Below are 454683 nucleotides of genomic sequence, written 5' to 3' on the forward strand. Positions count from 1 at the left end.
GGAATCCTCCGAGGCGATGGGCTTCGGCTTCCGCTGCGGCTTCCTCGGCATGCTGCACATGGAGATCGTGCAGGAGCGCCTGGAACGCGAGTACGACCTCAACCTCATCACCACCGCGCCCACCGTGGTGTACGAGGTGCTGAGGACCGACGGCACGGTGCTGGCGCTGGACAACCCGGCCAAGCTGCCGCCGGTGCCGCAGATCGACGAGATCCGCGAGCCGATCATCGTGGCCAGCATCCTCACTCCGGAGGCCTACATCGGCAACATCGTCACGCTGTGCCAGGAGAAGCGCGGCGTGCAGCGCTCGATCCAGTACCTCGCCACCCAGGTGCAGATCACCTACGAGCTGCCGCTGGCCGAGGTGGTGCTGGACTTCTTCGACCGCCTGAAGTCGGTGTCGCGCGGCTACGCCTCGATGGACTACCACTTCGAGCGCTTCGACGCCGGCCCGTTCGTGCGTGTCGACGTGCTGATCAACGGCGACCGCGTGGATGCGCTGTCGCTGATCGTGCATCGCACGCATGCGGACCGCCGCGGCCGCGAGCTGGTGGAGCGCATGAAGGACCTGATCCCGCGCCAGCAGTTCGACGTGGCGATCCAGGCGGCGATCGGCGCGCAGATCATCGCGCGCTCCACGGTCAAGGCGCTGCGCAAGAACGTGCTGGCCAAGTGCTACGGCGGCGACGTCAGCCGCAAGAAGAAACTCCTGGAAAAGCAGAAAGAAGGCAAGAAGCGCATGAAACAGGTCGGTCGGGTGGAGATTCCGCAGGAAGCCTTCCTCGCCGTGCTGCGGACAGACAAATAAAGGCCGGGATGGGGGAGACGGGATTCGGGATTCGGAAAAGCGACGAGCTCGCCCTCCGAATCCCGAATCCCGAATCCCGAATCCCGGCTCCGTAAGGAGCCCCCATGGAATTCGACTTTTCCGCCATCCTGCTGGCCCTCACCGTGCTGTTCGGCGTGGTGTGGGGACTGGATCGGCTGTTTTTCTACAAGAAGCGCAAGGCACGGCTGGACGCGGCGGGCAATGAATACGTCGATCCGGTGGCGGTGGACTGGGCACGCTCGCTGTTCCCGGTGGTGCTGGTGGTGCTGGTGCTGCGTTCCTTCGTGGCCGAGCCGTTCCGCATCCCCTCCGGCTCGATGATGCCGACGCTGGACGTGGGCGATTTCATCCTGGTCAACAAGTTCGCCTACGGCCTGCGCCTGCCGGCGTTCAACACCAAGTTCCTCGACCTCGGCGAGCCGAAGCGCGGCGACGTGGTGGTGTTCCGCTTCCCGGGTTACCTGTGCCGCCGGCCGGATGGAACGCTGACCCGCGTCGGGGGCGACGAAGGCAATGGTTCGCCGGCGACCGGCCCGGAGCAGAGCTGCCCGGGCACGATGCTGCCGGTGCAGAACCAGAACTGGATCAAGCGCGTGATCGGCCTGCCCGGCGACACGATCGAGGCCCAGGGCTCCGACCTGCTGATCAACGGGAAGCCGGTGCAGGCCGACGAGATCGGGCCCTTCGTGGGCAACCCGCAGCGCGACGAGGACCGCGTGATGCTGGACATGGGCGCCACGATCTGGACCGAGCACCTGGTGCGCGAGGACGGCAAGGTGGTCAACCACACCATCGCGCGCATGCCGGCCTACACCACGCCCAACTCGATCCCGAACGCGGTGGTGCCGTCCAGGGTGCCGCCGGGTTGCTACCTGGTGATGGGCGACAACCGCAACAACAGCACCGACAGCCGCTGGTGGGGCTGCCTGCCGGAGCAGAACCTGGCGGGCAAGGCCTTCATGATCTGGATGAGCTGGAAGGGCTGGGGTACCGGCGGCGTGGACTTCCATCGCATCGGCACGATCATCCATTGATGTGATGCGGCCGCCAGCGCATGCCGCGCGGCCGCTGGCATAATCGGCACGGGCGGTCGCATGGGGTGTGCGGCCGTCGCACGCATCCACAACCGGCCGGAACGGCCGCATGGCGAGGGGACTATGAAAACGAAACAGTCGGGCGTGACCCTGATCGGGTTCCTGGTGATCCTGCTGGTGGTGGGCTTCTTCGGCTTCATGGCGATGAAGCTGGTGCCGGCCTACAGCGAATACATGGGCGTGGCGAAGGCCGTGAACGGTGTCGCCAGCGAAGGCGTCAGCGGCAAGTCGCTGGACGAGATCCGCCGCAACCTGATGTACAAGTTCAGCATGCAGTACGTCGACGACAAGACCATCGCGCCCACCGATATCACGATCAGCCGCAACGCCGGCGGTACCAACACGCTGAACGTGACCTACGACAAGGACGTCCCGTTCATGTACAACATCGACTTCCTGCTGCACTTCCAGAAGAGCGCGCAGTTGCAGGGCAACGTGAACGAGTGAGCCGCGACGCTTGGCACTGAACTACCGTTTCCGCGATCCCTCGCTCGCCGCGCTGGCGCTGACCCATCGCAGCGTCGGCAAGCCGAACAACGAGCGCATGGAATTCCTCGGCGATGCGCTGCTGGGCGCCTTCGTCGCCGAGATGCTGTACGAGGCGCATCCCAAGGCCAGCGAAGGCGAGCTGTCGCGCCTGCGCGCGCAACTGGTCAACGGCCAGGCGTTGGCGGAGATCGCGCGCGAACTCGAGCTGGGCGATGCCCTGAAGCTCGGCCCCGGCGAGCTGAAGAGCGGCGGTTTCCGTCGCGACTCCATCCTTGCCGACGCGTTCGAGGCTTCGCTGGCGGCGGTTTTCCTCGACGGCGGCCTCGATGCCTGCCGGCAGGTGGTGCGCGGGCTGTTCGGCGGGCGCATCGTCGCGTTGCCGCGATCCTCCAAGGATGCCAAGACCCGCCTGCAGGAATGGCTGCAGGGCCATGGCCATGCCTTGCCGCAGTACGAGCTGATCGACAGCCACGGCGAGGACCACGCCAAGATCTTCGACGTGCGCTGCACGGTGAGCGAACCGCAGCCGCACAGCGCCGAGGCCAGCGGCTCCAGTCGGCGCCAGGCCGAGCAGGATGCCGCGGAGATCGTGCTGGCCCGGCTGGCCGCGCAGGCGCGCGACGCCTGAACTGCCCGGCGCATGCCGCGTCGGCTGCCGTCGGGCGCACTACAATGCCCCGCATTCCCCAGAGCATTCGCCATCCCATGGACCACTCCCTCGAATCCGGCGCCGACGGCGCGCTGCCGCACGACGACTACCGCTGCGGCCTGGTCGCGCTGGCCGGCCGCCCGAACGTGGGCAAGTCGACCTTGCTCAACGCGTTGATCGGTTTCCGCCTCTCGATCGTCAGCCCGCGCCCGCAGACCACGCGCCACCGCATCCTCGGCATCGCCAGCAGCGAGGCGGGGCAGATCCTGTACGTCGATACGCCGGGCCTGCATCGTGGCGCCAAGCGCGCGATGAACCGCAGCCTCAACCGGGCCGCGCGCGCGGCGATCAGCGACGTCGATCTGGTGGTGCAGGTGATCGAGGCGGGCCGCTGGACCGACGAGGACGAGGCCTTGTACGCCGCGCTCACCGAACAGAAGGTGCCGCGCTTCCTGGTCATCAACAAGGTGGACCTCAGCAAGGACAAGGGGGCGCTGCTGCCGTTCGTGGCCATGCTGAGCGAGAAGCACGCCTATGACGAGATCCACTACGTCAGCGCGCTGAAGAAGAAGGGTCTGGCCGAGCTGGAGCGTGCCATCCTCGCCCGCCTGCCGGTGAGCGCGCCGGTGTATGGCGAAGACGAGGTCACCGACCGCAGCGAGCGTTTCCTCGCCGCCGAGATGGTGCGCGAACAATTGATGCTGCGCCTCGACCAGGAACTGCCCTACGCCACCACGGTCGAGATCGAGCAATTCAACGATCGTCCCGACGGTGTCGCCGAAATCCATGCGGTGATCTGGGTGGAGCGCGACGGCCAGAAGGCCATCGTGATCGGCCAGGGCGGCGCCCAGCTCAAGGCCATCGGCACGGCGGCGCGTCGCCACATGGAGCGCCTGTTCGAGCGCAAGGTCTTCCTCAAGCTGTGGGTGAAGGTGCGCGAAGGCTGGGTGGACGACGAGGCCATGCTGAAGAAGTTCGGTTACACCGATTGAGAGCCGGGATTCGGGATTGGGGATTCGGTAAAGCAGGACCTCGCGACACCCTGGCTCTTCCGAATCCCCAATCCCGTATCCCGAATCCCGGCTTTTACCCATGCGCCTCGACCAGCAACCTGCCTACGTGCTGCACGCGCGGCCCTACCGCGAGACGTCGCTGCTGCTCGAATGCCTGACCCGCGACCACGGCCGGCTGGGCGTGGTCGCGCGCGGGGTGCGCGGCGAACGCGCGCGCCTGCGCCGCGCGCAACTGGAACCGTTCCAGGCGCTGGCGCTGGACCTGCTGTTGCGCGGCGAACTGGCCACGCTGGCCGGTGCCGAAGTGGTGGGCATGCCATTGCGGCTGGCTGGCGAGCACGGCCTTGCCGGGCTCTACCTCAACGAACTGGTGGTGCGGCTCACCGCAAGGCAGGACGCGCAGCCGGTGTTGTTCGATGCCTACGCGCGGACGCTGGCGCGGCTGGCCGCTAGCGAACCGGTGGCCTGGACGCTGCGCCGTTTCGAGCGCGACCTGCTGGAAGCCATCGGCTACGGACTGCAACTGCGGCAGGAGGCCGATGGCGACGGACTGCTGCAGGCGCAGGCGCATTACCGCTACGACGTGGAGCAGGGTGCGCTGCGTTGCACCGCCGGCGCGCCGCATGCCGTGCGCGGCGCCGACCTGCTGGCGCTGGCCGACGACCGCATGCCCGATCGCACGGGCATGGCGGCCCTGCGCCAGCTGATGCGCGAGGTGATCCGCTACCACCTCGGCGGCGGCGAATTGCGGGCCTGGCGGGTGCTGGCGGGCGTGCAGCCGCAGCGTTGAAGGAACGCTCAGGTGCCCAACGCCTGCAGCGTGGCCTGCAGGGTGGCCTGGAACTGCGCGATAGCCGGCAGGGCGGTGCGAGGAGCTTCGCGAAGTTGCTGCTGCAGGCGTTCCGCCTCGGCCGCCAGCGCGGGTGCGCCGCAGAAGCCGCAGGCCGAGCGCAACCGATGCAGCCGGTCGTCGAGCGCCGCGTCATCGCGGCCCGGCTGGCACAACTCCCGGAGCAACTGGGTCAGTTCGTCGCGCAGCAGGCCGCGCAGCGCCCGCAGGGTGGCGGCATCGCCGCTGGCGCGCAGCGCCGCCTCGTCGTCCAGCACGGGAATGGCACCGGGCAGCAGGGCCAGCAGGCGCTGCAGCTCGGCGATGCCGCAAGGCTTGCGCAACACGCCGCGGAAGCCGATCGCCAGCAGCTCGCGTTGCTCGCCGGCATCCAGCTCGGCGGAACTGGCGATGGCCAGGCTGCCGGCGGAAGCGCCGCCATCGGCCTGCAGCGCAGCCAGCACCTCGCGTGCGCCGGCGCCCGGCATGCGGCAATCCAGCAGGAGCAGGTCGAAGGCCTGGCCGCGGGCCAGTTGCAGGGCCTGCATGCCGTCGGCGCATTCGCAGGTCGCGGCTCCCAGCGAATGCAGGCCGTCGCACAGGAAGCGGCGGCTGGGCGCATCGTCGTCGGCCACCAGCACGCGCGGCGGGGGATCGGCGGGTTGGGCCGGCATGGCCGCCTCCTAGGTTCAGCAGTTGTTTGGCAGAATGGACGGACATGCGTGCGACTTCAAGCCACCTGCTGTTGTGCTTCTTCCTGCTGCTCGGCCTCGGCCTCGGCCTGCCGCCGACGGCACGTGCCGATGTCACGGTCAGCGCGAAGCAGGTCGACCTGCCGGGCCTGCAACTGCAGGACGTGGACGCGCAACTCGCCGAGGATCCGGCCGGTGGCCTGCATCTGCAGTTGCAGGCCGGCCAGGCGGACGTCGCCGCGATGGGCTGGCGCCACGTGGGCCTGCACCTGGACGGCCGCCTGCAGCGTGATGCGCAGTTGCGCTGGGTGTTCGACGGCCGCGTGCAATTGCGCGGTGCGCCCGGTGGCGCGCTGGCCGACGCGCAGGTGACCTGGGTGGTGAATCCCGGCGCCGACACCATGCAGGTCGAGCTGCGGCAGGACAAGGCGCAAGCCAGTGCATGGCTGCCGCTGGATCAACCCAGCCACGCCCAGGTCAGCCTGCGCCAGCTGCCGACGGGCTGGCTGCAGGGGCTGTTGGGACGCGCGGGGTCCGCGCGACTCACCGGGGGCCGCGTGGACGCCGACCTCGCGCTGGACGTGGGCGACACGGGCATGCAGTCGTCCGGCCGGTTCACGCTGGCTGGCGTGGGTTTCGACACGCCCGGCGGCACCATGGCGGGGCAGGGCGTGGCCGGCAAGGGCCGCTTCGGTTTCGACAGCGACGGGGACGGCGGCCGGCTCAGCGTGCAGGGCAACCTGGAGGGCGGCGAGCTGCTGCTGGGATCGCTCTACGCGAAGCTGCCCGCGCACCCGGTGCAACTGGAAGTGGACGTGCATGCTCGGCAAGGCGCGGTCGAACTGCAGAAGCTGCACGTCGACGACGCCGACGCGCTGCGCTTCGACGGCGCGATCGCGTTCGATGCCAAGGGCACGCTGCAGAAGCTGCAACTGGATCGCTTCCGGGCGAATTTCCCGCTGGTCAGCCAGCGCTACGGCCAGGCCTGGCTGGCCGCGCTGGGCCTGCGCGACGCGCGTATCGCCGGGCGCGTCAACGGCAGCGTCGACTGGCGCAACGACGGCCTGCATGCCTTCGCGTTCGACACCGACGGACTCGATCTTTCCGATGGCGGCGGGCGTTTCGCGGTGAACGGCCTGCGCGGCGGCCTGGACTGGTCGGCGCGTAGCGACCGCCCGGCCACCACCCTGGCCTGGCAAGGACTGCAGTTCTACCGGATACCGGTGGCTGCCGCGACATCGCGCTGGCAGGACCGCGGCGGCAGCCTTTCCCTGTCGCAGCCGTTCGCGGTGGCGGTGCTGAAGGGCGAGTTGCGGCTGGCCAGCCTGGACTGGCGACCAGCGGCGGCGCAGGGCCAGCGCCTCACCGCCGACCTCGTCGTCACCGGCGTGGACATGGCCAGCTTCAGCCGTGCGCTGGACTGGCCGGCCATCCCCGGCACGCTGAGCGGCGCGGTTCCGTCGCTGCGCTGGGCCGGCGACCGCCTCGAACTGGACGGCGGCTTCGCGGCGAACGTGTTCGGCGGTACCGTGACGGCCACCCGGCTTTCGCTGCAGCAACCGTTCGGCGACGCGCCGGTGCTGGCCGGCGATTTCAAGCTGGACCAACTCGACCTGGCGGCGTTCACCGGCGTTTTCGACATCGGCGGCATGACCGGCCGACTGCATGGCGTCGTCGACGACCTGCGCCTGCTGGACTGGAGTCCCGTCGCCTTCAGGGCGTCGTTGCTGGCCGATGACGGCGGACGCATCAGCCAGCGCGCGGTGAACAACCTCGTGCTGCTGAGCGGGGGCGGCGTGGCCAGCGGCCTGCAGGGCGCGATGCTGAAGCTGTTCAAGAACTTCAGCTACAAACGCGCCGGCCTGGCCTGCACGCTGCAGGACGGGGTTTGCCTGATGGGTGGCCTGGCCACCGAAGAAGACGGCTACACCATCGTCGAGGGCAGCGGCCTGCCGCGCCTGCAGGTGCTCGGCCATCAGGGCAAGGTCGATTGGCCCACGTTGCAGCGGCGCCTGCGCGAGGCCGCTGGCGGCCATGCGCCGACGGCTCATTGACCCGCCGAATCGGCGATAATGTCCGGTCTGCTCCTGCCGTGTTGAAGCCCCGCAGACATGTCCCGATCCAACTCCCGTTCCCGCGCGCCCGCCGCGGAGCTTGAAGCCGACGTCACCGACCTTGCCCACGACGGGCGCGGCGTGGCCCGCATCGACGGCAAGGCCGTGTTCGTCGCCGGTGCGCTCGAAGGCGAACGGGTGCGGCTGCGCATCCGCAAGCGCCATCGCCATTTCGACGAGGCCGAGGTGGTCGAGGTCCTCGCGGCCTCGCCGCAACGCGTCGAACCGAAGTGCGCGCATTTCGGCGTGTGCGGCGGCTGCTCGCTGCAGCATCTGGACGCGGCCGCGCAGATCGCCGCCAAGCAGCGCGTGCTGGCCGACAACTTCGCGCGCATCGGCAAGGTGGAGCCGGCCAGCTGGCTGCCGCCGCTGGTGGACGAGCCGTGGGGCTACCGTCGCAAGGGGCGCCTCTCGGTGCGCGCGGTGGCGAAGAAGGGCCGCGTGCTGGTGGGTTTCCGCGAGGAAGCCAACCCGCGCTACGTGGCCGACATCCTCCACTGCGACGTGGTGCATCCCGCGCTGGGCACGAAGATCGGGCTGATCGGCGAACTGGTCGGTTCGCTGGACGCCGCCGCCGGCATCGCGCAGATCGAGTTCGCCGCCGGCGACGACACCGTGGCGCTGGTGTTCCGCCATCTGCAACCGCTGAGCGAAGGCGACCGCGCGGCGCTGGTCGCGTTCGGCCAGCAGCACGGCTTCGCGATCTACCTGCAGCCGGGCGGCTTGAGCAGCGTGCATCCGTTGTGGCCGGAGGCGCCGCGGCTGGCGTTCAAGCTGTCGCCGGGCGGCGGCGCGGAGGACGTGGAACTGGAGTTCCAGCCGCTGGATTTCGTGCAGGTCAACGCGGGGATGAACCAGCGCATGATGGCGCGCGCGATGGAATTGCTGGATCCGCAGGCCGGCGACCGCGTGCTCGACCTGTTCTGCGGGCTGGGCAACTTCACCCTGCCGATCGCGCGCCGCGTGGCCGAGGTGGCGGGCGTGGAAGGTGAGCACGGGTTGGTGGCGCGCGCCGGCGACAACGCCGCGCGCAACGGCATCGCCAACGCGCGCTTCCACGTCGCCAACCTGTTCGAGGACCAGCGCGGCACCGAGTGGGCGCGCCAGCCCTGGGACAAGCTGCTGCTCGATCCGCCGCGCGCCGGTGCCGACCAGGTGCTGGCCTACCTGCCGCACCAGGCCACGAATCGCATCGTCTACGTCTCCTGCCACCCCGCCTCGCTGGCGCGCGATGCCGGCATCCTGGTCAACCAGCACGGATTCAGGCTGAGCGCGGCGGGCGTGATGGACATGTTTCCGCACACGGCTCACGTGGAATCCATTGCTTTGTTTGAGCGGTCTTCCTGACCGCGAAGATCAAACGGGCGGCCATCCATGGAGTAACTGGTGCATCCGTCCATGGGATGCGAAAGTCAAACGGGCGGCCATCCATGGCCGCACTCTTCAACAAAACCACGCTTTATCAGGTGGGCTCCGCACGGCATGAAAAGCTGACCCATGGGCATCGAGATCGAACGCAAGTTCCTCCTGCGCGACGACAGTTGGCGCGCGCAGGTCGAGCACGGCGAACACATCGCGCAGGGCTATCTGGTCGGTGCGCCCGCACTCGCGGCCGGGCATGCGCGGGCGTCGGTGCGCGTGCGTCGCGCGGGGGGCGAGGCGTGGCTCAACATCAAGGCCGCGCGGCTGGGCATCGAGCGTGCGGAATACGACTATGCGATTCCGCCGGACGATGCCGATGCGCTGCTCGCCACGCTCTGCGACGGCGTGCTCAGCAAGCGGCGCCACCATGTCACGGTCGCAGGCACGCTGTTCGAGATCGACGAGTTCCTGGGCGACAATGCCGGCCTCGTGGTGGCCGAGGTGGAACTGCCGCGGGCGGACGCGCCGTTCCCGCGGCCGCCATGGCTGGGCCGCGAGGTGAGCGCGCTGGCGCGCTACTACAACGTCAACCTGATCGCGCATCCGTATGCCGGCTGGACGCAGGCCGAACGCGACGCCAACGATGGAGTGAACACCTGATGCTGCTGATCGGCCTGGCCGGACTCGAAGTCGCCGAGCGCGAACGCGCCTGGCTTGCCGCCCCCGGCGTGGCGGGCGTGATCCTGTTCGCGCGCAACTACGCTGACCGCACGCAGTTGATGGCGCTATGCGAGTCCATCCGCGAAATCGGCGGCGAACACCTGCTGATCGCGGTGGACCAGGAGGGCGGCCCGGTGCAGCGCTTCCGCGCGGGCTTCACCCGCCTGCCGGCGCTGGCGCGCATCGGCGAGGTGTACGACCGCGACGCCACCGAGGCGGTGCGCCTCGCCGAGGAACACGCCTGGGTGATGGCCAGCGAGCTGCGCGCCTGCGGCGTGGACTTCAGTTTTGCGCCGGTGGCGGACCTGGCGCGCGGCAACGCGGCGATCGGCCCGCGCGCGTTCCATGCCGATCCCGCCGCCACCGCCGAACTGGCCGCGGCCTATGTCCGCGGCATGCACCTGGCCGGCATGGCATCGGTGCTCAAGCATTTCCCCGGCCACGGCTCGATCGCGGTGGACACGCACAAGGCCGCGGCCATCGACGTGCGGCCGCTGGAGACGATCCGTCGCGACGACCTGCGCCCCTTCGCCGAATGCATCGCCGCGCGGGTGGAAGGGGTGATGATGGCGCACGTGATCTACCCTGCCGTCGCTGTCGAACCCGCCGGTTACTCGTCCGTGTGGATCAGGCAGATACTGCGCGGGGAACTGGGTTTCCAGGGCGCCGCGATCAGCGACGACATCAGCATGGCCGCCGCGGGCGCGGCCGGCGGCGTGGCCGAGCGCGTGCACGGCCACCTGGACGCCGGTTGCGACCTGGTGCTGGCCTGCTTCCCCGACGTGGTGGACGAGGCCATCGCCGCCGTTGCGCGGCGCGCACCTTCGCATCCCGGGCGGCTGGCCGCGCTGCGCGGCGCCATCGGCGCCAGTTGGGACAGCCTTACCGACAACCCCCAGCGCGACCGCTTCGTCGCGCGCATCACGGCGCTGGACGCCACGCAGGCCAACGCATGAACGACAAGCTTCCTTCCCTGAAAGACGCGCTGGCGAATGCCGACGTGCTGTTCGAACGCGCCGAGCTGGAAAGCGTGATCGCCGACCTGGGCCGGCGCATCGATGCCGCGCTGGACGGGGAACGCGCGGTGTTCCTCACCGTGATGAACGGCGCGCTGATGTTCGCCGGCCAGCTCGCGCTGGCGATACGCACCGACCTGGAATTCGACTACGTGCACGCCACCCGCTACCGCGGCGCGACCAGCGGCAGCGATCTGCACTGGCTGCGCGCGCCGGCGGCGGATCTCGCGGGCCGCACCGTGCTGCTGGTGGACGACATCCTGGACGAGGGCCACACGCTGAAGGCCGTGCGCGACGATTGCCTGCACCGCGGCGCGAGGCGCGTGCTGATCGCCAGCCTGTGCTGCAAGGAACACGACCGCCTGGTCGACGGCATCGCCTCCGATTTCAACGGCGTGGTCCTGCCGGACCGCTACGTGTTCGGCTACGGCATGGACTACCACGAGCAGGGCCGCAACCTGCCGGCCATCTACGCGTTGCGCTGAGCTGCGCCTTCAGGAGATCACGAATGAACATTCTGGGCATCTCCGGCAGCCTGCGCCGGGCCTCCTTCAACACCGTGCTGCTGCACGCCGCGCAGGAACTGTTGCCGGCGGGCGCGACCCTCGCCATCCACGACCTGCACGGCCTGCCGCTGTTCGACCAGGACGTGGAGGAGCAGGGCGATCCCGCGCCGGTCGCCGCGCTGAAGGATGCGGTGGCGCAGGCCGATGCCCTGCTGCTGGCCTGCCCCGAATACAACGGCGGCATCACCGGCGTGCTGAAGAACGCCATCGACTGGATCTCGCGGCCGGGCACCGCCAGGGAAACCGCGCCGCTGGCCGGCAAGCGCGCCTGCATCGTCGGCGCCAGCCCGGGCATCACCGGCACGGTGCGCGCTCAGGACCAGTTGCGGCTGGTGCTGCGCCGCGCCGGGGCGGTGGTCGAGCCGCAGGGCGAGGTGCTGGTGTTCCAGGCGCACACCAAGATCGCCGATGGCCGGCTGACGGACGAGCGCACCCGCGAATTGCTGGCACGTCATCTCCACAACTTCCTTGGAACCTTCGCATGAGCAACCACCCGATCGACCTGGCCGTTATCGGCGGCAGCGGCCTGTACAAGTTTCCCGGCCTCGAAAACGCCAGTCGGCATGCGGTGGAGACGCCGTTCGGCGCGGCCTCGGGCGAGATTGTGCTGGGCGATTTCGCGGGCAGGCGCGTGGCCTTCCTTGCGCGCCACGGCGAGAGCCACAGCCTGCCGCCGCACCGGGTGAACTACCGCGCCAACCTGTGGGCGCTGCATCGGCTCGGCGCGCGTGCGGTGATCGGCGTCAACGCCGTGGGCGGCATCCGTGCCGACATGGGGCCGCGCGCCATCGTGGTGCCCGACCAGTTGATCGACTACACCCATGGCCGCTACACCAGCTTCTGCGACATCGAAGGCGCCGAGGTGAACCACATCGACTTCAGCGAGCCGTACACCGCCCCGCTGCGCCATCGCTTGCTGCAGGCCGCGCGCAAGGCGGGCATCGCGGTGATCGACGGCGGCTGCTATGGCGCCACGCAGGGGCCACGGCTGGAGACCCGCGCCGAGATCGCGCGCATGCGCCGCGACGGCTGCGACCTGGTCGGCATGACCGGCATGCCCGAAGCCTCGCTGGCACGCGAACTCTCGCTGGAATACGCCTGCCTCGCCCTGGTGGCGAATTTCGCCGCCGGCTGCGGCGATGAGGCCGAGATCAGCATCGAGGAGATCTTCGCCCACCTCGCCGCGGCCACCGCCGAAGTGCCGCGCCTGCTGGAGGCGATGCTGCGCGCCTGATCGTGCATCAAGGCGTTGCGCGGCATCTTGCGCGGAGTGTGCGGACATGCCGCGAATCGGTCCGCGCATATTGCGCTTTGCCCCGGATCATGCGGATACTTCGCGGGCACCAGGACGGTGAGCCAGGGGGATGGTTCGAGCTCGACCGGGTGCGCCCTGTCCATGCTTCCAGAGGTTCCAGCAATGCGTTTCGGTACGGTCAAGTGGTTCAACGACGCCAAGGGCTTCGGTTTCATCGCGCCCGAGGACGGTGGGGAGGACGTGTTCGTCCATTTCTCGGCGATCAATTCCAAGGGCTTCCGCAGCCTGCAGGAAGGCCAGCGCGTGAAGTTCGAAGTCACCCAGGGCCCGAAGGGCGCCCAGGCTTCGGGCGTCGAAATCGCGGGTTGATCTCCATGGGCCGGCCTTGCGTCGGCCATGCAATGAAGTCGAGCCCCGCGCCCAGGCGCGGGGCTTTTTGCTTTAGGAAGCGTCGCCTTGGTCCGGGATGGGCGGCAGGGGAGGAACCCATGCGATCCTTGCCCCCGGGCCGGCCGCAAAAGCTGCAGCGTGCAGCCATGGATGGACGTCCGTTTGATCTTCCCGGCCAGGGGCGATAGCAATACCTTGAAGAGTGCAGCCATGGATGGCTGCCCGTTTGATCTTCGCGATCATGGACGATCGCAATGACCTTGAAGAGTGCAGCCATGGATGGCTGCCCGTTTGATCTTCGCGATCATGGACGATCGCAATGACCTTGAAGTGCAGCCATGGATGGCTGCCCATTCGACCTCCGCGATCACGGACGATCGCCCCCATACAGGTGCAGACATGACTGACCGGCGACAATTCCTCAAGACCTCGTTGCTGGGCGCGTCCGCGCTGGCGATGAGCAAACCGCTTGCCGCGACTGGAGCCACGGGCATGGCCGGCACCACGGGCAAGCCGGGCATCGTGCGCGTGGTATCCACCTGGGATTTCGGCGTGGCGGCGAACAAGGCGGCGTGGACCGTCCTGGGCCAGGGCGGCCATGCGCTGGACGCGGTCGAGACCGGCGTGCGCGTGCCGGAGGCGGATCTCAAGAACCACAGCGTGGGCCGCGCCGGCTACCCGGACCGCGACGGCCACGTCAGCCTCGACGCCAGCATCATGGACGCCGAGGGCAACTGCGGCGCGGTTGCCGCGATCGAACACATCGCCCACCCGATCTCGGTGGCGCGGCGCGTGATGGAGCGCACGCCGCACGTGCTGCTGGTCGGCGACGGCGCGCTGCAGTTCGCGCTGGAGCAGGGCTTCAAGAAGGAGCACCTGCTCACGCCAGAATCCGAAAAGGCCTGGCATGAATGGCTGAAGACGGCGCACTACGAGCCATCGGTCAACAGCGAAGTGCGCGACTACGGCAAGACCAGCCTCGGCCTCCCCGGCGGCAAGGACAACCACGACACCATCGGCATGCTCGCGCTGGACGCGCACGGCAAGCTGGCTGGCGCCTGCACCACCAGCGGCATGGCGTGGAAGATGCGCGGGCGCGTCGGCGACAGCCCGATCATCGGCGCCGGCCTGTACGTGGACGGCGATGTCGGCGGCGCCACCTCCACCGGCGTGGGCGAGGAAGTGATCCGCAACGCCGGCAGTTTCCTGGTGGTGGAACTGATGCGCCAGGGCCGCACGCCCACCGAGGCCTGCAAGGAGGCGGTGATGCGCATCATCAAGCGCCGCCCGGAGGCCACCAAGACACTGCAGGTCGGCTTCCTCGCCATGAACAGGGAGGGCGAAGTGGGCGCCTACGCGATCCAGCACGGCTTCACCTACGCCGTGTGCGACGCGAAGCAGCAGGATGCGTTGCTGCCCTCGGCCAGCGTCTACACCACGAGCTACTCATGATCCTCGAAGTCGCCGCCAACTCGGTGGCCTCCGCGCTGGCCGCACAGGAGGGCGGGGCAGGGCGGGTGGAACTGTGCGCCGCGCTGGAACTCGGCGGCCTCACGCCTTCGCACGCCACCATCGCGATGGCGCGCGAACGGCTGCGCATTCCGCTCTACGTGCTGATCCGCCCGCGCGCCGGCGACTTCCTCTACGACGACGACGAATGCGAGGCCATGCGCCGCGACATCGAGACCTGCGTGGCGCTGGGCTGCGATGGCGTGGTGCTGGGCGCGCTCGACGCCGACGGCGACGTGGACATGGGGCGTTGCTACGGCCTGGTCGCTGCGGCGGGCCGCATCGGCGTCACCTTCCATCGCGCGTTCGACCTCGCGCGCGATCCGCGTCGCGCGCTGGACGACGTGATCGCGCTGGGCTGCGAGCGCCTGCTCACTTCGGGCGGGCAGGCCAGCGCGATGGATGGCGCGCCGTTGATACGCGAACTGATCGCGCAAGCCCGCGGCCGCATCGGCATCATGCCCGGGGCAGGCGTCACCGACCGCAACATCGCCGCGCTTGCCGCGGCCACCGGTGCGCGCGAAATCCATGCCTCGGCCAAGCGGCAACTGCCCTCGCGCATGCGCCATCGACCGCCGTTGCTCACCGACATGCAGGGCGGCGAGCTGCGCAGTGATGTCGAGCAGGTGCGCGCCCTGGTGCGGGCGATGCAGCCTTAGTCCCTGCTGGTTATGGGGGCGCAAGTCCCGGGAGCGCAGTGAATCGGCGGGGATGGATGGCTCCCTACCGCAGCGAATGTGCCCGCACCTTCGCTAAGATGCCGCTTTGCAATTCCCTTGCGGAGCGAGTCCCAGTGATCATCAAACCCAAAGTGCGCGGCTTCATCTGTGTCACGGCCCACCCGGTCGGTTGCGAGCTCAACGTGGCCGAGCAGATCGCCACCACCAGGGCCGCCATCCACGACGACGGCAAGGGTCCGAAGCGCGTGCTGGTGATCGGCGCCTCCACCGGCTACGGCCTCGCTTCGCGCATCACCGCTGCGTTCGGCTACGGCGCCGCCACGCTGGGCGTGTTCTTCGAGAAGCCCAGCAGCGAGGACAAGCCCGGCACCGCCGGCTGGTACAACGCCGCTGCGTTCGACAAGTTCGCCAAGGACGCCGGCCTGTATGCGAAGTCGATCAACGGCGACGCCTTCGCCAACGAGACCCGTGAGCGCGCCATCGAGATCATCCGGAACGAGATGGGCGGGCAGGTCGACCTCGTCGTCTACTCGCTGGCCTCGCCCGTGCGCAAGCTGCCGGACAGCGGCGAGGTGGTGCGCTCCGCGCTCAAGACCATCGGTGAGACCTTCACCGCGAGCTCCGTGGACACCAACAAGGACACGGTGATCCAGGCCAGCGTGGAGCCGGCCACCGAGCAGGAGGTCAAGGACACCGTCACCGTGATGGGCGGCGAGGACTGGGCGCTGTGGATCGACGCGCTGGGCAAGGCCGGCGTGCTGGCAGCGAATGCCAAGACCATCGCCTACAGCTACATCGGCACCGAGATCACCTGGCCGATGTACTGGCACGGCACGCTGGGCCAGGCCAAGCAGCACCTCGACAACACCGCCAAGGCGCTGCGCGGCAGCCATGCCGGGCTGGACGCCCGCGTGGGCGTGATGAAGTCGGTGGTCACCCAGGCCAGCGCCGCGATCCCGGTGATTCCGCTCTATGTCTCCATCGCCTTCCGCGTGATGAAGGACAAGGGCATCCACGAAGGTTGCATCGAGCAGATCAACCGCCTGTTCCACGATCGCCTCTATCGTGCCGACGGGGCCGCCGTGCCCACCGACGACGAAGGCCGCGTGCGCTTGGACGACTGGGAGCTGCGCGACGACGTGCAGGATGCCTGCAAGGCGCTGTGGCCCACCGTCACCACCGAAAGCCTGCGCCAGGTCACCGACTACGACGGCTACAAGCACGAGTTCCTGAAGCTGTTCGGCTTCGATCGCAGCGATGTGGACTACGACGCCGACGTGGCAACGGACCGGCGCTTCGACTGCGTGGAAATGTAAGCGTCCATCCTGGCCTCGCTGCCACCTGGCGATCCAGCCGCGTTTCCCGCAAGGATACGAAGCCGCTTTCGTGAAAAAGCCCCGCATCGCGGGGCTTTTTCTGTGCGTGGGGGCCGCGTGGCCAGTCGCGGGGCTGGCACCGTACGCGCGCGGAATATCCGGAAAAGCGGGTCAGCCGCGAGACTGGGCGACCACGCTGCCGTCGTCCGGGTCGGCCAGCAGATCGACGCCGTGGCCTGCGGCGGACTTCGCCTTCGCGCGCCACAGGCCATGGTCGAATTTCACGTCCTTGACGTTCTGGAAACCTGCTGCGGTCAGTTTGGCGCTGACTTCGTCCTCGTCCAGCCTGGATGGCGCATCGGATGGATACACCCTGCCGGAGACCGGGCCGACGGCAAGCTTCACCCACTTCTTGTTGCCACCGCGGGCCTTGCCGCGCCACACGCCATCCTTGAACTCCAGTCCCTTCACTTGCTTGTAGCCGGCATTCGCGATCGCGGCCCTGATCCCGTTTTCGCTCATCGCGTCATTCGGCGGCTGCGTCGACCAGGTGCTCGTGATGGTCGTGGTCCGGGTCGTGGACGACGTGGTCATCGGCGGTGGCTGGGTCTGCGCGAAGACGGCACCGCCGATCGACAGTCCGATCAACAGGGGAAGCAGGCGTTTGCTCATGATGCACTCCTTGGTGATGGGCCGGTCGCACCGGCAGGCAGGCCCACGGTCTGGCGGTCGCGGACAGGAGGATCGCCGGGACGAGCCTGGCACTTTGAATGGGACCATCGCTTTCGGAATGGGGGCGTAAAAAAACCATGGCCGGCAGGTGAGGGGGCGGGTTGCGGTTCAGCTGACGCGGATCCGGCATGCGCGTGGATCCGGGCCCCGCGCCAGGTGCAGGAAGTCGGGACATGATGTGCGTGGGCGGATCGCGGGCAGTGGCGAGGGTGCAACCGAGTGGCGTGTGCATAGGGCACGCACGTCGATCGGATGCGATTTGCCGCGCTTTGCAGCACGACCTGCAGTGCGATCGCATTGATGCCGTGCGCCACGACCCCATATACTTGCTTGGCCAATTCGTTTTCCCCGGGGGTGTACTGGCTTCGACGGGGGTAGTGAGATGGCTTGGTGCATGCCGAGGGGGCAGCTTTCCTCGTTAATCCAGCCGCAAACTCATAGTTGCCAACGACGACAACTACGCTCTGGCCGCTTAAGGCCTAGCCCCGAACCCACTTGTGCTCGTGCTCGTCGGTGTAGGGTCATTATCACGGGATCGCCCGAAGCCGCCGCCTGTCGGCCAGGGTCAAATCAAGCAGGCTGGTCCTTCGATGCGCTTCGCACGCCGTGCTGTCGCGGGACGAGATCCAACGGTGAGCTAAGCATGTAGTACTGGGCGTCAAGCGCCTTCGGACGGGGGTTCGACTCCCCCCACCTCCACCAACAAGCCGTCCAACGGCATCCAAAGAAGGCCGGAAACCCTAGCAATTGCAACGGTTCCGGCCTTTTTCTTGGACTGCTGCAAGTGCGGGAGCTGCGCCAGCTATACGGGTCGAGTTTCCTTGGGCTTGCCTGCCTCTTCGAGGCCCGTTGGCGGTCAGGTCTGTTCGGCGATCCGCTTGCGTGTCCTTGTCCCTTGCGCCGCACCCTTGGCGGGCGCGCAGGTCTTCCCGGTGGCGCAGCAGCAGTTCTCGGTGAGATAGCCGATCAGATCGTCCATGGCTGCCATCGAGGCTGCGTAGTAAATGAAGCGCCCTTCCTGCCGGCTGGTGATCAAGCCGGCGCGCACAAGCTCCTTCAGGTGGAAGGAAAGCGTGGTATTCGCGACACCCAGTCGTTCGGCAATGGCGCTCACCACCAGGCCATCCGGCACATGCTCGACCAGCAGGCGGTAGATGGCCAGGCGGGATTCCTGGGCCAGGGCGGAAAGAACCGAAATGGCTTGCTTGGTCTGCATGATGGTGCGGGTGTTGCTCCGGGGTTCGGTCAGTGTACGGGGTTGCACGGTTGGCCGGGTCAAGCGAGCTGCGGGCGAGCCTAGGAATCCAGCCCTTCGATGCGGCTGACGAGTGCGAGGTGATCGAGCGCCTCGATGCGCAGGTTCGGCGAGGATGCTGCGAGAGGAGTTCCCGGTGCACACGACAGCACGTTGTAATGCCCTTGCATGGCGCTCTCCGGTCAGGCGGTCTGGGCTTCGTACCAGCGCTTGCTGGCGGTGACGATGCGGACCACGGACAGCATCACCGGCACCTCGATCAGCACGCCCACCACGGTGGCCAGCGCCGCGCCCGAGTGCACGCCGAACAGGCCCACCGCCGTGGCCACCGCCAGTTCGAAGAAATTGCTGGCGCCGATCAGGGCCGAAGGCGCCGCCACGCAGTGCGGGACGCGGAACGCGCGGTTGAGGATGTAGGCCAGCGTCGAATTGCCGTAAACCTGGATCAGGATCGGCACGGCCAGCATGGCGATCACCAGCGGCTGCGCGAGGATCTGCCGTCCCTGGAAGCCGAACAGCAGCACCAGGGTCAGCAGCAATGCGCCAAGCGAGATCGGTCCCAGCCGAGCCAGCAGGCGCTGGAGTGCGTCCGGACCGCCATGAGCCAGTACGACATGGCGCAGGATGACGCTGATCATCACTGGCACGACGATGTAGAGCACCACTGAGAGGATCAGCGTGTTCCACGGCACGGTGATCGCCGAAATGCCCAGCAGCAGCCCGACGATGGGCGCGAAGGCCACCACCATGATCGCGTCGTTCAGGGCCACCTGGCTCAAGGTGAAATTGGGCTCGCCGTTGCACAGGTTGCTCCACACGAACACCATCGCCGTGCAGGGTGCGGCCGCCAGCAGGATCAGGCCCGCGACATAGGAATCCAACTGGTCGGCCGGCAGCCACGGCGCAAACACGTGGCGGATGAAGATCCAGCCCAGCAGCGCCATCGAGAAGGGTTTCACGGCCCAGTTGATGAAGAGCGTGACGACTATCCCTTTCCATTGGCGGCGCACGCCGCCCAGCGCGCCGAAGTCGATCTTCAGCAGCATGGGGATGATCATCAGCCAGATCAGTACCGCGACAGGCAGGTTGACCTGTGCCACCTGCATGCCGCCCAGCCGGCCGAACGTGGCAGGCAGCCGGTGTCCGAGCAGCGTGCCGGCGACGATGCACAGCAGCACCCAGACGGTCAGGTAGCGCTCGAAGAAGCCCATGGGGTTTTCCGCAGGAACGGCGACAGCGGCGTCGCCTGCCGGCAGGGGCGTTCCGTTCATGCCGCGTCCTCGTCTTCGTCGGTGAGGGCGCCGATGCGATCCAGCGCCTGCTTCAGGAGCTCGCGGTCCATCGTCTCCACCGGCAGGTCGACCAGGGCGGTGATCCGGTAGAGGATGAGCGTGTGGGCACGGCGGAACGCTTCGAGCAGGGCGCCATGGCCGTGGGCTGCGGCCGGATCGGGCAGGCCCCAGTGGCTCTTGACGAAATCGCCGAAGAGCACCGGGCAGTCCTCGTTGGCGGCGTTGTCGCACACGGTGATGACGATATCGAGCGGCGGCGCACCTTCTTCCGTGAAGCGATCCCACGACTTGCTGCTCAAGCCGGCGATCGGAATGCCCGCGGCCTGGAGTTCATCCAACGCATGTGGGTTGACTTTGCCGGTGGGCTGACTGCCGGCGCTGAATGCTTCGAAGCGGCCCTTGCCGAGGTGGTTGAGCGTGGCTTCGGAGAGGATGCTGCGGGCGGAGTTGCCCGTGCAGATGAACAGGACGCGGCAGGGGTTCATGACGGCTCTCGTGCTGGTGCGTGGATCGCGGGATGGGAAGCGCAGGCGGTGCATGCGGGCATCGCCTTGCGCTTCCATATTGTTTCGACATTTCTATATTCATAGAATTGTTTCACCAATGCAATGCCGGACCTGCCCCGTGACCGAAGAACTCCCGCACGTCGATGCCACCCTGCTCGATACCCCCAGCCTCGCGAAGCTGGATCTGCCGACGGGTGCCGGCCACCCGCCGCGCATCCTCATCCTGTACGGCTCGCTGCGGCCGCAATCGTTCAGCCGCAAGCTTGCCCTGGAGGCGGGACGCATCCTGCGCCGGTTCGGTGCAGAGACCCGCGTGTTCGATCCGCACGACCTGCCGATCCTGGACAGCGTGCCGGCCAGCCATCCCAGGGTGCAGGAGCTGCGTGCCCTGTCGCTGTGGTCCGAGGGCCAGGTCTGGGTCAGCCCGGAGCGGCATGGCACCGTCACCGGCGTGTTCAAGAACCAGATCGACTGGCTACCGCTGGAAGAGGGCAGTGTGCGTCCGACGCAGGGGCGCACGCTGGCGGTGATGCAGGTCTGCGGTGGATCGCAGTCGTTCAACGTGGTGAACGCGTTGCGCGTGCTGGGGCGCTGGATGCGCATGGTGACCATCCCGAACCAGTCGTCGGTGGCCAGGGCCTGGCAGGAATTCGACGACGACGGGCGCATGAAGCCCTCGCCGTTCTACGACCGCGTGGTCGACGTGATGGAAGAACTGTTCAAGTTCACCTTGCTGGTGCGCGACCGCAGCGACTACCTGGTGGACCGCTACAGCGAGCGCAAGGGAGCGGCCCGGGCCAGGGTGTCCGCAGCAGCCGTTGTTGCCGGGGTGCCGTCACCCGACGCACTTGCACCAGTCGTGCACACAAGGGAAACACCGAAGCAGGCGACTGCGTGTTGCGGCACCCCGGGCAGCCAGTGCGTGTGAGCTCGGCCATCCGGCCGCGAGGGTCTGTCACAACCCCGGTGTGGCACTTCACGGAACACCTCGCCATGCCGGTCGTGGCGATGCAGGGAATAGGCATGTAATTTGCCTGAGGCATGGGAGCGCCTGACGGTCCAAGGCAGAATGAGGCTGGCCTGGAAACGCAGGCCGCCATGCGCATGTGCGCGCCTGCAGGAGGCTTCGGTTGAGGCCATCCCGTCGGGTGATGCATTTTGTCCATGAGTGCCGTATTGCTGCCCTCGTGTTGACCTTGAGGAGAACCCCAGCTTGCATGCTGCTTTGCTCATCGTGCTGCTGACGGCGCATCTGGCGCTGGCGTACTGGTGCGGTCATGCGGAGGCCGTGCCGCCCCAACTGGCCATGCTGCTGGTGCAGGGCATGGCGGTGTGGGCGGTGTTCACGCGCTACCGGCGCAGCCCGTCCCTGATCCGGTTGCCGTGGCTGCTGCTGGCGGTGGCCGTGCTGATGCAGATGCTGTGGGACGGCACCAATGCGCTGGCGGCGGTGCTGGGCGACAAGGGCGGCTACCTGGCCGCGCTCGCCACGGTGCTGTCGGGCTTGTACGTGGTCCCGTGCATGTTCATGTCGACGCGCTCGTTCACGCGACATGAGCCGCGCACCGTGGCCGTGCTGGACCTGGTGCTGCTGTGCATGGTGGCGGTGCTGGTGTACCAGTTCTTCACCACGCTGTTGAGCGGGCCGCTGGCCGCCGATCCGGCCAGCATCCACGTGGTGGTCTACCTGGCCGATGCCATCGATTTCTCGCTGGCGGCGATGGCACTGCTGCGCCTGTTCGGGGCACGCAGCTTCCGCTGGCGTTACTTCTACTACGTGGCCGGCGCGTATCTGCTGGTCAATGCCGCGGTGGCCTGCATCTACAACCGCATCGAAATGCATGGCCTGCCGTGGTGGGCAGGCTCGCTGATCGATATCCCGCACGCCTTGCTGGTGCTGGTGGCCTTGCGCAGGCCACCGCGCTGGTTGCGCACCTATCATCCGTCGCTGGGCGTTTCGCAGACCATCGCCTCGTTCGCGCCGATCATGCTGGCGACGATGGTGGTCATGCTCGCCATCAGCACGTCGCGCATCCATTACGGGCTCAGCCTGCTGGTGGGATCGCTGGCGGTGCTGTTCTACGGTTTGCGCGTGGCCTTCATCCAGAGCCGGCACATCGACCAGCAGCGCGCCGTCGACCAGAGCACCCGGCGGCTGGAGCAACAGGTGGGGCGCGACCCGCTTACCGGCATCGCCAACCGCGCCGCGCTGGACACGCGCCTGCGCGAAGTGCTGGAAGCGGGGCACCGGACCGGTGGCTTCTGTTCGCTGCTGATGGTCGATATCGATTACTTCAAGCAATACAACGACAGCCTCGGGCACGTCGCCGGCGATGCTTGCCTGGTGCGGGTGGCCGATGCCTTGAGCCACAGCGTGGTGCGCGCGCACGACCTGGTGGCGCGCTACGGCGGCGAAGAGTTCACCATCGTGCTGGCCGACACCACGGCAGATATGGCGCAGGAAGTGGCGCGCCGCCTGATCGCCGCGATCGAGCACTTGCACATCGCCCACCCGGCCTGTCCCCTTGGACGCCTTTCCATCAGCATCGGAGTGGCCAGCCAGACCACGCAGACGCCAATCGATCCGATGGCCATGCTGGACGAAGCCGACCATGCGCTGTATCGCGCCAAGCGCAACGGCCGCAACCGCTTCGAAACGGCGGCAGGCGACGCCGATCCACCGGCGGCCCTGCGTGATGCCAACAGCGTGTAGCGTTGTCCTGCCTTGTCGTTGCGGTCATCCGGCCGCGGTCACCTGCATCAGGCTCTTCTTCGTTGGGTGAAGCGTGATTCGCAGGGCAGGGGCACCTTGCCGTCCGGATTTCCGAAGCCGCTGCAGCGCAAGGCTTGCGATGGCTTGCTGGATAAGCGCCATCCAGGCCAGCCGCCAGGGCACGGTCGATTCCTGTCCGCATGGCGGACACAATATGTAGGCATCGGCTGACGTATCGCATGGATATCGCGTGGCAGAGTGCATGGGGTCGATGGCGTTCGCCTCCCAGGTACGTCGTGATTCACATGCGAAGAAACCCCGGGCGCCCGGTGATTTTGTGACGGTCTGCGTCGTTCGATGCACGCGTCGTGCTTGCATCCGGCGGCAAGGCTGCCTAGCTTGCGAGACAGGAGCGTCGCCGCGGATGCAGTGGCGCGATGTATCGGCAACCGAGAAATCCATCAAGGAGGAGAGGGCATGATCCAGATTGTTCTGATCGACGACCACGAGCTTGTTCGCACCGGCTTCCGGATGATCCTGCAGCAGCAGCCGGACATGCACATCTGTGGCGAAGCGGCGAGCGCGGAGGAAGGTTTGCGCCTGATCCGCAGCCTGAAGCCGGAGATCGCGCTGGTGGACGTGCACATGCCCGGCATGAGCGGCATCGAGCTGACCGAGCGGGTGAGCCGCGCCGAGCTGGCCACGCGCATCGTGGTGGTCACCGTGGTGGACGATGGCCGCTTCCCGAAGCGCCTGCTCGATGCCGGTGCTTCGGGTTACCTGACCAAGGGCTGCAATGCCGACGAACTGGTGGTGGCGGTACGGCAAGTGGCCGGCGGCCGGCGTTACCTGGCGCCGGCAGTGGCGCAGCAATTGGCGCTGGCCACGCTGGACGGCAAGGTTTCGCCGTTTGATTCCCTGTCCAGCCGCGAGCTGGAAGTGGCGATGATGCTGGTGCGCGGCAAGCCGCTGACCATGATCGGCGAGCAGCTCAACCTCAGCCCCAAGACCGTATCCACCTACAAGCAGCGCCTGATGGAGAAACTGCACGTGGATCACGTGCTGGGGCTGGCGCACCTGATGACGGCACATGGCCTGATCGACGCACCGAACCACCGGGTAGGCACCTGAGCATCGACTCGGCATGACCCGACAAAAAAGCCGAACCTCGCGGTTCGGCTTTTTTGTCTTGGCCGGCTATGCGGAGCTCAAGGCGCCGCGTCGTGGCGGGGCTCCTGCTCCTCCGAGGACTCCGTCGCGGCGGGCTTGGCCGTGGCGTGCTCGACAGGTGCAGGGGGAGTTCCCGCGCTTTCGGCAACGTGGCCCAGCAAGTCGCCCTGACGCGGTTGTACGGCGGAAGGCGGTGCGACGTGCCCGTTGACGCTGGCGTGCGAAGGTTCCGGATGCGTCTCTACAGCCGGAGCCGGGACCGGGGCGGTAGCTGGCGCGGCGGCTGCGGTTTCTTCCGCTTCGTTCTTCGGCTCGACGGCGGCGGCCTGCAGCGCGTGCTCGGGTTCGGGCTCGCGAGGCTGGCTCGGGCTCGGTTCGGGCATGGCGGCATCCGTCTCGACCGGGCGGGGCGTTTCCGCGGGCGGCACGGCCGGTGCCGCGGGCTTTTCCGGAATCGGCGGCAGCGTCGGCAGGCTGAAGGCTGTGGCGACGGCAGCGGCCAGCGGCGCTTCGGTCAGCACCACGCGTACGGGCTCCGGGCGTTCGGCCTGCGGAGGCGTGGCACGTGGGGCCGGTGCCGGGCGCGGTGCCGTGGGGGCGGCCGATGCGAGCGAGGCTGCTTCTGCGGCAACCACGTCGGTGGCGACGGGAGCCGCGGCTTCAGCGGACCCAGGCGCCGGCACGGGGGCGGCTTCGTCGCCTTCCGCGTCGACCTCGTCGCGATCCTCATCGTCCAGTTCACCGGCTTGTCCGGCGTTCGCTACCGTATCGACGGCGGTTTCGTCGTGGCGACGGCGGCGGCGACCACCACGACGACCGCGGCGGCGGCGCGCCGGGCCTTCGGCATCGCCGTTGGCGGCGTCGGCTGCCGCCTCCTGACCTTCGGGTACGGCTACGGCAACCAGCTTGGCTTCGTCGATCGCTTCGGCAGGGGCGGCCACGGGGCGCGGCGCCGGTGCTTCCGGCCTGGGCATCGCGGGCGCCGCGGCGACGGGGGCCGGGGCTACGGGCTTGCGCTCGGGCTGGGCGACCTTGCCGTTGTCGGTGTTGTTGCGCTGCTGCTGGCGCTCCGGCTTCGGCGCCTGGTTGGCCTGCTGCTGGCGCTGTGCGCCTTCGCCGCCCTTGTTGCGGTTGCCCTGCTGCTGGCTCGGCTTGGCTTGCTGCTGCGCGCCGCCATCGCGGCGCTCCTCGCGACGCTGCTGCTGGCGGTTGCCGTTGTTGCCCTGTGCATTGCGGTTGCGTTCGTCACGGCGCGGCTGCTGCTGGCGGTTGTTGCCGCGCGCGTTGTTGCGGTCGGTGCCAGCCGACTGTGTCGCGGGCGTGGCGCTCTCCGTGGCGGGGGCGTCACTGCGGAACCAGCCGAACAGGCGGGAGATGATGCCGCCGCCGTTCGAGGGGGCCGCGGCCGGTGCGGGCGCGGCCTGACGGCGCGGTGCCTGTGCCGGCTGTTGTTGCACGGGCGCGGGAGCATCCTCCTCGCGCACCGGCGCAGGCGTGGCGGGCACGATGCCGCTGACGGCAGGCTGCTCGTTGCTGCCCAGCGTCTGGCCCATCTTCGGGAGCGGCGTGGCGTCGACCGCGGTGAGGCGCTCGTAGCTGGGCTTGCTGTGTTCGCCCATGTCCGCTTCCTTGATCCGCTGGATCTCGATGTGCGGCGTTTCCAGCTTGTCGTCGGCCACGATCACCACATGCGCCTTGTGGCGCAGCTCGATCTCGACCACGCTGGCGCGCTTCTCGTTGAGCAGGAAGTTGGCCACCGTGGGCGGGGCCTGCACCAGCACCTGGCCGGTGTTGTCCTTCATCGCGTGCTCTTCGATCAGGCGCAGGGTGGACAGGCCCAGCGATTCCACGCTGCGGATGTGGCCGTGGCCTTCGCAGCGCGGGCAGACGATCTGGGTGGCTTCGCCCAGGGACGGGCGCAGGCGCTGGCGCGACAGCTCCAGCAGGCCGAAGCGCGAGATGCGGCCCACCTGCACGCGGGCGCGGTCCAGCTTCAGCGCGTCCTTGAGCTTGTCCTCGACCTCGCGTTGGTGGCGCGGGCTGTCCATGTCGATGAAGTCGATCACGATCAGGCCACCGGCGTCGCGGATGCGGCACTGGCGGGCGATCTCCACCGCGGCCTCGAGGTTGGTGTTGAACGCCGTTTCCTCGATGTCCGAGCCCTTGGTGGCCTTGGCCGAGTTGATGTCGATCGCGGTCAGCGCCTCGGTCTGGTCGATCACGATCGAGCCGCCGGAGGGCAGGCGCACCTGGCGGTCGAACGCGCTCTCGATCTGCGTCTCGATCTGGTAGCGGTTGAACAGCGGGGTGTCGTCCTTGTACAGCTTGAGCTTGCGCAGCGAGGTGGGCATCACCTGCTGCATGAACTCGCGGGCGTCCTCGTACAGCGATTCCTCGTCGATCAGGATCTCGCCGATGTCGCTGCGCAGGTAGTCGCGCAGGGCGCGGATGAACAGCTTGGACTCCTGGTAGATCAGGAACGGCGCCTTGCGCTTGCTGGCGGCCTCGGAGATCGAGCGCCACAGGGTCAGCAGGTAGTCCAGGTCCCACTGCAGCTCTTCGGCGTCGCGGCCGAGGCCGGCGGTGCGCACGATCAGGCCGACGTCGTCGGGCACGGTGACGTGCTCCAGCGCTTCCTTCAGGGCCTGCCGGTCCTCGCCCTCGATCCGGCGCGAGACGCCGCCGGCCTTCGGGTTGTTCGGCATCAGCACCATGTAGCGGCCGGCCAGCGAGATGAAGGTGGTCAGCGCGGCGCCCTTGTTGCCGCGTTCCTCCTTCTCGACCTGCACGACGACTTCCTGGCCTTCCTTCAGAAGTTCGCGGATGCCCGACTTGTGCGGGTTGAGGCCTGGGGTGAAGTACTGGTCGGCGATTTCCTTTAGCGGCAGGAAACCGTGGCGCTCGGCGCCGTAATCGACGAAGCAGGCTTCAAGGGATTGCTCGACGCGGGTGATGCGGCCCTTGTAGATGTTGGCCTTTTTCTGTTCGCGGGAGGGGATTTCGATGTCGAGATCGTAAAGGTTCTGGCCATCGACGATGGCCACGCGCAACTCTTCACGCTGAGTTGCGTTGATCAACATGCGCTTCATTGTAGTTTTCCTCGGCTCGCCCGCGCGTCGCGTGCCGCGGTGGCGCCGGGATGGCGGCCTGCCGGGGATCGCGCCGCTGCGGTGGAGCGGCTCATGTGACGGCGCCTTTCCGGGCGCCCGGATGTTCGGGTTGCTGCACCAGCCGCGCCCAAGCGACAGGCTTCGGGCAAACGACGGCCCGAACCGTTACGATGAAAGGGAGTCGCGACCGCTGCCTGGGAATCGATCCCTGGACAGTCGGCGCAATCCTCGCCGGCGTGACGGGCGGGGCCCCGGCCCGAACCGGTCTCGGCGGGCAGGGAATGGCGCCCGCCGAGTATCCCATTCATACAGGTTTTTTTCAATGCAGACGGCAACTTCCCGCGACGTACCTCAAGGTGTGCGTCAAGTCGCGATTGGCCCGGAGCGGGACGGCCAGCGCATCGACAACGCGCTGGCGACCCTGCTCAAGGGCGTGCCGAAGAGCATGATCTACCGCCTCCTGCGCACCGGTCAGGTGCGGGTGAACGGCAAGCGGGCCAAGCCGGATACGCGGCTAACCGACGGCGATATGCTGCGAATTCCGCCGATCCGGCAGGCTGAGCCCACCGAAGTGCGAGCGGCACCCGGGGCGATGGTGGCCTCGGTGGCCGAGGCGGTGATCTTCGAGGACAAGCACTTCCTGGTGATCGACAAGCCCTCCGGCATCGCCAGCCACGGCGGCAGCGGGGTCAGCCATGGTGCCATCGAACTGTTGCGAGCGGCGCGCCCCAGCGAATCGCTGGAACTGGTGCACCGGCTAGACCGCGACACCAGTGGCGTGCTGGTGCTGGCCAAGTCCCGGGCAGGGTTGGTGGGCCTGCAGGCCGCGATCCGTGCTGGCGAGGTCACCAAGCAGTACCTGTGCCTGATGACGGGCCATCCGCCCAAGGCCAAGTTCGACGTCAACGTGCCGCTGCGCAAGTTCGCCCTGCAAGGTGGCGAGCGCATGGTGCGGGTCAGCGAGGACGGCAAGCCTGCGCTGACCTTCTTCCGCGAGATGGAGCAGTACCCCGGCGCCCGCCTGATGCAGGCGACCCTGGGCACCGGGCGCACCCACCAGATCCGCGTGCATGCCGCCCATGTCGGCCATCCGCTGGCAGGCGACCCGAAGTACGGCGACCGCGAGATGAACAAGCGCTTCCGCGAGATGGGATTGCAGCGATTGTTCCTGCACGCCTCGCACCTCAGCTTCGAGCTGGACGGGCGCCTCTACAGCTTCTCCGCACCACTGCCGGACGACCTGAAGACCTTCCTCGACGTGCTGGCGGTGAAAGGCAAGCGCCTGCCATACATCCTGGCGGCCGCTAAAGAAAGAAACGGGCACTGACCTCCAGCGAACGCAGCATGCCGCCTACCAGGCCGGCTTCCACCAGCAGGGCACAGGCGGCGTGCGCCGCGGCCACCGGCAGCAGCGTGCGCGAGCGCTGGAAACACCAGGCCCACCACAGCTCGGCCAGCAGGCAGAGCTGCATCAGCGCGCCATTCGGCGTGTGCATCAGGGCGAACACGAGGGCGGTGAGCAGCACGGCGAAGGCGCCCGGCATCCGGCTGCCTTCAAGGCGGCGCATCACCACGGCCAGCATCAGCCATTGCTGCAGCAGCGCCCACGACATGTACATCAGCAGGTGCCCCCGCGGCGGCATCGCGAGCCGGTCGCCGCAGATGGCGATCAGCAGCAAGGCCAGCGGCAGCATGGCGAACGGCATCAGCCACGCGCGCCAGCCGCCGGACCAGCGCCAGTCCGCCGGGCGCCGCTGCCGCTCGGCATGCAACGCGAACACGATGGCGCCGACGAAGACCAGCAGGCTGGGCACGCCCAGCCGCAGTCCGATCTGCATGCCGACGATCAGCCACAACGGGCCGGCGAGGCTGGCCGCCGCTTCCAGCCACCGGCGCTCGGGTGGAAGACGCCGCGACCTCGAGGCCAGCGCGGCCAGCGCCAGCAGGTAGCCGATGGCCCCAGCCCATGGCAGCCAGGCGCGGCCGCCGGTTCCGTCGACGGCCGTCGGTATATCGCCATGCGGCAGGATCAACGCGCCCGGGCGCTGCAGCCAGGCCAGTTTGCGCAGCGCCAGTTGCGCTTCTGCCGAGGCGCCCGCGGGCAGGACGATCCAGGGTATGGCCGGCAGCGCGGGATCGGCGAGTTGCCGTATTGCCGCCGCTGGATCGGATGGCAGCTGCAGCGTGGGTCGTGCGGGAGCGGGCAGGGGCGTGTCGCTGCGCACCGCCACGTCGTCCAGTTGCAGGGACGCATGCGCAGGCAGCGCCAGTTGCAGGCGCAGCAGTTCGATCCGCGCCGGCGCGGCGCAGCCGCCGCCATCGGCGGCTTGCCAGCGCAGGAGGCGCAGATCGAGCGCGAGTTGCAGCGGGCCGGCGGCAACGGGGGCGTCCTGCCAGCCGAAGCAGGCGGGCTGGTCCAGGCGCGGCCGCCAGACAACGCCCAGCCGGAACGGCGCATCCGCCCGGCCATGCAGCGACAGCAGGGGCCAATGCTCCAGGTCGAGCATGCCATGCACCGGCAGGCCGACTTCGAACGGCGTGCCGTCGCGGCTGGTGATGCGCAGGCCGCCATCGACGGCCTGCACGTCGGCGGCACCGAAGGCATGCCCGGCCACGATGTCGTGTCGCTGGCGCAGCTGCCAATGCCATGGCGGCTGGCCGTGTTCGATCAACGCGAGCCGACGGTCCGCCACGCCATGCAGGTGCAGGGCGACGATGCGCGCGGCCAGCAGGCGCAGGCCGCACAGCAGCAGGATCACCAGCAGCGCGAAGCCGGCGCCGGCGAGCCAGCGGTGCATGGGGGATCGCACGCTCAACGCGCCAGCAGCGCCTCGACCTTGGCCGCGCAGATGATGTCGTTGAGCGACAGGCCGCCCACGTCGTGGGTGGACCACAGCAACTGGCAATGGCCGTAGCCGGCCTCGATGTCCGGGTGGTGGTCCTCGTGGTTGGCCATGAAGCCCACTGCGTTGATGAAGCCCAGCGTGTGGTGGAAATCGGGGAAGCGGAAATCCTTGACGATGGCGTGGCCATCCGCGGCAAGCGTCCAGCCGGGCAGCAGTTGCAGCAACTGGGTGGTCTTGTCCGCACTCAGCGCATGCTCGCTTCCCTTGCGTGGCTGGCAATGCTGGCTGGCGAAATCGTGGATGTTCATGGCGGTTCCATCGGTAGACAAAGGCGAGGCTGCGCAGCGTCGAAGTTGCGCGCGCAAATGTCAAAGCCCGCAGCCGGCACAAAACAGTACTAAAATGGTTCTGATTCGGTGGCCGCGCTGGCGCGGCCGCCGCAACAGTGGCCACAGGTGAAGCATGATCGAGATTTCCGAGCGCGCACAGCAGCACTTCCGTCGCCTGCTGGCGCAACAGGGCAACGAAGGCATGGGCATCCGCCTGCACGTGACCGCCCCGGGTACGGCGGCAGCGAACTGCGAGCTGGAGTTCTGCGAGCCGGCCGAGCTGGCGGGCAACGAGTGGACGATCGAGTGCGCCGGTTTCGATTTCCACGTCGAGGGCGGCAGCGCGCCCTGGCTGGATGGCGCCAGCATCGACTTCGAGCCCAGCGCCACCGGCGGCCTGCTCAACATCCGCGCGCCGAAGATCAAGGGCGACGTGCCGGGGCTGGAAGCCGGCGTGATCGAGCGGGTGCGCTACGTGCTCGACGCCGAGGTCAATCCGCGGCTGGCTTCGCACGGCGGCCGGGTCACCCTGCTGGAAGTCGATGCCGAGGGCGTGGTGCTGCTGCAGTTCGGCGGCGGCTGCCATGGCTGCGGCATGGTGGACGTCACCCTGAAGCAGGGCGTGGAGAAGACCCTGCGCGAACGCGTGCCCGAAGTGACGGCGGTACGCGACGCCACCGACCACAGCGGCGGCAAGCAGCCGTACTACAGCAAGCACGAAGGCAAGTCGGCGCTGGGTTGAATGGTGTGGCCCGCCACAACGGGAAAACCCGCCTCACGGCGGGTTTTTGTTTGATGGTGCGGCCATGGATGGCCGCCCGTTTGATTTTCGCGATCAGGGATGATCGCAAAGCCGATGCGGTCAATCGCCCTGGATGTGCCCTTGCAGCGTATCCAGCTTGGTCGGCAGGCTGGAGAAGTAGGCGGCGACGTCTTCGATGTCCTGGTCGGACAACGTGGCCACCATGCCTTTCATGATCGGGTTGTTGCGGCCGCCGTCCTTGTACTCGTGCAGTACCTGTTGCAGGTAGAGGTTGTACTGGCCGGCGAGTCGCGGGTACTGCGGGTCGACCGCGTTGCCGTCGGCGCCATGGCAGGCGAAGCAGGCGGCGGCCTTGGTCTTGCCGTTCGCGGCATTGCCGCTGGCCAGCAGCGAGGTGGAAGCGAACGCCAGGACGGCGCCGCACGAAAGCAGGGCGAGTGCGCGTTGCATGCGGGATCCTTCGGTTACTTGGTCGGCGTGAGGCTGGACAGGTAGGCGGCGATGTCCTTGATGTTCTGGTCGGTCAGGCTTTGCGCCTGCGCCACCATCGTCGGATACGTGCGGTCGCCGCTCTTGTACTCGTTCAACGCGTTGACGATGTACTGCTCGTTCTGCCCGGCGATCTTCGGCACGGGGTAATCCGGGTAGGCGTTGGAATAGCCCGGCACGCCGTGGCAACCGGCGCAGGTGTAGACCAGCGTGCGTCCCGCGGCCTTGTCGCCGCCTTCGGCATGCGCGCTGGCGGTGGCCAGCAAGGCAAGAGCGCCCGCCAGGCCAAGTGTGTGCAGTCGAATCATCGAGATCGTTCCCCAGGTGCGGCGGCAGATGCGAATGAATGCAACAATCGCCGCAGTATAGACAGCAGCTCCGGGCACGGACAACCTGCCGCGCCGTCGCGGCTCAGAACAGGCTGCGCCCGATGTGGATGAAGGCGCTGTACTCGCCCACGATGGTGCCCAGGTTGACCAGCAGGAAGTTCAGCAGCGTGCGCGCCACGCGGTTCTTCCACCAGCCGCTCCAGTGCACGATGTCGTCGCGCAGCGTGTCGAAGTCGGCCACGCGCGGGCGGCGCACCCAGGCTTCGGCCATCGCGCTGATGCCGCCGGCGGGGATGCCGGGGCGGAACGGTTTGATCGGCGCCGCGATGAAGGCGGCGAGGATGCTGAGCGGATGCGCCCCGGCGGCGACCGCGCCCAGCGCGGCGAAGCCGCCGGTGAACAGCACCCACGAGGCGAGCGCCTGCGTGCCCAGCGCGGCGTTCTTGTGGAAGGCCCAGGCGATCGCCGCGAACACCGCCAGCACCAGGCCCGCGGCCAGCCACTTCGGCCAACGCGCCTTCGGCGGCGATTGCGCCAGTCCGGCGGCGATGGCCGCCGGGTCGCCGTGTTGCTCGCGCAGCAGTTGGCACATGCCCTTGAGGTGTCCGGCGCCGATCACCACCAGTACGCGGCGTGGTTCGTCGAAGGGCGTGCGCGCGGCTTCCTCGCGCAGGCGCGCGGCCATGTAGGCATCGCGTTCGCCGATCAGGCTCTGATACAGCGGCTGGGACTCGCTGGCGAATTCGCTGAAGGCGCTTTCCAGCATGTCGCCCTGCTTGAGCTTCTCGATCTCGCCGGCGTCGATCTCCTCACGTTCGAACACGCTGGCGAGCAGGCCGCCGAGCAGGCCGAAGCGTTGCCAGAAACCCACGCTGTGCCAGGCGCGCTTGAGCGTGGTGCCGACCTCGCGGTCGACCAGCCACAACGGCAGGTTGCGCGTGGCGGCGCCATCCATCGCGGCCTTCATCTCGGCGCCGGGCTGGATGCCGGACTGCTCGGCGAGGCGCTTCTGGAAAGTGGAAAGCACCAGGCTGGCCGCCACCATGCCGGCCTTGCCCTGGCGTATCACCTGGAACAGGTCCATGCGCTTGAATGCATCGGGATCGCGCATGCCCTGTGCGCGGCTTTCGCACAGTTCCACCGCGACGGCGTCGAAATGCTCGTGTTCCAGCAGCGCTTCCACCGCCTCCATGCTGGTGCGCGAGACGTGCGCGGTGCCCAGTACCACGTACTCCACGCCGTCGCGCGTCACGCGCTCGATGGGCTGGTCCTGCAGCACGGCGGGAAGGGTGGATTCGGTGTCACTCATGCGTGTGGCGTGCCGGTCGCGGGGAGTCCCCAAGCATGGGGACGCGCCCCGCGCGAAGCAAGTAGCTGAAGAGTGTGGCCATGGATGGCCGCCCATGTGACCCTCGCGATCAAGGATGGTCGCAAAGGTACAGGCATTTGAAGAGTGCGGCCACGGATGGCCACCCGTTTGATCCTCGCGATCAGGGATGATCGCAAAGGTATTGCAAAGTGCAGCCACGGATGGCCGCCCGCGTGATCCTCGCGATCAAGGAGGAACAGGCCAGGGAGGGCCTGATCAAACCGCTTTTGCTCGTCATCCCAGCGAAAGCAGGACAACGCTCGCATGGCTCGCTTTTGTCCGGTTTTCGCAGGGATGACGAGCAAAAATCAGAGCAGCCCTAATCCCTGAAACGCCTGAGCAGGTCGCCATAGGCGTCGATGCGCCGGTCGCGCAGGAACGGCCAAATGCGCCGCACGTGCTCGCTGCGCTGCATGTCGATCTCGGCGACCAGGAGTTCGCGCTGGTCCGTGCCGGCCTGCGCTAGGAATTCGCCCTGCGGCCCGGCCACGAAGCTGGTGCCCCAGAACTGGATGCCCGCGCCGACGCCGCTGGGATCGGCCTCGTAACCGGTGCGGTTGCAGGAGAGCAGCGGCAGGCCGTTCGCCACCGCGTGGCCGCGCTGTACCGTCACCCAGGCCTCGCGTTGGCGATCCATCTCGCCTTGTGCGTCGTTGGGATCCCAGCCGATCGCCGTGGGATAGAGCAGCAGTTCCGCACCGGCCAGCGCCATCAGGCGTGCGGCCTCGGGATACCACTGGTCCCAGCACACCAGCACACCCAGCCTGCCCACCGAGGTCTGGATGGGCTCGAAACCGAGGTCGCCCGGCGTGAAGTAGAACTTCTCGTAGAACGCCGGGTCGTCGGGGATGTGCATCTTGCGGTACTTGCCCGCGATCGCCGTCGAGCGGTCGAAAACCACGGCGGTGTTGTGGTACAGCCCGGCCGCGCGCTTCTCGAACAGCGAGGCCACCACCACCAGCTTCAGCTCCTCGGCCAGCTTGCCGATGCGCGCAGTGCTGGGGCCGGGAATGCTTTCGGCCAGGTCGAACAGGTCGACCGACTCGTGCTGGCAGAAATACGGGCCGTTGTGCAGCTCCTGCAGCAGCACCAGTTCGGCGCCGGCCTTGGCGGCCTCGCGCAGGCCGACCTCGATGGCGTCGAGATTGGCATCGCGGCTGCCGCGGTCGGTTTCCTGCAACAGGGCGGCTTTCAGGATCTTGCGGGTCATGGCGGTTCGGCGTGAGGGTTTGCGCCGCATAGTGTAACAAGGCCCGTCGTCATGACCGTGGCAACGGGCTTGGGCTACCCTGATCGAAGCGATGTTTCCAGACGGATGTTTTCCAGGCGGAGGTGGCCGATGGGCGATGCCGACGGATGCGTGGTCCGCTGCTGCAGCGGTGACGATGGTGGCGTCGTATGAACGTCGTCACCGCCTGGCTGCTGCGCAAGTACGAGCGCTGGAAGCAGGACACGCTGAGCCAGAGCGATTTCCGCCCCAGCGTCAGCATCCTCAAGCTCTCGCTGATGGCCGTCTTCGTGGGCATCGCCGCGGCCTTCGTCGCGTACGTGCTGTACCGGATGATCGGACTGGTCACCAATCTGGCGTTCCGCCAGGTGTTCTCCTTCGACTTCGTCGCGCCGGGTGCGCATGCCACCGTCTGGGCGATCCTGCTGGCGCCGCTGGTGGGCGGCCTGCTGGTGGGATTGATGGCGCGCTACGGCAGCGACCGCATCCGCGGGCACGGCATTCCCGAGGCGCTGGAGGCGATCCTGTTCCGCCGCAGCAAGATGATGGCGAAGGTGGCGATCCTGAAGCCGCTGTCGGCAGCGATCGCGATCGGCACCGGCGGTCCGTTCGGCGCGGAAGGGCCGATCATCATGACTGGCGGCGCGGTGGGGTCGTTGTTCGGCCAGATGTTCTACCTCACCTCGATGGAGCGCCGCACCCTGCTGGTGGCCGGTGCCTGCGCGGGCATGGCGGCCACCTTCGGCACGCCGATCGCGGCGACCCTGCTGGCGGTGGAACTGCTGTTGTTCGAGCTGCGTCCGCGCAGCACGATTCCGGTGGCGATCGCCTGCTTCGTGGCCGATGCGCTGCGCATGTGGCTGCTCGGTCCGGGTGCGTTGTTCCCGCTCGCGGTGTCGTTCGAGATAAGCCTGCCGAGTTTTGGCCTGGCCGCGGTGTGTGGCTTCCTCGCCGGCCTGCTGGCCACGGCGCTCACCGCGCTGGTGTATCGCGCCGAGGATGCCTTCCACAAGTTGCCGGTGCACTGGATGTGGTGGCCGCTGATCGGTGCGGTAGCGGTCAGCATCGGCGGTGTGCTCGAACCGCAGGCGCTGGGCGTGGGCTACGAGGTGATCGACAGGCTGCTGACCGGCCAACTGGCGGGCATGGCGATCCTGGTCTTCATGCTGGTGAAGTCCGTGATGTGGGTGATCTACCTGGGCTCGGGCACCTCGGGCGGCGTGCTGGCGCCGCTGCTGTCGCTGGGTGCGGGCCTGGGCGGGCTGGAGGCGATGGTGTTTCCCGGCCCGGATCCGCTGTTGTGGCCGCTGCTCAGCATGGGCGCGATGCTGGCCGGCGTGATGCGCCTGCCGTTCACCTCGATCCTGTTCGCGCTGGAACTCACCCACAACGCCAGTGCGCTGCCGGTGCTGCTGGTGTCCTGCACCACGGCCTACGGCGTGAGTGTGTTCCTGATGAAGCGCTCGATCCTCACCGAGAAGATCGCCCGGCGCGGCCTGGACATCTTCCGCGAGTACACGGTGGACCGGCTCGAGCACATCCCGGTGCGCGAGGTGATGACCACCGCGATGATCACCGTGCCCGGCGAGCTCAGCGTGCGCGAGCTGTCCGAGCGCTACTTCGGCCCCGACCAGCAATACCGCGCGTTCCCGGTGGTGGATGCCGACGGTGGCCTGCTCAACGTGGTCAACCGGCAGGACGTGCAGCGCTGGCTGCGGGAGGATCCCGCGGGCAGCGCGCGGCTGGCCGACGTGGTGGGCAAGGAGCCGGTGGTCGCCTTGCCCGACGAGAGCTGCCAGAGCGTGGCCGTGCGCGCCGCGGTCGAGCGGCTGGACCGCATTCCGGTGGTCGGCCCGGACCGCCGCACCTTGCTCGGCATGGTCACCCGTTACGACCTGCTCAAGCCGTACACGCACTACCACGATGAGGAAAAGGTGCGCGAGCGTTTCTTCCGCAACGGCAAGATCGCGGCGGATGGCGACAAGACGGACTAGGACGGGGCGACGCTCATGTGGGCGTCGCCCCGTCGGGTCACACCAGCCCGGCGGGCAACTGCATGGTGATGCAGTGCAGGCTGCCGTTCTGCCAGATCAGCGGGCGGCAGGGCACCTGCACCACTTCGCGACCCGGATGCGCGGCGGCGATGATGCGTGCGGCCTCGTCGTCGGCCGCGTCGCCATAGGCGGGCACCAGCACGGCGCCGTTGACGATCAGGTAGTTCGCATATGAGGCGGCGAGGCGGCGGCCTTCGTCGATGATGGGCTGCGCCCAGGGCAACGGGTGCAATTGGTACGCTTGGCCATCGGCGGTGCGCAGCGCGGCGAGTTCGTCGCCCATGCGCGCGAGTTCTGCGTGGTGCTTGTCGCCTGCGTCGTCGCAGGCCTGGTAAACGATGCGTTCGCCGGGCGCGAAGCGGGCGAGGGTGTCGATGTGCGCGTCGGTGTCGTCGCCTTCCAGGTAGCCATGGTCCAGCCACAGGATGCGGCTGGCGTGCAGGCTGTCCATCAGGATCGCGTCCATCGCCGCGCGGTTCTGCCCGGGATGGCGCTGGTTCAGGCACTTCCATGTGGTGAGCACGCTGCCGGCGCCATCGCTCTCGATGCCGCCGCCTTCCAGCGCCCAGTCGATGCGGTGGTGCCCGGCCTTGCCGAACACGCCGGCGTCGACCAGGCCCGCGATCAGCGCGTCGTCCTGTTCGGCGCCGAACTTGCCGCCCCAGCCGGTGAAGCGGAAATCGGCGAGCTGGAAGCCGTCGTCGCCGGCTGTCAGGGTGATCGGGCCGGAGTCGCGCAGCCAGGTGTCGTCGTAGGGCAGCTCGATGAAGCGGATGCGGGCAAGCTCCACGCCGGCCGTGCGCAGCAGGGCCTCGGCATGGGCGCGCACGTCGGCGTCGGCGACCACCACGATCAGGCGCTGGAAGCGCGTCACTGCCGCGGCCAGCGCCACGTAGGTGGTTTCCACCTCGGCGAGGCGTTCGGCCCAGTCGGTGCCCGCGTGCGGCCAGGCGATCAGCACCGCGGCTTGCGGCTCCCATTCGGCGGGCAGGCGCCAGCGGGGTTCGGTCATGACGGGATTCTCGTGCGTGTCGGATGGCGCCAGTCGTGGCGCCCGGCCGCGCATTTTAATCGATACGCGCAACACAAGGCGGCAAGGCCGCCGTTTGCGCGCCCGATGGCGCCCGCAAGAGGTGGGCGCCGGCAAGAATGCGCGACATGAAAAACGCGGCCCGCGTCGCCACGGGCCGCGGCAGGAAAGCGGCAATCAGTTCGCGGCGGTCGGGTTGGTGTTGTTGCCGGCCGGCGTGTTGAGCACGGAGTGGATCACGTGGCTGCCCTGGAAATACACGATGAAATCCGCGTACTCCCAGCGATTGATGACCGGATGCTTGCTGCTGTCGCCGCCGCGCGGCGCCAGCTTGCGCTGCGGCGCGCCGTAGCGCTGTTCGACCTGCGCCATGCTCATGCCGCGCGCCGGCAGGTTCATGCCCTTTTCCTGCTGCACGCGATGGATCAGCAGGTTGTCGGCATGGGCCATCTGCGGTGCGGCAAGGCCGCCGGAAGCGATGGCGATGACTGCCAGCAAGGGCAGGTTGTAGCGATGCTTGGACATGATCCCCTCTCCGCGCGTGGCGTTGCCGCGCCGTTGTAGCAGAACTGCCGGCGACTATCCATGGTCCGTGGCGCCGGGTGTGATCCCCATAGCCGTTATCATAGTCGGCCGAATCACCCATTGAAGTGCCCGATGATCGCGTTCCGCCATTTTGCCCTGCGCCGCGGCAGCCGCCTGCTGCTGTCCGACATCGACCTGGTGATCCAGAGCGGCTGGCGGCTGGGCGTGATCGGCCGCAACGGCTGCGGCAAGTCCAGCCTGTTCGCGGCTCTGCAGGGACAGGTGGAGGCCGACGCCGGCGACATCGACCTGCCGGCGAAGCTGCGGCTGGCCTCGGTGGCGCAGGAGACGCCGGCGCTGCCCGACCCGGCGATCGACTACGTGCTGGGCGGCGACGTCGAGCTGGCCGCCGTGCTGCGCGACGAAGCCGATGCGCAGGCGCGCGGCGACACCGAGGCGATGGCGCGTGCGCACCACCGCATCGAGGAATTGCATGGTTACGACGCCCGCGCCCGCGCCGGCCGCCTGCTGCACGGCCTGGGATTCGCGCCGGAGACGCACGAGCGCGCGGTGAAGGAGTTCTCCGGCGGCTGGCGCGTGCGGCTGAACCTGGCGCGCGCGCTGATGGCGCCGTCCGAGCTGCTGCTGCTCGACGAGCCCACCAACCACCTCGACCTTGACGCCGTGCTGTGGCTGGAAGAGTGGCTGCGCCGCTACCAGGGCACCCTGCTGATCATTTCGCACGACCGCGAGTTCCTCGATGGCGTGATCGACCACACCCTGCACCTGGTCGACGGCGGCGCGCGCCTCTACACCGGCAACTACAGCGCTTTCGAGCGCCTGCGCGCCGAACAGCTGCGCCAGCAGCAGATCGCGCACGAGCGCGAGCAGGCCGAACGCGCGCACCTGCAGAGCTTCATCGACCGCTTCAAGGCCAAGGCCAGCAAGGCCAAGCAGGCGCAGTCGCGCATGAAGCGGCTGGAGAAGATGGCCGGCACCGAGGCGGTGCGCGCCGAGCGCGCCTTCCACTTCCAGTTCGCCAAACCTGATCGCGTGCCCGATTCCATGCTGCAACTGGAAGAGGTGACCGCCGGCTATCCGGCCGGTTCGCGCGAGGAGGGCGACGACCATCTGCCCGGCCACGATGCCCCCAGCCGCGAGGCCACCATCATCCTGCGCGACGTGCGTTTCCGCCTCGAAGCGGGCGAACGCATCGGCCTGCTCGGCCCCAACGGCGCGGGCAAGTCCACCCTGGTGAAGACGCTGGTGGGCGAGCTCGCGCCGCTGGGCGGCGAGCGCAAGGCGCACAAGGACCTGAGGATCGGCTACTTCGCCCAGCACACGGTGGAGAGCCTGCGCGAAGGCGCCAGCCCGTTCGACCACCTGCAGGACAAGGCGCCCGGCGTGGCCGCGCAGGCGCTGCGCGATTTCCTCGGTACCTGGAACTTCGCCGGCGACCGCGCCTTCGAATCCGTGGACGGTTTCTCCGGCGGCGAACGCGCGCGCCTGGCGCTGGCGCTGATCGCCTGGGACAAGCCCAACCTGCTGCTGCTCGACGAACCCACCAACCACCTCGACCTCGACATGCGCGAGGCGCTGGCCGATGCGCTGGCCGATTTCGACGGCGCGCTGGTGCTGGTTTCGCACGACCGCCACCTGCTGGGCATGGTCAGCGACAGCTTCTGGCGCGTGGCCGACGGCGTTGTGGAACCGTTCGATGGCGACCTCGACGACTACGCGCGCTGGCTGCGCTCGCGCGGCTCGGCAAACAAGAAGGCTGCCAAGGCCGAGGCGAAGCCTGCGGCGCCGGTCGAATCGCCGGAGGAGCGTCGGCGCGCCGCCGCGCAGCAGCGCGAGAGCGAGAAGACCGCACGCCAGCGCGTAAAGAAAGTCGAGGCGCGTATGGCCGCCATCGACGCCGAACTGGCGCTGCTGGAAACGAAACTGGCCGATCCGGAAACCTACAACGGTTCCACCGCCGCGTTGATGAAGCTGGGCCAGCAGCAGGCCGAACTGCGCCGCGAGAAGGAAACGCTGGAAGCGGAATGGATGGCCCTGTACGAGGAACTGGAAGCCTGATGGGCGTGCAAGCGACACAGCTGTGGCTGCCGGCGCTGGCTCGCTTCGATCGCACGCCCCCGCTGCACCGCCTGTTGTCGCAGGCCGATCGCCTGGCCGACGATCCGCGCAGCCGGCTGGCCCGCCTCGCCGATGCCTTCCATGCCGATGCGGCGACATTGCCGGTGGCCGCGCTGATCCGCGAACAGCTGGCCGGCGATGCGGGCGAAGTCATCTGGCTCAACGCCGATCCCGCCTGGGTGCAGCCGGACATGACCGGCGTGCGCCTGCTTGCCTGCGGTTCGATGCCACTGGAAATGGACGAGGCGCAAGCCTTCGCGCAGGTGCTGCAGCCGGCGTTCACCGAACTTGGCCTGCAACTGGAAATCAGCGTGCCGGGTTGCTGGCAATTGCGCCTCGCGCCTGACGTGCATCTACCCGATTTCGCCACGCCCGAACAGGCGCTGGGTGAGGACCTGTATCAGCATCTGCCGCAGGGCGCGGAAGGTCGACCCTGGCGCGTGCTGCTCAATGAGGTGCAGGTGCTTTTGCACCAGCATCCCCTGAATGCCGCGCGCCAGTCGCGTGGCCTGCCGCCGATCAACAGCGTGTGGCTGTGGGGGGCAGGGCGGTTGCCTGCATCACTGCAAAGCGGATTTGCGGGCGTGGTCGGCAGCGACGTTTTGCTGCTTGCGCTGGCATCGCGTGCGGGCATTTCATCGCAGGCCCGGACACCAGAAACCGTGGCGGCGGCGCAAGCCGGCTGGCTGGTCGATCTGCAGGACTTGCCTGCAACCGAATTTGGCGACGCGTGGTGGTCGGCGGTCCAGACGTTGGCGCAACGGCAGCCCTTGCACATCGCGTTCGCCAGCGGCGAGCGCTGGTCGTGGCGGCCGCTGCATCGTTGGCGCTTCTGGCGCAGGGCGCCGCGTTGAACGCGATGGAGTTGCGGCGGCGCGAGTTGCAGGGTGAGCCATCTGGCTGGAACGCGTCCGTGCATCCGGTACTGCAACGCATCTACGCCGCGCGCGGCGTGCTGCATCCGGACGGCGTGGCGCATCGACTGCAGCGCCTGTTGCCGCCGCAGTCGCTGGGCGGCCTGGACGCTGCCACCGATCTGCTGGCCGAAGCGATCCGTGGCGATTGGTCCATCCTGATCGCCGGCGATTACGACTGCGATGGCGCCACCGGCACGGCCATGGCGGTGCGCGGCCTGCGCATGCTGGGCGCGAAGCGCGTGGGCTACGCCGTGCCCAACCGCTTCGTGCATGGCTACGGACTTACGCCCGCGCTGGTCGATTCGCTGCAGCCACGCCCGCAACTGATCGTCACCGTGGACAACGGCGTGGCCAGCGTGGCCGGCGTGGCCCGGGCGCGCGAGCTCGGCATGCGGGTGATCGTCACCGACCACCACTTGCCCGGCGAACAGTTGCCGGATTGCGATGCGATGGTGAACCCGAACCTCGCCGGCGACGGGTTCCCGAGCAAGGCGCTTGCAGGCGTGGGTGTGATGTTCTACCTGCTGCTCGCGCTGCGCGCGAGGCTGCGAGAGAGCGGATGGTTTGCTCATCTTGGAGAGTGCGCGCAGGGACGCGCGCTTTTTGATTCCCGCGATCAGGATGATCGCAAAAGCAAAGAACCCGATCTCTCCACCTTGCTTGACCTGGTGGCACTGGGCACCGTGGCCGACCTGGTGCCTTTGGACTTCAACAACCGCGTGCTGGTGGAAGCGGGCCTGCGGCGCATCCGCAGCGGCCGCGCTTGCGCCGGCATCGCCGCGCTGGTCGAATGCGGCAAGCGCAGCACGGCCGCCCTGTGCGCCAGCGATCTCGGTTTTGCCGTGGGGCCGCGGCTCAACGCGGCCGGCCGGCTGGAAGACATGCAACTTGGCGTGGAGTGCCTGCTCACCGATGACGCGGCGCAGGCACGCCGTTACGCCGGCGAGCTCGATGCGATCAACCGCGAGCGCCGCGACCTGCAGGCCTCGATGGTGGCCGAGGCGGAAGCGATGACCGCCGGCCTGCGCGACATCGACGCGGTGGGCGTGGCGCTGTACGAACCGTCGTGGCATGCGGGCGTGGTGGGGCTGGTGGCTTCCAAATTGAAGGAGCGCCTGCATCGCCCGGTGATTTCCTTCGCCCCGGCCAGCGAAGACGATGTGGAACACCTCCGTGGTTCCGGCCGTTCGATCCCGGGCTTCCATCTGCGCGATGCGCTGGCGATGATCGATGCGCGCCAGCCCGGCCTGATCGAACGCTTCGGCGGCCATGCGATGGCGGCGGGACTGAGCCTGCGCGCCGTCGATTTCCCGCGCTTCGCCGCGGCCTTCGATGCCGCCGCGCGCGAATTGATCGCGCCGGAGCGCCTGCAGGCCGCGCTCTACACCGATGGCGAACTCCCTGCCGGCAGCCTGTCGCTGGAACTGGCGTCGCAACTGCGCAACGCCGGTCCGTGGGGGCAGGCTTTCCCCGAGCCGCTGTTCGACAACCTGTTCGAATGCGCCAGTTGGAAGCCGATGGGCGAGGGCCACTGGCGACTCGGCCTGCGTGATCCGCGCGACGGCAGCGTGCACGACGCGGTGATGTTCAACGTTGGCACCGCCGCACCACCGCAGCGCCTGCGCGCGGTCTACGAGCTGGTCATCAACGACTGGCAGGGGCGCGAGTCGCCGCGCCTGTTGCTGCGCCACGTCGAACCCATGTGAACTCGCACCGTGTTCACGGCCTGCGCGCCACACTGGTCGCCCGTCCGCCAGGGAGACCGCCATGCTTGAACAGCTCGATGGATTGCCGCCCGGCACGCTGGGCTTCCGCGCACATGGCCGTGTGACCGCCGCCGATTACGAGCAGGTGCTGGTGCCGGACGTGGAGGCGGTGTTCGCGCTCAACCGCAAGCTGCGCATGCTGTTCGTGGTGGCGCCGGACTTCACCGGTTTCGATGCCGGCGCGATGTGGGAAGACGTCATGCTCGGCTTCCGCCACATCAGCGGCTGGGACCGCGTGGCGCTGGTGACCGACGTGCCGTGGCTGCGCACGGCGACCAAGGCGACGCGCTTCCTGGTGCCGGCCGATTTCCGCCTGTTCGCGCTGGCCGAACTGGAGCAGGCGGCGGGCTGGATCGCCGAGCCCGCGGACGGATAAGCAGGATGGACAGGCAAATGGACGGCCGAATGCCTTCATGCCGAATCGTCACTTGCGCAGGCGCCCGCATTCTGCTCTAGTCGGCACATGATCTTCACGACCGCCAACTTCCCGAACGCCACCGCGCCTGCCGCGCGGAGCTTCGTGGCGGCCGCCAACAATAATCGCGCGAACAATAACGCCAACCGTTGGCGGGCCCGCGCGTAGCTGAAAGCAACACAACAGACACGCGATCAAGGCCCGCCCAGTGCGGGCCTTTTTCGTTTTGGGCGCATGGCCGAAAGGATCGTGCGGTTTTTTGAAAAGTGCAGACATGGCTGTCTGCTTCTTGATCTTCGTGATCAGGACGATCACACAAACCAAAGGCCACCACCATGTGTTCGATTTTCGGAATGTTCGACCTGCAGCCGGGCGACGACCTCGCCGCCCTGCGCCGGCAGGCGCTGGAACTGTCGCAGCGCCAGCGCCATCGCGGCCCGGACTGGAGCGGGGTGTTCGTGGATGCGGGGGTGATCCTGGTGCACGAGCGCCTCGCCATCGTCGACCCGGCCTCGGGCGCGCAGCCGCTGCGCTCGCGCGACGGCGCGCTGGCGCTGGCGGTGAACGGGGAGATCTACAACCACCGCGAACTGCGCGCGGCCAGCAGCTACGACTTCACCACGGGTTCGGATTGCGAGGTCATCAACGCGCTGTACCGCGAGCATGGTGCCGATTTCCTGACCAGGCTCAACGGCATCTTCGCCTTCGCATTGTGGGATGGCGCCGCGCAGCGCTACCTGATCGCGCGCGACCCCATCGGCGTGTGCCCGCTGTACTGGGGGCATGATGAACAAGGCCGCCTGTGCGTGGCCTCGGAGATGAAGGCGCTGGCCGGCGTCTGTGCGGACGTGGCCACGTTCCCGCCTGGCCACGTGTACGACAGCGCCACCGGCGAACTGCGCAGTTACTACCACAAGCGCTGGCGCGACTACGCCGCCACGCGCGGACATGCGGTGGCGCCGGACAGGTTGCGCGCGGCTTTCGAGCAGGCCGTGCACCGCCAGCTGATGACCGACGTGCCTTACGGCGTATTGCTTTCCGGCGGGCTGGATTCCTCGCTGGTGGCCGCCTGTGCGGCGAAGTTCGCGCGCGAGCGCATCGAGGACAACGACCGGAGCGAGGCCTGGTGGCCGCGCCTGCATTCCTTCGCGATCGGCCTGGACGGCTCGCCCGACCTCGCCGCCGCGCAGGTCGCCGCCGATGCGCTGGGCACCGTGCACCACGGCTTCGTCTACACCTTCTGGGAAGGCCTGGACGCCGTGCCCGAGGTGATCCGCCACCTGGAAACCTACGACGTCACCACCATCCGCGCCGCCACGCCGATGTACCTGCTGGCCCGCCGGATCAAGGCGATGGGCGTGAAGATGGTGTTGTCGGGCGAGGGCTCGGACGAGCTCTTCGGCGGCTACCTGTACTTCCACAAGGCGCCCTCGGCGGAGGCCTTCCACGAGGAAACCGTGCGCAAGCTCGACGCGCTGCACAGCTACGACTGCCTGCGCGCGAACAAGGCGATGATGGCCTGGGGCGTGGAGGCGCGCGTGCCCTTCCTCGACCTGGAATTCATCGACGTGGCGATGGGCATGGATGCCGCGTACAAGATGGCCGGCAACGGCAAGATCGAGAAGCATGTGTTGCGCGCGGCCTTCGACGGCGCCTTGCCGAAGGAAATCCTGTGGCGGCAGAAGGAGCAGTTCAGCGATGGCGTGGGCTACGGCTGGATCGACGGCCTGAAGGCGCACGCCGAGCAGATGGTGAGCGACCGCGAATTCGCCGCAGCCGCCGCGCGCTTCCCGTTCAACACGCCGGCCACCAAGGAGGCGTATTTCTACCGCCGCATCTTCGAGCAGCACTACCCGGGCGAAGCCAGCGCGGCCACCGTGCCGGGTGGCAAGTCCATCGCCTGTTCCTCGCCCGCGGCGCTGGCGTGGGATCCGACGTTTGCGGCGCTGGCCGATCCCTCCGGTCGCGCCGTGCGCGGGGTGCACGAGCAGGCGCTGTAACGGCGCACGGGCCCAAGCGGCCGTTCCGGTGCACGCCGGAATGGCCGCGCCATCAGGCGTCGGCGGGCCTCAGTGTTGCAGCAGGCAGGTGTGCTGGCCGGCGAAGTCCACGTAGAGGTCCATGTCGCCGAGCACGGCATGGCCCAGCGCGTAATCCCATGGCAGGTCCGGATTGCGCGCGGCGACATAGGGCATGCGCAGGGTCTTGCCATCGAGTGTGACCTCCAGCGTGCTGCGCGCGCTGCCGCCACGTCCACCGCCCATGCCGCCCATGCCGCCCATGCGTCCGCCACCCATCCCGCCCATCCCGCCACCGCCCGTGCCACTCATTCCTCCCATGCGGTGCCCGCCGCCGGGCGCCGGTGTCGCCGGGGCATCCTTGTTGCCATAGAGATAGAACGGGCTGTCGAAGCTCAGCAGCGCCACGCTTTGCGCATCGTTGATTCCCAGCGACACGGCCAGGCGCAGGCCGGTGCCGCCCCCTGCATCGCTGGCGAGCAGCATCGCGTCGTCGCAGGCCGGGCGCGCATCGGCCGGGCCGTAGACCTGGATGCCGTCGCGTGCCACGCGGAACGTGCGCAGATACGCGAGGATGCTCAAGCCGATGGCATGGATGTGCTTGCCAAGCACCACCTGCACCGGTACATGCCGGAAGGTGGCGCCGGCGAAGCCCAGGCTGTCCAGCGTGCCGAAGGCCACGGATGCCGCGTGGTCCTTGTCGGTACCATCGGCTGCAGCCTGGATGCCCAGGCCCTGGGCGGTGTCCTGATCCAGCACCACGTAGGCGTTGCTGGTGCCGACGCGCAGCGCCACCGGCTTGCCGTCGATCTGCGCATCGATGGTGTCGCTGCTGTCGTCGCCGGCTTCGTGGCCACCGTGATGCCTGCCGGCATGCACCGGGATGGTGAAGCCGCCAACCGGCAGCTCCGCCTCAGGCACGGGCCGCGCGGCCTGCAGGGTGGCGAAGTGGTTCAACTGGTCCCACTGCGTGGCCGGCAGCTTGCCCTGGAAGGGTTGCGGCAACTGCTGCAGCGCCGTGTTGGCGGCGCTGTCCTGGCCGGACAGGCGCAGGTTGCCCAAGGCGAACAGCGCGCAATACAGCGCCAGCTGCGGCTGGTTGTCGATCAGGCCGGCCCTGCAGGTCGCGGCTTCGGCGCTGGACTGGGCGAAGCGGCCGTGCACGCGGTCCAGCGCCATCGTGGCCAGCAGCCGGGTCAACGGATCGGCCTGCCGGGCGAGTTTGTCCAGGGCATCGGTATCCACCTTGACCAGGGCGGTGTTGATCGCTCGCACGGTATCCGCCGGAGTGGCGGCTGGCGGATTGTCCGCTGCGGATGCCGGCAGCGCGGGCAGGGTGGCGGCCAGCAAGGCCAGCAGGGCGGAAACAGGACGAAGGCGCACGAAGGATTCCCCGGACCGGCGGCAGTCCAGACGCCAACGCGGCAAATCCGGCTCGGTGGACAAGGCCATGCCTTGGGGCCGCTCTGTTAAGATGGACGGCCTTTCTCCACCGTTTCCACCATCCATGATCGAGACCAATCCGATCCTTGCGCAGATCGCGGACCTCACGGCCCGCGTCGAGTCGCTTAGGGGGTATCTTTGACTACGCCACCAAGCGTGAGCGCCTCGAAGAAGTAAGCCGCGAACTGGAAAGTCCCACCGTGTGGGACGATCCGCCGCGCGCGCAGGAGCTGGGCCGCGAACGTGCGCGCCTCGACACTGTGGTCACCGGCATCGACGAGCTCACTTCGGGCCTGTCCGACGCAAAAGAGCTCGTGGAAATGGCCGCCGCCGACGGCGACGAGGAAACCGTCGCCTCGGTCGTCGACGACGTGGCCAAGCTCGAAGCCCGTGTCGGCAAGCTGGAATTCCAGCGCATGTTCTCCGGCAAGATGGATTCGGCGAACGCCTTCGTCGACATCCAGGCCGGCGCCGGCGGCACCGAGGCGCAGGACTGGGCCGAAATGCTGCTGCGCATGTACCTGCGCTGGGCCGAATCGCGTGGCTGGAAGACCGAGCTGCTGGAAGCCTCCGGCGGCGAAGTGGCGGGCATCAAGTCGGCCACCTTCCGCGTGGAGGGCGACTACGCCTACGGCTGGCTGAAGACCGAGATCGGCGTGCACCGCCTGGTGCGCAAGTCGCCGTTCGATTCCGACAATCGCCGCCACACCAGCTTCACCAGCGTGTTCGTCTCGCCCGAAGTCGACGACGACATCGACATCGAGATCAACCCGGCCGACCTCAAGACCGACGTGTACCGTTCGTCCGGCGCCGGCGGCCAGCACGTCAACAAGACCGAGTCCGCGGTGCGCATCACCCACGTGCCCTCGGGCGTGGTGGTGGCCTGCCAGACCGAGCGCAGCCAGCACGCCAACCGCGACCGCGCGATGAAGATGCTGGCCGCCAAGCTGTACGAGCTGGAAGTGCAGAAGCGCAACGCCGAGAAGGACGCGCTGGAAGCGACCAAGTCCGACATCGGCTGGGGCAGCCAGATCCGCAACTACGTGCTCGACCAGAGCCGCATCAAGGACCTGCGCACCGGCGTGGAGCGTTCCGACACGCAGAAGGTGCTGGACGGCGACCTCGACGAGTTCATCGAGGCCAGCCTGAAGTCCGGCCTGGACGCGGGCGCCAAGCGCATCGACGCCTGAGGAGTCCGTATCGCGGCTTCAGCCGCGATACGGAAAACCGCCTGTATAGCTTTCCCGGTTCCCGACACAGACTGAGGTAGCCAGCATGAATGCCAAGAAGATTTGCAGCATCCTGTTTGCCTGTGCCGCGCTGACGGCGTTCGGCGCGGGCGCGCAGGAAAGCGCCGGCCAAAGCATCAAGCAAGGCGCAAAGGACGTTGGCCACGGCGTCGCCACCGGCGCACGCGCGGTGGGCCATGCCACCAGGAACGTCGCCGTCAAGGTCGGCCATGGCGCCAAGGCGGCCGGTACCGGCATCGGTCACGGTGCGAAGAAGGCCGGCGTTGCCGTCGGCCACGGCGCCAAGGATGCCGGCACCGCCATCGGCCATGGCGCGAAGGAAGGCTGGGACGCCACCAAGCACGCGACCAAGAAAGTGTTCGGCAAGGACAACTGACCGCCCGACGTTCTGTCGTAGGAGCGCACCCTGTGCGCGATTGCCCAGATCTCTCGGGCGAAGCGCACAGCCAGTCGCGCACAGGGTGCGCTCCTACAGAGCTAGCGACGAAAGGCGTCACGGCAACAACGCAAGCGTTCCAATCCATCACGGAAACCCCATGAGCGAAACCACCGATACCCAGCCCGTCGACGAGAACAAGCTGATCGCCGAGCGCCGCGAAAAACTCACGGCACTGCGCGGGCAGGGCATCGCGTTCCCCAATGACTTCAAGGTGGACAGCTTCGTCGGCGACCTGCAGGACGAATACGCCGACAAGGACAAGCACACCGCCGAGGTGATCGAGGCCGCGCAACGCCGCGTGAAGGTGGCCGGCCGCATCGTGCTCAAGCGGGTGCAGGGCAAGGTCAGCTTCGCGCAGATCCAGGACATGACCGGCCGTATCCAGCTGTTCATCCACGCCGGCACCGTGGGCGACGCCTACGAGGCGTTCAAGGGCTGGGACATGGGCGACATCGTGGGCGCCGAGGGCGTGCTGATGCGCACCAAGACCGGCGAGCTGTCGGTGAAGGTGGACGCGCTGCGGCTGCTCACCAAGAGCCTGCGCCCGCTGCCCGACAAGCACCACGGCATGGCCGACGTGGAGCAGCGCTACCGCCAGCGCTACGTCGACCTCATCGTCACGCAGGAAGCGCGCGACACCTTCCAGAAGCGCTCGCGCATCATCGGCTTCATCCGCCAGTGGCTGGAGGCCGCGCCGCGCCGCTTCATGGAAGTGGAGACGCCGATGATGCACGTGATCCCCGGCGGCGCCACGGCCAAGCCCTTCATCACCCACCACAACGCGCTGGACATGGACCTCTACCTGCGCGTGGCGCCGGAGCTGTACCTGAAGCGCCTGGTGGTGGGCGGCTTCGACCGCGTGTACGAGATCAACCGCAACTTCCGCAACGAGGGCGTGTCCACCCGGCACAACCCCGAGTTCACCATGCTGGAGCTGTACCAGGCCTACGCCACCTACACCGAGATCATGGACCTCACCGAATCGGTGATCCGCGACGCCGCACGGCACGTGCTGGGCACCACGCAACTGGAGTGGGACGGCGCGCAGATCGACGTCGGCCCCGCCTTCCGACGCTGGACCATGGAAGACGCGGTGCTGGAGCACAACCCGGAGATCCAGCGCGGCGAACTGCGCGACCGCGCCGCGATGGCTGCGCATGCCAAGCGCCTCGGCGTGCAGGTCAAGGACGGCTACGGCTGGGGCAAACTGCTGCTGGAGATCTTCGAGAAGACGGTGGAGCACACCCTGATCCAGCCTACCTTCATCACCCAGCATCCGGTGGAAGTGTCGCCGCTGGCACGCGAGAACGACACCGACCAGGGCATCACCGACCGCTTCGAGCTGTTCGTCAACGGCAAGGAGCTCGCCAACGGCTTTTCCGAGTTGAACGACCCGGAAGACCAGGCCGCGCGCTTCCAGGCCCAGGTGGACGCCAAGGACGCCGGCGACGACGAGGCCATGCACTTCGACGCCGACTACATCCGCGCGCTGGAAGTGGGCCTGCCGCCCACCGGCGGCCTCGGCATCGGCATCGACCGTCTGGTGATGCTGCTCACCGGCTCCGCCTCGATCCGCGACGTGCTGCTGTTCCCGTACATGCGGCCGGAAAGCCTGTAAATCCTGCGTTCCGCGGCGTCGCGACGCATGGCACCCGGCGCAGTCGGCTAAAATGGCGGTTTCGCCCAGCAACGGAGCCTTGCCCATGTGGTTCGCGATCATCGCCGAGGATCATCCCGGTTCATTGGACAAGCGCCTTGCGGCGCGCCCCGAACATCTGGCGCGGCTCAATGCCTTGCTGGACGAAGGCCGCCTGCTGCTGGCGGGTCCGTTCCCGGCGATCGAATCGGAGAACCCCGGCCCGGCCGGCTTCACCGGCAGCATGATCGTGGCCGAGTTCGCCTCGCTGGCGGATGCCGAGGCCTGGGCCGGCGCCGATCCCTACGTGGCCGCCGGCGTCTATGCCGGGGTAAGCGTCAAGCCGTTCCGCAAGACCCTGCCATGAGCGAGGCGATGGCCGCGCAGATCCGTGCGCGCCTCGCGGCGGCGTTCCCGCCCGGCGAACTGGAAGTGCTGGACGAGGGCCACAAGCACGCCGGCCATGCGGGCGAGGGCAAGGGCCACTACCACGTGCGCATCGCCAGCCCGGCGTTCGCCGGCGTGCCGCCGCTCAGGCGCCATCGCATGATCTACGCCGCGCTTGCCGACCTGATGGGCGACGGCATCCATGCGCTGTCGATAGATGCATCATGAAAACAACAAGATGCAAAGCATTCTTGCAGTAAAACATCACTCACGATGCGTTGCGGCACCGCGCCGCGTTTGGCACAGTGCCTGATCGCCTGCAGACCCAGGCGCCTCCCGATTTCCCAGCGATGACCGCATGCGCCTGACCACGATCAAACTCGCCGGCTTCAAGTCCTTCGTCGACCCGACCACCTTGCACCTGCCGGCCAACATGACCGGCGTGGTGGGGCCGAACGGCTGCGGCAAGTCCAACATCATCGACGCGATCCGCTGGGTGATGGGCGAGAGCGCGGCCAGCCGCCTGCGCGGCGACTCGCTCACCGACGTGATCTTCTCCGGCTCGACCTCGCGCAAGCCGGTGGGGCAGGCCACCGTCGAGCTGATCTTCGACAACGCCGACGGCACGGTGCAGGGCGAGTACGGCCAGTACGCCGAGATCTCGGTGAAGCGCCAGGTGACGCGCGACGGCCAGTCCGCCTATTTCCTCAACGGCGCGCGCTGCCGCCGCCGCGACATCACCGACCTGTTCCTGGGCACCGGCCTCGGCCCGCGCAGCTACTCGATCATCGAGCAGGGCATGATCTCGCAGATCATCGAGGCACACCCCGAGGAATTGCGCACGCACCTGGAGGAAGCCGCCGGCATCTCCAAGTACAAGGAGCGCCGGAAGGAGACCGAGAGCCGCATCAAGTCCACCCGCGAGAACCTCGACCGCGTGAAGGACGTGCGCGACGAAGTGGACAAGCAGCTCGAACAGCTCAACCGCCAGGCCCGCGCCGCCGAGCGCTGGAAGGCCTACAAGGAAGAGGAAACGCGCAAGCAGGCCGAGTTGCGCGCGCTGGAATACCGCGCGCTGAAGGGCCAGCACGACGGCGAAGGGGCGGGACTGTCCGCCGCCGAGATCGAGATCGAGAAGCAACTGGCCGGCCAGCGCGAGATCGAGGCGCAGATCGAGGCCATGCGCGAGCGCCACGGCGAGGCCGGCGAACACTTGAGCTCGGTGCAGGCCGAGGTCTACAAGGTCGGCGCCGAAATCGCCCGCGTGGAACAGCAGGTGCGCCACAACCGCGAGACCGCGGACCGCCTGCAGCGCGCGCAGGGCGAGGCCGAGCGCGAGCACAACGAACTGGCCGAGCACATCGCCGGCGACCGCAGCCAGGTCGAGACCCTGCGCATGGCGCTGGCCGAAGGCGAGCCCAGGCTCGAAGCCCTGCAGCAGATGCAGGACGACACCGCCGAGGCCCAGCGCGGCGCCGAGACCAGACTCGCCGACTGGCAGCAGCGCTGGGACACGCATACCCGCACCGCCGGTGAATCCAACCGCGCCGCCGAAGTGGAGCGCACCAAGCTCAACTACCTCGACCGCCAGGCGGTCGACCTCGCCAGGCGCCGCGAGGCGCTGGAAACCGAGCAGAAGGCCACCGACCTCGCCGCGCTGGATGCCGCTGCCGAGCAGATGCACCTGGAGCACGATACCCAGCGCGAGAAGGTGGAAGCGCTGGGCAGCCTGCTCGACCAGCACAAGACCACGCATGAAAAGGCACTGGACGAGGAACGCCAGCTGCAGTCCACGCTCAACGAGGCGCGCTCGCAGTTGCAGACGGCGCGCGGCCGGCAATCCTCGCTGGAAGCCCTGCAGCACGCGGCGCTGGGCCAGGAGGAGAACGCCGCCAGCCAGTGGCTGGCGCGCCTCGGCTTCGACAAGTCGCCGCGCCTCGGCGAGGCGCTGCAGGTGGAGGCCGGCTGGGAAACCGCGGTGGAAACCGTGCTCTCCGGTTTCATCGACAGCGTGCTGGTGGACGGCGCGCACGCGCTGGCCGCGGATTTCGGCGGGCTGGAAAATGCCGACGTCGCGCTGCTCGATGCCAGCGAAGGCGGCGCCAATACCGCCGGCACGCTGGCCGCCCACGTGCGCGGGCCGGCCGCGGCCATCGCCATCCTCGGCCACGTGCTGATCGCCGAGTCGCTGGACGAGGCCCGCCAGCGCGTGTCCGGCCTGTCGGCCCTGGCGCCGTACCAGTCGGTGATCACCCGCGGCGGCGAATGGCTGGGCCCGGGCTGGGCGCGCGTGCGCCGCGCGCAGGGCAGCCAGGTGGGCGTGCTGGCGCGCGAGCGCGAGATCCGCACGCTGGCCGAGCAGATCGCTGCACTGGAAGCGCGCATCGAGGAATGCACAGCGCAGCTAGACGAGCTGCGCACGCGCAAGTTCGAGGCCGAACGCGCCCGCGACGACACCCAGCGCGAGCTGTACAACGCGCACCGCCGCCAGAGCGAACTCGCCGGCCAGTTGCAGAGCCACCGCGGCAAGCTGGAAACCGCCCGTGCCCGCGGCGAGAAGGTGGCCGGCGAACTGTCCACGCTGATCGACCAGCTCGACGAACTGCAGACGCAGACGCGCGAAGCCCGTGCCCGGCTGGATGAGTCTGTCGGCCACATGGGCGACCTGGAAGACCAGCGCCGCGAACTGGAAAACGAACGCCGCGCCTTGCTGGAGACGCGCGAGGAAGCGCGCATGAACGCGCGCGAGGCAGCCGACCAGGCGCACGCCCTGGCGCTGTCGCTGGAATCCAAGCGCTCCTCGCTGACGTCGCTGGAACAGTCGCTGGCGCGCATGGAAAACCAGTTGCGCCAGATCGAGGCCCGCCGCGGCGAGATCGCCGAGCAGCTCGCCGCCGGCTCCGACCCCATCGCCGAGCTGGAAGCCGAGCGGCAGACCTATCTCGACCAGCGCCTGCTGGTGGACAGGCAATTGGTTGAAGCGCGTCGCGCGCTGGAGGAATGCGACATCGCCTTCCGCCAGCTGGAACAGCGCCGCCATCTCGCCGAGCAGGGGCTCGCCAGCCTGCGCGAAAACCTTTCCGAGAAACGCCTTGCCGCGCAGGCGCTGCAATTGCGCGCCGAGCAACTGGCCGAGGCGATCGCCGCTTCCGGCCTCGAACTGGAAACCCTGCTCGCCGAACTGGCCGGGGACGTGGATGCCGCGGAGTGGAAACAGCAGCTGGCCGAACTCGCGCAGAAGATCGTGCGGCTGGAACCGGTGAACCTCGCCGCGATCCAGCAGCATGCCGAACAGAGCGAGCGCAAGACCTACCTCGACAACCAGCTCAACGACCTCACCAGCGCGATGGAAACGCTGGAGGGCGCGATCAAGAAGATCGACCGCGAGACGCGCGCGCGCTTCAAGGAAACCTTCGACAAGGTCAACGCCGGCGTGCAGGAACTGTTCCCGCGCCTGTTCGGCGGCGGCCACGCCTACCTCGAACTCACCGGCGACGACCTGCTCGACACCGGCGTGGCGATCATGGCGCGCCCGCCCGGCAAGCGCCCGTCCAACATCTCGCTGCTCTCCGGCGGCGAGAAGGCGCTCACCGCGGTGGCGCTGGTGTTCGCCATCTTCAACCTCAACCCCGCGCCGTTCTGCCTGCTCGACGAGGTGGACGCGCCGCTGGACGAGGCCAACGTGGGTCGCTTCTCGGCAATGGTGCGCGAGATGAGCGAGCGCGTGCAGTTCATCTTCATCAGCCACAACAAGGCCACCATGGAAGCGGCCAGCCAGCTGTGCGGCGTGACCATGCGCGAACCCGGCGTGTCGCGCCTGGTGCAGGTGGACCTGGCCGAAGCGGCTAAACTGGCGGGCAGCGCATGAGTGCCGCCAGTGGCGCTCATGCCATTGAATCGAGGAAGCGCGCCCGCTGCCCGCGGCGGACGAACCCCATGAGGAACCGATGATGACGCTGCAACCCGTGCTTGCCCTTGGCTGGAACCCTGCGATCGGCATACCGATGTTCATCGTCGGCCTGGTCGTGCTGGTCCTGATCTGGCTGTTCGGCCAGCCGAAGAAGGAGCAGCAGGGCAAGCGCCGCATGCCGTCGTCGACCGGGCAGGGCACGGGCAACCCCGGCGGCGAACGCCGCGAGCCCACCCTGGGCGAGGGCGGCGACGCCGATGCCGACGAGCTTTCCTTCAGCGCCACCGACGAAGCGCGCTTCGACGAAAAGGCGGTGTCGCCGAAGCAGGGCGAACTCGATGTCGGCCTGCGCGAGGAACTGGAGCGTCTCGGCGCCACCTTGTCCGGCGAGCGCGGCACCGGCACGACGCGCAGCAAGCTGGCCGGCCAGGCCGCCGCCATCGTGGACGCGTTGCGCGCGCCCTCGTCTTCGGCCGGGGCCGCGCAGGCGCCGCCGGTCGACGTTGCCGCGACACCGGTCCCCGCGCCCGCCGCGGCGCCCACCCCCGCGCCGTCGCAGAACCGCTTGCCGCCGCGCTCCGACCTCGGCCGCCGCCCGGTGCAGATGCCGGTGGAACGCATCGTCACCTTGTTCGTGGTGGCACGCGAAGGCTCCAGCTTCCACGGCTCCGACCTGATCGTGGCCGCCGAGAAGGCCGGCCTCGAATTCGGCGACATGGGCATCTACCACCGCCTGGTCGACGGCAAGCGCGAGCTGGGCCCGATCTTCAGCGTCGCCAACATGCTCAAGCCCGGCAGCTTCGACTTGGCCCGGCTCGACGCGCTGCGCACGCCCGGCCTCAGCTTCTTCATGACCCTGCCCGCGCCGCTGCCCGCGCTCGACGCTTGGGACACCATGCTGCCCACCGCGCAGCGCCTTGCCGAGCTGCTGGACGGGCAGGTGCTGGACGAGGAGCGCAACGCGCTCGGCCGCCAGCGCATCGCCCACATCCGCGACGAACTGCGCGGCTGGGACCGCGACCACGAAGGCCAGGAAATCCACCTCCGGCGCTGAGTGCGCGGACGCGCAAAGTTTGCTGGCTCGGGTTTCGAAAGGGGACGGACGATGGACCAGGCTATCGACTTCCATGCCAAGCCGCAGGTCGCCGCGGGTCGCGCCCGTGGCGGCCGCGACGCACAGCAGGATGCATTGGTCTGCCTGCACGATCCGGCCAGCGACACCCTGTTGCTGCTCCTGGCCGATGGCATGGGCGGCGACGGCGCAGGGGAGCTGGCAGCGGAAGGGGTGATCGATACGGCCCGCCGTCTGTGGGAACAGGGCCTGTGGCGCGAGCAGCCCGGCGCGCTGTTCCTGGAGTCCCTGTGCCAGGAAGCGCATGCCGAACTGGTCCGCCGGCGCGAGGGGCTGGTCGCCGCCGAACCGCACTCCACCGTGGTCGCACTGCTGGTCCGCGGCAAACAGGCGTACTGGGTCCACGTGGGCGACAGCCGGCTGTACCGCTTCCAGGGCCGGCGCTGCCTCAGCTGCACCGAGGACCACAGCGTCGCCCAGCTCAAGCTGCGCCGTGGCGAGATCACGCCGGAACAACTGGGCCGGGATCCCGACCAGCACAAGCTGCTGCGCGGGCTCGGCGGCAGTGCGCCGCCCGAGGTCGAGCATGGCGGCGCGCTCCTGCACACCGGACAGACCTTCGCCCTGTGCAGCGACGGTGTCTGGGAACAGCTGTCCACGCAGGAGCTGCGGCGCCTGTCGCGGCGCCGCGACCAGCGCGGCGCACTGCACGAAGCCTTGTTGCTGGCGACTGCGCGCGGCGGCGAGCAGGGCGACAACGCGGCGCTGATTTTCCTGCGGATCGCCGGCGCAGGCTGGGTGCGCCGCTATGGCGAGAAACTCTGGTCCGCCATGCATCCCGCCGCCGCGGTGCGCGGGCCTGGCGGGCGGGGCCTGGCGAGCGATGGCGAGGTGGGAAGGTGATGGCGTTTCCGTGCCGGTCCCTGCGGACTGCCGTGCTGCTGGTCCTGGCAGGCACCGCCGGTTGTGCGCAGATGAGTTCGTTGAAGAACAAGGTCGACGACAGCATGCACGGCTCGCCGAGAGTCACCATGGAACGCACCGCACCCGGGGCGGAAGCACCCGCCACGCCACCGTCGTCGCTGGGCGAGATCATCAACGGCGACCTGCAGCGTGGCCGCTACGCCGAGGGCGAGCGCGCCCTGCGCCAATACCTGGCGGCACATCCCGGCGACCGCGCCGCGCAGGCCTTGTTGCACCAGCTCACGGTCGATCCTGCGCACGAGCTCGGCACGCGTTCGCGCAACTACATGGTGCAATCCGGGGATTCCTACAGCACCCTGGCGGCGCGCTACCTGGGCGACGCACAGCGCTTCGTGATACTGGCGCGCTACAACGGCTCGGCCGATCCCTCGATGCTGCGTGCGGGGCAGACCCTGCGCCTGCCGCTCGGTGCCACGTCGCCGGGCCCGGCGGCACCGGCACCGGTACCGGCAGCCGACGCGAGTGTCGACATCGTGGCCCCCGCGACATCCGTCGCCCCGGCGACGGCGAACGCGCCCGCCGAATCGGCGACGGCAAAGGCGAGTAGGCTGCAACGCGAGAGCGTGGCCCTGCTGGCGCAGGGGCACAAGGACCAGGCGCTGGCGCAGCTCGACGAAGCGTTGTCCCTCGATCCGCACCTGAAGTCCAGCGATCCGCAGGCGGCCGCCATGCGCCAGCAGTTGCTGGCCGCCTACCACCAGCGCGCGATCGTGCTGTACCGCGACCAGAAGCTGGATCCTGCCATCGCCCTGTGGGATCACGTGCTGGCGATCGATCCTTCCTACGAGCCCGCGGTGATCTATCGCGCCCGTGCGCTCGAGCTCAAGCAGCGCCTGAAGCAGTTCTGACCCGCCACCATCGCCGCATCCGTCAGGAGGCGCCCTGTTCGGCGCCCTGGGGCTGGATGATGCGGGTGGGCTGCAGCGCCGGCTCGGCTTCGACACGCGGCGACGTGGAAAGTCCCGCGTCGTTCTGCTGGCGGGCCTGCAGCGCGCTGTTCATCAGGTTGAAGGCGGCGAACAGCTGGCCAAGCTCGTCCCGGCGTACCAGCCGGATGCGATGGTGGAAGTCGCCGCGCCCGACCCGGAGCAGGGCATCGCTGAGCATCTGCAACAGGGCGAACGGGCGCCGGAACAGCCAGTAGGCAGCGCTCACCACCACCACCAGCGTCACCAGCAGCACGGCCAGGATTACCCCCAGCGTGATGCGCTGGGCGGTGCGCAAGGGGGCGCTGCTGATGCCCAGGCGCAACTCGCCGACCGTCTTGGTCTGGTAGAGGATCGGCACATCGAACAGCAGCATGGCGCCGTCGCCGCTGCTGGCGACCTGGCCACGGTAGCTGTCGGCGCCATTGCCCCGCGGCAGCGGCTTCTGTCCGGCCGGTGCGGGCAGCGCGTGCCCGATTTCCGCAGCTTTCGTGCTGGCCACCACGTTGCCCAGGTGATCGGCGACGGCGAGGTAGTGGATCTGCCGGTTCTGCGCGATGTCCTGCACCAGCGCACGCGTGGCGGCCTGGTCGTTCAGCAGCAGGTTTTCCGCCGCCTCGCCGGCGATCATCCGGCTCAGGGAACTGCCGAAATCCAGGGCAACGCCGGTGACCGCGGTGTTCTGCTTGGCATAGATCGCTGCCAGGCCGAGCAGCAGCACCAGGCACAGCGTGGCTCCCAGCGCACCGGCCCAGCGCAGGCGCAGCGAGATGATGCGGTTGGCGATCGGCTTCTCGTGCAGGCGCTCGTATTCGCGGCGCGCCTGGCGCAGGTCGTCGGCGACTTCGGCGCCGCTCTGGTAGCGCGCATCCGCCGCGGGCGAGAGCAGGGTGCGCACGATGCCCACCAGCATCGATGGCGTGGCCGGGTCCAGCGGCTCGATCGGCGGGCGGGGCAGGCGCTGCCGTTCGCGGATCAGCCGCGGCACGTCGGCGGTCTCGCGCCACGGCAGCTTGCCGGTGATCAGCCAATGCATCACCACGCCCAGCGAGAACAGGTCGCTGCGCGCGTCGTCCGCTTCACCGCGCAGGCGCTCGAGCGCCATGTAGGCCGGCGTTCCACCGACCTCGCCGTTGGCGGCGCGCGTGCCATGCCGCTCGGAGATGCCGAAATCGTTGAGCTTGGCGTAATGCCAGCCCTCGGCCAGCATGATGTTCTCCGGCTTGATGTCGTGGTGGATGACGCCCTGCTCGTGCGCGTAATTCAGCGCGGTGGCCATCTGGCTGGCCAGCTCGATGACCATCGGCAGCGGCGGCAGGCCTTCGCTGGCGACCCTGCTCGCCAGCGTCTCGCCGCCGAGGCGTTCCATCGCGATGTACGGGCGGCCGTCGTCGGTCTCGCCGGCGTCGAAGATGGTGACGATGTTCGGATGGACCAGGTGCCCGGCCGCGCGGGCTTCGGCAAGAAAGCGCTGCCGGTAGGCCGGGTCGGCCGCCACGTGATGGTGCAGGCACTTGATCGCGACCTGGCGCTGGATGCCGGGATCGAAGCCGGCGTAGACCACCGCCATCGCCCCTTCGCCGAGTACGCCGTCGATGCGGTAGCGGCCGATCGTCCGCGGTACGGCGGTGGCTCGGGCATTCACGCCGGAACCCTCAGAACAGCCGCCAGGCCAGGCCGGCGACGATCACCAGTCCAGCCAGTATCAGCAGGCCGGTGCCCAGCAGCGCCGGCTTGCCGAAGCGTGGGCCGCGCTTGTCGCGGGTCAGGAAGACGAATTCGGCGAGGCCCAGCCGGACGCGGTCGCCGTGGCGCAGCACCGCCTCGTGGATACGCTGTCCGTTCACGAACGTGCCGTTGGTGGACAGCGTATTCATGATCACGTAGTGACCCTGCTGATTCATGATCCACGCGTGCGAGGCCGACACGCTGGAATCCCCGATCACGATGTCGTTGTCGCCACGCCGGCCGACCGTCTGCCGGCCCGGGCGCACCGTGTAGCGCTGGCGGTCGTGTTCGCCGCCGACGCCTTCGAGCACCGGCTCGTGCACGCTGGCACGACCGGTCGGAGCGGGCGCAAGCTCGTCGGCTTGCAGGCGCAGCTCCTCGGCGGAAAACAACCGCGTTCCCTGGGGGCCTGCAGAACGTCGGGGCATCGATTTGTTGGGGCTCATGTCAGGCGCTTGGGCGATCCTGCGGAACACTATAGAGCCAATTGTCATGCCGAATCTGTCGATGCTGCCCCGGCACGAAATCGTGTCCCGGCCTGCGGCCAGTCGACTGGCGTGCTGCGCAAACCAGCGTTGAGAGCGCGCCTGCTGGCGATCTTCGTACGATGCCTCAAGACGTCCGAGGGTCGGGCGTGTCCGTCAAATTGAAGTGAATGGCGGCTGCGATGGGCACTTTCGCGCGGCGTGCTGACGCAGGAGATGCAGGCCGCCGTGGTTTGCATCGACACGCCGAACAACACCAGTGCGCTGCTGGCAAGGCTCAGGTGCTTGATGGCAAACAGCATTTAATCGCGCTATGGTTGCGAGGCTTCAGGGGTGGCAGTTGCTTGCTGCGAATCGGCGCGCAAGCACCGCCGCAAGTCGGAAATCCTTCTGCAAACGTGGTGGCCATCCAATATGGCGGCACCGGTTTCCCTGCTCGTGTTCAAACTGGACCTGCTGCGGCTGGGCGTGTCGCTGGCCGCGGTCGAGCGCGTGGAACACGCCTGCGAAGTCACTCCCTTGCCCGGGGCACCGAAGGCCGTGCTGGGCGTGGTCAATCTGCAAGGCCATGTGGCGGTGGTCATCGACCTGAGACTGCGGCTGGGTTTGCCGCCGCGTCCGATCAGTCCTTCGGATGCTTTCGTGGTGCTGGCGTTGCCGCAGCAATTGTTTGTACTACCGGTCAGCGAAGCAGAAGGCGTGACCGCGGTGGACAGCGGGGACTTCGTGCCGAGTGAGGCACTGATCCATGGCGTTGCCCGGGTGCAGGGCCTGGTGAAAACGCCAGATGGCCTGTTGCTGATCGACGATCCGCAGCAATTCCTCGATGTCCATGCCATGCGGGCACTGGCCAGTGCCCTGGATGCCCGCCGTGCCGGGCGGTGAGGCAACCGTTCTCTGGGAGCACGCCGGCTCGGTCGTGGAGCGGCTCTTCGGGCTGCACCTGCAGGGCGAGAGACTGCCAGACCTGAAGCGTTCGCTCAGGGGGGCGGCGAGCGAACTCGGCCTCTCCGATGCGGAAGCATGCGCGCGACTGCTGGTTTCGGAGAAGCTCGACGACGCGGGCGTGGAAATCCTGGCCAGTCACCTCACCATCGGGGAGACCTACTTCTTCCGCGACCAGGAAGCCTTCGCGGCGCTCTCGGCGCATGTCCTGTCTGAGCTCATCGAGCAGCGGCGGCGCACGGGGAACCGGCAACTGCGCATCTGGAGCGCAGCCTGCTGCACCGGCGAGGAAACCTATTCGATCGCCATCCAGTTGCAGCAACTGCTGCCGGACATTGCCAACTGGCAAATCAATCTCCTCGGCACCGACGTCAATCCGCGTTTTTTGCGCACGGCGGCGGAAGGGGTGTATGGCCAATGGTCGTTCCGCGGCACATCGCCGGATTTTCGCGCCCGCCATTTCCGTCAGCTGGCAGGGGGACGCTACGTCCTGTCGCCCACGATCCGGCGCATCGCCCACTTTGCCTCCTTGAACCTCGCCGACGAGGCCGCGCTGGCCGGCATGCGCGATGGCGACTTCGACCTGGTGCTCTGCCGCAATGTGCTCATGTACTTCACGTCGGCGCAGGCATCGAAGGTGGTCGAGGCACTGCACGGCTCCTTGCGCGAGGAGGGCTGGCTGGCGGTCGCGCCGTGCGAGGCCTCGCAGACCTTGTTCGCCGGGTTTCGTGCGCTCCACTGCGACGGGGCGATCCTTTACCGGAAGGGCCCAGCGCCGGACCGGCACGGAAGTGCTCCAAAAGACGCAGGCATCCCGGCGGCGATGCCGGTCAGGACGCATCCGGCAGGGACGCGTGCAGCGCATGAGGCGTCGCTCCGCTTTCCGAAGCCAGTGACACCGCTCCCTGCGCCCAGGCGGGCAACGCCGCCGGCCAAGGCGCAGGAAGCGGCGCTTCCTGTGAAGGCTATCGCCGCACGGGCGCGGGCATTGGCCGACCAGCGGCGCATGGACGAAGCGCTGGCCTGCTGTGATCGCTGGATAGCTGCCGAAAAGCTGGACCCGGCGGCCCATTGCCTGAGGGGGATGATTCTTGCCGAAACGGGCAACATGCCCGAGGCCAGTGCCGCATTCGAGCGCAGCCTGTACCTGGCGCCCGATGGTGTAATGGCCGGCCTGGCACTTGCCAATCTGGAACGGACCCGTGGACGGGAGAAGCATGCGGCACGTCACTATCGCAACATCCTCGCCTTGCTCGAACGGCTGCCTCCAGACGCCGACCTAGAACACGCCGAGGGCATCAGCGTGCGGCAACTGACCTCCCTGGTCAGGGACTTGATGGTCGCGGGAGACCACACATGACCTCGCCCCATGGCCCTGACGCTGCTCATGCCATCCTGCGCGAACGTGCGCAGCGACTGGCGCAACGACCTTCCGGCAAGCCGCTCGATGAGCAGGTCGAGCTGCTCGAGTTCACTCTCGCCCACGAGCGTTACGCACTGCTGGCCAGCCAGGTGCACGACGTGCAGCCGCTCAGGGATCTCACGCCGCTACCCTGCACGCCACCGTTCCTTCGGGGCTTGGTCAACCTGCGCGGGCGGCTGGTGGCAGTGATCGACCTGAAGCAGTTTTTCGGCCTGCCCGAACCGGGCATCACCGACCTGCACAGGATCGTGCTGCTGCGCAGGGGCGAGGTGGAAATCGGACTGCTGGCCGACACGGTCGAGGGTGTCTCGGTCGTCGACAAAAGCCGCATCCGGCCGACCCCGTCGATCGTGGGGGGAGTCGCTGCGGAATATATCGTGGGTGTGACGCCGGAACGGCTGGTGGTACTGGACACGGACGCCATCCTCAGCGACCCGCGTCTTGTCGTGGACGAGGACGTGAATACGTAAACCAACAATGGCATCAACAGGGGGCTGCCATGAACGGGTTCAACAACCTCAAGACCGGCACCAAGATGGTGCTGGGACTCGGGCTCATCGTAGCGTTGCTCGTGCTGCTGGGCGGCATGGCCCAGCACGCCATGGAGGAAATCACGCAAAGCCGCAACGTGGCGGTCCAGGCGAACGCGCTGGAGGCGTCCCTCAACGATGATCGCGCCATCGTCCTGACACTCCTGTCCATTGACGATGCGACCACGCGCAGCAATCTGTTCGACGAGGCTGCAAAAAACGGCAAGTCGGCAGCCACGTATCTGCAAGGCATGCACAGCCTCACGCAGATGGATCCGGAGCTGGCGGCAATGATCTCCCAGTTCGCCGAGCAGTATGCGGTGTACGGGCAGGTCCGCGATGGCCAGGTCCTCACCCTGCTGCGCAAGGGGCAGGTCGAGGCGGCGCGCGCCGCCTCGCTCGGGGAACAGAACAGCCGTTACCTCGCCATGCGGGATCTTGCCGAAAAACTTTCCGACCGGGCCTTGGCTCTCGGCACCCAGCAGGCCGCAAGCGCCCGCAGCACGTTCGCCATGGTGGGCGTGCTGGCGTTGCTGCTGGCCATGCTGATCGGCTGGTGGCTGACCCATACCATCGCCGGCCCGTTGCGTTCGCTTACGGCTGCAGCCGAACGGATCGCGATCGGCGATCTTCCTTCCGAAGAACTTTCGTTGGGCCGCAGCGACGAAGTCGGACTGCTGCACCAGGCCTTCGGGCGCATGAGCCGCTCGCTGCGGCAGATGGCCGGGATCGCGCACAGCATCTCCGAGGGCGACCTGCGCGTCAGCATCGAGCCGCAATCCGAGCACGACGTGCTTGGCAAGGCGTTCGCGTCGATGATCCACAACCTGCGCAACCTGACTGCGAACATCCACGAAGGGATCAATGTGCTGAGCAGCTCGGCGAGCGAAATTTCGACCTCGACCAGCGAGCTCGCCGCCAGCGCCACCCAGACCGCCGTCGCCGTCAGCGAAACCACGACCACGGTGGAAGAAGTCCGGCAGACGGCGCAGATGTCCAGCGAGAAGGCCCGCGCGGTCTCCGATTCGGCCCTGCGAGTGGCCTCGATCTCGGAGGAAGGACGCAAGGCTACCGACGACGCCACGGCCGGGATGGCGCGCATCCAGCAGCAGATGGAGCTGATCGCCGAAAGCATGGTGCGGCTCAGCGAGCAGAGCCAGGCGGTTGGCCAGATCGTGGCCACCGTCGATGACCTGACCGGGCAGTCCAAGCTGCTGGCCGTGAACGCCTCGATCGAAGCGGCCAAGGCCGGCGAGCACGGCAAGGGCTTTGCCGTGGTCGCGCAGGAGGTCAAGAGCCTGGCCGAGCAGTCGCGCCAGGCTACCGCGCAGGTGCGCAGCATCCTCGGCGATATCCAGCAGGCCACCAGCGCTGCGGTGCTGGCGACCGAGCAGGGCAGCCATGCCGTGGCCGAAGGCGTGCGGCAGTCCACGCAGGCGGGCCAGTCCATCCAGGCGCTCACCGGCAGCGTCAGCGAAGCTTCCCAGGCGGCCGTGCAGATCGCGGCGTCCAGTCAGCAGCAACTGGTCGGCGTGGACCAGGTGGCCACGGCGATGGAAAGCATCAAGCTGGCGAGCAACCAGAACGTGGACAGCGCCAAGCAGATGGAAACGGCGGCGCACGGTATCAAGCTGCTTGGCGAGAAGCTAAAGCAGATTGCTGCCGGCTATCGCCTCTAGCCGGCAATGAGCGAACGCGACGCCGCATTCCTGCAACGCCTGCGAGCCGTCTTCGTGGCGGAGGCGCGCGATCACCTGCTTGCCGTCGGTACTGGCCTGGTGGCGCTGGAAAAGGATGGCTCGCCTGCCGAACGCGAGCGGCACGTGGAGGCCGTCTTCCGGCACACGCACAGCCTCAAGGGGGCGGCGCGCGCAGCAGGTTTTCCACAGACAGAAACGCTGTGCCAGACGCTGGAGGAAATCTTCGCGCAGTGCAAACGGCGCGGCCGCGTGCTGTTGGCCGACGATTTCGATGTGCTGCACCGTGCTTACGACATGCTGGGTGCCGATGTGGAGGCGGGCGCCGGCTCGGCACCCGCCCCCGCGCCGGGTGCCGTTGCCGCGATGGTGGCCCGACTGGAGGCGGTCGCCAGCAGCGAGGCCGCCGCCGGATGCGAACCGGAGGGCTTGCCCGGGACCGGGTCTCCCACCAGGGAGGCCGCCGATCAGCCGACTGTCGTGCCTGATCCCGCTGTGGTGCCGGTGCGGGAGGTGGCCAGCACGGTCCGCATCCAGACGCCGCGCCTGGACCGGGTCTTGCTCGCAGCGGAGGAACTGCTGACGGTCAAACAGGCCGGGGCCGAGCGCGCCGAGGAGCTGCGGCTGCTGGAGTCGCGCCTTGGCCCATGGTTCAAGCACTGGCTGGCGGCGCAGCCGGCCCTGCGCCGGTTGCGGAGCCTGGTCGCCACGAGCGATCCCGGCGCGCGGCCCGAGCTGGAAGCGTTGACCAGGCTGCTGGAATTCCTGGAATGGAATTACGGTTACCAGCGTGCCCTGGAAGGAGACGTCCGCGCCATCGCGCGATCGGCCGCGCGCGACAGCCATTTCGCCGGCAAGCAGATCGACGAGCTGCTGGACGATTCGAAGGCCTTGCTGATGCTGCCGTTCTCGGCGCTGTCCGAGACCTTGCCAAAACTGGTGCGCGACCTCGCGCGTGACCAGGACAAACGGGTCGACCTGCGGATCTCGGGCGAGGATGTGCAACTGGACAAGCGCATGGTCGAGCTACTGCGCGATCCGCTGGTGCATCTGGTGCGCAATGCGCTGGACCACGGCATCGAGCTGCCGGCGGAACGGCAAGCCGCCGGCAAACCGCCTCGTGCAACCCTGCAGGTGGATGCCCGTTTGCTGCACGGCAACCAGATAGGTATTGAAATCACGGACGACGGTGCCGGCCTCGATCCGCGGCGGCTGCGCGAGGCGGCGCTGCGCGCCGGCGTGCTGGGCGAGGCCGCCGCCGCGGAACTCGACGATGGGCAGGCGCTGGAACTGGCCTTCCGTTCCGACGTGTCCACCAGCCCGATCATCACCGAGATTTCCGGACGTGGCCTGGGACTTGCCATCGTGCGCGAGCAGGTTGAACGGCTGGGCGGGCGGGTCGAGGTGGAGAACCGCGAGCCATGCGGCGCGCGCTTCCGGATGCTGCTGCCACAGAGCATGGCCATGCTGCGCGGCCTGTTCGTGGAGACGGGCAGCCAGATGTTTGTCCTGCCCGGCGCGCACGTCGAACGCGTGATTCGCGTGCCGCGCGCCAGTTCGAAGACCGTTGGCCAGCGCGAGACGCTGGCGATCGACGGGCAGGTCGTCGCGCTCGTCCGTTTGCACCAGTTGCTCGAGATGCCGGCCGCTCATTCGGTGGCCGATCCCATGACCGTCGTGCTCCTGGGCGCAGGCTCCCAGCGTATGGCCGTGGCTGTCGACGAGGTGTTGCACGAGGGGGAAATCCTGGTCAAGCGCCTGCGGCGACCGCTGGTGCGCGTGCGCAATGTCGCCGGAGCCACCGTGCTGGCCTCGGGCAAGCCGGTGCCTATTCTCAACGTGGCCGACCTGCTCAAGTCCGCCAGGCATGTTGACGGGCAGGCGACGGCACGGCCGGAGGCACAGGAAGCCGGCAGGCCGCTCGCGCAGCGGGTGCTGCTTGCCGAGGATTCGATCACCTCCCGGCTGCTGTTGAAGGGCATCCTGGAATCCGCCGGCTGCAAGGTGAAGGCCGTGGCCGATGGCATCGAGGCATTCACGGCATTGCGCAGCGAGATGTTCGACTTGCTGGTTTCCGACATCGAGATGCCGCGGCTGAACGGCTTTGACCTGACCTCCCGCATCCGCGCCGACCACAAGCTCGCCGATCTCCCGGTCGTGCTGGTCACCGCATTGTCCCGACGCGAGGATCGCGAGCGCGGCATCGACGTGGGCGCAAATGCCTATATCGCCAAGGGCAGCTTCGACCAACGTGAATTGCTGGAGGCGGTGCGCCGGTTGGCCGGTGCCCGGGAATCCTCGTGAGCGGGCCCCGCATCGGCGTCCTCGTCGTGGACGACTCGGAAGCCATCAGGATGCTGCTGGTGCATCTGATCGAACAGGATCCGGCGTTGCGCGTGGCTGGCGCCGTCGGGGGAGGCGGGCAGGCGGTGGCCTTCGTGCAGGCGGATCCGCCGGACGTGGTACTGATGGACATCCAGATGGATGGCATGGACGGATTCGAGGCCACGCGCCGCATCATGGAGTCCCGGCCGGTTCCCATCGTGATGTGTTCGGCAGTCACCGACGTCCATGCCGCGGCGACGGCCTTCCACGCCTACGATGCAGGCGCCGTGGCCCTGGTGGAAAAGCCGGCCGGAGGCAGTCATCCGGATGCCGTGCGTCTTGGCCGGGAGCTGCTGCAGACCCTGCGCCTGATGTCGGAGGTGAAGGTGGTGCGACGGTGGTCCCGCAAGCCCCAGGTCCGGGCCCCGCAGCCGCCACCGCCGTCCAGCCGCATCCGCTTCGTGGGCATCGGTGCATCCACCGGGGGGCCGCCGGCGCTGCAGGCGATCCTGCAGCGGCTGGACAAGGATTTCCCCGTGCCGATCGTGGTGGTCCAGCACATCAGCGCCGGATTCCTGCCCGGTCTGTCGGAATGGCTGGGACAAACCACGGCCGTGCGGGTGCAGATCGCGGCGCACGGCATCGAGGCGCGCCCGGGCCAGGTCTACCTGGCGCCTGACGACTTCCACCTGACGGTGGGCGAGCATCGCCGGCTGCGACTGGAAACGACGCCACCGCTGCACGGGCTCCGGCCCGCCGTGGACCTCCTGTTCCACTCGATCGCCAGGCATTGCGGGCCCAACGCCGTGGGCATCCTGCTGACGGGCATGGGGAAGGATGGGGCCCAGGGCCTGCTGGCCATGCATGGCTCGGGCGCGACCACCCTCGTGCAGGACAAGGCGACTTCGGTGGTCTACGGCATGCCTGGCGAAGCCGTGGCGCTGGGAGCTGCCAGCCAGGTCCTGCCGCTAGAGAGGATCGGCGAGGCCCTGCAACGCATCGTCCAGCCCCATTCCCACTCCAAGGCACTCCCGTGAACAGCATGCCAGCCCGTGGCCGCGACGCTGTCGAGATCCTGGTCGCCGAAGACAGCTCCACCCAGGCCCTCAGCCTGCAGTATCTGCTCGAGCAGCAGGGTTACCGGGTGACCCTCTGCCAGAACGGCCGGCTGGCCCTGGCCGAGGCAAGGCAGCGCAAGCCGGACCTGGTCATCAGCGACATCGTCATGCCGGAAATGGACGGCTACGGCCTTTGCCGCGCATTCAAGTCGGACCCCGGCCTGAGTGACGTGCCGTTCCTGCTGGTCACCACGCTAAGCAATCCGGAGGACGTCCTCAGCGGGCTCGAAGCGGGCGCCGACAGCTTCATCCTGAAACCCTACGACGATACGTTCCTGCTCAACCGCGTGAACTTCGTGCTGTTCCATCGCCGGCTTCGCCAGTCCGATCGCGCCGAAATGGGCGTCGAGATCAGCTTCAACGGACGCAGCCACTTCATCACGTCCAATCGCCTGCAGATCCTCAACCTGCTGCTGTCCACCTACGAGGCGGCCATCCAGCGCAACAACGAATTGCGGCGTTCGGAGGAGGAGTTGCGCGAGGCGAATATCGCCCTTTCCGCGGTCAACGAACGGCTCGAAGAGGAGATCCGCCAGCGTCAGGCCATGGAGCGGCAACTGGCTGCCGCCAAGCAGCAGGCGGAAATCGCCAACGAGGCGAAATCGGCTTTCCTGGCCACGATGAGCCACGAGATCCGCACGCCCATGAACGGCATCGTGGGCATGGTCGATGTGCTGGCGCACAGCCAGTTGTCCGAGTACCAGACCGATGCCGTGCGGACGGTGCAGGAATCCGCGTTTGCACTCCTGCACCTGATCGACGATCTGCTGGATTTCTCCAAGATCGAGGCCGGCAAGCTCGAGCTGGAGCTCACGCCGACCAGCCTGTGCGACACGGCCGAGGGCGTCTGCGACACGCTGAGCGCGCTGGCCGACCGCAAGGGCGTGGACCTGTTCGTGTTCGTCTCCCCCGAGGGGCCGGCCCAGGTGCTGGCCGACCCGGTGCGCCTGCGCCAGATCATGTACAACCTGGTGGGCAACGCCATCAAGTTCAGCAGCGGCGAACAGGTGCGGCGAGGGCGTGTCGACATCCGCGTGGAAGTGGGTCGCCAACACCCCTTGCAGGTCGCCTTCACGGTCAGCGACAACGGCATCGGCATTTTCCCGGAGGCACGCGCCCACCTGTTCGAGTCGTTCCGTCAGGCCGAGGTCTCGACCACCCGGCGCTTCGGTGGCACCGGTCTCGGCCTCGCCATCTGCAAGCGCCTGGTCGATTTGATGCAGGGCGAAATCCTCGTCGACAGCACCCCGGGCGTCGGCACGACCTTTACCGTCCATCTGCCCTTCGAAGCCGTGGCCGCTGCTGGCGCGCCGGCCATTCCCGATCTGTCGGGCGTGCAGTACGTCGTTGTCGATGGCCGCAACGCCCGTGCGGACGACCTGCGCAGTTATCTCGAGTACGCGGGAGCTCAGGTGACCGTGGTCACGGACGGCGAGGATGCAGTACGGATCTGTGCCCGCGCGACCGAGCCGGTAGTGCTCGTGCATGGCGGCATTGACGAGGTGGACCGCACGGCATGGCTGGGCCGGTTCGATGCCCAGCCGAACGTGCACCACCTGCTGGTGTCGAAGGGCCGTCGCCGCGTGGCGCGCCTGGTCAGCGCCGGCGTGGTGACGATGGACGGCAACCTGCTGCGCCGGCGTTCGCTGTTGCACGCCGCGGCTGCCGCGGCGGGGCTGGCCTCGCCTGCCACCGAGCAGTGGCGTTCCTCCAGCCAGCCGGAGCCGGAGGCCAGCGCGCCCACCATCACCCAGGCGCGTGCATGCGGCCAATTGATCCTGGTGGCGGAGGACGACATCACCAACCAGAAAGTGCTGTTGCGGCAGTTGAACCTGCTTGGCTATTCGGCCGAGCTGGCCAGGAACGGACGCGAAGCGCTGGAGCTCTGGCGCCGTGGCCGTTATGCGATGCTGCTCACCGATCTGCACATGCCGGCGCTGGATGGCTACGGGCTGGCTGCCGCCATCCGCCTCGAGGAAGCGCCGCAGAGCCATGCCCCGATCATTGCCCTGACGGCCAACGCCCTGCGCGGCGAGGCAAGCCGCGCACGCGCAGCGGGAATGGACGATTACCTGACCAAGCCGTTGCAGCTGCCCGCGTTGCGCGCGGCGCTGGAACGATGGTTGCCGCCACCCATGGCCAATGAGGGTTTGCAGGATGCCGAACCCCGGCATGCCGGGACTGCGCAGGAGCGGCCGGCATTGGACATCAATGTGCTCAAGAGCCTGATCGGCAACGAGCCGGCCATGCTGCATGTGTTGCTCAAGGACTTCCTCGATGCGTTGACCGCAGGAATGGCCGTCATCCAGAAAGCCGCTGCGGGGAACGATTTCGGCGAGGTCGGGGCGATGGCGCATCGGCTCAAATCCTCGTCGCGCAGCGTCGGCGCGCTCCAGGTTGGTGACATTTGCGCCGAGCTGGAGAACAGTTCGCTGCTCGGTGACAGGACGGTCACTGCAGGGGCCGTCGCGAACTTCGAGGCAGCAGCCGGGGAGCTGCTGCTGAAACTGCGGGAACAGCTGCGCCAGCTGGAGGCCCGCCTGGATGCAAATTCGAATGTTTCCGGATGGAACAGCGATGAAAACCCTTCTGCTGGACGATGACCCCTTTATCCTGAAGCTGCTTTCCCTCCAGTTGCGCACGGTGGGGCTGCAAACGGAGATGATCTGTCACAGCAGCGGGCAAGCCGCCCTGGATCTGCTGGAGCGGGACAGGGAGATAGGGATGGTCTTCTGCGATTTGCAGATGCCAGGGATGGATGGCGTGGAATTCGTCCGCCATCTCGTGCGCCTCTCGTATGCCGGCAGCCTGGTGCTCGTCAGCGGTGAAAACCCGCGGACGCGGCAGGCCGTGGAGCAGTTGGCCCGTGCGCATGGCCTGCATGTGCTGGGCACGCTGGGCAAGCCGGTAACCACGGAGTCGCTGCTTCAAGTACTGGTCGCGGCCAGTCCGGTGGCTCCCGCATCGGATTCGGCCGCTCCGGCTCCGCTCTATGCGCCGGCCGAACTCCAGCGTGCCATCCGCCACGGGGAATTGCGCAACTACTATCAGCCGAAAGTGGAACTGGCGACCGGCAGGGTGGCTGGCCTCGAAGTGCTCGTGCGCTGGCAGCACCCGCGGGATGGCCTGGTGATGCCCTCCCGCTTCATACCGATGTCCGAGGAGCACGGGCTGGTGAACTCCTTGGGCGTCGAGGTGATCCGTGGGGCATTGCGCGATCTGCGGCAATGGCTCGATGCCGGCCACCGGTTCAATCTGGCCGTGAACGCGCCATTGGGCAGTGTCTCTTCGCTCGACTATCCCGAAATGCTGCTGGAGCAGGCGCACATCGCGGGCGTGCCTATGCACCATCTCGTCCTGGAGATCACCGAGACCCAGCTGATGGACGATCCCCAGGTACAACTGGACGTGCTGAGCAGGTTGCGCCTCAAGCAGGTCAAGCTTTCCATCGACGACTTCGGCACCGGCTACTCCTCGCTGGCCCAATTGCGCGACCTGCCATTCGACGAACTGAAGATAGATCGCGGCTTTGTCCATGGGGCCAGCCACAACGCGTCCTTGCGCGCCATCCTTGAGGCCAGTCTTGGCCTGGCCCGTGACTTGGGCCTGCGCACGGTTGCCGAAGGCGTGGAGGACCGTGAGGACCTGGACCTGCTGCGGGCACTTGGCTGCGACATGATCCAGGGCTATCTCGTCGCCAAGCCGATGCCTGCGGACGCTGTCGATGGTTGGCTGGCCGAATGGGAAAGCCGCCGGGGCAGTTTCGCCGTCCCGGCACCCGCGGCAAGGGAGCATTAGGAATGCACTGCTTTTGCCCGTCGTCCCGCGAGGCGTTTTTCAGCAGCCGAAGGCCGCTCAGGCCGGGTCCAGCGCGTCTGGGGCATTGAACGCAAAGGCACCGGATGACTCGCTACGCCCGCCCCTGCGGGACCAGCCTTCGGCTGTTCAACGCTCGCATGGCCAGCTTTTGTCCTGCCTTCGCAGGACTGACGGGCAGGAAGCCGATCGACCAGCCCCCTTGGGGCTGCCGCCGCATCAGGCCGGAATCAACGCCGCACAGCGTGACGGGCGCGCGTTGCAGGGCAGGGCCGCGGCGAACCCGTTTCCGGGACGGCGCCACGCGCCGGATCATCGAGGGCAGGCCGCTTTCGCCCCCAAGTCAGCGCCTGGGCTTCTTCTGCGCAAGACTTGGTGCCGTCCCCGTCCATCGTTTGTAGGCCTGCGAAAACGAGGACAGATCGCTGAACCCCAGTGCATGGCGATCTCGCCCATCGAAAGACGGGCCTCGGCAACCAACGCCTGTGCCCTGGATTGGCGCACCGCATTCGACACATCGCCGTCGCGTCAACTTTCTCTTCGATTCCAGGCCGCTGGTCGGGGCCTGCCTCGGAGCCGGCGCGCACTATGTGGACATCACCGGCGAGATCCCGGTGCTCGAGCTGTGCCACGGACTCGACGCGCAGGCGAAAGCGCAGGGCGTGCTGCTGTGCCCCGGCGCCGGTTTCGACATCGTGCCCACCGATTGCCTGGCGGCCATGCTCAAGGAACGGATGCCCGATGCGGTGACGATCGACCTCGCGTTCTCGTTCGGGACGCGGCCGAGCATCGGCACGCCGGGGCAGTCCCGGTCCGTCAGGTCATACCTGCAGCCGGTCGTCCTTGCGCGCCACCAGGCCGTACAGCGCGGGCATCAGGAAGATGCTGATCGCCAGCCGCGTGAACAGGCCGCTGACGATCACCAGCGCGAACGGCTTCTGCGTGTCGGTGCCGACGCCGGCCGCGACGGCGGCCGGCAGCAGGCCCAGCGCGGCCACCAGCGCGGTCATCATGATCGGGCGCAGGCGCAGGATCGCGCCTTCACGGATGGCCTCGGCGATCGGCGTGCCGCCCAGCCGCAGCTCGTTGACGTAGGAGATGTAGACCACCGCGGTCTGCACCGAGACGCCGAACAGCGCCAGGAAGCCGATGCCGGACGACACCGAGAACGGCGTGTGGGTGAGCCACAGCGCGACGATGCCGCCGACCGGCGCCGACAGCAGCACGCCCAGCACGGTGATCAGCGGGAACTTGAAGTTGCCGTACAGCGCGAACAGCAGCAGGAAGATCACCGCCAGCGTGAGCGGCAGCACGATGGTGAGCTGGCGGTGCGAGGCGGTGTATTCCTTGTATTCGCCGCCCCAGTCGAGACGGTAGCCCTGCGGCAGCTTCACCTGCTTGCCGACCTGCGCCATCGCGTCCTCCACCGCGCCGGCGAGGTCGCGGCCCTGCACCGAGAACTGCACGCCGATGTAGCGCGAATCGTTCTCGCGGTAGATGAAGGAGGCGCCGTTCTCGACCGTGATGCTGGCGAATTCCTTGAGAGGGATCTGCTGGCCGCCAGGCGTCGCGACCGGGATGTCGCCGATCTGCTGCGGGTTGTCGCGGTACTGCGGCAGCAGGCGCACCACCAGGTCGAACTGCTTCTCGCCCTGGACCACCTCGGTGGCGACGTCGCCGCCGACCGCGGCATTGATCAGGTTGTTGATATCGTCGACGTTGATGCCGTAGCGCGCGGTCTTGGCGCGGTCGATCCTGATCGCGAGGTTGGGCTGGCCCAGCTCGTGCACCAGGGTCACGTCGCTGATGCCGCGCACCTTCTCCATCGCCGCCTTGATCTGCTTGCCCTTCGCCTGCAGCGTGCGCAGGTCCGAGCCGTACACCTTCACCGCCAGCGCGCTCTTCAGGCCGGTCTCGGCCTCATCCACCGCGTCCTCGGCAGGCTGGGTGTAGTTGAACTGGATGCCGGGGAATTTCTGCAGCTTGGCGTCGATCGCGGCGATCAGCGCCTGCTTGTCGCGGTAGGCGCCGTGCCATTCCGAATACGGCTTCAAGCCGACGAAGAATTCGTCGTTGAAGAAGCCGGTGGAGTCGGTGCCGTCGTCGGGGCGCGCCAGTTCGGAAGCCACCGTGGTGACCACCGGGAAGGAGCGCAGCACCTCGCGGATCTGCGGCGAGATCTTCGCGGCCTCGTCGAACGAGATCGTGTAGGGCATGGTCGCGCGCACCCACAGCGCGCCTTCGTCGAGCTGCGGCATGAACTCCGCGCCCATGAAGGGCACCAGCAGCAGCGACAGGCCAAGCACCACCACCGAGGCCACCGTGATGCGCCACGGGTGCGCCAGGCAGGTATCCAGCCACTTCGCGTAGCGCGCCTTGATGGCCTCGAAGATCGCGTTGCGGCGCTCGCGCACGCCCTTGCGCATGAACCAGGCGCACAGCACCGGCAGCAGGGTCAGGGTGACGATCAGCGAGCCGACGATCGCGAAGATCATGGTGTCGGCCATCGGCTTGAACAGCGTGCCGGACGGCCCGCTCAGCACGTAGATCGGCAGGAAACCGGCCACGATGACGCCCACCGCGTAGAACAGCGGGCGGTCGACCTCGGCCGCCGCGTCGCGGATGACGCCGCCGATGTCCAGCGGGCTGCCCTGGCGCAGCGCGAGCTGGCGGTAGATGTTCTCCACCATCACCACCGCGGCATCCACCAGGATGCCGAAGTCCACCGCGCCGATCGACAGCAGGTTCGCCGAGGCGCCCTGCAGGTGCAGCCCGCAGAACGCGAACATCAGGGCCAGCGGGATGGTGACCGCGACGATCAGGCCGGCGCGCAGGTCGTACAGGAAGAACACCAGCACCGCGATCACCAGCAGCATGCCGACCAGCAGGTTGTGCCGCACCACTTCCTTGGTCTGCTGGATCAGGTCGGTGAGGTCGTAGTACGGATGGATCTTGACGTCCTTCGGCAGGATCTCGTCGTTGAGTTCCCGGGTCTTGGCCTCGACCCGCTGCAGGACGTTCTGCGTCTTCGCCCCGGTCAGGGTCAGGATCACGCCCTCGACCGCATCGTCCTGGCCCATGTAGCCGAACTCGCCCAGGCGCGGCGCGATGCCGATGCCGACCTTGCCGACGTCCTTCACCAGCACCGGCGTGCCGTTGTGCACGGTCAGCACCACGTTGCCGATGTCCTCCAGCGTCGTCATCCGCCCGAGCCCGCGCACGTAGAAGAACTGGCCGCCCTGCTGGTAGAAGCCGCCGCCGGCGTTGCTGTTGTTGGCGGTCAGCGAGGCTTCGACCTGCGTCACGCTGAGGCCGAGCGCGGCGACCTTCACCGGGTCGAGCAGCACCTGGTACTGCATGTTGCCGCCGCCGAACGCGGAGTCGTCGGCGACGCCGGGCACCGAGCGGTACTGCGGCGCGATCACCCAGTCCTCCAGCGTCTTCAGCTCCATCGGCGAACGGTCGGAGCTCTGCAGCACGTAGCGGTAGACCAGGCCGGACGGCGGCGACATCGGCGAGAGCGAGGGCGTGACGCCGCTGGGCAGGGTGATGCCGGGCAGGCGGTTGTACACCTGCTGCTGCGCGAAATAGTCGTCGACGCCGTTGGCGTAGGTGAGGGTGACGTCGGACAGCCCGTACAGCGAGATCGAGCGCTTGGTCTCCAGGCCGGGGATCGCGTTCATCCCCAGCTCCACCGGCACCGTGATCAGGCGCTCGACTTCCTCCGCCGAATGGCCCGGCCACTGCGTGATGATCTCCGCCATCGGCGGCGACAGGTCGGGGTACGCGTCCATCGGCAGCGAGTCGTAGGCCCAGATGCCGGCGACCGTGAGCGCGCAGGACAGCAGCACGATCAGCAGCCGCTGCTGCAGCGCGAACGCGACGATGCGGTTGATGAGCGAAGCGTCGCGCTTCGACGGTTCGGGTGGCGGGGCGGCGATCATTGGGTCTGGATGAAATTGAGGAAGATCGCGCCGTCCACCACCACCTTGTCGCCGGCGTGCAGGCCCTGCGGGATCAGGTAGCGGTCGTCGATCCGCTCGCCCAGCGTCACGGGCGTGCGCGCATAGCTGCCGTCCTGCGCGACCACGTAGACGAACGGCAGGTTCTCGTCGTCGCGCAACACCGCCGACACCGGGACCAGGATGCCCGTCCGCGCGTCGTGCGAGCGGATCCGCACCGACACGTACATCTGCTGCTTCAACGCGCCATCGGGGTTGTCGACCGCGACGCGCGCGGTCACCGAACGCGTGTTCGGATCGATCACCGCGCCGACGTTGCCGACCTTGCCGGCGACGGGCCTGCCGCCGTCGCCGGTTGCCACCTCGGCGGCATCGCCCACCTTCACCGCGCCGAACTCGCGGTCGAACAGTTGCGCCATCACCCACATCTTCGAGGTGTCGGCGATGGTGAAGCAGTCGGTGCTGCCCGCCGCCAGCAGTTGCCCCGGCGTGATCGACTTGGCGACCACGGTGCCGGCGATCGGGGCGCGGATCACGCCCGCGCCGCCGCTGACCGGCCGGCCGGCCTGGATGTCGGCGATGGTCTTCGCATCGACGTGCAGCCCGACCAGCGCCTGCAACGCGGCGTCGCGATCGGAATCGGCGCCGGCCGCGTCGGATTGCGCCTGCGCGTATTCGCGCTGCGACACCGCCTGGTGTGCGTAGAGGTCGCGGTCGGTCGCGGCGATCTGGTCGGCGGCCCTGGCCGCGGCGAGGTTCTTGCGGTACGTGTCGATCGCGGCGGCGAAGTCGGGCGAATCCACCAGCGCCAGCGCCTCGCCCTGCTTCACCGTCTGGCCCAGCGCCACCAGCAGCTTGGCGACCGGGCCCGAGATCGGCGCGAGCACGTCGGTCGAGCGGTTGTGGTCGAAATCCACCACGCCGGAGGTATTGACCACGGTCTGGTAGGACGAGGGCTCGACCGTGTACAGATGGATGCCTTGCTGCTGCGCCTGGGTCAGGCTCACGTTGTGCGGCGTCGTGGCGGCGGACTCCGGCGCGTCCGTGCCGGACGAGCAGGCGCCGAGCGCGGCGGTCGCGAGCAGGAGCACGAACGCGACGCCATGGCGCGTGGAGGCGGGGAAGGGCGGGGCGGGTTTGTTCATCGTCACTGCGTGCTCAGATCGGAGTGGTGCCACCAGCCGCCACCCAGCGCCTGGTACAGCGCGGCGGTGTCGGCGAATCGGTCGGCCTGGGCCTGCACGAGGGCGATGCGTGCCTGCTGCCAGGTCTGTTCGGCGGTCAGCCATTGCAGGTTGCTGGCGTAGCCGTCCTTGAGCTGCTGCCCGGCGAGGTCCAGCGTCAGCTTCGCGGCCTGCTCGGCCTTCGCCGCGGACTGCAGCGCCTTCGCATCCTGCTCCAGCGCGACCAGGGTGTCGGCGACGTTCTGGAACGCCGCCAGCACGGTGCTGCGGTATTGCTCGTCGGCCTCGACGAAGGCCGCCTTCGCCGCGCGCTGCTGGTGCAGCAGGGTGCCGCCCTCGAAGAGCGGCGCGGTGATGCCCGCCGCCATGTCCCAGAAGCCGGTGCCGCCGGTGAACAGTTTCGAGAACTGCAGCGCCGTGCTGCCGGTGTCGGCGGTCAGCGTGAGGCTGGGCAGGCGCGCCGCCGTGGCCACGCCGACCGCGGCGCTGGCCGCGTGCAGGTTGGCCTGCGCCTGCTGCACGTCCGGCCGCTGCGCCACCAGGGCCGAAGGCAGGGAAAGCGGCAGGGCCTCGGGCAAGTGCAGGCTGTCCAGCGTGATCTGGTCATCCGCCGTCTGCGAGGGGAAACGGCCCGTCAGCACCGCCAGCAGGTCGCGCTGTTGCGCCAGTTGCTTCTCCAGCGGCGGCAGCGTGGCCTCGGTCTGCGCCAGTTGCGATTCCTGCGCGGCCAGGTCGACTCGGCTGGCGTAGCCCTTGGCGAACTGGTAGCGCAGGATGTCGAGCATCTTCGTGTTCTCGTCGACCAGTTGCCGCGTGGCGTCGACCTGCGCCTGCAACGCGGCCAGCTGGATCGCCGCCACCGCCACGTTGGAGGCCAGCGTGTTCCAGGTCGCGATCATCTGGAAGCGGGCGGACTGCTCCTGCGCCTGCAGCGACTCGGCCGAGCGCCGGTTCGCGCCGAACACGTCGGGCGTATAGGAAACCGAGAGCTGCGGCGTGTACAGGTTGTACAGGAAGGCATTGGAATCGGGCACCGGCGCCAGCGAGCCGGCCTGGCGCTGGCGGCTGGCCGTCAGGTTCGCCGACACGCTGGGCAGGAAGGCGCCGCGCTGCGCCAGCATGTCCTCGTGCGCCACGCGCAAGGCGGCCTGCGCGGCCTTCAGGTCGGGGTTGTGCGCCAGCGCCTGCCGGATCAGCGCGTCGAGCGGCGCGGAGTGGAACAGCGTCCACCACTCGCCGGGAATGTCGGCGCCCGCTTCGAAATGCTGGGCCGAACCGCCGGCCACGCCCGGCGTGGCGGCCGTCGCCACGACCGGATGCGGGGTGTAGCCGCTGACGGCGGGCGGCGCCGGCGCCTTGAAGTTCGGGCCCACCGCGCAAGCCGCAAGCAGCATGGCGGCCGCCGGCACGGAGAATCGCAGGGCTTGCGCCACAGGCATGCGGACAAACGGCAGGACAACCATGGCGAACCCGTACTCTCCTCACGCATTGTTCCGCCAAGCGGCGTGACCGCTTGAACCTGGCGAGAGACGGACTCAGCGCCACCCCATGTGGTTCGACCCCGGACGACGGCGCCGCGTGGACGCATTGCGCACGGCTGCAGGTTCAGGGCCGGATCACGACCTGACAGATTTCCGGCACCGGCTGTCGCAGGTGCCTCATGACAAGCACAAGACGCCGAAGATATTGCCTGACGGCAGACACGGCAACGATGAATTTTCTTGCGGGGGACGGTACGGTCGGCCGGGTGGCCAGTCGTCACGGGTGTCCGGGCCCTGCGGTGGTGGAGTGGCGGCAACGCTTCGTTGCCGGGGCACCCGGGAAGCAAATGAAGTCACGGTGTGGCAGATTCCCCGCGTGAGCCCGCAGGGATCTTGAGCCAACCCCACAGGCGGATCGGAGGGCAACCGGCATGCCGCTCGACACGATCGATCTCGACGCACTGCGGCGCAGCCCGCGCGTCTCCTGCTATTTCCGCTATCGGTTGCATCGCAGCGATTTTCACGAGCTTCGCGTGGCGGACCAGCTCCATGGGCATTACGCGTCCAAGCCATTGCATGCCCGCCTCACGCCGCAGGGCAGGGTGGATCGTTCGTCTTCCTACAGCGGCGACGTGGCCGTCCTCTTCATACCCGGGGATGCCCGTACGACGGATGACGCGAGCGTGATCCTCACGCACATCGATCCGCGGCAGGTCGCGCTGGAATCGGGGCGACGCAACTGGCCCGCGATCCACCAGGCTGCACGGGAGGCCATCCGCGGGAAGCTTGGCCTGCCGCCGGCATCCGCCGAGGCCGGATCGCGGTCCGGCGACGCAGCCGTACCAGCGTGCGACGATCGGCGGGGACAGGCACCATGACTCTTCCGTACGTGTGCAGGTGCGCGGCCGGAGCAAACGGCACAGGCTGAGGCTAAGCTCTTGGCTCCAGCCAGACGGGGGCAACGATGTCGACGAACGAGGCTGCCGCACCCAGGCTGCAGGCAACGGGAATCCTGGCAACGGCCGCCATGCTGGCCCTGCTTTACTTCGGGCGCGAAGTGCTGGTGCCCGTGATGCTGGCCCTGTTCCTCGGCGCACTGCTGAGTCCCTGGGTGCGGTTCTGCCTGCGGCTGGGGCTAGGCCATGGCTTTTCCGTGCTCCTGGTCGTGCTCGCCACCCTGGCCATCACGCTTGGCATGGCCCTGGTGCTGGGCTCGCAGGCGACGCACCTGGCCCGCAGCCTGCCGCAGTACCAGTCCACCATCCACGCCAAGATGCAGACCTTGCGCGGCCTGACCATCGACCGCTTCGAAAGCATGCAGGGCGAGCTGGGGCGCGTCATCGAGCCGGCGGCGGAGCCCGTCGTCCCGGGGCAGGCGGCTGCCGTCGCGACCGTCCCCGGCCCCGCGTCATCCCCGGCCACGGTGCCGGCGGCGATGTCGAGTGCGTCGCTGGGCGTGCTGTCGCACCTGCTCACGGTGGCGTGGGTACCGCTGCAGACGGGCGGCATCGTGCTGGTGGTGCTGGCCTTCGTCCTGCTGGAACAGGAGTCGTTGCGCGACCGCTTCATCCGCCTGGCGGGCGGCGCCGACCTGCGTGCCACCACCATGGCCATCAACGACGCGGCGGAGCGCCTGTCACGGTTCTTCATCTCGACGTTTTCGGTCAACACGGGCGTCGGCGTGGCGATCGGTGCCGGCCTGTGGCTGATCGGGCTGCCCAACGCGCTGCTGTGGGGCGCACTGGCCGCGATCCTGCGGTTCGTGCCCTACGTGGGGGTGTGGCTGGTCGCCGCGCTGACGATGCTGTTCGCGGCGGCGGTAGGGCCGGACTGGTCGCTGGTGGTGATGACGGGCATCCTGTTCGCCACGGTGGAACTGGTCGTGTCCCAGGTGATCGAGCCCTTGCTCTACGGGCACACCACCGGGCTGTCGCCATTGGCGGTGGTGGTGTCCGCGATCTTCTGGAGCTGGCTGTGGGGGCCGGTGGGACTGGTGATGTCCACGCCGTTGACCTTGTGCCTGGTGGTGGCGGGGCGGCACGTGAAAGCGCTGGACCTGCTGACCATCCTGCTCGGCGACGCGCCCGCCCTGACGATGCCGCAGCGGCTCTACCAGCGGGCGCTTTCCGGCGACGCCCAGGAGATCCTGGACGACGCACGCCGTTACCTGAAGCGCAGGACCTTCGGCGCCTATTGCGACACCATCGTGCTGCCGGCTCTGCAGTTCGGCCGCATGGACCTGGAGCGCGGGGTGATCCGTGCCGAACAGCTGCGGGTCCTGCGCGAAACCATCGTCACGGTGATCGGGACGCTGGGCGGGGAAGGGCGGACGCGCGCGTGGCGGAAGCGTCCCCAAGGCGTACTGAGCGGGGAAAACATCGGGCGCCAGCTGCGCCAGCGCCGCGAGCAGGCGCGCGGGCGCTGGCAGGGGCCGCTGGCGGTGCCCGCCGGTTCGATCGCGCTGTGCATGAGCATGGGCACGGACTACGACGACCTGACCACGGAACTGCTGACGCGCGTCCTGCTCGGCCTGAATGTCGACGCGCGCCACCTGTCACCCGACGACCTCCACAGTTTCGACGACGAGCCGCACCCGGAGCTCACGCCGGGTGCCGTCGCCTTGATCTATCTGGTGGACACCGCGCCGGAGGCCATGCGGGAGCGCGTTGACGCGCTCGCCGTGGAGCTGCGCCAGCGCATGCCCGCAGCACGCATCATCGTCCTGTGCCTTCCAGGGCTGCTGGCCCCGAGCGCGTCCGACCTGTCGGCATGCCCGCATGTCGATGCCGTGGCCGGCCTGCTGGAAGAGGCGGCGCAGTACGCCCTGCCGATCGCGCGGCAGGCCGACGCCCAGGCGGCGGCATGAGGCGACGGCGGAATGCCTGAAGCACGCGCCGCGGGCGGGAATTTCCCGTAATCTGGCCGAGGGGCCATGAAGCAGTCCCGGCCGGGCGGCGGCCAGATCGTTCCGTGCTGAAGCGGATACCGACCGGCACGGGCGTGCCGGCCATCCGCCGGGAACACGGCACCGGTCCGGCCGCACCCCGAGCATGGCAACGGGCTCACTTCAATCCCCGCCCGGCCTTGCGACGTCAGGCATCAGGATCAAGGGTGTAGCGCAGTGCGAGTCAGACGTCCATTCCTCGGGGCACCGGTCCTTTTCGTGATCGCGGGGATCGCGATCACGCTCGCCACCACGGGCGTGATGGCCTTGTCGCTCTACCAGATGCGGCGGGACGCGATGTCGCAGGCACGCGACGCCGCGGAGAACCTTGCCGACTCCCTGGAGAAGGAAACCGAGCGCAATCTCGACGTATTCCAGCTTGCCATGCGCGAGGTGGCGATCAGCATCCAGACGCCCGAACTCCAGCGTCTCCCCGCGGATGTCCGGCAGCTCGTCGCATTCGGCACGACCCGGGGCGCCAGGCAGCTTGGTGCGATGTTCGCGACCGATGCGGCGGGCAATTTCATCCTCGACTCGCGCTCGCCCGTGCCGCGCAGGCTCAACGTGGGCGACCGGGATTACTTCCAGGTCCAGCAACGGGACAAGGGCGCCGGCCTGTATCTGAGCAGGCCCTTCCTGTCGAGGGGCGACGATGCCGGGCAACCGACCATCGCGCTGAGCCTGCGGCTCGACGGGCAGGACGGCCAGTTCGCCGGCATCGTCGCCGGCTCGCTTCGCCTCAAGTACTTCCACGAGATGTTCAAGGACGCGATCCTCGGCCGGCATGGAACGATCACGCTGCTGCGCACCGACGGCTCGGTCCTGATGCGTCAGCCGTACCACCCCGGCGACGTGGGCAGCACGCTGGCCGGCGGCCACTCGTTCCCCCCGCTGGTCCGCTCGGACCAGGGCAGCTACGTCGACATCGCGGTGCTCGACCACGTCAGGCGCCTGTACAGCTTCAAGCGCATCGGCAGGTACCCGCTGGTCGTCGTGGTCGGCCTGTCGACCGGGGACATCTATGCCGGGTGGCACCGGCGCGCGATCGCCATCGGTGCCGTGACGATCGTGATCGACGTGCTTTCCATCGGGTTGTCGCTGATGTTCGCCGGTCTGCTGCGCCGAAGGCTCGAAATGGAACGCCAGCTGCGGGAGCTGGCCTGGTTCGATTCCCTGACGGGCCTGCCCAACCGCACGCAGCTGCAGCGGGAGGCGCGTCGCGCGCTCGCGCACGCGAAGCAGGATGCCTCGAGCTTCGCGACGCTGTTCATCGACCTGGACCGTTTCAAGCGCGTGAACGACACGCAGGGCCATGCCGTCGGCGACGAAGTGCTGCGCGAGATCGCGGGGCGCCTGCGCGAACAGCTCCACGCCGGCGATTCGGTCAGTCGCCTCGGCGGCGACGAGTTCCTTGCCATCCTGCAGGACTGCGACGTGCTGAAGGCGATGCATGTCGCCGGGCGCATCCTGCAGGCGATCCGCCAGCCCGTCGCCCTCGATTCGGAACAGGACACCAGCATCACGATCAGCGCCAGCATCGGCATCGCGATGTATCCGTCCGACGGGGAGAACACCGACGTCCTGCTGCGCAACGCGGACATGGCGATGTACCAGGCCAAGCGCAGCGGGCGCAATCGCATCCACTTCTATGCGCCCGAGTACGAGCGCAAGGCCAGGGAACACCTCGATCTCGAGATCGCCCTGCAGCACGACCTCAAGGCCAGGACGCTCAGCGTCGCCTACCAGCCCAAGGTCGACGCGACAGGCCGGCTGCACGGAGCCGAGGCGCTGGTCCGCTGGCGCAACGACAGGATGGACTCCATTCCGCCGGACTATTTCATCCCGATCGCGGAAGAGAGCGGGTTGATCGTGGAGCTGGACGCCTGGGTGCTCGGCGAGGCCTGCCGCCAGCTTGCCGCATGGCGGGCCGGGGGCCTGGCGGTACCGAACATCGCGGTGAACGTCTGCGCCATGGACCTCAAACGGCCGGACTATCCCGGCTTCGTCGCCCGGACGCTGGCAGACCACGGCCTTGCCCCGGCAGACCTCATCCTGGAGATGACCGAGCGCGTCATGTTCGACGAGGCCGCCGACGATATCCGGACGTCCATCGATGAAATCCATGCGCTGGGCGTGATGCTCGCCATCGACGACTTCGGCACGGGCTATTCGTCGCTGAACTACCTGCACCGGTTCCCCGTCGGGGAACTCAAGATCGACAAGAGCTTCGTCCAGGGCATCGGCGACAACGCCAGGTCCGAGTCCCTCGCGCAGACCATCATCAACATCGGCAAGACACTGAAACTGACGGTCGTTGCCGAAGGCATAGAAACGCCGGCGCAAAGGGAGTTCCTGCGCCGGCACGACTGCGACCTGTACCAGGGCTACCTGTTTTCGCCACCGCTGTCGCCGGACGACTTCGCGCGCTGGGTGGCGGCGCAGCGCCAATCCGTTCCTGCCAGGCCATCGCCGTGACCGCCGGGTGCATGTGACCGCGGAAACGATGTGCGAAGGGCAGGCATATGGACTGAGCCCATTTCACGTTGACATGCCTGGAGTCATGCCAGATTGCGACCGACCCGCGTACCGGCGACAGGGTCCAACGTCAATCCGCACACGACAACGATGAGGAGCGCGCGATGAAGATCAACCGTACCGGTTCCGCCGCATGGACAGGCAACCTCAAGCAGGGCAAGGGAAGCATCTCCACGCAAAGCGGTGCGCTCAAGGCCTACCCGTACGGATTCGGCAGCCGTTTCGAGGGGATCCCCGGGACCAACCCGGAAGAACTGATCGCCGCGGCGCATGCGGGGTGCTTCACCATGGCCTTGTCGCTCGCGCTCGGGGAGGCCGGCTACACGGCCGACCGGATGAGCACGGATGCGACCGTCGTGCTGGAACAGGCGGCGGAAGGTTTCGCGATCAACGCCTCGCACCTCGTGCTCCGCGCAAGGATCCCGGGCATCGACGAGCAGACCTTCCAGTCGATCGCCGCGAAGGCGAAAGCCGGTTGTCCCGTGTCCAAGGTGCTGAACGCAACGGTCACACTGGACGCCGCGCTCGAGTAGACCGACTGCAGAAGCCGTCACGGGACCCGATCCCGTGACGGCAGGGCAGCGCAGGGCGTTACGCCGTGCGCCATGGCCGGCTCATCGGCCTGGCCATGCATCACGTTCCGCCGCATCCAGCTCCGGTGCGACGGCTCTTCCTTGCGCGGCCGACACCATCGCCGCTTCGATCACCGCCATCACGGCAATGGCCTGCCCAGGCGTGACCGGGTTGGAGCCGTGTCCTTGCACGGCGTCGCGGAAGGCGGCGTAGTAGCGGCCCTGGTCGCCGCGGGGCGGGGCAAGCCGCTGGATGTTGCCGTTGCCGTCGTAGAGCAGCAGGTCGTCCGCGTCCTCGCCCCAGCCCGCATCTCCCGGCCGCATGCCCGCGAGCAGTTGCGTTTCCTGCGGGTCGATCTCCGGTTTCACCACGCTGCCTTGCGTACCGTGCACGATGAAACGGGGAGTGCCGCCGGCCACCAGCGTGCTGGCGTGCAGGATCACCCGCCGTTCGCCGTACTCGAGCACGGCATGCGCCCAGTCGGTGACTTCGCCACCGTCGCGCTGCGTGGCGAGGCTGGCCAGGACGCGATCGGGCACGCCGAACAGGCACAGCGCCTGGTCCACCAGATGCGGCCCCAGGTCATACCAGAGCCCGCTGCCGGCACCGGCCCGTTCGCGCCAGCGCGCGCGTACCTGCGGGCGGAAGCGGTCGATATGCGATTCGAAGTGCGTGACCCGACCCAGCCGGCCTGCTTCCATCAACTGCCGCACACCGAGGAAATCGCTGTCCCAGCGGCGATTCTGGAACACCGACAGCACCCGTTGCTCGCGTTCCGCGAGGGCGGCGAGTCCGCGCGCCTGGGCCAGATCGAGCGCAAAGGGCTTGTCGACCACCACGTGCTTGCCGGCCTCCAGCGCGGCACGCGCCAGCGGTGCATGCGTGTCGTTGGGCGAGGCAATCACCACCGCGTCCAGCCGCGGGTCGGCGAAGGCAGCGGCCGCATCGGCGACCACGTCGACGCCGGGCAGGTCGGCATGGACCTTGCCGGCATCGCGCGAGACCACCGTGCCCAGCACCAGGCCGGGCACGCTGCCGATCAGCGGCGCATGGAAAGTCTTGCCGGCGAAGCCGTAACCGACCAGTGCCACGCGCAGCGGGGCGGAGGAATCGTGCATGGAGGGATCCGCGAGCCAATGGGAGGTCGCCATGATAGGCGCGCACGCCGCGGAGTTTGACCAGGGCCGCGGCGCAGGCGCCGCGATCCACCCGTGTCCAGCACGCGCAACCGCCATCGCCAGCAGGCAATGCGGCTTGCCTGCGCACGACGGCACCTTCTTCGATGCCTCCTGCCGGTGAGTGTCGCGGCGAGCCTTTCCCTCGGGCGCCGGATGCTGGATCCGGGAGTCAAAGCAATGCCGCGACCTGCTTTGCGGTGGCCTTCGCCGAAGCCGGATTCTGGCCCGTCACGAACCGACCATCGCGCACCACGTTCGGGACGAATGGCAGCAGGGCCTTTTCGTAGAGCGCACCGCGGTCCTTCATCGCCTGCTCGGCGTTGTAGGGCACGTCCCTGGCGACACCGGCAAGCACTTCCTCGGACCAGGAATAGCCGGTCAGCCGGCGCCCCGCCACCAGCAGGCTGCCATCCGACAACCGGGTGTTGAGCAATCCGCAATACCCGTGGCACACCGCAGACACGACGCCGCCGCGTTCGAAGATGTCGCGGGTGATCCGCTGCAGCCCGGAGTCATCCGGGAAGTCCCACATGACTCCATGGCCACCGGTGAAATAGATGGCGTGGAATTCCGCGGGGTCGATCGCGTCGGGCCTGGCGGTGTCCTTCAACAGCGCCAGGTTCCGGGGATCGGCCAGCCACTGCCTCGTCGAGCGGTCCGCCAACGGCCATTTCAGCGCGCGCGGCTCCAGGGGCGAGACGCCACCCCTGGGGCTCACCAGGCGCTGCTCGAACCCCTGTCCGGCGAAGACGCGATACGCGTGGGTCAGCTCCGAGAGCCACAGGCCCGTCGGATGACGGGGATCGTCGTAATGGGACACGTTGGTGACGACGTGGAGGATGCGCTTGGCCATGCCGGGACCACTCTCGAGGCAGGAGGGCGGCTGCCCGAACATGTCGGGCGGCCTGGGGCGCCAGCTTAACCTTCGGGATGCCTCGAACGCTCCCGGCATCGTGTCGAGCCACAGGCGAGGCCGTCGCCGGCAGCCGGCACAAATATCGTGTGCCGGCTAGATGAGCCGCAGCGCCTTGCCCTTGTGCATTGCCACGTGGTCGGTCCTGTCGCTCTGGATCTCGTACTGCGGATCATCGACGCTCGCGTGGTGGGTGTAGCCCTTGTAGTCCACGTCGCTGGTGTGGACGCGCACGATGCGGCCACTGACCCAGCCGGCTTCGGAGTTCCACGTCACGTGGTCGCCGACCTTGAACGCATGTGTCATGGCACCTCCCGCATTGGCGTCTGCCGGCCTGGCTGCCGGGCCATCACGATAGCTTGTCTGTCAGGTAGTCGAGCAGGCCGTCGACGCGTACAACGCGGTGCTTGGCACAGGGGCGCCGGTCAAGCATGTGCCGAGCATGGCTCGAGGTTGCGGATCGGCAGGAAGCGCCTGCCATCGGCCGCCCGGTGAAACGGACGGTATCGACCCGGCCTGGGATGCGGTTGTCGCAGGGAGATGCCAACCGGCATGGCAGGTGCCGCCAATCGCCGAGCGTGATCGACAGGTGACGGGATAAGCACGACAATCGCAACGGCAACTCCGAGGCGCAGGATCTTCGTTTCTTCCCCTGGAACATGGTGCTGCGTCCGTGGTTCCCGGAACCACCGGGCGAGCGGGGAAACGCGTTCGCCTCCCGCACTTGGAAAGGAGCACATGGCATGACCCCGCTGGCCGATCGCTACGGCCGCAGCTTTCCCTACCTGCGCCTGTCGATCACCCCCGCGTGCAACTTCCGCTGCACGTATTGCCTGCCGCACGGCTACCACGCCGATGCGGGCATGCCGGGGCCATTGTCGCTGGAGGAGATCGCGCGCCTGCTGCGCGGCTTCGCCGAACTGGGCATGCACAAGCTGCGCATCACCGGCGGCGAGCCCAGCGTGCGCCACGACCTCACCGACGTGCTGCGCACCGCCGCCGCGGCGCCGGGCGTGACCAGGCTGGCGATGACCACCAACGGCACCCTGCTGTCGCGCCGGCTGGGCGAGTGGATGGATGCGGGGCTCAACGCCATCAACGTCAGCGTGGACAGCCTCGACCGCGCGGCGTTCGCGCGCATCACCGGTCACGACCGGCTGGACGACATCCTGCACGGCGTGGACATGGCGCTGGCCGCCGGCCTGTCCGCGGTGAAGCTCAACGCGGTGTTGCTGAAGGGCGTCAACGACAACGAACTGCCGCGCTGGCTGGACTACCTGCGCGACCATGCCGTGGGCCTGCGCTTCATCGAGCTGATGCAGACCGGCGACAACCTCGCGTTCTTCCGCGACCACCACGTGGGCGCCGGGCTGCTGGAAACCGAACTGCGCGAGTCGGGCTGGCAGGCGTTGCCGCGCGCCGCCGATGCCGGCCCCGCGCGCGAGTACCGCCATCCCGGTTACGCCGGGCGCATCGGCATCATCGCGCCGTACTCGAAGGACTTCTGCGCGGGCTGCAACCGCCTGCGCGTCACCGCCACCGGCGACCTGCGCCTGTGCCTGTTCGGCGAGTTCGGCATTCCGCTGCGTCGCTACCTGCAGCGCGACGAACAACTCGATGACTTGGTGCGCGCCATCGGCGGCCAGATCGGCCGCAAGGAGCAGGGGCACTTCCTGCATGAGGGCCGCACCGGCATCACGCCCCATCTCGCATCCACCGGAGGTTGATCCATGCCCCAGCGCGAGGAACGCGCCCCGCTCCAGGACAGTGCTTTTCACATGGCCGACGTGCGCCGCAAGCGCGCCACCGCGCGCCGCGCGGTGGCGGTGGGCGAGCTGTACGCCGGCAGCGCCTTCGACGACATCGTGGCGAAGCGGCTGCCCAAGGGCGACGCCATCGCGATGGCCGAGATCGCCGGCCTGCAGGGGGCGAAGAACGCCTCGCAACTGATGCCGCTGTGCCATCCGCTGCCGCTGGAATACCTGGAGCTGCGCTGCGAGCCGGTGGCCGGGCGCCAGGCGATCCGCGTGTATTGCGAAGCGGCCACCCATGCCCGCACCGGCGTGGAGATGGAAGCGCTGGCCGGTGTCAACGCGGCCCTGCTCACGCTCTATGACCTCACCAAGCCGGTGCAACCCGCGCTCGCCATCGGCGGCGTGCGGCTGCTGTTCAAGGAAGGCGGCAAGAAGGGACTTTGGCTGCATCCCGATGGCATGAGCGACGCCGAGTGCGCGCACTATCGCCCGCAGGCCACGCCGCGGCTGGAAGGCGTGCCGGCCGCTGTGGTCACGCTGAGCGACCGCGCGCGCCGCGGCGAGTACGAGGATGTTTCCGGCCCCTTGCTGGTGGAACGCCTGCGTGCATTGGGCGCCGACGTCGGCCCCGCCGAGGTGCGCGCCGACGAGGCCGAACCGCTGGCCGCGCGTCTGCGCGAACTGGCCGCCGCCGGCGTGCGCCTAGTGCTGTGCACCGGTGGTACCGGGCTTGGCCCGCGCGACGTGACGCCCGAGGCGCTGGCGCTGGTGGCCGAACGCCGCGTGCCCGGCATCGCGGAAATGTTCCGCAACGAAAGCAGCCAGCACACGCCGCTGGCCTGGCTGAGCCGTGCCGAGGCGGTGCTGCTGGGCGGCACGCTGGTGATCGCCTTGCCCGGCAGCGCGAAGGCGGTGGCGCAGGGCATGGACATCCTCGCGCCCATCCTCGCGCATGCGCTGGCGATGGCTGCGGGCGAGGGCCACGCATGAGCCACGCCACGCTCGATCCGGCCGAGGCATTGCGCCTGATCCTCGACGCCTGCGCGCCATTGCCTGCGCAAGAGGTATTTGTGACCGCGGCGATGGGCCGCGTGCTCGCCGCGCCGGTGTCGGCGCCCGGCGCATTGCCGCCGTTCGACAACTCGGCGATGGACGGCTATGCGCTGGGCGGCGGCGACGAAGCGCTGGCCGCGGGCGGCGAATGGCCGATCGAAGGTGAGCAGGCCGCGGGCGACGGGGCCACCCGGGCACGGCGCGGCGCGTGGGAAATCATGACCGGCGCGCGCCTGCCCGACGGACTGGACCGCGTGATCCCGGTTGAACAGACCGAGCGGCTGGAAGCGCCGCCGCGCGTGCGCCTGCTGGCCGACGTGGCCGCCGGGGAGAACGTGCGCAACGCCGGCTCCGACGTACCGGCTGGCGCAAGCGTGCTCGCCGCCGGCACCGTGCTGGCGCCGCAACACCTGATGCTGCTCGCCGCGCTGGGCGTGGACCGCGTCAGCGTGGCCGCGCGCCCGCGCGTGGCGGTGCTGTGCACCGGCCGCGAACTGGCGGACGACCCGGCCAGGCCGCTCGAGCCAGGGCAGATCCGCAACTCCAACGGGCCCTTCCTGGCCGAGCGCGTGCCGCGTGCTGGTGCCGAACTCGCGCACATCGAGACGGTGGGCGACGAGGTGGATGCTTTCCTCGCAGCGTTCGCGCGCGCCCGCGCCGCCGGCGCGCGCATGGTGGTGTCCACCGGCGCGGTGTCGATGGGCCGCTACGACTTCGTGCCGCAGGCACTGGAACGGCTGGGCGCGGAAGCCATCTTCCACAAGGTGGCGATCCGGCCAGGCAAGCCGCTGCTGTTCGCGCGGCTGTCCGACGGCACGCTGTTCTTCGGCTTGCCGGGCAATCCCATCGCGGTGGCGGTGGGTCTGCGCTTCTTCGTGGAGCCGGCGTTGCGCGCCATGCTGGGCCTGCCGCGTGAAGTGCCGTGGCGCGTGCCGCTGGCCGGCGACTACGCGAAGAAGCCGCGCCTGCGCTTCCACCTCAAGGCAGACGTGACGCTGGATGCGCAGGGACGCCTGGTGGCGCGCGTGCTGGCGGGACAGGAGTCCTACCGCATCCGCCCGCTGACCGAGGCCAATGCCTGGGTGGTGGTGCCGCTCGAGGCCGCGGAAGTGCCGGCGGGCACGCTGGTGGAAGTCTGCGGCCTTGGCCATCTGGAAAGCCCGGCGATAGTCGGGAGCGCGGCATGAAGGTGCGCATCGCACTGTATGGCGCGTTGCGCGAAGCCGATACCAGCGGCTACGTGGAGCTGGAAGTGCCGGCCGGCAGCAGCATCGCCGAGCTGCGCGAATTGCTCGTGGCGCACCTTGCCGGACACGTGCCGGCGATCCCGGCCAACCTGGTGCGGCGCAGCGCCTTCGCCAGCGCCGAGGAGATCCTGCACAACCACCGCACGGTGCCCGAAGGCATCGAGCTGGCCGTGCTGCCGCCGGTGAGCGGAGGCTGAGATGGACGACCTGCACGTCGCCGTGGTGGAGCGCCGCGTGGCCGCGCTGGACGTGGCCGCGGCGCTGGATTTCGTGGGCGACCCGCGCTTCGGCGGCATCACCACGTTCATCGGCCGGGTGCGCGACCACAACGTGGGCCGCGTCGTCACCGGCATCAGCTACGACCTGTTCGAGCCGTTGGCGCTGCGCATGTTCCGCGCCATCGGCGAACGCGCGCGGGCCGAGGTGGGCGCGCCGTTGAAATTGTGGATCGCGCATGCGAAGGGCGACCTCGCCATCGGCGACCTCGCCGTGGTGGTCGCCGCGGGCACGCCGCATCGCGACGAGGCCTTCCGCGCCTGCCGGCTGGCCATCGAGGCGGTGAAGCACGAGGCGCCGATCTGGAAACAGGAACATTACGTGGACGGCGACAGCGCCTGGAGCGAGGGCTGCTCGCTGTGCGAGGAGCAGCGCGAAGCGGAGCGGCATGCCCATGGGCACGACCATGCCGGCCATGCCCACGGCCGCTGAGCGCCTGCCATGCATCGGCGTGGTGCTGGCCGGCGGCCAGTCCACGCGCATGGGACGCGACAAGGCGCTATTGGAATGGCACGGTCGCCCGTTGCTCGAACGCCAGCTCGACGCATTGCGCGCATCCGGCGTGGACGAGTTGCGGGTAAGCGGCGATCGTCCCGCTTATCACGGTGTCGTCGATATGCAGCCCGGGCTCGGCCCGCTGGGCGGCCTGGCCGGCATCGCCGGAGCGGTGGCGGACGATGCCGATCTGCTGGTGATCCCGGTGGACATGCCGCTGCTCGGCGCCGCGTTGCTGCGCCGGCTGCGCACGGAACAACCGCAGGCGCGCGGCCTGCGTTGCGTCGACCATGTGTTGCCGACGCGCCTGCGTGTCGATGCGGCAACCCGTGCGCTGCTCGCCGCGCTGCTGCACGAGCGCGAGCCGCGCCAACGTTCGCTGCGCGCACTGCAGCAGGCGATGGGCTGCACGGAGATCGCGCTGGCCGCCGATGAAATCGCGCAACTGGCCGACTGCAATACCGAGGCAAGCTGGAACGAGGTGAACCGATGAGAGTGCAACTGCAGGGACAAACGCTGCGCCTGCGCATCGACGAAGCGGAGCTGGCGATCCTGCTGGCCGGCGGCACGGTGGAAAACGCCGCCCGCTGGCCCGATGGCCGCGACGAGTGCCAGCAACTGGCGCTGGCTCCGCAGCATGGCTGGTGGCGTAGCAGCGATGGCTGGCATGTGGACCTGGCGGACGCGGCGGTGCGCGAACTCGCCGCGCGCCTGCCCAGCCGCGACGGGCTGTCGTTCGAGCTGGCCGTACCGGAGGGCAGGGCGCTCGCGGTGCTGTTCGACGTGGACGTGCGCGACAGCGTGCGCCAGCGCCACACCAGCAAGGGAGTCCGGACATGAGGCACCCCGCACGTTTCGCACGCTGGCTGGCACCGCTGCTCCTGCTGTTCGGCCTGGCCACGCTGGCCGCCGACGCGCCGGTGCTGCGCGTGGCCTACGCCGGCTCGATGGGCGTGGTGATGGACCACGATCTGGGCCCCGCGGTAGCCGGCGCGCAGCACGCCAGTTACCAGGGCGTCGGCCAGGGCTCGTACGCGCTGGCGCGTCTGCTGGCCGGCAAGCAGTTGCAGGCCGACGTGTTCGTGGCTATCACGCCCGGCCCGATCAAGGCGCTGCAGCAGGCCGGCCTGGTGGACCACGCAGTGCCGGTGGCCAGCACGCGCATGGTGGTGGTCTACAGCCCGAAGAGCCGCTACGCCGCCGACTTCGCCGCGGCGGCGCAGGGCAGGAAGTCCTGGTACGACGTGCTGCGCGAACCCGGCCTGCGCTTCGGCCGCACCGATCCCGCAGTGGACCCGCAGGGCGCCAACGCGCTGCTCACCCTGCAGCTGGCGTCGCGTTACTACCACCAGCCCGGGCTGCTGCAACAGTTGGCCGGCGATTTGCAGAATCCGCAGCAGATCTTCGCCGAGACCTCGCTGATGTCGCGGCTGGAAGCGGGCCAGCTCGATGCCGCCATCGGCTACGCCAGCGCGGCCTTCTCGCACCACCTGCCGACCGTCGACCTGCCCGCCGAGATCGACCTGGCGCAGCCGGCGATGCAGGCGTCGTGGTATGCGCAGGCCGGCTTCACCCTGGCCAACGGCAAGAAGGTCGAAGCGCAACCGCTGGTGTTCTATGCCGCGGTGCCGGCCGATGCGCAGCAGCCCGCGCTGGGCCGCGCCTTCGTGCAGTTCATGCAGGGTGCGCGGGGGCAGGCGATGTTGCGCGAACGCGGCTACGACCCGCCGCACGGGAACGCGCTGTGAGCGATGCCATGCGGCCGCGGCTGACCACGTTCGCCGCGGCGCTGGCGTTGCTGCTGCTGGCGGCACCGTTCGCGGGCCTCGCGATCGCCACCGACTGGCGCCATCCCGGCTTCGCCCATGGCGACGGCGGTGCGGTGGCGGTGTCGCTGGGGCTGAGCCTGGTCGCGTTGCTGCTGATCGTGGCGCTGGGCACGCCGCTGGCGTGGTGGCTGGCGCGCCATCGCGTGCGCGGGCAGTGGCTGATCGACGCGCTGCTGCTGTTGTCCCTGCTCACGCCGCCACTGGCGATGGGTCTGCTGCTGGCCACGATGTACGGTCCCTATGGCCCGGCCGGACAACTGCTGGAACGCGCCGGCCTGCTGCTCACCAATTCGGCGCCGGCCTTCGTGATGGCGCAGTTCTACGCCGCGTTGCCGTACTACGTGCTCGCCGCGCGCGCCGCCTTCGAGGGCGTGCCGCGCGAGCTGGAGCAGATCGCGCTGACGCTGGGCCATTCGCCCGCGCGCAGCTTCTTCCACGTCAGCCTGCCGCTGGCGAAGCTGGGCCTGGCCGCGGCGGTGGCGCTGGCCTGGGTGCGCGCGCTGGGCGAGTTCGGCGTGGTGCTGATCGTGGCGTATTACCCGCAGGGCATCCCGGTGAAGCTGTGGGTGAACCTGCAGGACATCGGCCTGTCCGCGGTGTACCCGTTGCTGTGGGTGTTCTTCCTGGTCGCCTTGCCGCTGCCGCTGGCACTGGGCCTGGCCGTGCGCAGGCGGCTGGCCTGATGCGCGTCGACTATCGCATCGAACGCCCGGTGGCGCTTGCGGCCTCGTTCGAGGTGGAAGGTTTCACCGTGTTGCTGGGTGCGAGCGGCGAGGGCAAGACCTTGCTGTTGCGCGCCATCGCGGGCTTGCTGCCGGCACGCGGCAAACCCTTCGATGGCCTGCCGCCGCAACGGCGCGCGGTGGGCTACCTGCCGCAGGGGCATGCGTTGTTCCCGCACTTGAACGCGTGGCAGAACGTGGCCTTTGCCCTGCGCGGCGCGGATCGCCGCAGGCAGGCCGTCGAATGGCTGGATCGGGTGGGGCTGGCCGCGCTGGCCGAGCGGCGTCCCGCGCAACTGTCCGGCGGCCAGCAGCAGCGCGTGGCGCTGGCGCGCGCGCTGGCGCGGCAACCGCGGTTGTTGCTGCTGGACGAACCCACTTCGGCACTGGACCCGGCCACCCGCGACGACGTGCTGGCCGAACTGATCGCGGAAGTGCATGCGGCGGGCATCCCCGCGCTGGCGGTGAGCCATGATCCCGCGCTGGCCGCGGTGGCCGACCGGCTGGTGGTGATGCACGACCGCCGCATCGTGCAGGCCGGCACGCCGGCGGCGCTGCATGCGCGACCGGCCAATGGCGCGGTGGCCCGCTTGCTGGGTCACCGCAACGTGCATCGCGGGCGACTGCTCGGAAAACCGGATGCGCAGCGATTGCTCTGGCCGGATGCAAAGATGGCCGTGCCCGTGGCGACGGGGCTGCCCGACGACACCGTGGTGGACTGGCACATCGCGCCGGAAGCGATCGAACTGCACGAGGCATGCGCGGCGGGCGCCACCGACACCGACGGCCTCGTCGCCGCCACGGTGGAGGTACGGCAAGCCGGCGAACATGGAGGCTACGTGGGGTTGCGTTGCGGGCAGGCCAGGCTCTGGGCGAAATCGCCGTCGTCGCACGTGACGGCCGACGACGTCCGGCTGCGCTTGCCACCGCTGGCCATCCGATGCTGGCCACGCGATTGATTCCGCTCCCTTGAAACACCTGGAGCACTCCACACCGGAAGCATGGGCCGGCTCGTTGTATGTTAGGCGCCCATGATCGTCCGCCCGCACAACGTGCATTCCGTGACCACCTTGCTGTTCGCACGCAAGGGTTCGATCGTGCCGGTGATCCTGCCGCAGGTGCTCTACACCATGCTGCTCTCGCTGGTGGTGGTGACCGTGCAGCGACGGGGACTGGCGATCCATTTCACCTTGAACGCGGCCCCGCTGACCCTGCTTGGACTGACGCTGGCCATCTTCCTCGGCTTCCGCAACACCGTGGCCTACCAGCGCTGGTGGGAGGGCCGCACGCTGTGGGGCGACCTGGTGATCGCCACCCGCAACCTGGCCCGCCAGACCATGGCATTCATGCCGTCGCTGCCGCACGAGCAGCGGCGGCGGCTGGTGCATGGCCTGGTCGGCTTCACGCACGCGTTGCGCCATTACCTGCGCGGCACGGATCCCGGCCCCGACCTGCGGCGCTGGCTGTCCGACGAGGCATATGCGGCAGCGATGGCATCGCCGCATGCGCCGAATGCCGTGCTGGGCCTGCTCGGCGCGGCCTATGCGCAGGATGCCCGGGCCGCCGGCATCGACAGCATGCTGCTGGTGGAGATGGATCGCGAACTCAACCAGATGTCGCACGTGCTGGGAGGCTGCGAGCGCATCAAGGGCACGCCGATTCCGTTCGCCTACATCCTGCTGCTGCACCGCACGGTGCACATCTATTGCTTCATGCTGCCGTTCTGCCTCATCGACTCGCTTGGATGGCTGACGCCGCTGGCGGTCGGCGTGCTGGCCTATACCTTCTTCGGCCTGGATGCGATCGGCACGCAGATCGAGGATCCCTTCGACCTGCTGCCCAACGACCTGCCGCTGGATGCGATCAGCCGCAACATCGAGATCAACCTGTGCAGCCTGCTCGGCGATCCCGATGTTCCCGCTCCGCTGGAGCCCAGGGACTTCGTGCTGACCTAGTCCGCACAGGCAAGTGGGGCAGGTCCCTGCCGGCTTGCATCGGCGACGTGCAGCGCCAGCCGGAAGACCATTCCCTCCCTAGTCGGCAACAAGCCGGTCGGGGCAGGTATAGACGTTGTGGTTGCCCGGACGGGCAAAGCCGACCAGGCATACGCCGGCACTGCGTGCCAGTTCGATGGCCAGCGCCGTGGGTGCGGAAATCGCGGCCATGAAACCGATGCCGGCGTTGGCTGCCTTGGTGACCATCTCGTAGCTGGCGCGACTGGTCAGCAGCAGCATGCCGGAGTCCGGCGTGATGCCGGCGCGGGCCATGGCGCCGATCAGCTTGTCGAGCGCGTTGTGCCGGCCCACGTCCTCGCGCACCAGCACCACATTGCCTTCGGCGTCGGCCCAGGCGGCGGCATGGACGGCGCCGGTGGCGGCATTCATCGGCTGCCTGGCCGGGAGCTGAGCCAGGGCGCGTTCCAGCGCCGAGGCCCGGAATGAGCCAGGGTTCCGGATGTGTCCGGGCTGGCGCACCGCATCCTCCAGTTCGCGCGTGCCGCAGATGCCGCAGCTTCCGCGTCCCGGCAGCAGGCGCCGGGACGCTTCATCGAGCCGTGCGGCGGGCGCTTCGGGAGCCACCGTGATGGCGAGCTGGATGCCTTCGAGCAGTTCAGTCCGCGCGATGGAGCGCAGTTGCGGTGATTCGGTGACCAGTCCCTCGCTGAGCGAAAAGCCGAGGGCGAAATCCTCGAGGTCGTGCGGCGTCGCCATCATCACCGCGAAGGACACGCCGTTGTACAGCATGGCGATGGGCATTTCCTCGGCGATGCAATCCTCGACCGGTTCGCCGTGGCCATGGCGCCAGCGTTCGATGCGGCGCCCGACGTATCCCGGCGAGGCGGGGACGGCAGGCGGGGCGCTGGAATCCGTGGGGAGCATTTCCCGCTTCAGGCCCGTTTCGTACTTCAATCGCCCGTCATCCCGCATGCGTACGCGCGATGCGCACGGGGATCGACTTGTACGACGGCGTCCCGCTGGCCTGGTCGTTGTAGTCCAGCGGCACCAGGCAGTTGCCCTCGGGGTAGTAGGTCGCCACCGAGCCCCTGGCGATGCTGTAGGCGACGGCGATGACGTTGGCCAGCCGGCGCTCCGGCCCCTGGCCGATGGCCGTTTCGACGAGAATTTCGTCGCCTGGCTCGATGCCGCGCTCGGCCAGGTCGTCCGCGTTCATGAACACCACGTCGCGGCGCCCGAACACGCTGCGGTAGCGGTCGTCGAGGCCGTAGATGGTGGTGTTGTACTGGTCGTGGCTGCGTATGGTGGTCAGCGTCAGGATCATCGGATCGGCGAGGACGGGATCTTCGTCCAGTCCCTTCATGCGCAGGAATTCCGCCTTGCCGGACGGCGTGTTCCAGATGCGCTCGGTGGGCGGCAGCGGCAGCCTGAAGCCACCTGGCACGAGGATGCGCTCGTTGTATTGCGCGAAGTCAGGGAAGACGGATTCGATGGCGTCGCGGATGAGGTCGTAGTCGGTGATCAGCTTCATCCACGGCACCTTGCTCCCGGGCAGGGTCGCGGCGGCCATGCCGGCGATGATCGCCGGCTCCGAACGCAGGTGCGGCGAGGCCGGCGGCAGCTTGCCCAGCGAGGCGTGCACCATCGACATCGAGTCCTCCACCGTCACGGCCTGCGGGCCGCCCGCCTGCAGGTCGCGTTCCGTGCGCCCCAGGCAGGGCAGGATGAAGGAGTGCTTGCCGGTGAGCAGGTGCGAGCGGTTGAGCTTGGTGCCGATGTGCACCGCGAGCTCGAGGCCGCGCATGCCCGGGAAGCAGCGCTGCGGATCGGGCATCGCGACGGCGAGGTTGCCGCCCAGGCAGATCAACGCCTTCGAGCGCCCCTCGCTGATCGCCTGCATCGCCGCGACGGCATCATGGCCATGCGCGCTCGGCGGCTTGAAGCCGAAGGTCTGCTCGATGCGCCTGAGCATGTCGGCGCCCGGCTTCTCGGTGATGCCGACGGTGCGGTCGCCCTGCACGTTGGAGTGGCCGCGCAACGGGCAGATGCCGGCGCCGGGCTTGCCGAAATTGCCGCGCATCAGCAGCAGGTTGGCGACCTGCTGCACGTTCTGCGTGCCCTGATGGTGCTGGGTCAGCCCCATGCCGTAGGTGATGATGGTGGCGTTCGACTTGGCGTACGCCGCGGCGACATCGCGCAGCGCCTGCATGGGCAGGCCGGACCTGGCCTCGATGTCCTGCCAGGAAGTCGCCCGCAGGTCGGCGGCCAGTTCCTCGAAGCCACGGGTGTGCCTGGCGATGAACGCATGGTCCAGCACTTCGGAACCGGGCGCGCCGGCATCGTCCATTTCCAGCAGCGACTTCATGATCCCCTTGAGCGCCGCCGCGTCGCCGCCGACCTTGACCTGCAGGTAGGTGGAGGCGATCGGCGTCGAACCGAGCGTGGCCATCTCCACCGGGTTCTGGGGGTCGGCGAAGCGTTCGAGCGCACGCTCCCTGAGCGGGTTGAACACGATGATGGGCGCGCCGCGGCGAGCGACCTCGTGCAGCGTGCCCATCATGCGGGGATGGTTGGTGCCCGGGTTGTGCCCCATCGCGATGATCAGCTCGCAATGCTCGAAGTCGTCCAGCGAGACCGTGCCCTTGCCGATGCCGATCGACTGCGGCAGGCCCACGCTGGTGGCCTCGTGGCACATGTTCGAGCAGTCCGGGAAATTGTTGGTGCCGTATTCCCGGGCGAAGAGCTGGAACAGGAAGGCGGCTTCGTTGGAGGCACGCCCCGAGGTGTAGAACTCGACGCTGTTCGGATCCGCCTGGCTGCGCAGGATCTCGCCGATGCGCGCAACGGCCTCGTCCCAGTCGACCGCCTCGTAGATGTCCTTCTCGGCGTTGTAGGCCAGCGGGTGGGTCAGGCGTCCCTCGCCCTCGAGCTGGTAGTCGCTCCAGCCCAGCAGCTCGGTCACCGTGTGGGCAGCGAAGAATTCCGGCGGCACACGCTTCTTGGTCGCCTCCCAGGTGACGGCCTTGGCGCCGTTCTCGCAGAACTGGAAGGTCGAGGTGTGCTGCTTGTCCGGCCAGGCGCAACCGGGGCAATCGAAGCCCTCGGGGCGCTTGGCGCGCAACGCGTAGGGCTTGTTGGTCCGGAACAGCGTGATCGCCGCCTCCGGAGCGTTCATCTGCTCGAAGACGGCCTTGGCCGTGGCCTTCAACGCACCCCAGCCACCCGCAGGGGCCTCGTAAGGATGAATGCCGGGAATTTCTTTGTCAGCCATGGGGCCACCTCGCGCATTTGCAGCGACGATGCGTCGCTGCCGGTTGCAGCCTGCCTCCCGCCAGACGACGGATCAAGGCAACGACGATGCCGTCTGCGATGCCGCTATTCGACCGGGAAGACCCGTCGCCTGAGGACAGGGAATCACTATCCTCTTTCTGCTTCGCCATTGTCCATCCGGGCGCAGGTTCGCCTGCGCGGGGCACGCCGCCACCCGAAGATGCAGGAAACGAAGCGAACGCGGCGCATTGGATCCGTTGCCTGCCGCAGTACCGGCCAGCTCCACCCCTGGGCCGTGCACCGGATCGGGCAAGTGCCCACGCATGCTAGAGTGCCTGCCCTGTGGCATGCAGGTTTCGGGGGATGTATGGCAGGGCCTGGCGACATCACACCCGGCGCAGTGCACGATGCCATCCTCCGCAAGGAACTCTTCCTCGAGTACCAGCCGACCATCGCGCTGCAGGAGGGCGGGCGCTGCGTCGGCTGCGAGGCACTGGTGCGTTGGCGGCGCGGTGCGCACGTCGTCCATCCGATGGATTTCGTCCCCGTCATCGAAGAGACGCCCGTATCCGGGCTGCTGACCTACTGGGTCATCGATACCGTGGCCAGGGAATTGGGGGACTGGCTGCGCGGCCATCCCGACGTCCATGTCGGCATCAACGTCCCTCCGGAAATCCTGGGCAGGGGCGGCTTGGAATACGCCGTGCGCAAGGCCAATTTCGCCGACGTCTGCAAGCAGATCATCCTGGAAATCACCGAGCGCGGCTTCCCGGACCGCCTGGGGCTGGAGGAACTGCGTGGCTTGATCAGGGAACACCGTCTCGTCGCCATGGACGACGTCAACCTGGACGAGAGCAACTTCATCGTCCTGTCCCGGCAGCCGGTCCCGATCATCAAGCTCGACAGGGAGCTGGTCGAGGAGCTGACGGGTTCGGATGGCAGGAAGCTCGGCCAGATCTCCGCGTTCACCCGCTTCCAGGGCCACTACGTGGTGGCCGAGGGAGTGGAGACCCGCGAGCAGGAACGATTGCTGAGGGATGCGGGCGTGCAGTTCGCACAGGGATGGCTGTATTCGAAATCGCTGTCCGCCGGGGACTTCAGGGCGTTCTACGCCTCGAGATAGGGATGGCAGGTGTCATCCGCCGGACCTTCGACCTCGCAGGAATCGCCACGCCGGAAGCCGGGATCCTTGTCGACCAGCGCGCAGGCCTGCACATCGCCGCGAGTCGCTTCGGCTTGTGCCTGATGATTTAGGCAGGCTTCGGGAACAAGCCCACGTCGCGGAAGGCGGGGCATCGGGCCGGCGATCAGGAAGCAGGGTCGGAGCCGTGCACAGGCCGGGACCGGACCGGCTTCAACTTCAATGCGTCCAACACCAGCGAGAAGGCGGGCGAGGGCTGGCGGCGGCTCGGGTAGTAGAGGTAGTAGCCGGGAAACGGCGGGCACCAGTCCTCCAGCAAGCGGACCAGGCGGCCTTGCTGCAGGTACGGCGAGACCTCGTCCTCGGGCAGGAAGGCCACGCCCATCCCGTCCAGGGCGGCCTCGACGATGGGCGGCGAGGTGTTGAACGTGAGCTGCCCCTCGACGTGCACGTTCAGCGGGCGGCCGCGGCGTTCGAATTCCCACACGTACAGGCCGCCGTAGGTCGGCAGCCGGAGATTGATGCACCGGTGCGAAACCAGCTCTTCCGGTTTTGCCGGCGGCTGGCGCGAGGCGAGGTAATCCGGCGCGGCCACGGCCGCCATGCGCAGCGGCGGCCCGATCGGCACGGCGACCATGTCCTGGTCGATGCTCTCGCCCAGGCGCACGCCGGCGTCGAAGCGGTCGGCGACGATGTCCCGGAAACCGTAGTTGACGTCGAACTCGATCTCGATGTCCGGGTAGGCGCGGAGCAGGGGTGTGAGCTTCGGCAGCAGGATCGTGCGCAGCACGAGGTCGCCGCAGGTGATGCGCACGGTGCCGGCCGGCTTGTCCCGCAGCGCGGTGAGGGCCTCCAGCTCGGCCTCGATGTCGTCGAAGCGATGGCCGATGGCTTTCAGCAGGCGTTCGCCCGCTTCGGTCGGCGACACGCTGCGTGTCGTGCGCGTGAGCAGGCGGATGGCGAGCCGCTCTTCCAGCGAGCGCATGGTCTGGCTCAGGGCCGACTGGGTCACGCCCAGCTGCGCCGCGGCGCGCGTGAAGCTGCCCGCGCGGGCGATGGTGACGAAGGCGAGCAGGTCGTTGAGGTTGCGTCTTGCCATGGCGCAGTGTGGCACGGGCTATAGATTAGTTTGACTAATATAGTCTTTAAGCATCCATTAGCTAGTCGCGGGACACGCTGCGCGGGAAACTTTCGTGCATTCAACGAAAGCCATTCCAGTTCCAGGAATCCACGCCATGCAGATGCGCATTTACCGCAGCGGTTCCCGCCCCTCGGCGAAGGGGCCGGCCAGCTACTTCACCGGCGACGTCCGGATCGACCCGCTGTTCGACCCGGCCGGTCCCGGCCGTACCTCCGCCGCCCTGGTGACCTTCGATCCGGGCGCGCGTTCGGCCTGGCATACGCACCCGCTGGGCCAGCACCTGGTCGTGGTCTCCGGGTGCGGCTGGACGCAGTGCGAGGGCGGGCCGAAGAAGGAGATCCGCGCCGGCGACGTGGTGTTTTGCGACTGCGGCCAGAAACACTGGCACGGCGCCACCGCCACCACGGCGATGAGCCACATCGCCGTGCAGGAATGGCTCGACGGATCGCCGGTCACCTGGCTGGAACAGGTAAGCGATGCCGATTATCTCGGCCCGGTCGAAGCCGACCAGTGACGGCAGGGGAGCGGACGCCATGCCACACGTGATCGTCAAAGCCTGGCCGGGAAAGACCGAGCAGCAGAAGCAGGCGCTGGCCGACCGCATCACCGCGGACGTCATGGAGGTCCTCGGCTACGGCGAGGAGTCCGTCTCGGTCGCGTTCGAGGAAGTGAGTCCGCGCGACTGGGCGGCGCAGGTCTACCGGCAGGATATCCAGCAAGGGCAGGGCAGGCTCTACAAGAAACCCGGCTACACGATGTGAACACCCAGGAGAACGAACGATGCTGGCAACCATCCTGCACGGCCCTGGCGATGTGCGCTACGGGCACGTCGAAGAGCCGGAAATCCTCAAGCCCACCGACGCCATCATCAAGCTGTCGGCCACCTGCATCTGCGGGTCGGACCTGTGGCCCTACCGCGGACTCCAGCCCATGGCCGGCCCCGCCCGCATGGGCCACGAATACTGCGGCGTGGTCGTCGCGGTCGGCAGCGAAGTCAGGACCGTCAAGCCGGGACAATTCGTCGTCGGTTCGTTCTGCCTTTCCGACAACACCTGCCCGCATTGCCAGTTCGGGTTCCAGTCGTCCTGCGTGCAACGCGAATTCATGAGCGGCGCCCAGGCGCCCTATGCGCGGGTGCCCCTGGCCGATGGCACGCTGGTGCCGACAGCCGTCATGCCTTCCGATGACCTGATCCCGAGCCTGTTGGCCGTGTCGGATGTACTGGGCACGGGCTGGTACGCAGCCGACGCCGCACGCGTCCAGCCGGGCGCCACCGTGGTGGTGGTCGGTGACGGTGCCGTCGGCCTCATGGGGGTACTTGCAGCCAAACAAATGGGCGCCGGGCGGATCATTGCCATGAGCCGGCACAAGCAGCGGCAGGAACTTGCGCTCGAATACGGAGCCACGGACATCGTGACCGAGCGTGGCGACGCGGGCGTGGCGCAGGTCCGGGCATTGACGAACGGCATCGGCGCGGATTCGGTCCTCGAATGCGTGGGCACGCAGGAATCCATGCAGCAGGCGATCCGCAGCGCGCGCCCCGGCGCGATGATCGGCTATGTCGGCGTCCCGCACGGCGTCGAACTGGACGGGCAATCGCTGTTCTTCTCGCAGACCGGGATGCTGGGCGGTCCCGCGCCGGTGCGCCGCTTCCTTCCGCACCTGATGGACCTGGTCCTGAGCCGCACCATCAATCCAGGCAAGGTCTTCGACCTCGACCTGCCGCTGGCCGACGTGGCCGAGGGCTACCGCGCCATGGACGAACGGCGCGCCATCAAGACCCTGCTGCGCGTCTGATCCGACGAAGCGAACCACTTGAATTCCGGGAGTCACGGTATGAAAGAAGTACCCACCAACGCACGCCAATCCTTCGGCGACATCGCCCCTCATCTGGCGGAGATCACCGATCAGGTGCTGTTCGGCGATGTCTGGGAACAGGTGGCCCTGTCGTCGCGCGATCGCAGCCTGGTGACGATCACCAGCCTCATCTCGCTCTACCGAATCAACGAGATGCCGTTCCACCTCAAGAAGGCCCTGGAGAACGGACTGACGCGCGAAGAGATCATCGGCACGATCACGCATCTGGCCTTCTATGCGGGCTGGCCGCCCGCGATGACGGCGTTGCAGATCGCGCGCAAGGTTTTCGACGAGGCTGGCGGCACATGACGCCCAGTCCGGCAAGAGAGTTGCCGCCGGCAACAAGCCACGTGATCCACAAGACCTGAGGGGAACAACAGATGCAGACACGCACACTCGGAAAAAGCGGCCTCGAAGTTTCGGCGCTGGGCCTCGGCTGCATGGGCATCAGCTTCAGCTATGCGACCCAGCTCGGCAGGGAAGAGGGCATCGCCCTGATCCGCGCGGCGGTGGAGCGCGGCGTCACCTTCTTCGATACCGCCGAAGTCTACGGCCCGTTCACCAACGAAGAGGTCGTCGGCGAGGCCTTGCGGCCGTTCCGGGACCAGGTCGTCATCGCCACCAAGTTCGGCTTCGACATCGATTCCGGCACACGCGAGAACCGTGGCGTAAGCAGCTGCCCGGAACGCATCCGGCAGGCCGTCGAAGGTTCGCTGAAGCGCCTGCGCATCGACACCATCGACCTGCTTTACCAGCACCGCGTCGATCCGAACGTGCCGATCGAGGACGTGGCCGGCACCGTCAAGGAACTGATCGCCGAAGGCAAGGTGAGGCAGTTCGGCATGTCCGAGCCAGGCGTCCAGACGTTGCGCCGGGCCCATGCCGTGCAACCCGTCGCGGCGCTGCAGAACGAATACTCGCTCTGGTGGCGCGCACCGGAAACCAACGGCATCCTGCAGGCCTGCGACGAACTGGGCATCGGCTTCGTGCCCTACAGTCCGCTGGGCAAGGGATTCCTGACCGGCGCGATGGGCAAGGACACCCGGCTGGCCGACAACGATTTCCGGAGCAGCGTGCCCCGGTTTTCACCCGCGGCCATGGAAAAGAACCAGGCTTTCGTCGATCTCCTGAAGCGCGTGGCCAGCGCGAAGGAAGCGACACCGGCACAGATCGCACTCGCATGGCTGCTCGCCCAGCGGCCTTACATCGTGCCGATCCCGGGCACGACCAAGCTGCATCGCCTGGAGGAGAACCTTGGCGCGGCCCGCATCGAACTGACGCGCGACGATTTGAACGAGATCGCCGAAGCCGCCGCGCAGCTCCAGGCCGAGGGCGAGCGTTACGCGCCTCAGCAGTTGGCCATGGTGGGCCGGGAAGCACCACAAGCCACATCGGAGACGTAGTAGTCCGGACGGCAGCGGCACGCGCGGCGATGCCAGGGATCCGTAGGCGACGGCGGACACGCGCGATTAACCGTACGCGTGCGAGGGTGTGGCTTTCCTTCCAGCGGGACAGGCCATGAAAATCCTCGTCGTCCTCACATCCCACGACCGCCTCGGCGACACCGGCAAGAAGACCGGGTTCTGGCTGGAGGAACTGGCTGCGCCGTACTACGTGTTCCTCGATGCCGGCGCCGGACTGGTGCTGGCCTCGCCCGAGGGCGGCCAGCCGCCGCTCGATCCGAAGAGCGACGAACCCGGTGCGGAAACCGAAGCTACCCAGCGCTTCAAGGGCGACAAGGCGGCGATGGATGCGCTGGCACACACGCGCAAGTTGTCCGAGGTGTCGCCGGGCGACTTCGACGCGGTCTTCTATCCCGGCGGCCATGGCCCGCTGTGGGACCTGGCCGAAGACCCTGTGTCCATCGCCCTGATCGGCAACACGATCAAGGCGGGCAAGCCCGTCGGCGCCGTCTGCCATGCGCCGGGCGTGTTGCGCCACGTGAAAAACGCCGACGGCACGCCGCTGGTTGCGGGCAGGGCGGTTACCGGTTTCAGCGACAGCGAAGAGGCCGCGGTCGGCCTGAGCAACGTGGTGCCGTTCCTCGTGGAGGATGTGCTCAAGGCCAACGGTGGCCGCTACAGCAAGGCCGCCGACTGGCAGCCGCATGTCGAAACCGACGGCTTGCTGGTTACCGGCCAGAATCCGGCCTCGTCGGCGCCTGCCGCGCAGGCGCTGCTCGCGATTCTGCGCTGACGCCGAGTCGCGCGATCGCGCCGGTCCCGTGGCCGTCATGAATTCGCGGGTGTGTGATTAGGGTGCGTTATCGCGGGTGTAAAAGTAGGCTTGGCAGGCGAGACTGACGCGCTATGCCTCGTAGATGCCTGAAGCCGCTGAGGGACACAGACGCAGCAGTCTGCGCTCCTCAACACCAAATTAGGCCAGATGAGCATCAGCATCGGTCGAATGGGACGACTTCCCGTGAAGCAACCAAGGGCGGGAAAGCCCCGCCCTGGTTGCCTTTAGGCCCTTGTCAGCGGGGTTCCCCAAGACTTGTCCGGCGCTGCGCCCACAGCTTGGACACGAAATCCCACGCCATCAGCAGCGCGCCGGCGGCGAACACGATGTCGCCCGGCATGCGCATCCACTGCCAGAACGTGGTGGTGTCGTAGAACGCGAGGCTGCGTGCGTAGGCATAGCCATGGGTGTAGACCGCCTCCAGCTGCGGCCAGCCGATCGGGTAGAAGTTCAGCACGATCCACATCATCACGCCGATGTTGTACAGCCAGAACGCCCACACGCCGCAGCGGTCGCTCCACGGCCGTTCGCCGTTGAAGTAGCGCAGCACCATGTAGAGCAAGCCGATCGCGAGCAGGCCGAAGGCGCCGAACATGGAGGTGTGCGCGTGGTTGAGCGTGAGGAAGGTGCCGTGCTCGTAGTAGTTCACCAGTGGCGCGTTTAGCGTGCCGCCGCCGAACACACCTGCGCCCACGAAATTCCAGAACGCCGCGCCCAGGATGTAGAGGTAGGCGAGTTTGTAGGGGAAGCCCTGCTTCTGCTGGATGTGCCGCTGCTGGTCGATCGCCTCCAGCGCCAGCAGCACCAGCGGCAGTACTTCGATGAAGGAGAACATGCTGCCCACGCCCACCCACAGACTTGGTTCGCCGGCCCAGTACAGGTGGTGGCCGGTGCCGAGCACGCCACCGATGATGATCAGGATCCACTCGAACAGCACAGTGCGCTCGACCATCTGCCGCGACACCAGCCCCAGCGCCATCAGGAAGTAGCCGGTGACTGAGGCGGTGAACAGCTCGAAGGCCAGTTCCACCCACAAGTGCACCACCCACCAGCGCCAGAAGTCGGTGATCGAGAACGATGGGTTGGGCGAGCCCAGCGGGATCATGCCGCAGACGTAGAGCACGGCGACGCTGAGCGTGCTGAACCATAGCAGGTGCTCGATGCGGAACAGCCCATAAAGTGTGCCGCCGCCCTGCTTGAACAGCGCTTTCAGTGTTGGCCAGAATGCACGCAGCAGTACTGCGCACCACACGGCGAGGCCGACGAAGAACAGGATCTGCCAGAAGCGACCCAGTTCCAGATAGGACAGGCCCTGGTTGCCGAGCCAGAACCAGTGCTTGTCGACCGTGCCGGCGATGCCGAGGTAATCGCCGGTCAGCGCGCCGGCCACGATGACCACCAGCACCCAGAAGATCAGGTTCACCAGAAAGCGCTGGCAGCGCGGCTCGCTGCGGCCGATGATCGGAGCGAGGAACAACCCTGCGGCGATCCAGCTGACGCCGATCCACACGATGGGCGCCTGTACGTGCACACTGCGCAGGAACGCGAACGGCAGCCACTTGTCTACCTCGATGCCGTAGAAGCTCGCACGGTCGGTGTAGTAGTGCGCCATGATTGAGCCAGCGAGGATCTGCACCAGCAGCACGCCGGTCACCACCAGGAAGTACTTCCACAGCGCCTTCTGGCTGGGGGTGGGTGCGCGGAACACGCTGAGCACGGGCTCGAAGGTCTCGTTCGTCGCTTTCGGTTCGATCCACAGGCGGAAGATCACCAGGATCGCGCCGATGGCGAAGAACACCATGGTGAACGAGGCCCAGGTCCAGGTGAAGGTGGCTGCGGTGGGGTGGTTGCCCACCAGTGGTTCGGACGGCCAGTTGGAGGTCCAGGAATAGTCTTTGCCCGGGCGACGCGCCACCGTAGTCAGCGCGGAGTAGAGCAGGAAGCTTGCGGTCCGCTTGGCGCTTTCAGGGTTCAGGGCGCGAGCGCCGGTATAGCCCTTGGTGAAGTCATCCTTCAACAGCGACGCCCCGATGCGCGCGCGCAGCGTGACGATCGCCTTGGCCACGGTATCGGATAGCACTATCTGCGGCTGGCTGAGGTCGATGCCCTGAAGCTGCTGGCGCATCGTGGTGGTGACACCGGATTGCTGGTCGGCGTCGATGGCGTCGAATGGCTTGCCATAACGCGTCAGCGCGAGGTTGTTCTGCACCTCCTTCGCCAATTGCACGAGGTATTCGGCGGTGTAGTCCTCGCCGAAGGCGGAGCCCATGCCGTACAGGCTGCCGTAGTCCATCAGGTCGGCCTTCTGGAAGCCCGACTTGCCGGCGACGATGTCGGCGTAGCTCATCACCACAGTACCGTCGCCGGCGGTCATCTGCTGCGGGATCGGTGCGGCCTGCTGATAGGTGCTGCGGGTGGCCGCCAGCATGCCGATCGAACAGGCAATGGTGGCGGCAACGAGTATCCAGATCAGTATCCGGCTGACGCGATCCTGCGGACCGGCGTGGTCTGCAGGCAAGGTGTCTGAGGCCATGCGAATCTCCTTGGGAAAGTGGGGGGAGGATGCGGGCGGCATGCTAGGCGCCGATGGGTCAATCTTTCCTGATCTACATCAACCGATGCCTGCGTTGGTGTAGCTGGCCGGGTCGGTGCGTGGTCGACTGGCGCTGCACCAGCCGCCAGGCTGGACATCTAGAGATCGAAGGCTGCACCGATCAGCACCATCGTTTCGCCGCGGTTGGGCTCGTGGAGCGAGCCGTTGGAGATATGGCGGATCTGGAAATTCACATGGCGGCCCTGCCAGCCGAGTGTGCTCACGAATTCGTAGGCACTGCTCAAGGCCTGGGTACGGCCGCTGTGCATCGCTGGCTGAAAACTGAAGAACAACGGTCGGTACCAACTGGTGTCGTCGCCATAGTGAATTCGTGCACCACCAGCGATCAGCCATACTGAATCGGTCGTTTGGTAGCGCCGGTATCGGTATCGTTCGACATCACGGCCATCAATCCAGCCCACAGAGACATCGGGCGACCAAGTGAGACGACTCGTCCCGATGCGTCGCTCATCAAACACGCCTTCAATGAACACCGCTGAGGCGCTTGCACAATCCATGTAGCTGGGGCCGACCTCGATGCTCAGCTGTCTTGCAGCCGAGGCGCGAAAAGAGGGAAGGGCGAGGCCAAACGCGAGAGCAAGAGCAAGCCCAAAAGACTTGCCAGATACATATCTCGCTCCGTTGCCGCCGGTGCGATGTGAAGCTGTTGCTTGAGTGGCACTGTCACTAAAGCGGCATGTTTTCTTCCCGCCTGGAATCATGAACTTCATCCATACATCTCGTCGGGCAAATGCTCCTTCGAGTGGACTCCGTCCGTATTTCACAAATTGATTGCGCCTTGTATGAATGCATTTCTGGTTCTGCCGTGGGAACCCATGAAGAGGCCAATTTGATCTAGCGGCGGCAATTTTGTGACATACGCAACCACTGTCTTGGCGGAAGGATGCTCACGAACCATATCGGCATCCGTACATGAAGCAGGACAAGACGAACGCGGCCCTCACACATGGAGCGCGGCATGGCATGGTCCTGTTGGCCACCGTCATGTTCACCGGTTGTGCCAGCACGGCCGGCTTGCACACGCAGGCGACGATGCGGGATGTGAATCAAGTGCAGGCCACCCGTAGCCTTTCGGGTACGTCGCTATCGGTCGCGGCATGGCCACAGGATGAGTGGTGGACGGAGTACGGCGACCCGCAACTCGATAGGCTGATGGACAACGCCTTGAACGGCCAGCCAGGACTGCGCATCGCTGAGGCGCGTGTGCGCCAAGCGCAGGCAGTGGCTGGCGTGGTTGCCGCTGGGCTGTATCCGCAGGCCAACGCGAGCATAAAGAGCACTCGTCAGCGCTTCAGCGAGGACGGCACGGTGCCGCCGCCGATAGCCGGCACCTGGCAGACCATCAACGATCTCTCGCTGGGAGTGGGCTACGAACTGGATTTCTGGGGCAAGAATCACGCGGCGGTGAGTGCAGCTATCGATCGCGTTCATGCTACCGAAGTAGATCTGCAGGCAGCGCGGCTCATGCTCGCAACCGCGCTGACGCGCGTCTACCTGCGGCTCGACCTTGCATACGCGCAACTCGACTTGGCGCAGGCAACATTAAAGCAACGCGAGCAGACGTTGGCGCTGACCCGTCGGCGCGTTGCCGCGCAGATCGACTCCCAGCTGGAATTGACCCAGGCCGAAGCTGCTTTGCCGGTCGCACGAGAGCGTATCGCCGCGATCAACGAATCAATCGCGCTGATCGCGAACCAACTCGCAGCGCTGCAGGGCAAGGGCCCGGATGCCGGATTGCAGATTGCCCGACCGCAACTGGCCGGCATGGGCGCGGTTAGCCTGCCGGGCAACCTGCCAGCCGAACTGGTCGGCCGGCGCCCCGACGTGGTGGCCGATCGCTGGCGCGTCGAGGCGGCCAGCCAGGACATCAAGGTGGCCAGGGCGCAGTTCTATCCCAACATCAGTCTTAACAGCCTGGTCGGCTTGCAGAGTCTGGGCTTCGACAACTTTCTTGATGCTGGAAGCCGAGTGATCGGCATCGGTCCGGCGATCTCACTGCCAATCTTCGACGGGGGGCGGTTGCGCGGCAATCTTGGCGCGCGCCAAGCCGGCTACGACGCGGCCGTCGAGCACTACAACGCCACGGTGATTGCCGCCGTGCATGACGTGGTCGACCAGTTGGTGTCGTTGCACTGGCTGGAGCAGCAGGAGCACGAACAGAACGAGGCATTGCGTCTGACGCAGCGCGCCTACGACTTGGCGCTGGCGCGCTACCGCAGCGGCCTTGCGAATTACCTGCAGGTGCTATCGGCCGAAGCTCAGGTCTTGGCGCAGAAGCGGCTGGTGATCGATTCGCAGTCGCGCCAGCGCGAATTGCGACTGAACCTGATCCGCGCGCTGGGTGGTGGCTACAGTCCGGCCGTCGTGCCGGATGCCGCCGCGGCGACGCATGCACACATCCGTGGGAGCAAGTCATGAGTACCGATGCAGATACGCCGAAGGCGGGTGCTACTACCGCGTCAACGACAAACCCTTCGCCGGCGCTGCGTTCACGCCTCGGCCAGTTGCTGGGCATGACCGTGGTGGTGGTCGCGGTGTTCGGCGTGGCGCTATGGTGGTTGTTCGCGGGCCAGTACCGTGAGACCACCGAGGACGCTTACGTCGATGGCAACGTGGTGGCGGTGACAGCCCAGGTCAGCGGTGTGGTCACCGAGATCAATGCGGACAACACCGATTACGTCAGCGCTGGCAGCCGCATGGTGAAGCTCGACGACACCGATGCTCGGCTCGCGCTCGCACGCGCCGAGGCGCAACTGGCGCGCACTGTGCGACAAGTGCGCGCGCAGTACGCCAACGTCGGTCAGAGTCGCGCCAATTTGCAGTTACGAGAAGTCGAGCTGTCGCGGGCGAAGGCCGACCTGGCGCGCCGGCACGAGCTGCTTGCCAGCGGCGCGATTTCCGGTGAGGAAGTGAAGCACGCCGAACAGGCCGTGCGCGCCGCCACTGCCGCACTCGGCGCGGCCACCCAGCAGGTCGCCGGGAGCAGCGCACTGGTCGACCGCACTTCGATTGCGAACAATCCGGACGTGCTGGCTGCCGCCTCGCAGGTGCGCGATGCCTGGATCACTCTCTACCGCACCAACGTACCCGCACCGGTCACCGGCATGGTGACCAAGCGCAACGTGCAGCTCGGGCAGAAGATCAGTCCGGGCGTATCGCTGATGTCGGTGGTACCGATGGATCACCTCTGGGTCAACGCGAACTTCAAGGAGTCCCAATTGCGGCACATCCGCATTGGCCAGACGGTCGAGCTGGTCGCCGACGTGTACGGCGACGACGTGGTCTACCGCGGCACCGTGATCGGGCAAGAGGCCGGTACCGGCAGCGCGTTTTCGTTGCTGCCCGCGCAAAACGCCACCGGCAACTGGATCAAGGTGGTTCAACGCGTACCGGTTCGCATTGCGTTGGATCCGCGACAGGTGGTGGAGCATCCACTGCAGTTGGGCTTGTCGATGAAGGCCGTCGTGGCCACACGCCAGCGCGAAGGCAGCCGGCTGGTCGAGCCGGGTTCGCAGGAACACGGCTACCACACCAATGTCTTCGCCAACGAATTGGTCAGGGCGGATGCCGTGGTCGACAGGATCATCGCGGCCAACCGCTAGGCGCCGGCGCATCAGGAGGGCATCGCCATGAACATGCGCGTACCGGAGCTCGGGCTGTACGCCACGATCTTCGTGCTTGCTGCAATCGAGTTCCTGCAGCTGAGCATGGTCGCCTTCGGCGCCGGCCCGATCATGGGCGAGGTGAGCATCACACCGGAGGACTTCAGCCTGATTGCGGCGATCTATGCAAGCGTGGCGATCCTGATGATCTCGATGCAGCGCTGGTTCGTGACCCGCTTCGGTGGAAGGCAATTCATCCAGTGTTCCACCGCGGTATCGCTGCTCGGAGCGGTTTTGTGCGCGACCAGCCACGACTTCGCCTCGTTTCTGCTCGGCCGTTTCGTGATGGCGGTCGGCGGCGGTGCACTGTTCACGTCGGCACGCATGATCATCCACCATCGGCTGGCGGGTCCCAAGCGTTTCATGGGCATCAAGTCGCTGGCCTACAGTGTGGCACTGTGCATCTCGGCCGGACCCTGGCTGGCGGCGCAGGCGGTGTCGAACGACACCTGGTCCGTGATCTTCTGGCTGCTGGCAATCCTCGACGTCGTCGCGTTCGTTCTCGCCAGCGGAAGCCTGAACAACAGCCTGCGCGGCTACGAGGAAGGGCGCAGCGATTGGAATCCGGGGATGCAGGTGCTGCTGGTGGGCGGCAGTTTCGGCTTGCTGTATGCGCTGCAGCGCTTCTATTACGACTTCTACGGTGACGTGCTGTTTGTCGCCAGCGTGCTGGTGGCTGCACTGGTGGCGTTGATCCTCTACGCGCATCACCAGCGTCGCCGCAGGCAGCCGTTGCTGCACATTCGCCCGATGCTGCACACGCGCTACCTCGCCGGCCTCACCTTGTTCCTGTTTGCCTACCTGATGCTGGGTGCGAACAACTACGTGATACCGGTGATGCTGCAACGGACGCTGGGATATTCGTGGGAAAGCGTGGGCCATTTCGAGGCGATTGGCGCGCTTGCCGCGGTGGCTACCTTTACCGTGGTGTCGAAGTTGCTACCGAAGCATCCCTCGCCACGCAAGTTCTGGATCACCGGCTTTATTGCGCTGGGTCTGTTCGGGGTCATGCTGATGCGGCTCGATCCGTCGGCCAGTCCATGGCTGCACATCCTGCCGGCACTGGCCTGCTACAACATTTTCCTGCTGACCGTGCTTCCGATCACCGCGATGCAGGCGTTTCGCGAGATGGAAAGCGACGAGACACTGTTCTCCAACGCGCAGCAGTTGAAGAACATGCTGGCCCAGGCCGGCATCGCGCTGGGCATCTCCATTGCCACGCTGGGTCAGCAATGGCGCACCACCGTACATTACAACGTGCTCAACGCCCAAGTGACCCCGGACAATCCAGTCTATGAGGCAACTATCCGCCACCTGCAGGAGGCACTGAGCACAAGCGTCGGTCCGGCGCAGGCAGGGCAGATCGCAGTAGCGCGTGTGGCGCAAATGCTCAACCAGCAAGCGGCGCTCCTGGCCAACATCGATCATTTCAGCATGATCGCCATGCTCGCTTCGCTGGGCATAGTGGTGACGTTGTTGCAGCGAGTGTTCCGGTAAAGACGGCCAATGCCATTGCCGATGGCATGGATCCGCAGAGGATGACAGACCTGATCGGAATCAGGCCGGCAACTTGCGGAACGCGATGGCGAAGCGATTCCAGCCATTGATCGCAGTCACCAGCAGGGTGAGGTCGGCGAGTTCGGTATCGGTGAAGTGCGGGCGCACCTGCTCCCACAGCTCGTCAGGCGCATGGGTCTGGCTGATCAGGGTGAGCGACTCGGTCCAGGCCAGCGCGGCACGCTCGCGATCGGTGAAGAACGGAGTCTCGTGCCACACACTCAAGGTGGCCAGTCGGCGCTCATCCTCGCCGGCCTTGCGGGCGTCGGCGGAGTGGGTGTCCACACAATAGGCGCAACCATTGATCTGGGAGGCACGCAGGCGGACCAGTTCCACCAGCGACTTTTCCAGGTCGCTCTTGGCGATGCGTTGCTCCAGGCCGACCATCGCCTTGATGGCCTCGGGACTGGCTTGGTAGAAGTCGAGACGTTGGTTCATGGGAGTTCTCCGAAGTGAAGTGGGATGGGATACGTGCCTGAGGTCCTGGCGAGCATCCTGCGCGCCATTAGCGGCTTTGTCGTACGACGGGATCGGCGTACACGTTCGGAATTCTGGAACATGTCGTCGAACGGCAATCGACCGGCTGCCATTTCCTCGCGAATGGCCTGATAGAGGAGCACCTGGACGGCCGGTCTGAAGTCGACGCAGGAGAAACTGGCAATCCGGCGCAATATTTGACAAGCCACGTCTCGTCGCCGGGATTAGTGTGTAGGCGTCATCAGCCGAGAGAAAACGAGCATGCCGGCCCGGCCACGGATATGCCTGGTGCCCCAGTCGGCGTTGCAGCAAGCTGCGCTTCCATACAGAACTCGACTTTCCCACCGCAGAGCAACTGGTGGGGATGGAGCGTCCGCTCGACGTCATCGATTTCCTGCAGTCGACCCGCCACTGCGAGCGTGGCTGACCTTACACGACCAAGGACACTCGTCCATGAGCCCGATTCAGCGCTTCCGCAACATCACCATCGAACTATTTCAGCTCAAATCCGCACGCGAGACCGTCATCGTCGAGGCTTTCACCGCCCTGGAGGAGCAGATCCCTGCGCTTGCCTCGCTGGCAGTTCAAAACATCGGCGAGCGGATACGTGCCGCCCACTGGATGTCCATGCATCAACGAGCCTTTGGTGACCGATCGGCTTATGACTTGTTGGCTGATGGCGATGTGGACACTGTCTGGGATCGGCTGACGGGAGAGGATGGAGCTCCGCTGCCCAAGTTGACACGGGCGCCGTCGGCTGGAGGTCCTGCCTACTAGCTAGAATGCGCGAGGCCCCTCAGGTAGGGAATCGTCGTGGGCCGAGAGATGGTTCAGTACATCCGGAGTTGACGATGGGACGTGGCGCTTACGGCGATCAGTTGGGAGAAACCTTTCGGCTACAAGAGCCGCCGGCGCTCGTGTCGTCATCCGGCCGGCCGTGGCGGTTGGCTGTCACGGAGATGAGGTATGAGGCGCCGGATTTCGGCTTCACGGATCCGGTGGTGCCTGAGGAAGCGTTCCTGCTCAGCTTGGAGTTGCATGGCTTCAGGGAGCTGGAGCTCTGGCTCGACGGTCGATCCGTGGCCAAGCAGCCCGTCTACCCGGGCGGCACCAATTTCTTTGATCTGACAAGAAATCCGGTTGCCCACATGGTCGATCCGTTCCATGCACTGCTCTTCTATGTCCCGCATGAGGCGCTCACGGAATTGTGCGACGAAGTGGGCGTGACGAGTAGTCACTTGCGGCATCAGCCGGGTATGCAGGCCATGGATCCGGTGATCGAGCAATTGGGTCGGGCATTGCTGGCACCGCTGCATGCCGAACAGCAAACCAACGCCTTGTTCGTGGATCATGTGCTGCTTGCCTTGCGCAGCCATCTGCTCATCCACTATGGGGACGGGCAGCGTCCTCGCATCCCCTTGCACCGAGGTCTTGCGCCATGGCAGGAGCGGCGTGCGAAAGAGGTGATGCGGGCGAGTGTGGCCGAGGGAATCACGCTCTCGGCCCTGGCACAGGCATGTCATATGTCGCCGAGTGCATTCGTGCATGGATTCAAGCGGAACACAGGATCAACGCCCCACCAATGGCTGATGCTGCTTCGTACCGAACTGGCCATGCAGTTGATGCGCGAGTCGAATCAGCCCTTAGTCGCCATCGCCCGGCAGACAGGCTTCGCCGACCAGAGCCATTTCACCAGGATTTTCGTGGCCAAAACGGGCATGACACCCGGAGTGTGGCGAAAGAGTATTCCCGGTAGACGATCGGCGGTGCGGTGAGATCCGGCCCATACGTCTGCCGCTTCGCCAATCGGGCCTGACGGAGCTCGGCTCGTGATCATTTCGATTCGGCTCGTCGCCATGCAAGGTGTGCGTCGAGGCAGGGCGGCGACGGCAGGGCGGTCTTCGTGCGCACAGCCTGCGGCCGGAGCGCAATGCCCAAGGGAACATGTTCGAAGCATTCGTACAAGCACGTCGAAATGATGGTACGGCAAGCGCGAGTTGCGGGATCAGGATAGCCACACCCGCTCAACGAGAGCTGTCATCACGCGCCATGCCAAAGTCTGTCTGATTCGGTTCATCACTGATGGTTAAACCGCCATCCATGAGGGCTTGGATCCTCACGGAAGCCGTTTCAGTACCAGACCTGGTTCGCGCTCCATCTGGAGTCACAGTCATGTCTTCTCGCACTTTCCTCATCACTGGCGCCAGCAAGGGCATTGGCCGAGCGCTATCGGAGCGACTCGCCAAGGCGGGCCATCGAGTCGTCGGCATTGCACGCAGGGGAGGGGATGACAGCTTTCCCGGTGAATTGGTCGCGCTTGACCTGGCCGATCGCCACGCTACGGCCAAGACGCTTCACGAGCTGACCTCACGTTACGCATTCGATGGCGTGGTGAACAATGTGGCACTCGTTCGGCCGCACCGCATCGGCGAGGTAGATCTCGACGACCTGGATGCCACCCTGGCTTTGAATCTCCACCCGGCCGTGCAGGCGGTGCAGGCATTGTTGCCTGGCATGCGCGAGCGCGGCTGGGGCCGCATCGTCAACATCTCCAGCTTGACAATACTTGGCATGGTCGAACGTACCGCCTATGCGGCTGCCAAGAGCGCGATGGTGAGCTTTACCCGTTCGTGGGGGCTGGAGCTGGCTCGCACCGGCATCACCGTGAATGCAGTCGCGCCGGGACCGACCGAAACGGTGCTGTTCCGTGAAAACAACCCGCCTGGCAGCGAAGGTGAGAGTCGGTATCTTTCCTCGGTTCCCATGAACCGGTTCGGCAAGCCCGATGAGCTTGCAGCGGCGATCGGCTTCTTCCTGTCGGAAGAGGCAGGCTTCATCACCGGTCAGACGCTCTATGTCGATGGCGGCGCCTCGATCGGAAAACTTCCGTTCTAGCTTGGCATGCCGCTGACGATGCGGGGCCGCCCTGGGTGGCCCCGCATCCGCATCGAGCAAGGGCTAGGCGGACACCAAGGATGCGTCGAGCTCCACCTGAGCCCGCAACAGCTTCGATACCGGGCATGTGGTCTTGGCCACGGTGGCCAACCGCTCGAAAGCCGTTGCGTCGATCCCGTCGATGTCGGCACGTACGACGAGGTGCACCGTGGTGATATTGAATTCACCCGACTGCTGCTCCAGTGTGACCTCGGCCGACACCGCCAGTTGCTTCGGAACGAAATGGCCTTCGCCCAGTACCAGCGCAAGAGCCATGGCGAAGCAGCTGGCATGCGCTGCCGCAATGAGCTCCTCGGGATTGCTACCGCGCTGGCCTTCGAATCGACTGGAAACGCCGTAAGGGTAGGAGTGCAGTGCTCCACTCTGGGTGGAGATACTGCCGGTGCCTCCCGGAAAGCCACCTTGCCAGATTACGGAACCGGTTCGCTTGATCTTCATGTCGGGACCTCGTGTTGCTCGTGGAATAGGGCTGGCATGTACCAGCGCGTGGCCATTGCAGGATAGGTCGAAGCCTGTCCGCCGTATTGCCTAAAACGGTTGCTGCTTGGCGTTTCTGGCGCTTGACCGTTGGCCGCACGCCACATTTCGGCAGGTGCTCCTTCATGCTGGCTAATGCGCTTGGCCTGATCGGCATAGCCATCACATGGCTACAGAAATTGTTCCGCGGAACCGATCACGACAGGACATGAGGTAGCTTTCCGGCGTAATGCCACAGGCCACGGTGAAGATGCGCTGCATCTGCCGCAGATCAGCGAACGCGCAGAGCTGGGCGACATCCGCAAGCGGAAGCTGGGTGTCGCGCAGTAAAGCGCACGCCCGCTCGATACGTTGCAGCATCAGCCACTGGTGCGGTGTCGTGCCGGTCCTGCGCAGGAACGCTCGGCGGAATTCACCCACTGGCATGCCACAGACCGCAGCCAGTTCCGCCATCGAGACGTTGCCGGACAGGTGCGCGGCGAGCATCTCCTTGACCTTGCGCTCGTGCGCGGTGGACAGCGGGGCGGGGTTGCGCAGGGCACGGTTGGTGCCGGTTCCGTAGGCGCGAGCCAAGCGGGCGGTCATGGCCGAGGTGACGTGATCGATAAAAAGCGAAGCCACGACATCGGGCATGTCGAAAGCGTGCTCCAACGACAGGCCGAGCCCGGTCAGCGACAGATCGGCGGTGCCAAGACCGGGTTCGTTCGGCAACTCGTCCACCTCCGCCAGTCCGTCCTGTCTGGCCATTGTGTTCAGTGCCGCGCGCGGAATGTAGAAGTGCATGTTGCGGAACGGACTGATCGAGTTGACCACCGGACTGGTGCGCAGGTCGTAGATCGAGATGTCGCCGCGGCGCAGCGGCCCGGTGCGCTGCGCGCGACCGTCGATCCAAAGTTCATGGCTGGCGCAGTCACGCAGCTGCAGGGTCAGCAGGAATGCGTCATCGACGGGGATCGGCGCGGTCAGGCCGTTGTTGCCCCAGTCGCACTGGATCCGGGTGACGGCGATCGCCGATTTCGCAAGGCGGATGCTGCTGGGTACTTGGTCCAGACCGAAGCAGGCACCCAGGCGCGCTCCGGAAACGGAGGTTTCGAAATCACTCATCGACGTCGATGCTCCGATCCACGACGTGGCGTCGCCACTCGCCAGGGCTGACTCCCATCGCCCTGGTGAACACCCGGGTGAGATGGCTCTGATCCGCAAAACCCGAGGCCAGCGCGATCGCAGCCAGTGTCTGCTTGCCGTCGCGCATGAGCGAGGTGGCCACGTCGACGCGTCGTCGCATCAGCCAAGCGTGGGGTGTGATGCCCATCGACAGGCGGAATGCGCGGGAAAAGTGACCGGTGGAAATGCCGCACTCAGCGGCCACTTGCTGTAGCGGCATGCCGCCATTGAGATGTGCGTCGAGCACCTCGCAGGCCCGCTTGCGTTGCCAGCCGGCCAGCCCGCCGCGGTTCGGTGGTGCAACGTGGCGAAGGCCGCCATAGGTGTGGGCAATGTGCACGGTCAACGCCAATGTGACGTGATCGACGAAAAGGCGGCCGGCCTGTTCCGGTGCCCTGAGCGCCTGTCGCATCACGTTGCCGAGTTGGCGCATCACTTCGTCGTCGTGGCCTATCCCGGCTTGGTAGCTGAGTTCGCCGAGAGGTTGTGCTCGCGCCTCCTTCGCCACCGCGTCAAGTGCCCCGCGCGGCACGTAGAACATGAGCACGTGGATCGGCTTGTCGATCAGGAAGCGCGGGTCGCGCTTTACGTCGTACAGGTGGGTATGCCCCTGCACAACGTTCGTGCGGGCGACGCAGCGGCCCTGTTCCCATGACTCGCAATTGTCATAGGGCTGCAGTTGCAGCCCGGCTATGTAGGCGTCGTCGGCAGGGAACGGAATGGACAGCTGACTGTCGGCCACGGTAGAGCGGCATTCGCTGATAGTGATGGCGGTGTCGTCCAGCATGCCGGCCAGAAAGCTGGTCGGCTCCCTGATCCGGAAACTTGTGGGGAACCGTTCGCCGTGGATTGCGTCGTTGCGCATGGTCTGTCGTCCGGGCGCGGGTCAGGAGTGCTCGAAGATGGAGGGCGGATTCGCCGCACTGCGTACTGCGATCATCGAATCGGCGGTCGAAGCGGTATGCCCGTGGCCTGGTTCATGAACGGCACCTTGGCGCAGCAGCCTTACTTCAGGTTGGCCCTCATACGCGTCGTCGTGCCGTGTGGATTGAATTGGGGTTTCAGGCCGGCATCTTGCGGAAGGCGATGGAGAATCGGTTCCAGCCGTTGATCGCCACCACCAGCAAGGTCAGGTCGGTGATTTCCTCCGGCGTGAATTCGGGTTGCACCGACTCCCAAACGTCGTCGGGCACATGCGAGCTGCTGACCAGGGTGAGTGCCTCGGTCCACGCCAGCGCTGCGCGTTCGCGCTCGCTGAAGAACGGCGTCTCGCGCCACGCGCCCAAGGTGGCCAGCCGGCGCTCATCCTCGCCGGCTTTGCGCGCATCGGCTGAATGCATATCCATGCAATAGGCGCAGCCGTTGATCTGCGAGGCGCGCAGGCGCACCAGCTCGATCAACGGCTTTTCCAGCGAGCTTTTCATGACGCGCTGTTCCAGCGCGATCATCGCCTTGATTGCTTCCGGGCTTGCTTTGTAGAAATCGATACGAGCGTTCATGACGGCCTCCTCGCGCCGGACTTTGGACACGCATCAATGTAGCCCCGGTCGCGCCACCGGACTTGGACAATCGTGCTGCGGTTGGATCGTTCGGGGCTGATCTTTCGGATCAGGGCCGAAAGGTGCGGAAGTAACAAGCTTGTGCAAGAACAAACAAGCCTGCTCATGGCGACCTGCCTAACGTCATGCCGCACCGACGAGAGGGCATTCCGATGAAGGAAAACCATGCGTCCCGGCCTGCCACAAGCACCTCATTGCGCAATCTGTTGCACGCCGCGTATCGGGCCGACCCGCGAGATCGGCTGATTTCTCCGATCGGCGAGCACGACTACAGCACGCTGTTTGGCCGCATTCCGGCGGCATTGGCGGTGTTGCGCGTGGCAGCCGAGATCGAGGCCAATCCGGTGGTCGTGATGCACTGGTATCGCCATGTCCGAATCGCCGAGCTTGGTTACCTCACCGCTGAGCAACTGGTAGCGCTCGATCGTACAGAGGCGGTGATCACCTTCCTGCGTTCGGCTCGAGACGGCGAACGCGGCTGAATCCGTGCGGGCCGATCGAGTCCGCTGTACCCCAACAACTTAGGAATCGAAATCATGCGCAACGCTCAAATCAGGTTTCCTGACATCGCTGCAGACATCGCACGCATCAATGCGCAGCGTGAGGCATTGGTGCTCGGTTCGTTCGAAGCACTGGAGCGTCGTTACCCGGAGTTGGCGCAGGTACTGCTGGAAAGTGTAGGAAGCCGGCAGCGAGCGGCGCACTGGATGTGCACGCATCAACGCGCGTTCGACGGCAGGATGGCCTACGAGTTGCTGGGCGAGGGCGACCTGGACAGTGTGTGGGATCTGCTCTCGAAAGCCGGGCGATTCGGTTCCGAGGATCGCTCTGCCGAACTGCGCCTTGCCCTGTAGTACGCCGCTGGCGCTTGGTGCTTTCGGCTATGTGCAGAGGGACATTGCATGCGGTATCCGGGGGTGCCAAGACAGCCCGCTACGATCAGGGGGAAGCCTTCCTCTGTCCCTTCTCGTCGATGTGTTCGGAAAAAGTACCCGATTGAGGGCAGCGCAGTGGCAACGCCATGTCCATCATCTGATGCTGCCCCGCCGTCGCAGCGGGTATGCAAGACAGGGACGCTAACGATGCACCACGGTGCTTATGGCCAACGATTAGCACGATCGTTCCACCTCGACGATCCGCCTACGCTACTCGGCTCCACCGGTGGCGGCTGTGTTCTGGCAGTGACCGAATTGCGTCTGGACGAATCCGGTTGCGGCATGACCGCGCCGCTTGGTAGCGACGATGCCTACCTGGTCGGCCTGCAACTGCGTCGCCTGCAACGGCATGAACTATGGCTGGACGGCTGCCCGGTGGCGACTCGCCCAACTGCCGAAGGCACGAGCTGCTTCTACGACCTGCAACGCAATCCGGTGGCTTGGCTCGACGAACCGTTTCACTCGCTGCAGTTCTACATGCCGAGGGCCGCTCTGGCCGAGGCGGCGGATGAAATGGGCCAGACGGTCAGTGATCTCATCTGCGAGCCTGGCGAATTCGTCGATGACGCGGTGATCAACGGCCTCGGGCAATGCCTGCTGCCGCTGATGGGCGATCGAACGCAGGGCAACCGGTTGTTCGTGGACCATGTGCTGCTGGCACTGCGCGGGCATCTTCTGGTCACGTATGGTGGAGTTCGCTGTGCCGAGACGATTGCCCGTGGCGGGTTGACACCGTGGCAGCAGCGGCGGGCGACCGAGCTGATGCGCGAGCACGTTGTGGAAGGCATCGCGCTGGCCGATGTGGCGCGTGCCTGCCGGTTGTCGTCGAGCGCGTTCGTGCGTGCGTTCAAGAAGAGCATGGGCGTGCCGCCACACCAGTGGCTGTTGATGCGCCGGATCGACCGCGCGATCGACCTGATGCGTGATCGCTCCGTGCAACTGGCAGATGTGGCGTTGTCGGCCGGGTTTGCCGACCAGAGCCATTTCACCCGCATCTTCGCGCGAAAAATGGGCGTCAGCCCCGGTGTCTGGCGCAACACCTGCTGCGAATGATCGGAGACTCAGGAGCCAAGGAAGCCGCGGCGTATCGCGATGGTCACTGCATGCGTGCGGTCTTCTGCGTCGAGCTTGGCCATCAGGCTTTTCATGCGCGCCTTGACTGTATCCTCGGACACACATAAAGCCTCGCCGATGGCGCGGTTTCCCTTGCCCTCGGCAACCAGTCTGAGCACGCTCAGTTCGCGCACGGTCAGGCTTTCACTGCCGCGATATGAATCGATCTCCCGCGCCACCTCCGTCGCCACCACCTGGCGACCTTGCGCAGCACTGCGGATCGCTTTGAGGATCTCGCCGCGGCAAGCGGTCTTCAGTAGGTACGAGGTGGCGCCAAGGGTTATCGCGCGGGTGACTCGCGCATCGCCGGGATAGGTGGTCAGCACCACGATGCAGGCATGCGGAAAGTCCTTGCGGATCGCGGTGATCGCCTGCAGTCCGTCCACGTGCGGCATCTGCAAGTCGAGAAGGGTCACGTCCGGAAGCAGCTCTCGGTAGCGCGCTATCGCCTCGGCACCGTCAGCGGCTTCGCCCACCACCTGCAGGTCGTTCTCCTGATCGATCGCGGCGCGCAGGCCGTCGCGCATCACCGGATGATCGTCGGCGATGAGGATTCGGATGAGTGCCATGGTGCGGTCCACTTGACTTGTCCATGTTGCTGCTGGCTTTGCGCCGGCGACCGGCTCTTGCCGCTGCTGGGCCACCGACCAAGGTAGGCAATATCCTCGTCGGACATGATGCTGCTCAATACCCGAATGGGTAACTTGGCTGGGTGTTCAGTCGCGGCCGAAACGGTGGTTAGCCGTCGCGTACATGGCCTGACCGTAGGCGCAGTAATCAAGCATGTTGATGGCGCGGTGGTCGTGCTTGGATAGCCGTGATCGACCGGCGGCGTCGCGCCGAACAGGCGTCGCCATGCACTGGCATCCGCAGAGTCGTAGCTGCGCATCACGGCTTCATCGTTCCCCGTTCGTTTCGCTTCCGATGCCTGCGGCTCGCTGCGTTTGCAGCGCTGTACGAAGTGTGAATTCCACGAGTCGGCGGTCGAGACTATCGATGCGCTGCACGCTTGCCTTGAACAAAAACACCAAGTGTGGAACGAGCTGATTGATCGTGTCTTCCGCACTGGTACAGAGACTGGTCAAACAGTAATGCTCGCGCGTCGTGGGTTGTCCGCGTCGTGTGCGGTACGGGCTTCATTCTATGGATCGACATGTCTGTTCCAGTCGCTGAGGGTTGAATCGAGATGTGTCATAGGTACCTGGCGGGTCGTTTCCGCTGGTGGGTCGTCCGAGTTCTCACGGTTTGCATCGTCATGGCGGCTGCGGATTCACCCATACACGCGGCTGTCCCGATGAGTTCCGCGGCGGAGGCCATTGGGTCGCTCTCGCTTTCCCAGCTCCGCCATCGCGTCTACACCTCGGTCGACGGCGCACCGGATCAGGTCACCGTGCTGGCACAGACCAGCGACGGTTTCCTTTGGCTGGGGTCGCCGACCGGGTTGGCCCGTTTCGACGGTGCCGCGTTCGACGCCAGTTTCGGCAGGCTTTTGCCCAGCCCCAACGTGCACGCCCTGTTCTCCGACGGCGAAGATCTGTGGATCGGCTATGCGTACGGCGGCGTCAGCCGCCTGCGTGGGGGACAGATTGCCAACTACGACGCGGCCAGCATTCCGATCGGAGGCATCGATTCGTTTGCGCGGAGCCTGGATGGCGTGCTGTGGGTCGCCGGCAGCAAGGGCTTGGCGAAGCTTGTCGGCGGGCGCTGGCTGCGCGTTGGCGCCGAAATCGGACTTCCGGATCAAAACATCATCTGGATGGCACAGACCGACGGCACGTTGTGGGTCATGGGCGACCGAGGTGCGTATGCGCTGGCGCCGGGGGCGAACCGTTTCATTCCGATGGATCGTGACCGGCTCTATCGCGCACGGATGCATGTGCCGGCGAGTGTGGTGCGGCAATTCAAGCTGCCGAGTTTGAGCAATCGCAGCATGTTGATCGATGGGGCGGGTGACCTGTGGATGCGTGGCGAAAAGGGCGTGACGCGTTATCGCTGGTCACGGACGTCCGATCAGGTCGTGGTCGAAAACATGACATCCGCGCAAGGCCTCAGCAGCGATTCCGTGCCCGCGCTGCTGCAGGATCGCGAAGGTAACATGTGGCTAGGCACTGCCCGCGGGCTGGACGAGTTCAGTGCGCCCAGGTTCACCCGGCTCGATCTGCCTGGACGGTTCGAGGTGCCGTCGTTCGCGCTGGCTGCCGATGGCTCTCTCTGGGCAGGCAGCCTGTGGCAAGGCGTGTTGCGTGTGAATCAAGGCCGGGTCTCGACCACGCGATTGGGCAAGGATGTCTGGTGCATCCTGGTCGACAACCACGGCGGCATCTGGGCCAGCGGTGACGACAAGTTGCGATACTGGCTGGATGGCAAGCTAAGTCAGATTCCCTTGCCGCCTGCACTGGCAACGTTGAGTGCGAATGACATCAGCGGCCTGTTCCAGGCGATGGCCGTGGATCGGCAGGGTGGCCTGTGGCTATCGGTGGCCAAGTACGATCTCTACTACCTCGCACATGGCCGATGGACTTTGCGGGGTGGCCTTGGGCAGTTGCCGACCATGCCGCCAATTCGCCTGCTTGCCGACGATGCCGGCCGCATGTGGTTCACCTATCCCGATAACCGCATTGCGGTACTCGACCACGGCAAACTGCAGGTCTACACCAAAGCCAATGGACTAGCCGTGGGGAATGTGCAGGCGATCCACGTGCGCGGTGCGCAGGTCTGGGTGGGGGGCGATCTGGGCGTGGCCCATCTCGAGTATGGCCGCTTCGCAACGCTGCGCGGTGTCCATGGCGAGACGTTCGGCGGCACGGCTGGCCTGGTCGAAACCGCGGCCGGTGAGCTGTGGATCGACGGTGCGGCCGGGGTATACCGGATTTCGGCCGCCGAGGTGACACGCGTGCGTGCGGATCCGACCCGTCCAGTGGGATTCGAACTGTTCAATCAGCAGGATGGCTTGGCCGGTCCGGCCTTGCAGATCCGCCCGGGGCCTACCATGCAGCTGGGTAGGGACGGGCGCTTGTGGGTTGCCCGGTTCGGCGGCATTTCCTGGATCGATCCGGAGCACGTGCGGCGCAATCGCATCGCTCCCGTCGTGTCGATCCAGTCGCTGCACGCTGCAGGCGTTGCCTATCCGCTTGCGGCTGGGCTGGTGTTGCCGAAGCTGACTCGCAGCCTTCACTTCGACTACACCGCGCCATCGCTCTCAATGCCGCAGCGTGTGCGTTTCCGCTATCAGCTCGAAGGTGTCGATGCCGGTTGGCAGGATGCGGGTATGCGGCGGCAGGCGTTCTATACCAACCTTGGCCCAGGTAGCTACCGCTTTCGCGTGCGTGCCGCGAACGCCGACGGAGTGGAAAGTGCTTACGACGCCACGTTCGATTTCCGCATCGCGCCGGCGTTCTATCAGACCTGGTGGTTCGGAGTGCTGTGCGGCTGCCTGGTGCTGGGGACGCTGTGGCTGCTATACCTGCTGCGCCTGCGACAGCTGGCGGTGCACGATCGCATCCGCGGCGCGGAGCGCGAACGCATTGCGCGTGACCTGCACGATACCTTGCTGCAGGGCATCCAGGGCCTGCAATTGCATCTGCAGACCTGGGCCGCGGACATGTCGCTGGCTCCGCACCGCCGCGACGAGATGGGTCGAGTGGCCATGCGCACACGCGACATGCTGATCGACGGTCGCGACCGCATCATCGCGCTGCGCCGCTCCGGCGTTACGGACGGCGGACTGGTCGCAGCACTACGTGCAAGTGGCGAGGACTACGCCTCGATGTACCCGGCGTGCTTCGCACTGCACGAGGATGGCGAGCCGCGCATGCTGCGGCCCGAGGCTGCCAACGAAGCACTCGACATCATGCGTGAAGGCTTGCGCAATGCCTTCGTCCATGCCGCTGCCGGCTGTATCGAGCTGGCCGTCGTATGGCAGAACGGTGGCTTGTGTCTGCGCGTCAGCGACGATGGCCGAGGTATTGACGAGGCCGTCTTGCGCACGGGCGGACGCGCCGGACATTGGGGTCTGCCCGGCATGCGCGAACGTGCGGCACGGGTCGGTGCTCAATTCGATCTGTATCAGCGCGAAGGCGGTGGAACCATGTTGTCGCTGTGGTTGCCGGCACGCGGCACATTCGCCGACACTCGTGCGCGCCTGCTTCGAGGCTTGCAGCGCGCATGGAAAGTGCCTGCCGAATGACAGCTACGTTGCCAGCAGCAAACGCAGGCGGGCGAGCGCCTCCGCGCCGGGGAGTGCATCAGCAAAATGCCCCAAGCAGCTACCATCCGCATCGAACAGGTAGGCGATGGCGGTGTGCGGGACGCGGTAGCCGAGCGGATCATCGGGGTCACTGACGCGTCTGGCGAACACGCCGAACGCGGCCTTGGTTCGTTCGATTTGTTCGACGCTGCCGGTCAGGCCGGTAAAACGCGGGTGCGGTGCAAGAAAGTCGCGCATGACCTGCGGGGTATCGCGCGCGGGATCCACGCTGATGTACAGGCCACGTATCAACATTCCCTCGGCGGCCAGCTGGTCAAGCATGGCGGAGTACCGAGTCAGCGCCCGTGGACAGACCACGCGGCAATGGGTGAAGCCGAACAGTACCAGCGCAGATTGGCCCCGCCAGTCGGCTGCGGATACCGGCTGGCCGAAGTGGTCGGTCAACTCAAGCTCGCTTCCGGAAGGCAGTCGCGGTCGGTCTGGCTTGGCAGACATCATGGCGACGATCCGTCGGCATGGTCGTTTGCGAACATCAGGCGCATCGACTGAACGCGGTTACCCGTCCATCGCAACTCGAGTCCTGTATCAGTGTGGCGCAGCAACACCGAGCCGATGATATTCAGTTCGACCGCATCGCCATAAGCCACGATCTGCGACTCGAACAACAGCGTCCAGCGGCCGCAACCATTGATGCGGCCGAGAATTATCCATGCTTCGCACGATGGACTGAGACCGCGCGCCTGGAGTGTGAACAGCAGTGAGTGGCTGGCGGGTTCAAAGCGCGCCAACAGCACATCGACACCCGTGCCGACCTCGACGATGGCCGGTTCCTTGAAATGGTCGCGATCCCACGGCCCGCGGTAGATGCCCTGCAGGCCATCGCGCACGTTGAGTCGCGCATAGCCGAGTAGCACGTTGCCGGTCATCGGCTCGACCAAGGTGCGGTGCCCTGCGGCGTCTTCGGCGACGTCGTTGCGCGGATAGTAGAGACCACCGTCGCGCCAGCGCGGTGCCATGTAGCGATCGGCGTGACGCAGCAGGCCATGCAGGGTTTCCTCGTCACCCATTTCCGACGCCCACGCTGCGACCCAGCCGAAATCGGAGTCATCGTTCAACACGACGTGTCCCTTGATCGGTGGACGCGGTGCCGATTTCACGGACAGCGTGCCGTCCGGCCCGGGCAGAAGCAGATCAGCCAACTGCCGCGGGTAATGCGCGCGCACGAAGTCACCGTTCCACATGTTCATCATCGCGCCGCACCAGGCATCGACCCACGGCGCCTGCGCCAAGTTGGGCCGAATGGTCCGAGTGTCCTCCGACAGCATGACGTGGTAGTGGCCGTTGTCGCCGAGTCGGCCGAATTCCGCCCAGGCCTGTTCGTAGCCGCGCGTCACTTCCTGTGCCCGCTCGCCGCCGGTGAGCAGATCGTGCATGCGGAATCCGAGGATCGCCGGCTGGTTGCAGATCTGGAAGATGCAGTTCGGTTCGCATGCCACGCCGAGGTAGCCACTTTCGACCATCTTCCAGTACAGATGCTCGTTGAGTGAGTTCTGGTCGTACTTGAACTGGTGCCCGTCGCCACCCCAGAAGTAGGACCAATGCTCGAACGCGAGCGCGCCGGGACGAGCGTAGCGGTCGTCGTCGAACAGCACGTTGTAGAGCAAGGTCAGCGACTGCACGTAGGCGCTGTACATGATGTTGTCGCGCGCTACCGGATCCCATTCCTCTTGGTAGCGCTCGCTGAGGTGCGCATTGAAGATGCTTCCGCCGCGGCTGACGTCTCGCCAGTACAGCCATACTTCGGGCAGTAGCAGCTTTGCGATCAGCCGCTCGAATATCGGCTTGAACACACCGGGCGCCGCAGGCAGGCGATGCACGTGCGTGATCGCCAGCGCATACGCCATGTAGGCAAGCTGGAAACGATACGCGCCGAAATCGTCCTGGCCGGTACCGCGACCTTTCATCAGCGTCCAGTCATTAGGCTGGAGCAGCGAAAGGTTTTCGATATGGCGAAGGTGGCCCACCTGCTGTGGGTCAAGAGGTTCTAGAGTGTGGTGGCGCATGGCGATATAGGCCGGGTTAGTGTTGCATTTCCAGCACGGCCTTGATGGTCTTGCCGCTGAGTTGATCGGCGACCGCCTGATTGATGTCGTTGAACGGATAGCTGGTGATCAGCCGGTCGAACGGGAAACGTCCCTGCAGATACAGGTCGACCAACTGCGGAATGAAGATGTCGGGGATCGAATTGCCCTCGACGTAACCCTGCACGGACTGCCCGGCCAGCAGCAGGTTGAACCACGGCAGTTCCAGCGCCTTGCCGGCCGACGACGGCACCGCGACCAGCGCCAGCTGGCCGCGAATCGCTAGCCCACCAAGGGCGTTACCGATCAGTGCAGCCACGCCGGCGGCATCGACGATGGCGTCCACGCCATGCGGTGCGATCGCGCGGATGGCTGCGCTCAGGTCGTCCACCGAACGGGTATTGATGAGGTGGGTGGCGCCGAGGCTGCGCGCGATGTCCAGACGCGACTCCACCAGGTCGATCGCGATCAGCGTGGCACAGCCGCAGACCTGTGCGGCCATGATCGCGGCAAGACCTACCGCCCCCATGCCGAGCACGGCGATTGAAGAGCCGGCCTGTGGCCGGATGCCGTTCATCACCGTGCCGGCGCCGGTCTGGATGCCGCAGCCGAGCGGGCCGAGCAGCTTGATCGGCACATCCTTGCGGACTTTCACGGTGTTCCGTTCGTTGGCCAGCGCATAGTGAGCGAACGAAGACTGGCCGAAGTATTTCAGATGCGCCTCGCCATGCGTGCGTTTGGCACGCCGCCCATGTGGGTCAGTCTGGAAATTGAGCGCGGCGAAGTTGTCGCAATACATCGGCTGGCCACTGACACACTGTGGACAGGTGCCGTCGAAAGCCGGAGCCAGCACCACGTGGTCGCCCGGCGCCACCTTGCATACGCGTCGCCCGACCTGCACCACGACGCCCGCGCCTTCATGTCCGAGGACGGTGGGGAACGGTGCGTCGACGATACCGTCCTTGCTGGCCAGGTCGGTGTGGCAGATGCCGACACCGGCAATCTCGACCAGCACCTCATCGTCATCGGGCTCGGGCAGGTCGATGTACTCCAGCGCGAACGGCTCTTTCAATGCATCGACCACGGCTGCGAGGCTTTTCATGGTGTTCCACCTGTGACGAAAGAAAGGGGTGCGGAAAAGCTCACGCCAGCGTGAGCACGATCAGGATGCCGCCACCGATGGCCACGGCATCCTCGGCCAGCACAGCGAACAGATCCCTGCCGCCGAAGTGGAGGGCCAACGAATGTCGGGAGCGGTAGCAGACCAGGGTGCCGATGACGGCACCGCATGCACCGATGATCGCGCCCAACCACAGGTTGCCGTGGGCACCCATCAATGTGGCGCCCGACCATGCGCCAGCGACTACCCGCGTGGCGAATTGCACGGGAATCTTTCGGCTCGGCGTCGTCGGCAGCTTGTCGTTGGCCAACTCGACCAACGCCAGCAGGGTGAGAATCCAAGGGGTGTACGCGTAGCCCATGAACGCCAGCGGCGTGTCATGCAGCGGCAGCCAGTCGAGCCACGCAGCCCAACTCGCCAGCGCCGGTGCGGTCATCGCACGCAGACCGGCGATCACGCCAATGAACAGGACCATCAAGCCAATAAGCATGTCCGGCTCCTCGTCGAATGCGTAAGGCCGCCGATCACGTTTCAGCCGTGTAGCGCGATTGCGGTATTCGCGACCAGCTCGCCTTGGTGACGCGCGCCAGCCAACTCGATCACGCTGGGTTGGCGCGAGCCGTCGCCACCGGCGATCGTGGTGGCACCGTAGGGCGAACCGCCGACGATCTCGTCCAATGTCATCTGGCCTTGGTGGCTGTAGGGCAGGCCGACCACGACCATGCCGAAGTGCAGCAGGTTGGCGATGAGCGAGAACAGCGTCATTTCCTGGCCGCCATGCTGTGTTGCGGTGGAGGTAAACGCAGCGCCGACCTTGCCGTGCAGTGCGCCGCGAGCCCACAGCCCGCCGGCTTGGTCGAGGAAGGCCGCCATCTGTGAGGACACGCGGCCGAAGCGGGTACCGGTGCCGATGACGATGGCATCGTAGTTTTCCAACTCGGCAATGGTCGCCAGCGGTGCTGACTGGTCGAGTTTGAAGTGGTTGTTCCTGGCGATTTCCGTGGGCACCGTTTCCGGCACACGTCGGATATCCACCGTAGCTCCTGCGATACGCGCACCCTCGGCCACGGCTTCGGCCATTTTCTCGACGTGGCCGTAGGTGGAGTAGTAGAGAACCAGAACCTTGGCCATGCGATGTTTCCCGTGGTTGAAGGTGAATGGCAAGGCAAGCGTTTGCCGCCATGCGAAAACCATAGCGACGCGAAAACCGTACTTCTTGGACGTTCTTCGCCAGGCTTGTTCAAACCCGATAGGGGTTTTGAACGCTCACGCATCACGGTCGACACTGATGTATCGGAACGTTCAAGGCGTGGCACGAATGCAATAGAAGCCAAGGCAAGACGAGCCTAAGGTATGACTGACCGGCGTACGCGCACCGCCGTTTGAAGCTGCGCCACTTCCGGAGGTAGATCCCCATGAGTATTCGACATGTGGTACTCGCCATTGCGCTGACGGCACTGGCGATCGCGATGCCGGTCGCGGCAGCGGCGCACGAAACCGTCACGCCGGCATTCGCCCACGCGATCCCCAACGTACCCGGCAAGACCATCACCGCGCTGGTGGTGACCTACAAGCCTGGCGGTACTTCGTTGGCACATCGGCATGGCGCGGCTTTCGTGGTCGCCTACGTGCTCAGCGGAGCGATCCGCAGTCAGCTGGAAGGAGGCGAGTCGAAGGTTTACCACGCCGGCGAAAGTTGGACCGAGGCGCCCGGTGCACACCATCTGGTCAGCGACAACGCCAGTCAGACCGAACCCGCCACGTTGCTGGCCATCTTCATTGCCGATAGCAACGACAAGAAGCTGGTGACGTACGACAAGCCATGATGGGACGAATCATTCCCCCCAGACTCGGTTGTACCGGAGCGCGTGTCGTGCGTGTGCGTTGCCCCTCCTGGGAACGCTCGGCGAAGCGCTCGACAGAGGTGTATCTCGTCGGTAGCCACGAACCGGTTGATCGCAACGCATAGCTGAGCCTGGTGCAGGAGTTTGCCGACCAGGGCGATGTGCGTGCGCTTCGATCGCGGAGGCAAGCCGATGCTGGCAATAAGCGGTCGAGCCAATCGATCAGCACGAATCATGGTGTGCTGATTCCGAGGAGCATTTGATATGAGAGCAAGCCGCATTCACGCCTTCGGTCAACCAGAGGTCATCGTCAGCGACGAGATCGCCATACCCGCGCCGGGAACCGGCGAAGTCCTGGTGAAAGTCCATGCAGCCGGGGTGGGGCCTTGGGATAGCTGGATCCGCACCGGCAAAAGCGCACTTCCGCAACCGCTTCCGCTGACGCTCGGTTCCGATTTGTCGGGTGTCATCACCGGACTTGGCGACGGTGTAACCGGCTTCGCGGTAGGTGACGAGGTCTACGGCGTAACAAGCCCTCAGTTCACTGGTGCGTGCGCTGAGTATGCGGTGGCGTCGGCAGGGATGATCGCCAGAAAGCCACGCAGCGTCAGCCACGTCGAAGCGGCATCCGTTCCGGTGGTTGCCAACACTGCGTGGCAGATGCTGTTCGAGCATGCCGGGCTTGTCAGTGGCCAGCGCGTATTGATCCTCGGAGCGGCTGGCAACGTCGGCGGGTATGCAGTTCAGTTCGCCCGTCGGAAGGGGCTGTGCGTCATCGCCACTGGGTTCGCGGAGCAACTCGATGAGCTCCGTCGTCTCGGTGCAGATCAGGTGATTGCCGTTGATGCTGCGCAAGCCGAGGATCTGATCGCGCCGGTCGACGCAGTGATCGACACCATCGGCGGCGAGTGGCAGTCACGGGCCATGAAAATGGTGAGGTCGGGGGGCATTCTTGTCTCGGCCGTGAGCCCGCCCGATGTCAAGGCCGCTGAAGCACTCGGCATAAGGAGCCTGTTTTTCCTGGTCAAGGTCAACACGTCCACGCTGACCGAGATCGCCGCGACTATCGACCACGCCGAGCTGAAGCCTCGGGTCGGCTTGGTGCTGCCCTTGACCGGGATGATTCACGCGCACGAGCTTCTGGATGGCATTCGCAAGCCAAAGCCGCAAGGAAAAATCGTTATCGACATTCTCGATCTTCGGCCGGAGTTTGCCCGCTAGAAAGTCTCCGATACATGCGGCCGCGTGAGGTTTGCAGGTCACGGCGATCGAGCCGCGGTGACAAAAAACACTCGTGGACAATTTGAGTGTGCCAGCTCAGTCCAGCCACGACGATTGCTCCGTGGTTTCTGCATGGATCCTGACGAAATTTCGTTGCGTGCTCTGAGACGTCTCTTGCATCAGTTGTCCGATCCAGACCTTCATTGCGATTGGGCTGTGCGATGCATCGGAATGATCAACCAGCAGCACGATTGCAAAAGAACCCGAGGGCACGGCGAGCGACGATGTAGTCACAAGAGTCGCCGTTGATTGTAGGAGCGCACCTTGCGCGCGAGCTCATCCCCGGCTCCCCCGCACTCCCCGGGCGCAGGGTGCGCTCCTACAAACAAGTCGGCAGCCAGGAGTCGATGGCGTTTGGGCAAGCCACCTCCCCACTTCCCTGTGTCTTGCGGAGGTAGTCATGGATCAACTCGACGAAACGCGTCAGCCGGACCCAGACCCGATTGAAACCACCGAGTGGCTCGAATCCATCGACGCGGTGATCCGCCACGACGGCACGCCGCGTGCGCAGTTCCTGCTGCAGCGGATGGCCGATTCGACCCGGCGCGCCGGTGCTGAACTGTCATTTTCCACGGCCACCGACTACGTCAACACGATTCCGCCGGAGCGCGAAGCGCGCAGCCCCGGCGATGCGGCGATGGAGTGGCGCATCCGCTCGTTGGTGCGCTGGAACGCGATGGCGATGGTGTTGCGCGCGAACCGCAAGCCAGGTGAGCTGGGTGGTCACATGGCCACCTTCGCTTCGAGTGCCACGCTGTACGACGTCGGCTTCAATCATTTCTGGCGTGCGCCAACGGCCAATCACCCGGGCGACCTGCTGTTCATTCAAGGGCACTCCAGCCCCGGCATGTACGCGCGCTCGTTTCTCGAAGGCCGGTTCGACGAGGAGCAGATGGAACTGTTCCGGATGGAAGTGGTGGGCAAGGGCCGCGGCCTGTCGTCCTACCCGCACCCGTGGCTGATGCCGGAATACTGGCAGGTGGCCACCGTGTCGATGGGGCTGGGACCGATTCAGGCGATCCACCAGGCGCACTTCTGGCGCTACCTCGAACATCGCGGCCTGCTGCCGGTGAGCGACCGCAAGGTGTGGTGCTTCCTTGGTGACGGCGAGATCGACGAGCCCGAATCGCTGGGTGCGATTTCGCTGGCCGCGCGCGAGAAGCTGGACAACCTGATCTTCGTGGTCAACTGCAACCTGCAGCGACTTGATGGGCCTGTGCGCGGCAACGGCAAGATCATTCAGGAGATCGAGGGCCTGTTCCACGGCGCCGGCTGGAACGTGATCAAGCTGGTCTGGGGTGGCCGTTGGGACTCACTGCTGGCGCGCGACACGTCGGGCCGGTTGCGCCAGCTGATGATGGAAACCGTCGACGGCGAATATCAGGCCTGCAAGGCCTTCGGCGGTGCGTACACGCGCGAACATTTCTTCGGCAAGTACCCGGAAACCGCCGCGCTGGTCGCCACGATGTCCGACGACGAGATCGCCGGACTCGACCGCGGCGGCCACGACCCGCAGAAGGTGTATGCGGCTTACCACGCCGCGTTCCACACGCAAGGCGTGCCCACCGTGATCCTGGCCAAGACAGTCAAGGGCTACGCGATGGGCGGTGCGTTCGAGTCACAGAATCCGAACCACAACAAGAAGAAGGCGGACATGGAAACCGTGCGCGGCATACGTGACCGTTTCCACATTCCGGTAAACGACGAGCAACTGGACGAGATTCCATACATACATCCCGGCGCGCATTCGCCGGAGGTGCGGTACATGCTGGAACGGCGCCAGGCGCTCGGCGGTTTCCTGCCGCAGCGCCGTCGCCGCGCCAGCGAGCAACTGACCGCGCCGGCACTCGAAGTCTTCGAACCGATCACCAAGGGCACCGGCGAGCGTGAGATCAGCACCACGATGGCGCTGGTGCGTGGCATCAACCTGTTGCTGCGCGACAAGCAGGTCGGGCCGCGCATCGTGCCGGTGATCGCCGATGAGGCGCGCACCTTCGGCATGGAAGGGCTGTTCCGCCAGATTGGCATCTACGCGCCGTTTGGCCAGAAATACCGCCCGCAGGATGCCGACCAGTTGCTGTACTACCGCGAGGACCAGCAGGGTCAGGTATTGCAGGAAGGCATCAGCGAGGCTGGTGGCATGGCCGCGTGGATCGCTGCGGCGACCAGCTACAGCGTCAGCGACGTGGCGATGCTTCCATTCTTCCTGTACTACGCGATGTTCGGCTTCCAGCGCGTGGGTGACCTGTGCTGGGCCGCGGCCGACATGCGGGCACGCGGCTTCATGATCGGCGGCACCGCTGGCCGCACCACCATCAACGGCGAGGGACTGCAGCACGAAGACGGCCACTCACACCTGATGGCTGGCGCGATCCCCAATGTGATCTCGTACGACCCCACGTTCTCCTACGAGGTCGCGGTGATCCTGCAGGACGGCGTACGCCGTATGCTGCAGGAGCAGGAGGATGTCTATTTCTACCTCACCGTGATGAACGAGAACTACGCCCACCCGGACATGCCCGAGGGGTGTGCCGAGGGCATCCTCAAAGGGATGTATCTGTTTCGGGATTCAGGTGGAAGTGAAGCGCGGCGCGTGCAGTTGCTAGGCGCTGGCACGATTCTGCGCGAGGTGATCGCGGCTGCGGAGTTGCTGGAGAAGGACTTTGGCGTGCAGTCCGACATCTGGTCATGCCCGAGCTTCTCGCAGGCGCGCCGTGAGGGTCATGATGTGGAGCGCTGGAATCGGCTGCATCTGGCTGGCCCGCGGCGCGTTCCCTATATCACGGGATTGCTGCAAGAACGGCCGGGGCCGGTGATCGCCGCCAGCGACTATGTGCGCGCGCTGCCGGATCAGCTGCGCGTGTTCATGCCCGCGGGCCGACGCTACACCGTGCTCGGCACCGACGGCTTCGGTCGCAGCGACACCCGCGCCAACCTGCGTTCCCACTTTGAGGTCGATCGCCACTGGATCGCCCACGCCGCGCTCGAAGCATTGATGCAGGACGGCCTGGCCGACGCCGTCGAAGTCGAGCGTGCGATCGCTCTGTACGGGCTCGATCCGGACAAGCCCGAGCCGTGGACGATGTGAGGCGTGGAGATATCGGCATGACCACGCATGGCCCGGTCGGGCCCGCGCCGCAGGCGCACCAAGTTGTCTACACGACCCTGCACTTCGACACGCCTTGGGCGTTCGCGAACTATCTGGAAGCAGGTGGCTACCAAGCCTGGAAGAAGATCCTCGCGGACAAGCCTGATCCGCTGGCTCTGATCGAGGAGGTCAAGCGGAGCGGGTTGCGCGGACGTGGCGGCGCCGGTTTCCCGACCGGCTTGAAGCTCTCGTTCATGCCGCGCGAGGTGCCTGGCCAGAAATACATCCTGTGCAATTCCGACGAATCGGAACCCGGCACATGCAAGGATCGTGACCTGCTGCGCTACAACCCGCACGCCGTGCTCGAAGGCCTGGCGATCGCCTGCTACTGCACCGGTGCCAGTGTCGCGTACCACTTCTTGCGCGGCGAGTTTCACCATGAGCCGTTCGAGCGCGTCGAGCAAGCACTGCGGGAGGCGTATGAGGCCGGTCTGCTGGGTCGCGACATCGGCGGTAGCGGCATCGATGTCGACATCCACAACCTGCTCGGGGCCGGTGCCTATATCAGCGGCGAGGAAACCGGCCTGATGGAGTCGCTGGAGGGCAAGAAGGGCCAGCCGCGCTTCAAGCCACCGTTCCCGGCCAGCTTCGGCATCTATGGGCGGCCAACCACGATCTGCAATACCGAGACGTTCGCCTCGATCCCGGCCATCCTGCGCCACGGTGCGGACTGGTTCCTCGCCATCGGCAAGCCGAACAACGGCGGTCCCAAGGTGTTCTCGGTCAGTGGACACGTGGTACAGCCGGGCAATTACGAAGTGCCACTCGGCACCCCGTTCAACGATCTGCTGGCGCTCGCCGGCGGCACGCGCCCCGGACGTACGCTGAAGGCGGTGATCCCCGGAGGCACCTCCATGAAGGTGTTGCCCGCGGCGCTGATCACCCGCTGCAACATGGACTTCGACTCGCTCAAGGAAGCCGGCTCGGGGCTGGGCTCCGGCGCTGTGATCGTGATGGACGACAGTGCCTGCATGGTGCGCGTGTGCCACCGCATCTCGCGTTTCTACATGGCCGAGTCCTGCGGCCAATGCACACCGTGTCGCGAGGGCACCGGCTGGATGCACCGTGTACTCACGCGCATCGTCGAAGGCGACGCCACGCTGGATGACCTGCACCGCCTGAAGGCCATCGCCGGACAGATCGAGGGCCACACCATCTGTGCCTTCGGTGAGGCGGCGGCTTGGCCGGTACAGGGCTTCCTACACCACTTCTGGCATGAATTCGAGTACTTCGTGACCCACAAACATTCGATGGCCCCGGCAGCTCACATCTGAGGCGCTGTCATTCCTCCCCGTGATTGCAGGGGGAAGCAGGCGGCTTGTTTCTCCATTGATCGCGTCCCAAGAGGCGACACCATGACCAAACGCAGCTTCCTCATCACCGGCGCCAGCAAGGGCATCGGTCGTGCGCTTTCGGAACGATTGGCCGCGGCCGGCCACCACGTGGTCGGCATCGCACGCGATGCCAGCGACACCAGCTTTCCTGGCACCTTGGTGTCAGTCGATCTGGGCGATCGCGCCGCTACGGCCAGGGCGCTGGGCGAGCTGACCACGCGCTACGCTTTCGACGGCGTGGTCAACAACATGGGCTATGTGCGGCTGGCCCGCCTCGACGAACTCGACCTCGGTGAACTGGAGGACACCTTCCGCTTCAACTTGATTTCCGCGGTACAGACGGTGCAGGCCTTGCTGCCCGGCATGCGCGAGCGCGGTTGGGGCCGGGTGGTCAACCTGTCCAGTCTGGTCGTGCTTGGCGTGGCCCAGCGCACTGCGTATGCGGCCGCTAAGGCTGCGATGATCAGTTTCACTCGCACTTGGGCGCTGGAGCTGGCCACCACCGGCATCACCGTCAACTCGGTGGCGCCAGGGCCCACCGAGACCGAACTGTTTCGTGCCGGAACGCCGGTGGGCAGCGAGGCGGAACGCCGCTTCCTGTCGCTGGTACCCATGCAGCGCTTCGGCAAGCCGGACGAGTTGGCCGCCGCAATCGCTTTCCTGCTGTCGGAAGACGCCGGCTTCATCACCGGGCAGACACTGTTCGTCGACGGTGGGGCATCGATCGGCAAGGCGGCGGTGTAACTTTATTGGTAGCCCAGCGCCCCCACAGGAGAACACCATGCATATTGATCTCAGCAAGCGCCACGCCATCGTCACCGGCTCCACCGCCGGCATTGGCCTGGCGATCGCCCGTGGCCTGGCCGCTGCGGGTGCGCACGTGGTGGTCACGGGGCGCACGCAGGCACGCGTGGACGAAGCACTTGCCGAGATCGCCAAGACGGTTGGTGACGCGCGCGTGAGTGGCGTGGCCGGCGATCTCGGCACAAGCGCCGGTGTCCGCCAGTTGATCGACGCGATGCCGCAGACCGACATCCTCATCAACAACTTGGGCATCTTCGAACCGAAAGCGTTCTTCGACATCCCTGACGAGGACTGGCTGCACTTCTTCGAGGTCAACGTGATGAGCGGCGTACGGTTGGCACGCCATTACGCGCAGGGCATGGCGAAGCGGGGCTGGGGTCGTGTGCAGTTCGTGTCCAGCGAGTCGGCGGTGCAGATTCCCGCCGAGATGGTTCACTACGGGGTGACCAAGACCGCTCAGCTCGCGGTGTCGCGTGGGTTGGCCGAGTCGCTGGCCGGCAGCGGCGTCACCGTCAATGCGATCCTGCCAGGGCCGACGCGCTCGGAGGGTGTCGGCGACTTCTTCGCCAAGATCGCGGCGGAGCAGGGCGTGCCACTGGCCCAGATCGAGCGTGACTTCATCGCCACGCACCGGCCGTCGTCATTGATCAAGCGACTGGCCACGGTCGACGAGGTGGCCAACCTCGCCGTGTATCTCGCCTCGGAGCAGGCGTCCGCGACCACCGGTGCGGCGATGCGTGTGGATGGCGGGGTGGTGCGCTCGGTGACTTGATCGATCGGTCACTCCCAGCACACGGGGACGACTTCGGCTGCTGCGGCCTGCCTGTGTCTACCCAGCCGAAGGAACGTCGCAACTAAACCGCTTCAGACGAAACCAGGGCGGCCAGCGCCTATGATCAAACCGATGCCATTGCAGCGGCTGTCGCCGGGGTTCCCCATTCACCCTGCAGGCTTGTATCAAGCGTGACTTCGGCGTTGAGCAGTCGTGTGAGTGGACATTTGGCCCGCGCCATCGCCACCAGCCTGCGAAAATCGATGGGGTCAGTGTTGGGCACGACGGCACGCAGGCTCAGATGCACGGCGGTGATGGTGAAGCGAGCGTCGTGCTGCTCCAATGTGACAGTCGCGGAAGTCAGAAGCTGCGTCGCTTTGAGGTGCGCGTCCGCCAATACCTTCGACAGCGTCATGTTGAAACAGCCGGCGTGAGCGGTGGCAAGCAGCTCCTCAGGGTTGCTGCCGCAGTGCCGATCGAAGCGACTGGCCGCGCAGTAGTAGTGGTCGTCGAGCGCAGCGCTTTCCGTGGACAGACTGCCACAGCCTTGGGCGAAATCGCCGTACCAGATGGCCGAACCATGCCGCTCGATCTTCATGTGAGCCACCCTTCAGATTCAAAAGTGGAATGACACTCCGGTGTTCCAGATCACCGGGTTCAGGGTCACATGCGACGTTGCCGGAATGAGTCCGGCCGGAGTCTCCGCCAAACCGCGCGCATCGACGCCTACCCAGATCTTCTTGGCATCGATGAACAGTGCAAGGCGCGGACTGATGCTGTACTCGATACCAGCCTGCAAGGCGACGCCGGTGCCGTTGTCGACATGCACGTGATGAATCGCGGCGTCATGGTTCCGCGTGATCAGCGTGTAGTTCACGCCAAGACCGAGATACGGCTGGAAACGGCTGCGCGTCGGCAAGTGGTACTGCAGCGCGAGCACTGCCGGCCCGTAGGTGGCTTCAGCCAGCTTGCCGGCGCTGGCGAGGCTGCCGGCACCATAGATCTTCGCGGTAGGTGGCAAGCCGAGGGTCAGCGCAACCGACCAGTCCGGCGTAAGAAAGTAGCCGGTCTCGAAGGCGAACCCGATGTTGTGATGCACGGTGGCACTGCCGCCGGGTACCTGTTGGCCGCCAATGGCAACCGTGGCGCTGGCGTGAAAGTCGGCATAAGCCAAGCCGCCGCGAATGAACCAGCTGCCGGCCTCTTCGGCATGGAGGGCGCCGCAGGTGGAGCAGGCGAGGAGTGCGACGGTGCAGGCGAGGGCGTTCCGGGAAATTTTCATGGCGATCAGAACGGGTACTGCGAGCGGGTGTGCTGGATCGACACCCAGTGCTCGGAGGTGAACGCGTCGATCATGCCCTGGCTGCCGAAGCGGCCCAGCCCGGAGTTCTTTTCGCCACCGAACGGCAACGCCGGCATATCGATGGCGGTGATGTCGTTCACATGGCTCATGCCGGCGTGGATCTGGCGGGCAAACCGCTCGCCGCGATAGCTGTCGCCGCTGAGCACGGCGCTGGTGAGGCCGTACTCGGTGTCGTTGGCCATACGCAGTGCTTCGGCTTCATCGGCGGCGCGCATCAATGGCGCCACCGGGCCGAAGATTTCGTTCTGCGCGAGCGACATCGCCTGGGTGACGCCGTCGAATACCTGCGGACCAAGCATCAGCCGCGTCGGCGGCTGTCCGAGCCGCAGTCGTGCGCCGTCGGTGCGAGCCTGCTGGATCATGCCATTCACGCGATCGAGCTGCCGCTGGCTGATCATCGGCCCGATCACCGTGTCGACCTGGTTCGGATCACCCACTTTCAGCGACGCGGCGTAGGCGGTGAAGCGTTCGACGAATTCGTCGTAGATGCGATCCATCACGATGATGCGATTTGCCGCGATGCACATCTGGCCCTGATGCAGGAACTTGGCGACGATGGCGGTGTGTACCGCGTGATCCAGATCAACGTCGTCCAGCACTACCAGCGGACCATTGCCGCCCAGTTCCAGCATGGCCTTCTTGATGTTGGATGCACTTACCGCAAGCTGGCCAATATGGCGGCCGACCCGAGTGGAGCCGGTGAACGATACGACACGGGAAACCGGATGCTGGACAAAAACATCGCCGATTTCGTCCGGTGCGCCGACGATCACACTGAGCAGTCCTGGCGGCAGACCGGCTTCCTCGAAGATGCGGGCAATCAGCAATCCACCCGTGACCGGAGTTTCTGCTGCGGGCTTCACCACCACGGCATTGCCCAGCGCCAGCGCCGGCACGATGGAGCGCGCGCTCAGATGCAGTGGCCAGTTCCAGGGACTGATCACCGCGACCACGCCGACCGGACGTCGGTAGATGCGGTTCTCTTTGCCAGGGTAATCGCCGCTCACGATACGACCTTCCAATCGCGAGGGCAGCGTGGATGCTTCCAGCATCGTCGCATGCACCACCCACCACTCGATCTCTGCCTTGGTACGCGTGCTGCCAGATTCGCGAATCAGCCAGTCGACGATCTCCTCGTGCCGCTGCTCCATCACCGCGGCAGCACGACGAAACACCTCGGCGCGCTGCGACGGCAGCGCCTGTGCCCATGCGGGCTGCGCCGCCGCGGCGCCGCGGAACGCCTCATCGACATCCGCCACATTGGCTTTGGCGAAAGTGGCAATCGTCTCGCCGGTGTACGGATTGAGCACATCCAGACGTGAACTCGACCTTCCCGAACGCCAGGTGCCGGCGATGATCTGGTCGGTAAATGCATAGAAGGAAGGAGGGTTGGCCGAAGTCGTCGTGTCCATGATGTTTCCTGCAGTACTGGAAGGAACGTCGCGTCCGCATGCGCTACCGCGCAAGCGATGGTGTTCCCAGCGTAGGCAGGAAGGAGGGACGGCGATTGATGCTTTTTGGCGTCGTTTGCACGTTCGCGTCTTGCGTCGATGACACAAGCGGATCATGCGAGAGTGAGGGTGAAAAACTGCATGCCTTCGGATGTCGGCCTGCAGCGCAGGCATGACCATGCCTATGGATGGCCATTCTTTCAGGCCACACGGCGTGCGGTCAGGTGGGTAGGGTCACCGGATGTTCGTCCGCACCGGCGCGGCCTCCGCTGGCGTTGCGCCAGGTGCCTGGGCTCACTCCCAGCTTCCGGGTGAATATGCGGGTGAAATGGCTCTGGTCGGCGAAGCCTGCGGCAAGCGCGATTTCGGTCAGCGGCAGTGTGTGGTCGCGCATCAGTTCGATCGCATAATCGATGCGGCGATGGATCAGCCACTGATGCGGCGACATTCCGATGCTCTGTTTGAACCCGCGAACGAAGGCGCTGCAGGAGATGTCGCATGCCTTCGCCACCAACTCCAATGGAATGCCGCCAACGATATGCTCGCGCATCAACTCCATCGCCTGGCGCTGTTGCCACGGTGCCAATCCACCGCGTGGTATCGCATTGCGGCTACGCACACCACCATACGTCAGAACAAGATGGGTGCGCAGCGCCAGTAGAACGTGATCGACGAACAACTGGTTGTTCTTGCGTTCGGCACGCAATGCAGGCTGCAGACTCAGTCCAAGATGCCGAATGATTGGGTCGTCGACCGACTGACCTGGCTGGTTGCGCAAATCACTGACCGGAGCGGTACGCAGTTCGTCGGACAGCTCGTTGAGCGCGGCGCGCGGAATGTAGAAGAACAACGGGTGGAACGGTTCGTACATGTACGCAATCGGGTTGCGCTCGAGGTCGTAAAAACTCGTGGTGCCGGCCATGAATGGCTTCACCGCCATTGACCGTCCATCCAGCCAGAGTTCGTGTCTCTGCTGTGCGCGTAGTTGCAGTCCCACCAGCCAAGCTTCTTCCCTGGCGATCGGCGTGCTGAAGCCGAAATCGGTCGCGTCGTGCATCAGCTCGGTGACGGCAAGCCGATGTCTGCCGCTGGTATGTGCGGTCAAGTTAGGGGGGGCGCTCATGTTGAACGATTTGCCTAACCGACCGCCGTAGGCTTCATGCTTCATGGCTGTCGTCCTCGCCGGCACATGCGCCTCTCTCGTTACGAGTTCTTGGAAATATAGGTAGCGTGGATTCTTGCGTCAAACCCGGTCGGGCATCCAGATACTGTCACATTATGCCCACCAAATCTTACGGCTGTATGGCTTGAGCAGGACATGCTGGGGAGGCTGAAGCGGGTGCCCGGTTCGCGGTCATGTTACGCCGGATCGACTGATCTGGAGTCATCCACAACAAGCCGCGCGCGGCACAATCGGCGGCGTAGTTGAACAACGCCCGCATATGCTGCTGGTCAAAATCGATAAAACTTTCCTGCGGGTAATCCACGGGGATTTCTGTCATGCGAAAGGTCATGCCAAGCCGCTTCGCCGTGGCGATGTTTTCCACGATCGCACCACGGGTCTTGTAGGTCATCTCTGCAGCAACACTGTTCGAGAGTACATCGATGGTGTTGAACCGCGTGGTCTGTGGCGCTCGTGCGAGCTGGCCATTGACGATCATGTACAGGTGGGCGCCGCGTAGCTGCGGCAGGTCGTACGACTGGATGCCCGCGATCAACGGCAGGGTGAACACCGAGGTCGTCACGCCGCCATCGACATGCATCTCGTCGTAGTCGTGCTTGCCGTCAGTGACGCGTATCAACACCGGTGGAAACACGCCCGGTACGCTGGCCGAGGCAATCAGCACATCACGGAACAATCGGCGCGCGGTCGGGCCGCCGTGTTGGGCGATCTCGCCCATGTTCCAAAGCACCGTTTCGTGCTTATCCAGGTCGGTGGTTGCCACAATCAGGCGGCGGCCCTTCGATGCTTCGACTGCCACGGCGGCGAGCATCTTCGGGGTAACGAAGTGATCGACCAGTTCGAACAGCGGATTGTGATGAGGCAGGCCGCGCGGTGACAGCAGTCGGGCCAGAATCGTACGGGTTGGCGAGCGAAGCAGGTTCGCGCTGAGCTTGCCGGTGAAGGCCTCCTGCATGCGATCGTCCCAGTCCGGGCCGAGAAAGGCGAAGGGTGCCAGCAGGGCACCGGCGCTCACTCCGGTCACCATCTCGAACTGTGGACGCCTGTGCGCGCGACTGAGGCCCGCCAGTGCTCCCGCACCGTAGGCGCCGCCCGAGCCACCGCCGGACAACGCAAGGATGTCGACGATGCCGCCAGTCGCCGCAACGCCAATGCCACGGAAAAAATCTGGGGCGAGCGCCGTGAAGTTGCCCAGATCGGTGGTTACCAGACGTACGTTCGCCGGAAATCCATCTGGTGCCACGTGGCCGATCAGGTCAGGCGGGGCGGCGCGTCGGGGCGCGGTCTGGCAACCGCTCAGCAGCAATCCGAGCCCCACCACGGCCAGCTTGTTCTGCATTTCGTGCCTCCCTCCAAGAGCTCTTGTCAGCTTGTCCGGCGACAGGCCTGTTTCGGGAGTCCGATGACTCCAGTCCCGGGCTGCATCCGGAAGAGAGTATGCGGAGCCGCGGATCACATCATCAACCAATCCGCGTGGCTGCGTGCGCTCGGTACATGTCATGTCGCATGCGCCGAGGCGACGGTCTCCATCGACAAGCAGTGATCGCCAAGCAGTGATCGCTTTGTTCAATCCACGACCGGGCCGGCCCCGTAGCTTGTGGCTCAAGGCCATCCATTGGCGTTACCTCGGGAAGTGGGTGGTGCGGTCACTCAGTATGGTCGTGCATGTCCAGACCCTGGATAAGTCGCTTGGCGAGACGAGGTTGGCGGAATTGTTCCAGCCACCACGCCAGCGCGCGGCCTTCCTGATCGCTGCGCCAGGCAACGTAGAGGACGTTCGGCTCGCGCGGATCGGCCATCCTCTTCTCCACCAGTTGACCGCTTTTCAGCAAGGTGGCAACCCGCCTCCGCGGCAGCCAGCCCACGCCGAGCCCGTCCCGCTGTGCAAGCACCTTGGCGCGCATGCTCGGCACCGCGAGCGTGGGCTGACCACCCAGCACGCCATAGGCACGGCCGACGTTGCGCGAGGAGTCGGCAACGACCACCGCCCGGTGGCGGATGACTTCGTTCTGCTGCAGCGGCTCTGCGATCTTGGCAAGCGGGTGGCGTGGCGAGACGGCAAACACCCATTCCATCGCACCCAGTTCGAACCAGCGCAGATGGGGCATCACGGGTGGTTCGTTGGTGGCGCCCACGACCAGATCCGCGCGCCCTTCGCGCAAGGCCTCCCAGGTACCGCCAAGAACCTCATGCGTGATGCGCAGGTTGACACCGGATCCAAGGGCATCGAAGGCGCGCACCACCGGCAACAGGATCTCGAACTCCAGGATTTCATCGGTGACGATGTGCAGACGATCCTCCCAGCCACTGGCAACTTGCTTCACACGTTGGCTGAGGCGTGCAACATCAAGAATCAGTCGCGTCGCTTCCTGTGTCAGCAGCTGGCCAGCCGGCGTGAGCTGCAGCCGATAGCGACGGCGGTCGAACAGCAAGGCATCGAAGCGTCCCTCCAGCTGGCGCGCCGCGTGCGAAATGGTCGATGGCGCCTTGCCCAGGCGCGCGGCAGCGCGGGACAGGCTGCCGCTGTCACGGATGGCTTCCAGCAGCGCCAATTCGTCGTGGGACAACATGTTCGGCCTCTTCGAACGAGTGCGTCGAAACGATGGTACGGCAAATAAAGCCGATCCGCTCAAGATGATTCCACTGTCCTTCTTCCCACGTCACTTGGAGAACACCATGAATCGTTACAAAGGCAAGTCCGTACTCGTCACCGGCGGCAGCAGCGGCATCGGTTTCGCCACTGCCAAGGCATTCGCCAAAGAGGGCGCTCAAGTCGTCATCACTGGCCGCGACTCAGCGGCGCTCGCCGAAGCCAAGATCGCACTGGGCTCCAACTCGGTCGCCATCCGCAACGATGCGGGATCAATTTCGGAGGCCAAGGAGCTGGCTGGCGCGCTGTCCGGCCTGGGCATCATGCTCGATGCAGTGTTCATCAACGCCGGTACTGCCAAGTTCGCGCCGTTCGCCGATGTCGACGAAGCGCTCTGGGACCAGAGTTTCGACACCAACGTGAAAGGCGCCTACTTCCAGCTGCAGGCCTTGCTGCCGCAGTTGAATGCCGGTGCCGCGATCGTCATCAATGGTTCGATCAACGCGCACATCGGTATGCCGAACTCCTCGGTCTATGCCGCGAGCAAGGCTGCGCTGATCACCTTGGCCAAGACTCTCTCGGCCGAGCTGCTGCCGCGCGGCATACGCGTCAACGTGGTGAGCCCGGGGCCGGTGGCCACACCGCTGTACAGCAAGCTGGGCATGGACAAGGCGACGCTTGAAGCCACTGCCGCGCAGATCCAGGCCCAAGTGCCGCTGGGTCGCTTCGGCACGCCAGAGGAGATCGCCTCCACCGTGCTGCATCTGGCCTCGCCCGAGTCGGCGTTCATCGTCGGCAGCGAGATCGTCATTGATGGCGGCATGAGCCAGCTCTGACACCTCGGCACCCGGCGGTGGAGCAAGCCGCCGGGTGCTTCCACGCGGAGATCTTCCATGAAGCCCTTCCAGCAAGTTGCGCGTTCGCTTGCGTTGGCTGCCGCGGCAAACCTGCCGTTCAATGCACCGGCCGCTCCGGTGCCCGTCGTGCAAAGCCGCTACGTCGTAACCGAGCGTCTCACGCTGCACTACCTCGAATCCGGCCACGGCGACGGCACCCCAGTGATCCTGCTGCACGGCTACACCGAAACCAGCCGTATGTGGCGTCCGTTGATGGCCAGATTGGGTGGTGACCGCACGGTCATCGCGCCTGACCTGCCAGGCGAAGGCGACTCGGGTATCCCGGCCGACGGTTACGACAAGGCCACGATGGCGCGCGACATTCACGCGCTGGTGCACAAGCTCGGCTACCGCAAGGTGAACCTGGTCGGCCACGACATAGGTCTGATGGCCGCCTACGCCTATGCCGCCCAATACCCGGATGAAGTGCAGAGCGTCACCCTGATGGACGCCTTCCTGCCTGGCGTGGGTGACTGGCAGAAGGTGTGGTTGCTGCGCGACAAATGGCATTTCAACTTCTACGGCGAGACGCCGCTCAAGCTGGTGCAGGGACGCGAGCGGATCTACCTCGAACATTTCTGGAATGATTTCGCCGCCGATCCCGAGCACTCGTTGTCCGAGGCCGATCGCCGTTACTACGCCGCATCGTACGCGCGTCCGGGACGCATGCGTGCCGGCTTCGAGTATTTCCACGCCTTTCCGCAGGACGCCGAAGCGTTTGCCCGCTTCGCGCGCACTCCGCTGACCATGCCGATGCTGGTGCTGGGCGGCGAGAAGGCTTCCGGTTCGTTCCTGATCACGCAGGCCACCCTGGTCGACACCCGGGTGCAGGGCGTCATCGTCAAGGGCGCCGGCCACTGGCTGATGGAAGAGAGTCCCGAGCAGACCATTCCTGCGATCACCCGGTTCATCGACCAAGTGTCACCGGCGCATCGGTCCCTTCGCATCGCGCCCACCCCTCCAAGCCAGACGCAACCGTCCCGAGAACAGCCATGAACACACGACTGAAGAACAAGGTGGCCCTGATTACGGGTGGCAGCGCCGGTATCGGGCTGGCCACCGCCCATACCTTTGTCGCCGAAGGCGCCACCGTCTACATCACCGGTCGTCGTCAAGCCGAACTCGATGCCGCCGTAGCCGCACTGGGGCCGCGAGCAACCGGTCTGCGCGCCGATGCCGGCCGGCTAGATGACATCCGCGCCGTCTACGAACGCATTGGCCGCGATCACGCTCGTCTCGATGTGCTCTACGCCAACGCCGGCTTTTACGAATTTGGGGCGCTGGGGGGGCTGAGCGAGACGCACGTGGACACCACCTTCGACATCAACGTGAAGGGGGTGGTATTCGCCGTGCAGCAGGCGCTGCCACTGATGGGTCGGGGCAGTTCCATCGTCTTGACCGGATCCATTGTCGGCAACCAAGGCGCGGAGTCCTTCGGCATCTACGCCGCCAGCAAGGCGGCCGTGCGCTCGCTGGCACGCAGTTGGACCGCCGAACTGAAAGACCGTGGCATCCGGGTCAACGTGATCAGCCCAGGTCCGATCGATACCCCTGGGTTGGGCAGTCTGGCAGGTGGCCCGAGCAACCTCGACGGATTGAAGCGCCAACTGGTGGCCACCGTCCCGATGGGGCGCATGGGCCAGCCGGAAGAGATCGCCAAGGCGGTGCTGTTCCTCGCCTCGGACGAAGCGTCCTTCGTCACCGGAATCGAACTCGCCGTGGACGGTGGTGCCGGGCAGGTATGACACGCTGGCTGCGCTCGCAGCCAGCGCAACCTCTTTAGATGCTCCACGATGGGACTTATTAAGCACCCACGCCGTCGCTTCAAAGCCTCACCGCCCCGGCGCAGGGTCGCCCGCCTTCCACGAGGCCCACGTGATCGCAGCGATAGGAACCGTTGCTACCTCACCTTCGCGATACAAGGCGCAGAACTTATCGCCGCACTGGATGATGCGATATGTGGAGGTGTCGGCGTGTGGCGCGGAAAGCTCCACCGTGGGGGCATTCGGGAAGCCAGTCTTGAGGTCGTTGGTAGCAACGCGAGCTCCAGCTTGGACGAAGGGTCCAACGGACAACAACAGCACCGCGCCGATGAGCGCAAACAGTGTGTAAATAACGTAGGCGCCAAGGAGCAGAAAGCACACTGGAGCCAAAATGGATCGGATCATCCGAACGTGTCGGAGTTCGGATCCGCTCTGTGGTGTGCTTCTGCGCCGTGTCGCTGCTCGATAGATCAGATAATGGACTGCAGCTGACAACCCGATGACAAGCGATGTTGGGAGGACGATGATCAAAAACCAATGCGCGGCAAGGGCTTTGGAGACAGCTCCCAAGACGATGACCGCCCCTTCCATCCACGCACGCGCTGCATCAGTAAATGTCCCTTGCACATCCGCAGGGAACATCGACGATTCCAAGTGCAGGCGACTAAGGTAACCGTCATGAAAAGCGCGCCCATTGAGGTAGCACAGCGGAGTTGCGATGGCCGCCAGCGCAGCCGCCCATTTTCCGAACGCTATGGGCGAGGCTTGTTTAACCTCACTGGTAACTTCAACTTTCGCTTGGCGCTCGAGCATGGCGATTTCCCCTCATTGGCGGTGCCTCTATTTGCCATGCCGTCATCTCATTGCCTGCGACAGCAACCTGTCAAATGCTGATGTCTGGCGGACGGGCTACGGGCGCATCGGCGCCTGACTTGTCATGACGCTGCAGCGGCCTGTGGATCCTCCCTTTGGTTTGCAGCTCTAGCCAAGATGACGCGGGCGGAGTACAAATGTACTCCATGCCCGACCTCAGCCCCCGCCGCGCCGCCGTCCTCACCTTCATCCGCGAAAGAGTGTCGGGGCAGGGCCAACCGCCGTCCCTGGCCGAAATTGCCGAGGCCGCTGGTCTGGCCTCGCGCGGCGCTGCGCGCAAGCACGTGCTGGCGTTGGCCGAGGCGGGACTGATCGAGGTGGCGTCCGGACAGGCGCGTGGCATTCGCCCGGCCGGTTTGCGCGCGCGTGCCGACCTGCTGCAGGTGCCGGTGTTGGGACGGGTGGCGGCCGGTCCGCCGATCGGCGCCGATGCCGGTCTGGTCGACACGCTGGCGCTCGACGCGCGACTGTTTTCGACGCGACCGGACTACCTGCTGCGGGTGCAGGGCGATTCGATGATCGAGGACGGCATCCTCGACGGGGATCTGGTCGGTGTGCGACGTACGCCCGAGGCGCGCGACGGGCAGGTGGTGGTGGCCCGGCTCGAGGGTGAACTGACGATCAAGCGTCTTGCCCGCGGCAAGGGCGGGATCCGGCTGTTGCCGCGCAATCCGGCCTACGCGCCGATCGAGGTGCGACGCGGGCAGGACTTTGCCATCGAGGGTGTGTTCTGCGGCCTGGTCCGCCGGGGGTGACATGGGCGCGGTGGTGGCGATCGATGCACTGCTGCACCAGCGGCAGGTCTGGCGTGGTCGGCCGGTGGCGCCGCCGGCTGGGGCGCAGCCCACCGGCCATGCCGGCCTGGACGCGGTGTTGCCCAGTGGCGGCTGGCCCGAAGCCGCGCTGAGCGAGCTCCTGATTCCGGCCGACGGCGTCGGCGAATTGCAACTGCTGTGGCCCACCCTGGCGCGCTTGTCGCAGGCGGGCGAGCGCATCGTGCTGGTCGCGCCGCCGTACTTGCCGTTCGCGCCAGCATGGCAGCAGGCCGGGGTAGACCTGCGCCAGTTGCAGGTCGTGCGCACTGACACACCGCGCGATGCATTGTGGGCGACCGAGCAATGCCTGCGCTCGGGCAGCTGCGGCGCCGTGCTGTGCTGGCCGCTGGGCGCCGACGACCGTGCACTGCGCCGCCTGCAGGTCGCGGCCGCCTCGGGACGCACCCTGGCGTTCGCGACGCGATCGCTCGACGCGGCCATCCATCCGTCACCGGCGGCGCTACGCATCGCCATCGATGCGGCGCCGACGCAATGGCGCGTGCTCAAGTGCCGCGGCGGGGCGGCGCCGACGCAGCCGATTCCCTGGGGAGCGGGATGAGCCATGCGCTGGGCCTGCATCCTGTTGCCACAGCTGGCGCTGGACGGCGTGCTTCGCCGCTGCGCGGATCCGGACGCGCCCCGCGTGCTGGTCGGCGGATCGGCGCAACGGCGCATCCTGCATGCGGTCAGTCCCTCGGCACGGGCATTGGGCCTGCGCCGTGGCATGCCGCTGACCGCGGCGCAGGCACTGGCCCATGGATTCGCGACGGACGCGTACCGCCCTGAAGATGAGGCGCGCTGGCACCGCTTTCTGGCCAGCTGGGCCTACGGCTTCAGCTCGCAGGTCAGCCTGCAGTTCCCGCACGCGCTGATGCTGGAAATCCAGGGTAGCCTGGGACTGTTCGGGCCGTGGCCGCGCTTCGAGGCGCGATTGCGTGAGGAACTGACGTCCCTCGGTTTCCGGCACCGCATCGTGGCCGCGCCCCACCCGGTGGCAGCGCGCGTGCTGGCCAATGCACACGACGGGCTGGCCATCGACGGCGACGCGCCGCTGCGGCGCGCGCTCGGGCAGTTGCCGATCCAGCGTGCAGGCCTCGCGGTGGACACGGCCACCGCCTTCGCACGCATGGGCCTGCGCACGCTACGCCAGGTGTGGGCACTGCCGCGCGATGGTCTGGCGCGACGCTTCCCGGCCGAGGTGCTGCGTCACCTCGATGCCTTGCTGGGCGAGCGCGACGTGGCGCTGGAAATCTATCGTCCGCCCGATCGCTTCGACCCACGGATCGAGCTCGGCCATGAAGTCGAATCGTCCCAGGCGCTGCTGTTTCCGCTGAAGCGGCTGACCGCGGATCTGGCCGCCTTCCTGGCCAGCCGCGACGGCGGCGTGCAGCGCTTCGTCCTGCAGCTGGAACACGACCACGACGCCCGTACCCGGGTGCCGGTCGGTCTGCTCACCCCCGAGCGTAACGCAGCGCTGTTGTTCGAACTCGCGCGCGGCCGGCTGGAGCAGGTGCAGCTGCCGGCGCCGGTCCGCGCGATCGCGCTCTGCGCCGACGAGCTGCCGCCCTTCGTGCCGGTGCATCGCGAGCTGTTCGACCCGCGGCCGCAGCAGGCGATGCCGTGGGAGCAACTGCGCGAACGCTTGCGCGCGCGGCTGGGCGAGGACGCCGTGCACGGCGTGCAGGTGCAGGCCGACCATCGCCCGGAGTGTGCCTCGCTCAGTCCGCCGGAGGTTCCGGCGCGGCGTGAGGCGCCTTCGTTTGGTGCCGCGGCCGGTTCGCGCCCAGGTTGGCTGTTGGCGAAGCCCGTGCCGTTGCGCGGACCGATGCCCCAACTCCTCGCCGGACCCGAGCGCATCGAGAGCGGCTGGTGGGATGGCGGGGACGTGCGCCGCGACTACTACCGCGCGCGACTGGCGACCGGGCAGTACGCTTGGGTGTTTCGCCCGGTCGATGGCGGGGGCTTCATGCTGCACGGCTGGTTCGCATGAGCTACGCCGAGCTGCATTGCTTGTCGAACTTCAGTTTCCAGCGCGGGGCGTCGAGCGCGCACGAGCTGTTCGAGCGCGCGAAACATCACGGCTACCAGGCGCTGGCGATCACCGACGAGTGCACGCTGGCCGGCATCGTGCGCGCCTGGCAGGCCGCGAAGGCGGCGGACCTGCCGCTGCTCGTAGGCAGCGAAGTGCGGATCGACGGCGGCCCGAAACTGGTGCTGCTGGTAGAGCACATCGCGGGTTACCGGGTGCTGTGCCGACTCATCACCGCCGCGCGCCGGCGTGCGCCGAAGGGCAGCTATCGCCTGCTGCGGGAAGACTTCCCGGACGCGACGGATGGCCTGCTCGCACTGTGGGTGCCGGACGATCCGGACGACGCGCGGGAAGGGGAGTGGTTGCGTGCGCGCTTCCCGCAACGGCTGTGGATCGCGGTGGAACTGCACCGCGGTCCGGACGACGCGGCGCGGCTGGCGCGGTTGCAGGCCCTGGGCCAGTCGCTGCAGTTGCCGCTGGTTGCCGCCGGTGACGTCCACATGCATGCGCGCGGGCGCCGTGCGCTGCAGGATGTGATGACGGCGATCCGGCATCGCACCACCGTGGCCGAGGCGGGCGAGCGACTGTTCCCGAATGGCGAGCGTCACCTGCGATCGCTATCCGCGCTGGCCGAGCTGTATCCCCCCGAGCTGCGGGCGGAGTCCGTGCGCATCGCCCGGCGTTGCACGTTCGACCTCGGCCAGCTGCGCTATCAATACCCACGTGAGCTGGTGCCCAACGGGCACACGCCGGCCTCCTGGCTGCGTGAGCTGACCGAGCAAGGCCTGCACTGGCGCTGGCCAGGCGGCATCCCGACGAAGGCGCGCCACCTGGTCGAGAAAGAGTTGGCGCTAGTCGCCGAGCTCGGTTACGAGAGCTACTTCCTCACCGTGCACGACATCGTGCGCCATGCCCGCAGCCAACGCATCCTGTGCCAGGGGCGCGGCTCGGCCGCGAACTCGGTGGTCTGCTACGCGCTGGGCATCACCGAGATCGATCCCGAGCGCATCGGCATGCTGTTCGAGCGCTTCGTCTCGAAGGAGCGAGACGAGCCGCCGGACATCGACGTCGACTTCGAGCACGAACGGCGCGAGGAAGTCATCCAGTACGTGTTCGCGCGCTATGGCCGTCATCGGGCGGCGATCACCGCGGTGGCCAGTACCTATCACGGCGCCGGCGCCGTGCGCGACGTGGCCCGTGTGCTGGGGCTGCCGCATGACCAGGTCGACGCGTTGGCCAACTGCTTCGGGCGCTGGAGCGATGCGCTGCCACCGACTACGCAGCTGCGCGAGCAGGGCTTCGATCCGGACAGCCCGCTGCTGCACCGGGTGCTGGTGCTCACCGCCGAGCTGATCGGCTTCCCGCGCCACCTGTCGCAACATCCGGGCGGCTTCGTGATCTCCGAGCAGCCGCTGCACGATCTGGTGCCGGTGGAGAACGCCACCATGGAAGGCCGCACGGTGGTGCAGTGGGACAAGGACGATCTCGATGCGGTAGGCCTGCTGAAGGTCGACATCCTGGCGCTGGGCATGCTGAGCGCCTTGCGTCGCTGCCTCGACCTGGTCGAGCGCCATCACGGACGCGCGCTGACGCTGGCGACCATCCCGCCAGAGGATCCCGACACCTACGCGATGATCAGCAAGGCCGACACGATCGGCGTGTTCCAGATCGAGTCGCGGGCGCAGATGGCGATGCTACCGCGGCTCAAGCCGCGCAACTTTTACGACCTGGTGATCGAGGTGGCGATCGTGCGGCCGGGGCCGATCCAGGGCGACATGGTGCATCCCTACCTGCGCCGGCGCACCGGCGAGGAGCCGGTGAGCTATCCCTCGGAGGCGTTGCGCAAGGTGTTCGAGCGCACGCTTGGCGTGCCGCTGTTCCAGGAACAGGTGATGCAGCTGGCGGTGGTGGCGGCCGGCTACACGCCGGGCGAATCGGACGACCTGCGCCGCTCAATGGCGGCGTGGAAGCGCCATGGCGGCCTGGAGCACCACCGCGACAAGCTGACCCGGGGCATGCTGGAGCGCGGCTACTCGGCGGACTTCGCTGCGCGCATCTTCGAGCAGATCAAGGGCTTCGGCAGCTACGGTTTCCCGGAGTCGCATGCGGCCAGCTTCGCGCTGCTCACGTACGCCAGTTGCTGGCTCAAGCGCCACTACCCGGCGGCCTTCACCTGCGCGCTGATCAACAGTCAGCCAATGGGTTTCTACAGCCCGGATCAGTTGCTGCAGGACGTGCGCCGTCATGGCGTGGCCGTGCTACCGGCGGATGTGCGTTACAGCGAATGGGACTGCACGCTGGAACCCGATCGGCGCGGCGGCCATGCCCTGCGCATGGGCCTGCGCATGGTGCGTGGCCTCCGAGAGGACGATGCGCGGCGTATCGAGCGGGCGAGGGCAGAGCACGCATTCGTCGACATCGCGGACCTGTGCGAGCGGGCAGCACTCAACACGCGTGCACGTGAACGGTTGGCCGATGCCGGCACGCTACGCGGCTTGGCCGGCCACCGGCACCGGGCGCGCTGGGCGGTGGCGGGCGTGGAGGAACAACGTCCCCTGTTTGGCGCGGCCACGCAGTCACATGAGCAGCAAGTGGTCTTGCCGCTACCCGGTATCGGCGAGGATCTCCAGGCGGACTACGCCACGCTCGGCACCACGCTGGGACGCCACCCGCTGGCCCTGCTGCGCGCGCAACTGCGGGCGCGACGCTGTCGTAGCTCGAAGGAGCTGGTGGACATCCCACCCGGGCGTCACATCATCGCAGCCGGACTGGTGATCGGCCGCCAGCGGCCGCAGACCGCCAGTGGCGTCACCTTCGTCACGCTGGAAGACGAACACGGCATGATCAACGTGGTGGTCTGGCGCCAACTGGCCGAGCGGCAGCGTCGCCCCTTCCTGGAATCGCGGCTCCTGATGGTGAAGGGCACGCTGGAAGCCGAGAGCGGCGTGCGCCACTTGATCGCCCGACATCTGCATGACCTGACGCCGCTGCTGAGCAGCCTGGATGTACGAAGCCGGAACTTCAGATGACTGAGAGGATAACTGGACGGGGCTATCGGGGTAGAGGTGGTGCGTGCTTCGACCCAAAACGGACAGCTCGGTCGTGACCCGCTACAAGCTTTCCCACAGCCTTGTCGATTTCCGATCATCAGCTTCGTCGTCAGTGCATCCCATCCAAAGGATCTCCCATGAAATACCTCGGCCTGGCCTACTTCACCCCCGAAAAATTCGCTGCGATGGCGCCAGACGATGTCAAGGCATTGGTAGGCCAATGCCCGGCATTGGACGAGAAGATGCGTGCTACCGGCAAGGTTCTGGTTTCCGCCTCGCTCGGCGATCTGGACACCTGGAGGACGCTTCGCCCGCGCAGCGGCAAGACGCACGTCAGCGATGGGCCTTACACCGAGTCGAAGGAAGTGGTGGGCGGCCTGTTCATCATCGAGGCGGACAGCCGCGACGAGGCGCTACACATCGCATCCATGCACCCGGCCGCCACGCTGGGCGAAGAAGGCGGATGGGCCGTCGAGCTTATCCCCATGGATTTCTACCTGGCCCGATGAGGGCTTGGGCGCCTGCCTCAAGAATGCTTTGGTGCCTCTTTCTCCACAAATACCTTCACGGCTTCGTGAGTCATCACGGCGATGTCCGCTTCTGGCTGCCGAAAGCGGACTCCCAGACAGGACGATTAGGGTGGGTTATCGCGGGTAGGGAGGTGTTCATCACCGTCATGTGAGCGCGTCTCGTCATCGTGCGTTGTGCCCCAATGGGAATGAAGCAACCTCAGCGCAGTTGCGTAACCTGCGCCCGCGTGGATGCAGTTTCCGTGATGCTGCTCATGGATGGGCCCCGGTTGCGGGCCACTGCTGCGGCACCTTGCGCAACTTCGATATGTCGTAGCCGAGCGCCTTGACCCGCGTGATCAGCGCCGCATAATCGGCCGGCGACACACTCGGCGTGCGCGCGAACACCCAAGTGTAATCGCGCTTGTCGCGCGCCACGATCATTTCGCTGTAATCGGGTTTCAGCCAGGCCACGATGTATTGCGCCTTGAAGCCCCAGAACAGTTTCACGCCCCACACCGCGTTGCCGCTGCCGGCATGCACGTAACCGGTGGACTGGATGTGCTTGACCGGGCCGTCGAAGGCTCCGTTGTTGAAACGGAACGTGGTGTGGATGTTGCCGTCCGGTTGCAGCGTGTACGTTTCCACCGCGTTGAACGCATGCTTCTCGAACATGGTGGGAATGGTCACGATCAGGTACCACGGACCCATGAAACGCGGCAGATCCACATGAGCCACCGGCTTGATCGGCGGCAGCTCGTCGGCGCAAGCCGTGCCCGCGCCGAGCAGCAAGGCCAGGATCAACGCATATCGCAGGCAGATACGCATGGCGGAAGCTCCTCGGCGATTGCGGCTGGCGGGAATCACGGGCGCGCGAAGCGGTAGTGCGCCACCAGCCACTCCTGGCCGTCGGCGTAGCCGAACAATTCGGCGCAAGACATCCAGAACATGCGCCAGCGCTGGAACCACAGCGCGGCGTGTTCGCCATAGGCTTCCTTCAGCACCGCCATCACGGCGTCGCGCTGATCATCCTGCCGCTGCAGCCAGTGGTTGGCGTTCTTCTGGTAATGCGTGCCGTCGATCAGCCAGCGCTGTTCGATCTGCAGCGCCTGTTGGAAATGCAGCAAGGTGTCCGCCGCCGGCATCAGGCCGCCGGTGAAGAAATGACGCCCCATCCAGTTGTCCTCGCCTGCGGTCTCGAACGGATACATCAGCGTGCGGTGCGCGAAGATGTGCACGAACAGCTTGCCGCCGGGCTTCAGCCATTGCGCGATGCGGCCCAGCAGGGTCTGGTAGTTGCGCATGTGCTCGAACATCTCCACCGACACGCAACGGTCGAACTGCACGGCGTCCAGCGCCAGCGTGTTGGCGTCCTCGGTAATCACGCGCACGTTGTGCAGGTCGCGCTGCCGGCACTGCGCCTCGATGTGCCGGCGCTGGCCGTGCGAGTTGGAAACGGCAGTGATGTACGCGTCGGGATACTGCTCGGCCATCCACAGCGTGAGCGATCCCCAGCCGCAGCCGAGTTCGAGGATGCGCTGGCCGTTGCACAGCTCGGCACGCTCCCCGTACAGGCGCAGCATGGCGTCCTCCGCTTCGCCCAGCGATTCGTCGCCACGCGGATACCAGCAGCCGGAATACTTCAATCGCGGCCCCAGGCACAACTTGAAGAATGCCGCCGGCAACTCGTAGTGCTGCGCGTTCGCTGCCTCGGTGTGGATCGCCACCGGGCTGTGGCGCAATTCGGCGATGCGCCGGTCGAAACGTTCGGCCTGTGCGGCGAGGCCACCGGCGCGTTCCTCGCGCAGGCGCTGCGCACACATCTGCCGGATGCCGTAACGCAGCAGCGCGTCGGGAATCAGGCCGCGCTCGGCTAGGCCGAGCACGCCGGGCGCGAGCCGGTCCGGCGCCAGCTCGGGCGTATCCATCACGACGGTATTCATGCCTTGCTCCTCGTCTTGCGCGAATGTCTGGGAAACCAGGGAAACAGCATCGGCGTGTCGCGCTGATAGGCGCGGTAGTCGTCGCCGCGCGTGCGCAGCGCCTGCGCCTCGGTCCAAGGGATGCCGCTGATCCAGCGCAGGAACACGTACATCAGCAGCGGCCCCGACCACGCCAGCCACCCGATCGGCGAGTCCACGGCAACGCACACGTAGGCGAACCAGTGCAGCCATTCGAAGAAGTAGTTCGGGTGCCGCGACCAGCGCCACAAGCCCGCGCGGAAGGTCTTGCCATGGTTCGCGGGGCGGGCGCGAAAGCGCGCCAGCTGGCGGTCGGCGAGCGACTCGCCCAGCACGCTGACTAGCCAGATCGCGGCACCCGCGAACAGCCAGCCGGGTGACTGCGCCGGATTGCGCGCCACCGCCACGAACGGCAGCGCGAACAGCACGATCAGCGCGGCCTGGAACTGGAAGAACGCGAACAGCTTGCGTTGATCGTCCTGCCAGTGTGCGCGCATCTGCGCGTAGCGGCCGTCCTCGGCGGCATGGCGCACGCGCCGCCAAAGATGCCGCGCCAGCCGCGCGCCCCACAGGCCGCCGCACGCGGCGAGCAGCACGCGTGGCGCGATGGCGCCTTCGCCGACGATGGCCAGCCACACGGCGCCGCCGCCCAGACCGGCGGCCCACAGCACATCGACGATGCCGGTATTGGTATGGCGTCGCTGCCACTGCCAGCCCGCCGTCATCATCGCGGCGGCGAACAGCCACAGGAAAAGGAGTGCCACCCACGGATTCATGGCGCGCTCCGCAGCAGCGGATGTGCGGTGCCGCGCGACCAGCGCCGCGCCAGCGTGGTCAGCAGCGGCAGCGAGATGCCCCAACCCAGCGCCAGCCACAGCAGCGCATGCCAGGCCGGCGGCGCGAAGCGCACCGCCTGCCAGCCGCGTGCGGCGCCGAGATAAGCGAGCGGTCCGCCGATCGCGCCGAAGGCCACAGCCAGCCACGGTCGCCCTTGCAGGTAGCCGAACAGCGGCACGATGGTCAGCGCGAAGGCCAGCCACAGCGCGAGGATCCACGCCGGCGCGAAGCCGGCGGCCCAGGCTGCCGCATAGACCAGCAGGCCGCTGCGCACCGCTACGCCGTCGAACAGCAGGCCCAGCGCGAACGCCAACCCCATCAGCCGCACATCCACACTGCGCCGCGTGGACACGCGCAGCCGCCACGCCGCGAACAGCGCCACCGCCAGCAGCGCCGGCCACGACAGGCCGCGCCCGGCACCAATCACGCTGACGAACCACACCGCCTCGTAGGCGATCAGGGTGATCCAGAACATCATGCGGCTGGCTCCGCACTGCCGCGGCGGTAACCGGGCTTGGCCAGCAGCAGGTGCGCCACACCGATCGAGCGTTCGCGGAAACCGCCTTCGCAATAGGCGAGGTAGAACTCCCAGCGGCGGATGAAGCGCTCGTCGAAACCCTGCGCACGCACCTCGCCGAGCCGCGCCATGAAGCGCTCGCGCCAGGCGTGCAGGGTGCGCGCGTAGGAATCGCCGAAGTCCTGCAGCGCGATCAGGCCCAGGTTGCTGGCGCGGGTCTTCGCCGCGAGCATCGCGCTGACCGAGGGAATGAAGCTGCCGGGAAACACGTGGCGCTTGATGAAGTCCACCGACTTCAGCGCCTGTGCGTAGCGATGATCCTCGATGGTGATCGCCTGCAGCAGGGCAAGACCATCCGGTTTCAGCAGCGCACCGAGCTTGGCGAAATAGACGTCCAGGTATTCGGCGCCGATCGCCTCGACCATCTCGATCGAGACCAGCTTGTCGTAGCTGCCCTCGAGGTCGCGGTAGTCCTTGAGCAGCAAGGTCACGCGGTCCTGCAGGCCGGCCGCGGCCACGCGCTCGCTGGCCAGCACGTGCTGCTCGCGCGAGATGGTGGTGGTGGTGACGTGGCAACCGTAATGCCGCGCCGCATGCAGCGCGAAGCCGCCCCAGCCGGTGCCGATCTCGATCACGCGGTCGCCGGGCTGCAGCGCGAGGCGGCGGCATATCGCATCCAGTTTGCGCACGGAAGCCGCTTCCAGCGTGTCGTCGGCGCCTTCCCACAGTGCCGAGGAATACATCAGGTCGCTGGACAGGAACAGGCCGAAGAAATCGTTGCCGAGGTCGTAGTGCGCGGCGATGTTGCGGCGGCTGCCGCTGGGCGTATTGCGCTGCAGGGCGTGCCATGCGCGTAGCGCCATGCCGCCCAGGCGCGCCCATCCGGTTTCCATGCCGTCGAGCAGATCGCGGTTGCGCACCAGCAGACGGATCAGGCCGACCAGGTCGTCGCAATGCCACAGGCCATCCATGTACGCCTCGCCCGCGCCCACGCTGCCGTGGGTGGCCAGCGCGCGGTAGAAGCCGGGATCAAGCACCTCGACATGTACCACCAGCTCCGCGTGGCCGCTGGCCGGCGTGCCCAGCACGACCGTGCCCAGTGCATCTTGCAGCAGCAGGCGGCCGTGCCGCAGCCCGCTCATCTGCGCAAGCAAGCGCTGGCGCAGTACGCGGTCGAGCGGGCCGCACGGCGGGGTGGTGTCGATGTCCTGTTTGACGATGGCGTTCATGCGTGAGCCTCAGGTCGGTTGCGGATGGTCATGGACCGGGTTGCGTTTCAGCCACAGCCGCAGCGCTTGCCAGTGGATCGCGCCGACCACCTGAGCGGTCATCAGCGGATAGCGCCACAGCACGCGTGCCAGCGCGGCGCCGCTCAAGGGCAGGCGCTGCAGGTGCATATGCGCGTCGAACTCGCGCACGCCGTCGCGCAGCACGTCCATGTGCACGTGCAACTCGTCGCCCGGTGCGGTGAAGCGCCAGTCGTAGCCGCGATCCATCGACATGAACGGCGAGACGTGAAAGACCTTGGGGAACGACCAGCCCAGCGTGCGGCCGTGCGTCGCGGCGGTCCCGGCTGGCAGCACGTAGGCGTGGCGTTCGTGCCATGGCGTGTTGGTGATCTCGGCGACGATGCAATCCAACGTGCAGCCGTCCGCCGCGTAGCAGTAGTAGAAGCTCACCGGGTTGAACACGAAGCCGGCGTAGCGCAGATGGGTGAGCAGCCGGATCGGTCCGGTCGGTCGATGCCCCACGGCCTGCTCGACGCGCCGGCGCACCGCCTCGGCCAGCGGCAGTTCGGCCGGCCCCAGATAATCGCTGCGGCGGAACTCGGCGAGGTTGCGTCGCCCGTTCGACCACAACCAGCGCCCGGCGAACACGCGATCCACCTCGTCCAGATCGAGATACAGCTGCGCCATGCGGTAGCGGAACGCGTGCGGATGCGGCGCATGCCGGCGATGGAGCACCGTGCCTTCGTAGACGGCGCTGGCGGGTGCCACGGCGGTCGTGATGGTTGCCGACGCGTTCACGCGACCCGCTCCTGCCGGGGCCGCAACGGCACGACGGTGCACGCGTTCGACCATGGCGCGTCGAGCGCCGTCGCCACCTCCACCGCGCTGCGCATGCCGTCCTCGTGGAAACCCCAGCCCCAGTAAGCGCCGGCGTACCAGGTGCGGTTGACGCCCTGGATTTCGTGTTTGCGCGCTTGCGCCGTCACCGAGGCGTGCGTATAGACCGGGTGGTGGTAACGCATGCGTGCCAGCATCTTGTCCGGATCGATCGCGTCGCTGCGGTTGAGCGTGACCACGAACGGCTCTGGCGAATCGATGCCTTGCAGAAGGTTCATGCAGTAGCTGACCGTGCAGGTGTCGCCCGGGTCGCGCGGGACGAAGGCGTTCCACGCCGCCCACGCCTTGCGCTGGCGCGGCAGCAGGGCGGCGTCGGTATGCAGCACGGTGTCGTTGACCTGGTACGGCATCGCGCCGAGGATCGCGCGCTCGCGCTCGCCGGCGTCGGCCAGCAGCGCCAGTGCCTGATCGCTGTGACAGGCCAGCACCACCTGGTCGTAACGCTCGGTGCCGGCCGTGCTGCGCACTTCGACGCCTTCCGCATCGCGGCGCACCGCACGCACGGGACAGTTCAGCCGCTCGTGCACATCCCAGCGCGCACGCAGCGCGTGCACGTAGCTGGCCGAGCCGCCGCGCACCACGCGCCATTCGGGGCGGCCGCTCACCTGCAGCATCTGGTGGTTGGCCATGAACTGCACCAGATAACGCGCCGGAAACGCGAGGATCTGCGCCGACGGCGACGACCACAACGCCGACGCCATCGGCAGCAGGTGCTCGTCGCGGAAGGCGGTGCCGTAGCGGTGCTCGGCGAGCCAGTCGCCCAGCGTGGGTCCGGGTTCCGTGGTGTCGAGCAGTGCCGGCGCCTCGCGGTAGAAGCGGAACAGGTCGCGCACCATGCCCAGGAAGCGCGGCGACAGCAGGTTGCGGCGCTGGCAAAACAGCGTGTCCAGCGTGGCGGCGTTGTATTCCAGCCCGCTCGCCTCGTTGCGCACCGAGAAGCTCATCGTGGTCGGCTGCGAGGCGACGCCCAGCTCGTCGAACAGCCGCGTCAGCAACGGGTAGTGCGCCGGGTTGTGCACGATGAAGCCCGTGTCCACCGCGTAACGACGACCGTGCCGCTCGATGTCGTGGGTGTGGGTATGGCCGCCGAAATAGTCGTTCACCTCGAACAGGGTCACCGCATGCCGACGCGAGAGCAGCCACGCTGACGCCAACCCCGCGATGCCTGAACCGATGACCGCGATGCGCATGGCCTTACTCCCTCGTCCGGGTGAGCACCCACGCGGGCACCGGCTTGAGGTCGTGCACCAGCCCCAGCACCGCCATCAGCTTCAAGCCGTACCAGGTCAGGTCGACCTCCCACCAGCGGAAGCCCTGCCGTGCGCTGCCAGGGAAGAAGTGATGGTTGTTGTGCCAGCCTTCGCCAAACGTGAGTAGGGCCAGCCACACGTTGTTGCGGCTGTCGTCGTGGGTGGCATAGCGGCGCGAGCCGTAGCGGTGCGCCAGCGAATTGATCGTCACGGTGGCGTGGAACAGCACCACGGTGGAGACGAAGAACCCCCACACCAGCATCTGTCCGCCGCTGGTGTGCAGCTGCGGCGCGACGTGGTGCAGCAGCACGCCGAGGAAGTACAGCGCCACCGCCAGCAGCACCGGTACGGCGATGTCGTAACGGTCCAGCCAGCGCAGCTCGGGATATTTCGCCAGATCCGGCACCCGCTCCAGATCGGTGCGAAACGCCCGCGGCGTCAGGAACCAGCCCATGTGGCTCCACAGGAATCCGTACACGGTGGGCGAATGCGGATCGAGTGCGGTGTCGGCATTGCGGTGATGGTTGCGGTGGTGCGCGGCCCACCACAGCGGCCCGCGCTGCACGCAGGCGGCGCCGATCAGCGCGAACGCGAACTGCACCGCGCGCGAGGTGCGGAAGGTACGGTGCGAGAAGTAGCGGTGATAGAAACCGGTCAGCGCGAACATGCGCACTGCGTACAGCGCGGCGGCCACGAGCAGTGCCGTCGGTGACACGCCGACCCAGAGCACGCCCAAGCAGGCCAGGTGCAGCGCCACGAACGGCGCACCGCGGACCCAGTCGATGCGGTCGGCTCGGGCCTCGTCGAGTGCTCCGTCGGGGTTGCTGTCGATCCAGTGGCGCACTTCGCGCAGCAGTCGCGGTCGGCGCGACGGCACCACGGCGGCGCCGTCCGCCGCAGGATGGGGAGTCGGCGGGGACGGCGGGTTCAGCAGGGGGCGCGAGCGTGTCATTAGGGTGCCTGTCGACGATTCAATGACAGGTACGAACGAAAGGGCGCCTTGGATGCATGCGATGGCACGGCTGGCCGGCCGGTCGCGGAGGCCGAATCAAGCCCGCGGTTGGCGGGTTCACCCGGATCGCGGTGCATCCAGTGGGCAGTCTGCCGCGTAACTATCCTGTCTTCTTCGGCTAGGCGGGACTCATGGGCATTTCGGCAGGGGCGCGTTCGCTACGACGTTGCGCGGTGACGCTGTGGGCCTTGCTGCAGACGTTGCTGTTGAGCGGCTGCCAGGCGAGCCTGTTTCACGCCCTCAATGTCACGTCCGCTGACCGGGGGCTCGGTGTGCATCCGGACATCGTGTTTGATCCCGAGCTCCATCTGGCATTGGACATCTATGCGCCGCGCGGCGCGCACAATCTGCCGGTCGTGGTGTTTTTCTATGGGGGAAGCTGGCAGGACGGTAAACGCCAGTGGTACCGCTGGATGGGCGAGGCGTTGGCGCGTCGTGGGCTGGTGGTGGCGATTCCCGACTACCGCAAGTATCCGCAGGTGCGCATGGCGGGTTTCATGTCCGATGCGAGCCATGCCGTGGAGTGGGTGCACGCCCATGCCGCCGACTATGGCGGCGATCCACGAGTGTTATTCCTGATGGGACATTCGGCGGGGGCGCATATGGCCGCGCTGCTCGCCACCGACGGGCGCTGGCTGGAAGGTGTCGGCCTGCGTCCGGATCGGCTGGCCGGCTTCATCGGGCTGGCCGGCCCGTATGATTTCCTGCCGCTGACCGAGCCCGCCTATGTCGGCATGTTCGGTGCGTCGCCGCAAGCGCAGGTACGCTCACAACCGGTCAATTTCGTCGATGGCGACGAGCCGCCGATGCTGCTTTTGCAGAGGATGACGGACCGCTATGTGGCGCCGAAAAATGCGTGCTCGCTGGCGAGCCGGATGCGCGCGCACGGCGAACCGGTCGAGGTGCATCTGTATCCGGGCATCGGCCATATCCGCCTGCTGTTGTCGTTTTCCTATCCGCTACGCAACAGTTCGACGGCCCTGGATGCCACTCTGCGCTTCATTCATGAACACGAAGCGGATCATCAAGCGGGTTCGGAGGTTTCCGGGAGCATGGCGAAGGGAGCGGGCGTTTGTGGCCGGGCAGGATCAGCCAGGCTTTCGCGGTGAATTCGTGAAAGCGCTCGGAAGCCTGGTTCATGGGCTTTGCGCGCGTTTCCGTCTGGCCACGCAAGGACACTTGCGGGTGCCCCATCCATCGGAGGTGTTGCTATGAGCGTTGAACTGCAAATGCTGTGTTGGTCGGTCGTGCTTGGTCTGGTGTATGTACTGGTGGCGGCAGGCTTCGGCACTTGGCAACGCGGGTTACGGTGGAACGCCGGCAACCGCGACGGCGAGCCGCAGCCGCTCAACAAGTACGCCGCGCGCGCGGATCGCGCCAACCGCAATTTTCTCGAAACCTTCGCATTCTTCGCTGCCGCTACCCTGGCCGTGGTGGCGATGCACAAGACCGGCGCGCAAACCCTGATCGGCGCGCAGATCTATTTCTGGGCGCGCCTCGCGTACCTGCCGGTCTATGTCATCGGCATTCCCTATCTGCGCACAGCCATCTGGATTGCCAGCCTATGGGGCATCCTGCAGATGGTGGAAGCATTGCTTCGCTAGCTTGTCGAGGCAGCATGGCGAGCGATGGGCAGGCGGCACGATGCGGCCTGTGGCGGGAATATCCTACGGATTTTCCCGTACTGCTGCGCGTGGAAAAAACGCGGCGGTGGCGTTGCTTCGTCGTCTACCGCCGCGAAACTTGCCCTGCTTCTTCGTAGACCGGCATCAGGCCATCCCCTGTTCACTGGCTGCATGGCAAAGCGGAAAAAGCCGGTTTCGCTCCATGCAGGCGAAACGCAACATTTCAGCCTAATCTTGGTCATCCATGCCCGGCATGCCCTGCATGGACTTCGAGCTGAAGAACAGGAAGAAGTTGGAAGGCACCTGAACGGCCTGGCCGCGTTGCTCGGCCTGACGCAGTTTCCGGACCGAGGTGATGCCGAAGTTGCCTGACTGATCCGGCCAGTCGGCAGGATCGGTGACCAGCACCGGTTCCACTTCCCACCAGATCGCTCGCTCAGTGTTCGCGCGCGATCTGGCGATCACGTGGCTGTGATTCGGCGTGGGCAGGAAGACATTCGTCGCCGGCGCCGGCAGTTTGCCGAGCGCGACCAGCACCTTGCCGAGATCGACCGTGGAAGCATGCATGGTGCATGTCCCAGGCATCGAGCCAGGCCCGGGGCAATCCGTGAACACCAGCGGCTTGATCTTGTAGGCCTCGGGGACCGCGCCGAACAGCTCGATCAGTACCTTGCCGAGCGCAGGTCCGCACAGCGTGGCGGCCCTGACTCCGGTTGGGCAGGGAATGGCGTCGTTGGAGTTCTGGTCCTTGTCCAGCGAGAACATCGGCACCAGCACGTAGAGGATCGCCGTTCTCTTCGCGTTGTCGCCGGTTGGGTCGATCGTGGGCTGGATGCCGGCCTGGCAGATGGGCGTCTGGAATTCGCCCGAGTCTGACTGTGCCATCACGCCGTTGTAGTCCAGATCATCCTTGGGCTGATGGACGCAGGCGAAGTTCTGCTGGTAGGTGAACTTGACCAGCTTGCCGGCGGAAAAGCCCTCGGTCTGGTTGGGTTGGAGCGATTGGGCATAGGCGCCGCCGACGGCAAAAAATGCCGCCAGCACGGCGGCTGGCAAGAGCCTCAAGACTGAACGCTTCGTGGGTTTCATGGTGCCCTCCTGGGGATCCATACGTCACGTACGCTTCATGCCCCGGCATCGTCGATGCAAGGATCTCGGGCGTACGAGTCAGATACGAAGGCCGTCGGCCAGCGGATGCACGAATGAGCAGGATTTCTTTCGCGACATGGATCACTGCCGCGCCAACAGTACGGCACAGTCGTTGCAGACGTCGTCAGCCACCTGACTGGCAGGCGTCCAGCGCGGCCTGTCGCGAACTGGCCAGATCGACCGCAGGTGCCGCATCAGCCGGGGTGTACGGCAGATCGGCTGCACCCGTGCATGCGCGGCGCACGCAGCGGTGTGCGCCGGGTGGCCAGCCAGCCGCATATTGCGGCGCGGCCGCGACGAGGTGCGCGACTTCGGTGCCGTTGCCGGGCTTGGTCTTGAAGATGACGATGGCAGCGACTTGAGTCATGGCGACACCCCCATGTCCGAGGGTAGGGCAGCTCCAGGCCGCCCTGACGAAGTACGGTTCTGATGGATCAGCCGGTTGACACGGTCGCGCAACTGGCGCACCACGGCGCTGCCACCCATCCGCAGGGTCATGTGATCGTCGCCAGCCACAGCGCGGTCGACGATGTACAGCATGCGTTCCAGAGGCAACCAGGTGCGCCACCACAGCCAGACCATGCCGAGCACGGCCAGCAGGCCCAGGCAAGCCACACCCGATAGCAGCGGTATCGCTTCACGGGGAACCGATCGTTCCACGCTGCCGCTCGAGGGCAGCAACAGCCAAGCAGCGCGGCCGTTGGAGACGGGCATCGCAAGCGCATAGGCCACCGACCAGCCTGCGACGGGCAGTGACTGCGGGTCGCCGCTGGCGGATAGCGCGGCACCACGCAAGCGGGTCAATTCGGTCGACGATGGTGCCGCCGCGTCGCTGAATACGAGCGGCGCAGTCGGGCTGGACGTGCTCAGCAAGGCGAGATCCACGCCGGTCGTGTCGTGTACCTCATTCGCAAAAGTGGATTCGACGCGACTGGCCGCCACAACCAGGCCTTGCAGGTTGCGGCCGCGCAACAACGGAGCGATCGCCACGCGCAGCAGGCGATCACCATCCAGCCAGTATCCCTGTACTAGCTGTTGACTGGCGATGGCCCGGTGCACCAGCGGGTCGTTGGCGATGTCGGCGGGAGCGCGTGCAAGCAGGCCGGACATGCCGGCCGGTTTGCCGGCCGGATCGAGCACCAAGGCCACGTCGTAGCCGTGGCGGCGTTCGTTCAGCTGGTCGATGATGGATGCGCTGTCGATGGCCCCGCCGAGCTGCGGGTTGGGGATCAGCGATTGCGCCACGTAATCGACGAAGGCGGGATCGTTGGCGAGGGCCTGCGCGCGCAACGCAAGGTTGTCCATGTCCATCCGCTCCAGTGTTGCCAGCAGCTTGCCGCCGGTGGCGACGTTGTGGCGGGCGCCAGCCAACGCTTGCCGGCGCGACAGATGGATGGTCCCGACGGCCGCGGCGACGGTGCCGGCCAGCACCAGCAACAGGCCCAGCGCAAGCGAACGATAGGCCGCGCTCACGGGCCGGGCTCCGGATTGATGTCCGCGACGATCGCGGGTTTGCTGATGACCACGCGTTCGTGCAGGTCGCCGAGTGGCGCGGTCACCGATCGCTTCCGCAGTTCCCCACGCGGGTTCCACACATACAGCACTCCCGGACCCGGTGGCAGATGGTGCAGGCTGAAATGGCCATCGGCGCTTGCGGTCGTGCGGTAAGGGCTGGGCACCACCAACAGGTCCAGCTCCATCGAACGATGCACGTTGCAGCTGATCAGCATCAGGCCGCTACGGTCGAAGCGATGCATCGCGGTCTGGCCTGCAGCCTGAAAGCCCAGGTCGAAGGCGGCCCCGGGGGTCACCGAGAACACGTTGTGGCGGATTTGATCGAGATTCACGAACTTGACCGTGCTGCCCAGCGGCACGGCCATCGCTTCTGGCTTGAAATCGCGGTTGACGGTGTAGACCGTGTAGGTGCCGGCCTGGACTTTGGGCGCACCCGCGGCGGGTACGAAATAGATCAAGGTGTTGGCCATGTCGCGGCCCGAGATGGGCTGCCCGGATTTGGCGACCAGCTCGATGCTTCCGGTTAGTTCGGTCGAGGCTGTTCCGGCTTCGGATTGCGTTGCGGCGTCGCGGGATGGCGGATGCGGCAAGCGGGTGGCATGGCGCAGCGGTGCCACTTGTGCGAGCAGAGCGGATGGCGCCGCTGGACTGATCGCGGTCACCGGAACAGGCGGTGCGACCGTGCTGGCCGAGGCAGCCCTTGGCGATGGCGACGACGCGGCTGGTGCCTGCGTCGATACGACCGGTTGTGGAGATTCGACATGGGTAGACGCAGGCGCCGTGTTCGCGACGGACGACGCCGACGAAGGCGCGACCGTCGGTGCCGGCATGGTAGGCGGATTCGGCCTGGATGCCGAATGGCAGGCGCACAAGCCGAGTGCGGACAACAGAATCAGTCTTTTATCCAGCATGACAGCCCCCTGTAGCTGTTGTGACCAAAGTGCTTGCGCCTTTGCGGGCGCAGCTTTTTCATGGAAAGCGACACCACGCGAACGCCGCGGTTGGCTCGCGACGTTCGCGTGAGAGATCACTTCCTCATGGCTTGGTGATGATCTGCCGGTTCATCGGCGCGAGTTTCGCCAGCAGCTTGTTCTGCGCGCGGAACGGGATGTCGTGCTTGTTCATCGCCTTCTGCAGATCCTCCACCAACGCGTTGAAGTCGGCGCGATCGACGTTCATGCCACGATGCACCGAGGCCATGTCCTTGCCGGTGTAGGTGCACGGGCCATCCAGGATCACGCAGAACTGATCCACCAGTTCGGCCTTGATGTGTTCGCGATCGGCGTTCTGGAAGAACGGGCGGGTGACCGGGTCGGCCATCAGGTTGTCCATGAAATCGTTCATCAGTGCGACCAGGCCGGGCTTGCTGCCGAATTGCTCGAATACCGGTTTGAGGGCAGGGTCGCGCGGCGCCGTCGGGTAGGTGTCGCCGCTGGCGCTGGAACCGGCCGGTTGCATGGTGGTTTGCGCGGAAACAGTGGTGCCGGCAATCAGGCCGGCAGCGAGAAGCAGGGCGCAGGACAGCATCTTGTACTTGTACATGGTCAATTCCTCATGACGTGATCGGGTCAGAAGCCCACCTGCACGGACGCGTACAGGCCGTGCTGGTTGTCCTTGATGACGATGTTGCCGAGGTTGGCGTAGGCCAGCGTCAGCGAGACGTGCTTGGTCGGCGCCCAGGCGACGAAGGCGTCGTACCAGTCGTCCTCCTTGGCGATGCCGAGGTTGTTCGGCTTCTGGCGGTATTCCGCGCCGATGGCCCAGTTGCGGCTGAGCAGGTAGGCGATCGAGCCTTCGAACTCAGCTTGGTAGCTGTTGTGCTTGTCGCCGCCGAAACCGAGGATGCCGATCTGGTTGGCCTTGGTGAAGCGCACGGTGGCGTCCAGCAGCAGGCTCTGCGACAGGAACAGTTTGGTCGTGCTGATGTAGTAGTCAGTGCCATGGTCGCTCTTGGCGCCGATCGCGTGGAGGATCGCGCCCTGGTTGTTGCTCTTGTATTGCGCGCCCACCGACACCTGCGGCATCCAGCTGTCCTGGTCGAGCACGGCGTCGCCGAACAGCCGCACCTTCACGCCTATCACGTTTTGCCGGAAGCTGAAGCCGCGACCCAGCCCGAGCGCGGCTCCCACGTCCTCGGTGTCGAAACGCTGCTGCGCCACCGAAAACTCGACGCGGTTGTCGATGCCGAACATCGCGCCGGCATCGTCGAGGTGGTAGTCCTGCACGTTGACGCGGGTGTAGAACGCGTTCGCGCCGAACTGGCCCTGCGTCCCGTAGCTGCCGATCAGCGCCCAGGGGGTAAGACCACCGCCGGCGGAGCCTTCGATTTGCGATACGCCGCCGGTGAGCAGCAGCTTGCCGCTGACATTGTCAGCCGGATCGCCGCCATCGGCGGCCGCCGCCTGGAGCGAAACCAGTCCGCCAGCCAGTGCCAAAGCGCCGACCAGCAGCATCTTTTTCCCGCGAAATTTGTGCATTGCCATGTCCTCCCTCTTTGGCGCACCACTTGCGCCATGCAGGGAGGTACGGAGCAGATGCGCTCATGGATGCACGGCGCGCGTTCTTCAATGAACTTGCGCCACGTGCCAGTTGCCGTTCACCCCATCGCCCAGTGCCGTACCGGGCGCGGTATCGCCGGCGTAGCGATAGAGCGGGTGCCCCTGATAACTCCACTGCAGGCTGTGGTCGGTGCGTGAAACCAGGCCGAACCCACCCATCGCCTTGGCGCCTGCCGCGGCGAGATACGGCGGCCAAAGCGTGGCGCAGGCGCCGTTGCACTGGCTGTGGCCGCTGTCGCCGTCCGGATTGTAGGTGTACAGCGTCATTCCGCGACTGCCGACCAGCCGCTGCTGGGTGTCGGCCACCGGTGACGCTTGCGTTTGCGCGGTGGCCAGGGATGGCTGCAAGCACAGCACGCCCAGCAGGATCGAACAGGTCAGGATCGAGGCTTTCATCGCGTATCTCCCCGCTCGACGCAGGCAAATGCCTGCCGAGCTTGATACGGGGGGCGAAGGCGTGCGGATGCGCGATGGATGGGGGTACGGAAACGGGCGTTCAGCTCGGCGAGGAAAGCAGCTGTTCGGCGCCACGTTGGTTCTTCAAGCGGAATCGACACAAACGTCTCGGGCGTGTCGCGAACACGCATGGAGAAGGGGCTTTGGTTGCGAGCGGTCTTGTTTAATACCGAACAGGCAACTGCACGAGGTTGCGCGCGTTCGCCTGCCTGCCCACGGATTCGCACCGGCGACTGCATCCAAGGAGCGTGGCTTCACGTATGAGGGGTGAGCGAACATTCGGAATCCAGGCTTTCTGTCCTACCATGGCTCCCCACCGCACACACGGAAGCCTGTCGCCGTTCGAGGCGGCGCGAGCCATGTCGAGCATCGAAACCCACGCGAAGGATGCGGGCTATTGGGCCGGTCAGATGGTGGCCGTCTCGTGCAAGCGCGATCGGGACAGCTTCATGCGCATCTACGACCACTTCGCGCCCCGTGTTCAGCTCTACCTGAAGGGATTGGGTTCGTCCGAAGCTGTCGCGGAGGAGTTGACCCAGGAAGCGTTGCTGCGACTCTGGCAGCGGGCCGAACTCTACGATGCGGCGCGTAGTGGCCTGTCGACCTGGCTGTTCCGGATCGCCCGGAATCTGCATATCGACCGCGTCCGCAGGGAGCCGCAGTGGGTGCCGGTACAAGACGCGCTGGAACGACTCGACGAGCCTGAGGATGCCGGGCCATCGCCGGCGGAGAGCTACGCCGAGCACGCCGACCTCAGGAACCGCATCGAGCGGCTCCCGGCCACCCAAGCCCGATTGATCCGCATGTCCTATTTCGAAGCCAAGTCCCACCAGGAAATCGCCGGCGAGCTCGGCATGCCGCTGGGCACGGTGAAATCCTGCCTGCGCCGCGCATTCCTGCGCCTGCAGCTGGGTGTAAGGAGGGGCGCATGACTCCGCGTCATCATCTCAATGAAGCCACCCTGGTCAGCTTTGCTGCTGGCGCCTTGTCGCCCGAGATGACCGCGGTGGCGGCCACGCATCTCGAAGCCTGCCGCGATTGCCGCGACAGGTTGGCCCACGCCGAACGCATCGGTGGCCTGTTGCTGGGTCAGCAGCAGGCCAACGAGCTGGATACAGCCAGGCGCGCGCGCCTGCGCCATGAAATGCTGGATCGCCTCGACGAATCAACGCAAAGCCGCCGCGACGGAACCATCCAGACGCGCTCGCTTGACGTGAGCCCCAGTGATCCGGATGGCCTGCCGCAACCGCTGCAGGCGTATTTCGGCCCCACATGGAGTGCACTGCGCTGGCGCTGGGTCGCGCCCGGCGTGCACATGATCCGGGCTGCACACACCAGTCGCGACACCTTGCTTTTGCTCAAGATCGCGCCGGGCAAGAGCATGCCCGTGCATAGCCACCAAGGCACCGAGTTGACCCAGATCCTTCAGGGCGCCTACGACGATGCACTGGGTCATTTCAGCCCAGGGGATGCGGCCGATCTCGACAACGAAACGGAGCACCAGCCGATCACCGCGCCGGGCATGCCGTGTATTTGCGTCGCGGCAATGGATGCGCCCTTGCGCTTCCCGGGCTGGCTGGCTCGCAAGCTGCAGCCGCTTGTAGGGTTGTAAAACTGCGGCAGCATTGAGGGCAAGCTTTGCTACGCCGTTCGCTACCTGCACAGCATGTTCCTGGTCATTGGTGTGTCGGAATCCACTCATCCGAACCTTTCCAGCCCGGTCAGCGGGATCCATTCCTACGGCTGTGCATTCGCCAGGCTGAGCGCCTTTTCCAACTCGGGATCGCGATCTTCCTTGATGTCCTTGATGGTGGTTGCGACGCGGATGTCCGGGTCGATGCCGGCATCGGGCTGCGCAACGACGGGAAATGTGCCGATCAGGGGCAGATCCATTTCCAGCCCCGAATGCGGCAACCTCACGAAGAAGAATGCGCCACCGTTGATGCCGCGGCGATTGCCGCCCGTCGGTTGTCCGATCAGCGTGCCCAGGTGTTGCGATTTCACGATGCCGGCAAACTGGAACGTCGCCGAGCTGTTGGTCGGGCCAACCAGGACGAAGACGCGACCGCCGAAGCGCGGTGACAGGGCGTCAATGACCGTGCCTCGCGCATCGTCGTCGTACTTCGTAAGTCGGTAGAAGCGCTGGTTGTACGGCTTCGCCTTGTCGCCCCAGTCCTTGAACGACGCATCCCACGTGTCGAGGTAGGACAGGAGATCCCGCGGCACGCTCCGATAACGCACCAGGCGCAGGTAGTCGGGCGAGGTCAGATCGCGTCCGGCGAGATGCGCCAGAATCACGTTGCCGACGTCGTCGCCACCTTCGTTGGCGCGAAGGTCGATGATCAGCGAGCGGACATGCCTTGCCTGGAGTCTCGCAAAGACACCCTCAAGGTAACGGTGCCAGTCCCAGGTGCTGTTGTACATCGCCCAGGTCGGCATATCGAGCAACGCGACACCCTGCCTCGGGAATGTGAGTTGCCAGGGCGATCCGGAACCGGCGGCGGCTTTGGGCCGGAACGACAGGCGTTGTTCGTACGAGAGCGCGGGAACGGACGTTGTCCAGGCGACTCCGTTCATATCGCGCACCTTGAGCGCGATGGCCCGGCCGATCTGCGGGTAGAACAACGGCAGGAAGATATCGAAGGCTTCGTAATCGTCGTTTCCCTGCACCTCGAGATAGGCGATGCGCTTGGCGTCGTTCGCGCCGTCCGTGCGTGCGACGGTCATGAGCGTTTTCAGGATTTGCGATGTCGCCACGCCATCGATGGCGAGAATCTCCGCCCCTGGCTGCAGCCGCTTGTCGCTGGAGAAGTTGCGGGTGACGACCATGCGTCCGTCCAGCCAGCGGAAATAGAACGGCACGCGGTTGGTTCCCTTGAACAAGGCTGCCTGCACCGCAGGCGACTGGTTGTAGAAGTTCGCATAGGTGTGGCCGCACTCGATGGTTGCGGCAAACTGCGAAAGGGCGAGGAAAACGGATGCGCGCGATTGATCGTGGTCGAGCGCGCGGCGCAGCGATGCGAAATGCGCCTTCATTTCCTCGGGTGTGTTGTACCGGAGGAGTCCGGGATGAAGGGTTTCGTAGGCGCGCTGCAGGATGTCGACATCCGCCTGCAGGCCAGCCGTGGCGAGTTGGTCCGTCTTCGCCGGTTGTTCGGGCGTTGCGACAACCGGGCATCCGGCCAGCGCGAGGCACAGGAACACGACAGTGCAAGGGAAGCGCATCGGTCGATTCCTCGGTGGATTCACGCTGCCTGCGAAATGGGATCGCAAGCGACGCCAGTCGAATGGCAGAGAGTCAGTGCTTGCACGGAAACCCCATGTGCCGGGATGCACCGCAGAGCGACGTATGGTCATATCGAATCCAGCGTATCCAGCAGACGAACAGCCTGCGCGTGCAGTGCGGCGATGCGCGGACCCGGCAGGCGATCCAGTTGTCGATACGCCATGGTCAGGCGCGGATTGCCGGCCAGCGTCGTGCGCTGCCGCGCAAGAAAATCCCAGTACAAGGCGTTGAACGGGCAGGCGTCGTCGCCGACATGCTTGTCCCGCCGGTACCGGCAGCCTCGGCAGTAGTCGCTCATGCGATGGATGTACGCCGCCGACGAGACATACGGTTTGCTGGCGAGCAGGCCGCCATCGGCGTACTGGCTCATGCCAAGCGTGTTGGGCAGTTCCACCCACTCGAACGCGTCGATGTAGATGCCCAGGTACCAGCGGTGCACCTGCCCGGGATCCAGCCCGGCCAGCAGCGCGAAGTTGCCGGTCAGCATCAGCCGCTGGATGTGGTGGGCGTGCGCATGCTCCAGCGAGTGCGTGATCGCGTGGTGCAGGCAATTCATCCGGGTGGCGCCGGTCCAGAACCATGCCGGCAGGTCGCGCTGGTGGCCGAAGGTGTTGCTCTCGGCATAAGCCGGCATGTGCGCCCAGTACACGCCGCGGATGTATTCGCGCCAACCCAGGATCTGGCGGATGAAACCCTCGGTAGCAGCCAGCGGCACCTTGCCTGCGCGCCATGCCGATTCGGCACGGGCGATGACTTCGCGCGGCGAAAGCATCTTGACGTTGAGGGCGAAGGACAACAGGGAGTGGAACAGGCGTGTTGCCTGGGTACTCATCGCGTCCTGGTAGTTGCCGAAATGCGGCAGCGCCTGCTCCACGAAGGCATCCAGCTGCTGCAGCGCCTCGACGCGATTCAAGGGCCAGCGGAAGTCCCCGGCACGCGGTTGGCCGAAGCTGCGGATGCCGGCGGCGACGATGCTTGCCCACAGGGCGCGGTGATCGTGGATGGGGCGGCTATCCGGCGGCTCCAGCGGCATGCCCGACCAGGATCGGCGATTCTCCGCATCGAAGTTCCAGCGCCCGGCCGCTGGCCGGCCGTCCTTTTCCATCAGCACGCCGTGTACCGCGCGCATGCGGCGATAGAACGTTTCCATCCGCCAGTGCCTGCGCGCACCGAAGAGTCCTGCGACCTCGTCGCGCCGTGTCAGGAAATGCTCGCTGTCGACCATGCGTGCCGGGATGGCCAGGGTCTGCACGTAGTCGGCCAGCTGCCGGTCGAGGCGCCACTCGTCGGGTGCCTGGTACTCGAAGGTGGTTGCGTGGTGGTCGGCCATCAAGCGGTCGAGGTTGGCCGGGATGGCATGCAGGTTGTCGGGGTCGTCGATCGCGAGGTAACGCACGCGGTGGCCCGTCGATTGAAGTTGCCGCGCGAAATCGCGCATCGCGGCGAAGATGCCCAGAATCTTCTGGGCGTGGTGCAGGACGTAGTCGGTCTCCTGGCGCACCTCCATCAGGACATGCAGAACGTTGGGGTCGACGGCCTCGAACCACGAGTGCCGCGGATTCAACTGATCGCCCAGCAGCAGCCGCAGCATGGTCATCGCCGGTCATCCGCCTGTGTTCAATCACCGATCCGGGGCTGGCCCGGGTGCGATGCGCCGATTTGCTGCCACAACGACGTCACCACCACGACGGCCGCCAGCCCCAAGGCAACCCATGCCGCGACCGCCGCGCCTGCCAGCGTCGATGCATGCTGCTTGGCGAATATCCCGACCAGGCCCCAGACGGCGGCCAGCGCATACCAGGGGTTGCCGCGCAGGCGCACGCTCGTGGCGAGCAGCAAGACGGCGGCAAAGGCGAACAGGACCAGCGTCCAGGGCAGCATCTGCGTGGTCGGGAACAGCCGGAAAGCCACGATCACCTGGGCGACGTTGAGGAACACCGCCAGCGACACCCAGCCGGCATGCAGCGACAGCGGCAACCATTGCCACCAGCGGCTGCGCGCATGGTGCGCGGTGTGCGACACCTGCCAGGCCGCGTACAGCAGGCATGCCAGGCTGGCCCAGATGATCACTAGCGCCAGCCAGAACCACTGCAAGGTGAACACGATCATCCACGTTGTGGTGAGCGCGAAACCCGCGGCCGTCCAGGGTCGGATACGCCGCAGGCGTTCGTCCGGCCGGCGGTCGAACAGTTGGCGGATGGCGTAGATCAGATCGAGCAGGAAGATCGGTCCCCAGATCGCGAAGGCGTAGCCGGCCGCCACGATCAGCGTGGGGTAACGGTCGGAGATGGCGCCGTTGGTCGGCCCGAACATGCCCGTGTTGGATAGCCACGCGACGACGGGCATGGCCAAGGCGAACAGCGCAACGAGGTATTTCATGGGCACGCTCCCGCGAACGTCTGGCTGCCTTCGCCGGTTTCGGGCCAGCGCTGCGGCACCTTCTCGATCTTGCTGACGTCGTAGCCCAGCGCCTTGGCCCGTTCGAGCATGGCCTGATAGTCGCCGTCCGGAACCGCGGGTGTGCGTGCCATGTACCAGAGGTAGTCGCGCCCGTCGCGCACGACCATGACCTGGCTGTAGTCGGGCTTCAGCCAACCGACCAGGTACTGGGTCGTGAGGAAGGCGAAGAAGCGCACCCGCCACTCGCCGTTGCCGCTGCCTGGCACCACCCGCGCGCTGGAATGAAGCAGTTTCACGGGGGCGGTGAAACTGTCCGGACGCTGCCGAAACCAGGTGCAAATGCTGCCGTCGGGATTGCGGCGGTAGGTCTCCACCGCGTTGTGGCCGCCGCGTTCGAAGCGGGTGGGAATGGACGCGATCACGTACCAGCGGCCCATGTAGCGCGGCAGGTCGACACCGCTGACCGGTTTGATCGGATCAGCGCTGCCGGCGCAGGCCATCAGCGACAGCATGGCCAGCAGAACGAGGGCAATCGACGACTTCAAGCGTGTCATGGCGCGACGTCCGGGCAGACGGGCTGGCGACAGGTCAGCCCTCACTCCCGTTCTTACGGCCATGCAAGGTTATTGGATGCCTCCCATCGGGAAACGATTCAGCGGGGCGCCAACGCCTGCCAGGCACCCAAGGCCGCTTCCCGCGTGGCACCCACGTCCACCATCGGCGCGGGATAACCGCAGGCCGCTAGCGCCGCCGGGTCGCGCCACGGCTCATGCAACAACTTCGGCGGCAGCGTCGCCAGTTCGGGGAGCCAGCGTTTCAGGTAGCTCGCGTCGGGATCGAACTTGGCTGCCTGCGCATGCGGATTGAACACGCGGAAATACGGCGCGGCGTCCGCGCCGCAGCCGGCCACCCATTGCCAGCCCAGCGTGTTGTTGGCGAGGTCGGCATCGACCAGGGTGTCCCAGAACCAGCGCGCGCCAAGATGCCAGTGCTGGCGTAGGTTCTTGGTCAGAAAGCTGGCCACGATCATGCGCACCCGATTGTGCATCCAGCCGGTATGCCACAGCTCGCGCATGCCCGCGTCGACCAGCGGGATGCCGGTGCGGCCCTGCTGCCAGCGTTCGAACGATGCCTGGTCGGCGGGCGCCCAGTGGAAGCCGTCGAAGCGCGGATTGAAGTTGTCGGTCCGCGTTCGCGGGAAGTGGTACAGCAGGTGATGCGCGAATTCGCGCCAGCCCAGTTCGCGCAGATAAGGTTCGATATCCGGGCGGCGTTTGGCGTCCGTCGCGCGGGCGCGGCGATCGAGTTCGAAGTGGATCTGGCGTGGCGAGATTTCGCCGAAATGCAGGTGCGGCGACAGCCGCGATGTGCCGTGGCGCGCGGGCAGGTCGCGGGCGTGGGCATAGTCGCCGATGGCGTCGTCGGCGAAGATCTCCAGCCATTCCTGCGCGCCGGCTTCGCCCGGCTGCCATGCCTCGGCCAGCCCGCTGTCCCAGCGGATGCGTGGCAGCAGATCGAGTGCCTGCAGTGGCAAACCGTCCGGTAGGCTTTGCCAGCCGGGCAGAACGGGTTCGGGCAACGGCTGGCTCGCCTGGATCTGCGTTCGCAAGTTGCGCCAGTAGGGTGTGAAAACCCTGTACGGATCGCCCTGTTGCGTGGCGATCTGCCAAGGCTCGCACCACAGTGCTGCATTGTGGCTGTGCACTGCGATGCCCTGTTCGCGCAGCGCGTTTTTGATATGCGTGTCGCGGGCGATCGCGGCGGGTTCGTACAAGCGGTTCCAGTAAACCGCGCTGGCGCCGCTGTGCCGGATGAGTTCGCGCAGCGCGTCGAGCGTGTCGCCTTGGCGCAGATGCAGACCGGCCTGCTGCGCGTGCAGCCGCTGGTCCAAGGCTGCCAATGAGTAATGCAGCCACCAGCGGCTGGCGGCGCCAGGCGACCAGTCACCGTCCTCGCCGGGGGCATGGATGAAGACGGGCAGTACCTGCGCATGTGCTGCGCAGGCTGCGTGCCATGCTGGGTTGTCGGCCAACCGCAGATCGCGCCGGAACAGGACCAGTGCCGTGCTCATGAGCGGATCAGACCGAGCTAGGTCAGGCCCGGGTGCGCTCGGTCTGTCCTCTGGCAGTGCCAGCCACTTTGTCGCCACCGGCTTCCGGTGCTGCGCCGATGGCGCCCTTGGCGATGACCGGACCAGTCGGCTGGCCAGTCGGCGAGCCGCCCGGCGGTTCGACCGAGACGGCGAGCGCGGCGGTCGGGCCGAGTTGCGCCAGCAGGGCAGGAGCGAGCGTCAGCGTGGTGGGCTGATCGCGCGAGATCATGCCGACCGCAATCGGCTTCTGGCCGGCCGGGATCAGCCACAGCTCGGGCGCGCGACCCTGCGCCAGCGTGGCGGGCGCGGCCGGCACCACCACCATGCGGGCGTGCTGCAGATCCATCGTGGCGGTCCAGCCGGTGGTGCCGTTGTCCTGCTTGATCGTCGAGGCCATGTAGGCGACGGCGGCCGTCGTCGGGGGCGGGGCGGCCACCCGCCGCGGCAACGCCACCACCAGCAGCAGCGCGACGGCCACCGCACTCGCGCCGAGGCCCAGCCAGTGCCACAACGCCAGGTTATCCCACAACCGCTTGCGCGGTACTGCCCGCGGCGGCGCATCCAGTTGCAGCGCATCGTGGATGCGAGCCCACACGTAGGGTGCGGGCGCGACTTCCGTGATTTCCTCGGCCAGCGGCTGCAGTCGGCGTTGCCACAGGGCCACCGCCGTCGCGGCTTCGCCGCTGGTGCGCACCTCGTGCGCCACTTCGGCGCGCGCGTCGGCATCGAGCACGCCCAGCACGTATTCGGCGTAACGCAGGTTGTGGTTGCCTTCGTCGGCGGGCGTGTTCATGAGTCGAGGCACGTGCGAAGTTGCATGAGGCTACGGCGAATCCAGCTTTTCATGGTTCCCAGCGGCACCTGGCAGCGTGTCGCCAACTCGTTATACGTAGCTCCGGTGAAAAAGGCTTCACGCACCGAGCTGCGCTGTTGTGGTTCCAGCGCGTCGAGGCAGTCCGTGAGCCGGCGGTGTTCCTGGCTGGTCTGGGCTTGGGCGGCCGGCGAGGGCTGCTCGTCGATGGCCTCCTCCAACGTGCGCGGGTCGTCCGGCAGCTCCTCGCGGTGCTGGCGCAGGCGGTCGATCGCCTTGTTGCGCGACAGCGTGGTCAGCCAGGTGATCGCGCTGGCCTTGGCCGCGTCGAAGCTGGCCGCGCGGTTCCACACCGTGATGTAGACCTCCTGCAGCACCTCTTCCGCGGCACCGCGGTCGCGCAGCATGCGCAGGCACACACCGAACAGCTTCGACGAGGTGTGCCGGTAGAGCTCGGCGAACGCCTGCTGGTCGCTGCGCCCGGCCTGCTGCAGCAGGCGGTTCAGCTCTTCGTACTCGGCGACGCGGGTGACGGTCATCGGCGGATCATCCTGTCGCAGCGAAGGAGTTGTCCAGCCAAACAGGCGGTCGCGGTCCGGTGATGGCCGTGTTTGCGGATGTCGCAAGCATGAATTGGAGGTTGGGCCTGGCGCAAGCGCAGCCGTGAAGACATGGTCGCCGTCGAAAGCGTGCACTCGCTCATTTTGCCTGGAAGGGACCTCGGGTGCCTCAAGGGGATGCCGCTTCCGGCTGCTGCTGGGTGACGCAGTGGATCATGCCGCCATTGGCGTAGAGATTCCGCACATCGATGCCCACAACAGAGCGATCGGGAAAAACCTGTTGAAGGATGACCTTCGCGACGGTGTCGTTCGGGTCGTTATAAGTGGGCATCAGTACAACGTCGTTGCCGACATAGAAGTTCACATACGATCAACTGACTTGGCCAATGGGGTGTTTTCGACAAAGCGAACGTGGGGAAAAACCGATTAGCCTGTGTTATCGCTGGTAGGATCAGAGCAATTTGTCACTCGCATATAGCATCTGGTCAAAGCGCAGGTGTTGTCGCCTCTCGCCTTTACGTTAAAAAGCTTCTTTACCCTTACAAGAAGCGCGAAGCGCATCTAGTTCAGCACGGTTCTGAAGGATTATCTGACGTCGCGAAGGTGGAAGTAGATCAGTGGAAATATCGAGTCCATAGTGGCGCTCGAAGTACCAGGTCATGCACAGCCGCATCGAGATTCCGATGGATCCATCTTCCATCCCGTAGTCCATCTCGATTGCCTGACGCTGGGAGTCCGACAAGTCCGGGTGTGGCGCCAGTCGCATCGTGAACATTTCCTGCCATTCGCGATCGACTGCGGGATCGATGGTCGATGGGCGGTGGTTGCCGATCGACAAGATCCTCGCCAACACAAAATCGGTAAACGTCGATCGATTGAAGCACCAGCTTCGCGCATGCCAACGGGCGCCGTCATAGACGAGAGCATGTGGAGCGATCCATCGCAGGATGGGCTCTGGCGTAGACATGGACTGGTAGCGGATTTCGATTGCCCGGCGTTTCCGGATCGCTGATACGACCGGTCGCAGAGTCCCGTTGTCCAGTCGACGTCGAACGCGCGGCATCACCGCATGCGTTGGCATATGACCCAGCCAGGACTCGCTCGAATCGATCGCATCATCAGCAAGCAGCAGCAGCTGTGTCAGGTACTGGCGTGCATCGGGCACCGTGACCTTCGGTACGAACCGTGGCGTGGCAACAAATGCCTTCTTGACCCGGTCGTACTCCAAGTTCCCCGGTGCCAACTCGAGATATTTCGCGATGTCGTCCGAGGCCTGCGGAGCGGAAATCCCGAAGCGTGACATCAGGTCGTTCCGAGTCAGCTCTTCTTCCCAGTAGAGCCGGTTCTCGATGAAGGCGTAACGCTGGCGCTGGCTCCAAGTGCGAGTGGCGAGCGGAGGGCCGGGCTGGGGGGTGTCGGTCATGGAGGGGAGCGGCGAGGGAAAAGAAATAGTATGGCCGAACGAACGAATGAAAGTTTCTTGACTCTGGTTCAGCATGTTGTTAAGTTGGCAGTCGTGAGGCGTGACTGCTAATTCGTCCCGTTCCCACTAAGCCTTGTGGCCTCGCAAGAAGTGACCCACCACATGCGGGGTCAGCAGCCCCAGCTTCACCACTTAACAAAAGGAAGCAGAGCATGAGTAAGAACGTTCACATCGTGCCTCACGACAGTGGCTGGGCCGTTCGCATCGAGGGCAACGATCGGGCTTCTTCGGTTTACTCCACTCAGCGCGAGGCGACCCAGGCCGGTCGCGACCGCGCACGCCGCGATGGGGTCGAAATCCTGATCCACGGTGAAGACGGTCGCATCCGAGCACGTGACAGCTACGGCAATGACCCCTTTCCGCCGAAGGGCTGACCCGACGAGACCACTATGAAGAATCCTGCCTTACAGCTGGTTACGCCCGCGGACCTCCCGCGTGGCATCCATGCTATTCGCGCTCTGCCCGATGCCGAGCTCTCCACACTGTGGGACAGCATCATCGTCCCCGCCCAGCTCAAGGATCGCCTCCTCTCGCAGGCGCTCTTGAACTACACCCTGCGCCCCAACATCTCGCGCAACGATGTCCCGTTGCACGGGGTCATCTTGCTGGTCGGCGTGCCGGGCACAGGCAAGACGTCGCTGGCGAGAGGCCTTGCAAGCAAGCTTGCTGCCTCGCTCAAGCCCTCCGGGCAGACATTCCGTCTCGTCGAAGTCGACCCGCACGCGCTGACCAGCTCAGCGATGGGTAAGACCCAGCGCGCTGTTTCCGAGCTGTTCTCGCAGACGATCTCGGAGCATGCCGCCAATGGTCCGACGATAGTGTTGTTGGACGAAGTGGAGACGCTGGCGGCGGATCGCGCGAAGCTTAGCCTGGAGGCCAACCCCGTGGACATCCATCGCGCCACCGACGCGGTGCTTGTGCAACTAGACGCCCTTGCCGCCTCGCATCCCAACCTGCTCTTCATCGCGACCAGCAACTTCCCGCAGGCGATCGATGACGCTTTCACCTCGCGCTGCGATCTGGTGATCGATGTCCCGCTTCCGGCGGCCGATGCGGTCGCAAAAATTCTGGATAGTTGTCTGAGCGCAATCGCGCAGAAATTCCCCAGGGTCGGCAAGCTCACCCAAGCAGGCGGATTTGCCGATGTGGCGCGGACGGCTGTGGGTCTGGACGGCCGCGCCATTCGTAAGCTTGTCGTTAGCGCGATGGCAATGCGCAAGGAAACCGCCCTCGACCCCAACCAGCTCTCGCTCTCAGATTTGCAGTCCGCAGTCGCTCAGGTGCAGGCCTCACGTCTTTCCGGCAAGGGGCATCCATGAGCACGGTAGCCCGGCGTGACTTTCGCAGCACGCCACATCGCGATGCTCATCAGACCTGGGCCGACATCGTCGCGCTGCTCACCGCAGGTGAGAGCGGTGGGACGGCCAGGCCGGACTTGATGGCTGTTGCCGGCGTGGCCAGCAGCGTGATTGCTGATCAGGGGCCACGGGACGTGCCCATCGTCGTCACGTGCGATGGGCCGCGCACGCGCATCTACTGTCATTACGACGATGACGCGCTGGACGAATCGAACGGCAACGAAGTTGCGCTGGGGTTCGATCCGCTGAAGGGCGACTGGCGGGTGTCGCTGCCGGTCGATGCTGAGGATCTGGATTGGGTGACCGCCGCCTTGAAGGCGAAGTCCACGCGAGTCGTGGCTCGTGACCGAGATGAAACGATCGAAACGTCGACCGCCAGCAGTGCCGTTGCACGTTTTGTCGTGGATGTAGAAGGGTTCATGAAGTCATGACAACCGTAGCCGCCTATACCCGCACGCACTCGGTCACCTACGTTGCCGACAACGTGCTCAAAAGCCTCAAGGACATCATCCGCTTGAGCGGAATGGATCCGTCCAAGCTGGTCGACGATTGGGACAGCACCCACCGTGCCATGCGCACTTGGCTGGACAGCGAACACCTCGAACGCGTCGTCTTAGAGGTATACAACCCCTACACCAATGCTCTCGTGGTGCGCTGGGATGTCGACATCGTGTACCAGTGGGCAGCAGGCGGCGACGGCAGCTTCTACACCGATACCGAGCAGCTGCGCTACCACATCCGCAAGGCCGGCATCGCGCCGGCCGATGCCGAGTACAGCATCCTGCTGCAGAACAAGCCGGGACGGCCGGAAGTTCCCGGCTGGAGCCCTGTGAGTTTCCGGTCGACCAGTGGCCTGGTCCGCCAGAGCTTGGGTTCAACGATCGAGCACAGCGGTCTGGGAGCGAACGCCGCCTATTGGAGGAGCGCCTGATGCTCACCATTGAAGAAGCATTCCGCAAGTTCAAGAGCCGGCTGGAACTCAACGACCGCGAGCAGCAGAACGCGAGCAAGCGGCACACCGAAGTGCGCGAACACATCCGCTCTCGATTCACGATCGCAGACGATTTCCTCACTGGCTCCTATCGCCGCCATACTAAGACCAAGCCCCTGAAGGACATCGACATCTTCTTCGTTCTGGCCGACTCGCAGCGGGCGGAGTATCGAGACAAGGCGCCCAGTGTCGTCCTTCAGGATTTCCATAATGCGCTGGTTGACAAGTACGGCGACGCAGCTGTCAGCAAACAGGGGCGTTCGGTGTGCGTCGATTTTGGCGTGGTCGTCGATGCAGACGACAATACCGATTACCGCGTGGTGAGCGTAGACGTGGTACCGGCCTTCACGGCCGGCAGCGACTACGAGATTCCCAACGTCGACACCGGCAAATGGATGAAGACTAATCCGAAGATCCATGCCGAAAAGGCCACCCAGGCGAACAAGAACTACGATGGTGAATGGAAAGGCCTCGTGCGGATGGCCAAGTACTGGAACAACAACCCAGGCCACGGTACGGAAAAGCCGGTCAAGCCGTCGTTCCTAATCGAGGTTATGGCCCTACAGGTCTTGCACGGCGGCTGGGGCGGACGCTTCGACTACGAAATGCAAGCCTTGTTTTCCACGCTCGCCGATCGGATAACGGACGAATGGTCAGACCCGGCCGGACTCGGATCGCCGATCAGCAACGGCATGGACGCTGCCCGCAAGCAGCGGGCGCGAGACCTGCTCGTGGCTGCCAGCCAGCAAGCTTCGGGTGCCATTGATTTGGTTCGCAAGGGTCGGACCGGGGATGCCCTGAAAGCGTGGCGGAATCTGTTCGGACCGAAGTTCCCCTTGACCTGAGGCCGCGCAGATGACCACAGATACTGATGTTCCGATGACTGCGCTGCAAGCACCATCCGAAGACGTTTCTTGGATGAAGCAAGCGTTCGCACTGGTGCAATCGAACCTCGCTGCGGCCATGAAGCTAGCCTCCCAGTCCATCAGCCATGGTGGCGTGATGGGCTCAGTAAACGAAGACCACTGGACGGAGCTGTTCCGGAGCTATCTGCCGAATCGCTACGATGTGGCTACGGGGATCGTGATCGACAGTCGGGGACACCGCAGCGAGCAGATCGACCTCGTGATCTTCGACCGTCATTTCACGCCTACCTTGCTCGACCAGAAAAATCATCGCTACATCCCGGCAGAAGCCGTGTATGGGGTATTTGAATGCAAGCCGACGATCAACAAGGACTATCTCCAATACGCTGAGAAAAAGGCTATGTCGGTCCGCTCAATGCATAGGACCTCGGTGGCGATTGCCCATGCTGGGGGCACCTACCTGCCCAAGCCACACTTTCGCATCGTCGCTGGGATACTGGCGCCAAGTGTTAGTTGGACTGACGGTCTCGGAGAGGCGTTCGAGCGCAACCTTTCGGGGGATCCCGACGCCATGCTCGATTGCGGCGTCGCACTCGATCAAGGCTGCTTTGATCGACACGAAGGTGTTCTTTCGATTGCGAACGAACAAGGGGCGCTAATGTATTTCCTGTTTCGACTACTTGCGCGCCTGCAGTCACTGGGAACCGTCCCCGCGATTGACTGGACGGCTTACAGCCGCATCATCCGACCTTGAGACGTTTCGTGATAGGTGACGGCAATATCTCTGCCAGCCCCGTCGCCTTCTCTCACCCGGGCCTATCCAATCTAGCGACACAGGCGTGAGGCTCGGCAGCCAATAGAAGACTCCCAGCAATATTCCTGTTGCTTTCTAATCCTCAAGCAAACGTGCCGCAGGATTGCTGGCAGCTCCACCTGTCTGAAAATACCCCATCACGCTGGCCACCGCGCGGTGCTCGGTCATCGCCATGATGGCCGGTAGCGCCACGCCCTGACGGCTCGCTTCGGTTACGAATCCCGACCGCAGGCTGTGCCCGCCAAAGTCCCCTTCCAGGCCCGCGAGCCTCGCCCGGCGCTGCACGATCTCGCCCACCGCGGCCGGCGATAGGGCAGGGCCGACCCGGTGTTTCCACAGCCGCCGAAATATCGCCCCTTCGGAAATCTCGCTGGCGGCCAGCCACGCCTCAAGCGCTTGAGCCGCCCGATCGAGAATGGGTTTGTCCGGTGTCGAGGACGCGGTAACACCGGACTGCTGGGTCTTGCTGTGTTCCAGGCGATAGATGTAGCCCTGTGGGCCGATCCGGCGCAGATCGCGCAGATCGGCCGCCGCGATCTCGCTGCGCCGGCGCCCGCCGCTGGCGAAACCGAAGCAGAGCAGGGCGCGGTCGCGCAGGCCTTCCAGGCTGTCGTCGCAGGTAGTCAGCATCGCCTCGAGCTCGGCCAAGGTAATGGCGGTTTTCTTACGCGGCCGTACGCCGCGTTTCACGGCTGCTCGGGCGGCACGGCTCAGCACCGTGCGAATCGCCGGTTGCTCGCACGGGTTCGGCAGCTGCTTGAGTCGGTGCGCGGTCGACAGTACCGCGACGCGATGGCGTACCGTCGCCAGTGTCCACGGGCCGGGCTTGGCCTTGAGTTCGGCGGCCACCAGCGTCCGGTCCACGGCGGGCGGCAGCTCCCAGGCCAGTTCGCCTTCGGCCGAACGACGTAGGACGTGATCAACCACGAACTGCAGCACCGTGGCCTCCGGTACTGGCAGGGAGAACTCCACGCCGTAGCGCGCCGCGTGCCAGCCGGCCCAGTAGCGCAGGGCGCTGGCGTAGCTGCGCGTGGTGTTGGCGGCGGCGGCTTCCGCCAGCAGTTCACGCACGGCATCGGCGGCCTGCTGCGCCAGCTGAATCGGCAGCATTAGGCTGGAGGCCGACTGGGCGAGGGTCGGAATCATGGAATTATCTTTCATATTATGTAATGTATACTACGAAATAGGGCATCTAGCCACGATAATCATCACTTATCGTGAGTACGAAACCAAGCGGGCAGGGCGCCGATCGAGGAGACCGAGGCATGGCACGCGGCATCACGCAGGACCAGGTCAACACCGCCGCCGACGCCCTCCTGGGCGCCGGCGAGAATCCGACCGTGGAAAAAGTGCGCGCCGCCCTCGGCACCGGCTCGCCGAACACCGTCACGCGCATGCTCGACACGTGGCGCAGCGGCTTGGCCGAGCGCCTGTGCAAAACGCTGCAACTGCCCGATCTTCCGCCGGAGGTGGGGCAGGCGATGACCACACTATGGCAGCTGGCCGTGGGACACGCGGAAGGCCTGCTCCAGACGCGACTGGCCGCGGAGCGAGCCGCCCTGACCGCGAACGAAACGCGGCTCGTCGAGGAACGCACGCGCTGGGCGGCGACGCTGGCCGAGGCCGAGACCGCCGTGGCCCAAGCGCAGACACGCCAGGCCCTGGCCGAGCACGCCTGCGCCAACCTGGACGGCCAGCTCCGCGACAGCCACGCCCTGCGGGAGGATTTGATCCAGCAGCGGGATCGGTTGCAGGCGGTGGTTGATCGCGTCACCCACGAGCTCGAGGCCCTCCAGGCCGACAAGACCGCCCGGCTCGCCGCGGCGGACCAGGAACGGGAGCGCACCGCGGCGCACCTGCGCGCCGTCGAAGACCGCGCCCATCAGGAAATTGACCGCGCCCGACAAGAGACCAAACAGTGGCAGCACCGCCACGAAGCGGCCGAACGGAGCTATCGTGACGGGGGGCAGGCGCTTGAAGCGCGGTGCGAAGCATTGCAAAAGCAGTGGCAGCAGGCCGAGAAGGAGGTCGCGCGTCTCTCGGGGCACGTCGCGGCGCTTGAAACGTCGCTCGCCAAGGCCAGTGTCCGCCCGAAGGCTAAGGAGGCGCGGAGGTCGGCCAAGTCTTCGAAGACCGCCAAGGCCAAGTAACGGACGTGAGGATCATCCAAGATCATGGACTACCCTGAGGAGCATCCCATGGCGCCGCCCGCGCTTGAGGCGATCGCCGCGCGGCTCGCCGGAGGCTTCATCCACCGACTGACGCCTTTGCTAGGGAGGCCGGCACGCGTCATTTGTCCCTCGGACGAGGCGGAGCAGGCGCTTATCGTTTCGATGACGCAAGCTGCAGACGCGCAGGGGATGGCTTCGGAGGTCATCGACTTGCGGCCGGCGCCTGCCGAGCGATTGGACGCCATTACAGCACGACTGGACGGCTGGCAAAGCGGTGCGGCCAATAGCAATGACCAAACGGCGCAACGACTGCTGATCTTGCTTGGGTTCGACGCCTTCGGCGACGACACACAGGATGCGCCAACGTACCCGTTCCGATCCAAGTTTCAATTCGACCAGAAATTCCTATGGCTGTTCGTTGGTCGCGACGCCTCCCGCATGCGGTTCCTGTTCGAAAGCTACCGGCGTCCTCTGTATCGCGCAGCAGGCGATATCACCCCTGACGACTGGAAACGCAGTTGATCCTCGTTTTTCCTGTTGCTCAAGTGAGTTGGCAGTCTGCGCCTCTGGCCTAACTTTCGGCGGCAGTTTGTTGGCCCAAAAGTGCGGCAGTTAGTCGGCAGGCAGGTGTCGGCCGTTGGCGCTTGAACCATCAATTTCGCGGCGGTTTCTCGGGGTCGACGGTGAGAACGGGGCTGGTTGTTGGCCAATATCCGCCTCGGCGGTACCTTGTTGGCGGCTAGGAGGCGGTTTCTTCGGCTTGGCGGTGGCAGTTCGTTGTCCTTAGACAACGTGCAACAACAACCGGCCACGGGAGCGGCTCCGGCGGCCTCATCGGGCACCTTCGCCATTTCGCATAATGTATATTATGTAAAATTACAGAATCAACGCCGGGCCTTGAAAAACTCCCGCAACATGGTCGACGCCTCACCGGCCAACAGACCACCCTGCACCGCAAGGCAATGGTTGTGGCGCGGGTCGACCAGGGTGTCGAACACGCTGCCGGCGGCGCCGGTCTTGGGATCGGTGGCTGCGTAGACCACGCGGCCGATGCGCGCGTGGATCAACGCCATGGCGCACATCGCACATGGCTCCAGCGTCACGTACAAGGTGGCGCCGACCACCCGATGGTTGGCGAGCCTTTCGCCGGCCGCCCGCAATGCCATCACCTCGGCATGGGCGGTGGGATCGTGCAAGGTGATGTTGCGGTTCCAGCCCAGCCCGACGATTTCGCCGCCCAGGACCAGCACGGCCCCCACCGGCACTTCGTCCTCGGCGTCACGGGCATGCGCGGCGAGCTGCAATGCGCGGCGCATGTACGCCTCGTCCTCGTCGGTGAAAGGCTGGCGGGTTTCTTCGGTCATGTCGGCAAACGGTAAACGATCACGAGAAAGCCGGCGCGATGCCGGCTTTCGTGGCAAGGCATGTGCTCGCGGCCCGGCTCATTCCCACTCGATGGTGGCCGGCGGCTTGCCGCTGATGTCGTAGACCACGCGGGAGACGCCGCGCAATTCGTTGATGATGCGGTTGGAGACCTTGCCGAGGAAGTCGTACGGCAGGTGCGCCCAGTGCGCGGTCATGAAGTCGATGGTCTCCACGGCGCGCAGCGCGATCACCCATTCGTAGGCACGCGCATCGCCGACCACGCCCACCGATTTCACCGGCAGGAACACGGCGAAGGCCTGGCTGGTCTTGTCGTACAGGTCGGCCTTGCGCAGTTCCTCGATGAAGATCGCGTCGGCGCGAGCCAGCAGCTCGGCGTATTCCGGCTTCACCTCGCCGAGGATGCGCACGCCCAGGCCCGGGCCGGGGAACGGATGGCGGTAGACCATCGCGCGCGGCAGGCCGAGTTCCACGCCGATGCGGCGCACCTCGTCCTTGAACAGCTCGCGCAGCGGCTCGACCAGCTTGAGCTTCATGTGCTCGGGCAGGCCGCCCACGTTGTGGTGGCTCTTGATGACGTGGGCCTTGCCGGTCTTGCTGCCGGCGGATTCGATCACGTCCGGGTAGATGGTGCCCTGCGCCAGCCACTTTGCGTTGACGAGCTTGTGCGATTCCTCGTCGAAGATCTCGACGAACAGGCGGCCGATGATCTTGCGCTTGGCTTCCGGGTCGGCCACGCCTTCCAGCGCCTTGAAGTAGCGCTCGGCGGCGTTGACGCGGATGACCTTGACGCCCATGTGCTCGGCCATCGTGGCCATCACCTGGTCGCCTTCCTGCCAGCGCAGCAGGCCGGTGTCGACGAATACGCAGGTGAGCTTGTCGCCGATCGCCCGGTGCAGCAGCGCGGCGACCACCGACGAATCGACGCCGCCGGAAAGGCCGAGGATGACCTCATCGCCACCGACCTGCTCGCGCACGCGGGCGATCTGGTCTTCGATGATGTTGGCCGCCGTCCACAGCGTGGCGCAGCCGCAGATGTCGGTGACGAAGCGCTTGAGCAGCGCACTGCCCTGCTTGGTGTGCGTCACCTCGGGATGGAACTGCACGCCGTACCAGCGCTTGTCCTCGTTTTCCATCACCGCGACGGGGATGCGGTCGGTGGCGCCCGTGATGGCGAAACCCGGCGGCGCCTTGCTGACATGGTCGCCATGGCTCATCCAGACGTCCAGGCGATGCGCGCCGGCGTGGTCGCTGAATCCGTCGAACAGGCGGCTCTTCGCCACGATGTCGACTTCGGCATGGCCGAACTCGCGCTGGTCGGCAGCTTCCGTCGCGCCGCCCAGTTGCGCGGCCAGCGTCTGCATGCCGTAGCAGATGCCGAGGATCGGCAGGCCCGAGTCGAACACTTCCTGCGGTGCCCTGGGCGCGCCTGGCAACGTGGTGGATTCCGGGCCACCCGAGAGGATGATGCCCTTGGCGCCGAACGCGGCGATCTCGGCCGGATCATGATCCCAGGCCCAGATCTCGCAATAGACGCCCAGCTCGCGCACGCGCCGCGCGATCAGCTGCGTGTACTGCGCGCCGAAGTCGAGGATGAGGATCTTGTCGTCGTGGAGCCGGGATTGGGGATTGGGGATTCGGGATTCGGACATGCCGGCGGCAACGTGGCTGTGTGATAGGCGATATGGATGGCCGTGCATCGTGAGACGCTGAGAGGATTCGGCGCTCCGCTTTGCCGAATCCCGAATCCCGTCTCCTGAATCCCGGCCGTCAGGAATTCAGCCGGTAGTTCGGCGCTTCCTTGGTGATCTGGATGTCGTGCGGATGCGCCTCGGTCACGCCGGCCGAAGTCACCTTCACGAACTGCGCCTTGTTGCGCACGTCGTCGATGGTGGCCGCGCCGAGGTAGCCCATCGAGGCGCGCAGGCCGCCGATCAGCTGGTGGATGATGTTGCGCAGCGAACCGCGGTACGGCACGCGGCCTTCGATGCCTTCGGGCACCAGCTTGTCGGCGTCGGCCTCGTTGTCCTGGAAGTAGCGGTCCTTGGAGCCGAGCTGCATCGCGCCGATGGAGCCCATGCCGCGGTAGCTCTTGTACGAACGGCCCTGGAACAGTTCCACCTCGCCCGGCGATTCCTCGGTGCCGGCGAACATCGAACCCAGCATCACCGAGCTCGCGCCCGCCGCCAGCGCCTTGGGGATGTCGCCGGAATAGCGGATGCCGCCGTCGGCGATCAGCGGGATGGAATCCTTGAGGGCCGTGGCGACCATGTCGATCGCCGTGATCTGCGGCACGCCCACGCCCGCCACCACGCGGGTGGTGCAGATCGAGCCCGGGCCCACGCCCACCTTCACCGCGTCGGCACCGACGTCGCGCAGCATCAGCGCGGCATCGCCGGTGACGATGTTGCCGGCCACCACCTGCACCAGCGGGAACTGCCGCTTCACCCAGGCCACGCGGTCGACCACGCCCTGCGAGTGGCCATGCGCGGTATCCACCACCAGCACGTCCACGCCGGCCTCGACCAGCGCCTCCACGCGGCGTTCGGTGTCGCCGCCCACGCCCACAGCCGCGCCGACCAGCAGCGCCTCGTTGCGGTCCTTCACCGAGTTCGGGTTGTCGCGCGCCTTCTGGATGTCCTTCACGGTGATCAGGCCGCGCAGCTCGAAGTCGTCGTTGACCACCAGCACCTTCTCGATGCGGTGCTTGTGCAGCAGTTGCAGCACCTCGTCCTGGCTGGCGCCCTCCTTCACCGTCACCAGGCGTTCCTGCCGGGTCATGATGTTGCGTACCGGATCGTCGGGCTTGCGCTCGAAGCGCATGTCGCGGCTGGTGACGATGCCGACCAGCTTGCCGCCGTCCACCACCGGCACGCCCGAGATGCTGTGCGCACGGGTGAGCGTGAGCACTTCGCGGATGGAGGTGTCCGGGCTCACGCTGAAGGGGTTGCGGATCACGCCGGCCTCGAACTTCTTCACCAGGCGCACTTCGGCGGCCTGCTGTTCGAGCGTCATGTTCTTGTGGATGATACCGATGCCGCCCTGCTGCGCCATGGTGATGGCGAGGCGCGCTTCGGTCACGGTGTCCATCGCGGCGGAGACGATGGGGATGTTCAGGCGCAGGTTGCGGGTGAACCGGGTGGAGGTGTCCACGTCGCGCGGCAGCACGGTGGAATGACCCGGAACAAGGTAGACGTCGTCGTAGGTGAGAGCCTCGGCGAGAATGCGCATGGTAAGCCCCGCGGCAAAGAGAGGATTATACGCGGCACTGCAGCATGTCGCCAGACCGATGCGGCAGAATCAACGGGCCTCGGCGGCTTCCAGCGTGTTTTCCATCAGCGTGGCCACGGTCATCGGGCCCACGCCGCCGGGCACCGGGGTGATCCAGCTGGCGCGCTCCGCGGCAGGCGCGAATTCCACGTCGCCCACCAGGCGGCCGTCGTCGAGGCGGTTGATGCCGACGTCGACCACCACCGCGCCGGGCTTGATCCATTCGCCCTTGACCAGCCCCGGGCGCCCCACGGCGACGATCACGATGTCGGCCTGGCGCACGTGGCCTTCCAGGTCGCGGGTGAACTTGTGGCAGCAGGTGGTGGTGCAGCCGGCGATCAGCAGCTCCAGCGCCAGCGGCCGGCCCACGTGGTTGGACACGCCGACGACCACCGCATGCTGGCCGCGCACCGGTCGATCAGTGTGGCCGAGCAGGGTCATCACGCCCTTGGGCGTGCATGGGCGCAGGCCGAAGCGGCGCAGCGCGAGGCGGCCCACGTTCACCGCCTGGAAGCCGTCCACGTCCTTAGCCGGATCGATGCGGTCGACCAGCGCATCCTCGTCGATGTGTTCCGGCAGCGGCGACTGCACCAGGATGCCGTGCACTTCCGGATCGGCGTTGAGCCGGTCGATCAGCGCGAACAGTTCGTCCTGCGTGGTGCCGGACGGCAGGTCGTAATCGAACGAGCGGAAACCCACCTGGTGGCAGGCCTTGCGCTTGTTGCGCACGTACACCGACGAAGCCGCGTCGTCGCCCACCAGCACCACCGCCAGGCCCGGCGCCAGCTGGCCCTGGACCTTGCGTTCGGCGACGCGCTTGCCGATGCGATCCAGCAGTTCCTGCGCGATGCGTTTGCCGTCGAGGATGCGTGCGCTCATGGTGTTTTTCTGCTGTGCGAAGCGCGACATTATCCTGACTGGCCCCTGCCCGCACAAACGCATTCCGCCCATGCCCCTGCAGAACCCGCCCGGCCCCGCGAACCTTGATGCCCCTCCCCTCGTCCTGCGTCCCTGGCAGGATGGGGACGCGCCGGCCTTGCACGAAGCCGTGCGGGAATCGCTGGCCAGCGTCGGCCGCTGGCTGGCATGGTGCCGCGCGGACTACGACCTCGATGCCGCCATCCAGCGCATCACGTTCTGCAGACAGGGCTGGCAGGCTGGCGAGCAGTACGCCTTCGCGATCTTCGATACGGCGGAGCGCCTGGTGGGCGGCGCCGGGCTCAACCAGCTGGACGAGCGCAACCTGCGCGCGAATCTCGGCTACTGGATACGCAGCTCGGCCACGGGCCGTGGATATGCGGCAAGCGCCGCGCGTGCCGTCGCGACATTCGGCTTTGAAAAGCTGGCGCTGCGGCGGATCGAGATCGTGGCCGCGGAAGGCAATCTTCCCAGCCAGCGCTGCGCCGAGCGCATCGGCGCCAGGCGCGAAGGCATTGCAAGGCAGCGCGTGCTGGTGCACGGGCAGTCCGAAGATGCCGTGGTCTACGGGTTGATCCCGGCCGACCTCGATCAGCCAGCTGCAGCGCAGAATGCAGCGACGTCTTCGTAACCCGTGAAGCTTGCGTTCGTGCCGCAGCCTGGACAGGCCGGATCGCGCGGCAGGCGCGTCTCGCGGAAACGCATGCCCAGCGCGTCGAAGGACAGCAGGCGGCCGACCAGGGGTTCGCCCAGCCCGAGGATCAGCTTGAGTGCCTCGGTGGCCTGCAGCAAGCCCACGATGCCGGGCAGCACGCCGAGCACGCCGGCCTCGCTGCAGTTCGGTGCATCGGCGGCGGCAGGCGGCTCGGGGAACAGGCAGCGGTAGCACGGCGAATCCGCGCGACGCGGATCGAACACGCCAAGCTGGCCGGTGAAGCGTTCCACCGCGCCGTAGACCATCGGCAGCTTCAGTCGCAGCGAAGCCGCAGCGAGCAGGTAGCGCGCGGGGAAATTGTCGGCGCCATCGATCAGCACATCGTGGCCTTCGAGCAGGCGTTCCACGTTGCCGGCATGCAGGCGTTCGCTGCGCAGTTCGATGCGCACGCGCGGGTTCAATGCACCCAGCGCGATGCGCGCCGACTCGGTCTTGGCCATGCCCACGCGCGCGTCGGCGTGAATGACCTGCCGGTGCAGGTTGGAACGCTCCACGCGGTCGTCGTCGATCAGGGTGAGTTGCCCCACGCCTGCCGCAGCGAGATACAGCGCTGCGGGCGCACCCAGGCCACCGGCGCCGAGCAGCACCACCTTCGCTGCCGCGAGCCTCGCCTGCCCGGCCTCGCCCACCTGCGGCAGGCGCAACTGGCGCGCGTAGCGTTCTGCCGCGTCGGCATCCAGTGCGCCGGTGACGATGGGCAAGCCTTCTCTTTTCCAGCGCTCGAAGCCGCCGGCCACGGAACGCACGTCGCGGTAGCCCATGCGCTGCAGGGTTTCCGCTGCCAGCAACGAACGCACGCCGCTGCCGCACAAGGTGAGGATGGGACGCGCGCGATCCGGCTCGGCCTGCTCGATGCGCAGCTCCAGGAAGCCACGCGACAAGCCCAGCGCAGCCGCGGGCATGCCGGCGGCGCGTTCGCCGTCCTCGCGCACGTCGACCAGCAAGGCGCCTTGCGCCTGCTGCGCGAGTGCATCGGCGGGTGACAGTTCGGGGATGCGGCCGCGGAGCTCGGCCAGCAGGGTGTCGCGATGGGTAGGCGCAGGCATGCCGACAGTGTAGCGCGGGTCTCCCCTTCGCCCTTGGCGGAGGGGAGGCAACACCGCGCCTACTTCTTGCGCTTCTTCATCTCGCGGATCATGCGCTGGCGCTTGCGCATCTGGCCTTCGGTGAGCACGTTCTTCTTGCCGGCATAGGGGTTCTCGCCTTCGCGGAACAGGATGCGGATGGACGTGCCTTCGAGCTTGTAGCGTTTGCGGAAGAAGTTCTCGAGGTAGCGCTGGTAGGCCGGTGCGATGTGCTTGGTGCGGCTGCCGTGGATCACGATGGTGGGCGGGTTGCTGCCACCGGGATGGGCGAAGCGCAGCTTGGGCGCGTGCCCGCGGACCAGCGGTGGCTGGTAGTTCTGGTAGGCCTTTTCCAGCGAGCGGGTGAGGTCGGACGAATTCAGCTCCCGGGTCGCGGAAGCGTGCGCGCGCACGATGGCGCGCATCAGCTCGCGCAGGCCCGAGCCGTGCATGGCGGAGATGTAGACGTGCTTCGCCCAGTCCACGAACTGCAGGCGGCGCGCGAGCGCCTCCTGGCAGCGCTCGCGCTGGTAGGCGTCGAGGCCGTCCCACTTGTTCACCGCGATCACCAGCGCCCTGCCCTCGTCCAGCGCGTGGCCGATCAGGGTGAGGTCCTGGTCGGCGAGGTTCTCGCGCGCGTCGATCATCATCACCACGACCTGCGCGGCGGCCATCGACTGCAGCGTCTTGATGACGCTGAACTTCTCCACCGCCTCCTCGACGCGCGCGCGGCGGCGCACGCCGGCGGTGTCGATCAGGGTGTACTTGCGACCGTCCCGTTCCAGCGGCACGCGGATCGGGTCGCGCGTGGTGCCCGCCACGTCGGAGACGATCAGGCGATCTTCGCCGAGCAGGCGGTTGACCAGGGTGGACTTGCCCGCGTTCGGGCGGCCGACGATGGCGACGCGGATGCTGTCGCCCTCGACCGGCGCGAGTTCTTCGTGCGCGTCTTCCGGCAACAGCGGTTGCAGCGCGGCGAGCAGGCGGTCGGTGCCGCGGTTGTGCGCGGCCGACAGCGGCAGCGTGGCGGCGATGCCGAAGACGGCGAATTCGGCCAGCGCGGACTGCTCGTCGAGGCCGTCGGTCTTGTTGACCGCGACGATGATCGGCTTGCCGCTGCGGCGCAGCTCGTCGAGGATGCTGCGGTCCTGCGGCAGCAGGCCGTCGCGCGCATCCACCACGAACAGCAGCGCCTGCGCCTCGTCGATGGCAAGGCGTACCTGCTGCGCGGTGAGCGCATCCAGGCCTTCTTCCACGCCGGAGAGACCGCCGGTATCGACCACCACGAACGGCCGCTCCTCGACGAGGTGGCAGACGCCGTAGTGGCGGTCGCGGGTGACGCCCGGCAGGTCGGCCACCAGGGCGTCGCGGCTGCGCGTCAGCGCGTTGAACAGGGTCGATTTACCGACGTTGGGGCGACCGACCAGGGCGACGACGGGCAGCATGGCAGTTCATTGGTTCCTGACGATCAGTGCGCGCCGAGGCGGTAGGCGCCGATATGGCCCTTCACGTCCTCGATGTACACGGTGTCGCCCACCACCAGCGGCTGGGCCTGGATCGGCTTCTTGGACAGGCGGATGCGCGCGGCCAATGCGCCATCGCTGGCCTGCAGCCAATGCACGAAGCCGTAGGCATCCGCGACCACCACGTAGTTGCCCTGCAGCGCGGGGCCGGTGAGCCAGCGGTACTTGAGCTTGGCGTTCTTCCACATGTCCGAGCCGCTGCTGCGGTCGAACGACCACACCTCGCCCTGGTCGTCGACGCCGTAGAGGGCCGTGCCGCCGAGCGCCAGCGAGGTGTAGGTGGAGAACGGATGCGACCACAGCGGGCGGCCGCTGGGGCCGTCGATCGCGGTGAGGTCACCGTGGTAGGCGGAGCCGTACAGCGTGCTGCCGTCGAGCAGGATCGTGCCGTCGGCGTCGTTGAGGCGCTCGATGTCGGTGCGACCCTCGCCGTTGGCCAGCCGCTGTTCCCACAGCTTCTCGCCGTTGTCCTGGCGCAGCGCGACCAGCTTGCCGTCGTCGCTGCCGATGAACACCACGCCGTTCGCGGCCAGCGGCGTGCCGTAGCCACGCAGGCTGAGTGCGGGCACGGTGCCCTGGTCGTACACCCAGCGGCGCTTGCCGGTGGCGGCGTCGAGGCCGTACACGCGGCCGTCCTGCGTGCGGGCGATCACCAGGTCGCCGCTGATCGCCGGGGCGGCGACCACTTCGGAATCCAGTTCGGACGACCACAACGGGCTGCCGTCCTTCGGGCTCATGCCGTAGACATAGCCGTCCAGCGTCCCCACCGCCAGCAGGTCGCCGGCGACGGCCGGGCTGCCGGCGTAGGAGCCGTTGGGGATCTCCTTCCCTTTCTTGCCGCTGCCAAGGCCGAACCAGCCCTTCTTGACCTTGGTGGTCTTTTCCCACAACTGCTTGCCGCTGGCGGCGTCGAACGCGGCGATCTTGCCGTCGGTGCTCACCGCATACAGCACGCCGTCAACCACGACCGGGCGCAGGCGCACGCCGCTGATGCCGGCACCGTCGCCAATGCGCGCCGTCCACACCTTGCTGACCTGCACGGTGGGCGTGAAGTGCTTGTCCAGCGGCGTGGGCGGCTCGATGTTCTTCTTCTTGAACGAATTGCAGCCGGCCGCCAGCAATGCCAGCGAACCCAGGGCCAGCAGCCATGCGCTCTTCTTCACCACGTCTTTCATGCACCCTGCTTCCCGGCCACGGCCAGATCGTCGATTTTCATCTGCAGGACGGCGTGTTGCGGCGCGTCCTCACCCAATGCCGCCATCGCCGCCTGGTAGGCCTTGCGTGCGTCGTCGGCGCGTCCCAGCTTGACCAGCGCGTCGCCTCGGAGTTCCTGGTTCATGCCGGCGTAGTCGCCGGCCGGCATGGTTTCCAGCGTGGCCAGCGCAGCCTGGCCATCGCCCTTCGCCAACTGGACGCGGGCGATGCGCAACTGCACCAGCGACTTCAGCACCGGACTGCCGGCATGCGCCACGGCCCATTGCAGCGAAACGATGGCCTTGTCGAACTGCTTGTCCTGCACTTGCTGCTTCGCGCGGTCACTGACCGCGAACAGCGCATACGGCGACTTGGCGTAATCCTTCATCAGCTCATCGGTGAAGGCCGTTGCCGCTTCCGGCTTGCCGCTGGCGAGCGCCACGTCCGCCTGCTGGTACAGCGTGGCAGCGGCAGCCTCGTTGTTGGCCTGGTGCTTGCGCCACTGCTGCAGGCCGAAGATGCCGACCAGACCGATCGCGATGCCGACGGCGATGGAGAGGCCGTTTTCGCGCAGCCATTTCTGGACACGTTCGCTTTGTTCGTAATCGTCGTATGCGTCGAATGCCATGCTTCACCGTTCGTGGGTGCCGCGCACGCGATGCGCACGCAAGCCGGAGGCGGAAAAACAGCCCGCCTTCACCCTTCGCCCGAAGCCGGGCGAAGAATGGACAAGCATAACCGAAATGGATGGTTCGCAGGCGCGGCAGGACGCGTCAGAGGCTGGTCGCCGCGGCCTTGCCGTCGGCAATGCGCATGTGGAAATGCGCCACGTTGGCATGGCGCAACGCATCGAGCGCCACGGGCTGACCATCGATGCTCACCTGCGCGCCGTCGGCGTTGCCGATGCGCACGTCCAGCGGCTGGTCGCTGCGCCAGGTCTTGCTGGTTCCGGCGGGCAACAAGCCGTATTGCAGTCGCGAGCCATCCTGCCCCACGACCTCGACCCAACTGGCCGCGTCGAGATCCAGCGTGATGCCGTGGCTGCCGGTACCGACGACGGCCGCGGTCGCCGCCGTGCCGGCGGCCGCAGGGGCACTGGTTTTCGGCGCAGACAGGCTGGCGTCGCCCATGTTCGGGAACGGCGCCATCGAGGCCATCAACGGCTGGTCATTGGCGGGTTGCGCGGCCGGCGCCTTCGCGACGGTGGCGGCTGGCGCATCCGGCTGCCTGGCAGGCGCCGCGACCTGCTGCGCATCCTGCTGCGCCACGGGCGAAGCATCCAGCGGAGTCAGGTGGCTGAGGTCGCGATCCAGCGTGCTGCGCACGCCGAACCAGATCGTGGGTACCGCGATGACCAGGGTCAGCACCACGTAGGTGGCGGCGGTGGCGTAGCGGTCGAACAGGAAACGCGAATGCGAAATGCCGCCAGTGGCGACGAGTGTCGGCTCGACGCTGCGGACACGCGCCAGCTCGGCCTGGATCACCGCGTCGTCGAGGCCGAGGTACTGCCCGTACTTGCCGATGTAGCTGGCCAGGTAGACGCGCGAATCGAGGTCGTCGTGCCCGCCTTGCTCCAGCCTGCGCAGGACGCGCAATGGCAGCTTCAGGGCATGGGCGCAGGTTTCCAGATCTAGCCGGCGTGCCTCGCGTGCAGCGCGCAGTCGACTGCCGAAGGCGAGGTCAGGGTCGACGTATCCGGCCAGGGAAATGGTGGCTTCCGTGTTTCCAGCCTGCTCGGCGAACAGGTCGGGCGCGGCCGGGTCCTGGTCAGGCTGGGAGGGATGCATGTTGTTCATGGATTGCTGGCGGTGGCTTTCATTGCGCGGGCCTGCTCCGAATCCGGGAACTGGCTCTGCAAATGCCTGAGATAGGTCTGGGCTGCATCCGTATGGCCCAAGCGCGATTCGATATCGTAACCAAGCTTGAGGGAGGCCGCAGTCGGCTTGCCCAACGCATCGAAGCGCTGGATGAAAGCCGCGGCACGAAATGCATCCCCCTGCTTGTAGAGTACTTCGGCAAGCTGGAAAAGTGCATCGCCATTGCCCGGATTTCGCGCGATTGCATCACGGAAACTCGCTTCCGCACCGGCCTGGTCGCCCATCTGCAGCTGGCAGATGCCGGCGTTGGTGAGGGCCACGTCCGGCGTGGCGTAGAACGGGTCGGCCACGGCCTTCTTGAAATAGCCGATGGACTCCTGCGGCTTGCCGGTGCGGCACAGGAACTGGCCGAGGTTGTTGTTCACGTCGCCCTTGTCCGGGGCCAGTGCAACCGCTTGACGATAGTTGGCCTCGGCCTCGGGAAGCTTGTTGATCTTCTCGTAGACGAACGCGATCACGGTGTGGGCCGGTATGTAGTTCGGATCGAACTGCAGGGCCAGCTTCAATTTCTCCAGCGCCCCCTCCAGGTTGCCGGCGGCAAGGTAATGCTGGGCCAGGTCGGTATGGATGCGGGCGGCATCCTTGAGTTGGTCGGCCTTGCTGGTCTTGGGGATGTTGTCGGTCGGTCCGGGACCATTGCCGTCGTTGTGCACTGTCACGCAGCCGGCAAGCGCCAGCGCCAGGCTGATTCCGATCAGCGGTCTACAGCGCATGCGTCACTCCTTGTTCCACACGTTGGCGAATTTCCGCACTGCGGCGGGTACGGTCGTTCACCTGCCCGGCCAGCTGGCCGCAGGCGGCATCGATGTCGTCGCCGCGGGTGCGGCGCAGCATGGTGAGTATGCCGGCGTTGAGCAACTGGGTCTGGAACGCGCGGATGGCCTCGGCGTCCGAGCGCTCGAAGCGCGTACCCGGGAAGGGGTTGAACGGGATCAGGTTGACCTTGCAGGTCGGCAGCTTGCGCATGAAGCGGATCAGCTGCTTCGCATGCTCGGGCTGGTCGTTCACGCCCTTCATCAAGGTGTATTCGAAGGTGATCGAGGTACGCGGCTTGCGTGCGATCCAGCGCTGGCAGGCGGCGGTGAGCTCGGCCAGCGGGTAACGCTTGTTGAGCGGCACCAGCTCGGTGCGCAGCTCGTCGTTGGCCGCGTGCAGCGACACCGCCAGCGACACGTCGATGACGTCCGACAGCTTGTCGATCATCGGCACCATGCCGGCGGTGGACAGCGTGACGCGCTTGGACGCCAGGCCGAAGCCCAGGTCATCGCGCATCAGGCTCATCGCGCGCACCACGTTGTCGAAGTTCGCCAGCGGCTCGCCCATGCCCATCATCACCACGTTGGTGATGCGGCGGTTCTGGTGGGTGACGTTGCCCAGGTGCTTCGCCGCCACCCACATCTGGCCGATGATCTCGGCGGTGGCGAGGTTGCGGTTGAAACCCTGCGCGCCGGTGGAGCAGAACTGGCAGTTCAGCGCGCAGCCGATCTGCGAGGACACGCACAGCGTGCCGCGGGTGGGCTCAGGGATGTACACCGCCTCCACCGCGTTGCGGCCATCCATGCCCAGCAGCCACTTGTGCGTACCGTCCGCGGCGGCCTTGTCGACCAGGGTCTGCGGCGGTCCGACGTGGCAGCTCGCCTCGAGCTTGGCGCGCAGCGCCTTGCCCACGTCGGTCATGTTCGCGAAGTCGGACTCGAGGTGGTGGTAGATCCACTTCATCACCTGCTCGGCGCGATACGGCTTCTCGCCGAGCTGCGCGAAGAAATCGCGCAGCCCCTGGCGATCGTAGTCGAGCAGGTTGACCTTGCCGGCGGTGCCGGACTGGTCGGATGAAATGGTGGCTACCTCGGTCACAACTACTTACCGGCCATGCACTTCAGTCGAAGCGAAGAAATAAGCGATCTCGACCGCGGCCGTCTCGGCGGCGTCGGAACCATGCACGGCATTCGCGTCGATGGAGTCGGCGAAGTCGGCACGGATCGTGCCCGGCGCGGCTTCCTTCGGGTTGGTGGCGCCCATCAGGTCGCGGTGCTTGAGCACGGCGTTCTCGCCCTGCAGCACCTGGATCATCACCGGGCCGGAGATCATGAAATCCACCAACGCCTTGAAGAACGGACGCTCCTTGTGCACCGCGTAGAAGCCTTCGGCTTCGGCACGCGACAGCTGCTTCTGCTTGGCGGCGACGACCTTGAGGCCGGCCTTCTCGAAACGGGCGTAGATCTCGCCGATCACGTTCTTGGCGACGGCGTCGGGCTTGATGATGGAAAGGGTGCGCTCCAGCGCCATGGGTGTGCTCCGGTAATGGGATGAAAGTGTGTGCGGTCGGCATCGTGCCGCGGGCGGCCAAAACCGACTCGGAATGCGGGTTTAGAACGCGAAGTTTGACAGATTCTATCCCATTCGCAAGTTGACGACGGGGCTTCCGGCCACCCCGTTTGACGCCGACCAATCCGCCCGCGTATGCTCAAACGATCGTTTGAATCCTTCCCCTGGCCACGTGGGATGACGCTACCCGTGAACCGCACCGGCTCCACCAAGGAACGCATACTCGGCGCCGCCGAGACCCTGTTCGCCCAGCGCGGCTTCGATGGCGCTTCGCTGCGCCAGCTGACCAGCGCCGCCGGAGTCAACCTCGCCGCGGTCAACTACCACTTCGGCTCCAAGGAAAAACTGGTCGAGCAGGTGTTCCGGCGCCGGCTGGATACGCTGAACGCCCAGCGCCTGGCCGCGCTGGCCAAGGTGGCCGGCCAGCCCGACACGCGGCTGGAGGACGTGCTCGACGCCTTCATCCGCCCTGCCCTGGAGCTGTCGCACGAGGACGAGGGTTCGCTGTTCATGCGCGTGCTGGCGCGCGCCTTCGCCGAGCACGACGACGGCCTGCGCAAGTTCCTGTCCGAGAACTACGGCCACGTGATGCGCCAGTTCACCGCCGAGTTCGCCCGCCTGCTGCCGCGGCTGAGCAAGGAAGAACTGTACTGGCGCATCGACCTGGCGACCGGCGCGCTGACCCATGCCATGTCCGGCTTCGGCATCATCCAGCGCAAGAGCGACGTCAGCGAACGCGCCCACCGCGAGCAGACCGTGCAGCACCTGATCCGCTTCGCCGCCGCCGGACTCAACGCCAGCTGATTTCACCGCACGGCCACCTTGATCGACCTCGTTCCGCAAGCCGTCCTTCACCCGGAGACTTCCATGACCGCTTCATCCACCACCCACCCGACGCTGCGCATCCGCAAGGCGGCCGTGCTCGGCGCCGGCGTCATGGGCGCGCAGATCGCCGCGCACCTGACCAATGCCGGCGTCGAAACCGTGCTGTTCGACCTGGCCGCGAAGGAAGGTCCCAAGAGCGGCATCGCGCTCAAGGCCATCGAAAACCTCAAGAAGCTCTCACCCGCCCCGCTGGCCGACGCCAGCCTCGCCGCCGCCATCATCCCGGCGAACTACGACCAGCACCTCGCCCTGCTGGAAGGCTGCGACCTGATCGTGGAAGCCATCGCCGAGCGGATGGACTGGAAGCTGGACCTCTACCGGAAGATCGCCCCGCACGTCTCGCCCACCGCGGTGCTGGCGTCGAACACCTCGGGCCTGTCGATCAACGGCCTCGCCGAGGCGCTGCCGGAGGAGATGCGCCACCGCTTCTGCGGCGTGCATTTCTTCAACCCGCCGCGCTACATGCACCTGGTCGAAGTGATCCCGACCCGGCTCACCGACCCGACGGTGGTCGAAGGCCTGGAAGCCTTCCTCGTCACCGCCGTGGGCAAGGGCGTGGTGATCGCCCGCGACACGCCGAACTTCATCGGCAACCGCATCGGCGTGTTCTCGATGCTGGCCACCATGCACCACACCGAACAGTTCGGCCTGGGCTTCGACGTCGTGGATGCGCTCACCGGCCCGGCCGTGGGCCGCCCGAAGAGCGCCACCTATCGCACTGCCGACGTGGTGGGCCTGGACACCATGGCGCACGTCATCAAGACCATGGCCGACACCCTGCCCGACGATCCGTGGCATGCCTACTTCAAGTCGCCCGTGTGGCTCTCCGCGCTGATCGAAAAGGGCGCGCTGGGCCAGAAGAACGGCGCCGGCTTCTACCGGAAGGCCGGCAAGGACATCGTGGTGCTCGACGTCGCCAAGCAGGATTACCGCGTTTCCGAGCAGAAGGCCTCGGACGAAGTCGCTGCCATCCTCGCGATCAAGAACCCGGCCGAGAAGTTCGCCAAGCTGCGCGCATCCAGCGACCCGCAGGCGCAGTTCCTGTGGGCCACTTTCCGCGACCTGTTCCACTACACCGCCTATCACCTTGCGGATATCGCGGATACGGCGCGCGACGTGGACTTCGCCATTCGCTGGGGCTATGGCTGGAAGCTCGGCCCGTTCGAGACCTGGCAGGCCGCCGGTTGGCAGCAGGTGGCGCAATGGGTGCAGGAGGATATCGCAGCCGGCAAGGCGATGAGCGGCGCGCCGCTGCCCGCGTGGGTGCTGGACGGCCGTGACGGCGTGCACGGCAAGGACGGTTCCTGGTCCGCCGCCGACGGCAAGTACAAGCCGCGTTCCGCGCACCCGGTCTACCAGCGCCAGCTGTTCCCCGATCCCATCCTCGGCGAGAAGTTCGACCAGGGCACCACGCTGTGGGAGAACGACGGCGTGCGCCTGTGGACGCTGGGCGACGACGGCGTGGGCATCATCTCGTTCAAGACCAAGATGCACACGGTCAACGACCAGGTGCTCGACGGCATCCAGCACGCCATCGGCATCGCCGAGGAAAAGCTCAAGGCGGTGGTGCTCTGGCAGAACGGCGAGCCGTTCTCCGCCGGCGCCGACCTCAAGGGCGCGCTGGGCCTGCTGCAGGCCGGCAGGTTCGACGACTTCGAGAAGATGGTCGCCAACTTCCAGCGCACCAGCATGCGCATCAAGCATTCGCTGGTGCCCGTGGTCTCCGCCGTGCGCGGCCTCGCCCTGGGTGGCGGCTGCGAGTTCCAGATGCACTCCGCGCGCACCGTGGCCGCGCTGGAAAGCTACATCGGCCTGGTCGAAGCCGGCGTGGGCCTGCTGCCCGCCGGCGGCGGCCTGCACGAACTGGCCGTGCGCGCGGCCAAGGCCAACCCGGCCGATCCGTTCGAGTCGCTGAAGAAGGTGTTCGAGACGGTGGCGATGGCCAAGGTCTCGCCCAGCGCCATCGAGGCGAAGAACATGGGCCTGCTGCGCGACAGCGACGTGGTCGTTTTCAACGCCTACGAGCTGCTGTACGTGGCGAAGAAGGTGGCGCTGTCGCTGGCCGAATCGGGCTACCGCCCGCCGCTGTACCAGCGCAACGTGCCGGTGGCCGGCGACGTGGGCACCGCCACCTTCAAGGCCTCGCTGGCCAACCTGCAGGCCGGCTACTTCGCCTCCGAGCATGACATCGCCATCGCTACCCGCATCGCCGACTGCCTGTGCGGCGGCAACGTGGAGCGCGGCTCGCTGGTGGACGAGGAGTGGCTGCTGGAACTGGAGCGCAGGCACTTCGTGGAGCTTGCGAAGACCGAGAAGACCCAGGCCCGCATCGCGCACACCATGACCACCGGCAAGCCGCTCAGGAACTGAGATTCGGGATACGGGATTGGGGATTCGGCAAAAGCCGGCGAGTCCCCAACCTTCTTGAAACTTCAGCCATCCATATACAACCCATTTGAAGCGCCGGGAAGATCGCAGGGATCAGGATCGCGTCGAACTGCTTGACCGAATCCCGAATCCCCAATCACGAATCCCGGCTTTCGGAGAAAGCCAATGACCAAGCAAGTGCAAGACGCCTACATCGTCGCCGCCACCCGCACCCCGGTCGGCAAGGCGCCGCGCGGCGTGTTCCGCAACACCCGTCCCGACGACATGCTGGCCCACGTCATCAAGGCCGTGATGGCGCAGGCGCCGGGCATCGACCCGCACCGCATCGGCGACGCCATCATCGGCTGCGCCATGCCCGAGGCCGAGCAAGGCATGAACGTGGCGCGCATCGGCGTGCTGCTGGCCGGCCTGCCCGACACCGTGCCCGGCGTCACCATCAACCGCTTCTGCTCGTCCGGCCTGCAGGCCGTGGCGATGGCCGCCGACCGCATCCGCCTCGGCGAGGACGACCTGATGCTGGCCGGCGGCACCGAGAGCATGAGCATGGTGCCGATGATGGGCCACAAGATCGCGATGAACCCTGCGATCTTCAGCAACGAGCACATCGGCATCGCCTACGGCATGGGCATCACCGCCGAGAACGTGGCCAAGCAGTGGAAGGTCAGCCGCGAGGCGCAGGACGCCTTCGCGGTGGAAAGCCACCGTCGCGCGCTGGCCGCGCAGGCCGCCGGCGAATTCAACGACGAGATCGCGCCGTTCCAGCTCGACGACCGCTACCCCGACCTCGCCACCCGTGGCATCGTCACCGACAGCCGCATCATCACCGCCGACGAAGGTCCCCGCGCGGGCACCACCGCCGAGGTGCTGGGCAAGCTCAAGACCGTGTTCCGCAACGGCCAGTTCGGCGGCAGCGTCACCGCCGGCAACTCCTCGCAGATGTCCGACGGCGCGGGTGCCGTGCTGCTGGCCAGCGAGAAGGCGATCAAGGAATACAACCTGCAGCCGCTGGCCCGCTTCGTCGGCTTCTCCGTCGCCGGCGTCAAGCCCGAGATCATGGGCATCGGCCCGAAGGAAGCGATCCCCAAGGCGCTCAGGCAGACCGGCATCACGCAGGACCAGCTCGACTGGATCGAGCTCAACGAAGCCTTCGCCGCACAGGCGCTGGCCGTGATGGGCGACCTCCAGCTCGATCCCGCCAAGGTCAATCCGCTGGGCGGCGCCATCGCGCTGGGCCACCCGCTCGGCGCCACCGGCGCCATCCGCATCGCCACCCTGCTCCACGGCCTGCGTCGCCGCAAGCAGAAGTACGGCATGGTGACGATGTGCATCGGCACCGGCATGGGGGCGGCGGGCATCTTCGAGGCGGTTTGATCGGGTGTCATGGACCGCGCGGCGATCCGCCTTGAATGAAAGAGCGAAAACGGCGCCCATCGTGGCGCCGTTTTCGTGTCGGGATGGTCAGTTTCGCAGCTTGCCCACCAGCTTCTTCCAGAATGACGGCCTGGCCTGGGGTTGCTGGCTGTCGGCAGGCTTCGGGGGGACGTATCCGGGCTGCATGGCCTGGCAGTCCGCCAGGAATGGTTGCGTGAGTTTTTCTACCTGCAAGGGCGCAACCCAGAAACCCACGCGGACCGGACTGCCAGTAATCTCGAACCACACGCCCAGGGACATCGACTGCAGCACTGGCGTGAGCTGGGCGAACGGCATCGTGCGCGAGAACACCAATGCATCGCCGTCAGCATGCGGGCGTTCCCCCTGATGCATCTGCCATGGCTGGCCGCCCACCTGGAAGTAGGCATACATGGCCCGCGCAGCCAGCAGTCCGGTGCGTTCGGCCCCCACCACGTAACGGGCCGCCAGCGTGATCTGCCCGGGTGCGCATTGCAGCGTCACCTGGTCCTGCTTGCCATGCACCATTTGCGACAGCAGCAGCGTGGACGGCGTGCCGGGAGCTTTTTGATAGGCCGCCTCCAGCGGCAGGCGGCCGTTGTTGGCCACCTGCGTGGAAGCCAGCTTTTCCGTGCTCCACCACGCGACGCCGTTCACCACCAGGCCGGCCACCTGCGCGAATTCCGCCGGACGCACGCCCATGGCCTCCACGTACTGGTTTGCGTCCGGCGTTTGCGCTGCGGACGAGGCCGCCCGCGCCGGTTGCAGGTTGTCGTGCAGGCCGATGCGGTCGGAACCACTGGGCGACCAGCGATACACGCCGCCCAGGTAGGCGTAGGCGCAGGCGTCGAGGCAGGTGGCCGGAAGCGCCGGTGAATTGCCGGTGTGCCAGGTTCCCAGGTGCGTGTTGAAGCGCGAGGCGCGGAACAGCCTGCCGAGCTCCATGCCCGCGACGATGTCACCCGCGGACGAATCCAGATAGACGTCCGAACCCGGCACCAGCTTCCCGGCCTCCAGCAGTTGGCGAACCTGCGCCACGGCCGCGTCGTCGATGGTCCCGGCTAGATAAGCCTGCGGCGCCTTGGCCACGCGCAAGGTCATGCTGTCGTTGCGCACGTGCACGGTGAGCGGGCCAGCCACATTGGGTGGCGATTTCGCGGGAACCTGAATCGCCAGCAGGCTTCCGGTCGCGGCCAGCAGAAGTATCGCGCAGCGTTTAGCGATGGAATCGGGCAAGGTCGCTCGCCTCGTCTGGAGCAAAGAGGCGAAGTGTCGCCGAATTCCGCTGGGTCTTGCATGAATGCGCGGTCGCGCGGGCTCAGTGCAAAGGGCGACCCTTGCTGCTGCGATCGGTTGGCGCCTGCTGGCAGGTCACGTCCGGCCGCACGCCGTGCACTGTTGCGCTACATCGCAGGAACCGGCGTGTCTCGCATTTCTCGCAATGGGCGAAATCGTGGCTCCGCTTCCCCCGGGGTGCGAACGCACCAAGCAGCATCGGCGACAGCGGCATCGATCCGGATTCCAAACGGCACCGTCGCCAGCCCATCCGCTGTTGCCCCACTACTCGCCGCGGGGGCGAGCCCCAAGGTGTCAGCGGTACAGGTATCGAACGCCGCTTTCGGCGTGCTGCCCGGACTGGATGCAGTTGCTGCGCAGTTCCTCGTAGGGCATCAACTTCCGTTGCAACCATTCGCGCATCTGGGGGCCGAACAGGTTCTCGGCCTTCCGCCGCGGCTTGCTCGGCTGCCCGCTCACCGCCTCGTTCTTCCAGGGCTCCTCGCGCAGGTCGGTGATCGCCTGGTCGCAACCGGCCTCCAGTTCGACCGCAGGATCGAAATCCAGGAAAGCGCACAGCCGCCGCCACTCGCCTTGCTGGTCGCGGACCAGGTCGTCCAGGAAAACGATATGGTGGTTGGACCGCGATGCATGTTCACAATGGATCTGGGCCGCATGATTCCATCGCCGCGACCATTTCGCCGTGCCTCCGGCGAAAATCCCCCGCTCTTCGTAGCGCATGCTGGCGTCCGCGATCGAGGCCAGCACATCCTCGCCCCGGCGGATCACATGCACGAAACGCGCATCGGGCACGTATTGCTCGATTTCCGGGATGTACAACAGGTGGCTGGGGGTCTTCTCGATCCATGCGACGCGCCCATCCGCGACTGCACAGGCATCGAGCATGCCGATGAAACGGCGCACGCAGCTTGCGGTACGCAACGGCCAACGCGGAAAGCGGTTGCCGCCCTGCGACAGTTGCTCCCGCAAGGCCCCCAGTGCCGCGCGTCCCTGCTGATGCGCAAAGCCGAGCCGTTGCCGCAGGCGCCGCCGCGGCTTGGCGGCGCTATCACCCCAACGCCATTCGACATTGCCGTACAGATGCTCGAAAAACGCAGTTTCTGGCAGGGAGAAAGCGGCTGGATGCCTCGCCAACATCGCCTGCACGAGCGTAGTCCCGGAACGCGGACAGCCAACGATAAAGATGCGTTGCATGCTGGGTGTATCTTTCAACAGCGGCACATGTACCTGACTGTAAGCCAACGAGCCGTCCATTACATGCTTGACGCCGATATGTAACATAACTTTACAAACCCGGTCGGCCACGCACTAGGCAAGCTCCTGCGGGTCGCCGTCCGTGCATTTGCTACGCTGGATGTCCCCAGCGACGGAACCGGCGAATGACGGCGCAAGACATCCACACCATCGACACCGGCTTCGTCCGGCCGCGTTTCGATGCGGCGTACCTCGTCGTAGAGAACGGTCGCGGCGCCTTCGTGGACTGCGGCACCAACCACGCGGTGCCACGCATGCTGGCCGCGCTGGATGACGCCGGCCTCGCCGCCCCGGACGTGGACTGGCTGATCCTCACCCACGTGCATCTGGACCACGCGGGTGGCGCAGGCGAGCTGATGGCCCGCCTGCCGAACGCCAGGCTCGTGGTGCATCCGCGCGGTGCACGGCACATGATCGATCCGTCGCAACTGTGGGCCGGCGCCAGCGCGGTGTATGGCGAACGCGTGATGGAGTCGACCTACGGCCGCCTGCGCCCGGTACCCGCCGAGCGCGTGGTCGAGGCCGCCGACGGCCACGTCGTCGATCTGGCCGGGCGCGCACTGCATTGCCTCGACACGCCCGGCCATGCCAGGCACCACCTCACCGTGCACGACGTGCGCACGAACGCCTGCTTCACCGGCGACGTGTTCGGCCTCTCCTACCGTGACTTCGACAACGCCAACGGTCCTTTCATCCTGCCGACCACCTCGCCGGTGCAGTTCGACCCCGAAGCGCTGCATGCCTCGCTGCGTCGACTGCTCGCGCTGGAACCGGCGGCGATGTACCTCACCCACTACGGCCGCGTGGAGGATATCGCGCGCCTCGCCGCCGACCTGCACGCACAGATCGATGCGATGGTGGCCATCGCGCGGGCGACGCACGGCAACCCGGATCGCCATGCGGCCCTGGTCCAGGCATTGACCGACCTGTACGCCCGGCGGGCCGTCGCGCATGGCTGGCAGCAGGGGCGCGAGGCACTCGCCGCGTTGCTGTCGATGGACATCGAGTTGAACGCGCAGGGACTGGAAGTCTGGATGGATCGCGCGTAGTCGAAACCGCGCGCCTAGGCCAATGCCTTGCGGTACATGTGTTGCGTCTTGACCCGCAAGTACCCGAGGCTCTCATAGAACGGGTGGGATCCCTCGCGCATCACGTTGGAGCGCACGCCGATCGCGCCAAAGCCCTGCGCGGATGCCCATCCCTCGGCATCCGCCACCAGCGCACGACCCACGCCTTTGCCGCGCGCCGCGGCATCCACCACCAGTCCCACGATCTCGATGCGTTCGCCGGATTCCAGCGTGAGCCGCCGTTCGACGGCGATCCAGCCGAGCAGTTCGTCGCGTTCGCCCTGCGCCACCACGATGCGGTGCTGCGGCATGGACAGCAGCGCGCACAGCCGCGCGTGCATCGTATCGACAGCCACCGGATAACCCAGTTCGCCGGCCAGCCGGGCGATCTCCGCGGCATCGTCGATGCGAGCCTCGCGCAACTCGGACATCTCAGGCCAGCCGCGTGCCGTTGGGCACGTTGCGTTCGATCGCGGTGAGCACCACGCCGTCCGGCGTGGGAAAGCCGGTGAGCAGGAACTGCGAGCGGAACGGGCCGATCTGCTTTTCGGGGAAGTTGATGATGCCCACGATCTGCCGGCCGACGAGATCCTCGGCCTTGTACAGCGCCACGACCTGCGCACTGGTCTTCCGTTCACCGTAGGGGCCGAAATCCGCCCACACCTTCCACGCCGGCTTGCGCGCCTCGGGGAAGGCTTCCACCCTGGTGATCGTGCCGGCCACGATCAGCACCTTCTCGAAGTCCGCCCAGCCGATCTCGCCCACCTGGGTTGTTTCCGTCGTTTCGCTCATCCTTCCAGCCTTGTCTTGAATCCGTCGCGGGCCTGCTGCCACCAGTAATTGAATTGCGCGGCGAGCAGGCCGAAGGGTTTGTGCGTGCTGGCCAGGCCGTAAGCGGAGAACTGCTTCCAGCCCTCGTCGCCTTCGGCAATCGCCGCGGCCAGCAGTTCGCCCGCCGCACAGGTGGGCGCGAGGCCGTGGCCGCCGAAGGCTTGCGCCCACCACAGGCCCGCGTCGTCGCCTTCGCCGCAGCCGAGCTGCGGCATCTGGTGGCGCGCGTAACTCATCAGGCCCGACCATGCGTAGTCGATCTTCGCATCCTTGAGCTGCGGAAACACCCGCGACAAGTCACGCCGCAGCAGGCGCTGCACGGCATGCGGCGAGCGGTTGCGGATGGAGATGCGGCCGCCCCAGAGCAGGCGCGTATCGGCCAGCGGGCGGTAATAGTCGAACGCGAAGCGGCTGTCGTACACCGCCGCGCGCGTGGCGAGGCATTCGCCGAGGCGCCCGCCTAAGGGCTCGGTGGCCATCACGTAGGTGGCGATGGGCAGCACGGCACGGTCGATCGGCTTGCGCAGGCCGGCGAGGTAGCCACCGCAGGCCAGCACCACCTGTTCGGCGAGCAATTCGCCCTGCGGCGTGCTGACCAACCAGCGCGAACCTTCGCGCCTGAGCCGCCGGACTTCGCTCTGCTCATGGATGCGCACGCCCTGCCCGCTCGCCGCGCTGGCGAGACCGATCGCGTAGTTGAGCGGATGGAGGTGCAGCGCGTTGCGCTCGTAGAGCGCGTCGTGATAACGCTCGCTCGACACGCGCTCGCGCAGTTGCTGCTGCGGCAGCCACTCCCAGTGCACGCCGTAATGCCCGGCCAGTAATTGCTGGCGTTGGCGCAACACCTCTGGGTCGCGGAACCAGTTGGCCCAGATCACGCCCTCGTCCACCGCGTCGCAGGGAATCGCATAGTGCGCGACACGTGCGCGGATGCGCTCGACCGCCGCGGTGGTGAGGCCGAACAGCGCGAGGGCACGTCCTTCGCCGAGCTGGTCGAGCAACGCCTGTTCGCCCAGCGAATAACCCGCGAACACGAAGCCGCCGTTGCGGCCGGAGGCACCGAAGCCGATCCGTTCGCGTTCCAGCAGCACCACGTCGCGCACGCCGCGTTCGGCCAGGCCAAGCGCGGTGTTCAGTCCCGCATAGCCGCCGCCGACGATGGCGATGCGCGTTTCCTGCCGTCCCTGCAGTGGTGCATGCGCCTCGTAGGGCGTGGCCGTGGCTGCGTAATACGACGGAACCGCTGGTTGCTTCATGCGCGAACGCCCCTGTGCGTCTGCAAGACACACGAGCATAGCCCAATCACTGGATCAGGCTCACTTGCAGCGGTCGCTCGTCGCTACGGCCGTGGTCGTCCACCACACGCACGCGGTAACTGCCGGCGTTGCGCGCCTGCCAGAACAGGCTGGTGCCCGGCCTGCCCTGCCCCACGTAGGCATCGTCCACGAACCAGTACAGCGCGTGCACGTCGGCGTCGGCGGTGGCGCTGAAGGCGATGCTCGTCCGGTCCGCCTGGTCGAGGCGCATCGCATAGGTGCTGGCACGCAGCGGCGAGGTGATCTGCGGCGGATCGCCCATGGGGCGGCCGGCATCGAGGCAGGCCGGATTCTGCGGCGGCTTGCGGCGCGGGATGCCGGCCTGCGCGAACACCTGCGCGAGATCGGACGGCCAGAACTCGAACACTTCCACGTGCGTGTGCTTGTCCGCGTACGGCGGGCATGCCGGCAGGCCGGTGGCGTCGTCGATCACCAGCGGGCGGTGGATGGTGTCCACGCGGATCGGCGACTTGCCGGGGATGAACCATGTCCAGCCGCGCTGCGGGCACCACTGGCTGGGCAGGTCGCCGCTGGCGAGGCAGATTTCCACGCGCTTGAGGTCGGCCGGCATGTGCCGCACCGGCTCCTGCATGTGCGGGCGTTCCGCGCGCAGCGCATCGACGCTCTGGAAGAACAGCGGTGCGGCGGCGTCCACGCCGACGAAGGCGGGGTTCGCCGTGCCGTCGAAGTTGCCGACCCACACCACCAGCACGTAGGGTCCGAAGCTGCCGGCCGTCCACGCATCGTGGAAAGCCCACGACGTGCCGGTTTTCCAGTACACCGGCAGGCGCGTGCTCTCCGCGCCGAAGGCGGCATCGGGGCGCGGGTTCTGCCGCAGCATGTCCATCACCATGAAGCTGGATGCATCGCTCAGCAGGCGCGTGCCGGACACCTGCGGATCATCCTCGCGCAGGCGCAAGGGTTGCAGCACGCCGCGATTGGCGAGCATCGCGTAGAGGTCGCCCAGCTCCTGCATGGTCACCTCGCCGCCGCCCAGCACGAGGGCGAGGCCGTAGTGCTGTTCGCTGGCGAGGCGGCTGATGCCGGCTTCACGCAGGAAGTCGTACAGGCTGGGCTGGTGCAGTTGCGAGGCCACCCACACCGCGGGGATGTTGCGGCTGCGGATCAGCGCCTGCGTGGCGGTGATCGGCCCGAGGAAATGCCCGTCGAAATTCTCCGGCGTGTACGGGCCGAACGAAGTCGGCACGTCGCGCAGCACGGTCTGCGGATGCAGGATTCCCTGGTCGAAGCCCAGCGCGTAGATGAAGGGCTTGAGCGCGGAACCGGGCGAACGCTTCGCATTCGTGCCGTTGTTCTGCCCCTCGATGCCGGCATCGAAGTAATTGGCCGAACCCACCATCGCCTTGATGCCCATGTCGCGGGTGTCGATCAGCAGCACCGCCGCGTTGCGGATGCCGCGCGAACTGTTGCGCTGCACGTAGTTCGCCACTTGCCGTTCCAGGCCGTGCTGCAGGTCGAGGTCGATCGTGGTGACGACGCGCGGCGGCAGGCGCTCGCCGCTCACGCGCTGCGCGGCGATCAACTGGTCCACCGCATGCGGCGCCTCGAACGGCAACTTGGCCAGGGGACGCAGCGTGAGCGGCAGGTCGAACAGCGGCTTGAACGAGGCATCGCGCGGATGCCCGTGCAGCCAGCGTGCGTAAAGTCCGTTGCGGGCCTGCGCCAAGGCAGGATTGATGAGCATGCCGCCCTTCTGCAAAGGACGCGACGGCTGCTGTGGAATCACTGCCAGCGTCAGCGCTTCCGGCAGGGTGAGGTCGCTGGCCGGCTTGCCGAAATACGCGAGACTGGCCGCGCCCACGCCCTGCACGTTGCTGCCGTAGGGCGCGTCGTTGAGGTAGGCCTCGAGGATGTCGCGCTTGGAATAGAACAGCTCGAGCTGCAGCGCATGCGCGATCTGCCGCAACTTGCCCGACGGCGTGCGCGTGTCCAGCCCCCACAGCAGGCGCGCAAGCTGCATGGTGATGGTGGAGCCGCCCTGCGGATGGCGATGCCGCACGTAGGTGACCCACGCGCCGCGCAGCAGCCCCCACGCGTTGAAGCCGGGATGCCACCAGTACCAACGGTCCTCGTGCAACAGCACGCCTTGGACGAGCTGCGGCGAGATCTGCTGCAGTGGCACCCACAGGCGGTATTGCTGGTCGCTGGCCAGCGTCAGGCGCAGCAAGTGGCCGTTGTCGTCGTAGAACGCGGTGGAACTGGGCAGGCGCTCGCGCAAGGGCGGATGCGGCCACAGGCGGCATCCGGCGAGTACGGCAACGAGCAATGCGAGGCCGACCAGCCAGTTTTGCCAGCGCTGGAACCAGCGGACAAACCAGCTCCATGGTGAGGTTATGGCAAGCACCCGCCCCTCACCCCAACCCTCTCCCTTTTGGGGAGAGGGGGTTTTCGCGGTTGTGGATCACGGCTGCACCACGGTCAACACGGCGCCGCCGGGTGCCTGTGCCTGGATGGAGCGGTCGTACATCTGCTCGGCATACGCGGGCGCGACCTGGAACCTGCCGGCGTTGGTGGCCTTGATGCGATAGACGAACTCGCGCACGTCCGGCGTGGCCGTGCCGTAGATCACCACGCGATCCTCGCGGATGTCCGCGTACTCGGGCTGCCAGGTCGATGAATCGAGGCCGATCGGCGAACGCCACGCCGCAGGCTTGGGCGTGTCGCTGCCGTCGCTGCTGCTGTCGTCTCCATTGCCGTTCGCGTTGCTGTCCACCTGCGTGGCGGGCGGCGGCTGGATCACCGGATCGAAACCGCCCGGCAGCAGGTCGACGATGGCCACGTTGCCCACGCCATCGTCGCCGGTGGCGCGGATCTTGATGTGCACGTCGATCTCCTCGCCCACCGTGATCTTGTCCAGCGCCTTGCCGTTGGTGTCGGTGTACTCGCGCACGATCTCGATGCCGTTCTTGATCGCCTCCTTCGAGGTGCTGCGGTCGTAGCCGCCCTGCGTGGCGATGCGCCAGGCCGGCAGGCTGCCCTGGTTGGTGAAGCGCAGCGCCTTCGCCACGCTGTCCCAGCTGCCGCCCAGCAGCATGCCGCCTTGCGGCTGGCCGATCGGCTTCGCGCTGCCGTCGGCCAGCACTTCGGCGATGCCCAGCTTGTCCAGGCCGGCGGTGGTGTCGTGCGCGTAACTGTCCAACGCCAGCACGGTCATCGCGGACGACAAGGTGTTGTAGTCGTTGTGCGCGAGCGGCCACGAGAGGTTCTCGAACACGCGCGGCGGCAGCGACTTCGCCTCCTGCGGGAAGTGTTTGGCGATCAGGTACAGCACGCTGGCGTCGCGGGTCAGCGGGTCGTAGTAGTAGCCGTAGTCGAAGTCCTCGGCGGCCTTGGCGCGGGTCAGCAGCTTGAGCGGCCCGGCCATCAGCCGGTTCGCCTCGGCATCCTGCTTCAGCAGCTTGTACGAAGCGGCCAGCCATGCGGCGGAGAGGTCGTTGGTCCAGTCGTTGGGATACTGGTCCTGCAGGCGCTTCTGCACCGCCGCCAGTTCGTTGGTGGTGACGTTGCCCTGGCGGGTCAGCAGGTATACCGCATACGCGCGCTCACGCAGCTGGTCCAGCGTGTCCATGCTGTCGTCGGCGGCCAGCTGCTTGAGGTACTGGTTGCCGGCGTCGAGCATGTCCTGCGGCACGCTCATGCCGCGTTCGCGTGCTTCGATCAGGAAGTTCATCGCGTAGTCGGAGACGAACGGCTCCGCATCCGGCGTGGCCGACCACAGGCCGAAGCCGCCCGCGCCGTTCTGCCGCGAGTGCAGCACGTCGAGGAAGTTCGCCAGCGCCTGGTCGTTGCTGATGCTCTTGTCGCCGAAGGCCGGCAGCAGCGCGTGCGCGAACACCGGCACCACCGGCCACTTCGACACCACCAGCCGCGGCATCGCCGAACTCACGATCTGCTCGCTGCAGTAGTTCTGGTAGTTCACCAAGTAGCTGGTGATGCCTTGCGCCAGCACTATCGGCAGCGAGGAAATCGCCGCGTCGCGCGAGGCGTAAGCGTCGTACAGCGGACGCAGCGGCTTCAGGTCGGCCTGGCTGTTCGATTCCACGCGTCCCACGTCGACCTGGGTGCGATAGGCCGCCGCCGGGCGCACCGATACGTCGATGCCCTGCCGCGCCGATTTGCCACCGTAGCTTGCGGCGAAGTCGAGGTGGCCGGAACCCAGTTTGTCGGTGGCCTTGACGCGGAAACGCAGCACGCCTTCGCGCATCGAGGCCAGGCTCACGTTTTGCGTGGCCGGGCCCAGCACCTGCAACTGCGGACCGGTCTGCAGCGTCACCGCCACCGGCACCGCCTTGGTGCCGATGTCGGTGAGGTTGTTGGCCACGCCCACGCTCACTTCGGCCTCGTCGCCCGGCGCCAGCGTGGTGGGCACGTTGGGCGACAGCACGAAATCGCCTCGCACCGTGGTGGCACCTTCCCAGGTGCCGACGCGGTCCGCCGACACCGCCACGGCCATCACGCGCACCCGGCCGTTGAAGTAGTCGGGCACGGTGTAGCTGAAGTCCTTGTCGCCAGCGACGTCGACGATGCCCGACCAGTACGCCACCGGCTTGTCGCGCTTGCGCTTGAACGGATTGAGCTGGCGGCTGATCGCCGCGTCGGCATCACCGCCGGGCGCGGCGGACAGCGCCATCAGCTTCTCGAACTCGGGCAGGATCAGGTCGAGGATCTGCGAGGTCTTCACCTCGAGCATCTTCTTGCGGAAGAAGAACTGCAGCGGATCGCCCAGTTTGTAGCGCGCGACCTGCAGGATGCCCTCGTCCACCGCGAACAGCACCACCCTGGCCGGTTGCGCCGCGTGCAGCTTGAAGGTGACGGTGTCGCCCGGCTTCACCAGCGCGGGCGTGTCCACCGTCAGCGCGTCGCGCCGCGCGTCGAGGTTCACCGAGAACGGCACCACGCCGTAGGACAGCGGGCTCATGAAGATCTCGTCGGAGGACGGATCGCGCACGAACTGCACGTTGACGTAGCCGTTGCCCTCGAAGTCCTTCGGCAGCGTGATGCTCTGCACCGAGCTGGTGGTGTCGGCGTGGAACCACGCGTGCGCGTAGACCTTGTCGCGCTCGATGGTGATCAGGCCGCTGCCGGCATACGGCGCGTGCACGGCGATGTGGATGGTGTCGCCGGGCTTGTAGTCGCCCTTGTCCAGGCTCAGTTGCAGCTCGGCGTTGCGATCCAGCGAACGAGACAGGTTGGCGTTGCCGGCCACCGAGTAGCTGACGCGGTTGACCTCCTTGCGGTCGTTGCCGCGCAGGATCAGCAGCGCGTAGTCGCCGGGCTTGTCGGTGGCGAGCGGGTAATCCATGCCGCCCGCGGGAATCGCCAGCGGCTGCTCGTCCACCGGGATTTCCTTGAGCTTGGACTCGTACTTGTAGACGCCGGAGTCCTGCTTGGTAAGTATCGAGACGTAGCGGCGCTCGACCAGTTGCGCCTTGAGACCGTCCAGCGCGATCGATTTCGCATCGGGGCCGATCGCCACCAGGCGCACCTTGCGCGCCGCGTTGCGGCTCACGTAGTCCAGCGCGTCGTCGCTCTTGTAGCCGACCAGCCAGTCGTTGGAGGACACCAGGGTCTGCGCCGCGGCGGCCACGCTGCGCCCGCCGTCCGCCTCGTGCGCCTTGGCGAGGAAGTAGAGCTGGTAGGTGGCGTCGGCGTATTTCTTGAGGTCGAGGTCGAACTCGGCGTGGCCCTTGTCGTCGGTCTTGCCGTCGGCGAGGTTCTCCTCGTAACCCTCCTTGGCGCGGCGGATGTCGTAGAAGTGGTAGTCCGGCCAGCTGTGGAAGTCCGGCCATGCCGGACGCAGGGTCAGCGAGGCTTCCACGCGGCGATCCGCGGCGGGCGTGCCGAACAGGTTCTGCGCATCGACCAGGCCCTTGAGCTGGTCGGGCTTCACCCAGCCTTCGGCGACCTGCTGCGAGAGCTTGGCACTCACTTTCATGCGATCGGGCAGGAATTCCTTGATCTGCACCGTGGTGCTGCCGATCTGCGTGTCGGCCTTGCCGCCGCGCACGATGTAGAGGTTCACCGCCCACGTACCGGTGGGCGCGGTCTCGGCCGGCGTGTAGCTCAACTCGCCGAAGCCGCTGGAGTCCATCGACATGGACTGCTGCTTCACCGTGACGCCGCGCGGGTCGACGATCTCCGCCTGCAACGGAATGCCCGCCACGTTGCGCGCCCAGTCCGCGGCACGCACGATCAGGCCGATGTGGAAGGTGTCGCCGGGACGATAGATGCCGCGGTCGGAAAACAGGTAGGCGCTGAGCTGGCCGGCGTTCGCCGCGTTTGCTTCGCCGCCGATGTCGAAACGCGAGAAGTCGAGCTGGCGGTCGTAGCTGCCGACCGGCAGGAAGGACAGGTCCTCGCCCTTGCTCACCACGTACAGCGCGGGCTTCTTCTCGCGGTCCAGCCCCTTGAGGCTGGGGAAATGCACCACGCCATCGGCGCCGGTGACCTGCGTGTAGAGCGTCTGCCCATTCACCGCAAGCACCGACACGCTGGCGCCCGACACCGGCTGGCCGTTGGCTATGGACTGCACGAACACATCCTGGCTGCCGTCCAGCGCCTGCTTCACCAGCATGCCGAGATCGGTGACCACGATGAGGCGGTTGCCGTTGGGCGATGTATCGCCATCGCCGTTGTCGTCGCCGCTGTTCGCAGCATCATCGGCTGCCGTTGCCGTGCTGGCCGCCGCAGCTGGCGCCCCCGCCGACTGACCGGGTGCCGGCGCCAGGCCTTGCTGCGCCAGCGCACGCGCCTTCGCTGCCTCGGCCGCGCGCTTGGCGGCGGCGGCCGGGTCGTAGCTGGAGAGGTGCAGCCAGAACACGCCACGACGCCCCGGCTTGAGGTACTGGCCGAGGTCGACGCCCTCGTAATGCGCCTGGCCCGGCCCGCCCTGCGGGAACGAGCGCTTGATCTCGTAGCGCTCGACGATGTGGCCCTCGTCGAAGTCATAAGGCAACTGCGGATGGCTGTAGTCGCCCGAGTTGAGGCTGACCAGATGCTGCAACTGGTCGGGCAGCACGCGGCCGATCTCCACCCGCATGCCGGGCATGTTGCGCGAGACCACCGAGACGCGTTTGCTGCCGCCCAGCGACAGCAGCGAACCGTCGGCCATGAAGCGCAGCAGCTTGGGATAGTCCGGCACCGTGAACACGCGCGCCACCGGCCGGCCCAACACGTAGCCGCCGAAGGACTTCACGCCCTTGCCGATGCGCACGTAGATGCGCTGGCCCGGCGTGGCCTGGTACTTGAAGCTCTGCAATTCCTGGTAGTCGTTCTCGGTGGGCACCACGTCGAGCTTGAGTGGCTGCGACTTGCGCAGCACGTCCTCGCCCACTTCGGAAACGTCCCACTCGTAAGGCTTGCCGTCGTCGGAAACCGGCTCGCCCGGCTTGTTCGCCGGCAACACCCAGGCCTGGGTCACGTCGGCCACGTCGCTGCTGCGTACGGCGCCACCGAAATTGGCCACCATCACCTGTTCGGGTTCGTACTTGTCGTTGTCCACCAGCGTGGGCGAAATGTCGTCCACCGTGAGGCTGTAGAGACCGGGGATGCGCACGCTGGCGTTGAGCGGATCCTTGGTTCCCGCACCGCCACGCGTGCTGCGCACGCCGCTGTCGATCGTGACCGCCACCGCGCCGTCATCGTGCGGCAGCGCCAAGGGCTGCGAGTGGATCCACGCATGCAGGCGGGTCGGGTCGTAGGTGACCGTGTACTTCAACGCGTCGCCGCGTTTGCCGTCCTTGTCGGTCAACGCCAGTGCTATGCGCCGCTCGAACTGCGCGGCGTCGATGGGGTAGCTGAAATCCACCGGCAGGATCACCTGCTTGGCGGTGGCATCCTGCGGATCCTGGTAGAACTCGCCCCTGCCCAGCGTGGCAGTGAACGGCGCGGTGTCGAACTCGAACCCGTCATCGGCCAGCAGGGCCTGCGGCGCGAAGACCTTGCGCACGTCGAAGCGCACCTTGTAGTGCTGGCCCACCGGCCAGTCCGCGGCGGGCGTGAAGCGCAGGGTGTGGTCGTCCACCCAAGTCCATTGGCCCTTGCTGTCGGGGCTCATGCTGATGCCGTCGGTCACCGGCTTGCCGACGCGTTCGATCGGTGCGGCCGAGCCGGAGAACGCGAGCTCCAGCGGGTGCACGACGATGGGCTGCTTGCCGTAGTCGGTGAGTGCGGGCGCGGTCACCTGCCAGGTGATCTGCTGCGGCTGCGGCGGACGCGGGCGGTTCTTGTACCAGTGCCAACCGAACCAGCCGCCACCGGCCAGCACGATCGCCGCCAGCAGGCTCCCCGCCGAACGCAGCGGATTGCGTCGCACGGCGTGCATCCAGCCCGGTGCCGACCATTGCACGTTGCCGAACAGCGGTCGCAGGGCCCAGCCAAGCGCGTGCGCCACGATGCGCAGCAGGCGCACCGGCAGCAGGAACAGGAAACGCAGCAGATCCATGGTGCTCCCCCAGTTTCAATCCGTCTGATGGCATCGGCCGTTGCAGTCGATGTCGGGGCTTCCTTCATGCAATCAGGCCTCGCATGACATGCGAGGCCTGGTTCGATGGACTTCCCCATGCGCATCCTGCGCCGCAAACATGGCGGGACACGGTCGCGATTCTGGCACGATCATGCCGTGCCAGTCCGCGATGCAACTCAAAGCGTGGCGGCGATCTCGCGCACCACCGGCGCCAGTGCCGGATCCTGCAGCGCCATGTGCATGGTGGCGCGCACCAGGCCAGCCTTGTTGCCGCAGTCGAAGCGGGTGCCCTCGAAGCGGTACGCCAGCACCTTGCCCTGCTCCTTCAGCAGGGCGTCGATGGCATCGGTCAGCTGGATTTCGCCGCCGGCGCCCGGCGTGGTCTGTTCCAGCAACTGGAAGATCCGGCCCGGCAGCACGTAGCGGCCGACCACGGCCAGGTTCGACGGGGCGTCGGCCGGCTTGGGCTTTTCCACCATGTGGCGGATCTGCGCGCTGCGCTCGTCGATGCGGGTCGCGTCGACGATGCCGTATTTGTCGGTATCGTTCTGCGGCACTTCCTCCACCGCGATCACGCCGGCGCCTTCGCGCTGGCCCAGCTCGGCCATCTGGCGCAACGCCCCCTTGCCGGCGCCGTTCCAGATCAGGTCGTCGGGCAGCACCACACCGAACGGCTCGTCGCCCACCACCGGCTTGGCGCACAGCACGGCATGGCCCAGGCCCAGCGCCTCGGGCTGGGTGACGAAGATCGCGCGCACGTGCTTCGGCAGCGTGCCCTGCACCAGTGCCAGCAACGCGTCCTTGCCCTTCTCCTGCAGCTTCGCCTCCAGCTCGTAGGCCTTGTCGAAGTAGTCGGCGATGGCGTGCTTGTAGCGGTTGGTGACGAAGATCAGCGTGTCGGCGCCGGCATCGACGGCTTCATCCACCGCGTACTGGATCAGCGGCTTGTCCAGTACCGGCAGCATTTCCTTGGCCACCACCTTGGTGGCGGGCAGGAAACGCGTGCCCAGGCCGGCCACCGGGAACACCACCTTGCGCAAGGGCTTGCTCACTCACTTCTCTCCTGTTTCGTGCCGGCGGATCGACACCACGTTGTCCGGCTGCGGCGCCTCGCTCCAGCGGAACGAGGGCAGCATGCCGGATACGCAGCGCCGCAGTTCTTCGTCGTTGTCGGTCGCGACCATGTCGGCCGCCCTGTGCATCGTAGCCTGCAACAGTTCCCACGGCACCTGGCGATGCTGGGCCAGGAAGATCTTGGCGTGCGTGGTGGCGCTGTACTGCTCCAGCGGGTGGAACAGCTCCTCGAACAGCTTTTCGCCCGCGCGCAGGCCGGTGAAGACGATGGGGACCTCGCTGCCGGGCTTCTTGCCGGCGAGCCGGATCATCTGCTCGGCCAGGTCGCGGATCTTCATCGGCTCGCCCATGTCCAGCGCGAAGATCTCGCCGCCCTTGCCGAGGCTGGCCGCCTGCAGGATCAGCTGGCAGGCCTCGGGGATGGTCATGAAGTAACGCGAGACTTCCGGATGGGTCACGGTCACCGGGCCGCCATCGCGGATCTGCTGGCGGAACAATGGCACCACCGAGCCGGCCGAATCGAGCACGTTGCCGAAACGCACGGTCATGAAGCGGGTGTCGGCCTGCGCGTCGAGGTTCTGGCACCAGATCTCGGCGATGCGCTTGCAGGCGCCCATCACGCTGGTGGGGTTGACCGCCTTGTCGGTGGAGATCAGCACGAAGCATTCCACGCCCACCTCGCGCGACAGGTCGGCCATGGTGCGCGTGCCCAGCACGTTGTTGAGGAAGGCCGCGCGCAGCTGTTGCTGCAGCATGGGCACGTGCTTGTAGGCGGCAGCATGGAACACCACCTGCGGCCGCGCCCCGGCCAGCACCTTGCGCATCTGCACGCTGTCCACGCAACTCGCCAGCACGGCTTCGAGCAGCAGTTCCGGATAGCTGGCGCGCAGCTCGCGCGTGATCTGGTAGAGGTTGTATTCGCTGTGGTCGACCACGACCAGCGACAGCGCTCCCAGCCGCGCCACCTGGCGGCACAGCTCCGAGCCGATCGAGCCGCCACCGCCCGTGACCAGCACGCGGCGGCCGCCTATGGTCTCGCGGATCGCCGTCCAGTCCAGCTCGATGGCATCGCGGCCGAGCAGGTCCTCGATCGCCACTTCCTTGATCTCGCCGGGTTGTGCGCGGCCGGCGACCACGTCGTCCAGCTTGGGAACCGTCCGGTACGGCAGGCCGGCGGCATCGCACAGCGCCACCACGCGGCGCATCTGCCCCGCCGTGGCGCTGGGCAGGGCGATCAATATCATCTCCGCCGCCGTTTCGCGGGCGATGGCAGGCAGTTGCTCGAACCGGCCCAGCACCGGATGCCCGTTGATGCTGGCGCCGCGCAGCGCGGGGCGGTCGTCGAGGAAGCCGACCACGGCGTAGCCGCCGTTGCGGAGCAGGTCCCGCGAGAGCACCTCGCCGGCATAGTCCGCCCCGAGGATCAGCACCCGGCGCGTCAGGCCGGTCCCGGACACCCCGAGGTGGTTGTCCTTCCAGCCCCGATAGGCCAGCCGCGGCACGCCAAGCAACAGCGCCAGCATCACCGGATAGAGCAGCAGCATGGACCGCGGCACGCCTTCCAGTCGATTGAACATCGACATCAGCAGCCAGATCGCCACCGAGCCCAGGAGCGAGGCGCGCAGGATGTTCCACAGGTCCCGCACGCTGGCGAAGCGCCACACGCCCTTGTACAGGCCCGTCCAGCGGAAGATCAGCCCTTGCGCCAGCAGCACCACCGGGAACTCGAACCAGAGGAACTGCATGACGTCCTGCGGCCGCAACGCATAGCGCAGCAGCTTGGCCACCCACCAGGCGATGACGGCCATGGCCAGGTCGTGCAGCACGACAGCCATGCGCGGGTGGAGGATGGCAACGAACCTACGCGACGGCATGGCAATCCTTGGGCGGGCGACGTTGCAGGCAGCGGCGCTTGAGCGCCATCCAGAGCGCTGCCGCAGCCACGTAGGCGCCTATGGTAATCAGCAGGCCCAGCCTTGGATGACTGCAAGCCAACCATGCCGATGGCGCCGCACATGCCAGGTTCCACGCCATGTAGACCGCGCTGCCCCTGCGATGCGTCATGCCGCACCTGACCAGCCACTGGTACAGATGCTCGCGGTGCGCGCTGTACCAGCGCCGTCCGCGGAAATACCGCGTCAGCAAGGTCAGGCTGGCGTCGGTGGCGAAGGCCGAGGACAGGATCAACGCCGGCCACAGCAGGGCCGCATCGACCCGCCACAGCATCGCCGTGAACGCGAAGACCAGCAATCCCACGCTGCCGCTGCCCACGTCCCCCATGAAAATGCGCGCCGGTGAACGGTTGAGCAGCCAGAAACCGAGGCTGGCCGTGGCAAGGCAGCCGGCGGCCAGCGCCAGCGAGCCCTGCCCGGCGCTCCACGCCAGCCATGCCAGGCCGGCTCCCACGAACATCGCCTGCTGGGCCAGCAGGCCATCGATGCCGTCCATGAAATTGTGCAGGTTGATGCTCCAGGCACCGGCCGGCAGCAACAGCGGCAGCCACCACCACGGCATGCCGCTTGCACCCAGGGCCGCGGCAAACAGCAGCACGGCCAGCAACTGCGCAGCGAAGCGCGGCAGGATCGGCAGGGAGCGATGATCGTCCCACCAACCGGCCAGGGCCACCAGCAGCAAGGCCGCCAGCAGGCCGGCCACCGTCGTCGACGGCCAGGGCACCTGCGCGCGAAGCAGGACAGCCGGCAGGCAAGCCAGGCTGGCGAGGACGATGCCGATACCGCCGCCGCGCGGCGTGGGAACGGTGTGGGATCGCCGCTGGCCGGGCCGGTCCAGTATGCCCCGGCGATGCGCGTAGACGATCGCCACGCGCGCCGACAGCCACGCAATGGCGAAAGACGACAGCAGCCATCCGATGACCCAGGTCACCGGGGTCACTCGTTGGCTACGCCGTGGATGGGCCGGATCGTGCTCCAGCTCTTGCAGCTGGGGCATTGCCAGTGATGCGCCTTGGCGCCGAAGCCGCAGCGGCTGCAGCGGTACATCGCCTGCCCCTCCAGCAGCTTCTTGGTGAGGTCGCGCAGTATCAGGAAATTCTCGCGCGCCTCGCCTTCGATCCGGTCCATCGTGGCGTCGATCAGGGCCATCAGGCCACGCACCGAGGGGCGCTGGCGCAATTGCCCGGTGAGGAAGCCCACCGCCTCGCGCTGGCCATCGCGTTGCTGGTACAGCCGGGTCAATGCCAGCACCGGCGAGATGCCGTGGTAGCGCTCCAGCAGTTCGCGCAGGAAACGCTCGGCGCGGTCCATCTGCTGCGAACAGGCGTAGCTGTTCAGCAACGGCGGCAGGATCTCCGGCACGAAGGCGATGTCCGCACCGACCGCCGCCTCGTAGGCCTGCACGGCTTCGGCGTGATTCCCGTCCTCGGCGTGCAGGCGCCCGGTCAGCATCCATGCGCGCACGCAATCGGGCTGGCAGCGGAAGGCATGCTCCAGGTAATCGCGCGCCTCGACCCGCGCGCCGTGCTGGCGCGAGCGCTCGGCCAGCTCGCAATAGAACTGCGCGATCATCGGCGACTCGTCCTCGCCGGTCATCGCCTCCAGCCGGCGGGCGTGCTCGATCGCCTTGTTCCAGTCGCGTTCGTGCTGATAGATCGCGATCAGGTGGCGCAGCGCCGAAGGCGCGTGCGCATCCATCGCCACCAGGTCGTCGAACAGCGCTTCCGCGCGATCGAGCAGGCCCGCCCGCATGTAGTCCTCGCCCAGCTCCAGCAAGGCCACGGTCTTGGTCGGCTCGGACAGGTTCGGCCGCGAAACCAGGTGCTGGTGCAGGCGGATCGCGCGATCCACTTCGCCGCGGCGGCGGAACAGGTTGCCCAGCGCGAGATGCGTCTCCACCGTGTCGCGGTTGTATTCGGCGAGCTTGAGGAACACCTCGATGGCCTTGTCCTGCTCCTCGTTGAGCAGGTAGTTCAAGCCGCGGAAATAGTCGGACGAGAGTTCGTTGACCGCTGCGCCGGAACGCCGAGCACTGGCCCGCCGGGACGCCCACCAGCCCAGCACGAAGGCAAGCGCCGCCAGCGGCAGCAACGCGTACCAGTGCATCATGCGCGCGCCTGCTTCTTGCCGGCCTTCATGCGGCGGCGATGCCGCAGGCTCACGCCAAGCCACGCGGTGAGGCCACCAAGCAGCCAGCCTAGTACCAGCGCAGTCAGCAAGGCCGCGCCCTTGGGCAACTGCATCCGCGTGAAGGCGAAGTCGTAGTCGACCAACCCAACATTGAGCGCGCCGACCACCACGCCGGCAGCGGCGAAGAACACGAGGACAAGGATGACGATCAATCGCATCGCACGACTTTACCCGATCAGCCGTGCACGACACAGCAAGCAAGCCCCGCCATGTTGCCGCGATTCAGTACCAACTATTGAAGAGTGAGGCCATGGATGGCTGCACTTTTGATCTTCGCGATCATGGAAGATCGCATGAACACAGCCAAAGTGCAGCCAAGGATGGCTGCCCGTTCGACTCTCGCGATCAAGATAACCGCATAAGGGGTTATCCCTTTGCTTCCGGCTCAATGTGAAGGTTCTGGTCGCCCGCCAGGAAGCGACGCGTGAACACGAAGCCGTCAGCGTGAACGACTTGTTGGATTTGCTGCTGTTTGGGTGCCAGACGATTGAGGATACGCGCCAGATTGGTCTGTGATGCCACCCCGGTATGCAGCGCATTCCTGTCCACGGTGGCAATCACGGCCGCCGCCCCCAACACAAAGGTCATCGCCGCAACGCCGGCGCTGTCATCGTCCTGGGCTTCCACGATGAGATCGGTGGAAAGCACCCTGCTACCGGCCGCCGTGATGTTGAGATCACCTACCACACCAGGCGACAGCCCCATTAAGCTGCAGGTGTAAAGCACGAAATGCTTGGACCCGTCCGGGTCAAACATCGTGTTCTTGGTTTGCTCGCAATGTCCCACATGCGCCAGTCGTCCAAGGTGTGGGTTCTGCTGAAACATGCCCGTCAATGGGGCTGGATTGCCAAGGTTCGTATCCACCTTGGCGACCAGTTGGGGTGGCGTCAGGTCAATACGAACGGGCTCCGCCCCCATGTCCGCGTGAGTTGCTCCGGTGATGACCAGCAGGCTGATTACTAGCGCCCAACGCTTCCTGGTGCGCATGCGTTCCCCCTGTTTCCTCCGTCCCAGTTGCCGCGAGTGTAGCCACGCATGGGCGGGAATGGACGCCTGTGTCTTGGGCGCCTTCCGTAAAATACAGGCGATGCCCCGCAGAAACGGGCAGACCGTGCAGCGATTGAACCACTAGGGGAAGTCAGGGGAAACCAGACCCAACGCGCACATAGCCAAAAAAAGGCAGGATCGGCTTACGCCGCCTGCCTCGATACATGCATCCACCTAGTGCATGGCGTCAGCCGGTCGCCGCTTCTTCCAGCCGCAGGTTGACGCGCTCGCGCAACTCCTTGCCAGGCTTGAAGTGCGGCACGTGCTTGCCGGGCAAGGCCACGGAATCGCCGGTCTTGGGGTTGCGCCCCATGCGCGGCGGCCGGAAGTGCAGCGCGAAGCTGCCGAAGCCGCGTACCTCGATGCGCTCGCCCTGCGACAACGCCTGGCTCATCTGCTCGACCACGCTCTTGACCGCCAACTCGACATCGGCGAACGCAAGATGGGTCTGGCGCCTGGCCAGCGCCTCGATCAATTCGGATTTGGTCATGTTCCCCCAGTCCGCGAGTGTGTTGCTGCGCTGCTGGCCCGGGGCGGCTCACGCCGCCCCGGGCCCTTCTTGCAACGCCTTAGTCGGCCTTGTTCATCTGCTCCTTGAGCAGAGCGCCGAGCTTGGTGGTGCCGCCGGCGGCCGAGGAGTATTCGGCCAGGGCTTCCTGCACGTCTTCCTCGTCCTTGGCGCGGATCGACAGCGACAGCTGGCGGCCCTTGCGGTCCATGCCGGTGAACTTGGCCTCGACCTTGTCGCCCACCTTCAGGTGCTGGGTGGCGTCGTCGATGCGCTCCTTGGCGATGTCGTTGGCGCGCAGGTAACCCTCCACGCCCTCGCCCAGGTCGATCACCGCACCCTTGGCGTCCACTTCCTTCACCGTGCCGGTGACGATGCTGCCGCGCGGGTTGTTGCCCATGAACTGGCCGAACGGATCCTGCTCCATCTGCTTGATGCCGAGCGAGATGCGCTCGCGCTCCGGATCCACCGCCAGCACCACGGCCTCGATCTCGTCGCCCTTCTTGAAGTTGCGCACGAGGTCTTCGCCGGACATCTGCCAAGAGATGTCGGACAGGTGCACCAGGCCGTCGATGCCGCCGTCCAGGCCGATGAACACGCCGAAGTCGGTGATCGACTTGATCTGGCCGGAGACCTTGTCGCCCTTCTTGTGCATGGCGGCGAAGGCTTCCCACGGGTTCGAGCGGGTCTGCTTGATGCCCAGCGAGATGCGGCGACGCTCTTCATCCACGTCCAGCACCATCACTTCGGTCTCGTCGCCGACCTGCACCACCTTGGCCGGGTTGACGTTCTTGTTGGTCCAGTCCATCTCGGACACGTGGACCAGGCCCTCGACGCCCGGCTCGATCTCGACGAAGCAGCCGTAGTCGGTGACGTTGGAGACCTTGCCGAACAGGCGCGAGCTCACCGGGTAACGACGCGAGATGTTCACCCACGGATCGTCGCCCAGCTGCTTCAGGCCCAGCGAGACGCGGTTGCGCTCCTTGTCGAACTTCAGCACGCGCACGTCCAGCTCGTCGCCGACGTTGACGACTTCGCTCGGGTGGCGCACGCGCTTCCACGCCATGTCGGTGATGTGCAGCAGGCCGTCGATGCCGCCCAGGTCCACGAACGCGCCGTAGTCGGTGAGGTTCTTGACCACGCCCTTGATGATCGCGCCTTCGACCAGACGCTCAAGCAGCTGCTCGCGCTCGGCGGAGAACTCGGTCTCGACGACGGCACGGCGGCTGACCACCACGTTGTTGCGCTTGCGGTCGAGCTTGATGATCTTGAACTCGAGTTCCTTGCCCTCGAGGTAGGTCGGCTCGCGCACCGGGCGCACGTCGACCAGCGAGCCCGGCAGGAACGCGCGGACGTCCTTGATGTCGACGGTGAAGCCGCCCTTGACCTTGCCGGAGATCATGCCCTTGATGGTCTCTTCCTTGTCGAACGCCTCCTCGAGGTCGTCCCACACCATCGAGCGCTTGGCCTTCTCGCGCGACAGCTTGGTTTCGCCGAAGCCGTCCTCGAGCGCTTCGAGGGCCACCTTCACGTGGTCGCCGACGTTCACTTCGAGGGTGCCGTCTTCGCCCTTGAACTGCTCGATCGGGACGATGCCTTCGCTCTTCAGGCCCGCGTTGATCACGACGACGTCGTTGCGGATTTCCACCACGATGCCGGTGACGATGGCGCCGGGCTTCAGCTTGGCGATGGCCTGCTGGCTCTGTTCAAACAGTTCGGCAAAACTTTCGGTCATGTTGATTCCAGAATGGGAAAGGACGGTTGCGGCGCTCCGGACTGGAAACGCAGCGGCAACGGCCCACCGGTTGGGGTGTCTTCGGAACGCCCTTGCGGGGCACGCCTCGCCACCATGGTTGAGCCCCGATCGTCATTGACCGGGGAACGAAAACCGCCGCGCAACCCGCTCAGGGCTGCACGACGGCAAGAACTTTTGCGACGACCTCGTCGATGCCCATGCCGGTGGTGTCCACCAGCACGGCCTCCGGCGCGGGCTTGAGCGGCGCGACCGAACGCGACGCATCGCGATGGTCGCGCGCCTCGATCTCGCGCTGCAGACTCGACAGTGTAACGCTGAGTCCCTTTTCCTTCAACTGCTTATAGCGTCTTTTCGCCCTCTCGGCGGCGCTGGCGGTGAGGAACACCTTGAACGGCGCATCGGGGAAGATCACCGTGCCCATGTCGCGCCCGTCGGCCACCAGGCCGGGTGCCTTGCGAAAGCCCAGCTGCAGCTCCACCAGGGCTTGCCGCACCGGGGCAAGCGAGGCGATCGCCGAGGCCGCGGCGCCCGCGGTTTCGGTGCGCAGCTCGTCGGTGGCGTCGTGGCCGTTGACCAGGATGCGGGTATCGCTGCCGTCGGCGCTGGGCTGGAAGCGGATCCTGGTGGCCTGCGCGCAGCGGGTCACCGCTTCGACGTCGGACAGGTCCAGTCCCGCCGCCCCGGCGGCGTAGCCCACCGCCCGGTACAACGCACCGGAGTCCAGCAAGCGCCATCCCAGGTGCTCGGCCACGCGCCGGCTGATCGTGCCCTTGCCCGAGCCCGAGGGACCGTCGATGGTCAGCACGGGTACGGCGGCTGTTCGGCTCATGATGGCTCCTGATCAAGCGGGGACGCGCATGGTATCGCGCCGGCCCCCGCGGCATCGCGTACCATGGCGAAATTCCGGGCCACTCCCGCGTCGATCCGCCATGAATGATCCCCGCCATGCATTCGAGCAGGCTGCCGAGGCCGTGAAACGGCTGGATTACCGCCCCGACAACGACACCCTGCTCAAGCTGTACGCGCTGTACAAGCAGGGGTCGGAGGGCGATGCGCACGGCGACCGGCCCGGTTTCTTCGATTTCGTGGGCACCGCCAAGCACGAGGCCTGGGTGCAGTTGCGCGGCCTGCCGCAGGACGAGGCGATGCGCCGCTACATCGCCCTGGTGGAGCAACTGCGGACCTGAGCCCGAACACGCCGCTTGCGTCCGCGTGCGGCAACGGGCACATTCATACGATCGTTTGAACACGGTCGCGCCATGAACTACCCCCATCTGTTCGCCCCGCTCGATCTGGGCCACGTCACCCTGCCCAACCGCATCCTGATGGGCTCGATGCACACCGGGCTAGAGGACAAGGCCGCCGACTTCGACAAGCTGGCCGCCTACTTCGCCGAGCGTGCCCGCGGCGGCGTGGGCCTGATGGTCACCGGCGGCATCGCGCCCAGCATCCGCGGCTGGCTGAAGCCGTTCGGCGGACGCCTCTCGATGCCCTGGCACGTGGCGCGCCACCGCAAGCTCACCGCTGCCGTGCATGCCGAAGGGGGCAGGATCTGCATGCAGATCCTGCATGCGGGGCGCTACGGCTACCACCCGCTGTCGGTGGCGCCCTCGCGAATCAAGTCGCCCATCACCCCGTTCACCCCACGTGCGCTCTCCACGGGCGGCGTGGAGCGCACCATCCGCGACTTCGTGCGCAGCGCCCGGCTGGCCCGCGAAGCGGGCTACGACGGCATCGAGGTGATGGGCTCGGAGGGCTACCTCATCAACGAGTTCATCGCCGCGCGCACCAACCAGCGCAACGACGCATGGGGCGGCGACGCCGGGCGGCGCATGCGCTTCCCCGCGGAGATCGTGCGTCGCACGCGCGAGGCGGTGGGCCGCGACTTCATCATCATCTACCGGTTGTCGATGCTCGACCTGGTCGAGGGCGGCCAGAGCTGGGACGGGGTCGTCGCGCTGGCCAAGGCCATCGAAGCGGCTGGCGCCAGCATCATCAACACCGGCATCGGCTGGCATGAAGCGCGCGTGCCCACCATCGTCACCAGCGTGCCGCGCGCGGGTTTCGCGTGGGTGACGAGGAAGCTCAAGGGCGAGGTTGCCATCCCGCTGGTCGCCACCAACCGAATCAACATGCCCGAAGTGGCGGAGCGCGTGCTGGCCGAGGGCGATGCCGACATGGTCTCGATGGCGCGGCCGCTGCTCGCCGACCCCGAGTGGGCGAACAAGGCGAAGGGTGGCCGCAGCGAGCGCATCAACACCTGCATCGCCTGCAACCAGGCCTGCCTCGACCACGTGTTCCAGAACCGGCGCGCCAGTTGCCTGGTCAATCCGCGCGCCTGCCACGAGACCGAGCTGAAGATCGGACCCGCGGCGCAGCGCAAGCGCATCGCCGTGGTCGGCGCAGGCCCGGCCGGCATGGCCTGCGCCGCCACGCTGGCCGAGCGCGGCCATGCGGTGGCCCTGTTCGACAGGTCCAGCGAAATCGGCGGCCAGTTCAACTACGCCAAGCGGATTCCCGGCAAGGAAGAGTTCCACGAAACCCTGCGCTACTTCCGCCACCGCCTTGCCGATGCCGGCGTCGAGCTGAAACTGGGCCACGAGGCCGGGGCCGCCGCGCTGAAGGCGGCCGGCTACGACGAAGTGGTGGTGGCCACCGGCGTGATGCCGCGCAAGGTACGGTTCCCTGGCAGCGACGACCCGCGCGTGCTGGGTTACCTGGACGTGCTCGCGCGCAACCAGCCGGTCGGGCAGCGGGTGGCGATCATCGGCACCGGCGGCATCGGTTTCGACGTGGCCGAATTCCTCGTCGAGCACCAGCCCTCCCCCGCCACCGACGTCGCGCGCTGGTCGCGCGAATGGGGCGTGGACACCAGCCAGTCCCAGCGTGGCGGCCTGCTGAAACCGCAGCCGGAAGCGCCGCTGCGCCAGGTCTGGCTGCTCCAGCGCAGCGAGGGCCGCCCCGGCGCGCGGCTCAACAAGACCACCGGCTGGGTGCACCGCGCCACGCTCAAGGCCAAGCAGGTGACCATGCTGGGCAAGGTCGGCTACGAACGTTTCGACGAGGCCGGCCTGCACATCACCGTCGATGGCCAGCCGCAGATCCTGCCGGTGGACAACGTGGTGATCTGCGCCGGCCAGGAGCCGGATCGCCGCCTGGCCGACGAACTGGCCGGCATGGGCATCCCGGCGCATCTCATCGGCGGCGCGGACATAGCCGCCGAACTCGATGCGAAACGCGCCATCGACCAAGGCACGCGGCTGGCTTGCCAGCTTTGAGCGTAAACAACGGCGGTCACGGGGAAAATTTGAAAGTGCGGCCATGGATGGCTGCTCGCTTGATCTTCGCGACGCTCTGCCACAAACCCGCAACGCAGCGGCCTTCCCTGAAAAGTGCGGCCATGGATGGCCGCCCGTTTGATCTTTGCGATCATGGATCGATCGCACAGGAGAACCACAAAAAAACGCCTCGCGGTGCGACGCATCGAAATGGCCAGGGAGGGGGAGTGGCCGTTCGAGTGCTGCGTCGCCGCGAGGCGTGGGTCGCCACCACCGGGGGAGGGGGGAGGATGGTGGGACGAGGGGTATTTTATGAGCGACACATTCAAGCATCCAATATATATTTGGATCGATATTTATACGAAACCCATATATGTTTGACTTCCGCCAGCTGCGCTACTTCGTCACGGTCGCCGAGGAATTGAGCTTCACGCGCGCCGCGCTGCGCCTGCACATCTCCCAGCCGCCGCTCTCGCAGCAGATCCAGGCCCTGGAACGGGACCTCGGCGTCCTGCTGCTGGAACGCAGCAAACGCAAGGTGGCGTTGACCGAGCCCGGCAAGGTTTTCCTCGAACAGGCTCGCCTGATCCTTGCCCAGGCCGAGCTGGCACGCAGCCGTACCGCCGATGCCGCGGCCGGCCACAGCGGCCAGTTGCGGCTGGCGTACACGTTGTCGGTATCGTTCCACCCCGCCCTGCCCCGCACCCTGCTGCGCCATCGCCAGATGGCACAGGGCGTGGACGTCCAGTTGCGCGAGATGAACAACGCCCCGCAGTTCGCCGCCCTGCTGGCCAACGAGATCGACATCGGCTTCGTGCGTACCGAGCCGCGCCACCTGCAGGACGCCCGCAAGTTGCGCCTGCGCATGCTCGATCGCGAGCCGCTGATGCTCGCCCTGCCCTCCAGCCACCCGCTGGCCACGCGCGACCAGTTGCACATGGGCGAAGTGGCCGGCGAGGCCTTCGTCACGCAACCGCGCGAGGTGGCCGCCACCCTGCACGAAAAGCTCACCACGCTGGCCAGTGCGGCCGGCTTCCACCCCCGTACCGTGCAACAGGCGCGGCAGATCAGCGGACTGCTGGCCCTGGTGGCGGCGGGCCTGGGCGTGGCGCTGGTGCCGGCGACGATGCGCGCGGTGCACCTGGCCGGGGTCAGCTATGTGCCGCTGGCCGATCCCGCCGCCCAACTCCTGCTGGCCGTGGCCAGCCGGGCCGACGATGCCTCCCCGGTGGTGGCGCAATTCCTGTCCACCGTGGACGAATTCGTCCGTGATTCCGGCAACTTGTGACTGGCGATTCAGCAGGTTATACTAGCCCGCTGATTTTTCCGTTTGGTATCAGGAGCTCGCCGTGAAGGTGCTTAACTCGTTGAAGTCCGCCAAGGCGCGGCACCGCGACTGCAAGATCGTGCGTCGTCGCGGCAAGGTGTTCGTGATCTGCAAGAGCAACCCGCGTTTCAAGGCTCGTCAGCGCTGAGTCCGGCATGACGCGTGGATAAGAAAGGCCGCATCGATGCGGCCTTTTTTGTGTCTGCGATTTCTGGCGGTCGCCCTTCAGGTATCGCTTGCACGAAGCCGAAAACCGCTCCCGGCGGGTTTGGTTTCTGGCATGCAAGCCAGAACGTGGGGGTAGATCGCCGCGCTTCAGGTCTTCGACGTCGATCGCCTGCACGACAGCCAGAACAGCACCGCGGAGACGGTCAGCGAGACCCAGTAGTCGCTGGGTGCCGGCCCCCACCAGTGGATGTGCCACGGGATGTAGCGCGGCGCGAAATGCGCCACGCCATAGGCCGGGTTCAACACGAACCACAGGAAATCCTCGGTGATCCAGAACAGCATGATGCAGGCGAACACGCGCGCTTCGGCACGCCAGTTCCAGCGGCCGGTGAAGATCAGCGGGAAATGGAAGAACAATCCCATGCAGGGGAAAAGCCAGGCGTGGTAGCCGGTCATCGGCCGGCCACCCCAGAAAATATCCAGCAGCCAGTGATGCTCGATGCGCCAGGTCGGCAGGTTCGCCGCCCAGCCGGCGGCGCCTTCGATCTGGATCTCCACGTTGGCAAAGAAGAAAGCCAGCAGCACGGTCCAGCCCAGGGTCAGCAGCAGCACCAGCGGCCGCATGGAAACAGGGTCTTCTCCTGCATGCAGGAATCGTCGATCCATCGGGCGCACGCTCAATGCTCCACCGGCCCAGCCGCTGTCCGCCGGCCCTCGAGCTGGGCCTGCACGATCTCCAGTACGCGCTGCGCCGCCTGCGGCTGGCCGAGGCGACGCGCCTGTTCGCGCATCCGCGCCAGGCGCTGGGGTTCGGCCAGCAACTGGCGCACGCGGTATTCGAGCGAGACCAGGTCGATCGCCTTCAACGCCGCCCCCTGCTCCAGCACATAGTCCGCGTTGCGCTCTTCCTGGCCCGGGACCGGCGCATACACCACCATCGGCACGCCCATCGCCAGGCATTCGGAGGTGGTCAGTCCGCCCGGCTTGGTGATCACCAGGTCCGAACAGGCCATCAGCTGCGGCACTTCGCTGGTGAAGCCGAACGGGAACAGGCGCCCCGGATGCTCCGTGGCCAGCAACTTCAGCCTGGCCAGGGCGGCCTCGTTGCGCCCGGCCAGCACGATGAGCTGGAAGTCGTGCTCGAGCCGCATCAGCGCCGTGGCCACTTCGTCGAGCTTGCCGACCCCGGCGCCGCCGCCCATCAGCATGATGGTCTGCCTGGCCGGATCCAGGCCGAAGCGCCCGGCACAGGTCGGGCGATCCTGCGGCTGGGTGAACGCCGGCATCACCGGAATGCCGGTGGCGTGGATGCGCCCCGCCTCGATGTGGTTGGCCTGCATGCGGAAGGCGATCTCGTCGCTGGCAGCGAAGAAACCCGTCATGCGCGGGATCACCCACATGCCGTGCAGGTCGAAGTCGGTGACCTGCACCCACACCGGCACCGTGAAGCGTTCGCGCCGGATCTCGTGCATCAGCATCTCGGCGGGCAGGAAGTGGGTGCAGACGATGGCGTCCGGCGCGAACGCGTTGATCGCCTTGCGCAGGTCGCCCGTGCCCAGTCGTTCGATGGCACGCCGCAGTTTCTGCATCGGGCCGTTCGGGTCGGCCTCCGAGCTGCGCTGGTACAGCATGCCCCACAGCGTCGGGTAGCTGCTGATCAGGGTGATGTAGAAATCGGTGTACAGCTTGCGGAACGCCGATGGCACGTAGTCCATCGCATCCAGGTGCCGGGTCTCGACCTGCGGCAAGGTCGTCTCGGCGGTCAGGCGCAACGCCTCGGCAGCACGCATGTGGCCTGCTCCGGCGGAGACGCTGAGTAACAGGATTTTCTGCTGCGGCATGGGGCGGACCGTTGTCAGGTGACCGTCGACGGGGGCAGCCCGCCCCCGGTTGGCTTGCCAGGCCGGCCACCGAGGTGGCCGGCCGTTCCAGACGTAGCTTCAGCCTGGCAATCAGGAATAACGCACGCCCGTGATTTCGTAATGCTTGACGCCGTTCGGCGCGGTGAACTCGAAGCTGTCGCCTTCGCTCTTGCCGATCAGTGCACGCGCGATCGGCGAGGACACTGCGATCAGGCTCTGCTTGATGTCGGCCTCGAGGTCGCCCACGATCTGATAGGTCACCTCGGCGCCGCTGTCCTCGTCCGCCAGGTCCACGATGGCACCGAACACCACCTTGCTGCCCGGGTTGAGGCGCGACACGTCGATCACCTCGGCGGTGGAAAGCAGCGCCTCCAACTGGCCGATGCGGCCCTCGATGAAGCTCTGCAGCTCGCGCGCGGCGTGGTACTCGGCGTTTTCCTTGAGGTCGCCGTGCGCACGTGCTTCGGCAATCGCCGCGATGATGCGCGGGCGATCTTCCGACTTCAGCTTTTCCAACTCGGCGCGCAGGCGTTCCGAACCTGCCTTGGTGATGGGGGCGCGATTGCTCATGCGCTCAATTCCTTGTGAAGTTCCTGCAGGCTGTGCACGTCCGCGCTGTTGTGGAAGTCCAGCGAATGGACCAGCGCACGCGCGCCTGCCACGGTGGTGGAGTACGTGACGCGCTGCTGCAGGGCCTCGCGCCGGATCGAGAACGAGTCGGCGATCGCCTGCTTGCCCTCGGTGGTGTTGACGATGTAGACGATCTCGCCGTTCTTGATCAGGTCGACGATGTGCGGGCGGCCCTCGGCCACCTTGTTGATGCGCTCGCAGGCCACGCCTTGCCCGGCCAGGTACTTGGCCGTGCCTTCGGTGGCGACCAGGCTGAAGCCCTTGGCCAGCGCCTCGCGCGCCACCGGCAGCAGGCGGTCCTTGTCGGCATCGCGCACCGACACGAACACCTTGCCCTTCGGCGGGGTCTTGATGCCGGCAGCATCGTGGCCACGCGCGAAGGCGGCGCCGAAGCTGCGGCCCACGCCCATCACCTCGCCGGTGGAACGCATCTCGGGGCCGAGGATCGGATCCACGTTCTGGAACTTCAGGAACGGGAAGATCGCCTCCTTCACCGAGTAGTACGACGGGATCACTTCCCTGGTCGTGCCCTGCGCAACCAGCGAACGGCCGGCCATCGCACGCGCGGCGATCTTCGCCAGCGGCACGCCGGTGGCCTTGGACACGAACGGCACCGTGCGCGAGGCGCGCGGGTTCACCTCGAGGATGAACACGGTGTCGCCCTGGATCGCGAACTGCGTGTTCATCAGGCCGATGACCTTCAGCTCCTTCGCCATCGCGGCGACCTGGCGGCGCATCTCGTCCTGCACTTCCGGCGACAACGAGTACGGCGGCAGCGAGCACGAAGAGTCGCCCGAGTGCACGCCGGCTTCCTCGATGTGCTCCATGATGCCGCCGATCAGCACGTTGCCTTCGGCATCGGCGATGATGTCCACGTCCACCTCGACCGCGTGGTCGAGGAAGCGGTCCAGCAGCACCGGCGAGTCGTTCGATACCTGCACCGCCTCGCGGATGTAGCGCGAAAGGTCGGCGTCGTCGTACACCACTTCCATCGCGCGGCCGCCCAGCACATAGCTCGGGCGCACCACCAGCGGATAGCCGATCTCGCGGGCCAGCGCCAGCGCCTCGTCGGCGTTGCGCGCGGTACGGTTCGGCGGCTGGATCAAGCCGAGTTTCACGATCATCTGCTGGAAACGCTCGCGGTCCTCGGCCAGGTCGATCGAATCCGGCGAGGTACCGATTACCGGTACGCCCGCGGCTTCCAGTGCACGTGCCAGCTTCAACGGCGTCTGCCCGCCGTATTGCACGATCACGCCCTTGGGCTTTTCGAGGTCGACGATTTCCAGCACGTCTTCCAGCGTCAGCGGCTCGAAGTACAGGCGGTCGGAAGTGTCGTAGTCGGTGGAGACGGTTTCCGGGTTGCAGTTGACCATGATGGTCTCGAAACCATCCTCGCGCAGGGCGAGCGCCGCGTGCACGCAGCAGTAGTCGAACTCGATGCCCTGGCCGATGCGGTTCGGGCCGCCGCCGAGCACGATGATCTTGTCGCGGCTGGTCGGGTTGGCTTCGCACTCTTCCTCGTAGGTCGAGTACATGTAGGCGGTGGTGGTGGCGAACTCGGCAGCGCAGGAGTCCACGCGCTTGTACACCGGGCGCACGCCCAGCGTGTGACGCAAGTGACGCACCGCCGCTTCGGTGGTTTCCGTGAGCTCGGCGAGGCGCGCGTCGGAGAAGCCCATGCGCTTCAGCTCGCGCATGCGCGGCGCGTCGAACGCGGTCAACCCATTCGCCGCCACTTCGCCTTCGGTCAGCACGATGTCTTCGAACGCGGCGAGGAACCACGGGTCGACGCGGCTGAGGTTGTACACCTCTTCCAGCGTGAGGCCCGCGCGGAACGCATCCGCGAGATGGAACACACGATCCGGGCGCGGCTCGCGCAGCTCACGCTTGAGCGTGGCCAGGCCCGCCTCGGTGGAAATATCCAGGCCAGTCGGGTTCAGGCCGGTCTTGCCGATCTCCAGTCCGCGCAGCGCCTTCTGCAGTGATTCGTGGAAGGTGCGGCCCATCGCCATCACCTCGCCCACCGACTTCATCTGGGTGGTGAGGCGCGCGTCGGCGGCCGGGAACTTCTCGAAGGCAAACCGGGGAATCTTGGTGACCACGTAATCGATGGTCGGCTCGAACGAGGCCGGGGTCAGGCCGCCGGTGATGTCGTTCTTCAGCTCGTCCAGCGTGTAGCCCACGGCCAGCTTGGCGGCGATCTTGGCGATCGGGAAGCCGGTGGCCTTGGAGGCCAGCGCGGACGAACGCGACACGCGCGGGTTCATCTCGATCACCACCACGCGCCCGTTCTCGGCATTGATGCCGAACTGCACGTTGGAGCCGCCGGTGTCCACGCCGATCTTGCGCAGCACCGCGATCGAGGCATCGCGCAGGCGCTGGTATTCCTTGTCGGTGAGCGTCTGCGCCGGCGCGACGGTGATCGAGTCGCCGGTGTGCACGCCCATCGGATCGAGGTTCTCGATCGAGCACACGATGATGCAGTTGTCCGCCTTGTCGCGGACCACTTCCATCTCGAATTCCTTCCAGCCGAGCACGGATTCCTCGACCAGCACTTCGCCCACCGGCGAGAGTTCCAGGCCGCGCTTGACGATCTCTTCAAACTCTTCCTTGTTGTAGGCGATGCCGCCACCCGAACCGCCCAGCGTGAAGCTCGGGCGGATGATGGTGGGGAAGCCCACCTTCGCCTGCGCCAGCAGCGCCTGCTCGAAGGTGCGGACCACTTCGGCCTTCGGACATTCCAGGCCGATGTCGGCCATGGCCACGCGGAACAACTCGCGGTCCTCGGCCATGCGGATGGCTTCGCGCGAGGCGCCAATCAGCTCGACGTTGTACTTCTCCAGCACGCCATGGTCGGCGAGGTCGAGCGCGCAGTTGAGGCCGGTCTGGCCACCCATCGTCGGCAGCACCGCGTCCGGGCGCTCCTTGGCGATGATGCGCTCCACCGTCTGCCAGTTGATCGGCTCGATGTAGACCGCGTCGGCGGTCTCCGGGTCGGTCATGATCGTGGCGGGATTGGAGTTCACCAGGATCACCCGGTAACCCTCTTCCTTCAGCGCCTTGCACGCCTGCGCGCCGGAGTAGTCGAACTCGCAGGCCTGGCCGATGACGATCGGGCCGGCGCCGATGATGAGGATGCTCTTGATATCGGTACGCTTGGCCATCTCAGCGGGCCTCCTGCATCAGCTTGGCAAAACGATCAAACAGGTAACCCATCTCGTGCGGGCCGGGGCTCGCTTCCGGATGGCCCTGGAAGCAGAATGCCGGGCGGTCGGTGAGCGCGAAGCCCTGCAGCGAGCCGTCGAACAGCGACTGGTGGGTCACCCGCACGTTCGCCGGCAGCGTGGTCGGATCGACCGCGAAGCCGTGGTTCTGCGAGGTGATCAGCACGCGGCCGTCGTCCAGGTCCTTCACCGGATGGTTCGCGCCGTGGTGGCCGAACTTCATCTTCAGCGTCTTCGCGCCCAGCGCCAGGCCCATGATCTGGTGACCGAGGCAGATGCCGAACAGCGGGATCTTCGCGTCGAGGAACTGCTTGGCCGCTTCGATCGCGTAGTCGCATGCGGCCGGATCGCCGGGGCCGTTGGAGAGGAACACGCCGTCCGGCTTCATCGCCAACACCTCGGCCGCCGGCGTCTGCGCGGGCACCACGGTGATGTCGCAGCCCTGCTCGGCCAGCAGGCGCAGGATGTTCTGCTTCACGCCGTAGTCGTAGGCCACCACCTTGAAGCGCCGGGCCGGCTGGCTGAAGGCCGTGCGGTCGAGGTCGTAGATGCCTTCGTTCCAGCTGTACGGCTTGCTCACGCTGACCACCTTGGCCAGGTCCATGCCGTTCAAGCCGGGGAAGGCGCGCGCCTTCGCCAGTGCGGCTTCGGCGTCGATGGCTTCGCCGGCCACGATGCAGCCGTTGAGCGCCCCCTTGTCGCGCAGGATGCGGGTGAGGCGGCGCGTGTCGATGCCGGCGATGGCGACGATGCCGTGGCGCTTGAGGTAATCGGGGAGGCTTTCAGTGCTGCGCCAGTTGCTCGCGCGGCGCGGCACGTCGCGCACGATCAGGCCGGCGGCGTGCACGGCGGTGGACTCGGCATCCTCGGCGTTGATGCCGGTGTTGCCGATGTGCGGGTACGTGAGGGTGACAATCTGGCGCGAGTACGAGGGATCGGTGAGGATCTCCTGGTAACCGGTCATGGCGGTGTTGAAAACCACCTCGCCGACGGTTTCACCAGTCGCGCCCACGGCATGGCCGTGGAACACGCTGCCGTCTTCGAGGGCAAGCAGAGCGGGGATGGGCATGGAAACCGCCTTTCGGGTGCAGCAAAGTCCGCAAGCCGCGAAAAGCAGGCTTGAGAACCTTGGAAGGGAGGACGTTCGGGCGGGTGGCAATGATAGGCGCAGGGGCACCGGCTGTCCACTTCGAATCGGGCATGAGGCGTGGATTTCGTCAGCCTCCGTATCATCGCGTGGCGTTAGACTGATCCGCCGTTTCCAGGGAAATGAAACCTGCCCATGAGTCCGGATGCCCTGCTCGATCCTGCCCGCTTCGATCGCCCGGACACCCTGGTGCAGCGGGAACCGTTTCCCTTCATGGTGGCCCATGGCCAGTTGCCCGACGACGCGCGTGGCGAGTTGGATCGCGACTTCCCGCCTTACCCGAGTGCCGGCTTCTTCCCGTGGGATCCGGCCGATTGCGGCCCATCGATCAACGCCCTGGTCGGGCAGCTCACCGCCCCCGATTTCGCCGACCTGATCGGCGGCAAGCTGGGCATCGCCGGGCTCGGCCAGTATCCGACGCTGGTGACGCTGTGCCGCCTGCTCAACAAGCGCCACGGCACCATCCACACCGACAGCAAGTCCAAGGTCGCCACCGCCCTGCTCTACCTCAACCCGCAATGGCCCGACACCAGTGACGGCTGCCTGCGCTTCCTGGACAAGATCGACGACATCGATGCGCTCGTGGCCCCCGAACTGCCGCCGCTGTACGGCGAATTCGCCGTGTTCAGGCGCAGCGACAACTCCTTCCACGGCCACCTGCCCTACGAGGGCGAGCGCCGGGTGATCCAGGTGGCCTGGCTCACCAGCGAGGAGGAGAAACTGCGCAAGACCAGGCGCGGCAAGTTCTCCCGCCTGTTCAAGAAACTGTTCGGCAAGCTGGACACGCGGTACGGCGCCAAGCGCGACCGCAACGCCGCGCACCGCGACTGAGCCTCACCAAGCCTCCTGGTTCAAATCTTGCTTTCCTGCCAGCGAATCCAGCTGGCGGGCGGCCTGAGGCGCTCCCTGACGCAATTCGCCGGCACTTGCAAGCGACTTTGCCCGCGCCTATATGTGTGCGCTTCGTCACACTTTCAGGGACGGTGTGAACGAAAGTCCGTGGCCTGGCCACGCGAATACGCTCGGAGGGGACTATGAAACTGCTCACTGTGTGTGTGGTTGCGGCGCTTGCGGCTTCCGCCGCGGCAAGCGCCCGCGCGGGAGATTCGGACAAGGCCGTCGTCTGGCGGGACTGGACCGATACCGTGGCTCCAGCCCAGCAAGAGCACTACGAGGCCGGCGTCAAGGCATTCAACCAGTGCCTGCGCGAGCACCATGTCAAGTTCAGCATGCCGACCGTGGCCCACGAGACTGGCAACGACTACCAGTATTCGTCCGACGTGGGGCCTGTCACCTGGGCCGACCTGGACGCCCTGGATGCCCAGATGAAGCCATGTGATGCGACCTGGCGCTCGCAGGGCAACCCGTACCTGACGGGCGAGACCAGTGCGCTCATGGTGCTGCAGCCCGACCTGAGCAGCCCATCCGCCAACTGGCGAACCGAAGTTCCGCCGCCGATCCTGCAGGTGCTCGACTACAAGCTGAAGCCGGGGCGCGAACCAGGAATGGCCTTCAACGACGCGGTCAAGAAGATCACCGCCGCGGCCATCAAGGCCAACTGGCCGTATCACTGGTACACCTTCCAGATCCAGGGCGATGGCGATGGCGCGCCTGACTATGTCCTGGTGATCCGCAGCAAGAACTGGGCTGAAGCCGGTGCCGAGCCTGATCCCCCGCTGTGGAAGATGGTGGCCGGCGTGTACGGGCAGTCTGCCGCGGACGCGATCCGCAAATCCCTGGACGATTCGATCGCCAAGGCATCCGACCACTTCGACAGGTACAACGCCGACCTCAGCTACACGGCCGGCAAGTGACGCCTGCTGTCCTCCGGACGGCCACACGCCGCCCGGAGGACAGCGCAACGGCCGGACCTCAACGGGCGAAATGCAAGGCCACGACCATGGCGAACACGCCGTACAAAAGGCCCACTGGCAGCAGTTGGCGCGCATCCACGTTTCCGCGCTGGAACAGCCACCAGAGATAGGCGATCGCGGCCGCAGTCAACGCGCCCGATGTCAGCAGCGGCGCATCGAACAGCCACGGCGTGGCGAAGATCGCCAGCGCACTGGGGATGGTGGCCTGGATCATCATGGCGCCGGAGATGTTCGCCAGCGCCAGGCGCTCCTTGCCCTGGCGCACCCAGATCAGCGCGTTGAGCGTCTCCGGCAGTTCGGTCGCCACCGGGCTCAGCACCAGCGCCACCAGGTGCGGCGGCAGCGACATTGCCACGCCGATCGCTTCCAGTTGGCCTACGAACACCCTCGAAGCCACGGCGATCACCACCAGCGCAGCCACGGCCTGCAGCCACACCCAGCCCAGCGCGGGGTCCGCCTGGCGCGGGCACAGCTTCAGCGGTTCCAGCTCTTCCTCTTCTTCCGGCACGCTGTCGTCGCTGCGCATCTCGCGCCACACGTACAGTGCATAGGCCAGCAGGAACACCACGCCAAGCGCCGGCTTGAGCGCGAACGCCACCAGGCCGAGACCAACCTTGAGTGCGAAGATCGCCAGGAACCACGACTGGTCGCGCGCCAGCCGCTGGTGATCGACGCGCACCAGCCCATCGACGCGCCGCAGGCGCTTGCGGTTGCTCAACAATGCGATGCCGACCACCGCATAGGCCACCGTGGCCAACGCCAGCGGACCACCCATCGCCGCGCCCACGCCGATGTCGCGTGCTGCGGGTGTCTTGCCGAAGATCACCGCGACGAAGGTGACGGCGCTTTCCGGCAGCGCGGTGCCGAACGCGGCTAGCACGGTGCCGGTGGCGGTCGCGCCCATGTCGAGCTTGCGCCCCAGCCACTCGACGCTGTTGACGAAATATTCGCAGGCTAGATAGATCGCGCCGGCGGAGACGAGGAACAGGGCGAGGATAGGCAGCATGGGATGCACGGGCCGGGCGAACGATGGAACCGATGGCGCAACGACACCGTTCGCCCGGCCGGGTGAGGTGTCGCTGGCCAAAGGTCTCGCCGGGCAACGCATCGGGCGACGATGCCTGCCGTTCGCACCATGGCGCCGCGGGCGGCGACCAAGTCTGTTGATGCGAACGCCTCGGGGGATGAGGCTGGCTACTCCCCAATGACAGGCCAGCGATGCTAGCTGCCGGCAGGTGGCGAGGCAAGTTTTTGCGGGTTCAGCCCGGCGACGCGAGCACGTCTTCCAGCCGCCAATGCCCGGCCGCGCGGCCGACCAGCCAATGCGCCGCCTGCAGGGCGCCGCGGGCAAAGATCGCGCGGTCGGTGGCGCGGTGCCCGAGTTCAAGCCGTTCGCCCGGCCCGATCAGCAAGGCCTGGTGCTCGCCCACGATGTCGCCGCCGCGCACCACGGCGAAGCCGATGCTGCCGGGAGCACGCTCGCCGGTGCGCCCTTCGCGGCTGTAGACGGCGGCCTGCGACAGCGTGGTGTCGCGCGCCGCGGCCGCCGCCTGCCCCAGCGCCAGCGCCGTGCCCGAGGGGGCATCCTGCTTGCGGCCATGATGGGCTTCGACGATTTCCAGGTCCCACTCCGGCAAGGCGCCGGCTGCCTCGCGCAGCAGCCGCGTCAGCAGCGCCACGCCAAGGCTGAAGTTCGCCGCGCGCAGCAGCGCGATGCGCGCGCCGGCGGCTTCCAGCCGTGCCTGCAGGGTCGCATCGAGGCCGGTGGTGCCGGTGACGAGGGGGATGCCGTGCGCAAGGCAATGATCCAGCGCCGCCGCCAGGCCGGTCGGACCACTGAAATCGACTACCACGTCGGTCGCGGGGGCATGCGACCAGTCGTGCGCATGACGCAGGGAGTGCCCGAACCAGACCGGCTCGCCGTCATGCGCCGAGCCCGGCGACACCACTGTATGCACCAATTCGAAACGGCCATCTGCGCGCAGCAGCGACAGCAGGGCCTGGCCCATGCGGCCGGAGGCGCCATTGATGGCGAGGCGGATCGGCGAACTGGTCATGGCGGACATCCTGGCGTGCGCGGCAAACGGACGTCCAAAGTTAGCAGTTTACGAAGTCACCTTCGACCAGAACTGCTTCACGCCATCGAACCAGTTGTGCGCGCGCGGCATGTGCTCCTCGGCCTTGCCTTCGTTGAAGCTGGCCTCGAGCTGTTCCAGCAGCTCGCGCTGCTGCCTGGTGAGGCGTACCGGCGTTTCCACCGCCACCCGGCAGATCAGGTCGCCGGAACGGCCGCTGCGCACCGACTTCACGCCGCGCCCGCGCAGGCGGAAAGTCTGCCCGGTCTGTGTCTCCGGCGGAATGGTGATCGGCACCTCGCCTTCCAGCGTCGGCACCGGCAATTCGGCGCCCAGCGCGGCCTGCGAGAAACGGATCGGCACTTCGCAGTAGAGGTCGTTGCCTTCGCGCTGGAAGATCGCGTGTTCGCGCACGCGCACTTCCACGTACAGGTCGCCCGCCGGTGTGCCGGACGGGCCGGCTTCGCCCTGGCCGGTCAACCGGATGCGGTCGCCGTTGTCCACGCCGGCGGGGATCTTCACCGACAGCGTGCGGGTCTCTTCCAGCCGGCCCTCGCCATGGCAGTGCTTGCACGGCTTCTCGATCGCCTGGCCACTGCCGCCGCAATGCGGGCATGCCTGCTGGATCGAGAAGATGCCGTTCTGCATGCGCACGCGGCCGTGGCCGTGGCAGGTCTTGCACTGCACGGTCTTGCCGTCGGCCGAGCCGCTGCCGTTGCAGTGGTGGCAGTTGACCTGCGACGGGATCTCGATCTTGCGCTCGATGCCGAACACGGCCTCTTCGAGATCCAGCTCCATGATGTAGCGCAGGTCGGCGCCGCGCCGCGGCTGGCGGCTGCGGCCACCGCCGAAGATGTCGCCAAAGATGTCGCCGAAGATGTCACCCATGTCACCGAAGCCCGCACCACCGCCGCGGCCGCCCATGCCACCCTCGAAGGCCGCATGCCCGTACTGGTCGTACAAGGCGCGCTTCTGCGCGTCGGAAAGCACCTCGTAGGCCTCCTTGGCCTCCTTGAACTTCTCCTGCGCGTGCGGATCGTCGGGACAACGGTCCGGGTGGTACTTCATCGCGAGGCGGCGGAAGGATTTCTTCAGCTCGACCTCGGTGACGGTACGTTCGACACTGAGGACTTCGTAGTAATCACGCTTGCTCATTGCTTGATCCGCGATTCGATGCGCCGATCAGGAATGAACCAGATCGCTGCCACCGTGGCATAAAACAGACACGACACCCACGGCGCCACGAACGCCAGCAGGATGCCTCCCAGATACATGGTGACGGCCACCTTGCCTTTCCAGTCGCCACCGAGCGCCTGCGCCAGCAGCGAGGTCTTACCGCCGTTCGCGCAGATGAGGCTGTATTGCAGCGGCAGCCAGGCAATGGCGCACATCAGCAACACGAAACCGTAGACCGCCACCGGCAGCGTGGCGAACTGGTTCTCGCCCATCCAGCCCGTGGCCACCGGCATCAGCGACAACCAGAACAGCAGGTGCAGGTTGGCCCACAGCACGCTGCCGTCCACCTTCTTCGCCGCATGCAGGAAGTGGTGGTGATTGTTCCAGTAGATGCCCACGTAGACGAAGCTCAGCACGTAGCTGAGGAACACCGGCCACTGCGCGGCCAGCACCTCCCAGCTTGCGCCGTGCGGCACCTTCAGCTCCAGCACCATGATGGTGATGATGATGGCCAGCACGCCATCGCTGAAGGCCTCCAAGCGTCCCTTGTCCATCGCTCTCCCCAGAAAAGCTTATGCGCTCCTCCATGAGCGCGAAAGTCAAACGGGCGGCCATCCTTGGCCGCACTTTTCAGCAACGAGCGTTGCTTTCGCAGCACCCGTTTTGAGCCAGGGCACGCTTACTTCTTGTCGTCCTTCACCTCGGTGAACTCGGCGTCCACCACGTCGTCCGGCTGGGCCGAACCGCCCGGGCCCGGCTGCGCACCGGCGTCGGCCGGGCCGCCCTGGGCCGCGGCGTACAACGCCTGCGCGGCCTGTTCCAGCTTGGAGATCTTGGCCTCGATCAGCGCCTTGTCGTCGCCGTCCTTGACCTTCTCCAGTTCCGACAGCGCCTCCTCGATGCTGCCGATCTGCGCGCCGACCTTGCCGCCGTGCTCCTTCAGCGCACTGCGGGTGGCGTGCACCAGCTGGTCGGCCTTGTTGCGCGTGCCCACCAGCTCGTGGAACTTCTTGTCCTCTTCCTTGTTGGCCTCGGCGTCGGCCACCATGCGGGCGATCTCCTCCTCGGAGAGGCCCGAGCCGGCCTTGATCTCGATCTTCTGTTCCTTGCCGGTCTTCTTGTCCTTGGCCGACACGTGCAGGATGCCGTTGGCGTCGATGTCGAAGGTCACCTCGATCTGCGGCATGCCGCGCGGCGCCGGCTCGATGCCCTGCAGGTCGAACTTGCCCAGCGACTTGTTGGCGTTGGCGCGCTCGCGCTCGCCCTGCAGCACGTGCACGGTCACCGCGGTCTGGTTGTCGTCGGCGGTGGAGAACGTCTGCGCCGCCTTGGTCGGCACGGTGGTGTTCTTCTCGATCAGCTTGGTCATCACGCCGCCCATGGTCTCGATGCCCAGCGACAGCGGGGTCACGTCGAGCAGCAGCACGTCCTTCACCGAACCGCCCAGCACGCCGCCCTGGATCGCGGCGCCCACGGCCACGGCCTCGTCCGGGTTGACGTCCTTGCGCGGCTCCTTGCCGAAGAAGTCCTTCACCGACTCCTGCACCTTCGGCATGCGGGTCTGGCCGCCGACCAGGATCACCTCGTCGATGTCGGACACGCGCAGGCCGGCGTCGTTGAGGGCGGTGCGGCAGGGCTCGATGGTGCGCTTGACCAGGTCTTCCACCAGCGCTTCCAGCTTGGCGCGGGTGAGCTTGATGTTGAGGTGCTTCGGACCGGAAGCATCGGCCGTCACGTACGGCAGGTTCACCTCGGTCTGGTGCGCGGAGGACAGCTCGATCTTGGCGCGCTCGGCGGCGTCCTTCAGGCGCTGCAGGGCCAGCGGGTCCTTGCGCAGGTCGATGCCCTGGTCCTTCTGGAACTCCTCGACCAGATAGTCGATGACGCGCATGTCGAAGTCCTCGCCACCGAGGAAGGTGTCACCGTTGGTGGCCAGCACCTCGAACTGCTTCTCGCCGTCGACCTCGGCGATCTCGATGATCGACACGTCGAAGGTGCCGCCGCCCAGGTCGTACACCGCGATCTTGCGGTCGCCGCCCTTCTTGTCCAGGCCATAGGCCAGCGCGGCCGCGGTCGGCTCGTTGATGATGCGCTTCACTTCCAGGCCTGCGATGCGGCCGGCGTCCTTGGTGGCCTGGCGCTGGCTGTCGTTGAAGTAGGCGGGCACCGTGATGACGGCCTCGGTGACCGGCTCACCGAGATAGTCCTCGGCGGTCTTCTTCATCTTCATCAGCACCTTCGCGGAGACTTCCGGCGGCGCCATCTTCCTGCCGTCTGCGGTCGCCACCCAGGCGTCGCCGTTGTCGTTCGCGACGATGGCGTAGGGCACGATGTGGATGTCCTTCTGCACCTCGGCGTCGGTGAACTTGCGGCCGATCAGGCGCTTCACCGCGTAGAAGGTGTTCTTGGGGTTGGTCACGCCCTGGCGCTTGGCCGGCGCGCCGACCAGCACTTCGCCATCCTTGCTGAAGGCCACGATGGACGGCGTGGTGCGATCGCCCTCCGAATTCTCGATGACCCTGGTGGTGCTGCCGTCCATCACGGACACGCAGGAATTGGTGGTGCCCAGGTCGATGCCGATGATCTTGCCCATGTGTTAGCTCCCGAATCTCGAAGGCGGCCCCCACGGCCGCGCAATGGTTTTCCAGATGGGGCCCGCGTGCGGCGAATCAATGCCGACGGGACTCCGGATGCGTCGCGCCCGCTGGCGCGCGGTTCAGTCTTTCGCCACGGCCACCAGCGCGGGGCGCAGCAGGCGGTCGTTCAACACGTAGCCCTTCTGCAGCACGCTGACCACGGTGCCTGCCTCCGCGCCGGGCGACTCGACCATGCTCACCGCATGGTGGCGCTCGGGATCGAGCGGCTGGCCCAGCGGATCGACCTGCGCCAGGCCGTGGCTCTCGCCCACCTTCAGCAGCGACTTGAGGGTGAGGCCCAGGCCCTGGCGCATCGCCGCCACGTCGGCGGTTTCCACCGCGAGGCCGCTTTCCAGGCCGTCGAACACCGGCAGCAGCTCGTTCAGCAGCTTCTCGTTGGCGAAGCGGCGGGCCTGCTCCAGGTCGCGGTGCAGGCGGCGGCGCTGGTTCTCCAGCTCGGCCTTCTCGCGCAGCACGGTTTCGCGCAGCTCGGTATTGCCGGCCTCCAGCTCGGCCACGCGGGCCTTCAGCGCTTCCAGGTCGGCGCTGACCGCCTCGCCGGCTGCATCGGCGCCTTGCGCCGGGTGCGAATCGTTGTTGTGCATGAATGACTCCAAGCCTCGTCCGTGGCCGGCAGGTGGCGCCGACCGATTCAAAACCTGCGGGCAATCCCCGCCTCCCGCGCCACTTATGAGGCCGTCGCGGCGCGATTCAAGGCATCGCTGAGCAGGCCGGCCGTGGCCTGTACCACCGGGATCACCCGCTCGTAGGCCATGCGGGTGGGACCGATCACGCCCACCGCACCCAGCACGCGCCCCTGGGCACCGTAGCTGGCGGTGACCACGCTGCAACCGTCCAGTGCGGCGAAACCCGACTCCTCGCCGATGAACAGCCGCACGCCGGGCGCCCGCGCGCACGACTCCATCAACTGCAACAGCCCATTCTTCTGCTGGAACGCCTCGAACAGCTCGCGCAGGCGCTGCAGGTCGGCCAGTTCGGCGCAGGCCATCAGGTTGGTCTGGCCGCTGACCAGCACCTCGTCGCCCTCGGCCTGCGGCGCGAACGAGGCCGTGGCCAGCTCGGTGGCGTTCGCCACCAGCCGGTTCAGCTCGCTGCCCGCGGCGCGCAGTTCGGCCAGCAGGTGGGCGCGGATGTCGTCCACGCGCAGGCCGACGAAATGGGCGTTGATGTAGTTCGCCGCATGCTCCAGCTCGCGGCCTTCCAGAGGCCTGGCCAGTTGCACCACGCGGTTCTGCACCTGGTTGTCGGAGAACACCAGGATCACCAGCACCCGGGCATCGGGCAGCGGCACGAAATCGATGTGGCGCAACGGGAAATCCGCCTGCCGCGGCACCGTCACCACGCCGGCGAAGCGGGTCATCGCCGACAGCAGGGCCGAGGCGTTGCCCAGCAGGTCGCGCGTGGTGGCCTGCCCCGGCGGCAGCTCGCGCTGCAGGCGGGCCATTTCCTCGTGCGGTAGCGGCTGCAGCTCGATCAGGCTGTCCACGAACAGGCGCAGGCCCCGCGGCGTGGGGATGCGCCCCGCCGAAGTATGCGGCGAGGCGACCAGGCCGGCCTCCTCGAGGTCGGCCATGATGTTGCGGATGGTCGCCGGACTGACGTCCAGCCCGGACGACCGCGACAACGTGCGCGAGCCTACCGGCTCGCCGTCGACCAGGTACTGCGCGATCAGGCTGCGCAGCAGGCGGCGGGTACGTGCATCGAGTTCGCGGGCGGGGTGACGGGACATGCGCTGTAGCAATCGGTGAGACGGGCAAGAGATAAGGTCTGCACGCCTGTCACGCAAGCGCCCCGGCATTGTAGCGACTGGCATGCAGCCTGCGCGGCGTAGGCGTTCGAGGCGAATGCGCCCCGGACGACTTCCGCCGCGCAGGCTCCTACTACAATCGCACTATTCCCATACGGACTGCCGCCAGCCCGCCATGCTCATCTCGCTCCATGTCCGCCAATTCGCCGTCGTCGAACAGGCCGAAGTCGACTTCGGCGCCGGTCTCACCGTGGTCAGCGGCGAAACCGGCGCCGGCAAGTCGCTGTTGGTGGATGCCTTGCTGCTGCTCGCCGGCGCGCGCGCCGACAGCGGCATGGTGCGCGCCGGCAGCGACCGCGCGGAGCTGTCCGCCGAATTCGACCTCGCCGCCCTGCCCGAGGCCCGCGCCTGGCTGGCGCGGGAAGAGCTGGACGACGGCGAAGCCTGCCAGTTGCGCCGGGTGATCCGCGCCGAGGGCAGCTCGCGCGCCTGGATCAACGGCCGGCCGGCCAACGCCGGCCAGCTTTCCGAACTCGCCACCCTGCTGGTGGAAATCCACGGCCAGCACGAACACCAGGCCCTGCTCTCCCGCACGCACCAGCTCGCCCTGCTCGACGCCTACGCCGGCCACGAGCCGCTGGCCGTCCAGGTGCGCGAACTGGCCACGCAATGGCGCGAACTGGGTGCGCGCATCCGCCGCCTCAGCGGTGGCGAGGACCGCGAACAGCGGCTGGGACTGCTGCGCCACGAACTCGCCGAGCTGGAGCAATGGACGCTGCCGCCCACCGGACTGGCCGAGCTCGAAGCCAGCCACAAGCGCCTCGCCAACGCCGGCCGGCTCGCCGAGGGCGCGGCCGGAGTGGTCGAACTGCTCGACGGCGACAGCGAATTCGCGTTGCGCCGCGCCCTGGGGCGCGCCCATGCCGAACTGGGCAAGCTGGCCGCGCTGGACGAAGCGCTGAACCCCGCGCTGGAACTGCTGGACAACGCCACGATCCAGCTGGGCGAAGCCGCCGACACGCTGGGCCGCTACGTGCAGGACGTCGATCTCGACCCCGAGCGCTTCGCCGAGGTCGATGCCCATCTCGCCCGCCTGTACGAACTCGGCCGCCGTCACCGCCTGCCCATTGCCGAATTGCACGACAAGGCCGCGGCGCTGGGCAACGAACTGGCCGAGCTGGAAGGCGCCGGCGAAGTGCTGGAGCAGCTCGCCGCCCAGCGCGAACGCAGCCGCGCCGACTACGCGCAGGCCGCGGACAAGCTGGGCAAATCGCGCCGCAAGGCCGCGGACAAGCTGGGCAAGGAAGTCAGCGCGCTGATGGCCGAGCTGGGCATGGCCGGTGGCGTGCTCGCGGTGGAACTGGAACCCGCCGAAGGTGCGGAGCCCGACCCGCAGGGCCACGAACGCTGCGAACTGCTGGTCAGCGCCAACCCGGGCCAGCCGCCGCGCGCGTTGCGCAAGGTGGCCTCCGGCGGCGAACTCGCGCGCATCAGCCTCGCCATCGAGGTCGCCACCCTGGGCAACGACAGCGTGGGCACCATGGTGTTCGACGAAGTGGACAGCGGCATCGGCGGCGCGGTGGCCGAGGTGGTGGGCCAGAAGCTGCGCGCGCTCGGCGGCCAGCGCCAGGTGCTGTGCGTCACCCACCTGCCCCAGGTGGCCGCGCAGGGCCATGCGCACCTGTTCGTCAGCAAACACAGCGATGGCGGCCACACCCGCACGCGAATCCGGCCGCTGGATGCCGAAGGCCGGCGCGACGAACTCGCGCGCATGCTGGGCGGCGTGGAGATCACCCGCGAAACCCGTGCCCACGCGAAGCAGATGCTGGAACGCGCGCAGGCCTGAGGGCAACAGCACCCGGCACGGGCTGCGGGAAACGCCGACAGGCTCCAAGAGCCTGCTCAAAGCCTTTCTCTGGCAGGCGCACCACTCTTAGAAATCCGTAAGGAGCGCACCCTGTGCGCGAATGCTTTTGGCGGAGCGTTCGAGAAACCTGAAGTGCATCGCGGCTGAAGCCGCTCCCGCTCCGAAACGATGAGGCCACGCAGGGGACGGGAAAGCCTTGAACAGGTCCTAGGCGCTGGGAGCCAGCAGTCCGCGCTCGCTGGCCATGCGGTACAACTCCAGTTCCGAACCGGCGTTGAGCTTGCCCATCACGCTGGCGCGGTGGATGTAGACGGTCTTCTGGCCGATGCCCAGTTCCGCCGCCACCTGCTTGGGCGTGCGGCCGCAGGCCAGCAGCAGGAACACCTCGTGTTCGCGGGCGGTCAGGCGATGCAGCGGATCGAGCGCGGACTCCGGCTGCTCGGCGCGGCGCTGGCGCAGGTCGGAACTCAGGAACTGCTCGCCCTGCATCACCGCGCGCAGGCCGGCCACCAGTTCCTCCGGCGCCACGCCCTTGGTCACGTAGCCGCTTGCGCCGCGGCGCAATGCCTCGGACACGTAGGGTTCGCCGTCATGCATGCTCAGCACCACGATGCGCGTGTCCGGCGACACGCTGCTCAGGTGCTCGATCAGGGGCAGGCCGCTGCCGTCGGGCAACGACAGGTCCAGCGCCACCAGGTCGGGCCGGTGCTGCGCCACCGCTTCCACGGCGTCGTCCGCGCAGCGGCACTCGCCCACCACCTTGAGATCGGGTTCCAGCCCGATCAGCCGCTTGAAGCCTTCGCGCACGATGGCGTGGTCGTCGACCAGGACAATGCTGTACATGAGGCCTACTGTATACGGAGCGGGGCCGGCCTGCGCCAGCACGGCCAAACGCCCATGTACCATCCGCGGATGCGCCTGAAACCGTTCCGCCCGCTGCATTCCGGCCCGCTGCTGGGAGCGGCCTACCTGCTGCTGTGGCTGTTGCTGTGGCCGACCGAGCAACCCTATTGGGCCCTGCCCTACGGCCTGCGCTTCGGCGCGCTGCTGTTGCTGCCCGTGCGCAGTTGGGGCTGGCTGCTGGGTGCCGAGCTGGTCGCCTCTGCCGGCATGGACATCCACGACGGGCTGCCGATGGGCTGGAGTGGCTATTTCCTGGGCGACGTGCCCGAGCCGTTGGTGACCGCGGCCAGCCTGTGGCTGCTGCGCCGGCTCAACCCGCATGCGGGCACGAGCCTGCACAACCCGCACGAGGCCGCCCGCCTGCTGCTGGCCGCGATGCTCGTGGTGCTCGCCACCACCGCGGTGGACATCGGCCTGCTCACGGTGATCCACACGGCCGCGGCCGAGGATGCGCTGATCCGCATGCTGGGCAACGAATTGCTAGGCGGCTACCTGGGCGTGCTGCTGATGGTGCCGGTGATGGTCCTGCTGCTGCGCGCGCCCCCCAACCGCCAGGCGCTGGCCGAACTGGCCCTGGATGGCCTGCAGGTGATGCTGCCGGCCATGGCCATCCTGCTGCTGCTTTCCGAGCAGGCCACGTCGCAACCGCAGTTCGCCCGCGCGTTGTCGCTGGCGCCGGTGCTGTTCTTCGCCTTCCGCCATGGCTGGCGGGGCGCCAGCCTGGCCATGACCGTCTCCAGTTTCGGCATGACGGCGCTGGACCAGCGACTCGGCCACGCGCCCTCGGCGGCCGGGTACCTGTTCCTGGCCGTGGCAGGCACCGGCACGCTGATGCTGGGCTCGGCGACCGACGCCCTGCGCCGCAGCAAGCGGCAAGTGGCCGAGCAGAACACCCACCTGGCCGCGGTCAACCGGCGGCTGGACCAACTGGCGCGGCAACTGCGCGCCGCCGCCCGCGGCAACCTGCAGGCAGAGGAAAACCAGCGCCGCCACATGGCCGCCGAGTTGCACGACGAGCTGGGCCAGAACATCACCGCGATCCAGACCCACGTGAAGCTGGCGCAGGCGCGCCTGCAACAGGCCGGGCTGGAGGACATCGGCACCTCGATCAACGGCATCCTCGCCCACATGCGCCGCGCCCTGCACCGCCTGCTGGACGACCTGCGCCCCGCCGTGCTGGACGAGTTCGGCCTGCTGCGCGCGCTGGACGAGGGTCCGATCCGCGACCTGCTGAAGGCCGCTGGCATCCACTACCTCACCGAGCTGCACGGCGACCCGCGTCTGCTCGACGACGACACTCGCACCACTATCTACCGGCTGGCCCAGGAAAGCGCCACCAATGCGGTCAAGCACGCCAGGGCCAGCGAGTTCCGCCTGCGCCTGCGCATCGGCGAGCGCCACGGCGCGATCCTCGCCCTGCTCGACCTGCGCGACAACGGCGTCGGATTGCCCGAGCGGCCGCCACGCGGCGGCCGTGGCCTGCAAGGCATGCGCGACCGCGTCACCTCGCTGGGGGGCATGTTTCAGTTGCGGCCCGCACCACGAGGCGTGCACTTGCGCGTATTGCTGCGTAGCAACAACGACTTACCCGTCACATTTCGAGCTATCTAGGAATTTTTCCGATACACAGGACGTGAAGGCTTCGTTAGCATCGTTCCATCGATGTGGGGGAGCCGCCATCGTGAGATGGCGTACCGGAGTCCTCGTGGGGACGGCGACTCCGGAGAGATGGCAGGACGCCGTCTGGTCGTTACCTTGGATGCAGGGCCTGGACGAGCAACTCGCCATGCCCAAGTCCAACCGGGTACGAGGCAATCGCGAGGTGGACAGGAGTCCTCCCTCGCGATTTTTTTATGCCTGCGGTTCGGGCTTGTGTCCCCGGGCCAGCCCCGGGGGCCCGTGATCAGCCCTTGCGCGAGGTACGGTTCTTGGGACGCACGTACAGCACCAGGCTGTGGTCCTCGATCACGTACCCGTGGCGCGCCGCGACCTCGCGCTGCAGGCGTTCGATCTCTTCGCTGACGAACTCGATCACCTTTCCGCTGTCCACATCGATCATGTGGTCGTGGTGCTTGCCGCGGTCGAGTTCGTAGACGGCCTGCCCGCCCTCGAAGTTGTGCTTGACGACGATGCCCGCTGCCTCGAACTGGGTCAGCACCCGGTACACCGTCGCCAGGCCGATGTCTTCCTGATGGGCGAGCAGCTTCTTGTAGACGTCCTCGGCAGTGAGGTGGTTGCCCTCCTCCTCGTCGAAGATCTGCAGGATGCGCATGCGCGGGTGGGTCACCTTGAGACCGACCCGACGAAGTTCCTGGGTTTCCTGTTCCATCATTTGCCACCTCACGCCGGCGCGGCGATGCCGAACCGGTAGTGTATCATCCGCCATTCCACGATCTGGACGCTTCACGCATGCAAAAGCTGATCACCCTGCCGGTTGTCGCGCTGTTGGCGCTTGCCGTTTCCGGCTGCCACCTGGTCTACACGCAGGACGTGCGCCAGGGCAACCTGCTCGACAAGACCATCGACCAGAAGGCGGTGGATCAGCTCAAGCCCGGCCTGACCAAGCGCCAGGTGATGCTCCTGGTCGGCACGCCGTCGGTCGCCTCCCCGTTCGACCAGAGCCGCTGGGACTATGTCTCCACCTACTCGCACCGCGGCGGCCCGATGCAGGTCAGCACCATGACCCTGTACTTCAACGACGACATCCTGGCGCGCGTCGAGGGCAGCCCCTACCTCGAGAACAACAAGAACCTGCTCAAGGAGAGCAAGAAGCTCAACGTCAACTACTCGGTCGACGACAACAAGGGCGACAAGGACACGAGCGGCAAGGACAGCAAGGATTCCGGCGGCGACTCCGACGACAGCAGCGGCAACAAGTAACCCCCTGCCGGCAGGCGGGTCAGCCCTGACCGGCCCTGCGCCGGCGCGAGGCCATCGGATCGAGGGCAAGCGGCCGGTAGATTTCCACCCGGTCGCCATCGCGCAGCACGTGGCCGGCCTCGATCCGGCGCGAGAAGATGCCCAGCCGCAGGGGAGCCAGCACCTCGGCGGGCAACGACGGCAGCAGGCCTGCAGCTTCCACCGCCTGCATCGCGGTGCTTCCGGCCGGCAACGAGACTCGGCAACACCAGGTCCGCTGCACACCGGCATGCAGCACTTCCACCGTGATGGCCGGCTCAGCCATGCAACTGGTCCGCGGCGCGGCAGAAGTCGTCGACCATGCGGTTGGCGAGGCCCTGGAAGCCCAGCTTGAGCACGCTGCCGCCGATGCCCGCGTAATCGAAATCCAGCGTCAAGGCCACCTTGCAGCCATCGTCGCCCAGCGCCGTGAAACCCCAGTGGCCGTCCAGCGAGCGGAACGGTCCCTCGACCAGGCGGATGTCGATGCGGTGCGGCCGCTCGGCGGTGTTGCGCGTGGTGAAGCTGTGCCGCAGGCCGGCGAAATGCAGGTCCAGCCGGGCCACCAGCACGTTGCCGTCGCGCTCGATCACGCTGGACGACGAGCACCATGGGAAGCGCTTTGGGTATGCTTCCACGCCATCGACCAGATCGAACATCTGCTCCGGCGAATGGCGCACCAGCGCGCTGCGGCGTATTTCGATCACGATCGGTCCCTGGTTTGTGCATTCGTCCTTGAATGCAAAAGTCAAACGGGCATCCATCCATGGATGCACTCTCAATAAAAGCGTTGCTCCGCTGGAGCTCGCGTGCAGTGAAGTTTAGCGGACATGGCCAAGAGCAAGGACAAGGACACCACCAAGGGCACGGGGACCATCGCGCTCAACAAGCGTGCGCGCTTCGAGTACCACATCGACCAACGCTACGAGGCGGGTATTGCCCTGCAGGGCTGGGAGCTGAAGGCGCTGCGCGCGGGGCGGATCAACTTCGGCGACGGCTACGCCATCGTGATCAAGGGCGAGATCTTCCTGGTCGGCGCCTCGATCCCGCCGCTGATCAGCGCCTCCACCCATGTCATCGCCGAGGACCGACGCACGCGCAAGCTGCTCCTGCACCGCAAGGAGATCGACCAGCTGATCGGCGCGGTGGAGCGCAAGGGCTACACGCTGGTGCCCACCGCGATGTACTGGAAGAACGGCAAGGTGAAGGTGGAAGTCGGACTGGCCCGCGGCAAGCAGGAGCACGACAAGCGCGACACCGAGAAGCAGCGCGACTGGCAGATCGAGAAGCAGCGCACCATGCGCTCGCACAACCGGGCTTCCTGATCCCGTCCCTGCCCGGCTTGCGGACCTCGAAAAAATCCTTGAGCCCCGTGTCGATCCCCGGCGGCGCTGTTCGTCGTACCTGTGAAAGCGGAACCATCCCACCACAGGAGACAAACCGATGCGCTGCCTAGTGATCGTGAAAGCGACCAGCGACACCGAGGCCGGCGTGATGCCGGGCACCGAGCGGCTCGCCGCGATGGGCCGATTCAACGAAGAATTGGTGAAGGCCGGCGTGATGCTGGCCGGCGAAGGCCTGCACCCCAGCTCGCGTGGCGCCCGCGTGCGCTTCGACGGTGCGCAACGCAGCGTGATCGACGGCCCGTTCACCGAATCCAAGGAGCTGATCGCCGGCTTCTGGCTATGGCAGGTGAAATCGATGGCCGAAGCCATCGAGTGGTTGAAACGCGCCCCGTTCGACGCCGGTGCCGAAGTCGAGATTCGCCCGGTGTTCGAGGCCGAGGACTTCGGCGACAAGTTTACCGATGCGTTGCGCGAGCAGGAAACGAACCTGCGCGCGCAGATCGGCAACCGCCAGCAATAAACCCCGCCCGACTTTTAAGGAGTACCGCCATGCAATTCGTCGCCTACCTCAACTACGACGGCAATGCCGAAGCCGCCTTCGACTTTTACGCCCGCTGCTTCGGCGGCAAGGTCACCATGCGCGCACGCTATGGCGACGCACCGCCCGACATGCCCATGCCGGCGGAAATGCACGACAAGATGATGCACGTGCGGCTGGAAGTGGGCGACCAGGTGCTGATGGCCTCGGACGCGATGGCACCGCAATGCCCCTACACGCCGATCAAGGGTTGCTCGGTGTCGGTCCAGCTCGACTCGCCGGAACAGGCCGAGCGCATCTTCCACGCGCTGGCCGAAGGCGGCACGGTGCAGATGCCGATCCAGCAGACGTTCTGGGCCGCGCGCTTCGGCTCGCTGGTGGACCGCTACGGCGTGCCGTGGATGATCAACTGCCCGCCCGCCGCATGACGCCTTGCCGCCGCGGGGCGATGATGGTCTGATCGGTCGCCATGACGGCGACCGACATCCACCGCAGCATCGAGGCCATCTGGCGCATCGAGTCGGCGCGCATCATCGCCGGGCTCACCCGCATGCTGCGCGACGTGGGCCTGGCCGAGGAACTGGCGCAGGACGCCCTGGTGACCGCACTGGAGCAATGGCCGCAGGCCGGCGTGCCGGACAACCCCGGCGCCTGGCTGATGACCACCGCGAAGCACCGCGCGATCGACCGCCTGCGCCGCCATCAGTTGATGGAGCGCAAGCACGAGGAAATCGCCCGCGAACTGGAGGCCGAACAGGCCGATGCCATGCCGCGCTTCGATGACATGCTCGACGACGACATCGGCGACGACCTGCTGCGGCTGATCTTCACCGCCTGCCACCCCGCGCTGCCCGCCGAATCGCGCGTGGCGCTCACCCTGCGCCTGCTCGGCGGCCTCAGTACCGTCGAGATCGCCCGCGCCTTCCTGCAGCCGGAACCCACCATCGCCCAGCGCATCGTGCGCGCCAAGCGCACGCTGGCCGAGAAGCAGGTGCCGTTCGAGGTACCGCGCGGCGAGGAACTGGCCGAACGCCTGGATGCCGTGCTCGGCGTGATCTACCTGGTCTTCAACGAGGGCTACACCGCCACCGCGGGCGACGACTGGATGCGACCCGCGCTGTGCGAGGAGGCCCTGCGGCTGGGCCGCATCCTCGCCGGCCTGATGCCGCAGCAGCCTTCCGTGTTCGGCCTGCTCGCGCTGATGGAGCTGCAGGCCTCGCGCACGCATGCGCGCAGCGAAGCCGATGGCACGCCGATCCGGCTGCTGGAACAGAACCGCGCGCGCTGGGACCGCTTGCTGATCCAGCGCGGCCTCGCCGCACTGGATCGCGCGCAACGGCTGGGCGGCGACGAGGAGCCGTACACCTTGCAGGCCGCCATCGCCGCCTGCCATGCCCGCGCCAACAGCGCGGAGCAGACCGACTGGAACCGTATCGCCGCCCTGTACGCCACGCTGGCCGCCGTCGCGCCGTCGCCCGTGGTGGAACTCAATCGCGCCGTGGCCGTGGCGATGGCCAGCGGGCCAGTCGCGGGCCTTGCTCTCGTCGATGCGCTGCGCGACGTGCCGGCCTTGGCGAACTATCACCTGCTGCCGGCGGTGCGCGGCGATCTGCTGCAGAAGCTCGACCGCCACGACGAGGCCCACGCGGAGTTCGAGCGTGCCGCGACGCTCACCCGCAACACGCGCGAGCGCGAACTGTTGCTGGCGCGCGCCAAGGACTGCCTGCAGCACACGACGTCCGGCCGGTGACGCGCAAACGGAAGAGGGCCGCCCGGTGGGCGGCCCTCCGTCAACACGGGTGAAACTCAGGACTGGCTGTCGTCAGCCGGCGCCGCCTCGTCTTCCTTCTTGCCGACCATTTCCTCCAATGCGCCGGCGCCCTTGAACCCGGCGACGGCCGCGAGGCCCTTGGTCAGCAAGCCCGCATTCGGATCGAGCTTCTCGGCGCCTTCGACTGCAGCCACGGCTCCGGCAACTTCACCCAAGGTATCGAGGATTCCCATGACGCTCTCCGCTTCGGAATGGAGCGGCCAGCATGCAGCCGGCTGCTTTACCGGCGAATGAATCCGGACGCAAGATCCCTCGCCGTGAATTTGCGAAACCCGTCGACGGGCAGCCATGCTTCGCGGCAGGCCCGTCGCGCGTGGCGCCAGGGCCTTGCACGGTCAAGATCCGGGTGCGCCAGCCGATAGAATGGCCGATACCTGAACTTTGCAAAGCCGCACCAAGATCCAGCCACCTTCGTGCGTGCGGCATGCAAGGCCCAAGGCCACGAGAGTCCATTGAATGCTGGCCAGTTCGTATAACCCGCTGCTCGTCGTGTGTTCCCTGCTCGTGGCGATCTTCGCCTCCTACACGGCACTGCACATGGCCGGCCGCATCACCACGGCGCGGGACTCCGACGCTCGCCGGTGGCTGCTGGCCGGCGCCGGCGCGATGGGGCTGGGCATCTGGTCGATGCATTTCATCGGCATGCTGGCCTTCAGCCTGCCGATTCCGCTTGGCTACGACCCGGCGATCACCCTGCTGTCGCTGCTGATCGCTATTGCCTCCTCCGCATTCGCCCTATGGCTGGTCTGCCGGCAGACGCTGCCCTGGATGCACCTGGTGGGCGGCGCCCTGCTGATGGGGCCGGCCATTGCCGGCATGCACTACACCGGCATGGCCGCGATGCGCATGACCCCCGGCATCCAGTACGACGCGTGGCTGTTCGCCCTGTCGGTGGCGATCGCCATCGTGGCGTCGGGCGCGGCGCTGTGGATCGCCTTCCAGTTGCGCAAGAACACCTTGCGCGTGCGGCGCAAGCAGCTCGGCGCGGCCGTCGTCATGGGCCTCGCCATCGTCGGCATGCACTACACCGGCATGAGCGCAGCGCAGTTCCCGCTGGGCAGCATCTGCGGGGCGGCCCACCAAGGCGTGAACACGGACTGGCTGGCCGTCGTCGTCATCGTCGTCACGCTGGCAGTGCTGGCGATGACGCTAACCGTCTCCGTGCTCGACTTCCGAATGAGATCGCGCACGGCAGTGCTGGTCGGCTCGCTCGCCGAAGCGAACGAAGAGCTTTCCTACCTCGCCCTGCACGACAGCCAGACCAAGCTGCCGAACCGCGTGCTGCTGCACGACCGCCTCGAGCGCGAGATCCAGGCCGCCAATCGCGACAAGGGCCGTTTCGCGCTGATGTTCCTGGATCTCGATGGCTTCAAGGCCGTCAACGATGTATTCGGGCACCGCGCCGGCGACTTGCTGCTGGTCGAGATCGCGCAGCGCATACGCGCCAACGTGGGCGATGAAGATACCGTCGCCCGCATCGGCGGCGACGAATTCGTGCTGCTGGCCCGTATCGGCGAGCCGGCGGACGCCGCCCGCACCGCCGAGACGCTGATGAAGGTGATCGGCGAGCCGATCTTCGTCGCCAAGCACGAACTGCATGTGACTTGCAGCATCGGCATCGCCCTCTACCCCGGCAGCGGCGCCACGCAGCAGGAACTGATGACCAATGCCGACGCGGCGATGTACCACGCGAAAGCCTCGGGGCGGAAAGGCTACGTCTTCTTCGAAGCCTCGATGAACTCCGACGCGCACGAACAGATGCAGATCGCGCGTGAACTGCGCATGGCCCAGGCGCGCGGCGAACTGGCGCTGTATTACCAGCCGAAGTTCGATGCACCGAACGGTCCCGTCATCGGCGCCGAGGCGTTGCTGCGCTGGTCGCACCCCACGCTGGGAATGATTCCGCCCAGCCATTTCATCCCCATCGCGGAGAAGTCGGGCCAGATCGTGCCGATCGGCGAATGGGTGCTCGACGAAGCGTGCCGGCAGATGCGCGCGTGGCACGACGCCGGACACCCGGAATGGACGATCGCGGTGAACCTCTCGGCGGTGCAGTTCGGCCATGACGGGCTCATCGAGATGGTGCGCGACACCCTGGAGCGCCATGCGCTCGCACCGCGCTTCCTGACGCTGGAGATCACCGAATCCACCGCGATGTCCGATGTCGAAGCCAGCCTTGCGACGCTGCGGCAGCTGAAGGACATGGGTGTGAACATCTCCATCGACGACTTCGGCACCGGCTACTCCAGCCTGCTCTACCTGAAGCGCCTGCCGGCCACCGAACTGAAGATCGACAAGGGCTTCGTGCGCGACCTCGCCGCCGGCACCGAGGACGCTGCCATCGTGTCGGCCATCGTGGCGCTGGGCCAGACGCTCAACCTCAAGATCGTCGCCGAAGGCGTCGAGACCGCCGCGCAGAAGGCGTTCCTCACCCGCATCGGCTGCGACAGCCTGCAAGGCTTCATGCTGGGCCAGCCGATGCCCGCGAAGGACTTCATCGAGGCCGTGGCGCAGGATCCGGCTTCCACCGAAGCGCGGGAGTAGACGGACAAGCTGCTGACCCGCTCTTTTCGTCTCCGCTCCTGCAGATCCAGTCTCCTTCGCACTCAGGAGGGACTCCAGGCAGGACAACCCAGAAGCGGAAGCATCACTGGTTCGAGTCTCCTCTTGGGACTCGAACCCGGGACAAAGAAAAACCGCGCCATGGGCGCGGTTTGAAATTGGACAGGGTCCCGGACGATCTCGAACAGTCCGGAATCCAGTGATGGTGCCCAAGAGGGGACTCGAACCCCTACGCCTTTCAGCGCTACCACCTCAAGGTAGTGCGTCTACCAATTCCGCCACCTGGGCAGGTGTCTTGCTTACTGCTTCTTCTGCGGCGCCGGCGCGGCCGGCACTTCGCCTTGTTGCTTGCTCGCGGCCGGGGCCACGGGTACCGCGGTGTTGTTCGCGGCAACGGGCACTTCCGGGTTCACCGGAGTGGCCGCGGCCGCAGCCTGCTTGGCCGGGGCCGGCGTGCTCATGCCGGCCATCACGCCGAGGTCGGCGCCGCTGTTCTGCGCGGCGCCATGGCTGTGCAGGTACACGCCCATGCCGAGGCTCAACGCGAAGAACAACGTGGCGAGCACGGCAGTGGCGCGGGTCAGGAAGTTGGCCGAGCCGCGCGCACCGAACACCGTGGCCGAGGCACCGCCGCCGAAACCGGAGCCGGCGCTGGCGCCCTCGCCGTTCTGCAGCAGGATCAGCACGGTCATGGCCGCGGCGACCAGAATGTAAAACACGCTGAAAATGACGAACATGAGTGCAATCGAGCCCGTGGCGACTTAGTGCGCCGCTGCGCAGATTCCAAGGAAGTCGGAAGCGGTCAGCGAGGCTCCACCGATCAGCCCCCCATCCACGTCCGACTGCGCGAACAACTCGGCGGCGTTGGCCGCCTTGACGCTGCCGCCGTAAAGCAGCCGAGTCAGACGGGCAATCATAGCATCTTCCTTTTGCAATTGGCTACGGATGAACGCATGCACATGCTGTGCCTGATCGGGCGTGGCGGTGCGGCCGGTGCCGATGGCCCACACCGGCTCGTAGGAGATCACGGCGGTATCGAACACCGCGACGCCGCAGGCGGCAAGCACGGCCTGCAGCTGGCGTGCGACCACGGCCTCGGTTTCGCCGGCTTCGCGCTGCGCCAGCGTTTCGCCCACGCAAAGGATGGGCGTGAGGCCTGCGGCACGCGCGGCGGCGAACTTGCGCGCCACCAGCGCATCGCTTTCGCCGTGGTACTGGCGGCGCTCGGAATGCCCCACGATCACCCATTGCGCTCCGCAGTCGGCCAGCATCGCGGCGGAGACCTCGCCGGTGTAGGCGCCCTGCCCCTCGTGTGCGCTGAGATCCTGCGCGCCCACGCCGATGCCGGCCCCGGCACAGGCCGCGGCCACGTCACCCAGGTAGGGAAACGGCGGGCAGATCACCACGTCGATGCCGCTCGTGCCGGCAACGGCGATCTCGCCGCAAAGGGTACTGGCCATCGAACGGCTACCGTGCATCTTCCAGTTGGCGGCGACGAGCTTCTTGCGCATGTTCGGTGTGTTTCCGTTCGGATAAAACCGAGATTTTACGGGACGATACAGGACTGGTATTGCTGCGGCGCAACGTCCAAGATGCCACGACCCGCCAGGAGTAGCGCATGACACCCGCCCGCCCGCTCAGCCTCGTCACCGGCGCATCCGCCGGCATCGGCGCCGCCTTCGCCCGCGCTCTCGCGGCGCGCGGGCACGACCTGGCACTGACCGCACGGCGCGTCGACCGGCTCGAATCGCTGGCCGACGAGCTGCGCCAGCGGCATGCCTGCAAGGTGACCGTGCTGATGGCCGACCTGGCCGATCCCGCCGCGCCGGCCGCCCTGTGCGACGAACTCGCGCGGCGCGGGCTCGCGGTGGACTGGCTGGTCAACAACGCCGGCTACGGCGTGCCCGGCAGTTTCGCGGCGAACGACTGGCGTACGCATGCGGACTTCCTGCAGGTGCTGCTGACCGCCCCCGTCGAACTGGCGTGGCGGCTGCTGCCCGGCATGCGCGAACGCGGCCATGGCTGCATCGTCAACGTGGCGTCGCTGGCAGGGCATGTACCAGGCACCGCGGGACACACGCTGTACGCGCCGGCCAAGGCATTCCTGATCAAGTTCTCGCAAGGGCTCGCACTCGAGAACCACGGGCGCGGCGTACATGTGTGCGCGCTGTGCCCTGGCTTCACGTACTCGGAATTCCACGACGTCACCGGCACGCGCACGCTGATGAACAAGCTGCCCGGCTTCATGTGGCAGAGCGCCGACGAGGTGGTGGCCGAAGGCATCGCCGCCGTGGAGCGCGGCGATGCCGTGCACGTCACGGGCCGCGTGAACCGCTTCATCAAGGGCGTGTTCAAGCTGATGCCGGACCGTCTGGCCATGCAACTGTCGGCCAGGCAGGCCAGGCGGTATCGGGCACAGGATGCGGATTGAGGGTTGAGGGCTATTGACCACATCTAGGTGTTCCGCCTTGCGGTCCCCGCTCAAGCCGACGTCGGCTGCATCCGCGAGCTCACCTGCCTGGATGAACGGTAATGCGGGGAGGTAGATGCGGACCTGGGCCCAGCCGGACAGGGTTAGCGCGGACAGCAGCAATTCCGCGACCACGCGGTGCAGCTGAAATTTCATGGCCACTCCCTTGAGCTTTCGCACGCCCGCAGAATGGTCGGAAGACTACCGAACCCACGGGGCAGCCAGCGACCCGATTCGGGAAACCCAGGGGGCACCTGCCTGACGAAGACAGGGCCGCATGCCATCGCCCGCCGCCGGTTTGCGGGCGGGCCGACGCATGGCTCGGCAGGGCCGGCGGCGCGCTCTGCATGCGCCCGCTAGCGCTTCCGGTCAGATCAGCTTGATCTCGCGCAGCCGCTGCTGCAGGTATTCGTGCGAGGTGATGCTGGTGTCGTAGCGCCTCGGGTTGTCCGGCGTCACGCATTGCGGCAACGGGTCGAGTACCACGTCGGGGTTGGGGTGCAGGAAGTACGGCACCGAGTAGCGCGGCTTGCGCGCGTTGGCGTTCTGCGGGTTCACCACGCGGTGCGTGGTGGACGGGTACACGTGGTTGCTCAGGCGCTGCAGCATGTCGCCGATGTTCACCACGATGGCGTCGCCCTCGGTGGTGATCGGCAGCCACTCGCCCTCGCGGGTGAGCACTTCCAGGCCTTCGGCGCTGGCGCCGACCAGCAGGGTGATGAAGTTGATGTCCTCGTGCGCGCCGGCGCGCACGTTGGGCACGTGCTCGTCGGTGATCGGCGGGTAGTGGATCGGCCGCAGGATGGAATTGCCCTGGCCGGTCTTGTCCCCGAAGTAATGCTCGGGCAAGCCGATGTGCAGGGCCAGTGCGCGCAGCACGCGGGTGCCCAGCTGGTCCAGCGCCTCGAACAGGCCGTAGCCGTAGCGGTGGAATTCCGGCACCTCGGCGGGCCACAGGTTGGGCGCCATCACGTCGGCGAACTTCGAGTCGCGCGGGATCTCGCGCCCGACGTGCCAGAACTCCTTGAGGTCGGGATGCTTGCTGTCCTTCGCCGTTTCCACCTTGAACGGGGTGTAGCCGCGCGCACCGCCGCTGCCCGGCACGTGGTACTTCATCTTGGTTTCGGTGGGCAGCGCGAAGAAGCGCCGGAAGGCGTCGTAGGCGCCGTCGACCAGCTCGCGCGCGATGCCGTGGCCGCTGATGCAGCAGAAGCCGAATTCGCGGTAGGCCGCGCCAAGCTCGGCGACGAAGGCCGCGCGGTCGCTGTCGTAGCGGCGGATGTCGAGGGTGGGAACGTTCTTCATGGTCGTGTCCAGTCAGTGAGTCGGGGCTGCGGTCGATTTGTGATACGCCACCGCAGGGACGTTCACGTCGGGCCATTCCTTGGCGACCGGTTCCTCTCACCTGTGGCCGGCACGAGCCGGCTGGTTCACGAGCGTTCTGCGGACGATTTTACGACGTCGGCGAGGCTTTGCGCCAACCGCCGCACCTCGGCCTCGTCGGCACCTTCCACGGTGACGCGCACCAGCGGCTCGGTGCCGGAAGCGCGCAGCACCACGCGGCCGCGGCCTTGCAGGGTGCGTTCCGTACCGGCCAGCGCCTGCCGCACTTCGTCGCTGGCCAGCGCTTCGCGCGCGCCATCGGCACGCACGTTGATCATCACCTGCGGCAACTTGTGCAGGCCCTGGCGCGCCACGGCGAAATCCTCGCCCGCCAGCGCCTCGAGCACGGCCAGCGCGGAGACGATGCCGTCGCCGGTGGTGGCGCGATCCAGGCACAGCACGTGGCCGGAGGTCTCGCCGCCCAGCACGCCGCCGTGTTCCTTGAGCTGCTGCAGCACGTAGCGGTCGCCCACCTTGGCGCGCACCAGCGGCACGCCCAGCCGGTCCAGCGCGAGCTGCAAGCCGTAGTTGCTCATCAGCGTGCCGACCACCGGGCCCTGCAACTGGCCGCGCGCATGCCATGCGCGGGCGATCACGTAGAGCAGGTCGTCGCCGTCGGCCAGCGCGCCGTGGCGGTCCACCATCTGCACGCGGTCGCCGTCGCCGTCGAAGGCGATGCCGAGGTCCGCCCCCAGCTCCTGCACCGCGCGCTGCAGGGCCTGCGGATGGGTGGAACCCACGTCGCGGTTGATGTTGAAGCCGTCCGGCTTGTCGCCGAAGGCGGTCACTTCGGCGCCCAGCTCGGCGAACACCTTGGGGGCGACCTGGTAGGTGGCGCCGTTCGCGCAGTCCAGCACGACCTTCAGGCCGGCGAGGCTGAAATCCTCGGCCACCGTGCTCTTGCAGAACTCGGCGTAGCGGGTCACCGCGTCGTCGATGCGGCGCGCCTTGCCCAGTTTCTCGGACGGCACGGTGACGAAGGGTGCGTCGATCTCCGCCTCGATGGCGGCTTCCATTGCGTCGCTGAGTTTTTCGCCGCGCGCGGAAAAGAACTTGATGCCGTTGTCGTAGTGCGGGTTGTGCGAGGCGCTGATGACGATGCCGGCGTCGGCGCGCAGCGAATGGGTGAGGTAGGCCACGGCCGGCGTCGGCATCGGCCCCAGCATGCGCACGTCCACGCCGGCGGAAACCAGGCCCGCCTCCAGGGCGGCCTCGAACATGTAGCCGGAGACGCGGGTGTCCTTGCCGATCAGCACGGTGTGCCGCGTGCCGCCCCGCCGATCGAGCACCGCGCCCAGCGCGCGGCCGAGGCGCAGCATGAATTCGGCGTTGATCGGCCATTCGCCCACCCGGCCGCGAATGCCATCGGTGCCGAAATACTTGCGTTGACTCATGGTTGCTTTCCCGAAAAGTTTCCCTGTCCCGCGACGGCGCCTCGTGCGCCGCCATCCTGTTGCCGCCCCCTGCGGGAGGCCCGAACGGCCTCCCTTTGTCCGTCGTTCCCGCGCAGGCAGGACTCCGGCACCGCTGGGTTCAATAGTTCGAGGGCGCTGAATCCGGCTTGACTGCCCCTGCGGCGATGGCAGGGCGCCCCGGGGAACCAGGGCCGCCCTAGTCGTCGTCCGGCCAGCGCGGCGCCGCCGGCTTCGGGTCGCGGCGCGGCGCGGCGTCGCCCGCATGCACGCCCTGCCACACCGCCAGTGCATCCACGGTCGCGGCCACGTCGTGCACGCGCACCATGCGCGCGCCGCGCTGGACGGCGACCAGGGCGGCGGCGACCGAACCCGCGGCGCGCCCGGCCGGGTCCTTGCGGCCGGTCAGTTCGCCGATCATCGACTTGCGCGACAGGCCCACGTAGACGCCGCTGCCCAGGTCCGCGAAACGCTCCAGCGCACGCAGCAGGGCGAGGTTGTGCCCGAGGTCCTTGCCGAAGCCGAAACCGGGATCGACCATCACCTTGCGCCGGTCGATACCCGCCAGTTCGCAGGCGAACAGGCGGTCGGCGAGGAAGCGGTGCACCTCGCCCACCACGTCGTCGTAATGCGGGGCGTCCTGCATGCCGCGCGGTTCGCCCTGCATGTGCATCAGGCATACCGGCACGCCGAGTCCGGCCACCGCGTCCAGCGCGCCGTCGCGGCGCAGCGCGAAGACGTCGTTGACCATGCCCGCGCCCGCGGCCACCGCGGCGCGCATCACCTCGGGCTTGGAGGTGTCGATGGCGATGGGCAGTGACGTGCGCTGCGCCAGTTGCTCGATCACCGGAATCACCCGGCGCAGCTCTTCCTCGACGGGCACGTCGCCCGCGCCGGGGCGGGTGGATTCGCCACCCACGTCCAGCATGTCGGCGCCCTGCTCCGCCAGCGCGAGCCCGTGCGCCACGGCCGCTTCGGTGGTGGCGTGCTCGCCGCCGTCGGAAAACGAATCGGGCGTGACGTTGACGATGCCGGCCACGCGCGGGCGATCCAGCACCAGCTTGCGACCGGCGCAATCGAGCACGGTGGCGAACAGCGCATCGAGCGCGTTCATGCCTCGTCCTGCCCGCCGCCCAGCGCGCCCATGTGGCGACGGTAGTAGCGCAGCTCCTCGATGGAATCGCGGATGTCGGACAACGCGGTATGCGCGGATTCCTTGCTGAGGCCCTTGCCGATGGCAGGCGCCCAGCGGCGCGCCAGTTCCTTCAGGGTGGAGACGTCGAGGTTGCGGTAATGGAAGAAGCGCTCCAGCCGCGGCATCTGCCGGTGCAGGAAGCGGCGGTCCTGGCAGATCGAGTTGCCGCACATCGGCGACTTGCCGGCCGGCACCCAGTCGCGCAGGAAATCCAGCGTGGCCTGTTCGGCCGCGGCATGGTCCGCGGTGGAATCGAGCACCTGCTGCCACAGGCCCGACTTGCCGTGCTGGTTGCGGTTCCAGGCATCCATCGCCTCCAGCCGGTCCAGCTCGTGGCGTATCGCGAACACCGGCCCCTCGGCCAGCACGTTGAGCTCCTTGTCGGTGACGATGGTGGCGATCTCGAGGATCGAATCGGCGTCGGTGTCGAGGCCGGTCATCTCCAGATCGATCCAGATCAGGTTGTCGTCGTTGGCTTGGCTCATGGGCTCTCCTTCCCGCGCAGTTTATCAGCACGCCATGCCATCATCGGCCCCATGCAGACCTTCCTCTGGCACGACTACGAGACCTTCGGCGCCGACACCCGGCGCGACCGTCCGGTGCAGTTCGCCGGCATCCGCACCAACCTGGAACTGGAAATCGTCGGCGAGCCGGTGATGTTCTTCTGCCAGCCGCCGCGCGACAGCCTGCCCCAGCCCGAAGCCTGCCTGATCACCGGCATCACGCCGCAGCAGGCCGGGCGCGAGGGCGTCAACGAGGCCGAATTCGCCGCGCGCGTGCACGAGCAGCTCGCCGCGCCCGGCACCTGCGGCGTGGGCTACAACTCGCTGCGCTTCGACGACGAAGTGACGCGGCAGCTGCTCTACCGCAACTTCTACGAGCCCTACGGCCGCGAGTGGGAGAACGGCAACTCGCGCTGGGACCTGATCGACCTCGCACGCATGTGCGAAGCGTTGCGCCCCGAGGGCATCGCCTGGCCCGTGCGCGAGGACGGCACGCCCAGCTTCAGGCTGGAGCAGCTCGCCGCCGCCAACCACCTGCAGCAGGAACGCGCGCACGACGCGCTCTCCGACGTGCACGCCCTGATCGACCTCGCCCGGCTGATCCGCGTGCGCCAGCCAAGGTTGTGGGACTGGTTCTACGCGCTGCGCCGCAAACAGCGGGTGTTCGAGCTGCTGGACGTGGCGGCCATGACGCCGCTGGTGCACGTCTCCTCGCGCTACCCGTCCAGCCGCCACTGCCTCGCGCTGATCGCGCCGCTGGCGCTGCATCCCTCGCGCCCCGGCGAGGTCATCGTCTATGACCTCGCCACCGACCCCGCCGAACTGCTGGCGCTGGACGAGGACGAAATCGCCGACCGCGTGTTCACCGCGCGCGCCGACCTGCCCGAAGACGTCGAGCGCATCCCGTTGCGCACCGTGCGTGCGAACCGCGCACCGGCACTTGCGCCGCTCTCGGTGCTTAAAGGCGCGGACCTGAAGCGCCTGCAACTCGACCCCGAACGCTGCCTCGCGCATCGCGATGCGCTCGCCGCCGCCGATGGCCTCGCCGCCAAGGTCGCCCGCGTGTTCGCCCGCGCGACCGAACTGCCGCCGCCGGAAGACCCCGAGCTTGCGCTGTACGGTGGCTTCCTGCCCGATGCCGACAAGCGCCTGCTGCGTGACGTGCGCGCCACGCCGCCGGAACAACTGGCCACGCGCAGCTTCCCGTTCCGCGATCCGCGCTATGCGGAACTGCTGTTCCGCTATCGCGCACGCAACTGGCCGGAAACCTTGAGTGCCGACGAACGCGAACGCTGGGAAGCCTTCCGCCGCCAGCGCATCACCCGCCCGACGCCGCTCACCACGCTCACGCTGGACGATTACTTCGCCACCCTCGCCGCCCTGCGCGCCGATCCCGCACGACAGGACAAACTGCCGCTGCTGGACCAGCTGCAAGCCTGGGGCGAAACGCTGGCCGCCGAACTGACCTGACCGAATCGACCTGATCTGGACGCCCATGCCCCACGCCTACTTCACCCCCGCCACCTTCAAGTTCCTGCGCGCACTCGACCGCAACAACAGCCGCGAGTGGTTCCACGCACACAAGGACGACTACGAACGCCACGTGCGTGAGCCCTTCCTGCAGCTCATCACCGACCTGCAGGCGCCGTTGGCGAAAATCAGCCCGCATTACCGTGCCGACCCGCGCAAGAACGGCGGCTCGCTCTTCCGCATCTTTCGCGACACGCGCTTCTCCAACGACAAATTGCCGTACAAGCCCTGGCAGGGCTCGCGCTTCTTCCACGAGCGCCGCCACGAGATCCCCGCGCCCTCGTTCTACCTGCACATCCAGCCCGGCGACTGCTTCGCCGGCGGCGGCATGTGGCACCCGGAACCAGACGCGCTGAAAAAGATCCGCGCCTTCCTCGCCGACAATCCCTCCGCGTGGAAGAAAGCCACGCAGAGCAAGACCTTCCGCGACCACCTGCAATTCTGGGGCGAATCGCTGAAGCGCCCGCCGCACGGCTACGACCCCGGCCACGAGCTGATCGAAGACCTTAAGCGCAAGGACTTCGCCGCCGGCGAAGGCCTCGACGAAGCCATGGCCTGCTCCAGCGAACTGCTGCCGTGGACGGTCGCCTGCTTCAAGCGCGTGGCGCCGATGATCGACTATCTCTGCGCCACGCAGGAACTGGAGTTCTAGCCCGTCTTTCGGCGTAGCAGCAACCACGCACTCACGACTGCACTCACCACCGCCGTGATCACCACGTAATACGCCGGCGCCATGCGGCCCGCATGCACGGCAAGCCAGCCGATCATCGCGGCGGTACCGGCGCCGAACACGGCATAGGCCACGTTGTACGAGAACGACAGGCCGGAGAAACGCACCGCGGGCGGGAACGCCTGCACCATCACCACCGGCACCACGCCGGTCACGCCCACCAGCAATCCGGCCAGCGCGTACAGCGACAGGAAATGCGCGCCGCCCGCGGCCAGGTCGGCAAACAGCGCCCACGTGCCCGCGATCAGCAGCAGCGAGCCGATCAGCAGGGTCCGCAAGGCACCCCAGCGATCGGCCAGCCAACCGTAGACTATGCAGCCGGCGGTGAGCGTGCAGGCCGCCAGCGCGTTGCCGAGGAAGGCCTGCTTCGCCGCGATGCCGAAGCCTTTCGGCGCCAGCGTGGGCAGCATCAGGATCAGCACCACGATCGCGGCGGTGAGCATCCAGGTCACCAGCATCGACACCACCACGCCGCGGCGGTGCCCGGCCAGCACCACGCGCAACGGCAGTTCGCGGCTGAGCTGCTGGCGCTCGCGCATCTCGGCGAACACCGGCGTCTCGCTGAGCCAGCGGCGCAGCCACACGGCGGCGAAACCGAACACGCCGCCGAGCAGGAACGGCACGCGCCAGCCCCAGTCCAGCAGTTGCGCCGGAGCCAGCCGCGCATTGAGCCATGCCGCCACCAGCGAACCGATCAGGATGCCCGCCGTGAGCCCCGCGGTGAGGCTGCCGCAGGCAAAACCCGTGCGCGTGGCCGGCGCGTGTTCGGCCACGAATACCCAGGCCCCCGGCACCTCGCCGCCCACCGCAATGCCCTGCACGATGCGCAGCAGCAGCAGCAACAGCGGCGCCAGCATGCCGACCTGCGCATACGTGGGCAGCAGGCCGATGAACAGCGTGGGCAGCGCCATCAGGAACACGCTGAGCGTGAACATGCGCTTGCGCCCCGAGCGGTCGCCGAAATGCGCCATCACGATGCCGCCCAGCGGCCGCGCGAGGTAACCCGCAGCGAAGATGCCATAGACCTTGATCTGCGCCAGCCACGGCGCCGTGCCCTGCGGGAAGAACAGCACGCCCAGTTGCTGCGTGAGGAACACGAACACCACGAAGTCGTAGAACTCCAGCGCGCCGCCCAGCGCGGAGAGCAGCAGGGTGCGCGCATCGCGGCGGTCCAGCGGACGCACCGCCGGCAAGGGGATGGCTTCGCTCATGGGAGGAACCGGGGCCTGCAGTAAAAGAGCCCGCAACATAGCGCACCGCACGGCATTTCGCGCAAGCGTTTTCCTCTATGCTCGCGCGGACTGGAATCGCTTGCTGGGGAAAGGGCAAACGACCTGCGCCCCCGGCCATCGGCCAGCCGACCGGCAGGCATCGCGCCTCCGCGACGCCGACGTCCATCCACGCAATCGAGAGGGGCTTTCGATGAACCTGGGCAAACGCATGGCCGCCGAATTCTTCGGCACGTTCTGGCTGGTACTGGGTGGCTGCGGCAGCGCGGTGCTGGCCGCCGGCTTCCCGCAACTTGGCATCGGCTTCGCCGGCGTGGCGCTGGCCTTCGGCCTCACCGTGCTGACCATGGCCTACGCGGTCGGCCATATCTCCGGCGGCCACTTCAATCCTGCGGTGACCTGCGGCCTCGCCGCCGGCAACCGCTTCCCGGCGAAGGAAGTCGTGCCCTACATCGTGGCGCAGGTGGTCGGCGGCCTGGTGGCCGGCGGCGTGCTGTACCTGATCGCCTCGGGCAAGGCCGGCTTCGATGCCACCGCCAGCGGCTTCGCCGCGAATGGCTACGGCGACCACTCGCCGGGCGGCTACTCGATGGGCGCCGCGGCGGTGTGCGAGATCGTGATGACCGCCTTCTTCCTCATCGTCATCATGGGCACCACCCACAAGCAGGCAGCAGCCGGCTTCGCCGGCATCCCGATCGGCCTCGCGCTGACCCTGATCCACCTCATCAGCATCCCGGTCACCAACACCTCGGTGAACCCGGCGCGCTCGACCGCGGTGGCGTTCTTCCAGGGCACCTGGGCGGTGCAGCAGCTGTGGTTCTTCTGGGTGATGCCCATCGTCGGCGGCGTCATCGGCGGGGTGGTCTTCCGCTACCTGCGCGGCAACGACGAGTAGGCGGCACGGGCCCGGGCTTCACGCGACGCGCGACCCAACGGCCGCGCGTCGCCATCAGGCCTCGTAAAGCTCGATCGGCAGGCCGTCCGGGTCGGCGAAGAAGACGAAGCGCTTGCCGGTGTATTCGTCCACGCGCACCGCCTCGCAGGCCACGCCGCGGGCCGTCAATTCCGCCACCACGGCATCCACGTCGTTCACCACGAAGGCGAGGTGGCGCAGGCCCTGCGCCTCCGGCCACGAGGGACGCGGCGGCGCGCCGGGGAAGGAGAACAGCTCCAGTTGCACGCCGGGGCTGACTTCCAGGTCGCACTTCCACGAGGCGCGCGCCTCGCGGTAGACCTCGCGCACGATGCGCAGCCCCAGCACCTCGCTGTAGAAAGCCTTCGAGCGCGGGTAATCCGAGCAGATCAGGGCGACGTGGTGGATGCCTTGCAACAACGCCATGCTCAGGCCTCCGAAAACGGGAACGCCAGCACCTCGGCGATGGCATCGGTGCCGGCCAGGCACATCAGCAGGCGCTCCACGCCCAGCGCCACGCCGGCGCAGTCGGGCATCGCATCGAGCACGGCGAGCAGTTGTTCGTCCACGGGCAGCTCGCGCTGGCCGCGGTCGCGGCGCCGCGCGTTGTCCCGTCCGAAGCGTGCGCGCTGCTCGGCCGCGTCGTTCAACTCGTGGTAGCCGTTGGCCAGTTCGTAGCGGCCGAGGTACAGCTCGAAGCGCTCGGCCAGCGGTGGATCGCCCGCGCGCAGCTTCGCCAGCGCGCACTGGCTGGCCGGGTAGTCGTGGATCACCGTGATGCGGTTGCGCGGGAACGCCGGCTGCAGCCTGTGGGTGAGCAGCAGGTCCAGCCAGTCGTCGCGGGTGAGCCCTGCGGGGTCGATGCCCTGCCCGGCCAGCGGCGCACGCAGGTCGTCGAGCGGCGCATGCGCGGGGTCCAGCCCCAGTTCCTCGATGAACAACTGGCGATAGCCGACGATCAGCACCTCGGCGCGACGCCCCTGCAAGGCCAGCGCTGCTTCGACCAGCTCAATGGTTTCATGCATCAGGCGGCGGTGGTCCCAGCCGATGCGGTACCACTCCAGCATGCTGAACTCGGGATTGTGCCGCCCGCCCGCCTCGCCGTTGCGGAACACCCGGCCCAGCTCGTAGCAGTCGCCCACGCCCGCGGCGAGCAGGCGTTTCAGCGGGAACTCCGGCGAGGTGCGCAGCCAACGCTCGCGTGCGCCGGCATCGACGTGGCCGCTGAATTGCGTGCTGAAGCTCTCGATGTTCGGCTCGGTATTGCCGGCGGCGGAGAGGATCGGCGTCTCCACTTCCAGCACCTTGCGCTCGGCGAAGAAGCCGCGGATCAGCGCGTACACGCGTGCACGCAACTGCAAGGCCGGCATGCGCGGAAAGTCTTCGACCGTCATGCCCCATGCTCCGCCAGCAACGCCAGCAAGCGCGCCTCGTCCCACACCGGCACGCCCAGTTCGTTGGCCTTGTCCAGCTTGGAGCCGGCCTCGGCGCCGGCCACCACGAAGCCGGTCTTCTTCGAGACGCTGCCGGCGACCTTCGCGCCCAGCGCCTCGAGCCGTTCCTTCGCCTGGTCGCGGCTCATCGTCGGCAAGCTGCCGGTGAGCACCACGGTCTGGCCTTCCAGCGGCAGGCTGGCCGATGGCGCCGACTGCGGGACGGCATCGAGCAGGCGCCGCATCGCCGCCTCGGCCGCGCGCAAGGCGGCCAGTTGCGTGGCGTCGGCCAGGTACGCCTCGAGATTGATTGCCGCCGCCTGCGGCAGGCCCGCGGTGATCCACTGCGCCTGCCCGGCGTCGAGCAGGCGCTGCAGCGTCGGGTACTGCGCGGCCAGCAGCGCCGTGCTCTTGGGACCGAGCTTGCTGACGTTGGCCATGTCCAGCAGCACGGCGAGGTCCAGGCGTTCGCGCAGCCTGGGCGACGGCTCGCCTTCGTCGCCGAAACGGATACCCGCGGCGAGCAGCGCATCGACCACCTGCTGGTTGCCCGCCTGTGCGAAGAAGCCGGCGATGGAGGCGGCCACCTCGCCGCCGATATCCGGCAGCACGCGCAATACCGGCGCCGGCATGCTGCGCACGAATTCCAGCCGCCCCAGCCACGCGGCCAGCGTCTTCGCGGTGCTCTCGCCGATGTGCATGATGCCCAGCGCGAACAGGAAGCGCGCCAGCGAGGTGGCCGTGCTGGCCGCGATGCCGTCGAGCAGGTTCTCCGCCCACTTCGTCGCCACCTTGCCCTGCTTCACCGTCTCCGGCGTGGTGCCGTCGCGCTCGTCGGCGCGGCGCTTCATTTCCAGGAAATCGTCCAGCGTGAGCCGGTAGAGGTCGGCCGGCGTGTGCACGTAGCCGAAGTCCACCAGCGCATCGACGTAGCGTTCGCCGAGGCCGTCGATGTCCATCGCGCGGCGCGCGGCGAAATGGATCAGCGCCTCCTTGCGTTGCGCGGCGCAAATCAAACCTCCGGAGCAGCGGTACGCCGCCTCGCCCTCCTCGCGCAGCAGCGCCGATCCGCATACCGGGCAGTGTGCGGGCATCGCCCACAGATGCGTATGCGGCGGACGCTGCTCGGGCACCACGCGCACCACTTCGGGGATCACGTCGCCCGCACGGCGCACGATCACCGTGTCGCCCACGCGCACGTCCAGCCGCGCCACCTGGTCGGCGTTGTGCAGGGTGGCGTTGGTGACGGTGACGCCGGCCACCTGCACCGGCGCCAGCCGCGCCACCGGCGTGGCGGCGCCGGTGCGGCCGATCTGGATCTCGATCGCCTCGACCGTGGTGCTCTGCTCCTGCGCGGGGAACTTGTGCGCGATGGCCCAGCGCGGCGCGCGCGACACGAAGCCCATCGCCTGCTGGCCCGCGTAGTCGTCCAGCTTGTAGACCACGCCGTCGATGTCGTAGGGCAGCGCATCGCGCTTTGCGCCGATGCGCCTGAAGTAGGCGAGCAGGCCCGCGAAGCCTCGCGCCGTGCCCACTTCCGGCGACACCGGGAAGCCCCATTCGCGCAACTGCTGCAAGGTCTGCGAGTGCGTGGAAGGCAGCGCACCGCCTTCCATCACGCCGACCGCGTAGGCGAAGAAGCTCAGCTTGCGCCTGGCGGTGATCGCCGGATCGAGCTGGCGCAACGAGCCGGCCGCGCCGTTGCGCGGGTTGGCCAGCGTCTTCTCGCCATGCTTGCGGGCGTTCTCGTTGAACGCCTCGAAATCCTTGCGCAGCATGATCACCTCGCCGCGTACCTCCAGCACCTCGGGCCAGCCCGTGCCGCGCAGCTTCAGCGGGATCGCGCGCACGGTGCGCAGGTTGGCGGTCACATCCTCGCCGGTTTCGCCGTCGCCACGCGTGGCGCCCTGCACGAACACGCCGTGTTCGTAGCGCAGGCTGATCGCCAGGCCGTCCAGCTTGGGCTCCACCGAGAACACCGGTTCGCTGCGGTCCAGCGTCTGCTCGATGCGCCGCTCGAACTCGGCCACTTCGCGGAAGCGGGCGCGGTCGTCCTCGCCCGGCTGCTCGAAGGCATTGGACAACGACAGCATCGGCATCGCATGCCGCACCTCGGCGAAGCCGCCGCTGGCGCGCGCGCCCACCCTGCGCGTGGGCGAGTCGGGCGTGGCCAGTTCGGGCTGCGCCGCCTCCAGCGCCTCCAGCTCGCGCATCAGGCGGTCGTACTCGGCGTCGGTGATGTCCGGGTCGTCGAGCACGTGGTAGCGGTAATTGGCCTGTTCGATGCGCCTGCGCAAGTCTGCGGCGCGCATCCTGGTTTCGGCGGGAAGGCTGGAATCGCTCATGCGCGCAGTCTAGCGGCCCGGCGATGCGCCGACTGGCCATAAGCAAATCAAAAGCCGGCGCTGGCACAATGCCGGGTTGGGCGGCCCATTCCGTGGCCGACGGGAGAATGATCAATGCGGAAACTGCACGGCCTGGCATGCCTGCTGGCCCTCACCCTGTCCGCGCCGGCCTTCGCCAGCGGCGGCCCGCTCGGCATCGATCACCGGCTGCATTACGACAACAGCGGCATCTGGAAGCGCAGCAACCAGAACATCCTGCTCTACGGCACGATCCTCTCGGTGGGCGGCGGCGCGCTGGCCTTCGGCGACCAGGACACGCTGGGCGACACCTTCTGGCGCTCGGTGGACTCGCTGGTGGTTTCCAGCATCGGCGCGCAGGCGCTGAAATACACGTTCCAGCGCGAACGCCCGTCGCAGACCTCCAACCCCGACCGTTTCTTCGAAGGCACCCACGCGCAGAGCTTCCCCAGCGGCGAGGTCACCGCGATCACCGCCGCGGTGACCCCGTTCATCGCGACCTACGGCAGCGACCATCCCGCGGTCTACGCGCTGGCGCTGCTGCCCGCCTATGACGCGGTGGCGCGCATGAAGACGCGCGGCCACTGGCAGACCGACGTGCTGGCCGGCGCCGCCCTGGGCGCGGGCGTGGGGATCTGGGCCTCGCACCGCAAGTCGCCGCTGATCGTCGGCCTGCTGCCGGGCGGCTTCCAGGTCGGCTTCGTGCACCACTTCGAACCGACGCCGTGATCCCGCGCGGGCGCGGGGATGCACGACGCGGCCCTGCGCACCGCCGCACGATGAAAACGGGCTGACTCGGCGCGGGGCCTGACGGCAGAAAAACTGCCGCAGCAGTTATCATTTGCGCAATGTCCCTGCACGACGCCGAGTCCCCTTCACACGCCGATGCCGCCGCGCCGGCGGCCGTGCCCGGGACGGCACCCGCGGTTTCCTCGCGCGAACGCTACCGCGGCCTGCTCTGGCTGGTCGCAGCAGCGTTCTTCATGCAGTCGCTCGACTCCACCGTGGTCAACACCGCGGTGCCGGCGATGGCCGATGCGCTGAAGGAAACGCCGCTGGGCATGCGTAGCGCGCTGACCAGCTACGTGTTGACCCTGGCGATCCTGATCCCGGCCAGCCCGTGGCTGTGCGACCGCTTCGGCACGCGCCGGGTGTTCGGCGCCGCCATCGTGCTGTTCGGCCTGGGCTCGCTGCTGTGCGGCCTGGCGCAGACGCTGCCCCAGCTGGTGGCCGCGCGCGTGCTGCAGGGCGTGGGCGGCGCGTCGCTGATGCCGGTGGGCCGCTACGTGCTGGTGCGCAGCATCGACAAGCGCGAGTTCGTGGCCGCGATGAGCACGGTCGCCACCTTCGGCCTGCTCGGCTCGGTGCTCGGCCCGTTGCTGGGCGGCGCGCTGGTGGAATACACCTCGTGGCGGCTGATCTTCCTGGTCAACGTGCCGGTGGCGATCGCCGGCATGTGGATGAACCAGCGCGACATGCCCGAATACCGGCTCGATCGCGCCAATCCCTTCGACCTCACGGGCTTCCTGCTGTTCGCCGCGGCTTCCGCGCTGCTGCTCGCCGCCTCGGAACTGGCCGGCGCCGATCCGGCGCCGTGGGGAGAGATGGCCGCCTGCAGCGGCATCGCCCTGCTGCTCGGCGTGGTCTACGTCTGGCGCAGCCGGCGCACCGCGCACCCGGTGGCCGATCTTTCCCTGCTGCGCGTCCGCAGCGTGTGGGTGTCGCTGGCCGGCGGCCTGTTCACCCGGCTGGGCATCTCCGGCATGTTCCTGCTGCTGGTGCTGTTCCTGCAGGTGGGTTGCGGCTGGTCGCCGCTGGCGGCGGGCCTGATGATGGTGCCGCAGGCGCTGGGCTCGATCGCCGCGAAGTGGGCGGTCAACCGCGCGCTGGCGCACTTCGGCTACCGCCGCCTGCTGCTGGGCAACACCCTGATGGTGGCGCTGCTGCTGGCCGCGTTCGCGCTGTTCGGGCAGGACACGCCGGGCTGGCTGGTCGCCGTGTTCACCTTCGCCTATGGCGCCTTCGCCGGCCTGCAGTACACCGTGATGAACACGCTGATCTACAACGACCTGGACATCCGGCACGCCTCGATGGCCTCGTCGATGGCGTCCACCGTGCAGTACCTCGCGATGAGCTTCGGCATCGCGCTGTCCACCCTGCTGATGCAGGCGCTGCTGCGCGGGCACGCGCCGCACGACTTCGTGGTCGCGTTCCGCTGGACGGTGCTGCTGTTGGCCGCGGTCACCGCCGCCGCCAGCCGCGTGTTCGGCCAGTTGCGCGACAACCGGCAGCAGCCCGGGGCGCTGCCCGCCACGCGCTGAGCATCGCCGCCGCGCGGCAACGCGATAGCATGCAGCACTGCCCTCGCCCGGACGCGCCGCATGCACCACGCCAGCGACATCCTGCTCACCCTGTTCATCGTGTTCGTCGCCGCCCAGGTCGGCGGCGAAATCGCGCAGCGGCTGAAGCTGCCCGGCGTGGTGGGCGAGATCGCCGCGGGCTGCGTGGTCGGCCCTTCCCTGCTCGGCTGGATCGTGCCGGAACAGGTCGCCACCGGCACGCCGCTGGACGTGCTGGCCGAGATCGGCGTGGTGCTGCTGCTGTTCTCGGTGGGCCTGGAAACGCGGCTGGACGATCTGAAGAAGGTGGGCCGGACCGCCCTGCTGGTCGGCGTGGTCGGCGTGCTGGTGCCGTTCGGCATGGGTGCGCTGTGGGCGCACGGCAGCGGCTTCGACTGGGACAAGTCCATGTTCGTGGCGGCCGCCTTCGTCGCCACCTCGGCCGGCATCACCGCGCGCGTGCTGCAGGAACTGGGGGCGCTGCAGCGCATGGAGAGCAAGGTGATCCTCGGCGCCGCCGTGATCGACGACATCCTCGCCATGCTGCTGCTCGGCGTGGTGGTGTCGCTGCAGGGCGGCGCGGGCTTCGACGGCGGCCGCCTGCTGCTGGTGCTGGGCGAGGCCGTGGGCTTCATCGCGGTGATCGGCTGGGGCGGCTCGCGGGTGATGCGCCGGCACTCGCACTGGCTGGACAAGCCGCGCAATGTGCAATCGCCGCTGCTGGTCGCGCTGGCGCTGTGCCTCGGCCTGGCCTGGGTCTCCACCCTGTTCGGCCTCGCCGCCATCATCGGCGCCTTCCTCGCCGGCATGATCGCCTCCGAAACCCGCCAGCAGCACACGCTGGAACAGCAGACCCGGCCGCTGCTGGCCCTGCTCACGCCGTTCTTCTTCGTGGTCACCGGCAGCAAGATCGACCTGCACGAACTGGCCGGCGCCGACGCACTGTGGGCGCTGCTGCTCGCCACCGTGATCGCGATCGTCTCCAAGCTGGTCGGAGGCGGGCTGGGCGCGCTGCCGCTGGGCAGGCGCGGCGCCGCCATCGTGGGCTTCGGCATGGTGCCGCGCGGCGAGGTGGGCGTGGTGATCGCCAGCCTCGGCCTCGCCGCCGGCGTGTTCGACAACCGCATCTACGCGATCATCGTGGCGATGTCCCTGCTCACCGCGATGGTGACGCCGCCGGTCCTTGCATGGCTGCTGCGGCACACGCCCGCAAGCGATGGCACGGCCGGGACGGATACCACGTCGTGACCGGGTGGAAAAAAGCCGCCACGCGCGGCGAGCGGCAACCTCGTTCACGCTGCGTGCGAGTGGTGACGGCATAAACTTGCGACCGGTCGCATCGATTCCGCGCCGCCCACCCAAGGAGGTCTTCGCCATGAGCAACCCATCCCTGCTCGCCCTCTCGCTCGCCGCCGTGCTCGGCCTCGCCGCCAGCGGCACCGCCAACGCTCAGAACAACGGCGTGCTGGTACGCAACGACGGCATCTACCTGCGCTGCGACCAGTGCGGCACCGTGCAGCGCGTGGAACAGAACATCACCCAGGGCGGCGGCCACGGCACCGCCGGCGCGATCATCGGCGCGATCGCCGGCGGCGTGCTCGGCAACCAGGTCGGCAAGGGCAACGGCAAGAAGCTCGCCACCGTGGGCGGCGCCGTCGGCGGCGGCCTCGCCGGCCACGCGATCGGCAACAATGCCGGCAGCAACACCAGCTGGCTCGTGCGCATCAGGATGGGCAACGGCAGCTACCAGAACATCCAGGTCAGGGACGCCAGCGGCATCCGCCAGGGCGACCTGGTGCAGGTGGACGCGAACGGGAACATCGCGCGGATCCAGTAAGGGTTACCGGACGGTGGAAAGACGAAACGCCCCGAACGGGGCGTTTCGTTTGGGCGCCTACCAAACCAGGTCCGGCTGCACGTCGCCTCCTGTGCCGACATGGCGATGAGTGACCCTGTCCCACTCCCTCACCCCCATTCCTTCGCCGTTCCTCGCATTCGGGGTTTCCTCGATGGACTTCCGCATGCGTCAAACCTGCGACCTTCCCGGCAGAGCCGCCCCCCCCCTTGCCGACCTGGACGATGCCGGCAGGGCGCATGAAGGCCAGGCCGAGCCACCATGAAGCCCCCGGCCGGAACGGTTACGCTGCCGATGCCTGGAGCGGCACGGGACAATGCAGGCTGGCGCAGATGACACGCAGCAACTCTTGCTCGGTTGGCGTCACCACGCCATCCGCCTGAATCGCGCCCTGCAGGCTTTGAATCACGATTTCCTTGGCCGCAGGCAGCAGGCCATCGAGATCATCCAGCGCCTGGTCCAGCCTTGGCTGCCACTCCAGCGGGAGTGCCTGCCACTGGAATGCCGTACCCGGGAACGCCTGATTCATCGCGACAAGCCATGCCCGTCGCGCCAGGGCCTCGTCGTGGCTGCCGTATACCGCAACGACTGCACATGCCAGGGAAAGGCTCTTCGCACATGCAGGCAATTTCTTCTGGCCCGCCGATGGCGTGCCACGCGGTTTGGCCGCCTCGCGCAGATACACGCGCAGCAGCCGCACGAGGCAATAATCATCGAGCTCGACCTGGGGGTCGATGCCGACTATTGCATCAAGCGTTTCACGCAGCGTTTCCAGGCGACCGGACGGCAATTGCTTCAACGCGGGGAGCGCCAGGGCAATCAGCGGCATGCGCTGTACTGCGCTCAACGTCGATTCGTCAGCGACGAGTTTTTCCGTGGCAGCCAGCACATCGTCGCCAAACGCATCGGCGATGAGTCGCCGTTGCCGCGATCGCAACTCCTCATGTTCCGAGATGGCCAGGGCCAGGGCGAGGGTCAAGGCCGTCTCGGCCTGCCGTGTTGCCGCCATCAGGCTTGATGGCATGCTGTCTCGTACGGCGATCGCATGCTGGACGCTTTCATGCAGGGCAACGTCAGGCGTGGCAACGTCAGGCGTGGAAGCGGCCTGCGTGGCCCCCGCGGTTGCCACGGCGGCGGTTGCCGCCATGGCCGTCGCCGTATCTGCGCCACCTGGCCATTCCAGCGGCGGCAAGTCCTTCTTCGGCCTTACCCCGTTTTCGCTGGCCGTATGGGCATTGCCCTGGCCAGCGCCACCGCGGACCGTGGCGCGCTCCAGCTCCAGCAGTTGCTGCTCGCGGAACCAGGGCTCCAGCAACCGTATGCGCTGCATGAGTGGCGGGTGGGTGCTGAACCATGAGTTGAACGCGTCCACGTCGCCAAACATCATGTGCGCGACTTCGTGCCGGTTTCCGGCCCGCAACAGCGACCCCCAGGGTGTCACCGCGATTTTCTTCAACGCACCGGCGATACCCGAGGTCTGCCGCGTGAATTGCACGGCGGATGCATCGGCCAGGGATTCCCGCGAACGTGCCACGGCGGCCTGGATGATCCGCCCGAAGAAATAGCCGATCGACCCGATGACGATGAAACCCATGCCAAACAGGTAGCCGACGACTTTTTTCTCGGCTTCGCTCTCGGGGTCGCCATAGCCGCTGGTCCATGCGAACTGCCGCCCGATCACGGATATCGCCATGATGCCGAACAACAGCCCCATCAAGCGGATGTTGAGCCGCATGTCGCCGTTGAGCACATGGCTGAACTCATGGGCGATCACGCCTTGCAGCTCGTCGCGCGTGAGATGGTCGAGGCATCCCTGCGTTACGCACATCGCGGCGTCGGACGCCGAGTAGCCGGCGGCAAATGCATTGATGCCAGGCTCGTTCGGCATGAGGTAGATATCCGGCACCGGCATGCCGGAGGCGATCGCCACTTCTTCGACCACATTGCGCAACTGCATGAGTTGCGGACTGGCGACATCGGGCGGCACCGGGATGCCGCCCACCTCTTCGGCCACCGCACAGCCGCCTTCGGCAAGGCTTCGAATGCGGTAGAACGCGCACCCGAATATCAATGCCAGCACGGCCAGCGTGGTCCACGCCATCAGCCGGTGCTGGTACGCGGCAAGATCATTCGCCCGGAGCCAGGGGTGTCCGAACAGCACGAATACCGAAAGATCCATCGCAGCCACGACGGCAACGACGGCGAGGGCGAACAGCAGCACGAGTATCCGCGTGCTGCTGCGCACCTTTGCCTGCCTGGCAAAGAAATCCATGTCGCTTTCCCCAGCGAGCCGACGCGGTCCGATGCTTCAGCGCACGATCAACCGAAAGAAACCTTGGGCGCCTCGCGCATCGCCTTGTCTTCGATCTCCAGCGACTGCGCTTCCTTGAAGCTGAAGTTGTTGGCGATAAACGAACCGGGGAAAACCTCGCAACGATTGTTGTACGTCATGACCGCATCGTTGTAAGCCTGCCGTGCGAACGCCACCCGGTTTTCGGTGGACGTGAGCTCTTCGGTGAGCTGCATCATCGTTTCGTTGGCCTTGAGGTCCGGATAGGACTCGCTCACGGCAAACAGGCGACCCAGGCTCTGCGTCAAGCCGTCTTCAGTCGCCGACAATTGCTGCATGGCCTGGGGATCGCCCGGATTGCGCTTGGCCGCGGCCAGCCCGCCGATTGCCGCGCTGCGTGCCTGTGCAACCGCCTCGAGCGTGCCGCGCTCATGGGCGAGATAAGCCTTGGCGGTTTCCACCAGATTCGGGATCAGATCGTGGCGGCGCGTGAGCTGGACATCGATCTGTGCGAACGCGTTCTTGTAGCTGTTACGCGCGGTCACCAATCCGTTGTAGATGGAGACCACGTAGACGATGGCCACGACGATGATGGCCAGAAGAATCAGCAGACCCATGATGAAGCCCCTTGAGGCGTTCATTCGCCTCCCCTCGAGGAGCGTATCACGGCATATCACGCCATTTCTTGCGGGCTGGCCGGGTGCAAAGGTGTCCGGCGCATAGACCGTGCATTGCGTCGGGATCAGACCAACGCAACGACGCCGGAAACGCATTGCCGTCGAACGCGACGATGTTCCGCTGGCGATCCGGGTCTACCCGTCGGCCATTGATCCCTCCACCAGGACATCCAGGTCAAGGACGCCAGCGGCATCCGCCAAGGCGACCTGATGCTGATGCAGGCGGACGCGAACATCGCGCGGATCCAGTGAGCGCGGCCAGATCGCGCCCGGACATGGCGCCACGGCCGGAGCATTGCGTCCGGGCGTCGCACCCTGCGCTTGCCCTGCCCCGGCAACCGGTACAAGCGAACCTGGCCGGGCCAGCCCGATGCCAGCTCGCTCCGCGGTCTGCCGCCACGCCCGGACGGATGCCGCGGATCACCTCCCCCGCTGCCGCGCAAGCCTGCCGCCTAATATCTCCAACGGCATAACGATCTGCGATTTGGCCATTCCACCCCTAGCGGACGCTTAACGACCTCCGTGGTTCTCTGGAACCGAGCACGCCAGCACCGGAGGCACCGATGTACGACGCACTCACACCCTCCATCCGCGCATGGAACGCGCGGGTTCTCGCAACCATCGAAAGATGCGTGGACAGGCAGGCGCAGGTCGACGTGGACAGGATTGCCGCGGGGCTTTCGCAGGTTGCGGCATGGCCCGGCTGCCCGCAGGCCACCCTGCTTTCCCCGGCAACGGAGGCACCGTCCTATCGACGGCTGCCGCTCGGCACGGGCAACGCACGCAACCATGAAGCGCTGTTGATCGTGTGGCCACCGGGCCATGCGACACCGGTCCACGACCATGACGGCCTGTGGGGCATGGAGTTCGTGCTCGATGGCGTACTGGAGGTGGAATCCTTCAAGCTCCTCCCGCAGCCGCCCATCCGCCTGGAGCGCGACCACAGCCGGGTCATCGGCGTCGGCGATCACGTGGCGTTTTCCCGGGCCGACTACGCGCATCGATGCCGCAACCTCTCCAGGCAACGCCAGGCGCTCTCCCTGCACGTGTACGGCGGCGAGCTGAACCGCTATCGCAGCTTCGTCCACGACCGCGGGCAATGGTCCAGCGAGCTGCATCAGGCCGTGCGCGAAAGCGCGATGCCGGCGTAGGCGTCCCTTCCCCTCCCCTTCCAAGTCCCAAGGGATCCCTGACCATGTCGGATATCGCAATCATCGGCGGCGGCGCGGCCGGCGCGGCACTGTTCGGTGCGCTCCTTTCACGCGACGCATCCGCCAACGTGCACTGGGTGACGGGCAGCACGCCCCGCATCGGGCGTGGCGTGGCCTACGGCACGTCGCACAACCATCACCTGCTGAATGTCCGGGCAGGCGGCATGGGCCTGTACCCGGATGCGGACGAGGGTTTCGCCGAATACGGCGCCAGGAACCATGCCGGCGCCAGGCCCACCGATTTCCTGCCGCGCAGCCTGTTCGGCGAATACATCGAATCGCAGCTGGGCAAGCGCATACGCAACGCGGAACAGCGCGGAAGACGCTTCGCCATCGTTCCCGCCACCGCCTTGGGCATCCAGGCTTCCGGCAGCGGCTACGAGATCGCACTCGACAACGGCGGCACCGTGTCCGCCGGACAAATCGTCCTGGCATTGGGCGCGCTTCCCCCGCGCCCCTTGCGGACGGTCTCGAAACGCGCACTCGGCAGCGGCGCCTACGTCCTCGACCCGTGGAGCCTCACCACGCGCCCGGCCCATCCACGCCGGCTCATCGTGATCGGCACCGGACTGACCGCCATCGACACCCTGATCTCGGCCTCCATCCGCTGGCCGGACGTCGAGCTGGTCGCCGTCTCGCGCCACGGCCTGCCGCCGTTCGTGCACCCGGCGCTGCCCATCGACCCGTTCCCGCGGCAGGCCGAACTCAACGCCCGGCTGCTGGCATGCGACGGGCCGGCGCCCGTCCTCGCCGAGATCCGGCGCACCTTCCGCGAGCACCCGCACGTCGACTGGCGCGGCGTGATCGACGGCATGCGCCCGGTCAACGCGAAACTCTGGCAGGCCTTCACGCCGCGCCAGCGCAAGCAGTTCCTGCGGCATGCGCGCTGGTTGTGGGAATCGGCGCGCCACCGCCTGGCCCCGCAGCCGGCCGAGATCATCCAGCAATTGCGCGACGAAGGGCGATTGCGGATCCACGCGGCCCGCGTGCTCGGGGTGGACGGCGCAGGCCCGCTCGATGTGACGGTCCGATCCCGCGACAACCAGCTCGTGACCACGCTGCAGTCCGACATCGTCGTGCAGGCGACCGGCCTGGACACCGCGGCCGCCTTCGCCGAGCACCCCCTGGTGTCCGGTCTGCTGCGGGATGGCCTGGCGTCGCCCGATCCGTTGCAACTTGGCGTGCTGGCCGAACCGGACGGACGACTGGTAAACGCCGCCGGCCAGATACAGCCGGGGCTCCATGCCATCGGATCGCTGCTGCGAGGCAACCTGTGGGAATGTACGGCGATGCCGGAAATCCGCGGCGCCGCCGATGCGTTGGCGACACTGTTGAGTTCGCCATGTGTCGGGCACGACGAACGGTGCGCGGTGCTTGCCGCGAGCTAAGGGTCGCTAACAAAACCTGCCAATGCATCTGGCACAGATGACGGCGTAGGCAAGAACGAGCAGCGCAACGTTGCGTATTGAGACGTCGCTCGAAGCAGCCTACCGGACTTTGCTGCGTGAGGGCATCGACAGAAATGCCCCCGTGCATCCGCGCGCACCTCGAACAAGAGCGAGCGCCGAGCGACGCCAAGTTCCAGGCCATGATCGAAAAGGCGTTGGGTCGCCCGGCCAAGCTGCGCCAGCGCGACCGGTCACGACGATCCGCCATCCAACCGGGAAATGTTTGATTTCCTCCGCCCCCTTATGACGGAAGGTTGGCTTGGGTGGTTCGGCTCGGAAACGGCTCCTGCCCCGTTGTTGGCTGATCAGAATTGCGTGGATGCCGGTAATCCACACAAAGTGGCAGCAGGGATGAAACGAATGAGCTTTAACTTTTCTGATTGCCAAGTGTAATAGCTAATACCGGCCCGATCATTTTTTTCGTTAGGCGATCCAACCACGACCAAGAGACGACTATCTCGTCGATAGTTCAGGGTGTCAACGTTAATTCTTCCCGTATCGACCAGCAACGCCTCCACACTTTCAAGATCAGGCGGGAAATAGACATGACCGCTCTTCGCATCCGCGATCGCCAGACAGGTAGTGGCAGCCCCGCAGCCGATGCGAATAATTGTGTAATGATCGGCAAAGTTTGGCCCCAATTTTGCCTCTTCCTTGATTACCGTACGATATAAATATGCTCTACCTTCTTTCACGTCCGGTGGCGTGGGACTGGCAATTTTCCGTGTCAAGCGAACAGCTTGATCATGAAACACATCAAAAGAAAGCAGTTTGGCAAACGGCGCAGGGCAGACAGGTGTCGCTGCTTGAGACGCAGCCCCGGCAACAAGAGCGACAGCAGCTGCAAATGCAAGAAGAAATGGTGAAGGTGCGCATAGTCGAACCATATTCATGGTCATGGCATTGGGCTCAATTCAGAGAGAGAGCCGCAGGTCCTGCTCCAATCTGCCATTGTGGCGGCGCCATCATCATTGTCCCGGCAAATTTTCACCGCCAAGCGAAAAGTCCTATTTTTAGGGCATCTTCATAATTTTGGCGGAGAGAGTGGGATTCGAACCCACGGTAGGCTTGCACCTACGGCAGTTTTCAAGACTGCTGCCTTAAACCACTCGGCCATCTCTCCGTTGTCACTTCCCGCCAAGGCGCGCTGTGCGCGCCACTACGGCAGTTTGGCTTCGGGCATCCTGCCCTTCGCCCCTTCGGGGCCAGCGGCTACGCCGCTGTCCGCTTCGGCATCCTGCCTACGCGTCAAGACTGCTGCCTTAAACCACTCGGCCATCTCTCCGGATTCGTTCAGCTGGCTGACCGCTCTCCTGCAGCCAGCGTGCATCCTATCAGGTATGCCCCGTACCCTGCCCCGCGCGGCCCTTGCGCGACAGCGCGGCCAGCGCCCAGACCATGATGGCAACGGGGATCAGCGCGCCGAGCAGCGGCAGCAGCACGGCGGGATGGCGCACGCATACCGGCACCAGTTGCGTGGCCGTCGCGTAGGCGACGATGCCGATGCGCAAGGCGCGGCGACGGCGGGCGATCCATGGACTGGCGAGGACCAGCAGCAGTGCGATGCCGCCGAGTACGAGGTCGAGCGTGGGCACCGACCAGATGCCGGCGAAGGCGAGGCGCGTGAGGATCACCGAGCCGAGCACGGCCAGCAAGAAGTAGCTGCTCCAGTACTCGACCTTGTCCCAGCCGCGCCCGCCAGGCGTGTTCATGCGATGCGCTCTTGCCCGCCCATATACGGGCGCAGCGCCTCGGGCACGGTGATCGAGCCGTCGGCGTTCTGGAAGTTCTCCATCACCGCCACCAGGGTGCGGCCCACGGCGAGGCCGGAGCCGTTGAGCGTGTGCGCCAGCTCGGGCTTGCCGGTTTCCGGGTTGCGCCAGCGCGCCTGCATGCGGCGGGCCTGGAAGTCGCCGCAGTTGGAGCAGGAGGAAATCTCGCGGTAGGTGCCCTGGCTGGGCAGCCACACCTCGAGGTCATAGGTCTTGATCGCGGCAAAGCCCATGTCGCCGGTGCACAGCAACACCTTGCGGTACGGCAGACCGAGCAGCTGCAGCACCTTCTCGGCGTGACCGACCATTTCCTCCAGTTGCGCATGCGACTGCCCGGGCGCGGCGACCTGCACCATCTCCACCTTCTCGAACTGGTGCTGGCGGATCATGCCGCGGGTGTCGCGGCCGTAGCTGCCGGCCTCGGCGCGGAAGCACATGGAGTGCGCGGTGAGCCGCATCGGCAGCGCGTCGGCCTCGACGATGCTGTCGGCGACGAGGTTGGTCAGCGCCACCTCGGCGGTGGGGATCAGGTAGCGCTTGCTGTCGCCCACCTGGGTGGCGAACAGGTCTTCCTCGAACTTCGGCAGCTGGCTGGTGCCCTGCATGGTCTCGGCGTTGACGATCAGCGGCACATTGCACTCGAGGTAGCCGTGCTCGCCGGTGTGCAGGTTGATCATGAACTGCGCGAGCGCGCGGTGCAGCCGCGCCAGTTGGCCACGCAGCACGGTGAAGCGCGCGCCGGAGAGCTTGGCGCCGGCATCGGCATCGAGCCAGCCGTGGCGGGCACCGAGGTCGACGTGGTCCTTCACCTCGAAGTCGAAGCTGCGTGGCGTGCCCCAGCGCAGCTGTTCGGCGTTCCCGGCCTCGTCCTTGCCGAGCGGCACGGACTCGTGCGGGATGTTCGGGATGCCCAGCGCGATGTCGGCGAGTTTCGCCCGCACCTCGGCGAGCTGGGCCTCGTTGGCCTTGAGCCTGTCGCCGATGCCGGCGACCTCGGCCATCAGCGGCGCGGTGTCCTCGCCCCTGGCCTTGGCCTGGCCGATCGCCTTGGAGCGGGTGTTGCGCAGGTTCTGCAGCTCCTGCGTCTCGGTGGCGAGGCGCTTGCGCTCACCTTCCAGCGACTCCACGGCGGACACGTCGAGCTCGAAGCCGCGGGTTTCCTTGAGGCGCGCCGCGGTTTCGGCGAGGCGCGAGCGCAGCAGGGCGGGATCGAGCATGTAGGGTATCCGGGCAGCCGTCGAAAGCGCCGATTATCGCTTTCGCAGCCGCTGCGCCGCAACGCGGTGGCGGGTAGGAGCACCCTGTGCGCGAATGCCCTGGTGCCCGATCGGAGCAAAAGCATTCGCGCACAGGGTGCGCTCCGGCTGTCTATTTGCCGCGGGCCTTGCGGCGGGCCTCGCGCAGCGCCAGCAGCTTGTCGCGCATCTGCGATTCCAGCCCGCGTTCCGCCGGTTCGTAGAACACCGTGCCGTCCAGCGCGTCGGGCAGGCACTGCTGGTCCAGCGCGACGCCGCCCTCGACGTCGTGGTCGTACTGGTAGCCGCTGCCGTAGCCCAGCCCCTTCATCAGTTTCGTCGGGGCGTTGCGCAGGTGCATGGGCACCTCCAGCGTGCCGGTCTCCCGTATCGCCGCCTGAGCGGCGGAGAGCGCCTTGTAGGCCGAGTTGCTCTTCGGCGCCACGGCGAGGTAGACCGCGAGGTTGGCCAGCGCCAGGCGCCCCTCGGGCATGCCGACGCGCTCGAAGGTGTCCCACGCGTCCAGCGCCATGTGCCAGGCACGCGGGTCGGCGAGGCCGACGTCCTCCACCGACATGATGGTCATGCGGCGCATCAGGTAGGACGGGTCGCAGCCGCCGTCGAGCATGCGCGCCAGCCAGTAGATCGCCGCGTCCGGGTCGGAGGAGCGCACGGATTTGTGCAGGGCCGAGATCAGGTCGTAGAACTGCTCGCCCTGCTTGTCGAAGCGGCGGGTGCGGTCGGCCAGCACCTGCTCCAGCGTGGCCTGGTCGATGCGCTTGCCTTCGGCCAGCTCGGCGGCGATCTCCAGCAGGGTGAGCGCGCGGCGCACGTCGCCGTCGGCGGCCTGGGCGATCAGTTGCAGCGAGGCGTCGTCCACCTGCAGGTCCTGCGCGCCGAGTCCCCGCTCCGTGTCCGCCAGCGCGCGCCTGAGCGCGGCCACGATGTCGTCCGCCGACACCGCCTCCAGCACGTGCACGCGGCAGCGCGAGAGCAGCGCGGAGTTCAGCTCGAACGAGGGGTTCTCGGTAGTGGCGCCCACGAACAGGATCACGCCGCGCTCGATGTGCGGCAGGAAGGCGTCCTGCTGGGCCTTGTTGAAGCGGTGCACCTCGTCCACGAACAGCACGGTGCGCCGGCCCTGGGCGAAGTTCGCCTCGGCCTCGGCCAGCGCCTTGCGCACCTCGGGAAGGCCGGAGAGCACGGCCGAGATCGCCTTGAAGTCGGCGTCGGCGTACTGCGCCACCAGCAAGGCCAGCGTCGTCTTGCCGCAACCCGGCGGCCCCCACAGCACCATGGAATGCAGCTTGCCGGCCTCCAGCGCGCGGCGCAGGGCCCGGTCCGGCGCCACCAGCCTGCGCTGCCCCACGACCTCGTCGAGGTTGCACGGGCGCATGCGCTCGGCCAGCGGCTTGAGCGCCTCGGGTTCGGCGAACAGGGAGGCGGACGGCTGGAAGGGGTTGCGTGGCATGGCCGACATGATAAGGCGAGCGGTGCCGGACTGCCCCGCCGGCGGGACACCCGCTATGATGGGAGGTTGGAACAGCGCGCGACATGGGGAGCTGCGCATGTCCGGGGGAATCCATCGCCATCCTGATCCGCACCGCCATCGCCGCCGGCGAGGCGATCGGCTGTGCGCGGCCGTCCTGGCCGTGCTGATGGCGTTGCTGTCGCTGTCCGCGCATGCGGCCGCCCCGGGCGACCGCTGGCATGCGCTGGAACGGCAGTGGTTCGACACCGTGGGCATGGCCGAAGGCTTGCCCCACTCGATCACCACGGCGCTGGCGCAGGATCGCGACGGCCTGCTCTGGATCGGCACCATGGGCGGCCTGGCGCGCTACGACGGCTACCACATGCAGGTGTTCGAACAGGCCAGCGCCACGGCCACCGGCCTGCCCGACACCTACGTGCGCAGCCTGCTCGCGCTGCCTGACGGCGGCCTGCTGGTGGGCACCAACGCCGGCGGGCTGGCGCGCTTCGATCCGCACACCGGGCAATTCCGCAGCTATCCGGTGGGCGCCGGCGGCACCAGCAACCGCAAGATCTACACACTGTCGCCCGACGGCGATCGCGGCGTGTGGATCGCCACCGACGGCGGGCTGGACCACCTGGACCTGCGCAGCGACCGCATCGAGGCGGTGCCTACCGGCGGCAAGGCCGCCCCGCGCGACTTCACCGTCTACCAGGACCGCGCGGGCGACGTCTGGCTGGGCAACAACAAGGGACTGCTCGTGCGCTACGCGGGCAGCAACGACTTCGTGCGGCCGCCGCACCCCGCGGGCACGATCGACCAGGTACTGCGCAGCGAGATCTGGGCCATCCGCGAAGACGCCGAGGGCCGGCTCTGGGTCGGCAGCGTGCAGATGGGCACGGTCTACCGCGAGGCCGACGGCAGCTGGCACACGGTGCCGGGGTTCAGCGGCACCGCCGGCGAAGCGCAACAGGCCACCGTGCGCGACTTCCTGGAGGTGGCGCCGAACCGGATCTGGATCGCCACCGACGGCGACGGCATCGTCACCTACAGCCCCGGCGACGCCGACACCCGCGTGATCGCCCAGGACACCTCGCTGCCCTCCTCGCTGCCCGGCAACACCGTGCGCGCGCTGCTGCTGGGGCAGGCCGGCAACGTCTGGGCCGCCACCGACCTCGGTGCCGCGCACAGCAGCGCCAGCGCCGAGGTCGCCTTCTCGATGCTGCCCGCGGCCGATGCCGCGCACTCGCTCTCCAACCCGAACGTGCGCAGCGTCCACGTCGACGCTACCGGCCGGATCTGGCTGGGCATGGCGGCGGGCGGCATCGACATCGTCGACCCGGCCGACGCCACCGTGCGCCACCTGCGGCTGGCCGGCCGGCAGGCCCGCCGCGACGTGCAGAGCCTGACCGAGGCGCCGGACGGCTCGATCTGGGTCGGTACTCAGGGTGTGGCGCGCATCGACCCGCTCACGCTGGACATCAAGGGCTCCATCCTGCCCGAACTCGACGGCGTCCCCGTGCTCAGCCTGCTGCGGCAGGGGCCGTACATGCTGATCGGCACCTACGGCGGCGCCTACCGCTACGACACGCGCAACGGCCAACTGGTCCATTACGGCCATGTCGCCAGCCAGCCCGACAGCCTGGCCAGCGACACCGTGCGCCAGATCGTGCGCGTGGGCACGTCGATCTGGTACGCCACCAACAACGGCATCAGCATCGCGCGCGACCCGCTGCAGACCGGCGGCTTCGTGAACCTGGCGCACCGCAAGGACGACCCCGACAGCCTGCCGCAGAACCTGGTGGATTCCATCGCCGTCGATACGCGCGGCCGCGTCTGGCTGGGCACGCTGGGTGGCCTCGCCATGCTGCCGCACGGCGATGCGCCGCCCTGGCGCTTCCGGCGGTTCGGCGAGGAGGACGGCCTGGTCAGCGACAAGATCACCGCCCTGCTCCCCGACGACGAGGGCAACCTGTGGGTGAGCACCTCCAACGGCATTTCCGTGGTCGACGGCGACAGCCTGCAGATCCGCAACCTCGGCATCCGCGATGGCCGGCGCATCGTCAGCTACATCTACGACGCCGCCGCGCGCGCGCCGGGCGATACGCTGTTGTTCGGCGGCCTGGGCGGCCTCACCGTGGTACGCCCGCTGCGCTACCGCACCGATGTCCCGCAGGCGCCGCTGCGCTTCACCAACGCACTGGCGAACGGGCGCCCGCTGCCCCTGCCCGGCGACCACGGCACGCTGGCGCTGTCCGCGGACCAGCGCAGCCTGCGGGTGGATTTCGCGCTGCTCGACTACCAGGCGCAGCAGGAGACCGACTACAGCTACCGCATGGACGGCTTCGACAGCGACTGGATCGACATACCCAAGGGCACCCTGCCCAGCGCGATCTACACCAACCTGCCGCACGGCCACTACGTGCTGCACCTGCGCGCCGTGCCGCGCGGGCTGCACACGCGCACGATCGAGAGCCGGCTGGACATCAGCGTGGCGCCGCTGTGGTACGAAACGCTGTGGGCGCGGCTGCTGGCGGTGATGCTGGTGCTGGTGCTGGTACTGCTGCTGGTGCACGTGCGCACGGTCTACCTGCGCCACCGCGCCGCGCAACTGCAGGCGCAGATCGACGCGCACATCCGCGAACTGATGGCCGCCAACCGGCGGCTGGACATGCTGGCCAGCACCGACGAACTGACCGGCGTGAGCAATCGCCGCCGCTTCCTCGAACTGGCCGAGGAAGTGCGGCGCGACGCCAATGCGATGCCGGCCTGCATCGCCCTGCTGGACCTGGATCGCTTCAAGCTGGTCAACGACGAGCACGGCCACCTCGCCGGCGACACCGTGCTGCGCACCGCCGCCGGCGTCATCTGCCAGCAGCTGCGCACCGGCGACCTGATCGGTCGCTACGGCGGCGAGGAACTGGTGCTGTGCCTGCCGAACAACGGCAGCGAGCAGGCGATGGCGGTCGCCGAGCGGATCCGCACCCGGCTGCGCAGCACACTCATCCGGCACGAAGGACGCGCCATCTCCGTCACGGTGAGCATCGGCGTCGCCGAGCTCCGCACCGGCGAGAGCATGACCGCGTGGCTGTCGCGCGCCGATGCCGCGCTCTACGAATCCAAGCGCCACGGCCGCAACCGCTGCACGCTGGCCGGATGACTCAGCCGCCGCCGGCGTCGCCCACGGCCGGCGAGAACAGGCGGTACAGGCCATAGGCCAGGCCGCAAACGCCGGTGAGCGCCGCCGGGACCAGCAGGCTGTGGTCCTGCATGCGCTCGAACAGCAGCGCGCCGACCGCGCTGCCCAGCATGAAGCACGCCGCCACCAGCACGCACACGCGCAGGCGCAGCCTGTCCACCGGCAGGCCGCGCAACAGGTGGCCGAGGTAGATGCCCATGTCGGTGAAGATGCCGGTGACGTGCGTGGTGCGTATCACCATGCCGCTGTACGCGCTGACCATGCCGTTCTGCAGCCCCACCGCCGCCGAGGCGAGATACAGGCCCAGCGAGTCGGCTGCATCGAGCAGCGGCACCGCAGCGAACAGCAGCAGCGACTCCAGCAGCAGCGCCACGCCGTAGCGGCGCCCCAGCCGCAACGTGCTCTGCTGCACGATCACGCCGCTCAGCATCGCGCCGAGTACGAAGGCCGCGATGGTCAGCGCCCAGTGCAGCGCCTCGCCGGCATCGCCCTTGCCCAGCGCGATGCCCAGCAGGCTGGTGTTGCCGGTCATGTTGCTGATGGACTGGTGGCGGAAGCTCAGGTAGCCGGCCGCGTTGATCCAGCCCGCGATCAGCGCCAGCACGGCCATGCCGGGCCAGGCCCAGCGCGGCAATTGGCGCAGCACCGGCATCGGCTGGGCCTCTTCAGTTCTGCAGCGGCTGCACCTGCAACACCGGGGCGTCGCCGATCACGTCGGCCCCCTTGGGCGGCACGAAGGTGAATACCGAAGCGGGGATGTCGATGTTGCGCTTCCAGTCCGAGAAGCGGATGTCGGTGGTGGAGCCGAGCTGGTCCTTGAAGGTCATCCGCGCCAGCCCGTTCGCGTCGAAGCCGAGGTCGGCATAGGCGAACTGCGGGTCCTTGGCGGTGGAGGTGAGGCGCAGCCAGACCAGGCCGTCTCGCTCGCCCTGCTCGGCGACCTTGAACTCCTTGTCCATCTGCTTGAGGTCGGTGAGCACGGTGAGCGGGCTGTGCGCCTCCTCGCCGGACTGGATGCGCACGGTCACCTGCTCCAGCTCGGGGTCGTACATCCACACGCGGCTGCCGTCGGCCACGATGGTCTGCTTGTACGGCGCCGTGGTCTCCCAGCGGAACTGCCGCGGCGCCTCCAGCGCCAGCGTGCCGCTGCTGGTCTTGCCTGCGTTGCCGTTCGGATCGACCAGGGCCTGCGTGAAATTGCCGGTGAGCGAATGCAGGCCGGTGGCGAACGCGTCCAGCCGCGCGCGCGCCGCGCCGGTGGCGGCCTGGGCCGTGCCGGCCAGTGACAGCAGGAAGGCGACGGCGACGATAGCTAGGCGTTTCATGGAAGCCCTGTGCGCAATGCGGTGCGTGCATTGTAGAGGGGAAGGCTTAACCGTTCGACGCCGCGCCCCTTCTCCCTTTCGTGGAGATGCGCCATGGATGGCGTCGAGTCTCAGCGGTGAGCTGATTTACTCCTCCCCCTGCGTGCAGGGGGAGGTTGGGAGGGGGTGAACCTTGCGAAAGACTCTCATGGATGGCTTTCGCCAGAGCTTGACCCCACCCCGGCCCTCCCCTGCACGCAGGGGAGGGAGACAGGACATGGCACGACTGAAACTCGACGCCAATCAGGTCACCGAAGGGGCGAGGGAGTAAAGACTCAACCCTTGGGCGGCGGGGGCGCCAACACTTCGCGGTTGCCGTTGTGCTGCGGGGCGCTGACCACGCCGTCCTGCTCCATCTGCTCGATCAGCCGCGCGGCACGGTTGTAGCCGATGCGCAGGTGACGCTGCACGCCGGAGATCGAGGCGCGGCGCGTCTGCGTGACGATGGCGACCGCCTTGTCGTAGAGCTGCGCGTCGGCGTCGCCGCCCTCCTCGCCTTCCTGCGGCAAGCCGGAGTCGTTGATGAACTTGCCGTCGCTGGTGGCCTGCACTTCCTCCAGCACGCCCTCGATGTACTGCGGCGCGCCCTGCGCCCGCAGCCAGTTCACCACGTTGTGCACCTCGTGGTCGTCCACGAAGGCGCCGTGCACGCGCTCGGGCATGGCGGTGCCCGGCGGCAGGTAGAGCATGTCGCCGTGGCCCAGCAGCGCTTCCGCGCCGGACTGGTCGAGGATCGTGCGCGAGTCGATCTTGCTCGACACCTGGAACGCGATGCGGGTGGGGATGTTGGCCTTGATCAGGCCGGTGATCACGTCCACCGACGGGCGCTGCGTGGCCAGCACCAGGTGCACGCCGGCGGCGCGCGCCTTCTGCGCGAGGCGGGCGATCAGCTCCTCCACCTTCTTGCCGACGATCATCATCATGTCGGCGAACTCGTCGATGATGATGACGATGTAGGGCAGCGGCTCCAGCGGCTCGGCGGCGAGGTTGGGCATCTCGGGATTGGGACGGAACAGCGGGTCGAGCAGCGGCTGGCCTGCGTTCTCGGCGTCCTTCACCTTCTTGTTGAAGCCGCCGAGGTTGCGCACGCCCACCGCGGCCATCAGCTTGTAGCGGCGCTCCATCTCGGCCACGCACCAGCGCAGCGCGTTGGCGGCCTCCTTCATGTCGGTCACCACCGGCGCGAGCAGGTGCGGGATGCCCTCGTACACCGAGAGTTCCAGCATCTTCGGGTCGATCATGATCATGCGCACGTCTTTGGGGCTGGCCTTGTACAGCAGGCTCAGCACCATCGCGTTCACCGCCACCGACTTGCCCGAGCCGGTGGTGCCGGCCACCAGCAGGTGCGGCATCTTGGCCAGGTCGGCCACCACGGCGCGGCCGCCGATGTCCTTGCCCAGCGCCAGCGCCAGCGGCGACTTGGTCTGGTCGTACTTGTCCGAGCGCAGGATCTCGGAGAGGTAGACGATCTGCTTCTTGGTGTTGGGCAGTTCCAGGCCGATCACGTTCTTGCCGGGGATCACGTCCACCACGCGCACGCTCACCACGGAGAGGCCGCGCGCGATGTCCTTGTCCAGGCTGGATACCTGCGAGCCGCGCACGCCGGGCGCCGGCTCCAGCTCGAAGCGGGTGATGACCGGGCCGGGGTACACGCCCACCACCTTGGCGTCGATGCGGAACTCCTTGAGCTTCAGCTCGACCTGGCGCGACAGCACTTCCAGCGTTTCTTCCGAATAGCCCGGGCCCTGCTCCGGCGCCTCGTCCAGCAGCGACAGCGGCGGCAGCTCGCCTGGCTGCGAGGCGCCGGTGAACAGCGGGATCTGCGTTTCCACCTTCGCCCGCTCGCTCTTGGCCACCGGCGCCGGCTGCGCCTCGATGCGCACCGGCTCGCGCTTGGCCTGCTTCACGGCCTCCGCCTTCTTCACCACGTCGCGCTCGGCGCGCGCCTGCTGCGCCTTGATCGCCTCGGGCGCCGCGCGCAGCTTGCCGCGCAGCCACTCGACCGCGCGCAAGGTGGCCTGCCCGGTCCAGTCCATCACCTTGAACCACGACAACCCGGTGGCCAGCGTCACCGCGACCAGGAACAGCGCCAGCAGCAGCAGCGGTGCGCCCTTGTCGCCGAACGCGGCGAGCAGGCCACGCGCCACCGCGCGGCCGATCACGCCGCCGGCGCCTTCCGGCGCCATCGTGCTCTGCGGGAAATTGAGCCAGCACAGCCCCGGCGCGGTGATGAAGAAGAACACCGAGCCGACCAGCCGCAACGAGGACTCCCATGGCTGCGCCGGCAACACGCCACGCTGGCGCAGCACCGGCACGCTGAGCGCCAGCAGCAGCAAGGGGAAGAAATACGCCACGCCGCCGAACAGGTAGCGCAGCAGGTCGGCCACGTAGGCGCCCACCGTGCCGCCGAGGTTGCGGCTGTGCGCGACCACGCCGGCATGCGACCAGCTCGGGTCCTGCGCGTCGTAGCTGAACAGGCACACCAGCAGGTACAACGCCAGCGCCAGCAGCACCAGGGCCCCCGCCTCGCGCAGGCGGCGCTTCAACTCGTCGCTCAGGCCGGCCGACTCCTTCTTCTGTTTGACGTTTGCGCTTGGCGCCACCGGGACGTGCTTCCGTGTTTCGACAGTCCGGGCAAGTCTACACAGGCGGCGCAGGCTTCAGTAGCCGCCGCGTCCCTTGAATCGGCCGCCCACCTTCCCCATCCTTGCGGTTCCGCGCCGTGCCAGCCACGGCGATGAAACCTGCACGGCGGCTGCGGCGAACAGCCCTGCAACCGCCGACCACTCCTGAGGAACCCGCGCATGACCGCCACGCCCAAGCACACCCGCCTGCTGATCCTCGGCTCCGGCCCCGCCGGCTACACCGCCGCGGTGTACGCCGCGCGCGCCAACCTCAAGCCGACCATGGTCACCGGCCTGCAGCAGGGCGGCCAGCTGATGACCACCACCGACGTGGACAACTGGCCGGGCGACGTGGAAGGCCTGCAGGGCCCGGCGCTGATGCAGCGCATGGCCGAGCATGCCGAGCGCTTCCACACCGAGATGATCTTCGACCACATCCACACGGTGGACCTCGCCAGGCGCCCGTTCCGACTCACCGGCGACTCCGGCGAATACACCGCCGACGCGCTGATCATCGCCACCGGCGCCACCGCCAAGTACCTCGGCATCGCCAGCGAGGAGAAGTTCAAGGGCAAGGGCGTGTCCGCCTGCGCCACCTGCGACGGCTTCTTCTTCCGCGAACAGGAAGTGGTGGTGATCGGCGGCGGCAACACCGCCGTCGAGGAGGCGCTGTACCTCTCCAACATCGCCAGCAAGGTCTACCTGGTGCATCGCCGCGACAAGCTGCGCGCCGAGAAGATCATGCAGGACAAGCTGTTCGAGAAGGCCGCCGCCGGCAAGATCGAACTGGTGTGGAACCACACCGTGGACGAAGTGCTGGGCGACGACTCCGGCGTCACCGGCGTGCGCGTGAAGGACGTCAACTCCGGCGCCACCCGCGACATCGCCGCCACCGGCTTCTTCGTCGCCATCGGCCACACCCCCAACACCGGCATCTTCGCCGGCCAGCTGGAAATGCACGACGGCTACCTCAGGATCAAGAGCGGCCAGGCCGGCATGGCGACGATGACCTCGGTGCCCGGCGTGTTCGCCGCCGGCGACGTGGCCGACCACGTCTACCGCCAGGCGATCACCTCGGCCGGCTTCGGCTGCATGGCCGCGCTGGATGCGGAACGCTGGCTGGAGCAGCAGAAGTCGGCGGGCTGAGCTTCTGTTTTCTGCTCGTCATCCCGGCGAAGGCCGGACAAGCACGCAGTGCGCAGAACGCCCGTAGGGCGGCCCCATAGGGGCGAGCACAGCGAGTCATCCAGTGGCGACCGTGCTCATTCGAGCCATACGGCTACTGGATCCCGGCCTTCGCCGGGATGACGGTCAAAAGCCCCATACGTTCGTAGCATCGGATCGAACCCCATGACCACCGCCACCCTGCACTACATCCACGATCCGCTGTGCGGCTGGTGCTACGCCGCGCAACCGCTGGTGAGCGCGGCGCAGGCGCAACTGGCCGACCGCCTCGCGCTGCGCCTGCACGGCGGCGGCCTGTTCGGCGAGCCGCGCCGCATCGACGCCGCGCTGGCGCAGCACATCCTGCATTCCGATGAGCGCATCGCCCAGCTCAGCGGCCAGCCGTTCGGCGAGGCCTACAAGCAGGGCCTGCTGGCCGACGACGGCACCGTGCTGTATTCGCTGCCGCCGATCGCCGCCGTGCTGGCCGCCGGATCGCTGGATGCCGCCAAGGCCTACCCGATGCTGGTCGCGATCCAGGACGCGCACTACCGACGCGGCCTGCGCGTGGTCGAACCGCAGGTGCTGGCCGAACTGGCCGAGGAAACCGGGCTCGAGGGCGAACCGTTCGCGCAGGCCCTGGCGCGTGCCGACGGCCATGCCGTGTTCGAACACGTCGAGGCCAGCCGCCGCCTGCTGGGCGAAGTGGGCGGCCAGGGCTTCCCCACCCTGCTGCTGGACATCGACGGCCGCCGCGCGCTGCTGCCGCACCACCACTACTACGGCCGCCCCGACGCCTTCGTGCAGATGCTCGCCGCGCAGTTGCCCACGCTGCACTAGGCCACGGATTCCCCGGTAGGAGCACCCTGTGCGCGATGGCTTTGGCCCTGATCAGGCATCAAGGCCATCGCGCACAGGGTGCGCTCCTACACAATGGCTAATATCGCCCGCATGCCCGAGGCACGCTTCCACCCACGCATCGCCCAGATCCCGGCCACCGACTGGGACGCGCTGCGCCCCGACGCCAATCCCTTCGTCTCGCACGCCTTCCTGCACGCACTGGAGGACAGCGGCTGCATCCGTCCCGGCTGGGGCTGGCAAGCGCACCACCTCGGCCTGTACGAACACGGCCAGCTGCGCGCCGCCGCGCCGCTGTACCTCAAGGGCAATTCGCACGGCGAGTTCGTGTTCGACTGGAGCTGGGCCGCCGCGTGGGAACGCGCCGGCGGCGACTACTACCCCAAGCTGCTGTGCGGCGTGCCCTACTCGCCGATCACCGGCCCGCGCCTGCTGGCCGGTGGCGATGCCGGGTTGCAACGCGCCCTGGTCGAAGCGATGCGCGGCGAAGCCGGGCGCCTGCAGCTCTCGTCCGTGCACGCGAACTTCCTGCTCGCGGACGAGGCCGACGCCTTCGGTGCGGACTGGCTGGCGCGTTCCGACGTGCAGTTCCACTGGCGCAACCGCGGCTGGCGCGACTTCGACGACTTCCTCGCCGCGCTCAACCACAAGAAGCGCGCGAACATCCGCCACGAACGCGCCCGCGTCGCCGCCAGCGGCCTGCGCATGGCCTGGCGCGAGGGCGCCACGCTGACGGATGCCGAGTGGAACGAAGTGCATGCGCTCTACCTCGCCACCTTCGACGCCAAGGGCAACCACGCCGCACTGACGCCAGCGTTCTTCCGCCGGCTGGGCGGCATGGCGCAACTGGCGCTGGCGCACGACGCGGACGGCATCGCCGCGATGGCGCTGTTCCTCGAGGGTGACGGCGTGCTGTACGGCCGCTACTGGGGCAGCCGCGTCGATGCGCCTGGCCTGCACTTCGAGCTGTGCTACTACCGCGGCATCGAGCACGCGCTGGCGCGCGGCCTGCGCTGCTTCGAACCCGGCGCGCAGGGCGAGCACAAGCTGGCGCGCGGCTTCCTTCCCGTGCGCACGCACTCGCGGCACCTGCTGCTGCACGAAGGTTTCCGCACCGCCGTGCGCGAAGCCCTGCACGGCGAATCCGCGGCGATGGACAGCTACGCGGACGAGTGCATGGCGCACAGCCCCTATGCCTCGCGCTGACCTGTCATCATGGCGTGCCACGCAATCGAAGGATCGACATGACACCGCCGCTCGACAACACATGCCCGGATGATTCCACGGACGACCTGACCACTCTGCAGGGTTCATGGGAACAGGTCGGCCTCGAGATAGATGGCATAGCCGATCCGCCCGACGACCACAGCGCCCCCGGCGCACTAACCCTGATCCGTGGCAACCACTTCGAGGTGCGTACCGTCGAAGGCGAGCTGTTGCTGGAGGGCGACTTCACGCTCGACGCATCCACCGCGCCGAAGTCCATCACCTGGGTCGATTCGATCGGCGCGGACGCAGGCAAACCGTTGCCCGCCATCTACCGGCTCGAAGGCGACCGCTTCGTCTTCGTTGCGGCCGACGAAGGCATGCCGCGGCCAACTGCCTTTCGCACCAGCATGGGCATGGTCATGCGCAGCTTCGTCCGCAAGCGGTAAATTCGATCCCTAGCCGCCCATCGATCAGCGATGATCCGCCTGCCCCTGCTCGATTCCGCCGTACCGGAGCGCTTTCCCGATCCGCGCGACGCTCTGCGCGAACCCAACGGCCTGCTGGCATTCGGCGGCGACCTCTCGCCAGCACGGCTGCTGGCCGCCTACGGCCAGGGCATCTTCCCGTGGTACGGCGAGGACGAACCCATCCTGTGGTGGTCGCCCGATCCGCGCTGCGTGTTCCGCACGGAGGCGCTGCACGCCAACCGCAGCCTGCGCCGGCAACTGCGCGGCAAGGCGTGGCGGGTGAGCGTGGACCGCGCGTTCGAGGAAGTGGTCCGCGCCTGCGCCGCGCCGCGCGATGGACATGCCGGCACCTGGATCGTGCCGGAGATGATGGACGCCTACGTCGCCCTGCACCGGCTCGGCCACGCGCACAGCGTGGAAGTGTGGGACGACGCGCGGCTGGTGGGCGGCCTCTACGGCGTGGCGATCGGCCAGCTGTTCTGCGGCGAGTCGATGTTCAGCGCCGAAAGCGGCGGCTCCAAGCTCGCGCTGATGTCACTGGCCGCGTTGCTGCGGCAATGGGGCTGGCCCCTGATCGATGCGCAGGTGGCGAATGCGCATACGCTGGGTCTTGGTGCCGAGGAAATGCCGCGGGAAAGCTACCTGCATGCCATCGTGGAGCTGACTGCCCTGCCCGGCCGCGTGGGTAGCTGGGCATCCTTCGCGCCGCCGGTTCAACCAGGCTGATGCGATGGCGCCTGACGCGCCACGGCAACGAAGATCACCGAGGCCGGACGCCCCGTGTCCGGATGCACCGGCTCGACGAGCTGCACGAGGTTCAGCCCGGCCTGCGCAAAAACCGCCACCCAACTGCCCAGGGTGCGGAAATACCACGGCGCCGCCTCGCCGAAGCCCTCGCCGCAGCCGATCCACGAACCCTCGCGCCAGCCATCCGCATAAGGTTCGCCAGCCATCGCCGGATGCAGGGTCTGCACGATCAATGCGCCATTCGGTTCCAGCAGATCGGGCACCGCGGCGAGCAAGGCATCGACCGACGATCCGCCGAGCAAAGAGAAATTGCAGACCACCACGTCGGCCCGTAGGTCCAGTGCGCCCGAGGCGATGTCCTCATAGGACAGCACGCGGAACTCGCCACCGCCCTTGGCGCGCGCCGCTTCGACCAGCGCCGGCACCGCATCCACGCCAAGCACCCGCACGCCCTTCCCGGCCAACGCACGCGTGAGCCAGCCTTCGCCGCAGCCCACGTCGATCGCCGTGCGGGGCGAGCGCGCCAGCACGGCGTCGAGGATGGCCTGGTCGGTCACCAGACGGCGGCTTTCGATGCGCCCTTCGCGCACGGCGCGCTCCCATGCCTGCGCGTTCGCATGCCAGGCGTCGAGGATCAGGATTTCCTGCGCCCCGGCGGTCACCGGATCAACCGCCGCGTGCGGCGTACTTGCGCGCCACGTAGTCGTCGAGGATGCCCACGAACTCGCTGGCGATGTTGTCGCCGCGCAGGGTCATCGCCTTCTCGCCGTCGATGAACACCGGCGCCGCCGGCGCCTCGCCGTTGCCCGGCAGTGAGATGCCGATGTTCGCGTGCTTGGATTCGCCCGGCCCGTTCACCACGCAGCCCATCACCGCCAGCGTGAGGTTCTCCACGCCGTCGTACTGCACCCGCCACGCCGGCATCTGCGCGCGCACGTGTTCCTGCACGGTCTTGGCCAGTTCCTGGAAGAACTCGCTGGTGGTGCGACCGCAACCCGGGCAGGCGGTGACCAGCGGCGTGAACGCGCGCAGCCCCATGGTCTGCAGCAACTCCTGCGCCACGATCACCTCGCCGGTGCGTGAGGCGCCCGGTTCCGGCGTGAGCGAGATGCGGATGGTGTCGCCGATGCCCTCCTGCAGCAGCACGGCGAGGGCCGCGCTCGAAGCGGTGATGCCCTTGGAACCCATGCCGGCCTCGGTGAGACCGAGGTGCAACGCGTAGTCGCAGCGCACGGCGATGTCGCGGTACACCGCGATCAGCTCCTGCACGCCCGAGACCTTGCACGACAGGATGATGCGCTCGCGCGGCAGACCGATCTTCTCGGCCAGCGCCGCCGAGTCCAGCGCGGAACGGATCAGCGCCTCGCGGGCCACGTGGCCCGCGTCCCACGGCTCGGCACGCTGCGCGTTCTCGTCCATCAGGGTGGCGACCATGCCCTGGTCCAGCGAGCCCCAGTTGGCGCCGATGCGCACCGGCTTGCCGTACTGGATCGCCTTCTCGATGATCGCGCCGAACTGCGCGTCCTTCTTCTTGCCGAAGCCCACGTTGCCGGGGTTGATGCGGTACTTCGCCAGCGCCTCGGCGCAGGCCGGCTCCTGCTCCAGCAACTGGTGGCCGTTGTAGTGGAAGTCGCCGATGATCGGCACGTCCACGCCCATCATCGCCAAGCGCTCGACGATGCGCGGCACCGCGGCCGCCGCCGCCGGCGTGTTCACCGTGATGCGCACCAGCTCGGAACCGGCGCGCGCCAGCTCGGCGATCTGCTTCGCGGTGCTGATCGGGTCCTCGGTGTCGGTGTTGGTCATCGACTGCACCACGATGGGCGCGCCGCCGCCCACGCGCACCTTGCCGATCTGCACGCCCACGTTGGGGCGGCGCGCCTGCGGCAGGGCCTCGCGCGGTTTGGTGTGGTTTGAATCGTTCATGCGGGCAACCGTGGATCCGTCGCCGCGAGAGGTGCGGCGTGAAGTCGAAAGTCTAGCCGAACGCCCATGACAATCGGCCGACCGATACATCAGGCATTACCTGCACAACCGCCGCCAAGCCACTGTTGCGCAAGAGCTGGCACCGACAAGACGTGCTAGTCTCGCCGGTCCATGCACGCCCCCGACGACCACGCCGCTCCGCCGCGCCAGATCCTCACCCCCAGCATGCTGAACCGGCTGGTGCGCGACCTGCTGGAAGACGTGCTGCCGATGGTGTGGATCGAGGGCGAGCTGTCCAACGTGGCGCGCCCCGCCTCCGGGCACCTCTACTTCACGCTCAAGGACAGCGGCGCCCAGGTGCGCTGCGCGATGTTCCGCCCGAAGAGCGCCGCGCTGCGCTTCAAGCCCGTCGACGGCATGCAGGTGCTGCTGCGCGCGCGGGTGGGGCTGTACGAGCCGCGCGGCGAATTCCAGCTCGTCGCCGAGCACATGGAGCCGGCCGGCGAAGGCGCGCTGCAACGCGAGTTCGAGCGGCTGAAGGCGCGGCTCGATGCCGAAGGCCTGTTCGATCCCGCGCGCAAGCGCCCCCTGCCGCGCTACGCGCGGCGCATCGGCGTGGTCACCTCCGCCACCGGCGCGGCGATCCGCGACGTGCTCAGCGTGCTCGCGCGGCGCTGGCCGCTGGCCGAGGTGGAGTTGTTGCCGGTGCCGGTGCAGGGCCGCGAGGCGCCGCCCGCCATCGCCGCGATGTTGAAGAAGGCCTCGACCAGCGCACGCTACGACGTGCTGCTGCTCACCCGCGGCGGCGGCTCGCTGGAAGACCTGTGGGCCTTCAACGACGAAGCCGTGGCGCGCGCCATCCACGCCAGTGCGGTACCCGTGGTGAGCGCGGTGGGGCACGAGGTGGATTTCAGCATCGCGGACTTCGTGGCCGACCTGCGCGCACCCACCCCTTCCGCCGCCGCCGAGCTGCTGGTGCCCGACGCGCAGGCCACCCTGCGCCACCTGCGCCAGCTGCGGCAGCGCCTGGCGCTGCTCGAACAGCGCCGCCTGCAAGCGCTCACCCAGCGCGTCGACCACCTGTTCGCGCGCCTGCAGGCGCAGCGCCCGCAGGCACGGCTGTCGCGCGACCGCGAACGCCTCGCCCACCTGCGGCACCGCCTGCTCACCGTGCTGCGCGAACACCGGCAACGCAACCGCACCCGGCTGGACCGCCTGCATGCACGCCTGCTGGCGCGCCATCCGCAACAGCGCCTGCCGCTGCTGCAGCGGCAGCTGGACGAACAATCGCAGCGCCTGCGCCAGGCCATCGCCCGCCAGCTGGAACGCGACCGCCACGCCCTGCAGCAGGCCGCCCGCACCTTGCACGCGGTCAGTCCGCTCGCGACGCTGGAGCGCGGCTACGCCATCCTGTTCGATGGCGACGGAAAGGTCGTGCGCGCCTCGGCCGACGTCGGCGCAGGTGACGATGTGCGCGCCCGTCTCGCAGACGGCGAACTCACTTTGCGCGTGCTCGGGAAGCCCTGAATTTGCCCGCCATCCCGGCGCAGGCCGGAGGCGCTTCACAACAGCGAAGCTGGTCATCCAGCGCCTGCAATCCTGCGGGCGCAAAGACACGGGATCCCTGTTTGACCAGCTTCCGGCTGCTGAAAAGCGCCTCGCAGGGATGAGGAGCAAAAAACCGGTCGATCAGCCCCCGGGCAAGCAACCTTTCCGCCCCGCCCCTGCAACGCCCGGGCGGTCAGCCGGCATCGCGACGCGCCCGTTCTGCGAGGCGTGCCATCGCATCGGCCGCGTTGACGAATTCCGAGGGCATCATCACGATGGTCATCGTGTTCTGCTCGGCGCCGACCTCGGTGAGCATCTGCATGCGCCGCAGTTCGATCGCCATCGGCGTCTGCGCCATCCTGGTCGCCGCCTCGGTGAGTTTCAGCGCGGCGTCGTGCTCGGCCTCGGCCTTGATGATGCGTGCGCGCTTCTCGCGGTGCGCCTCGGCTTCCTGCGCCATCGCACGCTGCATGGATTGCGGTATCTCCACGTCCTTGATCTGCACCATGTCGACCTCGACGCCCCACGGCTCGGTGACCTTGTCGATGATCTTGCCCAGCGTGCCGGACAGCTTCTCCTGCTCCTTCAGCAGTTCGTCCAGCGAGTGCTGGCCGATCACGCTGCGCAGGCTGGTGAGCGCGGTCTGCCGCACCGCGTCCTCGAAACGCGCCACCTGCACGATTGCCCGCTCGGGATTGATCACCTTGTACCAGACCACCGCGCGCATCTTCACCGGCACGTTGTCGTTGGTCATGGTCTCCTGGGGCTCGATGTCCTGGGTCATCACCCGCATGTCCACGATCAGCATGCGGTCGATGGCCGGGATGATCCAAGTCAACCCGGGCTCGCGGGTGCCGCGGTAGCGCCCGAGGCGGAACACCACCCCGCGCTGGTATTGCTGCAGCACGCGCAAGCCGCTCAAAAGGATGCAGATCAGCAGTACGACGACGAATGCATACCCTGGCATGAACCCACCCATCGCAAGTCCGGCGGAGCCGCCAGTCTACGCGCCTCGACCGTCCTGCGCCCGGCGGCGATGCGCGGAAGCCGGCTCAGACGTCGCCGGGCTTGCCCGCCTTGACGTTCCAGCCCATCGCCTCGTAGATCCTGTAGTGCCAGATGCCGGTGTATTCGTGCAGCGCCACGTCGGCCGCGGCGAAGTTCCACGATTGCGGCCACCAATCCATGAGCGGAGCCAGCCAGTCGCCGCGCGCCGGCACGGTCGCGATGCCGAAATGCGAAAAATACAGGCTGGCGCGGCTCAGGTGCGTGGCCGAAGAAACCAGTACCACCTGCTGCGCGCCGTAGCCGCGCAGCAACGGCGCGCTGAACTGCGCGTTCTGCCAGGTGTTCATGCTGCGCGGCTCCAGCAGCAGGTCGCCGGCCGGCACGCCGAGGCGTTGCAGCACCACGCCGTACGCCATGGCCTCGGGCTGGCCGGTATGCATGGCGTCGCCGCCGCTCACCTCCAGCTTGCAGTCGTTGCCGCCGGCCTTGCATTCGCGGTACAGCGCCAGCGCCTCGTTGATGCGGCCATTCGCGAACAGCGTGGGCTCCACCGTCCCCGCCGTGGTGCGCACGGTACCTGCGCCCAGCAGCACGACGGCATTGCGCTGCGACCATGCGATCGCGGGATGCCGCGCATAGGGCGCCTGCAGATGGCGGAGCAACCACGCCGGCAGCAGCCCGCAGCCGGTGACGTAGAAAAGCAGCACGGCCAGCGCCAGCGCCGCACCCGCCATGCGCCGCCACTTCAACGCACGCAGCACGAGGCCGAGCACCACGAGAACCATCAGCACGTCCAGCGACATCATGGCATTCCAGCGAACACGAAAGGCGCAGGGTAATGCATGGACATGACACCATGCCCTACCCTGCGCACATGAGCGAACCGCTGCACACCCTGGCCGCCGCCTGCCGCCGCCTCGAGGAAATCAAGAAGAGCCGCTTCCTTGCGCAGGCCGCGCCGGTTAACAACCCCGAGCAGGCGCTGGCCTTCGTGCGCGCGGCATCCGCCGCCGATGCCACGCACAACTGCTGGGCCTACCGCATCGGCCAGGACTACCGCTTCAACGACGACGGCGAGCCGGGCGGTACCGCGGGCCGCCCCATCCTGCAGGCCATCGAGGGCCAGGGCTGCGACCGCGTGGCGGTGGTGGTGACGCGCTGGTACGGCGGCATCAAGCTCGGCGCCGGCGGCCTTGCCCGCGCCTACGGCGGCACCGCGGCAGAATGCCTGCGCACCGCCGGGCGCGTGGCGATCGTGGCGATGGCGCGGCTGGGCTTCCGCTGCGACTTCGCGGAACTGGCGCTGTTCAAGGCACGCCTGCGCGAACTGGATGCCGAGGCGGTGCGCGAGGAATTCGGCGCCGACGGCGTGACGCTGGAATACGCCTTGCCGGCGCAACGCGTCGCCGAAGCCCAGGCGCGCATCGGCGACCTCAGCCGCGGCCGCATCGCGGCACGGCGGCTCGACTGAGCGCGGCTCCCGCACGCTTCTTCGAATCGCCACAATTCCGGCTTGTGCAGGGCCGACGGGCTGTCCACACTGCGCGGCCACACCCGCCGCGCGCCGGGCCGACAACGGACGCCGCCCATCCCGAGGGGAACCCATGCAACGCCTGCCCGGCCTCGACCTGCTGCGCGCCATCGCCATCGTCTGGGTGATGCTGTTCCACTCGTGGATGATCGGCGGCATCGGCGGCCCGCTCCAGCCCGTCGCCGACTACGGCTGGATGGGCGTGGACCTGTTCTTCGTGCTCAGCGGCTACCTGATCGGCCAGCAGTTGCTGGAGCCCTTGAGCCACGGCGAGCCGCTGCCGTTCGGCATGTTCTACCTGCGCCGTGCCTTCCGCATCCTGCCGGCCTTCCTCGCGGTGCTGGCGGCGTACCTGCTGTTTCCCGGCTGGCGCGAGGCGCCGGGCATGCAGCCGGCGTGGCAGTTCCTCACGTTCACCGTGAACCTGCTGATCGACTACCGGCACAACCAGGCGTTCTCGCACGCCTGGTCGCTGTGCGTGGAGGAGCATTTTTACCTGCTGTTCCCGTTGCTGGCATGGTGGCTGGCGCGGCGTTCGTCGCCGGCGCTGGTCGTCGTCGGCTGCGTGCTGGTCGTGGCGATGGGCATGCTGTTGCGCGGGGAGGCCGTGCTGGATGGCCGGGACTGGCTGGAGACCGTCTACTACCCGACCTGGACGCGGCTGGACGGCTTGCTGGACGGCGTGCTGCTGGCGACGATCCAGGCGTATCGCCCGCACTGGTGGGCCGGCATGCAGCGACGCGCCAACGTGCTTGCCGCCGCGGGCCTGCTGCTTGCCGCCGCGGCGATCTGGCTGTTCCGCGACAAGTCCGGTTTCGCCGCCAGCGTGTTCGGCTTCCCCCTGCTCTCGCTCGGACTGGCCCTGCTGGTGGCGGCCGGCGCGGGCAGGCGCAGTTGGCTGGGACGCTGGCGCGTGCCTGGCGCGGGTTGGATCGCCGGCATCTCGTACAGCCTCTACCTCAGCCACAAGCTGCCCATGCATGCGGTGCATGAAGCGCTGGCGCAGTGGCCCGCGGTGCACGGAGTCGCCGCGTTCGCTGTATACGCGTCGGCCATCCTCGCCACGGGTGCCCTGCTGCATTACGCCGTCGAGCGCCCGTTCCTGCGGCTGCGCGACCGCCTGGGCATCACCGGCCGCCGCAGTCCCGCCACGGCACGGCTCGCGGCCCCGGCGCTGGATGGTTGAATCACGGGGAAGGCTCCCCCATCTGGAGCAGATTGCGGCGCGCCAGCCGCCCAGCGCGAAATGCCCATGAGCGAAACCGCCACGCCACGCGCCACCCGCCGCATCAGCGCCCTGCGCGGGCTGTGGCCCTTCCTCGAACCGCATCGCGCACTGGCCGTGGGCTGGCTGGTCTTCCTGGGCCTGTCCTCGGGAGCCTCGCTGGTGTTGCCGATGGCGTTCCGCTACATCATCGACAGGGGCTTCGGGCACTCCAGCCCCGCGGTGATCAACGCGACCTTCTTGGCGCTGTTCGGCGTGGCCCTGGTGATGGCCGTGGCCACCGCGGCGCGCTATTTCTGCATCACCCTGCTCAGCGAACGCGCACTGGCCGACCTGCGCAACACGCTCTATGCGCAGGTGATCCGCCTCGACGTCGGCTTCTTCGAGCGCAGCCGCGTGGGCGAACTGCTGTCGCGGCTGAGCGCCGACACCGAGGTCGTGCAGGCGCTGGTGGGCTCGGGCGTGTCGGTGGCGCTGCGCAGCGTGGTGATGCTGCTTGGCGCGGCGGTGGCCATGGCATGGACCGCGCCTTCGCTGGCCGGGCTCACCGCGCTGGTGATTCCCGCCGTGATGCTGCCCATCCTGGTGTTCGGCCGGCGCGTGCAGAAGCTGTCGCGGGCCAGCCAGGACCGGCTCGCCGACGCGGCCGCGATCGCCAACGAGACACTCAACGCCTCCACCGCGGTGAAGGCCTATGCCCGCGAGGCGATCGAAAGCGCGCGCTACAGCGATGCGATCGGGCGCGCGCTGGCCACCGCACGCCGGCGCATTGGCACGCGCGCCCTGCTGACCATGGCGGTGATCGTGCTGGTGTTCGGCGCGATCACCCTGGTGTTGTGGGAAGGCGCGCGCCAGGTGCTGGCCGGCACGCTGGATCCCGGCGTGCTGGGGCAGTTCGTGCTGTATGCGGTGTTCGCCGCCGGCTCGGTGGCCGGACTGTCCGAGGTCTGGGGCGACGTGCTGCGCGCCGCCGGCGCGATGGAGCGCCTGGGCGAGCTGCTCGCCGAGCGCCCCGGCATCGCCGAGCCGGCCCAGCCACTGGCGCTGTCCCGGCCGGTCCGCGGCGCGCTGAGCTTCGAGAACGTGAGCTTCCATTACCCGAGCCGGCCCGATGCCGCCGCGCTGCATGACTTCACGCTGGACGTGCGCCCCGGCGAGACCGTCGCCCTGGTCGGCCCGTCCGGCGCCGGCAAGAGCACGGTGTTCTCGCTGCTGCTGCGCTTCTACGATCCGCAATCGGGGCGCATCGGCATCGACGGCATCGACCTGCGCGCCCTGCGCCTCGCCGAACTGCGCGGCGCCATCGCGCTGGTGCCGCAGGAGACCGTGATCTTCAGCGGCAGCGCCACCGACAACATCCGCTTCGGCCGCTCCGATGCCGGCGACGGCGAAGTGGTCGAGGCCGCGCGCGCCGCCGAGGCCCACGACTTCATCAGCGCGCTGCCCGACGGCTACGCCGCCGAGATGGGCGAACGCGGCGTGCGCCTCTCCGGCGGCCAGCGCCAGCGCATCGCCATTGCCCGCGCGATCCTGCGCGACGCCCCGCTGCTGCTGCTCGACGAAGCAACCTCCGCGCTGGACGCGCAATCCGAGGCCGCGATCCAGCAGGCCCTGGCACGACTGGAGCAAGGCCGCACCACCCTGGTCATCGCGCACCGCCTCGCCACCGTGCAACGCGCCGACCGCATCGTGGTGATGGACGGCGGCCGCATCGTGGCGCAGGGCACGCACGAAAGCCTGCTGGCCGAAGGCGGCCTGTACGCGGAACTGGCACGGCTGCAGTTCGTGGCGTGAGAAGTCGGCAGCGCACGCCGCTGCCCGGACAGCATGCGTCTTTCCTGGGGAGCCCGTGAACACCATCCACCACGCAAAGGATCTCGCGCACTCCGCGCTTGATGTCCTGCTGCCCCGCCGCAAGGCGCTCGCCGAACTGCGCGCGCAATGGGGAAAACCGGGCGCCAAGCACGAGCCGTTCGCCGGCCGCTGGTTCGATCTGGCAAGCGACAAGGCGGGCTGTGTCGACGCCAAGACCTGGTCCGACCTGGAATTCCCCCGCGTGTTCGTCGACCTCGACACCACGGCGACGCCGCTGGGCAGCCAGGCGCTGCACAAGCAGCTGCGCGAATACGTGGACGATCCCGCCGAATTGGCGGCACGCCACGCCACCCACGTGCGCCTGCGCGACGACCCGGCGCTGCGCGAGCGACTGCAACTGGCCTTGCTGCCGCTGCGCGACTCCTCGCACGCGCACGTCGTCGATGCCCTGTACGCCGAGGTTCCGGAACCGCCGGCGCGACGCGGACTGCTGAGCCTGTGGGGCTTACTTTCGCTTGCATTGCTGGCGGCGGTGGTCGCGTGGTCGTGGTCGGCGTGGTGGTGGCTGGCGCTGTTGCCGGTCAACGCGGTGATCCTGTACCGCTACAGCTGGCGAAGCCTGCGCGAGATCGAGGCATTGAACGGTTGCCTGCGCATGCTGCAGGTGGCCGAGGCCCTGTGCGCGTGCACAGACGAATTGCCATTGCTGCAGCAACTGCGCCAGGAACGCCCGGCGCGCAACGAAGTACGCCGCGCGCTGCGGGTGATGCGCGCCTGCAAGCAGGCGGGGCCGCCAACCTGGATCATGCCGTGGCTGAACATCGCCTTCCTGCTCGAACTGATCGTGCATGCATGGTCGATGGAACGCTTCCATCGCCTGCGCCAGCGACTGCACCCCACGTTCGGGCTGGTGGGCGGGATCGACGCCGCCATCGCGCTGGCCTCGGCGCTGGCGATGCATCCCCGGCATTGCCAGCCGGAACTGGCCGCGACGCCGACGCTGGAGATCATCGAAGGCAGCCATCCACTGCTGCCGGGCGGCGTGCGCAATTCGATCCGGCTCGACGGCTCTTCCGCCCTGGTCACCGGCTCGAACATGGCGGGCAAGACCACCTTCGTGAAGATGCTGGCGATCAACGCCATCCTCGGCCGCACCGCGGGCTTCTGCCTGGCGGCGCGCGCCGTGCTGCCGCGCCTGCCGGTGATGGCCGCGATCCACGGCGAGCATTCGGTGGCGGCCGGCAAGAGCCATTACTTCGCGGAGATCGAGGCGATCCGCGGCTTCCTCGACAGCGAAACCCACCACGGCGGCGGCCTGTTCGTGCTCGACGAACCGTTCAGCGGCACCAATACCGCCGAACGCATCGCCATCGCGCACGCCGTGCTGCGTGCGCTGGGCGAGCGTTCGCTGGTGCTGGTCACCACGCACGACGTGGAATTGCAGGCCATGCTGGGCGAGCGCTACGCGCTCCATCACTTCCAGGAAAACCCGGAAGTGGACGGCTATTTCGATTACCGCCTGCGCTCCGGCGCGGCCACCGGGCGCAACGCCATAAGGCTGCTTGCCCGCATGGGCTTCCCGTCCGGAGTGGTGCACGCGGCCCTGGCTTGCATGGACCGGATGGAGCAGCAGTCGACCTAACCTGCCGGCACGCTGGTCAGCGGTGGCGGGCGCCCTTCAGGTCCTTCGGGTTCAACGGCGCCTGGCCCGTGTGCGCCGGATCGCGAACGAACCGCTTGGTCGACTGGAACGACGTCGCGTGCTCGACGACGGAATCGATCTTCTTGCTGGAATACACCGCATGGATGTCGGCGGCGGTGAGGGTCGCGGGTGCTTTGCTCATTAGGATGGCCCATGGTGAGAGGGGAAGTCTCGACCATACTCCCTATTCGCCGGCCGCGTGGCGGACGGACGCGCTGGCGTGCCCGGCCAGGCACGCCGTGTCGCCGTTCCTGCAGGGAGAAGGGGCTTCACGCATGTCCGCCCGCGATGCGGCAGGCCGGCATGTCCATCCCATCGATTCAGATGGTGCCGGAGCGGGGATCGAAAACCTAGCAATGGCAGGGCCTACATGGCGCATCTCGAAAAGATGCCCCCGGAAATGCCCCCAGCGCGTCGTGGTGACTGCCTAACTGGAGCGTGTCTGCCAGTAGGTCCGAGCGGATGAATGGGGGCGTCCTCGCGCGCGCGTAGGCCAATGTCACGCAATGTCACCCATTTGTCGCCTTGTTTCCGTGCATTCTCCTCTGAATAGCCAGCTGCCTGCGCCGCCCTACCTTTCTCGCTGCTGCCCCGGTCGTCGGGCTTCATCCAGCGTAGCGGGCACCCCACTCCTGAGTAGATCTCGACTCTCTTGCGCACGTGCGTGCGCCGTGATGATTTTGCGCCCTTGCACGATGTGCACCGGAGTTTTCCGGAGCAGTTAACGCGCGGGTCGACGCCTCGTGCGCGCGAGACGAACCCCATCCATTCCCAACCATCGCGCCAGACTCATTCGCACACACACGGGTGCGTCGTGTGCGGGTTGGGCGGTATCAGCCTACGTAAGCGAAGTCCGGCAACGAGTAGTCGCAAGCCCATATCTGCGAGATGATCCCCTTACAGGGATAGGGGGAGATCATGTCCAAGCTACTTCCGCTGGCGCTCGCGGCGACCATCTCATTCGTCGCCATCGCACCTGCAGCAGCCTTCCAAAACGCCCAGACAACACCTACAACCGCAGCCGCACCGGCGGCCAAGGGCTACGACGATCATCTGGTGGAGTCCGGTAGCTACGTGAACAGTGACGGGCAGACCGTCCATCGCCCAGCCCATACGGAATCAGGTCGACCTCCCGAAGGTGCTACCGCTCAGTGCCGGGACAACACGTACAGCTTCAGCCAACACCACCAGGGCACCTGTTCACATCATGGCGGTGTGGCGCGCTGGCTCTGACTTCCCATCGGTGATGCTCACAGGGAGGAACCATGGCTTTGATCAAGTGCCCGGAATGCGGAACAGCGATAAGTACTTCCGCGCGCGCATGCCCAAAGTGCGGCGCGAAACGCCCAACGTTCACATCTGGGTGCGCACAGTTCCTTGGTGGTGGTCTGTTGCTTCTATTCGCCCTCGCTGCGCTTAGGACTTGCGCAGACAGTAGCGCGCCAGCTACACAGCCAGGCCAACCTGCAACTACTGCCAGCAGAGACGCCCCTTCAGAAGCGCCCCAGGCGCCCAGGGAGCAGAAAATTGCAGCCCCTGCCAAACCCATAGACCCGAACATCCTCGGCGTGAACGAAGCTCTAGAACGCGGGATCAATCGCGACCCGTACAGCGCTCTGAAGGGGATGCCTGCTGGCCACTATGGCAATGCGGGCAAGATGCTCAAGGCAATGGACCTTGGAGTGATCGCCGGTGGCACCCAAGCTTGGTGCGATAACCTGCCGCAACACACCGCGGGGTGCTTCATCACCATCTACGTACAGTGGAAGAGAAACATCACGCCGCACCTATGGGACGAAAATGACCGTTGCGGCTCGCTGATTCAATGGAAGGCTCCGCTGAGCACACCATCCAAATACGCACCGGACTCGCCTGGCGCTAACTTGATCGCGCAGGGTAATGCCACCGTGCTCAGCTGGAAGGTCAACGGCGACTGGGATCGATGCCACTCGGATTAGATGATCGCTGGAGGCCAACACCACCTTGGCAACCATAACATTTGATAACAGTCGAGCAGCCTGGGCTTCCTTGGCGACTCGTACGGCTTCCAAAACCTCAACATTCCCCAACAGGCGAGATCCCTGTTGCTCAGCGGTCTTGGCGCTATATCCAGCCCGGATAGCCGCCTGCTTGGCATTGGCAATTTCAAGTTTCTTCAAGTTCCGCCCGCCGATGGCACCAGCTGTTTCGGGCTGTAGCCTGCCCGTATCGTGGTCTATGTCGCGTCGGCAACCTTACGGTTCCTTAATAGCTCCGAGCCTCGAGCCGTCTCAGAAACCTTAGGATTCCTTAGCACGACAGGGACGGCCACTCCTGTCGATCGAAGGCCCTAGTTCCGCAGTTTCTCGAAAGAAGCACCGCCAAGAATCAACGTGGCGGTGCGTCAGCGATGGCTCGTGATTACCGCGTCCCCATGTTGTACTGGGACGCGGTGTTCTGCAGCATCTGATGCAACTCACGCTTCACGCCATCCATGGCGCCCAGCACGCTCTGGCTGTCCATGGCGTGGATGCTCAGATTGATCTGATGGCCGCCGCCAAGGCCGCCATTCCTGAGCTGCTCAGTGAGCGCCTGGTTCGTCGCCGCGGGGATGATGCGTTCGCCGGCATGGATCTGCGCCACCATGTCGTGGGGCACTGAATCGGTGCCCACTGCGAAACTGGCCATGGTGCTAAAGAGGTTAAAAAGCCCCATGGCCATTCCGACATAACCACCACCCGTGGCACCTGCACCGCCGCTTGCGGTACTACCGTCGCTATTGGCGAGCAAACTACCCATCTGCTGCATGTACCCCAAGGCTCCACCTTGAGCCATACCGGCACATCCACACCCATCACCGCCAGAACCGCCAAGCATCTGACCCGTCAAGCTGTTCTGGCCGAGAAGTGCGCCGAACCCAGACATAAATCCGCCGCCTTGCCCCGCATTCGACATGCCAAGGGTGTCTTCGCCGCTACCTAATGCATCAGATGGACCCGAAAGCACGTTAGGTGAGCCACCCTGATTGCTTCCCGAGCTGCCATTCAGCCACTTTCCAAGAATGCTGTTCTTGCCGAGCAAGTTCGTGAGCAAGCCTCCCGATCCACCACCGGCACCTTGGTTTCCGCTGTTTCCGCTGTTTCCGTTCCCTGTGATTTTTCCAAGTAGGCCACCAAGCAAACCGCCACCATCTCCACCATTACCCTTCGACGAGTCACCAAAGACCGTGGTCTCGACCTGTTTTCCAAGGTAGTTCGAGATGCTCTTGTTGAACCCGCCAAGCAGTGAATTGTTGAGGTTCGCCAGCATGGTCTTCCATGTCTGGTTGCCCTTCATCATGCTGCTGAACAAGTCGCTGAAGGACTGCCCCACAGTGTCCTCGATGCGTTGGCCCAGTTGCTGAGCCTGTTGTGCGGTCTGGGTCAAGGCTTGCCCCATCTGCTGGATCTTGGCGATCTGCGCATCCAACTGGTCAGCCAGTTCCGGGTTCCCGATGGTGCTGGCGTATTCCTTCGCCGCCTGCGCCAGTGCCAGCATCTGCGGTTGGCGCTGCTGCTCGATGGCGTTGTCGCTCGTCACCATCTGATCATGGCTGATCTGACCACCCCGGTACTTGGCCTCTTGGGCACGCTCCAATTCCTGCACAGTTCGCTGGAGCGCCTTCAGCTGATTCATGGCGTCATCAAGCTTGGCTTGGGTGATGGCCTTTGCTGCCTGTGTATCCAATTGACCTATCGCCGCGCTTTGCGCCTCCTTGGTCATCGCCAATGTAGGATTGCCCATGGCCTGGGCATACCTCGCGCCAGCCGTAGCCGCCTGTTGCATTTGTGGCACGAGCTTCTGCGTGGCGGCGAGGTTGGCCCGCCCCTCCTGTTCCTTACTGATCTCGCCGGCTTCACGCTTGGCGGCATTCAGTTGCTTCTGGGCTTCCAGTTCCTGCTTGAGCTGCTCCAGCTTCTGGCTTTCGTAGTCATAGGCCGCCTTGTTCGCTTGCTGGTTGCCGACCTGTAGCGCGCGATCGGCGCTTGCGCCGTCGCCCGCTTTGCGGAATTGATCGGAATAGCCCTGGTATTTGCGCATCACGGCATCGAACGGGTCGCCCTTGTCCTTGTCGTCCTGCTCTTCGATCGTTTCGCGCAATTTTTGGAGCGTGCTCTGGCCTGCGGCAGTGTCTTTGCCAAGGTCTCCTAAGTTTCCCCCAGGAACACGAGCTTCCTTGGCCTGGCGAACCTGATGCTGTGCTTCCGTTTCGCCAGGATTGTCTTGTGCGGCATTACGCACGAGCGCGGCTTCCGGTGCCGGCGCCGACGTGGCCGCGGCTTTCGACGAGGCGTTGGCTTGGTCTTTCGTTGAGGAGAGATCGGCATCAATCGATGCATAGGCCTTCTTGTAGGCGGCAGTGTTGCGATCGGAAATGGACTCGCCGCCCATGTGACCCGTCATGATGTCTGCGGCACGATCGCGGATCTCGGCATCGGTCGGTGTGCTACGCCACCAATGGCTGAGTTGCGTGCGGGCCAGCGTCAGAGCATTGCTTGCGGCATCCGATTTTCCGGTAGTGGCCTCGGCTGCCTGATGTTCGGCAACCTTGGCATCCTGGCCCGTGTCGCCCGAGGCAGTAGCAACAAATGCTGCCGTAGTCAGTGCCGGTGTCATGGCAACAACATTTCGAAAGATCGGCAACAAGGCTGCCCACCGACTCGCGATAGTGGCCGTGGCCGCCTCCGTTTCCACCGCTGCCGTCGCCGCAGCTGTACCAATCGCAGCTTCAGCAACTGTCGTTTCAGCCGCCGCCGCTGTGGCTGCCGGCCCGATCTTGCCCATCCAACCCACCAGCGACGTGATGCCGCCGATCATGCTGCTGAGACCTTTGATGGCGAGGAAGGCAGCAAATCCAGCAGCAGCTTCCGCGGTGTATTTCGTCAGGGTCGGATACTTCTGCGCCAGATCGTTGACCTCCTTGATGACACTGCTGAACCAGTTCGTCAGTTTCGTCAGGGTCGGATTGAGTTGCTGGCCGATCGTGTTCTCAAGCGTCTCCAATTGCGCGTGCATGGACTGCATAGCGCCGCTGAAGGTTTGCTGGCGCTCCTTCAAGAGGTCATCGGGATTCCTGGTGCTCTTCTGCTGAGCAACTTGGGCGTCAATGGCAGCTGTTACCGCGGGGTTGCTGAGCATCGCCAAACCGGAGGCGAACGTTTGGCCGCCAAGCCCCATCTTCGAAAGAAACGTCCCCAGATTGGCGACGGCGTTGGCCATCTCCTGGGGATTTTCCAGATCCTTGGGCGAGTTCGAGGCGTAACCGAATTCCTGCCAGTGCTGCCAGGTGTATTTCGTCAGCGCCGGCACCAGTACTTCGCGGACCCACTGATTCGTAGCCGAGATGGCAAGCTGGCTGTCCTTGAGGGCGCCTGGTGCAACCATCGCCTGTGTGCTCGAGTGTCCATACTTGCTGACCTTGGAGGGATCGAGCACCCCAAGTTGCTCCAGCAAATCAGCGCCACCCTTTTTCATCACGCCGCCAGCGCTGGCGGTATAGATGGCGTTGAGGATCGTGGCGGCCTTGGTGTTGCCGCCTGCGCCACCACCACCAGCCGCCTTGAATTCCTCGTTCGTTGCGACGAAGTTGCGGAACTGGTCCGGCGTCATGTTCGTGGACAACGCACGATTGAGCTGGCGCAGACTCGTCTCAAGGGACTTCACATCAATCTTGCCGCCTGAAGCGACAGAGGCATCACTGATGCCCCGCATGATCCACTTGGCCTTGTCGGCATTCTCGGCTCCCCCCATCGCCTCGACCACGCCGAAGATGTTCTGGATCTGGTGTTCCAGCGGGCTCTGGTCACCCTGAAGCTTCAGAACCTGAGCGACCTTCATCGCGTAAGGAACCAGTTGTGCACGCATGTCCTGCATGTACTGGCTCGTGCCCGGCAACCCAGGCAACGCCGCCAGCTCGGCCTTCAGGGCATCGTTGGTGCTGTAGAAGGGATTCTGCTGCGATTCCTGGCGCGCGCGCGTCTGGATCGCACTCAGTTCTCCGGATGACAGGTTGCGCGCCTTGAGCTTCAGAAGGGTGTCCTGATAATCGGCCGCCGTCTCCACCGAAGCCTTCAGGCCTTGATCGATCTTCATGGCGGCCCAAATCTCGGCCATACCCTTGAGGGCCGAACTGAGGCCACCAACGCTGGTCGTCGTTTCCTTGACCTTGGCGTTCGCCGCTCCCATCTCGCGGGTGCCGACAGCAACACCTACGCCCGCCATTCGTGCGCTCGACCCCAGCTCGTTGAAAGAGGCGATACCACCCTTCAAGGTTTCACCGAGGGTCACCATGCCCTGCGCTAGATCCACCAGCTTTTCGGCGAGGCCACTCATTTGGCCACTGGTAGTGCTGGCCTTATTCCCCAGCGTGCCGAGGGCAGCTTCCAATTCTCCGGCGCCACGCCCCAGCCCGGCCATGCTCTTCGTCGAATCGTTGAATCCCGCTGTGACCTTGCTGGCCAGCTCCCTCAGCTCCTGCAGGCGACTCATGAATCGCCCCAGCGGACCGCTGGCGAGGTCCGCCATCGTCAACCTCATTGCAATCTGCATGTCTGCCATAGCCGGCTCCTTTACGCGCGCAAGGTGGCTTGGTTGGTGCCGAGAACCGTGGCGACCACGGTTTCCAAGTTCTGGATGTTCAGGGCCTCCTCGACTTCTTCGAGTGTGACGTTCTTGACCTCGCGACGGACCGCGGCATGAATGATGGCCAGGAGATGTTTGGAGTTCTCCTCATCAAAAAGTGCCGTCTCGGCTGGGCGGCACATGAAAGCTTGGATGTGGCGCGCGACGGATTTCATCTCTCGAAAGCCGAGAGGTTTGAGGCTGATGGTCTTTCCGCGAATGAGCAGCATGGGGATAACTCCAGATGGAATAGCGGTTAAGAGGCGTTGATGAGAACTTCAATGACCGCCACGGGGCAGCTCCGTGGCTTGCGGCTTGTCGTGCTCTGGCATCACCGCCAGCAGTGCTTGCTTGTTGACCTTGAGGTGGTCGACCAACTCAGGCGGGATCGCGCCCTTGCCTCGCTCGGTTTCGATGTGAAGGGTGTCGCCCGTGCGGGTGAGCACGCAGCCAGAGGCCCACACCAGCAGCAAGGTTTCGATAGGGTTGAAGGTGCGCGTGGTCATATGTCGATCCTCTCGCGCTCTACTTTTGTGCCTTCTTCCTTTTTCCCTAAGGAGGGGTGCACATCCGCTACACCGCTACATTGGCTTAGTGGCGCGGTTTGCGAGGTATTGAGCCCCGCTACACCATCCGCTACGGTTTTCGCCGATCCGCTACACGCTACGGATTGGGATGTAGCGGGTAGCGGCTGAGCTTCGGTGTAGCGGATCGCGCTTTTTGATCCGTTCACGCTCAAACCCGCGCCGTTGTGCGGTTGTAGCGGTGTAGCGGATACAGGGGGGTGTTCTACGGAAAGGGAAAGGTAGCGATCAAAGGCGTCCCGGAAGTCGGCCAGGTCGTAGCCCTTCCGGATGCCATCACTCGTGCGCATGTTCGCCGGCTTTATCCGGAAGTCGACCAGGCGGGCGGCGAGGTGGCGCTGGGTCATCGGTCGACCTTTGGCCCAAGTCGCCCAGGGGGCCTCTTCATCACTGGTCAGCTCTTCCAGCAAGAGCGCGCTGGTGAGGCGGGATGATCCACGCCGCTCGAACACATCCCTGATATCCCGCAGCAGCTCCACGCCGATGCTCTGGCTTTCCTCCTCAGCACCATGAAGCGCTAGCGCAGCGTTCCGGGCTGCCTTGGCCCATGCCTCGCCTGCGAGGTCGGCGATCGCCAGCAACGGCTCCCAGCAGTCCTGTGCGCGGTCATTGAGCCCGCTGGCCGGGGTTGGGCGGGCAATCGCCACATCATCCCGGTTGTCTTCCGCCCATCGGGCCATGCGCTGGCGCAAGGCGTCCCACTGGTCGCTTTCCGCGTGCCGAATCTTCGCCACTGACTCACCGGCCACCTTGCGACGCAGGCGCAATGGAATGGAGCGATCCTCGATCGTGTCGGCCAGCTTGCCGATGCCACACACCACCTTGGCGCCCCAGGTTCGGAACTGGGTGGGCACATGGTCATCACCCTCAACCCGGATGACGAAGGCAGTCTTGCGGTACAGGCCGGAGTTGATGAGGCCGCGGGCTTCGTCGTTCTCCTTGAGGAAGGTGTCGGCCTCGTCGATCAGGAGTGTGGGTTGCCACATCTCCATGCTGCGGAACAGGGCCGCAGGGGAAATGTTCGCCACCGGCAGCGCGCGGCACACCAATTCGGACATGACCGTCAGCAGCACCGTCTTGCCGCAGCGCTTCTCCGGGGCGGTGATATGGGCCAGCGGAGACACCGTGAGGGCATCCATGCACCAGGTATGCATGCACCACAGCGCTGCAGCGAGAATGGTGGGCTTGTCGGCGGCCACATGCTCCTTGATCGCCCGGCAGAGGTCTCGGACGAGCTCGCCACCGTCCACCGGCTTCGCCCAGGGCTCGACATGCGGGAACATGGACGACTGGTCACTATCCACCTTGCCGGCAGCCGTAAGGCGGTCCAATTCACCCACGCTGGCGCTCCTCTTGGCCTGCGCCCGGATGCGCTGGTAGCCCGCAGGATCGGCCAGGCGCACCGCCTTGATAGCTTCCAACACGTTGGCCTCAAACAAGGCTCCCGGATCTTCGCCAAGGCGACCAAGGGCATGCTGCACCAACTCCGGGATAGACGATGCCACCGCCTCCCGCTTGGCCACGTCGTCGATGCTGGCGCTGTAGGTGTCAGCGGGCATGCAGCACCTCCTTGGCATCGAAGATATTGAGGGCCGAGATGCGAAGCCGATGCAGTTCTTCATCGTCCAGGGCGAAGCCGTCGCCCATCCTGCTGGCGGCGATCTGCAGCACATTGGCTTCGTGGATGAGCACGTCCAGTGCAGCGCGCCACTTCGGAAGCAAGGCCGCTTGCAGGAACTGGCTGCGTTCGACAGGCGTCATAGTCTTGAAGTCACGCCGGACGAAGAGATCACCCACTTCCAGCCCGACCGCGGCGAGCACGTCGTGAACTTCGCACCCTGCGAAGCAGTGGAGCAGCAGCGTGCCGTTGTCACCCTGGGCAATGCTCAACGAGGCGGATTTGCTTCCGTGTGCGGGGCAGCGTGCGCGCCAGCCGTTGCCGGTCTTGATGACACCCTCCAAGCGTCCCAGCAGCAGAGATACCGGGTCGAGGTTGGTGGTAAAGTGCTTGCCGGAAGTGTTGTGATTTGCGCTCTGACGCCCGGTGCCAGCCGGGCGTTGGCGTTTCTGGGGCCAACTCATTACGTGGCCGCCTTCGCCAGCGACTCAGCGAACGTCAACACGTCGGCTTCGCGCCAGACAGTGCAGCCAGGGGAAAGCTTGATCGGTGCCGGCGCCTTGCCGGCCTTCACCCAATTCCACCATGTCGAAGCGGTGACCGGCAGCAAGCCGGGAGCGCCGGTGCGGCGGTTGCGGGTGATGTCAGAAACGCGCAGGTAGGCGCGAGTTGTTGCCTCGGATGCCATGTGACCGCCCTCGATTGGTTTGGACGGTCATGCAAGTTAGCCGCGAAAAAATAAGCGTGCCCAGTTCACTTTCGCTTTTTTCGCCCATTCAAGAGGCCTTTATCCTGAAGGACATTCCTCATCTGTGTTTCGCTGACATTGAAGTGACGTGCGGCTTTACTTGTAAGGTTGATCTTGGCCGTTCCGTTATTCAGCATGCTTTTAGCATAGGCCTCCCACCTGGTATGGCGATCCGCTGCTGCCTCGCTCCGATTCAATCCACTGACCTTTCCTGCGTTGCTGGAACTCGCTGCGCGAGCATCCTGCAAAACAGCATCACCAATGGCGTTACTCCGTGAGGCATTGGCTGCAAACATGGCATCAACTGCATAGGTCCACGCCAGGACCTGGTGACCATCATGTTCAGCCATGATGGCCTCGATGGCATACGCAGTTGCGATCGCCGCCCATTCACGTGTGGGATCTTCTCCGGCCATCCACTGTCGGGTTGGATCGGTCAAAGCCAGATGCAAGCTATCTCCAGTGACCAAACCGGCAGCAACCTCGTTTCTGAGCTGATCGCGAAATTCTTTGTCGAACTGTTTCTTGTCGACGAACAGGCCGCGGGCAATCAGCCCATCGGCAACGATGATCAGCGCCGTACCAGCGTACTTACTTGGAGTCATCTCCTCACGGGAATGCCCGAATCGCTGATGCCACATGCGCACACCTCTGCGCCCTTCATAGGGTGCCGCGCCAGCCGGGGAAGGTGCCCGGTGTTCGGGGATCAGCCTAGGCGCGGTGTGAACTGTCAGATGTGGCCGATCAGGTCGTGAGCGCGCTCGATCATGTCATCCGCCGCCCAAATGGCATTGGACACGGCATGCGTGTCGTTTGGGTTCGGAAGTTCACGAACGCAGCGCAGAATGGCGACAGCTTGATCCAGCAAGTTACTGGCTTGCTCGTGCGCTTCGCCGGTGATGGTGTGGTCGATCATGCGTGGATCTCCTTTTTATCCTCTACAGCCTTATCGTGCAGTGCGCGAATTTTGGGGTTTTGCAGCTCACGCGCTAGCGCCGCCATCGTGTCCATGACGCTCGCATATTCGGCCAGGTGAGCCACAACCCACCCCAACCGCGACATGTGCGCCTCCTCCACTTGCTCGGCACCGATGGTATTGCCGATAGCGGCAATCTGATGCAGCGCATTCTCGACGTGGCTGGAAGCAAGCGAATCAACCTCTTCCAGTTCCACGGTGGTTCTGGCAAGTAGCGCCGCCTCAATCCAATCCACACCGAGTGCGATGGAGAACAGTCGATCCACTTCGTTGCCGGTCTGGATGCTCATGCGCGAGCCCTCCCGGATTGCCAGCAGCCATGCATGTCGTCTCGAACCTCTTCCAATCGTTCTTCAGCGCGATCACCAAGTTCAAGTAGCGCCAACTGCAAGGCGGTTACCTCACCATTATTCAGACCCTTGTAGATGACGCGATTGTCGTCGCGTGCGTCTGCTTTTCCGCGTGCGTCCGCCACCAGCATCCTGGCGATTGCATTTGCGGCGTAGACCGAGCGATCAATTATCGCCAACCGGTTACGGACGCTCATGGGCAGCTCTTTATCGAGAGCCTTCCATCCTTCGTCATAGCACCATCCGGTAAATGCTTCGATCGTCTCGCTTTCGAGCGCAGCGTTCTTCGGCTTCATGGTCATGCTCCACCTCTGCAGTTGATGCTGAAGGAGCCACCAGGCCGTTGCGGCAGGGTGGCAGGCGTGCAGGGTTGGCGAACCGGCTCACAAGGTCACCGGCCAGCCCGAAGGCTGCCCTGCACGCCCACCATAGAAGCGGACATGACGCAGCAGGCACAAAAAAAGCGCCATTCGGCGCTGCTGCGCCTTGTGAAGATCAGGTCGCCAAACCTGGCCCCCGAATTGGCGGGGACGGTGGCAATATGCGCCTAATGCAATGGGACTGCAAGGGATGGATAAATGAAGGTTTGGTGGCTGGCGATCGCCTGCACTCTGAACAGCAGATCAGTGAGAAGAAGGTGTTACTCGCGCCAAACGCCTGACGGCTCCGACAAAATCTCCACCCACTCCAGGCTGCGACAGCTGGATGACCTCGTTGATGCCAGATGCGCTTTGAATGCTCATCTCGGTGTACCGACAAATGGGTATTTGCCTGTTGTTGTTGAAACGACGATCAGGACCACCGTTCTTGTTGACGAAGCGCCAAGTGTGCCCAACCACCCGCGTGTCGCGTGGCACCCCTTCATCCTCGATGAAGTTCTTTTCGTCTACGTCTATGTTCAAATGACTGTACTCCACGCCTCCCACACCTTCAGGCGCATAGACCAGTACACGGTCGGGGAAGAAGTGCAGCACTTGACGCCCGACGTCTATAGCCACTGTCTCGATATTGCATTTGAGATGCTGTGGCGCCGCACGCCGGATGGAAGTCACCTTGCGCCTGATAAGGCTTGCGGCGCCGGCGTGATATTTGCGATCTAGTACGCGCCCGCTAGCCTCGATGTGCCACACGCGGGCACAGCCTGCTAACTGAAGTGCCGCAGAGTGTAGTTGCTCATATGCAGCCTCTACATCCGGATCGAACTCGTAGAAAAGCACCACCGTTTTCGCAAGTTGATCTAGGACGCCAACATATATAGCGCCCATCAGACCCGCGAGTGCGATCAACGAATTCACCCACTGCGGCGCATCCATGTGGACCGACCACGCCAACAACATAAGGGTGCCGATGAGAACCATGGGCCACATCAGGGGCCGCTTGCGCTTCTGATTGATTTCATCCAACAACGCCTTGGATGACGAATCAACTATGTGATTCGCATCGAGGGATTCGATCTCCTTCAGCGGTTCGTGTGTGGCACTGGTCGGCGCGTGTTGGGTCGACGGCATGTACGAATGCTGTTGCCGCGGTGCGCGGGTGCCATTGCCTGCCGGCGGCAGGGTGGCCCGGTAGTAGAAACCACCGCGCCCCATATGGATGTAGTTACCGCGCGGCCCCGTGCCGACACGAAACCCTTTGATGCCTGCGGAAACCCCGACCCCGGAGCCGGAAAGGTTGAAACGCAACGGCCCGACGCTAATGCTTTTACGTAGGTAGAACCCCACGGTGCCCCCTGTGGTACGTGGTGTTCGTCAGCCGCCATCGCGACTGCACGGCCAGCCTCCCCTAGGCTGGCCTGCAGATTCTGCTACGCGAGATGTCGTACATCCAAGCACATCCAACCGGATCACCCAGCCTTGCGCTTGAACGGCACCACAGCACCACCAGCGCGTAGTGCGTCCAGGTAGTCGGCCCAGCCCTGCATCATCCGCTTGCGCTCGTCCAGGTACTGCGCGGCATGCGTGTACGCCTCGCGCACCTTGTTGCTTTCGGCGTGGGCTAGCTGGCGCTCGATGGCATCGGCGTTCCACCCCATCTCGTTCAAGCGACTGGCGGCCATGCTGCGGAAGCCGTGGCCGGTCATCTCGTCCTTGCCGTAGCCCAGCCGACGCAGTGCAGCGTTGACAGTGTTTTCGCTCATGGGGCGGCTGGCGGTGCGGATGCCGGGGAACACGTAGCGCCCGGAACCTGTGAGCAAGTGCAGCTCGCGCAGCACGGCCACAGCCTGCGATGACAGCGGCACGATATGGGGAGCCTTCATCTTCATGCGCTCGCCGGGGATGCGCCAGATCGCGCCGTCCAGGTCGAACTCTGACCACTCCGCGTGCCGCAGCTCGCCCGGGCGCACGAACACCAGTGGTGCCAGCTTCAACGCCGCAAGCGTGACGGGCTGGCCGGTGAAGCCCTCGATGGCACGCAGCAGCTCCCCGACCTTCATCGGATCGGTGATCGCGGCGTGGTGTTTGACCTTGGGCGGCTTCAACGCACCGCGCAGGCTGGCGGTGGGGTCGGCCTCGGCATTGCCTTCCAGAATCGCCCAGCGGAACACCTGCCCCGCCTTGACCTTGGCGCGAGTGGCCGTGTCCAGCTTGCCCGCATCTTCGATCTTGCGCAGCGCATCCAGCAGAACGCGCGGTGTGATGGCGCCGATCGGTAATGCACCGATCTCGGGGAACAGGAAGGTTTCCAAGATCCACTGGTTCTTCAGCTTCGTGATCTCGGCAACGTCCTGCCGCGCCATCCAGTCACGCGCTACCTTCTCGAACGTGTCCGCTGCGATTTCCGCGGCCTTGATCCGCTCCACCTTCTCGGCTTTCCGCTGCTCGCTCGGATCGACGCCAGCGGCGAGCAGCTTGCGCGCGTCGTCGCGCCGCATGCGTGCGTCGACCAGGCCGGTGTCGGGATAGGTGCCCAGGGCAAGCCGTTTCTCCTTGCCCCCGAATCGGTACTTGAGCCGCCACCACTTGCCCCCGGCCGGAACGATTTCCAGATACAGGCCGCCGCCATCGAACAGGCGGCGCGGCTTGTCGGTGGGCTTGGCTTTGCGGATGGCGGTGTCGGTCAGCATGGGGGCATTTCCACCCTTTGCGGCCAGCAGGGCCGCGGAATGCCCCCGATACTGCCCCCGCGTGGGGGCAGATTGCAATGGATGCCATCGGACAGCATCGGACAAAGAAAAAGGCCGGAAGCCTTATTTCTAGGGACTTTCCGGCCTTCGTTGGACTCTATCGGACGGCTTGATGGTGCCCGGAGCGGGGATCGAACCCGCATAGCCTTGCGGCTGAGGGATTTTAAGTCCCTTGCGTCTACCAGTTTCGCCATCCGGGCGGCGTGCCGTGTGCCTGCGTGCAGGCGGCGCGGATCGTAGCATGTGCCCACGGCGCAACCGGCGCGCATGCCCACGATCGATCCGCGGAAACGAAAAACCCGCCGGGCGGCGGGCTTCGATACGCTGGTTTGGAGGCCTAGGTCGGACACTAAGCGGATACTTTAGGATACTTTCTAATACTTAGAATCCAGCCTTCAAACGGCTATGTGATGCGGTTTTCAGGTATCAGAAGGTATCCAATGGCATCCTTGCGTATCCGACCAAGTGTGCGTAGATTGTGCGTAGAATCCAGTTAGGGAGCGCACATGCTCAGCCAGCTCGAAATCAAGAACAAGCTGGTGCCGAAGGGCAAGCCGTACCTGAAAGCTGACGGCGGCGGTCTGGCGCTGCTGGTGCAGCCGAACGGCGCGAAGCTCTGGCGCCTGCGCTACCGCTTCGCCGGCAAGGCCCAGATGCTCAGCCTGGGGAGCTGGCCCGAGGTGTCGCTCGCCACGGCACGCGCCGAACGCGACCGGGCAAGAGCGTCGCTGCGCGCCGGCATCAACCCGTCGACGGTGCGCAAGGAGACCAAGGCCCGCGCCATCGTCGCCGCGGCGAACACCTTTCGCGCGCTGGCCGCCGAGTGGATCGAACAGCACCGCGAGGTGTGGGGTGCGCCGCACCTGCAACGCATCCAGGCTCAGCTCGACCGCGACATCCTGCCGTCGCTCGGCGACCGTCCCATCACGGAGATCACGCCAGCCGAGGTGCTGGCGATGGTGAAGCGCGTCGAGGCCCGCGGATCGCTCAGCATGGCGAAGCGCTGTCTGGATCGCACCACCGATGTCTTCGCCTTGGGCGTGCGCACGCTGCGCTGCCCGAGTAACCCGGCCCGCGACCTCGTGGGCGTGCTCAAGACGCGCAAGGTCGCGCACCGCGCTGCCCTACCCTTCGACCAGCTGGCCGCCTTCTACGAGCGCCTGGAAGCGCTCAGCGCCGGCCCAGAGCTGAAGGGCGCCATGGAGATGGCCATTCTCACCGCGACGCGCTCCGGCGAAGTCCGCGGCATGCGCTGGGACGAGCTCGACCTCAACGCCGAGGCGCCGCTGTGGCGCATCCCTGCCGAACGCATGAAGATGGCCAATGAGCATCTGGTGCCGCTCAGCCGGCAGGCGGTGGCGATCCTGAAGCGTATGCACAAGCTCTCAGGCGATGGCGCGCTGGTGTTCCCGAGTCCGTCCAAGCCGAAGGAGCCGCTGACCGCCAACGCGCTCCTGATGGCCCTGTGGCGCATGGGCTACGCCAAGGGCGAGATCACCATGCACGGCTTCCGGGCGACCTTCAGCACGACGCTCAACGAGCTGGGCCACAACCCGGACGTCATCGAGCGCGCGTTAGCGCACCTGCCGGCGGACAAGGTACGGGCGGCCTACCACCGGGCGCAGTACCTGGACGAGCGGCGGAAGCTGCTGCAGGCCTGGGCGGACATGATCGACGGGAAGCGCGCTGGAGGCGGCGTGGTGCCGTTCAAGCGCAAGGCGTCTTAGTTAAAGACGGGATGAATAATCATTGATAAAGCTATTCAGTAGTTCGAGCATCTTTTTCAATCTTTTTGATGATTCACCATATTTTGGAATGAGATCAGGCAAGGTAGCGGCAGACATCGTGGCAAGCGATACAACAATGTCGTTTTTCATTGCAGGAAAAGAAGCCAGCGCCCATGAATGGCGCGAAGGCAGCCAAGCGACTTTCTCAAGGTTTTTCTCTATCAATTCAAAATTCATTTTTTGAACGAGTTGCATGCTGTTGAATGCTGCTACGTTGCAAGCTTGTTGATTCCGCACATCTAGCCCGTTGATTGCAGCAATAGCTTTTTCAGCTAAACCTTTGGATGTGTTGCAGTCCGAAAAAAGGAACGAAGCAATAACCAGGCCTCTCGCATCAATTTCCTCGTGACGAGCGGCGCTGTCTTTGCGCGCCAAGAAAAGAGCGGCGACAACTGCTCCCATGGTGCCAATTGCCGTGAGCCAAGTCGCTAAGTCTCCGTACTCAAGTCGTTCGTTCCAGCCGGAGTGCGGCGGATAAAAGACGAAAGCCACGAGGAGAGCTCCAGCAATAATTCCTACAGCGCACCATTGCGCGGCAATCTTGTGAGTTACAGGCATCATTCAATAGTCATCCATCTCGGCAAAATAAAGTGAAAGTCTCGTCGAAGATCAGCTTCTAGCCCTTGGCTTTTCCCCTTCGCGACTGAATGACGGAAGATCGCATGCCGTTTCGATCACTCTGCCGAGGTTCTTGACGCGTTGCATGTTATTCGTGATCTCAATGACCATTTGCTCACGATTGTATTCCGGCGTGCCATACTGCCCTCGGAGCAAGTCAAGATGAATGTCGTAGCTGGTGAGTGCATCAATAAATGCTACGCGAACCGCTGCATCGAGATATAAGCAGTTCTCCACGTAGAAATCTCGAAACTTGTCCTTTAATTCTGCGCGCGCAGTTCCTTCATCCATGTGGATGTGATCGAGCATTTCGAGCCAAAGCAAATATGCCTTTTGGTGGGTTTCCAGGCGTCGCTCACCAGCGAGGAGGCGAAGAGACGTCTGCGCGCGAAGGGCCTCCGTTACCTGCGCTAGCTTGACCTCATTGTCATGCTTGATCGATTCCACGATCGTAGTGATCTTTCCAATGTCCTCCTTCGTCGCGAGTCCCTTTCCCTTCTCGGATAGGTAGGATCCTGCATAGCGAGGCAGGCCGAACAAAAGCACAGCGCCAATCACCGCGCCTGCGGAACCAGCTATACCGAACATCTCCAAGATCTGCATGCAGCTCCCCCTTGCACTTCCTCCGTAGTCGGCGCATATTGCCACCGTCCCCGCCAATTCGGGGGCCAGGTGTAGGAACCTGATATTCGAAAGGCGCAACGGCGCCGATGGCGCTTTTTTTGTGCCCGTTGCGTCATGCCCACGCTTTTATGGTGGGCGTGCAGGGCAGCCTTGCGCTGGCCGGTTTCCTTTCGAGCCGGTTTCCTACCCCTGCACGCCCGCCACCTCGCCGCAACGGCCCGGTGGCTCCTTCAGCATCAACTGCAGAGGTGGAGTCATGGCAACTGAAAGCGCAATCCAACGCACCAACTACATGCTTCCTCTGGATCTGGTAGACGAAGCTGACAAGCTGGCTTACCAAGCCAACGCCGTTCTTGAATGTCTGGTGGATGCACGTGCCGTGCTGGACTCTCCGGAAGTCGTCTTGGATGGAATCGGATGGCTGTTGCGTGACCAAATTGCGCGACTGAAAGAGATCTGCAACACCGTTGTGGAGGCCCGCGCATGAACGCCCGCGCAAATACGACCATAGGCAAGCGTTGCACGCCACGCCCTGACAGTCTCTTCTCCATTCCGAACATGGAGCCTGAGTGCAGGGTTCGGGCATGTCAGGGAGCGCTTGTTCCGATCCTGAGTGGCATCGCAGCGATTGGGGATTGGTTGACGCAGGACGATGAGCAGAACGAAATGCTCGATGCCTCACTGGCCGATACGGGCTATCTACTGACCTTCTTGGCTGAACTCGCGATCGATTTGCACAACATCGAGGCAGACGCGCAGTACGACCTGCGGGCGCTCAACACCAAATCGAGGGAGAGCCACACATGAGCGCCGCCATCATCCAGTTCCCGCGAGCGAAGCGGATCCCTACCAGGGCCACGCGTGCATCGTCTGCTGAGGTAAGCGTCATCCCGTGCCTGTACCCTCCCCACTGGTCCGACCACCAGCAGTACATTTTCGACCACATGATGCGCGATGGGCGCAGCGTTGAAGAGGCGACTGCGCACATCGAGGCCCAGATCCACGACATGGAGGATGCGAAGGCACTTCCTTCCGAACGGGATCAGCTGCTGTTCCTGGCCCGTCGTGCCCTGTCGCGCATGAGGAAGATCGGCGATTGACTGCTCACGCCGCGCCAGTTCGCCCGCTGGCGCGGCTCGCCTTGAGGGCGTGGAGGTAGGCATGCCCACCGTGACGAAGCCCATCCGTATGCGCAAGGCCGCGGCAGTGAATCGCTCCATCTTCACGAAGACCGAAGTGTGGAAGTCGCAACTCGCCAGCCACCTTGGCATCAGTGACACCACGGCAAGAGCGAACGCAGTCGAGCGCCTGAATGCGTTGCTGGACGATTGCGGCGAGAAACTTCGGGTGGCCGAGGCCGGTCCGCTCCGAGCCCACGTCATTGCCGCAAACGAGCCGGTACGAGATCTTGCCGAAAAGCTGTACAAGGCCATCGCCAAGCTGGACGCGCCGTATCGGAACATGCTCCCCGACGCCTCCGCTTTCGTCGACCATCTTGCGAACTTCCACGATCAGCTGGCCATCACCCTATTCCAGATGCGTGGACGCTCAAGTGCACGCGGCGGAGCACGCAAAGTCGAGCAAAAGAATGCCAAAGACACCGCGCTGCATGCGCTGCGCGCGTTCTACGACCTCAACGCGCTGGGCGACGATGGTGAGCTGCGATCGAGGGCCCTGAATGGGGCCGACCAAGCGACTTGGGAGAGCTACGACGAGCAACGCTGCGCGTTCTTGGTGTGGATTGCACCTGAGCTCGGATTGAAGATCAAAGCCAAGAAGCAGCAGCGCGCCTCCAAGGCGAGAAACGGGAAGGCTGCTTAGCGTTTCAATATGGGCATAAGTCACCCGTATTGATTCGCTGAATCGCGAATTTTTGGTCATATGGTGCTGATCACCTCCATAGGTGATCGACCATGAACCCGGCCAGCTCCGTTGATTTCGACCCCCTGATTCCCCTGCCCGAAGCAGCCAAGCTGCTGGGCACAACCCGCGGCAACGCTTGGAAGTGGGTGCGCGCCGGCCTGCTGCCGCAGCCCATCAAGCTCACCGCCAGACGCTGCGGCTTCCGCAAGTCCACGCTCGAGCAGTTCATCGCCGAGCGCGAGAAGGCGGCGGCGTGATGAACGCCAACCGTTCCCGCGCCGATGCGATGGGCTCGATGCGGCCCGTTCAATGGCACGAAGTGAGCACCGACCTGTTCGCGACTGGCACGAGCATGGCACCCAGGTCGAACTTCTTCGGGTGGCTCAAATGAACTCCTCTCCGCTGGAACGCATCCTGGCAGCGCACGAGCATGTCACTGGCTACCGGGAACGCCGCACGGGTCGCGGCTATCGCATCACCTGCGCCGTCTGCGCTACAGCCTCTTACAAGGGCGCTGTCACTGAGGCCGAAAACGGTAGCGTGCTGATGCACTTCTTCTGTGGCCATTCGTCGGCCGAGGTGCTGGACGCCCTGGGGCTTTCGCTGGCCGACCTTTTCCCCACCCGTGACCTGCGCACCCTAACGCCCCAGCAGCGCCGTGAACTGCGTGAGAGTGCTCTGTTGCCGAAGTGGCGCGCGGCGTTGGAGGTGCTCACCCATGAGGCCAACGTCCTGCTGATCGTCGCCAGCAAGATGGGCGACGGCTTCGTCCTGGACGACAACGAGCTGACCCGCATGCGCATTGGGGCCCTGAAGATCTTCGACGCGCAGCAGGTTCTGGCGGTGCGTCATGGCTGAGACGCTGATCTCCAACATCGACGAGCTGGCCGACCGTGAAGCCGAGCGCACGGGGTGGTGCGCTGGTGCAAATAAAGCAAATGCACCAATGCACCACTTGGAGCACGAGCTGCAAGGCATCGTGCCTCCGGTAGTGCTGGACGCTGCAGCATTGCTTGGTCGCGAGTTCCAGCCGCGTGAGGAACTGCTGGCGCCCTGGCTGACTTCGCAGTCCCTGGCGATGGTGTACGCACGACGCGGTGTCGGTAAAACGCACTTCGCGCTGGGTGTGGCCTATGCCTTGGCATCCGGTGGCGAGTTCCTTGGCTGGAAAGCACCCGCTCCCGTACGTGTGCTCTACCTGGACGGCGAGATGCCGGGTGCTGACCTGCAGGCACGCCTCTCGCACGTGATCGCCAACGCACCGCAGGCCGCGGCACCCGGCGCGCTTCGGATCATGACGCCCGATGCCCAGCCGTACGGCTTGTTGCCGAACCTCTACACGCCCGAAGGCCAAGCAGCGATCAACGCGGTGATCGGCGACGCGCAAGTGATCGTGGTCGACAACCTCTCCTGCCTCGTTCGTGGCGGCAAGGAGAACGAGGGCGAGAGCTGGCAGCCGGTCGCCGAATGGGGGCTGCGCCAGCGCTCTGCAGGCCGCTCGGTGATCTTCATCCACCACGCCGGCAAGGGTGGCCAGCAACGCGGCACCAGCAAGCGCGAAGACCTGCTGGATACCGTCATCTCGCTTCGCCGCCCGGCCGACTACACGCCCGACCAGGGCGCCAGGTTCGAAGTCCACTTCGAGAAGGCCCGCGCCCTGTACGGGCAGGACGTCGACCCGATCGACGCGCAGTTGGAATCGGCTCCCGACGGCGCGCAGGCCTGGACGATCAAGCGCGTCGCCGATGCCGCGGACGATCAGATCCTGGAGATGACCGATCTCGGCCTCAGTACGCGCGAGATCGGCACCGAGCTGGGCATCGCCCATTCCACCGTCGTGCGCACGCTCGCACGCCTCAAGGAGACCGGCCGCTACACCCCGAAGCCCAAGGCGCCACGCAAACCTCGCGATCCCGCAGCGCACTGGAGCGACCGTGATGACTGATGAAACCAAGTGGTGCACCGGTGCATTCCCTGGTGGTGCACCAGCGCACCAGCAGGAAACCGACCTGAAAGCGCTGGCTATGCGCGTCCTGACCAAGACGCCAAGCGGTGCAAGTGGTGCGTCTGGTGCAAGTGGTGCGTCTGGTGCAGCCGAATGCATTACAGAGCGGCTCCATCGGTTGGCGCGGACGCTCGGCATTCCTCGCAGCGTGGTTGATGCGCTGCCGGCGGACGAACTGGAGGTAACCGCCGAGCAGGCCGCGATGTGCGAGGGCTACATGGACGGCAACGGCGACCCGCTGGCCCAGGCACTCCTCGTCTTCTACCTCAAGACCCTAGCCAAGCGCTGCGGCACTTGAACTGAGCACCGGAGAGAACAGTGGAGAAACAGACGAAACGCAGGGCCGCATGGAAGCCCGGGCAGTCCGGCAATCCTGCCGGTCGCCCCAAGGGCATCCCGAATCCGCAGGCCCGTCTGCGGAAGCTGATCGACGTGGAGGCGCTGATCCAGCGCCTGTCCGAGAGCGCAGCCAAAGGGAATACCCGTGCCGCGGAGCTGCTCCTGGATCGCGCCCTGCCGCCGCTGCGCGCCGTTGCCGAGCCGGTACACATGCCGGGCCTGACTGACGCCACGACGCTCACCGCGAAGGCCGAGGCCATCGTGGCGCTCGCCGCCGACGGCAAGCTCAGCCCGGACGTGGCCACCGCGATGCTCGGCGCCATCGGCCAGCTCGCGAAGGCCGTGGAGATCGACGAACTCGCCCGCCGCATCGCGGCACTGGAGGAGGCCCATGGGCAGCCTACGTGACCGCGTGAAGGCGCTGGAGATCCGCGCGCAGACGAACGCGACCGCACTCCTCGACGTGGAGGCGACGGCGCGCCTGCACCATTGGCCGGAGTTGATCCTCGAGCGCTATGCCGATGGGCGGCTCGATGACCTGGCGGCAACGCTGCCGGCGCTGCAGAGCCTGCTCACCCGCTTGCAGCAGGCGGGCAGTGCCATCCGCTTTTGCGGTCGCTGGCACCCGCTCTACCGCGGCAACGATCCGATCATCACCGATCGTGCCATGACCCGACTTGAAGCCCAGGGCGACGACTTCGCTGCCGCTGCCATCGACCACCTGTCTACCACGGAGACCCACCCATGACCACCACCAGCACCGAGCGCACGAAGCTCGAAATCCTCACCGAGCTGGCCAAGCTCTCGCCCTTCGAACTCTCTGCCGTGATGGCGAAGGTGGAGCGCGAGAAGGCCAACCAGCTCGCCAAGTCCGCCAAGAAGCCCGGTCGCCGCAGCTTCGCGAACTGGGGCACCCCGCTCAACCCGCGCTGATCACCAGCACCCACCACACCAGAGGAGCACCGCCATGGAAACCATCAGCATCCCGAATATCAACCTCGGCACCATCAACACGGCGCAGGGCATCGTCTTTGGCGAAATGCTCCGGGTCATGTTGGGCCTCTCGGATCCGCAGTTCGTCGCCACCGGTGTCGCCATCGGCGCCATCCCCGCGCCTGCCTACAACCCCGCGTCCGCATCTCCCCAGCAGTGGATCTGGCAGAGCACCGCCGTCGCCACGCTGATCAGCTCGCAGGCCAACATCACCGCCTCGCAGAACGCGATCACCGCGTACTACGCCAACAACCACTGACGCCTCCACCCATACCCAAGGAGTACGCGATGGAAAACATCCGCACCGTACGCATGCGAGCACCGGCCGGCCACTGTGGCGGCGCATCGGTCGACGGCACCAACTACCCGGCAAACGCCGACGGAACGATCACTGTGCCGGACGGTCGTCCCTGCGCCGAATTGAAGAGCCACGGCTTCGAAGTGGTCGAGATCAACGAACCGAGCCTGGAGGGCTGACCGATGAACGCGAAAGCCAACATCCAGCCCGTGCCCACCGCACTCGATCACCTGCGCGCCGCGCTCACCACGCGCGACGAGCTGGGCAAGCAGTCCGCCGAGCTCATGGCGAAGATCGAACGCCTCGCGCCGATCGAGGCCGAGGTGGCGCTGGCACAGTCCCACCTGCAGGACGTCATGGCCGCAGAGCAGCAGAAGCTGCAGACCTGGGCCGACAAGGGCGCGAAAGGCGAGCCGCCTGCCGTCGATTCTGCCGCGCGCGAGCAAGCCTCCCGCAGGCTGGCTGACGCGAAGGCGCGACTCGAAGCCGCAGGAGCGGTGAAGGGATCGCTCACGGATGATGCGATGGCGATCAACGTGCAACTACAGCAGCACCGCTACGTGATCGGCACCACGCTGATGGATGTGCTTGGCGAAGAGGTGTTGCGCACCGTCGAGGGCATGCGCAAGACGTCCCTGGCGGTGCTGGAGAGCGAGGCTGCCTTCTTTGCAATCCGCGAGCAAATGCAGTCCATCAGAGACGGGTTGGCGGACGACGCTAACGGCAACACCTCCATGGTGGCGCGCAGCTTCGGCGACTGGCTGCAGGCCATCTCCCTCGCCAGCAACCTCAGCGCGGAAGAACGAGACCAGGCCGTGCGGAGCGGTCGCACTCGCTCACTGGATCGACTCGAAAAACTGCAAGCGGGCGAAGACCCCGACGCGTGATCGACCTTGAGCTCCCCCGCCCTTCGGGGCGGGTTCTTTTTCTCAACCAGAAACCGAAGTGACCCGCACACGCCACGCTGCTGAGCGAATTTCGAGGTGCACATGGAAAACTCTACGCACAAACCTACGCACGCCAGCGTCACGCTGCGCGGCAAAACGGTGCCCTTCAGGACTTGGAGCCTGACCGATGTGGCATGCGCCCGCGACGACTTCGTCGCCGTCTCGCGCTGCACGAATCTGTTCGCGCCGGCAGTGCTCCCTTCCGTCCTGCGCATCCTCGCCCTCTCGATCAAGGAGCACTTCCCGGACGTGCCGCTGCAAACCCTGGCCGATGAATTGACCGACGCGCTGCGCCCCACCGATCTGCTGGCGATCGTGCCGGTGGTGTTCGACGCGAAGGAGCCGCTCCCCTACGTGCACGAGGTGAATTCCCATGGCATCCACTGATGACGAGATCAAGGTTCTCCTGACCTCCGACGCCTCGCAGCTGCAGGCCGGAATGGAAGCCGGCGCGGAGAGCGTCGAGGAAGCCACAGAGGCCATGCAGGCGACCGTGGCGCAGGAGGCTGCAGCCTTCAACGATGCCGTGCAGACGAAGATCGCGGCCATGACGCGGCTTAACACCGCGATGGCCGGCAATCTCGGATCGTCCGAAGGCATGGCCGAGGCCGAGTCCGCACTGGACGCAGCGATGGCATCCGGCGCTGTCACCGCCAGCGAGTATGCAGCGGCACTCGACACGCTCAACGCCGCGGAGGTCTCCACGGCAGCGGCCACCGAAGCCAGCTCCGCCGCCTTCGCCTTGAGCGGCGGCACGGCGCGCGAGTTGGGCGTGCTGATCGGTGAAGCACTGCGCGGCAACTACACGCGCCTCGAAGGCTCCACGATCACCCTGGCGAACCGCACAGGGCTGCTGCAGCAAGTGTTCTCGCCGACGGGCGTTGCCATCATGGCGACAGCTGGGGCGGCCCTGTATCTCGGCGACCAGCTCCTGAAGGCGGACGAGACGGCGAGCGCCTTCAATCGCGCGATCCTGTCCACGGGCGACATCGTCGGCATGACGTCCGGCGAATTGAATGGACTGGCCATGCAGGTTGGCACCTTCACCGGCCAGACCTCGCAGGCGGACGTCATCGTCCAGAAGCTGGCGCAGTCCGGCAAGCTCACGGGCCAGTCGCTGCAGTACGCCGCGCAGGCTGCTGCGAACTCCATGCAGCTCACTGGCGAATCCGCCGATCAAGCCGCGCGCGAGGTGGAGTCGCTGGCCGGCAATCCCACGCAGGCTGTCGTCGCGCTCAACGACAAGTACCACTTCCTCACGGTCGAGCTGTACGAGCAGATCAGCACCTTGCAACGTGAGGGCGACACGTTCGGCGCCACGGAGGTTGCCGCCAAGGCGTTCGCCGACAACACCTCGGACCGGCTCGACAATCTCAACAGCAAGATGGGTTTCTTCGAGCGCCAGCTCAGCGACTTCAAGAACGGCTTCAACGTCATCGACCAAGGCCTGCGCAAGGCCTTCGACCCGACGCTGGAGGAGCAATCCGCTGCGGCGACGGTGAAGGCATACGACGCCCAGCAGCAACTCAATGCGGCCATCAAGGCGTACGGGAACATCGGCGGCGACGATGCGAAGCAGGCCATCGAGAACGCACGGCAATACGCAGAGGAGACGAAGAAGGCCTCTGACGCGTTGCGCGCGCAGGTCAAGGCGCAACAGGACGCCGCACAGCACCAGGCTAAGGCGGCACAGCAGAATGCCCAGCTGATCCAGGAGGTGAAGGAGCAGGACGATCTCAACCAGCACCTGAAGGAAACGAGCCTGCTGCAGGAGAAGATCGCCGAAGCCAAGCAGCGCATCGAGGACATTCACAAGAGCGATCCGAACTCCGAATCCATCAAGGGCATCAGCTTCGATGCGTCGGGCGCCATTGCGGGCGGCGAACAGTGGGCGGCGATCCTCACGAAGCTGCAGCACGAGTTCGGCGAGACCAAGGCCAAGGCCGTCGATCTGCATAAGTCACTGGAGGAGCAGCTTGATATCGACGAGTCGACCGATCAGGTGTCGTACCAGAACCGCGAGAAGTACGAGCTGGCGTTCTGGACGCAGAAGCTGGCGACGCTGAAGAAAGGCACGCTGCAGTACGCGGAGGCCTACCGCACGATTCAGCAGCTCACGAAGGAAGTGGACGACGAGCGCGCACAGGAGGCCAAGAAGGCAGACGAAGAAGAACTCGCCAGCCTGGAAAAGACCGTCACGGCAGCGGAAAACGGAGCCGAGCAGAAGCGGCGCTCGAACGAGGAGGCATTCCGCGCCGGCACGGTATCGGCCCAGCAGTACCTCGCCACCGAAAAAGCCATCGACCAAGAGCTCCTGGCCGCCTACGCACAGTACATCGCCAAGAAGGAGGAACTCGACAAGGGCAACGTGAAGGCGCTGCAGGACGATGCAAAGCTGTGGTCGACGGAGCAGACGCGCGTCAGTGACGATGTTGCGAACGCGCAGGCACAAGCAGCAGCGAAAACGCAGCAGGCCTGGAACCAAGCCACCAACCAGATCACCCGGTCGATGGTGCAGGGTTTCGATCAGATCATCTTCAAGAGCGGCACGACCAACCAGACCTTGGCGCAGCAGGCCGAGCAAGCCGCAGGGCGCATCATCGAGTCGATGGTCAACCAGGTGCTGGAAAAGTGGATCGCCGCCGAGATGAAGAAGCTGGCGTCGTCGGTGCAGACGCTACTCGGCATCGGAACGGCCAACGACACACAGGCGACCACGGACATTGCGACCGACGCGACAAAGTCGGCAGCGATGGTTGCGAATGCCATTGGCGTTGCAGGTGCACAAGGCGTCGCCTCCTTCGCCGGCGCGCCCTGGCCTGTCGATATGGGCGCCCCCGCATTCGGTGCAGCCATGGCAGCGGCTGCAGGCAGCTTCGCTGTCGCCTCCGCCGCGGGAGGCTGGGATCGCGTCCCTTTCGACGGTGCCCAGGCCATCTTGCACAAGGACGAGATGGTGTTGCCGTCGCATATCGCCGGCCCGATGCGCCAGATAGCCCAGTCGGGACTCGCCGGCGGCGCAGGCAATACCCACCACTGGCACATCAACGCCAACGACGCGCAGAGCGTCACGAAGCTGATCCGCAACGACCCGGGCGGCCTCATCAAGGCTGCGAATCGCGCGGCCAGGTTTCAACGGAACCGCTGATCGAGCAACCCACAACGAAGGGAGAGAGACATGCCCAGCTTGAACGAACGAATCCGCCAGCTCGAAAAATATCAGCCGACGCAGAACATGTGGGACATGCTGGATCCAGACCAGCAGCGCGACATTCTGGCGGAGACCATCCGGTGCTTGGAGAGGGATGTTGCCGAAGGCCGCGGCAACGAGCCGTGGGCTGCAGGCTACTCGAATCAAACCGTGGCGGAGGCGCTGCTCATGTGGAAGGGTTACTTGGCTGACTGGGAGCGCGACCATGGCCTCACTCATTGATCGCGTGACCAGGCTGGAGGAGCGCAGGATCCAGCAAGACCCCATGCGCGTCATCTGCGTCGACGAGCATGCCGATCGCAGCGAAGCGGTGAAGCGATACCGGCAGGAGACCGACTACCGCGGCATCGTGGTGGCGATGGATGAGGTGGACTGCGGGCTCTAGTATTGAGCCGCACCTGCAAGTTGACCGCTGCTGCTGACCAACTGCAGTGCCCCCCTGATCTCGACATTCCCAAGAAGAAGGCCAGGCACATGGAAAAGACAAAGGCTCAACGCGATGCCTTGCGTGACCTCGGATTCACTCGCCGCGGCGTGCCGGCGGATTACCGTGGTGATGATCCGGAACTCTGCAACGCCCCCACATTGACCGGGCGTCCTTGTAGGGCGCGAGGCCTTATGCCGAATGGAAGGTGCGCGCAACACCAGGACGCTGGCGACAAACCCACTCAGGGCGCCCCCACCCGTGCCAAGGGAGATCCGTCATCCGCGCGAATGCGGCTGACGAGAGAGGTGGACGCATTGATGAAAGTGAGGAGTCACCTCAAGAAGCGCGACGGCGGCGCCGGCAAATAGAGGTGCTGCATCTAGGGCACCGCGGCCTGCGCTGGCGCACCAGCCATCGGCGCATCATCAGCAATGTGTGCGTAGAACTGCGCGTAGCAAAAAGGGCAATGACCGGAAAGTCATTGCCCTTCAAGGTGTTGCGTACGCATTTTGGAGGCCTAGGTCGGAATCGAACCGGCGTACGCGGATTTGCAGTCCGCTGCATGACCACTCTGCCACCAGGCCAAACTGCGTGAAACTGGAGCGGGAAACGAGACTCGAACTCGCGACCCCGACCTTGGCAAGGTCGTGCTCTACCAACTGAGCTATTCCCGCTTGGTGAGCCGTCAATGATAGCAGAAGAACGCGATATGAGAAGCCCCGCCCTGCCAACCCGATGCCCTTCCCCCCAGACGACGAAGCCCCGGCGTACCGGGGCTTCGTGCTTGAAACTGGAGCGGGAAACGAGACTCGAACTCGCGACCCCGACCTTGGCAAGGTCGTGCTCTACCAACTGAGCTATTCCCGCTTGGGAGGGCGCATTCTAATACGCGAACACGCCACGTCAAGCCTTCAATCGTCGTTGCGCGGGCCTGAGCGCAAGGGCGCGTCGCCACGCAGGCTGGGCCACGCCGCACGCAGGTAATACAGGCCCGACCAGATGGTGAGTACGCCGGCGAGCACCAGCAGCGCCTCGCCGATGTGGTACAGGCGCAGCGCGGTGGCTTCCTTCTCGTGCTGCACGATCAGCACCACCAGCGCCACGATCTGCATCACCGTCTTCAGCTTGCCGATGAAGGCCACCTTCACCGTGGCGCTCATGCCGACTTCGGCCATCCATTCGCGCAGCGCGGAAATGCTGATCTCGCGTCCCACGATCACCGCCGCGGTCACCGCCATCACGATGCCGGACCAGCCTTCCGGGTGCGACTCCACCAGCAGGAACAGGGTCACCGCCACCATCAGCTTGTCGGCCACCGGATCGAGGAAGGCGCCAAACGCCGAGGTGAGGTTCATGCGCCGCGCGAGGAAGCCGTCCAGCCAGTCGGTGACGGCGGCGAGCAGGAACACGATCGCCGCCGTGATGTTGTGGCCGTGGAACGGCAGGTAGAACACCACCACCATCACCGGCAGCAACAACACGCGGAACAGGGTCAGCCAGGTGGGAAGGTTGATGTGCATGGGGGCGCCTGCGGATTTGCCACAGTGTCGCATGCCGTCGCGTCGCCGCGCAGCGCGGCATGCGAAACGTTCAGCCGTGCAGCACGTCGTAGATGCGCTCGGCCAGGCCGCGGTCGATGCCTTTCACGCGCATCAGTTCTTCCACGCCGGCCGCCTCCACGCCGGCGAGGCCACCAAAGGTCTTGAGCAAGGCGGTGCGGCGACGTGCGCCCACGCCAGGCACGTCTTCCAGCACGCTGCGTTCGCGCGCCTTCTCGCGGCGCTTGCGATGGCCGCTGATCGCGAAACGGTGCGATTCGTCGCGCACCGCCGCCACCAGGTGCAATGCCGGCGAAGTCGGGCCGGGGTGGATCTCGCGCCCCTGGTCCACGAGGATCAGGGTTTCCTCGCCCGCACGTCGCGCCGGCCCCTTGGCCACGCCGACCACGTGGATGCCGGCGACGCCGAGTTCCTTCAACACGGCCAGCGCCTGTGCCACCTGGCCGCCGCCGCCGTCGATCAGCAGCACGTCGGGCTTCGCGCCCTCGCCTTCGGCCACCTTGCGGAAGCGCCGGGTCAGCGCCTGGTGCATGGCGGCGTAGTCGTCGCCAGGCGTGATGCCGGCGATGTTGAAACGGCGGTAGTGCGATTTCTCCGGCCCTTCCGGACCGAACACCACGCAGGACGCCACGGTGAGTTCGCCGCGCGTGTGGCTGATGTCGAAGCACTCGAGGCGTCGCGGCGGTTCGGGCAGTTCCAGCAGCTTCTGCAGATCCTCGAAGCGCGTGCCCAGCGTCTGCCGGCTGGCGAGGCGCTGGGTCAGCGAGGCCTGCGCATTGCGCTCGGCCATCTGCAGGAAACGCGCGCGTTCGCCACGCACGCGGCTCTTCAGTTCCACCGCATGGCCGCTCTGCTCCGTGAGCATCTGCGCCAGCATCTCCTGTTCCGGCAAGTCGTCGCCGAGGATCAATTCGCGCGGCACCGGGCGATCGAGGTAGTACTGCGCCACGAATTGCGCCAGCAGGTCCGCAGGCTCGGCATCCAGCGGCAGGCGCGGGAAGAAATCGCGCGTGCCCAGGCTGATGCCGTCGCGGAAGAACAGCACGCTGACGCAGGCCAGGCCCGACTCGATGCGGCAGGCGATCACGTCCATGTCGGCGCTGGCGCCCTGCACGTGGTGCTGCGCCTGCAGCTGGCGCAGTGCGGCAACCTGGTCGCGCAATGCGGCAGCGCGCTCGAAGTCCAGCCTTGCGCTGGCCTGTTCCATCGCCGCGGCCAGTTCGTCGATCACGGCGCTGCTGCGGCCTTCGAGGAACATCTCGGCGTGGCGCACGTCGTTGCGGTAGTCGTCAACCGTTATGAGCTGCACGCACGGCGCGGTGCAGCGACCGATCTGGTGCTGCAGGCAGGGCCGCGAGCGATTGCGGAAATAGCTGTCCTCGCACTGGCGCACCTTGAACAGCTTCTGCATCAGGCCCAGGCTCTCGCGCACCGCGAACGTGCTGGGGTACGGCCCGAAGTAACGCCCCGGCAGGTTCCTCGCGCCGCGATGGAAGGCCAGCCGCGGATAATCCTCGCCGCCGGACAGGTAGATGTAGGGATAGCTCTTGTCGTCGCGCAACATGATGTTGTAGCGCGGTTTCAGCGACTTGATCAGCTGCGACTCCAGCAGCAGCGCTTCGCCTTCGGTGCGCGTGACGGTGATCTCGCAGCGGGCGATCTGCGCGATCATCGCGGCGATGCGCGGCTCCATGCGCGGCTTCAGGAAATAGCTGCCCACGCGCTTCTTCAGGTTGCCGGCCTTGCCCACGTAGAGCAGTTCGCCGTCTTCGTCGAAGTAACGATAGACGCCGGGCGAGGTGGTCAGGGTGCGGACGAAGGCCTTGCCGTCGAAGGCCTGCGGCGAAGTGGGCTGCATGCGCGGATTCTAGCCGGTCGGTCCGGCTTTGGCCGGTATCATGGGCGCTCCTGTCGCGTGCCTGGCGGAGATACCCATGGGTTGCCTGCCGATCCCCATCCTGTTCGTGCTCGGCGTGCTGATCGGCGACTGGCTGTGGGGCGACCAGGGTGCGCTGTGGGGTGCCGGCATCGGCCTCTTGCTCGGCCTGATCCTGTTCGGCGTCTTCATCGTGAAGTTGCGGCGACGGAGTTGATCTTGCCGGTCGCTCCGTTGAAAGCCGGTAGCCGATACCTGCCTGGCGTCTGTCATCTCGTCACCGCCGCGTATCCGGAAACCGGGGAACTCCACGAAGCCTCGGCTCCACACGCTCGTCATTCCGGCGCAGGCCGGAGGCGCCTCACGACAGCGAAGCTGGTCATCCGGCGACGGCATGGCCCGGACGCGTCATCGCTACCGGATCACGGCCCGCGCCGGGATGACGAGCGGAAGCGCGATTGATCAGGCAATCGCCAGGGCTTCAGCGATGGGCGACGCGCAAGCGCTCGATCAAACCGGCGACACCGCGTTCGGCCAATTCCACCGACGCGGCGAAACCGGCTGCGTCGCCGTACCACGGATCGGGAAATTCCAGCGGCGGCGCTGCACCCGTCCATTTGAGGAACAATGCGGCCTGTTCCGCCTGCCCGGGCGTAGCGGCGAATTTGCGCAGCCCGCGCAGGTTGTCGCGGTCCATCGCCAGCAACAGGTCGTGGTCCGCGAAATCGCGCGCGCGCAACTGGCGCGCGCGATGTTTCGACAAATCATGGCCCGCAGCGCGTGCCGCCGCGACCATGCGCGGATCGGCGCCCTCGCCCGCATGCCAGCCGCCGGTGCCGCAGGAGGCCACGGCCACGTCCAGCCCGGCTTCGGCCAGGCGCTTGCGCGCCACGGCTTCCGCCAGTGGCGAACGGCAGATGTTGCCGAGGCAGACGAACAGTACGCGTCGCACGCTCACCCTTGCGTCTTCAACCATTGCTCGGCACGCGCGAGGTCGGCTTCGGTATCGATGCCGGGCGGGAACGGTTCGGGGGTGAGCCGCACCGCGATGGCATGGCCGTGCTCCAGCACGCGCAACTGCTCCAGCGACTCGGCCTGCTCCAGCGGCGTGCGCGCCAGCCGCGCGTAGCGTGCGAGGAAACCGGCACGGTAGGCATAGATGCCGATGTGGCGCAGGAACGGCACGCCCGACGGCAGCGCTTCGCGGTTCGCGGCGAAGGCATCGCGCGCCCACGGCAGCGGCGCGCGGCTGAAATACAACGCGCGCCCGTCCGCGGCACGCACCAGCTTCACCACGTTGGCATCGAACAGTTCATGGGCGTCGGTGACGGGTGTCGCCAGCGTGGCCATCGGTGCGTCGTCCTCGGCCAGCGCGCGCGCCACTTCGCGGATGCCGGCCGCGGGCGCGAAGGGTTCGTCGCCCTGCAGGTTCACCACGATGGCGTCGTCCGCCCAACCGCACAGCGCGGCGCATTCGGCGAGGCGGTCGCTGCCGGACGCGTGGTCGGCGCGCGTCATGCACACCTTGACGCCCTGCCCGGCCAACGCATCGGCGATGCGCGCATCGTCCGTCGCCACCACCACGTCCACCGCGCCCGCCTGCAGGGCCCGCTGTGCCACGCGCACCACCATGGGCACGCCGGCGATTCCGCGCAGCGGCTTGGCCGGCAGGCGGGTGGAGCCGTAACGGGCGGGAATCGCGACGATGAAGGGCGGGACGTTGGGCATGGCGACCTCGGCATGGGCCGTCAAGCCTAACCCGCAGGTCCCTCCAAGGGTAGGAGCACCCTGTGCGCGAATGCTCCTGGCTTTATCAAGCATCAGAGCGTTCGCGCACAGGATGCACTCCTACGCGGAGACGGCCAGGTCGAAGCCGCAGGCGTTGGCCAGCTCCATGAAACCCGGGAACGAGGTGGCCACGTGGCGGCAGTCGTCGATGCGTACCGGCGCCTGCGCCACCAGCCCGGCCACCGCGAAACTCATCGCGATGCGGTGGTCGGTGAGGCTTTCCACCGTGCCGCCGGCGAGCTTGCCGCCGTGGATGGTCGCGCCGTCGGGCGTTTCGTCCACCGTGATGCCCAGTGCGCGCAGGCCGGCCGCCATCGCGGCGAGGCGGTCGGATTCCTTGACGCGCAATTCGGCGGCACCGCGGATGACGGTGCGGCCCTCGGCCACCGCCGCGGCGACGAACAGCGCGGGGAATTCGTCGATCATGTCCGGCACCAGCGCCTCGGGCAGATCGACGCCGTGCAGCGGCGCGTGGCGCACCACCAGGTCGCCCACCGGCTCGCCGCCGCTTGCGCGCGGATTCTCGACGCGGATGTCCGCGCCCATCAGGCGCAATGCTTCCAGCAGGCCGGTGCGGCGCGGGTTGAGCCCCACGGCGGGCAGGCGCAGCTCGGAGCCGGGCACGATGCTCGCGGCGACCAGGAAGAACGCGGCGGAGGAGAAGTCCGCCGGCACGTCCACGTCGGTGGCGCGCAACGCATGGCCGCCGGACAACTTCGCATGGCCGGGCTCGAACGCGATCGGCCAGCCGAACGCGGCCAGCATGCGCTCGGTGTAGTCGCGCGTGGGGTGCGGCTCGATGACTTCGGTTTCGCCTTCGGCATACAAGCCGGCCAGCAACAGCGCGGACTTCACCTGCGCGCTGGCCACCGGCAGCTCGTAGCGGATGCCCTGCAGGTGCTGACCGCCATGTACATGCAGCGGCGGCAGGCCATCCTGCGTATCGATGCGTGCGCCCATCGTGGCGAGCGGATTCGTGACCCGGCGCATCGGACGCTTCGAGAGCGAGGCATCGCCGACCAGGGTGCTGTTGAACGCCTGCCCGGCCAGCAGGCCGGCGAGCAGGCGCATGCCGGTGCCGGCGTTGCCGCAGTCCAGCGGATCCGCGCTTGCGCGCAGGCCATGCAGACCCACGCCGTGCACCACGCGCTCACCTTCGGCCGGCGTCTCGATGCGCACGCCGAGCTGCTGCAGCACCGCGGCGGTGGCGCGGGTGTCCTCTCCTTCGAGAAAGCCGCGGATGCGCGATGTGCCTTCGGCCAGCGCGCCGAACATCAGCGCACGATGCGAGACCGACTTGTCGCCCGGCACATTCACGCTGCCACGCAGCGGTCCGGCCGGACGACTGTCCCAATCCAGCCGCGCGCTCATGGCAAGGCCACCGGGTAGGAGCCGAGCACGCGCAGTTGCGCCACCGACTGCTCGATCTCCTTCACCGCCGCCTGCAGGGTTTCGTCCTGGATGTGGCCGGAGACGTCGATGAAGAACGCGTACTGCCACTTGCCGCTGTGCGCGGGGCGCGACTCGATGCGGTTGAGGCTCACGCCGTGCGCGGCGAACGGGCTGAGCACGTGGTACAGCGCGCCCGGCTGGTCGTTTACCGTGATCAGCAGCGAGGTGCGGTCGTTGCCCGAGGGCGGGAACAGCGAGCGGCCGATGACCAGGAAACGCGTGGTGTTGTCGGCACGGTCCTCGATGCCGGTGGCCAGCGTCTTCAGGCCGTACACCTTGCCCGCCGTCTCGCCGGCGATGGCGCCGGCGTCGTCGGCGTGGCGCGCCAGCCGCGCCGCCTCGGCATTGCTGCTCACCGCCTCGCAGGTCACGTGTGGCAGGTTCATGCGCAGCCAGGCCTTGCACTGCTGCAGCGACTGCGCATGCGCGTAGACGCGCTTGATCGATTCCAGGTTGCCCGCCATCGAATGCAGGCACTGGTGCACGCGCAGCTCCACCTCGCCGCAGATGCGCGCGTCGGAGGTGAGGAACATGTCCAGGGTGACCTGGATCATGCCCTGCCCCGAGTTCTCCACCGGCACCACGCCGAAGTCGGCATGCCCGGCGGCGACCTCCTGGAACACTTCCTCGATGCTGCCCAGCGGCAGACCGTAGGCGGCATGGCCGAAGTGCTTGCGCACCGCCTGCTCGCTGAAAGTGCCTTCGGGGCCGAGGTAGCCGATCTTCAGGGGATCTTCCTGCGCGAGGCAGGAGGACATGATCTCGCGGAACAGCCGTACCATCTCCGTATCCGGCAGCGGCCCCTTGTTGCGGTCCACCACCATGCGCAGCACGTGCGCCTCGCGCTCGGGGCGGTAATAGTCGATGGCGGAAAGGCCTTCGCCCTTCACCCGCGCCACTTCCTGCGCCCAGTTGGCACGCTCGGAGATCAGCTCCTGGATCTGCCGGTCGATGCTGTCGATGCGCTCGCGCACGTCGGACAGCGAGGTCTTGCTTTCGGTCATGGCGTGGTTCTGGGTCGTGTATCTGGATGGATAGAAGGCCAAACGCGGACGGTCGATGATGCCCGAAACGATCAGCCGTGTCGCGTCGCGAAGTCGCGCATGAAGGCGACCAGCGTATCCACCGCCTCCGGCGGCACCGCGTTGTAGAGCGAGGCGCGCATGCCGCCCAGTGCCTTGTGGCCCTTGAGCGCGAACAGGCCGGCCGCCTCGGACTCGGCGAGGAACAGCGCATCGAGCGCGCCGTCGCGCAGGGTGAACGGCACGTTCATGCGCGAGCGCGCGGCGGGATCGATCGCGTTGTGGTAGTAGCCGCCGGAACCGTCGATGGCGGCGTACAGGCGTTCGGCCTTGATGCGGTTGCGTTCGGCCATGGCGGCTAGCCCGCCCCGCTCCTTCAGCCACTGGAAGGTGAGCCCGGCGAGGTACCAGCCCCAGGTATTCGGCGTGTTGAGCATGGAGTCCTGCGCCGCATGCTCGGCGTAGCGGAAGATCTTCGCCATCGGCCGCGTGGCGCGCACCAGCAGGTCGCGGCGCGCGATCATCAGCACCAGGCCGGAGGGGCCGATGTTCTTCTGCGCTCCGGCGTAGATCAGGCCGAAGCGGCGCACGTCCAGCGGCGCGGAGAGGATGTCGGAGGACATGTCCGCCACCAGCGGCACGTCACCGGTGTCCGGCACCTCGTGGAACTGCACGCCGTGGATGGTCTCGTTCGGCGTGTAGTGCACGTAAGCGGCGCGCGGGTCGAGTTTCCACTCCGCACGCGGCGGCAGGCGGCGGTAGCCGTCGCCCTTGCTGCTGGCAGCCACGTTCACACGTACATAGGACGCAGCCTCGTTCGCGGCCTTCTCGCCCCAATGACCGTTGACGATGTAGTCGGCACCGTCGCCCTCGCCCGCCAGGTTCATCGGGATCTGCGCGAAGTGCTGGGTGGCGCCGCCCTGCAGGAACAGCACGGCGTAGTCGTCGGGAATCGCGGCGAGTTCCCGCAGGTCGGCTTCCGCCTGCGCCGCCATCGCGATGAAGCGCTTGCCGCGGTGCGACTGCTCCATCACCGACATGCCGCTGCCGTTCCAGTCCAGCAGTTCGCGTTGCGCGCGCTCAAGCACCTCGCGCGGCAGCGCCGCCGGACCCGCGCTGAAATTCCACACCTGGCTCACCGATAGCTCCACGTGGTTGTGTCCGCCGCATTATGGCGCGGCGCAGCATGGATGCGTCAATGAGATCCTGCGCCATTGAATAGATAGCGCGGCCGGGGATCGCCACCCGCTTGATTCCCGCGACCAGGGATGATCGCAAGGCAACGGAGTAGCGCGGCCTCGGGTGGCCGGCCGCTTGACTCCCGTGGTCACCTGATCAGCGTCACGTCTCAGCGGTGAGCCGATTGGCTCCTCCCCCTGCGTGCAGAGGGAGGTTGGGAGGGGGAAACCTTGCGAAAGACTCTCAATTGAATTGCTTTCGCAAGCGCTTGACCCCACCCCAGCCCTCCCCTGCACGCAGGGGAGGGAGACAGAACATGGCACGACTGGGACGCAACGTTGATCAGGCCGCGGCCTGGGGCGATCGCAAGGCTAAAACCGCATCCACAACACCAGCGCGATGCACAGCGCCAGCACGGCGGCGGTGACGATCAGCCACCACACCTCCCCCCGCGGCCCGGCGGCGTCTTCGGGCAGCGCCATCGCCTCCGGTTCGGGCGGCGCGACCACGGGTTCCGCTTCCATCCCCGGCGCATCGAGCACGAAACGATGCGGCCCCAGGCTGATCTGGTCGCCGGGCCGCAAGGCCAGGCGCTGCACCGTCGCGCCGTTCACGCGCAACGGATAGGTTGCCGAGGCCTGCACCACCTCGAGCACCAGGCGATCCTCCTGCCAGCCCAGCTTGAGGCTGGCCGTCTCGCCCTGCGGCAGTTCGAGCGGGCAACGGCCATAGGGCCCGAGCTCGAGGCCGTCGCCGATGGGAAACACGCGCCCCGACAGGGCGCCGGCCAACGCGCGCAAGGCGACGGTGCAGCGTGCCTGTGCCGGCGCCGTGGCGGTCTCGCGCTGTTCCGGCGCGACGTCGTCGCGCAGCAGCATGCGGCAATCGCCCACGCTCAGCATGTCGCCCGGGCGCAACAAGGCGCGTTCGCGCACCGGCCGTGCGTTCACGTACACGCGCGTGGCGGAGGGCAGCACCGCCAGCACCCAGCCGCGCTGGTCCTGCTCGATGCGCAGGTGCCGCGGCGCAGCCTGCCCGGCCGACAAGACCAGGTCGTTGTCCGCCGCACTGCCTATCCGCAATTGCGGTGCCGTCCACGGGAAATCTTCGCGGGCGGAATGGAGAAACTCGATGCGCATCGCCGTACCAATCCATTGACCGCGGCACTCTAGCATGCGGTTCCTGAGCGCTTGCGCATGCATTCGTATGCATCAAGCATGAGCATGGCATGGCTTATCATGCCCAGCCGTCCCCGGAGCACGCGCATGCCCAGCATCGACATCCAACGCCCCCACAAGCTGCCGTTGCCGGAAGCGCGCGCCGTGGTCGAGAAGGTCGCCGCGCGCATGCACGAGAAGTTCGACATCGCGGGCCGCTGGGAGGGCGACACCCTGCATTTCTCCCGCCCCGGCGTGAACGGCCAGATCGCGGTGGCCGGCGATGCGGTCCGCGTGCGCGCCGAGCTGGGCCTGCTGCTGTCCCCGCTCAAGGGCATGATCGAGCAGGAGATCCGGCGCAAGCTGGACGAGCATTTCGCCTGAGCGATCCGGCGATGCCCGGCGCGCCCTGCATGCCGTCGCTGGCGCGACGCCAGGCAACGCTCCAGGCGGGATTTTGACCGGACGCCCGGCCGTGGCATAATCGCCGGCTTGTGCGGCCAGCATGGCCGCTCTCCGACCCGGAACACATGGCCAAAGACGACGTCATCGAAATGGAAGGCACGGTCCTGGAGACCCTGCCCAACACCATGTTCCGCGTGCAACTGGAGAACGGGCACGTTGTCATCGCCCACATCTCCGGGCGCATGCGCAAGCATTACATCCGCATCCTCACGGGCGACAAGGTCAAGATCGAAATGACCCCGTACGACCTGAGCAAGGGGCGGATCACCTACCGCATGAAATAAGGCGGCTGCCGCACTGGATGAAAAGTGCAGCCATGGATGGCTGCCCGTGTGACCTTCGCGATCAAGGATGATCGCAAAATGTTATGAAAAGGCCGCGCAGTGCGCGGCCTTTTGTGTGCCTGAAACCCGCCGTTACTCGACTTCGACCGGCAGTTGCTCCGCCGCCTCGCAGTCCACCGACAGCTCGCCGTCCCGCACGCCCAGCGTCACCTTGCCGCCTTCGGCCAGCTTGCCGAACAGCAGCTCGTCGGCCAGCGCGCGCTTCACCTTCTCCTGGATCACCCGCGCCATCGGACGGGCGCCCATCTGCGCGTCGAAGCCGTGCTCGGCCAGCCAGCGGCGCGCCTCGGCGTCCACGTCCAGGCTGACGCGCTTGTCGGCCAGCTGCGCCTCCAGCTCGATCAGGAACTTGTCGACCACGCGCAGGATGTGCTCGAAGTCCAGCGAGTTGAACTGGATGATCGCGTCGAGGCGGTTGCGGAACTCCGGCGTGAAGGCACGGCGGATCACCTCCATCGAGTCGGTGCGGTGGCTCTGCTCCACGAAGCCGATGCTGCGCCGCGCCGCCTGCGCCGCGCCGGCGTTGGTGGTCATCACCAGGATCACGTTCTTGAAGTTCGCCTCGCGCCCGTTGGTGTCGGTGAGCACGCCGCGGTCCATCACCTGCAGCAGAATGTTGTAGACGTCGGGATGCGCCTTCTCGATCTCGTCCAGCAGCAGCACCGCGTGCGGATGCTTGGTCACCGCCTCGGTGAGCAGGCCGCCCTGGTCGAAGCCCACGTAGCCCGGGGGCGCGCCGACCAGGCGCGACACCGAGTGCGCCTCCATGTACTCGGACATGTCGAAGCGGATCATCTCGATGCCGAGCTGCATGGCGAGCTGGCGGGTCACCTCGGTCTTGCCCACGCCGGTGGGGCCGGCCAGCAGGAAGGAACCGATCGGCTTGGCCGGGTCGGCCAGGCCGGAGCGCGCCATCTTGATCGAGGCGGCCAGCGCCTCGATCGCGGCATCCTGCCCGAACACCACCATCTTGAGATTGCGCTCCAGGTTCTTCAGCACGTCGCGGTCGGAGGCCGACACCTGCTTGGCGGGGATGCGTGCCATCTTGGCCACGATGTATTCCACCTCGGGCACGTCGACCTTGCCGGTGCGCTGCGCCTCGGGCAGCAGGCGCTGGCGGGCGCCCGCCTCGTCGATCACGTCGATCGCCTTGTCCGGCAGCAGGCGGTCCGGGATGTGCTTCACCGACAGGTCCACCGCCGCCTTCAGCGACTCGTTGGTGTAGATGACGTTGTGGTGCTCCTCGAAGCGCGAGCGCAGGCCCTTGAGGATCTCGATGCTGTCGGCCACCGAAGGCTCGACCACGTCGATCTTCTGGAAGCGGCGGGCCAGCGCGCGGTCCTTCTCGAACACGCCGCGGTATTCCTGGAACGTGGTCGAGCCGATGCAGCGCAGTTCGCCCGAGGCCAGCAGCGGCTTGATCAGGTTGCTGGCGTCCATGGTGCCGCCCGAGGCGGAACCGGCGCCGATGATGGTGTGGATCTCGTCGATGAACAGGATCGCGCCCTGCTGCTTCTTGAGCTGGGCGATCACGCCCTTCAGGCGCTTCTCGAAGTCGCCGCGGTACTTGGTGCCCGCCACCAGCGCGCCGAGGTCCAGCGACCAGATGGTGGCGCCCTCCAGCACTTCCGGCACGTCGCCGTCGACGATGCGCTTGGCCAGGCCCTCGGCCAGCGCGGTCTTGCCCACGCCGGCGTCGCCCACGTACAGCGGGTTGTTCTTGCGGCGGCGGCACAGCACCTGGATGGTGCGCTCGATCTCGTCGGCGCGGCCGATCAGCGGGTCGATCTTGCCTTCCAGCGCGCGCTCGTTGAGGTTGCTGGCGAACTCGGCGAGCGGATTGCCCTTGGCCTCGCCGCCCTCCTCGCTTTCGCGCTCGCCACCGCCGGACGTGCCGGACGCCGGCTCCTCGCCCACCTTGGCGATGCCGTGCGAGATGTAGTTGACCACGTCGAGCCGGGTGATCTCCTGCTGGTGCAGGAAGTACACGGCGTGCGAATCCTTCTCGCCGAAGATCGCCACCAGCACGTTGGCGCCGGTGACCTCCTTCCGCCCCGAGGACTGCACGTGGTAGACCGCGCGCTGCAGCACGCGCTGGAAGCCCAGCGTGGGCTGGGTATCGCGCTCGTCGCCGTGCGGCAGCACCGGCACGGTCTCGGCGATGATCTTCTCGAGTTCGTGGGTGAGCCGCGGCAGGTCCACGCCGCAGGCGCGCAAGGCCCCCAGCGCGGACTGGTTGGCGGTGAGCGCGAGCAGCAGGTGCTCCACGGTCATGAATTCGTGGCGCTGCTCACGGGCCTGCTTGTAGCACTGGCCGATGGTGACTTCGAGATCCTTGCTGAACATCCGGACCGTCTCCGTTGCAATGGCTGGGCGGCTTGGCCGCGTTGGCTACGAAATGGGGGTGGCCTACAACTTTTCCATGGTGCAGAGCAGAGGGTGCTGATGCGAGCGTGAATATTCGTTGACCTGGGTGACCTTGGTCTCCGCCACCTCGCGGGTGAACACCCCGCATACGCCCTTGCCGCGAGTATGCACGTGCAGCATCACCTGCACGGCGCGCTCCTGGTCCAGCGCGAAGAAGCTGCGCAGCACCTCGACCACGAAATCCATCGGCGTGAAGTCGTCGTTGAGCAGCACCACCTGGAACAGCGGCGGCCTTGCCACTTCGGGCCTGGCGGTGTGCAGCGCCAGGCCATGGCCGCTTTCCTGCTCGTTTTCGTGTTCGTTGGACATGGATGACGATGTTCGTTCGACGGTTGCGATTATACGCCGCGCCGGCTGCGCACCCCGCGGCGACCGCGTTGGGATGTAGTGGCACAATGGCGTCTTTTCCAGCCCCCTCCCGCCATGCCGCCCGACTCCCCCACCGACGCCATCTGGCGCCCGCACGTCACCGTGGCCTGCGTGGTGAGTGACGGCGCGCGCTACCTGATGGTCGAAGAGGAAGTGAACGGACGGCTGGCGTACAACCAGCCCGCCGGCCACCTCGAGGACCACGAGCGCCTCGTCGACGCGGCCGTGCGCGAGACGCTGGAGGAAACCGGCTGGACGGTGATGCCCACCCACCTGATCGGCGTGCACCAGTGGCGCAGCACCGAGCACGGCGAAGGCGTGATCCGTTTCAGTTTCGCCGCCCGCCCCGTCAGCCACGATCCCGCGCGGCCACTGGACACCGGTATCCGCCGTGCCCTGTGGCTGGACCGCGCCGAAATCGCCGCGCTGGGCGAGCGCCTGCGCAGCCCGCTGGTGCTGGCGAGCATCGATGCCTGGCTGGCCGGCGCCCGCTTCCCGCTGGACGCGCTGCACGCCTGGCCGCACGGCGCCGCGCCATGAAGGTGATGCTGGGCATTTCCGGCGGCGTCGACTCCTCGGTGGCGGCGCTGCTGCTGCAGCAGGCCGGCCACACCGTCGAAGGCCTGTTCATGCAGAACTGGGAAGAGGACGAACGCAGCGGCCCCTGCACCGCCGACGCCGACCGCAAGGACGCCGTGGCCGTGTGCGGCCGGCTGGGCATCCCGTTCCACGCACGCAACTTCGCCGCCGAGTACTGGGACGGCGTGTTCGAACACTTCCTTGCCGAATACCGCGCCGGCCGCACGCCCAACCCCGACGTGCTGTGCAACCGCGAGATCAAGTTCAAGACCTTCCTTGACGAGGCACGCGCGCTGGGCGCGGAAAAGATCGCCACCGGCCACTACGCCCGCGTGGGCTGCGCGGACGGCGCATACCGCCTGCTGCGCGCAGTGGACGCGGCCAAGGATCAGACCTATTTCCTGCATGCGCTGGGCCAGGCCCAGCTCGCCGCCACGCTGTTCCCGGTCGGCGAGATCGAGAAGTCGCAAGTGCGCGGGATGGCCCGCGCGGCCAACCTGCCGACCCACGCGAAGAAGGATTCCACCGGCATCTGCTTCATCGGCGAACGCGACTTCCGCAGCTTCCTCGCCCAGTACATCCCCGCCCGCCCCGGCGAGATGCGCACACCGGAAGGCGAACGGGTCGGCGAACACCAGGGCGCGATGTACTACACGCTGGGCCAGCGCAACGGGCTGGGCATCGGCGGCCGCCACGGCGCCAGCGGCGAGCCGTGGTACGTGGTGGGCAAGGACGTGGCGGCCAACGTGCTCCACGTGGCGCAGGGCAATGCCAACCGCTGGCTGGATTCGCGCACGCTGCGCAGCGAGGCGCCGACCTGGGTGGCAGGCCACGCCCCAGCCGCGCATTTCCGCTGCACCGCCAAGACCCGTTACCGCCAGGCCGACCAGGCCTGCGAGGTGCGCGTGCTGGACGATGCTCTTGAAGTCCGCTTCGACACACCGCAACGTGCAGTGACGCCCGGCCAGTCGGTGGTGCTCTACGACGGCGAGGCCTGCCTCGGTGGCGCGGTGATCGCCGCCACTGACGCACCCTTCGGCGGCCTGTCCCCCATTCAAGACGAGAACTGACGGTGCTTGACGCTTTTGCGATGAACGAGGAACGCGTGCTGGCGCTGGCCGGCCTCTACCAGGCCTGCGCGCTGGCGCAGCAGCTGGCCAACCAGGGGCGCTGCGACGAGAGCGCGATGGACGCCGGCATCGCCAGCGTGTTCCGCATCGACGCACCCTCGGTGGTGGGCGTGTACGGCAACATCGCCAGCGTGCGGCTGGGCCTGCGCACCCTGGTGTCCCAGCTCGACGAAAGCAGCGACGACATGGCGGTGACGCGCATGGCGATGACCGTGATGCGGCTGGAACGCAACCTGTCCGGCCGCCAGGAACTGCTGGCCCGCCTGCAGCAGGGCATCCGCGCCGCGCAGCGGCAGGCCGAACATTTCGGCCAGGGCTCCAGCCAGGTCACCGCGCGGCTGGCCGAACTCTACGCCTCCACGCTGTCCACCCTGCGCCCGCGCGTGATGGTCAACGGCAACCCGCAGCACCTGCAGCAGCCGGCCGTCGTCGAGAAGGTGCGCAGCAACCTGCTCGCGGCGGTGCGCTCGGCGGTGCTGTGGCGCCAGCTCGGCGGCCGCCAGTGGCAGCTGCTGCTGTTCCGCAGGCAGTGCAGCATGCTGGCGCGGGGGCTGCTCACGGGTTCCACGCTCGACGGGCGTTGACGCCGCGCCTGCCCTTCTCCCCTCGGGAGAAGGTGGCGCGCAGCGCCGGATGAGGGTGCGGGCGAAGCACGGCGACGAACCCTGCGACCAGCTTCAACGGCACGTTTCACCCGCATCCTCACCCCAACCTCTCTCCCGCAGGGCGAGGGGCTCAACAGCGAAGATGGCAGACGTCCTCCTGTAGGCCGCTAGCCAAGCAGCTTCAACCCCGGCAACTGCTTCGCCAGCGCGCGCAGCAGCTTGGCGAAGGCGGCAAGATCGGCGCCCCATGGCGTGGCTTCGCGCCAGTACAGCGCGATCTCGCGACCCTGCGACTGTCCCTTGATCTTCGCCAGCACGATGTCGGGCTTGGAGGCCAGCCGCTCGTGCGCCAGCGCGGGCACCAGCGCGTGGCCGCCGCGCAAGCTGACCAAGGCGGCCAGGCTCTCCAGGCTCACGTCCTGCACGTGGCCGTCGCCGTCGGCATGGCTCTCGGCCATCAGGATCGCGTCGGCCTTGTCCAGTTGCTCCAGCGCCACGCTGCGCCGGCCGGCCAGCGGGTGGTCGGCGCGCAGCATCGCTTCCCACGGTTCGAAGAACAGCGGCTGCACCGCGATGCCGCTGGCCAGCGGCGCGAGCGGCGCGAGCACGGCATCGAGTTCCGCCTCGTGCAAGCGGCGCAGCAGGCCACGAGGTTTGCCTTCGGAAATGCCCAGACGCACGCCCGGAAAATGCTGCGGGAACGGCGCGATCAGGTGCGGCAGCAGGTAAGGCCCCAGCGAAGCCGGCACGCCCAGCCGCAGCTCGCCGCCAAAGGCCACGGCACCGGCGCGCGCGGTCTGCTGCAGCAATTCCGCCGCGGCGATCAGGGCATCGATGCGCTCCAGCAACCGCCAACCGCCAGCCGTCGGCACCACCTTGCGGCCGCCACGCTCGAACAGCGGCGCACCCAGCGCCTGCTCCACCTTCTGCACCTGGTGCGACAGGCCGGACGGGCTGATGTGCATGGCCCGCGCCGCGCTGTTGAAGCTGCCGTGGCGGTGCACCGCCTGCACCATCATCAGGTCGCGCAGCGAGATCGCCGAAATGTGCGAAGAGATCATCCGTGCGCCCGTGGTTGCCGCCATGGGCGAAGCATAAACGACGAAGCCCGGCATGCGGCCGGGCTTCGTCGCTTTGAGGAATGCGGCAAGCCTCGCCCTCTCCCCCTGCCCCTCTCCCGCAAGCGGGAGAGGGGAATGGCACGCTTACGCCGCGACGGTATCCGCGACTTCCTTGTAGTCCTGGATCTTGTCGAAGTTCATGTAGCGGTAGATCTTCTCGCCGTTGGCATTGATCACGCCGATGTCGGCCATGTACTCGTCCCTGGTCGGGATGCGGCCGAGGCGCGAGCAGATCGCGGCGAGTTCGGCCGAACCCAGGTACACGTTGGAGTTCTTGCCGAGGCGGTTCGGGAAGTTGCGGGTGGAGGTGGAGAACACCGTGGCGCCCTCGCGCACCTGCGCCTGGTTGCCCATGCACAGCGAGCAGCCCGGCATTTCCATGCGCGCGCCGGCGGTGCCGAAGGTACCGTAGACGCCTTCGTTGGTCAGCTCGCTGGCATCCATCTTGGTCGGCGGGGCCACCCACAGCTTGGTCGGGATGTCGCGCTTGCCTTCGAGCAGCTTGGCGGCGGCGCGGAAGTGGCCGATGTTGGTCATGCACGAGCCGATGAACACCTCGTCGATGGCGGCGCCAGCCACGTCGCTCAGCGTCTTCACGTCGTCCGGGTCGTTCGGGCAGGCCACGATGGGCTCGTGCACGTCGGCCAGGTCGATCTCGATGACGGCGGCGTATTCGGCGTCGGCGTCGCGCTCCAGCAACTGCGGGTTGGCCAACCAGGCTTCCATCGCCTTGATGCGGCGCTCGATGCTGCGCGGGTCCTTGTAGCCCTGCGCGATCATCACCTTCAGCAGGGTGATGTTGCTGTTGATGTATTCGATGATCGGTGCCTTGTCCAAATGCACCGTGCAGCCGGCGGCCGAGCGCTCGGCCGAGGCGTCGGACAGTTCGAACGCCTGCTCCACCTTGAGGTTCGGCAGGCCTTCGATTTCCAGGATGCGGCCCGAGAAGATGTTCTTCTTGCCCTGCTTGGCAACCGTGAGCAGGCCGCTCTTGATCGCGTACAGCGGGATGGCGTTGACGAGGTCACGCAGGGTCACGCCCGGCTGCAGCTCGCCCTTGAAGCGCACCAGCACGGATTCCGGCATGTCCAGCGGCATCACGCCGGTGGCGGCCGCAAAGGCCACCAGGCCCGAGCCGGCCGGGAACGAGATGCCGATCGGGAAGCGCGTGTGGCTGTCGCCGCCGGTGCCGACGGTGTCGGGCAGCAGCATGCGGTTGAGCCAGCTGTGGATCACGCCGTCGCCCGGGCGCAGCGAGATGCCGCCGCGCGTGCTGATGAATTCCGGCAGCGTGTGGTGGGTCTTCACGTCCACCGGCTTCGGGTAGGCGGCGGTGTGGCAGAACGACTGCATCACCAGGTCGGCCGAGAAGCCCAGGCAGGCCAGGTCCTTCAGCTCGTCGCGGGTCATCGGGCCGGTGGTGTCCTGCGAACCCACCGAGGTCATCTTCGGCTCGCAGTAGGTGCCCGGGCGCACGCCCTGGCCTTCCGGCAAACCAACGGCGCGACCCACCATCTTCTGTGCCAGCGTGTAGCCCTTGCCGGTGTCGGCCGGCTGCTGCGGCAGGCGGAACAGCGTGGAAACCGGCAGGCCCAGCGCCTCGCGCGCCTTGGCGGTGAGGCCGCGGCCGATGATCAACGGGATGCGGCCGCCGGCGCGCACTTCGTCGAACAGCACGTCGGACTTCACCTGGAACTCGGCGATGACTTCGCCGTTTTTCAGCGCCTTGCCTTCGTACGGACGCAGCTCGACCACGTCGCCCATGTTCATGTTGGACACGTCGAGTTCGATCGGCAGCGCGCCGGCATCTTCCATGGTGTTGTAGAAGATCGGGGCGATCTTGCTACCCAGGCACACGCCGCCGTAGCGCTTGTTCGGGATGAAGGGGATGTCCTCGCCCGTGAACCACAGCACCGAGTTGGTGGCGGACTTGCGGCTGGAACCGGTACCGACCACGTCACCCACGTAGGCGACCAGGTGACCCTTTTCCTTCAGCGATTCGACGAAGGCGATCGGGCCGCGCTTGCCGTCTTCTTCCGGCTGGAACGGCGCGCCGTCACGCTTGTTCTTCAGCATGGCGAGCGCATGCAGCGGGATGTCCGGGCGCGTGGTGGCGTCCGGCGCCGGCGACAGGTCGTCGGTATTGGTTTCGCCCGGCACCTTGAACACGGTGATGGTCAGGCTTTCCGGCACTTCCGGCTTGCTGGTGAACCACTCGGCGTCGGCCCAGCTCTGCAGCACGACCTTGGCGTTGGCGTTGCCCTTGTCGGCCTTTTCCTTGACGTCATGGAAGGCGTCGAACATCAGCAGGGTGTGCTTGAGCGCGTTGGCGGCGACGGTGCCGATCTGCGCGTCGTCGAGCAGCTCGATCAACGGATGGATGTTGTAGCCGCCGAGCATGGTGCCCAGCAGTTCGGTGGCCTTCTCGCGCGGGATCAGCGCGCACTGCTCGGTGCCAAACGCCACCGCCGCCAGGTACGAGGCCTTGACCTTGGCCGCGTCGTCCACGCCGGCCGGCACGCGGTTGGTGATCAGGTCGACCAGGAACGTTTCTTCGCCAGCCGGCGGGTTCTTCAGCAGCTCGACCAGCTCGGCGGTCTGCTGGGCCGACAGCGGCAGCGGCGGGATGCCCAGCGCGGCGCGCTCGGCAGCATGTTGGCGATAGGCGGTAAGCATGTGGCTCGTCCTGTGGCGGGGATTGGCTGCTCCCCTGCACAACGGGGGAGAGAGTCGTGGCGCTGCCTTTTTGCCCGTCATTCCTGCGCGGGCAGGCATCCAGTGTCGTCGCACCCGATGGTCCCGGGGCGCTGGATCCCGGCCTGCGCCGGGATGACGAGCAGAATCCGGAAGCTCATCGGCCGCCAATTTTGCCAGCCGCCCCACGCGACCGGCAACGGAAACCTGTTTCCGGCAGCGTTCGATATCGTGCAATGCGGCCTTGCAATACCGCTCACGTTCGGTGGCGTAGGATTCCTGGGGTTAACCCCATCGCCAGATTCGAGCCACCGGAGTCAAGCCATGCAGGATTCATTCGCCACCCGCGACACCCTCGCCGTCAACGGCCGCCAGTACCGCATCGCCAGCCTGGCCAGGCTGGGCCAGCGCTTCGACCTCAAGCGCCTGCCCTACTCGATGAAGATCCTGCTGGAAAACCTGTTGCGCCACGAGGACGGCGTCAACGTCACCGCGAAGGAAATCGAGGCGGTGGCGAACTGGGATGCGAAGAAGGAGCCGGACACCGAGATCTCCTTCATGCCCGCGCGCGTGGTGCTGCAGGACTTCACCGGCGTGCCCTGCGTGGTCGACCTGGCCGCGATGCGCGACGCGGTGGTGAAGCTGGGCGGCGACGCCAAGCAGATCAACCCGCTGGCGCCGGCGGAGCTGGTGATCGACCACTCGGTGCAGGTGGACGTGTACGGCTCGGAGTCCGCGCTGGAGCAGAACGTGGAGATCGAATTCCAGCGCAACCAGGAGCGCTACGGCTTCCTGCGCTGGGGCCAGAAGGCCTTCGACAACTTCAAGGTGGTGCCGCCACGCACCGGCATCGTGCACCAGGTGAACCTGGAGCACCTGGCGCGCGTGGTGTTCGCCGGCGAGGAGAATGGCGAGGCCTGGGCCTATCCGGACACCGTGTTCGGCACCGACAGCCACACCACGATGATCAACGGCATCGGCGTGCTGGGCTGGGGCGTGGGCGGCATCGAGGCCGAAGCGGCCATGCTGGGCCAGCCGTCCTCGATGCTGATCCCGCAGGTTGTGGGCTTCAAGCTCACCGGCAGGTTGTCCGAAGGCGTCACCGCCACCGACCTCGTGCTCACCGTCACCCAGATGCTGCGCAAGCTGGGCGTGGTGGGCAAGTTCGTGGAGTTCTTCGGCGACGGCCTCAGGCACCTGGCACTGGCCGACCGCGCCACCATCGGCAACATGGCGCCCGAGTACGGCGCCACCTGCGGCATCTTCCCCGTCGACCAGGAGGCGCTGAACTACCTGCGCCTGTCCGGCCGCAGCGAGGAACAGATCACGCTGGTGGAAGCCTATGCGAAGGCGCAGGGCCTGTGGCACGACGAGCACACGCCGCACGCCGAGTTCACCACCACGCTGGAGCTGGACCTGGCCGACGTGAAGCCCTCGATGGCCGGTCCCAAGCGCCCGCAGGACCGCGTGCTGCTGGGCGACGTGCGCAAGAGTTTCGAGGACGCCGTGGTCGGCCTCACCGCCTCGCGCAAGCCGCTGGCCAGCTCGATCGAGCGCTTCTCGGGCGAAGGCGGCGACACCGCGGTGGGCCACGCGGAGAGCGCTGCCGGCAAGGGCGAGCACGTCGAGTTGAACGGCGACAAGTTCAAGCTGGGCGACGGCGCCGTGGTGATCGCCGCGATCACCTCCTGCACCAACACCTCCAACCCGGCGGTGATGCTGGGCGCCGGCCTGGTGGCGAAGAAGGCCGCGGCAAAGGGCCTGAAGGCCAAGCCGTGGGTGAAGACCTCGATCGGGCCGGGCTCGCTGGTGGTCAGCGACTATCTCGAAAAGACCGGCCTGCTCAAGGAGCTGGAGAAGGTCGGCTTCTACATCGTCGGCTACGGCTGCACCACCTGCATCGGCAACTCCGGCCCGCTGCCGGTGGAGATCAGCAAGGGCATCGCCCAGGGCGACCTGGCCGTGGCCTCGGTGCTCTCCGGCAACCGCAACTTCGAGGGCCGCGTGCATCCGGAAGTGAAGATGAACTACCTGGCTTCGCCGCCGCTGGTGGTCGCCTACGCGCTGGCCGGCACGCTGGACATCGACCTCACCCGTGACCCGATCGGCACCGGCAGCGACGGCCAGCCGGTCTACCTCAAGGACATCTGGCCGAGCAACCAGGAAATCTCCGACACCATCGCCGGCGCGATCAACCCGGCGATGTTCGAGAAGAACTATGCCGACGTGTTCAAGGGCGACAGCCGCTGGAACCGCATCGCCTCGCCGGACGGCTCGGTCTACCAGTGGGGCGATTCCACCTACATCAAGAACCCGCCCTACTTCGACGGCATGACCATGGAGACCGGCAGGATCGAGGACATCCATGGCGCCCGCGTGCTCGGCCTGTTCGGCGACTCCATCACCACCGACCACATCTCGCCGGCCGGCTCGATCAAGAAGGACAGCCCGGCGGGCCGCTTCCTGATCTCGCGGGGCGTGGAGCCGAAGGACTTCAACTCCTACGGCTCGCGCCGCGGCAACGACGACGTGATGGTGCGCGGCACCTTCGCCAACATCCGCATCAAGAACCTGATGCTGGACGGCGTCGAAGGCGGCTACACCCTGCACGTGCCCAGCGGCGAGCAGATGGCAATCTACGACGCCGCCGTGAAGTACAAGGCCGACCAGACCCCGCTGGTGGTGCTGGCCGGCAAGGAATACGGCACCGGCTCCTCGCGCGACTGGGCGGCCAAGGGCACCCTGCTGCTGGGCGTGAAGGCGGTGATCGCCGAGAGCTTCGAGCGCATCCACCGCTCCAACCTGGTCGGCATGGGCGTGCTGCCGTGCACCTTCAAGGCGGGCGAGAACGCGCAGTCGCTGGGCCTGACCGGCAAGGAGACCTTCGACATCACCGGGCTGGACGACGGCAACGCGAAGCAGGCCACCGTCACCGCCACGGCCGCCGACGGCAGCAGCAAGCGGTTCACGGTGAACGTGATGCTGCTGACGCCCAAGGAGCGCGAGTTCTTCCGCCACGGCGGCATCCTGCAGTACGTGCTGCGCCAGCTGGCGGGCAGGAAAGCCGCCTGATGCCCCGCTTGTCTCCTCCCCCTGCGTGCAGGGGGAGGCTGGGAGGGGGTGGCTCTGCCCTTGCGTGAAAGCGCCACTTCTCCCCTGCGACGCGGGGAGGGAATAACCAGAAGCCCACGCCTTGCCGCCGTACGGACGCGCATGCTCCAATGCCGCGAGGGGCGTCGCCACCGCGGGCGATCACGATCAGGAGTCGAGCAAGCAATGAGCAACGAGCGTCCGTGGCTGGATCATTATCCGCAAGGCGTGTCCGCCGAGATCGACCTCAACGCCTACGCCTCGGTCGCCGCCGTGCTGGAAGAAGCCTTCCAGCGCTTTCGCGACCGCCCGGCCTTCGGCAATTTCGGCAAGCAGCTCAATTACGGCCAGATCGATGAACTGAGCCGCCAGTTCGCCGGCTACCTCACCGGCGTGCTCAAGCTCGGCAAGGGCGACCGCATCGCGATCATGATGCCCAACGTGCTGCAGTACCCGATCGCCCTGTATGGCGCGTTGCGCGCCGGCCTGGTGGTGGTCAACACCAACCCGATGTACACCGCGCGCGAGCTGAAGCACCAGCTCGAGGATTCCGGCGCCAAGGCCATCGTGGTGCTGGACAACTTCGCCGCCACGCTGCAGCAGGTGGTGGCCGATACCCCGGTACGGCACATCGTCACCACCGGCATCGGCGACCTGCTCGGCTTCCCCAAGGGCGCCGTGCTCAACTTCGTGCTCAGGCACGTGAAGAAGATGGTGCCGGCCTACCACCTGCCGCAGGCGGTGCGCTTCCGCGACGCGCTGGCGCAGGGCGCCGCGCATCCGCTGCCGCGGGTCGAGCTCGGCCACGGCGACCTCGCCTTCCTGCAGTACACCGGCGGCACCACCGGCGTGGCCAAGGGCGCCATGCTGACCCACGCCAACATGATCGCCAACATGCTGCAGGTGGGCGCCTGGATCGGCGATGCACTGAAGCCCGGCGAGGAAGTCGCCATCGGCGCCCTGCCGCTGTACCACATCTTCTCGCTGACCGCCTGCGGCATGGTGTTCACGCGGCTGGGCGCGCTCACGCTGCTGATCACCAACCCGCGCGACATGCCCGGCTTCGTCAAGGAACTGAAGAAGGCGCCCTTCTCGATCCTGCCCGGCGTCAACACCCTGTTCAACGGCCTGCTCAACACGCCCGGCTTCGCCGAGGTGGATTTTTCGCACCTGAAGATCTCGCTGGGCGGCGGCATGGCGGTGCAGCGTTCCGTGGCCGAACGCTGGCACAAGGTGACCGGTTGCGCCCTGGCGGAGGCCTATGGCCTCACCGAAACCTCGCCCGGCGTGTGCATCAATCCCACCGACCTGAAGGAATACAACGGCTCGATCGGCCTGCCGCTGCCCAGCACCGAGGTGGCGATCTGGTCGGAAGAGAACCGGCCGTTGCCGATCGGCGAGGTGGGCGAACTGATGGTGCACGGCCCGCAGGTGATGAAAGGTTACTGGCAGCGTCCCGACGAGACCGCCAAGGTGCTGGGCGACGACGGCTGGCTGCACACCGGCGACATCGCGAAGATGGACGCGAACGGCTACGTCTACATCGTCGACCGCAAGAAGGACATGATCCTGGTGTCCGGCTTCAACGTGTACCCGAACGAGGTGGAGGACGCGGTGATGCAGAACCCCGGCGTGGCCGAGGTGGCCGCGGTGGGCGTGCCGGACGAGCATTCCGGCGAGGTGGTGAAGCTGTTCGTGGTGCGCAAGGACCCGAACCTCACCGAGGAGGCGCTCAGGCAGTTCTGCCGCGACAACCTCACCGGCTACAAGCGGCCCAAGTACATCGAGTTCCGCGACGCGCTGCCCAAGAGCAACGTGGGCAAGATCCTGCGCCGCGAGCTGCGCGACGAGAAGAAGGCCGCAGCCACCGTCCACTGAAACGACGAAGGCCCCGCATGGCGGGGCCTTCGATGCAACCGGCTCCGGCGGGAGCGGTCAGTCCTTCCAGGATTCCAGGATGTCGGCGTAGCCGCCCAGCAGGTTCCACAACGGCACCTGCTTGTCCTCGGGGATGCAGACGTAGGAAAAGCCGACGTGGTGGTCGGCGACGCGCGCCACCTGCGCTTCCAGGTGGATGTGCAGGTCGCTGCCGAAGATCATGTCCAGCAGCCAGCTCTGGCCCACCTCACCAGTCCAGCCCAGCGGGCGGCGCAGCAGCACGCCGGTCGCGGAGATGTCCACCAGTTCGGTGGGATGCGACTCGACGCCGCGGCTCATCAGCACGGTCGTCTCGATCTGCATGCGCGCCGGACGCAGGTGTTCGCTCTCACTGCCAGGCATCTCGTTGCCGTCCCTCACCATGAAAGCTCCTCGATCGTCACATCCCGTCGTCGCCGTGGCGACGCTCCTGCGGATCGCACCTGCAAACCGTGTCCGCCATCACATTCAAGCAAGCCGCATGCCATCGCCGGAAATGGCGCTACAGCGCGCTTTTCCCCGCCTTTCGCCGGTGGCGACTGACGCATGCCGTCGTGTCGGACATCCCAGGGTCACTTGCGCGACTCCCACCACGGCCATGCCGTCGCGAACCAATCGCAGAGTGTTCCACAAGCGAGGCACGCATGGTACCCGCCAAGCCGCGCATACGCTGGACTTGTCGCCGGCCAGTCGCTACTCTTCGCCCACGCGTGGCGCCGCTGCCAGTTCCGGCGGCGATGCTGCCCACCCGATGCCCCAGCCAGACCATTCGATTCGTTGACGACGTTTCCCACGTCGCCGCATCGCCTTGCGCCAGCCTGACACAGCCGTGCTCCGCGCCGTCGTCCGGCGCAAGGCAACCCAACACAGACGCACTGCCGGCCGCCTTGCGGCCCAATGACACGCATCGATGAGCACCGAGCCAGTCGGGCCGCAGGGCCCGGACGCATCGCAGGACAACTTGCGGGACAATCAGGCGGCGCATCCCCAGCAGCAGGAAATGCCGCTGGCGATCGTGCGCGGCGAGCCGGTGCTGCAGATGCCGCAGGACCTGTACATCCCGCCGGACGCGCTGGAGGTCTTCCTCGAGGCGTTCGAAGGCCCGCTGGACCTGTTGCTGTACCTGATCCGCCGGCAGAACCTGGACATCCTGGACATTCCGATTGCCGAGATCACCCGGCAGTACATGGAATACATCGACATGATGCGGGACGTGATGCGGCTGGAGCTGGCCGCGGAATACCTGCTGATGGCCGCGATCCTGGCCGAGATCAAGTCGCGCCTGCTGCTGCCGCGGCCGCCCGCCGAGGAGGGCCTGGAGGACGACCCGCGCGCCGAGCTGGTGCGCCGCCTGCAGGAGTACGAACGCTTCAAGAAGGCCGCCGAGGACATCGAGGCCCTGCCCCGCATGGAGCGCGACACGGCCATTGCGCAGGCCGACACCGGCGAGCGCAACGTGATCAGGCTGCCGCCGCCGCTGGATCTCAAGGAAATGCTGCTGGCGCTCAAGGACGTGCTGCATCGTGCCGAACTGTTCGGCCACCATGCGATCAAGCGCGAGGCGCTCAGCGTGCGCCAGCGCATGGGCGAGCTGCTGGGCAAGCTGGAAGGCCAGGCCTTCCAGCGTTTCGAAACGCTGTTCGACGTCAGCGAAGGCCGCCTCGGCGTGGTGGTCACCTTCCTGGCCATGCTGGAGCTGGCCAAGGAAATGCTGATCGAGATCGTGCAGGAGGCCCCGCTCGCGCCGATCTACCTGAAGGCGCGCGTGAACGCCGAGGCGGCGCTCGCCGACGCGATGGAGCAGGACGACGCCGACGACCAGGACGCCGCGGAATCGGCGTTCGAGACACCGGATACCGCCGGCAACGGCACGCACTGAATCGGCACCGGGAACCATGCAGATCGAGCAACTCAAACCCATCGTCGAAGCGGCCCTGCTCGCCGCCAGCCAGCCGATGACGGTCGCCCAGATCGGCGACCTGTTCGGCGAAACCGACGAAGTCGGCCACGAGCAGATCGCCCGCGCGCTGGAAGCGCTGGCCGCCGACTGCGCAGGCCGCGGCGTGGAGCTGAAGGAAGTCGCCTCCGGCTTCCGCTACCAGGTGCGCCAGGAAGTGCACCCGTGGGTCTCCCGCATGTGGACCGAGAAGCCCAGCCGCTACTCGCGCGCCCTGCTGGAGACGCTGGCGCTGATCGCCTACCGCCAGCCGATCACCCGTCCGGAGATCGAGCAGATCCGCGGCGTGGTGGTCTCCAGCAACATCATCAAGACCCTGGAAGAACGCGAGTGGATCCGCGTGGTGGGCCATCGCGACGTGCCCGGCCGGCCGGCGCTGTTCGGCACCACCCGCGCCTTCCTCGACTACTTCAGCCTGAAATCGCTGGACCAGCTGCCGCCGCTGTCCGAAATCCGCGACATGGAAGACCCGCAGATGGGCTTCGAGCAGACCCCGCTGCCCGCCCGCATCATCAAGGACCTGCCGATCGACCCGGATGAAGCGGAAGACGCGGAAACGGCGGCCGAAGAACACGAAGACACCCGCGCGGGAACGGACGAGGCGCCCGCCGGATCCGGACCCGTCGCGGATACGACCGGACACGCCGCCGAACCCGGCGCAACCGAACCCTCCACTGCCGACGAGGCAGCGGCCCCCGCGGACGTCGAAGACGACGCAACCGCCCAGAACTCCCAGGAGCAACGCGCATGACTGCGCCGAAAAAATCCACCCTTTCCCTCAAGCGCGCGCCGGTCAGCGAGAGCGCGCCGCTGGAAGAACGCCTGCACAAGGTCCTCGCCAACGCCGGCCTCGGCTCGCGCCGCATGCTGGAACAGCGCATCCAGGCCGGCGAGGTCGAACTCAACGGCCAGCCCGCCACCATCGGCACCAGCGTGCACGCGGGCGACCGCGTGGTGGTCGACGGCAAGCAGTTCGTGGTCGCCACCGACAACCGCGGCGACACCGAGGTGCTGATCTACCACAAGCCCGAAGGCGTGCTCACCACGCGCGACGACCCCGAAGGCCGCCCCACCGTGTTCGAGCAGCTGCCGCGCCTCAAGGGTGCGCGCTGGGTCGCCGTGGGCCGCCTCGACATCAACACCACCGGCCTGCTGCTGCTCACCACCGACGGCGAACTCGCCAACGCGCTGATGCACCCCAAGAGCGGCATCGAGCGCGAATACCTCTGCCGCGTACACGGCGAGGTGCCCGACGAGGTGATCGAGAAGCTCAAGGCCGGTGTGGAGCTGGAGGACGGCCCCGCCCGCTTCGACGAGATCGCCGTGATCAGCCGCGGCGGCAGCCACAGCTGGTTCCGCGTGGTGATCCGCGAAGGCCGCAACCGCGAAGTGCGCCGGCTGTGGGACTCGCAGGGCTTCCTGGTCAGCCGCCTCAAGCGCATCCGCTACGGCAACGTCGAACTGCCGCGCACCCTGCGCCGCGACGACAGCGCCACGCTGGACGAGGAATCCGTGAAGCAGCTGCGCCAGGCCGCCGGCCTCGGCGCGCCGCAACCCGTGCTGACCCTGAGCCCGGTGCTGCACCAGCGCCGCGCCAACCGCAACGTCACCGAATACCGCCCAGAGGGTGGTGCCAGCGGCTGGAGCAGCGGCCACCAGGACGAGGCGCGCGAACTGCGCGCCTACGACCGCATCCGCGAGGAACCCGCGCGCGGCCGGCAGCAGCGTCGCCATCCCGGCAAGGAAGTGAACGGCAACGTCGCCCGTCCGGAACGCCCTTCCGGCAATGGTTTCCAGCGCAAGAACAAGCGCGGCATCGCGCCCGGCCAGGAGCTTCCCTCGGTGCGCACCTGGTTCGCCGGCGACAGCCGCGACGGCGGCGTGCGCCCGGCCGGTGGCGGCCAGGGCAACAAGCGTCGCGGCGGCAAGCCCGGCGGTGGCACCGGTGGCGCCCGCGGTGGCGCGGGCCACGGCGGCTTCGCCAATGCCAATCCGTACGGCAGCAGCTTCGGCGGCGGCCACGGCGGTGGTCATGGTGGACACGGCGGCTTCGGCAACAGCCACGGCAGCGAAGGCCGCCCCGCCGGCAACCGCCAGGGTGGCCGCGGTCGCCCGCAGGGCCAGGGCGGCAATCGCCCGCCGCAAGGCGGCGGCCGTCCCGGCGGCAACCGTCCGCATGGTCGCGGCGGCAGCGGTGGCGGCCGTTCCGGCAATCGCTGATCGCCGGCGATGATTCGCATCTACCACAACAACCGCTGCAGCAAGTCACGCGCCACGCTGGCGCTGCTGGATGGCCGCGACGTCGAGGTGGTGAACTACCTCGACACGCCGCCCGATGCCGCCGAACTGAAGCAACTGCTCAAGCTGCTCGGCATCCCGGCCCGCCAGTTGCTGCGCAGCGGCGAGGCCGCCTACCGGGAACTCGGCCTCGCCGATCCCGCACTGGACGAAAATGCCCTGATCGCCGCGATGGTCGCCCAACCGATCCTGATCGAACGCCCCATCGTGGTCGCCAACGGCAAGGCCGCGATCGGCCGGCCGCCGGAAGCGGTGCTGGCGATACTCTGACGCCGGCCGGCGGTGGCCTTGCCGCCTCCGGCTGGCGCCCCTCCGTCCCCGGCGGCATCGCCCCCGGTCAGGAACTGCCTTCGGTGCGCACGTGGTTCGCCGGTGACAGCCGTGATGGCGCAGCGCGTCCGGCGGGCGGCGGCCAAGGCATCAAGCATCGCGGCGGCAAGCCCGGCGGTGTGCGCGTACGCTTGGTGGCTGGGTGACAAAAAAAGGGTGGGCGGCGTCCCGATCTGTAACGCCGCGCCCCGCCATTTCCCTTTCCGGAAATCGGGTTCAGGGTGTGACCGGTGCCGGCGAATCGAGGGTCTCGCGCGTCCCCTTCAGGGTGCCTTTCACATACGCGATGACGGTACTTCCGTCCGGCGCGTATTGGGTAATGCTGAAATCGCCCGACATCGAGTTGTTGTCGTTGCTCAGCGTAATGTCTTCGCGGATGTTTGCAGGACCAATGTAGACGGTTCCGGTGTTGTCCCAGCTCAGCGCGAAATGATTGAGCTGGTAGGTATGCGCGCCGGTCTGTGCCCAGGTGCCCTCGCAGAAGTTTCCGCTCGGTGGTGGGAGCGTACCCGAATTCATGAACTCGCCCCCATCGGCATGCCAGGCCTGGAAACCGAAGTCGATCAAGGTGCCATCCGGCGTGCCGGGTCCGTTGCCTTCGGCGGTCTGGGTGTAATACCACAGGCCTGTAATCGGTTCGAGGAATTGCAGCGGATTGGGCATGGCCTTCGTCTTCGGCTGCGCAGCGGCGGCGACATTCCGGGTGGCTTCGGCCATGGACATCTGCCAGGCGGCCGCCGGCGAAAGTTTGGCCGGCGGCGCGATCATCCACTGACCGTTGGCCGACCTGACCAGGTTCAATCCGCAAGCCTTGGCCTGATGGGTCACGGCAACGGCGGACAGGCCGATCAGGGCCAGCGCGACGCTGGTATGCAAACGAGTAGTCATGGCGTTTTCTCCCGGTGTTGATTCGGCGCACTCTCGATGCGTCCGGGTATAAACTGCGCCGCGACAGGGGCAGGGGTCATGATGGTTCGGTGAGGAAATCGCGAGACTTTGCCGTCACGCGACGACACGAGCTGATCGGGTGGAGCTCTGCATCATGGGGAACGACAGCATTGCCGCAGATGCGGATGCACCCCGCCGGTTCGCGTTTGCGAACGTGGTGATCGATGCCACTGCGCATTGCCTGACTCGCGATGGACAGGAAATGTCCATCGAACCCAAGGCCTTCGCCGTGCTGCTGGAATTCCTGGCCCACCCCGGCCAGTTGCGCAGCCGCGACGAGCTGCTCGATGCCGTGTGGGGCCACAGCTTCGTCACGCCGGGCACGCTCAACCGCCTCGTCGCGCAGCTGCGACGCGCGCTGGGCGACGACAGCGGGAACCCGCGCTGCATCCAGACCGTGCATGGACTCGGTTACCGCTTCATCGCGCCCCTTCACGCCCACCCGCAAGCGCAAGTCCAACCCGCGTTGCGCTTCACCCCGCCCGTGCAGGCCCACCTGCCGGAACGGTCCGGCCAGCTGGTCGGCCGCGAGCGCGACATCGAGGAGCTGGTGCAGGCATTGCGCGGGCACCGGTTGTTGACGATCGCCGGTCCCGGCGGCATCGGCAAGACCCAGGCGGCGCTGGAAACCGCGCGGGTCTGCGCGGCGGATTTCCCCGACGGCGTCTGGTTGTTCGATTGCACGCCGCTGATCGGGGGCGACGCGCTGGTACAGCGGGTCGCCAGCATGTTCGACGTCCGCGGCACCCTCGACGCCAGCGAATTGACTGCGCGGCTCTGCGAGTTGCTGCAGCGGCGCAAGGCGCTGCTGTTGTTCGACAACGCGGAACGGATCGCGGAACCGCTCGCAGCGCTGGCTGACACCCTGTTGGCTGCATGCGCCTCGCTGCACGTGCTGGTGACCAGCCAGCGCCGCCTGAGCTGCGGCAGCGAGTCGCTGTATTGGCTGGAGCCGCTGGCGATTCCGCCGCCGGGCAAATGGAGCACCTGCGACGAAGTCATCGAACTGATGCGGGTACCGGCCGTGCAGTTGTTGCTGCTACGCCTGCACGCGGTCGCCCCCCGGTTTGCGTTGACGCCGTCGAATGCCCCGGCGATCGCGGATATCTGCCGTCGCCTCGATGGCATGCCGCTGGCACTGGAACTGGCCGCGGCGCGCCTGCGCATGCTCAGCCCCGAACAGCTGCTGGCGCGCCTGGACAACCATCTGCTCAACCTTGCCGAAGCCAGCCCGAACCGACCCGCACGGCATCAGACCCTGCACGCGCTGATCGAATGGAGCTACGCGCTGCTTTCCGAAGACGAGCAAGCCCTGTTGCGCGGCCTGGGCGTCTTCGCTGGCGGCTGCACGCTGGGAGGCGCGCACGCGACCGGCGCGGCGTTCGGGCTGGGCGACGTGAAGACGCTCGACCTGCTGGGCGGCCTGATCGACAAGTCCCTGCTCGGCTTCGACGCGGGCGTCAATCCGCCGCGCTACGTGCTGCTCGACAGCGTGCGGCTGTTCGCGCTGGAGCGGCTTGCCGAAAGCGGCGAAGAGGAGCGCGCGCGCGATGCGCACCTGGCGCACTTCGTCGATTTCACCGAGCGCGTGAATGCCGGGATCCTGGGCGAGCTGCAGAAACTCTGGGCCGAGCGCGTCAGGCGCGAAGGGGCCAATCTGCACACCGCCCTCGATTACGCGTTGGCGCAGCCCCGCCGGACCGGGGATGCGCTCGCACTGGTCAGCAACCTCTGCTGGTATTTCCGCGGCGGCATCGACTACCTGCAGCCGGCACAATGGCTGGAGATGGCGTTGCAGGCGAATCATTCGCCCACGCTGCACCGCGCCCGCGCGTTGATCGCCGTCGGCATGGTGATGCATCAGACGCTGGATCACGAGCATGCGGGGACGCGCCTGCGCGAAGGCATTGCGCTGGCCGCCAACCTGGGCGATGCGTTCCTGGCGGGCGCCGGCCAGGCGGTCCTGGCTTTCGAACTCGCGACGTGCGGGGATTTCGCGGGCGCCGAGGCCTGCGTGCAGGCGGCGCTGGCCATCGCAAAGGCGCGCGACGATGCCTGGGTGCGGTCGAATGCCCTGCTCAGCCGCGGCGTCATGCACTCCTTGAACGATCGCCATCGCGAAGCGGAAGCCGACATGAGCGAGGCCGTGGATTGCCTGCCCGTGCACAGCGATTATTTCCAGCGGGCCTACACGTTGATCAATCGCGCCTTGCAGCGCTTCTATCTCGGCGACGCGCGAGGCGCCGCGCAGGACTGGCTATACGACCTGGGCGTGTTCATCCCGCTGCAGAACTGGCGTGGCGCGGCAGGCTGCGTGGAAGGAACGGCATATCTCGCCGCCGAATCCGGCAGGCTCGAGTCGGCGGCGCGATTCCTGGCGGCCGCAGCGCGGGTGCGCGACTGGACCGGTGCACCGCTGATGCCGCAATGGCGGAAAGCGCAGCAGGTCGCGATGCGGGAAGCGCGGGAAGCATTGGGCGTCGCGGAATTCGAGCACGCATGGCAGGCCGGCGCCGCGACGCGCTTCGAGGATGTCGTGGCCGAGGCGCGCGTGCTGCTGTCGGAAATCGCGGCGGCTCAAGTGCCGCGCAGCGGAGCGAGCAGCCCTTCCGGGTCGTAATGCGCGCGTAGCGCGGCAAGCCGCTCGCGCGCCCCCGAATCGTGTGCGCGCGCCCCCAGATCGGCTGTTTCGCCGGCGAAATTCGGCTGCATGCCGCCGCGTGCATGGGGTGCGAGCGCGGTGCGCAGTCCGCGCGTCCAGTCGCGGACGGCGGCGAAACGCTCCGATGCGCCGGCACGCCCGATCACGTTGATGAAGAATGGCGAGTCCCTGTGCGTGAACGCGGTGGCATCGTTCGCGATCCGCGCGACCTCGCCACCGAGATGGTGCACGTGGACTTCGCTCGCCGGGTCGGCCGGAGCCGCGGCGAGCGGAACCAGCGCATCGATCAACGCGTCGTCGAACGCATCGAACTGGGACGTCGTCCAGTAGTAATGGTCGCCTGATGGCGCTGCCGCATCGAAGCTCTGTTGCCAGGCCGCGTAAGGCACGATGCCTTCGTGCCGGCCCAGGGGCTCGGCCCGTCCCGAGATCGGCGCGGCGATCCGTACGCCCTCGGCGGGATCGCCGCTCCAGCAATAGGCGAGCGCCACCACGCGTTTCCCGTGTGCTTCGGCAGGCAGGAACGGCAACGGCGGCGCGGTGGTGAAAACCAGCATCGCGGTGAATGCATCCGGCGCAGTCGGCGTGTACGCACGAAAAGCGCGCAGCAGCGCCGGGGCGGCATCGACCGGATAGAACACGACACCAGCCCCCACGTCGCCCACCTGGTGCAGCCGGTAGGTGTAGCGCGTAACCACGCCGAGGCCGCCTGCCCCACCGCGCAAACCCCAGAACAGATCGGCATGTTCGCGCTCGCTGGCGACGACGCTGCGGCCGTCCGCCAGCACCACGTCGGCTTCGACCAGGTTGTCCACGGCCAGGCCGCAGCGGCGCATCAACCAGCCCACGCCGCCGCCGAGTGTGTAGCCGCCGACGCCGGTGGTCGAGACGAAGCCCCCGGTGGTGGCCAGTCCGTGCGGCGACGTCGCTGCATCCACGTCGCGCCACAGGGCGCCGCCACCGACACGGGCGGTGCGTGCTTGCGCATTCACCTCGACATGGTTCATCGCGCCCAGATCCAGCATCAGCGCATCGTTGCGCACGGCCAACCCGGCCACATTGTGGCCGCCGCCGCGTACCGTCATCGGCAGATGCGCGGCGGCAGCGAACTTGACCGCGGCAATGACGTCATCGGCATCCTCGCAGTGGGCGATGGCCAGCGGGCACCGGTCGATCGCACCGTTCCACACGCGGCGGCGCGACTCGTAACCGGCATCGCCACGCTGCAGCAAGCTGCCGCGCAGTGCCTTGGCCAGGTCCTGCCAGGCGAGCGCGGTTGTGTGACCCGATTCGACGGACATGCTGCCCCCTTTCCCGCAATATGTCGCGGCATCACGAGACCGTGTCATGCCGACTGGCACCCGGCCAGGCAGCATCATGCGCCCGATCGGCGCCCCCGGTCATGATGGAAGCGTTGGGCTTCGATGATGGCGCCGACAACCGCCCACCGGACGGCAGGACGGCTAGTTTGCGTCGAGCGTGAAGGCGTCGGCGTCCATCCACGCCGGGAAGCGCTCGCGATGGGCGAGCAGCGGCACGGGGTCGAGGGTGAGCGTGGTCACCTGTTCCAGCGCGCCGCACTCCACCAGCGCCTCGCCCACCGGGTCGATCACCGCGCTGTCGCCGGCGTAGGACAGGTCGTTGCCGTCCACGCCCACGCGGTTCACGCCGATCACGCAGGCCAGGTTCTCGATCGCGCGGGCGCGCAGCAGGGTGCGCCACGGCTGGCGGCGCGGCGCGGGCCAGTTCGCCACGAAGATGGCGAGGTCGTAGTCCATGCCGCCCGCCGCGCTGGCCAGCCGGCGGTTGCGCAGCCACACCGGGAAGCGCAGGTCGTAGCAGACCTGCGGCAGGATGCGCCACCCCTTCAGCTCCACGATCAGCCGCGCGTTGCCGCCGCCGTAGCGGGTGTGTTCGCCGGCCATGCGGAACAGGTGGCGCTTGTCGTATTGCTCGAACGTGCCGTCCGGGCGCATCCAGATCAGACGGTTGTAGACGGTGCCGCCTTCGCGGATCGCGAGGCTGCCGCAGATCACCGCGTCCACCTCGGCGGCCAGCGCGCGCAACCAGGCCACGCCCTCGCCGTCCATGGTCTCGGCGCTGGCGCCGGTGTCGTTGCTGAAGCCGGAGAGCAGGGTTTCCGGCAGCACGACCAGGTCGCTGCCGCGCGCGCGGCGCACCAGCCCGCCGTAGTAGTCGCGGTTGGCCGGCGCGTCGTGCCAGCGGGTGGCGCCCTGCACCAGCGAAACGGTCAGCGGCTGCAGACTCACAGCTTGCACAGCCGCTCGGCGGCCGCCTCCATGGTGGCGTCGCTCTTGGCGAAGCACAGGCGCAGCAGGCGCGTGCCCGGCGCGGTTTCGCAGAACGGCGTCAGCGGGATCGCCGCCACCCCGCCCCGCTCCACCAGCCAGCGGCTGAAGGCGAGGTCGTCCTCGTCGCGGATGGCCGAGTAGTCCACCAGTTGGAAGTAGCCGCCCGGCACCTCGAGCAGCTTGAAGCGCGACGGCGCCAGCAGCGCGCGGAAACGGTCGCGCTTGGCCTGGTAGAACGCGGGCAGTTCCAGGTAGTGCTGCGGGTCGCTGGCCAGGAACTCGGCGAACGCGGCCTGCGCGGGATGGAAGCTGCAGAACGTGAGGTACTGGTGCACCTTGCGGAACTCCGCGCTGAGCGCACGCGGCGCCACCGCGTAGCCCAGCTTCCAGCCGGTGCAGTGGTAGGTCTTGCCGAAGGAGGAGATCACGAAGCTGCGCGCGGCGAGCTCCGGGTGGCGCAGCACGCTCTCGTGCTGCTTGCCGTCGTAGACGATGTGCTCGTACACCTCGTCGGATAGCACCACGATATCGGTATCGCGCACGATCGAGGCCAGCTCGTCGAGGTCGGCCGCGGAAAGCACCGCGCCGGACGGGTTGTGCGGGCTGTTGACGAGGATCATGCGCGTGCGCGGCGTCACCGCGTCGCGCACGCGCTGCCAGTCCACCGAGAAGGCCGGGGCGACCAGCGGGATATGCACCGCCTTCGCGCCCTGCAGCTCGATCGCCGGCTCGTAGCTGTCGTAGGCGGGATCGAACACGATCACCTCCTCGCCCGCGCGCACCACCGCGGCGATCGCCGCGAACAGCGCCTCGGTGGCGCCGGAGGTGACGGTGATCTCGGCGTCGGCGTCGGGGCGGTGGCCGTACATGCGTTCGGTCTTGGCCGCGATCTGCTCGCGCAGCGGCGCGGTGCCGTGCAGCGGCGCGTACTGGTTCCTGCCCTCGTTCATCGCGCGCGCCAGCGCGTCGCGCAGGCCTTGCGGCGGCTCGAAATCGGGAAAGCCCTGCCCCAGGTTCACCGCCTTGTGCTCCAGCGCGAGCTGGCTCATCACGCTGAAAATGGTGGTGCCGACCTTGGGGAGCTTGGTGTCGATCTTCATCGCGTTGCCGTATGGAAGTCCAAACGAAAGCGTAGCATGGTCACAAGGCGCGCTTCCTGCACTCCTCGTGCTTGCGCAGGGTGGTCGACGGCAGTCGCTCGGCAAGGAAGTCCACCAGCGCGCGCACGCCAGGCAACATGCCGCGGCGGCTGGGATAGATGAAGTGCATGGTGCCTTCCGGCGCGCTCCACTCCGGCAACAGCACTTCCAGCTCGCCGGCGGCCACCGCCGGCGCGCAGACGAACTCCGGCAGCAGGGTCACGCCGACGCCGCGGCGCGCCGCCTCCAGCAGCACGGCGAAGTCGCCGCAGATCAGCCGCGCATCCACTTCCACGTTGACGCGCTCGCCGGCCGAGTCGATCAGCTCCCAGGTCTGCGGGCCTTCGTGCTCCTGCATCGACAGCGCCGGGAATTTCGCCAGCTCGCCGGGATGCCTGGGGCGTCCCAATGTATCGAGCAGCTTGGGGCTGGCCACCGGCAGCACGCGCGACTGGCCAAAGCTGCGCACCACCATGTTGGCATCGGTATCGAGCTTGCTGCGCACGCGGATCGCGAGATCGTAGCCCTCGCCGAGCAGGTCCACGCGGCGGTTGCTGGAAAGCACGCGCACCTGCAAGCGCGGGTACTGCGCCAGGAAGTCCGGCAGCACGTGGGCGAGGACGGTCTGGGTCAGCGACACCGGGCAACTCAGGCGCACCACGCCGCGCGGCTCGGCCCGCAACTCGTCCACCGCCTCCTGTGCGGCACGCGCCTCTTCCAGCACCGCGCGGCAATGCGCGTAGAAACGCTCGCCCACTTCGGTGACCACGAAGCGGCGCGTGGTCCGTTGCAGCAGGCGCACGCCCAGCCGGTCTTCCAGCTGCGCCACCCGTTTGCTGAGCCGCGACTTGGGCATGCCCAAGGCCCGCCCCGCTGCGGAGAAGCCGCCGTGTTCGACCACCGCGGCGAAGAAATACAGGTCGTTGAGATCCTGCAGTGCTCCGATCAATTGCGTCATGGTTGTTTCCCGCTCCGAACGACATCCCCGATCCGGCCAGCTTAATTGCCGGATTGTTTCGAATACACCCATGGTTGCCGAGCTCCCAGGCTCCCGCCACCCCACCCCTGCCATCAGTCATGTTGCCAAACCCGCATTGGATGCTTGACGGTCAAATTTCTAGTGTTATAGTTCACTACAACACCACTCAACGAGTTCACCAGAGGAGCAATGCCATGAACGCGAAGCTCAACTCCAGCAACCCGGCCGCCGCCACCCGCGACGTCTTCACCACCACCCTGGTCCCCGCCCGCCGCTGGATCGCCTCCGCCGTCGCGGTGGTGATGACCAGCCTGACGCTGGCCGTGGTCAGCCTGCCGACCCAGGTGCCCGAAGTGGCGTGGATCAACGGCATCCACGTGACCAACCTAGCGCCGGTCGAAGTCACCCCCACGGCCGCCGACATGAAGGCTGCCCTGCTGGAACACGCCGCGGTGGGTGCCGCCAACGGCGCCGCCGCGCAGCTCGGGGCGCAGCTGGCCATGCCCTACTATTCCTTCGGCACCACGAGCACCAGCAGCAAGGAATAATCCATGACCATCACCTGGAACGACAGCATCCCGATCTATCGCCAACTGCACCAACGCGTGGTGGCGATGATCCTGGATGGCGCCTTGAACGAGGGCGACCCGCTGCCGTCGGTGCGCCAGGTGGCCGCGGATTTCCAGATCAATCCGCTGACCGTGTCGAAGGCGTACCAGGAGCTGGTCGACGAACGCTTGGTTGAAAAAAGGAGGGGGTTGGGCATGTTTGTCATCGAGGGTGCACGCGAAGAACTGCTGAAATCCGAGCGCGAACGCTTCCTGCGCGAGGAATGGCCCGCGCTGTACGCCCGCCTGCAACGGCTGGGCCTGGACCTGAAGACCCTGCTGCGCGAAGCGCCATCCGAACCGGAGAAGCACGCATGAACGCCGTCGTCTCCGCCCGCGGCCTGGGCAAGCGCTACAAGAACGCCGCCGCGCTGGACAACGTGAGCTTCGAGATCCAGCCCGGCCGCATCGTGGGCCTGATCGGCCCGAACGGCGCCGGCAAGACCACCGCGCTGAAGGCCATCCTCGGCCTTACCGATTTCCAGGGCGAGCTGAGCGTGCTGGGCCTGGATCCGCGCAAGCAGCGCGGCAAGCTGATGGAGCAGGTCTGCTTCATCGCCGACGTGGCGGTGCTGCCGCGCTGGATCCGCGTGCGCGAGGCAGTCGACTTCGTCGCCAACACGCATCCGCGCTTCGATCGCAGGAAGTGCGAGGCCTTGCTCGCCCGCACCAAGCTCACGCCCAACCTGCGCGTGAAGCAGATGTCCAAGGGCATGATCGTGCAATTGCACCTTGCGCTGGTGATGGCCATCGACGCGCGCCTGCTGGTGCTGGACGAACCCACGCTGGGCCTGGACATCCTGTACCGCAAGCAGTTCTACCAGAACCTTCTGGAAGACTACTTCGACGAGAACAAGACCATCATCGTCACCACCCACCAGGTGGAGGAAGTCGAGCACATCCTCACCGACCTGATGTTCATCCGCGACGGCCGGATCGTGCTGGACGCCGACATGGACGCCGTGGGCGAGCGCTTCGCCGAAGTGATGGTCGGCGCCGACAAGGCCGCCGAGGTCCGCGCACTGAAGCCGCTGGACGAACGCCAGGTGTTCGGCAAGAGCATCTTCCTGTTCGACGGCATGGCACGCGCGCAACTGGAGGCGCTGGGCGAAGTACGCCGCCCCTCCGTCAGCGACCTGTTCGTCGCCACCATGAAAGGAACCTACGCATGAAAACCCCGGTTCTGAACGAAATGTACTGGCTGGTGAAGCGCGAGTTCTGGGAACACCGCGGCGGCTTCCTGTGGACGCCGGTCATCGTCGGCGGCGTGTTCCTGCTGCTCAACGTGATGGGCATCATCGCCGGCGAGGTGCTTGGCGGCCATTTCGATGGCCACGCGAACTTCATCGGCAACAACATGCACCTGTTCGACCAGGCGCTGTCCAACACCGACTCCGCCAAGATCGGCGCCGGCCTGGACATCATGATGTTCTCCACCAGCGCCATCATCAGCATCGTGCTGGGCTTCGTGGTGTTCTTCTATTTCCTCGGTGCGCTGTACGACGACCGCCGTGACCGCAGCCTGCTGTTCTGGAAGTCGCTGCCTTTGTCGGATACCGCCACCGTGCTCTCCAAGGTCGTGGCCGGCACGGTCCTGGCACCGGTGATCGCGGTGATCTGCGGTGTAGTGACCGGTATTGGCATGTTGCTGCTGTTCGCCATCACGCTGTCCTTCCACGGCATCAGCGTATGGCAATTGTTGACCTACGCACACCCATTCCGCATGACCGCCAACCTGATTGGCGCCATCCCGCTGTACATGCTGTGGGCACTGCCCGCCACGGGCTGGCTGCTGCTCTGCTCCGCTTGGGCGCGCAGCAAACCCTTTCTGTGGGCTGTCGCACTGCCGGTGGCGGTGGGCTTGGTGTTGTGGTGGTTCAACCTGCTGGGCGGCCGCATCATGGGTGGGAACTGGTACTGGCACGACGTGTGCGGCCGCATCCTGCTCAGCGTGTTCCCAGGTGGCTGGATCGGCCCGCAGCACTACGCCGATCTGGGCGGCACCGTGGATCACACGATGGACTTCCTGAGCCTCGGCAACAGCTACAGCGCGATGGCCTCGCCCAGCTTCTGGATCGGCGCCGCCGCGGGCCTCGCCCTGCTGGCCGCCGCCATCTGGCTGCGCCGCTGGCGCGACGACACCTGATATCCCACCGCACTCAAACGGGGAGACATTCACCATGAAAAACAACGCGATCACCGGCAGCCTCCTCGCGCTGGCCCTGCTGTTGCCATTGACGGCTTGCAGCCAATCGCCCGACAGCGGCTCCGGCAGCGACGTGGCGCAAGCCGCGAATGAAGCCCAGCAGCAGGTTTCGCCGTCGGCCATCCATGCGGAAGTCCAGAAGGGCATCGACCAGGCCAAGAAGGAATTGCTGACCGAGGACATCAGCGTCGGCAACGTGCATTTCAACGACAAGGGCAAGCAACACGACGACGGCGACGACGACAGCAAGCTGCCCAAGGCCGTCATCACCCCGCAGGGCACCCTGGTGATCGCGGGCAAGCCGCAGGATGCCACGCCCGAGCAGCACGCCATGCTGGTCGACTATCGCCAGCAGCTGATCGGCATCGCCAGCGCCGGCATGGACATCGGCGCCAGCGGCGCGGACATCGGCGTCGCCGCGGCGAAGCAGGCCATCTTCGGTGCGTTCACCGGCAAGAGCGACAAGGAGATCGAGGCGAGCATCAAGCCGCAGACCGACGCGATCCAGGCCGCCGCCCTGCGCCTGTGCAAGCGGCTACCCGACATGCTGGCCTCGCAGCAGAAGCTGGCCGCCGCGATGCCCGCCTTCCAGCCCTACGCCACGATGACGCAGAAGGACGTCGACGACTGCGGCAAGGACATGGCCGACCAGAACGGCAAGAAGGGTTTTGCCGTCTTCTCCGACTGACCGCACGCCCCTCCGCCCGAACCGAAGGCAGGCCATCCATGAAGGCTCCCGTCCGTCCGCTCCTCCTCGCCACGCTGGCATGCGTACTTGCCGCCTGCAGCACGCCCGACACCGTCATGGAAAACGGCGCCATCGCGCTGTACGGGAACACGGTGACCCTGCGCGTCCCCGGCTCGCCGAACGCCGTGATCGGTGCCGACGGCACGCTCACGGTGGACGGCAAGCCGGTCCCCGCCACGCCCGCCCAGCGTGTACTGCTGGCGCAGTACAACCAGAGCGTGCAGGACGTGCGCAGGACCGGCCTGGCCATGGGCAAGGCCGGCATCGGCATGGCGGCCAAGGCGATCACCGCCGCGGCATCGTCCTCGTCCGGCAATGCAGGCAAGGCGGCGGATGCCGGGGCGGATCAGATGAAAACCCTCAGCCTGGACATCTGCAGGGACACCGCGGCCATCAAGGCCGCGCAGGATCAACTCGCCATGCAACTGGCCGCCTTCAAGCCCTATGCGGCCATCGTCGGCGCCACCAGCGTGACGGACTGCATGAACGACGCGAAGAGCTGACGCCCCAAGCGACCCATACCAACCATCACCGCGGAATCTCCCCCATGCGATACCTAGCCTTGCTGGCATCCCTTGCCATGACGACCGCTTTCGCACTACCCGCCCATGCCGGCGGGCAATACTGGTCGCTCAAGGAGCACAACACCGACGACACCATGACGTGGCACAACTCCGAAAACCATTCGCTCGACCTTGATTCCACGGCTGGCAAAGGCGTTGTGGTCGTCAAGATCGAACCGAGCGACGCTCATGGCCTGCAGGCAGGCGACGTCATCCTCGCCGTGAACGGCCATGCCGTAAGGCACGTGATCGACCTGATCAACCAGGCGAACGCGAACGAACACGGCACCGCGACCCTCGAATTGCAGCGCGGCCACGACAGCAAGCAAATCGTGATCGCCGGCTCCGATCTCTACGCGTTGATCCATCCGCATCCTTGAGCAGGTCTCCAGCCGCACCAATGCAAGGATGAAACATGAGCTCACAAAATCGGAATGCACGGCTGGCCGGCTTGCTCTACCTGCTGGTGGTACTGATCGCGCCTTATCGCCTGATCTGCGTGCCGGCCACTTTGTTCGTGAGCGGCAATGCTTCCGCTACCGTCACAAACATCGCGACCCACGAGATGCTGTTCCGGTTCGGCCTCGCCGCCGACGTGATCTGCGGTGCATTGCAGGCCTTCCTGGTGTTGGCGCTTTACCGCCTGCTTGGCGAGGTGAATCGGCGCCACGGCATCGCGATGTTGCTGATTGGCGGCACGCTGGTGCCGGCGTTGTACTTTTTCAATGTGCTCAACGATGCCGCTGCGCTGCTGCTGGTGCATGGAGGAGGGGCGCTGAACGCGCTCGTGCCGGCGCAACGCACAGCGCTCGCCATGCTGTTCCTCCACTTGCATGGACAAACGGTCAGCGCCGCCGAAGCTCTGTGGGGACTGTGGCTGTTCCCGCTGGCGCTGCTGGTACTTCGCTCGGGCTTCCTGCCACGACTGTTCGGCTACGGGCTGATCCTCAACGGCCTGGCCTATGTGATCCAGAGCCTTGCGTGGGCGTTGTTGCCAGACTGGGAGGACACGCTTTCCAGCGTGCTCGGCCCGCTGCAGTTCGTGGAAGTGCTGTTCATGCTGTGGCTGCTGGCGATGGGCGCGCGGCGCGGTTTCCGACGCCAGCATGACGATGCGCCGGCGCCCGCCGGTGCCTGAAACCGGCCGCCCACCCCACCCGATCCGAGGAGCGCGTTCTTGAACCCGACGACTGCAAGGCCGCTGGAAGACATCAAGGTGCCGGTCAGGCTGAAGCTGGCTGCGCTGTGGACATCCGTGATGTCCTGCTACATCTACGGCGATTTCCTTGGGCTTTACCGGCCCGGGGATATCAAGGGGATCCTGGCTGGAGACGGGCTGCTGGGGCCGGCCAGCCAGGGCTCGCTGCTTGCCGTGGCCATCCTGATCGCCGTTCCAGCCGTGATGATCTTCCTGTCGCTGGTGTTGCTGCCCAGGTTGACGCGCTGGCTGAACATCCTCGTGGGCGCGCTGCTGACCGTGATCGTGCTGATGACGATACCGGGATCCTGGGCGTTCTACGTTTTCCTCAGTGTCATTGAGGTGGTGCTGCAGTCACTCGCCGTGTGGTACGCGTGGCGATGGCCGAGAACCCTGGTCGCTGCTTGCTACGTCACTCAACAGGAGCATGCCTAAATGTCCTACCAACGCGTGATCGGGTTGCTGGCGTTGGCCGCCCTGATGGTCGGCTGCGGCAAAGAATCCGGCAACACCAATGTCATCAGCTTCCGCAGCGGGAGCCAGGTCACCGGTGACATCGCCTTGCGCAAGGATGGCGTCGCCCTGCACGTGCCAGGCGCACCGGAGGCGCTCATCGACGCCGCCGGCGACCTGAGCATCGATCGGCAGCCGGCAACGGTCAACGCCGTCCAGCGCGCATTGCTGCAGGATTACTATCGCAACGCGCAGGCTATTGATGAACACGACCTCGCCACCGACATGGCCGATGCGGCAGCTACCGGGCATGCGATCAAGAGCGTCGTGCAGGATATTGCCAGCGGCAACACCGGCAATATCGACAAGACAACCCAAGCCAAGTCGCCGCAGGTGGCGGAGGCGATCTTGAAGACCTGCCATGACCTGGCCGGCATCAAGGCGGCGCAGGACGGCCTCGCCGGGCAGCTCGCCGCATTCAAACCCTATGCCTGGATTATCGAGGCCGGCGCCATCGGCGGTTGCGAAGCAATGGCCGCTCGACGCGGGTAGCAAACGGCAACGAGTGCCACGGCGCCCGTTGTCGTCGCTTCCCAAGGCGGTCGGTTACTCGCCGTGGATGCCTCCCTCGGTGAGCGCCAGCGGATCGAGGAGCCTCGACAACTCGGCCTTCGGCAGACCGGTGGTTTCCAGCGCCACGTCGATGATCGGCCGCTTCTGCTTGTAGGCCTGCTTGGCGGTGGCCGCGCCCTTCTCGTAACCGATCACCGGGTTCAGCGCGGTGACCAGGATCGGGTTCAACGCCAGCGCCTGCCCCACCCGCGCCTTGTTCACCACGAAGCCGGCGATGGCCTTGTCGGCAAGCAGGCGCGAGACGTTGGCGAGGATGCCCAGGGATTCGAGCAGGTTGTAGGCAATCAGCGGCAGCATCACGTTGAGCTGGAAGTTGCCGGACTGGCCCGCGACGGCGATCGCCGCGTCGTTGCCGATCACCTGCGCGGCCACCATCGCGGTGGCCTCGGGGATCACCGGGTTCACCTTGCCAGGCATGATCGAGGAACCCGGCTGCAGCGCGGGCAGCTCGATCTCGCCCAGCCCCGCCAGCGGGCCTGAATTCATCCAGCGCAGGTCGTTGGCGATCTTCATCAGCGCCACGGCCAGCGCCTTGAGCTGGCCGGACAGCTCCACCGCGTCGTCCTGCGCGGCCATGCCTTCGAAGCAGTTCTCCATTGCCTCGAAGCGGACGCCGGTGAGCTTCTTGAGTTCGCGCGCCACCGCCGCGCCGAACTTCGGGTCGGCATTGATGCCGGTGCCCACCGCGGTGCCGCCCTGCGGCAGACGGCGCATGCGCTTAAGCGCATCCTCGATGCGCGCGATGGCGGTATCGATCTGCGCGGCCCAGCCGGACAGCTCCTGGCCGAAGGTCACCGGCATCGCGTCCATCAGGTGCGTGCGGCCGGTCTTGGCCACGTTGCGCAGCTGGCGTGCGCGCTGTCCGATGGTTTTCTTCAGGTGCTTCAGCGCCGGCAGCAGTTGCTCGTGCGCGAGCAGTGTGGCGCTGACGTGGATCGCGGTGGGGATCACGTCGTTGGAACTCTGCCCGTAGTTGACGTGGTCGTTCGGGTGCACCTTGGCACCGGCCTGCGCGGCGAGGTGGGCGATCACCTCGTTCGCGTTCATGTTGGTGCTGGTGCCCGAGCCGGTCTGGAACACGTCGATGGGGAACTGCGCGTCGTATTCGCCGCCCGCCACCGCCAGCGCGGCCTTGCGGATCGCCGTGGCCTGCCCCTTCTTCAGGTAGCCCAGCCCGAGGTTCGCCTCGGCGGCGGCGGCCTTGATCAGGCCCAGCGCACGGATGAACTCGCGCGGCAGGCGCAGGCCCGAGATCGGGAAGTTGTCGATCGCGCGCTGGGTCTGCGCCCCGTACAGCGCATCAGCGGGTACCTTCAGCTCGCCCATGCTGTCGTGTTCGATGCGGAAGTTGCTCATGGTGGTTCCTTCGGTAAGACGGGAAGCCGGTTGATCCGGAGTATCGAAAACCTCCGTCGCTCCGGCGCAAGCTGGAGCCCCGCGACTTGAAGCCATGCGGAGGCAAAGGCGCTGGATTCCTGCCTTCGCAGGAATGACGAGCCGAAAAGCCGCGATTCGTTGCCAGCCACTATAGGCGCCCGGGCATCGCGCCGCCGTCAATGTAAAATGGCCGTTTCCCCGTGCCGGAACACCCCGATGTCGAACCCCGCCCTCACCGCCCTGTCGCCGCTGGACGGCCGTTATGCCGGCAAGGTCGAGCCGCTGCGCCCGATCTTCAGCGAGTTCGGCCTGATGCACCGCCGCGTGCACGTGGAGATCGAATGGCTGCTGGCGCTGGCCGCCGAACCGGGCATCGCCGAACTGCCGCCGTTCACGCCGGCGCAGGCGACGCGGCTGCGCGCCATCGCCAGCGGCTTCGCCGTCGAGGACGGCGCGCGCATCAAGGCCATCGAGGCCACCACCAACCACGATGTGAAGGCGGTGGAGTACTTCATCAAGGAACGCATCGGCAACGACGACGCGCTGGCCCAGGCGAAGGAATTCGTGCACTTCGCCTGCACCAGCGAGGACATCAACAACCTGTCCTATGCACTGATGCTGCGCGACGCGCGCGCGCAGGTGCTGCTGCCGGCCTTCGACGGCATCATCGCCAGACTGCGCGAGCTGGCGCACACCAACGCCGCGTTGCCGATGCTCTCGCGCACCCACGGCCAGACCGCCTCGCCCAGCACGCTGGGCAAGGAACTGGCGAACGTGGTGGCGCGCCTGGAGCGCCAGCACCAGCAGCTGGCAGCACTGGAAGTCCCGGGCAAGATCAACGGCGCCGTGGGCAACTACAACGCCCACGCCATCACCTATCCGGAAATCGACTGGCGCGCGTTCTCGCAACGCTTCGTGGAAAGCCTGGACCTGGACTACAACCCCTACACCACGCAGATCGAGCCGCACGACGGCGTGGCCGAGTACTGCGATGCGGTGCGCCGCGCCAACACCATCCTGATCGACCTCGCGCGCGACGTATGGGGCTACATCTCGCTGGGCTACTTCAAGCAGAAGCTCAAGGAGGGCGAGGTCGGCTCGTCCACCATGCCGCACAAGGTCAACCCGATCGACTTCGAGAACGCCGAGGGCAACTTCGGCCTCGCCAACGCATTGCTCGGGCATTTCGCGGAAAAATTGCCGATCAGCCGCTGGCAGCGCGACCTCACCGACTCCACCGTGCTGCGCGCGCTGGGCACCGCCTTCGGCCACACCCTGGTGGCGCTGGAATCGCTGCAGAAGGGCCTGGGCAAGCTCACCGTCAACGCCGACCGCCTCGCCGCCGACCTCGACGCCAGCTGGGAAGTGCTGGCCGAGGCGGTGCAGACCGTGATGCGCCGCTACGGCCTGCCGCAGCCCTACGAGCAGCTCAAGGCGCTGACCCGCGGCCAGGGCATCACCAAGGAGTCGATGCGCGAATTCATCGGCAAGCTGGAACTGCCCGCCGAGGCGAAGCAGCGCCTGCTCGCCCTCACGCCGGGCGGTTACATCGGCCTGGCCGAAGGGCTGGCCAGGGACATCTGATCCCCGCCGCCATCCCGGCGCAGATCGGGATGAAGGGCAAAGGCAAAGGGCCGCGCGTTCATGACGCGCGGCCCTTTCTGCATCCGAAGCTCGGGAGTTACTTGATCAACCCCTCCTCCCGCATCGCCCGCTGCACGGCGGGGCGTTCCGCCACGCGATGCTGGAAGGCCGCCAGGGCCTCGAACTCGCCGAGGTCGAGCTTGACGATGCGCGCCCAGTTGGTGACCACGAACAGATAGGCGTCGGCCACCGTGAACTGCTCGCCGGTGAGGTAGGGCTGGCGGTTGAGGATGCCCTCGATATAGCCGTAGCGACGCTTGAGGTAGGCGCTGCGCTCGGCCCTGACCTCGTCCGTCGACGCCGGGTTGAACAGCGGGCTGTAGCTCTTGTGCAGCTCGGAGTTGATGTAGGTGAGGATTTCCTGCAGGCGGTAGCGCGCCAGCGTGCCGTTCGGCGGGGCCAGGCCGCTTTCCGGCTTGAGGTCGGCCAGGTACTGCACGATGGCCGGGCCCTCGGTGAGCACCTCGCCGTCGTCCAGCCGGATCGCCGGCACGTAGCCCTTGGGGTTCACCTCGAGGAAGTTCTCGCCCGACTCGGTGACCTTGGTGGCCCGGTCGACCTTGTCCAGCGTGACCGGAATACCGGCTTCGAGCGCCACGATGTGCGGCGAGAGCGAGCAGGCGCCGGGGAGGTAATAGAGCTTCATGCGGGGGACTCCTGATGGGGTGCAGGGAAACGGATCGAGCGACCCGATCCACGCATGCTAGCCAACCTGTCCGCCATCGGGTACATCTGGACCACCCTGCGCTTGCGGTTTGCCCCGGGCGTCCATCGCAGCCATTCCTTAGGAGCCCCGATGCCAGCAACGGTCCTCGTCTTCCCCGGCATCGGAAATTCGGGACCGCTGCATTGGCAGTCGCTCTGGCAACGATCCAACCCGGAATTCGTCCGCATCGCGCAACGCGACTGGGACCATCCGGTCTGCGAGGAATGGGCCGATGCCCTTGAAGATGCGGCCCGGCGCCTCGGCCCGTCGACGGTCGTCGTCGCGCACAGTCTGGCCTGCCTTGCCGTCTCCCGTTGGGCCGCGAAGGCGCATTCGCCCATCAAGGCAGCCTTGCTCGTCGCCGTGCCCGATCCGGACGGCCCCGGTTTCCCGGCGGAGGCGGTCGGCTTCGCGCCCTTGCCGATGCAGCGCTTCTCTTTCCCGAGCGTCGTCGTCGCCAGCAGCGACGACCCGTACGCCTCGCTGGCGCACGCGCAGGCCTGCGCCGATGCCTGGGGCAGCCATCTGGTCCACATCGGTGCCGCCGGGCACATCAACGCCAGCAGCGGCCTTGGAGAGTGGCCTGAAGGCCGTGCGTTGCTGCGACAACTCTGCGACTGACCCGTCATCGCGCCAGGCCTGCGCGAAAAGCCGCGCAGGCCGTCGCATTCAATCCCTGGTGCAGCGGGCCATCACTCCACCTCGTCCGACCCTTCGTTGACACCCTCGAACAGGAAGGTGGAGAGGTAGCGTTCGCCGGTGTCGGGCAGCATCGCGAGCAGCACCGAGCCTTCGGGTGCGCCCTGCGCCACCTGCAACGCGGCAGCCAGGGTGGCACCGGAGGAGATGCCGGTGAAGATGCCTTCCTTCTGCGCCAGTGCACGCGAGGTATCGCGGGCCAAGGTGTCGTCCACCGTCACCAGCTGGTCGACCACCTTGGGGTTGAGCACGGCGGGCACGAAGTCCGGGGTCCAGCCCTGGATCTTGTGCGGCGCCCACTCCTTGCCGCCCAGCAGCGAGGCACCCGCCGGCTCGGTGGCTATCACCTTCACTTCCGGCCGCGCCACCTTGAGCACCTCGCCCACGCCGGTGAGCGTGCCGCCGGTGCCCCAGCCGCTGACGAAGTAGTCGAGGCGGCGGCCGGCGAAGTCGCCCAGGATTTCCGGCGCGGTGGTCTGCCGGTGGTAAGCCGGGTTGGCCGGGTTGTCGAACTGGCTGGCAAGGAACCAGCCATGCTTGTCGGCCAGCTCCTGCGCCTTCGCCGACGCACCGCTGCCACGCAAGGCCGCCGGGGTGAGCAGCACCTTGCCGCCATAGGCACGGATCAGCTTGCGCCGTTCGATCGAGAAGGAGTCCGGCAACACCGCCACGAACGGGTAACCACGTGCCGCGCACACCGCAGCCAGCGCCACGCCCGTATTGCCGGAAGTGGACTCCACCACGGTCTGGCCGGGCTTGAGCACGCCACGCTGCTCGGCGTCGAGGATGATGGCGAGCGCGAGGCGATCCTTCACCGAACCGGCGGGATTGAACGCCTCCACCTTCACGTACACCTCGACGTGCTTCGGGGCGAGCCGATGCAGGCGGACGATGGGGGTCTTGCCGATGGTGTCGAGGATGCTGTCGTAGATCATGGCGGGGCTCCGGGTGATGGCCGCACGCGATCATGCGCGCGGGGATGCAAGGTTTCCGTCAAGCGCGGCGGCGGACGGGTTCGCGGTTTATCTGCGTTGTGCGCAGCGGGCGCAAGTGCTGCGGCGCGGGGACGGATTCGCCCAGGGGCGGCGCACCGAACCAGGCCAGCCGCCCGGCCAGCGCGGCCACCTCGCCCAGTATCAACAAGGCGGGCGAACGCACCGCATGGGCCAGCGCACGTTCGGGCAGGTTGGCCAGCGTGCCGGTGACCACGCGCTGGTCGGGGCGCGAGCCGTTCTCGATCAGGGCGAACGGGGTGGTGGCGGCACGTCCGTGCGCAAGTAGCCGCTCGCGCAGGCTGTCGAGGCCGGCCACGCCCATGTACACAGCGAGGGTCTGGCGCTCCTGCGCCAGGGCGGGCCAGTCCAGCGTGTCCAGCGATTCGCGGCAGTGCGCGGTGACGAAGCGCACCGACTGCGCATGGTCGCGATGGGTGAGCGGCACGCCGGCGTGCGCCGCGCAGGCCAGCGCGGCGGTGATGCCGGGCACCACTTCATAAGGGATGCCGTGGCCGCGCAGGAATTCCAGCTCCTCGCCGCCGCGGCCGAACACGAAGGGATCGCCGCCTTTCAGGCGTACCACGCGGCGACCGGCGAGCGCATGTTCGAGCAGCAACGCATGGATCTCGTCCTGCGTGCTGTGGTGATTGCCGGCCTGCTTGCCCACCTCGATGCGCTCGGCGTCGCGGCGCGCCAGTTCCAGCACCTCGGCGCTCACCAGGCGGTCGTGCAGGATCACGTCGGCCTCGTTCAGTGCACGCAATCCGCGCAGGGTCAAAAGGCCGGCATCGCCGGGGCCCGCGCCCACCAGCACCACCGAGCCGGCCTGTCCGGCGGGCGCCGCACGCAGCGCCTGCTCGGCGGCAAGCGCGGCCTGCTCCGGCTGTCCCTTGCGCAACAGCGCGGCCACCGGCCCGGAGAACAGTTCCGTGTAGAAACGCCGCCGCGCGGCGAGATCGGGATGGCGGCGGCGGATGCGCTTGCGCAGGCGCGCCGCCAGCTGGGCCAGCGGGCCCAGCGAATGGTCGAGCAGGGTTTCCAGCCGCTCGCGCACCAGCCGCGCCAGCATCGGCGCCGCGCCGCCGCTGGAAATCGCCACCACCAGCGGCGCGCGGTCGATCACCGCCGGCACGTGGAAGCTGGACAGTTCCGCGTCGTCCACCACGTTGACGAACACGCGCCGCAGGCCGGCCAGTTCGGCGACGCGGGCGTTGAGTGCGCGGTCGTCGGTGGCGGCCACCACCAGCCAGGCGTACTCGAGCCACGCCGGCGAAAACTCGCCGGCACGGTGCGCGATGCGCCCTTGCCGCGCCAGGCGCTGCAGTTGCGGTGTCAGCGCGGACGCCCCCACGGTCACCTGGGCGCCCGCCGCCAGCAGGGCCGCCGCCTTGCGCTCCGCCACGACGCCGCCGCCCACCACCAGCACGGCGCGTCGGGAGAGGTCGGCGAACAGCGGATACAGCTTCATGGCGCGCTCTTTGGCAATGCATTGGCGGAGCGGGCCACGCTACGCACGGCACCGCGGGTGCGGAAATGAATTTGGCGGCATGGCATATGCCTGCGAAGCATGAAACCGGAACCGCCGGGCGCCAAGGAGCTTCACCACCCATCAATACAGAAGGAAGAAAGCACAATAAATCCATAAAACACTTTGAACGTCTATACGTATAGACGTCCGAACAAAAAAGCATATAGACTCGCAAGCATGGCCAGCATCCACGCCAGGAAAGCATCATCCGGAACCGGACCGACACGAGGCCTGGCGATGCGATGTATGCGCGCGAAACACGCCGATTCGCCGCACATGCTCCCGCCCTGAACCACTGGACCGCCATGACCCTCACCCAGCTCCGCTACCTCGTCGCCATCGCCGACTGCCGCCTCAACATCACCGCGGCCGCCGAGCGCGTGCACGCCACCCAGCCCGGCGTGAGCAAGCAGCTCAAGCAACTGGAGGACGAACTCGGCCTGCTGCTGTTCATCCGCAAGGGCAAGAGCCTGGATTCGGTCACCGACGCCGGCGCGCGGGTGATCGAACGCGCACGCATCATCCTGGCCGAGGCGCTGAACATCCGCTCCATCGCCGCCAACCTGCGCAACGAGGCGCACGGCGAGCTGCGCATCGCCACCACGCACACGCAGGCGCGCTTCGCCCTGCCCGCCTCCATCGCCGCGCTGAACCGCAGCTACCCGCAGGTGAGCGTGCACCTGCAGCCCAGCGGCGATGCCGAAGTGCTGGACCTGCTGGAGAGCGGCCGCGTCGACCTCGCCGTGGTGAGCACCTCGGGCGCGGCGCCGGCCGGCGGCATCGCCTTCCCCGCCTACCGCTGGAGCCGCGTGGTGCTGGCGCCGCAGGATCATCCGTTGGCGAAGCAGGGCCGCGCGCCCACGCTGGACGAACTGGCCGCGCAGCCGCTGGTGAGCTACGACTCCTCGAAGCGGCCGGAATCCTCGCTGCGCCGCGCCTTCGCCACGGCCGGGCTGGCGCCGCAGATCGCGATGACCGCCGCCGACGCCGACCTGATCAAGACCTACGTGCGCGCCGGCATGGGCGTGGGCGTGCTGGCCGAGATGGCCCTGCAGCCGGGCGAAGACGCCGACCTGCGCGTGATCGAGGCCGATGCGCTGCTGCCCCTGTGCACTACCTGGATCGTGCTGCGCAAGGACAGCGTGCTGCGCGACTACACGCTGGAATGGATCGCGCAGTTCGCGCCGCACCTCGACCGCAACGACGTGCGCCGCCAGCTCACGCTGGGCATCGCGCCGGAGAAGCCGCCGCGCGTGCCGCACTGGCGCGAACAGCTGGCGGCGACGCCGATCACGGCATCTCGTGCAGCCCGCATTCGCGCTTGAGCCCGAAGAAGCGGGTGTCCTCGGCATCCATGCCCGGCTCCCAGCGCTGCGTGGTGTGGGTGTCGCCGATGGAGATGTAGCCCTGCTCCCATAGCGGGTGGTAGGGCAGGTCGTGCTTCTGCAGGTAGCGGCCCACGTCGCGGTCGCTCCAGTCGGCGATGGGGTGCAGCTTCCAGCGCCCTTGCCGCCATTCCACGAAATCGATGGCGCGGCGGCTGCGCGACTGGTCGCGACGCAGCCCCGCGAACCAGCCCTGCACGCCCAGTTCGGCCAGGGCGCGCTGCATCGGTTCGATCTTGCGGATGCGGTTGTAGCGGTCCAGCCCCTCGATGCCCTGCTCCCACAGCCTGCCGTAGCGCGCCTCGGCCCAGGCACGGCCGATGGCCGGGCGATAGACCTTGAGGTTGAGCGACAGCCGCTCGCTGAGCGTATCGACGAACTGGTAGGTCTCGGGAAACAGGTAGCCGGTGTCGATCAGGATCACCGGGATGTCCGGCTCGTGGCTGCCGAGCAGGTGCAGCGATACCGCCGCCTGCGCGCCGAAACTGGAGGACAGCGCGTGCGCGCCGGGCACGTGCTCCAGCATCCAGCGCACGCGCGTCTCGGCGTCCCGCCGGCCCAGCCAATGGTTGAGCGCGAGCAGCGCCTCGGTGTCGTGGCCATCCACGGGGAGTTGCGGCGCGCTCATGCCACCACCTCTGCGGCGATCTTCCGGTTCTTCAGCACGCCGCTGCGCAGCAGGAAGTCGCCGAAGTGTTCATTGGGCGTCCGCTCCCCGGCGTAGCGGGCGAACAGGCCGTCCAGCGCGTCGAGCAGGGTCGCCTCGTCCACGTTCTCGCGCCAGGCCTGGTTGAGCCGCTGGCCGCTGAAGTCAGCGCCCAGGCGCAGGTCGTAACGGCCGATCGCCCGTCCCACCAGCGCGATCTCGCCGAGGTAGGGCCGCGAGCAGCCGTTGGGGCAGCCGGACAGGCGCAGCAGGATGGGTGCATCGAGCAGGCCGTGGCGGTCCAGCAAGGCTTCCAGCCGGGGCAGCAGCTGCGGCAGGTAACGCTCGCTCTCGGCCATCGCCAGGCCGCAGGTGGGCAGCGCCACGCAGGCGATGGCATGGCGGCGGATGCCGCTGTAGCGGCGGTAGCCGCCCATGCCGTGCGCATCCACGATGGCATCGATGGCCGCACGGTCCGCCTCGGCCACGCTGGCGATGATCAGGTTCTGGTTGCAGGTGAGCCGGATGTCGCCGGTGTGCACGCGCGCGATCTCGCGCATGCCGCTGAGCCAGCGCGCCTCCCCGCTGTCCACGAGGCGACCGGACTCCACCTGCAGGGTGAGGTGCCAGCGGCCGTCGTGGCCTTCGGTCCAGCCGTAGCGGTCGCCGTTGTGGTCGAAGTGGAACGGCCGCTCCGCCTCCAGCGCGAAGCCGGCGCGCTGCTCGATCTCCGCCCTCACTGCGGCCAGGCCATGGGTGTCGATGGTGTACTTGAAGCGCGCGTGCTTGCGCTCCTCGCGATTACCCCAGTCGCGCTGCACGGCGATGATGGCCTCGGACAGCTCCAGCAGGCGCTCCGGCGCCACGAAACCGATCACGCTGGCGAGGCGCGGATACGTGGTGGGATCGCCGTGCGTGGCACCCATGCCGCCGCCGATGGCCACGTTGAAGCCCACCAGTTCGCCGCGCTCCAGGATCGCGAGCAGGCCGAGGTCCTGCGCGAACACGTCGACGTCGTTGAGCGGCGGGATCGCCACGCCGATCTTGAACTTGCGCGGCAGGTAGGTGGGGCCGTACAGCGGCTCGTTCTCCGCTTCGGCCGCCTCGCCCACCAGCTTCTCGCCGTCCAGCCAGATCTCGTGGTAGGCGCGCGTCCTCGGCTTGAGATGCTCGGACAGCCTGGCCGCCCAGGCATAGGCCTCGGCATGCGCCTGCGACTGCACCGGGTTGGTGTTGCACACCACGTTGCGGTTGACGTCGCCGCAGGCGGCGATCGTGCTGGCCAGCGCGGCGTCGATGGCGGCGATCGTCGGCTTGAGGTTGCGCTTGACGATGCCGTGCCACTGGAAGGTCTGCCGCGTGGTGATGCGCAGGCCGCTGGAGGCGTAGTCGCTGGCGATCCTGTCGAAGGCCAGCCACTGCGCCGGCGTCATCACGCCGCCCGGCAGGCGCGCGCGCACCATGAAGGCATAGGCCGGCTCCAGCTTCTGCTTGCGGCGCTCGTCGCGGATGTCGCGGTCGTCCTGCTGGTAGCTGCCATGGAACTTCAGCAGTTTGTCGTCGTCTTCGCTGATCGCCCCGGTGACCGGATCGGCCAGTCCTTCGGCGATGCTGCCGCGCAGGAAGCGACTGGCGGCCTTGATGTGTTCGAGATGGGAGGGCATGGGGATGGCTTGCTTCTTTTTGAAAGTGCCGCCATGGGTGGCGGCTTCTTGATACTCGCGCCCATGGACGAGCGCATGGATTCCTGGAGTGCAGCGATGGATGGCTGCTTTCTCGACTCTCGCGTTCACGGACGAACGCGGAAACAGCCCTCAATACACATCCCGCGCATATCGCCCCTCCTGCAACAGTTCGGTCAGCCAGCCGCGGGCGTCTTCGACGGACAGGCCGCCGTGCGTGACGGCCACTTCCACCAGCGCCTCATGAACATCCTTCGCCATGTGCGTGGCATCGCCGCAGACGTAGAGATGGGCGCCTTCGCGCAACCACGCGTACAGTTCGCGGCCCTGCTCCCTAAGCCTGTGCTGCACATAAGTCTTGGCGGCTCCATCGCGCGAGAACGCGAGATCGAGGCGATTGAGCGCACCATCCTTGAGCGCCTGCTGCCATTCGACCTGGTAGAGGAAGTCCTGCGCGAAATGGCGGTTGCCGAAGAACAGCCAGTTGCGCCCGGTGGCGCCCACGGCCTGGCGCTCCTGCACGAAGGCGCGGAACGGCGCCACGCCGGTGCCGGGACCGATCATGATGATGTCGCGGCCGGCGTCGTCCGGCAGGCGGAAGCGCTCGTTCGCCTCCACGAACACCGGCACGCGCGTTTCATCGTCTGCGGAAGCGAGGAAGGACGAAGCCGCGCCGAAGTGCTCGCTGCCATGCGCGTGGTAGTTCACCACGGCCACGGTGAGGTGCACCTCGTCCTCGCCCACCGCCTTCGGGCTGGAGGCGATGGAATACAGGCGCGGCGTGAGCGGGCGCAGCGCCGCCACCAGTTGCTCCGCGCTCCAGTCCACCGGATGGCGGCGCAGCAGGTCGATGGGCTGGTGCGTGTCGAGCAGGCGGGCCAGCGCCTCGCGCTGCTCCGGTTCCAGCACGCGCGCCAGTTCCGCGTCACCACTGGCCGCGGCATGCGCGGCCAGCAGCGGGCGACTGAGCCTGGTCAGTTCGCGCTCCTGCGCCAGCCAGCGCGCCAGCGGCAGGCGGCGCCCTTCGTGCGCCACTTCCTGCCCGCCATCGAGGCGCAGCAGGCGCAGGTAGTCGTCCACCAGCGCGGGCGGGTTGCGCGGCCACACGCCCAGCGCGTCGCCCGGCTCGTAGCGCAGGCCCGAACCCTGCAGGGAGAGTTCGAGATGGCGCACCTCGCGATCGCTGTCGCGCGAAACGATGCGCTGGTTGTCCAGCACCTCGGCGGCAAACGGATGCTCGCGGCCGTGCAGCGCGCTGTTCACCGCGTGCAGGGCCGGGCGGGGGCTGACCACGCCCGAGGCCGCGGGAGCGCCAAGCACCTCGCGCGCCTTCTCCAGCACGCCGTCGCTCCAGCTTGCACTGGATGCCTCGAAATCCACGTCGGCCTCGCCCAGCCCGGCGAAGCGCCGCGCCCCCAGCTCGGCGAAGCGCGCGTCCAGCCGGCGGCTCACCGCGCAGAACTGCGGGTAGCTCGAATCGCCCAACCCCATCACGGCGAACTGCAGCTGCGGCAGCCTGGGCGCGCGCTTGCCGGTGAGGAACTCGACGAAGCCGATGGCATCGTCCGGCGGATCGCCGTCGCCCTGGCTGCTGATGACCAGCGCGAGATGCTGCTCCTGCGCCAGCTCGCGCACGGGATAGGCACCGGTGCGCAGCAGCCGCACGCCCAGCCCCGCCGCGGTGGCGCGCTCGGCCAGCCGTTCGGCCACCCGGCGCGAATTGCCGGTCTGGCTGCCGTAGAGCACGGTGAGGCGCCCGGCCGCGGCGGTGTTCGCCGCCTCGGGCGGGGCGGCGGCCGGCAGCGCGACGCGCGTGGCCTGCGCCGCCAGCGCGGCCGTCCACGCCGAGATCCAGTACAGGTCGGCCGGCGGCAGGCCTTCGGTCAACCGGTTCAGCAGCGCGAGCCGTTCCGCGGCAAGCGCCGGCGTCGGCAGGATCGGGCGTGTGGCAGCACTCACGTGACTTTCCTTTTGGACGTCCAAACGTCCATTCGCACATGCTATTTCCGCCATGCCGATGTAAAGAAAACATTTATGGGCATGTGCTTATGCGGGTCGCTCATTTCCGGCACCCCGGCGCGCGTGTTGACATGCACCTGCCACCTTCCTGCGAGCACCGATGAGCAACCTGCCGGAATTCCTCGTCTTCGCCCTCGTGGGCACCGCCGCGCAACTCGTGGACGGCGCGCTGGGCATGGCCTACGGGGTGACCTCGGCCGGCCTGCTGCTGGGGCTGGGCATGCCGCCGGTGATGGCCAGCGCCAGCGTGCATTACGCCGAGACCTTCACCTGCGGCGCCTCGGGACTGAGCCACCTGCTGGCCGGCAACGTGCGGCGGCGGCTGTTCCTCGCCCTGGCGATCCCCGGCATCGTCGGCGCCCTGCTCGGGGTGTGGCTGGCCGTGCACATGCCGGCGCCGTGGATGCGCATCGCGATCACGCCCTACCTGCTGGGCATGGGCCTGTTCCTCCTGCTGCGCAAGGCGCGCCGCTCCGGCGAGCGCACCGAACCGCCGCGCGGCACCTCCCTGCTCGGCGTGGTCGCCGGTTTCCTGGATGCCGTCGGCGGCGGCGGCTGGAGCGCGATCGCCGCCACCGCCCTGCTCGCCCGCGGCCTGCAGCCGCGCGTGGTGATCGGCAGCGTGCATCTGGCCAAGTGCGCGGTGAGCATCGCCGCCAGCGCCGCCTTCCTGTTCGGCATCGGCGCCGGCCATGTGGTCGCGGTGCTGGGCCTGATCGCGGGCGGCATCCTTGCCGCGCCGTTCGGCGCGTTCTTCATCCGGCGCATTCCGGCGCGCGCCGCCACCGTGCTGGCCGGGCTGGCCGTGTTGGCGCTGGGCATCAACAATGTGGTGCGGATGCTGCACTGACCAGGCATCCCCGGCGTTGCCGATTACAATGCGCGGATGAAACCCGCCTCCGCTCCCCGCAAGCCCCCCCTTCCGATCGAAGTCCGCGGCTCCGCCCGCCAGCCGCTGGGCATGCCGCCCGCGCAATTCCTGCGCGACTACTGGCAGAAGCGCCCGCTGCTGGTCCGCAACGCCTTCCCGGATTTCGTGCCGCCGATCGCGCCGGAAGACCTGGCCGGCCTGGCCTGCGAGGATGGCGCGCTGTCGCGCCTGATCCGCCACGACGAAGCCCGCGAGCGCTGGCAGGTGAAGACCGGTCCGTTGGCCGAGGCCGACTTCGCCAGGACCGGCGATGCCAACTGGACGCTGCTGGTGCAGGACGTGGACAAGTGGGACGCCGACGTGGCTGCCCTGCTGGAACCCTTCGGCTTCCTGCCCGACTGGCGCGTGGACGACATCATGGTTTCCTACGCCGAGCCCGGCGGCGGTGTTGGCGCGCACGTGGATCAGTACGACGTGTTCCTGCTGCAGGGGCTGGGCCAGCGGCACTGGGCGATCAGCACCGATCCCGATGCGCCGCGCGATTTCCGCCCCGACATCGAGCTGAAGCAGCTGCGCGAGTTCGAGCCCACCCACGAATGGCTGCTCGAACCGGGCGACATGCTCTACCTGCCGCCCGGCGTGCCGCACGACGGCGTGGCCTTCGGCGGCCCGTGCATGACCTTCTCGGTGGGCATGCGCGCGCCCTCGCAGGCGGAGCTGACCGGCGACCTCGCCGACTACCTCGCCGAGCGGCTGCACGAGGACCAGCGCTACGCCGATCCGGACCTCGCCCCGGCCAAGGCCCCCGGCGAGATCGACGCGGCCGCGCTGGCGCGGCTGCGCCAGCGCCTGCCGTTCGCCGCCGAGCTGGACGAGGAAACCCTGCGCGACTGGTTCGGCCGCTTCATCACCCGCTACCGCAACGCGCAGACGCCGGCGCTGCCCGATCGCGCGCTGGACGAGGCCGCGCTGCGCAAGCAGCTCGCCGCCGGCGCGCGCCTGCAGCGCCACCCGTGGTCGCGCATGGCGTGGAGCCGCGGCAAATCCGGCTGCACCTTGTATGCGAACGGCCAGGCCTGGCCCGCCCCGCCCGCGCTGGCGAAGCAGCTGTGCGCACAACGCGAGATCGCGCCCGGCACGGAGCCTCCGGCGGCGGCGCTTGCCCTGCTGCTGGCCCTGGTCAACGACGGCCACCTGGTGCTGCGCAAGGCGCGCCGCCGGTGAACGTCCCGACGGAAGGCGCCCCGGACGACGGCCGCCGCGCCATCGACGGCCGCGAGGCGCTGGCCGCCGCACGCCTGCAACTGCTGGCCGCCACGCGCCACCAGTTGGTGCTGCACCTGCCCCTGCTGGGCCGCGACGACTACGCCGGCGATGCGGAACAGGCCGAACTCAAGCGCATCGCCACCTCCGGCCGGCGCGCCGGGATCCGCATCCTGCTGCACGACCCGGCCGCCGCGCTGCGCGACGGCCATCGGCTGATCCTGCTGTTCCAGCGCCTGCCCAGCGCCATCGCCATCCGCACGCCCGTGGAAGACCCCGACCGCCAGAACGCCAGCGCCTGGCTGGTCAACGACACCGGCGGCTACCTCTACCTGCCCGACGCCGACCAGCCGCAGGGGCGCATGGCGCTGGCCGACCGCCCCGCGCAGGCGCCGCTGCAGCAACAGTTCGACGACATCTGGGCGCGCTCCGTCCGTGCCGTCGAGTTGCACAAGCTGGATTTGTAGCGCCTGCTGAACGCTCGGCCCATGGCCATCCGCTTTTGGTCGCCATTGGTCGAATCGGGCCGTTTCCGGGTTGCCGCGTCGCAGCAGCCCGGGTCTATAATTAACAACATTTTTCGCCGACGATCCCTGCCCCCGAGATCGCCGCAAGCCTCCCTTCCCCTGCCGGTGGTGACGTGAGTACAAACCTGATCCGCGAGTTCTTCGAATCTTCCCAACTCGCTGGCGGCAACGCCGATTACGTCGAATCCCTGTACGACTCCTGGCTCACCGATCCCGCGTCGGTGCCCGCCGAGTGGAGCAAGTATTTCGAGACGTTCAGGGGCCGCGAGGCCGGCGACGTCCCCCACGGCGGCGCCATCGCGCGCATCGAGGCGGCACAGAAGCAGCGCCATGTCGTGGCAGCCGCACCGGGCAACGACGAACACGCACGCAAGCAAGCCGGCGTGCTGCGCCTGCTGACCGCCTACCGCTCGCGCGGCCACCTCGCAGCCAACCTCGATCCGCTGGGCCTGGCCCACAAGATGGAAGCGCCGGACCTCGGCCTTGCCTTCCACGGCCTCACGGACGCCGACCTCGACACCGAATTCGACTGCGGCAACTTCGCCGGCGGCGGCCAGCGCATGAAGCTGCGCGAACTGCTGGCACGCCTGAAGAAGGTGTACACCGGCACGGTGGGCACGGAGTTCATGCACATCTCCGACCACGCGCAGCGCAACTGGATCTACTCGCACCTGGAGCAGGCCAACGGCAGCGCCGGGCTGGACAAGGCCGGCAAGCAGCGCGTGCTCGACGGCCTCACCGCCGCGGAAGGCCTGGAGCGCTACCTCCACACGAAATACGTGGGCCAGAAGCGCTTCTCGCTGGAAGGCGGTGACAGCCTGATCCCGATGATCGACGACGTGGTACGCGCCGCCGGCGACAACGGCATCAAGGACGTGGTGATCGGCATGGCCCACCGCGGCCGCCTCAACGTGCTGGTGAACATCCTCGGCAAGCCGCCGAAGACCCTGTTCAACGAGTTCGAGGGCAAGTTCGAGCACAACGACCACGACGACGGCGCCCACTCCGGCGACGTGAAGTACCACATGGGCTTCTCCGCCGACGTGCGCACGCCGCAGGGCGGCACCCACGTGGCGCTGGCGTTCAACCCCTCGCACCTGGAAATCGTCAACCCGGTGGTGGCCGGTTCCGTGCATGCGCGCCAGGTGCGCCGCAAGGACAACGACCGCACCACCGCCTTCCCCGTGCTGATCCACGGCGATGCGGCGATGGCCGGCCAGGGCGTGAACATGGAGCTGTTCAACATGTCGCAGGCCCGCGGCTTCAAGGTCGGCGGCACCCTGCACATCGTGGTGAACAACCAGGTGGGCTTCACCACCTCCAACCCGCAGGACGCACGCTCCACGCTGTACTGCACCGACCTGGCCAAGATGGTCAACGCGCCGGTGTGGCACGTGAACGGCGACGACCCGGAAGCGGTGATCCAGGTCACCCGCCTCGCCTACGACTTCCGCAAGCAGTTCCGCAAGGACGTGGTGATCGACCTGGTCTGCTACCGCCGCCACGGCCACAACGAGGCCGACGAACCCTCCGCCACGCAGCCGGTGATGTACCAGGTCATCAAGAAACTGCCGACCACGCGTGAGCTGTACTCGCGCGCGCTGGTGCAGCAGGGCGTGCTGGCCGAGGGCGACGCGCAGAAGCAGTTCGACGCCTACCGCGACCGCCTCGAGGCCGGCTCGGCGATGACCGAGCTGCACCCGTCGCTGACCAAGGACGTCGAGGTGGACTGGAGCCGCTTCCTCGGCAACAAGCTCTCCACCCCGGCCGACACCAGCGTGCCGAAGGCGAAGCTGGTCGCGCTGGCCAAGCGCATCCTGGACATCCCCAAGGACATCACGCTGCAGTCGCGCGTCGCCAAGATCTACGACGACCGCCGCAAGATGGCCGCCGGCGAACAGCCGGGCGACTGGGGCTTCGCCGAGAACCTCGCCTACGCCAGCCTGATCGACGAAGGCCACAACCTGCGCCTGGTGGGCCAGGACGCCGGCCGTGGCACCTTCTTCCACCGCCACGCCGTGCTGCACGACCAGAAGGACGGCCACACCTTCATGCCGCTGGCCACGCTGCGCGCCGACGCGGACGTGGAAGTGATCGACTCGCTGCTCAGCGAGGAGGCGGTGATGGCCTTCGAATACGGCCACGCCACCACCGACCCGCACACGCTCAACATCTGGGAAGCCCAGTTCGGCGACTTCGCCAACGGCGCCCAGGTGGTGATCGACCAGTTCATCAGCTCCGGCGAGGCCAAGTGGGACCGCCTGTGCGGCCTGGCGCTGTACCTGCCGCACGGCTACGAAGGCCAGGGCCCGGAGCATTCCTCCGCCCGCCTCGAGCGCTTCCTGCAGCTGTGCGCGATGGAGAACATGCAGGTCTGCGTGCCCACCACGCCGGCGCAGGATTTCCACATGATCCGCCGCCAGATGCTGCGCCCGGTGCGCAAGCCGCTGATCGTGATGACGCCCAAGTCGCTGCTGCGCCACAAGCTGGCCGTGTCCACGCTGGACGAGCTGGCCAACGGCAGCTTCCAGCTGGTGATAGCCGAGCATCGCGAGCTGGCGGCGAAGAAGGTCAAGCGCGTGGTGCTGTGCGCGGGCAAGGTCTACTACGACCTGCTGGAAGAGGCCGAGAAGCGCGGCGCCAACGACGTCGCCATCGTGCGCGTGGAGCAGCTCTACCCGTTCCCGCGCGCCGAGGTCGTGGCCGAACTGGAGAAATACCCTTCCGCCAAGGAAGTGGTGTGGTGCCAGGAAGAACCGATGAACCAGGGCGCCTGGTTCCAGATCCGCCACCACCTGCAGGCCTGCGTGGGCACCAAGCAGAGCCTCTCGTACGCCGGTCGCGCCCGCTCGGCCGCGCCCGCCGCAGGCCACCTCAACGACCACGTGGCCGAGCAGGCCGCGCTGGTGGAACAGGCGCTGGTCGCACCGGTCGGCACCGACCACTCGGCAGAATAAAATCACCCAGTTCGACTTTCGCGCCCATGGCCGGGCGCAAAACCACAGGATCAACCCATGTCCACTGAAGTCAAAGTCCCCGTTCTGCCCGAGTCGGTCTCCGACGCCACCATCGCCACCTGGCACAAGAAGGCCGGCGACGCGGTGAAGCGCGACGAGAACCTGGTCGACCTGGAAACCGACAAGGTGGTGCTGGAAGTGCCGGCGCCGATCGACGGCGTGCTCAAGGAAATCAAGTTCCAGGCCGGCGAGACCGTGAACAGCCAGCAGGTGATCGCGGTGATCGAGGAAGGCGCAGCTGCCGCAGCTCCTGCCCCGGCGGCAGCCGCTCCCGCGCCGGCTGCCGCTGCGCCCGCTCCCGCCGCGACCAAGGCTGCCGCCGCCGAGCTCTCGCCGGCCGCCCAGCGCGTCGCCACCGAGAACAAGGTCGATACCTCCGGCATCGCCGGCAGCGGCCGCGACGGCCGCATCATCAAGGAGGACGTGGTCAACGCCGGCTCGCGTCCCGCCGCCGCACCGGCTGCGCCGGTCGTCGCCACGCAGGGCGCGCGCCCGGAAGAGCGCGTGACCATGACCCGCATGCGCGCGAAGATCGCCGAGCGCCTGATGCAGTCGAAGAACTCGATCGCCATGCTCACCTCGTTCAACGAGGTGAACCTCGCCGCGGTCAGCAAGATGCGCAAGGACCTCGGCGAGCAGTTCCAGAAGGAACACGGCGTCAAGCTCGGCTTCATGAGCTTCTTCGTCAAGGCGGCCGCCGAGGCATTGAAGCGCCACCCGATCGTCAACGCCTCGGTCGACGGCAACGACATCATCTACCACGGTTACCAGGACATCTCGATCGCGGTGTCCACCGACAAGGGCCTGGTCACCCCGGTGCTGCGCAACGCCGAGAGCATGGGCTTCGCCGACATCGAGAAGGCCATCGCCGACTACGCGGTGAAGGCACGCGCCGGCAAGCTCACCATGGACGACCTGCAGGGCGGCACCTTCACCATCACCAACGGCGGCACCTTCGGCTCGCTGCTCTCCACCCCGATCGTCAACCCGCCGCAGAGCGCCATCCTCGGCATGCACACGATCAAGGAGCGCGCGGTCGTCGAGAACGGCCAGGTGATCGCCGCGCCGATGATGTACATCGCGATCAGCTACGACCACCGCATCATCGACGGCAAGGACGCGGTGCTGTTCCTGGTCGACATCAAGAACCAGCTCGAGAACCCGCAGCGCATGCTGCTGGGCCTCTGATGCCCTGAGCCCCTCTCCCTCCGGGAGAGGGGCTGGGGTGAGGGTACGGCATCGCCGCAACGCCTCACTCCGCCCGTACCCTCACCCGCCCTTTGGGCACCCGCTCCCGATGGGAGAGGGACAAAGCGAGAAACGACATGAGCGACAAATTCGACGTCATCGTCATCGGCGCCGGCCCGGCGGGCTATGTGGCCGCGATCCGCGCCGCGCAGCTGGGCCTGAAGACCGCCTGCGTGGATGCCTTCACCGGCAAGGACGGCAAGCAGGCCCTCGGCGGCACCTGCCTCAACGTGGGCTGCATCCCGTCCAAGGCGCTGCTGGATTCCTCGCGCCAGTACTGGAACATCGCGCACAACCTGCCGGTGCACGGCATCAGCGTGAAGGACGCCAAGGTCGACATGGCCACCTTCATCGGCCGCAAGGACAAGATCGTCAAGCAGTTCACCGGCGGCATCGGCCAGCTGTTCAAGGCGAACAAGGTCACCCCGTACTTCGGCACCGGCAAGTTGCTGAAGGGCAACCAGGTCGAGATCACCGCCGCCGACGGCAGCATGCAGACGATCAGCGCCACCAACGTGATCCTCGCCTCGGGTTCGGTGCCGATCGAGCTGCCGTTCGCGAAGTTCGACGGCCAGAACATCGTGGACAACGCCGGCGCGCTGGACTTCACCGCAGTGCCGAAGCGCCTGGGCGTGATCGGCGCCGGCGTGATCGGCCTCGAGCTGGGCAGCGTATGGCGCCGCATGGGCGCGGAAGTGACGATCATCGAGGCGCTGCCGGACTTCCTCTCGGTGGCCGACGCCGACATCGCCAAGCTCGCCGCCAAGGAATTCGCCAAGCAGGGCCTGGACATCAAGCTCGACGCCAAGCTCAACAAGGCCGAGGTGAAGAAGGACGGCGTGCACCTCACCTACACCGACAAGAGCGGCGAGCAGCAACTGGTGGTCGACAAGCTGCTGGTGGCCGTGGGCCGCCGTGCCTACAGCACCGGCCTGCTGGCCGACGACACCGGCGTGAAGCTGGACGAGCGCGGTCGCATCCTGGTCGACGAGCACTGCCACACCGGCGTGGACGGCGTGTGGGCGATCGGCGACGCGGTGCGCGGCCCGATGCTGGCGCACAAGGGTTCCGAGGAAGGCGTGGCGGTGGCCGAGTGGATCGCCGGCAAGGCCGGCCACGTCAACTACGACACCATCCCCTTCGTGATCTACACCGAGCCGGAAGTGGCCTGGGCCGGCAAGACCGAGAAGGAACTGAAGGACGCCGGCATCCCGTACAAGGTCGGCACCTTCCCGTTCGCCGCGATCGGCCGCGCCGTGGCGATGAACGAGGCCGTGGGCCAGGTGAAGATGCTCGCCCACGCCGACACCGACCGCATCCTCGGCGTGCACATGGTTGGCCCGGGCGTATCCGAGCTGATCGCCGAGTGCGTGGTGGCGATGGAGTTCAAGGGCTCCTCCGAAGACCTCGCCCGCATCGTCCACGCCCACCCGACCCTGTCGGAAGCCGTGCACGAGGCGGCGCTGTCGGTGGACAAGCGCGCCATCCACAAGGGCAATTGAAGTCAGGATGACTTCATCCCGGACAGCACAGGGATGTGCGTTGATCCGGGCTCCATCTGGAATGGATGACCTCTATCCCGTGCAGGCCATGCATGGCCGACGACACGGGATCCACGGCCCGCTCGTGGCGACATGAGCGGGCCGTTTGCTTTCTTCGCCGTCATTCCGGCGAAAGCCGGAATCCAGCGTCTTGTGCGAGACAGCAGCAAAGGCACTGGATCCCGGCTTCCGCCGGGATGACGCCCCGAAACTTTCGGTGATTTCGCCATGCCCCAACCCACCGCCCTCTGCGTCTACTGCGGCTCCAGCCCCGGCAAGCATCCCGAATACGCCGAGCAGGCCCGCGCCTTCGGCACCGAAATGGCCAGGCGCGGCATCGCGCTGGTGTACGGCGGCGGCAAGGTGGGCCTGATGGGCACGGTGGCCGACGCGGTGCTGGCCGCGGGCGGCAAGGCCATCGGCGTGATCCCGCGCCAGCTGGTCGAGCGCGAGGTGGCGCACCAGGGCCTCAGCGAGCTGGTGGTGGTGGATACCATGCACCAGCGCAAGACGCGCATGTACGAGCTGTCCGACGCCTTCGTCGCCCTGCCCGGCGGCTTCGGCACGATGGACGAGATGTTCGAGATGTTGACCTGGGCGCAGCTTGGCCTGCACCGCCACCCCTGTGCCTTCCTCGACGTGCGCGGCTACTACGCGCCGTTGCGCACGGCCGTCGACCACATGGTGGCCGAAGGCTTCGTGCAGCCCGGCCAGCGCGACAGCCTCTGGTTCGGCGAAGCCATCCCGTCGTTGTTCGAATGGATGGCGAACTACAACGGCGGCAACGCCGCCCGCGTGATCGGCCCTGCCAGCATCAAGGCCTGACCGGAGCAACCGCATGACCAGCTTCCGCGCCTTCCGCATCCACGACGACGACGCCGGCTACCGCGCCGGCATCGAAACCATGCCCACCGACGCACTGACGCCCGGCGAAGTGCTGGTCAAGGTCGCCTACTCCTCGGTGAACTACAAGGACGCGCTGGCCGGCACCGGCAAGGGCCGCATCCTGCGCAAGCCGCCGTTGAACGGCGGCATCGACGTGGCCGGCCACGTGGTCGCCTCCACCGACCCGGCCTTCAGGGAGGGCGACGCGGTGCTGTGCACCGGCAGCGGCCTGTCCGAGACGCGCGACGGCGGCTACGCCGAATACGCGCGGCTGGACGCGCGCTGGACCATTCCGCTGCCCGCGGGCCTGGACCTGCGCGAAAGCATGATCCTCGGCACCGCCGGCTTCACCGCCGCGCTGGCCCTGCTGCACATGCTGGACAACGGCCAGACGCCCGCGCTCGGTCCGATCGCCGTCAGCGGCGCCAGCGGCGGCGTGGGCCAGCTTGCGATCGACATCTACAGCCGCGCCGGCTACGCGGTGCACGCGATCAGCGGCAAGGCCGACCACTTCGACTTCCTGAAGTCGCTGGGCGCCGCCGAATGCATCGACCGCCACGCGCTCGCCTTCAGCGGCAAGCCGATGGACTCGGCCCGCTTCGGCGGCGCACTGGACAACGTGGGCGGCGCGATGCTGGCCGGCCTGCTGCCGCTGGTCGCGCCCTACGGCAACGTGGCGATCTGCGGCAATGCGGGCGGCATCGCCTTCGACAGCACGGTGATGCCCTTCATCATCCGCGGCGTGAACCTGCTGGGCGTGGCCTCGGCCGGCACCGCGCGGCCCATGCGCGAACGCGTCTGGCAACAACTTGCGGGCGACTGGAAACCGCGCCACCTGGCCCGCATCGCCACCCGCGAGGCCACGCTGGGCGAGCTGCCCGACGTGTTCGACCGCATGCTCGCCGGCGATTCCTTCGGCCGCACCGTGGTGCAGGTGGGCGGCGATTGACGCCGGGCACCTTGGAAGCACGCCGGCACAGGCATAGAATCCACCGAACCGCTAACAAGGGGACAACTGGCTTATGGCACGCATCCTGATCGTCGACGACTCGCCCTCGCAGCTGCTGGGCCTGAAGCGCATCGTCGAAAAGCTCGGTCACGAGACCCTCACCGCCGAAGACGGCGCCGCCGGCGTCGAGGTGGCCAAGCGCGAGATCCCCGACCTGATCCTGATGGACGTGGTGATGCCGAACCTCAACGGCTTCCAGGCCACCCGCACGATCAGCAAGGATGCTGCCACCGCGCACATCCCGGTGGTGCTGGTGACCACCAAGGACCAGGAAACCGACAAGGTGTGGGGCATGCGCCAGGGCGCCAAGGCCTACGTCACCAAGCCGATCAAGGAGGACGAACTAATCGCCACCTTGAAGGAACTGCTGCCGGCCTGAGCATGCGCTTTCGCGTCCGCCCACGAAAATGGCGCCTCACGGCGCCATTTTCGTCATGCGGCCGCTGCGCCACCGCTCAATGGCGGGGATCGTAGTCCGCGAACTGCTTTTGCAGGGCCTCGTAGGCCGCGCGCTGCTTGTCGTTGCCCACCGCCGGTGCGCGTATCGACAACTCCACGAACTGGTCGCCGGGCTGCGCCCCCGGCATGCCGCGTCCCTTCAGGCGCAGCTTGCGCCCCGATTGCGAACCCGCGGGAATGCGCAGCTCCACCGTACCGGCCAGGGTCGGCACCGGCACCGTGGCGCCCAGCGCCGCCTCCCACGGGCTGATCGGCAGCACATGCAGCACGTCGCGGCCATCCAGCTTGAAGCGCGGGTTGTCGCGGATGCCGATTTCCAGCAGCAGGTCGCCGTTCGGGCCGCCACCATGGCCGGGATGACCCTGTCCCGCCAGCCGGATCGATTGGCCCGGCTGGATGCCGGCGGGGATCTTCACTTCCAGCACGCGCTCCTCGCCACGACCGTCGTGCAGGGATACCCGCGTGCGGCCGCCGTCGAACGCGGTCTGCAGATCGACCGTGACCTTGGCCTGCACGTCCTGGCCGCGGCGCGCGCGCGGCTGGCCGCGCTGGGCACCGGCGCCGCGGTTGCCGAACAGGTTCTCGAAGAAATCGCTGAAGTCGCCTTCGCCGCCGAAGTCGAAGGGCTGCCCCTGCCCCGCTCCTGGCCGGAACTGCTCGCCGCCGCGGTAGCCGCCGGCCCGCCACTGGTCGTAGGTACGGCGCTTCTCGGGATCGAGCAGCACCTCCTGCGCCTCGTTCGCCTCCTTGAACTTCTCCTCGGCGCCCGCTTCCTTGTTCTTGTCCGGATGGTACTTGCGTGCGAGCTTGCGGTAGGCGGTCTTGATCTCCGCCTCGCTGGCCCCGGGCTTCACGCCCAGGATCTCGTAATAGTCTTTGGTTTCCACCGCCACTCCTTCGCACCGATTGCATCAACGCCAAACGGCCCGTGGCGGATCATCGTCCGCCACGGGCCGCACTCGCAAGCCGCATGTCGCTCAGTGGGCAGTATCGATCACGATGCGGCGCGGCGCACTCTCGGCCTTCTTCGGTATCGCGATCTCCAGCACGCCGTGGCGATTGCTGGCGGTGATGCGCTCGGCATCCGCGTTGTCGGGCAGCGTGAAGCGGCGCAGGAAGGCGCCATGCGGACGCTCCTGCCGCGAGCAGACGGGCGCATCGGCCTGCTCGGCCACGCGCTCGCCCCGGATCGAAAGCACGTTCTTCTCCATGCTCACCTCGATGCCCGCCGGATCGACGCCGGGCACGTCGGCACGGATCACGAAGCGTCCGGCTTCCTCGTGCACGTCCACGCGCGGCGACCACGCGGCAGCATCGCCGCCCTGGCCTTCGCCGGACTCCGCGAAGCCGTCGAACGCCTGCCGAAACACCCGCGCGTCGCGCGGCAGGCCCCACACCACATGATGATTCAGGCTCATCGTGAAACTCCTCGATTGGATTGCGGCACGTCGCCGCCTGCCCGCACAGATAGGTACGGCGGTTTCCGATTCAAGGCGGCGCGCGCAATCCCTCGCCAGCCGGCGCAATCGGGTGCATGCTTGCGGTTCATGTTCGAAGCACGCGCGGAATGACCTGCATGCGCCACCCGATCCGACCGGGCCTTGCCCTGGCACTGGCCCTGCCTGCGGCACTCGCTGCGGCGCAGACATCGACGCCGGCACCCGCGGCAGGCGACCGCGGCGTGGCCATCGCCGATGCGCCCGTGCCGCGCCCCGCCGGCACGCCCTGCGTCGCGAACCTGTATGCCGATGTCGCGTTCGACGACCACGGCGAATCCACTTCGCGCGAGGCCAAGCCACGCGACTGGACCTACACGCCGCCCGCGCAGTGCGCCGGGCCGTGGGCCAAGGTGGTGCTGGAAGCGGATTTCTCGGTGGACGCCGGGCGCCAGTACGACCGCACGGCCAGCCTGTGGCTCGGTGGCGTGAACCTCTATTACGGCACCACGCAGGAACCGAGTGCCAAGGTCGCGCCGCACTGGCACGTCGAACGCGACGTCACCGACTACGCCAGCCTGTTCCGCGCTGCCGGGCACGGCCAGGTCATCCTCAACAACTGGGTTGGCGGCAAGCGCGACAGCGTGATCCACGGCAGTGCGCGGCTGGTGTTCTACCCGGCAACATCGGACAACCACCTCGAACCGCCTGCCGACCTGGCGCTCGGCCTGGTCGGCGACAGCGGCGGCCATCCGGTCGACGTGCAGGACGACAAGCAGACGCTGTCGCGCATCTTCACCCTGCCGCGCAACGTCGAGCGCGTGGCGCTGGACCTGATCGCGCAGAGCCAGGCCGTGGACGAACAGTGGTACATGTGCATCGACGACACCGACGTGGAACCCACGCGCGAGTTCTCGCTGGGCCCGCCGAACGCCGGCGACCCGCTGGAACAGTGCGGCGGCGGCAACTACCGCGAAGTGGCCGTGAGCATCGACGGCCAGCCGGCCGGCCGCGCGCCGGTCTATCCGTGGACCTACACCGGTGGCGTGGATCCGAACCTGTGGCGGCCGACGCCGGACATCCAGACGCTCAATTTCACGCCATACCGCATGGACTTGACGCCCTTCGCCGCACTGCTGGACGACGGCAAACCGCACACCGTGGCGGTGCGCGTGCTCGGCGCGCACGACTTCTTCAGCCTCGCCGCCAACCTGCTGGCCTGGCGCGACCACGGCCGCGAGGTGCTCACCGGCAAGCTCACGCAGAACACGCTGGCGACGCAGCAGGACAGCCTGCAAGCACGCGTGCAGCGTCACTTCGAGCACGGTGCCGGCGGCACGCTGCATGGCGAGGTCGACACCCTGCAGGACAGCAACTACGTGATCGCCGGCGAGCTGCAGACCTCGCGCGGCAAGGTCGCCACACGCGTCGAACATCGCTCCAGCTTCGCCAACCGCCAGCGCTTCGACCATCCGACGCAGGACACCTACGACCAACGCATAGTCATGCGCGCGCAGGTGCTCGATATAGTCGCCAGCACCACCGGCAGCGGCACGGTGCAGCGCCAGCATCGCCTCGAATACCCGCTGCTGATCGACATCCACAAGCAAGTTCACGCCAGCGGCGACTTCATCGCCGACATCACCGTGCAGCAAGGCTACCTGGGCAAGCGCCAGCGCACGGAAGGCGACCGCGTGGCCTTCTGGTCGACGCTGGACAACCATCTGCTCAGCCACAGCAACACCGACTTCAACGCCGGCGGCACGGCCATCACCGGCTCGCACGGGCAACATGGGCAGCAGTCGTACCACTTCAGCGATTCGCTGGGCAGCTGTTACGCACGGCGCGTGGAAACGCGCGACCAGGCGGTGGTCGCCGTGGTTTCCGGCCAGGGCTGCCCGAACCAGGCCAATCGCCTGGACGGCCATTCACATCCGTAGGACACACCCCATGAGCATCCAGATCGGACAAACCCTGCCTGACGTCGAAGTGCGCCTCGTCGGTGACGGCATTCGCGAAGCCCGCACCAGCGAGCTGTTCGCCAACCGCAAGGTGGTGCTGTTCGCGGTACCGGGCGCGTTCACGCCTACCTGCTCGAACCGGCACCTGCCCGGCTACGTGGCGCACTACCACGACTTCCGCGAGCGCGGCATCGACGTGATCTGCCTGTCGGTCAATGACGCCTACGTGATGCAGGCCTGGGCCGCTGCGCAACACGTGCCGCACGACTTGCTGATGATCGCCGACGGCAATGCCGCCTTCACCCGTGCGCTGGGGCTGGAACTGGACGGCACTGGCTACGGCATGGGCCTGCGCGCGCGCCGCTTCGCGCTGTATGCCGAGGATGGCGTGGTGCGCCAGCTGCACGTGGAGGCGCCGGGCGAGTTCCGCGTTTCCAGCGCGGAAGCGATGCTGGCAGCGACCTGAATCGGGCAAGCCCCGGTTTCATCGAACTGTCATCCACCCTGCCTAGGGTGGCTGGCATGACCATCACGCGACGCGAATTCCTCCGTGGCACGGGCAGCCTGATCGGAGCCTGCGCCCTGGCCGACACCTGGCGCACGGCGGAGGCATCCACGTCTGCCATGGCCATGCCGATGGCCTCGCGCACCTCGGCTGCGATGCTCGCGGCGCCCAAGCTGCCGCTGATCAACCCCGCTTCACTGGCCCGCTTCGTCGATCCATTGCCGATACCGGCGATGGCATGTGCAACGCAACGGCGCGTGCATCCGGCCTACCCGGGTCAGGAGCTGCCCTGCTACCGCGTGGAGATGCGCGCATTCAAGGCGCGCCTGCATCGCGACGTGCCACCCACCGCGCTGTGGGGTTACGACGGCTCGTTTCCGGGGCCGACGATCGAGGCAAGGCGCGGCGAGCCACTGCTGGTCGAATGGGCGAACGCCTTGCCGACGCAGCACTTCCTGCCGATCGACCACAACCTGCACGGCGCGGAGAAAACCAACCCCACGGTGCGCGCCGTGACGCACGTGCACGGCGCACGCGTGCCAGCCGGTGGGGATGGCTATCCGGAAGACTGGTACACGCCGGGTCATTCGAAGCTCTATCTCTACCCGAATGGGCAGGACGCGGCCACGCTGTGGTACCACGACCACGCCATGGGCATCACGCGGCTGAACATCTACGCAGGGCTGGTCGGCACATACATCGTGCGCGATCCGGAAGAACAGGCGCTGGCCCTGCCCGCCGGCGACTGCGACATTCCGCTGGTCCTCTGCGACCGCCTGGTGGCGCAGGACGGGCAGCTTTATTACCCGGTGTCCGACGATCCCGACGCGCCGTGGGTCATGCAGTGCAACGGCAACCTGCCGCTGTGCAACGGCAAAATCTTTCCATACCTTGAAGTCGAGCCGCGCAAGTACCGCTTCCGCATCATCAATGTCGCCAACACCAGCTTCTTCGACCTGTCGCTCCCGCACGACCAGCCGTTCCAGCAGATCGCCAGCGACCAAGGCCTGTTGCCCAGGCCGCTGGAACGCGCGCGCATCGAGTTGTATCCCGCCGAACGCGCGGACGTGGTGATCGATTTCGCCGGCCTGGCCGGAAAGACCATGCAGCTGCGCCATCAGTCGCAAGGCATCCTCGAATTCCGCGTGCGCGACAGCGCGAAGCGCGACACCTCGGCGCTGCCTGCGGTGTTGCGCGACGTGCCACGCATCGATCCAGCCAGTGCCGTGCGGCACCGCGTGATGACGCTCAACGAAACCGACGATGCCAACGGCAATGCGCTGCAGATGCTACTCGACGGCAAGCGCTGGTCCGATCCGGTCAGCGAAAATCCGCGCCAGCACAGCGTGGAAACCTGGAGTTTCGTCAATCTCACCGGCGACGCGCACCCCATCCACCTGCACCTGGTGCGCTTCCAGTTGCTGGATCGCCGTCCCTTCGACCTGTTCGCATGGAACGCGCGCCGCGAACTGAAATTCACCGGCCCCGCGCAAGCGCCCGAGCCGCATGAAATGGGCTGGAAGGACACCGTGCGCGCCGACCCCGGCATGGTGACGCGCATCGCGATGCGCTTCGAAGGCGAACCGGGGCGCTATGTCTGGCACTGCCATTTCCTCGAGCACGAGGACAACGAAATGATGCGGCCCTACGACGTGCTGCCCGCGCATTCGTAAATACCTGCGCACCAACCGTGCAGCGCGGCACACCACTTGTCGCCGCGCTGTCATCGCGCGCGGCCCGCGTGTCGCGCGATTGCCAACAGCGCGTCATGCAGGCAGCGCACGCTGCTCCTGCTTGCGCAGTGCCAATGCATGCGTGGGCGCAATCAGGGGGATCACTCGAGTCGGCGCGCAGAAAGCCGGCAGGAGAGACCAGTCATGTCCAGGAAATTCGGCAGTACCCGCTTGAAACCCTTCGCGCTGTGCATGTTGGCAACCGGCATCGTCGGCCTTGCCAACGCACAGACGAACACCCCGCAAAACGACGCCACCTTCCGCACCAACGTGCCGAAGACCTCCAGCACGCCGGTGCAGGGCCTGCCCGGCGGCATCGTGACCCTGCACACCCCCGGCGATGACCAGGACGCCAGCAACCGCACGCGCACTCCGATCAAGCACGTGATTCTGCTGATCGGCGAGAACCGCACCTTCGACCACGTCTTCGCCACCTACACGCCGCCCGCCGGGCAGAGCGTGAACAACCTGCTGTCCGAAGGCATCGTCAACGCCGATGGCACGCCCGGTCCGAACGTGGCCAGGGCGCAGCAGTGGCAGGCGAGCCAGACCGGCAATTATTCGAACTCGCCCACGCGCATCGGCGCCTACGCCAACCTGCCGCAGATGAACACCGGCGGCGCGCCGACACAGCCTTACCTCGCTTCCGCCGCGCAGGCCGAGGCAGTCGAACCGGCACTGCCGAGCGCCGATTACGTCGAGCTCGCCGAAGGCGGCACGGGCTTGCCCGGCGATGTGGTCGACACGCGCTTCCCGGCCACGCTGCCGAATGCGCCAGTCGATATGCACGCATCGATCAGCTACAACGACTACGCCAACAGCCCGGTGCATCGCTTCTTCCAGATGTGGCAGCAGTTGGACTGCAACACCGCCAGCGCCACCCTGAAGAACCCGAGCGGCTGCCGCGCGGATCTGTTCCCATGGGTGGAAACCACCATGGGTGCCGGCAACAACGGCAAGACGCAGCCCGCCAACTTCACCGACGAAAGCACCGGGGAAGGCTCCACCTCGATGCAGTTCCTCAACATGGCGCAGGGCGATGCACCGTACTTCAAGCAGCTCGCCGAGAAGTACGCGTTGAGCGACAACTTCCACCAGTCGGTGATGGGCGGCACGGGCGCCAACCACATCATGCTGGGCTTCGGCGATGCGATCTATTACGCCGACGCAAACGGCAACCCCGCCGTGCCGCCGGCCAACCAGATCGAAAACCCGGACTCGCAGAGCGGCACCAACAACTGGTGGGTGCAGGACGGCTACAGCGGCGGCTCCTACGTGAATTGCGCCGACGACAGCCAGCCGGGCGTGGGCGCGGTGCGCAGCTACCTGAAGAGCCTGCCCTACCACACCTTCCGCGGCACGGATTGCAAGGCCGGCGCGTATTACCTGGTCAACAACTACAACCCCGGCTACCTGGGCACGGGTGAAGCCGCTCCGCTCGGCGCCGACCAGTACACCGTTCCGCCGACCACCCAGCAGAACCTCGCGCTGCTGCTGAACCGCCACCACGTCAGCTGGAAGTACTACGGCGAAGGCTGGGCGAACGGCACGGAATCCGGTGAAGCCGGCACCTTCTGCAACATCTGCGATCCGTTCCTGTACTCCACGCAGGTCATGACCAACGCCAAGCTGCGCGCGAACAACCAGGACATCAACAACCTCTACAGCGACATCCAGAACGGCACGCTGCCCGCCGTGGCCATCGCCAAGCCGGACGGACTGCTGGACGGCCATCCGGCCTCGTCCAAGCTGGAGCTGTACGAAGGCTACGTGCAGAAGATCGTGCAGATGGTGCAGGCCAACCCGACGTTGTGGAACGACACCGCGATCATGATCACCTTCGACGAAGGCGGCGGCTACTACGACTCCGGCTACGTGCAGCCGATCGATTTCTTCGGCGACGGCACGCGCATCCCGCTGCTGGTGGTCTCGAAGTACTCCACCGGTGGCCGCGTGGTGCACACCTACTTCGACCACGTGTCGTTCGACAAATTCGTCGAAGCCAACTGGGGCATCGGCGAGACGATCTCCCGTCGCAGCCGCGACAACCTGCCGGACCCGATCCAGCTGCGCAACAACCCGTACGTGCCGGTCAACGCCCCGGCCATCGGCGACCTGATGGACATGTTCGACTTCCATGGCGACGGCCGGGCAGACGGCGGCAACGTCGCTGCCGCGCCGAACTGAAGCCCAGGCAAGGCATGCCCCGCCCACTCCGGTGGACGGGGTTTTTGCCGTTGCCAACCCCGGAGCACTCCATGAAACCGAGCGCGCGATCCGCCGCCCGCCATGTCCGCGCAACAGCGTTCGCCCTGCTGCTGTCCCTCGCCGCCTGCGCGCCGGGTTCCGCCGCCCATGCCGATCCTGGCGATTTCCAGGCCATGCCCGGCTTGTGGAAGATCACCCTGCGCACCGTCACGAACGGCCATGCCGCCCCTGCGCAGGTGAAATGGAAATGCCTCTACGACGGCGGCGACCCGTGGGCGACCTTCGTGGACGCGATGGCGCCCGACGCCGGTTGCCGGCGCAGCGACGAACACCGCGCCAGCACCGCGCTGGCATGGCAGGTCCATTGCGGTGCGCGCCCGGGCCGGGGGCGCATCGCGCTCGACTCGTCCCAGCACTACACCGGCAACGTGACGCTGGACGCACACGAGGTACTGCGCATCGAAGGTGCGCGCGTTGCCGCCTGCACCAGTCCCAGCGACTGAGCGCGGCGGCCGGCAGGACAGGCGGCGCCATGGGCAAGCCTGACCGGACAGACCATGCCCGGCACCAAACGCATGCCGTCGGCGACGCACCTGCAGAACCGGCAACGGCAAGCCCTCCCCCGCCGACCGCACGCCCCGCGCGAACGCGCCGGACGGCCCGCTGTATAGTCGGCCGCGTCACGCCGATGACCGGGCCGATCGCGGCTGCGGCCCGCCATGCCATCCATCGTCCGAGGGGAACCCCATGCGATACGCATTGTTCGAGCGCCAGCGGGACGCGTTGCTGCTCGTCGCCCGCATCCTGCTGATGCTGCTGTTCGTGCTGTTCGGCCTGAGCAAGCTCGCCGACTACGCCGGCACCAGCGCCTACATGGCGGCCGAGGGCCTGCCACTGCCCGCGCTGGCCGCGGTCGTGGTCATCGTGATGGAGTTCTTCGTGGGCCTGGCGATCGTGCTCGGCTTCTGGACGCGGCCGCTGGCCCTGCTGCTGGCCGTGTACACGCTGGGCACGGCGCTGGTCGCGCACCACTACTGGAGCATGGCCGGCGCCGAGCGCATGGCCAACATGATCAACTTCTACAAGAACATCTCGATCATCGGCGGCCTGTTGCTGCTGTGCCTCACCGGCCCGGGCAGGTATTCGATCGACCGCCGCTAGGCGCCGCGCATGGCGGGCGCCGCGCGGGATTCAAAGATCCCGGCTGCCGCTCAGCAGCACGCTGCGTCCGCGATGCAGCGGCACGAAGGTTTCGTCGAATTCGACGTCGTGCAGGTCGCGGTCGAACAGGTTGCGCACGCCCAGGGTGACGCTCCAGCGCGCGCCCTGCCATGACACGTTCGCGTCCGCCTGCACCTGGCCCGGTATGGCGAAGTACGCCGAACCGTCCGACAGCACGCTGCGGCTGGCACTGCGCGCCAGCAGGCCCCCGGCCACGCCCCAGCCGCGCAGCGGGCCGCCCTGCAGGCGATAGCTGGCCCACAGGTTGAAATGCTGCCGCGGCATGCCGAGGGGCGGCGTGCCGTCGTGATTGTTCACCAGGGCGTTGCTGTAGGCCGTGCTCAGGTTCAGCCCGGGCGCCAGCCTGCCGTTGAATTCCACCTCGACGCCGCGGTTGGTCTGCCCGGGGCCGGGGATGCCGTAATACGGCGGACGCGGCGAACTGATGTCGTTGCTGTGGTCGAGCATGGTGCGGTAGGCCGCCACGGTGAGCATGGCGCGCTGGTCGAACAGCATCAGCTTGGTGCCCGTCTCCAGCTGGCGCGAACGCGATGGCAGCAGCGGCTGGCCGTCCTTGCCCAGCACTTCGTTGGCCTGGAAGCCGCTGTCGGCGCTGGCGTACAGCGACAGCAGCGGCGTGAGCTTGTACAGCACGCCGGCGTTGGGCACCCACTGCGACTTGTGCGCCGTCACCGGATTGCCGGCGGCATCCAGCGTGGTGAGTTCGTAGGTCGTGCGCCGCAAGGCCAGCAACACGTTCCAGCGCCCGCCCAAGGCCATCTGGTCCTGCAGGAACAGCGCGTGGTCGGTCGTCCACGGGCTGGAAGCCGCATGCAGGTCGACGACGTTGCCCGTCGCGATCACGGAGGACACCGACGGCAGCGGCGGACTGCTGTAGAGGTTGTAGCTGGACAGCGACGGGAAGCCGAACATGTCGTCCACGCTGCCGGACAAGGCGCGCGAGTAGTCGAAGCCGGCGACCAGCACGTGGCTGACCAGCCCGCCGTCGAACCGGCCCACCACGTCGTTCTGCAGGGTGTAGAACGCATCGTCGTATCGATACCGTTCGGCGGCCAGCAGGCCGACGTCGCCGTTCGGCGAGAAATCGGCCAGGTCCCATTCCTGCACGCTGGAATCCTGGCGCACGTACTGGCCGCGGCTGCGGAACGTCCAGACATCGTCGAAGCGGTGTTCGAACGCATACGACAGGCGGGTGGTGCGGAACAGCGAATGGTCGCCGGGATTGCCGGTCATCAGGCCCGGCGACGTCTCGCTGGACAGGCTGTCGCCCAGCATCACCGCGTAATCGGGAATCGGCTCGTGCCGCACGATGCGCTCCACCGACACCACCAGCTTGTTGGCCCCGCGCTGCCAGCCGATGGAGGGCGCCAGGTAGACGTTGCGCTGGCCGCGCCGGCCCTGTCGGGTCTGGTCCGCGTATTCGGCGGAGGCCACCAGGCGATACGTCCACTCGCCCCCCTTGCCCAGCGGCCCGCCCAGGTCGACGCCCAGCTGGCTGCCGCCGTACTGGCCCATGGAAAAATAGAGCCTGTGCACGGGGGTGGCCGTCGGCTGCTTCATCACGAGGTTGATGAGGCCGCCGAAATTGTTGCTGACCGAGGCGTCGCCGATGATCGCCTGCGGCCCCTTCAGCACCTCCACGTGGTCGATGCCGATCAGCGGCGGGAAATCGCCGTAGGACACGATGCTGTTGGGCAGCCCGTCGACCATGCCGTTGCCCACCTCGAAGCCGCGCACCAGGAACACCGGCAACGCGTCCGCGCCATCCAGGAACAGCACGCCGGCCACGTTGCGCACGGCATCGGCCACGCTGCTCGCCTGCTGCGAGTCAAGCAGCGCATGCGGCACCTCGCTCACCGAGGCCGGCAATTCGAGCAGGTCGGTATCGACGCGCGTGGCGCCGCCGCCGACGTCCACCAGGTAATCGCCCTGGTCGACCTCGCCGGTGGCGACCACCGGCGCCAGTTGCCGCACGGCGGGCCGCGCGGCGGGTGCCATGGCGGCCTTCGACGCGGCAGGCAACGGCTTCACCACCACCGTCGCGGCATCGACGAAGCTGTAGGTCAGCCCCGTGCCCTGCAACAACTGCCCAAGCGCGGCCGCCGCCGTGCAGTCGGCGTCGACGCCATGCGAACGCACCGGGTCGACCCGGCCGCCCGCCGTGAGCACCTGCATGTCCGCCTGCCGGCCGAATGCGATCAGCGCGGTGGAAAGCGACTGCGGCGGTATCGCGAAATGCAGGGTGGCCGCCGCATCGGCGGCACGGCACGGCGCGACCGCAGCCGCGATGGCAGCCACCATTGGCAGCAGGCCCAACCGCCTCATGGCATCCACTTGCCCCCGGTAAAAGCGGCAAGTTTGGCATGCGGATGGGGGGAAGTGTGGGGCAGCCCGCAACGCGCGGCCACGGCGACGGCGCGCCGCGCCCCGCCCGCCGGGAATCACACGCCGCCGCCCCTGCTCAGGGCTGGCCCGCGGCAGGCTCCTGGCCGCGGTTTCCGGCCTTCGCCGGCACGGCTTTCTGCAACGAGCCTACGGTGACCGTGCCCGACCACGCCGCATCCCTGGTGGCGAAATAGTGCCTGGGGTTCCAGAACCAGTCCGCGTACAGCTTGTCGCAATCCCTTGCATCGCCGCCCGCGCACTGGCCGCCGCCGGTCGATGTATACACGGCCACGTCCTGGTGGGGCCGCAGACCGCCGGCGGACATGTCGGCAAGGCTGTCGCGCATCGCCTGCTCCAGGCGCAACTTCGCCACGGGATCGCCGTATTGCGCGTACAGCGCCTGCTCCTGCTGCGTGGCCTGCCTGCGCTGGTCCGCATCCAGTTGCCCCCATATGGCATCGCGCGTCGCCATGAATTGCGGATAGTTCCGTTCCGCGGCCAGCGCGACCCATGCATAAGCCATGACCGGGCTCCTGGGCACGCCCTGTCCCTCCAGGTACATCAGGCCGATGCTCAGCTGCGAGGGCTTGTCGGCATAGCGGGCGGCAAGCCGGAAGTAATGCATCGCGCCGCGGTAGTCCCCCACCACGAAGCGATGCATGCCGTCGAATTCGTAATAGAGATCCGGATGTCCCGTCGTGTAGGTCTTGTCCAGGACGGACAACGCCTGCCGCGGGGACTCCGGTGCCTTGCCGGCGCCGTCCTGTGCCAGCACGCACGCGGCGAAGGAAAGGGGAAGCAATGCCGCCATCAAGACGAATCGCGGTGCCATGGTGGCCTCCGGCTCATTCAACGTCCTGCGGAACGCCACGCGGCCATCCGGATGCCGCGTGAACCAACACCCATGTTGCCCCGCCAAGGTACATCCGTTGCGCATGGCGCGCACGTGCCATCCGGTGTTTTTCCGCAGGGAGCCGAGCTGCCTGGACGGCGTCGCGGTACGCCTGGCCTGCACCGGCCTTCGCTGGCCGCCCCCTGTGCCTGCCATCAATGCCGCTGCGTGGCAGCCGTGTTCGCGGACAGCGTCACCGCATGCTCGCCCATCGCCACCTGCAGCGGGAACACCTGCGGCAAGGCGCGCAGCCAGCCGTCGATATCGTCGGCATGGACCGTGCCGGTGAAGCTGAGCCCGGCCAGGTCGGCACCCTCCAGCCGCACGGGCCTGTCGCTGTAGCGGTTGACGCTGGCGAGCACCACGGCCAGCGGCTCGTCGACGAATTCCAGGCGGTTACCGCGCCAGCCGGCGGCCTGTTCCGGCGTGGTCGTGCCCAGGCTCAGGGCATGCGTGGCCGCATTCCAGACCACGCGCTGCTCGGCGCCGGCATCCAGCGTGTTCGCTGCATCGCCTGCGGCGGCCACCCGCACCTGCCCTTCGGTCACCGCCACCGCCACTTCGCCACCGCTGCGGCGCACGTCGAAGGCGGTGCCGATGTCATGTACCGTGATGCCGCCGGCGACGACCTCGAAGGGATGCCGCGCATCGTGCTTCACCTGGAAGTACGCCTCGCCTGCTTCCAGCGTCGCCAGGCGCTGGCCCGCCGTGAAACGCACGCTCAGGCGGCTGGCGCCACCCAGTGCCACCCTGCTGCCATCCGCGAGCACGATGTCGCGATTCTGCCCGGTGCTGCTCGCATACGTCGCCTGCACCACGGCATTGCCGGCGACGCGTCCCCACCACAGCAGGCAACCGCCGGCGACGAGCAGCGCCGCCACGCTGGCCGCCGCGGCCATCGGCAGCCAGCGCCGGTGCGGCGCGGCGACGGGCGCGAATTCGCCCAGCAGCTGGCGGCGCGCGGTGGCATCCAGTCGGCCCAGCCGTGCGCCGAAGGCGCTGACGTACTCGAAGGCGGCCAGGTGGCGCTCGTCCCGTGCCGTCCAGTCCAGCCATTGCTCCACGCTCGCCTCGGCGCCGCGCGGGTCGCGCAGGCGCGTCCACCAGTCGGCGGCGGCCAGCAGCATGGGTTCATCGAAGGGTTGCTGGGTGTTGGCCATCACGGCATCTCCCGTTCTTCCACCACGCGCGCGCGGCAATGTGCCAGCGCGCGGGTGACGTGGTAGCGCACCATGCGTGCGCTGAGGTTCATGGTTTGCGCGATCGCGTCGAAGTCGCGCCCTTCGAGCACGTGCAGCACGAACGCCTGGCTGGTCTTGGCCGGCAGTTCGCGCAACGCCACCTGCAGTTCGCGCCATTGTTCGGACGCCATCGCATGGCGCTCCGGTACCGGCGCGAGATGCAGTTCCGGCATGGGCTCCGGCACTTCCTCGATGGGCGGCACGTCGCGCAGCTTGCGCATGCGCAGGCGGTCTACCGCGAGGTTGGCCGCGATGCGGAACAGGAAGGCACGCGGCGAATCGGCCTGCTGCTGCCCCAGGCGCTCCAGCGCGAGCATGCGCAGGAAGGACTCCTGCGCCAGCTCCTGCGCGTCGGCCAGCGAGCCCAGCCTGCATTGCAGGAACGCGACCAGCGCACGGTTGTGCTCGCGGAACAGGGCCGCGACGCCGGTTTCATGGCCAGGCGCTGCCAGGGTGTCGATGCTGTCTTGCGGCTGGTTCATGACGCTTTTGCGTACGCCCCCTGCAACCGGTGGTCGAAGCCTGGCATGTCGACGGGATGCCCATGCCCGCACCGATGCCCTGGCAGCGCGCCCAGCGCATCGATCAGCAGGCGCTCGGCTTCCATGCGCAGGGCTTCGCGCTTGCGGAACGCGGAACGATGCCGGCTGGGCACGTCCGCCTCGGTCCTGGGCTGCGCTCGCAGCGGCAGCTCGTACCAGCCGTCGCCGTTGGTCCTGCCCTGCTGCTCGCTCCAGTAGGCATCGTAATCCGCCACGAAGCGGCGGCGCGGATTGCGCAGGGGATGGCCCAGGTTGCCGACTGCCAGCAACCGCGGCATCCCCCAATGCCGCGCCAGCGCACGGACCAGCGCCAGCATCAGGCAGCGCGGGCGCAAGCCATGCAGGTTGCGCGTCAGTTCGCGCACGGTTTCCCGCGCGGCGGCGCCGACCGGCCCCTGGATGCAGCCAATGGCCAGGGTGCCCTCGCCGATGGCCGTGACCACGATGCTGTACAGCGGATTGCCGAGTTCGTCGCCGAGCTGGATGCACAGCTCGCCCTCGCAACCGAGGAAGATCGGCGGCCGCAGGCTCAGGATCAGCCGACCGCCGTCCTTCAGGGTCAGCAGGCCCAGCGGCGCGGCACCTTCCACGTACACCGCGCGGAACAACGGCGCCGGCATCGCCGCGAGCACATGGCGGTAATGCCAGTGGATCGCCCGGAGGCGCTGGCCGCGGTGCCAGCCGCGGTGGAGGTAGCGATGCAGGTGGCGTTCCAGCATGCGCGGATCGCGGCGGCGGAATGCCTGCAACGCCGGCTCCCGCTCGACGAAGGCCAGGAAACCCGCCTGCTGGCGGAACATGGCCAGGCAGCGGGCGACGTACTTGGCCGCCATGAACATGCGCTTGTCCGCGTCGCCATGCCAGTCGTGGCGGCCACGCAGCGAGCGCAGCAGGTATCCCATGGCCCGGGGCACCGGCATTCCATTGCCGCGCCATGCCGCCGGCCGTCCGGGCCGCGGGATGGTGCGCAGGATGTGCTGCATTTCGTTCAAGGTCGTCGTCCCGCATCGAGCGTTCGCAAGCAAGACGTTTGTGGCCCGGGAAATTGAAACGACGACGCGGAGGGGCGGATGCCGGATGCGAAAAGCCCCGGACAGGACCGGGGCTTTCCGTCGCATGGCTGCGCCAGGCGGGGATCAGGCCTCGCCTGGGCCCGTTTCCGGCACCGCGTCCCCCTCGGACGCCGGCTCTTCGCCGTTGCCTTCCTCGGCATCCAGGCGCACCACGCTGACCAGCGATTCCTCGGCCGGCAGGCGGATCAGGGTGACGCCCTGCGCGATGCGGCCGACCTTGGCGATTTCCGCGGCGCGCGTGCGCACCAGGGTGCCCTGGTCGGAGATCAGCATGATCTCGTGCGTCTCGTCGAGGGACACGACGCCGACCAGGTTGCCGTTGCGCTCGGAACACTGGATGCCGATGACGCCCTGGATGCCGCGGCCCTTGCGCGGATACTTCGACAGCGGCGTGCGCTTGCCGTAGCCGCGCGCGGTTGCGGTAAGCACGTAGGTCTCCGACGGCGACGCGGATTCGCCGGCCAGATCCTCGGCCTCGTCCGCCTCGCCTGCCTCGTCGTCGCTGCCGGCCTGCTCGGCCGCATGCTCCACCACCAGCAGGGACACGACCTGCGCCCCCTCGGCAAGGCGGATGCCGCGCACGCCCGTGGCGGTGCGGCCCATCACGCGCACCTCGCCCTCGGCGAAACGCACGGCGCGGCCGTTGGAGGCGAACAGCATCACGTCGTTGTTGCCGTCGGTGAGTTCGACGTTGACCAGCGCGTCGCCCTCGTCGAGGTTGATCGCGATCTTGCCCTTCTGCAGCTGGAACGCGAATTCGCTGAGCGGCGTCTTCTTCACCGTGCCCTGCCGGGTGGCGAAGAACACGTAACGGTCCTCGCCGTATTCGCGCACCGGCAGCACGGCCTGCACCTTCTCGCCCGCGGCCAGCGGCAGCAGGTTGATGATGGGCTTGCCGCGCGCGCCCGCGCCCGCCTCCGGGATCTGGTAGACCTTGAGCCAGTACACGCGGCCGGTGCTGGTGAAGGTGAGCAGGGTGTCGTGGGTGTTCACCACCCACAGGCGCTCGACGAAATCCTCGTCCTTCAGCGCGGAGGCGGAACGGCCCTTGCCGCCGCGGCGTTGCGCGCGGTAGGTGCTGGCCGGCTGGCGCTTGATGTAGCCGCTGTGCGACAGCGTGACCACCATGTCTTCCGGCGCGATCAGGTCGAGGACGTTGAGGTCCTCCTGCGAATGCTGGATCTCGGTGCGGCGCGCGTCGCCGAATTCGTTCTTGACCGTCTCCAGTTCCTCGCGGATCACCGCGAGCAGGCGCTCCGGGTTCTCCAGGATCTCGATCAGGCCGCGGATGGTTTCCAGGATCTCGCGGTATTCGTCGGACAGCTTCTCCTGCTCCAGCCCGGTCAGGCGGTGCAGGCGCATGGCGAGGATTTCCTGCGCCTGCACCTCGGAAAGCTGGTAGCCCTCGGCCTTGAGGCCGTCGCGCGGGTCCATGTCCTCCGGCCGCGAAGCCTCCGCACCGGAAGCGGCAAGCAGCGCGCCCACCATGCCGGGCTGCCACTTGCGCGCCAGCATGCGCTCGCGCGCCTCGGCCGGCGAGGCCGAGGTCCGGATCAGCTCGATCATCTCGTCGATGTTGGCCAGCGCGACGGTGAGGCCTTCCAGGATGTGCGCGCGGGCGCGCGCCTTGCGCAGCTCGAAGATGGTGCGGCGGGTCACCACCTCGCGGCGGTGGCGGATGAAGGCCTCGAGGATGTCCTTGAGGTTGAGCAGGCGCGGCTGGCCGTCCAGCAGCGCCACCATGTTGATGCCGAAGGTGACCTGCAGCTGGGTCTGCTGGAACAGGTTGTTGAGCACCACGTCGGCCATCGCGTCCTTGCGGATTTCGATGACCACGCGCATGCCGTCCTTGTCGGACTCGTCGCGCAGCTCGCTGATGCCCTCGATCTTCTTTTCCTTGACCAGCTCGGCGATCTTCTCGATCAGCCGCGCCTTGTTCACCTGGTACGGCAGCTCGTGGACGAGGATGGTCTCGCGGCCGTTGCTCTCGGTCTCGATCTCGGTCCTGGCGCGCACCAGGATGCGGCCGCGGCCGGTGCGGTACGCTTCGACGATGCCGGAGGAGCCGTTGATGATGCCGGCGGTGGGGAAATCCGGGCCGGGGACGTAGTGCATCAGGTCGTCGACCGAGAGCGCTGGCTCGTCGATCAGCGCGATGGTCGCGGCGATGACCTCGTTGAGGTTGTGCGGCGGCACGTTGGTGGCCATGCCCACCGCGATGCCGGCCGAGCCGTTCACCAGCAGGTTCGGCACGCGGGTCGGCAGCACCAGCGGCTCGTGCTCGCTCTCGTCGTAGTTCGGGCCGAAGTCGACGGTTTCCTTGTCGATGTCGGCCAGCAGCTCGTGCGTGAGGCGCGCCATGCGCACCTCGGTGTAACGCATCGCCGCCGCGTTGTCGCCGTCGACCGAGCCGAAGTTGCCCTGGCCGTCGACCAGCATGTAGCGCAGCGAGAACGGCTGCGCCATGCGCACGATCGCGTCGTAGACCGAGGCATCGCCGTGCGGGTGGTATTTACCGATCACGTCGCCCACCACGCGGGCCGACTTCTTGTAGGGCTTGTTCCAGGCGTTGCCCAATTCGTTCATCGCGAACAGCACGCGGCGATGCACCGGCTTCAGGCCGTCGCGCACGTCCGGCAGCGCGCGGCCCACGATCACGCTCATGGCGTAGTCGAGATAGCTCTGGCGCATCTCGTCTTCGATGTTGACGCGAATGACTTCTTTGGCGAGTTCTGCCATTGAGTGGCTTCCCTGGAGGACTGAAAGGAGCGCGAAACAAGTGCGGCACGAAGCGCGCCGGAGGCGCTGTCACGTGCTGCGACTAAGCCTCTCGCGCAATCTCGGGATCATAGCACAGACGCGCATTTCGACCAAGCAAAACGCGCTTTGAATTCAAACACTTACGCCTGCGTCCTGGGCTTCTTGTAAAGCATCGCGCGGGCACTGGCGTAATTGACCACCGCAGCCACGGCGGAGCCCACCGCAACGGCCAGCACGGGCCAGCGGTGCCAGGACGGGAACAGCAGCAGGCTGCCGGCGTAGGCGGCGTAATTGACTGCGGCGCCGAAGCCCATCAGGGCCATCCAGTGCAGCCATTCGCCCAGCAGCGAACGGCCGCTGGAACGCGCCGCAAACGTGCGGCTGCGGTTCCACCACCAGGTCGCCGTGGCGGCAACGAGGAAAGCGAAGACCTGTGCGACGTACGGATTGGCGCCGAGCATCGACACCAGCATCTGCAGGATGGCGGCATCGACCACGAAGCCGATGGCGCCGCCGACCGCGAACAAGATGATTTCGCGGCTCGGCTTCATGCAGCGAACATCGCGCGCATCGTGGCTTCGGTCGGGCGCTCGATCACGCCGCGCTCGGTGACGATGGCATCGATCAGGCCGGCCGGCGTGACGTCGAACACCGGGTTCCAGGCCTCGGCGCCGTCCACCACCACGCGCTTGCCGCCGATGGCGAGCAGTTCCGCCGGATCGCGCAATTCGATCTCGATGTGCTCGCCCGAGGCGGTGGCCATGTCCACCGTGGACGACGGCGCGGCCACCATGAACTTCACGCCGTGGTGCTTCGCCACGATGGCGAGCTGGTAGGTGCCGATCTTGTTCGCGGTGTCGCCGTTCGCGGCGATGCGGTCGGCGCCCACGATCACCCACTGCACCGCGCCCGACTTCATCAGGTGCGCGGCGGCCGAATCGGCGATCAGTTTCGCGGGAATGCCGTCGCGCACCAGCTCGTACATGGTCAGGCGCGCGCCCTGCTGCCACGGCCGCGTCTCGCCGGCGAACACGTTCGCGATGCGCCCCTGCGCCACACCCGCGCGGATCACGCCCAGGGCGGTGCCGAAACCCGCCGTGGCCAGCGAGCCGGTGTTGCAATGGGTGAGCACGCCCGAACCTGGCGCGATCAATGCGGCGCCGAGGCTGCCCATGTGGCGGTTGGCGGCCAGGTCCTCGTCCTGGATCGCCTGCGCTTCGCGTTCGAGAACCTGCGTATCCGCCCCGGCGGCGATGCACGCCTTCATGCGGTCCAGCGCCCACATCAGGTTCACCGCGGTCGGCCGCGCCGCGCGCAGTTGCGCCAGCGCGGCGTCGAGCGGCGCGCCCTGCTGCGCGGCCAGCACCACGCCCCAGGCCGCGGCGATGCCGATGGCGGGCGCACCGCGCACGGCGAGGTCCCTGATCGCCTGCGTCACCGCGGCGGGATCGCGGCAATCGATCCAGCGCTCCTCCTGCGGAAGCAGGCGCTGGTCGAGCAAACGGAGGTGGTCGCCGCGCCATTGCACGGCGCGGACGCGGTCGTAGCGGTCGTAATCCATGGGGAGCTTCGTGAGTTGAAACGTGAAAGTCAGGGTAAGGTCTGATTAACCGGTTTCGCGCTCGTCATTCCGGCGCAAGCCGGAATCCAGTGCCTTTGCTTTCTAAGGAATTGAAGGCACTGGATCCCAGCTTTCGCTGGGATGACAAACAAAACCAGAGAATCCTCAGGGCGATTCCGGCATCACCAGCCACAGGATCAGGTAGATCAGGATGCCCGATCCGCCCAGCAGGGTGAGGACGATCCACGCCACCCGCACCAGGGTCGGATCCCAGCCGAGGTATTCGGCGATGCCGCCGCACACGCCGGCCAGCGTGCGGTTCTGGCGGGAACGGTAGAGACGCTTTTCCATGGAGGCTCCTGTCGGGTCAGTCGCGCGCGCGCAGCCACTGGTGGATCGCCGGCGGCACCTCGCGCTGCGCGCGACCGGAGACGTAGATGCCGATGTGGCCGCCCTTGAACGCGAGTTCGGTGTAGTCGGTGGTGCCCACGCGGTGCCTCAGGGCACGCGAGGCATCGGGCGGCACCAGGTGGTCCTGCTCGGCGTAGATGTTCAGCACCGGCTGGCTGATCATGCCCAGGTCCACCTCGCGGTCGCCGATGACCAGCCCACCCTTCACCAGCTTGTTGCCCTGGTAGAAATCCTTGATGAACTGGCGGAAGGCTTCGCCGGCCTGGTCGGGCGAGTCGAAGATCCAGCGCTCCATGCGCAGGAAGTTCTCCAGCTCCGCGGGCTTGTCGAGGATGTCCACCAGGCCCACGTATTTCTGCTGGTTCAGGCGCACCGGCTTCAGCGTGAGGTAGACCCAGTTCATCAGCGTCGCCGGCACGTTGCCCAGTGTGTCGACGAACAGGTCGGCGTCCATCGCGCGGCACCAGTGCGAAAGCATGTTGTCCGGCGTCTGGAAGTCCACCGGCGTCACCATGGTGACCAGGTTCTTCACCTTGTCCGGATGCATCGCGCTGTAGCACAGCGAGAATGCGCCGCCCTGGCAGATGCCGAGCAGGTTGACCGCGTCCAGGCCGTGGCGTTCGCGCAGCGCGTCCACGCAGCGGTCGAGGTAGCCGTTGAGGTAGTCGTCCAGCGTCAGCCAGCGGTCGGCGCCGTCGGGATAGCCCCAGTCGATGAGATAGACGTCCTCGCCCTGCGCGAGCAGGTTGCGCACCAGCGAGCGGTCGGCCTGCAGGTCGGTCATCCACACCGTGTTGACCAGCGCATAGACGATCAGCGTGGGCGTGCGCGTGGTGGGCGCGCGGTCGCCCTTCATGTGCCACAGCTTGAGCTTGTCCTCGGCATGCACCAGTTCGCGCGGCGTGTTGGCGTAGACGGGTTCGCTCATGCCGCGCAGATGGCCCATGCCGGCGCCAAGCCGGCGCTGGAACTCGCCGATTTCCTGCATCAGCCGCGTGGGATCGAGATGGAGTGGCATGTCCATGGTGTGCTCCCTGTCAGCGCTTGCGTGGGCGGGTGGCGGAAGCGGCGGGCTTGGCCTTGGCGGCGGCTACGCGCTTGGCGGCGGGCCTGGAAGCCGGCGCCGGTGCCGGCCTGGCGCCAAGCGCGGCAAGCTCGCGTTTCAGCGACGCCACTTCGCGGCGCAGCGCGAGGATCTCGTCCGCGACATCGCCGCTTCCCTGCTTGCGCAACTCGCGGCGCAACTGCTGCAGGCGCTCGCCCAGCGACGAAACCTCCTCGCGGGTCGGCAGGCCCAGCTCCCGGCACCATTGGCCGGTCTGTTTCTGCTGCAGCTGGCGCACGCGCATCTGGCTGTTCACCATCTCGCCGTAGGCCGCGCGGAATTCGTCGGACAGCGCGATCTCGGCGTAGGCATCCTCGGCGGCATCCACCCACAGGTCGTACAGTGCCTTCAGCGATTCGATCGGCGGGCTGGCGGCATCGCGCTGCGCGAGCTTCGCCTGCAGGCGCTCCAGGCCCTGCGTGTTCGCACGCTGGATCAGTTCCTGGTAGCGCGCGTTCGCCTCCAGCGCCGACTGGATCGCGGCCACCAGTTCCTGCTGCTGCATCAGTTGTTCGCGATGCAGGCCGAAGCCCGGCACCGGTCCGCCGCCCGCCGTCGCCGGCATGGCGAAGCCGTTGGCCTGCACCGATTGCAGCCAGGCCTGCCATTGCTGCACGAAGCCTTGCGCCGCGGCATTGTCGATGCCGTTGAAGGCCTGGGTGAACGGCTGGTTGCCGGAACCTGCCCAGGAGCGCAGCAAGGTCTGCCAATCCGCACCGGGCTGGCTGGAACCTGCCGCCGCCACGCCCTGCATCCAGTCGAAACAGCCCTTGAGGCCGGCCAGCGTGCGCTCGAATGCCTCGTTGCCCGGCGGCGGTGGCGCCACGGCGCGCGGGGGCTGCAACTGGCGCAGCCACGCATCCCAGGATTGCTGGGCCAGCACCTGCCAGTCCTTGATGAAATCGCCTGCCTGTCCGTTCATCGCACGCCCTCGTCAGCCGGTTTTCTTATCGTAGCGCCTTGGGCGATCCCGCACGCGCCCGCTCACTCGCCAGGCACCGGTTTCTTCGCATCCCGCTGCCGGTCGAGGGATGCCCGCGACGCGGGCGCGACATCGCTGCCGCCGCCGAGCCTTGCCTCCACGAAATACAACGGGCGGCGCTTGGCCTCCATGTACGTGCGGCCGATGTATTCGCCGATGACACCAAGAGCAAGCAATTGAACGCCGCCCAGGAAGAGGATCACCACCATCAAGGTCGGGTAGCCATGGACGGGGTCGCCCCAGATCGACGCCTTGACGAAAATCCACAAGCCGTACGCGAAGGCCACCAGGGCACTGCATGCGCCCACCCAGCTGGCCATGCGCAGTGGCGCGGTCGAAAAGGAAGTGATTCCTTCGACAGCCAGGTTGGTCAATCGCCAGTAGTTCCACTTGGTCTCGCCCGCCTTGCGGGGATCGCGGTCATACAGCAGGGCGACCTGCCGATAGCCGATCCAGGCGAAGATCCCCTTCATGAATCGTTGTCTTTCCCGAAGCTCCCGCACCGCCTCGACGGCGCGCCGGGACATGAGCCTGAAGTCCCCCGTATCCCGCGGCACGGGCACGTTGGCGAGGCGGTTCATCACCCGGTAGAACGCCGCCGAGGTAGCCCGTTTGGCGACCGTCTCGCCGGCCCGGGAAGACCGGCTGCCGTAGACGACGTCGTAGCCTTCCTCGGCCTTGGCGAGCATGTCCGGGATGAGTTCCGGCGGATCCTGCAGGTCCGCATCGATGACGATGACGGCATCCGCGTCGACGTGATCAAGGCCTGCCGTAAGGGCGGCCTCCTTGCCGAAGTTGCGCGAAAGCCGCAACGCGGTCACCCGCCGATCCTTTTCCGCCAGCGACGCCAGGTGTTGCCAGGTGGCATCGGTACTGCCGTCGTCCACATAGACCACGGTCGCATCGGCGGCCACGCCGACAAGAACCGCCGCGAGCCGTGCATGGAAGACATCGATGACTTCCGCCTCATTGTGCGCGGGAACGACTATGGCAAGAGTTTTGGACATGGCCAGGCACCTTCCGATCCGTTGAAACACGCAACCAGCAACACCATCGAGTCCCGCATCGGGCCACTCCATTTCCGCAGGGCGGGCTTGGACTCTAGCAAAGCGTCATCCGCCCATCCCCTTTCGCCGTCAATGGATACGCAAACGCCCCGCACTTTCGGTGCGGGGCGTTTGCGGGAACACACGGTGCGAGGTGCGGCGGGCGATCAGCCCTCGCCCTCCTCCACCGCCTTCATGGACAGGCGGATGCGGCCCTGCTTGTCCACTTCCAGCACCTTGACCTTGACGATGTCGCCTTCCTTGAGCTTGTCGGAAACCTTCTCGACGCGCTCGTTGGAGATCTGCGACACGTGCACCAGGCCGTCCTTGCCCGGCATGATGGTGACGAACGCGCCGAAGTCCATCAGCTTGGCGACCTTGCCCTCGTAGATGCGGCCCGGCTCGACGTCGGAGACGATCTGCTCGATGCGCTTCTTCGCCGCCTCGCCCGCGTCGCGGTTGACCGAGGCGATGATCACGGTGCCGTCGTCGTTGATGTCGATGGTGGCGCCGGTCTCCTCGGTGATCGAGCGGATGGTGGCGCCGCCCTTGCCGATGACCTCGCGGATCTTGTCCGGGTGGATCTTGATGGTGATCAGGCGCGGCGCGTATTCGCTCATCTCGGTGCGCGCGGTGCTGAGCGCCTTGGCCATCTCGCCGAGGATGTGCAGGCGGCCGCGCTGGGCCTGGGCCAGCGCCACCTTCATGATCTCCTCGGTGATGCCGTCGATCTTGATGTCCATCTGCAGGGCGCTGATGCCCTCGGACGAACCGGCCACCTTGAAGTCCATGTCGCCGAGGTGATCCTCGTCGCCCAGGATGTCGGACAGCACGACGAAGTCGTTGCCTTCCTTCACCAGGCCCATCGCGATGCCGGCCACCGGCGCCTTCAGCGGCACGCCCGCGTCCATCATCGCCAGCGAGGAACCGCACACCGAGGCCATCGACGAGGAACCGTTGGACTCGGTGATTTCCGAGACCACGCGCAGCACGTAGGGGAACGCTTCCATCGACGGCTTGACCGCCTGCACGCCGCGCTTGGCGAGGCGGCCGTGGCCGATCTCGCGACGCTTCGGCGCGCCGAAGCGGCCGGCCTCGCCCACCGAGAACGGCGGGAAGTTGTAGTGGAACAGGAACGGATCCTTCGACTCGCCGGCCGGCGCGTCGATGATCTGCGCGTCGCGCGTGGTGCCGAGGGTGACCACCACCAGCGCCTGCGTCTCGCCGCGGGTGAACAGCGCCGAGCCGTGGGTGCGCGGCAGCACGCCCACGCGTGCGGTGATCGGGCGGATGTCGTCGAGCTGGCGACCGTCGATGCGCTGCTTGGTCTTCAGTACGCCGCTGCGCAGGGTGTTGTACTCGATCTCGGCGAACGCGTTGTTGATCTCGAGATCCGACCAGCCGTGCGAAGCGGCGCTCACGGCGATGCCGGCCTTGATGTCGCTCTTCAGCGCACTGATCGCGTCGCGGCGCTCCAGCTTGTCGCGGATCGCGAAGGCCTTGACCAGGCGGTCGCCGAGGATGCTCTCGATGGCCGAGAACAGGGCATCGTTACGGGTGGGAGCTTCCCACTTGAACGACTTGCGGCCGGCTTCGGCCACGAAGGCGTTGATCGCCTCGATCGCGGTCTGCATCTGCTGGTGGCCGAACACCACCGCGCCGAGCATCACCTCTTCGGAAAGCAGTTCGGCCTCGGATTCCACCATCAGCACCGCACCGGCGGTACCGGCGACGACCAGGTCAAGCTTCGAGCCGGCCAGCTCGGAGGCATCGGGGTTGAGCAGGTACTGGCCGTTGGCGTAACCGACGCGGGCGGCGCCGATCGGGCCCTTGAACGGGATGCCGGCGAGGGTCAGCGCGGCGGAGGCGCCGAGCAGGGCCGGGATGTCGCCATCGACCTCGGGATTCAGCGAAACGACCTGGGCGATGACCTGCACTTCGTTCTTGAACTCTTCCGGGAACAACGGGCGCACCGGGCGATCGATCAGGCGCGAGGTCAGCGTCTCCTTCTCGGTCGGACGGCCTTCGCGCTTGAAGAAGCCACCCGGAATACGGCCGGCGGAGTAGAACTTCTCGACGTAGTCGACGGTGAGCGGGAAGAAGTCCTGCCCGTCCTTCGCCTTCGCCGCGGCCACCGCGGTGACCAGCACCACGGTGCCGCCCATGCTGACCATCACCGCGCCGGACGCCTGGCGGGCGATTTCGCCCGTCTCCAGCGTGACTTGGTGCTTACCGTACTGGAATGACTTGGTTACTTTCGCCACGATGATTTCCTGCCTTTTTGAAGAGCACGACCATGGATGGCCGCCTCTTGATCTTTGCGTTCACGGGCGAACGCAGAACCTTTGGAAAGTGCGGCCATGGATGGCCGCCCTTTTGACTTTCGCGTTCAGGACGAACGCAAAAGTTACCTCCGGAGACCCAGGCGCTCGATCAGGCTCTGGTAACGGGCCAGGTCGCGGTCCTTCAGGTAGGCGAGCAGGCTCTTGCGGCGGTTCACCAGCTTCAGCAGGCCGCGGCGGGAGTGGTGATCCTGCTTGTGCGACTTGAAGTGCTCGGTGAGGTGCTCGATGCGGGCGGACAGCAGCGCCACCTGCACTTCGGTGGAGCCGGTGTCGTTCGGCACGCGGCCGAAGTCAGCGATGATCTTGCCGGTCTGTTCTGCGTTGAGCGACATGGTGATACCTGTTTCCTTGAAAAGACGATGCGAAGCTTGCGTTTGCGTCATCGGGCGGCAATGACGCAAACGCAAGCTTCGACTATGGATGAAAGTGTCGGATTAACTTGTTTATTCTAACGGCTGCGCGGGCTTGGCAACAAGGGATGCCTTGATCAAATCCACCGGAACGGGCGAATTCACGGCGGCGGCAGGTTGAAACCGCGCAGGATGCGGCTGCGCCCGTCCGCATCCAGTTCCAGCAGGGCCAGCAGGGCGCCATCGCTGGCAAACGCGGCATGCGGCCCGCTGACCCCGGCCACCACGATGGGCTGGCCGCGGGCGATCGCCTGGCTCTGCGCCTCGTCCAGTTGCAGCTTCGGCCAGTCCTCCAGCCCCGCCACCACCGGCAGCAACCAGGCCAGCAGGGCATCGTCGCCCTGCCCCGCAGCCTGTTCCAGCTCGGCCAGGGTGACCATGCGCGGCGCATGGAACGGTTCCACCCACAGCCGGCGCAAGGCGGTGAGGTGGGCGCCGCAACCCAGCGCTTCGCCCAGGTCCACGGCCAGCGAACGCACGTAGGTGCCGGAACCGCATTCCACCTCGAACACCAGGGTGTCCGCCGTGCGTGACCGCAGTTCCAGGCTATGGACCTCGACCTCGCGCGGTGGCGCTTCCACGGCCTCGCCTCGGCGGGCCTTGAGATACAACCGCTCGCCGCCCTGCTTCAGTGCGGAGTATGCCGGCGGTACCTGCACGATGCGGCCACGCAATGGCGCCAGCGCCGCCTCGATCGCGGCATCGTCCAGCACGGGCACCGGCCGTTCGCACAACACTTCGCCTTCGCGGTCGGCCGTGGTCGTGGTGATGCCCAGCCGGCACTCGGCCCGGTAGGCCTTGCGTGCGCCGAGCAGGTTGCCGGCAAGCTTGGTGGCCTCGCCGAAGCACAGCGGCAGCAGGCCGGTGGCCATCGGGTCGAGCGCGCCGGTGTGGCCGCCCTTGGCGGCGCGAAACAGGCGGCGCGTCGCCTGCAGGGCCTCGTTGGAACTCAGGCCCTGGGGCTTGTCGAGCAGCACGATGCCGTGCAGGTCGCGCCAGGCGATGCGGGGGAGCTTGCGTTCGCGGGGCATGGAACTCGGATTACGGTTCGTCGTCCGATGGCGTGGCATCGCCTGCATCGCGCAGCAACGCGTCGATGCGTTCGCCCTTGTCCACCGAGTCGTCGTACTTGAAGCGCAGTTCCGGCACCCGGCGCAGCCGCATGCTGCGCGACAGCGAGCGGCGGAACTCACCCGCCAGCGTGTTCAAGGCCTTCACCGCTGCCGCCGACTGCTCGGGCAGCAGCGCAGTCACCCACACCGCCGCGAAATCCAGATCGCGGCTCACTTCCACATCCGACACGCTGCACGACGGCAGGCCGTGGTCGCGCACCGCGGCATGCACCAGCATGCCGAGTTCACGGCGCAGTTCGGCGCCTACGCGGTCGGTACGTTTGAAGTCGCGGGAGGGCATGGATGGAAAGCCGGGAATGGGGAATGGGGAATGGGGAATGGGGAATGGGGAATGGGGAATGGGAAAAGCCAGCGTAGCCGCGAGCCGCAGGGAACGGGGAACCGCTCTTTCGATTCCCTATTCCCCATTCCCTATTCCCGCGAAGTACCTTGTGATGCCTCCGGCATCACAAGGTACGAGCCACCTCGATACGCTCGAAGCACTCGATCTGGTCGCCGACCTTGACGTCGTTGTACTGCTTCACGGCGATGCCGCATTCCATGCCGTTGCGCACTTCGTCGACCAGATCCTTGAAGCGGCGCAGCGATTCCAGCTCGCCCTCGAACACCACGGTGTTGTCGCGCAGCACGCGGATCGGCTTGCTGCGCTTGACGTGGCCTTCGGTGACCATGCAGCCGGCGACCGCGCCGAACTTGGAGCTGCGGAACACCTCGCGCACCTGCGCGATGCCGAGAATCTCCTCGCGGATCTCCACGCCCAGCAGGCCGGAAGCCGCCTGCTTCACCTGGTCGATCACGTCGTAGATGATCGAGAAGTAGCGGACATCGAGGCCCGCGGTGTCGATCACCTTGCGCGCCGAGGCGTCGGCACGCACGTTGAAGCCGATCACCAGCGCCTTGGAGGCGGCGGCCAGGGTGGCGTCGGACTCGGTGATGCCGCCGACGCCGGCGGCGATCACGTTGACCTTCACGTTCTCGTTGCCGATCGCGCTGAGCGATTCGCGCAGCGCCTCGACCGAACCCTGCACGTCGGCCTTGACCAGGATGTTGAGCGTCTGCTGCCCGGCGCCCTGGCCCATCTGCGCCATGATGTCCTCGAGGCGGTTGGCCTTGCTGACCATGCGCGTCTCGCGGCGCCTGAGCTGGCGCTCGGCGGCCACCTGCTTGGCCAGCTTCTCGTCGGCCACCACCACGAAGTCGTCGCCCGCCTCCGGCACGCCGGAGAGGCCGAGCACCTGCACGGGGATCGAGGGGCCGGCTTCCTGCACGGTCTTGCCGGTCTCGTCGATCAGCGCGCGCATGCGGCCGTACTCGATGCCGCAGACCACGAAGTCGCCGCGCTTCAGCGTGCCCTGCTGCACCAGCACCGTGGCCACCGGGCCGCGGCCCTTGTCCAGGCTGGATTCGATCACCACGCCCGAGGCGGCGCCGTCGACCACCGCGGTGAGCTCCATCACCTCGGCCTGCACCGAGATCGCGTCGAGCAGCGTATCGATGCCCATGCCGGTCTTCGCCGACACCGGCACGAACGGCGTCTCGCCGCCCCATTCTTCGGGGATCACTTCCAGGTTGCCCAGGCCCTGCTTGACGTGGTCCGGGTTGGCGTCGGACTTGTCCATCTTGTTGAGCGCCACGATCAGCGGCACCTTGGCCGCCTGCGCGTGCTTCACGGCCTCGGCCGTCTGCGGCATCACGCCGTCGTCTGCGGCCACCACCAGCACCACGATGTCGGTGGACTGCGCGCCGCGGGCGCGCATCGCGGTGAACGCGGCGTGGCCCGGGGTGTCGAGGAAGGTGATCACGCCCTTCGGCGTTTCCACATGGTAGGCGCCGATGTGCTGGGTGATGCCGCCGGCTTCGCCGGAGGCGACCTTGGTGCGGCGGATGTAGTCCAGCAGCGAGGTCTTGCCGTGGTCGACGTGGCCCATGATGGTGACCACCGGCGGACGCGGCTGCTTCTCGCCTTCCAGCTCCACGCTCTGCGTGTGCGCGGCCAGCGCGGCCTCGGCGTCGTTGGCGTTGGACTCGACCACCTTGTGGCCCAGCTCCTCCACCACCAGCGTCGCGGTGTCGCGGTCGATGGTCTGGTTGATGGTGGCCATCACGCCCATCTTGAACAGCGCCTTGACCACCTCGGAACCCTTGACCGCCATCTTCTGCGCCAGCTCGGCGACCACGTTGGCGTCGCCCACCAGCACGTCGCGCACGACGGCGGCGGTGGGACGGGTGAAGCCATGCGCACCGCCGGCCGGCGAACCGCCGCGCACGGCTTCGCGCGCACCGCCCTTGACCGGCTTGCCGCGCTTGCCGCTGGAACGGCGCGCGCGATCGGCGTCGCTCAGGTGCAGTTCGCCCGCGGCGAAACGCTTGCCGCCGGGCACGTCGTCGCGGTCGCGGCCGCCACCGTGGCGGGCCTTGCCGCGCGCGTCGCCCGCTGCCGCGGGTGCCGCGGCACGCACGGGTGCCGGCGCGGGAGCAGGCGCAGGCGCCGGCTTGACCAGCTTCTCGCGCTTGCGCGGCTCGTGCACCTGCGGAACGATCATGCCCAGGCCACGCGTGTCGAGGCGCTGCACCACGGGCGCCGCCACCTCTTCGACCGCGCTGGCGGCGCTGCTTGCGGGAGCGGCCGGTTCGTCGGCTTCCGGCGCCGGCTCGGCGACCGCCTCGGGTTCGCCCGCGGATTCGGCTTCGGCAGCGACGGCCGCCTCGGCCTCGGCCTGGCGACGGCGCTCCTCGGCCTCTTCCTGTGCACGCTGCTGTTCTTCCAGTGCGCGCTGCTGCGCTTCCTGCTTGCGCTGTTCGGCGTCACGGCGACCCTGTTCTTCCTGCGCACGCTGCTCGCGCGACTCGGCCAGCTTGCGCACGGCCTCCTCGCGCTCGGGTTCGACGCTGGCTTCTTCGGCGATCACGCTGCGCTTGACGTAGGTGCGCTTGGCGCGCACTTCGACGGACACGGTCTTGGCCGTGGGTGCGGCGCCGCGGCCACCCGGGGTGGAAACCTTCAGCTCGCCGACCGTGCGGCGCTTCAGCGTGACCTGGCGCGGCGCGCTGTCGACAGCCTCCGCATCCAGTTCGCTCTTGCCGTGGGAGCGGCGCAGGAAGCCCAGCAGCTTCACCTTCTCGGTGCTGCTGACCACCTGCTCCGGATCGGAGAAATTCATGCCCGCCTCGGCAAGCTGGCTGAGCAGCTTGTCCACCGGCTTGCCCACCAGCTGGGCGAGTTGTTTGATCGTGATGTCCGACATCGTGTTGTTTCTCCGCCATTCCCGCGCTTGTCGCCCGTGCGGCCTGCGCCACGCGAACACCGCCATCCATGGTGGAAGGCCTGCGGCCTTCCTCGGCGCGCCCGTCCGGGGCGCGTCCGTTCGCGGTTAGCCGCCCTTCTCCAACTGCGCGATCATCGGCGCACGCGCCGCCATGATCAGTGCCGCAGCACGCTCTTCGTTCATGCCTTCGATGTCGATCAGGTCGTCCACCGCCTGGTCGGCGAGGTCGTCCACCGTGGCCACGCCGCGGTTGGCCAGCGCATACGCGGTCTCTTCGTCCATGCCCTTGAGCGCCAGCAGCTCTTCGCTGGGCTGGTGCTCGTCGAGGTCTTCCTCGACAGCCAGCGCCTCGGTGAGCAGCGCATCGCGGGCGCGGGCACGCAGTTCCTCGACGATGTCCTCGTCGAAGCCTTCCACCGCCAGCAGTTCGGCGCTGGGCACGTAGGCGATTTCCTCGACGCTGGAGAAGCCTTCCTGCACCAGGATGTTGGCGATCTCCTGGTCCACCTCGAGCTTTTCCATGAACAGGTTGCGCGCGGCCTCCTGCTCTGCCTCGCTCTTGGCGGCGACCTGGTCCTGCGTCATCACGTTGAGCTGCCAGCCGGTGAGCTTGCTGGCGAGGCGCACGTTCTGGCCACCGCGGCCGATCGCCTGCGAGAGCTTGTCCTCGGCCACGGCGATGTCCATCGAATGCTTTTCTTCGTCCATGATGATGGACTGCACCTCGGCCGGCGCCATCGCGTTGATGACGTACTGCGCCTGGTTCTCATGCCACAGGATGATGTCGACGCGCTCGCCGTTGAGGTCGTTGGACACCGCCTGCACGCGCGAGCCGCGCATGCCGATGCACGCGCCGATCGGATCGGTGCGGGTGTCGTGGGCCAGCACGGCGATCTTGGCGCGGTCGCCCGGGTCGCGGGCGCAACCCTTGATCTCGACCAGGCCCTGGCCGACTTCCGGCACTTCGAGCTTGAACAGCTCGATCATGAATTCCGGCGCCGCGCGCGACACGAACAGCTGCGGCCCGCGCACTTCGGACTTCACCTCGTACAGGTAGCCACGCACGCGGTCGCCCACGCGCACGGATTCGCGCGGAATGGTCTTGTCGCGCGGGATGAAGGCTTCGGCATTGCCGCCGAGGTCGAGGTAGATGTTGCCGCGCTCGACGCGCTTGACGATGCCGGTGAGCAGCTCGCCCACGCGGTCCTTGTAGGCGTCCACCACCTGCTGGCGCTCGGCTTCGCGCACGCGCTGCACGATCACCTGCTTGGCAGCCTGCGCGGCGATGCGGCCGAACTCGGCGTTCTCGATCTGCGTCTCGATGTACTCGCCCACCTGGGCGTCGGCGCGCTCGTCCAGCGCGTCCATCAGGCGCAGCTGGTAGAACGGCGACTCCATCTCGCCGTCGTCGGCGATGACTTCCCAGCGCCGAAAGGTCTCGTAGTCGCCGGTGTCATGGTCGATGGAGACGCGGATGTCCGGCTCTTCTTCGGGATAACGCTTCTTGGCGGCCGAAGCCAGCGCGGCTTCCATGGCCTCGAAGATCACTTCCCGCGGCACGCCCTTTTCGTTCGCAACCGCATCAACCACCAGCAAAAGTTCTTTGCTCATTGCTGCAACTCCATGGGCGCCCCGATGGCGACCGGTAATTTTTGCATCCGTCCATGAATGCGAGTGTCGAGAAACAGCCAACCGTGGCTGCGCTATTCAATATTCTGCGTCCGTCCTGCGATGATCGGGAAGCAACCATCCAAAACTTCAGTCAACCTTCTTCTTGCCGGGACCCTTGCCCGGCTTGGGCTTGGGCGCGTAGCCCAGCTCCACCCAGTCGGGCACCACGCGGGCGCTTTCCACCTGCGCGTGGTCGAAGGCGAACACCTTGCCTTCGGCCTCCAGCGAAATGCGCTCGCCCTCCACCGACAGCAGCTTGCCGCGCAGGCGGCGGCGCCCTTCCAGCGGCGCGCGCAGCAGCAGCTTCACTTCCTGCCCGGTCACGCGCGCGAACTGCGCGGCGGTGAACAGCGGACGGTCGAGGCCGGGCGAGGACACCTCCAGCACGTAGTGGCCGGGAATCGGATCCTCCACGTCCAGCAGTGCGGAAAGCTCGCGGCTGGCCGCCTCGCAATCCTCGATGCCCACCTCGCGACGCTCGCCGTCGGCGGTAGCCGCACCCTCGGGGATATCCAGGTACACGCGCAGGGTACTCTGCCCCTGCGACGGCAGGAATTCCACGCCGATGCACTCCAGGCCGAGGTCGGCCAGGACGGTACTGAAGCGTTGTGCCAGTGCGTTCGTATCCATCATGCATTTCCAAATCGCGAAAACAAAAAATGGGCTCGACGGCCCATTCCCTGCTCCTAGCCGGAGCGTCCTCGCCGATGTACCGACTCCAGGCGTCGCCCGCGGCGACAAGCCCCGGCAGACACGGCGCCATCCTGGCGCCCAACAAAAAAGCCTCACGAGGAGGCTTTCTTGTTCCAAGAAAGTATCTGGTAGCGGGGGCAGGATTCGAACCTGCGACCTTCGGGTTATGAGCCCGACGAGCTGCCAGACTGCTCCACCCCGCATCAGAGTCCGCAAAGTGTAGCGATGTGTCTCCACATTCGCAAGCCGCATTCACTCGTCCCGTTCCGGAGCGCACCCGCCCGAGGGCAATCGAGGATGGACTTGCCCGTACGCCGGCACTCCGACGGCACGCAGATATCCGCGCGGCGAATCAAGATTGTGGTCGAAGCCTTCATCGCCGCGGACCATGCCGGATCAGCGAACCCTTCCGTTCACGGGATCGCCGCCTTCCCTGGGCCTGTACAAGCCATGCGGGGGAAACGCGATATTCCGCTGCGTTCGCGACGACGCATGCATTACATGCTGATGCGGTAGAGATCACTGGCGTGCGCCGGCAGGCGCGCCTGCAATGAACCGTCGCCCTGCGCCTCGGCATGCGTCCACAGATTGCGCACCGTGTAGGTCTGCTTGCGCAGGCCGAGTTCCCTCGCGGCAACCGCCACCGGCTGCTCGCCGTCGGTTTCGTTGAACAACACCACCGCGATGCCGCCGTCTTCAAGCGGCTTGACGATCACGTCGACGCCATCGCTGTCGCGCACGAGCTTCCCCTGACGCCCCAGCGGATCCTGGTCGATGGCGATCACTTCCTTGTTGAGCAATATCTGCAGGTCCGCCGGCGCGACCTTGCGCAAGTCCGTGCCGATCAGCAGCGGCGCGGCCATGATCGACCACAGGTTGAACTGGCTGCGATATTCGGTAGTCGACATGCCGCCGTTGCCGATCTCCAGCATGTCCGGATCGTTCCAGTGCCCGGGGCTGGCATACGCATCCAGCACCACGTTCTGCTTGAAGATGCCGAGCATGGACGGATAGTTGTCGCGGATATCCCTGGTGGTGCGCCACGAGTTTGCGCCCACCGGCGGCCGCCCGGCCCACAGCCAGGGCTGGTTCTGGCCCCATTCGCACACGCTGTAGAAGATCGGCCGACCGGTTGCACGGAGGGCTTCGCTCATGGCCGTATAGCGCTGCCTGGCGTCGACGCCCTGATTGTTGCAGTTGTCGTATTTGAGGTAATCGGCACCGACCGAGGCAAAGAAGGCCGCATCCTGGCGCTCGCGCCCCAACCCGCCGGGAAAGCCGCGGTTTTCGACATGCGGCTGGCAGGTATAGGTTCCGGCGCTGGAATACAGGCCGAACTTCAGGCCATGCGCATGCACGTAATCGGCGACGGCCTTGATGCCGTGCGGGAAACGCTGTGGATTCGCGTACAGGTTGCCGTTGCCGTCGCGCTGCCAGTCCGCCCAGCAATCGTCGAGGTTGACGTAGCGGTAGCCGGCATCCCGCAGGCCCAGCGAGACGATCTTGTCGACGATGCCCTTCATCATCGTCTCGTCGAATTCGGGGCCGCACCGGGTCGAATTCCAGTTGTTGAAGCCCATCTGCGGCAGCGGCGCCGTGGCCGGGGTGCCGGCATGAACCGGGGGCAAGGCGAACATGCCCGCCCACAGCAGGGCAACGGCGCATCGCCGTATCAAACCGGCGTGATCACGCCAGCGGCGCGGGACGAGTGCGATGCCTGATCGTGGCGAGTAGTGCTTCCGCACGGGCATGCACTTTTTCTTCCCGCAAGGCTCCGATCGAGCTTGCGCAGGAACGGTGCAAGGCTGTTCCAGCCTGGCACGACGGGTCAAATTCATGGGCTTCCCCTCCGAATTTCGCACCGTATCAGCTCTCGCCAAATGTAGAATAATCATACTTTTCTGATAATGTAAAGTTCCTCTGGAGCGGCCTTTCCCGGCCCGGCGGAAGATGGTTCCGGACCATGGCGAGCGCCATGCGCAGACAGGAACCCGTGCCAGCAAGGGGTGCAACATGAAGTTGATTGCCCGCATCACCCTGACCCTATGCGTGTCGTTGCTGTGGCCATCGCAACGAGCCTCCGCAGACGACGACACGAAGTTGTTCCGGCTGGACGATCTGCGCAAGCTGACCCGCCTGAGCGAACCGCGGATCTCGCCCGATGGCCGGCGCATCGCGGTCGTGGCATCCACCCCGGATTGGACATCCGACCAGCGAAGCCAGCAAATCGATCTGGTCGATACGGCCAGCGGTGCAATGCGTGTGCTGACTTCGCAGCGCAAGCAACTGTCCATGCCGCGCTGGTCGCCGGACGGAAGACGGCTCGCCTTCCTCGCCGAGGATGCCGGGACCAAACAGGTACAGGTTTTCGTGTTGCCGATGGATGGCGGCGATGCTTCGCGCATCACCACGGCGACCGAGGGCGTGGACGGCTATGGCTGGAGTCCGGATGGACGACAAATCGCCTTCGTCGGCGCAGACGAGCCGGCCAAGCCGGCGAGCGGCAAGCCGCAGGACGATGCCTTCCGCGTCGGGGACAACGACTTCCTTGCGCGTTCGGCGCAGGCGCCCTGGCAGTTGTGGGTGGTGCCGAGCCAGGGCGGCGAGGCGCGACGACTCACGCAGGACGACGGCAGCCTGTACACCGAGCAGCAGGACCACGCGCCCGCGCCGGTCTGGACCCGCGACGGGCGCCGCATCGTCTTTACCCGCTACCCGGACGCCTACTGGGGAAGCTCGTACAAGTCGGTGATTGCGAGCGTTGCGGTCGATGGCGGCCAGTACGCGCCCTTGGTGCCGGAAGAAAGCAGCACGGACCCGGCTTACGCGCCCGATGGCGATGCGCTTGCCTACGCGCGGCCGCGGCAAGGCGACCGGAACAATGGCAATGCGGTCTATGTCGCCGTCGACGGCAAGACCAGCGACGTGACGCAGCAGCTCGCTCGGCATATCGAAGCCTATGCGTGGCTGCCCGGTGGCCACGCCCTGTTGCTGGAAGGCGACGACGGCACGCGGACATCACTGTGGGAGCAACCGCTGACGCATCCGGCGAAGAAGCTCGAGCTCGGCGATGTGCTCGTCCAGCGGCAGTTCTCGGTGTCGAAGCATGGCGCGATCACGTTCGTGGGCAGCACGGCCACGCACCCTGACGAGCTGTACGTGATGGCCTCGACGGCCGCCATGCCGCGCCGGCTCACCGACGTCAATGCCTTCGTCGACAGCCTGACCCTGGGGCGGAGCGAGTCCGTGACATGGACGGGGCCCGGCGGATTCGCCGAAGACGGCGTGCTCACCCATCCCGTGGGTTACGTGGCAGGCAAGAAATACCCGCTGGCCCTGGTCATCCACGGCGGCCCGCAAAGCGCCTCCAACGTGGCGTTTTCGCCGTTGCCGCAATTGCTGGCGGCACGCGGGATCGCGGTGTTCCAGCCGAACTATCGTGGCAGCAGCAATCTCGGCGACGCCTACCAGCACGCGATCTTCCGCGACACCGCGGCGGGCCCGGGCAACGATGTCATGGCCGGGCTCGCGGCCGTGGAAAAACTGGGGCTGGTCGACGAGCAGCGCGTAGCCGTCAGCGGCTGGTCCTATGGCGGCTTCATGACCGCCTGGCTCACCAGCCACTACGGGGTCTGGAAGGCGGCGGTGACGGGCGCGCCGCTCACCGACTGGGTGATGGACTACACCGTGTCCTACTACCAGCAGGGCGATGACTACTACTTCGGCGGTTCGCCGTGGACGGCCCAATCCTGGGATATCTGGCGCGAGCAATCGCCGATCGCCTATGTCAGGAACGTCACCGCACCCACCTTGATCCTGGGCGACGTGGGCGATCCGGACGTGCCCCTGGTCAACAGCTACGAGTGGTACCACGGCCTGCGCGACAACGGCGTGCCGGTGGAGTTCTACGCCTATGCGGCCGACACGCACTTCCCGCACGACATCGTGCGCACCACCGACGTGTACCGGCGCTGGGTGGACTGGCTGGTGCGGCATTTGGAGTGAGCAGTGCGTCGCCCGATGGCGAGCGGCCATTCATTCGCCACCTGCTGCGCGTACACATCATTCGAACAGCGGAACGACGCATCGGCGGCAGCGAAATCGGGCCACGCGAAATGCCGACATGCGAGGAGACGATCGCCGAATGGAACCGCCCCTCCCCGGCATGCCGAGGGAGGGACCCTTGCTGCCGGTCAGAAGTCGTACGACACGTAGAAACGGACCATGCGCGGCGGCGTCATGCCCTGCACCAGGCCATAGCCCGGATTGGGCGTCGCCGTTGTGCCGTACTGGTTTATCAACTGGATCGGCGTCTGCTTGTTGAACACGTTGAACACGGCGAGATTGAAGTTCCACCGGTGCTGCAACCATCCCGGGCTGTAATTGGCGTTGAGGTCGAGCGTGTGGATCCACGGCATCGAGCCCGGCGAACCCGGCGACGATGGCTGGCCACCGCACCAGTGGTAGGCACTTTCGTAGCCGACGGGATCCGACTGGCCGGGGCCGTAGTAGCCCATGCAGACCTTGGGCGCGCCGGATGCAATGTACAGATTGCCGCCAACCCGCCAGTCCGGGTCGATCTGGTAGAAGCCGTAGGCTTTCAGCGTATTGGTGTGGCTGTTGGGCTGCGGGCCATACGAATATTCCATCAACGACGCATAGTCCCACTGCGGCGTCAGGGCAACCGACTTGCCACCGCCCCCACCGCTCAGGCCGGCGTAGGAATCCACCGGCCCCTCCGTATTGCCCCAGGAGCGCGACCAGGTGTAGGTGATGCTGCCGTACCACGTGCCGTCGAAGGGGTGCTCCAACGCAAGGTTGACCGCGTAATAGCGGCGCACGATGCTGCGCGGGAAGCCCTGGTCCTGCGGCGTGATCACCACCTTGTGCAGGTTGCCGTTGCCGTCGGAGATCAGGAGATCGTTGGTCTGGGTCGGATTGATCAGCACGAAGCCCGGCGCGACGACGCTGCAGCTGGAAAGCTTCTGATCCAGTGTCGTGCCCGCGTACTGCAACCCCTGCGCGACCGCTGCCCGGCACATCGCGGCGGTGTCGTCCCAGTCATCGATGATGTCCGGGCCCATGTCCTGGTACACGCCATTGGCGCTGAACACGTACTTCGAGCCCAGCATGTTGAATGCCTGCTTCATGCCCAGCACGAAGTTGTCGGAATACTCGGCCTTGATGTTGGTCGCCGCGGCGCTGGCGGAATCCACCGGCTGGCCGTAGGCGTTGAAGGAGGACACGCCCGCGTCGTCGCCGCGGCCACCGTTGTTGTACGGGAGCAATTTCAGGCCGGTCGGCTCGCCGGTGACCGGGTCGATGCCGGAATAGGTGTAGTAGACCGAAGCCTGGTTCGCCGTCGCCGTGGCGTTCCAGGAAACCGCCGCCGGCAGCGCGAGGTAATAGCGGCCCGCATTGCCGTATATCTGCAAGCTGGCATCGCCGTGCACATCCCAACTGAAGCCGAGGCGTGGCGCCCATTGCGGCTTGGTCAGCCGGGCGAAGGGCTGACCGTCAGCGGCGTGGTTGACGAACTGGTCGTTGCGCAGGCCCAGGTCCAGCAGCAGGTTCGGCGTGACCTGCCAGTTGTCCTCGATGTACTGCGCCTGCTGGGTCAGCCGCGTCGATGCTACCAGCTGGTTGTAGCTCTTCGTCACGTAATAGCCACCCGGGTTGCCGCCGTACGTATCCGGCGCGCCGACGTAGGGCGGCAGGTTGGGATCGCTGCCGACGATGGGCGTGTTTGCGTCACTCTGCCCGTATGACCAGCCATAACCCGGCCCGGTGTTGACCGAACCCTCGTCGTGGTCCCAGGTCTGCAGGTTGTCGATGCCGGCGCGCAGGTCGTGGTCGCCCAACTTGTATTCCAGGTCGATGCGGTAGTTCATCTCCATCGAAGTGTGCGATGGATCGGAGAGCGACCCTTCGGTCTGGGTATTGGAGACCGGCCCGTTGGGTATGAAGGCCGGGTTTTCCAGCGAGGCACTGCCTATGTTGGGCAAGGCCGGGTTGTATCCCGGGTACTGCTCCTCGATCTCCTGGTACTCGGCGCGGGTCTTGCCGAACATCGCATGCAGCGTGAGCTCGTCGGTGATGTAGGAGGTGTAGTTGGCCACCCACATGTCATAGCTGGTCTTGGTGGCGAACGGCTTGGAAAGGAGGCTGCCGCTCTGCAGCGTGTCGTAGTTGAAGTTGTAATCGGTTGACCAGACCTTGTTGGAGTTCTGCAAGGCGGAGAAGGTCAGTACGTTGTTCTCGTTGATGTTCCAGTTGAGCTTGGCGTACACCTTCGGCTGGTGTTCGGTGGTTTGCGCGGCATAGGGGAGACCTTCACTCATCGCGCTGGTCGTCGTGCTGGTGGTGTCGTCCCGCTCCAGGCCCAGGAAGAACGTCAGCTTGTCCTTGATCAGCGGGCCACTCACGTACACGTCGTAGATGTTCTCTTCCGACCGGTTGCCTGCCCTGTAGGTGTTCAGGTTTCCCGCCGTTTCCGCCGGATTGGCGGTATAAAGCGGATTGTCCCAGTAGTAGTTGCTGGAATCGGCCGTCAACTGGCCCGGCGACCATTCGGCCTTGAAACCGAAATGCCAGTCGTTGGTGCCGGACTTGCCGATTTCGTTGATCACGCCGCCGATCGTGCGGCCGTACTGGGCGCCATAACCGCTCGTCATGGTCTGCTGCTGGTCGATGGCGCCATACGGCAGCGGCACGCCGCCCTGCCCGGTGATCGCATCGGTCGTGTTCATGCCGTCGATGAAGTACGCGTTCTCCGCCACCGATGCGCCACCGAACGCCAGCAGCGGATTGCCCAGTTCCCCGTTTCCCAGCGACGGCGCCCCCATCGCCACGCCGGGCGCCAGCATGGCGATGGCTTCAGCAGTGTTTCCCAGCGGAAGGCGGGCGAGTTGCTCGGCGGTGATCGTGGTCACCTGGTTGGTGGTGGTCACGTCGATCGGCGGGACGGCGCTGGCGGTAACGACGACACCGCTCAATGCCTTCGGGTTGTCCGCCGTGCCACCAGTGCTGGCAAAGCTGACGGTGGCCGTGCCCGATGCCGCCGGACTGACGTTCGCGCGGGATTGCACCGGCTTGCCGTCGCGCAACAGGGTGACCGTGTAGTTGCCGGTCGGCAGGATCATCGAGTATTCGCCCGACGGACCCACCGCGACGGTGCGATCGAAGCCGGCCGTGCTGGTGATGCGGATGCTCTCGTTCGGAGCCACCGGCACGGTGCCGCGGATGGTGCCGGTGACCGCCTGCGCCAACGCGCCCTCGGAGCAAGCGAGGCAGAAACAACCGCCGATCGCCAAGGCCAGCAGCTTGCGTGGCATCGTCCGGCAGCGCGATACATTCCCCGATTCATGCTTCATGACTTCACCTCCCCGGTGGAAATCTGACACGCATACTCGTTTCGCCGTGTGCATCGATGACGCCTGCATCGCAGGATGCGGCACGCATCGATTCACCTCTCGATGGATGTATTACTATTTTAATACTAATACGAAATCCGCCGGCCCTGTCAAGGGAATGAGCCGGCCCGATTCCGCAAGGAACCGGCTCCATCCCGGGCATGGCTTGCCACGCAGACACTCCTGCCTCCACCCGGCGATGAAGATCTTCGGACCTTGCCGGTAGCCACTTTGCAGGTATCCATCCCCGAGCCCGGCTCACTCAGTCCGGATTCGTCAGGGATCGCGACTCGATGGATGGCTCGCAAAAAATCGAGCGGCCACTCCGGTTGGCAATTAATTGCGAATGCTGGGCACGCTTTCGTTTGCCTCTGGGCAGAGGTGGTTTCCCGCGACGGCATTCGCTCCAAGGTCGCGATGCTCGATCGAAGTGTCGCGCGGGCTCGAACCGGCGGCGAGCAAGAGGATTTATCTGGCCGGAGGGGATTCGATCCGCTGAAGCTCGACTGACAGTCTGCCGGGATACGCGCTTTTCATCGCACCAGACAAAACCGGAAACGCGGTTGCGCAGCAACCAGTTCACCTGGACGGCGAACACCGGCTACACGCCATGCATGCGCTCGCTTGTCGCGAGGATCATGGGTCTCTCGCTGCGGCACCACAGGCACCGTGTGCCCGATGCTCGCGATCAGCGGCTCGCCTTCCAGTGCGTCTACGGACGCCCGCCAATTCAGCGAATCAGGTAGGCGTCTGTATGCACTGCCGTGAACCAGCCAATGCGTGACTGGTTCACGACCACCCATCCGTGGCCTGCCTATAGGCTCAGCCCAGGCCGAACGAGTGGCGGCACCAGCCCAGCAGCGGGCCCCAGTACACGCCCAGCACCAGCAGCGCCAACCCGTTGATCGACAGCACCACGCGCAGCGAGGCGTCGGCCTGCGGCTGGTCGGCACCGCCCTCTTCCGGCTTGTCGAAGTACATCACCTTGACCACGTGCAGGTAGTAGTACAGGCCGATGATCGCGAACACCGCGCCGACGATCGCCAGCCACAGCATGTGCGCGTCGATCGCCGCCTGCAGCACCAGGTACTTCGCGTAGAAGCCGAACAGCGGCGGCACGCCAGCCAGCGAGAACAGCGCCAGCGCCATCAATGCGGCGAACCACGGCGAACGCTGGTTCAGGCCCTTGAGGTCGGAGATCTCCTCGCACTCGAAGCCCGCGCGCGACAGCGCCAGGATCACGCCGAACGACACCGTGCTCATCAGCGCGTAGCTGATCGCGTAGAACATCGCCGAGGAATAGCCTTCCGGCCCCGCGTTGACCAGGCCCACCAGCAGGTAGCCCATGTGCGAGATGGTCGAATAGGCCAGCATGCGCTTGAGGTTGGTCTGCACGATGGCGACCAGGTTGCCGATCGCCATGGACAGCACCGCGACTGCGGCCAGCATCGGCTGCCAGTGCTGTGACAGGCCGCCCAGCCCCGTCTCCAGCAGGCGCCACGCCATGCCGAACGCGGCCAGCTTCGAGGTGGAGGCGATGAAGGTGGTGACCGGGGTGGAAGCACCCTGGTAGACGTCCGGGATCCACATGTGGAACGGCGCCGCGCCCAGCTTGAAGGCGATGCCCACCAGCATGAAGATCAGGCCGAACACCAGCAGGTGCGGCATCGCGCTCTGCGTCACCACGGTATGCAGCTGGACCAGGTCCAGCGAACCGGTGGCGCCATACACCATCGACATGCCGTACAGCAGCATGCCCGAGGACAGTGCGCCCAGCACGAAGTACTTGATCGCGGCCTCGGACGACAGCGACGAATCGCGGTTCAGCGCCACCAGCGCGTAGGACGACAGCGTCAGCAGCTCCAGCCCCAGGTAGACCATGATCAGGTTGCCGGCCGACACCAGCAGCATCACGCCGATCACCGCGAAGATCATCAGCGTGTAGAACTCGCCGATGAACTGCTTGCGCTCGACCAGGTACGGCCGCGCGTAGATGAACACCAGCACGGTGCTCAGCAGCGCGAACACCTTCAGGATTTCCGAAACCTGGTCGCGCACGAACATGCCGCCGAACGCGGTCACGGTGACGTCGGGCTGGCCGGCCACCACCAGATAGGTGGCCACCAGCAGCACCACGACGGAGATCCAGTGCAGCGTGCCGCGCTGCTCGGGCTTCATGAAGGCATCCAGCAGCAGCAGCAAGCACGCCACCGCCACCAGATAGAACTCCGGCAACAGGACCAGGATGTCGTTGAGAGTAGGCATTAGGGTGTGTCCACACATACGGAACATGCCGCGCCGGGAGCTGTTTGCGCGCAGAACCAGGAAGAGCGAAGGAGCGTATGTCGATACGCGACTGAGCGATGACGCAGGGCTGCGGGCAAACAGACCCGGCCCGAAGGGTTGCCTCGCATTGGCCGCCATGCGGCAGCGCGCGGCTTGATCAGGGGACCACCCTGACCTGCGCCCCGCACTGCCACCTGACGGCCAATGCGAGGCAACGCGGCTTGTTTCGTATGTATGGACACACCCTTATCCCGATCAGATCTTGTGGATGGCCAGCTGCTGCACCACCTGCGTCACCGAGCTGTCCATCAGGTGGATCAGCGGCTCCGGCCAGATGCCCAGCGCCACGGTCAGCGCGGCGAAGGCAAGCAGCACGAAGGTCTCGCGACCGTTGATGTCCTTCATCTCGGCCACGTGCGGATTGGTGATCTCGCCCCACAGCACGCGCTTGACCAGCCACAGCGTGTAGGCCGCGCCGATGATGAGGGTGAACGCGGCGAAGAAGGCGATCCACGGGTTGGCCTTGAAGCTGGCCAGCACCACCATGAACTCGCCCACGAAGCCGCTGGTGCCCGGCAGGCCGCAGTTCGCCATCGCGAACAGCACGTAGAAGAAGCCGAACCACGGCATCACGTTGATGACGCCGCCGTAATCCTTGATCAGGCGAGTGTGCAGGCGGTCGTACATCACGCCGATGCAGGTGAACATCGCGCCGGAGACGAAGCCGTGCGAGATCATCTGCACCATCGCGCCCTGCATGCCCAGCCGCGCCGTGTCGACGTCGCCGAGTCCGCGCGCCAGCAGGAAGGCGATGAAGATGCCCAAGGTGACGAAGCCCATGTGCGCCACGGACGAATACGCCACCAGCTTCTTCATGTCCTCCTGCACCAGCGCCACGTAACCGATGTAGACCACCGCCACCAGGCTCAGCACGATCACCAGCCAGGCGTAGTGCTCGCCGGCGTCGGGCACGATCGGCAGGATGAAGCGCAGCATCCCGTAGGTACCGACCTTCAGCATCACCGCCGCCAGCACCACCGAGCCGCCGGTCGGCGCTTCCACGTGGGCGTCCGGCAGCCAGGTGTGCACCGGCACCATCGGCACCTTGATCGCGAAGGCGAGCAGGAAGGCGAAGAAGATCCACATCTGCTCGTTGAACGTCAGCGGCAACGCCGCCAGCGTGTGCAGGTCGAACGTGCCGGCCCGGTGATACAGGTACAACAGCGCGATCAGCATGAAGACCGAGCCGAGGAAGGTGTAGATGAAGAACTTCAGCGTCGCGTACACGCGCCGCGGTCCGCCCCACATGCCGATCAGGATGAACATCGGGATCAGCATCGCCTCGAAGAACACGTAGAACAGCAAGGCGTCGGTGGCGCAGAACACGCCGATCATCACGCCTTCCAGCGCGAGCATCGCGGCCATGTACTGGTGCGGCTTGTTCTGGATCACCTCCCACGCGCCGACCACCACGAGGATGCCGACGACGGTGGTGAGCAGGATCAGCGCCACCGAGATGCCGTCCACGGCGAGGCCGTAGTGCACGTTCAGCGAGGCGATCCACAGGTGGTTCTCGACCAGCTGCATGCCGCCCTGTGCCGCGTCGTACTGCGGCAGCAGGAACAGGCTCGCCACGAAGGTGAGCACCATGAACAGCAGCGCGAGCCAGCGCGCCAGGTTGGGCCGTGCCGAGCCGGCCAGCAGCACCGGCACCGCGCCGACGATGGGCAGCCAGATCAGAAGGCTGAGCAAGTGATTGAACATGTTTGCTTGCTTCCCTTATTGCGCAGCCGGCATCGAACCGAACAGCCAGTACCCGCCGAGCAGCAGGATCAGGCCGAGGATCATCGCGAAGGCGTACTGGTAGAGGTAACCCGACTGCAACCGGCGCATGCCCGAGGCGATGCGACGGGTCATGGCGGTGGTGCCGTCGATCATCACGCCGTCGATCACCGCGGCATCGCCGGCCTTCCAGAACAGGCGGCCCAGCTTCTGGCCACCCTTGGCGAACACGGCGAAGTACAGGTCGTCGATCCAGTACTTGCGATCAAGCACCGTCCACAGCGGATGCAGCGCAGCCTTGATGCGGCCGGCCAGCGCGGGGTTGAACAGGTAGATGTAGGTCTGGATCGCGAAGGCCAGCAGCACCAGGCCGAACGGCACGCTCCAGAAGCCGTGCAGCGCCATGCCCGCCGCGCCCTCGAAGTGCGCACCCATCTCGCCGAGCACGTTGTTCGCCTCGTCCACGTGGATGGCCGAACCGAACCAGCCGCGGAACAGCATCGGCCCGACGGTGAAGAAGCCGACCAGCAGCGACGGGATCGCCAGCAGTACCAGCGGCAGCGTCACCACCCACGGCGACTCGTGTGGCACGTGCGCCAGCTCGCCCGGCTTGTGGTGGCCGTGGTCGTCGTGGTGATCGTCATGGTGGCCATGGCCGTGGTGCGCCACCACGGTGAAGCGCTCCTTGCCATGGAAGGTCAGGTACATCTGGCGGAAGGTGTACAGCGCCGTGACAAAAGCACCGGCCAGCACGCAGACGTAGGCGTAGCCCGAGCCCCAACGGTGCGACTCGCCCACCGCCTCGATGATCGCGTCCTTCGAGTAGAAGCCCGAGGTGAACGGGATCGCCACCAGCGCCAGCGAACCGATCCACATGGTGATCCAGGTGATCGGCATGTACTTGCGCAGGCCGCCCATGTAGCGCATGTCCTGCTCGTGGTGCATGGCGATGATCACCGAGCCCGCGCCGAGGAACAGCAGCGCCTTGAAGAACGCGTGGGTCATCAGGTGAAACACCGCGCCGGCGTACGCCGACACGCCCAGCGCCACCGTCATGTAGCCCAGCTGCGACAGCGTGGAATACGCCACCACGCGCTTGATGTCGTTCTGCACGATGCCGATCAGGCCGGTGAACAGCGCGCCGGTCGCGCCGATCACCATCACGAAGCTGAGCGCGGTCTGCGACAGCTCGAAGATCGGCGACATGCGCGCGACCATGAAGATGCCCGCGGTCACCATCGTCGCCGCGTGGATCAGCGCGGAGATCGGCGTCGGGCCTTCCATCGAGTCGGGCAGCCACACGTGCAGCGGCACCTGCGCCGACTTGCCCATCGCACCGATGAACAGGCAGATGCAGATCACCGTGGCCGCATCCCACTGCGTGTTCGCGGTGATCTGCAGGGTCTTGCCGGCCAGTCCGGGCGCCGCCGCGAACACGGTGGTGTAGTCCAGCGAGCCGAGGAAATACAGCACCGCCGAGATACCCAGCAGGAAGCCGAAGTCGCCCACGCGGTTGACCAGGAAGGCCTTGAGGTTGGCGAAGATCGCGGTCGGCCGCTTGAACCAGAAGCCGATCAGCAGGTACGACACCAGGCCCACCGCTTCCCAGCCGAAGAACAGCTGCAGGAAGTTGTTGCTCATCACGAGCATCAGCATCGAGAAGGTGAACAGCGAGATGTAGCTGAAGAAGCGCTGGTAACCGTCGTCATCCGCCATGTAGCCGATGGTGTAGACGTGCACCAGCAGCGACACGAAGGTGACCACCACCATCATCATCGCGGTGAGGCGGTCGACCAGGAAGCCCACGCTGGCGCTGTACTTGCCGATCGCGAACCAGGTGTAGATGTCCTGGTTGTAGTTGGGCGCGCCGCCCCAGACCAGCTGGTACAGCACGTAGAACGCGAGACCGCAGGAGACCAGCAGTCCGAGGATGGTGACGCTGTGCGCGCCGGCGCGGCCGATCTGCTTGCCGAGGAAGCCGGCCAGCAAACAGCCCACCAGCGGCGCCAGCGCGATCGTCAGCAGGATGGATGTCGAAAGTTGCATCGGATCAACCCTTCATGCTGTCGATTTCGGCGACGTTGACCGTGCTGCGGTTGCGGAACAGCAGCACCAGGATCGCCAGGCCGATCGCGGATTCCGCCGCGGCCACGGTGAGGATGAAGAACACGAACACCTGCCCCGCCACGTCGTGGCCGAAGCGGGAGAACGCCACGAAGTTGATGTTCACCGCCAGCAGCATCAGCTCGATCGCCATCAGCAGCACGATCACGTTCTTGCGGTTGATGAACAGGCCGGCGACGGCGATGCAGAACAGGATCGCGCCGAGCACGATGAAGTGCGAAAGGGTAATCATGCTTGGGGCTCCTGGGCCGGGGCGGCGTCGGCGGGACGCTCGGCCGCCATCTTCACCACGCGCACGCGGTCGCGCGGATTGACCAGCACCTGCTGGCTGGCGCGCTGGTGCTTCACGCCCTGGCGCTGGCGCAGGGTCAGCGCCACCGCGGCGACCACGCCCACGGTGAGGATCAGCGCGGCGATCTCGAACGGCAGCAGGTACTGCGAATACAGCGCTTTGCCCAGCCACGCGGTGTTGGAATCGCCGGCCGGGTTCGCGCCCAGCGTCTGCGCA

The 454683-nt window shown here is 66.8% G+C and carries 422 protein-coding genes, 7 tRNA genes, 1 other RNA gene and 2 riboswitches (2 of these 432 running past the window's edge); of the genes, 211 read left to right on the forward strand and 219 right to left on the reverse strand.

Annotated elements, in window-relative coordinates:
* From lepA to recO, 6 genes are all read left to right on the forward strand, one after another.
* On the forward strand, positions 1-808 hold the final stretch of the coding sequence (gene lepA / locus IHE47_RS12075; protein WP_192106144.1) for a translation elongation factor 4. 983 nt of this gene lie to the left of the window's left edge; the window shows 808 of its 1791 coding nt (coding positions 984-1791); the start codon falls outside the window, past its left edge; its stop codon occupies positions 806-808.
* A gap of 104 nt (positions 809-912) precedes the next feature.
* Positions 913-1863 (forward strand): signal peptidase I, encoded by a 951-nt coding sequence (gene lepB / locus IHE47_RS12080; protein ID WP_192106145.1) that lies wholly within the window; start codon positions 913-915, stop codon positions 1861-1863.
* A 123-nt stretch (positions 1864-1986) separates the two neighbouring features.
* Positions 1987-2370, forward strand: a complete 384-nt coding sequence (locus IHE47_RS12085) for a DUF4845 domain-containing protein (protein ID WP_192106146.1) — start codon at positions 1987-1989, stop codon at positions 2368-2370.
* A gap of 10 nt (positions 2371-2380) precedes the next feature.
* Positions 2381-3040, forward strand: coding sequence for a ribonuclease III (gene rnc, locus IHE47_RS12090; protein WP_192106147.1), 660 nt, complete (start codon positions 2381-2383; stop codon positions 3038-3040).
* A 77-nt stretch (positions 3041-3117) separates the two neighbouring features.
* On the forward strand, positions 3118-4053 hold the full coding sequence (era, locus tag IHE47_RS12095; protein ID WP_192106148.1) for a GTPase Era: 936 nt from the start codon (positions 3118-3120) through the stop codon (positions 4051-4053).
* 100 nt (positions 4054-4153) lie between these two features.
* A complete protein-coding gene (gene recO, locus IHE47_RS12100) occupies positions 4154-4864 on the forward strand; it encodes a DNA repair protein RecO (protein ID WP_192106149.1) in 711 nt (236 codons plus the stop codon).
* Positions 4865-4872: 8 nt separating this feature from the next.
* Here recO and IHE47_RS12105 read toward each other — a convergent pair whose 3' ends face one another.
* Positions 4873-5577, reverse strand: a complete 705-nt coding sequence (locus IHE47_RS12105) for a response regulator (RefSeq protein WP_192106150.1) — start codon at positions 5575-5577, stop codon at positions 4873-4875.
* 44 nt (positions 5578-5621) lie between these two features.
* Here IHE47_RS12105 and IHE47_RS12110 point away from each other — a divergent pair, with 44 nt between their 5' ends.
* The 8 genes from IHE47_RS12110 to IHE47_RS12145 all read left to right on the forward strand — a co-directional run bounded on the left by IHE47_RS12110 (position 5622) and on the right by IHE47_RS12145 (position 12997).
* The gene (locus IHE47_RS12110; RefSeq protein WP_192106151.1) at positions 5622-7649 is read left to right on the forward strand and encodes a hypothetical protein; all 2028 of its coding nucleotides are present in this window, start codon (positions 5622-5624) and stop codon (positions 7647-7649) included.
* A gap of 57 nt (positions 7650-7706) precedes the next feature.
* Positions 7707-9056: a 23S rRNA (uracil(1939)-C(5))-methyltransferase RlmD gene (gene rlmD / locus IHE47_RS12115; protein WP_192106152.1), complete on the forward strand. Its 1350-nt coding sequence runs from the start codon at positions 7707-7709 to the stop codon at positions 9054-9056.
* Between the two features lie 150 nt (positions 9057-9206).
* Positions 9207-9731 carry a CYTH domain-containing protein gene (locus IHE47_RS12120; protein ID WP_192106153.1) on the forward strand — a complete coding sequence of 175 codons (525 nt, stop codon included), beginning with the start codon at positions 9207-9209 and terminating at the stop codon, positions 9729-9731.
* Positions 9731-10747: a beta-N-acetylhexosaminidase gene (nagZ, locus tag IHE47_RS12125; RefSeq protein WP_192106154.1), complete on the forward strand. Its 1017-nt coding sequence runs from the start codon at positions 9731-9733 to the stop codon at positions 10745-10747. Before IHE47_RS12120 ends, nagZ begins: the two co-directional genes overlap by 1 nt.
* Positions 10744-11292 (forward strand): hypoxanthine-guanine phosphoribosyltransferase, encoded by a 549-nt coding sequence (locus IHE47_RS12130; protein ID WP_192106155.1) that lies wholly within the window; start codon positions 10744-10746, stop codon positions 11290-11292. The genes nagZ and IHE47_RS12130 overlap by 4 nt, the downstream gene beginning before the upstream one ends.
* Positions 11293-11315: 23 nt before the next feature.
* Positions 11316-11858, forward strand: a complete 543-nt coding sequence (locus IHE47_RS12135) for an NADPH-dependent FMN reductase (protein WP_192106156.1) — start codon at positions 11316-11318, stop codon at positions 11856-11858.
* Positions 11855-12607, forward strand: a complete 753-nt coding sequence (locus IHE47_RS12140) for an S-methyl-5'-thioinosine phosphorylase (protein WP_192106157.1) — start codon at positions 11855-11857, stop codon at positions 12605-12607. Before IHE47_RS12135 ends, IHE47_RS12140 begins: the two co-directional genes overlap by 4 nt.
* A 183-nt stretch (positions 12608-12790) precedes the next feature.
* Entirely contained in the window at positions 12791-12997 is a 207-nt protein-coding gene (locus tag IHE47_RS12145; RefSeq protein WP_049620931.1) for a cold-shock protein, read from the forward strand.
* A 72-nt stretch (positions 12998-13069) separates the two neighbouring features.
* On the opposite strand, the gene IHE47_RS12150 is transcribed toward IHE47_RS12145, so the two are convergent.
* Complete coding sequence (locus IHE47_RS12150; RefSeq protein WP_192106158.1) at positions 13070-13372, reverse strand: hypothetical protein; 303 nt, start codon at positions 13370-13372, stop codon at positions 13070-13072.
* Between the two features lie 45 nt (positions 13373-13417).
* Between IHE47_RS12150 and IHE47_RS12155 the strand changes: the two genes are divergently transcribed.
* The 3 genes from IHE47_RS12155 (at position 13418) to fabV (ending at position 16523) form a co-directional block, all read left to right on the forward strand.
* A complete protein-coding gene (locus tag IHE47_RS12155) occupies positions 13418-14470 on the forward strand; it encodes a N(4)-(beta-N-acetylglucosaminyl)-L-asparaginase (RefSeq protein ID WP_192106160.1) in 1053 nt (350 codons plus the stop codon).
* Positions 14467-15186 carry a copper homeostasis protein CutC gene (locus IHE47_RS12160; protein ID WP_192106161.1) on the forward strand — a complete coding sequence of 240 codons (720 nt, stop codon included), beginning with the start codon at positions 14467-14469 and terminating at the stop codon, positions 15184-15186. Before IHE47_RS12155 ends, IHE47_RS12160 begins: the two co-directional genes overlap by 4 nt.
* A 134-nt stretch (positions 15187-15320) precedes the next feature.
* Positions 15321-16523 carry an enoyl-ACP reductase FabV gene (fabV, locus tag IHE47_RS12165; RefSeq protein ID WP_192106163.1) on the forward strand — a complete coding sequence of 401 codons (1203 nt, stop codon included), beginning with the start codon at positions 15321-15323 and terminating at the stop codon, positions 16521-16523.
* Between the two features lie 171 nt (positions 16524-16694).
* Here the strand turns inward: fabV and IHE47_RS12170 are convergent, their stop codons facing one another.
* The gene (locus IHE47_RS12170) at positions 16695-17195 is read right to left on the reverse strand and encodes a PepSY domain-containing protein (RefSeq protein ID WP_192106165.1); all 501 of its coding nucleotides are present in this window, start codon (positions 17193-17195) and stop codon (positions 16695-16697) included.
* A gap of 410 nt (positions 17196-17605) precedes the next feature.
* Here IHE47_RS12170 and ssrA point away from each other — a divergent pair.
* Positions 17606-17957, forward strand: a transfer-messenger RNA (tmRNA) gene (ssrA, locus tag IHE47_RS12175).
* Between the two features lie 154 nt (positions 17958-18111).
* Here the strand turns inward: ssrA and IHE47_RS12180 are convergent.
* The 4 genes from IHE47_RS12180 to IHE47_RS12190 form a co-directional block, all read right to left on the reverse strand.
* Positions 18112-18471, reverse strand: coding sequence for a metalloregulator ArsR/SmtB family transcription factor (locus tag IHE47_RS12180; RefSeq protein WP_192106167.1), 360 nt, complete (start codon positions 18469-18471; stop codon positions 18112-18114).
* An 80-nt stretch (positions 18472-18551) separates the two neighbouring features.
* Entirely contained in the window at positions 18552-18680 is a 129-nt protein-coding gene (locus tag IHE47_RS17875) for a hypothetical protein (RefSeq protein WP_255523495.1), read from the reverse strand.
* Positions 18681-18692: 12 nt separating this feature from the next.
* On the reverse strand, positions 18693-19721 hold the full coding sequence (arsB, locus tag IHE47_RS12185; protein WP_192107156.1) for an ACR3 family arsenite efflux transporter: 1029 nt from the start codon (positions 19719-19721) through the stop codon (positions 18693-18695).
* A gap of 56 nt (positions 19722-19777) precedes the next feature.
* The gene (locus tag IHE47_RS12190) at positions 19778-20287 is read right to left on the reverse strand and encodes an arsenate reductase ArsC (protein ID WP_192106169.1); all 510 of its coding nucleotides are present in this window, start codon (positions 20285-20287) and stop codon (positions 19778-19780) included.
* A 118-nt stretch (positions 20288-20405) separates the two neighbouring features.
* Here IHE47_RS12190 and arsH point away from each other — a divergent pair, with 118 nt between their 5' ends.
* From arsH to IHE47_RS12205, 3 genes are all read left to right on the forward strand, one after another.
* Positions 20406-21236, forward strand: coding sequence for an arsenical resistance protein ArsH (gene arsH, locus IHE47_RS12195; RefSeq protein WP_225561846.1), 831 nt, complete (start codon positions 20406-20408; stop codon positions 21234-21236).
* A gap of 285 nt (positions 21237-21521) precedes the next feature.
* Entirely contained in the window at positions 21522-23021 is a 1500-nt protein-coding gene (locus IHE47_RS12200) for a GGDEF domain-containing protein (protein WP_192106171.1), read from the forward strand.
* Between the two features lie 477 nt (positions 23022-23498).
* Complete coding sequence (locus IHE47_RS12205; protein WP_192106173.1) at positions 23499-24152, forward strand: response regulator; 654 nt, start codon at positions 23499-23501, stop codon at positions 24150-24152.
* 77 nt (positions 24153-24229) lie between these two features.
* On the opposite strand, the gene IHE47_RS12210 is transcribed toward IHE47_RS12205, so the two are convergent.
* Positions 24230-27280: an Rne/Rng family ribonuclease gene (locus tag IHE47_RS12210; protein ID WP_192106174.1), complete on the reverse strand. Its 3051-nt coding sequence runs from the start codon at positions 27278-27280 to the stop codon at positions 24230-24232.
* Between the two features lie 343 nt (positions 27281-27623).
* Here IHE47_RS12210 and IHE47_RS12215 point away from each other — a divergent pair, with 343 nt between their 5' ends.
* Positions 27624-28628 carry an RluA family pseudouridine synthase gene (locus IHE47_RS12215; protein ID WP_192106176.1) on the forward strand — a complete coding sequence of 335 codons (1005 nt, stop codon included), beginning with the start codon at positions 27624-27626 and terminating at the stop codon, positions 28626-28628.
* Here IHE47_RS12215 and IHE47_RS12220 read toward each other — a convergent pair.
* A complete protein-coding gene (locus IHE47_RS12220; RefSeq protein WP_192106178.1) occupies positions 28606-30099 on the reverse strand; it encodes a CPBP family intramembrane glutamic endopeptidase in 1494 nt (497 codons plus the stop codon). The genes IHE47_RS12215 and IHE47_RS12220 overlap by 23 nt on opposite strands.
* 14 nt (positions 30100-30113) lie before the next feature.
* Positions 30114-30455 carry a 4a-hydroxytetrahydrobiopterin dehydratase gene (locus tag IHE47_RS12225; protein ID WP_192106180.1) on the reverse strand — a complete coding sequence of 114 codons (342 nt, stop codon included), beginning with the start codon at positions 30453-30455 and terminating at the stop codon, positions 30114-30116.
* Positions 30456-30609: 154 nt separating this feature from the next.
* Here IHE47_RS12225 and IHE47_RS12230 point away from each other — a divergent pair, with 154 nt between their 5' ends.
* Complete coding sequence (locus IHE47_RS12230; protein ID WP_192106182.1) at positions 30610-31218, forward strand: NfuA family Fe-S biogenesis protein; 609 nt, start codon at positions 30610-30612, stop codon at positions 31216-31218.
* A gap of 120 nt (positions 31219-31338) precedes the next feature.
* On the opposite strand, the gene IHE47_RS12235 is transcribed toward IHE47_RS12230, so the two are convergent.
* From IHE47_RS12235 to IHE47_RS12245, 3 genes are all read right to left on the reverse strand, one after another.
* Positions 31339-31689, reverse strand: a complete 351-nt coding sequence (locus IHE47_RS12235) for a cytochrome c (protein WP_192106184.1) — start codon at positions 31687-31689, stop codon at positions 31339-31341.
* 14 nt (positions 31690-31703) lie between these two features.
* Entirely contained in the window at positions 31704-32036 is a 333-nt protein-coding gene (locus tag IHE47_RS12240) for a cytochrome c (protein ID WP_192106186.1), read from the reverse strand.
* Positions 32037-32139: 103 nt separating this feature from the next.
* Positions 32140-33366, reverse strand: coding sequence for a TraB/GumN family protein (locus IHE47_RS12245; protein ID WP_192106188.1), 1227 nt, complete (start codon positions 33364-33366; stop codon positions 32140-32142).
* Between the two features lie 221 nt (positions 33367-33587).
* Here IHE47_RS12245 and IHE47_RS12250 point away from each other — a divergent pair, with 221 nt between their 5' ends.
* Complete coding sequence (locus IHE47_RS12250; RefSeq protein ID WP_192106189.1) at positions 33588-33749, forward strand: hypothetical protein; 162 nt, start codon at positions 33588-33590, stop codon at positions 33747-33749.
* Here the strand turns inward: IHE47_RS12250 and IHE47_RS12255 are convergent.
* Entirely contained in the window at positions 33746-34636 is an 891-nt protein-coding gene (locus IHE47_RS12255; RefSeq protein ID WP_192106191.1) for a carbon-nitrogen hydrolase, read from the reverse strand. The two genes, IHE47_RS12250 and IHE47_RS12255, sit on opposite strands and share 4 nt — an antisense overlap.
* 188 nt (positions 34637-34824) lie before the next feature.
* Here IHE47_RS12255 and IHE47_RS12260 point away from each other — a divergent pair, with 188 nt between their 5' ends.
* Positions 34825-36648 (forward strand): chloride channel protein, encoded by a 1824-nt coding sequence (locus IHE47_RS12260; RefSeq protein WP_192106193.1) that lies wholly within the window; start codon positions 34825-34827, stop codon positions 36646-36648.
* A 37-nt stretch (positions 36649-36685) separates the two neighbouring features.
* Here IHE47_RS12260 and IHE47_RS12265 read toward each other — a convergent pair whose 3' ends face one another.
* Positions 36686-37720, reverse strand: coding sequence for an agmatine deiminase family protein (locus tag IHE47_RS12265; RefSeq protein ID WP_192106195.1), 1035 nt, complete (start codon positions 37718-37720; stop codon positions 36686-36688).
* A gap of 195 nt (positions 37721-37915) precedes the next feature.
* Positions 37916-38263, reverse strand: coding sequence for a hypothetical protein (locus IHE47_RS12270; RefSeq protein WP_192106197.1), 348 nt, complete (start codon positions 38261-38263; stop codon positions 37916-37918).
* A gap of 132 nt (positions 38264-38395) precedes the next feature.
* Here IHE47_RS12270 and abc-f point away from each other — a divergent pair, with 132 nt between their 5' ends.
* The 5 genes from abc-f (at position 38396) to asnB (ending at position 45500) form a co-directional block, all read left to right on the forward strand.
* Positions 38396-40342, forward strand: a complete 1947-nt coding sequence (abc-f, locus tag IHE47_RS12275; protein WP_192106198.1) for a ribosomal protection-like ABC-F family protein — start codon at positions 38396-38398, stop codon at positions 40340-40342.
* Positions 40342-41256, forward strand: coding sequence for a phosphoglycerate mutase (locus IHE47_RS12280; RefSeq protein WP_192106200.1), 915 nt, complete (start codon positions 40342-40344; stop codon positions 41254-41256). Before abc-f ends, IHE47_RS12280 begins: the two co-directional genes overlap by 1 nt.
* Before the next feature lie 5 nt (positions 41257-41261).
* On the forward strand, positions 41262-43025 hold the full coding sequence (gene recJ, locus IHE47_RS12285; RefSeq protein WP_192107158.1) for a single-stranded-DNA-specific exonuclease RecJ: 1764 nt from the start codon (positions 41262-41264) through the stop codon (positions 43023-43025).
* Positions 43026-43086: 61 nt separating this feature from the next.
* Entirely contained in the window at positions 43087-43461 is a 375-nt protein-coding gene (locus IHE47_RS12290; protein ID WP_192106202.1) for an STAS/SEC14 domain-containing protein, read from the forward strand.
* 374 nt (positions 43462-43835) lie between these two features.
* The gene (asnB, locus tag IHE47_RS12295) at positions 43836-45500 is read left to right on the forward strand and encodes an asparagine synthase B (RefSeq protein ID WP_192106204.1); all 1665 of its coding nucleotides are present in this window, start codon (positions 43836-43838) and stop codon (positions 45498-45500) included.
* Between the two features lie 69 nt (positions 45501-45569).
* On the opposite strand, the gene IHE47_RS12300 is transcribed toward asnB, so the two are convergent.
* The gene (locus tag IHE47_RS12300; RefSeq protein ID WP_192106206.1) at positions 45570-46901 is read right to left on the reverse strand and encodes a hypothetical protein; all 1332 of its coding nucleotides are present in this window, start codon (positions 46899-46901) and stop codon (positions 45570-45572) included.
* A gap of 124 nt (positions 46902-47025) precedes the next feature.
* Between IHE47_RS12300 and prfB the strand changes: the two genes are divergently transcribed.
* The 9 genes from prfB (at position 47026) to IHE47_RS12345 (ending at position 57487) form a co-directional block, all read left to right on the forward strand.
* Positions 47026-48151, forward strand: a protein-coding gene (gene prfB / locus IHE47_RS12305) for a peptide chain release factor 2 (protein WP_192106207.1) whose coding sequence is annotated in 2 segments (ribosomal slippage) — positions 47026-47100 and positions 47102-48151 — 1125 coding nt in all. Because the reading frame shifts where the segments join, the coding sequence is not laid out codon by codon here.
* 85 nt (positions 48152-48236) lie between these two features.
* Positions 48237-48587: a hypothetical protein gene (locus IHE47_RS12310; protein ID WP_192106209.1), complete on the forward strand. Its 351-nt coding sequence runs from the start codon at positions 48237-48239 to the stop codon at positions 48585-48587.
* A 160-nt stretch (positions 48588-48747) separates the two neighbouring features.
* Positions 48748-50268: a lysine--tRNA ligase gene (gene lysS / locus IHE47_RS12315; RefSeq protein ID WP_192106211.1), complete on the forward strand. Its 1521-nt coding sequence runs from the start codon at positions 48748-48750 to the stop codon at positions 50266-50268.
* Between the two features lie 85 nt (positions 50269-50353).
* Positions 50354-50653, forward strand: a complete 300-nt coding sequence (locus tag IHE47_RS12320; protein ID WP_192106213.1) for a YciI family protein — start codon at positions 50354-50356, stop codon at positions 50651-50653.
* Positions 50650-50901, forward strand: coding sequence for a BolA family protein (locus IHE47_RS12325; protein ID WP_192106215.1), 252 nt, complete (start codon positions 50650-50652; stop codon positions 50899-50901). Before IHE47_RS12320 ends, IHE47_RS12325 begins: the two co-directional genes overlap by 4 nt.
* A gap of 130 nt (positions 50902-51031) precedes the next feature.
* On the forward strand, positions 51032-54541 hold the full coding sequence (gene smc / locus IHE47_RS12330; protein ID WP_192106221.1) for a chromosome segregation protein SMC: 3510 nt from the start codon (positions 51032-51034) through the stop codon (positions 54539-54541).
* 82 nt (positions 54542-54623) lie between these two features.
* Complete coding sequence (gene zipA, locus IHE47_RS12335) at positions 54624-55637, forward strand: cell division protein ZipA (protein ID WP_192106223.1); 1014 nt, start codon at positions 54624-54626, stop codon at positions 55635-55637.
* Positions 55638-55688: 51 nt separating this feature from the next.
* Positions 55689-56558, forward strand: a complete 870-nt coding sequence (locus tag IHE47_RS12340) for a protein phosphatase 2C domain-containing protein (protein WP_192106225.1) — start codon at positions 55689-55691, stop codon at positions 56556-56558.
* Between the two features lie 71 nt (positions 56559-56629).
* The gene (locus IHE47_RS12345) at positions 56630-57487 is read left to right on the forward strand and encodes a LysM peptidoglycan-binding domain-containing protein (protein ID WP_192106227.1); all 858 of its coding nucleotides are present in this window, start codon (positions 56630-56632) and stop codon (positions 57485-57487) included.
* A 22-nt stretch (positions 57488-57509) separates the two neighbouring features.
* Here the strand turns inward: IHE47_RS12345 and IHE47_RS17980 are convergent, their stop codons facing one another.
* From IHE47_RS17980 to IHE47_RS12360, 3 genes are all read right to left on the reverse strand, one after another.
* Entirely contained in the window at positions 57510-59210 is a 1701-nt protein-coding gene (locus IHE47_RS17980) for a protein kinase (protein WP_343227475.1), read from the reverse strand.
* Positions 59211-59220: 10 nt separating this feature from the next.
* Positions 59221-59685, reverse strand: a complete 465-nt coding sequence (locus IHE47_RS12355) for an FHA domain-containing protein (protein WP_225561849.1) — start codon at positions 59683-59685, stop codon at positions 59221-59223.
* Positions 59686-59783: 98 nt separating this feature from the next.
* Positions 59784-60080, reverse strand: a complete 297-nt coding sequence (locus IHE47_RS12360) for a hypothetical protein (RefSeq protein ID WP_192106231.1) — start codon at positions 60078-60080, stop codon at positions 59784-59786.
* Positions 60081-60111: 31 nt separating this feature from the next.
* Here IHE47_RS12360 and IHE47_RS12365 point away from each other — a divergent pair, with 31 nt between their 5' ends.
* Genes IHE47_RS12365 through IHE47_RS12400 form a run of 8 tightly spaced genes read left to right on the forward strand, consistent with a single transcriptional unit; the run spans position 60112 to position 71614 of the window.
* Positions 60112-60663: a chemotaxis protein CheW gene (locus IHE47_RS12365; protein WP_192106233.1), complete on the forward strand. Its 552-nt coding sequence runs from the start codon at positions 60112-60114 to the stop codon at positions 60661-60663.
* Positions 60641-62083: a protein-glutamate O-methyltransferase CheR gene (locus tag IHE47_RS12370; RefSeq protein WP_192106235.1), complete on the forward strand. Its 1443-nt coding sequence runs from the start codon at positions 60641-60643 to the stop codon at positions 62081-62083. The genes IHE47_RS12365 and IHE47_RS12370 overlap by 23 nt, the downstream gene beginning before the upstream one ends.
* Positions 62080-62616, forward strand: coding sequence for a chemotaxis protein CheW (locus tag IHE47_RS12375; protein WP_192106237.1), 537 nt, complete (start codon positions 62080-62082; stop codon positions 62614-62616). Before IHE47_RS12370 ends, IHE47_RS12375 begins: the two co-directional genes overlap by 4 nt.
* Before the next feature lie 29 nt (positions 62617-62645).
* Positions 62646-64355, forward strand: coding sequence for a methyl-accepting chemotaxis protein (locus tag IHE47_RS12380; RefSeq protein ID WP_225561850.1), 1710 nt, complete (start codon positions 62646-62648; stop codon positions 64353-64355).
* A 6-nt stretch (positions 64356-64361) separates the two neighbouring features.
* Positions 64362-66677 carry a response regulator gene (locus tag IHE47_RS12385; protein ID WP_192106238.1) on the forward strand — a complete coding sequence of 772 codons (2316 nt, stop codon included), beginning with the start codon at positions 64362-64364 and terminating at the stop codon, positions 66675-66677.
* Positions 66674-67735: a chemotaxis-specific protein-glutamate methyltransferase CheB gene (gene cheB / locus IHE47_RS12390; RefSeq protein ID WP_192106240.1), complete on the forward strand. Its 1062-nt coding sequence runs from the start codon at positions 66674-66676 to the stop codon at positions 67733-67735. The genes IHE47_RS12385 and cheB overlap by 4 nt, the downstream gene beginning before the upstream one ends.
* A 5-nt stretch (positions 67736-67740) precedes the next feature.
* A complete protein-coding gene (locus IHE47_RS12395) occupies positions 67741-70419 on the forward strand; it encodes a response regulator (protein WP_225561906.1) in 2679 nt (892 codons plus the stop codon).
* A complete protein-coding gene (locus tag IHE47_RS12400) occupies positions 70394-71614 on the forward strand; it encodes an EAL domain-containing response regulator (protein ID WP_192106244.1) in 1221 nt (406 codons plus the stop codon). The genes IHE47_RS12395 and IHE47_RS12400 overlap by 26 nt, the downstream gene beginning before the upstream one ends.
* Positions 71615-72453: 839 nt before the next feature.
* On the opposite strand, the gene IHE47_RS12405 is transcribed toward IHE47_RS12400, so the two are convergent.
* Genes IHE47_RS12405 through IHE47_RS12415 form a run of 3 tightly spaced genes read right to left on the reverse strand, consistent with a single transcriptional unit; the run spans position 72454 to position 78172 of the window.
* Positions 72454-75576 (reverse strand): CusA/CzcA family heavy metal efflux RND transporter, encoded by a 3123-nt coding sequence (locus IHE47_RS12405; RefSeq protein WP_225561852.1) that lies wholly within the window; start codon positions 75574-75576, stop codon positions 72454-72456.
* Positions 75573-76739: an efflux RND transporter periplasmic adaptor subunit gene (locus tag IHE47_RS12410; protein WP_192106246.1), complete on the reverse strand. Its 1167-nt coding sequence runs from the start codon at positions 76737-76739 to the stop codon at positions 75573-75575. The genes IHE47_RS12405 and IHE47_RS12410 overlap by 4 nt, the downstream gene beginning before the upstream one ends.
* A 2-nt stretch (positions 76740-76741) precedes the next feature.
* Positions 76742-78172, reverse strand: a complete 1431-nt coding sequence (locus tag IHE47_RS12415) for an efflux transporter outer membrane subunit (RefSeq protein WP_255523496.1) — start codon at positions 78170-78172, stop codon at positions 76742-76744.
* Positions 78173-78690: 518 nt separating this feature from the next.
* Between IHE47_RS12415 and IHE47_RS12420 the strand changes: the two genes are divergently transcribed.
* The 4 genes from IHE47_RS12420 to IHE47_RS12435 all read left to right on the forward strand — a co-directional run bounded on the left by IHE47_RS12420 (position 78691) and on the right by IHE47_RS12435 (position 84271).
* Positions 78691-79137, forward strand: a complete 447-nt coding sequence (locus IHE47_RS12420) for a hypothetical protein (protein WP_192106250.1) — start codon at positions 78691-78693, stop codon at positions 79135-79137.
* 86 nt (positions 79138-79223) lie between these two features.
* Entirely contained in the window at positions 79224-81125 is a 1902-nt protein-coding gene (locus IHE47_RS12425) for an AI-2E family transporter (protein ID WP_192106252.1), read from the forward strand.
* Positions 81126-81422: 297 nt separating this feature from the next.
* On the forward strand, positions 81423-83678 hold the full coding sequence (locus tag IHE47_RS17985; RefSeq protein WP_192106254.1) for an EAL domain-containing protein: 2256 nt from the start codon (positions 81423-81425) through the stop codon (positions 83676-83678).
* A gap of 164 nt (positions 83679-83842) precedes the next feature.
* Positions 83843-84271: an OsmC family protein gene (locus tag IHE47_RS12435; protein WP_192106256.1), complete on the forward strand. Its 429-nt coding sequence runs from the start codon at positions 83843-83845 to the stop codon at positions 84269-84271.
* An 81-nt stretch (positions 84272-84352) separates the two neighbouring features.
* Here the strand turns inward: IHE47_RS12435 and IHE47_RS12440 are convergent, their stop codons facing one another.
* The 3 genes from IHE47_RS12440 to IHE47_RS12450 form a co-directional block, all read right to left on the reverse strand.
* The gene (locus tag IHE47_RS12440) at positions 84353-85429 is read right to left on the reverse strand and encodes an oxidoreductase (RefSeq protein ID WP_192106257.1); all 1077 of its coding nucleotides are present in this window, start codon (positions 85427-85429) and stop codon (positions 84353-84355) included.
* Positions 85430-85658: 229 nt separating this feature from the next.
* Positions 85659-86342, reverse strand: coding sequence for a type 1 glutamine amidotransferase domain-containing protein (locus IHE47_RS12445; RefSeq protein WP_192106259.1), 684 nt, complete (start codon positions 86340-86342; stop codon positions 85659-85661).
* Positions 86343-86498: 156 nt separating this feature from the next.
* On the reverse strand, positions 86499-86708 hold the full coding sequence (locus IHE47_RS12450) for a DUF2945 domain-containing protein (RefSeq protein WP_192106261.1): 210 nt from the start codon (positions 86706-86708) through the stop codon (positions 86499-86501).
* 304 nt (positions 86709-87012) lie between these two features.
* Positions 87013-87151, forward strand: a riboswitch (molybdenum cofactor riboswitch).
* Between IHE47_RS12450 and moaA the strand changes: the two genes are divergently transcribed.
* The 11 genes from moaA to IHE47_RS12505 all read left to right on the forward strand — a co-directional run bounded on the left by moaA (position 87146) and on the right by IHE47_RS12505 (position 95733).
* Positions 87146-88129 carry a GTP 3',8-cyclase MoaA gene (moaA, locus tag IHE47_RS12455; RefSeq protein ID WP_192106263.1) on the forward strand — a complete coding sequence of 328 codons (984 nt, stop codon included), beginning with the start codon at positions 87146-87148 and terminating at the stop codon, positions 88127-88129. Its footprint overlaps the riboswitch before it by 6 nt.
* A 3-nt stretch (positions 88130-88132) precedes the next feature.
* Positions 88133-89146, forward strand: a complete 1014-nt coding sequence (gene moaCB / locus IHE47_RS12460; protein WP_225561854.1) for a bifunctional molybdenum cofactor biosynthesis protein MoaC/MoaB — start codon at positions 88133-88135, stop codon at positions 89144-89146.
* A complete protein-coding gene (gene glp / locus IHE47_RS12465; RefSeq protein WP_192106264.1) occupies positions 89143-90396 on the forward strand; it encodes a gephyrin-like molybdotransferase Glp in 1254 nt (417 codons plus the stop codon). The genes moaCB and glp overlap by 4 nt, the downstream gene beginning before the upstream one ends.
* Complete coding sequence (locus IHE47_RS12470; RefSeq protein WP_192106266.1) at positions 90393-90653, forward strand: MoaD/ThiS family protein; 261 nt, start codon at positions 90393-90395, stop codon at positions 90651-90653. Before glp ends, IHE47_RS12470 begins: the two co-directional genes overlap by 4 nt.
* Position 90654: 1 nt before the next feature.
* Positions 90655-91164 (forward strand): molybdenum cofactor biosynthesis protein MoaE, encoded by a 510-nt coding sequence (locus IHE47_RS12475; RefSeq protein WP_192106268.1) that lies wholly within the window; start codon positions 90655-90657, stop codon positions 91162-91164.
* Positions 91127-91720, forward strand: a complete 594-nt coding sequence (locus tag IHE47_RS12480) for an NTP transferase domain-containing protein (RefSeq protein WP_225561856.1) — start codon at positions 91127-91129, stop codon at positions 91718-91720. Before IHE47_RS12475 ends, IHE47_RS12480 begins: the two co-directional genes overlap by 38 nt.
* Positions 91717-92067: a hypothetical protein gene (locus tag IHE47_RS12485; protein WP_192106269.1), complete on the forward strand. Its 351-nt coding sequence runs from the start codon at positions 91717-91719 to the stop codon at positions 92065-92067. Before IHE47_RS12480 ends, IHE47_RS12485 begins: the two co-directional genes overlap by 4 nt.
* Positions 92064-92975, forward strand: a complete 912-nt coding sequence (locus tag IHE47_RS12490; protein ID WP_192106276.1) for an extracellular solute-binding protein — start codon at positions 92064-92066, stop codon at positions 92973-92975. The genes IHE47_RS12485 and IHE47_RS12490 overlap by 4 nt, the downstream gene beginning before the upstream one ends.
* A complete protein-coding gene (locus IHE47_RS12495) occupies positions 92972-93739 on the forward strand; it encodes an ABC transporter permease subunit (RefSeq protein WP_343227476.1) in 768 nt (255 codons plus the stop codon). The genes IHE47_RS12490 and IHE47_RS12495 overlap by 4 nt, the downstream gene beginning before the upstream one ends.
* Complete coding sequence (locus IHE47_RS12500; protein WP_192106278.1) at positions 93739-94737, forward strand: ABC transporter ATP-binding protein; 999 nt, start codon at positions 93739-93741, stop codon at positions 94735-94737. The genes IHE47_RS12495 and IHE47_RS12500 overlap by 1 nt, the downstream gene beginning before the upstream one ends.
* Positions 94738-94809: 72 nt before the next feature.
* Positions 94810-95733, forward strand: coding sequence for a bestrophin family ion channel (locus tag IHE47_RS12505; protein WP_192106280.1), 924 nt, complete (start codon positions 94810-94812; stop codon positions 95731-95733).
* 78 nt (positions 95734-95811) lie between these two features.
* Here the strand turns inward: IHE47_RS12505 and fdhD are convergent, their stop codons facing one another.
* Both fdhD and IHE47_RS12515 read right to left on the reverse strand, forming a co-directional pair.
* Positions 95812-96657, reverse strand: a complete 846-nt coding sequence (gene fdhD, locus IHE47_RS12510; protein WP_192106282.1) for a formate dehydrogenase accessory sulfurtransferase FdhD — start codon at positions 96655-96657, stop codon at positions 95812-95814.
* 37 nt (positions 96658-96694) lie between these two features.
* The gene (locus IHE47_RS12515) at positions 96695-99004 is read right to left on the reverse strand and encodes an FdhF/YdeP family oxidoreductase (RefSeq protein ID WP_192106284.1); all 2310 of its coding nucleotides are present in this window, start codon (positions 99002-99004) and stop codon (positions 96695-96697) included.
* A 366-nt stretch (positions 99005-99370) separates the two neighbouring features.
* Between IHE47_RS12515 and IHE47_RS12520 the strand changes: the two genes are divergently transcribed.
* Positions 99371-100126 (forward strand): EAL domain-containing protein, encoded by a 756-nt coding sequence (locus tag IHE47_RS12520; RefSeq protein WP_192106286.1) that lies wholly within the window; start codon positions 99371-99373, stop codon positions 100124-100126.
* A 2-nt stretch (positions 100127-100128) separates the two neighbouring features.
* Positions 100129-100257 carry a hypothetical protein gene (locus IHE47_RS17890; RefSeq protein ID WP_255523497.1) on the forward strand — a complete coding sequence of 43 codons (129 nt, stop codon included), beginning with the start codon at positions 100129-100131 and terminating at the stop codon, positions 100255-100257.
* Between the two features lie 53 nt (positions 100258-100310).
* On the opposite strand, the gene IHE47_RS12525 is transcribed toward IHE47_RS17890, so the two are convergent.
* A complete protein-coding gene (locus IHE47_RS12525; RefSeq protein WP_192106288.1) occupies positions 100311-101243 on the reverse strand; it encodes a LysR family transcriptional regulator in 933 nt (310 codons plus the stop codon).
* Positions 101244-101379: 136 nt separating this feature from the next.
* Between IHE47_RS12525 and IHE47_RS12530 the strand changes: the two genes are divergently transcribed.
* The 6 genes from IHE47_RS12530 (at position 101380) to IHE47_RS12555 (ending at position 105338) form a co-directional block, all read left to right on the forward strand.
* Entirely contained in the window at positions 101380-101799 is a 420-nt protein-coding gene (locus IHE47_RS12530) for a cupin domain-containing protein (RefSeq protein WP_225561857.1), read from the forward strand.
* Positions 101800-101818: 19 nt separating this feature from the next.
* Entirely contained in the window at positions 101819-102046 is a 228-nt protein-coding gene (locus IHE47_RS17895) for a tautomerase family protein (RefSeq protein WP_192106290.1), read from the forward strand.
* Positions 102047-102065: 19 nt separating this feature from the next.
* Positions 102066-103082: a zinc-dependent alcohol dehydrogenase family protein gene (locus tag IHE47_RS12540; RefSeq protein WP_192106292.1), complete on the forward strand. Its 1017-nt coding sequence runs from the start codon at positions 102066-102068 to the stop codon at positions 103080-103082.
* A 39-nt stretch (positions 103083-103121) separates the two neighbouring features.
* Positions 103122-103451 (forward strand): carboxymuconolactone decarboxylase family protein, encoded by a 330-nt coding sequence (locus tag IHE47_RS12545; protein ID WP_192106293.1) that lies wholly within the window; start codon positions 103122-103124, stop codon positions 103449-103451.
* Positions 103452-103522: 71 nt separating this feature from the next.
* Positions 103523-104545: an aldo/keto reductase gene (locus tag IHE47_RS12550; RefSeq protein ID WP_192106295.1), complete on the forward strand. Its 1023-nt coding sequence runs from the start codon at positions 103523-103525 to the stop codon at positions 104543-104545.
* 115 nt (positions 104546-104660) lie between these two features.
* On the forward strand, positions 104661-105338 hold the full coding sequence (locus IHE47_RS12555) for a type 1 glutamine amidotransferase domain-containing protein (protein WP_192106298.1): 678 nt from the start codon (positions 104661-104663) through the stop codon (positions 105336-105338).
* Positions 105339-105615: 277 nt separating this feature from the next.
* On the opposite strand, the gene IHE47_RS12560 is transcribed toward IHE47_RS12555, so the two are convergent.
* Positions 105616-107913 (reverse strand): cbb3-type cytochrome c oxidase subunit I, encoded by a 2298-nt coding sequence (locus IHE47_RS12560; RefSeq protein WP_192106299.1) that lies wholly within the window; start codon positions 107911-107913, stop codon positions 105616-105618.
* A gap of 158 nt (positions 107914-108071) precedes the next feature.
* Positions 108072-108704, reverse strand: coding sequence for an acyloxyacyl hydrolase (locus tag IHE47_RS12565; RefSeq protein ID WP_225561858.1), 633 nt, complete (start codon positions 108702-108704; stop codon positions 108072-108074).
* A gap of 202 nt (positions 108705-108906) precedes the next feature.
* Here IHE47_RS12565 and IHE47_RS12570 point away from each other — a divergent pair, with 202 nt between their 5' ends.
* From IHE47_RS12570 to IHE47_RS12580, 3 genes are read left to right on the forward strand one after another with little or no spacing between them, the layout of a single operon-like run.
* Positions 108907-110412 (forward strand): efflux transporter outer membrane subunit, encoded by a 1506-nt coding sequence (locus tag IHE47_RS12570; protein ID WP_225561860.1) that lies wholly within the window; start codon positions 108907-108909, stop codon positions 110410-110412.
* Positions 110409-111596, forward strand: a complete 1188-nt coding sequence (locus IHE47_RS12575) for an efflux RND transporter periplasmic adaptor subunit (RefSeq protein WP_192106301.1) — start codon at positions 110409-110411, stop codon at positions 111594-111596. Before IHE47_RS12570 ends, IHE47_RS12575 begins: the two co-directional genes overlap by 4 nt.
* Before the next feature lie 27 nt (positions 111597-111623).
* Positions 111624-113153: an MFS transporter gene (locus IHE47_RS12580; protein WP_192106303.1), complete on the forward strand. Its 1530-nt coding sequence runs from the start codon at positions 111624-111626 to the stop codon at positions 113151-113153.
* Positions 113154-113213: 60 nt separating this feature from the next.
* Here IHE47_RS12580 and IHE47_RS12585 read toward each other — a convergent pair whose 3' ends face one another.
* On the reverse strand, positions 113214-113651 hold the full coding sequence (locus IHE47_RS12585) for a carboxymuconolactone decarboxylase family protein (RefSeq protein WP_192106305.1): 438 nt from the start codon (positions 113649-113651) through the stop codon (positions 113214-113216).
* 492 nt (positions 113652-114143) lie between these two features.
* Between IHE47_RS12585 and IHE47_RS12590 the strand changes: the two genes are divergently transcribed.
* The 3 genes from IHE47_RS12590 (at position 114144) to IHE47_RS12600 (ending at position 116585) form a co-directional block, all read left to right on the forward strand.
* Positions 114144-114467, forward strand: a complete 324-nt coding sequence (locus IHE47_RS12590) for a DUF2384 domain-containing protein (RefSeq protein WP_192106307.1) — start codon at positions 114144-114146, stop codon at positions 114465-114467.
* Positions 114468-114541: 74 nt separating this feature from the next.
* Positions 114542-115465, forward strand: a complete 924-nt coding sequence (locus IHE47_RS12595; RefSeq protein ID WP_192106309.1) for an AraC family transcriptional regulator — start codon at positions 114542-114544, stop codon at positions 115463-115465.
* Positions 115466-115862: 397 nt separating this feature from the next.
* Entirely contained in the window at positions 115863-116585 is a 723-nt protein-coding gene (locus IHE47_RS12600) for an SDR family oxidoreductase (RefSeq protein ID WP_192106311.1), read from the forward strand.
* Between the two features lie 63 nt (positions 116586-116648).
* Here IHE47_RS12600 and IHE47_RS12605 read toward each other — a convergent pair whose 3' ends face one another.
* The 4 genes from IHE47_RS12605 to IHE47_RS12620 all read right to left on the reverse strand — a co-directional run bounded on the left by IHE47_RS12605 (position 116649) and on the right by IHE47_RS12620 (position 119785).
* On the reverse strand, positions 116649-117083 hold the full coding sequence (locus IHE47_RS12605) for an OsmC family protein (RefSeq protein ID WP_192106313.1): 435 nt from the start codon (positions 117081-117083) through the stop codon (positions 116649-116651).
* A 201-nt stretch (positions 117084-117284) separates the two neighbouring features.
* The gene (locus tag IHE47_RS12610; protein ID WP_192106314.1) at positions 117285-118226 is read right to left on the reverse strand and encodes an AraC family transcriptional regulator; all 942 of its coding nucleotides are present in this window, start codon (positions 118224-118226) and stop codon (positions 117285-117287) included.
* Positions 118219-119151, reverse strand: coding sequence for an AraC family transcriptional regulator (locus IHE47_RS12615; RefSeq protein ID WP_225561862.1), 933 nt, complete (start codon positions 119149-119151; stop codon positions 118219-118221). Before IHE47_RS12615 ends, IHE47_RS12610 begins: the two co-directional genes overlap by 8 nt.
* Positions 119152-119347: 196 nt before the next feature.
* Entirely contained in the window at positions 119348-119785 is a 438-nt protein-coding gene (locus IHE47_RS12620) for a carboxymuconolactone decarboxylase family protein (RefSeq protein ID WP_192107180.1), read from the reverse strand.
* A 212-nt stretch (positions 119786-119997) separates the two neighbouring features.
* Between IHE47_RS12620 and IHE47_RS12625 the strand changes: the two genes are divergently transcribed.
* The 3 genes from IHE47_RS12625 to IHE47_RS12635 all read left to right on the forward strand — a co-directional run bounded on the left by IHE47_RS12625 (position 119998) and on the right by IHE47_RS12635 (position 121833).
* Complete coding sequence (locus IHE47_RS12625) at positions 119998-120327, forward strand: hypothetical protein (protein ID WP_192106316.1); 330 nt, start codon at positions 119998-120000, stop codon at positions 120325-120327.
* A 54-nt stretch (positions 120328-120381) separates the two neighbouring features.
* On the forward strand, positions 120382-120699 hold the full coding sequence (locus IHE47_RS12630; RefSeq protein WP_192106318.1) for an antitoxin Xre/MbcA/ParS toxin-binding domain-containing protein: 318 nt from the start codon (positions 120382-120384) through the stop codon (positions 120697-120699).
* 228 nt (positions 120700-120927) lie between these two features.
* The gene (locus IHE47_RS12635; RefSeq protein WP_192106320.1) at positions 120928-121833 is read left to right on the forward strand and encodes an AraC family transcriptional regulator; all 906 of its coding nucleotides are present in this window, start codon (positions 120928-120930) and stop codon (positions 121831-121833) included.
* 8 nt (positions 121834-121841) lie between these two features.
* Here the strand turns inward: IHE47_RS12635 and IHE47_RS12640 are convergent, their stop codons facing one another.
* The gene (locus IHE47_RS12640; RefSeq protein ID WP_192106321.1) at positions 121842-122462 is read right to left on the reverse strand and encodes a response regulator transcription factor; all 621 of its coding nucleotides are present in this window, start codon (positions 122460-122462) and stop codon (positions 121842-121844) included.
* Positions 122463-122609: 147 nt separating this feature from the next.
* Entirely contained in the window at positions 122610-122750 is a 141-nt protein-coding gene (locus tag IHE47_RS12645) for a hypothetical protein (RefSeq protein WP_192106323.1), read from the reverse strand.
* Between the two features lie 437 nt (positions 122751-123187).
* Between IHE47_RS12645 and IHE47_RS12650 the strand changes: the two genes are divergently transcribed.
* Positions 123188-126079 carry a sensor histidine kinase gene (locus IHE47_RS12650; protein ID WP_192106326.1) on the forward strand — a complete coding sequence of 964 codons (2892 nt, stop codon included), beginning with the start codon at positions 123188-123190 and terminating at the stop codon, positions 126077-126079.
* A gap of 3 nt (positions 126080-126082) precedes the next feature.
* Here IHE47_RS12650 and IHE47_RS12655 read toward each other — a convergent pair whose 3' ends face one another.
* From IHE47_RS12655 to wrbA, 5 genes are read right to left on the reverse strand one after another with little or no spacing between them, the layout of a single operon-like run.
* Positions 126083-126598, reverse strand: a complete 516-nt coding sequence (locus IHE47_RS12655; protein ID WP_192106328.1) for an SCO family protein — start codon at positions 126596-126598, stop codon at positions 126083-126085.
* On the reverse strand, positions 126595-128163 hold the full coding sequence (locus IHE47_RS12660; protein ID WP_192106329.1) for a hypothetical protein: 1569 nt from the start codon (positions 128161-128163) through the stop codon (positions 126595-126597). Before IHE47_RS12660 ends, IHE47_RS12655 begins: the two co-directional genes overlap by 4 nt.
* 16 nt (positions 128164-128179) lie before the next feature.
* Positions 128180-129265 carry an NAD(P)-dependent alcohol dehydrogenase gene (locus tag IHE47_RS12665; RefSeq protein WP_343227477.1) on the reverse strand — a complete coding sequence of 362 codons (1086 nt, stop codon included), beginning with the start codon at positions 129263-129265 and terminating at the stop codon, positions 128180-128182.
* A 58-nt stretch (positions 129266-129323) separates the two neighbouring features.
* A complete protein-coding gene (locus IHE47_RS12670) occupies positions 129324-129791 on the reverse strand; it encodes a DUF4126 family protein (RefSeq protein WP_192106333.1) in 468 nt (155 codons plus the stop codon).
* Positions 129792-129832: 41 nt separating this feature from the next.
* Positions 129833-130432: an NAD(P)H:quinone oxidoreductase gene (gene wrbA, locus IHE47_RS12675; RefSeq protein ID WP_192106335.1), complete on the reverse strand. Its 600-nt coding sequence runs from the start codon at positions 130430-130432 to the stop codon at positions 129833-129835.
* 284 nt (positions 130433-130716) lie between these two features.
* Here wrbA and IHE47_RS12680 point away from each other — a divergent pair, with 284 nt between their 5' ends.
* The 6 genes from IHE47_RS12680 (at position 130717) to IHE47_RS12705 (ending at position 138484) form a co-directional block, all read left to right on the forward strand.
* Entirely contained in the window at positions 130717-131127 is a 411-nt protein-coding gene (locus IHE47_RS12680; protein ID WP_192106337.1) for a cupin domain-containing protein, read from the forward strand.
* Between the two features lie 282 nt (positions 131128-131409).
* Positions 131410-132366: an NADP-dependent oxidoreductase gene (locus IHE47_RS12685; protein ID WP_192106339.1), complete on the forward strand. Its 957-nt coding sequence runs from the start codon at positions 131410-131412 to the stop codon at positions 132364-132366.
* A gap of 460 nt (positions 132367-132826) precedes the next feature.
* The gene (aceE, locus tag IHE47_RS12690) at positions 132827-135514 is read left to right on the forward strand and encodes a pyruvate dehydrogenase (acetyl-transferring), homodimeric type (RefSeq protein ID WP_192106341.1); all 2688 of its coding nucleotides are present in this window, start codon (positions 132827-132829) and stop codon (positions 135512-135514) included.
* A gap of 17 nt (positions 135515-135531) precedes the next feature.
* Positions 135532-136848: an NADH-quinone oxidoreductase subunit NuoF gene (gene nuoF / locus IHE47_RS12695; RefSeq protein ID WP_192106343.1), complete on the forward strand. Its 1317-nt coding sequence runs from the start codon at positions 135532-135534 to the stop codon at positions 136846-136848.
* A gap of 81 nt (positions 136849-136929) precedes the next feature.
* The gene (locus IHE47_RS12700; protein WP_192106345.1) at positions 136930-137652 is read left to right on the forward strand and encodes an SDR family oxidoreductase; all 723 of its coding nucleotides are present in this window, start codon (positions 136930-136932) and stop codon (positions 137650-137652) included.
* 37 nt (positions 137653-137689) lie between these two features.
* The gene (locus IHE47_RS12705; RefSeq protein WP_192106347.1) at positions 137690-138484 is read left to right on the forward strand and encodes an SDR family oxidoreductase; all 795 of its coding nucleotides are present in this window, start codon (positions 137690-137692) and stop codon (positions 138482-138484) included.
* Positions 138485-138608: 124 nt separating this feature from the next.
* Here the strand turns inward: IHE47_RS12705 and IHE47_RS12710 are convergent, their stop codons facing one another.
* The 6 genes from IHE47_RS12710 to IHE47_RS12735 all read right to left on the reverse strand — a co-directional run bounded on the left by IHE47_RS12710 (position 138609) and on the right by IHE47_RS12735 (position 145051).
* Positions 138609-139082 (reverse strand): OsmC family peroxiredoxin, encoded by a 474-nt coding sequence (locus tag IHE47_RS12710; RefSeq protein WP_192106349.1) that lies wholly within the window; start codon positions 139080-139082, stop codon positions 138609-138611.
* Between the two features lie 18 nt (positions 139083-139100).
* Positions 139101-139766: an OmpW family outer membrane protein gene (locus IHE47_RS12715; protein ID WP_192106351.1), complete on the reverse strand. Its 666-nt coding sequence runs from the start codon at positions 139764-139766 to the stop codon at positions 139101-139103.
* 5 nt (positions 139767-139771) lie between these two features.
* The gene (locus IHE47_RS12720) at positions 139772-141259 is read right to left on the reverse strand and encodes an aldehyde dehydrogenase family protein (RefSeq protein ID WP_192106353.1); all 1488 of its coding nucleotides are present in this window, start codon (positions 141257-141259) and stop codon (positions 139772-139774) included.
* 259 nt (positions 141260-141518) lie between these two features.
* On the reverse strand, positions 141519-142466 hold the full coding sequence (locus tag IHE47_RS12725) for an AraC family transcriptional regulator (RefSeq protein ID WP_192106355.1): 948 nt from the start codon (positions 142464-142466) through the stop codon (positions 141519-141521).
* 124 nt (positions 142467-142590) lie between these two features.
* The gene (locus tag IHE47_RS12730; protein WP_192106356.1) at positions 142591-143820 is read right to left on the reverse strand and encodes a patatin-like phospholipase family protein; all 1230 of its coding nucleotides are present in this window, start codon (positions 143818-143820) and stop codon (positions 142591-142593) included.
* 307 nt (positions 143821-144127) lie between these two features.
* Complete coding sequence (locus tag IHE47_RS12735) at positions 144128-145051, reverse strand: LysR family transcriptional regulator (RefSeq protein ID WP_192106358.1); 924 nt, start codon at positions 145049-145051, stop codon at positions 144128-144130.
* On the opposite strand from IHE47_RS12735, the gene IHE47_RS12740 reads away from it, so the two are divergent.
* From IHE47_RS12740 to IHE47_RS12750, 3 genes are read left to right on the forward strand one after another with little or no spacing between them, the layout of a single operon-like run.
* The gene (locus IHE47_RS12740; protein ID WP_343227478.1) at positions 145050-145907 is read left to right on the forward strand and encodes an SDR family oxidoreductase; all 858 of its coding nucleotides are present in this window, start codon (positions 145050-145052) and stop codon (positions 145905-145907) included. The genes IHE47_RS12735 and IHE47_RS12740 overlap by 2 nt on opposite strands.
* Before the next feature lie 57 nt (positions 145908-145964).
* A complete protein-coding gene (locus IHE47_RS12745) occupies positions 145965-146963 on the forward strand; it encodes an alpha/beta hydrolase (RefSeq protein WP_192106360.1) in 999 nt (332 codons plus the stop codon).
* Complete coding sequence (locus IHE47_RS12750; RefSeq protein ID WP_192106362.1) at positions 146960-147712, forward strand: SDR family oxidoreductase; 753 nt, start codon at positions 146960-146962, stop codon at positions 147710-147712. Before IHE47_RS12745 ends, IHE47_RS12750 begins: the two co-directional genes overlap by 4 nt.
* An 87-nt stretch (positions 147713-147799) precedes the next feature.
* Here IHE47_RS12750 and IHE47_RS12755 read toward each other — a convergent pair whose 3' ends face one another.
* Positions 147800-148543, reverse strand: coding sequence for a hypothetical protein (locus tag IHE47_RS12755; protein ID WP_192106364.1), 744 nt, complete (start codon positions 148541-148543; stop codon positions 147800-147802).
* Between the two features lie 206 nt (positions 148544-148749).
* Here IHE47_RS12755 and lexA point away from each other — a divergent pair, with 206 nt between their 5' ends.
* The 5 genes from lexA to IHE47_RS12780 all read left to right on the forward strand — a co-directional run bounded on the left by lexA (position 148750) and on the right by IHE47_RS12780 (position 155006).
* The gene (gene lexA, locus IHE47_RS12760; protein WP_225561864.1) at positions 148750-149358 is read left to right on the forward strand and encodes a transcriptional repressor LexA; all 609 of its coding nucleotides are present in this window, start codon (positions 148750-148752) and stop codon (positions 149356-149358) included.
* A gap of 1 nt (position 149359) precedes the next feature.
* Complete coding sequence (gene imuA / locus IHE47_RS12765; protein ID WP_192106368.1) at positions 149360-149977, forward strand: translesion DNA synthesis-associated protein ImuA; 618 nt, start codon at positions 149360-149362, stop codon at positions 149975-149977.
* A 3-nt stretch (positions 149978-149980) separates the two neighbouring features.
* Entirely contained in the window at positions 149981-151408 is a 1428-nt protein-coding gene (locus IHE47_RS12770) for a DNA polymerase Y family protein (RefSeq protein WP_192106370.1), read from the forward strand.
* Complete coding sequence (locus IHE47_RS12775) at positions 151405-154476, forward strand: error-prone DNA polymerase (protein ID WP_192106372.1); 3072 nt, start codon at positions 151405-151407, stop codon at positions 154474-154476. Before IHE47_RS12770 ends, IHE47_RS12775 begins: the two co-directional genes overlap by 4 nt.
* 158 nt (positions 154477-154634) lie before the next feature.
* Positions 154635-155006 (forward strand): YciI family protein, encoded by a 372-nt coding sequence (locus tag IHE47_RS12780; RefSeq protein ID WP_192106374.1) that lies wholly within the window; start codon positions 154635-154637, stop codon positions 155004-155006.
* Between the two features lie 273 nt (positions 155007-155279).
* Here the strand turns inward: IHE47_RS12780 and IHE47_RS12785 are convergent, their stop codons facing one another.
* Genes IHE47_RS12785 through IHE47_RS12820 form a run of 8 tightly spaced genes read right to left on the reverse strand, consistent with a single transcriptional unit; the run spans position 155280 to position 162649 of the window.
* Positions 155280-155834: a lipocalin family protein gene (locus tag IHE47_RS12785; protein ID WP_192106376.1), complete on the reverse strand. Its 555-nt coding sequence runs from the start codon at positions 155832-155834 to the stop codon at positions 155280-155282.
* A gap of 35 nt (positions 155835-155869) precedes the next feature.
* Positions 155870-156934: a class I SAM-dependent methyltransferase gene (locus IHE47_RS12790; RefSeq protein WP_225561911.1), complete on the reverse strand. Its 1065-nt coding sequence runs from the start codon at positions 156932-156934 to the stop codon at positions 155870-155872.
* An 11-nt stretch (positions 156935-156945) separates the two neighbouring features.
* Complete coding sequence (locus IHE47_RS12795) at positions 156946-157743, reverse strand: DUF1295 domain-containing protein (RefSeq protein ID WP_192106380.1); 798 nt, start codon at positions 157741-157743, stop codon at positions 156946-156948.
* Positions 157740-158282, reverse strand: coding sequence for a DUF2878 domain-containing protein (locus IHE47_RS12800; protein WP_192106382.1), 543 nt, complete (start codon positions 158280-158282; stop codon positions 157740-157742). The genes IHE47_RS12795 and IHE47_RS12800 overlap by 4 nt, the downstream gene beginning before the upstream one ends.
* Positions 158279-159550 (reverse strand): cyclopropane-fatty-acyl-phospholipid synthase family protein, encoded by a 1272-nt coding sequence (locus tag IHE47_RS12805; RefSeq protein WP_192106384.1) that lies wholly within the window; start codon positions 159548-159550, stop codon positions 158279-158281. Before IHE47_RS12805 ends, IHE47_RS12800 begins: the two co-directional genes overlap by 4 nt.
* A gap of 9 nt (positions 159551-159559) precedes the next feature.
* Positions 159560-160348, reverse strand: a complete 789-nt coding sequence (locus IHE47_RS12810) for a DUF1365 domain-containing protein (RefSeq protein ID WP_343227479.1) — start codon at positions 160346-160348, stop codon at positions 159560-159562.
* On the reverse strand, positions 160345-161637 hold the full coding sequence (locus tag IHE47_RS12815) for an FAD-dependent oxidoreductase (RefSeq protein WP_192106388.1): 1293 nt from the start codon (positions 161635-161637) through the stop codon (positions 160345-160347). The genes IHE47_RS12810 and IHE47_RS12815 overlap by 4 nt, the downstream gene beginning before the upstream one ends.
* 4 nt (positions 161638-161641) lie before the next feature.
* Positions 161642-162649 carry a fatty acid desaturase gene (locus IHE47_RS12820; RefSeq protein WP_192106390.1) on the reverse strand — a complete coding sequence of 336 codons (1008 nt, stop codon included), beginning with the start codon at positions 162647-162649 and terminating at the stop codon, positions 161642-161644.
* Positions 162650-162840: 191 nt separating this feature from the next.
* Here IHE47_RS12820 and IHE47_RS12825 point away from each other — a divergent pair, with 191 nt between their 5' ends.
* Together IHE47_RS12825 and IHE47_RS12830 are read left to right on the forward strand one after the other, a co-directional pair.
* Positions 162841-163818 (forward strand): alpha/beta hydrolase, encoded by a 978-nt coding sequence (locus tag IHE47_RS12825; protein WP_192106392.1) that lies wholly within the window; start codon positions 162841-162843, stop codon positions 163816-163818.
* Positions 163819-163920: 102 nt separating this feature from the next.
* Entirely contained in the window at positions 163921-164313 is a 393-nt protein-coding gene (locus IHE47_RS12830) for an MAPEG family protein (RefSeq protein ID WP_192106394.1), read from the forward strand.
* Positions 164314-164562: 249 nt separating this feature from the next.
* On the opposite strand, the gene IHE47_RS12835 is transcribed toward IHE47_RS12830, so the two are convergent.
* The 4 genes from IHE47_RS12835 to IHE47_RS12850 all read right to left on the reverse strand — a co-directional run bounded on the left by IHE47_RS12835 (position 164563) and on the right by IHE47_RS12850 (position 167615).
* A complete protein-coding gene (locus IHE47_RS12835; protein ID WP_192106396.1) occupies positions 164563-165423 on the reverse strand; it encodes a hypothetical protein in 861 nt (286 codons plus the stop codon).
* A gap of 184 nt (positions 165424-165607) precedes the next feature.
* Complete coding sequence (locus IHE47_RS12840) at positions 165608-165850, reverse strand: hypothetical protein (RefSeq protein ID WP_192106397.1); 243 nt, start codon at positions 165848-165850, stop codon at positions 165608-165610.
* Positions 165847-166956 carry a hypothetical protein gene (locus tag IHE47_RS12845; RefSeq protein WP_192106399.1) on the reverse strand — a complete coding sequence of 370 codons (1110 nt, stop codon included), beginning with the start codon at positions 166954-166956 and terminating at the stop codon, positions 165847-165849. Before IHE47_RS12845 ends, IHE47_RS12840 begins: the two co-directional genes overlap by 4 nt.
* Complete coding sequence (locus IHE47_RS12850; RefSeq protein WP_192106401.1) at positions 166953-167615, reverse strand: hypothetical protein; 663 nt, start codon at positions 167613-167615, stop codon at positions 166953-166955. The genes IHE47_RS12845 and IHE47_RS12850 overlap by 4 nt, the downstream gene beginning before the upstream one ends.
* Before the next feature lie 64 nt (positions 167616-167679).
* Between IHE47_RS12850 and IHE47_RS12855 the strand changes: the two genes are divergently transcribed.
* On the forward strand, positions 167680-168021 hold the full coding sequence (locus IHE47_RS12855) for a hypothetical protein (RefSeq protein ID WP_192106403.1): 342 nt from the start codon (positions 167680-167682) through the stop codon (positions 168019-168021).
* A 12-nt stretch (positions 168022-168033) separates the two neighbouring features.
* Here the strand turns inward: IHE47_RS12855 and IHE47_RS12860 are convergent, their stop codons facing one another.
* The 3 genes from IHE47_RS12860 to IHE47_RS12870 form a co-directional block, all read right to left on the reverse strand.
* Positions 168034-168540 (reverse strand): group 1 truncated hemoglobin, encoded by a 507-nt coding sequence (locus IHE47_RS12860; protein ID WP_225561866.1) that lies wholly within the window; start codon positions 168538-168540, stop codon positions 168034-168036.
* 26 nt (positions 168541-168566) lie between these two features.
* The gene (locus IHE47_RS12865) at positions 168567-169475 is read right to left on the reverse strand and encodes a DUF3034 family protein (protein ID WP_192106405.1); all 909 of its coding nucleotides are present in this window, start codon (positions 169473-169475) and stop codon (positions 168567-168569) included.
* 87 nt (positions 169476-169562) lie between these two features.
* Complete coding sequence (locus IHE47_RS12870) at positions 169563-169952, reverse strand: hypothetical protein (protein WP_192106406.1); 390 nt, start codon at positions 169950-169952, stop codon at positions 169563-169565.
* 419 nt (positions 169953-170371) lie between these two features.
* On the opposite strand from IHE47_RS12870, the gene IHE47_RS12875 reads away from it, so the two are divergent.
* Entirely contained in the window at positions 170372-170944 is a 573-nt protein-coding gene (locus IHE47_RS12875) for a sigma-70 family RNA polymerase sigma factor (protein ID WP_225561867.1), read from the forward strand.
* Positions 170941-171624 (forward strand): ChrR family anti-sigma-E factor, encoded by a 684-nt coding sequence (locus IHE47_RS12880; protein WP_192106411.1) that lies wholly within the window; start codon positions 170941-170943, stop codon positions 171622-171624. The genes IHE47_RS12875 and IHE47_RS12880 overlap by 4 nt, the downstream gene beginning before the upstream one ends.
* Before the next feature lie 125 nt (positions 171625-171749).
* Here the strand turns inward: IHE47_RS12880 and IHE47_RS12885 are convergent, their stop codons facing one another.
* The 9 genes from IHE47_RS12885 to IHE47_RS12925 form a co-directional block, all read right to left on the reverse strand.
* Positions 171750-173237 carry a S41 family peptidase gene (locus IHE47_RS12885; protein WP_192106413.1) on the reverse strand — a complete coding sequence of 496 codons (1488 nt, stop codon included), beginning with the start codon at positions 173235-173237 and terminating at the stop codon, positions 171750-171752.
* 128 nt (positions 173238-173365) lie between these two features.
* Positions 173366-174895 carry a cryptochrome/photolyase family protein gene (locus IHE47_RS12890; RefSeq protein ID WP_192106415.1) on the reverse strand — a complete coding sequence of 510 codons (1530 nt, stop codon included), beginning with the start codon at positions 174893-174895 and terminating at the stop codon, positions 173366-173368.
* Positions 174896-174915: 20 nt separating this feature from the next.
* A complete protein-coding gene (locus tag IHE47_RS12895; protein ID WP_192106416.1) occupies positions 174916-175677 on the reverse strand; it encodes a hypothetical protein in 762 nt (253 codons plus the stop codon).
* Positions 175674-176252: a lipocalin family protein gene (locus IHE47_RS12900; RefSeq protein ID WP_225561869.1), complete on the reverse strand. Its 579-nt coding sequence runs from the start codon at positions 176250-176252 to the stop codon at positions 175674-175676. Before IHE47_RS12900 ends, IHE47_RS12895 begins: the two co-directional genes overlap by 4 nt.
* Before the next feature lie 98 nt (positions 176253-176350).
* Positions 176351-177769: a deoxyribodipyrimidine photo-lyase gene (locus IHE47_RS12905; protein WP_192106418.1), complete on the reverse strand. Its 1419-nt coding sequence runs from the start codon at positions 177767-177769 to the stop codon at positions 176351-176353.
* A 22-nt stretch (positions 177770-177791) separates the two neighbouring features.
* Positions 177792-178583, reverse strand: coding sequence for an anti-sigma factor (locus IHE47_RS12910; RefSeq protein WP_192106420.1), 792 nt, complete (start codon positions 178581-178583; stop codon positions 177792-177794).
* Positions 178580-179140 (reverse strand): sigma-70 family RNA polymerase sigma factor, encoded by a 561-nt coding sequence (locus tag IHE47_RS12915; RefSeq protein ID WP_192106422.1) that lies wholly within the window; start codon positions 179138-179140, stop codon positions 178580-178582. Before IHE47_RS12915 ends, IHE47_RS12910 begins: the two co-directional genes overlap by 4 nt.
* 190 nt (positions 179141-179330) lie before the next feature.
* Positions 179331-179525, reverse strand: a complete 195-nt coding sequence (locus IHE47_RS12920) for an agmatine deiminase family protein (RefSeq protein WP_343227480.1) — start codon at positions 179523-179525, stop codon at positions 179331-179333.
* 156 nt (positions 179526-179681) lie between these two features.
* Complete coding sequence (locus IHE47_RS12925) at positions 179682-180584, reverse strand: WYL domain-containing protein (RefSeq protein ID WP_192106424.1); 903 nt, start codon at positions 180582-180584, stop codon at positions 179682-179684.
* Between the two features lie 212 nt (positions 180585-180796).
* Here IHE47_RS12925 and IHE47_RS12930 point away from each other — a divergent pair, with 212 nt between their 5' ends.
* From IHE47_RS12930 to IHE47_RS12955, 6 genes are read left to right on the forward strand one after another with little or no spacing between them, the layout of a single operon-like run.
* Entirely contained in the window at positions 180797-181018 is a 222-nt protein-coding gene (locus tag IHE47_RS12930; protein WP_192106426.1) for a DUF2188 domain-containing protein, read from the forward strand.
* Between the two features lie 15 nt (positions 181019-181033).
* Positions 181034-181963 carry an AAA family ATPase gene (locus tag IHE47_RS12935; RefSeq protein ID WP_192106428.1) on the forward strand — a complete coding sequence of 310 codons (930 nt, stop codon included), beginning with the start codon at positions 181034-181036 and terminating at the stop codon, positions 181961-181963.
* A complete protein-coding gene (locus IHE47_RS12940; protein WP_192106430.1) occupies positions 181960-182433 on the forward strand; it encodes a hypothetical protein in 474 nt (157 codons plus the stop codon). The genes IHE47_RS12935 and IHE47_RS12940 overlap by 4 nt, the downstream gene beginning before the upstream one ends.
* Positions 182430-182933 carry an HORMA domain containing protein gene (locus IHE47_RS12945; protein ID WP_192106431.1) on the forward strand — a complete coding sequence of 168 codons (504 nt, stop codon included), beginning with the start codon at positions 182430-182432 and terminating at the stop codon, positions 182931-182933. The genes IHE47_RS12940 and IHE47_RS12945 overlap by 4 nt, the downstream gene beginning before the upstream one ends.
* A complete protein-coding gene (locus IHE47_RS12950) occupies positions 182933-183838 on the forward strand; it encodes a CBASS oligonucleotide cyclase (RefSeq protein ID WP_192106433.1) in 906 nt (301 codons plus the stop codon). The genes IHE47_RS12945 and IHE47_RS12950 overlap by 1 nt, the downstream gene beginning before the upstream one ends.
* A gap of 34 nt (positions 183839-183872) precedes the next feature.
* Positions 183873-184613, forward strand: a complete 741-nt coding sequence (locus IHE47_RS12955) for a DUF6602 domain-containing protein (RefSeq protein WP_192106434.1) — start codon at positions 183873-183875, stop codon at positions 184611-184613.
* A 135-nt stretch (positions 184614-184748) separates the two neighbouring features.
* On the opposite strand, the gene IHE47_RS12960 is transcribed toward IHE47_RS12955, so the two are convergent.
* Positions 184749-185819 (reverse strand): site-specific integrase, encoded by a 1071-nt coding sequence (locus IHE47_RS12960; protein ID WP_225561871.1) that lies wholly within the window; start codon positions 185817-185819, stop codon positions 184749-184751.
* 119 nt (positions 185820-185938) lie between these two features.
* Between IHE47_RS12960 and IHE47_RS12965 the strand changes: the two genes are divergently transcribed.
* Together IHE47_RS12965 and IHE47_RS12970 are read left to right on the forward strand one after the other, a co-directional pair.
* Positions 185939-186823, forward strand: coding sequence for a DNA-binding protein (locus IHE47_RS12965; protein WP_192106438.1), 885 nt, complete (start codon positions 185939-185941; stop codon positions 186821-186823).
* 24 nt (positions 186824-186847) lie between these two features.
* Positions 186848-187366, forward strand: a complete 519-nt coding sequence (locus IHE47_RS12970) for a hypothetical protein (RefSeq protein ID WP_192106440.1) — start codon at positions 186848-186850, stop codon at positions 187364-187366.
* Positions 187367-187728: 362 nt separating this feature from the next.
* On the opposite strand, the gene tadA is transcribed toward IHE47_RS12970, so the two are convergent.
* From tadA to folD, 4 genes are all read right to left on the reverse strand, one after another.
* Positions 187729-188208 (reverse strand): tRNA adenosine(34) deaminase TadA, encoded by a 480-nt coding sequence (gene tadA, locus IHE47_RS12975; RefSeq protein ID WP_192106441.1) that lies wholly within the window; start codon positions 188206-188208, stop codon positions 187729-187731.
* Positions 188209-188286: 78 nt separating this feature from the next.
* Positions 188287-189879 (reverse strand): glutamine-hydrolyzing GMP synthase, encoded by a 1593-nt coding sequence (gene guaA / locus IHE47_RS12980; RefSeq protein ID WP_192106443.1) that lies wholly within the window; start codon positions 189877-189879, stop codon positions 188287-188289.
* A 118-nt stretch (positions 189880-189997) separates the two neighbouring features.
* Positions 189998-191458, reverse strand: coding sequence for an IMP dehydrogenase (guaB, locus tag IHE47_RS12985; RefSeq protein WP_192106445.1), 1461 nt, complete (start codon positions 191456-191458; stop codon positions 189998-190000).
* 69 nt (positions 191459-191527) lie between these two features.
* Positions 191528-192376 carry a bifunctional methylenetetrahydrofolate dehydrogenase/methenyltetrahydrofolate cyclohydrolase FolD gene (gene folD, locus IHE47_RS12990; protein ID WP_192106447.1) on the reverse strand — a complete coding sequence of 283 codons (849 nt, stop codon included), beginning with the start codon at positions 192374-192376 and terminating at the stop codon, positions 191528-191530.
* Here folD and IHE47_RS12995 point away from each other — a divergent pair.
* The gene (locus tag IHE47_RS12995; protein WP_225561873.1) at positions 192363-193046 is read left to right on the forward strand and encodes a GNAT family N-acetyltransferase; all 684 of its coding nucleotides are present in this window, start codon (positions 192363-192365) and stop codon (positions 193044-193046) included. The genes folD and IHE47_RS12995 overlap by 14 nt on opposite strands.
* Here IHE47_RS12995 and moeB read toward each other — a convergent pair.
* The 8 genes from moeB to ndk form a co-directional block, all read right to left on the reverse strand.
* Entirely contained in the window at positions 193007-194176 is a 1170-nt protein-coding gene (moeB, locus tag IHE47_RS13000) for a molybdopterin-synthase adenylyltransferase MoeB (RefSeq protein ID WP_192106449.1), read from the reverse strand. The two genes, IHE47_RS12995 and moeB, sit on opposite strands and share 40 nt — an antisense overlap.
* Positions 194177-194235: 59 nt before the next feature.
* The gene (gene der, locus IHE47_RS13005; RefSeq protein ID WP_192106451.1) at positions 194236-195639 is read right to left on the reverse strand and encodes a ribosome biogenesis GTPase Der; all 1404 of its coding nucleotides are present in this window, start codon (positions 195637-195639) and stop codon (positions 194236-194238) included.
* Positions 195640-195662: 23 nt separating this feature from the next.
* A complete protein-coding gene (bamB, locus tag IHE47_RS13010) occupies positions 195663-196892 on the reverse strand; it encodes an outer membrane protein assembly factor BamB (protein ID WP_192106453.1) in 1230 nt (409 codons plus the stop codon).
* Positions 196889-197539 carry a tetratricopeptide repeat protein gene (locus IHE47_RS13015; RefSeq protein ID WP_192106455.1) on the reverse strand — a complete coding sequence of 217 codons (651 nt, stop codon included), beginning with the start codon at positions 197537-197539 and terminating at the stop codon, positions 196889-196891. Before IHE47_RS13015 ends, bamB begins: the two co-directional genes overlap by 4 nt.
* 145 nt (positions 197540-197684) lie before the next feature.
* Positions 197685-198707 (reverse strand): RodZ domain-containing protein, encoded by a 1023-nt coding sequence (locus IHE47_RS13020; RefSeq protein ID WP_225561875.1) that lies wholly within the window; start codon positions 198705-198707, stop codon positions 197685-197687.
* A complete protein-coding gene (pilW, locus tag IHE47_RS13025; protein WP_192106456.1) occupies positions 198704-199501 on the reverse strand; it encodes a type IV pilus biogenesis/stability protein PilW in 798 nt (265 codons plus the stop codon). The genes IHE47_RS13020 and pilW overlap by 4 nt, the downstream gene beginning before the upstream one ends.
* Positions 199491-200642, reverse strand: coding sequence for a 23S rRNA (adenine(2503)-C(2))-methyltransferase RlmN (gene rlmN, locus IHE47_RS13030; RefSeq protein WP_343227481.1), 1152 nt, complete (start codon positions 200640-200642; stop codon positions 199491-199493). Before rlmN ends, pilW begins: the two co-directional genes overlap by 11 nt.
* 6 nt (positions 200643-200648) lie before the next feature.
* Entirely contained in the window at positions 200649-201074 is a 426-nt protein-coding gene (ndk, locus tag IHE47_RS13035; protein WP_192106458.1) for a nucleoside-diphosphate kinase, read from the reverse strand.
* 216 nt (positions 201075-201290) lie between these two features.
* Between ndk and IHE47_RS13040 the strand changes: the two genes are divergently transcribed.
* The 3 genes from IHE47_RS13040 to IHE47_RS13050 all read left to right on the forward strand — a co-directional run bounded on the left by IHE47_RS13040 (position 201291) and on the right by IHE47_RS13050 (position 205757).
* Positions 201291-201917 carry a TetR/AcrR family transcriptional regulator gene (locus IHE47_RS13040; RefSeq protein ID WP_192106460.1) on the forward strand — a complete coding sequence of 209 codons (627 nt, stop codon included), beginning with the start codon at positions 201291-201293 and terminating at the stop codon, positions 201915-201917.
* A 63-nt stretch (positions 201918-201980) separates the two neighbouring features.
* Positions 201981-204368, forward strand: coding sequence for a 3-hydroxyacyl-CoA dehydrogenase/enoyl-CoA hydratase family protein (locus IHE47_RS13045; RefSeq protein WP_192106462.1), 2388 nt, complete (start codon positions 201981-201983; stop codon positions 204366-204368).
* A 183-nt stretch (positions 204369-204551) separates the two neighbouring features.
* A complete protein-coding gene (locus IHE47_RS13050) occupies positions 204552-205757 on the forward strand; it encodes an acetyl-CoA C-acyltransferase (RefSeq protein ID WP_192106464.1) in 1206 nt (401 codons plus the stop codon).
* Between the two features lie 87 nt (positions 205758-205844).
* Here IHE47_RS13050 and IHE47_RS13055 read toward each other — a convergent pair whose 3' ends face one another.
* Both IHE47_RS13055 and IHE47_RS13060 read right to left on the reverse strand, forming a co-directional pair.
* A complete protein-coding gene (locus IHE47_RS13055) occupies positions 205845-207011 on the reverse strand; it encodes a hypothetical protein (RefSeq protein WP_192106466.1) in 1167 nt (388 codons plus the stop codon).
* A gap of 354 nt (positions 207012-207365) precedes the next feature.
* The gene (locus IHE47_RS13060; protein WP_192106468.1) at positions 207366-208265 is read right to left on the reverse strand and encodes a sulfotransferase; all 900 of its coding nucleotides are present in this window, start codon (positions 208263-208265) and stop codon (positions 207366-207368) included.
* 185 nt (positions 208266-208450) lie between these two features.
* Between IHE47_RS13060 and IHE47_RS13065 the strand changes: the two genes are divergently transcribed.
* Entirely contained in the window at positions 208451-209374 is a 924-nt protein-coding gene (locus IHE47_RS13065) for an MBL fold metallo-hydrolase (RefSeq protein WP_192106470.1), read from the forward strand.
* A gap of 14 nt (positions 209375-209388) precedes the next feature.
* On the opposite strand, the gene IHE47_RS13070 is transcribed toward IHE47_RS13065, so the two are convergent.
* The 14 genes from IHE47_RS13070 to cmk all read right to left on the reverse strand — a co-directional run bounded on the left by IHE47_RS13070 (position 209389) and on the right by cmk (position 229380).
* Entirely contained in the window at positions 209389-209823 is a 435-nt protein-coding gene (locus tag IHE47_RS13070; protein ID WP_192106472.1) for a GNAT family N-acetyltransferase, read from the reverse strand.
* 1 nt (position 209824) lies between these two features.
* Positions 209825-210184 carry a tRNA-binding protein gene (locus IHE47_RS13075; RefSeq protein WP_192106474.1) on the reverse strand — a complete coding sequence of 120 codons (360 nt, stop codon included), beginning with the start codon at positions 210182-210184 and terminating at the stop codon, positions 209825-209827.
* On the reverse strand, positions 210181-211479 hold the full coding sequence (locus IHE47_RS13080) for an FAD-binding oxidoreductase (protein WP_192106476.1): 1299 nt from the start codon (positions 211477-211479) through the stop codon (positions 210181-210183). The genes IHE47_RS13075 and IHE47_RS13080 overlap by 4 nt, the downstream gene beginning before the upstream one ends.
* A 46-nt stretch (positions 211480-211525) precedes the next feature.
* Positions 211526-213904, reverse strand: coding sequence for a penicillin-binding protein 1C (gene pbpC / locus IHE47_RS13085; RefSeq protein WP_343227482.1), 2379 nt, complete (start codon positions 213902-213904; stop codon positions 211526-211528).
* Between the two features lie 57 nt (positions 213905-213961).
* Positions 213962-220003, reverse strand: a complete 6042-nt coding sequence (locus IHE47_RS13090) for an MG2 domain-containing protein (RefSeq protein WP_192106478.1) — start codon at positions 220001-220003, stop codon at positions 213962-213964.
* Between the two features lie 197 nt (positions 220004-220200).
* Complete coding sequence (galU, locus tag IHE47_RS13095; protein ID WP_192106480.1) at positions 220201-221076, reverse strand: UTP--glucose-1-phosphate uridylyltransferase GalU; 876 nt, start codon at positions 221074-221076, stop codon at positions 220201-220203.
* Positions 221077-222972, reverse strand: coding sequence for a nucleoside-diphosphate sugar epimerase/dehydratase (locus IHE47_RS13100; protein WP_192106482.1), 1896 nt, complete (start codon positions 222970-222972; stop codon positions 221077-221079).
* The gene (locus tag IHE47_RS13105) at positions 222959-223981 is read right to left on the reverse strand and encodes a glycosyltransferase family 4 protein (protein WP_343227483.1); all 1023 of its coding nucleotides are present in this window, start codon (positions 223979-223981) and stop codon (positions 222959-222961) included. Before IHE47_RS13105 ends, IHE47_RS13100 begins: the two co-directional genes overlap by 14 nt.
* Before the next feature lie 5 nt (positions 223982-223986).
* Positions 223987-225156: a lipopolysaccharide assembly protein LapB gene (lapB, locus tag IHE47_RS13110; protein WP_192107196.1), complete on the reverse strand. Its 1170-nt coding sequence runs from the start codon at positions 225154-225156 to the stop codon at positions 223987-223989.
* Positions 225156-225398 carry a lipopolysaccharide assembly protein LapA domain-containing protein gene (locus IHE47_RS13115; RefSeq protein ID WP_192106486.1) on the reverse strand — a complete coding sequence of 81 codons (243 nt, stop codon included), beginning with the start codon at positions 225396-225398 and terminating at the stop codon, positions 225156-225158. Before IHE47_RS13115 ends, lapB begins: the two co-directional genes overlap by 1 nt.
* 208 nt (positions 225399-225606) lie before the next feature.
* Positions 225607-226227, reverse strand: a complete 621-nt coding sequence (locus tag IHE47_RS13120; protein WP_192106488.1) for a hypothetical protein — start codon at positions 226225-226227, stop codon at positions 225607-225609.
* A gap of 247 nt (positions 226228-226474) precedes the next feature.
* On the reverse strand, positions 226475-226777 hold the full coding sequence (locus tag IHE47_RS13125) for an integration host factor subunit beta (protein WP_192106490.1): 303 nt from the start codon (positions 226775-226777) through the stop codon (positions 226475-226477).
* Between the two features lie 79 nt (positions 226778-226856).
* Positions 226857-228530, reverse strand: a complete 1674-nt coding sequence (gene rpsA / locus IHE47_RS13130; RefSeq protein WP_192106492.1) for a 30S ribosomal protein S1 — start codon at positions 228528-228530, stop codon at positions 226857-226859.
* 169 nt (positions 228531-228699) lie between these two features.
* A complete protein-coding gene (cmk, locus tag IHE47_RS13135; protein ID WP_192106494.1) occupies positions 228700-229380 on the reverse strand; it encodes a (d)CMP kinase in 681 nt (226 codons plus the stop codon).
* Positions 229381-229480: 100 nt separating this feature from the next.
* On the opposite strand from cmk, the gene IHE47_RS13140 reads away from it, so the two are divergent.
* The 4 genes from IHE47_RS13140 (at position 229481) to ykgO (ending at position 233304) form a co-directional block, all read left to right on the forward strand.
* On the forward strand, positions 229481-229738 hold the full coding sequence (locus tag IHE47_RS13140) for an acyl-CoA-binding protein (RefSeq protein ID WP_192106495.1): 258 nt from the start codon (positions 229481-229483) through the stop codon (positions 229736-229738).
* Positions 229739-229810: 72 nt separating this feature from the next.
* Positions 229811-231829: an NADPH-dependent 2,4-dienoyl-CoA reductase gene (locus IHE47_RS13145; RefSeq protein WP_192106497.1), complete on the forward strand. Its 2019-nt coding sequence runs from the start codon at positions 229811-229813 to the stop codon at positions 231827-231829.
* A gap of 373 nt (positions 231830-232202) precedes the next feature.
* Positions 232203-233117 carry a LysR substrate-binding domain-containing protein gene (locus IHE47_RS13150; RefSeq protein WP_192106499.1) on the forward strand — a complete coding sequence of 305 codons (915 nt, stop codon included), beginning with the start codon at positions 232203-232205 and terminating at the stop codon, positions 233115-233117.
* Positions 233118-233178: 61 nt separating this feature from the next.
* Complete coding sequence (ykgO, locus tag IHE47_RS13155; RefSeq protein ID WP_007080705.1) at positions 233179-233304, forward strand: type B 50S ribosomal protein L36; 126 nt, start codon at positions 233179-233181, stop codon at positions 233302-233304.
* A gap of 167 nt (positions 233305-233471) precedes the next feature.
* Here ykgO and IHE47_RS13160 read toward each other — a convergent pair whose 3' ends face one another.
* From IHE47_RS13160 to carA, 5 genes are all read right to left on the reverse strand, one after another.
* Positions 233472-233948: a hypothetical protein gene (locus IHE47_RS13160; RefSeq protein WP_192106501.1), complete on the reverse strand. Its 477-nt coding sequence runs from the start codon at positions 233946-233948 to the stop codon at positions 233472-233474.
* A gap of 53 nt (positions 233949-234001) precedes the next feature.
* Entirely contained in the window at positions 234002-235114 is a 1113-nt protein-coding gene (locus tag IHE47_RS13165) for a glycosyltransferase (protein ID WP_255523498.1), read from the reverse strand.
* Positions 235115-235276: 162 nt separating this feature from the next.
* Positions 235277-235756: a transcription elongation factor GreA gene (gene greA, locus IHE47_RS13170; protein WP_192106504.1), complete on the reverse strand. Its 480-nt coding sequence runs from the start codon at positions 235754-235756 to the stop codon at positions 235277-235279.
* Positions 235753-238980, reverse strand: coding sequence for a carbamoyl-phosphate synthase large subunit (gene carB / locus IHE47_RS13175; RefSeq protein ID WP_192106510.1), 3228 nt, complete (start codon positions 238978-238980; stop codon positions 235753-235755). The genes greA and carB overlap by 4 nt, the downstream gene beginning before the upstream one ends.
* Before the next feature lies 1 nt (position 238981).
* Positions 238982-240109, reverse strand: coding sequence for a glutamine-hydrolyzing carbamoyl-phosphate synthase small subunit (carA, locus tag IHE47_RS13180; RefSeq protein WP_192106517.1), 1128 nt, complete (start codon positions 240107-240109; stop codon positions 238982-238984).
* 213 nt (positions 240110-240322) lie between these two features.
* Between carA and IHE47_RS13185 the strand changes: the two genes are divergently transcribed.
* Positions 240323-241018 (forward strand): 2OG-Fe(II) oxygenase, encoded by a 696-nt coding sequence (locus IHE47_RS13185; RefSeq protein WP_192106519.1) that lies wholly within the window; start codon positions 240323-240325, stop codon positions 241016-241018.
* A 203-nt stretch (positions 241019-241221) separates the two neighbouring features.
* Positions 241222-242001: a hypothetical protein gene (locus IHE47_RS13190; protein ID WP_192106521.1), complete on the forward strand. Its 780-nt coding sequence runs from the start codon at positions 241222-241224 to the stop codon at positions 241999-242001.
* Positions 242002-242059: 58 nt separating this feature from the next.
* Here the strand turns inward: IHE47_RS13190 and IHE47_RS13195 are convergent, their stop codons facing one another.
* The 7 genes from IHE47_RS13195 to hrcA form a co-directional block, all read right to left on the reverse strand.
* Positions 242060-243067 carry a sodium:calcium antiporter gene (locus IHE47_RS13195; RefSeq protein ID WP_192106523.1) on the reverse strand — a complete coding sequence of 336 codons (1008 nt, stop codon included), beginning with the start codon at positions 243065-243067 and terminating at the stop codon, positions 242060-242062.
* Positions 243063-243276: riboswitch (yybP-ykoY riboswitch) on the reverse strand. (Overlaps the previous gene by 5 nt.)
* Before the next feature lie 44 nt (positions 243277-243320).
* Complete coding sequence (gene dapB, locus IHE47_RS13200) at positions 243321-244118, reverse strand: 4-hydroxy-tetrahydrodipicolinate reductase (protein WP_192106525.1); 798 nt, start codon at positions 244116-244118, stop codon at positions 243321-243323.
* A 48-nt stretch (positions 244119-244166) separates the two neighbouring features.
* The gene (gene dnaJ / locus IHE47_RS13205; protein ID WP_192106527.1) at positions 244167-245291 is read right to left on the reverse strand and encodes a molecular chaperone DnaJ; all 1125 of its coding nucleotides are present in this window, start codon (positions 245289-245291) and stop codon (positions 244167-244169) included.
* Positions 245288-245866: a TMEM175 family protein gene (locus tag IHE47_RS13210; RefSeq protein ID WP_192106529.1), complete on the reverse strand. Its 579-nt coding sequence runs from the start codon at positions 245864-245866 to the stop codon at positions 245288-245290. The genes dnaJ and IHE47_RS13210 overlap by 4 nt, the downstream gene beginning before the upstream one ends.
* Positions 245867-245991: 125 nt before the next feature.
* The gene (gene dnaK / locus IHE47_RS13215; protein WP_192106531.1) at positions 245992-247905 is read right to left on the reverse strand and encodes a molecular chaperone DnaK; all 1914 of its coding nucleotides are present in this window, start codon (positions 247903-247905) and stop codon (positions 245992-245994) included.
* A 123-nt stretch (positions 247906-248028) separates the two neighbouring features.
* A complete protein-coding gene (grpE, locus tag IHE47_RS13220; protein ID WP_192106533.1) occupies positions 248029-248553 on the reverse strand; it encodes a nucleotide exchange factor GrpE in 525 nt (174 codons plus the stop codon).
* A gap of 83 nt (positions 248554-248636) precedes the next feature.
* Positions 248637-249698, reverse strand: coding sequence for a heat-inducible transcriptional repressor HrcA (gene hrcA, locus IHE47_RS13225; RefSeq protein WP_192106535.1), 1062 nt, complete (start codon positions 249696-249698; stop codon positions 248637-248639).
* 193 nt (positions 249699-249891) lie between these two features.
* Here hrcA and recN point away from each other — a divergent pair, with 193 nt between their 5' ends.
* Complete coding sequence (recN, locus tag IHE47_RS13230) at positions 249892-251562, forward strand: DNA repair protein RecN (RefSeq protein WP_192106537.1); 1671 nt, start codon at positions 249892-249894, stop codon at positions 251560-251562.
* Between the two features lie 228 nt (positions 251563-251790).
* Here recN and IHE47_RS13235 read toward each other — a convergent pair whose 3' ends face one another.
* Positions 251791-252426: a response regulator transcription factor gene (locus tag IHE47_RS13235; protein ID WP_192106539.1), complete on the reverse strand. Its 636-nt coding sequence runs from the start codon at positions 252424-252426 to the stop codon at positions 251791-251793.
* 69 nt (positions 252427-252495) lie between these two features.
* On the opposite strand from IHE47_RS13235, the gene IHE47_RS13240 reads away from it, so the two are divergent.
* Positions 252496-254097 carry an MASE1 domain-containing protein gene (locus tag IHE47_RS13240; RefSeq protein ID WP_192107198.1) on the forward strand — a complete coding sequence of 534 codons (1602 nt, stop codon included), beginning with the start codon at positions 252496-252498 and terminating at the stop codon, positions 254095-254097.
* Between the two features lie 292 nt (positions 254098-254389).
* Here the strand turns inward: IHE47_RS13240 and fur are convergent, their stop codons facing one another.
* Positions 254390-254815, reverse strand: a complete 426-nt coding sequence (gene fur, locus IHE47_RS13245) for a ferric iron uptake transcriptional regulator (RefSeq protein WP_192106540.1) — start codon at positions 254813-254815, stop codon at positions 254390-254392.
* Positions 254816-254895: 80 nt separating this feature from the next.
* Here fur and bamE point away from each other — a divergent pair, with 80 nt between their 5' ends.
* Entirely contained in the window at positions 254896-255366 is a 471-nt protein-coding gene (bamE, locus tag IHE47_RS13250; protein ID WP_192106542.1) for an outer membrane protein assembly factor BamE, read from the forward strand.
* Positions 255367-255385: 19 nt separating this feature from the next.
* Here the strand turns inward: bamE and IHE47_RS13255 are convergent, their stop codons facing one another.
* Positions 255386-255670 (reverse strand): RnfH family protein, encoded by a 285-nt coding sequence (locus IHE47_RS13255; protein WP_192106544.1) that lies wholly within the window; start codon positions 255668-255670, stop codon positions 255386-255388.
* Positions 255663-256091, reverse strand: a complete 429-nt coding sequence (locus IHE47_RS13260) for a type II toxin-antitoxin system RatA family toxin (RefSeq protein WP_192106545.1) — start codon at positions 256089-256091, stop codon at positions 255663-255665. The genes IHE47_RS13255 and IHE47_RS13260 overlap by 8 nt, the downstream gene beginning before the upstream one ends.
* Before the next feature lie 123 nt (positions 256092-256214).
* On the opposite strand from IHE47_RS13260, the gene smpB reads away from it, so the two are divergent.
* The 4 genes from smpB (at position 256215) to IHE47_RS13280 (ending at position 259018) form a co-directional block, all read left to right on the forward strand.
* The gene (smpB, locus tag IHE47_RS13265) at positions 256215-256709 is read left to right on the forward strand and encodes an SsrA-binding protein SmpB (RefSeq protein ID WP_192106547.1); all 495 of its coding nucleotides are present in this window, start codon (positions 256215-256217) and stop codon (positions 256707-256709) included.
* A 118-nt stretch (positions 256710-256827) separates the two neighbouring features.
* The gene (locus IHE47_RS13270; RefSeq protein WP_192106549.1) at positions 256828-257250 is read left to right on the forward strand and encodes a YciI family protein; all 423 of its coding nucleotides are present in this window, start codon (positions 256828-256830) and stop codon (positions 257248-257250) included.
* A gap of 29 nt (positions 257251-257279) precedes the next feature.
* Positions 257280-257696 carry a VOC family protein gene (locus IHE47_RS13275; RefSeq protein ID WP_192106551.1) on the forward strand — a complete coding sequence of 139 codons (417 nt, stop codon included), beginning with the start codon at positions 257280-257282 and terminating at the stop codon, positions 257694-257696.
* A 41-nt stretch (positions 257697-257737) separates the two neighbouring features.
* A complete protein-coding gene (locus tag IHE47_RS13280) occupies positions 257738-259018 on the forward strand; it encodes an RNA polymerase sigma factor (protein WP_192106552.1) in 1281 nt (426 codons plus the stop codon).
* A 56-nt stretch (positions 259019-259074) separates the two neighbouring features.
* Here the strand turns inward: IHE47_RS13280 and IHE47_RS13285 are convergent, their stop codons facing one another.
* Positions 259075-259272 (reverse strand): hypothetical protein, encoded by a 198-nt coding sequence (locus tag IHE47_RS13285; RefSeq protein ID WP_192106554.1) that lies wholly within the window; start codon positions 259270-259272, stop codon positions 259075-259077.
* Between the two features lie 286 nt (positions 259273-259558).
* On the opposite strand from IHE47_RS13285, the gene IHE47_RS13290 reads away from it, so the two are divergent.
* A complete protein-coding gene (locus tag IHE47_RS13290; RefSeq protein ID WP_225561926.1) occupies positions 259559-261643 on the forward strand; it encodes a bifunctional diguanylate cyclase/phosphodiesterase in 2085 nt (694 codons plus the stop codon).
* Positions 261644-261864: 221 nt separating this feature from the next.
* Here the strand turns inward: IHE47_RS13290 and IHE47_RS13295 are convergent.
* The 3 genes from IHE47_RS13295 to tpiA form a co-directional block, all read right to left on the reverse strand.
* Positions 261865-261949, reverse strand: a tRNA-Leu gene (locus tag IHE47_RS13295).
* Positions 261950-261960: 11 nt separating this feature from the next.
* Positions 261961-262398 (reverse strand): preprotein translocase subunit SecG, encoded by a 438-nt coding sequence (secG, locus tag IHE47_RS13300; protein WP_192106563.1) that lies wholly within the window; start codon positions 262396-262398, stop codon positions 261961-261963.
* Between the two features lie 24 nt (positions 262399-262422).
* Positions 262423-263172, reverse strand: a complete 750-nt coding sequence (gene tpiA / locus IHE47_RS13305; RefSeq protein WP_192106565.1) for a triose-phosphate isomerase — start codon at positions 263170-263172, stop codon at positions 262423-262425.
* Positions 263173-263279: 107 nt separating this feature from the next.
* Between tpiA and IHE47_RS13310 the strand changes: the two genes are divergently transcribed.
* Positions 263280-264092, forward strand: a complete 813-nt coding sequence (locus IHE47_RS13310) for an SDR family NAD(P)-dependent oxidoreductase (protein WP_192106567.1) — start codon at positions 263280-263282, stop codon at positions 264090-264092.
* A 408-nt stretch (positions 264093-264500) separates the two neighbouring features.
* On the opposite strand, the gene IHE47_RS13315 is transcribed toward IHE47_RS13310, so the two are convergent.
* The 4 genes from IHE47_RS13315 to orn all read right to left on the reverse strand — a co-directional run bounded on the left by IHE47_RS13315 (position 264501) and on the right by orn (position 268606).
* Positions 264501-265436, reverse strand: coding sequence for an isopenicillin N synthase family oxygenase (locus IHE47_RS13315; RefSeq protein ID WP_192106569.1), 936 nt, complete (start codon positions 265434-265436; stop codon positions 264501-264503).
* Positions 265437-265561: 125 nt separating this feature from the next.
* On the reverse strand, positions 265562-266908 hold the full coding sequence (gene glmM, locus IHE47_RS13320; protein WP_192106571.1) for a phosphoglucosamine mutase: 1347 nt from the start codon (positions 266906-266908) through the stop codon (positions 265562-265564).
* 217 nt (positions 266909-267125) lie between these two features.
* Positions 267126-268040 (reverse strand): dihydropteroate synthase, encoded by a 915-nt coding sequence (gene folP, locus IHE47_RS13325; protein ID WP_192106573.1) that lies wholly within the window; start codon positions 268038-268040, stop codon positions 267126-267128.
* A complete protein-coding gene (orn, locus tag IHE47_RS13330) occupies positions 268037-268606 on the reverse strand; it encodes an oligoribonuclease (protein ID WP_192106574.1) in 570 nt (189 codons plus the stop codon). The genes folP and orn overlap by 4 nt, the downstream gene beginning before the upstream one ends.
* A gap of 51 nt (positions 268607-268657) precedes the next feature.
* Between orn and sbcB the strand changes: the two genes are divergently transcribed.
* Both sbcB and IHE47_RS13340 read left to right on the forward strand, forming a co-directional pair.
* Positions 268658-270094, forward strand: coding sequence for an exodeoxyribonuclease I (gene sbcB, locus IHE47_RS13335; protein WP_192106577.1), 1437 nt, complete (start codon positions 268658-268660; stop codon positions 270092-270094).
* 25 nt (positions 270095-270119) lie between these two features.
* On the forward strand, positions 270120-270806 hold the full coding sequence (locus IHE47_RS13340; RefSeq protein WP_192106578.1) for a DUF2461 domain-containing protein: 687 nt from the start codon (positions 270120-270122) through the stop codon (positions 270804-270806).
* Here IHE47_RS13340 and IHE47_RS13345 read toward each other — a convergent pair.
* Positions 270803-272095 carry an MFS transporter gene (locus IHE47_RS13345; RefSeq protein ID WP_192106580.1) on the reverse strand — a complete coding sequence of 431 codons (1293 nt, stop codon included), beginning with the start codon at positions 272093-272095 and terminating at the stop codon, positions 270803-270805. The two genes, IHE47_RS13340 and IHE47_RS13345, sit on opposite strands and share 4 nt — an antisense overlap.
* 211 nt (positions 272096-272306) lie before the next feature.
* Here IHE47_RS13345 and aqpZ point away from each other — a divergent pair, with 211 nt between their 5' ends.
* Entirely contained in the window at positions 272307-273008 is a 702-nt protein-coding gene (gene aqpZ / locus IHE47_RS13350) for an aquaporin Z (protein ID WP_192106582.1), read from the forward strand.
* A gap of 54 nt (positions 273009-273062) precedes the next feature.
* Here the strand turns inward: aqpZ and IHE47_RS13355 are convergent, their stop codons facing one another.
* Genes IHE47_RS13355 through ligA form a run of 3 tightly spaced genes read right to left on the reverse strand, consistent with a single transcriptional unit; the run spans position 273063 to position 276804 of the window.
* Positions 273063-273452, reverse strand: coding sequence for a VOC family protein (locus IHE47_RS13355; protein WP_192106585.1), 390 nt, complete (start codon positions 273450-273452; stop codon positions 273063-273065).
* A 2-nt stretch (positions 273453-273454) separates the two neighbouring features.
* Positions 273455-274420: an EF-P lysine aminoacylase EpmA gene (epmA, locus tag IHE47_RS13360; protein WP_192106587.1), complete on the reverse strand. Its 966-nt coding sequence runs from the start codon at positions 274418-274420 to the stop codon at positions 273455-273457.
* Positions 274417-276804, reverse strand: a complete 2388-nt coding sequence (ligA, locus tag IHE47_RS13365) for an NAD-dependent DNA ligase LigA (RefSeq protein ID WP_192106589.1) — start codon at positions 276802-276804, stop codon at positions 274417-274419. Before ligA ends, epmA begins: the two co-directional genes overlap by 4 nt.
* 114 nt (positions 276805-276918) lie before the next feature.
* Here ligA and IHE47_RS13370 point away from each other — a divergent pair, with 114 nt between their 5' ends.
* From IHE47_RS13370 to IHE47_RS13385, 4 genes are all read left to right on the forward strand, one after another.
* Entirely contained in the window at positions 276919-277551 is a 633-nt protein-coding gene (locus IHE47_RS13370) for a phosphatase PAP2 family protein (RefSeq protein WP_192106591.1), read from the forward strand.
* Between the two features lie 119 nt (positions 277552-277670).
* Complete coding sequence (locus IHE47_RS13375; RefSeq protein ID WP_192106593.1) at positions 277671-279143, forward strand: MFS transporter; 1473 nt, start codon at positions 277671-277673, stop codon at positions 279141-279143.
* A 60-nt stretch (positions 279144-279203) separates the two neighbouring features.
* Positions 279204-280409: a cation:proton antiporter gene (locus IHE47_RS13380; protein ID WP_192106595.1), complete on the forward strand. Its 1206-nt coding sequence runs from the start codon at positions 279204-279206 to the stop codon at positions 280407-280409.
* A gap of 127 nt (positions 280410-280536) precedes the next feature.
* Positions 280537-280998, forward strand: a complete 462-nt coding sequence (locus tag IHE47_RS13385; protein WP_192106597.1) for a glycine zipper 2TM domain-containing protein — start codon at positions 280537-280539, stop codon at positions 280996-280998.
* A 301-nt stretch (positions 280999-281299) separates the two neighbouring features.
* Here the strand turns inward: IHE47_RS13385 and IHE47_RS13390 are convergent, their stop codons facing one another.
* Both IHE47_RS13390 and IHE47_RS13395 read right to left on the reverse strand, forming a co-directional pair.
* Complete coding sequence (locus tag IHE47_RS13390; RefSeq protein ID WP_192106599.1) at positions 281300-283288, reverse strand: M48 family metallopeptidase; 1989 nt, start codon at positions 283286-283288, stop codon at positions 281300-281302.
* Between the two features lie 47 nt (positions 283289-283335).
* Positions 283336-283923, reverse strand: coding sequence for a LemA family protein (locus IHE47_RS13395; protein ID WP_192106601.1), 588 nt, complete (start codon positions 283921-283923; stop codon positions 283336-283338).
* Positions 283924-284546: 623 nt separating this feature from the next.
* Here IHE47_RS13395 and IHE47_RS13400 point away from each other — a divergent pair.
* Together IHE47_RS13400 and IHE47_RS13405 are read left to right on the forward strand one after the other, a co-directional pair.
* A complete protein-coding gene (locus IHE47_RS13400) occupies positions 284547-285134 on the forward strand; it encodes a cysteine dioxygenase family protein (RefSeq protein ID WP_192106603.1) in 588 nt (195 codons plus the stop codon).
* Between the two features lie 44 nt (positions 285135-285178).
* A complete protein-coding gene (locus tag IHE47_RS13405; protein ID WP_192106605.1) occupies positions 285179-286582 on the forward strand; it encodes an FAD/NAD(P)-binding protein in 1404 nt (467 codons plus the stop codon).
* Between the two features lie 365 nt (positions 286583-286947).
* On the opposite strand, the gene IHE47_RS13410 is transcribed toward IHE47_RS13405, so the two are convergent.
* The 5 genes from IHE47_RS13410 to IHE47_RS13430 form a co-directional block, all read right to left on the reverse strand.
* Complete coding sequence (locus IHE47_RS13410) at positions 286948-287541, reverse strand: hypothetical protein (protein WP_192106607.1); 594 nt, start codon at positions 287539-287541, stop codon at positions 286948-286950.
* 134 nt (positions 287542-287675) lie between these two features.
* A tRNA-Ser gene (locus tag IHE47_RS13415) sits at positions 287676-287765 on the reverse strand.
* A gap of 211 nt (positions 287766-287976) precedes the next feature.
* Positions 287977-288354, reverse strand: coding sequence for an LrgA (locus IHE47_RS13420; protein ID WP_192106609.1), 378 nt, complete (start codon positions 288352-288354; stop codon positions 287977-287979).
* Complete coding sequence (gene serS, locus IHE47_RS13425; RefSeq protein WP_192106610.1) at positions 288351-289631, reverse strand: serine--tRNA ligase; 1281 nt, start codon at positions 289629-289631, stop codon at positions 288351-288353. Before serS ends, IHE47_RS13420 begins: the two co-directional genes overlap by 4 nt.
* A 151-nt stretch (positions 289632-289782) precedes the next feature.
* Positions 289783-291120: a replication-associated recombination protein A gene (locus IHE47_RS13430; RefSeq protein WP_192106612.1), complete on the reverse strand. Its 1338-nt coding sequence runs from the start codon at positions 291118-291120 to the stop codon at positions 289783-289785.
* A 97-nt stretch (positions 291121-291217) separates the two neighbouring features.
* On the opposite strand from IHE47_RS13430, the gene IHE47_RS13435 reads away from it, so the two are divergent.
* Positions 291218-294280, forward strand: a complete 3063-nt coding sequence (locus IHE47_RS13435) for a ligand-binding sensor domain-containing diguanylate cyclase (protein WP_192106619.1) — start codon at positions 291218-291220, stop codon at positions 294278-294280.
* A 1-nt stretch (position 294281) separates the two neighbouring features.
* On the opposite strand, the gene IHE47_RS13440 is transcribed toward IHE47_RS13435, so the two are convergent.
* The 3 genes from IHE47_RS13440 to IHE47_RS13450 form a co-directional block, all read right to left on the reverse strand.
* Complete coding sequence (locus tag IHE47_RS13440) at positions 294282-294971, reverse strand: YoaK family protein (protein ID WP_192106621.1); 690 nt, start codon at positions 294969-294971, stop codon at positions 294282-294284.
* A gap of 13 nt (positions 294972-294984) precedes the next feature.
* Positions 294985-295644: an outer membrane lipoprotein chaperone LolA gene (gene lolA, locus IHE47_RS13445; RefSeq protein WP_192106623.1), complete on the reverse strand. Its 660-nt coding sequence runs from the start codon at positions 295642-295644 to the stop codon at positions 294985-294987.
* Between the two features lie 314 nt (positions 295645-295958).
* Positions 295959-298241 carry a DNA translocase FtsK gene (locus IHE47_RS13450; RefSeq protein ID WP_225561927.1) on the reverse strand — a complete coding sequence of 761 codons (2283 nt, stop codon included), beginning with the start codon at positions 298239-298241 and terminating at the stop codon, positions 295959-295961.
* Positions 298242-298487: 246 nt separating this feature from the next.
* On the opposite strand from IHE47_RS13450, the gene trxB reads away from it, so the two are divergent.
* The 5 genes from trxB to aat all read left to right on the forward strand — a co-directional run bounded on the left by trxB (position 298488) and on the right by aat (position 302731).
* Positions 298488-299453, forward strand: coding sequence for a thioredoxin-disulfide reductase (trxB, locus tag IHE47_RS13455; RefSeq protein WP_192106632.1), 966 nt, complete (start codon positions 298488-298490; stop codon positions 299451-299453).
* Between the two features lie 204 nt (positions 299454-299657).
* A complete protein-coding gene (locus IHE47_RS13460) occupies positions 299658-300311 on the forward strand; it encodes a DsbA family protein (RefSeq protein ID WP_192106634.1) in 654 nt (217 codons plus the stop codon).
* A 111-nt stretch (positions 300312-300422) separates the two neighbouring features.
* Positions 300423-301535, forward strand: a complete 1113-nt coding sequence (locus IHE47_RS13465) for a GNAT family N-acetyltransferase (RefSeq protein WP_192106636.1) — start codon at positions 300423-300425, stop codon at positions 301533-301535.
* Positions 301536-301573: 38 nt separating this feature from the next.
* On the forward strand, positions 301574-301984 hold the full coding sequence (locus IHE47_RS13470; protein WP_192106638.1) for a TIGR03067 domain-containing protein: 411 nt from the start codon (positions 301574-301576) through the stop codon (positions 301982-301984).
* Between the two features lie 30 nt (positions 301985-302014).
* Complete coding sequence (gene aat, locus IHE47_RS13475; RefSeq protein WP_192106640.1) at positions 302015-302731, forward strand: leucyl/phenylalanyl-tRNA--protein transferase; 717 nt, start codon at positions 302015-302017, stop codon at positions 302729-302731.
* Here the strand turns inward: aat and IHE47_RS13480 are convergent.
* Positions 302719-303414, reverse strand: a complete 696-nt coding sequence (locus IHE47_RS13480) for a class I SAM-dependent methyltransferase (protein ID WP_343227484.1) — start codon at positions 303412-303414, stop codon at positions 302719-302721. The two genes, aat and IHE47_RS13480, sit on opposite strands and share 13 nt — an antisense overlap.
* Positions 303415-303418: 4 nt before the next feature.
* A complete protein-coding gene (gene ispG / locus IHE47_RS13485) occupies positions 303419-304678 on the reverse strand; it encodes a flavodoxin-dependent (E)-4-hydroxy-3-methylbut-2-enyl-diphosphate synthase (protein WP_192106642.1) in 1260 nt (419 codons plus the stop codon).
* Between the two features lie 171 nt (positions 304679-304849).
* Here ispG and xseA point away from each other — a divergent pair, with 171 nt between their 5' ends.
* A complete protein-coding gene (xseA, locus tag IHE47_RS13490) occupies positions 304850-306205 on the forward strand; it encodes an exodeoxyribonuclease VII large subunit (RefSeq protein ID WP_192106643.1) in 1356 nt (451 codons plus the stop codon).
* A gap of 214 nt (positions 306206-306419) precedes the next feature.
* Here the strand turns inward: xseA and IHE47_RS13495 are convergent, their stop codons facing one another.
* Positions 306420-307193 carry a slipin family protein gene (locus IHE47_RS13495; protein ID WP_192106645.1) on the reverse strand — a complete coding sequence of 258 codons (774 nt, stop codon included), beginning with the start codon at positions 307191-307193 and terminating at the stop codon, positions 306420-306422.
* A gap of 85 nt (positions 307194-307278) precedes the next feature.
* The gene (locus tag IHE47_RS13500) at positions 307279-308040 is read right to left on the reverse strand and encodes a YdcF family protein (protein WP_343227485.1); all 762 of its coding nucleotides are present in this window, start codon (positions 308038-308040) and stop codon (positions 307279-307281) included.
* 68 nt (positions 308041-308108) lie between these two features.
* On the opposite strand from IHE47_RS13500, the gene IHE47_RS13505 reads away from it, so the two are divergent.
* The 4 genes from IHE47_RS13505 (at position 308109) to IHE47_RS17990 (ending at position 313447) form a co-directional block, all read left to right on the forward strand.
* Positions 308109-308705: a YigZ family protein gene (locus IHE47_RS13505; protein WP_192107205.1), complete on the forward strand. Its 597-nt coding sequence runs from the start codon at positions 308109-308111 to the stop codon at positions 308703-308705.
* Positions 308706-308838: 133 nt separating this feature from the next.
* Entirely contained in the window at positions 308839-309951 is a 1113-nt protein-coding gene (locus IHE47_RS13510) for an acyltransferase (RefSeq protein ID WP_192106647.1), read from the forward strand.
* Between the two features lie 66 nt (positions 309952-310017).
* Positions 310018-311784 (forward strand): ABC transporter transmembrane domain-containing protein, encoded by a 1767-nt coding sequence (locus IHE47_RS13515; protein ID WP_192106655.1) that lies wholly within the window; start codon positions 310018-310020, stop codon positions 311782-311784.
* 55 nt (positions 311785-311839) lie between these two features.
* Positions 311840-313447 carry a hypothetical protein gene (locus IHE47_RS17990; RefSeq protein ID WP_192106657.1) on the forward strand — a complete coding sequence of 536 codons (1608 nt, stop codon included), beginning with the start codon at positions 311840-311842 and terminating at the stop codon, positions 313445-313447.
* Positions 313448-313463: 16 nt separating this feature from the next.
* Here IHE47_RS17990 and IHE47_RS13525 read toward each other — a convergent pair whose 3' ends face one another.
* Positions 313464-313649 carry a hypothetical protein gene (locus IHE47_RS13525; protein ID WP_192106659.1) on the reverse strand — a complete coding sequence of 62 codons (186 nt, stop codon included), beginning with the start codon at positions 313647-313649 and terminating at the stop codon, positions 313464-313466.
* 776 nt (positions 313650-314425) lie between these two features.
* Here IHE47_RS13525 and IHE47_RS13530 point away from each other — a divergent pair.
* Both IHE47_RS13530 and IHE47_RS17900 read left to right on the forward strand, forming a co-directional pair.
* On the forward strand, positions 314426-314740 hold the full coding sequence (locus IHE47_RS13530; protein ID WP_192106661.1) for a DUF3761 domain-containing protein: 315 nt from the start codon (positions 314426-314428) through the stop codon (positions 314738-314740).
* A gap of 335 nt (positions 314741-315075) precedes the next feature.
* Positions 315076-315465: a hypothetical protein gene (locus tag IHE47_RS17900; protein ID WP_255523499.1), complete on the forward strand. Its 390-nt coding sequence runs from the start codon at positions 315076-315078 to the stop codon at positions 315463-315465.
* Between the two features lie 442 nt (positions 315466-315907).
* On the opposite strand, the gene IHE47_RS13540 is transcribed toward IHE47_RS17900, so the two are convergent.
* The 13 genes from IHE47_RS13540 to IHE47_RS13600 form a co-directional block, all read right to left on the reverse strand.
* Positions 315908-320083, reverse strand: coding sequence for a hypothetical protein (locus tag IHE47_RS13540; RefSeq protein WP_192106663.1), 4176 nt, complete (start codon positions 320081-320083; stop codon positions 315908-315910).
* Positions 320084-320094: 11 nt separating this feature from the next.
* On the reverse strand, positions 320095-320376 hold the full coding sequence (locus IHE47_RS13545) for a hypothetical protein (protein WP_192106665.1): 282 nt from the start codon (positions 320374-320376) through the stop codon (positions 320095-320097).
* Positions 320377-320424: 48 nt separating this feature from the next.
* Positions 320425-320652 (reverse strand): hypothetical protein, encoded by a 228-nt coding sequence (locus IHE47_RS13550; RefSeq protein ID WP_192106667.1) that lies wholly within the window; start codon positions 320650-320652, stop codon positions 320425-320427.
* Positions 320649-322289, reverse strand: coding sequence for a DUF3631 domain-containing protein (locus tag IHE47_RS13555; protein WP_192106669.1), 1641 nt, complete (start codon positions 322287-322289; stop codon positions 320649-320651). Before IHE47_RS13555 ends, IHE47_RS13550 begins: the two co-directional genes overlap by 4 nt.
* Entirely contained in the window at positions 322279-322812 is a 534-nt protein-coding gene (locus IHE47_RS13560; protein ID WP_192106671.1) for a DNA primase, read from the reverse strand. Before IHE47_RS13560 ends, IHE47_RS13555 begins: the two co-directional genes overlap by 11 nt.
* Positions 322812-323036: a hypothetical protein gene (locus IHE47_RS13565; RefSeq protein ID WP_225561883.1), complete on the reverse strand. Its 225-nt coding sequence runs from the start codon at positions 323034-323036 to the stop codon at positions 322812-322814. The genes IHE47_RS13560 and IHE47_RS13565 overlap by 1 nt, the downstream gene beginning before the upstream one ends.
* 65 nt (positions 323037-323101) lie before the next feature.
* Positions 323102-323737 (reverse strand): hypothetical protein, encoded by a 636-nt coding sequence (locus IHE47_RS13570; protein WP_192106673.1) that lies wholly within the window; start codon positions 323735-323737, stop codon positions 323102-323104.
* Between the two features lie 89 nt (positions 323738-323826).
* Complete coding sequence (locus tag IHE47_RS13575) at positions 323827-324012, reverse strand: hypothetical protein (protein WP_192106675.1); 186 nt, start codon at positions 324010-324012, stop codon at positions 323827-323829.
* Complete coding sequence (locus IHE47_RS13580) at positions 324009-324362, reverse strand: hypothetical protein (protein WP_192106677.1); 354 nt, start codon at positions 324360-324362, stop codon at positions 324009-324011. The genes IHE47_RS13575 and IHE47_RS13580 overlap by 4 nt, the downstream gene beginning before the upstream one ends.
* Complete coding sequence (locus IHE47_RS13585) at positions 324359-324718, reverse strand: hypothetical protein (RefSeq protein ID WP_192106679.1); 360 nt, start codon at positions 324716-324718, stop codon at positions 324359-324361. Before IHE47_RS13585 ends, IHE47_RS13580 begins: the two co-directional genes overlap by 4 nt.
* 327 nt (positions 324719-325045) lie before the next feature.
* Complete coding sequence (locus IHE47_RS13590) at positions 325046-326146, reverse strand: DUF4236 domain-containing protein (protein ID WP_192106681.1); 1101 nt, start codon at positions 326144-326146, stop codon at positions 325046-325048.
* A 122-nt stretch (positions 326147-326268) separates the two neighbouring features.
* The gene (locus tag IHE47_RS13595) at positions 326269-327489 is read right to left on the reverse strand and encodes an integrase arm-type DNA-binding domain-containing protein (protein WP_192106683.1); all 1221 of its coding nucleotides are present in this window, start codon (positions 327487-327489) and stop codon (positions 326269-326271) included.
* 173 nt (positions 327490-327662) lie between these two features.
* Positions 327663-327749, reverse strand: a tRNA-Leu gene (locus tag IHE47_RS13600).
* A 306-nt stretch (positions 327750-328055) separates the two neighbouring features.
* Between IHE47_RS13600 and IHE47_RS13605 the strand changes: the two genes are divergently transcribed.
* Complete coding sequence (locus IHE47_RS13605) at positions 328056-329276, forward strand: integrase arm-type DNA-binding domain-containing protein (RefSeq protein WP_192106685.1); 1221 nt, start codon at positions 328056-328058, stop codon at positions 329274-329276.
* Here the strand turns inward: IHE47_RS13605 and IHE47_RS13610 are convergent, their stop codons facing one another.
* Together IHE47_RS13610 and IHE47_RS13615 are read right to left on the reverse strand one after the other, a co-directional pair.
* Positions 329277-329897: a hypothetical protein gene (locus tag IHE47_RS13610; protein ID WP_192106687.1), complete on the reverse strand. Its 621-nt coding sequence runs from the start codon at positions 329895-329897 to the stop codon at positions 329277-329279.
* A gap of 48 nt (positions 329898-329945) precedes the next feature.
* The gene (locus IHE47_RS13615; protein WP_192106689.1) at positions 329946-330557 is read right to left on the reverse strand and encodes a hypothetical protein; all 612 of its coding nucleotides are present in this window, start codon (positions 330555-330557) and stop codon (positions 329946-329948) included.
* Positions 330558-330834: 277 nt separating this feature from the next.
* On the opposite strand from IHE47_RS13615, the gene IHE47_RS13620 reads away from it, so the two are divergent.
* The 19 genes from IHE47_RS13620 (at position 330835) to IHE47_RS13705 (ending at position 340619) form a co-directional block, all read left to right on the forward strand.
* The gene (locus IHE47_RS13620) at positions 330835-331065 is read left to right on the forward strand and encodes a hypothetical protein (protein WP_192106691.1); all 231 of its coding nucleotides are present in this window, start codon (positions 330835-330837) and stop codon (positions 331063-331065) included.
* Complete coding sequence (locus IHE47_RS13625) at positions 331062-331385, forward strand: hypothetical protein (RefSeq protein ID WP_192106693.1); 324 nt, start codon at positions 331062-331064, stop codon at positions 331383-331385. The genes IHE47_RS13620 and IHE47_RS13625 overlap by 4 nt, the downstream gene beginning before the upstream one ends.
* Positions 331382-331678 carry a hypothetical protein gene (locus IHE47_RS13630; RefSeq protein ID WP_192106695.1) on the forward strand — a complete coding sequence of 99 codons (297 nt, stop codon included), beginning with the start codon at positions 331382-331384 and terminating at the stop codon, positions 331676-331678. The genes IHE47_RS13625 and IHE47_RS13630 overlap by 4 nt, the downstream gene beginning before the upstream one ends.
* Before the next feature lie 61 nt (positions 331679-331739).
* Positions 331740-332399, forward strand: coding sequence for a hypothetical protein (locus tag IHE47_RS13635; protein ID WP_192106697.1), 660 nt, complete (start codon positions 331740-331742; stop codon positions 332397-332399).
* A gap of 92 nt (positions 332400-332491) precedes the next feature.
* Positions 332492-332698, forward strand: a complete 207-nt coding sequence (locus IHE47_RS13640; RefSeq protein WP_192106699.1) for a helix-turn-helix domain-containing protein — start codon at positions 332492-332494, stop codon at positions 332696-332698.
* Positions 332698-332832, forward strand: coding sequence for a hypothetical protein (locus tag IHE47_RS17905; protein WP_255523500.1), 135 nt, complete (start codon positions 332698-332700; stop codon positions 332830-332832). Before IHE47_RS13640 ends, IHE47_RS17905 begins: the two co-directional genes overlap by 1 nt.
* A complete protein-coding gene (locus tag IHE47_RS13645; RefSeq protein ID WP_192106701.1) occupies positions 332829-333299 on the forward strand; it encodes a hypothetical protein in 471 nt (156 codons plus the stop codon). The genes IHE47_RS17905 and IHE47_RS13645 overlap by 4 nt, the downstream gene beginning before the upstream one ends.
* Positions 333292-334386: an AAA family ATPase gene (locus IHE47_RS13650; protein ID WP_192106703.1), complete on the forward strand. Its 1095-nt coding sequence runs from the start codon at positions 333292-333294 to the stop codon at positions 334384-334386. Before IHE47_RS13645 ends, IHE47_RS13650 begins: the two co-directional genes overlap by 8 nt.
* Complete coding sequence (locus tag IHE47_RS13655; RefSeq protein ID WP_192106705.1) at positions 334379-334744, forward strand: hypothetical protein; 366 nt, start codon at positions 334379-334381, stop codon at positions 334742-334744. Before IHE47_RS13650 ends, IHE47_RS13655 begins: the two co-directional genes overlap by 8 nt.
* Positions 334745-334764: 20 nt before the next feature.
* The gene (locus IHE47_RS13660) at positions 334765-335193 is read left to right on the forward strand and encodes a DUF5681 domain-containing protein (protein WP_192106707.1); all 429 of its coding nucleotides are present in this window, start codon (positions 334765-334767) and stop codon (positions 335191-335193) included.
* On the forward strand, positions 335177-335533 hold the full coding sequence (locus tag IHE47_RS13665; RefSeq protein ID WP_192106709.1) for a hypothetical protein: 357 nt from the start codon (positions 335177-335179) through the stop codon (positions 335531-335533). Before IHE47_RS13660 ends, IHE47_RS13665 begins: the two co-directional genes overlap by 17 nt.
* The gene (locus tag IHE47_RS13670) at positions 335530-335718 is read left to right on the forward strand and encodes a hypothetical protein (protein WP_192106711.1); all 189 of its coding nucleotides are present in this window, start codon (positions 335530-335532) and stop codon (positions 335716-335718) included. The genes IHE47_RS13665 and IHE47_RS13670 overlap by 4 nt, the downstream gene beginning before the upstream one ends.
* A gap of 34 nt (positions 335719-335752) precedes the next feature.
* A complete protein-coding gene (locus IHE47_RS13675) occupies positions 335753-336037 on the forward strand; it encodes a hypothetical protein (RefSeq protein ID WP_192106713.1) in 285 nt (94 codons plus the stop codon).
* Between the two features lie 29 nt (positions 336038-336066).
* Positions 336067-336255, forward strand: a complete 189-nt coding sequence (locus tag IHE47_RS13680) for a hypothetical protein (protein ID WP_192106714.1) — start codon at positions 336067-336069, stop codon at positions 336253-336255.
* Between the two features lie 3 nt (positions 336256-336258).
* Positions 336259-336963, forward strand: coding sequence for a hypothetical protein (locus tag IHE47_RS13685; RefSeq protein WP_192106716.1), 705 nt, complete (start codon positions 336259-336261; stop codon positions 336961-336963).
* 96 nt (positions 336964-337059) lie between these two features.
* Positions 337060-337410, forward strand: a complete 351-nt coding sequence (locus IHE47_RS13690) for a hypothetical protein (protein WP_192106718.1) — start codon at positions 337060-337062, stop codon at positions 337408-337410.
* The gene (locus tag IHE47_RS13695; protein ID WP_192106720.1) at positions 337397-340171 is read left to right on the forward strand and encodes a phage tail length tape measure family protein; all 2775 of its coding nucleotides are present in this window, start codon (positions 337397-337399) and stop codon (positions 340169-340171) included. The genes IHE47_RS13690 and IHE47_RS13695 overlap by 14 nt, the downstream gene beginning before the upstream one ends.
* A gap of 30 nt (positions 340172-340201) precedes the next feature.
* A complete protein-coding gene (locus IHE47_RS13700) occupies positions 340202-340456 on the forward strand; it encodes a hypothetical protein (protein ID WP_192106722.1) in 255 nt (84 codons plus the stop codon).
* Entirely contained in the window at positions 340440-340619 is a 180-nt protein-coding gene (locus IHE47_RS13705; protein ID WP_192106724.1) for a hypothetical protein, read from the forward strand. Before IHE47_RS13700 ends, IHE47_RS13705 begins: the two co-directional genes overlap by 17 nt.
* 552 nt (positions 340620-341171) lie before the next feature.
* Here the strand turns inward: IHE47_RS13705 and IHE47_RS13710 are convergent.
* The 5 genes from IHE47_RS13710 to uvrC all read right to left on the reverse strand — a co-directional run bounded on the left by IHE47_RS13710 (position 341172) and on the right by uvrC (position 344078).
* A tRNA-Cys gene (locus IHE47_RS13710) sits at positions 341172-341245 on the reverse strand.
* A 14-nt stretch (positions 341246-341259) separates the two neighbouring features.
* A tRNA-Gly gene (locus IHE47_RS13715) sits at positions 341260-341335 on the reverse strand.
* A gap of 117 nt (positions 341336-341452) precedes the next feature.
* Positions 341453-341528: transfer RNA gene (locus IHE47_RS13720), tRNA-Gly, on the reverse strand.
* 44 nt (positions 341529-341572) lie between these two features.
* Positions 341573-342181: a CDP-diacylglycerol--glycerol-3-phosphate 3-phosphatidyltransferase gene (gene pgsA, locus IHE47_RS13725; protein WP_192106726.1), complete on the reverse strand. Its 609-nt coding sequence runs from the start codon at positions 342179-342181 to the stop codon at positions 341573-341575.
* 70 nt (positions 342182-342251) lie between these two features.
* Positions 342252-344078 (reverse strand): excinuclease ABC subunit UvrC, encoded by a 1827-nt coding sequence (gene uvrC, locus IHE47_RS13730; protein ID WP_192106728.1) that lies wholly within the window; start codon positions 344076-344078, stop codon positions 342252-342254.
* A 76-nt stretch (positions 344079-344154) separates the two neighbouring features.
* Between uvrC and IHE47_RS13735 the strand changes: the two genes are divergently transcribed.
* Complete coding sequence (locus tag IHE47_RS13735; protein WP_192106730.1) at positions 344155-344313, forward strand: hypothetical protein; 159 nt, start codon at positions 344155-344157, stop codon at positions 344311-344313.
* Positions 344314-344577: 264 nt separating this feature from the next.
* Here IHE47_RS13735 and IHE47_RS13740 read toward each other — a convergent pair whose 3' ends face one another.
* From IHE47_RS13740 to IHE47_RS13765, 6 genes are all read right to left on the reverse strand, one after another.
* Positions 344578-345054 (reverse strand): low molecular weight protein-tyrosine-phosphatase, encoded by a 477-nt coding sequence (locus tag IHE47_RS13740; RefSeq protein WP_343227486.1) that lies wholly within the window; start codon positions 345052-345054, stop codon positions 344578-344580.
* Entirely contained in the window at positions 345051-345824 is a 774-nt protein-coding gene (gene kdsB / locus IHE47_RS13745) for a 3-deoxy-manno-octulosonate cytidylyltransferase (RefSeq protein ID WP_192106733.1), read from the reverse strand. The genes IHE47_RS13740 and kdsB overlap by 4 nt, the downstream gene beginning before the upstream one ends.
* Positions 345825-345944: 120 nt before the next feature.
* The gene (gene aroA / locus IHE47_RS13750; protein WP_192106735.1) at positions 345945-347255 is read right to left on the reverse strand and encodes a 3-phosphoshikimate 1-carboxyvinyltransferase; all 1311 of its coding nucleotides are present in this window, start codon (positions 347253-347255) and stop codon (positions 345945-345947) included.
* Positions 347252-348340 (reverse strand): prephenate dehydratase, encoded by a 1089-nt coding sequence (pheA, locus tag IHE47_RS13755; protein WP_192106737.1) that lies wholly within the window; start codon positions 348338-348340, stop codon positions 347252-347254. The genes aroA and pheA overlap by 4 nt, the downstream gene beginning before the upstream one ends.
* Before the next feature lie 71 nt (positions 348341-348411).
* Positions 348412-349497: a 3-phosphoserine/phosphohydroxythreonine transaminase gene (serC, locus tag IHE47_RS13760; RefSeq protein ID WP_192106739.1), complete on the reverse strand. Its 1086-nt coding sequence runs from the start codon at positions 349495-349497 to the stop codon at positions 348412-348414.
* Positions 349498-349908: 411 nt separating this feature from the next.
* Positions 349909-350676 (reverse strand): FHA domain-containing protein, encoded by a 768-nt coding sequence (locus IHE47_RS13765; RefSeq protein WP_192106741.1) that lies wholly within the window; start codon positions 350674-350676, stop codon positions 349909-349911.
* A gap of 126 nt (positions 350677-350802) precedes the next feature.
* Between IHE47_RS13765 and IHE47_RS13770 the strand changes: the two genes are divergently transcribed.
* Entirely contained in the window at positions 350803-351078 is a 276-nt protein-coding gene (locus IHE47_RS13770) for a polyhydroxyalkanoic acid system family protein (protein ID WP_192106743.1), read from the forward strand.
* A gap of 146 nt (positions 351079-351224) precedes the next feature.
* Positions 351225-351443: a translation initiation factor IF-1 gene (infA, locus tag IHE47_RS13775; protein WP_077485337.1), complete on the forward strand. Its 219-nt coding sequence runs from the start codon at positions 351225-351227 to the stop codon at positions 351441-351443.
* 132 nt (positions 351444-351575) lie between these two features.
* On the opposite strand, the gene clpA is transcribed toward infA, so the two are convergent.
* Both clpA and clpS read right to left on the reverse strand, forming a co-directional pair.
* Positions 351576-353849, reverse strand: a complete 2274-nt coding sequence (gene clpA / locus IHE47_RS13780) for an ATP-dependent Clp protease ATP-binding subunit ClpA (protein WP_192106745.1) — start codon at positions 353847-353849, stop codon at positions 351576-351578.
* 63 nt (positions 353850-353912) lie between these two features.
* Positions 353913-354239: an ATP-dependent Clp protease adapter ClpS gene (gene clpS / locus IHE47_RS13785; protein ID WP_192106747.1), complete on the reverse strand. Its 327-nt coding sequence runs from the start codon at positions 354237-354239 to the stop codon at positions 353913-353915.
* Between the two features lie 114 nt (positions 354240-354353).
* On the opposite strand from clpS, the gene IHE47_RS13790 reads away from it, so the two are divergent.
* From IHE47_RS13790 to hflD, 3 genes are read left to right on the forward strand one after another with little or no spacing between them, the layout of a single operon-like run.
* The gene (locus IHE47_RS13790) at positions 354354-354839 is read left to right on the forward strand and encodes an NUDIX hydrolase (protein WP_192106749.1); all 486 of its coding nucleotides are present in this window, start codon (positions 354354-354356) and stop codon (positions 354837-354839) included.
* The gene (gene mnmA, locus IHE47_RS13795) at positions 354836-355948 is read left to right on the forward strand and encodes a tRNA 2-thiouridine(34) synthase MnmA (RefSeq protein WP_192106751.1); all 1113 of its coding nucleotides are present in this window, start codon (positions 354836-354838) and stop codon (positions 355946-355948) included. Before IHE47_RS13790 ends, mnmA begins: the two co-directional genes overlap by 4 nt.
* A gap of 20 nt (positions 355949-355968) precedes the next feature.
* On the forward strand, positions 355969-356592 hold the full coding sequence (hflD, locus tag IHE47_RS13800) for a high frequency lysogenization protein HflD (RefSeq protein WP_192107211.1): 624 nt from the start codon (positions 355969-355971) through the stop codon (positions 356590-356592).
* 188 nt (positions 356593-356780) lie between these two features.
* Here hflD and IHE47_RS13805 read toward each other — a convergent pair whose 3' ends face one another.
* Positions 356781-357674, reverse strand: coding sequence for a LysR family transcriptional regulator (locus tag IHE47_RS13805; RefSeq protein WP_192106753.1), 894 nt, complete (start codon positions 357672-357674; stop codon positions 356781-356783).
* Positions 357675-357818: 144 nt separating this feature from the next.
* A complete protein-coding gene (gene acnB, locus IHE47_RS13810) occupies positions 357819-360410 on the reverse strand; it encodes a bifunctional aconitate hydratase 2/2-methylisocitrate dehydratase (RefSeq protein ID WP_192106755.1) in 2592 nt (863 codons plus the stop codon).
* Between the two features lie 342 nt (positions 360411-360752).
* Here acnB and acnA point away from each other — a divergent pair, with 342 nt between their 5' ends.
* Together acnA and IHE47_RS13820 are read left to right on the forward strand one after the other, a co-directional pair.
* Complete coding sequence (acnA, locus tag IHE47_RS13815) at positions 360753-363500, forward strand: aconitate hydratase AcnA (protein ID WP_192106757.1); 2748 nt, start codon at positions 360753-360755, stop codon at positions 363498-363500.
* Between the two features lie 204 nt (positions 363501-363704).
* The gene (locus IHE47_RS13820; RefSeq protein WP_192106759.1) at positions 363705-365396 is read left to right on the forward strand and encodes an AMP-binding protein; all 1692 of its coding nucleotides are present in this window, start codon (positions 363705-363707) and stop codon (positions 365394-365396) included.
* A 57-nt stretch (positions 365397-365453) separates the two neighbouring features.
* Here the strand turns inward: IHE47_RS13820 and IHE47_RS13825 are convergent, their stop codons facing one another.
* Complete coding sequence (locus IHE47_RS13825; RefSeq protein ID WP_192106761.1) at positions 365454-365819, reverse strand: PilZ domain-containing protein; 366 nt, start codon at positions 365817-365819, stop codon at positions 365454-365456.
* 616 nt (positions 365820-366435) lie between these two features.
* Here IHE47_RS13825 and IHE47_RS13830 point away from each other — a divergent pair.
* The 4 genes from IHE47_RS13830 to arsC are packed head-to-tail and all read left to right on the forward strand — an operon-like array spanning position 366436 to position 369960.
* Positions 366436-367314 carry a ScpA family protein gene (locus IHE47_RS13830; RefSeq protein ID WP_225561940.1) on the forward strand — a complete coding sequence of 293 codons (879 nt, stop codon included), beginning with the start codon at positions 366436-366438 and terminating at the stop codon, positions 367312-367314.
* Positions 367315-367330: 16 nt separating this feature from the next.
* Positions 367331-368143, forward strand: a complete 813-nt coding sequence (gene scpB, locus IHE47_RS13835; protein ID WP_192106764.1) for an SMC-Scp complex subunit ScpB — start codon at positions 367331-367333, stop codon at positions 368141-368143.
* Positions 368140-369612, forward strand: a complete 1473-nt coding sequence (locus IHE47_RS13840) for a pseudouridine synthase (protein ID WP_192106766.1) — start codon at positions 368140-368142, stop codon at positions 369610-369612. The genes scpB and IHE47_RS13840 overlap by 4 nt, the downstream gene beginning before the upstream one ends.
* 9 nt (positions 369613-369621) lie before the next feature.
* The gene (gene arsC / locus IHE47_RS13845) at positions 369622-369960 is read left to right on the forward strand and encodes an arsenate reductase (glutaredoxin) (RefSeq protein ID WP_192106768.1); all 339 of its coding nucleotides are present in this window, start codon (positions 369622-369624) and stop codon (positions 369958-369960) included.
* A gap of 276 nt (positions 369961-370236) precedes the next feature.
* Here arsC and IHE47_RS13850 read toward each other — a convergent pair whose 3' ends face one another.
* Positions 370237-370908, reverse strand: coding sequence for a hypothetical protein (locus IHE47_RS13850; RefSeq protein ID WP_192106770.1), 672 nt, complete (start codon positions 370906-370908; stop codon positions 370237-370239).
* Between the two features lie 76 nt (positions 370909-370984).
* On the reverse strand, positions 370985-371539 hold the full coding sequence (locus IHE47_RS17910; RefSeq protein WP_255523501.1) for a hypothetical protein: 555 nt from the start codon (positions 371537-371539) through the stop codon (positions 370985-370987).
* On the opposite strand from IHE47_RS17910, the gene IHE47_RS13855 reads away from it, so the two are divergent.
* On the forward strand, positions 371519-373588 hold the full coding sequence (locus tag IHE47_RS13855; protein ID WP_225561982.1) for an AAA family ATPase: 2070 nt from the start codon (positions 371519-371521) through the stop codon (positions 373586-373588). The genes IHE47_RS17910 and IHE47_RS13855 overlap by 21 nt on opposite strands.
* Here the strand turns inward: IHE47_RS13855 and IHE47_RS13860 are convergent.
* The 4 genes from IHE47_RS13860 to IHE47_RS13875 form a co-directional block, all read right to left on the reverse strand.
* Positions 373546-374931 (reverse strand): FAD-dependent oxidoreductase, encoded by a 1386-nt coding sequence (locus IHE47_RS13860; RefSeq protein ID WP_192106774.1) that lies wholly within the window; start codon positions 374929-374931, stop codon positions 373546-373548. The genes IHE47_RS13855 and IHE47_RS13860 overlap by 43 nt on opposite strands.
* Before the next feature lie 162 nt (positions 374932-375093).
* A complete protein-coding gene (locus IHE47_RS13865; protein WP_192107213.1) occupies positions 375094-375894 on the reverse strand; it encodes an amidohydrolase in 801 nt (266 codons plus the stop codon).
* A 2-nt stretch (positions 375895-375896) separates the two neighbouring features.
* The gene (locus tag IHE47_RS13870) at positions 375897-377042 is read right to left on the reverse strand and encodes a pyridoxal phosphate-dependent aminotransferase (protein WP_192106776.1); all 1146 of its coding nucleotides are present in this window, start codon (positions 377040-377042) and stop codon (positions 375897-375899) included.
* Between the two features lie 40 nt (positions 377043-377082).
* On the reverse strand, positions 377083-378039 hold the full coding sequence (locus IHE47_RS13875; protein ID WP_192106778.1) for a LysR substrate-binding domain-containing protein: 957 nt from the start codon (positions 378037-378039) through the stop codon (positions 377083-377085).
* Between the two features lie 215 nt (positions 378040-378254).
* Between IHE47_RS13875 and IHE47_RS13880 the strand changes: the two genes are divergently transcribed.
* The 10 genes from IHE47_RS13880 to IHE47_RS13925 all read left to right on the forward strand — a co-directional run bounded on the left by IHE47_RS13880 (position 378255) and on the right by IHE47_RS13925 (position 384388).
* Positions 378255-378608 (forward strand): hypothetical protein, encoded by a 354-nt coding sequence (locus tag IHE47_RS13880; protein ID WP_225561885.1) that lies wholly within the window; start codon positions 378255-378257, stop codon positions 378606-378608.
* Positions 378609-378611: 3 nt separating this feature from the next.
* Positions 378612-378986, forward strand: a complete 375-nt coding sequence (locus tag IHE47_RS13885) for a GntR family transcriptional regulator (protein WP_077485172.1) — start codon at positions 378612-378614, stop codon at positions 378984-378986.
* Positions 378983-379840, forward strand: coding sequence for an ABC transporter ATP-binding protein (locus IHE47_RS13890; RefSeq protein WP_192106781.1), 858 nt, complete (start codon positions 378983-378985; stop codon positions 379838-379840). The genes IHE47_RS13885 and IHE47_RS13890 overlap by 4 nt, the downstream gene beginning before the upstream one ends.
* A complete protein-coding gene (locus IHE47_RS13895; protein WP_225561886.1) occupies positions 379837-380814 on the forward strand; it encodes a hypothetical protein in 978 nt (325 codons plus the stop codon). The genes IHE47_RS13890 and IHE47_RS13895 overlap by 4 nt, the downstream gene beginning before the upstream one ends.
* A gap of 34 nt (positions 380815-380848) precedes the next feature.
* The gene (locus IHE47_RS13900) at positions 380849-381562 is read left to right on the forward strand and encodes a hypothetical protein (RefSeq protein WP_192106783.1); all 714 of its coding nucleotides are present in this window, start codon (positions 380849-380851) and stop codon (positions 381560-381562) included.
* A gap of 38 nt (positions 381563-381600) precedes the next feature.
* Positions 381601-382125: a DUF2884 family protein gene (locus IHE47_RS13905; protein WP_192106785.1), complete on the forward strand. Its 525-nt coding sequence runs from the start codon at positions 381601-381603 to the stop codon at positions 382123-382125.
* Between the two features lie 44 nt (positions 382126-382169).
* The gene (locus IHE47_RS13910) at positions 382170-382565 is read left to right on the forward strand and encodes a PDZ domain-containing protein (protein ID WP_192106787.1); all 396 of its coding nucleotides are present in this window, start codon (positions 382170-382172) and stop codon (positions 382563-382565) included.
* 71 nt (positions 382566-382636) lie between these two features.
* Positions 382637-383323, forward strand: a complete 687-nt coding sequence (locus tag IHE47_RS13915) for a DUF4386 domain-containing protein (protein WP_255523502.1) — start codon at positions 382637-382639, stop codon at positions 383321-383323.
* Positions 383324-383362: 39 nt separating this feature from the next.
* Positions 383363-383818: a DUF6326 family protein gene (locus IHE47_RS13920; protein WP_192106791.1), complete on the forward strand. Its 456-nt coding sequence runs from the start codon at positions 383363-383365 to the stop codon at positions 383816-383818.
* Positions 383819-384388, forward strand: coding sequence for a hypothetical protein (locus tag IHE47_RS13925; protein ID WP_192106793.1), 570 nt, complete (start codon positions 383819-383821; stop codon positions 384386-384388).
* Between the two features lie 54 nt (positions 384389-384442).
* Here the strand turns inward: IHE47_RS13925 and IHE47_RS13930 are convergent, their stop codons facing one another.
* A complete protein-coding gene (locus tag IHE47_RS13930; RefSeq protein ID WP_192106795.1) occupies positions 384443-385825 on the reverse strand; it encodes a class II fumarate hydratase in 1383 nt (460 codons plus the stop codon).
* Between the two features lie 237 nt (positions 385826-386062).
* On the opposite strand from IHE47_RS13930, the gene purB reads away from it, so the two are divergent.
* Complete coding sequence (gene purB, locus IHE47_RS13935) at positions 386063-387430, forward strand: adenylosuccinate lyase (protein ID WP_192106797.1); 1368 nt, start codon at positions 386063-386065, stop codon at positions 387428-387430.
* A gap of 97 nt (positions 387431-387527) precedes the next feature.
* On the opposite strand, the gene gstA is transcribed toward purB, so the two are convergent.
* Positions 387528-388136, reverse strand: coding sequence for a glutathione transferase GstA (gene gstA, locus IHE47_RS13940; RefSeq protein ID WP_192106799.1), 609 nt, complete (start codon positions 388134-388136; stop codon positions 387528-387530).
* A 54-nt stretch (positions 388137-388190) separates the two neighbouring features.
* Here gstA and IHE47_RS13945 point away from each other — a divergent pair, with 54 nt between their 5' ends.
* Entirely contained in the window at positions 388191-388817 is a 627-nt protein-coding gene (locus IHE47_RS13945) for an alpha/beta hydrolase (RefSeq protein WP_225561887.1), read from the forward strand.
* Positions 388818-388888: 71 nt separating this feature from the next.
* Here the strand turns inward: IHE47_RS13945 and cysK are convergent, their stop codons facing one another.
* Positions 388889-389830 (reverse strand): cysteine synthase A, encoded by a 942-nt coding sequence (gene cysK, locus IHE47_RS13950; protein WP_192106801.1) that lies wholly within the window; start codon positions 389828-389830, stop codon positions 388889-388891.
* A gap of 58 nt (positions 389831-389888) precedes the next feature.
* Entirely contained in the window at positions 389889-391358 is a 1470-nt protein-coding gene (gene cysG / locus IHE47_RS13955) for a siroheme synthase CysG (protein ID WP_192106803.1), read from the reverse strand.
* Between the two features lie 365 nt (positions 391359-391723).
* Here cysG and IHE47_RS13960 point away from each other — a divergent pair, with 365 nt between their 5' ends.
* Positions 391724-392743 (forward strand): LysR substrate-binding domain-containing protein, encoded by a 1020-nt coding sequence (locus IHE47_RS13960; protein WP_192106805.1) that lies wholly within the window; start codon positions 391724-391726, stop codon positions 392741-392743.
* On the opposite strand, the gene IHE47_RS13965 is transcribed toward IHE47_RS13960, so the two are convergent.
* The 3 genes from IHE47_RS13965 to IHE47_RS13975 all read right to left on the reverse strand — a co-directional run bounded on the left by IHE47_RS13965 (position 392709) and on the right by IHE47_RS13975 (position 397090).
* Positions 392709-393431 (reverse strand): phosphoadenylyl-sulfate reductase, encoded by a 723-nt coding sequence (locus tag IHE47_RS13965; RefSeq protein ID WP_192106807.1) that lies wholly within the window; start codon positions 393429-393431, stop codon positions 392709-392711. The two genes, IHE47_RS13960 and IHE47_RS13965, sit on opposite strands and share 35 nt — an antisense overlap.
* Entirely contained in the window at positions 393428-395113 is a 1686-nt protein-coding gene (gene cysI, locus IHE47_RS13970) for an assimilatory sulfite reductase (NADPH) hemoprotein subunit (protein ID WP_192106815.1), read from the reverse strand. The genes IHE47_RS13965 and cysI overlap by 4 nt, the downstream gene beginning before the upstream one ends.
* Before the next feature lie 150 nt (positions 395114-395263).
* Positions 395264-397090, reverse strand: a complete 1827-nt coding sequence (locus IHE47_RS13975; protein ID WP_343227487.1) for an assimilatory sulfite reductase (NADPH) flavoprotein subunit — start codon at positions 397088-397090, stop codon at positions 395264-395266.
* Positions 397091-397250: 160 nt separating this feature from the next.
* Between IHE47_RS13975 and IHE47_RS13980 the strand changes: the two genes are divergently transcribed.
* The 9 genes from IHE47_RS13980 (at position 397251) to pilH (ending at position 407890) form a co-directional block, all read left to right on the forward strand.
* The gene (locus IHE47_RS13980) at positions 397251-398000 is read left to right on the forward strand and encodes a sulfite exporter TauE/SafE family protein (protein WP_192106819.1); all 750 of its coding nucleotides are present in this window, start codon (positions 397251-397253) and stop codon (positions 397998-398000) included.
* Between the two features lie 36 nt (positions 398001-398036).
* A complete protein-coding gene (locus IHE47_RS13985) occupies positions 398037-399245 on the forward strand; it encodes a cupin domain-containing protein (protein ID WP_192106821.1) in 1209 nt (402 codons plus the stop codon).
* The gene (locus tag IHE47_RS13990; RefSeq protein ID WP_192106823.1) at positions 399242-399751 is read left to right on the forward strand and encodes a hypothetical protein; all 510 of its coding nucleotides are present in this window, start codon (positions 399242-399244) and stop codon (positions 399749-399751) included. The genes IHE47_RS13985 and IHE47_RS13990 overlap by 4 nt, the downstream gene beginning before the upstream one ends.
* A gap of 173 nt (positions 399752-399924) precedes the next feature.
* Positions 399925-402768, forward strand: coding sequence for a 2-oxoglutarate dehydrogenase E1 component (locus tag IHE47_RS13995; RefSeq protein ID WP_192106825.1), 2844 nt, complete (start codon positions 399925-399927; stop codon positions 402766-402768).
* A 57-nt stretch (positions 402769-402825) separates the two neighbouring features.
* Positions 402826-404016: a 2-oxoglutarate dehydrogenase complex dihydrolipoyllysine-residue succinyltransferase gene (odhB, locus tag IHE47_RS14000; protein WP_192106827.1), complete on the forward strand. Its 1191-nt coding sequence runs from the start codon at positions 402826-402828 to the stop codon at positions 404014-404016.
* A gap of 137 nt (positions 404017-404153) precedes the next feature.
* The gene (gene lpdA, locus IHE47_RS14005) at positions 404154-405578 is read left to right on the forward strand and encodes a dihydrolipoyl dehydrogenase (protein WP_192106829.1); all 1425 of its coding nucleotides are present in this window, start codon (positions 404154-404156) and stop codon (positions 405576-405578) included.
* A gap of 267 nt (positions 405579-405845) precedes the next feature.
* Positions 405846-406442 (forward strand): TIGR00730 family Rossman fold protein, encoded by a 597-nt coding sequence (locus IHE47_RS14010; RefSeq protein WP_192106831.1) that lies wholly within the window; start codon positions 405846-405848, stop codon positions 406440-406442.
* 13 nt (positions 406443-406455) lie between these two features.
* On the forward strand, positions 406456-407451 hold the full coding sequence (locus IHE47_RS14015; protein ID WP_192106833.1) for an acryloyl-CoA reductase: 996 nt from the start codon (positions 406456-406458) through the stop codon (positions 407449-407451).
* Between the two features lie 73 nt (positions 407452-407524).
* Positions 407525-407890: a twitching motility response regulator PilH gene (pilH, locus tag IHE47_RS14020; protein ID WP_192106842.1), complete on the forward strand. Its 366-nt coding sequence runs from the start codon at positions 407525-407527 to the stop codon at positions 407888-407890.
* 76 nt (positions 407891-407966) lie between these two features.
* Here the strand turns inward: pilH and IHE47_RS14025 are convergent, their stop codons facing one another.
* Positions 407967-408857, reverse strand: a complete 891-nt coding sequence (locus IHE47_RS14025) for a DnaJ C-terminal domain-containing protein (RefSeq protein WP_192106852.1) — start codon at positions 408855-408857, stop codon at positions 407967-407969.
* 90 nt (positions 408858-408947) lie between these two features.
* Positions 408948-409388, reverse strand: coding sequence for an Hsp20/alpha crystallin family protein (locus IHE47_RS14030; protein ID WP_192106854.1), 441 nt, complete (start codon positions 409386-409388; stop codon positions 408948-408950).
* Between the two features lie 158 nt (positions 409389-409546).
* On the opposite strand from IHE47_RS14030, the gene IHE47_RS14035 reads away from it, so the two are divergent.
* The 6 genes from IHE47_RS14035 (at position 409547) to IHE47_RS14060 (ending at position 416974) form a co-directional block, all read left to right on the forward strand.
* The gene (locus IHE47_RS14035) at positions 409547-411346 is read left to right on the forward strand and encodes a peptide-N4-asparagine amidase (protein ID WP_192106856.1); all 1800 of its coding nucleotides are present in this window, start codon (positions 409547-409549) and stop codon (positions 411344-411346) included.
* 10 nt (positions 411347-411356) lie between these two features.
* Complete coding sequence (locus tag IHE47_RS14040) at positions 411357-411833, forward strand: peroxiredoxin (RefSeq protein ID WP_192106857.1); 477 nt, start codon at positions 411357-411359, stop codon at positions 411831-411833.
* 56 nt (positions 411834-411889) lie between these two features.
* Positions 411890-413545 carry a multicopper oxidase domain-containing protein gene (locus tag IHE47_RS14045; RefSeq protein ID WP_192106867.1) on the forward strand — a complete coding sequence of 552 codons (1656 nt, stop codon included), beginning with the start codon at positions 411890-411892 and terminating at the stop codon, positions 413543-413545.
* 204 nt (positions 413546-413749) lie between these two features.
* Positions 413750-415792, forward strand: coding sequence for an alkaline phosphatase family protein (locus tag IHE47_RS14050; protein WP_192106869.1), 2043 nt, complete (start codon positions 413750-413752; stop codon positions 415790-415792).
* Positions 415793-415863: 71 nt separating this feature from the next.
* Entirely contained in the window at positions 415864-416316 is a 453-nt protein-coding gene (locus tag IHE47_RS14055; RefSeq protein ID WP_192106871.1) for a hypothetical protein, read from the forward strand.
* A gap of 244 nt (positions 416317-416560) precedes the next feature.
* Entirely contained in the window at positions 416561-416974 is a 414-nt protein-coding gene (locus IHE47_RS14060; RefSeq protein WP_192106872.1) for a DoxX family protein, read from the forward strand.
* 30 nt (positions 416975-417004) lie between these two features.
* Here the strand turns inward: IHE47_RS14060 and IHE47_RS14065 are convergent, their stop codons facing one another.
* The 21 genes from IHE47_RS14065 to IHE47_RS14165 all read right to left on the reverse strand — a co-directional run bounded on the left by IHE47_RS14065 (position 417005) and on the right by IHE47_RS14165 (position 442208).
* Positions 417005-419356, reverse strand: coding sequence for a TonB-dependent receptor (locus tag IHE47_RS14065; protein WP_192106874.1), 2352 nt, complete (start codon positions 419354-419356; stop codon positions 417005-417007).
* Between the two features lie 160 nt (positions 419357-419516).
* Positions 419517-420272, reverse strand: coding sequence for a sel1 repeat family protein (locus IHE47_RS14070; RefSeq protein ID WP_192106876.1), 756 nt, complete (start codon positions 420270-420272; stop codon positions 419517-419519).
* Positions 420273-420487: 215 nt separating this feature from the next.
* Entirely contained in the window at positions 420488-421492 is a 1005-nt protein-coding gene (locus tag IHE47_RS14075) for a FecR domain-containing protein (protein ID WP_192107222.1), read from the reverse strand.
* Positions 421492-422055, reverse strand: coding sequence for a sigma-70 family RNA polymerase sigma factor (locus tag IHE47_RS14080; RefSeq protein WP_192106878.1), 564 nt, complete (start codon positions 422053-422055; stop codon positions 421492-421494). The genes IHE47_RS14075 and IHE47_RS14080 overlap by 1 nt, the downstream gene beginning before the upstream one ends.
* Positions 422052-423017: a DUF535 family protein gene (locus IHE47_RS14085; protein WP_192106880.1), complete on the reverse strand. Its 966-nt coding sequence runs from the start codon at positions 423015-423017 to the stop codon at positions 422052-422054. The genes IHE47_RS14080 and IHE47_RS14085 overlap by 4 nt, the downstream gene beginning before the upstream one ends.
* A 234-nt stretch (positions 423018-423251) precedes the next feature.
* The gene (gene gyrA, locus IHE47_RS14090) at positions 423252-425927 is read right to left on the reverse strand and encodes a DNA gyrase subunit A (protein WP_192106882.1); all 2676 of its coding nucleotides are present in this window, start codon (positions 425925-425927) and stop codon (positions 423252-423254) included.
* Positions 425928-426088: 161 nt separating this feature from the next.
* Entirely contained in the window at positions 426089-426499 is a 411-nt protein-coding gene (locus IHE47_RS14095; protein ID WP_192106884.1) for a GtrA family protein, read from the reverse strand.
* Entirely contained in the window at positions 426496-427509 is a 1014-nt protein-coding gene (gene mtnA, locus IHE47_RS14100) for an S-methyl-5-thioribose-1-phosphate isomerase (protein WP_192106886.1), read from the reverse strand. The genes IHE47_RS14095 and mtnA overlap by 4 nt, the downstream gene beginning before the upstream one ends.
* A 165-nt stretch (positions 427510-427674) precedes the next feature.
* On the reverse strand, positions 427675-427860 hold the full coding sequence (locus IHE47_RS14105; protein WP_192106888.1) for a PspC domain-containing protein: 186 nt from the start codon (positions 427858-427860) through the stop codon (positions 427675-427677).
* A gap of 16 nt (positions 427861-427876) precedes the next feature.
* Complete coding sequence (gene phaC / locus IHE47_RS14110; RefSeq protein ID WP_192106890.1) at positions 427877-428944, reverse strand: class III poly(R)-hydroxyalkanoic acid synthase subunit PhaC; 1068 nt, start codon at positions 428942-428944, stop codon at positions 427877-427879.
* A 13-nt stretch (positions 428945-428957) separates the two neighbouring features.
* The gene (locus IHE47_RS14115) at positions 428958-429947 is read right to left on the reverse strand and encodes a poly(R)-hydroxyalkanoic acid synthase subunit PhaE (protein ID WP_192106892.1); all 990 of its coding nucleotides are present in this window, start codon (positions 429945-429947) and stop codon (positions 428958-428960) included.
* Between the two features lie 62 nt (positions 429948-430009).
* Positions 430010-431014, reverse strand: coding sequence for a glycosyltransferase family 2 protein (locus IHE47_RS14120; protein WP_192106894.1), 1005 nt, complete (start codon positions 431012-431014; stop codon positions 430010-430012).
* Positions 431015-431220: 206 nt separating this feature from the next.
* Positions 431221-433317 carry a polyribonucleotide nucleotidyltransferase gene (gene pnp / locus IHE47_RS14125; RefSeq protein ID WP_192106896.1) on the reverse strand — a complete coding sequence of 699 codons (2097 nt, stop codon included), beginning with the start codon at positions 433315-433317 and terminating at the stop codon, positions 431221-431223.
* A gap of 143 nt (positions 433318-433460) precedes the next feature.
* Positions 433461-433730, reverse strand: coding sequence for a 30S ribosomal protein S15 (gene rpsO / locus IHE47_RS14130; protein ID WP_192106900.1), 270 nt, complete (start codon positions 433728-433730; stop codon positions 433461-433463).
* Positions 433731-433909: 179 nt separating this feature from the next.
* Positions 433910-434839: a tRNA pseudouridine(55) synthase TruB gene (truB, locus tag IHE47_RS14135; protein ID WP_192106901.1), complete on the reverse strand. Its 930-nt coding sequence runs from the start codon at positions 434837-434839 to the stop codon at positions 433910-433912.
* A gap of 10 nt (positions 434840-434849) precedes the next feature.
* Positions 434850-435221 carry a 30S ribosome-binding factor RbfA gene (gene rbfA / locus IHE47_RS14140; protein ID WP_192106902.1) on the reverse strand — a complete coding sequence of 124 codons (372 nt, stop codon included), beginning with the start codon at positions 435219-435221 and terminating at the stop codon, positions 434850-434852.
* A gap of 166 nt (positions 435222-435387) precedes the next feature.
* On the reverse strand, positions 435388-438186 hold the full coding sequence (gene infB / locus IHE47_RS14145; protein WP_192106903.1) for a translation initiation factor IF-2: 2799 nt from the start codon (positions 438184-438186) through the stop codon (positions 435388-435390).
* Positions 438187-438312: 126 nt separating this feature from the next.
* Entirely contained in the window at positions 438313-439818 is a 1506-nt protein-coding gene (gene nusA / locus IHE47_RS14150; protein ID WP_192106906.1) for a transcription termination factor NusA, read from the reverse strand.
* Between the two features lie 147 nt (positions 439819-439965).
* The gene (gene rimP, locus IHE47_RS14155; protein WP_192106907.1) at positions 439966-440508 is read right to left on the reverse strand and encodes a ribosome maturation factor RimP; all 543 of its coding nucleotides are present in this window, start codon (positions 440506-440508) and stop codon (positions 439966-439968) included.
* A gap of 189 nt (positions 440509-440697) precedes the next feature.
* Positions 440698-440774: transfer RNA gene (locus tag IHE47_RS14160), tRNA-Met, on the reverse strand.
* 294 nt (positions 440775-441068) lie between these two features.
* A complete protein-coding gene (locus tag IHE47_RS14165) occupies positions 441069-442208 on the reverse strand; it encodes a glycoside hydrolase family 27 protein (RefSeq protein ID WP_225561889.1) in 1140 nt (379 codons plus the stop codon).
* Between the two features lie 376 nt (positions 442209-442584).
* Between IHE47_RS14165 and IHE47_RS14170 the strand changes: the two genes are divergently transcribed.
* Complete coding sequence (locus tag IHE47_RS14170) at positions 442585-444576, forward strand: S9 family peptidase (RefSeq protein WP_192106909.1); 1992 nt, start codon at positions 442585-442587, stop codon at positions 444574-444576.
* Positions 444577-444764: 188 nt separating this feature from the next.
* Here IHE47_RS14170 and IHE47_RS14175 read toward each other — a convergent pair whose 3' ends face one another.
* The 6 genes from IHE47_RS14175 to IHE47_RS14200 all read right to left on the reverse strand — a co-directional run.
* Positions 444765-447905: a TonB-dependent receptor gene (locus IHE47_RS14175; protein ID WP_192106913.1), complete on the reverse strand. Its 3141-nt coding sequence runs from the start codon at positions 447903-447905 to the stop codon at positions 444765-444767.
* A gap of 900 nt (positions 447906-448805) precedes the next feature.
* Positions 448806-450248, reverse strand: a complete 1443-nt coding sequence (gene nuoN, locus IHE47_RS14180; protein ID WP_192106914.1) for an NADH-quinone oxidoreductase subunit NuoN — start codon at positions 450246-450248, stop codon at positions 448806-448808.
* Positions 450249-450524: 276 nt separating this feature from the next.
* A complete protein-coding gene (locus tag IHE47_RS14185) occupies positions 450525-452033 on the reverse strand; it encodes an NADH-quinone oxidoreductase subunit M (RefSeq protein ID WP_192106915.1) in 1509 nt (502 codons plus the stop codon).
* Positions 452034-452048: 15 nt separating this feature from the next.
* Positions 452049-454097, reverse strand: a complete 2049-nt coding sequence (gene nuoL, locus IHE47_RS14190) for an NADH-quinone oxidoreductase subunit L (RefSeq protein ID WP_192106916.1) — start codon at positions 454095-454097, stop codon at positions 452049-452051.
* Positions 454098-454101: 4 nt separating this feature from the next.
* Positions 454102-454407 carry an NADH-quinone oxidoreductase subunit NuoK gene (nuoK, locus tag IHE47_RS14195; protein WP_077483669.1) on the reverse strand — a complete coding sequence of 102 codons (306 nt, stop codon included), beginning with the start codon at positions 454405-454407 and terminating at the stop codon, positions 454102-454104.
* Positions 454404-454683, reverse strand: the 3' portion of a protein-coding gene (locus IHE47_RS14200) for an NADH-quinone oxidoreductase subunit J (protein WP_192106917.1). It continues 359 nt past the right edge of the window; 280 of the gene's 639 nt are visible here — the last part of the coding sequence; the start codon falls outside the window, past its right edge; its stop codon occupies positions 454404-454406. Before IHE47_RS14200 ends, nuoK begins: the two co-directional genes overlap by 4 nt.

The organism is Rhodanobacter sp. DHB23 (assembly GCF_014842975.1).
Taxonomy (GTDB): Bacteria; Pseudomonadota; Gammaproteobacteria; order Xanthomonadales; family Rhodanobacteraceae; genus Rhodanobacter_A.

Bases quoted from the DNA above. Each gene is read 5' to 3' on its own strand.
- lepB (WP_192106145.1), top strand. From the start codon at position 913: ATGGAATTCGACTTTTCCGCCATCCTGCTGGCCCTCACCGTGCTGTTC.
- IHE47_RS12085 (WP_192106146.1), top strand. From the start codon at position 1,987: ATGAAAACGAAACAGTCGGGCGTGACCCTGATCGGGTTCCTGGTGATC.
- era (WP_192106148.1), top strand. From the start codon at position 3,118: ATGGACCACTCCCTCGAATCCGGCGCCGACGGCGCGCTGCCGCACGAC.
- recO (WP_192106149.1), top strand. From the start codon at position 4,154: ATGCGCCTCGACCAGCAACCTGCCTACGTGCTGCACGCGCGGCCCTAC.
- IHE47_RS12105 (WP_192106150.1), bottom strand. From the start codon at position 5,577: ATGCCGGCCCAACCCGCCGATCCCCCGCCGCGCGTGCTGGTGGCCGAC.
- IHE47_RS12110 (WP_192106151.1), top strand. From the start codon at position 5,622: ATGCGTGCGACTTCAAGCCACCTGCTGTTGTGCTTCTTCCTGCTGCTC.
- rlmD (WP_192106152.1), top strand. From the start codon at position 7,707: ATGTCCCGATCCAACTCCCGTTCCCGCGCGCCCGCCGCGGAGCTTGAA.
- IHE47_RS12120 (WP_192106153.1), top strand. From the start codon at position 9,207: ATGGGCATCGAGATCGAACGCAAGTTCCTCCTGCGCGACGACAGTTGG.
- nagZ (WP_192106154.1), top strand. From the start codon at position 9,731: ATGCTGCTGATCGGCCTGGCCGGACTCGAAGTCGCCGAGCGCGAACGC.
- IHE47_RS12130 (WP_192106155.1), top strand. From the start codon at position 10,744: ATGAACGACAAGCTTCCTTCCCTGAAAGACGCGCTGGCGAATGCCGAC.
- IHE47_RS12135 (WP_192106156.1), top strand. From the start codon at position 11,316: ATGAACATTCTGGGCATCTCCGGCAGCCTGCGCCGGGCCTCCTTCAAC.
- IHE47_RS12140 (WP_192106157.1), top strand. From the start codon at position 11,855: ATGAGCAACCACCCGATCGACCTGGCCGTTATCGGCGGCAGCGGCCTG.
- IHE47_RS12145 (WP_049620931.1), top strand. From the start codon at position 12,791: ATGCGTTTCGGTACGGTCAAGTGGTTCAACGACGCCAAGGGCTTCGGT.
- IHE47_RS12150 (WP_192106158.1), bottom strand. From the start codon at position 13,372: ATGGGCAGCCATCCATGGCTGCACTTCAAGGTCATTGCGATCGTCCAT.
- IHE47_RS12155 (WP_192106160.1), top strand. From the start codon at position 13,418: ATGACTGACCGGCGACAATTCCTCAAGACCTCGTTGCTGGGCGCGTCC.
- IHE47_RS12160 (WP_192106161.1), top strand. From the start codon at position 14,467: ATGATCCTCGAAGTCGCCGCCAACTCGGTGGCCTCCGCGCTGGCCGCA.
- IHE47_RS12170 (WP_192106165.1), bottom strand. From the start codon at position 17,195: ATGAGCAAACGCCTGCTTCCCCTGTTGATCGGACTGTCGATCGGCGGT.
- IHE47_RS12180 (WP_192106167.1), bottom strand. From the start codon at position 18,471: ATGCAGACCAAGCAAGCCATTTCGGTTCTTTCCGCCCTGGCCCAGGAA.
- IHE47_RS17875 (WP_255523495.1), bottom strand. From the start codon at position 18,680: ATGCAAGGGCATTACAACGTGCTGTCGTGTGCACCGGGAACTCCTCTC.
- arsB (WP_192107156.1), bottom strand. From the start codon at position 19,721: ATGGGCTTCTTCGAGCGCTACCTGACCGTCTGGGTGCTGCTGTGCATC.
- IHE47_RS12190 (WP_192106169.1), bottom strand. From the start codon at position 20,287: ATGAACCCCTGCCGCGTCCTGTTCATCTGCACGGGCAACTCCGCCCGC.
- arsH (WP_225561846.1), top strand. From the start codon at position 20,406: ATGCAATGCCGGACCTGCCCCGTGACCGAAGAACTCCCGCACGTCGAT.
- IHE47_RS12205 (WP_192106173.1), top strand. From the start codon at position 23,499: ATGATCCAGATTGTTCTGATCGACGACCACGAGCTTGTTCGCACCGGC.
- IHE47_RS12210 (WP_192106174.1), bottom strand. From the start codon at position 27,280: ATGAAGCGCATGTTGATCAACGCAACTCAGCGTGAAGAGTTGCGCGTG.
- IHE47_RS12215 (WP_192106176.1), top strand. From the start codon at position 27,624: ATGCAGACGGCAACTTCCCGCGACGTACCTCAAGGTGTGCGTCAAGTC.
- IHE47_RS12220 (WP_192106178.1), bottom strand. From the start codon at position 30,099: ATGCACCGCTGGCTCGCCGGCGCCGGCTTCGCGCTGCTGGTGATCCTG.
- IHE47_RS12225 (WP_192106180.1), bottom strand. From the start codon at position 30,455: ATGAACATCCACGATTTCGCCAGCCAGCATTGCCAGCCACGCAAGGGA.
- IHE47_RS12230 (WP_192106182.1), top strand. From the start codon at position 30,610: ATGATCGAGATTTCCGAGCGCGCACAGCAGCACTTCCGTCGCCTGCTG.
- IHE47_RS12235 (WP_192106184.1), bottom strand. From the start codon at position 31,689: ATGCAACGCGCACTCGCCCTGCTTTCGTGCGGCGCCGTCCTGGCGTTC.
- IHE47_RS12240 (WP_192106186.1), bottom strand. From the start codon at position 32,036: ATGATTCGACTGCACACACTTGGCCTGGCGGGCGCTCTTGCCTTGCTG.
- IHE47_RS12245 (WP_192106188.1), bottom strand. From the start codon at position 33,366: ATGAGTGACACCGAATCCACCCTTCCCGCCGTGCTGCAGGACCAGCCC.
- IHE47_RS12250 (WP_192106189.1), top strand. From the start codon at position 33,588: ATGGCCGCCCGCGTGATCCTCGCGATCAAGGAGGAACAGGCCAGGGAG.
- IHE47_RS12255 (WP_192106191.1), bottom strand. From the start codon at position 34,636: ATGACCCGCAAGATCCTGAAAGCCGCCCTGTTGCAGGAAACCGACCGC.
- IHE47_RS12260 (WP_192106193.1), top strand. From the start codon at position 34,825: ATGAACGTCGTCACCGCCTGGCTGCTGCGCAAGTACGAGCGCTGGAAG.
- IHE47_RS12265 (WP_192106195.1), bottom strand. From the start codon at position 37,720: ATGACCGAACCCCGCTGGCGCCTGCCCGCCGAATGGGAGCCGCAAGCC.
- IHE47_RS12270 (WP_192106197.1), bottom strand. From the start codon at position 38,263: ATGTCCAAGCATCGCTACAACCTGCCCTTGCTGGCAGTCATCGCCATC.
- abc-f (WP_192106198.1), top strand. From the start codon at position 38,396: ATGATCGCGTTCCGCCATTTTGCCCTGCGCCGCGGCAGCCGCCTGCTG.
- IHE47_RS12280 (WP_192106200.1), top strand. From the start codon at position 40,342: ATGGGCGTGCAAGCGACACAGCTGTGGCTGCCGGCGCTGGCTCGCTTC.
- recJ (WP_192107158.1), top strand. From the start codon at position 41,262: ATGGAGTTGCGGCGGCGCGAGTTGCAGGGTGAGCCATCTGGCTGGAAC.
- IHE47_RS12290 (WP_192106202.1), top strand. From the start codon at position 43,087: ATGCTTGAACAGCTCGATGGATTGCCGCCCGGCACGCTGGGCTTCCGC.
- asnB (WP_192106204.1), top strand. From the start codon at position 43,836: ATGTGTTCGATTTTCGGAATGTTCGACCTGCAGCCGGGCGACGACCTC.
- IHE47_RS12310 (WP_192106209.1), top strand. From the start codon at position 48,237: ATGAATGCCAAGAAGATTTGCAGCATCCTGTTTGCCTGTGCCGCGCTG.
- lysS (WP_192106211.1), top strand. From the start codon at position 48,748: ATGAGCGAAACCACCGATACCCAGCCCGTCGACGAGAACAAGCTGATC.
- IHE47_RS12320 (WP_192106213.1), top strand. From the start codon at position 50,354: ATGTGGTTCGCGATCATCGCCGAGGATCATCCCGGTTCATTGGACAAG.
- IHE47_RS12325 (WP_192106215.1), top strand. From the start codon at position 50,650: ATGAGCGAGGCGATGGCCGCGCAGATCCGTGCGCGCCTCGCGGCGGCG.
- smc (WP_192106221.1), top strand. From the start codon at position 51,032: ATGCGCCTGACCACGATCAAACTCGCCGGCTTCAAGTCCTTCGTCGAC.
- zipA (WP_192106223.1), top strand. From the start codon at position 54,624: ATGACGCTGCAACCCGTGCTTGCCCTTGGCTGGAACCCTGCGATCGGC.
- IHE47_RS12340 (WP_192106225.1), top strand. From the start codon at position 55,689: ATGGACCAGGCTATCGACTTCCATGCCAAGCCGCAGGTCGCCGCGGGT.
- IHE47_RS12345 (WP_192106227.1), top strand. From the start codon at position 56,630: ATGAGTTCGTTGAAGAACAAGGTCGACGACAGCATGCACGGCTCGCCG.
- IHE47_RS12360 (WP_192106231.1), bottom strand. From the start codon at position 60,080: ATGCTGTTTGCCATCAAGCACCTGAGCCTTGCCAGCAGCGCACTGGTG.
- IHE47_RS12370 (WP_192106235.1), top strand. From the start codon at position 60,641: ATGCCCGCCGTGCCGGGCGGTGAGGCAACCGTTCTCTGGGAGCACGCC.
- IHE47_RS12375 (WP_192106237.1), top strand. From the start codon at position 62,080: ATGACCTCGCCCCATGGCCCTGACGCTGCTCATGCCATCCTGCGCGAA.
- IHE47_RS12380 (WP_225561850.1), top strand. From the start codon at position 62,646: ATGAACGGGTTCAACAACCTCAAGACCGGCACCAAGATGGTGCTGGGA.
- IHE47_RS12385 (WP_192106238.1), top strand. From the start codon at position 64,362: ATGAGCGAACGCGACGCCGCATTCCTGCAACGCCTGCGAGCCGTCTTC.
- IHE47_RS12395 (WP_225561906.1), top strand. From the start codon at position 67,741: ATGCCAGCCCGTGGCCGCGACGCTGTCGAGATCCTGGTCGCCGAAGAC.
- IHE47_RS12400 (WP_192106244.1), top strand. From the start codon at position 70,394: ATGAAAACCCTTCTGCTGGACGATGACCCCTTTATCCTGAAGCTGCTT.
- IHE47_RS12405 (WP_225561852.1), bottom strand. From the start codon at position 75,576: ATGATCGCCGCCCCGCCACCCGAACCGTCGAAGCGCGACGCTTCGCTC.
- IHE47_RS12410 (WP_192106246.1), bottom strand. From the start codon at position 76,739: ATGAACAAACCCGCCCCGCCCTTCCCCGCCTCCACGCGCCATGGCGTC.
- IHE47_RS12415 (WP_255523496.1), bottom strand. From the start codon at position 78,172: ATGCTGCTTGCGGCTTGCGCGGTGGGCCCGAACTTCAAGGCGCCGGCG.
- IHE47_RS12420 (WP_192106250.1), top strand. From the start codon at position 78,691: ATGCCGCTCGACACGATCGATCTCGACGCACTGCGGCGCAGCCCGCGC.
- IHE47_RS12425 (WP_192106252.1), top strand. From the start codon at position 79,224: ATGTCGACGAACGAGGCTGCCGCACCCAGGCTGCAGGCAACGGGAATC.
- IHE47_RS12435 (WP_192106256.1), top strand. From the start codon at position 83,843: ATGAAGATCAACCGTACCGGTTCCGCCGCATGGACAGGCAACCTCAAG.
- IHE47_RS12440 (WP_192106257.1), bottom strand. From the start codon at position 85,429: ATGCACGATTCCTCCGCCCCGCTGCGCGTGGCACTGGTCGGTTACGGC.
- IHE47_RS12445 (WP_192106259.1), bottom strand. From the start codon at position 86,342: ATGGCCAAGCGCATCCTCCACGTCGTCACCAACGTGTCCCATTACGAC.
- IHE47_RS12450 (WP_192106261.1), bottom strand. From the start codon at position 86,708: ATGACACATGCGTTCAAGGTCGGCGACCACGTGACGTGGAACTCCGAA.
- moaA (WP_192106263.1), top strand. From the start codon at position 87,146: ATGACCCCGCTGGCCGATCGCTACGGCCGCAGCTTTCCCTACCTGCGC.
- moaCB (WP_225561854.1), top strand. From the start codon at position 88,133: ATGCCCCAGCGCGAGGAACGCGCCCCGCTCCAGGACAGTGCTTTTCAC.
- glp (WP_192106264.1), top strand. From the start codon at position 89,143: ATGAGCCACGCCACGCTCGATCCGGCCGAGGCATTGCGCCTGATCCTC.
- IHE47_RS12470 (WP_192106266.1), top strand. From the start codon at position 90,393: ATGAAGGTGCGCATCGCACTGTATGGCGCGTTGCGCGAAGCCGATACC.
- IHE47_RS12475 (WP_192106268.1), top strand. From the start codon at position 90,655: ATGGACGACCTGCACGTCGCCGTGGTGGAGCGCCGCGTGGCCGCGCTG.
- IHE47_RS12480 (WP_225561856.1), top strand. From the start codon at position 91,127: ATGGGCACGACCATGCCGGCCATGCCCACGGCCGCTGAGCGCCTGCCA.
- IHE47_RS12485 (WP_192106269.1), top strand. From the start codon at position 91,717: ATGAGAGTGCAACTGCAGGGACAAACGCTGCGCCTGCGCATCGACGAA.
- IHE47_RS12490 (WP_192106276.1), top strand. From the start codon at position 92,064: ATGAGGCACCCCGCACGTTTCGCACGCTGGCTGGCACCGCTGCTCCTG.
- IHE47_RS12500 (WP_192106278.1), top strand. From the start codon at position 93,739: ATGCGCGTCGACTATCGCATCGAACGCCCGGTGGCGCTTGCGGCCTCG.
- IHE47_RS12505 (WP_192106280.1), top strand. From the start codon at position 94,810: ATGATCGTCCGCCCGCACAACGTGCATTCCGTGACCACCTTGCTGTTC.
- fdhD (WP_192106282.1), bottom strand. From the start codon at position 96,657: ATGCTCCCCACGGATTCCAGCGCCCCGCCTGCCGTCCCCGCCTCGCCG.
- IHE47_RS12515 (WP_192106284.1), bottom strand. From the start codon at position 99,004: ATGGCTGACAAAGAAATTCCCGGCATTCATCCTTACGAGGCCCCTGCG.
- IHE47_RS12520 (WP_192106286.1), top strand. From the start codon at position 99,371: ATGGCAGGGCCTGGCGACATCACACCCGGCGCAGTGCACGATGCCATC.
- IHE47_RS17890 (WP_255523497.1), top strand. From the start codon at position 100,129: ATGGCAGGTGTCATCCGCCGGACCTTCGACCTCGCAGGAATCGCCACG.
- IHE47_RS12525 (WP_192106288.1), bottom strand. From the start codon at position 101,243: ATGGCAAGACGCAACCTCAACGACCTGCTCGCCTTCGTCACCATCGCC.
- IHE47_RS12530 (WP_225561857.1), top strand. From the start codon at position 101,380: ATGCAGATGCGCATTTACCGCAGCGGTTCCCGCCCCTCGGCGAAGGGG.
- IHE47_RS17895 (WP_192106290.1), top strand. From the start codon at position 101,819: ATGCCACACGTGATCGTCAAAGCCTGGCCGGGAAAGACCGAGCAGCAG.
- IHE47_RS12540 (WP_192106292.1), top strand. From the start codon at position 102,066: ATGCTGGCAACCATCCTGCACGGCCCTGGCGATGTGCGCTACGGGCAC.
- IHE47_RS12545 (WP_192106293.1), top strand. From the start codon at position 103,122: ATGAAAGAAGTACCCACCAACGCACGCCAATCCTTCGGCGACATCGCC.
- IHE47_RS12550 (WP_192106295.1), top strand. From the start codon at position 103,523: ATGCAGACACGCACACTCGGAAAAAGCGGCCTCGAAGTTTCGGCGCTG.
- IHE47_RS12555 (WP_192106298.1), top strand. From the start codon at position 104,661: ATGAAAATCCTCGTCGTCCTCACATCCCACGACCGCCTCGGCGACACC.
- IHE47_RS12560 (WP_192106299.1), bottom strand. From the start codon at position 107,913: ATGGCCTCAGACACCTTGCCTGCAGACCACGCCGGTCCGCAGGATCGC.
- IHE47_RS12565 (WP_225561858.1), bottom strand. From the start codon at position 108,704: ATGAAGTTCATGATTCCAGGCGGGAAGAAAACATGCCGCTTTAGTGAC.
- IHE47_RS12570 (WP_225561860.1), top strand. From the start codon at position 108,907: ATGAAGCAGGACAAGACGAACGCGGCCCTCACACATGGAGCGCGGCAT.
- IHE47_RS12575 (WP_192106301.1), top strand. From the start codon at position 110,409: ATGAGTACCGATGCAGATACGCCGAAGGCGGGTGCTACTACCGCGTCA.
- IHE47_RS12580 (WP_192106303.1), top strand. From the start codon at position 111,624: ATGAACATGCGCGTACCGGAGCTCGGGCTGTACGCCACGATCTTCGTG.
- IHE47_RS12585 (WP_192106305.1), bottom strand. From the start codon at position 113,651: ATGAACCAACGTCTCGACTTCTACCAAGCCAGTCCCGAGGCCATCAAG.
- IHE47_RS12590 (WP_192106307.1), top strand. From the start codon at position 114,144: ATGAGCCCGATTCAGCGCTTCCGCAACATCACCATCGAACTATTTCAG.
- IHE47_RS12595 (WP_192106309.1), top strand. From the start codon at position 114,542: ATGGGACGTGGCGCTTACGGCGATCAGTTGGGAGAAACCTTTCGGCTA.
- IHE47_RS12600 (WP_192106311.1), top strand. From the start codon at position 115,863: ATGTCTTCTCGCACTTTCCTCATCACTGGCGCCAGCAAGGGCATTGGC.
- IHE47_RS12605 (WP_192106313.1), bottom strand. From the start codon at position 117,083: ATGAAGATCAAGCGAACCGGTTCCGTAATCTGGCAAGGTGGCTTTCCG.
- IHE47_RS12610 (WP_192106314.1), bottom strand. From the start codon at position 118,226: ATGAGTGATTTCGAAACCTCCGTTTCCGGAGCGCGCCTGGGTGCCTGC.
- IHE47_RS12615 (WP_225561862.1), bottom strand. From the start codon at position 119,151: ATGCGCAACGACGCAATCCACGGCGAACGGTTCCCCACAAGTTTCCGG.
- IHE47_RS12620 (WP_192107180.1), bottom strand. From the start codon at position 119,785: ATGAACGCTCGTATCGATTTCTACAAAGCAAGCCCGGAAGCAATCAAG.
- IHE47_RS12625 (WP_192106316.1), top strand. From the start codon at position 119,998: ATGAAGGAAAACCATGCGTCCCGGCCTGCCACAAGCACCTCATTGCGC.
- IHE47_RS12630 (WP_192106318.1), top strand. From the start codon at position 120,382: ATGCGCAACGCTCAAATCAGGTTTCCTGACATCGCTGCAGACATCGCA.
- IHE47_RS12635 (WP_192106320.1), top strand. From the start codon at position 120,928: ATGCACCACGGTGCTTATGGCCAACGATTAGCACGATCGTTCCACCTC.
- IHE47_RS12640 (WP_192106321.1), bottom strand. From the start codon at position 122,462: ATGGCACTCATCCGAATCCTCATCGCCGACGATCATCCGGTGATGCGC.
- IHE47_RS12645 (WP_192106323.1), bottom strand. From the start codon at position 122,750: ATGGCGACGCCTGTTCGGCGCGACGCCGCCGGTCGATCACGGCTATCC.
- IHE47_RS12650 (WP_192106326.1), top strand. From the start codon at position 123,188: ATGAGTTCCGCGGCGGAGGCCATTGGGTCGCTCTCGCTTTCCCAGCTC.
- IHE47_RS12655 (WP_192106328.1), bottom strand. From the start codon at position 126,598: ATGATGTCTGCCAAGCCAGACCGACCGCGACTGCCTTCCGGAAGCGAG.
- IHE47_RS12660 (WP_192106329.1), bottom strand. From the start codon at position 128,163: ATGCGCCACCACACTCTAGAACCTCTTGACCCACAGCAGGTGGGCCAC.
- IHE47_RS12670 (WP_192106333.1), bottom strand. From the start codon at position 129,791: ATGCTTATTGGCTTGATGGTCCTGTTCATTGGCGTGATCGCCGGTCTG.
- wrbA (WP_192106335.1), bottom strand. From the start codon at position 130,432: ATGGCCAAGGTTCTGGTTCTCTACTACTCCACCTACGGCCACGTCGAG.
- IHE47_RS12680 (WP_192106337.1), top strand. From the start codon at position 130,717: ATGAGTATTCGACATGTGGTACTCGCCATTGCGCTGACGGCACTGGCG.
- IHE47_RS12685 (WP_192106339.1), top strand. From the start codon at position 131,410: ATGAGAGCAAGCCGCATTCACGCCTTCGGTCAACCAGAGGTCATCGTC.
- aceE (WP_192106341.1), top strand. From the start codon at position 132,827: ATGGATCAACTCGACGAAACGCGTCAGCCGGACCCAGACCCGATTGAA.
- nuoF (WP_192106343.1), top strand. From the start codon at position 135,532: ATGACCACGCATGGCCCGGTCGGGCCCGCGCCGCAGGCGCACCAAGTT.
- IHE47_RS12700 (WP_192106345.1), top strand. From the start codon at position 136,930: ATGACCAAACGCAGCTTCCTCATCACCGGCGCCAGCAAGGGCATCGGT.
- IHE47_RS12705 (WP_192106347.1), top strand. From the start codon at position 137,690: ATGCATATTGATCTCAGCAAGCGCCACGCCATCGTCACCGGCTCCACC.
- IHE47_RS12710 (WP_192106349.1), bottom strand. From the start codon at position 139,082: ATGAAGATCGAGCGGCATGGTTCGGCCATCTGGTACGGCGATTTCGCC.
- IHE47_RS12715 (WP_192106351.1), bottom strand. From the start codon at position 139,766: ATGAAAATTTCCCGGAACGCCCTCGCCTGCACCGTCGCACTCCTCGCC.
- IHE47_RS12720 (WP_192106353.1), bottom strand. From the start codon at position 141,259: ATGGACACGACGACTTCGGCCAACCCTCCTTCCTTCTATGCATTTACC.
- IHE47_RS12725 (WP_192106355.1), bottom strand. From the start codon at position 142,466: ATGAAGCATGAAGCCTACGGCGGTCGGTTAGGCAAATCGTTCAACATG.
- IHE47_RS12730 (WP_192106356.1), bottom strand. From the start codon at position 143,820: ATGCAGAACAAGCTGGCCGTGGTGGGGCTCGGATTGCTGCTGAGCGGT.
- IHE47_RS12740 (WP_343227478.1), top strand. From the start codon at position 145,050: ATGTTCGGCCTCTTCGAACGAGTGCGTCGAAACGATGGTACGGCAAAT.
- IHE47_RS12735 (WP_192106358.1), bottom strand. From the start codon at position 145,051: ATGTTGTCCCACGACGAATTGGCGCTGCTGGAAGCCATCCGTGACAGC.
- IHE47_RS12745 (WP_192106360.1), top strand. From the start codon at position 145,965: ATGAAGCCCTTCCAGCAAGTTGCGCGTTCGCTTGCGTTGGCTGCCGCG.
- IHE47_RS12750 (WP_192106362.1), top strand. From the start codon at position 146,960: ATGAACACACGACTGAAGAACAAGGTGGCCCTGATTACGGGTGGCAGC.
- IHE47_RS12755 (WP_192106364.1), bottom strand. From the start codon at position 148,543: ATGCTCGAGCGCCAAGCGAAAGTTGAAGTTACCAGTGAGGTTAAACAA.
- lexA (WP_225561864.1), top strand. From the start codon at position 148,750: ATGCCCGACCTCAGCCCCCGCCGCGCCGCCGTCCTCACCTTCATCCGC.
- imuA (WP_192106368.1), top strand. From the start codon at position 149,360: ATGGGCGCGGTGGTGGCGATCGATGCACTGCTGCACCAGCGGCAGGTC.
- IHE47_RS12770 (WP_192106370.1), top strand. From the start codon at position 149,981: ATGCGCTGGGCCTGCATCCTGTTGCCACAGCTGGCGCTGGACGGCGTG.
- IHE47_RS12775 (WP_192106372.1), top strand. From the start codon at position 151,405: ATGAGCTACGCCGAGCTGCATTGCTTGTCGAACTTCAGTTTCCAGCGC.
- IHE47_RS12780 (WP_192106374.1), top strand. From the start codon at position 154,635: ATGAAATACCTCGGCCTGGCCTACTTCACCCCCGAAAAATTCGCTGCG.
- IHE47_RS12785 (WP_192106376.1), bottom strand. From the start codon at position 155,834: ATGCGTATCTGCCTGCGATATGCGTTGATCCTGGCCTTGCTGCTCGGC.
- IHE47_RS12790 (WP_225561911.1), bottom strand. From the start codon at position 156,934: ATGGATACGCCCGAGCTGGCGCCGGACCGGCTCGCGCCCGGCGTGCTC.
- IHE47_RS12795 (WP_192106380.1), bottom strand. From the start codon at position 157,743: ATGAATCCGTGGGTGGCACTCCTTTTCCTGTGGCTGTTCGCCGCCGCG.
- IHE47_RS12800 (WP_192106382.1), bottom strand. From the start codon at position 158,282: ATGATGTTCTGGATCACCCTGATCGCCTACGAGGCGGTGTGGTTCGTC.
- IHE47_RS12805 (WP_192106384.1), bottom strand. From the start codon at position 159,550: ATGAACGCCATCGTCAAACAGGACATCGACACCACCCCGCCGTGCGGC.
- IHE47_RS12815 (WP_192106388.1), bottom strand. From the start codon at position 161,637: ATGCGCATCGCGGTCATCGGTTCAGGCATCGCGGGGTTGGCGTCAGCG.
- IHE47_RS12820 (WP_192106390.1), bottom strand. From the start codon at position 162,649: ATGACACGCTCGCGCCCCCTGCTGAACCCGCCGTCCCCGCCGACTCCC.
- IHE47_RS12825 (WP_192106392.1), top strand. From the start codon at position 162,841: ATGGGCATTTCGGCAGGGGCGCGTTCGCTACGACGTTGCGCGGTGACG.
- IHE47_RS12830 (WP_192106394.1), top strand. From the start codon at position 163,921: ATGAGCGTTGAACTGCAAATGCTGTGTTGGTCGGTCGTGCTTGGTCTG.
- IHE47_RS12835 (WP_192106396.1), bottom strand. From the start codon at position 165,423: ATGAAACCCACGAAGCGTTCAGTCTTGAGGCTCTTGCCAGCCGCCGTG.
- IHE47_RS12840 (WP_192106397.1), bottom strand. From the start codon at position 165,850: ATGACTCAAGTCGCTGCCATCGTCATCTTCAAGACCAAGCCCGGCAAC.
- IHE47_RS12860 (WP_225561866.1), bottom strand. From the start codon at position 168,540: ATGTACAAGTACAAGATGCTGTCCTGCGCCCTGCTTCTCGCTGCCGGC.
- IHE47_RS12865 (WP_192106405.1), bottom strand. From the start codon at position 169,475: ATGCACAAATTTCGCGGGAAAAAGATGCTGCTGGTCGGCGCTTTGGCA.
- IHE47_RS12870 (WP_192106406.1), bottom strand. From the start codon at position 169,952: ATGAAAGCCTCGATCCTGACCTGTTCGATCCTGCTGGGCGTGCTGTGC.
- IHE47_RS12875 (WP_225561867.1), top strand. From the start codon at position 170,372: ATGTCGAGCATCGAAACCCACGCGAAGGATGCGGGCTATTGGGCCGGT.
- IHE47_RS12880 (WP_192106411.1), top strand. From the start codon at position 170,941: ATGACTCCGCGTCATCATCTCAATGAAGCCACCCTGGTCAGCTTTGCT.
- IHE47_RS12885 (WP_192106413.1), bottom strand. From the start codon at position 173,237: ATGCGCTTCCCTTGCACTGTCGTGTTCCTGTGCCTCGCGCTGGCCGGA.
- IHE47_RS12890 (WP_192106415.1), bottom strand. From the start codon at position 174,895: ATGACCATGCTGCGGCTGCTGCTGGGCGATCAGTTGAATCCGCGGCAC.
- IHE47_RS12895 (WP_192106416.1), bottom strand. From the start codon at position 175,677: ATGAAATACCTCGTTGCGCTGTTCGCCTTGGCCATGCCCGTCGTCGCG.
- IHE47_RS12900 (WP_225561869.1), bottom strand. From the start codon at position 176,252: ATGACACGCTTGAAGTCGTCGATTGCCCTCGTTCTGCTGGCCATGCTG.
- IHE47_RS12905 (WP_192106418.1), bottom strand. From the start codon at position 177,769: ATGAGCACGGCACTGGTCCTGTTCCGGCGCGATCTGCGGTTGGCCGAC.
- IHE47_RS12910 (WP_192106420.1), bottom strand. From the start codon at position 178,583: ATGAACACGCCCGCCGACGAAGGCAACCACAACCTGCGTTACGCCGAA.
- IHE47_RS12915 (WP_192106422.1), bottom strand. From the start codon at position 179,140: ATGACCGTCACCCGCGTCGCCGAGTACGAAGAGCTGAACCGCCTGCTG.
- IHE47_RS12925 (WP_192106424.1), bottom strand. From the start codon at position 180,584: ATGACCGACACCCCCCAGCCCGGCCCTCCGCTCGCCACTCGCACTTGG.
- IHE47_RS12930 (WP_192106426.1), top strand. From the start codon at position 180,797: ATGAGTAAGAACGTTCACATCGTGCCTCACGACAGTGGCTGGGCCGTT.
- IHE47_RS12935 (WP_192106428.1), top strand. From the start codon at position 181,034: ATGAAGAATCCTGCCTTACAGCTGGTTACGCCCGCGGACCTCCCGCGT.
- IHE47_RS12940 (WP_192106430.1), top strand. From the start codon at position 181,960: ATGAGCACGGTAGCCCGGCGTGACTTTCGCAGCACGCCACATCGCGAT.
- IHE47_RS12945 (WP_192106431.1), top strand. From the start codon at position 182,430: ATGACAACCGTAGCCGCCTATACCCGCACGCACTCGGTCACCTACGTT.
- IHE47_RS12950 (WP_192106433.1), top strand. From the start codon at position 182,933: ATGCTCACCATTGAAGAAGCATTCCGCAAGTTCAAGAGCCGGCTGGAA.
- IHE47_RS12955 (WP_192106434.1), top strand. From the start codon at position 183,873: ATGACTGCGCTGCAAGCACCATCCGAAGACGTTTCTTGGATGAAGCAA.
- IHE47_RS12960 (WP_225561871.1), bottom strand. From the start codon at position 185,819: ATGATTCCGACCCTCGCCCAGTCGGCCTCCAGCCTAATGCTGCCGATT.
- IHE47_RS12965 (WP_192106438.1), top strand. From the start codon at position 185,939: ATGGCACGCGGCATCACGCAGGACCAGGTCAACACCGCCGCCGACGCC.
- IHE47_RS12970 (WP_192106440.1), top strand. From the start codon at position 186,848: ATGGACTACCCTGAGGAGCATCCCATGGCGCCGCCCGCGCTTGAGGCG.
- tadA (WP_192106441.1), bottom strand. From the start codon at position 188,208: ATGACCGAAGAAACCCGCCAGCCTTTCACCGACGAGGACGAGGCGTAC.
- guaA (WP_192106443.1), bottom strand. From the start codon at position 189,879: ATGTCCGAATCCCGAATCCCCAATCCCCAATCCCGGCTCCACGACGAC.
- guaB (WP_192106445.1), bottom strand. From the start codon at position 191,458: ATGCGCATTCTCGCCGAGGCTCTCACCTACGACGACGTCTACCTTGTT.
- IHE47_RS12995 (WP_225561873.1), top strand. From the start codon at position 192,363: ATGCGTGCGCTCATGGTGTTTTTCTGCTGTGCGAAGCGCGACATTATC.
- folD (WP_192106447.1), bottom strand. From the start codon at position 192,376: ATGAGCGCACGCATCCTCGACGGCAAACGCATCGCGCAGGAACTGCTG.
- moeB (WP_192106449.1), bottom strand. From the start codon at position 194,176: ATGCCTGCGCCTACCCATCGCGACACCCTGCTGGCCGAGCTCCGCGGC.
- der (WP_192106451.1), bottom strand. From the start codon at position 195,639: ATGCTGCCCGTCGTCGCCCTGGTCGGTCGCCCCAACGTCGGTAAATCG.
- bamB (WP_192106453.1), bottom strand. From the start codon at position 196,892: ATGAAAGACGTGGTGAAGAAGAGCGCATGGCTGCTGGCCCTGGGTTCG.
- IHE47_RS13015 (WP_192106455.1), bottom strand. From the start codon at position 197,539: ATGGCATTCGACGCATACGACGATTACGAACAAAGCGAACGTGTCCAG.
- IHE47_RS13020 (WP_225561875.1), bottom strand. From the start codon at position 198,707: ATGAACAACATGCATCCCTCCCAGCCTGACCAGGACCCGGCCGCGCCC.
- pilW (WP_192106456.1), bottom strand. From the start codon at position 199,501: ATGCGCTGTAGACCGCTGATCGGAATCAGCCTGGCGCTGGCGCTTGCC.
- ndk (WP_192106458.1), bottom strand. From the start codon at position 201,074: ATGGCGCTGGAGCGCACCCTTTCCATCATCAAGCCCGACGCCGTCGCC.
- IHE47_RS13040 (WP_192106460.1), top strand. From the start codon at position 201,291: ATGACGCTACCCGTGAACCGCACCGGCTCCACCAAGGAACGCATACTC.
- IHE47_RS13045 (WP_192106462.1), top strand. From the start codon at position 201,981: ATGACCGCTTCATCCACCACCCACCCGACGCTGCGCATCCGCAAGGCG.
- IHE47_RS13050 (WP_192106464.1), top strand. From the start codon at position 204,552: ATGACCAAGCAAGTGCAAGACGCCTACATCGTCGCCGCCACCCGCACC.
- IHE47_RS13060 (WP_192106468.1), bottom strand. From the start codon at position 208,265: ATGCAACGCATCTTTATCGTTGGCTGTCCGCGTTCCGGGACTACGCTC.
- IHE47_RS13065 (WP_192106470.1), top strand. From the start codon at position 208,451: ATGACGGCGCAAGACATCCACACCATCGACACCGGCTTCGTCCGGCCG.
- IHE47_RS13070 (WP_192106472.1), bottom strand. From the start codon at position 209,823: ATGTCCGAGTTGCGCGAGGCTCGCATCGACGATGCCGCGGAGATCGCC.
- IHE47_RS13075 (WP_192106474.1), bottom strand. From the start codon at position 210,184: ATGAGCGAAACGACGGAAACAACCCAGGTGGGCGAGATCGGCTGGGCG.
- IHE47_RS13080 (WP_192106476.1), bottom strand. From the start codon at position 211,479: ATGAAGCAACCAGCGGTTCCGTCGTATTACGCAGCCACGGCCACGCCC.
- IHE47_RS13090 (WP_192106478.1), bottom strand. From the start codon at position 220,003: ATGGATCTGCTGCGTTTCCTGTTCCTGCTGCCGGTGCGCCTGCTGCGC.
- IHE47_RS13100 (WP_192106482.1), bottom strand. From the start codon at position 222,972: ATGCCGTCGCGTAGGTTCGTTGCCATCCTCCACCCGCGCATGGCTGTC.
- lapB (WP_192107196.1), bottom strand. From the start codon at position 225,156: ATGCACTGGTACGCGTTGCTGCCGCTGGCGGCGCTTGCCTTCGTGCTG.
- IHE47_RS13115 (WP_192106486.1), bottom strand. From the start codon at position 225,398: ATGCGATTGATCGTCATCCTTGTCCTCGTGTTCTTCGCCGCTGCCGGC.
- IHE47_RS13120 (WP_192106488.1), bottom strand. From the start codon at position 226,227: ATGCGCACCAGGAAGCGTTGGGCGCTAGTAATCAGCCTGCTGGTCATC.
- IHE47_RS13125 (WP_192106490.1), bottom strand. From the start codon at position 226,777: ATGACCAAATCCGAATTGATCGAGGCGCTGGCCAGGCGCCAGACCCAT.
- rpsA (WP_192106492.1), bottom strand. From the start codon at position 228,530: ATGACCGAAAGTTTTGCCGAACTGTTTGAACAGAGCCAGCAGGCCATC.
- cmk (WP_192106494.1), bottom strand. From the start codon at position 229,380: ATGAGCCGAACAGCCGCCGTACCCGTGCTGACCATCGACGGTCCCTCG.
- IHE47_RS13140 (WP_192106495.1), top strand. From the start codon at position 229,481: ATGAATGATCCCCGCCATGCATTCGAGCAGGCTGCCGAGGCCGTGAAA.
- IHE47_RS13145 (WP_192106497.1), top strand. From the start codon at position 229,811: ATGAACTACCCCCATCTGTTCGCCCCGCTCGATCTGGGCCACGTCACC.
- IHE47_RS13150 (WP_192106499.1), top strand. From the start codon at position 232,203: ATGTTTGACTTCCGCCAGCTGCGCTACTTCGTCACGGTCGCCGAGGAA.
- IHE47_RS13160 (WP_192106501.1), bottom strand. From the start codon at position 233,948: ATGCGGCCGCTGGTGCTGCTGCTGACCCTGGGCTGGACCGTGCTGCTG.
- IHE47_RS13165 (WP_255523498.1), bottom strand. From the start codon at position 235,114: ATGCGTGCTGCCGAGGCGTTGCGCCTGACCGCCGAGACGACCTTGCCG.
- greA (WP_192106504.1), bottom strand. From the start codon at position 235,756: ATGAGCAATCGCGCCCCCATCACCAAGGCAGGTTCGGAACGCCTGCGC.
- carB (WP_192106510.1), bottom strand. From the start codon at position 238,980: ATGGCCAAGCGTACCGATATCAAGAGCATCCTCATCATCGGCGCCGGC.
- carA (WP_192106517.1), bottom strand. From the start codon at position 240,109: ATGCCCATCCCCGCTCTGCTTGCCCTCGAAGACGGCAGCGTGTTCCAC.
- IHE47_RS13185 (WP_192106519.1), top strand. From the start codon at position 240,323: ATGAGTCCGGATGCCCTGCTCGATCCTGCCCGCTTCGATCGCCCGGAC.
- IHE47_RS13190 (WP_192106521.1), top strand. From the start codon at position 241,222: ATGAAACTGCTCACTGTGTGTGTGGTTGCGGCGCTTGCGGCTTCCGCC.
- IHE47_RS13195 (WP_192106523.1), bottom strand. From the start codon at position 243,067: ATGCTGCCTATCCTCGCCCTGTTCCTCGTCTCCGCCGGCGCGATCTAT.
- dapB (WP_192106525.1), bottom strand. From the start codon at position 244,118: ATGACCAGTTCGCCGATCCGCCTCGCCATCAATGGCGCCTCCGGCCGC.
- dnaJ (WP_192106527.1), bottom strand. From the start codon at position 245,291: ATGAGCAAGCGTGATTACTACGAAGTCCTCAGTGTCGAACGTACCGTC.
- IHE47_RS13210 (WP_192106529.1), bottom strand. From the start codon at position 245,866: ATGGACAAGGGACGCTTGGAGGCCTTCAGCGATGGCGTGCTGGCCATC.
- dnaK (WP_192106531.1), bottom strand. From the start codon at position 247,905: ATGGGCAAGATCATCGGCATCGACCTGGGCACCACCAATTCCTGCGTG.
- grpE (WP_192106533.1), bottom strand. From the start codon at position 248,553: ATGCACAACAACGATTCGCACCCGGCGCAAGGCGCCGATGCAGCCGGC.
- hrcA (WP_192106535.1), bottom strand. From the start codon at position 249,698: ATGTCCCGTCACCCCGCCCGCGAACTCGATGCACGTACCCGCCGCCTG.
- recN (WP_192106537.1), top strand. From the start codon at position 249,892: ATGCTCATCTCGCTCCATGTCCGCCAATTCGCCGTCGTCGAACAGGCC.
- IHE47_RS13235 (WP_192106539.1), bottom strand. From the start codon at position 252,426: ATGTACAGCATTGTCCTGGTCGACGACCACGCCATCGTGCGCGAAGGC.
- IHE47_RS13240 (WP_192107198.1), top strand. From the start codon at position 252,496: ATGCGCCTGAAACCGTTCCGCCCGCTGCATTCCGGCCCGCTGCTGGGA.
- fur (WP_192106540.1), bottom strand. From the start codon at position 254,815: ATGGAACAGGAAACCCAGGAACTTCGTCGGGTCGGTCTCAAGGTGACC.
- bamE (WP_192106542.1), top strand. From the start codon at position 254,896: ATGCAAAAGCTGATCACCCTGCCGGTTGTCGCGCTGTTGGCGCTTGCC.
- IHE47_RS13255 (WP_192106544.1), bottom strand. From the start codon at position 255,670: ATGGCTGAGCCGGCCATCACGGTGGAAGTGCTGCATGCCGGTGTGCAG.
- smpB (WP_192106547.1), top strand. From the start codon at position 256,215: ATGGCCAAGAGCAAGGACAAGGACACCACCAAGGGCACGGGGACCATC.
- IHE47_RS13270 (WP_192106549.1), top strand. From the start codon at position 256,828: ATGCGCTGCCTAGTGATCGTGAAAGCGACCAGCGACACCGAGGCCGGC.
- IHE47_RS13275 (WP_192106551.1), top strand. From the start codon at position 257,280: ATGCAATTCGTCGCCTACCTCAACTACGACGGCAATGCCGAAGCCGCC.
- IHE47_RS13280 (WP_192106552.1), top strand. From the start codon at position 257,738: ATGACGGCGACCGACATCCACCGCAGCATCGAGGCCATCTGGCGCATC.
- IHE47_RS13285 (WP_192106554.1), bottom strand. From the start codon at position 259,272: ATGGGAATCCTCGATACCTTGGGTGAAGTTGCCGGAGCCGTGGCTGCA.
- secG (WP_192106563.1), bottom strand. From the start codon at position 262,398: ATGTTCGTCATTTTCAGCGTGTTTTACATTCTGGTCGCCGCGGCCATG.
- tpiA (WP_192106565.1), bottom strand. From the start codon at position 263,172: ATGCGCAAGAAGCTCGTCGCCGCCAACTGGAAGATGCACGGTAGCCGT.
- IHE47_RS13310 (WP_192106567.1), top strand. From the start codon at position 263,280: ATGACACCCGCCCGCCCGCTCAGCCTCGTCACCGGCGCATCCGCCGGC.
- IHE47_RS13315 (WP_192106569.1), bottom strand. From the start codon at position 265,436: ATGAAGAACGTTCCCACCCTCGACATCCGCCGCTACGACAGCGACCGC.
- glmM (WP_192106571.1), bottom strand. From the start codon at position 266,908: ATGAGTCAACGCAAGTATTTCGGCACCGATGGCATTCGCGGCCGGGTG.
- folP (WP_192106573.1), bottom strand. From the start codon at position 268,040: ATGAACGCGCTCGATGCGCTGTTCGCCACCGTGCTCGATTGCGCCGGT.
- orn (WP_192106574.1), bottom strand. From the start codon at position 268,606: ATGAGCCAAGCCAACGACGACAACCTGATCTGGATCGATCTGGAGATG.
- sbcB (WP_192106577.1), top strand. From the start codon at position 268,658: ATGCAGACCTTCCTCTGGCACGACTACGAGACCTTCGGCGCCGACACC.
- IHE47_RS13340 (WP_192106578.1), top strand. From the start codon at position 270,120: ATGCCCCACGCCTACTTCACCCCCGCCACCTTCAAGTTCCTGCGCGCA.
- IHE47_RS13345 (WP_192106580.1), bottom strand. From the start codon at position 272,095: ATGAGCGAAGCCATCCCCTTGCCGGCGGTGCGTCCGCTGGACCGCCGC.
- aqpZ (WP_192106582.1), top strand. From the start codon at position 272,307: ATGAACCTGGGCAAACGCATGGCCGCCGAATTCTTCGGCACGTTCTGG.
- IHE47_RS13355 (WP_192106585.1), bottom strand. From the start codon at position 273,452: ATGGCGTTGTTGCAAGGCATCCACCACGTCGCCCTGATCTGCTCGGAT.
- epmA (WP_192106587.1), bottom strand. From the start codon at position 274,420: ATGACGGTCGAAGACTTTCCGCGCATGCCGGCCTTGCAGTTGCGTGCA.
- ligA (WP_192106589.1), bottom strand. From the start codon at position 276,804: ATGAGCGATTCCAGCCTTCCCGCCGAAACCAGGATGCGCGCCGCAGAC.
- IHE47_RS13370 (WP_192106591.1), top strand. From the start codon at position 276,919: ATGCGGAAACTGCACGGCCTGGCATGCCTGCTGGCCCTCACCCTGTCC.
- IHE47_RS13375 (WP_192106593.1), top strand. From the start codon at position 277,671: ATGTCCCTGCACGACGCCGAGTCCCCTTCACACGCCGATGCCGCCGCG.
- IHE47_RS13380 (WP_192106595.1), top strand. From the start codon at position 279,204: ATGCACCACGCCAGCGACATCCTGCTCACCCTGTTCATCGTGTTCGTC.
- IHE47_RS13385 (WP_192106597.1), top strand. From the start codon at position 280,537: ATGAGCAACCCATCCCTGCTCGCCCTCTCGCTCGCCGCCGTGCTCGGC.
- IHE47_RS13390 (WP_192106599.1), bottom strand. From the start codon at position 283,288: ATGGATTTCTTTGCCAGGCAGGCAAAGGTGCGCAGCAGCACGCGGATA.
- IHE47_RS13395 (WP_192106601.1), bottom strand. From the start codon at position 283,923: ATGGGTCTGCTGATTCTTCTGGCCATCATCGTCGTGGCCATCGTCTAC.
- IHE47_RS13400 (WP_192106603.1), top strand. From the start codon at position 284,547: ATGTACGACGCACTCACACCCTCCATCCGCGCATGGAACGCGCGGGTT.
- IHE47_RS13405 (WP_192106605.1), top strand. From the start codon at position 285,179: ATGTCGGATATCGCAATCATCGGCGGCGGCGCGGCCGGCGCGGCACTG.
- IHE47_RS13410 (WP_192106607.1), bottom strand. From the start codon at position 287,541: ATGACCATGAATATGGTTCGACTATGCGCACCTTCACCATTTCTTCTT.
- IHE47_RS13420 (WP_192106609.1), bottom strand. From the start codon at position 288,354: ATGAACACGCCTGGCGGGCGCGGCTGGGACAAGGTCGAGTACTGGAGC.
- serS (WP_192106610.1), bottom strand. From the start codon at position 289,631: ATGCTCGATCCCGCCCTGCTGCGCTCGCGCCTCGCCGAAACCGCGGCG.
- IHE47_RS13430 (WP_192106612.1), bottom strand. From the start codon at position 291,120: ATGCCACGCAACCCCTTCCAGCCGTCCGCCTCCCTGTTCGCCGAACCC.
- IHE47_RS13435 (WP_192106619.1), top strand. From the start codon at position 291,218: ATGTCCGGGGGAATCCATCGCCATCCTGATCCGCACCGCCATCGCCGC.
- IHE47_RS13440 (WP_192106621.1), bottom strand. From the start codon at position 294,971: ATGCCGGTGCTGCGCCAATTGCCGCGCTGGGCCTGGCCCGGCATGGCC.
- lolA (WP_192106623.1), bottom strand. From the start codon at position 295,644: ATGAAACGCCTAGCTATCGTCGCCGTCGCCTTCCTGCTGTCACTGGCC.
- trxB (WP_192106632.1), top strand. From the start codon at position 298,488: ATGACCGCCACGCCCAAGCACACCCGCCTGCTGATCCTCGGCTCCGGC.
- IHE47_RS13460 (WP_192106634.1), top strand. From the start codon at position 299,658: ATGACCACCGCCACCCTGCACTACATCCACGATCCGCTGTGCGGCTGG.
- IHE47_RS13465 (WP_192106636.1), top strand. From the start codon at position 300,423: ATGCCCGAGGCACGCTTCCACCCACGCATCGCCCAGATCCCGGCCACC.
- IHE47_RS13470 (WP_192106638.1), top strand. From the start codon at position 301,574: ATGACACCGCCGCTCGACAACACATGCCCGGATGATTCCACGGACGAC.
- aat (WP_192106640.1), top strand. From the start codon at position 302,015: ATGATCCGCCTGCCCCTGCTCGATTCCGCCGTACCGGAGCGCTTTCCC.
- ispG (WP_192106642.1), bottom strand. From the start codon at position 304,678: ATGAACGATTCAAACCACACCAAACCGCGCGAGGCCCTGCCGCAGGCG.
- xseA (WP_192106643.1), top strand. From the start codon at position 304,850: ATGCACGCCCCCGACGACCACGCCGCTCCGCCGCGCCAGATCCTCACC.
- IHE47_RS13495 (WP_192106645.1), bottom strand. From the start codon at position 307,193: ATGCCAGGGTATGCATTCGTCGTCGTACTGCTGATCTGCATCCTTTTG.
- IHE47_RS13500 (WP_343227485.1), bottom strand. From the start codon at position 308,040: ATGATGTCGCTGGACGTGCTGATGGTTCTCGTGGTGCTCGGCCTCGTG.
- IHE47_RS13505 (WP_192107205.1), top strand. From the start codon at position 308,109: ATGAGCGAACCGCTGCACACCCTGGCCGCCGCCTGCCGCCGCCTCGAG.
- IHE47_RS13510 (WP_192106647.1), top strand. From the start codon at position 308,839: ATGCAACGCCTGCCCGGCCTCGACCTGCTGCGCGCCATCGCCATCGTC.
- IHE47_RS13515 (WP_192106655.1), top strand. From the start codon at position 310,018: ATGAGCGAAACCGCCACGCCACGCGCCACCCGCCGCATCAGCGCCCTG.
- IHE47_RS13525 (WP_192106659.1), bottom strand. From the start codon at position 313,649: ATGAGCAAAGCACCCGCGACCCTCACCGCCGCCGACATCCATGCGGTG.
- IHE47_RS13530 (WP_192106661.1), top strand. From the start codon at position 314,426: ATGTCCAAGCTACTTCCGCTGGCGCTCGCGGCGACCATCTCATTCGTC.
- IHE47_RS13540 (WP_192106663.1), bottom strand. From the start codon at position 320,083: ATGGCAGACATGCAGATTGCAATGAGGTTGACGATGGCGGACCTCGCC.
- IHE47_RS13545 (WP_192106665.1), bottom strand. From the start codon at position 320,376: ATGCTGCTCATTCGCGGAAAGACCATCAGCCTCAAACCTCTCGGCTTT.
- IHE47_RS13550 (WP_192106667.1), bottom strand. From the start codon at position 320,652: ATGACCACGCGCACCTTCAACCCTATCGAAACCTTGCTGCTGGTGTGG.
- IHE47_RS13555 (WP_192106669.1), bottom strand. From the start codon at position 322,289: ATGCCCGCTGACACCTACAGCGCCAGCATCGACGACGTGGCCAAGCGG.
- IHE47_RS13560 (WP_192106671.1), bottom strand. From the start codon at position 322,812: ATGAGTTGGCCCCAGAAACGCCAACGCCCGGCTGGCACCGGGCGTCAG.
- IHE47_RS13565 (WP_225561883.1), bottom strand. From the start codon at position 323,036: ATGGCATCCGAGGCAACAACTCGCGCCTACCTGCGCGTTTCTGACATC.
- IHE47_RS13570 (WP_192106673.1), bottom strand. From the start codon at position 323,737: ATGTGGCATCAGCGATTCGGGCATTCCCGTGAGGAGATGACTCCAAGT.
- IHE47_RS13575 (WP_192106675.1), bottom strand. From the start codon at position 324,012: ATGATCGACCACACCATCACCGGCGAAGCGCACGAGCAAGCCAGTAAC.
- IHE47_RS13580 (WP_192106677.1), bottom strand. From the start codon at position 324,362: ATGAGCATCCAGACCGGCAACGAAGTGGATCGACTGTTCTCCATCGCA.
- IHE47_RS13585 (WP_192106679.1), bottom strand. From the start codon at position 324,718: ATGAAGCCGAAGAACGCTGCGCTCGAAAGCGAGACGATCGAAGCATTT.
- IHE47_RS13595 (WP_192106683.1), bottom strand. From the start codon at position 327,489: ATGCTGACCGACACCGCCATCCGCAAAGCCAAGCCCACCGACAAGCCG.
- IHE47_RS13605 (WP_192106685.1), top strand. From the start codon at position 328,056: ATGCTCAGCCAGCTCGAAATCAAGAACAAGCTGGTGCCGAAGGGCAAG.
- IHE47_RS13610 (WP_192106687.1), bottom strand. From the start codon at position 329,897: ATGATGCCTGTAACTCACAAGATTGCCGCGCAATGGTGCGCTGTAGGA.
- IHE47_RS13615 (WP_192106689.1), bottom strand. From the start codon at position 330,557: ATGCAGATCTTGGAGATGTTCGGTATAGCTGGTTCCGCAGGCGCGGTG.
- IHE47_RS13620 (WP_192106691.1), top strand. From the start codon at position 330,835: ATGGCAACTGAAAGCGCAATCCAACGCACCAACTACATGCTTCCTCTG.
- IHE47_RS13625 (WP_192106693.1), top strand. From the start codon at position 331,062: ATGAACGCCCGCGCAAATACGACCATAGGCAAGCGTTGCACGCCACGC.
- IHE47_RS13630 (WP_192106695.1), top strand. From the start codon at position 331,382: ATGAGCGCCGCCATCATCCAGTTCCCGCGAGCGAAGCGGATCCCTACC.
- IHE47_RS13635 (WP_192106697.1), top strand. From the start codon at position 331,740: ATGCCCACCGTGACGAAGCCCATCCGTATGCGCAAGGCCGCGGCAGTG.
- IHE47_RS13640 (WP_192106699.1), top strand. From the start codon at position 332,492: ATGAACCCGGCCAGCTCCGTTGATTTCGACCCCCTGATTCCCCTGCCC.
- IHE47_RS17905 (WP_255523500.1), top strand. From the start codon at position 332,698: ATGAACGCCAACCGTTCCCGCGCCGATGCGATGGGCTCGATGCGGCCC.
- IHE47_RS13645 (WP_192106701.1), top strand. From the start codon at position 332,829: ATGAACTCCTCTCCGCTGGAACGCATCCTGGCAGCGCACGAGCATGTC.
- IHE47_RS13650 (WP_192106703.1), top strand. From the start codon at position 333,292: ATGGCTGAGACGCTGATCTCCAACATCGACGAGCTGGCCGACCGTGAA.
- IHE47_RS13655 (WP_192106705.1), top strand. From the start codon at position 334,379: ATGACTGATGAAACCAAGTGGTGCACCGGTGCATTCCCTGGTGGTGCA.
- IHE47_RS13665 (WP_192106709.1), top strand. From the start codon at position 335,177: ATGGGCAGCCTACGTGACCGCGTGAAGGCGCTGGAGATCCGCGCGCAG.
- IHE47_RS13670 (WP_192106711.1), top strand. From the start codon at position 335,530: ATGACCACCACCAGCACCGAGCGCACGAAGCTCGAAATCCTCACCGAG.
- IHE47_RS13675 (WP_192106713.1), top strand. From the start codon at position 335,753: ATGGAAACCATCAGCATCCCGAATATCAACCTCGGCACCATCAACACG.
- IHE47_RS13680 (WP_192106714.1), top strand. From the start codon at position 336,067: ATGGAAAACATCCGCACCGTACGCATGCGAGCACCGGCCGGCCACTGT.
- IHE47_RS13685 (WP_192106716.1), top strand. From the start codon at position 336,259: ATGAACGCGAAAGCCAACATCCAGCCCGTGCCCACCGCACTCGATCAC.
- IHE47_RS13695 (WP_192106720.1), top strand. From the start codon at position 337,397: ATGGCATCCACTGATGACGAGATCAAGGTTCTCCTGACCTCCGACGCC.
- IHE47_RS13700 (WP_192106722.1), top strand. From the start codon at position 340,202: ATGCCCAGCTTGAACGAACGAATCCGCCAGCTCGAAAAATATCAGCCG.
- IHE47_RS13705 (WP_192106724.1), top strand. From the start codon at position 340,440: ATGGCCTCACTCATTGATCGCGTGACCAGGCTGGAGGAGCGCAGGATC.
- pgsA (WP_192106726.1), bottom strand. From the start codon at position 342,181: ATGCACATCAACCTTCCCACCTGGCTGACCCTGTTCCGCGTGTTGTTG.
- uvrC (WP_192106728.1), bottom strand. From the start codon at position 344,078: ATGCAGCCCACTTCGCCGCAGGCCTTCGACGGCAAGGCCTTCGTCCGC.
- IHE47_RS13735 (WP_192106730.1), top strand. From the start codon at position 344,155: ATGGGTTGCCTGCCGATCCCCATCCTGTTCGTGCTCGGCGTGCTGATC.
- kdsB (WP_192106733.1), bottom strand. From the start codon at position 345,824: ATGCCCAACGTCCCGCCCTTCATCGTCGCGATTCCCGCCCGTTACGGC.
- aroA (WP_192106735.1), bottom strand. From the start codon at position 347,255: ATGAGCGCGCGGCTGGATTGGGACAGTCGTCCGGCCGGACCGCTGCGT.
- pheA (WP_192106737.1), bottom strand. From the start codon at position 348,340: ATGACCGAAAGCAAGACCTCGCTGTCCGACGTGCGCGAGCGCATCGAC.
- IHE47_RS13765 (WP_192106741.1), bottom strand. From the start codon at position 350,676: ATGCGCATCGAGTTTCTCCATTCCGCCCGCGAAGATTTCCCGTGGACG.
- IHE47_RS13770 (WP_192106743.1), top strand. From the start codon at position 350,803: ATGCCCAGCATCGACATCCAACGCCCCCACAAGCTGCCGTTGCCGGAA.
- infA (WP_077485337.1), top strand. From the start codon at position 351,225: ATGGCCAAAGACGACGTCATCGAAATGGAAGGCACGGTCCTGGAGACC.
- clpA (WP_192106745.1), bottom strand. From the start codon at position 353,849: ATGTTCAGCAAGGATCTCGAAGTCACCATCGGCCAGTGCTACAAGCAG.
- clpS (WP_192106747.1), bottom strand. From the start codon at position 354,239: ATGTCCAACGAACACGAAAACGAGCAGGAAAGCGGCCATGGCCTGGCG.
- IHE47_RS13790 (WP_192106749.1), top strand. From the start codon at position 354,354: ATGCCGCCCGACTCCCCCACCGACGCCATCTGGCGCCCGCACGTCACC.
- mnmA (WP_192106751.1), top strand. From the start codon at position 354,836: ATGAAGGTGATGCTGGGCATTTCCGGCGGCGTCGACTCCTCGGTGGCG.
- hflD (WP_192107211.1), top strand. From the start codon at position 355,969: ATGAACGAGGAACGCGTGCTGGCGCTGGCCGGCCTCTACCAGGCCTGC.
- IHE47_RS13805 (WP_192106753.1), bottom strand. From the start codon at position 357,674: ATGATCTCTTCGCACATTTCGGCGATCTCGCTGCGCGACCTGATGATG.
- acnB (WP_192106755.1), bottom strand. From the start codon at position 360,410: ATGCTTACCGCCTATCGCCAACATGCTGCCGAGCGCGCCGCGCTGGGC.
- acnA (WP_192106757.1), top strand. From the start codon at position 360,753: ATGCAGGATTCATTCGCCACCCGCGACACCCTCGCCGTCAACGGCCGC.
- IHE47_RS13820 (WP_192106759.1), top strand. From the start codon at position 363,705: ATGAGCAACGAGCGTCCGTGGCTGGATCATTATCCGCAAGGCGTGTCC.
- IHE47_RS13825 (WP_192106761.1), bottom strand. From the start codon at position 365,819: ATGGTGAGGGACGGCAACGAGATGCCTGGCAGTGAGAGCGAACACCTG.
- IHE47_RS13830 (WP_225561940.1), top strand. From the start codon at position 366,436: ATGCCGCTGGCGATCGTGCGCGGCGAGCCGGTGCTGCAGATGCCGCAG.
- scpB (WP_192106764.1), top strand. From the start codon at position 367,331: ATGCAGATCGAGCAACTCAAACCCATCGTCGAAGCGGCCCTGCTCGCC.
- IHE47_RS13840 (WP_192106766.1), top strand. From the start codon at position 368,140: ATGACTGCGCCGAAAAAATCCACCCTTTCCCTCAAGCGCGCGCCGGTC.
- arsC (WP_192106768.1), top strand. From the start codon at position 369,622: ATGATTCGCATCTACCACAACAACCGCTGCAGCAAGTCACGCGCCACG.
- IHE47_RS13850 (WP_192106770.1), bottom strand. From the start codon at position 370,908: ATGACTACTCGTTTGCATACCAGCGTCGCGCTGGCCCTGATCGGCCTG.
- IHE47_RS13860 (WP_192106774.1), bottom strand. From the start codon at position 374,931: ATGTCCGTCGAATCGGGTCACACAACCGCGCTCGCCTGGCAGGACCTG.
- IHE47_RS13870 (WP_192106776.1), bottom strand. From the start codon at position 377,042: ATGAAGATCGACACCAAGCTCCCCAAGGTCGGCACCACCATTTTCAGC.
- IHE47_RS13875 (WP_192106778.1), bottom strand. From the start codon at position 378,039: ATGACGCAATTGATCGGAGCACTGCAGGATCTCAACGACCTGTATTTC.
- IHE47_RS13880 (WP_225561885.1), top strand. From the start codon at position 378,255: ATGAACGCGAAGCTCAACTCCAGCAACCCGGCCGCCGCCACCCGCGAC.
- IHE47_RS13885 (WP_077485172.1), top strand. From the start codon at position 378,612: ATGACCATCACCTGGAACGACAGCATCCCGATCTATCGCCAACTGCAC.
- IHE47_RS13890 (WP_192106781.1), top strand. From the start codon at position 378,983: ATGAACGCCGTCGTCTCCGCCCGCGGCCTGGGCAAGCGCTACAAGAAC.
- IHE47_RS13895 (WP_225561886.1), top strand. From the start codon at position 379,837: ATGAAAACCCCGGTTCTGAACGAAATGTACTGGCTGGTGAAGCGCGAG.
- IHE47_RS13900 (WP_192106783.1), top strand. From the start codon at position 380,849: ATGAAAAACAACGCGATCACCGGCAGCCTCCTCGCGCTGGCCCTGCTG.
- IHE47_RS13905 (WP_192106785.1), top strand. From the start codon at position 381,601: ATGAAGGCTCCCGTCCGTCCGCTCCTCCTCGCCACGCTGGCATGCGTA.
- IHE47_RS13910 (WP_192106787.1), top strand. From the start codon at position 382,170: ATGCGATACCTAGCCTTGCTGGCATCCCTTGCCATGACGACCGCTTTC.
- IHE47_RS13925 (WP_192106793.1), top strand. From the start codon at position 383,819: ATGTCCTACCAACGCGTGATCGGGTTGCTGGCGTTGGCCGCCCTGATG.
- IHE47_RS13930 (WP_192106795.1), bottom strand. From the start codon at position 385,825: ATGAGCAACTTCCGCATCGAACACGACAGCATGGGCGAGCTGAAGGTA.
- purB (WP_192106797.1), top strand. From the start codon at position 386,063: ATGTCGAACCCCGCCCTCACCGCCCTGTCGCCGCTGGACGGCCGTTAT.
- gstA (WP_192106799.1), bottom strand. From the start codon at position 388,136: ATGAAGCTCTATTACCTCCCCGGCGCCTGCTCGCTCTCGCCGCACATC.
- IHE47_RS13945 (WP_225561887.1), top strand. From the start codon at position 388,191: ATGCTAGCCAACCTGTCCGCCATCGGGTACATCTGGACCACCCTGCGC.
- cysK (WP_192106801.1), bottom strand. From the start codon at position 389,830: ATGATCTACGACAGCATCCTCGACACCATCGGCAAGACCCCCATCGTC.
- cysG (WP_192106803.1), bottom strand. From the start codon at position 391,358: ATGAAGCTGTATCCGCTGTTCGCCGACCTCTCCCGACGCGCCGTGCTG.
- IHE47_RS13960 (WP_192106805.1), top strand. From the start codon at position 391,724: ATGACCCTCACCCAGCTCCGCTACCTCGTCGCCATCGCCGACTGCCGC.
- IHE47_RS13965 (WP_192106807.1), bottom strand. From the start codon at position 393,431: ATGAGCGCGCCGCAACTCCCCGTGGATGGCCACGACACCGAGGCGCTG.
- cysI (WP_192106815.1), bottom strand. From the start codon at position 395,113: ATGCCCTCCCATCTCGAACACATCAAGGCCGCCAGTCGCTTCCTGCGC.
- IHE47_RS13980 (WP_192106819.1), top strand. From the start codon at position 397,251: ATGAGCAACCTGCCGGAATTCCTCGTCTTCGCCCTCGTGGGCACCGCC.
- IHE47_RS13985 (WP_192106821.1), top strand. From the start codon at position 398,037: ATGAAACCCGCCTCCGCTCCCCGCAAGCCCCCCCTTCCGATCGAAGTC.
- odhB (WP_192106827.1), top strand. From the start codon at position 402,826: ATGTCCACTGAAGTCAAAGTCCCCGTTCTGCCCGAGTCGGTCTCCGAC.
- lpdA (WP_192106829.1), top strand. From the start codon at position 404,154: ATGAGCGACAAATTCGACGTCATCGTCATCGGCGCCGGCCCGGCGGGC.
- IHE47_RS14010 (WP_192106831.1), top strand. From the start codon at position 405,846: ATGCCCCAACCCACCGCCCTCTGCGTCTACTGCGGCTCCAGCCCCGGC.
- IHE47_RS14015 (WP_192106833.1), top strand. From the start codon at position 406,456: ATGACCAGCTTCCGCGCCTTCCGCATCCACGACGACGACGCCGGCTAC.
- pilH (WP_192106842.1), top strand. From the start codon at position 407,525: ATGGCACGCATCCTGATCGTCGACGACTCGCCCTCGCAGCTGCTGGGC.
- IHE47_RS14030 (WP_192106854.1), bottom strand. From the start codon at position 409,388: ATGAGCCTGAATCATCATGTGGTGTGGGGCCTGCCGCGCGACGCGCGG.
- IHE47_RS14035 (WP_192106856.1), top strand. From the start codon at position 409,547: ATGCGCCACCCGATCCGACCGGGCCTTGCCCTGGCACTGGCCCTGCCT.
- IHE47_RS14040 (WP_192106857.1), top strand. From the start codon at position 411,357: ATGAGCATCCAGATCGGACAAACCCTGCCTGACGTCGAAGTGCGCCTC.
- IHE47_RS14045 (WP_192106867.1), top strand. From the start codon at position 411,890: ATGACCATCACGCGACGCGAATTCCTCCGTGGCACGGGCAGCCTGATC.
- IHE47_RS14050 (WP_192106869.1), top strand. From the start codon at position 413,750: ATGTCCAGGAAATTCGGCAGTACCCGCTTGAAACCCTTCGCGCTGTGC.
- IHE47_RS14055 (WP_192106871.1), top strand. From the start codon at position 415,864: ATGAAACCGAGCGCGCGATCCGCCGCCCGCCATGTCCGCGCAACAGCG.
- IHE47_RS14060 (WP_192106872.1), top strand. From the start codon at position 416,561: ATGCGATACGCATTGTTCGAGCGCCAGCGGGACGCGTTGCTGCTCGTC.
- IHE47_RS14065 (WP_192106874.1), bottom strand. From the start codon at position 419,356: ATGGTGGCTGCCATCGCGGCTGCGGTCGCGCCGTGCCGTGCCGCCGAT.
- IHE47_RS14070 (WP_192106876.1), bottom strand. From the start codon at position 420,272: ATGGCACCGCGATTCGTCTTGATGGCGGCATTGCTTCCCCTTTCCTTC.
- IHE47_RS14075 (WP_192107222.1), bottom strand. From the start codon at position 421,492: ATGGCCAACACCCAGCAACCCTTCGATGAACCCATGCTGCTGGCCGCC.
- IHE47_RS14080 (WP_192106878.1), bottom strand. From the start codon at position 422,055: ATGAACCAGCCGCAAGACAGCATCGACACCCTGGCAGCGCCTGGCCAT.
- IHE47_RS14085 (WP_192106880.1), bottom strand. From the start codon at position 423,017: ATGGGATACCTGCTGCGCTCGCTGCGTGGCCGCCACGACTGGCATGGC.
- gyrA (WP_192106882.1), bottom strand. From the start codon at position 425,927: ATGGCAGAACTCGCCAAAGAAGTCATTCGCGTCAACATCGAAGACGAG.
- IHE47_RS14095 (WP_192106884.1), bottom strand. From the start codon at position 426,499: ATGAAGCCGAGCCGCGAAATCATCTTGTTCGCGGTCGGCGGCGCCATC.
- mtnA (WP_192106886.1), bottom strand. From the start codon at position 427,509: ATGGATTACGACCGCTACGACCGCGTCCGCGCCGTGCAATGGCGCGGC.
- IHE47_RS14105 (WP_192106888.1), bottom strand. From the start codon at position 427,860: ATGGAAAAGCGTCTCTACCGTTCCCGCCAGAACCGCACGCTGGCCGGC.
- phaC (WP_192106890.1), bottom strand. From the start codon at position 428,944: ATGGACATGCCACTCCATCTCGATCCCACGCGGCTGATGCAGGAAATC.
- IHE47_RS14115 (WP_192106892.1), bottom strand. From the start codon at position 429,947: ATGAACGGACAGGCAGGCGATTTCATCAAGGACTGGCAGGTGCTGGCC.
- IHE47_RS14120 (WP_192106894.1), bottom strand. From the start codon at position 431,014: ATGTCCAAAACTCTTGCCATAGTCGTTCCCGCGCACAATGAGGCGGAA.
- rpsO (WP_192106900.1), bottom strand. From the start codon at position 433,730: ATGTCGCTCAACGCAGAACAGACCGGCAAGATCATCGCTGACTTCGGC.
- truB (WP_192106901.1), bottom strand. From the start codon at position 434,839: ATGCCCCGCGAACGCAAGCTCCCCCGCATCGCCTGGCGCGACCTGCAC.
- rbfA (WP_192106902.1), bottom strand. From the start codon at position 435,221: ATGCCCTCCCGCGACTTCAAACGTACCGACCGCGTAGGCGCCGAACTG.
- infB (WP_192106903.1), bottom strand. From the start codon at position 438,186: ATGTCGGACATCACGATCAAACAACTCGCCCAGCTGGTGGGCAAGCCG.
- nusA (WP_192106906.1), bottom strand. From the start codon at position 439,818: ATGAGCAAAGAACTTTTGCTGGTGGTTGATGCGGTTGCGAACGAAAAG.
- rimP (WP_192106907.1), bottom strand. From the start codon at position 440,508: ATGGATACGAACGCACTGGCACAACGCTTCAGTACCGTCCTGGCCGAC.
- IHE47_RS14165 (WP_225561889.1), bottom strand. From the start codon at position 442,208: ATGTTCGCCTTGCCCCCGGTTCATGCCGGCACCCCGGCCACGGCGCCG.
- IHE47_RS14170 (WP_192106909.1), top strand. From the start codon at position 442,585: ATGAAGTTGATTGCCCGCATCACCCTGACCCTATGCGTGTCGTTGCTG.
- IHE47_RS14175 (WP_192106913.1), bottom strand. From the start codon at position 447,905: ATGCCACGCAAGCTGCTGGCCTTGGCGATCGGCGGTTGTTTCTGCCTC.
- nuoN (WP_192106914.1), bottom strand. From the start codon at position 450,248: ATGCCTACTCTCAACGACATCCTGGTCCTGTTGCCGGAGTTCTATCTG.
- IHE47_RS14185 (WP_192106915.1), bottom strand. From the start codon at position 452,033: ATGTTCAATCACTTGCTCAGCCTTCTGATCTGGCTGCCCATCGTCGGC.
- nuoL (WP_192106916.1), bottom strand. From the start codon at position 454,097: ATGCAACTTTCGACATCCATCCTGCTGACGATCGCGCTGGCGCCGCTG.
- nuoK (WP_077483669.1), bottom strand. From the start codon at position 454,407: ATGATTACCCTTTCGCACTTCATCGTGCTCGGCGCGATCCTGTTCTGC.